The organism is Actinocorallia herbida (assembly GCF_003751225.1).
Taxonomy (GTDB): Bacteria; Actinomycetota; Actinomycetes; order Streptosporangiales; family Streptosporangiaceae; genus Actinocorallia; species Actinocorallia herbida.
The window spans coordinates 3,685,033-4,138,474 of record NZ_RJKE01000001.1 but is presented as its reverse complement, the minus strand read 5'-3'; the positions used below and the strand labels follow the sequence as shown (position 1 = coordinate 4,138,474).

Here is a 453,442-nt window from a genome sequence, read left to right as displayed (position 1 = left end):
GACATCGCTGGCCAGCGCGAGGGCGAAACCGCCGCCCGACGCGGGTCCGTTCACCGCGGAGACGACGGGCTGGCGCAGGTTGCGCAGCTTGGGCACCAGCGCGGCGATCGCCTGCTGGACGTGCAGCCCGGCCTGCGGGCTCGACAGCCGCGGCGCCTGCCCCGTCTCGGGTTCGTTCCGGTCGCGGCGCGGCGGGTCGTGCAGGTCGAGCCCGGCGCAGAACGCCCGGCCCGCGCCGGTCAGCACCACGACGCGGCACGAGTCGTCGAGCGCGATCTCGTCCAGCGCGTGGTGCAGGTCCTTGATCATCTCGCCGGACATGGCATTGAGCCGGTCCGGCCGGTCGAGGGTGAGCAGCCGCACGCCGGGCGCGGGCTCCTCCGACCGGACGGTCCGGCCTGAGGCGGGGGTGTCACGCAGGTAAGCGTCGCCATTGATGAGCATGGTGTTCCTTCCTCTTTCAGCGCGTCACGAGGCCGCCGTCGACGTGCAGCACCTGTCCGGTCATGAAACTCGCCGCGTCCGAGGCCAGGAAGAGGGCGGGGCCGACCATCTCGTCGGGGTCGGCCATCCGCTTCTGAAGGGCCGACTGCTCCATCGCCTTCTGGAACTCGGGCGGGTTGTTGCGGACCATGTCGGTGTCCACGGTGCCGGGCGCGAGGGCGTTCACGCGGATGCCGCGCGGAGCGAACTCCGCGGCCATCGCTCGCGTGTAAGACACCATCGCTGCCTTGGCGGCGGCGTACATCGAGACGTAAGGGGAGAAAAGGAAGGCGCCGGCGGAGACGACGTTGACGACCGAGGCCGTCGGGCTGGCCGTCAGTGCCTCCAGCGCACGCTGGACGAGGAAGACGGGCCCGCGCACGTTGACGTCCTGGGATTTGGCGAACGCCTCGGGGGTGAGGGAGCCGAGCGGCAGGGCCAGCGGGTTCGCGGCGTTGTTCACCAGGATGTCGAGGCCGCCGAAGGCGTCGAGGGTCCGGGTGACGAGCGCGTCCAGGTCGTCGAGGTCGCCGAGGTGGGCGGGGACGCCCAGGGCGTCGGCGCCCAGCGCCTTCAGGTGGGCCTCGGCGGCGGCGCAGGCCTCGAGCTTGCGGCTCGCGACGACCACCCGCGCGCCCGCGGCGGCGAACCCCTCGGCGATGGCGAGGCCGATGCCCCGGGTGCCGCCGGTGACGAGCGCGGTCCGGCCGGTGAGGTCGAAGAGCGACCGCAGCTTCTCAGCGTCCATGACGACCGCCGTTCGTGGCCTGCGGGACGCGCCGGGCGTGGTGCGGCATGATCCTCCTCGCGCGGCCCGGCGACGGGGGGTGGGTCCGGTGCCGCACTGCCGGAAACCCTCTCGAAAATGGCAAGATCTGTCAATATATATAATATTTAACTTTCCCGGCCTATGGTCAGCGCAGGACGCCGGCCTCCGCCAGCCTGGCGATCTCGGCGTCGTCGTAGCCGAGTCCCCGCAGTACCTCGGTGGTGTCCGCCCCGCGCGGTCGCGGAGCGCGCGGGGCGCGGGTGCGCGACCTGCCGAAGGCCACGGGGACGCCTACACCCCGGTAGTCCTCGTTCTCGACGTACAGCCCCCGGTGGCGCACCTGCGGGTCGGTGAGCGCGGTCCCGACGTCGTTGACCGGCCCTGCCGGAACGCCCGCCGCGATCAGACGACGGGTGAGCTCGGCGCCGTCCCAGCCGTCGATGAGCCCGGCCAGCAGGGCGGCGAGCTCGTCGATATGCGCGATACGGCCCGGATTGTCGGCGAACCTCGGGTCCGCGGCGAGGTCGGGCCTGCCCAGGACGCCGACGAGCGCGGCGAACTGGCGGTCATTGGCGGCGCTGACGAAGAAGTCGCCCGACCTGGTCGCGAAGACCTGGTAGGGCGCGAGGACGGGGTGCGCTCCCCCGGTGCGGCGCGGGGTGCGGCCGTCAGCGGTCCAGCTCGCCGCGTGCGGGTGCAGCAGCGAGACGACCGCGTCGAGGAGGGCTGCGTCCACGAGCTGGCCCCGGCCGCTCGCCGTGCGCTCGTGCAGGGCGAGGAGGATGCCGCTGAACGCCAGATGCGCGGTCATCACGTCCACCACGGGGACGCCGACCCGCAGCGGCTCCCGGTCAGGGTAACCGTTGACGCTCATGAGGCCGCCGTAGGCTTGGAGGACGGCGTCATAGCCGGGCAGGCCGCCCATCGGACCGTCGGAGCCGAAGCCGCTGATCCGGCAGTAGACGAGCCGGGGATGCCGCGCGGCGAGGACGTCCTCGTATCCAAGGCCCCACCGGGCCATGGTGCCCGGCTTGAAGTTCTCCACGACCACGTCGGCCTCGCCGACGAGCCGGGTAAGGACCCGCCTTCCGGCGTCGGAGGCGAGGTCCAGGGCGATGTTGCGCTTGTTGCGGTTGAGTCCGTAGAAGTACGCGCTGGTCCCGTCCGCATGGAAGGGCGGGCCCCAGCTACGGGTCTCGTCCCCGGCCGGACCTTCCACCTTCAAGACCGACGCGCCGTGGTCGCTCAGCATCTGGGCGCAGTACGGACCGGCCAGGACGCGGCTCAGGTCGAGGACCCGGAGCCCGGACAGGATTCCGGCCGGCTCTTCCTCGACGCCCCAGACGTCGTCTCCGGCCTCGGCCATGCCCGCCCCCTCTCCGCGTGCGCGGAACGTGCCAAACGGCAGGAACCTACCAGGGCTCTCCTGCGCCCTCCGCAGGCAGCCCGCCCTGGAGCCCCCGTCCAGGCGAGACCGTTACCCGCGTATACCTCGCGCCTGTACGTCACGGGGTAGCACTCCTCCGGGGGACGGCACAGGGTCTGCCACAGGAAACCGGTGAGGGGTCTGGACATGGAATACACCCGCCTGGGGACGTCGGGACTGCGGGTGAGCCGCATCGCGCTCGGCTGCATGAGCTTCGGCACCCCGTCGGAGCAGATGCCGTGGACGCTGGACGACGCCGCGTCCGGACCGCTGTTCAAGCAGGCGCTCGACCTCGGCATCACCTTCTGGGACACCGCCAACATCTACGGCCACGGCTCCTCCGAGGAGATCGTCGGCCGTGCCCTGCGGCGCTACACGCGACGCGAGGACATCGTGCTGGCCACCAAGGTCAACTTCCCGATGGGCGACGGGCCCGGCGGCGCCGGGCTGTCGCGTCGGGCGATCATGGAGCAGGTCGACGCGTCGCTCCGGCGGCTCGACACCGACTTCATCGATCTTTACCAGATCCACCGGTTCGACCCGGAGGTCCCGGTCGAGGAGACGATGGAGGCGCTGCACGACGTCGTCAAGGCGGGCAAGGCCAGGTACCTCGGAGCGTCCTCGATGTGGGCGTGGCGGTTCGCCAAGATGCAGGAGGCCGCCGACGCGCACGGCCTGACCCGGTTCGTCTCGATGCAGGACCAGTACAGCCTGATCATGCGCGAGGAGGAGCGGGAGATGTTCGGGCTGCTCGCCGACCAGGGCGTCGGGAGCATCCCGTGGAGCCCGCTCGCGGCAGGACTCGTCGCGCGGCCGTGGGGCGAGCGGTCGACGAGCCGCGGCGGCAGCAACCCGACCCACGACCCGGCCGGACGGCCACTGTTCCTGGAGTCGGACAAGGCGATCGTGGACGCCGTCGAGCGGATCGCCGGCGCGCGCGGGGTGTCCATGGCGCAGGTGGCGACGGCGTGGGTGCTGCGCAACCCCGTCGTCACCGCCCCGATCGTCGGCGCGACCAAGCCGCACCACCTCGCCGACGCCGCCGCGGCGCTCGATCTCCGGCTCACCCTCGAGGAGATCACCGCGCTAGAAGGGCCCTACACGCCTCGGGAACCGACCTACTTCTGAGCGCGCTTATCGCGGCCGCCTTCCGTCCCCGTCCTGGGCGTGGAGGGCGGCCTTTTGTTGTTCGGTTTGGGACCGGTCCCAGCCGGACGCGGCGTCCGCTGGGAGGTCTCACTGTCTGAGATCAAGCGCTTTGCGCATACCGTCCGACGTGCGAAGATCTCCGCGTGCCCAGCCGGAGCCGAGGGACGCCCACCCGGGGCGCCGCCCCTGCCGGGCCCTCCCGGCGCGGCACGGCGCCGCCGCGACGCGCGTCCGGCGGCGGCGGGCGCACGGGGGTCGGCCGGAGCACGGACGGTCGACGCGGATCTTTCATTTGAGGGGAAGTGCTCTGATGCGGGCTACCTTGATTTATGGTGCGGGCGACATCCGGGTGGAGGAGGTGCCCGACGCCGCGATCCGCCAGCCGACCGACGCCGTCGTGCGGGTGCTGCGCTCCTGCGTCTGCGGCAGCGACCTCTGGCCGTACGCCTCGCAGCCCGCGGCCGAGCGGGGCCGACGCATCGGCCACGAGTTCCTGGGCGTCGTGGAGGACATCGGCGCCGACGTCGGCGGGCTCGCCCGCGGCGACCTCGTGGTGGCGCCGTTCATGTTCTCCGACAACTCCTGCGAGTTCTGCCGCGAGGGCCTCCAGACGTCCTGCCGGCACGGCGGCATGTGGGGCGTCGGCGACGTCGACGGCGGCCAGGGCGAGGCCGTCCGGGTCCCGCAGGCGCAGGGCACTCTGGTGAAACTGCCGGTCGCCGAGGACTCCGCGCTGCTGCCGTCGCTGCTGACGCTCTCCGACGTCTTCCCCACCGGCCACCACTGCGCGGTGAAGGCCGGGGTCGGGCCGCGCACGACGGTCACCGTCATCGGCGACGGCGCGGTGGGCCTGTCCGCGGTGCTGGCCGCCAAGCGGCTCGGGGCCGAGCGGATCATCCTCCTGGGCCGCCACAAGGACCGCACCGACCTCGGAGTCGAGTTCGGCGCGACCGACGTCGTCGCCGAGCGCGGCGAGGAGGGCGTGGCCAAGGTCCGCGAGCTCACCGGCGGCAAGGGCACCCACACCGTCCTGGAGTGCGTCGGCCTTGAGGACGCCGTCAACACCGCGCTGCGCGTCGTCCGCGCGGGCGGCGTGGTGAGCCGGGTAGGCGCCCCGCAGTACGGCCGGGTGGCGCTGGGCACCGCCTCCTTCCTCAAGAACATCACCTTCACCGGCGGCGTCGCCCCCGCACGCGCCTACATCGAGGAACTCCTGCCCGACGTCCTGGAAGGCCGCGTCCAGCCCGGCCGCGTCTTCGACCGCACCGTCGCCCTGGCCGACACCGCCGCCGGATACTCCGCCATGGCCGACCGCAGTGCCCTCAAGGTCCTCATCCGCCCTTGACCCGCTCCCCCGGGCGCCCACGTACCGGCGATGTGGGCGCCCGTCCTGCCTCACCGACCCCGGCGGCCTTCGCGAAGGCTGATGCCGCCGCGCCGCCCATCCGGTCAGAGGACCGGGGGGCGGGCGGCGTGGTGGAGGCGGGTGGCGGCGGCGCGGCGGGCGCGGTCCAGGGGCACGCGGGAGCCGTGGAGGGCGGAGTCGCCCACGGCCTGCCAGATGAAGGCGCTGAGCTCGAAGGCGAGCTGGTCGGGGTCGGCGTCGTCGGGGAGTTCGCCCGTGCGGACCGCGGCGCGGAGGGTGTCGGCGAGGTGGGCGCGCCAGTCGGACAGGTCCTTGGCGACCGCGTCGTGGACGCGGCCGGGGCGTGAGTCGAACTCGGCGGTGACGGAGTAGACGATGCAGCCGCCGGGGAACACGCCCTCGGCGACGTAGTCGAGCCAGTTGTCGATCAGCGCTTCCGCACGGGCGAGGCCGTCGGCGACCTGCTGGGCGGGCAGCACGACCCGCTCGGTGAAGACGCGGCGGGCCGCGCGGAGCGTCGCGAGCTGCAACTCCTCCTTGGAGCCGAAGTGCGCGAAGATCCCGCTCTTGGACAGCGCGAGATCCGCGGCGAGCCGCCCGATCGAAAGTCCTTCGAGCCCCTCGCTCGACGCGATCGCCATGGCCCGTTCCAAAATCAGGCGCCGGGTCTGCTCACCGCGCACCACCCTCCCGTCGGTCTTGCCTCCGGTGCCGCCGTCCGTCTTGTGCGCCACGCCGCCTCTACCGCCCGCAGTCCCGTTCATACCCAAACAATACGACCATTCGTTCTACTAGTCACTTGACAGCGCGGGCCGGTTCAAGAAATCGTACGATCGTTCGTGCTTATCAGCACGACCGTTCGCTCTTCTGTTCCATCCGGCACGATCCTCAGCTCAGCACGACCGTTCGTCCTTCGTGGCACGAACGGTCGTTCATCCCCTGGAGACGCGTTTGTCCTCACGCAGCCTCGCTCTCGCGGCGGGCGCCGCCTTCCTGTCGATGCTCGACACGAGCATCGCCAACCTCGCGTTCCCCGACCTCGGACGCGACTTCGGCACCCCCGTGCACGGGCTCACCTGGATCGTCACCCTCTACACCGTCCTGTTCGCCGCGGTCCTCGCGCCGTCGGGCAGGCTCGCGGACCTCGCCGGGCCGCGCCGCATGTACCTCCTCGGCACAGGCCTCTTCGCGGTCGCGTCGCTGGCCTGCGCGCTGGCACCCGACCTGCCTTCGCTCCTGACCGCCCGCGCCTTCCAGGGGGCGGGCGCGGGCGCGATGATCCCCGCGTCCCTCGCCGTCCTGCTGCACGGCACCCCCGCCGAGGGACGGGCCCGCGCGATCGGCCTGTGGAGCGCCGTGGGCGCGCTCGCCGCGGCCGTCGGCCCGTCCGTCGGCGGGCTCCTGGTCGACACCTTCAGCTGGCACTCCCTGTTCCTCGTGAACGTCCCCGTGGCGCTCGCGCTGGTGTTCGGGGCACGGCGGCTCCCGCCCGGCGGCACCGGTGGCCGCCTGCCCGATCTCCTCGGCACCCTCCTGCTCGCGGCCGGCCTCGGCCTCCTTGCCCTGGGCGTCTCCCAGGGCTCGGAGTGGGGTTGGACCGACCCGCGCACCCTCGGCGTCCTGGTCTCCGGAGCCGCCGCGACGGCGGGCACGCTGCTCCGCTCGGCCCGCCACCCGGTGCCCGCGCTCGACGTGTCGCTGTGGCGCGTCCCCGCGTTCACCACGGCGAGCGTCGTGTCGTTCCTCTACGGCGCCGCCTTCTACCCGTGGATGCTCGTCGGCGTCCTCGTCCTCACCCGCCTGTGGGGCTACGACGCGCTCACCGCGGGCCTCGCCATGACGCCGGGCGCCATCACCGCGGCGGCCGGGGCGATCGCGCTCAGCAGGCTGGCGAGCCCGCGCACGGCGATCGTCCTCGGCGGCGTGCTGATGACGATGTCCGCGGGGTGGTTCTGGCTCGCGCTCGACCCGGAACCCGACTTCCTCGCCTTCTGGCTGCCCTGCGGCCTGCTCGTCGGCCTCGGCATGGGCGCCCTCGCGACGGGCATCTCAGGCGCTTCGGCGCTGTCGGCCGGGCCCGCGCGCTTCGCCGCCGCCACCGGGCTCACCACGACCGCGCGCCAGTTCGGCGGGGCGCTGGGCGTCGCCGTCCTCGCCGCGCTGCTGGCGGCCGACGATCTCGGCCTCGACGCGTTCCTGTCGGTCTACCTGTTCTGCGGCGTCACCGCGGTCCTCGCGGGCGCCGTGGGCCTCGCCCTGCCCGCCCGTCCCCAGCCCGTCCCCACCAGTGAAGGAGCCCCCGCATGAGCGCCTGGCAGAAGATGGCGGTCATCGGCGACAGCATCGCCTCCGGCGTCCGCGAACCCGCCGCCGGCTACGACGACCTGTCCTGGATCGACCGGATGACCACCGCGCTCGGCACCGAGACCCTGAACCTCGGCGAACGCGACCTCCGGGCCCGCGAGGTGCGCGACCGCCAACTGGCGCCCGCACTCGCGTTCCGGCCCGATCTCGCCGTCGTCGTGTGCGGCGGCAACGACGCCTTCAGCCGGACCTTCGACCCCGCCGCCCTGGAGGCCGACCTCACCCACATGGTCGGCGCGTTCCGCGCGATCGGCGCCGAGGTCCTCACCCTCGGCCTGTTCGACATCGTCGCCTCCGGCCTCATCACCGACGCCCGCTTCCTCGCGGAGTTCCAGCCTCGCCTGACCCTCCTGCACGACATCACCGAACGCGTCTCCCACACGCACGGCGCGGTCTTCGCCGACTTCCGCGCCCACCCGTCCGTCGCCGACCCGTCCATCTACAGCAGCGACCTCATCCACCTGAACGCCCGCGGCCACGCCATCGCCGCCGAGACCGCCTTGGCGCTGCTCGCCCAGCGCGCACCCATCGCCTGACCCGACGGGGAGGGACGCGCCGTCGGCGTGCCCCTCCCCCGTGCCGGCGACACGCCCGGCACGTCCGCCCGACGCCGCCTCGGGAACCGGCGGCCGCACCGGGCGGGACCGGGGCGTCGTCCCGGCTCGGGCGGAGTCAGGTACGGCGAAGTGCCAGGCCGTCGAGGAAGACGGCGCTCCTGTCATCGAGCCTGCCCCGGCCGGTGAGGGCCGTGTCGTCGGCGAGTTCGGGGACCTCGGCGAACGCCTCCCGGTAGGCGGCCCGGCGGGTGGAGACCCCCGCGGGCCCGTCGAGGGCGGCCATGCCCGCGGACGTGGCGACGACGAGGTCCGCCACGAAGTCCAGGGCGACGAGGGCGTCGCGGCGGGTGAAGCCGCGCTCCAAGGGACGAACGGCTTACCCGCGCATGAGGGCCGCCACGCTCGGGGGGCGCCCCCGCATGGTCTGGACGGCCTTGGCCGTGCCCGGATAGGCCGCCAGGAGTTCCCACAGCGCGTCGGCGATCGACTCCAGCAGCGCCCGCCGCTCCCGGTCGGGGTCCGGCCATGGGTGTTCGGCGACGGCGAGGTCCGCGGCGGTGAGCACGAGGTCGTCCCGGTCGGCGACGTAGGTGTACAGGTCGCGTCGCTGACGCCGAGGCGCCGCGCCGCCCCGGCATGGACAGCGTGTCGAGCCCTTCGGCGATCGCGGCCCGGGAGATCGCCTCGCGGGCAGCGAAGGGCGGGGACCCGGGCGGCGGCCGGAACGGGACGTCGGATCACGCGCCCGCGGGATCCGGAAGGACCGACGGGCAAGGGGCGGGGACGCAGGTTCGCGGAGGAATCGCTCGGTGGGGCCGAGGGCCCTGGCCGACGAGGTGTCCGGGGGAGGTTCCGGATCGTGGGGGGTGGTGCGTGGCCCCGGTGCTTCGTCGGACCGGGGCACGCGGTTCGTCGGGCGGGTGCGGGCCTGCGCGGGGTTTCCCGGTCTGCCGCGGAGGGCCGCACCCGCGTGACTCCATGGTCGCGGGAAATGGTGCGGGCGGGCATCGCGTGAAGAGATGAGATCGGACGGCGGTCACGCGGCTTCGTGTTCCAGGACCAGGCGGGTCAGGTCGACGCGGGAGGTGATGCTCCATTTGGTGAAGATGTGGCGGAGGTGGGAGCTGACGGTGTGCTGGGAGAGGAAGAGGCGGTCGGCGACCTGGCGGTTGGTGGCGCCCTGGGCGACGAGGACGGCGACCTTGAACTCGGCCGCCGTGAGGCCCCACTTGCCTTCCGCGGCGCCGACCAGGGCGCGGGCCGGGCGGCGGACGCCCAGGGCGCGCAGCCGGCGGCGGACGCGGGCCGCGTCGCGGGCGGCGCCGGACTCCTCGTACAGGTCGAGGGCCGTGCCGAGGAGCTTGCGTGCGGCCGGGTCGCCGTGGGCGCCGAGCACGCGGCCCGCGTCCTCGGCGGCCGACGCGCGGACCAGGGGGCGTTCGGCGTCGTCGAGCAGTGCCACGGCGTGCCGCAGCAGGTCGGGGTCGTCGGTGAGGAGCCCTCGGGCGTGGTCCGCGAGGCCGCACAGGAAAGGCGATCCGGGGTCGAGTGCCCCGGCGCGGTCGGCGGCCTCGGCCGCGAGCGCGGGCAGGCCGGCGCGCAGCGCGAGGCGGGTGAGCACGACCAGATCGGCGGGGTCGGGCGTCATGCCGGGAGCGCCGGAGCCCTCCCAAGCACGCTGGATCAGCTCGGCCATGCGGGCGGTCTCGCCCTCGGCGTCGGCGGCGAGCGCGGCCAGCCAGGCGCCGGTACGGCGGACCGCGGGCGCCTCGGCGGCCATCATCCGGGCGCCGTCGGCGGCGCGGCGGCGGACGCCGTCCTGGTCGCCGAGGAGCGCCACGGCCCGGTTGAGCGCGTAGCGGGCCGTGGTGTCGGCGAAGTCGCCCGAGCCGAGGTCCCCGGCTCGGGCGAGGGCCGTCTCCGCAGCGGCGCGCGCGTCGGCGAGCAGGCCCGCGTCGAGCAGGACCCTGGCCCGGCTCATCGACCACAGGGCCACCGCGGCGCGGTGCCCGGCCTCCTTCGCCGCGCGGAGTCCCGCGTCGGTCTCCCGCAGGGCCTCCTTGATCCGCCCTGACGCGGTGAGCGTGAACGCCCGCCCGCAGTCCTCAAGGGCACGAGGGGCCTTCTCGCGGGCGGCGCGCGCCTCTGCCGCGTCCTGGAACGCGAGCGCGCGGCCCGGGTTCAGCCGGGCCAGCTCGGCCCTGGCGAGCGCGGCGAGCACCGTCGCGCCCGCGGCGCCCGCGGTCCCCTCGGCGACCTTCCCCGCCGCGGCGATCGACCGTGCCGCGTCCCCCGCCCGGGACAGGTGGAGAGCTTCGGCGGCCGTGAGGCGGTCGCGCAGTTCCTCGGGCACCCCCGGCAGCGCCAGGCCGATCCGGCACTGGCGGACCGCTTCGGCAGACGAGGCATGGCCGACCAGACGGGCCATCACCCACCGCAGCCGGGCCTCGGCCTCGGCCGTGAGGAAGCCACCTAGAGCGGCGTCCGCCTTCTCCCTTGCCTCGGCGTACCGGCCGTCCCGCCACAGCAGCTCGGCGGTCTCCGCGACGATCTCGGCGGCGTGCGGCCCGTCGGGTCCCGTGAGCTCCAGCGCCTTCCGGTTCAGGGCCAGCGCCTCGCCGGGCGCGGTGGCGGCGAGGTGGGCGGCGGCCTCGCGCAGCAGCGCCACGGCCCTGCGGTCGCCGGGCACCGCGCTCTCGGCGAGGTCCGCGGCGACGTCGACCGCGCTGCCGCCCTGCGCCAGGTGGACGTCCACCGCCTGACGCCGCAGGCACCGGCGCAGCGCGGCGGGAAGGGTCTCGGAGATCGCCTGCCGGATCAGCTCGTGCCGGAAGCCCAGGAGGTCGCCCGCGCCGGTGAGGAATCCGGCGCCGACGGCCTCCTCCGCCACCGCCGCGAACTCGTCCGCCGGGATCCCGGTCAGCCCCGCCAGCTCGGCGACCGTGAAGGTCTGGTCGAGCACCGAGGCGACCTGGACGCTCTGCCGGGCGGCCTGCGACATCTGGTCGAGGCGACCCCGGACCAGGGTGCGCAGCCTGCGCGGGAGGGCTTTCCCGTCCGTCGAGGCGACCCCGTCGCGCACCGTGACGCGGCCCTCGTCGCGCAGTCCCTGGAGGAGCTCGACGATCAGGCGCGGCGCGCCCTGCGCCCGGCGGGCCACGTTCAGCACGGAGAGGCCGGGCTCGGCCTGGAGCAGGTCGGCGGCCATCGCCGCGACGGCAGGCTCGGCGAGGGGGCCGAGGACGATCCGGTGCCCGTCGCCCGCTCCGCTCCGGCACAGTGCCGTGACCGGCGCTGCGGCCTCGTCGGGGACCGGACCCACCGACAGGACCCAAAGGATCGGCGCCTCCGCGAGATCGTCGAGGAGCGCCGCGAGGGCCTCCAGCGTCATCGGGTCGCACCACTGCACGTCGTCCAGGCAGACGACCAGGGGTCCCCGCGCCGCGGCGGCCGCGAGCCGGGCGCGGGCCTCGCGCAGCGTCCAGGACCGCAGGTCGGCCACCCGGACGGTGCTCGGAGCCGCGGCGTCGAGCAGCGGGGCGGGACCCGCGCACAGGGCCTCGAGCAGCGGGCCGAACGGCACCTGGAGCCGGTCGAGCGTCGCCGACCCGCGCAGGCAGGGCAGCCCCGCCGCCTCGGCCCGCGCCCGGACCTCGGCGATCAGCCGTGTCCGCCCCGAGCCGGGCGGCCCCTCGATCACGAGGACGCCGCCCTTCCCGTCGACGAGCGCGGCGAGCCGGTCGCCCAGCACCGCGACCTCCGCCTCACGGCCGCGCAGCGGCGGTTCCCCGCTCCGCCCGACCGGCGCCGCCGGCACCCGCCTCGCGCCGACGTGCCGCTTCCGCGTCATCTCCTTGACCGGCATGGTCCCTCCGTTCACCCCGCCGACGGACGCCCGCCGACCTGAACTCACTGTGGCCGGGCGGCCACTCCCCTCGCATCAGGGAAGGCCGCCATGGACTCCCTAGCCCCACTCCCCAGTGGCCCCCCGCACCAGCACCCGTGCGCCCCTTAACGCAACATCCACTAGGGATGCCCCTGGTCCTCCCGGCTTCCGGACCCTGGTCCCTCGCCCACGACCCGACCCCGACACGTCCCCTCGCGAACGCTCGGCCATGGCACTGACCTGCGAATTCCCGCACCGGCCGGGCACCCGAGGACACCCTGGTCCACCCGCTCGGACCACAACGACCCGGACGCGGCCAGGGACCGGGGATCCCCCCGCCGCCATCACCTCCGTCCGGGACCCCTGGCCGCGCCTCACCCAAGCCGCAAAGACAAGCCCGGGGCCGTCCGCTGAGGAGGCCCCGGCAGCAACGCGGCCTCGGAGCCGCCCGGCCGCATCCTCCCGAACCTCGGCCCCGAGCCGGGCATGTCTCCGCCGGCCCTGCTTCCAGGCCCTTCGGACGCGGTGGACAAGGATCGGCTCGATCAGGCGGCAGCCCGGGTGATACGTCGAGGTCGGCGAAATCGCGCATGGGGCTTCCGCCCGGACCACGTATCACCCACCCCGAAGGAGGCCCACGACCGAGCGCCGGGGACGCCCCGCCCACAGCTCACGGATCTCTCAGACGGCCCTGAGCCGGGGATACTTCCACCCGCTCTGCTTCCGGATGCCTCGGACACGGCGGGGATGAGGCGGCTCGATCCCGGTGGGGGCCAGGTTCGAGGAGGACGCGGCGTCGGGTCGGCGAGCTCGGGCAGGCAAGTCGCTGACCTGGGCTTTGAGGGCAAGCGCGACCGCGGGCTGGAGACTTCCGGCCGCCCGTCCAGGCCGCACCGGCTCAGGCTCGGCGCGGGGATCCCCGGTCACGCCGCTTCCGCGCCGTGGGCCATCAACTGCTCCTTCGAGCTGGGGATTCCCCCGCGCCATCCGAGCCGCGCGGGACCCATCGCGGTCGGGCATCGGGGCCGCATCCGCCCCGGGCCGCGGTCGCGCACGCGTGGGTGGGAGGCCCGGTCCTGGCGGGCCCGGCAGGGAGGGCCCACCTACGGAGCCGACCCAGCGTCCATCCGGACGGGCTCGGGTCGCCGTCCCGGAAAGCCGGCTGCGCGGGCCTGTGCTGGCGCGTTTCCGGCCGGGCGGCTCCCCGGGCAGCGAGGCTCGCAGCCGCCCGAGGGCCCGGTTCGGGCTACTCGCCGACGGTGCGGGCGGGGAGGGGTTCGATCAGGTCGTGCATGGCGCAGCCGAGGATGTCCAGGAGGGCCATGAGGGTGCGGAGGCTCAGGCGTTCCGGCTTGTCCACGACCAGGCGGTAGACCTGGCTGGGCGACAGGTCCACGCCGCGGGCGGCCAGCAGGGGGCGCAGTTCCGCCGTGGAGAACATGCCGCGCTCCGCCATGATCTCGCGAAGATGCCACACGTAATCCAACTCGACCATTGACCGTCAGTCCCTTTCCGCTTCCGCCCGCACGGTGAAGGCCAGGAGACCGGGTGCGAGCGTATGAGGACCAGGGTCCATCCCCGGGCACCGGGTTCGCATCCGTGATGTCCCTAGTTCGGCCCTCCCGACATGGGAGAACAACCGGTCGTCGCCACCCTCACGCGGAGCGTCAACGGTACTCGGGGCAGATATTGATCACCTTTGTGGCGATCCTGCGTCTGCCGCGCAATTCGCGCATCCGCTGAAATCACGCGGATCGGCCGCGCGGGGGTTGTGGGCGGCAGGGCCCGCTCGGCGTAGTGGGTACCGCTACCGTCACGGAGGGTGGCGATGTGCCGGATGTCCGCGCCGGCATGCTCCGGCAGGCCGACGGCGGCCGACGGCGGCCGACATGATGCACGGGAGGGCCCACGCCGACGATGGAGAGGGCGGGCCGGGGCAGGTGGCCCCGGGTCGCCGGGTCGCCGGTCCTGAACCTCATCGGTCTCGCAGCCGGACCGTTCGGAAATGACGGGCCCTACCGCGCCTCGCCCGTTTCGCGATCACGACCCCGCGGGGTGGCCTCGTCGCCGAGGGGTGCCGTCAGAGGGCGGGTATACGGGCCTTGAGCAGGCAGAACTCGTTGCCCTCCGGATCGGCGAGGACATGCCACTGCTCCTCGCCGGTCTGGCCGATGTCGGCGGGGCGCGCGCCGAGACTCAGGAGGCGTTCGAGCTCGGCGTCCTGATCGCGGTCGGTGGGGTTGACGTCGATGTGCAGCCGGGACTTCCCCGGCTCCGGCGCGTCCCTGCGGCTGAGGAAGAGCGTCGGCTGGGGGCCGCCGAACCCTTCGCGCGCCCCGATCTCGATGCTGCCGTCGTCCTCGCGACCGAGCACCACGAAGTCCAGGACCTCGCACCAGAACCGCGCCAGCGCCTCGGGGTCGCGGCAACCGAGCACGAGTTCACCGATCCGGCATGCCATGGACAGAACCTACTCTCGGCGTGGGAACCGCCGGACGGCCGCGCGCGGATCTCAGCGGCCCCGGCGAGAGCGGACACTCTCGCGACCGTATCGGGCGGGGCGATCGGTGGCGAATGGTTTTCCGGCCCTCGCCCGGCCGGGCCGTCAGCCGGAGGCGGCAGAGCGCGGCCTGCCGTCGCGACCCGCCCTACGGATGGGTGAGCGCGTGGAGGGCTGGGCGAAGGGTCTCGGCGATGCGGTCGGTGGGCGTGTCGCGAAGGACGGGGAGGTCGAGGAACTGGTGGGCGATGGTGATGCCGACCAGGGCCGTGGTGATGAGCGCGGCGCGGAGTTCGGGGTCGTGGTCGCGGGGAAGGGTGGCGGCGAGGGCGGTGATCTGCTCGGTGAGGGCGGCGCGGGCCCGGTCGGCGGCGACGGGGTCGGTGAGCATCGAGCGGAGGGTGGCGCGGGTGCCCTCCGGCAGGCCGCCGAGTTTGACGCCGAGGGTGGTGAGGAGTTCCTCGGTGACGGTGGCCGACGCGACGGCGCCCGAGGTGAGGGGCGGTGCCTGGATGGCGCGGGTGAAGAGGTCGCGCTTGGAGCCGAAGTACTGGATGACCAGTGACGGGTCGACGCGCGCGGCCGCCGCGATCGCGCGGACGGTGGCGCGCTGGTAGCCCTGCTCGGCGAACAGGCGACGGGCCTCGTCGAGGATGCGGGTCTCGGTGGCGCGGCGGCGCTCGGCGCGTGAGGTGGGCGCGGGCCCGGCGGTGGATGCCACGAAGTTCACTCTACAAGTGTTGACCGGGCGCGTCCCGCGGCGTAATTTCGCTCAACAGATGTTGAACGAAGGAGAGACCATGACCATGGAACCCGTGGACGTCCTGGAGCGCTACTACCAGGCGATGCTCGACAAGTCGGCGGACGCGCTGGCGGACCTGTACGCGGAGGACGCGGTGCACGAGTTCCCCTTCGCCGTCCCGTTCCCACCGCGGCTCGAAGGCCGTGAGGCGGTCCGGGGGCTGTACCGCGCGGCGTGGGGCGAGAGCCCGGTGCGGGTGCGCGAGATCCGCCGCACGGGGCTGCACCCGGGGGTGGACCCCGAGGTGGTCGTCTCCGAGCAGGTGGCGGTGGTCGTGCTCCCGTCGGGCGAGGTCGCGGAGGTGCCCGGACTCCTGGTCCTGCGCGTACGGGACGGGCTGCTCGTGCATGTCCGGGACTACATGGACATGTCAGGCCTTACCCCGGCACGTTAGGTACCTGGGGTATAAGGGCCGTTAGTCCCGGTTGCGTGCCGATTGTGGCACGCTAGCCTGTCTTGCTGGAGCTCCGTGAGCCGTCTTGGCTCGAAGTGGGCGCCGTGTGGCGTCGCGGGGCGGGAGGGGACAGGGTGGAGTACCGGACGCTGGGACGGTCGGGATTGAAGGTGTCGGCGCTGGCGATGGGCGCCATGACGTTCGGCGGGCAGGACGACATCTTCCGCAGGTTCGGCAGCACCGACGTGGCGGGCGCGCGCCGCCAGGTCGACCTGTGCCTGGACGCGGGCGTGAACCTCATCGACACCGCGAACGTGTACTCCTTCGGGCTGTCGGAGGAGATCGTCGGCCGGGCCGTCGAAGGGCGGCGCGACAGGGTGCTCCTGTCGACGAAGGCCCGCGTCGGGTTCGGCGGGCCCAACGCCGAGGGGCTGTCGCGCCACCACCTGCTCGCGGAGGTCGAGGCGAGCCTCCGCCGCCTCGGCACCGACCACATCGACGTCTTCCATGTGCACGGCTGGGACGGGCAGACGCCGCTGGAAGAGACCATGGGCACGCTCGACGGGCTCGTCCGCTCCGGCAAGGTCCGCTACCTGGGCGTGTCGAACTTCGCGGGCTGGCAGCTCATGAAGGCGCTCGCCACCTCCGACGCCCGAGGCTACGAGCGCTTCGTGTCCAACCAGGTCTACTACTCCCTGGAATGCCGCGACGCCGAGTACGAGCTCCTCCCCGCCTCGATCGACCAGGGGCTCGGCATCATCGCGTTCAGTCCCCTCGCGCGCGGCCTCCTGACCGGCAAGCACCGCCGCGGCCGGGTGTCCGAGGAGACCCTCGCCGCCTGGCCCGAGCTCGCCGTCCGCGACCCCGCCAAGCTGCTGGACACCATCGAGACCGTCGTCGCGATCGCCGACGGCCACGCCGCCACCCCGGCCCAGGTCGCCCTCGCCTACCTCCTCGCCAAGCCGGGCGTCGCCTCCCTCATCCTCGGCGCGCGCTCCGACGACCAGCTCACCGAGAACCTCGGCGCGATCCACCTGGCCCTCACTCCGGACGACCTCGCCGCCCTCGACCGGGTCAGCGCCCCCGAGCTCGTCTACCCGCACTGGCATCAGCACCGTCTCGCCGCCGCCCGCTTCAGTGACGCCGACCAGGCGCTCCACCGCCCCGCCCGCTGACCGGATACGGCATCGAAATCGGGTGATTCCGGGCCTCGCGGCCTTCGGTGGTGCCAGAATGGCGAACCATGATCACACCGCCGCGGGCCGCTCGCGGACGCGGTCTCCGGTGGCCGTGGCCACCGGTGGTCGCGGCGGCGGTCGGGCTGGCGTCCGGCGCGGGGCTGCTCTGGTGGATGATCGGCGGAGGCGAGCCGGACGATCCGCCGGTCAGGGAGGTGCGGCTGCCGTGCAATCTCGCCACCGCGGCCCAGCTCGACGAGGTGCTGCCCGGGGCGCTGGTCGTCGGGACCAGCCGTTACGGGGATCCCGGCAGCGCGCCGTGGCTGCTGGCGAGGTGCGGGCTCGCGCGGGAGCGGACCGCGTTCTACGAGCTGGAGCTGGAACTCAGGCGGTACGCCCGCCAGACGACGACGGGCAGGCACGCGGTGAGCCGGACGGCTCCCGAGAAGGCGCTGGCGGCGTACGAGTCCGCCGTGGACGACACGGATTGCCCTCCGGAGCCTGTCCCGGACATCGGCGACCGGGCGACGGGCTGTGCCGGTGAACGTGCCGGAGAACCCTTCTACCGGGTGACCGCCGTGCGCGGCGACGTCCTGCTCACGGCCACCCTCCGCACCGGGGACGCGGACCGCGGACCGATCCACCGGCTCGCCGCGACCCTGCTGGAGGCCGCCCGGTGAGCGACGGGACGGCCACCGGGCAGCGTCTCGTGCGGGCGCTCCTCGGCGGCGTCATCATGGGCGTGCTCGGCGTCCTGGCCGGTCAGATGACCGGATTCCTGCCTTTGGGCGGGCCCCGCGTCCTGGCCGACCCGTGCCGGACCGTCCCCGTGGCGGACCTCGTGCCCGGCAACGACGGACCGCGCGGGAAGGGCGGCCGCGCGTCGGCGAAGTGCGAGGCCGGCACGCCGGGCAGCGCCCCGTACACCGCGTCCCTCTCGATCGAACTCGAGAAGTCGCCGTCGTCCGAGGCCACGGAAGGCCACCACGCACGGGCTTGCGCCGCGTTGGCGGGCCTCGGCGACGTCACCGGGCCGCCCGAACTCGGCGACGCGGCGTGCGCGGCGACCGACCAGGGCCTCGTGCCGTCCGCGACGGTCCACGTCAGGTTCGGCCGGGTGCGGCTGACGGTGCGCTACACCTGCGAAGGCAAGGACCCCGCCATCCTGGAAGGACAGGCCGTCGAGGCGGCCCGCCGGGTCGTCGCGTCACCCTGACGGCCGGGCTCAGCCCTGCGCGGAGGACCTCTTGCGCAGGGTGAGGGTCAGCAGCACCGCGGCCCAGGGGGCGGAGATCACGAGGAACCAGGGGAAGGACGGGCCGCCGGTCGCGCGGGTGATCAGCCACATCAGGCCCACGATCACGGTGACCGCGCCCCAGGCGATCCAGCCGTCGCGCAGGGTGTCCCTCTCCGGCAGATCGGCGGTCAGCGCCTCCAGGTCTGCGACGGTCCGGGCCGCGCCCACGCCGGCCAGACGCGTGTCCAGTTCGTCCGGGCCGAACCGGCTCTTCGCGTAAGCGTGCCGCAGGATCTCGGCGTGGCGCTCCCGGTCGGCGCCTGACGCCGGAGCGTCCGGATCGGACGGCATGTCACTTCCCTCCACGACGGCGCCCACGAACAATGCCGCCGAACCTACCCGGACCGCCCTCGTTCAAGGTCGCGAAAGAACGAGGACGGCCCGTGCCGGTCAGGCGCAGTGCGTCGACGCGAGGACGGTGAGGGTCTGCGCCGCGGCCACCACCTCGGCGAGGGGGACCGACTCGTTCGGCGCGTGCGCGTGCTCGATGTCGCCCGGTCCGTACTGGACGGTCGGGATGCCGCCGAGGCCCGTGAGGAGCCGAAGGTCGCTGCCGAAGGGCGCGCCCCAGGACGTCGGGGTACGCGCGGTCACCGAGGTGTGCGCCTTGACGAGGTCCGTCAGCAGGCCGCCGTCGTCGTCCGGGAGGCGCCCGGAGGCGAACTGCCCTCCCCACCACTCGACGCGGACGGGATGGGCGGCGAGCCAGGGGTCCGCGGCGCAGGCCTCGGCCACCGCGGCCTCCAGCGCCGCCCGCGCCTGCCCCGGGGATTCCCCGAGCGCCACCCCGACCCGGCCTTCGGCGACGAGATCGCCGGGGACCGAGGACGACCAGTCCCCGCCCCGTACCGTGCCGACCTCGATCGCGTAAGGCAGCGGCCAGCGCCGCATCAGCGGATCCACGTCGGCGTTACGCCGTGCCTCGAGCACGCGCAGGGCGGTGAACACAGGAAAGAACTTCTCTACCGCGCTCACCCCCGTCTCGCGCCGCGCGGCGTGCGCGGCCCGGCCGGTGACGTGCAGCCGGAACGTGAGCGCCCCCGCGTTGGCGGGCACCATGTCCAGGCTCGTCGGCTCGCCGATGACGCACGCGTCGGCGCGCCAGCCGCGCTCCAGGAGCCCGAAGGAACCGACTCCCCCGTCCTCCTCGCCCGCGACGCAGGAGAGGAGGACGTCTCCGCGCAGTTCCGTCCCGCGAAGGGCGCGCAGCGCGAACAGCTGGGAGACCAGGCCGCCCTTCATGTCGCACGACCCGCGCCCGTACAGGCGGCCGTCGCGGATCCGCGCGCTGAACGGCGGATCTGTCCAGGCCGCGAGGTCGCCGGGCGGCACGACGTCGACGTGCCCGTTGAACATCAGCGAGCGGCCGCCGCCGGTGCCGGGCAGCCGTGCGACGAGGCCCCACGCCCGCTCGCGCGGGGCTTCCATGCCGGGGAAGTCCGGGGCTGCGCGCAGCGCGTCCAGGGGCAGGGGCCAGTGGTCGACCTCGAACCCCTGGTCGCGCAGCCAGTCGGCCAGGTACCGCTGGATCGTTCCCTCGGCCTCGGCGCCGCCGACGCTCGGGATGCGGACCAGGTCGGCCAACAGGCCGGCCATGGCGTCCGCCTGGCCGGCCAGGGCCGCCGCGGGGGCGGGCAGGTCGCTCACGGCTGCCTGGTGAGGTAGCCGCCCATCTTCTGGAACAGCTCGTCGGCGGGCAGGTCCGTGCCGTCCTCGGTGCGGACCCGCTCGATGACGAGCCCGCGGCTGCGCCCGCGGCGGGCCTCCGCCCCGGCGACGATGACGATCCCGTCGCCTTCCTTGATGAACACCCGGCCGGGCGTCCCGCCGTAGATCCCCTCGGAGACCGACGCCTTGAGGACGCGGACGCGCTCGCCCTTGTAGTAGGTGAAGGCGTTCGGGTACGGGTCGGACTGGGCGCGCACGAGCCGTTCGATCTCCTCGGCCGTCCAGGTCCAGTCGATGTTGCTGTCCTCGACCGAGCGCTTGTGGAAGAAGTTCGCCTGGGAACGGTCCTGCGGGGTCCAGTCGGTGCGGCCGGACGCGATGAGGTCCAGCGACTCGTGCACGATCGGGGCGATGAGGTCGACCGTGCGGTGGAACAGGTCGGTGACGGTGTCGGCGGGCCCGACCGGGAGGGCGCGCTGCACCACGATGTCCCCGGCGTCGAGTTCGGCGTCCATCATGTGCGCGGTGACGCCGACCTCGTCCTCCCCGTTGATGAGCGCCCAGATGAGCGGGGAGAAGCCCGCGTACTTGGGCAGCAGCGAGTCGTGCACGTTGAGGATGCCGTGCCTGGGCAGGGCGATGATCTCCGGCGGGATCCACGTGCGCCAGTTGTTGCAGACGATGAGATCGGGGTCGACCTCCTTGAGCTCGCGCAGGAGGTCGTCGTCGGGGCGGTTGCGCAGCAGCACCGGCACGCCGTGCTCGGTCGCGAGGTCGGCGACGGAGTCACTCCAGATCTTCTCGTAGGCGTGGTCGCTCTGGGGGTGGGTGACGGCCAGGACCACCTCGTGCCCGGAATCCAGCAGTGCCTGGAGGGTGCGGTGTCCCCAGGTCTGGTAGCCGAACATGACGACCCGCATCAGCGCTCTCCTTGTGTGGGGGGTGTCGAAAAGGTTACGCTCACTCAATTAGGTGAGCCTAACCTAAGTAGCGCTGACGCTCCACCCCCTGCCCCCCTCCGGAACGCTTTCCCGAAAGGCCCTTCCATGCCCACTGCCGAACAGCACGTCCACGACCTCGTCGGCATCGGTTTCGGACCGTCCAACCTCGCCCTGGCGATCGCGCTGCGCGAGCACGGAGAGCAGACCGGCCGGCACATCGACGCGGTCTTCCTCGAGAAGCAGCAGGCTTTCGGATGGCACCGCGGCATGCTCCTCGAAGGCACGACCATGCAGGTCTCCTTCCTCAAGGACCTGGCCACCATGCGCAACCCGGCCAGCGAGTTCAGCTTCCTTTGCTACCTCAAGGAACGCGGCAGGATGATCGACTTCATCAACCACAAGACGATGTTCCCCTCCCGGCTGGAGTTCCACGACTACCTGGAATGGGCCGCCGCGCCCTTCGCCGACCAGGTCGACTACGGCGCGGAGGTCGTCGGCGTCACGCCGGTCACCGTGGACGGCGCGGTCGAGTACCTCGACGTGGTGGTCCGGCAGGGCGAGGGCGAGCTGAGCACCCGGCGCACCCGCAACCTCGTCGTCGCGGTCGGCCTCGCGCCCGTGCGGCCCGACGGGATCGCCGACGACACGCGCATCTGGCACAGCGAGGAGTTCCTGGCGAAACTGCCCACGGTGACCGACCCGCGCAGGTTCGTGGTGGTCGGCGCCGGGCAGAGCGCCGCCGAGGTGACCGAGCACCTGTACGGGCGCTTCCCCGACGCCGAGGTGTGCGCGGTGTTCTCCAAGTACGGCTACACCCCCGCCGACGACAGCTCCTTCGCCAACCGCATCTTCGACCCGGCCGCCGTCGACCACTTCTACGAGGCGCCCGAGTCCGTCAAGCAGAGCCTGCGGACCTACCACCACTCCACGAACTACTCGGTCGTAGACCTCGACCTCATCGACGAGCTGTACCGCAGGCACTACCAGGAGAAGGTGCAGGGCAAGGAGCGGCTGCGCATCCTGAACGCGACCCGGCTCCTCGAGGCCTCCCGGGAAGGGGACGGCGTGCGCGCCACCGTCCAGTTCCTGCCCACCGGTGAGCAGGAGGTCATCGAGGCCGACGTGGTCGTGTACTGCACCGGATACCGGCCCGGCGACCCGCTCACCCTGCTGGGGCCGACCGGCGAGCACTGCGAGCGCCTTCCGTCGGGCGCGCTCCGCATCGAGCGCGACTACCGGATCGCGACCTCGCCGGACCTCCGCTGCGGCATCTACGTGCAGGGCGCGACCGAGCACACCCACGGCCTCACCTCGACACTGCTGTCGAACACCGCGGTGCGGGCCGGGGAGATCGTCGCCTCGGTGGCCGGACGGCTGAGCGGCACCGGGCTCGACGCCTACGCTCTCTCCCGGTGAGCGCTATCGGATCCGCACAAAACGGAGTGGCACGAGCATGAAGAACACCTTCGCCGACTACGGACTGGCCGGCGATCCCGGCACCGACGCGTTCTGGGCGTCGGCGTCCGGCCCCGCGTCGGTGCCCGCCGCCGACGGGGGCTGGGCGACCCTGTTCCTGTGGCGCGGCGGCCCGGCGACCCTCGCCTTCGAGAACTGGGCGGACCCGGTGCCGCTGAGCCGCTGGGGCGACACCGACTGCTGGTACGCCGAGGTGCCCATGCCCGCCCGGCTGCGCGTCACGTACTGGTTCGTGGGCGACGACGGCGCCGTGTTCGCCGACCCGGCCAACGCGGCGGGCACGGGCGGCGAGCGGTCCATCGCGACGACGCCGGACCTCCCCGCGCAGCCCCACTGGCCCGACGTCGCCGCCGACGACGTGCTGCCGCTCCCCCGCGCCCGGGTCCGCTGGACCAGCGCGCGGCTCGGCGGCCGCCGGACGGTCCGCGTCCACCCGGTGGGCGGCGGCGGGCCCGTCGTCCTGCTGCTCGACGGCGACGACTGGCTCTACCTGCACCCGGCGATGACCGCGTTCGACGCGGCGTTCGACGCGGGCGACCTGCCTCCCGCGACGCTCGTCTTCCTGCCCGCCGCCCAGGACCGCCGGGCCGAGTTCGAGTGCCGCCCCGACCTGTGGGAGGCCGTCCGCGACGAACTCCTCCCGCTCCTCGCCGAAGGCGACGTCCCCGCCGACACCGACAGGGTGATCGCGGCGGGCCAGAGCCTGGGCGGACTGAGCGCGCTGTACGCCGCCCTCGAATTCCCCGGTCTCCTCTCCGGCGCCGCCTGCCAATCCGGCTCCTTCTGGTGGACCCCCGACTCACGAGGCTCGGCGAACCCCCTCGCCGGCCCCGCCGGCGGCGCCATCGCCGCCCGCCTCCGCACCCGCCCCGACCTCTCCGCCCTCCGCCTCGCCTTCGACGTGGGCGAACACGAACACGGCATGCTCCCCCACTGCACCGAGGTCGAGGCCCTCACCCGGCAGACGGGCGCCACCGTCCGCGTCTCCCGCTCCCCCTCCGCCCACGACCGCGCCGGCTGGCGCCACGCTCTCCTCCGCGACACCGCCTGGCTCCTCACCTGACCCCGAGACCCACGAGGTGCCGCGCAGGCGGCCCGCACCGGACTCGTACGGCCCCGGCTACGTCCCGGCACCGGGCGGCCCCGCCACGTTCCGTGGCGGGACCGCCTGCGCGTTCATCGGGCCGAACGGGCAGGGCGAGCGGTGCGGGGCGGAGCGGCGGTTCCCCGATGACCGGGAGCGGCAACGCCACGGGCTTCTCCCGGGGGCCCGGGTCGCGGATCATGAAGTGCGCGGGGGCCGCGTGCCGGGCGGGGTCCGGGCGGGAGGAGGGGATGAGGGTGGCCGACGTGGTGCCGGAGGGGGTGGATCCGAGTGTGCCCAGTGTGGCGCGGATCTATGACCACGGGCTGGGCGGGACCGACAACTTTCCAGTGGATCGGGCGATCAGCGCGCGGGTCGGGGAGGCGATGCCCGAGTCGAGCAAGGTGGCGGTGCTGAACCGGGCGCTGCTGCGGCGGGCGGTCAGGTTCCTCGCGGGGGAGGTCGGGATTCGGCAGTTCCTCGACCTCGGCTCGGGGCTGCCGGCGCGGGACAACACGCATCAGGTGGCGCGACGGGAGGCGCCGGAGGCCAGGGTCGTCTATGTGGACGACGATCCGATGGTGCGGGCGTACGCGGGCGCGCTGCTCGCGGGGGACGCGCGGACGGCGATCGTCACCGCCGACGTGCGGGACACCGGGGCGGTCCTCGGGCATCCGGACGTGGTGCGGCTCATCGACTTCGACGAGCCGGTGGGAGTGCTGATGAGCGGGATCCTGCACCACTTCCCGGTGTCCGACGATCCGGGCGGGATCGTCGCGGCGTATCTCGCACCGGCCGCGCCGGGCAGCCACCTGCTGGTCAGCCACTTCCACCGGGGGGCGCCCGAGGCCGAGGAACTGGAGCGGAAGTTCGTCGCGGGCATCGGGAGCGGGTGGTTCCGCACGACCGAGGAGGTCGCGGCGTACTTCGGGGACCTCGAACCGCTGGACCCCGGCGTCGTGCCGGCGTCCGTCTGGCGGCCCGACCCGGCCTACGACCGCGCACTGTTCCCCGACATCACGACCCGCGAACCCGGCGAGACCGAGGTGGGCGCGATCGAGTCGCTGATCGTGGGCGGGGTGGCGCGGAAGGGCTGAGCCCGGAGGCCCGCGGCGCGGGTGGCGCCGCGGGCCGTGAACATCAGCGGGCCACGGCCAGGCGGTAGTCCTCGTCGCCCGCCAGGAGGTTGCGGTGGGTGTCCTCGGCGGTGATCGTGCCGTCGTCGAGGATGAGGACGCGGTCGGCGGCGTCCAGGAGCGCGGGGCTGCTGGTGAGGACGATGGTGGTGCGGCCGCGCCGGTGGTCGGCCATGTTGCGGGCGATGAGCTGCTCGGTGACGGCGTCGACGGCGGTCGTCGGGTCGTGCAGGACGAGCACCTCGGTGTCGGCGGCCAGGGCGCGGGCCAGGGACAGGCGCTGGCGCTGGCCGCCGGAGAGGTTGGCGCCCCGGTCCCGGACGGGGTAGTCGAGCCCGTCCCGGTGCAGGGCCACGACGTCGGTCAGCATGGACGCGGTGACCGCCTCGTCGATCCGGCCCGCGGTGCCCGACGGGTCGATGTTGGTGCGGAGGGTGCCCGCGAAGATCTCCGCGTCGTACGGGTTCACCAGCAGGTGCCCGCGCAGCGCCTCGACGTCCAGGTCGGCCGTCTCCAGCCCGCCGACCCGCACGACGCCCTCGTAGGCGTCCGGCGGGACGCGCGCGGCGAGGACCGCGGCGAGGTCGGCCGCGGCACCCGCCTGATAGGAGGCGATCGCGACGAACTCGCCGGCCGCCACCTCGAACTTCAGGTCGCGCAGCGCCCCGAACCGGACGCCGTCGACCTCGACGCCCCCGACGGACGGCGCGCCCTCGCCCCAGGCCGTCACCGGCGGCGCGCCGAGCACCAGCGCCATCCGGTCGGCGGACGCGCGGGCGATCATGATGTACTTCGGCATCTCCGAGAAGAGCTTGAGCGGCTCCATGATGAACTGCGCGAGGCCGACCGCCATGACGAGGTCGCCGATGCCGATCCGGCCGTCGAAAGCGAGCCAGCCCGCGGTCAGCGTCACCGCGGCGGCCAGCACCGCGTTCAGCGCCAGAGCGGTCCCCGCGTACGCGCCGTTGACGCGCGCGACGGTGATCGCCTGGTGCTTCGCCTCGGTGCTCACCTTCCGGTAGGAGAGGTACGCGGCCTGGTTGCCGCCGAACCCGTGCAGGGGCCGCAGCCCGCTGATCAGGTCGGCGACCTTCGCGCCCGCCCGCGCGACCCTGGCCTGCTGCTCCTTGGTGCTCGCGCCGATCCGCCGGGACATCACACTGAGGATCGACAGGATCGCGACGGTCCCGACGATCACCAGCAGCCCGAGCCACAGGTTGGCGATGCCGAGCGCGACCGCGGCGATCACCACCGCGACCATCGAGCTGACGAGCATCGGCACGACCTCGACGATGTCGGCGGTCTGGTCGGCGTCCTCGGTCGCGATGGTGAGGACCTCGCCGGACTTGAGATCGACGGCCCGGTCCACCGGCTGGAGCCCGACCGCGGCGACCCTGACCCGCCAGCGGTGCGCCTCGGTCGTGTTGGCCTTCTGCAGGATCCGCATACCGAACCGCCATGAATACGACACCGTCGTGATGATGACGGCGAGCGCGGCGATCGACACGGCGAGGGAGCCGGGGCTCCGGTCCTGCAGGGTGTGCTCGACGATCAGGCCGAGCGCGATCGGGAAGGCGGTCTCGCCCGCCTGGTACATCCCCATGAGGAGGGTGCCCCAGGTCATGGCGCCCGCGTTGCGCTTGAGCGCCACGCGGAGGATCTCTGCGCCCGTCCGGACGGGCAGGGTGTCAGGAGTGGTCATCGACATGCCGCGCAATCGCCTCGGGGGTGCGGAGGGTGACGAGATCACGGACGGTGATCACGGGGCCGAACTCTCGGCGGAGCAGCCCTACGAGCCGCACCGCGAGCATGGAATGGCCGCCCAGGGCCGTGAAATCGCTGACCGCGCTCACCTCGTCGTCGTCCAGGTCGAGTGCTTCGGCGAAGTACTCGCACACGATGATCTCAGTCTCGGTCTCCGGGCCGCGCTCGTCCCCGGTCGTCAGCGCGCCCAGCGGCCTGGCCTCGGGCAGCGCCTTGGTGTCGGCCTTTCCGTTGACGGTCAGGGGGATGGCGTCGACCTCGGCGTAGTGCGACGGGCGCAGGTAATCGGGCAGTCCCGCGCCGACCTCGCCCGCGACCGACGCCAGGTCGGCCCCGTCCAGCACGAGGTAGGCGGCGAGCCGGTACGCGCCGTCCACCTGCGGGTCGGGCTGCGCCACGGCGGCGACGAACCGGACGGCGGGGTGCGCCGAGAACACCGCCTCGACCTCGCCCAGCTCCACCCGGTGGCCCCGGATCTTGACCTGCTGGTCGGTGCGCCCCAGATACATGAGGTTTCCGTCGGGCCGCCGGATCACCAGGTCGCCGGTGCGGTACATCCGCTCGCCGGGCTCGCCGAACGGACAGGCGACGAACCGGTGCGCGGTCTGCGCGGACTGCCCGAGGTAGCCGCGCGCGATGCCGACGCCCGCGACGTACAGCTCGCCGGGCACCCCGTCGGGGACGGGCCGCAGCCACGGGTCGAGCGCGAAGACCTCGGTGTTGTCGATCGCCATGCCCACTACGGGGTCGGCGCACTCGAAGGTGCCCACCCCGAGCGTGTTGATGGTGTATTCGGTGGGCCCGTAGAGGTTGTACCCGACCGTGCCCTTCGTCGCGGCGAGCCGCTGCCAGAGCACCGGAGTGACGGCCTCGCCGCCGAGCAGCACCAGCGCGGGCCGTCGCGCGGGGTCGTCCAGGAGTCCTTCGGCGACGAGCTGCTGCGCGTAGGTCGGCGTCACGTTGATGACGTCGATGCCGTGCTCCAGGCAGTACGCGACGAGCCGGGGCGCGTCGCGGCGCAGTTCCTCGTCGCAGATGTGCACCTCGTGGCCGTCGGCGAGCCACAGGAGCTCCTCCCACGACATGTCGAACGCGAACGATACGGTGTGCGCGATCTTGAAGACGCGATGCCCGTGCTCGGCCAGCACCGGCTCGAAGATCCGGTGCCGGTGATTGATCAGCATGTTGGTGAGCCCGGCGTACTCGGTGACCACGCCCTTGGGCTTCCCGGTCGAGCCCGAGGTGTAGATCGTGTACGCGGGGTGCCTGAGCCGGTGCGGGTCGCCCGGAGCGAACGTCACGAAGGGGGACGTCTCGGGCAGCGGCCGGTCCAGCTCGATCAGCTCGCCGGTCAGCCGGGGCGAGACCGCGCTGACGGTCAGCACGACCTCCGGTCGGGCGTCCGCCACGATCGCCGCGATCCTCTCGTCCGGGTGGTCCAGCTCCAGCGGCACATAGGCCGCGCCGACCCGCAGCACCGCGAACAGCGCGACGATCGAGTCGAGCGAGCGCGGGATCGCGAGGCCCACGGTCGTCTCCGGGCCGATGCCGCGCGCGGCGAGCACGCCCGCCACCGCCCGGCTGCGGTCCCTGAGCCCGGCGAACGTCAGGGTCGCGCCGTCCGCGACCAGCGCGACCCGCGCCGGGGTCAGGTCGGCGGCCCGGTCGAACCTGTCGACGACGGTGTCGGTGCCGAAGTCCGTGCGCTCGGCCGGGACGGGCACGGGCCCGAGTCCCCGCAGCGCGCCCACCGGACCGGTCGCCGTCGCCACTTCCTCGAGGACGCCCAGGTACTCCTCCAGCAGGCGCGCGGCGCGCTCGGTGTCCCCGTCGCGGTACTCCAGCTTGACCGTCAGCCGGTCGCCCGGCGTGACGACCCAGGTGAACGGGTAGTGCGTGGAGTCGTCGGCCCGCACGGAGGTGATGCCGTGCCTGGCGTTCATCGCGGCGAACGCGTCGAGGTCGAGGAAGTTCTGGAGGACGAAGAGGTTGTCGAAGAGCGTGTCGTGGCCGCCCGCGCGCTGGATCTCGCCCAGCCCCAGGTGTTCGTGCTCCATCGCCGCGACTCTTGCCTCCTGCACGGCCGAAAGGTACTCCCCCACGGTCGCATCAGGCCGGGCCCTTGTCCATTGCGGAACGGTGTTGAGGAGCACGCCGACGATCCCAGCGAGGTCCGCGCCTTCGCGGCCGGAGACCGTGACGCCGAAGACCGCGTCGGAGCGGCCCGTGTGCCCGCCGAGCAGCAGGCCGAACGCGCCGGTGAGCAGCGCGTTCAGAGTGACGCCGTGCGTCTTGGCGGCCTCCCGCAGGAGCGCCGACCTCTCGTCGGACAGTTCGCGGACGAGCGCGCGAGGCAGGCCGTCCGAGAGCGCGGGCGCGGGTCCGGCGAGGAGCGTCGGGCCGGGCAGCCCGGCCAGGTGCCCGGCCCAGAACCGCTCCGACGCCGCCCGGTCCCGGGCGGCGAGCGCGCGGGCGTGGTCCTCGAAGCTCGGGACGGCCGGGGCCGTGTCCGGCACACCGCCTTCGAGGAGCGTGGCGTAGGCGTCGAAGAGGTCGCGCAGCACGAGCTCGCGGGACCAGCCGTCCCAGAGCAGCAGGTGGTAGCTGAGGAGCAGCCCGTCGCGGCCGTCGGGACGGCGGATCACGGTGAGCCGGATCAGCGGCGGGGCCTCGAGGTCGAAGCCGGTGTCGCGGTCCCGGGCGCGCAGCGCGTCGACCTCCGCGTCCGTCGCCAGGTCGATCGTGGTGACGGGGACGCGGCGGCCCGCCTTGAGCACCTGGACGGGGGTGCCGTCGGCGTCGGTGGTGAAGCCCGCGCCGACGACCGGGTGCCGGGCGATCACCGCGGCCATCGCGTCGGCCAGGACCTCGGTGTCGAGGCGCCGGTCGAAGTCGAAGTGGCTCTGCGCGACGTAGTGCCCGGCCGCGCCCGCCAACTGGGCCTGGAAGTACAGGCCCTGCTGGAGCGGGGTGACCGGGGCGGTCCGCTCGACCGTCGCGGCGGCCTCGGCGATCTCCTCCAGCGCGCCGAGCCAGTGGCCGGTGATCGTGTCGGGGACGCCTTCGGCGAGGGTGAAGCCCGCGCGCAGGCTTCCGGTGCCCTCGTCGATCCAGGCGTTGACCTCGACGGCGTAGGGGCTGCCCTGGTCGCCGCCGGTGATCGCCAGGGCCTGGGCCTCGCTGCCCCGGCCGAGGTAGTTGAACAGCACCTGCGGACGGGCGGTGAGCAGCGGGGCGGTCTGCGGGTTGAGGTACCTGAGCTGCCCGTAGGCGACGTGCGCCGCCTCGTCCGGCTGGCGCTCGACGAGCTCGCGCGCCGCCGCGACGGGGTCGGCGTGCGGGGTGAGGCGCACGGGCGCGATCGCGGTGAACCAGCCGACCGTGCGGGTGTAGTCGTGATGTTCGACGACCGGGACCCTGCCGTGCCGCTCGACCTCGATCGCGAGATCGGTCGGGGAAGGCTGGACCCTGGTCAGCGCGCTGCGCAATGCTCCGCACAGCAGCTCGGTGAGGCCGACGCCCAGGGCGGCGGGCGCGGTGCGCACGAGCCGCCCGGTGGTCTCGGGGGCGAGGTCCACGGTGGTCTCGCGCAGGCCCGAGATCCCGGCCGTGAGCGGGGGCGCGTCGAGGGTCTCGACCCAGGCGCCGAGGCCGTCGGGCGTCTGGGCGGCCTGGACCGTCAGCGCCTCGGCGTACTCGGCGTAGGAGGTGGTCGGCGGGGCCAGAGGCTCCCCGCGCAGGGCGGTGGCCAGGTCCTCCAGCAGGACGAGCCAGGACACCGCGTCCACGGCGAAGTGGTGCGCGGTGACGACCAGGGTCCGCGCGGCCGCCAGCCACGAGAACGCGATCACCTCGCCGGACTCGGGATCGAGCCGTCCGGCCGCCTCGTTCGCGGCGGCCGTCGCGTCGTCGGCCTCGGTGACCGGGACCGGGTGCGCGGGCTCGGTGCGCAGCGCCCACACCCCGTGCGTCGCGGTCAGTCGCAGCCGGAGCACCGGGTGCGCGGCGACGACGGCGTCGACGGCCCGCCGGACGTCGGAAAGCCCGATGCCGTCGGGCACGGCGAGCGTCCTGGCCTGGGCGAACCGGGCGAGCGAGCCGCCCAGTTCCCGCTGCCGCAGGATGATCGGGGTCGGCGGCAGCGGACCGTCCGCGCGACGCGCCGGCGCGGGCGCGACGGCCTGCGGCGCCCCGCTGCCCAGGTGCTCGGCGAGCGCGCGGGGCGTCCGGTGCAGGAACACGTCGCGCGGCGTGACGGCCAGGCCGCGCGTCCGCGCCCGGTTGACCAGGGTGATGGCGACGATGCTGTCGCCCCCGGCCCGGAAGAAGTCGGTGTCGCCGTCCACCGCGACGTCCAGCGTCTCGGCGAAGAGGTCGACCAGCGTGGGGAGCGAGGCGCCGCCGGTGACGGCCGGGGCCTCCTCTTCCGCGGCGCGCGCCGCCAGCGCCTTCCGGTCGAGCTTCCCGTTGACGGTCAGCGGCAGCGCGTCGAGCGGCAGCACCCGGCCCGGCACCATGTGCGCGGGCAGCCTGGCCGCGACGAGCCGGGCGAAGTCATCGGGCACCCGGCCCACGACGTGCGCGACCAGGTGGTCGCCGCCGTCGGCGACGGTGACCGCCGCGTCGACCACACCGGCCAGCGCCCGGACCGCCGACTCGACCTCGCCCAGCTCGATCCGGAAGCCCTTGAGCTGCACCTGGTCGTCCGCGCGGCCGACGAACTCGAGCTCGCCGGCGAGCGTCCGACGGGCGAGATCGCCCGTGTGGTACATCCGGGACCCGTCGCCCGCGAACGGGTCGGCGACGAACCGGCCCGCGGTGAGCGCGGGCCTGCCCAGGTAGCCGAGGGACACCTGGTCTCCCGCGACATAGATGGCGCCGACCCGGCCGGGCGGCACCGGCCGCAGCGCGTCGTCGAGCAGGTAGGCGGTGAGGCCCGGGATCGGGCCTCCGATCGGGCTGCCGTCGCCCCCGGCGGCGAAGTCCCCGTCGGTCAGCACCCGGTGCGTGACGTGCACGGTGGTCTCGGTGATCCCGTACATGTTGACCAGCTCGGGCGTCGCGGTCCCATGCCGCTCGACCCAGCCGCGCAGCCGCCCGAGGTCGAGCGCCTCGCCGCCGAAGATGATCCGGCGCAGCGCCGGGAGGGGCTTCGCCGCGAGCCTGTCGGCCTCGATGAACTGGTAGAAGGCCGACGGGGTCTGGTTGAGCACGGTCACCCCGCGCTCGCGGACCAGCCTGTGGAAGTCGACGGGCGAGCGCGTCAGGCCGTACTCGGGCACCAGCAGTTCACCGCCGTGCGCCAGCGCGCCCCACAGCTCCCAGACGGCGAAGTCGAACGAATAGGAATGGAACTGCACCCACACGTCGTCCGGGCCGAAGCCCATCTCGGGCTGAGTGTTGGCGAGCAGCGTCACCACACTCGAGTGCGGCACGACGACGCCCTTGGGCCGGCCCGTCGAGCCCGAGGTGTAGATCACGTAGGCCGCGTCGTGCCACCCGGGCTCGACGGCCTCGGCGGCGGCCTCCTCGGGCAGCCCGGGCAGCTCGCCCTGCACGAGCACCCGCGCCGGGACGCCCGCCTCGGCCAGCAGCGCCGTGAAGCGGTCCCGCTGCCCGGCCTCCACCAGGACGACCTGCGGAGCGGCGTCGGCGAGCACGTACTCCAGCCGCTCGTCCGGGTACGCCAGGTCGAGCGGCACGTAGGCCCCGCCCGCCGAGACGATCCCGACGAGCGCGACGACCTGCTCCAGCGAACGCGGGACGGCCACGGCCACCCGCTCGCCGGGTCCGACGCCCGCCGCGCGCAGCGCCGAGGCCAGCGCGTTCTTCGCCGAGGCGAGTTCCCCGTACGTCAGCGACCGGGTCTCCCCGTCGAGCCCGCACCGGGTGACCGCGGTGGCCGCCGGATCGCGCTCGGCGGCCGCGTCGAACAGCCCGCCGAGGGTAGTCCGGACAATCGGCTCCGGGCCGCGGCCGGGCACCAGCTCGTCGACCAGGTCGTCCGGCCGGGTGAGCAGCCCGGCGAGGGTGCCGGTGAACGTGCCCAGGATCGCCCGCGCGCCCTCCTCCCGGAGCAGCGCGCCGTCGTAGATCAGGTTGAACCGCGCCCGCCCGTCGAGACCGCGCTCGACCACGAGCGTCAGCGGGTAGTGCGGCGCGCCCTCGTTGACGATCGCGGTGACGGCGATCTCGTCTCCCGGCCGCCGCAGCCCGGCCACGTCGGTCGCGACGTCGAACACCACAAGGGTGTCGAACAGGGGCGTGTGCCCCACCTGGCGGCCGATCCGTGCCAGCGAGACATGCTGGTACGGAAGGGTCTCGCTCTGGTGGTCCCGCACGGAGGTGAGCAGTTCGCGGGCCGTCGTCGTGCCGGTCCAGCGCGCTCGGACGGGGATCGTGTTGATGAACAGGCCGACCATGTCCGCGATGCCCGGCACGTCCGCGTCCCGGCCGGAGACCGTCGAACCGAACACGACGTCCCCGCCGTGCAGGATCCCGCCGACCGTCACCGCCCAGGCGGCGTGCACCGCGACGCTCAGCGGCACGCCCGCCGACCTGGCCCCCGCGTCGATGTCGACCTCGGGCTCCTCGGCCGTGTCGGCGAACTCCTCGGACGGGGTGTGCCCCTCGGAGACCAGCGAAGGGCCGGGCAGCCCGGCGAGTTCCGCGCCCCAGACCCGCTCGCTCTCCGCCTCGTCGCGCGCGGCGAGCCAGCGCACGTAGTCGGGGAACCCGCCGCGCGGGTAGACGCTGCCGGGTGCGTGGTACTCGGCGAGGAGCGCCCGCAGCATCGGCGGCACCGACCAGCCGTCGGCGATGATGTGGTGCACGGTCTGCACGAGGACGTTCCGGGAGCCGTCGCGGACGAGCGTGTACCGCATCAGCGGGCCGGTCGCCAGGTCGAACCCGGCCCGGCGGTCGCGCTCGGCGAGATCACGGAGCCCGTCGTCCGTGATGCCGGGCCGTACCCATGGGCCTGGAGACAGGCTCTTGGAGAGCCCGGCTTCGCCGGGGAGCCCATCTCCAGGCCGTACCCATGGGCCGGGAGACGGGCTCTCGGAGAGCCCGGCTTCGCCGGGGAGCCCATCTCCAGGCCGGTCCAACGTGGTGAACGGGGCCTCGACGCCGCTCTCCAGCACCGAGACGACCCTGCCGTCCGCCAGGACGGCGAAGCGCGCGGCGAGGTTCGGGTACAGCGCGAGCAGCCGGGTCGCGGCGGCGGCGACCCGGGCCGGGTCCACGGGGCCGTCCAGCTCGAGGAGCTGCTGCTCGACGTAGGAGCCCGCCGAGTCGTCGTCGAAGACCGAGTGGAAGTACAGCCCTTCCTGGAGCGGGGTCAGCGGCAGGACGTCCCGCAGCGAGGGGCCGTCCAGGGCGTCCACGTCGGCCTGGGTGAGGGGGACCAGCGGGAAGTCGCTGGGTGAGTGGCCGCCCTGCTCCAGTGCGGACAGGGCGGTCAGAGCCGCCTGGAAGTACCCGCCGAGCACGGTGATGTCGGCGTCGGTGAACAGGCCGGCGGGCCAGGAGATCGTGGTGACCAGCTCGTACGCGCCGGTCGGGCCCGGCTCGGCGATCGCGTTGAACTCCAGTGCGCGCGGCAGGCGCATCCGGGGGTCGCGCTTCTCACCGAGCTGCCCGGCCGCGCCGGAGAACTGCCAGTCGCGGGACGCGCCCGCGTCGAACCTGCCCAGGTAGTTGAACAGCACCTGCGGGGCGGGCGCGGTGAACGCGGCGTCGCCGAGGTGGCGCAGGGCGCCATAGCCCAGGCCGTTGCTCGGCACCCGGGCGAGGTCCTCCTTGACGGCCTTCAGCGCGGCGGCCAGATACCCGGGGTCGGTGAGGTCGGCCGCCGCGCCGGGGTCCACGACCACCGGGAAGAGCGTCGTGAACCAGCCGACGGTCCGCGACAGCTCGGGCTCGAAGCCGACGGCGTCGGCCACGAACCTGCCTTCACGGCCGTGTCCTTCGAGTTCCAGATGCAGGAAGGTCTGGTCCTGCCCGAGATCCCTCCGCCATCTGGCGAGGGCGACGGCCAGGGCCGTCACCAGCACGTCGTTGACGCCCGCGTGAAACTTCGCGGGGACCTCGCCGAGCAGCGCGGCGGTGACGTCGGGCGCGACCGAGACGTGCCGCGTCTCCTCCCACGCGACGGTGTCCGCCTCGCCCAGCGGACGCCTGCCGACCTGCCCGTCCGGGCCCGGCAGCGGACGCTGGAAGTAGGCGCGGTCGGCGTCGAACGCGGCCCGCTCCAGCACCTGCGTCCAGCGCCGGAACGAGGTGCCGACCGGCGGCAGGTCGATCGCCGCGCCCTCGGTGTGCTGCCGCCAGGCGGTCGCGAGGTCGTCCATGAGCACGCGCCAGGACACGCCGTCGACCACCACGTGGTGCACGACGAGGACGAGCTGGCGGGCCTCGCGCCGCCAGACGGCGCGGACCATCACCCCGGCGTCCGGGTCCAGGCCGTCGGTGGCGATCCCGACGCACGCCTCCAGCGGGAGATCGCTCTCCTGCCAGCCGACGGCCGCGCCGTCGGCCTCGGGGATGTCGAAGCTCCAGCGGTCACCGCGCACCAGCCTGGCGCGCAGCATGGCGTGCCGGGAGACGAGCGCGGCGAGCATCGCGTCGAGGGTCTCGGCGGTGAGTTCCTCCGGCGTCGTGAGCACGACCGACTGCACGAATCCGTCGATGGCGCCGGTGGTCTCACCGAGCCACTGGACGATCGGCGAGCCCGCGACGGGGCCCGTCGCGACGTCCTCGCGGTCCACGGCCGAGACCTCGTCGCGGCTCGCCACGGCGGCGAGCGCCCCGATGGTCTCGCTGGTGAAGATCTGCGTCGCGGTGACGTACAGGCCGACCTCGCGCAGCGCGCTCAGCAGGGAGATCGCGAGGATGCTGTCGCCGCCGAGGGCGAAGAAGTTCTGGTCCACGCCGACCGCGTCCAGCCGCAGCGCCGCGGCCACCGCGCCGCACACCGCGTGCTCGGCGTCGGTCGAGGGAGCCAGCAGCGGGCCCGCGCCGACCTCCGGCTCGGGCAGCGCGCGCCGGTCCAGCTTGCCGTTGGCGGTGAGCGGGAACTCCGCCATGACGACGATGTGCGCGGGCACCATGTACTCGACCAGGTGCTCGGCGGCCCACGCCTTCACCTCGGCGGCCCGCAGGTCCGCGGCGCCGCCCGCCGGGATCACATAGCCGACGAGGTAGGTGCCGCCCGCCGAGTTCTTCTTCGCGACGACACAGGTGTGCCGGACCCTCGGATGCTCGGCGAGTCCCGCCTCGACGTCCTCGAGCTCCAGCCGCATGCCGCGGATCTTGATCTGGTTGTCGGCCCTGCCCAGGAAGTCCAGCGATCCGTCCGGGGCGTACCTGGCGAGGTCGCCGGTCCGGTAGAGGCGCGACCCGTCCGTCGCGAAGGGGTTGGCGACGAAGCGGGAGGCGGTCAGGCCGGGGGCGTTGACGTAGCCGCGGCCCAGGAGGAACCCGCCCACGTAGAGTTCGCCGCCGACGCCGACCGGGACCGGGCGCAGTTCGTCGTCCAGCACATAGAGCTGGGTGTTCGGGTTGGCCTTGCCGATGGACGTCGACAGGCGCTCGGCCTCGCCCCGGTAGATGACGTGCGAGACGCCGATCGTCGTCTCGGCGGGGCCGTAGCCGTGGTACATCGGGATGTCGAGCCTGGTGCGGAACCGCTCGTACAGCTCGGGGGTGAGGACCTCGCCGCCGCACCACACGTGCCGGAGGCTGTCCAGCCGGCCGGAGTCGCCCGCGATCTCCAGCAGCACGTCGAGCATGGACGACACCAGGTACACGAAGGTGACGCGCTGCTCGTCGATGACGCTCAGCAGATGGTGCGGGTCGCGTTCGCCGCCGGGCCGCAGGATGACGAGGCGGCCGCCGCACACCAGCGGCAGGAAGATCTCGTTGATGGAGATGTCGAATGACAGCGGCGCCTTGAACAGCGACGCGTCGTCGTGGCCGAAGTGCAGGATCTGGTTCACCTGCCACAGCAGGCGCTCGCTGATCGCCTCGTGCCGGATCATCGCGCCCTTGGGCCGTCCGGTCGAGCCCGACGTGAAGATGACGTACGCGAGCGCGGATCCGGACAGCACCACCTCGGTCGGCTCGCCCGAGTACTCACCGAACTTCCAGTCGTCCAGGTCCACCGCGACGGCGGACGGCTCGTCCCCGTCGCCTTCCCCGGAGGCGTTGAGCTGCAGGACGACCCGGGCGTCCTCGATGACGACGGCGCGGCGCGCGGCGGGCCACCGGGGGTCGAGCGGCACGAAGGCGCCGCCCGCCTGGAGCACCGCGAGCAGGCCGATCACCATCTCGGCGGAGCGGCCGAGGGAGATGCCGACGACCTGCTCGGCGCCGAGCCCGAGGTCGCGCAGCCGACGGGCGAGCTGGTTCGACAGCGCGGCCGCCTCCCCGTAGGTGAGCGACCGGTGCTCGTCCACGATGGCGACCGCGTCGGGCCGGATCCTGGCCTGCTCGCGGAACAGCTCCACGAGGGTCGGCCGGTCCCTGTCCACGGTGTTGTCGTGCCATGCGGCGAGGGCGGCGAGCCGGGCCGCGACGCTGGACGGGGCGACGCTGCCGAGGGGCCGGTCGGGGAAGTCCGCAAGGTCGTCCAGGGCGAGCTGGGCGTCCGGGTGGGAGACGCCCTCGGGGAGGACGATGCTCCCGCCGTCCGCGCCTACCGCGTATCCCCCGACGCCTCCCCCACCGTTGTCGACCCAGCCGAGGACGTCGGCGAAAAGGGTGTCGGGGGTGAGGGGGAGGCCGTCGGGGCTCCGGCCCGTCGCCCAGTAGGCGAGGGCCAGTGTGCCCGCTTCGGTGATGGTTCGGTCGGAGTACGCGCCGATCCGTCTGCGCACGTCGTCCAGACGTGAGGGGGTGAGCAGGACATGACGAGAACTGGATTCCACCATCGAAGACTCAGCCATCCCTTCCAGATGCGAAGGTTAGCCTAACCTAATTAAGGGTCACCTAACTAGTCTCGATGAGGGTCCCCTAACTCGCCTCCCGCCATGCGCTCCACAGCCGTGCGTACCGGCCGTCGAGGGCCACCAGCTCCTCGTGCGTGCCCTCCTCGACCACCCGCCCGGCGTCCAGCACCGCGATCCGGTCGGCGGCCATCGCCTGGGTCAGCCGGTGCGCCACGAAGAGCGTGGTGCGGCCTCTGCACGCGGCGAGCACCGCGCGCTCGAGCTCGGCCGCGCCCTGGCTGCCCGCCTCCGCGGTGGACTCGTCGAGCACCACCACCGGGGCCCGGCCCAGCACCAGCCGGGCCAGCGCGACCTGGGCGACCTTGGTGCCGTCGAGACGTTCGCCGCCCTCACCGACCACCGTGGCCAGGCCGTCGGGCAGTGCGTCGACCCATCCGTCCGCGCCGACCGTGCGCAGCGCGTCGCGCAGCTCGGCGTCGGTCGCCGCGGGGGCGGCGAGCCGGAGGTCCTCGGCGAGCGGGCCGGAGAACACGTGCGTCTCCTGCGTCAGGATGCTCACCAGAGCGCGGGTGGCCGCCTCGTCGAGTCCGACGAGGTCGGTCTCCCCGACGCGCACCGAGCCCGCCTGCGGGGTGCCGATGCCGGCGATCAGCGCCGCGAGCGTCGTCTTGCCCGCGCCCGTCGCGCCCACCAGGGCGAGTGAACCGCCCGCCGGGATCGTCAGGTCGACGTCGAGGAGTACCGGGCTCTCGGAATCGGGATAGCCGAATGTCAGCCCCCGCACCTCGACCGGGTACTCCCCCGCCGCCGCGGCCTTGACCGCCGCGTCGCCCACCAGGCGCTCCTCCGCGGACTCGCCCAGCACCCCGACGAGCCGGGTCAGGCTCGCACCCGATTTCTGCGCCTCGTCGAAGGTGAACATGATGGCGCCGAGCGGGGTGAACAGCCGGTGGAACAGCAGCGCGGCCGCCGACACGTCGCCGAGCTTCGCCGCGTCGTTCTCCAGCAGCGCGTAGCCGACCAGGAGGATGAGGACGAGCCCGACGAACTCGGCGCGGTTCTCCCGGCCGACGAACCTGCCGAAGAACCGGAAGACCTCGATCCCGAGGTTGCGCACCCGCCACGACTCCTGGTCGACCTTCTCGCGGAACCGCGCTTCGAGCCGGTAGGCGCGAACCGTCTCGATCCCGTTGAGCCCGCTGATGAAGGCCTGCGCGCGGTCGGCCTGGGCCACCGCGCGCTCCTGGTAGAGAGGCGCGGAACGGGGCAGATACCAGCGCAGCGCCAGCGCGTAGGCGGGCAGCGCGCCCGCGCCCGCGAGGCCGAGCCGCCAGTCGAGCCCGAACATGCCGAGCGTGGCGACGACGACGAGGACGCCCGCGGAGAACACCGTCGGGACCGCCGTGCGGATGCCCTTCGACACCACGGCCACGTCGTCGCCGACCCTGGACAGCACGTCGCCGCGGCCGACCTCCTCGATCCGGGCGCTCGGCATCCCGAGCACCGCCCGGACCGCGCCTTCGCGCAGCCTGGCGAGCAGATCGGCGCCCAGCCGTCCGATGAGGTAGGTGGACGCGGCAGTGGCCGCCGTGCCGAGAAGCGCGGCGGCCACCATCAACGTGCCCACGGTGAGGAGGATCGAACGAGACTCCCCGTCTTTGACTCCGTCGACCACCTGGCCGAGCAGGAGTACCGGCAGCACCTGTAGCGCCGCCCCCGCCACCGTGGTGAGCACTGTCGCGGCCGTCAGCCAAGGCACTTCGCGGCAGTGCGCCGCGACCCATCGGGTGGCCTCGCGTCCGGTCGCCGTGCGCAGGATGGCAGGGGCGACGCGCGTGTCTGTGGTGCTCACACCCGGACCGTGACGGTCCGGGGGCGGGACACGGAGGACGTCATCGTCAGCCGACCGACTTGACGATCTCGTCGATCGCGTACGGCATCGACGGCAGCGTGCCCTGCGACACCGCGGCACCGACGGCCGGGCCCTCACTGTCGAGCAGGTACGACACCTTGCCGGCCTTGACCGCGGGCAGGTTCGCGAAGAGCTCGAACTTCTTGATCGCGTCGATGTCGGCCTGGTCGTTGATGACGAAGATGTGGTCGACGTCGATCAGGTCGATGCGCTCAGGGGACAGCGTGGTGTAGAAGCTGCCGTCGGCGATCTTGTCGATCTCGGTGGTGCCCTTGAAGCCGATGCCGGTCACGATCCGGCCGCGCACGTCGGTGGTGGTGAAGGGCGCGACGGCGTCCTTGTACCAGGACAGCGCGACTGCGGTCTTGTCGGCCCACTCGGGGTGCGCCTGCTTGGCGGCGTCGAGCTGGCCCTGGATCGCCGTGATCTTCTCCTTGGCGGCGGCCTCCTGGCCGACGGCCTTGGAGATCTGGAGGACGTTGTCCTGCCACGGAGCGCTGAACGGCTCCTTCTCGGTCTTGGTGCGGCCGACGGTCGGGGCGATCTTCGACAGCTTGTCGTAGGCGGCCTGGTCGATCTCGGAGTACACCGCGATGATGAGGTCGGGGCGCAGCGAGGCGATCTTCTCGTAGTTCGGGCCGGCGTCGCCGTTGGCCATGATGACCTCGGGCTTGGTGGCGCCCCACAGGTCCTTCACCCAGGGCCACTGGGTGTTGATGTCCGGCGACTGGCCGGGCGGGTTCGGGTACTGGTCGACCATGCCGACGGGCTTGATGCCCCACGCGAGGACGGTCTGGTCGTCGGTGTAGCCGACGGTGACGACGCGCTCGGGGGCCTTCTTGACCTCGGTGGAGCCGAAGAAGTGCTCGACGGTGACCGGGAAGGTGCCACCGGTGGCGGCCGAGGGGGACGCGGCGGGCTCGGCGGGCTCCTCCGAGCCGCAGGCGGCGAGGAGGCCGAGGCTGAGGACGGCGGCGGAGAGGGCCGCGGCGACCTTCCGCAGATTGAAGATGGTTCTCTGAGGACGCATACGGATCCGCCTGTTCGTTCTTAGAGGGGGGATGAGGCAGGCAAGACACTAACACGCGAACTTAGGCTAGGCTAACCTTACTCAGTGTCGAGATGGGCGTGGACGTGAGTGCGGCCTATCGGAACGATGAGCGGACGGTCGCTCACCGGGTCGTCGATCACCTCGGCGCGCAGCCCGAACGCCTCGTGCAGCAGGTCCGCGGTGATCACCTCGCGGGGATGGCCCTGCGCCAGGATCCCGCCGTCCTTCATGACGACGAGGTTGTCGCTGTAGCGCGTGGCCAGGTTGAGATCGTGCAGCACCATGACCACCGTGCAGCCCGACTCGTGCAGGTCGTCGACCAGGTCGATCACATCGATCGCGTGCGCCAGGTCGAGGTAGGTGGTCGGCTCGTCGAGCAAAAGCAGGTCGGTGCCCTGGGCCAGGGTCATCGAGATCCAGACGCGCTGCCGCTGCCCCCCGGACAGCGAGTCGACGGCGCGGTCGGCCAGATCGGCCACGCCCGTCATCTCCAGCGCGCGTTCCACGACCTCGGCGTCGTCCGACGACCACTGCCGCATCCAGCTCTGGTGCGGATGGCGGCCGCGCGCGACCAGGTCGGACACCGTCAGGCCCTCCGGCGCGACCGGGGTCTGCGGAAGCAGGCCGAGCTTCTTCGCCACGTCCTTGGTCTTGAGCCGGGCGATGTCCTCGCCGTCCAGCACGACGGTGCCCTTGCTCGGCTTGAGCAGCCGGGACAGGGTCCGCAGCAGGGTGGACTTCCCGCAGCCGTTGGGGCCGATGATCGTGGTGATCACGCCCGGCGGGATCGACACGTCCAGGTCGTCGATGACGACCCGTCCGCCGTATCCGACGGTGACGCGTTCCGCGGAGAGCCGCGCGACTTCCGCGGTGCCGACTTGGGTGAGGTGCTGAGCGGTCACACAACCTACTTTACTTAGGTAAGCCTATCCTTTTATATCCCTTTTTTCAGATTGGCACGAACCAGCAGGTAGACGAGGAAGGGCCCGCCGATCATCGCGGTGACGATGCCGACCGGAAGGGCGACGGGCAGGGCGGTCCGCGCGACGAGGTCCGCGCCGATCAGCAGCAGCGCGCCCACCAGCCCGGAGGCAGCCAGCGGCGGCGTCGGGAATCTGGCCAGGCGCATCGCCACCTGCGGCGCGACCAGCGCGACGAACGGCACGGGACCCGCCACGCTCACCGCGACCCCGGCCAGCAGCACCGCGCACAGCAGCAGCGCCGCGCGCACCGCCGAGAACCTGACGCCCAGGCCGGCCGCGACGTCGTCGCCGAAGTGCAGCGGCTTGAGGTGGAACGCCACATAGGACACCACGACCATGAGGGCGAGCGTGCACCACAGCGCCACCCAGACCTCGTTCCACGACTGGGCCTCCAGCGAGCCGACCAGCCACACCCGTGCCCGCGCCACGTCCCGGATGTCGGCCTTGACCAGCAGCCATGCCGTGAGCGCCTCCATCACGGCGCTCACCGAGATGCCGATGAGGATGAGCCGGAAACCGTCGACCCCGCGCCGCCACGCCATGAAGTAGACGAGCAGGCCGGTGCCGAGACCGCCCAGCAGGGCCGCCGTCGCCAGCCCGACCGTGTTGGTGATCATCGCGGCGGCGCCGCCCGACACCGTCACCAGGAACACCGCGGCCGTGCCCGCACCCGAGGTGATGCCCAGGATGTCCGGACTGGCCAGGGGGTTGCGCGCGATGGACTGGGTGATCGCACCGGACACGCCGAGCGCGAGCCCGACGACGAGTCCGATCAGGGCGCGCGGCATCCGCAGGTCCATGATGACGAACTCGTCGATCTGCTCACCGCGGCCGAAGATCGTCGCGATCACGGCGGGCAGGCCGATGCGAAAGTCGCCCAGGCTGATCGACAGGCAGAACACCAGGAACGTCGCGCCCGCCAGGAACAGCACCACGAAGAGCAGCCACGGCCGCCAGACGAAGGACACCGGGCCCATCCGCACGCCCGGCGCCACCCGCGGCGTCGGCTTCACCGTTGTCTCGCTCATGCGTTCTTCAACTTCCCTCGCCAGACCAGAACCGCGAAGAAGGGCGCGCCGACCAGCGCGACGACGATGCCCGCCTGCAACTCGCCGGGCCGCACCACCACCCGTCCGATGGTGTCGCAGACCAGCAGGACGACCGCGCCCAGCAGGCCCGCGTACGGCACGAGCCACCGGTAGTCCGGGCCCGTGATGTACCGGGCGACGTGCGCGACCATGAGCCCTAGGAACGCGATCGGACCGCACGCCGCGGTCGCCGCGCCCGCGAGCAGGGTGATGGAGACGATGCCGATGGTCCGGCTCAGCGCGATGTTCACGCCGAGCCCGCGGGCCACGTCGTCCCCGAGGTTGAGCAGGTTGAGCGCGGGGAGCGTGAAGAGCGCGAGCAGGACTCCGACGACGATGAACCCGGTCACCGGCCAGATGACGCCGAAGCCGACGCCCGCGACCGACCCCGCGTCCCAGAACCGCTGCGCGTCGAGGGCCGCCTGGTTCGACAGGGCGAGCGCCGTCGCCATCGCGATGAGGAACACCGTGATGCCCTGCCCGGCCAGTGCGAGCGTCAGCGGATTTCCCGCTCCCCTGCCCAGGCTCGACAGCCCGAACACGACGACCCCCGCGACCGCCGCCCCGAGGAAGGCGAACCAGACGTACTGGAAGGGGTTGCTGAACCCGAAGAAGTAGATCACCGACACCACCCCGAAGGACGCGCCCGCGTTCACCCCGAGCAGCCCGGTGTCCGCGATCGGATTGCGCGTGTGCCCCAGGATGAGCGCCCCGCTCATGCCGAGCGCCGCCCCCGCGATGATCGCGAGCACGGTCCGCGGCACCCGCACCGTCTGCACGATCAGCCTGGTCTCGGTGAGCCGCTGGTCCGGATCCGGCGCGGCCCACAGTCCGTACCAGACCTCGGACAGGCTCAACGACCTCGGTCCCACCACCAGCGAAGCGATCCCCGCGACCGCGAGCACCGCCGCGAGCACCCCGAGGCCCACCACCCGCCGCCGCCGAATCCTCGCGACCCCAGAGGGTCTCTTCTCCGCAATCGTGCGCATGCCGACGTACGTTATCCCGAAGACCCCGCGAACACCCTCCCAGGGCACTTCACCCGTTACCAGGTCAAGACGTGCGGTGCTGGTGGCGCCAGGCGCGGGGGGTGAGGCCGTGGGCCTGGCGGAAGCGGCGGGAGAAATGGGCCGGGTCGGTGAAGCCCCAGGAGCGGGCGACGGCCTCGATGGTGCGGCGGGCGTGGCGGGGGGAGGCGAGGTCGCGCCGGGCGCCCTCCAGCCGGTGCTCGATGATCCATTGTTCGAGGCTCACCTCTGCCTCGCCGCACAGCCGGTAGAGGGTGCGGACGGAGACGTGGTGGGCCTGGGCGATGCGCTGCGGGGTGAGGTCGGGGTCCGTCAGGTGCAGGCGGGCATAGGAGAGGATCTGGGTGAGGAGCGTGGGGTCGTCCTCGACGTGCCGGGGCGGTGCGGTGACCGAGAGGATGACGGCGCGGGCGAGCTCGAGGGTCGCGGTGGCCAGGGCGTCCGCGGCGGGACCCGCGCTGAGCCGGTCGGCGTCGTGGTGCAGCGCGCGGACATGGTGCAGCAGCAACGGGGCCGCGGCGCTGGTCGCGATGAGGGGGATCGCGGCGCGCACCTGGTGGTCGGGCAGCGCGAGCCGGTCGGCGTCGACCATGACGGCCAGCGACTGCCCGCTCCCGGACCAGCCGTAGTCGTAGCCCGCGGTCTTCTGGGACATGACGAGGGACGTAAGGTCGATGCCGCGCGGCGTCCCGTCCCAGACGGAGAAGGCCTCGCCATGACTCTGCGTGGTGATCGAGATCGTGTTCACCGAGTCGCGCCTGACCTGCCGCAGCGTGCGCCCGACCCGGATCCCCGAACCCCGGGTGGAGAACATCGTCAGCGGACCGAAGTTCCAGCGTTCCAGCCGGATCCTGGTGTCCGGACGCTCGTGCTCGATCGTGCAGAGCCCGCTCTCCGTCGCGGCGACGGCCTGGAACGCCTCGATCCGTCGCGCGACGGGAAGGGTCTCGGTGTCGAGGACCAGCATCGGCTCCGTCCCTCCCCCGTCGTGCGCCGTGCACCCGTCAGGCCGCGGTGCACGCCGCCTCCTCGTAGTATCGACGGCTCCGCGTGTCGTTCGCATTAACAATGTCGTGTTCTCTCCGGAAAGCACCACCACCGGGCCGCCGCGTGCGCTGGCGCTGTCGGGCAAGAGGGTGGCACGGAGAGCCAGGACGGCGCCCGCCGCCTGCACGACGATCATCCCGACGACGACCGTTGGGGACGCCATGCTGGTACTGGACACCGCCGACCATCCGAACGCCGAACGGGCCGAGGCGTATCACGCCGTGGCCGAGGGCGAGGCGGGCACCTGCTCGATCGAGTTCGAGCCGGACGAGCGCGGGGAGATCTGGCAGCGGCTCGAGGTCTGGCAGTTCGGCCCGGTGAGCATGATCGCCACCTCCGGCACCGGGATGCGCTACCGGCGCACCCCGCGGCACATGCGGATGGACTCCAAGCACTCCATCTCGCTGCTCACCCACCCCGTCGGCACCGGCGGGATCGTGTGGAACGACTACCAGGACCGCCTCTGCGCGCAGACGCTGAACCTGGAGCACCGCACCGACGCGTACTACGAGTACACGTGGTCGGGCACCGGCATGATGCTCGCCTGCGTGATCGACTTCGACCGCCTCGAACTGCCCGCGGCCACGATCCGGGACGCCATCCCGCTCGCGTCCCGCAGCGGGGTCGCCCCCCTACTGTTGAACCAGATGCGCGCCCTGCACCGGAACGCCGACCTGATCGCTGAGGACCCGGGCGCGGAGGCCATCGGCGGCTCCCTCGTCGCCCTCAGCCGGGCGCTCGTCGCCTCCGTGACGTCCGACGCGGGCACCCGGCGCGAGGTGGCCCAGGAGACCCTGGTCCCGCGGATCCTCGCCTACGTGCGGGCCAACCTCGCCGACCCGGAACTCACCCCCGAGCGCATCGCCCACGTCCACAACATCTCCCGGCGGACCCTGTACCGGCTGTGCGAGGCCAACGGCATCAGCCTGGAACAGTGGATCATCCGCCGCCGACTGGAACACGCCCGCCATGACCTCACCGCGCCCGAACACGCCCGCCGCACCATCGAAGCCATCGGCCGTGCCTGGGGCTTCACCAACCCGAACTACTTCTCCCGCCGCTTCCGCCAGACCTTCGGCGTCACGCCCAGCCAGTGGCGCCGCCGGCGCGGCGAGGACTGACGCGGTGCGGAGCCCGCGCCGGGAGGCCGTGCCGTGCTGATCCTGGACACCGACGACCTGCCGCGCCGCGACCGGGTCGACGCCTACAACGCCGCGGCCGTCGGGACCTCCGGCGCCTGCTCCATCGAGCACGAACTCGACGAAGGCGTCCGGTTCCGCAAACGCATGGAGATCTGGCACTTCGGACCCGTCGTGCTGTTCGCGAACTCGGGCTCCGGGATGCGTTACTGGCAGACCGAGCAGCACCTGCGCCTGGACGGACGGGACAGCATCTCGCTCTTCAGCCAGGTGCACGGCACCGGTGGCTTCGTCTGCAACGACCGGCAGCGGTCGCTGACGTCCGCGGACCTCGCCTTCACCTGCAAGAGCGCCGGCTACTGGGAGACCCGCTGGTCCGGCGCCGGCGAGAGCATCGCCTTCATGCTGGACGCCGAGCGCCTCGGGCTCCCCGGGAGCATGATCCGCGACGCGACGCCGCTGGCCGAGCACAGCGAGATCGCCCCGATGCTGCTCACCCAGCTGAAGGCCATGCGGGGAGACGCCGAACGGCTCAGCGGAGACGCGGGCGTCGAGGCCCTCGGCGACGCCGTCGTCTCCCTCGTCCGCGCGCTCGTCGCGTCGGTCTCCGCGCCGAGGCCGACCCGCCTGTCCGTCGCCGAGGAGACCCGGTACACCCGGATCCTCGCCCACCTCCGCGCCCACCTCGCCGACCCCGGCCTGACCGCCGCGCGCGTCGCCGCCGTCCACAACCTCTCCGTCGCCGCGCTCCACCGGATCTTCCACGACCACGGCGCCGACCTGGACCAGTGGATCGCCCACCACCGCCTCGAAGGCGCCCGCGCGGACCTCGCCTCACCCGCCCACGCCCACCGCCCCGCCACCGACATAGCCCGCTCCTGGGGCTTCGCGGACCCCGCCCGCTTCACCCGCCTCTTCCGCCGGACCTACGGCGCCTCACCCGCCCAATGGCGGCACCGGCACCTCACCCCCTAGCCGAGCCCACACCCACCCGCACCCTTCCGGGCACGCCCGCCGCCGGCCGGAAGTCCGGCGCGGAGGTCAGTCGCGCAGGCGGGACAGCGATCGGGGGGTCAGATGGCGGGCCAGCTCGTCCAGGAGGGTGAGGACCTCGGCGAGCCGGGCCGGGTCGGCAGAGCCCAGGGCCTTGGCCACGGAGGTGTCGATCGGCGCGGCGCGGACCTCTTCGACACGGGGGGAGATCCCGGGGGCGGGGTGGATGAGGACGCGGCGCCGGTCGCGGGTGTCGGGTTCGGAGACCACGGCTCCGGTATCGCGGAGGCGGGCGACCGCGGCCGAGACCGCGCTCTGCGGGAGGCCGGTCCGGTCGACGATCTCGCTGACCGCGCTGCCCGGGTGCGCGCGGATGTCGCCGACCACGATCAGCACGGTCCGGATACCGCCGAGTTTGCCGTCCGGCGCCTCAGCGGCCAGCGTCTCCTCACCGATCTTCATCAGCGTGCGGCCGAGCAGGAACAGGTCCACTCCGTTCATGCCCCGAGATTACATCCACGAAGATGCATCAGTCTTGATGTATCTAATTTGATGGATTATGGTGATCGTGAACGCGGCACCCCGCCGTCGGCACGAAAGGCCACCGCATGTCCGCCGCCATCACCGGCCACCTCCCCGTTCCCGGCGCCACGCTCTACTACGAAGTGCGCGGCACCGGTCCGATCCTGCTCATCTCGCAGAGCGGCGAGGGCGACGCCGGCCGCAGCACCGACCTGGTCGACCGGCTCGCCGACGTCCGCACCGTCATCACCTACGACCGCCGCGGCCTCTCCCGCAGCACGCCGCGCGACCCCGGCCGCCCGGCGACGATGGCCGACCACGCCGACGACGTCCACCACCTCCTCGCCGAGCTCACCGACGAACCCGCCGCGATGCTCGGATGCAGCCTCGGCGCCGTCATCGGCCTGCGCCTCGCCGCGCACCGCCCCGGTGTGCTGCACACCCTCATCGCCCACGAACCCGTCGCGCCCGTCCTGCTTCCCGCCGCGGAGCGCGCCCGCCACGAACACGAACTCGCCGACATCCGGCGGCTCTACCGCAGCGATGGTCTCGCACCCGCGCTCAGGGCGATCGCCGACGCCCTCGGCATCGATCCCGCACGGCCCGACGCCGAACCCGGCCTCACCCCGCAGCCGATGACCCCCCTCCGCGTCGCGAACTTCCGGTACTTCATCGAGCACGACTTCACCGCGGTCATCGACGACGCACTCCCCGTCTCCGCGTTGGCCGCCTCCACCACCAGGATCGTGCCCGCGGCGGGGCGCACCACCCCGCCCACCGTCTTCGACCGCCGCTGCGCCGAAGACCTCGCCGCCCTGCTCGGCACGGAACTCGCCGAGTTCCCCGGCGGGCACAACGGCAACACCACCCACCCGCGCGCGTACGCGGCCCGCCTTCTCGACGTCCTCGGCGCTCCGGCTCCCGCTCCGCAGGCGAGGCCCGCCCGGGCGTGAGCCCCTCGGCCGGGCCACCTGCGGGCTCTACCTCACGGGGTCCCGAAGAGGCGGAGGAGGCCGGGGAGGTAGTCGGCGGCGTGGCCGGGCAGGTCCGCGAGGTCGTCCGACGAGCGCAGGAGGACGAGGTCGTCGAGTTCGGGGGTGCGGCCCTCGGCGGTCTCGGCGGCCGTGGCCTCCGCGAAGGCGGCGCGAAGGGCCGCGACGGGCCGGGGCGGGGCCTGGAAGAGGAACCCGATGCTGATACCGCGGACGACGGTGACCAGCGTGAGGTCGTCGGGCGAGGTCACGATCCCGGTCTCTTCGCGCAGTTCCCTGGCCGCGTGCCCGCGCAGGGTCGCCAGGTCCATGGCCTCGCCGGGCGGGGGCGGCTCGACGGTGCCGCCCGGCAGTAGCCAGCGCGACGGCACCGAGGTCCACGCCGCCATCCGCCCGACCAGGAAACCGCCCTCCGTAGCGGGCTGGACGACCGAGGCGTACACCCCGGGCAGCGGCGCCGCCCCCGGGACCCGGTGCAGGGCCCCGTACCGGAAGGTCGCCCTCGCCCACGTCAGGGCGAGAAGGTCCGCTTCGAGCCGGATCCCCGTCAGCACCACGATCGGGCCGTCGAACAGGGCGGGATTGGCCGTCACCGCCTCGTCCCACGCCCTGTCCATGGCCCGCCGGTGCTCCGCCGGCAGCTCCGGGGGCCGCCCTTCGACCAGCCGCACCCGGCGGGCGGCCAGCAGCTCGACGTCCTGCGATCCATCCCGCGTCTCGGTCATCCCCGCATCCTCTCGCCTTCCCGGCCGCCCGCGCGGGAGGCGCCGGTCAGGCCCCGGGCGCGGTGTCGGGCGTGAGCTCCAGGACGACGACGGGCAGGGTGCGCGACGTCTGCGCCTGGTAGCCGCCGTACCCCGGGGCAACGCGCACGACGTGGCGGAACAGCGTGTCCCGGCGTTCGCCCTCGGCGGGGACGGCGACGGCCTCGTGGCGTTCGGCGCCGATCTCCACCTCGACCCGGGGGTGCGCGACCAGGTTGTGGTACCAGGCGGGGTGCCGGTGGGCGCCGCCCGCGGAGCCGACGACCAGGAGGAGGTCGCCGTCCCGGACATAGCCGAGCGGCACGGTGTGCGGCGCCCTGGATCTCGCGCCAATGGTGGTGAGCAGGAGCAGGTCGCCACCCTCGAACGGGCCGCCGACCTTTCCGGAATGGGCACGGAACTCGTCGATGATCTGCTGGTTGAACGATGCGGGCATGTCAAATCCAAATCTAAAAAGTACCGAAGGGAATCGCGCGCACGGCGAAGTTCGCCCCTGGCGGATGAGTGGAAAGCAAGGTCAGCGCGCTGGCACGCGACGAAGCAGCGCGCCAGGAGAACGTCGGATCAGACGCGGCGCACGGGATACACGCTCATGGAATCGCCCCTCAGGCGGAAAGGTGCTGGCCCGATCGCCGGCCTGCCCACTGCTCTTCGGCCGGCGTCACGCTGCACGCCGACAATTACACGGAACGCCGCCGGAATTGTCAACTCCGATGCGCCCGCGGCGGCTCCCGACCTGAGGCGGGCGATCCGGATCACAAAACCGGACCATAGGGTCCGGTTCTGCGGTAGCGTCTCGGCTGCTAAGTGGACCCGTAGGTCCGCATCGACGGAGTGAGGAGTCGCGGGTGGGCGAGAAGGAGACGCCGAAGGGCGGGCGCGAGGGGCTGCTGGTGGTGATCCTGGCGCTCGCCGCCGCCGCGTTCGCGCTGGCGCAGACGGCGGTACTGCCCGGGATCGGCGTACTGGGCGGGGAACTCGGAGCGTCCGCGACGGACATGTCGTGGGTGATGAGCGGATATCTGCTCTCGGCGGCGGTGCTGACGCCGGTGTTCGGCAGGCTCGGCGACATGTACGGGAAGCGACGGCTGCTCATCGCGGCGCTCGTGCTGTTCGCGGTGTCCAGCGCGGTCGCGGCGCTCGCCCCGAACGTGTGGGTGCTGGTGGCCGCGCGGATCGTGCAGGGCGCGGGCGGCGGCATCATCCCGCTCTGCATGGGGATCATCAGCGACACGTTCTCACCGCGGCGGCGTCCGATGGCGCTGGGCATCGTGGGCGCGACCGCGGGCATCGGCGCGGGCGGCGGCCTGGTCATGGGCGGCCTGCTCATCGACCACGCCTCCTGGCCGTGGATCTTCTGGAGCGGCACGCTGATGGGCGTCGCCGCGGCGCTCGGCTCGCTGCTCCTGCCCGGCGACGGGGCCCGCACGCCCGGCCGGATCGACTTCGGCGGCCTGGTCCTGCTGACGGTCGGGCTCGTCGCACCGCTGTTCGCGCTGACCCGGACGTCGACCTGGGGCTGGGGCGACACCCGCACCCTCGGCCTCATCCTCGGCGGCCTCGCGGTGCTCGTCGTCTTCGTCCTCTACGAGCGGCGCACCGCCGACCCCCTGGTCGACATGCGGGTCCTGGGCCGTCCGGCGGTACTGACCACCAACATCACGATGCTCATGTTCGGATTCGGGATGTTCGGTGCGTTCATGCTGATCCCACAGCTCGCCCAGACCCCCCGGGCCGTCGGCTACGGACTGGGCCTCAACGCCACGGGCGCGGGCCTGCTGATGCTCCCCGGCTGCCTCGTGATGCTCGTCGCGGGCGGCCTGGCCGGGGCGATCGCGATGAAGACCGGACCGAGGGTCACCGTGACCACCGGCGCCGTGCTGGCCTCGGTCGGGCTCGCCGCGCTCGCCCTGTCGCACGGCTCGCAGGCCGCGGTGATCGGCTGGTCGACCGTCCTGTTCGGCGGCATCGGCCTCGGCATGGCGGCGATCCCGAACATCATCGTCGAGGCGTGCCCCCGGGAGATGAGCGGACAGGCCACCGGCGTGAACTCCCTGATCCGGTCACTCGGCTCGTCCCTCGGCAGCCAGATCGTCGCGACCCTTCTGGCCGGAAGCGTGACCCTCGCCGGCCACGTCCCGACCGACGCCGCCTACGGGCATGCGTTCTGGCTCGGCGCCGGAGGACTCGCCCTCGCCGCGCTCGCGAGCCTTCTCATCCCCCGCAAGTCCTCCCCCACCACGGTCCTCGCCGCGTGATCGCAGGTCACGGCGCGCCCCGGGAGACGGCAGACTAGGGATCATGTCTCCAGCGCCCCCGCACGACGCGGACCCCGTCACCGCCGACTGGTCCGACCGCCGCGCCGACGCCCGCCGCAACCACGAGCGGGTCGTCGCCGCGGCGCTCGAGGTCTTCGCAGAGCGGGGCCTGGAGGCCACCGTCCCCGAGGTCGCCGCACGCGCCGGGGTGGGCAAGGCCACCGTCTACCGCAGCTTCCCCACCAAGGACGACCTCGTCGCCGCCGTCGCCCGCCACGAGATCGCCTGGCTCACCCGGCGGATCGCCGCCACGCCCGACGACGACGCCTTCACCGCCCTGCGCGACCTGCTCGCCGACATCGTCGAACGCGTCGCGGAGAACCGGGTCCTCGCCGAGATCCTGCCCAAGACCCGGCTGACGGACGGCACCGGCCACCAGGACCGCGTCGAAGGCCTCCTGGACGCCGCCCGCCGCCAGGGCACCCTGCGCGAAGACGCCACGTCCCAGGACATCAAGATCCTCATCAGCGGCTGCTGCCGCGTCCTGATCGAGCTCGGCATCCGCGACCGCCGCCAGTGGCGCCGCTACGCCGTCCTCTCCCTCAACGCCCTCCGCCCCTGACCGATCGCGACATCCGGCCGCCGTCAGGCCCCTTCGACGGGGTCGGCTCCGATCCATCCCGAAGTCCACCGATGCCGTCCGAGCCCTACTGCCGCGAACTCGTCGAACTCCGTGCCGCGCACAGCGCCCAGTCGGCGGAGCGCCTGGGAGATCGGGCTTCCCTCCACCGGGAACCGCTCGCCCTCCGCGACGTGGACGGGACCCCACTCCAGACGGCCAGCCTGCCACACCACGGCGCGCTGTGCGCCCGTGCCGCCGAAGTACTCCGCCTCGACGTAAGCCACCGGCCCGTCTATCGACCAACGTGCCAGTTCCGCCGCGAGGCCGTCCGGCAAGTCCCAGAAGCCCAACGCGGCAGCCCCGCCGAAGGCATCGCGCAGCCTGTCGGTCACCGGGAGGAGCGCGAGCCCCTGCCCGAGCGTCCCCGGCGCCTCCGCCCGCCCGGACAGCACGTCCCCCGATGCGAGTACCGCCCGCAGCTCGTAAGCCATGACGCCACCCAACCACGCCCGATGCGCGGCCCGCCCACCGGCGGAGCCCGTCAGCCTCGGCCGACGGCCGGAAGGAAGCGGCCGGTCCTGGCGGCGTAGGCGGTGTAGGCGACGCCGTGGATCCGGCGGAGGTGCGGCTCCTCGACGGCACGGACCTGGACTTCGATCGCGAGCAGGACCAGGGCCAGGCCGACGAGGGACGGGAGGTTCGGGGTCATGGCGGCCAGGCCGGCGAGGGTGGCGAGCATCGCGGTGTAGATGGGGTTGCGGACATGGGCGAACGGGCCATCGGTGACGAGGTGGGTCCGTTCGCCCGGATCGACGCCGACGCGCCAGGAGGGACCCATCGAGAGCTGGGCCGCGAGCGTCGCCGCGATCCCGCACACCGCGACGACCATGCCCGGGAAGGCGAGCGCCGGATGGTCGAGGCCGCCGAGGCCGGCCAGCGCGGCGACGGGCCCGGCCGCGCAGCAGAGCAGGCCGACGGCCAGGAGGGCGGCCACCGCGCGCTGGGCACCCGTGACGCCACCGACGCGGAAGCCCGTGTCGCCCGTGCTCCGCAGCTGGATCCAGGCGCGCAGCCCGAACCCGACGAGGGCCCAGATCGTGAAGACGGCAAGTGCGGTCACCGCCATGGCGGTCCTCCTCCGCAGAGTGTTCAATCGGTCTTCCGACCACGATTCTGGGCACGCGCGCGGGCGTGCGGCTACTCGCTTTCACGGAGGTTCCAGACATGCCGGAAAGGCGCCTGAAACCGCGTAAAGTCCCTGGTCAGCTGCGTGCGCTCGAGACGCGTGGACGGCTGCTCGAAGCGGCTGCTCGCGTTTTCGCCGCGCACGGATACGCCGCCGGCACCACCAACCGGATCGCCGAGGAGGCAGGGCACTCCATCGGCTCGCTCTACCAGTACTTCCCGAACAAGGACGCGATCCTGCTCGAGCTCGCGTCCGCGCACGCCCGTGCGGGGATCTCCGCGATCGAGCAGCGCCTCGCGGAAGGACTGCCGGACGCGCTGGACGACCGGATCCGCCTGTTCGTCCAGGCCGCCCTGGACAACCACCGCGACGACCCCGCCCTCCACGCGGTCCTCTTCGAACAGGCGCCCCGCCCGCCCGAGTTCGCCGCCTTCCTCCGCGACGCCGAACGCGGCGCCGTCGAGACCGCCGCCGCGCTCCTGGGCGCCGATCCGACCGTCACCGTCGCGGACGTCCCGATGGCGGCCTTCCTGACGGTCACCACGATCGAGTCCTCAGTCCACCGCTTCATCGCCCGCGACCCGTCCGAACCGACCGACCGCTTCGAGAACGAACTCGTCACCATGCTGGTCCGCTACCTGACGACGCCCCCGTGAATGGAGCGGCCGGGATATCACTCGGCTGAGGGAGGCGTGAGAGGCAGGACGCCATGACCATGGGAGGGCTGGCGCCGGGGCGCCCGCGCGGCGTCTCGGATATCCATCGGATGTGCGACGCGCGGCAGGCGTCTTCGCGGCGACGATGGGGCGGTCCGCAGCACCCCTGAGAGAGGCAGCGACATGACTCGTGTTCCCGACGAGGGACTCATCCTGGTTCCCGGTGGCACCCTGATCACCGAGACCCCCGAGGAAGGCCGCGCCCTGGCCATCGCGATGGTCCGCAACACCGTCCACACGATCCAGCCGGAGCTGGAGGCGCTCCAGGCCGGCCGGGCCCAGTACGCCACCGACGCCGGCGAGCTCATCGCCGCCGTCCAGACCGTCAGCATGGAGTTCCAGACCATAGCCGCCGCGAACCACTACTGGCGCTGACCCGCCCCCTCCCGACCGCGGCAGCCCGGACGCGAAGGCAGCCCGGACGCGAAGGCAGCCCGGGAACCGGGCTGCTTCGCTCGGGTGGGGGCTCAGGAGGGGGTGTTCAGGGCGTAGAGGTGGGGGCGGCGGTCGGTGAAGACGTGGTTGACGGGGGAAAGGGCGCGGTCGCGGGCGGCGGGGAGGGGGAGGTCGGCGATGGCGATGTGATCGGCGGCGGGGGTGGCGAGGGGCCAGCCGTCGGGGTCGATGATGATGCTGCCGCCGGTGAAGGGCTGGGCGCGTTCGGTGCCCCTGCGGTCGCAGGCGGCCAGGAAGACGTGGTTGGCGCGGGCGGCGGCGCGGGCCACGAGGACCTGTGGGGGTTCGGTGCCGGAGCGGATCTCAGCGCGGGACCAGTTGGTGGGGGCGGCGATGAGGTCGGCGCCCGCGAGGGCGAGGGAGCGGGGCATCTCGGGGAACTCGAGGTCATAGCAGACGAGCACGCCGATCCGGCCGTGGACCGTCTCCACGACGGGCGGAGGATGGTCGCCGGGGGTGAAGAAGCGCTTCTCGCGATGCCACAGGTGGGTCTTGCGGTAGACGGCGCGGATCCCCGCGCGGTCGAGGACCACGGCGCTGTTGTAGACCTTCCCGGACGCACCCGCCTCGGGGAAGCCCGCGACGAGAACCGCGTCGCCCTCCCCCAGCGCCGCCCGCCAGCCGTCGAAGACGGAATGGGTCAGCGGCAGCGCCATCGAGCGGACCTCGTCGGCGCCGTCGAACAGGTACCCGGACGTCGCGAGCTCCGGCAGCACGATGACGTCCGCGCCGCGCGCGACGCACCCGCGCACGGTCTCCGTGGTGTGCCGGACATTGGCCGCCAGGTCGAGCAGCACCGGTTCCGTCTGGCAGACCGCCACCCGGGTCATGGCGGGTTCACTCATCGACGACGGCCGGGCCGTGCGGTTCGACGAAGCGTTCCTCGATGCGCCTGGCGGCCTCCCGCACGGCGATGGCCGCCGCTCCGGCCCGGCCCGCGAAGCGGAACGACGGGCCGGAGACGCCCAGCGCCGCGATGACGTCACCGCGATGGTCGTGCACGGGGGCGCCGACGGCGGTCAGGCCCTCTTCGAACTCGTCGGTGACGATGGCGTAACCGTCGCGGCGGACGTCCGCGATGCGGGACAGGAGGTCGTCGATCCCGTCGATGCCGCGCAGACCTCGCGTTTGGACGGGCGTTCCGTCGTACATGCGCCTTATGTCCGCATCCTGCATCCCGCCTAGAAGCACCCGGCCGACGGACGTGGAGAACACCGGCCAGATGCCGCTCGTCGCCTGCACCGCGTGGTTCGGCACCCGCTCCAGCACGGTGAGCGCCTCGTAGTTCGACATGACGGACAGGTAGACCGACTCGTTCGTCGCCGCGAGGAGGTCGTCGAGCACGGGTTCCGCCGACGCCAGCAGCCGGTGGTCGCCACTGCGCCGGGCCATCGAGTAGATGCGCCAGCCCAGCCGGTAGGCGAGGGTCTTCGGGTCGCGGTCGATCAGCCCGTACTCGGCGAGCACCTTGAGGCTGCGCGAGATCTGGCTCTTGTCCTTGTCCAGGATGTTCGCGATCCGGGTGACGCCGAGACCGCCCTTGGTGAGCGCCTCGGCCGACTCGAGGACGGCCAGGACGTCAAGGCCCCTTCTGATGCTTGTGTCGCGCTCGGGCGCCATCGCCACCTCACTCGTTCGCCGTGGGAAGCGCAGCGCACCGGGGAGGACGCTGCGGGACTGATGTCATTATGACAACTCCATTTGCCTCTAGTGCAACGAAACCAATTCTTAACAGAACCGACCTTGGCACGAGCTAACGCGAACCATAGCCTCCATGCCACAACACCAACATCGGTTGTAGCTATGGCAACGCACTGATCGAACCTGGAGGTTCCATGCGCCGACCGTCTTTGCGGAAGCTGGGTTCCGTCGCGGGAGCACTCGCGATGACCGCTGTCCTCGCCGCCTGCGGCGGAGGCGGGGACTCGCAAGAGGGCTCCGCCGACTCGGCTGCGGTCTCCTTCCTGAACTACCCCGGGTGGATCGGCGAGACCGAGATCGCCGACTTCCAGAAGGCCAACTCCGGCATCACGGTCAAGGAGACCGCGATCGCGGAAGGCGGCTCGGCGGCCCTGGCCAGCCAGCTCGCCCAGAACAAGGGCGCCTACGACCTCGTGCTCGCCGGCAATGTCACCGCGAAGCGCCTGGACCAGGGCAAACTGCTCGGCGAGTTCGACCCGGCGAGCGTGCCGAACCTGGCGAAGATCCCGCAGGAGTACCGCGACGCCTTCCCGTGGGGCGTCCCGACCAACACCGGCAAGGTGGGCATCGCCTACAACAAGGCGCTGGTCCCGAATCCGCCGAAGTCCTGGAAGGAACTCTTCGACCGCGCCGACGAGTTCAAGGGCAAGATCGTCTTCCCCGACTACGACAGGGACGTCATCTCCATCGCCCTCCTGTCCCTCGGCTACGACCTCAACTCGACCGACACCGATGAGCTCGCCAAGGCGGAGAAGCTCATCATCGACATGAAGCCCAAGCTCCTCGCCTTCGCCTCCTCCGACCAGGACAAGCCCCTGATCGGCGGTTCCGCCGCGATCGCCGTCCTGTACGACTACACCTACGCGGGCGCCGAAAGCGACAAGATCGGCTGGATCTCCCCGGCCGAGGGCACCCCCGGCTACATCGAGGGCGTCGTGCCCGTCGCCGGCGCGAAGAGCACCGCGGCGTCGATGAAGTTCCTCGACTTCCACCTCGACCCGGTGAACTACGCCGGATTCATCAACACCACCGGCGCCTCCTTCCTGATGAAGGACGCCGAAGGCTCGATCGACAAGAAGATCCTCGACAACGTCGCGCTCAAGCCCAGCGACACCTCTCCCTTCCTCGCCGAGGAGTTCCTCGACACCAAGACCGAAGAGGCGCGCAACGCGATGTGGCAGCGCGTCAAGGCGTCCTGATGACGCTCCTCAAGACCGGCTCCCCCTCCGCCCCGTCAGCGTCGACGCGGCGGAGGGGCGGCCCTCGCCTCCAGGCCTGGCGGGCCCGCCTCCTCATCACGCCGATGTCGCTGTACGTCGTGCTGTTCTTCGTCGCGCCGCTGATCCTGCTGCTGGTCTACAGCCTCGGCAGGATCGACGTCCTGACGTTCGAGGTGTCCTTCGGCTGGACCCTGGACAACTACCGGGCGCTCGTCGACGGCGTGTACGTCGGCGCCATCGTCAGGTCGCTCGCGCTGACCGTCACCGCGACCCTCGTCTGCGTCGCCATCGGCTTCCCCGTCGCCCTGGCCATCAGCCGGCTGCGCGGCCCCCTGCGCACGCTCTGCCTCGTCGGCGTGGTCGTGCCGTACTGGATCAGCTTCGTCGTCCGCACCTACGCCTGGCTCGACCTGCTCGCGCCGAACGGACTCGTCAACGAGTTCCTGACCGCGCTCCACCTCATCCCCGACGGCACCGAACTGCGGTACACCACGTTCGCGATCGCCGTCGGCATGGTCTACGGCTACCTGCCGCTGATGATCCTGCCGATCTACGTCGCGCTCGAACGGATCGACCCGGCGATGATCGAGGCCGGATACGACCTCGGGCTCGGCCGGGCCAAGGTGTTCTGGAAGATCATCGTGCCGCTCGCCATGCCCGGCACGATCGCGGGCGCGCTCCTCGTCGGCATCCCGGCGACGGGCGAGTACACGATCCCGGCGATCCTCGGCGGCGAGAAGACGCTGATGGCGGGCAACGTCGCCGCCGACCAGTTCCTCGGCACCGGCAACTTCCCGTTCGGCGCGGCCATCGGCTCGGCACTGATGGCGATCATGCTCGTCGTGATGTTCCTGTCGCGGCGCCGCCTCGACCAGTTGGAGGACATCGCGTGAAACGCCGCCGCTTCCGCGTCAGCCTGCCGCACGTCATGCTGGTCGCCGTCCTCGTCTTCTTCTACGTGCCCATCGGCAAGGTGATCGTCAACGCGTTCAACGCCGACGAGTCGCTCAACACCTGGGGCGGAGCCACGCTCCGCTGGTTCCGGGAGGCGCTCGGCAGCGAGCGCGTCCGCGACGACTTCCTCACCAGCGCCTCGATCGCGGGCCTCTCGACGGTCATCGCGGTGGTCCTCTCGGTCACCGCGGTCATGGGCGCGGCCAAGCTCTCGCAGAGCTCGCGCCGCAGGCTCCAGACCCTCACCTACGCCCGGATGATGCTGCCCGAGGTCGTCATCGCGGTCGGCCTGCTGCTGCTCATCCGGCGGCTCGACCTGACCCTCGGCCTGTGGTCGGTCGTCGCCGGGCACGTCATCTTCTGCTCGGCGTACGCGACCCTGGTGATCCAGGCCAGGTTCGCCACCCTGAAGGGGACCTACGACGAGGCCGCCGCCGACCTCGGCGCGCCCCCGTGGCGCGCGTTCGTGCGGGTGCTGCTGCCGATGCTGCTGCCCGCCATCGCCATCAGCTCCCTGCTGTCCTTCACCTTCTCCTTCGACGACGTGGTCTCCACGGTGTTCCTCGCCGGACCCGAGACCGAGACGCTGCCGATCCTCATCCTCGGCATGTCCCGGCAGGGCGTGTCGCCGGACGTCAACGCCATCGCCGTCTCGTTCATGGCCGTCACCATGCTCGCCCTGGCCCTGTTCGGCCTCGCCTCCTGGTGGCGGAGCCGTTCGGTACAGGGCGGCACCGCGAGAAAGGACTCCCAATGATCGGGGCATCGACCTCTCCCCTCGCCGGAAGGCGGAGCCGCAAGGCCGCGCAGGCCGCCGAGGGCAGCGCCTCCCTCGAACTCGACGCCCTGTGCTGCTCGTTCGGCGCGGACAATCCCGTCGTGAAGAGCGTGGACCTCGAGATCCGGGGCGGTGAGTTCTTCTCCCTGCTCGGCCCGAGCGGCTGCGGGAAGACGACGACCCTGCGCATGATCGCGGGTCTGGAGCAGGCGACGAGCGGGCGCATCCTGCTCGACGGCGCCGAGATCCAGGACGCGCCGCCGCACCGGCGTCCGGTGCACACCGTCTTTCAGAACTACGCGCTGTTCCCGCACCTCAGCGTCTACGACAACGTCGCCTTCGGCCTGAAGGAGCGGCGCGCGGGCGCGGCCGAGATCGAGGAGAAGGTCTCCTCGATGCTGGAGCTGGTCGAACTCGGCGGGCGGGAGCGGCTGCGGCCGCGCCAGCTCAGCGGCGGCATGCAGCAGCGGGTGGCGCTCGCGCGCTCGCTGGTGCTCAGCCCGCGCGTGCTGCTGCTGGACGAGCCGCTCGGCGCGCTCGATCTGCGGATGCGCCGCCAGATGCAGGTGCTGCTCAAGTCGGTTCAGCACGAGCTCGGCATCACCTTCGTCTATGTCACGCACGACCAGGAGGAGGCGTTCGCGATGTCCGACCGGGTCGGCATCATGCAGAACGGCGAGCTCATCCAGGTGGGCGGGCCGCAGGAGGTCTACCACGAGCCCGCGACGCTGTTCGCGGCGAACTTCGTGGGCGCCTCCAACACGCTGGAGGCCAAGGTCACCGGCAGCTCGGACGGTCATTACGACGTCGAGATCGCCGGGCTGGGCGGAGCGCGGATCCCCGGCCGGGGCGAGGTCTCCGCGGGCGCCACCGCCACCGTCATCCTGCGGCCCGAGGTCGTGGCGATCGAACCGGCGGAAGCCACGGACTTCCACTGTGCGGGGACCGTCGAGGACATCTCGTTCCTCGGCGCGCAGACCTCGGTGCGGATCGCGCTGCCCGACGGGCGCTCGGTCAAGGCGGAGATGCCGAGCCGGAACCTTCCGGCCTCGCTGCGGCCCGGCGAGACCGCCCGGGTCGGCTGGCAGGCCCGCGACCTGTGGCTGGTGGCCCGATGACCTACTCGATCATCGCCCGCTGCGCCAGGACGGGGCGGCTGGGCGTCGCCACGGCGACCTCCGACATGGCGGTCGGCGCACGGGTGCCCTGGGTGCGCAGCGGCGTCGGCGCCACGGTGACGCAGCACCGGACCGATCCCCGGCTCGGGCCGCGGATGCTGGACGTCCTCGCCGCGGGCGCGACCGCCGCCGACGCGGTGCGCGCGACCGTCGGGTCCACGCCGGACGCGGTCTGGCGGCAGCTCGCCGCGATCGGGGTGACGGGACCGGCGGCGGCCTTCACCGGGGAACGGATCGACGCCTCGGCCGCGACGACGGTTCTCGCCGACGACCACGCGGTGGTGGGCAACATCCTCGCGACGCCTGAGGTCGGGCCCGCGGTGAGCGCGGCGTTCCTGGCCGATCCTTCGGCGGAGCTGGCGGCCCGGCTCGTCGCGGCGCTGGAGGCGGGGCTCGCCGCGGGCGGGGAGGACGATCCGTTGCGGTCGGCCGCCCTGGTCGTCCACGGGGAGCAGCCGTTCCCGCTGGTGGACCTGCGGGTCGACGACCACGGCGAGCCGCTGACGGAGCTGCGGAGACTGTGGGAGATGTACGCGCCCTCGGTCGGTGAGTACGTCCGGCGGGCGCTGCTTCCCGACGGGGCGACAGGGCTCGCGCCCGTGGCGGAAGGCGGCGTCGGTGTCCGAGGAGCCTGAGATCATCACCGGCCTGCCCTACGAGGTCGAGGTCCGCGAGCATGTACCGGTCGAGATGGGCGACGGGGTCTCGGTCTCGCTCAAGCTGTGGCTGCCGGTGGGCGCCGGGCCCGTCCCCGCGGTGCTGGAGGCGATGCCCTACCGCAAGGACGACGTCGCGCTCTCCGACGACCACGTGCGGATGGCCTATGTCGCGGGCCACGGGTACGCGTGCGCCCGGATGGACCTGCGCGGCAGCGGCAATTCCGAGGGCGTGCTGCTCGGCGAGTACCACCCGCAGGAGCAGGAGGACATCGCCGAGGTCATCGGGTGGCTCGCCGCGCAGACCTGGTGCACCGGCGCGGTCGGGATGACCGGAATGTCGTGGAGCGGGTGCAACACGCTGCACCTCGCCGCGCGGCGGCCGCCAGCGCTCAAGGCCGCGATCAGCGTCTACTCCGCCGACGACCACTACGGCAACGACATCCACTACATGGGCGGCGCGGTCCTGGCGTTCTACCTGGCGGTGTGGGGGCATGTGATGCTCTCCTTCAACGCCCGGACGCCGGACCCGGCCGTGGTCGGCGACGCCTGGCGGGCGATGTGGCTGGAGCGGCTCGAGGCGAATGTCCCGTTCTCGTTCGAGCGGATCGGGCATCAGCGGCGGGACGCCTACTGGTCGCGGTTCTCGGTCCGGGACGATCCCGGCGCGATCGAGGTGCCGATGCTCGTCGTGGGCGGGTGGTCGGACGCCTACACCGACTCGGCGCTGCGGCTGGTCCGGGACCTGCCCGGGGTGCGCCGCGGGATCATCGGGCCGTGGGGGCACACGTGGCCGGAGCGCGCCGTGCCCGGCCCGTCCATCGGCTTCCTGCAGGAGACGGTCCGGTGGTGGGACCGGTGGCTGAAGGACGTCCCGAACGGGGTCGAGAACGAGCCGCTGCTGCGCTGGTTCGCGCAGGACACGGCGGAGCCGCGCGCCGACCTGACATCGCGCGGCGGTCGCTGGTACGGGACCGATGAGGTGCCTTCGCCCGGGGCCGGTTCTGCCTGGTACCTCACGGAGGCCGGGCTTGATCCGGTCGCGCCGGGCGACGGCCGTACCGTCTCGCACTCCAGCGCGCTGACGCTGGGGGCGAGCGCGGGTTCCTGGCTTCCTTACGGCACCCTGACGGACCTGCCCACCGACCAGCGCGAGGACGACGCGCTCTCGTTGTCGTTCGACTCGGCCGTGCTGGCCGAGGACACGATCGTCTTCGGGGAGCCCGTCCTTGACCTCGTGGTCTCCGCGGACCGGCCGGTGGCGACGGTCGTCGCGCGGCTGTGCGCGGTCGCGCCGGACGGGGCGTCGAGCCTGGTCGCCCGGGGCGTGCTCAACCTGACGCACCGGGACGGGCACGCCGCGCCGGAGCCGCTGGAGCCAGGCCGGGAGTACCGCGTGCGGGTGCCGCTCAGCGGGGTCGGCGAGCGGATCCCGGCCGGGCACCGGCTGCGGGTCGCGCTGTCGACGCAGTACTGGCCGTGGATCTGGCCCGCGCCCGAGACGCCGACCCTGGGCGTGCGGCTCGGCGAGGGAAGCCGCCTGCTGCTGCCGACGACCGTGCCGGACGACGCGCCGGTGTCCTTCGGGCCGCCGCGGATCGCGGCCCCTCCCCCGGTCTCGTCCCTGCGCGCGCACGAGCCCGAGATGACGCCGGGCTTCGACCCGGAATCCGGACGGCGCACGTTCCGCCTGGTCCGCGACCTCAACGGCGACCGGGTCTTCCCCTCCGGGCTGCGCTACGCCGACGACGAGCGCTGCGACTTCTCGATCCACCCCGACGACCCTCTCTCGGCGTCCGTGGACCTCGACCGCACGATCCGCATCGGCCGCGCCGACTGGCGGACCCGCATCCGCGTCCGGACCCGCATGACGAGCACCGCGACCGAGTTCACCCTGTGGTCGTCGGTGACGGCCTGGGAGGGCGACCACGAGATCTTCACCCGTGACTACACCCACACGACGGGCCGCGACCATGTCTGATCCCACCCCGTCCCGACCATCTGTTCCCGCACCGTCCGAGGTCGGCACGTTCGAGGTCGGCACGGTCGGGTCCGGGCCGTTCGAGAGGAAGTCGGAGGTCTCCGTGGCGGACATGCTGGCGGAGCGGATCGCCCGGTTGGCGGGGGAGCTTCCGCTGATCCTGGAGCGGACCCGCGCGCTGGTGGAGACCGACAGCGGGTCGCATGACCCCGTCGGGGTCGACGCGGTCAGCGGGCTGATCGGCGCGTATCTTCTGCCGCTCGGGTTCGCGGTGTCGAGCACGTCGATCGGCCCGGACCGGGGCGGCTGCTTCGAGGCGACGCTGACGCTCGGCGAGGGCGTCTCGGTGCTGGTGCTCGGGCACGCCGACACGGTGTGGCCCGCGGGCACGGCGGCCGAGTGGCCCTTCACCAGGGAAGGCGACGTGCTGTCCGGGCCCGGCGTCGGCGACATGAAGTGCGCGCTGGCGATGGCGGTCTCGGCGATCGGGGCCGCGCTGGAGGCCGGGATGCCCGGCGTCGGCCGGATCACCTACGCGCTGGTGCCCGACGAGGAACTGGGCAGCGTCGGCAGCCGGGCGTGGATCGAGGACCTCGGCCGCCGCACCGATGTGTGCTTCACCCTGGAGGCCGGCCTCGACGGCGGCGGCGTCATCACCTCGCGCGGCTCCGTCGGCGCCATGGTGCTCACCGCGCGCGGGCGCACCGCGCACTCGACCGAGACGACCGGCGCAAGCGCGCTAGCGGCGGTGGCCCCTTTGGTCGAGAGCCTTGAGGCCCTGACGAACCGGGCAGCGCGCACGATCTGCACGGTCGGCATCCTGCGTTCCGGGACGGCCCGCCAGGTCGTCCCCGACCTCGCGGAAGTCCACGTGGACCTGCGCGCTCCCACCACCTCCGCCGGCGACGCCCTCGCCGCCCGCGTGGCCGACCTGGCCGCCGCCCGAGCGACCCCCGGCGTCACGATCGAGGTGACGGGCGGGGTCACCCGTCCGGCCATGCCCGCGACCGTCTCGGACCGCCTGTTCGCCCTGGCCGGGGAACTCACCGCCCCGGTGGGCCTTCCCCTGCGCCGCGTCGCCGAGATGGGCGGCTCCGACGCCAGCTTCGTCGCCCGGTTCGCCCCGGCCGCCATCGACGGCATGGGCCCGCTCGCCTTCGACCAGTGCAGCAGACGCGAGACCGTCGAGGTCCCGAGCATCATCCCCAGAACGGCCCTCCTCTCCTGCCTTCTCAGCCGCGCCGCGGAGGCCGTCGCATCCGACGGGGTCGTGCCATGACCGCCCCTCCGGGCTCCCCGCCCCATCCCGATCAGGAGCCCCCGCCCGAACCCGTTCCGATCCCTCTGCCGGATCCCGTCCCGGGAGCCGTGCCCGGACCCGTGTTGCGGCGGGGCGGGGCGCTCGGGGCCGGACGGGGCGGGCCGGCGAACCACGCGTTCATCCCGCCGTCGGCCGGAGGGTGGGCCGGGGTCGCGGTGACCGAGTGGGAGTTGCGCGGGGAGGTGTTCGCCGACGCCCACGCGCATGTGGAGCTGAACTACGTCCTCGAAGGGGAGCTCCACGTGACGTGCGACGGGGTGACCGTGCGCGGTGTGGTGGGCGACCTCATCGAGGTTCCGGCAGGGCGCGTCGGCACCTATGCGGCGCCGGGGTATGCCCGCATGCTCGCCGTTTACGGCCCCAACCCGGACGGTGTGCCGGGGCGTGTACTCGGTTTCGCGCCTTATCCGCACGACTGAGATCCAAGCCGCAGAAATCCCGTCTTGCGCAACGGGCTCACGCAGGTCAAAAATGAGTTGTCACTATGAAGAATCGAGTTGCAAATATGACAACAACTCGGGAGGTCAGATGAACCGCAGCTTCCGCACCGCGGTGGTCGGCTTGGGCGGGATCGGCTCAGCCGCGCTCTACTGGTCGGCCGTCACGGGCGAGGACGTCGTCGGCTTCGAGCAGTTCGAGCTCTTCCACTCGCGCGGCGCGTCCCAGGACCACTCGCGCATCATCCGGCTCGCCCAGCACGAGGAGCCTTACGCGTCCCTCGCCCCCGCCGCCTACGCGACCTGGGCGGACGTCGAGGAGGCGTCCGGGCAGCGCATCCTCACCAAGACGGGCGGCCTGGTCATCGAGGACGTCGAGGCCCGCACCGGCCTCGACACCGGCAGCCGCAACATCGGCGGCTACACCGAACTGTTCGACCGGCACGGCGTCGAATACGAGCTCTGGGACGCCGCGCGGGCCGCCGAGCGCTTCCCCCAGTTCCGCTTCAAGGGCACCGAGCGGATCCTCTGGCAGCGGGACTCGGCGATCGTCGACGCCGGCCGCGCCAACGCCGTCCACATCTCCCTCGCCCGCGCGCACGGCGCGGCGATCCTGGAGCGCACCCCCGTGCGCAGGCTGGTGCCGACCCCGGCCGGGATCGAGGTCGTCACCGACACCGAGACCTACCTCGTCGACCGCGTCATCACGGCCGCCGACGCCTGGACCAACCGGTTGCTCCCCGACGGCGCGCGCCCGTTCCCCCTGAAGGTCACCCAGGAGCAGGTGACGTACTACGCCACCCCCCACCTCAAGCGGTTCAGCCCGGAGAACTTCCCGGTCTTCATGTGGCACGGGGAGCACAACTTCTACGGCTTCCCCATCTACGGCGAGGTCGCGACCAAACTGGGCGAGCACCTCGGCGGGCACGAGGTGACGGCGGACTCCCGGACGTTCGAGCCCGACCCCGTCCGGCGGGAGCGGCAGCGGGAGTTCCTCGCCGCGCACGTACCGGACTTCCTCGGCCCCGAGCTGTACACCAAGACCTGCCTCTACACGATCCCGCCGGACCAGCACTTCATCCTCGGCCCGCTGGAGACCGACCCGCGCGTCACGGTCTTCGTCGGCGCCGGGCACGCGTTCAAGTTCGCGAGCCTGCTCGGCAGGATCCTCGCCGACGTGAGCGCGAGCGGGACGACCCCGCACCCGATCGGGGCGTTCGCCCTCGACCGCCCGGCGCTCACCGACCCCGGTTTCGCCGCGAGGTACCACCGATGACCCCGATCGACCGGACCCTCGCCTTCATCGGCGGCCTCACCTGGGAAGACGTCCCGGATTCCGTCCGCGAACGCGTCGCCTGGCTCTTCCTCGACGCCTCCGTCGCGGCCGAGCAGGCGCGCGGCCTCGAAGCCGCGCGCATAGCCGCCGACTTCGCTTCCGCCGCGTACGGCGGCTCCGCCTCGACCTGCCTGTACGACGGACGCAAGGTGTCGGCCCCCGGCGCCGCGTGGGCCAACGGCACCCTCATGAACGCGCTCGACTTCGACGACGGTCACCCGCTGGCCAAGGGCCACCCCGGGGCCGTCGTCATCCCGGCGGCCCTGGCGGTCGCCGAACACGTCGGCGCCGACCTCACCGAGCTCGTGACCGCGGTGGTCGTCGGCTACGAGGTCGGCGTCCGGGCCGCGGTCCAGCAGCACGACCGCTGGCCGCTGTTCCACTCCACCGGCACCTGGGGCACCGTCGCGGCCGCCGCGGCGGCGGCCCGCCTGCTCGGGCTCGACGCGGCGCGGACCGACAGCGCGCTCGGCCTCGCCGAGTACCACTCCCCGACCGACCTCATCATGCGGGCCGTCGCGGCGCCCTCCATGGCCAAGGACGCCATGGGCTGGGGCGCGCAGGCCGGCGTCGCGGCGGCGCTGCTGGCCGCCGAGGGCTTCACCGCGCACCGCTCAGAGTTCCTGGAGGGACGCGCGGAGGACGGCCTCGGCTCCCGCTGGGAGATCCTCGACGTCTACGTGAAGCCGTTCCCGTGCTGCCGCTGGGCGCACCCGGCGCTCGCCGCCGCGCGCTCGCTGCTGACCGGGCTCGGCGTCCCCGGTCTGCGGGCCGAGGACGTCGCGCGGATCGAGGTGCGCACCTTCGAGGCGGCCGCGGGCCTCTCGCGCGGGGTGCCCAGGACGTCGGAGGAGGCGCAGTTCAACCTTCCCTGGCCCATCGCCTGCATGCTCGCCACCGGGGGTTTCGGCCTCGCCGACGTCACGACGGGGCTCGGCGATCCCGACGTCGCGGCGCTGATGTCCCGCGTCGAGATCGTCGTCGACCCGGCGCTCACCGCGCGCTTCCCGCACGTCCGGCGCAGCGAGGTGACCGTCACCCTGACCGACGGCCGCACCGTCGCCTCCGGCGAGACGGCCGCCGCGGGCGACGCCGACGACCCCGGCTGGACCTCGGTCGTGCTGGCCAAACTGAGCGCCGCCGACCGGTTGCGCCTCGTCTCACGGGGACTCGACCCGGAACCGGGCTCCGCCGCACTCGGCGGACTCGGCCTCGCCGACCTCAGGTCGGCCCTCACCTACCCCCTCCGCGGCCCCGCCGCGCAGACCCCTGACGACAAGGAGACCCTCCATGCGCACGCCTGAGCAGACCAAGCGGATCGAAGCCCTCGACGGCCTGGCCGAGTCCTTCCGCGCCCGCGCCCCGCAGCTCGACCGGGACGCGGTGTTCCCCGAGGAGAACTTCCGCGACCTGCACGCCGCCGGGATCCTGGCGCTGACCCTGCCCGTCAAGTGGGGCGGCCAGGGCCTGTGGGGCGACGAAGGCTTCGTCGAGTACTACGAGGTCCTGGAGCACCTCGCGAGCATCGACGCCCCGACCGCCCAGCTCCTCCAGGTCCACCTGCACGCGATCGGCATGCTCGCGCACGCGGCGACCGAGGAGCAGGCGCGGAAGTACCTGATCCCGATCGTCGAGGCGGGCAGGCGCGTCGCGTCGGTCGGCAGCGAGTCGGTGCCCGGCAAGAAGGGCGCGGGCGCGTCGACCTCCGAGCTGACCCGCAACGCCGACGGCACCTGGTCGCTCACCTGCGAGAAGCACTTCGCCTCGCTCGGCCCGGGCGCCGATCACTTCATCATCTGGCTCGCCGTCCCCGGCACCGAGGACTACGACCACCGCAGCGTCGCCGTCCTGGTGGACCGGCACGCGCCCGAGGTCGAGATGATCGACAACTGGGACACCCTCGGCATGCGCGCCACGGTCAGCCAGGGCATCCGGATCACCGGCATGACCATCCCGGCCGACGCCGTCTTCGGCGAGCCCGGCTGGTGGGAGACCCACGACCCGCGCACCTTCACCCTCGGCTTCGCCTCCAACCACATCGGCTCCGCGCGCGGCGCGCTGAACTTCGCGACCGCGTGGGTGCGCGACCGGCCGAACCTCGCGGGCAGCGAGCTGATCCAGTTCCAGCTCGGCGAGATGTCGGCGGACCTGTTCGCCGCGCGCGAGGCGCTGTTCGCGGCGGCGCGGCTGTGGGAGGGCGACGACCCGGCCGCCGCCGAGTACGCCTCGGTGCAGGCGCTGACCGTGGCCAAGCGGATCTCCCTGGAGATCACCCAGCGCGCGCTCGACGTGTGCGGTGCCCGGTCGATGTTCAAGTCCTACGAGCTCGAGCGCATCTACCGCGACACCCGCACGTTCACCCTCCACTACCGGGTCGACAACTACACCCGGGAGCTGGGCGCCGCGATGATCGCCGACGGCTACGCCGTCAAGGGCAACGGCGGCATCACCGCGGTCGCGAACTGAAGGCCCGGCTCCCCGCACCGCACCCCTCGTCTGGACAAGGAGTTCCGTTGATCCCCATCGTCCCGGGCGCCGACGCGCCCCTGCTGCGCACCGCGTTCAGCTGCTTCCCCAGCGGGGTGACGGCGCTGTGCGCGATCGTCGATGGCGAGCCCGTCGGCATGGCGGCCAGCTCGTTCACCTCGGTCTCGCTCGATCCGCCGCTGGTCTCGGTGTGCGTGGCCAACGAGTCACGAACCTGGGAGCTGCTCCAGGACGCGCCGTGCCTCGGCGTCAGCGTCCTGGGCGCGGACCAGGGCCCCGCGTGCCGGGCCCTGGCGGCGCGGGGGGCCGACCGGTTCGCCGGACTCGACCTGTACGCCACCCCGAGCGGCGCGGTGCTGCTCCGGGGCGCGCCGGCCTGGCTGGAGTGCGCGGTCGAGGCCTGCCTTCCGGCCGGAGACCACCGGATCGTCCTGATGCGGGTGCGCGCCGTCGACGCCGAGCCGCACCGGGATCCGCTGGTGTTCCACGCCAGCGGGTTCCGTCAGCTGGCGGCGGCGTGATGGGCGGGCGGCGCGTCCTCGTCATCGGGGCCGGGCTCACCGGATCGGCGACGGCCTGGCAGCTCGCCCGGCGCGGGGTCCCGGTGACACTGCTGGAGCGGGACGTTCCGGCGAGCACGTCCGGGAGTTCGCACGGATCGTCGCGGATCTTCCGCTACGCCTATCCCGACCCGTTCTACGCGGACCTCGTGCGACGGGCCCGGGCCGATTGGGCCGATCTCGAGGAGGCCGCGGGGGTCCCGCTGCTCACGGTCCACGGGGCGGTGGACCACGGGTCGATGCGGGACGCCCCCCGGTTGTCGGAGCTGCTGACGTCGCTGGGCATCCGCAATGAGGTGCTTCCCCCCGAGGAGGCGCGGCGCCGGTGGCCGCACATGGCGTTCACCACGCCCGTCCTGTGGCACCCGGACGCGGGCGCTCTCGACGCGCGGACCGCGGCGGAGGCGATGACGCGCCTGGCGGCGAAGGCCGGGGCCGAGGTCCGGACGGGCACCGAGGCGGTCGCGGTCCGGCGGACGGGACCGGGGTTCTCGGTCGACGTCGCCTCGACGGGCTCCGGTCTCGCGGACACCGCCGGGGAGACCCTGCACGCCACGGACGTGGTGGTGGCCGCGGGCGGGTTCCTCCCCGACCTGCTGGCGCGGCTTCCCCTCCCGGACGCCTTCCGGGCGGGCCTTCCGTCGTTCGAGGTCCGCAAGGAGCAGGTCTTCCACTTCCGCTGGCGCGACCCCCGGGCCGACTGGCCGACCTTCATCCACAAGGAGCCTGGGATGCAGACGTACGGCCTGCCCGGTGGCCGCGACGCGGGCTTCGCCGGGCAGAAGGTCGCCGAGTTCAGCGGCGGGCCCGTCCTGTCCTCCGCCGCCGACCCGGACCGCACCATCGACCCTTCGAACCGCGCCCGGGTCACCGCCTACGTCCAGGAATTCCTCCCCGGCCTCCACCCCGAACCCTACGCCGAAGCCGCCTGCCTCTTCACCAGCACCCCCACCGAGGACTTCGTCATCGACACCGCCGACCACCTCACCCTCCTCGCCGCCTGCTCCGGCCACGCCGCCAAATTCGCCCCACTCCTCGGCCGCCTCACCGCCGACCACGTCCTCGGCATCGACCCCACCCCACCCCGCTTCCGACCCGGCGCCTGACCCGCCCCCGAGCACCGCTTCGTGCCGTCGGCCACCGTCCCGGCGGCACGAAGCGGACCAGCACCCCGCAATTGCAGAAAGGGACACAAGGGCACCCGGCAGAACAATCCCCGGCGTTACCGGAATGCCCCGTGAAGAATGGCCAGCGTCGGCCGTTTCCCCGGCAAGATCATTGGCCCTCGCATAGGGAAAAATTCCCCTGACGAGCGACACGGGTGCGAGCGAATGAAAGCGACGGGCGCTGACGATGACGCTTGACGGGTTCGATACCGGTGCCACGGCCTGGGTCCTCGCCAGTAGCGCGCTGGTGCTGCTCATGACCCCGGGCGTCGCGTTCCTCTACGGCGGAATGGTCAGGTCGAAGAACGTCCTGTCCACGATGATGATGAGCTTCATCGCGATGGCCGTCGTCGGCGTCTGCTGGATCGCCCTCGGGTACTCACTGGCCTTCGGCGACGCCAATCCGTTCTTCGGCGGCCTGGACTTCGCGGGCCTCTCCGACATGGGCGCGCCGGTGCCCGGATTCGAGGGGGACTCCGCCCTCGCCATTCCCCCGATCGTCTTCGTCGGCTTCCAGATGATGTTCGCCGTCATCACCGGCGCCCTGCTCACCGGTTCGGCCGCGGAACGCTGGCGCTTCGGCTCCTGCGTCGTCTTCCTCGCCGTATGGTCACTCCTCGTCTACGCCCCGATCGCCCACTGGGTGTTCTCACCCCACGGCTGGGCGGCGAGCATGGGCTCGCTCGATTTCGCCGGCGGCACGGTCGTGCACTGCAACGCCGGGGCATGCGGGCTCGCGCTGGCGTTCGTCCTCGGCAAGCGCGAGCCGAGGGACGCCGACATCGACGGGCACAACAAGCCCTTCGTCATGATGGGCGCCGCGCTCCTCTGGTTCGGCTGGTTCGGCTTCAACGCCGGGTCCGCCCTGAACGCCAACGAACTGGCGGGCTACGCGTTCGTCAACACGAACGCCGCGGCCTGCGCCGCGATGCTCTCCTGGCTGGCGATGGAGCGCTTCGTCATCGAAGGCCGCCGCGCCACGTCCGTCGGCGCGGCCTCCGGGGCGATCGCGGGGCTCGTCGCCATCACGCCCTGCGCGGGCTTCGTCGGCCCGCGGAGCGCGCTGGCCGTCGGGCTCCTCGCGGGCGGGCTCTGCGCCCTGGCCGTCCATGTGATCGGCGGCTTCGTCGACGACGCCGCGGACGTGGCCGGCATCCACCTGATAGGCGGCGTCGTCGGCGCGCTGTCCGTCGGGCTGTTCGCCGACAGGTCCATCAACCCCGCGGGCAGGGACGGTCTCTTCTTCGGGGGCGGGATCGACCTGCTCATCGACCAGGCCGTCGTCGTGGCCGCGGTCACCGCGTTCGCGTTCGCGGCGACCCTGGGCATCGCGGCACTCCAGGAGTTCCTCTCCCGGGGCGCCAGGGTCACCGACGACCAGGAGACACCTGGCCTGGACTGGTCCATCCACGGTGAGAAGCCCTACGACTTCGACTGATCCTCGTGCAGATGCCGCCGCACCGGCGCCCGCGCCGAGCCGTCCAACCCGGTGAGCAGACGGTCGCGGAGCCCCTCATCCAGGTCGCGCAGCAGCCGGGCCGCGTGCTCCGGGGGAAGGAATCCGAGGACCCGTCCCGATCTCGCCTCGCGCATGGCCTTCACCAGACCGAGCGCGGCGGCGTGCGGCAGCGCCTGGAGCACCGCCGCCGCGGCCCTCGGGTCGACTCTGGCCAGGATGCGCGCCGCGTCGCCCACCGGGACGAGGGCGGCGACGACCCGGCCCGCGGCCGGCGCGTCCATGTGGTCGAGGATGCGGGCCGCGGGCACCACCGCCAGCATCTGGAGGGCGCGCGCCGCCTCGACCGGGCCCGCCGACATCGCGGTGAGGAGCGACGCGGCCTCCTCCGGCGCGGTGACGGACAGCACCTCCGCGACGACGGGCCTGGGCAGGGCCAGCAGCACCATGCCCGTCTTCGCCGGATCCGTGCGCAGCAGCGCGTCCCGCAGTCTGCTCGGCGGCAGCACCGCGAGGTCGGCGGCCTCGCGGGCCGCGGAACCCTCCGGTCCTGCCTTCGCCGACCCGCGTGGCGGGCCGGAACCCGGCGGCACGCGTTCCTGCCTCCGCAGCCGGCGGGTGGCGGATCTCCCGGGTCGCTCCATGCTCTGGGCGATGGTGTCGCGCAGGGCGTTGCGGAACGCCGACGCCGGCGGACGGCTCTCCGGATCCTTGTGGAGGAACGCGGCGAGGCAGCCGGCCAGCGGCCCCGCCCGGACGGCCTCCGGCGCCGGCTCGTTCATGACCGCCCAGATCGTCGAGCCGAACCCCTGGTCTCCCTTGCGGAACGGCGAGTACCCCTCGATGGCGTGGAACAGGGTGACCGCGAGCGACCACAGGTCAGAGGCCGGTCCCGCCCGTCCGTCGGCGAAGCGCTCGGGCGCCATGTACTCCGGGGTGCCCATGATGGTGTTGGTGGCGGTCAGCGACGAGGCCCCCGCCATCCAGGCGAGCCCGAAATCGACGAGGACGGCGGGCTCCCTCTCGACGATGATGTTCGCGGGCTTGACGTCGCGGTGCATGATCTTCGCCGCGTGCGCGGCCTCCAGCCCGCCGAGGACGTCGAGCCCTATGCGCGCCGCCTGGGCCCGGTCGACCGGGCCGTCGGCGATCGGTTCGGCGAGTGGCCGGCCCGCGAGGTACTCCATGACGATCCAGGGGTCGTCGCGCTCCCAGAACACGTCGTGGATCTTGACGACCGCGGGGTGGTCGAGCGCGGCGAGCGCGTTGGCCTCACGCGCCGCCCGCCGCCTCCGCTCGTCCACGGCGTCGGCGGGTCCGTACTCGCGCAGCGCCTTGAGCGCGACTTCACGGCCGAAGCGCAGGTCGCGGGCGAGCCAGACGCTCCCCATGCCCCCCGTGCCCAGCGGACGGAGCATCTGGTAGCGGCCGTTGAGCGTCCGGCCCGGGGCGCTCACTCGGGCCGTGCCCTATTCATCTTCGGGGAACAGTTCGAAGACCGGATGCCCGCCGGACTGCGGAGGGCGTTCGGCCTTCCCGTCGCGCAGGCCGCCGGAGTCCGCGGCCCTGCGGTCTCCGGTGGCGGCGAGCTCCTCCTCGGCGAATAGGTCGCGCGCCTCCCCGTCGTCCTGCTCCTCCCGGTCTGACGGCCGCGCCCTGATCCCCCAGATCCCTCGGTCCTGCCGCGGCTCGGACTCCGGCCACGGGTCACCGTCGGCCTGGGTGTCGACGACCTCGGTCTCCCGCGCGTCCTCGACGGGCACGACGGTCGGCGCGGACGCGTACTCGTGTCTCGGTCCCCGTTCCCAGAGGTCGAGCAGATCGGCCCCGGGGCCGTCGGCGACGCGTCCTCCGCGCCGTACTCGCGTCGGGGCCACGGAGGGCGGGCCGCCGGTGACCGGCGCCCGCGCCGGAGCGGACTGCGCGCTTCTCGCCTCCCGTATCCTCTTCTCGTCGTCGAGTCTGGCGAACCTCTCGTAGCTCCCCTCCTTCTGCATGAGCTTGACGGCGACCGGCAGGCACTCGATGACGAGGAAGAGCAGGAACAGCAGCAGGCGGGCGACGTTCAGGGTCGCGTCCTTGCCGGAGACCTCGTTGAGCGCCTGGAGCCTGATCAACAGGCCGTTGTTCGCGTGGTTCTGCGCGTCGAACGCCTCCTGTAGATCGGCCTGCCTCTCGAGAGCCACGCCGAGCCGGTTCCGCACGCCCGGGAGTTCCTCCTTCGCGGCGGCGAGCCTGGATTCCCTGGCCTCCGCATCGGTCGAGGTGAGCTGTTGCTTACGGTCCTCTATCTGGGTGGTGAGATCGTCCACCCGATTTTTGGCCTTGTCGTAATTCGCTTTACTGTCGACGGCGAGGGGACCATTCCCCGGCTTGGCGCACCCGTCTCCGCCGTAGAGCTGGCACTGCCACTCCCGGTAATAGTCGTCCTTGAGCCCCTGCTGCTCGGCCAGCTCGGCGGTCAGCGCCTTCAGCTTCGGATCCTGCGCCGGATCGCTGACCTTCTCGCCGTTGGAGTCGATGACGGACTGCAACTCCGTGACGGAGGCGCGCAATGTCGCCACCTCCTTGCCGACCTCACCCTCCTGCTGCACCTTGGCGAAGGACTCGGCCTCCCGCTGCTGGATCTCCACGATCTGGGCATCGATCTCGGAATGGAAGATCTGCAGCACCAGCGGGGTGGAGATCACAAATCCCAGCAGGAGCGCCAGCAGCAGCCGGGGAAGCGCGATGCGCAAGCGGCGCGGGCCCGATCCCGGAATGGACGCGACCAGCCATCTGTCCAGACTGAGAATTGCCAGGCCCCAGAGCACGGCCGCGGGAACGGCGAGGACCACGGAGAGCCCGACCGCCGTGGTGAGCGCGAACGCCATCGACAGCCCGGCCAGGACGCTCGTGGTCAGGATCGCCCCACCCACGCCCTGGAATCTCGCCCGCTCGGCCGGACATTGCGCCAAGATTTCGGTCCGCGCACCGGAGAGTCTGATCAGGAAATCTCGGTTCTCCATCGAATCCTCTTCGAGACGGCACCGAAACACGGACCCAGGAGGGCGGGAAACCATGCTCAGGCATAATATCGGGATTCCCGCGACAGCACATCAAGATCAAATTCGAGCATTGGCCGGATAAGGACATCTGTGGAACGTAACACGAATTCCATGGAACCCCGAGAGCGCCACTTGCCTTCCAGCCCCTATGCTGATCTACCATACCTGTGGGAATATCCCGAACCGGGTGACAGGAGGGCGTCGTTGACCCGACCGGATGAGTCCCTGACACACGAGGCACTCGCCGGCGCGATTCTCGACCTCGCGGACAACCAACGCCTCGTCGTCTCGGACATCGCCACCGAGGGAATCACCCATTTCGAGATCTGGCGCAATCCCGCCGGGGTCCCGCGCTGCCGCTACCGGGCGACCATTCCCTGGGCAGAACTCATGGCGGAACTCGCCGACACCTGGGGAAGTGCCGTAGATGCAGGGGGATTTGGTGCACTATCGCCAGATATCGGGGTCATCTGCGTCCAGTCCACGCCTGACGGCTCCCTGCCCGGCCCTGCCCTCCGCTGGCTGCGCGAGGTCACGGCCACGCGCTCGCGGCTGATCGGCGGGCACGGTCTGCGCACCGGCGACGTGCTCCGCGACGTGATCTCCCGGGAGCGCCTCACCCGCGTCTACGAACTGATGGTCCTGCGCCCGGACGAGAGCGGCGGCATGGAGCCGACGGGCATCCAGCTCTTCCGCCAGGGCACCCGGCAGGGGGCCCGGGTCCTCCACACCGTGCGGATCGCACGGGAGAGCCCCGCGGAGGGGACCGCCTTCGTCGTGGTCAGCCGAGACGGCTTCGACAGGTACGAGGAGGTCTCGGCGGAGAGCTGGATCCTCCCCTCGGGCGAGCACACCTTCGAGGCCGAACTGCTGCGCCCGGGCAGGGTCCGCTTCCACGGGCTCCCGGGAAGCCCCGGCGGGACCCGCCCCGTCCTCGACGCGCTGATGCAGGACATGCCCATGCGCGTGCCCTCCCTCGCCGGCCGGACCGCGCACCTCATCTGCGCCGTGGAGATGAGCGGACCGCAGGAGCACGTGGACGAGCGGCTGCGCAGGACCGCCCAGATCCTGCACGAGGTGCGCAACGCCCCGAACACCGAGACCTCGCTGATCTCCTACCGCCCCCACGAGTACCGCCGCCGCCACTCCGACGTGCCGGTGCAGCCCGTGACCTGGCGGAAGACCCCCGAGCAGACGCTCAAGCAGCTCCATCTGCTGGAGGAGCGCACGGGGATCGAGCAGGGCTACCCGCATGCGGCGGCGGTCGAGTGCGTCCTCGACACGGTCCACGAGCGGCTGCCGGAGGAGCCCTTCCACGATCTGACCGCGCTGCTGTTCGTCGGCGCCAGACCGCCGCACCCCGCCCGGGTCAACGCCGAAGAGGTGCTGCCCTGCCCGTCCCGCCTCGACTGGTCGGACCTCGCGGACGCGCTGGACGCCAGGCCGGGGATGCGGTTCGCGGCGCTGCTGGACAAGACGTCCGGCTCGCCGGGACCCGCGTGGGGACGGCTGGGGTCCGGGACCCCGTACAGCGCCGAGGCCGTGGACGTGGCAGCGCTCATCGCCGACCTGGGACTGACCGCCGACCCGCTCCTGCGGGTCCCGTTCCCGATCGAGGTGCCCTGATGAGCGAGCCGCCGATGACCCCGGGCGAGGACGCCCCGCAGCGCCGGATCGCCATGTGGGGCACCCCCGGCAGCGGGAAGACCACCTTCCTCGCCGCGCTCAAACTCGCGCTCAGCAGCAAGACGGGCGCCTCCACCTGGCGTCTGTTCGGGCGGGACCCCGCCTCCGACGGCGCGCTCCGGCGCCTGACGAACTCCATGATCGCCGAGGTCAGGACCTTCCCGAGCCCCACCCAGAACATCGACCGCTACAGCTGGATCCTGCAGGGCAATTCGGTGGAGCGCGTCGGTGGCTGGGGCCGCAAGCAGGCCCGCAGCCGGACCGTCAGGATCAGCCTGGACCTCGTCGACGTGAGCGGGGAGCTCTACCTGTCGAGGGACGTGCCGTCGCGGGGGCAGGACGCGCTGGTCGAGGACCTCGCCGAGAGCCGCGGCATCATCTTCCTCTTCGACCCGATCCGGGAGTACGACCGGGGAGACGCCTTCGAGTACTTCCACGGCGTGATCGGGCAGCTCAACCAGCGGACCGACCCGGCGGACTTCGTGAACGGGTACCTGCCGCACCACATGGCGGTCTGCGTCACGAAGTTCGACTCCGTCCGGGTGATGCAGACCGCGCTGCGCAGTGGGCTCATCACCTACGACCCCGACGACAGGCACGGGTTCCCCAGCGTCGCCGACCACGAGGCGGAGAAGCTCTTCAAGCGGCTGTGCGACATCGCCGCCGACGGGTACGGCGCGGAGATGATCAACGAGATCAAGGCCAACTTCCATCCGGACCGGGTCAAGTTCTTCGTCACCTCGGCGATCGGCTTCTACACCGGCCCGTCGAACCTCTTCGACGAACACGACTACCAGAACACCATGCCGAACCCCGACCCCGCCGATGCCCGACCGGTCATCCGCGGGAAGGTCAGCCCGATCAACGTGATGGAGCCCCTGATATGGCTGGGCGGAAAATTGGCGGCAGATTCCGGACCAGGCGTGTGAACGACGGAGCCCGCCCCGTCGAACTCGACTGCCAGTGGGCCCTGCACGGCAAGCGCCCCGGCACCGACTACCAGATCCTCGCCTGCAGCACCGGGGACATCGACGCCGACGGTTACGCGGAGATCCTGCACCGGTTCAGCACCGGGACACCGGAACATCTGCCCCAGATCGTCCTGAGCTGGGCGGGCAGGGAACAGGAACAGGGCCGTATCGGCATGGCCATCCAGGAGGCGGCGCCGCCAGGGCAGGTCGACGGCTTCGGCCGGGCCTTCGCCTACACCCGCTACTTCTGCTTCCCCTACGCCGATGTCGCCGACCGGCCCGTCACCTACACCGAGTTCTACCGCGGGATCCGGGGCCTCGACCAGCCGGAGAACCGCGATCCCGCAAGGTGCTCGCTCGCGCCGATGAACGCCGCGCTGATCGGGCCCGCCGTCACCGCGCAGGCCCGCAGCGCGGCCGCCCTGCTGCTGACCGGGCGGCAGGTCGTCGTGTACGGCTGCGACTACGTGCCGCTGGACGAACGCCTCAAGTTCCTCGACGTGGTGGCGTCGCTCCTGCCCTACGGCATGCGCACCAGGTACTCGGCGGCGACCTGGGCGTCCAGTGTCTCCGACCACAGCCTCAGACTGACCTTCGCCCACGACAAGCGCTCCGGCGCCCACAATCTCCTGTTCGGCGAGCCCGCGGAGGTGCCCGCCGAGTACCCCGTCGCCCGGCAGTACCACGACTGGCTCCGTTCGTTCGACGACCCCGCCGAGCCCATCGAGCTGCTGACCCGGGTGAACGAACCGCTCCGGCTCCAGGACGGCGCCCGGGCCCTCGAACTCCTCCAGCACGCGCACCGGCCGAAGGAACCGGCCCAGACCGTCGTGGACGTCGAGGGGCATCCCGCGGTGCGTCCACCGGTCACCGAGGCCGCGCCCACCCTCCAGTTCCTGATCTCCGCGCTCAATGTCGCGGTCAGGAACCGGAACCGCCCGAGCATCGACAACGCGCTGACGGAGATCACGCGTCTCGCGGCGCGTTCGCCCACCCGGACCGAGCGCGACGACGCCGTCGAGTCGGTCAGGGAGACGCAGATCCTCCAGGAGGGCACGCTGGACAAGACCGACCCGCACGTGCGGTCCCAGATCCTCGACGCGATCCTCGCCGCGGTGTTCTCGCCGCTGACCGAGAAGCACATCGACGAGATCTCGGGCATGGCCGGAGGGCTCCGCGAGGAACTCCTGTCCGCGATGCTGCGGATGGGCGAGAAGACGCAGGACGTCGATCTCATCGTCGCGAACCTGCTCCCGGCCGGGGCCGCGCGCACCGCCTTCGCCAACATGGCCCTCACCGACCTGATCGCCTTCGCCACCCGCTGGCCGAAGGCCGTGCAGATCAATGCGCGGATCATCGACCGGTTGGAACGCGACCTCTCCGCCCTCCGCCCGGAGGTCCCGGGGGAGATCATCGAGCTGCTGGAGAGGCATTACTTCCTCTCGGCGGCGATCTTCCACCTGAGCCCCCCGCCCGACCCGAGGAAGCCTGCGGCGGCCGACGAGGCCGCGTACACGCGCCTTCGCGAGCTCCTCAGGCTGGCGTACGGGGACGCCCCACGCGCCGGTTCGCTCAACCGGATGACCGGTCTGTACGCGGAGCCCGACCGGGCCCTGCTCAGGCTCGCCGCCCTCGAACGGATCGGGACCTTGAAGGGCTACTCCCCCTGGACGATCCTCGTGGAGGAGCCTGTGGCGCGCGCACGGCTGGAGGCGGAGACGAAGCGCCGCATCGAGCGGCTCCTGGACGACGAGCCTCCTTCCGATGAGAGCACGGACGGCCAGAGTGGCCAGGGCGGCCAGGGCGGCCAGGGCGGCCAGAACGATCAGGACGCCCCCGAACCTCCGCGAGGCCCGGACGACGACGGCCAGGGCGGCGCCGTGACACAGATCCTCCCGTCCGATCCCGGCGTGCCGCCGAAGACGCCCCGCCCGTTCTGGCGGAAGCGGTTCTGGCGGCCTCGGGCCCGGCACCGTGAGCGGCACCGCGGCGGCGCCCCGGCCGTCCGCCTCGTGGTGGGAGTCGGGTTCTGTCTGGTCGGCCTCGTGATCCTTTCCAGGGTCGCCATCTTCATGGTCAATCTGGGCGGAGACTGAAATGGCGGAGACGTTGCGGCTGTCCGCCCAATGGGCCCTGTGGACCACGGGTCATCGTGTGACGCGGTGCGCCCGGGGAGCCCTCACTCCCTCGACCTTCGAGGACATTCCCCACGAGTTCCCCACCAGCCACCATCGCAGGATCCCCCAGGCGGCGGTGAGCTGGCTCTACCCCGGCCCCAAGACCCGGATGGTGATCACCATCGCCGATGGGTCCGTCCAGCTCGACGGCGCCCCGCAAGGCGCCGCCACGCGGCACTTCGCGATCGCCTACGCCGACCTCACCCGGCCGGTCTCCTACGAGGACCTGTACGTGGCGCTGGCGGGCCGCGAGCTGCGCGGAACGGATCCGGTCGTCGTCGACGTCCCCGTCCTCGACCCGATGCGGATCGCCGATCGCGTCACCGGGTTCGCCAAGGCGACGGCGGCTCTGCTGCTGACCGGCCGACAGGTCTGCGTGACGGGCGCGGAGGAGCTCACCTTCCCGGAGCGGCTGCGTTTCCTCGACACCGTCGCGGCTCTGCTGCCCTACGGCGCACGCACCAAGTTCAGCGCGACGACCTGGGCCGACAGCGTCAGCGACCACCGTTTCCGGCTCGCCTTCTCGCCCCACGCTCGGGCGAACTTCCACTCGCTGGCGTGGGACGGGCCGGTGGAGCCGCCCTCCGACCCCCCGGCTGCCCGCGAGTACTTCGACCTCCTCGACCGGGCGCACGACCTTCCCGACCTGCTCTCCGCGCTGGCCGACAGCCTCGCCCCGTCCTCCCCGTACGCCAACCCGGCGGAGGCGCTGCGGGTCGCCCGCGGCGCGCAGCGGCCAGACCGGCGCGACCCCGGCTTCCCTCCACCGCAGCCGCCGCCTCCACGTCCGCCCCAGGCCCCGCAGCCGAAGTACGAGACCTTGCTGGCCGCCTGCGCCGAGGCGCTGTGGAGGGAGCACCACGCCGCGCTGCGCCGGCATCTCGCCGACCTGGAGGCGCTCTGGGAGTCGGGCGGACGTCCCGACCACGACCAGGCGCACGAGATCATCAAGAACGGCGCGCTGCTGGCCCGCCGCGACGATCTCCCCGACGACCTGCGCGAGCACCTCCTGAGGGTGGTACTGCGCGTCGGTTACGGCCCGCGCCTGACGTCCAAGAGCCTGACCCGGGCCCTGAAGGCGGCGCGCCCCAAGTCGAGCGACCTGTTCGCCCGGCTCCTGGAGATGCCGTACGAGGACGGCTCTGTCCAGGGAAAGCGCATCTACGAACTCGTGGAATGGCTGCGCGGGCTCGATCCGTATGAACTCGTCGCGACCGCGGCGCGGCAGCCGGTCCACCCTGAGATCGCCTCGATGGCCCTCGACCTGATCCGGGAGGGGGCCGACCGGACTCCGGAACCCTTCCGGCTGGCGCTGCACGCCCATCACCATCTCACCGGAACCGTGGCCCTGCTCTACCCCGGCGCGATCGGCACCCAGGCCGAGGCGCTGCGCGGCCTGGTCGTGGCCGCCTACCCGGGCGCCATGCTCGCCGAGCACACGCAACGCATACTCAACGCGGTGCAGGGCGCGCCGGCCATGAAGCGCGCCCTGGCGTCGCAGCCCGGCCAGCCCCCGACGGGAGGCGGCCCTCCGGGGCAAGGGGGGCCGGGCGGCGCGCGGCGGCGAGGCCGCGGCAACGGGAGCCTGCGCGGCTTCTGGAAGCGTGACGGCGGCGGGGCCTGACGTCACCGCCCGACGCGGATCGGGAACATGAGCCGCGGCGGCTCCGCCGGGACCAGCCCGAGATCCGCGCAGAACTCGCGGACGTCCACGGTGGCCGGGCGGGCGAGCGCGTCCTGCCCGATCTCACGCCAGAAGTCCTCGGTCGGCCGCTCGGTGACCGCCCCGACCCGCAGACCCGGACGTCCCTCGACGATCTCGGTGAGGACGCCCTGCCAGTCGTGGCGCTCCGGGCAGGGCAGGACGTCCGACGGGCTCGCCTGCGGCGGGTGCGGCAGCCCGTCCCCGATCAGCACCAGCGCGTCACGGCCGGGCACGGCGGCCGTGCCGAGTTCGGCCACCCTCGCCAGCGCGTCCTCGACCATCGCGTGGCCGCGGTACGTCTCGGCGAGGGGCTCCGCCTCTTCCAACGTGTGGATCGCTAGCACCGCCGCGTCCTGGGACACGGCGGGCCAGTCGAGGACGTCGGGCTGCCCGCGACGTCGGTCGCGCCCGAAGACATGCTGCCCGTAGGCGATGAGGGTGAACGTGAGATCGCCGAGCAGTTCGGCGCCGAGGACCCCGATGACCCGCCGGGCGCAGCGCAGCCGTGCGGCGACGGTCTCGGCGGGGCCGCTCAGCTCGACGGCGAGGACGACGCGGGTCGGCACCGACCACGCGCGCATCGTGCGAGGCACCGAGGCGGTGACGGTCTCCCAGCCCCGTGATTCCGGCACCACCTCGCCCGCCCCGGAGAAGGCGACCTCGCCGGGGCGGACCAGGGTCGCGAAGAGCCTGCCGCCGGGGTGCCCCCGGGCCCTCCCCACCGCCACGAACCTCTCCCCCGGACGGTGCCCGCGAGGCAGGACCGCGAGGACCACACCCTCGCGCGCGGGCCCTGTGCGCACCGGCAGATCGGTCCGGGTCTCGCCCGGACGCGCGCCGCGCTCGAACAGCGGGATCGGACGCAGCGTGAACACCCCGCCGGCCTCCTCCAACGTGACCAGGTCGTAGGCGATCCGCAGCGGCTCGTTCTCGACGGCCCCTGCCAGCTCGCCGGCCACATCGGCGTTCTCCTCGAAGACCACCATCGCGTCGGGGCGCTCTTCGCGCAGCCATCCCACGGTCCGGCCGGCCATCGGGTGCCGTCGTACCGTCACCACCACGACCAGGGGCGCTTCGCCCATCCGCCGGACCGCGGCCCTGACCGATTCGGCGGGATCCGCGGCGGATTCGAGCCGCCGCCAGAGCGTCTGCGCGGCCCTGGTCGCGCGCGGCACCTCGACGCCGTCGCGTTCCAGGACGTGGGTGGTGATCGCGGCCCCGTCGAGGTGCAGGACGCTGACGACCCCCTTCGGTTCGAGGCGCGCGAGGCACGCGGCGAGCACCTCGCGCAACGACCCGGCCGGGGTCTCCGTGAACTCCTCGCCGGGCGCCGCCGCGGCCGCCGCCTCCCTCTCCCGGTCACGGGCGGGCTCACCCATGGCCACGCCGATCTGCGCGGCCATGTCCCTGGCCAGAACCACGAACGGGCGCACTTCCGGACGCAGGTCGTCGAGCGCCGAGTCGTCCCGCAGCATCCGGTCGAGCTTGTCGTCGAGGTCCGGATCTCCGCCGGTCAGCGCGTGCCGCGCGGTCTCGAAGCAGTGCGCCTGCTCCAACGGCGTCACGCCCTCCTGCAGGGCGCCCACGGCCTCAGGGACGAACCGGTAGCTGCGCGTCGCCTCCTCGGTCACCTCGACCAGCCCGCTGACCAGCACCTCGGCGCGATGCCCGAACCCGGAGTCGCCGATCAGCTCCCGCTGCAGGACGTCGGTGAGCGGGATGTTCAGTTCCCGCGCGTGCGACAGGGCCTGGGCGAGCCTGAGCGCCCCGGGCGAGGCGCGGTGCCGGAAACTGCGGACCCGTTCCTCCGGGGTGACCGCGACGGTGCTCGGCGCCGGCACGCCCACCGGCCTGCTCGTCGTGATCGCCTTGACCCAGTGCGCGCCGCCCGCCGCGGAAGCCGCCCACCGCGCCAGATCCCGGGGGTCCAGCCCGACGACGGGCAGGACCACGCCTCTCTCACTGCGTTCCACCAGAGCGCCCGCAACCCCCGCGGAAGCGGAGTCCGGGCTCGCCCACCACGCGAACTTCTTCAGATAGTCGATGTTGGCCTCACCGGCCCTGGTCGCCCTGGCCAGGGCGTAGGGCTCGCCCACCGCGGTGTCCGGCCAGTAGCGCTGGGGCAGCATGTGCAGCAGCGCCGTGGGCATCGCACGCGCCCACAGCTCCAGCGCCCGCCACGGGGCGTCGCCGTACCAGCGGTCGCCCACCGCGTCCGTCATGACGAGGACGATCCGGCGCCCGGACGGCTCGATCAGGGCGTCCGGGGAGACGGTGTGCGCGCCCGGCCCGCCGTCCGCGATCCGCAACCGGGCCGCGCCGTCCTCGACCCGCATCGTCCACCGTGTGACGGATTTGAAGGCGCCGCTCTGCAGAAGGTGCTCGGACAGGACGGACGCCGTCTCCTCCCACATGCCCAGGGAAAGGCCCTCGTCGACGACGAGGGCCAGGTCGAACGAGCGCCGCGCCGGAGGGCGGTGCGTCACGACCACCCACCCGCCGGTGTGCGCGATGGCCTCGATGGTCGCCTCGACGTCCACCTCGAGCCGTCCCGGCCCGGTCAGCCGCTTGAACCGGGTCAGCGCCTCGGCGAGGGCCAGCGAGTCACGCGGCCGGATCGCGCCGGGGGGCGGCCGGCGGGAGCCACCGGCCAGGAGGGCGCGGTTCGTGCGCGGGGCCCGTTCCAGCCCGACGAGCGTCCGGCCGCGCCGGGCACGGACGAGCTGGTCCGGCACGCGGTGCGGCGCCGGAACAGGCTCCACGAGCGTCTCCGCCGCCTCACCGGGCAGGGCGACGGCGCGCGACGGCGAGGCGGGCGCTTCGGCGAAGTCCCTCGGCCCGGTGTCGTCGGAGGTCGGCCACCGGGCCGTCAGGAGCAGGATGTCCGCGATCTCGTCCGCGGTGAGCTCGGGCCCTCCGAGGCTCGACCCCACCCGCGCGAGTGCCTTCGCCAGCGCCTCGATCACTGCGCGTTCAGCTCGCTCAGCAGAATGCGGGCGAGCTCCTGGCGGTCCTCCCCGCCGATGTACTCACTGTTGCGCCCGGTCACCAGGTACACCAGTTCGAGGATCTGGTTGATCGCCAGTTCCTCGCCCGCGTGGATGCGTTCGGCGAACTCCCCGATGGCCGCGCGCTCGACGTCGGCCCCCTGGTGAAGGTGCTTGGCGACGATCTCGCCCAGGAGTTCCGGGGTGATCGGCGGCATCGTGAAGCGGACGCAACGGCGCAGGAAGGCCGGCGCGAAGGATCGCTCCCGGTTGCTGGTGAAAACGACGACGGGGTAGTGCGCGGCCCGCACCTTGCCGTCGCCGACGTCGTAGAAGATGTCGGCCTGCCTGTCGGCCCCTTTGACCCAGAACCCCTCGGGACCGCCGGCGCCCTGCGGTCGCAGCGCCCGCAGCAGGGGCGGGATCTCGAACTCGAAGTTCTCCAGCACGTTGAGCAGGTCCCCGGGCAGGTCGATGTCGCTCTTGTCGATCTCGTCGACCAGGACCGCGCGCGGCCTGTCCGGGCTGGCCAGCGCCGTGCCGAGCGGCCCGAGCCGCACGAACCGCTCCACCCGGTCGCCCTCGTTCCCGAGCCGGATCTCGTGCAGCCGGTCCAGGGCGTCATAGGTGAACAGGCCGTCGTTCAGCGTGGTCTTGGAGGTGATGTGCCAGCGCAGGACTTCGCCGAGCCCCAGCCGCGCGGCGAGCAGTTCGACGAGCGTGGACTTCCCGCTGCCCGTCGGACCGGTGAGCAGCAGCGGACGGCGCAGCAGCAGCGCGGCGTTGACCGCGGCCTGCAACCCGGGAGGCATGACGAACTCCGGTGGGACGCCCGCCTCCGGGCGTCTCCGCCACCGGGGCACGTCGGGAAGGTCCCGCCAACTCGGGTGCGGGCCGCCGTCCTTGCGGTTCATGTCGAAGAGCATCCAGTTCACTGTGCCTCATTTCCACTCGGATCCGTCAACGGGTTCCGCGGGGGAAGCCGAATGTCGCCTCGCCCGTCCACGTCCGCCCAGATGACCGCGCGCCGTGCGCCCGGCCGGGCGCCGCGGCCGTTCGGCCGGGACCACTCCTCCGGCATGCGCTTCCGGCGCAGGTCCCGGTCGGGAATCGCCGCCCAGCGGGCCAGCAGGTCCGTGGCGGCCTGCTCGTGCTGGCCCCCGTAGTCCCAGACGACATAGCCGAATCCCTCCATCAGGATCCGGCGCAGCACCGCCTGTTTGAAGCGCCTGCTCTTTCCGGCGATCAGGCAGGGCGCCTCCGCCGCGTCCAGCAGGCGCTTGCGAAAGGTCGGCTCGTCTTTCATGTCCTCCTCGGTGAGCACCACGGGGTCCGCTTCCCATCGGCCCGCGCCGCTCCGCTGCCTGTAGCTGAAGTAGTAGTTCTTGACACCGTGGTCCCGATAGTGCTGCGACCAGCGCAGCCTCGGCTCCAGGCTGTCGGAGAGCGCGGTGTAGCCGCCGTTCCCGTCCGGGACGACGGCGAGGTCCACGATTCTGATGCCCTTCTCCAGGTAGGACATCGGGAGGACCAGGTCGACCACGAGCTTTCTCCCCTCGGCCCTGTGCTGGAGCTCCGCGACGATCTTCCGCAGCACCGGCTCGATCAGCCGCTCCTCCGCACACGGTTCGCCCAGATCGAAGTCCCCGGAATCGGGGTAGAGGTCGACGGTGATGTGCCCGGGAAGCGGAGAGTGGTGCAGCACGTCCTCACCGATCGTGATGACGGCCCACAGCTCCTGGACCCGGAGCTCGTCGGAGAAGGCGCGGGCCGCGGCGAGATCCACCGCTCTGCTCCGCAGCCAGGACAGCAGGACGGGTTCCTCGAGGCCCGCCCCGTTGCGCGCCGCGACCCCGAGGACGAATCGCTCGAGTCCCCCGAGGGGACCCGGAAGGTTCTGCGCCATCGCCGCGTGGCACAGCAGGTCGAACTCCGTCTCCGCTTCGGGCCAGCGGCTCCCCATCAGCCGGTAGTAGAGGCGCTTGAGCTCCGCGAGGCCCGGATCCAGACCGCCCACCGCGCGGAACGCGGGCATGGCGGCCTGGGCGTCCGGGTGGTACTGCACCAGCAGCGGGTTCATCCATCTGCGGTCCCGTCTGACGTCGAAGGGCCGGGGCCGGTCGTCCCGTCTCGCGGGCAGGGGACGGCGTACGACGGGGGCAAGGGCGCTCCGCCGCCACGCTGCCTCGACGTCGAGGATGGCGGCGCCGGAGAACTCCGGGCGGAAAAGGCCGTCGGTCAGCCTCAGCGCGCCTTCCCTGCACGCCTCGGCGAAACCCTGTCCCGAGCCCGCGCCCGCCGGGTCGAGGGCCAGGAACCGCTCCGCGCCGATGTCCAGGGCCAGCCGCGCCTTGATCTCCGGCCGGATCTCCGCGGCGCCGTGCACGGCCCAGGCCGGAAGCGCGTCGATCGGCCGCGCCGGGATGACGACGACCGCGTTCTCGAAGCGTTCCAGCGCGGCCTCGGAATAAGGCGGCGGCAGCATCAGGAAAGGCCGCAGACCGCGTCGCCCGGCGAGCCCCGCGTAAATGAGCGCGAGTTCCAGACGGGTGGCCGGGACCTCCCCTTCCCGTACCTCGTCCAGGCTCCGGATTCGCGTGAGCGAAGACCCCTGCACGACCGGCGGCGCGTAAGCGAGCCGGTATGCGCGCAGCCTCGAATACACCCGCTCGGCCTCGCCTCCGGTGAACTCCGGGCCGGTCAGATCCCCGGCGTCACGCGGAACGACGCACTTGATGAGCCCTCGCGGATCCTCCGGGAATTCCCAGCTCACCGGACCGCCCCGGCACGTCGGCAGCGCGACGCGAAGTCTCCACGTTCAGGAACACCCAACGCCCACCCCCTCGAATGCCCCCGAGTCCCACTTCAACGCGCGCACCATATTAGGCGAGAGTATCTGCGCTTGACCATGCATCCCGGTTACGCCGTGGCCCTTCTCTATTCATTTCTCCGGTCCGGCCGGGTAGGCGCAGGCACCGAATGCCACGACGAGTTCCGGGGCCAGTCCGCCGCGATCACGAATCCCCGTGGCCGCCTCCACAAGATCGCGAATTGCGGGCATTCTCGCACCCGCTCCCGACAGCACGACCTCGTCGATGTCGAATTCCCCCTTCTCCGCGACGACACGGCGCACAAGCCCGGCGAGCCGGTCGCGCAACTCCTTCGTCGCCTCCTCGAACTCCCCGCGCCCGAGTTCCAGCGCGACGGGTTCGCCCCCGTCCGCAGGGGCCGGCCGCAGCACCGCCGACTCGCCTTCGCACAGGACCGCCATCGCGTCCTCCGCCACCGCCTCCAGCCCGTCGCCGAACCGCTCGCGGATCCCGGACAGGCCGGAGTCCTCCAGCGACGTGATGATCCATGCGACGACGCACGCCGTCCACCGGTCCCCACCGAGCTCCGGATCATGGTGATCCGCGTGCACCGCGACCTCCGAGCCGAAACCGGAGCCGACGAGGCTCACCTCGCAGTGCCGCGCGCCCAGATGCAGCACGAGCGCCGTCGTCCCGGCCCGCGTGTGAAGGTGGTGCGCGACGAACGCGCAGACGGAGACCCCGGGGGCCGCCAGCACGTTCCAGCCCGCCGCCTCGGCGGCGTCGCACACCGCGTCGACTTCGGCGGCCGCCCACCGGGCCGGTACCGCGATCACCGCATCGCTCGCGAACTGGCCCAGATGGGCCGAGGCGTCCTTGCGCACCCCGGCGAGGATCTCCGCGAGCGGCCGATCCGGCGCGCTCGGGGCGGGCCCGGCGGCGCGGTGGATCCGCTGCGGGCCCTTCCTGCCGAGCACCGCCGCCACGGGCACCGCCGAGGACAGGTCCATGCCGACCACGGGTCCCCGGACGGGCGGGGTGAAGTCACGCCGGCGATGGGCGGCCCCCGCCGCGGCGGGGGCCGCGGGAACCGGAACGGAACGGTGGCCCCTGTTCCGGACGAAGGGCAGCATCCAGGTCGAGCCCCAGACGAACGGTGCGGGCTTGGGCTGGCCCGATGCGGCAAGGCGCTCCCCCGTCAGCGTGATCGTCTGGGAGAGGGTCAGATAGGGCGATGGGTCGTCGACGCCCTCGCGGACGACCTCCAGCAGGGTCCCGGTGAAAGCCGTGTTGCGTGCGCCCTTCGGCGCGCGGGCCGCCCGTTCGGAGGCCCCGATGATCGCCAGGTCGCCCGTCTTGCTGAACAGTCGGCTGGTCGCGCCCACCAGATCGAGGGTCGCCTTCGCGCTGAAGCAGCAGTCGAGCATGAGGATCCGGCTCGCCGCGCCGGCCCCGGCGACCTCCGCCCCGACGTGCTTGAATTCGACGCCGCCCGCGACGACCTCCGGATCCGTCCCGCGCAGGGCCAGATACAGCTCACCGAGTCGGTGGCGGCTGACCAGTCCGTGCCCGGTGTAGTAGACCAGGAGCAGATCCGCGTCCTGCCCGGCCGCCTCCCGGACGGGGTTCAGCAGGTCGTCCGGTGTCGAGGGGTTCTCGACCACGAGGCACTGCTCGCGCGGGACGCCGAGGATCAGGGGCGAGCAGAGCGCCGCACGCAGGTCCGCCAGGTTGCCGGCCGCCGCGGGGATCCGGGGCAGCGACGGCCCGGCGTGGTCGTACTCGCCCGTGCCGATCAGCACCGCCCACGTCCGCCGGGGGTCGGGTGCCGCGGTCATGCCTCTGCTTCGCCCTCTTCGCCCTCTTCGAGCCCGGCGATGACCCGGTCGATGTCGTCCGGGTCGATGTCGGTGAGCTGGATCTCCCTGTCTCCGCGCCGGAAGACCACGGTCGCGCGCGAGCGCCGGGCCAGCCGCCACGCGCCATAGCCGAGCAGCAGGTCGCCCAGGTCGAACCCGTTCTCGATGATCAACTGGAGCAGTTCAAGGGTGCCGAGCCCCAGGTCCTCCTCGCCCCCCGCACCCATCCGGCGTTCGACACGGACGCCGGCACTCACCGCGGGGTCCCCTTCTAGCCAATCCGCGAGTGAGGCGAGTTCATCGTCGGCGTCCAGACCCTCGATCTTGATATCAATTCTCACGCAGACAGACTATTTCACCACACCGACAGATTCATGGCTTATGCCACAGAACCCGTAACCGACCCCACACTGCCCTTATTGTTCCCGACCCATTCACACCATTTGCACCACTCCATTCTCTGCACGTCCCTATTTCCGGCGTGGTGCACCATCGCCGCGGACCTGTCCCAATCCCATCGGAGCGGAACCGGATCCCGTCATCAGGAGCGCGCGTCGCCGCACCCTGGTGCCGCCGACCGCGTCCTCACCGGGCAGCCCGTACCGTCCAAGAGCGGACGGCGACGTCGCCCTTCTTCCTGACGGACGCGGACCTCACCGACCTCTCGGCGCCGGTCTCGGGAAGCCCGCTACGACTCGGTGGCCGGTGCCGGGGTGAGGGCTCGGAATCGGGGGTCGGTGAGGGTCAGGGAAGCGGCGGCGACGTTCTCGGCGAGGTGGGTGAGGGAGGTGGTGCCCGGGATGGGAAGGCTCACCGGGGAGCGGTGCAGGAGCCAGGCCAGGGCGACCTGCGCGGCGGTGGCGCCGAGTTCGGCCGCGACCTCGCGGACGGCGTCCGCCTCACCCGACAGCGTCGCCGGGTGGACCGGCCGCCACGGCAGGAAGGCGATCCCCGCCTCCTCGCACGCCGCCACGACCGGCTCGTGCTCGCGGTCGAGGAGGCTGTAGCGGTTCTGCACGCTCGCGATCTCCACGATCCCGCGCGCCTCCGCCAGCTGCGCCACCGAGACCTCCGACAGCCCGATGTGGCCGATCTTCCCCGTGTCCCGCAGTTCCCGCAGCGTCCCGACCTGGTCGGCGAGCGGAACCTCGGGATCGACCCGATGCAGCTGAAGCAGGTCCAGCCGCTCCACCCGCAACCGCCGCAGCCCTTCGTCGACCTGCTCGCGCAGGAACTCCGGCCGCCCGCACAGCTCGATCTCGCGATCCGGCCCCGCCGGCGCCACCCCCACCTTCGTCGCGATCAGCAACTCCGCCGGATACGGGTACAGCGCCTCCGCCAACAGCTCCTCGTTCGCCCCCCACCCGTACAGGTGCGCCGTGTCGATCAGCGTCACCCCGAGCTCCACCGCCCGCCGACGACCGACCGCGATCTCCCCGCCGATCAGGAACTCCCCCGCACCCATCCGAACCCCGCCTCTCCGTCACCCGAGACCCCACCCACAGCACCTCGACCATACGTCGCGACCACCCGGGTCCGCATCTCATCATCCGGCCCCGCGAGCACCCGGCACCGTCGCCGGAGACGCGGCGCGAACGACCGAGCGGCCGCCCCTGACCGGGCGGGTCGACGCGGTGGCGCGGCCGTGGCAGGGTCGGTGGCCGAACCGATCCGTCAGGAGGTCGCGTTGTCCTTCGTGAACGGACTGCGGCTGCCCGCGCTTCTCCTCGACCTGCTGGCCGATGGGAGCTGGCGTCATCCGGGTGACGAGGTGCTGCGCGCGATGGTCCCCTGGTTCCCGGAGCCCCTGGACTTCCTGGCGGACATCCATGCCATGCGCCGGGAGTCCGGGACGCTCTCCCGGCTGAGCAGGGACGATCCGGGCGACGGTCTCTTTCGGCTGGTTCGCGGGCGAGGCACTCCCGTCGAACCACCCTGGCTGGACACCGACCTCGCCGTGCTCATCGCCGTGAACCGGCACCTCGGCGAGGACATCGCACTCGCCCTGGACTACCGCACCGACCGGGCGGATCCCCGGGTCGTCGGCAGCGACCTCTGGACCGACCCGCACCAGTGCTCCTGGCGCGTCGTCGCGCCGGCGTTCACCGACTTCGCCGCCACGCTCGGGCTCGCGCCGTTCCGGCGCCACCGGTACGTCGGTCCGGCGGAGATCGGCGACCGGGCGCGGGCGCAGCCGCGCGGGCGCGCGATCACCTCGCAGGTCGGCCTGACGGGCTTTCTCGTCCGGGAGCCGGACCACGAGGAACCGTTCACCTATGTCGTGGACGTGACCGGCGCGCTGCTCCTGGCTCCACGACGGAGCGAGCACGTCGCGTGCGCGGGCGGCGAACCCGTCCTCGGGGCCGGCGAGATCACCTTCGCCCGCACCGGCGTCCGGTCCTGGTCCGTCAGCGAGATCAGCAACCAGTCCACGGGATACTGCCCCGACACGACCTCATGGGCGGCCGTCGCCGCGGCCCTCGACCGGGTCGGGCTCGCCCGTCCTGCGGCGTTCACCTGCCCGGTCGTGTTCCGCCGCTGTCCCGCCTGCCACCAGCTCAACCTCGTGAAGGACGAGGACTATCGCTGCGCCGTCTGCGACGGGCCGCTCCCCGCCACCTGGAACGCCGACCTCCCCGCCGAGAGCTGACAACGGCACCGCCGCGGCGGAACCGGACGGGGCCACCGGAACCCGGTGTGCTCGTCGGCTCCGCCGGCGGCGGTGCGTCAGTGGTGGGGGCCGTATCGGCCGAGGGACTCCACGGGGGTCGCGCCGGGGCGGGTCCACTGCGGCACGGGGCGGCTGGTCGGGCCCCAGGTGGCGTTGCCGTCGGCGTCCGAGCGCCAGTACCAGCACGGGGCGTTCCCCTCGGGCCGGCCCTCCGGCTTGTCCTCCCACGCCTCGCCGCGGCCGTAGGGCGTCATGTCGAGCACACCGAAGGACGCGTTGGCGGGCTCGATACCGCGGCCCGTCGTGGAGTAGGTGAGGAACACGCGGTCGCCCTCGCGCAGGTAGCCGGTGAGGTAGCCCATCTCGCCGCCGGCCGGCCCCTCCACGTCGCGCACCGAGTACCAGGGCTGGGCGTAGCCCATGAACTCGACGAAGGCGGCCACCTCTTCCCACGGGCCCGTCGTCAGAATGGCGAACGAGACACCGCGGGCGTTCAGGTAGACGGCGTCCTTCAAGTTCCAGGCCGCGTCGGTGCAGCCCTCGCACTGCCCCTGGTGCGGCGCGCCGTCGTACCACATGTGCTTGTAGGCGACGAGCTCTTCGCGGCCCTGGAACAGGTCGAGGAACGGGACGGGGCCGTCGGGCCCGACGACCTCGACCGTCCCGTCGAACTCCACCATCGGCAGCCGGCGGCGGGCCGCGGCGATGGCGTCGCCCTCGCGGGTGTGCGCCTTCTCGCGGACCAGCAGTTCGTCCCGGGCGGCCTGCCAGGTGGCCAGGTCCACCACGGGCGGGCGGCCCGGTAGCGCGTTCGCGTCATCCGACGAGGTCGTCATGGTGTCCCCTGCGGTGTCCGGTGCCAGGTGGTGACGTCGCACCACACCCTAGACCTGCGGCCCTTCCGGATCCCGGCACGACGCGGCGGTCGGCGGGACTCGAGACCTTCACCCCTGTCCGCGTCCACCACGACCCCCTCGTCGGGGCTTACCGTGCCCAGCCGGTGGCGGGGCTCGAGCCCCTGTCCTCCCCACCGACCGCGCGCTGTCCGGCCACCGGATCGCCCTCGCCCGCGCTGCGATGGCCTTGCTCGACCTGCACCGCAAGGCCGTCGCCCGTCAAGAACCCGCGCGGTCCTTCCGCCCTGCCTCCCGGCGTCGGGACGGCTCGGACTCGAAGGCGGGGCCGGAGCCCTCTGAGCGCGGCCGGACGGCCGTCCGTGCCGTCCGCCCGGGCCGCTCAGTCCAGCGGGATCAGGGTCTCGTGCGCGGGCAGGAGCCAGGAGCCGGAGAACAGCGCGGGGTCGGCCGCAGGGGCGGCGGCGAACCAGGCGACGCGAGCGGCCAGCGCTTCCGGGGTGGTGAAGTAGACCTCGGTGAGGGCATCGTAAGGCCGGGGGGCGTCTTCCAGGGGATGGGACTGGACGTAAGCGAGGCCGCGGGCTTCGGCGGGGATCGGGACCTGGGGCCGGACATGGCCCGCGTGAGCCTGCCAGCGCGCGGAGAACCCGGCGGGGGTGAGGTCCGCGGCACGGGTGGCCAGGGCGAGGTGCTTCAGCCGGGAGGACGGGTCCGCCCAGCGCCCCGCGAGCCAGTCGTCCCCGCGCATCACGGACTCCCGCGCGAGGAACACCGGCGAGGCCGAGCGGGTGACGTCCCCTTCCCGGGGGCCTTGCCAGGCGGCATAACGGGCCGCGTGCGCCCGATCGGTGAACCAGCCGATCTCCACTCCGTCGTGCCTCGGGTCGGCGGCCTCGGGCAGCACGGTGTTGACCGCGAGCCGCAGCGGGCGGACCCCGGCGGGGGCGCGCGCGGCCGCGGCCACCGCGGCGGGCCACGCCGCGGCGAACTCGACCCGGGTGACGCCCGCCGCCCGGGTGGTGCAGCGAACGCGGCGGATCACGCGCGGACCTTCGCGCGCCAGGCCGCCGCGGCCGCCTCCTTGATGGTGCTGTAGCCCTTGATGTCCAAGGCCGACGCGGCCGCCGCGACCCGATCGGCATACGGGAGGTCGCCCGCGAGGACGTCGTCGATGAGCGCCTCGTACTCCTTGATCAGCGCGCGTTCGAGGCGGCGGTCCCGGTCGAAGGCCCAGGGGTCGAAGTGGGTGCCGCGCAGGCGGCGCATGCGGCGGAGCAGGTGGAAGCCCAGTTCGTAGGGGCGGCCGAGGGGGAGCTTGTGGTCGAGGCCGAGGCGGCGGAGGATCGGCGGATGCAGCTGGAAGACGACCTTGTAGGCGCCTTCGATGCCCATGTCCGCGGCCAGCGCGTCGTAGTCGACCTTGAGGTGCAGGCGGGCCACCTCGTACTCGTCCTTGTAGGTGAGCAGCTTGAACCAGGACTCCGCGGCCGCGCGGGTGAACGCCCAGCCTTGCTCGGGGCTGTCCTGCCGGGCGGTGCGGGAGACGAGCGACAGGTAGCGGCGCCCCCTCCCGGCGTCCTGGTAGTCGATGGTCTGGGCGGTCCTGCGCAACAGGAGGCCTTCCAGTTCGGCGGGCAGATCACCGCCCTCCATCAGGGCGCGTGCCCCGGCGAGCGCCTTCGCGGAGGGATCGGTCAGACCGCCGCCCGCCGCACCCGAGAGCGCGCTCTCCACGGCGGCCGGATCGTGCACGGCCCAGCGCCCCCACGCGAACGCGGCGAGGCCGGCCTCCCCCGCACGGCCGGCGCCCAGCGCCGCCTCGATCGCGGTGAGCGGCACCGGCAGCCCACCGCGCTGGAAGGCCGCGCCGAGCAGCACGATGTTCGCCGGAAGGTGGTCGGCGAAGACCCGTTCCGCGATCCGCCGCGCGTCGACGAAGACCGTCCGATCCGCCCCGGTCCGCCCGCCGATCGCGGCACGCAGGTCAGCGACGTCGGCGCCCGCGTCGTCCCGCTGGAGCATCGCCGCGGTGGGCGTCAGGGCCGGGTCGACGACGGCGAGGCTCCGGCCGGGCCGCACCTTCGCGAGGTGCGCGGCCGACGCCGCCTGGAGGATGTCGCCCGACAGGTAGAGGTCGGCCCCGCCCTCGCTGACGGCCGCCGCGCCGAGCGCGTGCCGGTCCGGGGCGAGGTGCAGGTGCGACACGACGGCCCCTGCCTTCTGGGAGAGCCCGGTCTGGTCCATCCCGCCGACGGCGAGCCCCGCGATCTCGGCCGCGCGCGCGACGGCCCGGACCGCGGTGATCACGCCGGTCCCGCCGATTCCGGTGAAGTAGACGCCGAACCGTCCCTCGATCCGGGCCGGCTCGGGCGTCGGGAGGTGCCCGGAGGGCAGGACCGGGCGGGCGTCCTTGCGGGCGCGCCGCCGCCCTCGCCGGACGGGCTCGAGCGTGACGAACGAGGGGCAGTCGCCGTCCAGGCAGGTGTAGTCACGGTTGCAGGACGGGTCGTGGATCTGGCGCTTGATCCCGAATTCCGTCTCGACGGGCAGCACGGACAGGCAGTTGCTCTTCGCGCTGCAATCCCCGCAGCCCTCGCACACCGCCTCGTTGATGACGACCCGGCGCGGCGGCTCGGGCAGCAGCCCGCGCTTGCGCAGCCGGCGCGATTCGGCCGCGCAGCGCTGGTCGTACACGATCACGGTGACGCCGGGCTCGCGGCGCAGCCGCTCCTGCGTCGCGTCGAGCGCGTCCCGGTGCAGGACCTCGACCCCCGGCGCCCATCGGGCCCGCCGCCCGTACCTGCCGGGCTCCTCCGCGCACACCACGATCTTCCCGACGCCCTCGGCCTCCAGCGCGCGGGTGAGCGACGGCACGTCGAGCAGCCCCGTGACGTCCTGGCCTCCGGTCATCGCCACCGCGGCGTTGTAGAGGATCTTGAACGTGACGGGTGCGCGCGCGGCGACCGCGGCCCGGATGGCGAGCGTCCCGGAGTGGCTGAGGGTGCCGTCGCCGAGGTTCTGGATGAGATGCGGTTCGGCGACGAAGGGGGCGAGCCCGATCCACGGGACGCCCTCCGCGCCCATGGGCGTCGGGGGCAGCCGTCGCAAAGCCTCCTGCCGCGCCTCGAAGTAGAGGATCCCGTGGCAGCCGACGCCGCCCCCGGCCAGCGCCCCTTCCGGCACGACGGTCGAGCGGTTGTGCGGGCACCCGCTGCAGTAGCCGGGGGCCCGTCCGGCGAGCTGGAGCAGCGGCAGCGGCGGACGCCGCGCGGGCTCGGGCGCGGCGTCGGGCGCCAGCCGCACGAGGACGCCCGCGACGGCGCCCGCGTCCAGTTCCCCCGCCACGGGCACCAGCGGCTTTCCTGACGCGTCCCGCTTGCCCCGCACCGGCACGGTGCGCCCGGCCTCGTGGAGCACGGCCCGGACCTGCGTCTCCACGAACGCCCGCTTCTCCTCGATGACCACGAGTTCCGCGACGGACTCCGCGAACTCCAGCACGGTCTCCTCGACCAGCGGGAAGACCATGCCGAGCTTGAGGACGCGCATGCCCAGTCGTTCAGGGGTCGTGCCGAGGTCCGCGCAGGCCTGCCGCAGGTCGAAGTAGGTCTTTCCCGAGCAGATCACCCCGAGCCGCGCACCCGGCGCGGCTCCGCTGACCCGGTCGATCCCGTTGTGCCGGGCGTAGGCGCGGGCCGCGCGCAGCCTGTGCTCGGCGACCAGCGCCTCCTGGCCGGGGACCGCGTGCGGCCCGATCGTCCGCTGCGGGACGTGCCGCCACGGCGATCCGTCGATGACGACGCCCTCGGGGTCGCGCGGCGTGTGCCTCCCGGGTTCGGGATCGAGCGTCCCGACGCCGTCCGCGACCGCCGTGACGACCCGGAGCCCGACCCACGCGCCCGCGTACCTGGACATCCGGAACGCGTGGACGCCGAGGTCGAGCACGTCCTGCTGGTCGCCGGGCACGAGGACGGGCACGCACGCGTCCTGGAAGGCGTACTGGCTGTCGCAGGCGAGAGTGGAGGACTTCGCTGCGGGGTCGTCGCCGCAGAACAGGACGGCACCCCCGTGCGGGCCCGCGCCCATCGCGTTGGCGTGTTTGAGCGCGTCGCCGCTGCGGTCCAGGCCGGGCCCCTTGCCGTACCAGACGCCCGCGACCCCGTCGACGCCGTCGTAGGCGACCGCCGCGCCCATCTGGCTGCCCCAGACGATGGCGGCGGCGAGTTCCTCGTTGAGTCCCGGCCGGTGCACGATCCGGTTCTCGGTGAGGGCGTCGCCGAGCCCGTCGAGCGCGAGGTCGAAGGTGCCGAGCGGCGATCCCGGGTAGCCGGAGACCATGGTCGCGGTCTTGAGGCCGTCGCGCTCGTCCAGGATGCGGCGCAGCACGAGCAGCCGCACGAGGGCGTCGACCCCCGACAGGACGGCGGTCACGGATACAGCCCCGGGTTGACGTAAGCGAAGTCCCCGTCTTTGAGGACCGCCCTGCGCCGGGCCGGATCCAGGAGGACTCCTATGTCGGCGGATGGGTCGCCGTCCACCACCAGGAGGTCGGCGAGGAACCCTTCGCGGACCTGCCCGATGGGCAGGCCGGAGACCCCGCCCATGTTCCGGGTCGCGGTGTGGATCGCCTCGACCGGGGTCATCCCGGCGAACTCCACATAGCGCCGCAGTTCGGCCGCATAGGTGCCGTGCCGCGTCCACTGGTGGCCGAAGTCCCCGCCGGACAGGATGCCGATGCCCGCCTCGCGCAGCCGGCGCATCCCCTCGATCTGGGACGCGAATTCCGCGTGGTACCCGGACGCCTCGATCTTCTCCGGCGTCATCCCGTAGGGCTCGGCGTGGCCGCTGACCATCGCGTACAGGTAGTGCAGACCGGGACAGACCCACAGGTCGTCGCGCCGGGCTTCGAGCGCCTTCACCGCCGCGTCGTCGAGGAAGCAGGCGTGGTGCACGATCCGGACCCCGGTCCGCGCGGCCATCGCGACGCTCGCCGAGCCGCGCGCGTGCACGGTGAGGAACGCCCCGTGCCTGTCCGCCTCGGCGACGGCCGCGGAGAGCATCGCGTCGTTCATGTAGACGTCTTCCGAGGGGAACTCCGGCACGACCCCGTCGCCGGAGATGAACAGCTTGAGCGCGCGCACGCCCTGGTCGCACTGGCGGGCGACGATCTCGCGCAGGCTCTTCGCGTCGGCGGCGACCTCCATCATCTCGCCGTCGCCGCCGAGCCCGCCCACCTCGGCGATCATCGGCCCGCTCGGCACGATCCGCGGCCCCGGGACGAGGCCGCGCCGGATCGCGTCGTCTATGAGCAGGTCGTCCTGCGGCTGGGTGGTGCCGGCGCCGATGACGAAGGTGTAGCCGCTCTCCAGGAACGTGCGGACGACCGCGGCGACGTCGAGCATGTGCTCGCCCGGCGGGGTCTTCGCGATGGCCTGGTGGTCGAAGACGAAGTCCAGCGGCCAGCTCAGGTGGACGTGCGCGTCGCCGAGGCCGGGCAGGACCGTGGCCCCGCGCAGGTCGACGACCCGGGCCGCGCCGGGATCGAGGAGGACCCCCGGCGCGACCCGGACGATGCGGTCGCCCTCGATGAGGACGTCGGCGGCCACCGGCCGTTCGTCGGCCCCTCCGGTGCAGGCGAGGACCCGTGCGTTGGTGAGGAGGATGCGCTCGGCCATGCGCGTCAGACGGCCGGGGTCAGACGCGGACCGGGGGTGAAGGTGATGGGCAAGGTGTCCGGGGAGCGGGTGAGGCCGCGGTGGTACTTCACCGTCGCCCCTTCCGCGAGGCGGATGTTCTGCATCCGGTCCAGCACCCGCTCCAGCGCGACCTTCAGGTTCATCCGGGCGAGGTTCGACCCCGCGCAGCGGTGCGGCCCCGCGCCGAAGCTGAGGTGCCGGTTGCGCTCGCGGCCCGGGTCGAAGGAGTCGGCTTCGGAGAACTCGCCGGGGTCCCGGTTCGCCGACGCCCAGTGGATGAGCACCCTGTCCCCCGCCTTCACCGGGCAGCCTCCGAGCTCGGCGTCGCGCATCGCGGTCCGGCCGACGGCGACGAACGACGGATCGAGCCGCAGCAGTTCCAGCGACGCGATCGGGATCAGCCCGGGGCGCTCCCGCAGCAGCGCGGGGATCGACGGGTCAGCGCAGAACCTGTCGAGCATCAGCCCGAGCGCGCCCGCGGTGGTCTCCAGCCCGCCCAGGATGAGGAGCTGGACGGTGCCGATGACCTCCTCCTCGGTGATCGGACGGCCGTCGACCTCGGCGTGCACGACCGCGTCCACCACGTCGCCGAGCGGAGGGGCCGCCTTCCTGGCCCGGGTGAAGTCGCGGATCCACGCGTAGAGCCCCTGCCAGCATTCGCGCGCCTCGGGGTCGTCGGGCGTGGAGGACTTCGACGCCATGTAGGCGACCTTCTCCAGGTCCGTCTCCGGGGCGTTGATCGCGAGCTGGAAGAAGGCGAGACTCGGGAACGGGCGGGCGAACTCGTTCATGAACTCGCACCGGCCCGTCTCGATGAAGGCGTCGATGAGCCGGTCGGCCAGCGCGCGGGTGGCCGCCTCCCAGGGCGCGACGGCCGCGGGGGTGAAGAACGGGTTGATGAGCCGCTTGAAGATCCGCTGCTCGGGCGGATCGGCCTGGACGGGCAGGTTCCGCACGACGAGCGGAGCGCGGGGGATGCCGAGCCCGTGCGCCGAGCTGTACACCTCCCAGTCCTGCGCGACGGTCAGGGCCTCCTCGTACCCGCTGACGACCCAGAAACCGCCGTGCTCCTCGCTGCGGGCGACCGGGTGCAGTTCCCGCATCCGGGCCATCGTCGCGGGCATGGTGGCGGCAAGTTCCGGGGAGAGATGGTCGAAGTGCCGCGAACACCACTCATCAGACAGGGCCATGGCCGTCGAGGGGGTGGGAGGCGGGGTGGGCTTCTCCATGCCCGCAACATAACAGGGTGAGCGATCACTTTCTAGAGACCGCCTGTGCCATGACGCTGACCTCTGGTGCCGACCCCCGGGAGACGGTATCTAGTAAGTGAGCATTCTTTTATCTCCACGTCGGAAGCCGCTCACCGGCCCACCCTCCCCGAAGGAGCCCCCATGCCGGCACCCGCACCCGCCTCGCTCGTCGGCGGTCCGCCCAAGAAGCTGCTCATCGGCGGCCGCTGGGAGGAGGCCGCCTCCGGCCGGACCTTCCCCAGCCTCAACCCGTCGAACGGGGAGGTCATCGCCGCGCTCGCCGAGGCCGGCGCGCGTGACGCCGACCGGGCCGTCGCCGCCGCGCGCGCCGCGCTCGACGGGCCGTGGGGCCGGGCCAGACCGCGCGACAGGCAGGCGCTGCTGCTGCGGATCGCCGACCTCGTCGACGCCCACTACGACGAACTGCGGCTGCTCGAGGCCCTCGACATGGGCTCCCCCATCGGCAGGCCGCGCTCCGGCCGCAGCCCCGCGTGGGAGGCCGAGGTCCTCCGGTACTTCGCGGGCTGGGCCACCAAGATCCACGGCGAGACGATCCCGAACTCGCTGCCCGGCGAGGTGTTCAGCTACACGCTGCGCGAGCCCGTCGGGGTGGTCGCCGCGATCGTGCCGTGGAACCGGCCGGTGAGCAACGCCATCTGGAAACTCGCGCCGGTTCTGGCCACCGGCTGCACGATGGTGCTCAAGCCCGCGGAGGAGGCGTGCCTGGCCGCCGTCCGGCTCGGCGAGCTGCTGACCGAGGCGGGCGTGCCCGACGGGGTCGTCAACGTCCTCACCGGGTTCGGCGAGACGGTCGGGGCGGCGCTCGTCGCGCACCCCGGCGTCGACAAGGTCGCGTTCACGGGGTCCACGGCGGTCGGGCAGGAGATCGTCCGGGCCTCGGCCGGCAACCTCAAGCGGCTGTCCCTGGAGCTCGGAGGCAAGTCCCCCGACATCGTCTTCGCCGACGCCGACCTCGCGAAGGCGATCCCCGGCGCGGCGTGGGGGGTGTTCTCCAACTCCGGCCAGATCTGCTGCGCGGGCACCCGTGTGTACGTCGAGCGGCCCGTGTACGACGAGTTCGTGGAGGGCATGTCGGCGTTCGCCGCGAACCTCAAGGTCGGCGACAGTCTCGACCCCGCGACGAAGATCGGTCCCCTGGTCTCGGCCGAGCAGCTCAAGCGCGTCACCGGCTACCTCGACCTCGGCCGCGAGGAGGGTGCCCGGACGACGGCCGGGGGGACCCGCCTGGAGGAGGGCGCCCTCGCCGACGGCTACTTCGTCGCCCCGACCGTCTTCGCCGACGTCCGCGACGACATGCGGATCGCCCGCGAGGAGATCTTCGGCCCCGTCGCGTCCGTCCTGCCCTTCGACACCCTGGAGGAGGCCGCCGCCCGAGCCAACGACTCGTCCTACGGCCTGTCCGGCGGCGTCTGGACCCGTGACGTCGGCAAGGCCCACCGCATGGCCCGCGAGCTGCGCACCGGCACCGTCTGGGTCAACACCATGCTGCTGTTCGACCCCGCGGTCCCCTTCGGCGGCCAGAAGATGAGCGGCTACGGCCGCGAGATGGGCGCCCACGCCCTGGAGGAGTACCTCGACACCAAATCCGTCTGGATCGACACCGCCTGAGGCCGACGGCGCCGAGGCCCGCCGCGCGGCGGGCCTCAGCGACCTTCCCGGGCCTCGCGCAGGGCGTCTTCGAAGCCCCGGTGGAGGTGCTGGGGGGCCGGCTCGTTGCGGCCGAAGACGACGGTGTCGAGGAGGCCGGCGCGGACGCCCGGCTCGGTGCGGCCCGCGACCCAGAAGTCCTCGCCGTCGACGACGGTCTCGCAGATCCAGGGGGCCATCTCGGCGGCCTTCGCGAGTTCGGCCTCGCCGAGATCCGGGCGGAAGTAGGAGGTGTGGACGACCTCGGACGTCGCCTCATCGACGGGGACGATCTGCCACAGTTCGGCGTGGCGGGCGTCGAGGGTGAGGCTGGTGTTGGGGAACAGCGCGTACTGGTAGCTGAAGTGCTGCCCTACGTCGCCCCACTCTTCCTCGGGGACGTCCTTGAGCGCGTCGATCGAGCGCAGCGCGGAGCAGTTGCGCAGGTGGCGGCCGAAGGGGTCGAAGGTGAGGACGCCGCCGTAGGCGTAGGTGGCGAGCGTCTTCCGGTGCAGGTAGTCGAAGTGGTAGTTCTCGCGGAAGGTGTCGAGGGTGACCTTCCAGTTGGCCCGCACCGGGTGCACATGGGGTTCGCCGTGCGGGAGCCAGGTGCCGAAGTCGAGCATCGCCAGCTCGTCGGCGAGGCCGGGGCCGAGGAACTCCTCGACCTCCGGGAGCGGGCCGGGCCGCAGCCGTCCGATGATGAGCCCGTGCCCTTCGGCGACGGGCAGCTCGATCAGGCCCTTGTCCTCCTTGCACATGCCCTCGAAGGACGACGCCGACGGCATCCGCAGCAGGTCGCCCTTGAGGTTGTAGGTCCAGGCGTGGAACGGGCAGGTGAGCCGGACCGCCTCCCCCGCCCCGTCGGCCACCCGGACGCCCCGGTGACGGCACGCGTTCAGCAGCGCGTGCACCTGCCCGTCGTTGTCCCGGGTCAGCAGGACCGGCGTGCCGAGCAGATCGACGGTCCGGAACGAGCCGGGCTCCGGCAGCGCGCCGGACAGACAGAGCACGAGGGGCTGGTCCCGGAAGAGGACCTCGGCCTCCTCAAGGTGCCGCTCGGCCGAGTAGATGTCGGCGGGCAGCTCGAGCACGGCGTCGGTGAGGTCGGTGGTGCGATGCGCGATGTGGTCCAGCAGACGGCGGACGAGACCGCGCTCAAGGGCTTCCCTATCCACACCTGGACGCTAACAAGTAATCACTCACTCTACAAGGGCGGGCGACCCATGGTGAGTGAACGCTTGCTTTGCTCACCATGGCGCGTCCGTACGAAAAGATCCCGGAACCGGCCGATCCGGCGAGTCCCGTGTCACGGGGCGTGCCGAAAGGTAACGTCTGCGTAGTGGGCATCAGCATCGAATCCGGAAGCGCCGAAGCCATGCGCGGCACCCTCGTGGACGCGCTGCGACGGCACGGGCTCGTCCAAGGCGAGGCGGTGGACGGCGCGCTGCGCGCGGTCCCCAGGCACCTCTTCGTCCCCGGGGTCCCCCTGGCCCGCGCGTACGGCCACGAAGCCGTCGTGACGTACCGGGACGAGTCCGGCGCGGCGCTCAGCTCCCTGTCCGAGCCGGGGCTCGTCGCGGCGATGCTGGAGCAGCTCGACGTCCGGCCCGGACACCGCGTCCTGGAGGTCGGGACGGGCACCGGGTACAACGCGGCGCTGCTGTCCCGCCTCACCGGGCCACAAGGGCACGTCACGTCGGTCGACATCCTGCCCGGGGCCGTCGCCGTGGCCCGCCGCGGCCTCGCGCGCGCCGGATACGCCCACGTCGAGACGGTCGTGGCCGACGGGCGGCTCGGCCACCCCGACGGAGCGCCCTACGACCGCATCATCGTCACCGGGGGCGCGTGGGACCTGCCGGCGGCCTGGGCCGAACAGCTCGCGCCCGGCGGCGTCCTCGTCGTGCCGCTGCGGCTGCGGGGCGTCACCCGGTCCGTCGCGTTCACCCGCCGCGACGGCGTCTGGACCGGGCACGGCGCCCTTTCCTGCGGGTTCGTCCCGCTGCGCGGCGACGACGAGGTCGCCGAGCACCAGGTCGTCCTCGGCGACCCGCCCGTCCTGCGGATCCGCGCCGACGAGGACCGCGCGCTCGACGAGGCCGTGCTCCAGCGGGCATTGGACCGATCCGAGACGCTGGTCTGGACGGGTGTCCGGCCGCCGGGTGGCGAGAACCACCTCGACTTCGGCCTCGCCGCGCTGCCCGAGTGCTGCCGGGTCATGCCCGACCTCGACGCCGTGCGCTCCGGTGCCTTCACCGCGGCGCTCTACCCGTGGGGCAGCATGGGCGCCGCCACCGGCGACACCTTCGCCTATCTCGCCCGGCGCGGCATCGGGGACACCGCCGAGATCGGCGTCAGCGCCCGCGGCCCGGCCTCCGCCGACCTCGTCGCCCGGCTCGCCGACCTCGTCCGAGCCTGGGACCGCACCCGCCATCACGTGCTGCGGATCGACGCCCACCCCCGCGGCGCAGCCCCGTCCGACGCGACCTGGACCGTGCCCAAGCGGCGCACCACGGTCGCCGTCCACCTCGACCCGCCCGACCCGACGCCGCTGCCGTCCCGCAGCGCGCTCGTCCCTCCGGCCCGCGCGCCGCGGTGATCGCGCACCGCCGCGACCGGCCCGACTCCCGCCGACAGGAGGCGTGCAGCATGACCCCCGACAGCGACCCCCGCGAGACCGTCAGAACCCTCGTGCGGGCCATCCCGCCCGGCGACGACACCGAGGCCGTCCACCTGGCGCGGACCCTGGCGTGGCTCGACTCGGGCGCGCCGATCTTCCGCACGGACGGACCCGCGACCTCGCACAAGCACCTCGTCGTCTATGCGGCGCTCCTTGACGAGTCCGCGGGCGCCCTCCTCTTGGTCGAGCACCTCAAATCGGGCCTGTGGCTTCCACCCGGCGGACATGTGGACTACGACGAGGACCCCCGCCTCGCCGTCCTCCGCGAACTCCGCGAGGAACTCGGACTCCGCCCACCCTTCCACCCGTCCGCCGGGGCCGCCCCGGTCTTCCTCGCCATCAACGAGTTCGTGCCTCCGCACGCGCACACCGACGTCTGCCTGTGGTTCCTCTTCGCCGCCGACGCGACGGCCCCGCTCGTCCCCGACCCCGGGGAGATCTGCGCGACCCGCTGGTTCCCCGTCGCCGAGGCGCCCACGTGGGAGGCGGACTCGGACCCCTCGGTCGGCCGGTTCCTGGGCAAGGTCGCGTCGCTCGGTGCGGTGCCGGGGGGATGGTGACGCGGATGCGGGCGTGGAGTGTCCGGCGGCCGGGGCCGATGGCGTCGGGACCGCTGGTACCGGTCGAGCGGGACGTGCCCGCACCGGGCGCGGGCGAACTACTGCTCAGGGTCCTGGCGTGCGGAGTGTGCCGGACCGACCTGCACGTGGCCGAAGGGGACCTGCCGGTCCACCTCGCCGCGGTGACGCCCGGCCACGAGATCGTCGGCGAGGTCGTCGCGGCCGGACCCGGCGCGCACCACGCGGTCGGCGACCGGGTGGGCGCCGCGTGGCTCCGCTCGACCTGCGGACGGTGCGGATACTGCCGGCGCGGCGCCGAGAACCTGTGCCCGCACTCGCAGTACACCGGATGGGACGCGCACGGGGGCTACGCCGAATACGCGCTGGCCGAGGACGCCTACGTCTACGCCCTTCCCGAGGGACTCGGCGACGTCGAGGCGGCTCCGCTCCTGTGCGCGGGCATCATCGGCTATCGGGCGCTGCGCCTGGCGGCCCTGCCTCCGGGAGGCCGCCTCGGCCTCTGGGGCTTCGGCGGTTCGGCACACCTGGCGGCCCAGATCGCCCTCGCCCAGGGCGCCCGCGTCCACGTCTTCACCCGCGCCGAGCCCGCCCGGCGCCTGGCCCTGGACCTGGGCGCGGACTCCGCGGCCGGCTCCTTCGACCCGGCACCCGAGCCCCTGGACTCCGCGATCATCTTCGCTCCCGCGGGCGACCTGGTCCCCGCCGCGCTCGCACGTCTCGACCGCGGCGGCACCCTGGCCGTCGCGGGCATCCATCTGACCGACGTCCCCGCCCTCGACTACCGGCGCCATCTCTTCCAGGAACGCCGCATCACCTCCGTCACCTCCAACACCCGCGCCGACGGCGAGGAGTTCCTCCGCCTCGCCGCCCGCCTCCCCCTCCGCGTCGAGACCGTCACCTACCCGCTCGCGGAAGCCGACCGTGCCCTCACCGACCTCGCCGCCGACCGCGTCAACGGCGCCGCCGTCCTGGTCCCCTAGCGCGCGCAGCGCCCATTTCGAAGCGTTGACAAGACCTCGGATTCGAACCCGTCCCGCCCTATGATTCAGCCATGGATCTCGAGTCGGTGATCGCTGCGGGAGGTCTTCTGGTCGCGATGGCGACGACATTGATCGCCTGGGGCCAATTGCGGCGCACACCGAATGCCTCGGAACGGCCGGCCGATTCCGGTGCGCCCCGGGGAATTCTCCGCCCTCCGACCGGCAGGCTTCCCGCACAGGTGCGCGGCAGATCGGAGATCCTCGGTGTGCTCCGCGCCCTCGCACAGCGACCCGACCAGGCAGTGCATCTCCTGGGTGGATTGGGCGGCACCGGAAAGACGACCATCGCGCTCCAGATCGCCGATGAGCGCCTTTCCGCGGGGTGCGATGTGTGGTGGGTCTCCGGAGCGGAAGCGCATTCCCTGTTCTCGGATCTGATGTCCCTGGCGCAGTCCCTGGGCGCCACGGCCCAGGACGTCGAGGCGGTGTCGCAGGGCAGACGTGATCCCGCGGACCTGCTGTGGCGGTTCCTGGAATCTCGGAACGGCTGGCTCCTGGTCATCGACAATGTGGACGACCCGCACACGCTGTCCCGACACGGACGCGCGGTACAGGACAACTCGGGCTGGATCCGGCCCACCTCTGCGGGCCTCATCCTGGTCACCAGCCGCAACAGCGACCCCCTGGCCTGGGGACGGCATGTCACCCCGCACACCGTCGGCTGGCTTCCCGCCGAACAGGGCGCGCGGATCCTGTGTGACTTCGCCCCCCGAGCGGGATCCTTTCAGGAGGCCCGCGACCTCTCCGACCGGCTGGGCGGACTGCCTTTGGCACTGCATCATGCCGGACTCCACCTCACCTCGCCGTTCAATCCCGAACGCTCCTTCACCTCTTACGCCCAGGCGCTCACCGAGCGGTTTCCCCAGCTGATGGCGGTCGGCGCCGACGATCGATCCATTGTGCGGAGCACCTGGCGATTGACCCTGGATGCGCTCGTCGCGAACGGGCATCCCTCCGCCGGCGCACAGATGCGGGTCCTCGCCAGGCTCGCGGGCGGCGTGCCCTTCCCATGCGAACTGCTCGACCACGAGGTCTTCGCCCGCGGATGCGGCCTGGACGACGGGACACGGAGCGCCGCGGGTCTGCGGGCGCTGGCGCACACGGGCCTGATCACCCTGGGATCGTCGGGATCCGGTGCCGAAACGCTGACCGTCCATCCGCTGGTCGTGGAGATCCTGCGCCTCGACGACGACGAGCCGGACCGCCACGAGAACGTCTGCCTCGACCTGCTGGCCGCGGCGGTCGCCCGCCTCGAATTCCGAAATCCCGAGCATTCCCCGGCATGGTCGTCCTTCCTTCCCCACCTGGCCGAGCTACTTCAGGCGAAGGCCTCCCATGGAGACGACCCCTCCTTGGCACAGGCCGCGGAGGTCGCCGAGAAGATCGCGGCCGCCCTGGGCTGGAACAGCCGGTACTTCACCGCGTCCCAGCTCATCGAGGAAACGTTGAAGGCCACCGCAAGACTCGGCGACGAGCATCCGGTCGTCCTTTCGCTTCGCCTGGTCCAGGCGCAGACGACCCGGTTGCTCGGTGATCCGGGAAGCGCCGAGCGCATCGTCCGTGAAGTTCTGGTGTTCCGCGAGAGATCCCTTGGGGCCGACGGTCCCGGCACCCTGGCGACCCGTCACGAACTCGGGTTGTGTCTGGCCGGTCAGGGAAAGACGGCAACGGCCGAGGAGCAGTATCGGGAAGTGATCAGGCGGCGGCACGCGACCCTCGGCGCGGACCATCCCGATACGTTGATCGCCAGAGCCGTTCTCGCGCATCTGCACTCGCGCACGTCCGAACTACTCGACGAGGCAGAACGCGAATGCCGTGACGTCCACGCCGACCAATCACGCATTCTAGGCTCCGACCATCCCGACACCCTGGTCACGCGCAAGCGCATCGCGGCCGTCCTCCACCGGCAGGGACGGCTCACCGCGGCGGAGGACGAATACCAGGCGGTTCTTCCCGGACTCGTCCGTGGTTTCGGCGTTGAGCACGGACACGTCCTGAGCACTCGCTATGAATTGGCGAAGATTCTTCTGGAACGGGGCAGAAGAAGAACTGCGAGAAAGCGACTCGAGGAGCTCGGCCCGATACAGCGCCGCGTGCTCGGCACCGACCATCCGGGCACGCTCAAGACGGAGCGGGCGCTCGCCGAGCTCAGGTCCGCCGGGTAGGGCACCGCATGCGCCGAGGCCGGAACTCCTTCAGAAGGTCGACCTATTCCGCCATGCACGACGAGTGCGTGGAACTCAAACGCGATGGCACGTTCATCGAGGTGCGCGACTCGAAAACGCCAAGGGGCCGGAACCTGCGCTGCGCTCCGACGCACCTGGCCGTTCTCTTCGCCGAGTACCGCCGGGGATGACGTCCTCGATGCCGGGCCGTTCGGTGTGAGTCAGCGCAGGGAGAAGGCGGTCACCGTCAGGAAGGCGGTCATGGCGAGGACGGGGAGGGCGGGGAGCCAGGCGTAGGCGGGGCCGGTGAAGAGGGCGGCCTTGAGCAGGACCGTCAGGACGAGCAGGTGGGCGGCCGCGGCGAGGAGCCAGTGGCGGCGGATGGCGCGGCGGATCAGGCGGGTGAGGACGGCCGAGGTGGCGGCGGCCAGGAGGAGGAAGGCGCCGAGGTCGTGAAAGCGGCCGTCTTCGGCGTAGGGGACGCCGACGGCCGCGGCCAGCGGGTAGCCGGCGGCCGCCGCGAGCAGCACGGCGAGCCAGGTGTGGAGGCGAAGGGCGGTCAGCACAAGTCGGGCTGTATGTCGCATACGTCCACCGTGGGGAGGTCGAAGGTCCGGGTCGGCATGAGGGATTCCAGGTCGTCCGGGTCAAGGGTGGGGACGGGGAAGTCGAGGACCGGGGTGGAAGCGGGGAGCGGCGACCGGGGCGAGAGCGAGGACGAGGAACTCGGGCTGGGCGAAGCGGGGTCTCCGGAGGGGTCGGGGACGCCGCGCAGCGCGTAGCCGAGCCCCATCACCGAGGCGACGGCGACCACTCCGATCAGCACGCCTCTGAGCTCGCGGGCCGGCCGGAGCGCTTCGCGGACGGTGACCTTGCCGGTCAGCACCGCCCCGAGCAACCGGACTCCCCGGAACGCCTCGCGGGCGGGCGCGGTGACGCGCGGCTCGGTCAGCCGGTGCGCGGCCGCGGCACGTCTGCCCGGGTCCGCGGACAGCATGCCGAGGATCGCCGCGACGAGCGCGGGCGGGCCGGCCGGACGGGCGGGCCGGTCCGTCAGCGGCGCGGTGAGCGACGCCAGCGGGGTCGCGCGGGCGAACGGGGCGGTGCCCGTGAGCGCCATGTAGAGGAGCGCGCCGAGCGAGAACAGGTCGGCCGCGGGCTCCGGCGGCAGGTCGGCGTGACGCAGCCGCTCGGGCGCGACGAACCCCGGCGTCCCGATCGCGAAGCCCGTGGCCGTCAGCCTGTCCTCCCCGTCGAGGCTGGAGATCCCGAAGTCGGTGAGCACGATCCGTCCGTCGGGGCGGACGAACACGTTGGCCGGCTTCACATCGCGGTGCACGACGCCCTGGCGGTGCGCGTGCCGCAGCGCCCGCAGCACGCCCCTGCCGATCGCGGCGACCTCCTCCGGCGGCAGCCCGCCCCGCTCGGCGATCACCTCGTCCAGCGCCCGCCCGTCGAGCAGTTCCATGACGATCCACGGCCGGTCGTCCACATCGAGGACGTCGTGGATCCGCACGATCTCCGCGTGCCGGAGCCGCGCCATCGCCCGCGCCTCCCGGATCGCGCGCTCCGCGCTCACCCGCGCATGGATCTCCTTGACGGCCACCTCCCGCCGCGTGACGTCGTCGTAGGCCCGCCAGACCCGCCCCATCCCCCCTTCCCCGAGCACCTCCCCCAGCGTGTACCGCCCCGCGAGCCGGGTCATGGGCGGGCCGCCTGAAGGGCGTGCCAGAGGGACCGCGGGTAGGCGCCCTGGTCGTATTCGCCCCTGGTGACGCCGACGACCAGGGCGCCGTCCCGGAAGTAGACGCCGACCGCGTAGGGGGCGGCGAAGGCGGCGTCGCCGAGGCCGCGCACAGGAGTGTCCTTGCCCAGGCCCTCGCTCTCGCGGAGCCGGGCGAACCGAGCGCGGGCGGCCCGGGGGTTCGGGGTGTCCCACCAGGAGACCGTCAGGGTGCCGGCTTCGTCCGGCAGTTCCAGCACGCACTTGGGCGCGCCGACCATGTGGAGCCCCACGCCGGGCAGGTCGGCGGCGACGGCGCACACGTCGAGGCCGCGGTAGCGGGCGTCGTGGGGGATCGTGTCGGCGAGCAGGAACCAGAGGGAGACGGCGGCGGCGACGGAGAGCCAGCCGTACTCCCAGCGGACGTCCGGCAGTAGGGCGGCCCGCTCCCACCAGGGCACGCGCTCCCCCGCGGCCCGGCGCAGCGCCCGTTCGACCGCGGCGTGCCGCGGGCGGGCCGCCGGGTCCTTGCGCAGCAGGCGCGCGACCAGCGGGCCGAGCGGACCGGCCCCGCGCAGCCGCGCGGGCGGGTCGAGGACCGTCGCCGCGAGTGTCGCCGCCTCGGTGCCGCGCCGGAACGGGCCGTGGCCCGTGACCGCCGCGTACAGCGTCGCGCCCAGAGAGAACAGGTCGCCTTCGGGACCGTGGACGCCGCCCGTCAGCCGCTCGGGCGGCAGGAACCCCGGCGAGCCGACGAGCACGCCGGTCCGGGTCAGGGCCTCCTCCCCCGTCACGGCGGCGATGCCGAAGTCCGTCAGGACCACGCGTCCGTCGTCGGCGAGCAGCACGTTGCCCGGAGTCACGTCGCGGTGCACGACGCCCGCCGCGTGCGCGGCCGACAGCGCGGACAGCACCGCGAGCCCTATCCGCGCGGCCTGGCCCGGCGGCAGCGGCAGCGCCGCGCGCAGCGATCGCCCCTCGACGAGCTCCATGATGACGCAGGGCACGCCGTCCTCCTCGAGCACGTCGTGCACGGCCACGACCGAAGGATGCCGCACCGCCGCGGCGGCCCGCGCCTCGCGGATCATGCGACGGCAGAGCACCATCCGCTCCGCGGCCGAGACCCCGTCGGGAAACCTGATCCGCTTCACCGCGACGACCCGGTCCAGCACCCGGTCGCGCGCCCGCCAGACCTGCCCCATCCCGCCCTCGCCGATCAGGGATTCGAGTTCGTATCTGGCCGCCGGCACAGTCATAGCGCCTAGATCGTAATTCCTCCCGCGCGGCCGTGTACACGATTGCCCGTTTCGCCCTGGACGTCGGGAACCCGGCTCCGCACCGGTCGCCTCGCCCGGGTCCCTTGTGCCGGGTCGGGTGCGCCGGTACTAATTGGGACTCGAGTCTCAGGCGGGTCGCGTGCTCGATCCGGCCGGAAGCGCCCGCTCGAAAGGAGTGCGATGCCCGCCGTCCTCGTCCATGGAGTGCCGGAGACCGCCGAGCTCTGGGGCCCCCTTCGCGCGCGGCTGCGCCGCGACGACGTCGTCGCGCTCCGGCTGCCCGGCTTCGGCCGCCCGCTGCCTCCCGGCTTCCAGGCCACCAAGGAGGGCTATGCCGCGTGGCTCACGGAGGCCGTCGCCGAACTCGGCGGACAGGGCCCGGTCGACCTGGTCGGACACGACTGGGGAGGCGGCCTCGTGGTCCGGCTGGTCAGCCTCCGCCCCGACCTTGTGCGCTCCTGGGCGACCGACGCCGCGGCCCTCGCGGACCCGGCGTACGAGTGGCACGAGCACGCCAGGCTCTTCCAGACGCCCGGGGTCGGCGAGGACCTCCTCTCCGCCATGACGACGCTGTCGGCGGACGACTACCTCGCGGGCCTGCGCGACCTGGGTCTTCCCCTGGACGCGACCGACGGGCTGACCGGCCTCGACGAGATGATGGCCCGCTGCATCCTCACCCTCTACCGGTCGGCCGTGCACGTCGGCGCCGAATGGGCTCCCGCGTTCGTGGACGTCGGCGCGCCGGGCCTGGTCATCGCACCGGCCAAAGACGCGTTCCTTCCCGAGGCCAACACCCGCGCCGCCGCCGCGCGCGCCGGGGCGCACGTCACCGAGCTGCCCGGCGCGGGCCACTGGTGGATGCTCGAGGATCCCGCCCGCGCCGCGGCGGTGCTGCAGGAGTTCTGGGACGGCCTCCCCGCCTGATCCCCTCGGCGGTGGCGGCGCCCTGACCGTCGGCCGGGTCAGGGGACCTGCGGGGCGTGCCAGGATTCGTCGCTGGTGAGGCGGGCGGCCTCGGGCGGGCCCCAGGTGCCCGGGGCGTAGGAGATGGGCGCGAACGGGGCGGGCAGCAGCTCGGAGACGACGCGCCAGCACTCGGTGATGGCCTCCATGGTGGAGAACCGGGTCGGGTCGCCCGTGACCGCCGCGGCGAGCACGTGCTCGTAGGGGCGCGACCTGGACAGGTGCGGGAAGTCGAGCTTGTTCGTCAGCTCGTCGACGACGGTCTCGTCGGCGCCGCGCCGGGCCAGCACCTGGAACGTGACGCCGGCGTGCGGCTCGAAGTGCAGCCGCATGAGGTTCGGCGCGGCCTTCTGCGCGCACACCGTGTGGTGGTAGCCCGCGACGGGCCGGTTGAACTCGACCGCGAGCTCGGTCGCGCTCACCGCGAGGCTCTTGCCCGCGCGGAGCGTGAACGGGACGCCCGCCCAGCGGTCGGTGTCGACGTAGAGGCGCAGCGCGGCGTAGGTGTCGGTGGTCGAGTCCGGCGCGACGCCCTCGGTCGCGAGGTAGCCCTCGTACTGGCCGTTGATGTAGTCCTCGGGGAGGACCGTGCGGATCGACCTGAGCGCGCGGGTGCGTTCGGCGAGGACGTCCTCGGGCGAGCCACTGCGCGGGGTGTCCATGACGAAGTAGGCGAGTGTCTGGAGCAGGTGGTTCTGGACGACGTCGCGGAGGCAGCCCGTCGCGTCGTAGAAGCCGCCGCGGTCGGCGACGTCGAAGTTCTCGGCGGCGGTGAGCTGGACCCCGCGGACGTGGTTCCGGTGCAGGATCGTGTCGATCATGGTGTTGGCGGCGCGGAACGTCAGGAGGTTCTCGACCGACTCCTTGCCGAGGTAGTGGTCGACCCGGCGGATCGCCTCGTCAGGGAAGTACTTCGTCAGCTCGGCCTGGAGCGCGCGAGCCGACTCCAGGTCGTGCCCGAAGGGCTTCTCGACGACCAGGCGGGAGTTCTCGCTCAGTCCCGCCTCGGACAGACAGCGCGCGGCGGACTCGTACAGGTCGGGCGGCAGTGCCAGATAGTGGGCGAGGACCCGGCAGCCTTCGGCCTCCCGGGCGATGCTCTGGAAGCTGCCGGGGTCGCTGTAGTCGACCCGGGCGACGCGGAGCAGGCCGAGCAGTTCGTCGAGCGCGCCGCCGTCGACGGTCCCGTGCTCGGAGACCGCCTCCCTGACGTGGGCGCGCAACCGGTCCAGCGACCAGGCGCTCCGGGTCACGCCGATCACCGGGCCGAGCGCGAAACCCTGGCTCACCAGGCCGTAGAGGGCGGGCAGCACCATCTTCTCCGCGAGGTCGCCCGTGATCCCGAACAGCACGAGCGCGTCGGCCCTCGCCCTGCCCGCAGCCTCCGTCTCGCCCATCGGACGCCCCCTCCGCGCGGCTCGCAGCCGACGCCCCCGCGCGACGGCCGCCCCCGGGGAACGTTCCCAGATCCGTCACGCCGGAACACGGACGGTGTGATCGGCCCGGGTCAGGGGGCGGGGTGGAGGTGGATCCGGCGTCCGTCGTGATCGAGGACGGCGAGGATCTCCGCCGGGCCGTCGTGCGCGCCGAAGGCGTGCGGGACCATGGTCGAGAACTCCGCGGCCTCTCCCGCCCGGACGATGATCGAGCGCTCGGCGAGGCGCAGTTCGACGACGCCGGCCAGGACGATGAACCAGTCGCGGCCCGGGTGGACCTTGAGGTCGGCGGGGACCGGCCCGGTGATCCGCATCTTCGCGACGGTCAGGCCGGGTTCGCGGCTCAGCAGCCAGGTGGTGACCCCACGGTCGGCGTCGTGGTGCGGGCGGATCACCACGTCGGCGTCGCCCGCGGGCTCGACGAGCTGGTCCAGGGTCGCGCCGAGGGCCCGGGCGATCGCGGTGAGCTGGTCGAGGCCGAGCCTGCGGTGCCCGGTCTCGATCCGGCTGAGCGTGGACGGGCTCAGATGGCAGCGCGCCGCCAGTTCGTCGAGGGACCAGCCCAGGGCGGTCCGCAGGCCCCGGATCCGGGCCCGGACCAGGGCGTCCACCTCGTCGTCTTGCTTCATACGCAAGATGGTATGCCTCTACTGCAAACGCGGCTTACGCTGGGGACATGGAGAACCACCACGAGCACCACACACATCACCGGTCCCAGGAGCACGGCCATGGGCATGGCCACGGCCACGACGGGGAGGGCGAGGAGACCGCGCTCCTCGAGATCCTCGACCTCGACGCCGAGGTCTTCTCCGACCTCATGGACGAGGCGACCTCACTGATCGCCGAGGCCGCCGGGGACACCCCTCCGCAGCAGGTCCTCGACCTCGGCGCGGGCACGGGCGCGGGCACCTTCGCCCTGCTGCGCCGGTTCCCCGAGGCGTCCGCCGTCGCCGTGGACGGGTCCGCGCGCCACCTCAAGCACCTGCGCGAACGCGCCGTCGCCCTCGGCCTCCTCGGCCGGATCTCCCCCTCCCTCACCGACCTCGACGGCGCCTGGCCCGACTTCGACCGCCCCGACCTCGTCTGGGCCTCCAACTCCCTGCACCACTTCGCCGACCCGGCCCGCGTCCTCCGCGACATCGGCGCCCTCCTGGCCCCGGGGGGCCTCCTGGCCGTCCTGGAAATGCCCGGCTTCCCCACCTTCCTCCAGGACGACACCGTGCCGCTCGGCCTGGAAGCCCGCGTCGCCGAGGCCCTCGCCGCCGAGAACGCCGCGCACCTCCCGCACCGCGCCGCCGACTGGACCGCCCTTCTCACCGAGGCCGGTTTCACCATCGAGACGCACCGCGTCCTGGAGTCCGACCTCCCTTCCCCCGTCACTCCCGAGGCCCGCCGCTACGCCCACCTGAGCCTCGACCGCCTCTACACCCGCCTCGCGTCCCGCCTCACCCCCACCGACCGCACCGCCATGGACGACCTCGCCACCGAAGGCGCAGCGCACCTCCCCCTCCACCTCCGCACCGCTCGCACCCTCTGGCTCGCCCGGCCCACCGCCTTTACGCAGTAAGCCTCCATCTCCGCGAAGCTCCCGCGCCGACGCCGGGCCGGGCGCACCGGGCACTGCCCGCCGTCAGGACGCGACGATGTCCCAGTCGTAGGAGTGCTCGGGGGCGGGGTAGCGGCCGGTCTCCACCTCGGCGACGACCGTGCGGGCGACGTCGGAGATCTCGCCGCGCAGGTCGGCGTAGAGCTTGGCGAAGCGGGGCCGGGGTCCGGCGGACAGGCCGAGGATCTCGGTGGTGACGAGGACCTGGGCGTCGCAGTGCGGTCCCGCGCCGATGCCGATCGTCGGCACCTCGAGCGCCTCGGTGACGAGGCGGCCCGCCTCGGTCGGCACGGCCTCCAGCACGAGTGCGGACGCACCGGCCTTCGCCAGCGCCCGCGCGTCGTCGACGAGCCGCTCCACCGCCGTCGCGGTGCGGGCCTGCACCCGGCTGCGGCCCTGGACGTGCACCGACTGCGGGGTGAGTCCGAGATGCCCGATCACCGGGATGCCGGCCCCGGCGATCGCGGCCACCTCCTCCGGCCGCGGCCCTTCCAGCTTGACGGCCTGGGCGCCCCCCTGCTGGACGAGCCGGACCGCGTTGCCGACGGCCTGCCTGACGGACTCCTGGTAGGAGCCGAAAGGCAAGTCGCCGACCACGAGGGCAGACTTCGCCGCGGTGGAGACCGCCCGGCAGTGGTGGACCATCGTGTCCATGGAGACGCCGACGGTCGTCGGCATCCCCTCGAAGAAGATGCCCAGGGTGTCGCCGACGAGCAGGACCGGCACTCCAGCCTCATCGAGGATCTGGGCCGTCTGGTGGTCGTAGGCGGTCATCATCGTGAACCGCCGTCCCGTCCGCTTGTACTCCTTGAGTGCGGGCATGGTGACGCGCATGGTCGATTCCTCCCGGTACCAGGGTCTGAGCCTCTAGTCCTTCACCGAGGCGCACGGTACCCCGTTCCAGGACGTGGCGGGAGGCCCGTTCCGGGCATCGCGGGCGCACGAGGCGAGGCACGGCGCGCCAAGCCGGAATGGTGGGTTTTTGGTGATTTGGCGGGAGCGATCGGGAGGGACGGAGGGTACGGGCGGGCTAAGGGGCCGAAAAGGGGGCGCACATGGGGATCTCAGACGCGGAGGCCGTCCAGGCCGCGTTGAAGATCAACTGGGCCGAGATGCCCACCTACAACACCATCATGGCCGTCGCGGCGGGAGCCGGGCTGCTCCTCGTCGTCGGGCTCTGGCGGCGGCTGGCCGAGCCCGCCGGCGAGCTGCACACCGAGGGATTCGCGCTGGCGTTCGGCGTGCTGGGCACGATCCTCACGCTGACCGGCCTGCACATGACCCTCACCTGGCCGCTCGCCGCCGGGGGCTTCCCGTTCGACAACATCGTCTTCGGCGAGCCCGCCTTGGCGTTCGGCGTGCTGCTGCTCGGCGCGGGCGCCTATCTGTGGCGGCGCGGACGCATCCTCGAAGAGCACCCGGAACGCGAACGGCACCTCGCCGGGCTCGCCGGTCCGGTGTCGGTGTTCGTCTTCGGCATGGGCCTCGCCTGCTGGGGGATCGCCGCCGCGGGGATCTGGTACCAGCTGTTCGCCGCGCCGAAGGAGGAGCCGATCTCGGGCCTCCTCGCCGACCACCCGATGGTCGAGGCGGTGTTCATCTCACTGCTGTACTTCCTCGTCGGCTTCGGCGCGGTGCTCTTCCCGTTCGCCCTCGGCGGGCGCCGCCCCGGCCTCGCCAAGGTGCTCCTGTGGTGCTGGGCGATCGCCGGCGTGCTGTTCCTCCTGTTCGGCGCGCTCAACTACTTCACCCACATCGGCCTCATCGTCAACACGATGTGACCCGCCCGCCGCGGCGAGCCAGGCGACGATGCCGTCGCGGTACCGGCTGAGGCCCTTGTAGTCCACGAGGTCGTCCGGCAGCTCCGTGAGGACCGCCGCGAAGCGGTGCCGCCACTCCGGCACGCGGGCGACCTCGCGCAGGCCCAGGAGATGCGTCCGGATGAGGAAAAGGACGGCTCCGGAGGGCGCCAGCCGCAGCAGGTGCTGGACCTCGACCCGCAGGTGGAGGGTGTCCCCGAGCGTCTCGGGGGACGCGGCGGCGAGCGCCCGCTCCCGTCCCCACTCGGGGTAGGCCTCGGTCGAGGTGTCGAGGCGGTGGCCCGCCGTCACCGTCCAGTTCGTCCGCCGGTACTCCCGGCCGGGGGCGAGCCGCATGAGGAACGCCTGGGCGCGCGGGACGACACCGGTCGCGTGGACGCGCGGGACGGGGCCGTGCACCTCGAGGAAGGACATGCCGACGTCGAAGTTCAGCGACCAGTCGGCGGCGAAGGTGACCAGGCCGGCGTCCGCCCACAGGGCGTCCTCGCGCTGGTCGAGCAGGACGATGTCCTCCTGGACCTGGCTCCCGGCGAAGGCGAGCGGCCCGCCCGGCACCCCGGTGTCGTCGCCGACGGTGAAGGCGAGGTCGACGCCGAGGAGATCGTTGCGCCAGGACATGCGCCCGCCGCCGAGGTCGGTCAGCGCCATCACGCCGGCATGGCCCGCGGCGAGCTCCCGCAGAAGGTACAGGAGCGCGTCCCAGGAGGCCGCGCGCATGTGCGGCAGGACCGTGCACCGGGTGGGATCCGCCGCGAGGATGCGGGCACGCTCGGCGAGCTCGGCGCGGTAGTCGTCGTCCACGTCGACGACGGTCTCGCCCCAGCCGCCCGCCGCGGTGCGCACGGGGGCGCGGGCCGGCTCGACGTTCACCGCGTACCGGTAGCCGTCCGAGGTGAACGGGAAGGGGAATCGCGCGGCGCGTCCGCCGGGCGCGGTCGTCGTGCGGGCCATCTGCGCCTCCTGGCTACAGGTCGAGTTCCAGCTCGGTGCCGCGCGACACGCAGCACATCAGTGCCGTGCCGGAGGCCCGTTCGGCCGCCGACAGGTACAGGTCGCGGTGTTCCGGCCGCCCTGCGGCGAGCGGTATGCGGCATTCGCCGCACACGCCCTGGCGGCACAGGTTCGGCACCGCGATCCCGGATCTCTCCAGCGCGTCGAGGAGGCTGACGCCGGAGGGGACCTCGACGATCCGGCCGCTTCGGCGCAGCCGGGCGGTGAAGGGCGCGCCCGGGTCGAGATCGGCACCGGCGAAACGCTCGATGTGGACGCGTCCGTCCGGCCATCCGGCGACCCGGGCGAGGTCGCGGACCGCGTCGATCATGCCCGCGGGACCGCACAGGTAGAGGTGGGTCCCCAGGGGCTGGGCGGACAAGCGCGCGGTGGCGGCGGCGAGCAGGGTCTCCCGGCTCGTGTACGTGCGCAGCCTGTCCCCGCACAGCTCGCGGAGTTCCGCGAGGTGCGCCGCGCCGCCCTTCCGGTGGCCGTAGAGGAGGCGGAAGTCGCGGTCCCAGGCGAGGGCCGACCGCACATGCGACAGCAGCGGTGTGATGCCGATGCCGCCCGCGACGAGCAGGTGCCGCCGGGCCGTCGCCACCGGGGCGAACGCGCTGCGCGGACCGGACGCCCGCACCCTCTCGCCGGGCCGGAGCCGGTGCATCCAGGCCGAACCGCCCGCCCCGTCCGGACGGAGCAGCACCGAGACGGGGTACTCGTCGGATGCGGCTCCCGACCCCGTCAGGGAGTAGGCGTTGCGCGCTCCGTCGCACTCGACCACGAGGTGGCTGCCGGGCACGTACGCGGGCAGCGGCCCGCCGTCCGGCCTGGCCAGGCGCAGCGACCGGACCCGGGGCGCGGCGTCCACCGCGGCCCGGACCACGAGCTCCCGTCCCTCGCTCACCCTGCCGCCTCGGCCCGGCGACCCGGGCGGCCCCCCGAGCCCTCGCTCATGCGATCGCCTCCGCGTCGGCCTGGTAGGCGAGGTAGGCCGCGAGCCTGCGGGAGAAGTGGTGGTAGCAGACGAGGGTGAGGCCGCAGCCTCCGCAGACCAGCAGCTCGCCGACGGCGATGTCGCCGGACGTCACATGGCGGCAGTGCGCGCAGTAGACGCGGCGGTGCCCATCGGCGGTCGCGTGCATCCGGATCTCGGCGGGCAGCGCCCCGGCCAGCACCGCCTCGCCGCGCAGCCGCAGCACCTCGTGCTCCGGTCCGCAAAGCATGAGCCGCCAGCCGACCGAGGCCACCGCGAGCCTCTCCCGGAACGCGGCGATGACCCCGTCGCTGAGCGCGGGCGCGTACGAGACCCACGAGGTCGCCCCGGACTCCTCGATCCGCCGTGCCCAGGCCGCGGCGACCGGCCTGGCGGCCGGGCCGAGCGCCAGCACCGCGTAGTCCCGTCCCGTCGGGTCCACCTCGGGCACCTCCCGTCCCAGCCGGGGCACACTCGTCGCCCCCGGATCGACGCCCACCGCTTCCCGTTCCCGCATCCGCCGCCCCTCCCTCACCACCGGACAGGTCCCCCGAACCCGAACATCCACCTGGGGGAAACAACGATAAACACGATGAAACCCCTTCGGGTTGCGCCGCAGTAAACCCGCGCTACGAACAGACGACATCGCACGCACCCCTCAGCGGGCAAGCCTTCGCCCGCTTTTCCCGCACGCGCGGCGCCAGAGAGGGCCGAACGCACGGGTCGCCGCCCGGAGGGGGCGGCAGGCGGGCCCTCCTCGATCGGGTGGGAGCCCGGGGGCGCAGGGCGGCGAGGGCCCGCGGGATGCTTCCCGGCGAGAGGGCTGGCCCTATCCTGGGCAGGTGTCGCTTGAGGAGATCATCGCCGTTCGGGTTCGCGAGTACCGACTGAGCAGGCGGGTCTCACTCGCCCTTCTGGCGGAGCAGACCGGGATGTCCAAGGCGATGCTGTCCAAGATCGAGAACGCGCAGACCTCGTGCAGCCTCTCGACGCTGGCCCGTCTGGCGGACGCGCTCGAGGTGCCGGTGACCGCGCTGTTCCGCGGCGTGGAGGCCGAGCGCGAGGCGGTGTTCGTGCCGTCCGGACACGGAGCCCGGATCGTGCGGCGCGGCAGCAACGTCGGCCACCTGTACGAGCAGCTCGGGTCGCTGCGCGGCGAGCACAAGCGGATCGAGCCGCTGCTGGTGACCCTCACCGACGCGAGTGAGGTGTTCCCGCTGTTCCAGCACGCGGGCACCGAGTTCCTCTACATGCTCGACGGCGTCATGACCTACGGGCACGGCACCTCCCGCTACGAGATGTCCCCCGGCGACTCCCTCCAGTTCGACGGCGAGGGACCGCACGGGCCCATCGAACTCCGGGAACTCCCCATCCGGTTCCTGTCCGTCACCGCGTACGGCGCGCTTCCGCACACGCCCTGACCGGGCCCATCGGCGCCGACGGGCAGGGCCGCGCCCCCTTCCGGGCGCCCCGCCGTCGTCCGAGCGGCGGGGTCCTCTCCCGGGCGACGGCGCGGCCGAGCCCTTCGGGGATAAGCGCTTGGCCTCGGCGGGGAAGGGGCCGAAGAGCCACGCGCCCGGAGTTCCCGGGGTGTCCCCCGCCCAGAAGTCGCGCCACAGCAGCAGGAACTCCGCACGGGACAGGTGGCCGTCGCCGTCGAGGTCGAGCTTGGGGAACACGGTGTCGGTGTCGGTGGGGCGGCCGGTCCAGGCCTCGATGAGGGTGCGGTACTCGGCGCGGGAGATGCGTCCGTCGGCGTTCTCGTCGACCGCCTCGAACATCGCCTCCGCGGTGGCGTTCATCGCCTCCGGTGCGGCGGGCAGCGTGTCCGCCACGGCCAGGACCTCCTCGAGGGTGACCCGGCCGTCGCCGTCGGCGTCCGCGGCGGCGCGCAGGACGGACCACCAGCCCGTCATCACGGCGGTCAGCCGCGCGTGGTCGCCGTCGGCGCGCACGGCGGTCCAGCGGGCGGCGAGCCGGTGGAAGTCCGACTCGGTGAGCGCGCCGTCGCCGTCGACGTCCATCGCCGTGAAGACGCCGCCGATCTTGGCACGCTGGAACGTGTTCGCCATGACACAGATCGTGGCCGCAGCGACCCCGGCCGCACCAGTGGCCTCGAAGGGGCATCGGCCTGGCCATTCGGTGACCATGGAGTCACCTTCGGTGAAGGTGACGAGCCGGTCTCCACCACGCCCGTACGATTCTTCCGTCGTCAGAGTTCGTAGCGGCCGAGGACGTCGCGCTTGCCCGGGGAGAGGAACTTGCGGGCCATCCGCCCCGTGGTGAGCCAGGCGATCGCGTCGCCGTTCTTGCCGCTCGCCAGCACCTTGTCGACGAGGTAGGGCGCGACGTCGTCCACATGGTCGCACAGGATGTTGAGGATCTTGCGCTGGCTCGTCACCTGGTCGGGCGCGACGGCGGCCTCGCGGAGCCAGCCTTCGGTGATGAGGATGCCGGGGCTGATCCGGCCGACCCGCACGGCGGTCCCGGACACCTCCTTGACCAGCGCGCTGGTGAAGGAGTCCAGGCCGCGCTTCGTCGCCGAGTAGACGCCCATGCCGGGGCGGATGCTCCCGTCGCTGCCGCCGCCGAGCACGTTGAAGAGCTGGCCGCCGCCGGCCGCGAGCATCCCGCGGACCGCGACCTGCGCGCCGTACACGGTGCCGAGCATGTTGGTGGTCACCATCGCGCGGACGTCGCCGGGCGCGGTGTCCACGATGGGCCGGGTGGTATGGGCGACGCCCGCGTTGTTGATCCACAGGTCCACGCCGCCGAGCGCGGAGGTCGCGGCGTCCCACAGGCCCTCGACCGCCGCCGGGTCGGTGACGTCCACGGCGTGCCCGTGGACCTCGGCCTTGTCCGTCGCCTCCGGCCGCAGCCGTTCGACGGCGTCGTCGACGGCCTCGGCGGTACGTCCGGTGACCATCACGGAGTTCCCCCTCCGCAGCAGTTCACGGGCCAGCGCGAAGCCGATGCCCTTGGTGCTCCCCGTGACGACTGCCCTGCGCATGGCGACTCCTGAGACGAGGCGGGCCGGATTCCGCCGCCGACGCGGCCCGTCCGGCGCGCCCGGCGTTGCGGAACGCCGCCGGACACCCGTCCGGCGACGGCGCGATCCTACGCCGTCACCGGACGGTCCCGACACCCTTGTTCCTTAGAGGGAAACAACATTTCCCTAACGGCCGGACATGAACCAGCCCCTACCTGCGGTTTCTCCTGCCCTGCTTCACGATGCGCTCCCGCCGCCACCGCGCGAGCGCCCAGGGAAGCCGGTTCCGCCGACGGCCAAGGCAGGTCACTCAACGGGTGCGATGACCTCTCCCGTCATCGGGTCGATGACGCTGATGGCCTCCACCGGGCACGAGTCCGCGGCGCCGATGAGCCTGTCGTCCGGGGCGGTCTCGGGATGCAGCGGCGTGGAGCGTCCCCCGCGCAGGGCGAAGTGCTCGGGCACGCTGCCCGCGCAGACGCCCGAGCCGATGCAGACCGAGCGGTCCACCTCCACCTTCCACTTCCCCCTCCCGCCGGACGCGGACCCCTCGTTGACACCGCTGCCGGCGGCCGTCACGGGACGTCCCAGGCGATCGGCATGCGCTCGGGGCCCTGGATGACGGCGGCGGACTTCCACACGACGTCGCCGGCGGAGTCGGCGAAGCGGAGACCGGGCAGCCTCCCGATCAGCGTCTCCAGCGCGACCTGGAGCTCCATCCGGGCGAGCTGGGCGCCGAGGCAGTGGTGCGGCCCGTGGCCGAAGCCCAGGTGCGACGTCTCCGCGCGGGAGAGGTCGAGCCGGTCGGGGTCGGGGTAGACGGACGGGTCGCGGTTCGCCGAGGACAGCGCGACGAGCACCGCGTCCCCCGCGCACACGGTGCCCCCGCTCAGCTCGACGTCCTCCTTCGCGTACCGGGGGATCGCCGCGCCGCTCCCCAGCGGGACGTAGCGCATCAGCTCCTCGACGGCGTGCGGGATCGCCTCCGGATGCTCACGCAGGGCCGCGAGACGGGCGGGCTCGGCGAGCAGCGTGTAGACGAAGTTCGGGATCTGCGTCGCGGTCGTCTCGTGTCCCGCCACGAGGATGCTGACGCCGAGGACGACGAGCTCTCTCTCGGTGAGCCTGTCCCGCTCGTCACGCGCCGCCACCAGCGCGCTGAGCAGGTCGTCCTGGGGTGCGCGACGGTGCTCCGCGACGAGCTTCCCCATGTAGCCGAGGAGCTGCCCGGAGGCGTCCATGATCTCCGCCTCGGTGTACTTCGTGGTGGAGAGCAGCGCCTCCGACCACTGCCGGAACTCACCGCGGTCGGCGTAGGGCACGCCGAGCAGCTCGCAGATGACGGTGACGGGCAGCGGCAGCGCGAAGTCGGCGACGAGGTCGGCGGGCGGCCCCTCGGCGAGCATCCGGTCGACCAGTTCGTCGGCGATGGCCCGGGTCCGGGGGCGCAGCAGCTCGACCCGGCGCGCGGTGAACGCCTTGGCGACCGAGCCGCGCAGCCGTGTGTGCTCTGGCGGGTCCAGCGCCATGATGCTGTCGGGGAGCCCCTCGTACGGCCGCATGCGCGGCTCGTCGTGCTCGACGGAGGCGGCCCTGCTGAAGCGCGGGTCGGCGAGGACCGTCTTCACGTCCTCGTGCCGGGTGACGAGCCAGGCCGGCTCGCCGTACGGGAGCCGCACCGGGCACAGGGGCTCCTTCTCCCGGAGCTCGGCGAAGGCGGGGTCGACGTTCAGCCGGTCGGGGGCGTGGAACGGGAAGGTCCGTGCCTCGGCCTCGTCCAGTCCGGCCGTGCAGGGTCGCGTCGCGGGCGATTCGGTCATGGCGCCTCTCCTTCGGGACTTCCTCGGGCCGCCGCAGGAGCGCACCGAGGGGGCTCCGCATGGAGGTGCCCTCTTCCCGCCTTTCCCCTCGCGCACCATGCGTTTCTTTACTCCACCATGGAACGTTAAAGGTCCGTTGTTCACTCGTTTCCCTTCCCGTTCATCGAGCGGGAGGAACGTCCCGGGTCATGAAGAACCTGACATCGGTCAAGGCGGTCTCGACCCTGGTGGCGTCGGCCGCCCTCGTGCTGGGCGCCGCCGCGACCGGGGCCGCCGCCTCCCCGAACCACCACGAGAACGACCACCACCCGAAGGAACGGCACACCGCGCGCATCCCCTTCACCGAGGCGACGGTCAAGGCGAACGAGGACGGCTCCTTCACCATCGCCTGGAAGGCCCCCGGCGTGAGGCACGTGGCCGTCAAGGCCGCCGGTAAGACCGTCGCCCGCGGCGACGGCGCCGAGACCGTCCGGGTCAAGGGCCTGCCCTCCGCCGACCGGCGGTGGTTCGACCTCGTGCCGGACCACGGCGGCTCGCTGCACCTCGCCGACCGCCTCGTGCGGCTCGACGGCACCGTCAACTTCCGTGACGTCGGCGGCTACCGCACCGCGAACGGCAAGTGGGTGAAGATGGGCGAGGTCTACCGCACCGACGCCCTCGACAAGCTCACCGCCGCCGACCAGGCCGAGCTCAAGCGGCTCGGCGTCAAGATCGCCTACGACCTGCGCATGGACTCCGAGCGGGCGGCCGCGCCCGACAAGCTGCCCGCAGGGATCCGGCACGTGGTCGCCGACGTGTCCGGCAGCTCCTCCGGCTACACGATGCCGACGACCGCCGAGGCCGCCGCGAACATGATGATCCAGGGCGAGCGGAGCATGGTGGCGTCCGCGGTCTCGCAGGCCGCGTACGGAAGCCTCTTCGACGGCCTGTCCGACACGGACCTCCGCGCCGAGCTGTACCACTGCACCGCGGGCAAGGACCGGACCGGCTGGGCCACCGCGTCCCTGCTCACCGCGCTCGGCGTGCCGCGCACGACGATCATGGCCGACTACCTCGCCAGCAACGACTACCGCGCCGAGGCCAACGCCGCGGCGCTCGCGTCGATGCCCGCGGCCCAGGCCGAGATCTACAAGCCGCTGCTGGACGTCCGCGCCGAGTACCTCGACGCGGGCTTCGACCAGGTCGAGAAGTCCTTCGGCACCTTCGCCGCCTACGAGAAGCGGGGTCTCGGGCTCACCAAGGCCGAGCTGAAGGAGCTCAAGGAGTCGCTCCTCGTCGGCTGACCCCTTCCTCCGCACGAGGCACCCGGCCGATGCCGGGTGCCTCGTGCGTGTCCGGCTCCGCGCGCAGCACTCCTCAGACAAGCTGACGGGTCCATGCCCGGTGACCTGCGATATCCGGTTCGACGACCCTTGGATCGGGTGTAGCGTGGGCACCGATCAAAGATCGGACGGGATCGGTCGGCACGGATCAGTCGGCACGGATCGATCACCGACGGGTCGATCACCGACGGGCGGAGGGATGGACGATGACGGCTCCGGTCCAGCGGCATCCACTCGCGGCGCAGGCCGCCGAGGCACTGCTCGCCCGCATCCGCGCGGGCGAGTGGGGACTCGGGCACCGCCTCCCAGGGGAGACGACCCTGGCGGCCCAGCTCGGCATCGGCCGGTCGACCCTCCGGGAGGCCGTCCGCGAGCTCGCGGGCAAGGGCGTGCTGGACTCCCGGCAGGGCGTCGGGGTGTTCGTCACCGCCCTGGACGTCACCGAGGACTGGGACGCGGTGCTGCGCCGTGCGTCGGTCACCTCGGTCCTGGAGGCCAGGCTGGCGATCGAGGCGGAGGCCGCCGCGCTGGCCGCGGCCCGCCGCACCCCGAACGACCTGCGCGCGGTGCGCCGGGCGCTCGCGGGCCGCGCGGTGCCGGGACGGTCGGCCGAAGACCACGTGGACGCCGACATGGCCTTCCACCGCGCGGTGATCGTCGCCGCGCACAACGACGTGCTCATCGAGCTGTTCGACAGCTTCGTCCCACGCGTGCGCACCGCGATGGTCGACATGATGCGGACCCGTCCGCCGGCCTCCCCCGAGGCCGACCACGCGGCGCACGAGGAACTCACCGAAGCCATCGCGCGGCGCGACCCCCGGGCGGCCGCGGAACTGAGCCGCGCCCATCTGACAGGGCTGAAGGAGGCCTACACATGATCCCCCAGCAGACCACCGCCACCGTCCTGGAACTCCAGGACGTGACCTACCGCCGGGTGGACAAGGAGATCCTGCACGGGATCAGCCTCCGGGTCTCCGAAGGCGAGCACTGGGCATTGCTCGGCCCCAACGGCGCGGGCAAGAGCACGATCCTGGGCTTCTGCGGCGCGGTCACCCACCCGACGTCGGGCACCGTGGACGTCCTGGGCGGACGGTTCGGCCGCGTCGAGCTCCAGGCGCTGCGCCGGATGATCGGCCATGTGAACCCACGGCACCCGCTGCGCTCCCCCCTGCGCATTCGCGACATCGTGCTCACCGGGATGACCGGCACCATCGAGATCCCACCGCGCTGGAGCCCCGAACCCGCGGACCTCGCCAAGGCCGACGCCCTGATCGCCGACCTCGGCCTGGCGGGCAAGGCCGAAGAACGCTGGCCGACCCTCTCCCAGGGCGAGCGGGGCCGCACCCTCATCGCGCGCGCCCTCATCAGCGACCCACGGCTCCTCCTCCTGGACGAGCCGTCCACCGGCCTGGACGTCGCGGCCCGCGAACAGCTCCTGGAGACCATCGACCTCCTCACCGAGACCCGCCCCCGGCTCGCCTCCGTCCTCGTCACCCACCACCTCGAAGAACTCCCAGCCTCCACCACCCACGCCCTCCTCCTCGCCGAAGGCCGCGTCGTCGCCGCAGGCCCCGTCGAGTCCACCCTCACCACCGCCCACGTCTCCGCAGCCTTCGCCCACCCCATCGAGGTCCACCGCCACCACGGCCGCTGGACCGCCCGCACCACCCGCCCCCGCGCCCTGGCCACCCCGCACACCTGACCCCGACCCCGACGCCCACCCGACCGAGGTCCCCGCGCCGCCACCCCCGAACCCATACGACCCGGGTCCCCCGCGGGGCCTTCATCGAAGTCGGCGACCTCCGAGGGGTGCCCACGGCGCCGGGCAACCGCTAAGGGCTCCTAACAAGCTGCGCTCATCGGGCGACGGGTGGCGATGCCGTGGTGTTGCATCCGGTTCGTCCGAAGAGGTGAGCAGTCACCGCGGACCGTGCCGGACGGCCTGTGGGAGCGGATCGAGCCGCTGCCTCCCAGGGTCGTGCGGACAGGCGCCGCCGCCCTCGCCCGGACGGCCGGACGGTGCCGTGCGGGATCCTGTTCGTGCTGCACAAGGGGGTATCGCGTTCCCGCCATGTCGGCCGGGGTTCGGCTCGGGGGCGGCGTGCCCGCGCAGGCCGCGGGATCGCATGAGGCCGGCGTGCGGGACGAGTTGCGCCAAGCCCTGCCGGGCGAGTCGAACGGAGCCCGGAGGCAGGGCTGGTCGCGGACGGTGATCGACAGCAGTCGCATTCGGACGCTCGGAGAGAACCCGAAGCGGGAAGGAGCCTGGTCGACCGAAGCCGAGCGGGCACTGAGCACCATGTCCTGACCGACGGCGGCCGGCGTCCCCTCGCGATCGGGCGCAGCCGCCCTTCACCGAACTCCCCGACGGGCTCCGCTGCGTGGAACGACGCCGCGGCACGGTCATCACGCGCCGTTCCGCCCACGCGTGCCGATCGGGGTGACGGGCCGGACGGCCTGCCACCCCGATCGGGTGGGCGACTTCGGGGCTACCCCGCCACCGGGTCCAGGCCGAGGTGGTCGCGGAGGGTCGTGCCGGTGTACTCGTCACGGAAGAGGCCGCGGCGCTGGAGCTCGGGGACGACCGCGTCGACGAAGTCGTTGAAGGCGCCCGGCGTCTGGGCCGCGGAGATCATGAAACCGTCGGCCTCGCCGCCGCGGAAGGCGTCCTCCAGCTGGTCGGCGACGTCGGAGGCGGTGCCGACGAACTGCGGGAGGAGGACCCCCTGGGCGTAGAGCCTGCCGATGTCGCGCAGGGTCAGGTTGTCGCGGGCGCTGAGGCGGCGCGCGACGTCGAACAGGCCCTGGGTGCCCGGCACCTTGATGTCCTCGACCGGGGCGTCGAGGTCATGCTGGGAGAAATCGTGGTCGGTGTGGGTCGACAGCGTGATGAGGCCGGAGACCGGGTCGGCGAGCTCGTTGTGGAACGCCTGCTTCTCGCGCGCGATGGACTCGGTCTCGCCCACGAACGTCATCACGGCCGGGAAGATCAGCACCTTCTCCGGATCGCGGCCCGCGTCGGACACACGCGACTTGATGTCGTCGTAGTACGCGCGGCGGCCTTCGGGCGTCGGATCGATCTCGAAGATCGCCTCCGCCCAGCGCGCGGCGAAGTCCTTGCCCTTCGACGACGCACCGGCCTGGATGAGCACGGGACGTCCCTGCGGAGAGCGCGGGACGTTCAACGGACCCCGTGTCCTGTAGAACTTGCCGTCATGGTCGACCCTGCGGATCTTGTCCGGGTCGGCGAAGACGCCCGACGCCTTGTCCGCGACGATCGCGTCGGCGTCCCAGCTCTCCCACAGCTTCGCCGCGACCTCCACGAACTCCTGGGCCTTGTCGTAGCGCAGGTCGTGTTCGAGGTGCTCGGCGACGCCGAAGTTCAGCGCCTCGGCCTGGCTCAGTGAGGTGACGATGTTCCACCCCGCCCGCCCGCGGCTCAGGTGGTCGAGCGACGCGAAGGCGCGCGCGACGTCATACGGGTGGAAGTACGTCGTGCTCTTGGTGACCGCGACCCCCAGCCGCTGCGTCACCGCCGCGATGCTCGACGCCACGAGCACCGGATCGAGCGTCGCCGACGCCTGGGTACCCCGCCGCAGCCCCTCCTCGATCCCCCCGCCGAACCGGCTCGGCCCCGCCAGCAGATCGGCGAAGAACACGAAGTCGAACTTCCCCCGCTCCAGGATCCGCCCGACCCGGTGATAGTGCGCGTGATCGAACACCCCGGGATCCGACCCGGGATGCCGCCACGCCGCGTGCGAGTGCGTGACCTGCGAAGCGATCTGAAACCCACCGAGATGAAGCTGCCGCGCCATGACCCGTCCTTCGTCCGAGATACCTAACCTCACAATACAGGTCATATTGGTATGAAATAGCCGTGCGCGGACGGGGCGTCCGGCCGACGGTCACGTCGGCAGCGCGTCGAGGACCGTCTTCATCCGGGCCGCACCGGCGTCGGCGAGGTGTTCCAGGGAGGGGCGCAGGAAGGGCACGGCCAGGCGGGCCAGTCCCTTGAAGCGGAAATCGACCTGATAGCGGACTCGGCAGCCGGTGCTCAGAGGTTCGAAGTGAAGATCGTCGATCGTGGTGACGGTCTTGTTGTCCCCGATGAAGGTGACGCGTACGCCTGGGACGAGTTCCGTGAGGCGGTAGACGAGGGTGGTCTCGCGGCCTCGGAAGCGGGAGACGTTCTCGAAGCGGGAGCCCACGCGGACAGGGCCTTCGTCCAGTCTTCGGCAGCTGACGGTTCCCGGATCCCAGGCCTCCGCCGTCGTGAAGTCCGTCAGGTACCGCGCCACGGCCTCCGTGGGGGCGGACGTCTCGATGGCGCGCAGCAGAACAGTCATTTCCCTACCTCCTTCTCACCTCCCCGTATTCGCGGCGGAACCCCGCTTCGGTTGCTTCGTCCGGAGGAAGAATGGGAGGGCCGGGCCCTGGGGCCCGGCCCGATAGGGGTCAGGACTGGGTGATGGTGAGGTCGTCCAGGGCGGCCTCTACGAGGCTGGCGGTGGCGGAGTCGTTGGCTTCCACCTGGAGGCGGACCGTCTGGCCGGCGAAGGCGGAGATGTCGATGTTGGAGAGGGACCAGACGGCGTTGCGGTTGGAGGCGGCGCCGGGGAGGTCGAGGACGGTCGTGGTGGTGGTGCCGACGACCTTGACGCGGAGGTAGTCGGCGGAGGTGGCGTTGGTGCCGTGGGCCAGGTAGCTCTGGAAGGAGAGGCGGAGGGTGCCGGTGGACGGGAGGGTGATGGCCGGGGAGCGGGCGGTGGTCAGGCCGCCGTCCAGGTCGTAGGCGCCCGCGCTGGAGCCCGCGAGGGGGCCGGTGACCAGGGCGTTACTGCCGCTGGGGGTGGCGTCCAGCTGCTTGGCGCCGCTCGAGGTGGTGGCGGCCGGGTTGCCGCGCTCCCACACGCCCAGGGTGGCGGTGTCGGTGCCCGCCGGGTTGACGGTCCAGCCCGCGGCGGTCTCGAAGGTGTCCTGCCAGACCGTGGTGGCGGGGGTGCCACCGCAGTACTGGGCCTCCTTGCCGATGACGCGGTAGGGGCAGTCGGCGTACTCCAGGAGTCGCAGGACGGCCTCCTTGTTGATGGACGTCTGCGGGACGATCTGCTCATCGGGCGGGTAGAAGCCGCCGCCGGTGCCGGACGGGCCGGGGTACATCTCGAAGGTGTAGTTGAAGACCTTCTCCGAGCCCCACAGCCAGTCGTTGATGGTGCCGTCGGTGATGTAGAGGTCGGAGGCCTGCTCGGGCGTGTAGCCGTTGGTGGCGGCCATGTTCTGGCCGAGCGCGGCGTGCGCGTCCCGGTCGTCCTGGGTGAGGCCCGTCCCGAGGTCGGCGGTGGTGTAGCCGTACGGCCAGAGGACGAGCTGGCTGTAGGTGTGGAAGTCGATGGCGGCCTTGAGCTGCTGCACGCCGCCGACCCTGCGGCTGCGGACGAAGTCCGCGACCTTCTTCACCTCGGGCGCCGACTCGGCGGACGGCCCCCTGTAGGTCTCACTGCTGGTCGTGCCGGACGAACCGCCGCAGCAGCCCCACAGGTAGGCCCAGTTCCGGTTCAGGTCGGTGCCGACGTTGCTGCTTCCGGTGTTGGGCTGCCGGTTCTTACGCCAGCTCCGGTAGGCGCCGGTCGCGATGTCGTACTCGCCGCCGTCGGGGTTGAGGTCGGGCAGAAGCCAGATCTCGCGGCTGTCGACGAGGGTGGTGATCCGGGAGTCCGTCCCGTAGTTGTCGAGCAGCTGGTGCAGCGTGTAGAGCGCCATCTCGACGGTCAGGTGCTCACGCGCGTGCTGGTGGTGCGTGAACATCACTTCGGGCTCGGACTCGTCGGTCGCGACGTTGTCGCTGATCTTGAGCAGGATGATGTCGCGTCCCTCGTAGGACGTGCCGACGCTCAGCTTCTGCACGATCGACGGGTGCGCCGCCACCAGCGCGTTGATCTCCGCCGTCATCTCGGCGTAGTTGTGGTAGCTCGCGTCCGCCGTCGGGAAGTCGAACGTCGTCACGCTCCCCGACGGGCTCGGCCCGCCCGCGTCCGGACCGGGCCCGGGCAGCGCGGTCACCGTGTACCCGAGCCGCTTGATCGCGGCGATCTCGCTCGTGGTGGCCGTGACGACCACGTGGTCGGCGAGCACGCCGTCGATCGCCGCGCCCGTGCGCGCGATCCGCGTCCGCTCGTCCGCCGTGCTCGGACCCTGGACCTTGTACTGGGTGCCGCCGCTCTCGGCGGCACCCGCCGTCGTGTTCCCGGTCATCGCCGTCCCGATGACCAGCAGCACAAAAGTGAGTGCTGCGACAAGCCTGCGCCTGTTCAACGCGAGTTCCTCCTGGGGGGATCAGAGGCGTTACATCTCCCGTGAATTCTCAGCTTGAACAGGCGAATCCCTGAGCCTTCCCCACGACCACCTCCGGCCTCACGGCGATGGTGTCGACCCGGCCCGAGCCGATCCCTGCCCCAGAGGCGCACAGTCCGGCAATAATGCGGTATGCCGGATCCATCCCTTTGGCCGTCGGTCATCACCGCGAGCAGCGCCGTGGTGGGCGTGGCGACCACCATGTGGGGCACGTCGCGACTGGAGAGCAAGAAGTCGCAGCGGGCCGAGCGGCAGCGGAGCGCGGAGCGGGTGGCGGGCATGTACGGCGAGCTCGCCGCCGCGACGGGCCAGATCATCGTGGCCGCGGACGCCATCGGCGACCAGTACCGCCACGACATGAGCGTCCGCCTCGATGAACTCCAGCGGCTGGCCTCCGCGGTCGCCACCGAGGCGAACCGCGCCTACTTCCTGGCTCCGGGACCGATCGGCGACGCGATCCTCGCCCTACGGGACGAGGTCCAGACGCTCGCCGCGACCGCGGCGGCCACCGCCCGCCTCGCCGCCCCGGCCCCCGAGGCGACGGCCGCGAGTGGCCAGCTCGCCGAGCCCCTCGACACCGCGCCGGTCAAGGCGGGACTGACCGTCTTCCTGTCCACGGTGCGCGCCCAGCGCCCCGCCTCCCGCTGGCGCAGGGCCCTGCGCCCCTCCGAAGACTGACGGCCTCACTCGCCGAGGAGGCTGAGCGCGATCTCGCGCTGGTGCGGAGGGAGCTCCGGACGGCTCGCCTGGACGGCGCGGCGGGCCAGGTCCGCGGCCGCGTTCGCCCTGCCGCTGAGGGTCTCCACGCGGGCCGCGTACAGGAGGACCGAGGCGTTGTCCGGGGCGTCGTCGAGAGCCGAGCCGATCTCGGCGCGGGCCGCAGCGAAGTCGCTCATCGTGGCCAGCGCGAGGGCGCGCGCGGCGCGGGCGGTGGGCCACAGGTCGCGGCCCGCGCGGTCGAAGTCGCGCAGGGCGTTCTCGGCCTGGCCGAGGTCGGCGAGGATCTCTCCGCGTGCCCGCAGGACCAGCGGACGGTCGGCGTCGGCGCGCAGAAGGTTCGTCAGCAGGGCGATCGCGCCCCTTCCCTCGCCGAGGTACCACAGCGCTCGCGCCAGCTCGGTCTGCACGACGGGGTCGCCGGGCATCCGCGCGGCGGCCGCGCGCAACTGCTCTATCCCGTCCTCCAGCCTTCCGCGGAACAGCCGGAGCTGGCCGATCGCGGCGAGCAGCCTGCCCACCGCGTAGCTGTCCTGTCCCGCCTCGTAGAGGCTGGCCGCGGTCTGGTAGTGCGCCTCGGCGTCGTCGGCGTCGCTCTCGCCCCACGCGGTATTGCCGAGCACCGCCTCCGAGCGCGCCTTCACCCGTAGCGACGAGCTCGCCCCCAGGGCGAGTTCCGCATGGCGCCGTGCCGCGGGCCAGTCCCCGACGGCCAGGGCCGCCTCGGCGGCGGTGAGATGCTCGTCGGGGGTCTGTTCTGCGGGCGTCTCGAACCGCGACAGCCAGGTCGCGACGGGGAAGGGACCCGCGATGGGCCGGAAGTCCGGATGCTCCCGCCAGAGCGCGCGGGCGACGGTCTGCAGGCGTCCCGGATCGACCTCGCCGCCCGCGGTCAGCTCCGCGATCAGCGACTCGGCGGCCCCCTGCGCGAAGCTCCCGCCGACCGCCTCGACGGGGCGGACCAGCGCCTCCAGGGCGGCTTCCGGATCGAGTCCCGCAAGCTCGACGTGGGCCGGCGCCAGCCCGTCGAACAGCCCGTCGACGAGTCCGGACTGCTCGGCGCGCACGCTGATGAGCAGCCGCAGATCGGGCTGGTCGGCGAGCAACTCAATGATCTGATCGCGAAAGTCCAGCCGATTCCACTCTCTGACGGCCCGGCCGACGAACAGCTCCTCACCGTGGTCTATCGCGGCGAAGAACGGCTTTCGCGAGCGAATGGCGTCAGAACGGCGTGGCCGCTGCCGGAAGAAAGGAACGAGCGACCTTCCGGCGAGCGTCGCCGGGTCCGCCTCCAACCAAGCGGACAGCAGGGCCAGAATAATGACATTGTGCTCAGGAAGGGCCGCCGACGGAAAAGCCGACCCATAAGACACGCCGCCGAGCGGCAGGACGTCTTCGCCCGCGTCCCGCAGTGCCGCCTGCGCCCCGGCCCGGATCAGCGAGGTCTTGCCGCATCCCGGCGGTCCGGACAGCACGGTCAGCCGATGCGTCCGCCAGGCCTCGGCCAGCGCGTCGGCCTGGCGCCGCCTCCCGAAGAACAGCGGCGCATCCTCTTCGGTGAACGGCCTGCCTCCCGGAAAGGGCTGGGGGTGTCGCACGGGTCAGGCCTCGTCAGGGGCGGTGCCGGCGCCGAGAGCCGGATCCTGGTTGCCGATCAACGGGCCCGTCACCTGTTCGTCCAGCACATGGCCCACCAGCTCGCCCAGCCGCTCCTGCCCGATCCGGTCGAGGTCGCGAAGGGTGAGTCCGTCGAGACCGGACAGCGGGTTCTCGTTCATGGCGGAGTTCCCGTCCTCTCGGGGGTCGCAAACGGGATTCCCCGCTCGCGGGCCTGGGAATCTAGCCGAATCAGGCATTGGCTCTTCCATCACTGCACACGAATACAGCCCCGGCACCATGTTTGTCGATCGAAGCCGCCGCGCGCCCGCCGATCGCCCGGTGATGGCGGGCGCTCTCGGTGAATGTTTGTTACGGTGACGGCGTGACGCAGCGCGGAGAGCTCGGATATGTCCCTCGTGTGTGGGGAAAGGTCCCGCTGCGCAACCGGAACTTCACCGGACGGGAGCGCGAACTCGAGCTTCTGAAGCAGAGCCTCGTCGGGCAGCAGACCGCGGTCGTGCCGCAGGCCCTGCGTGGAATGGGCGGCGTCGGCAAGACCCAGCTCGCCGTGGAGTACGCGCATCGCAACAAGCACCGGTACGACCTCGTCTGGTGGATCCCCGCCGACCAGCCGAGCCTCATCGCGTCCACCATCGCCGCCCTCTCACCCGAACTGGGGCTCGGTGACGTCAACGCCCAGGGCGTCCGGGAGACCGCCGCCGCGGTGATCAACGCGCTGCGCCGCGGCGAGCCGTACGGCAACTGGCTGCTGATCTTCGACAACGCCGGGGAACCGCGCGACCTCGACGAGTTCATCCCGGCCGACTCCGGCCATGTGCTCATCACCTCCCGCAATCCCGACTGGAAGACCAGGGTCGAGACCGTCGAGGTCGACGTCTTCGACCGGGCCGAGAGCATCGAGTTCCTGAACCGGCGGGTGCGCCGGCAGCTCGGTGACGCCGAAGCGAGCCGGCTCGCCGAGCGCCTCGGGGACCTGCCGCTCGCGCTCGAGCAGGCGGGCGCGCTCCAGGCCGAGGCCGCCATGGAGATCGGCGAGTACCTGGAGCTGCTGGCGCAGAAGCCCACCGAGGCGATGGGCCTGCTCGCGCCGCCCGACTACCCGCAGTCGATGGCCGACGCATGGCTACTGTCGACCCAGGGTCTGGAGCGGGCCCTGCCGGAGGCGCTGGAACTGCTCAAGGTGTGCGCCTTCTTCGGTCCCGAGCCGATCCCGGTGGACATCTTCCGGCGCGGCTCCGTCCACGATGACTCCCTGCTGTCGCGGACCCTGTCGGACCCCGTCCGCCGCTCGATGGCGATCCGCATGATCGGCAAGTTCGCGCTGGCGACGATCGAAGACCGCCAGATCCATGTGCACCGGCTCGTCCAGTCCTTCCTCAAGGACACCATCGACCCCGCCGAGTACGACTCCTACAAGCACCATGTGCACCAGCTCCTGGCCGGGGCGGCACCGACCGACCCCGATCAGGAGTCCCGCTGGCCGCAGTTCGCCGAGCTCGTCCCGCACGTGCGGCCGTCGGAGCTGGCCGCCTGCGCCACGCCGAAGGTACGGCAGTTCGCGGTCAACCTGGTCCGCTATCTCATCTCCTATGGCGACACCGCGAGCGCGCGCGCCTTCGTCGACGACTTCATCTCCGCGTGGGAGGACAAGCCCCTCGACGGGGATCCGAGCCTGCTCATCGCCAGGAACCGGCTGGCGAGCATCCTGCGCGTCGAGGAGGGCTACGAGGCGGCCTACCGGCTCCGGGCGGAGGCACTGCAGCAGGCCAGGAACGAGTTCGGTCCCGTCCATCCGGTGACCCTGGCGCTCCAGGTCGCGCTCGGCACCGACCTGCGGGGCCTCGGTGACTTCGCGGGAGCTCTCGCCCACGACACCGAGGCGCGGCGCAGGCATGAGGAGGTGTTCGGGACCGAGCACCCGCGGACCTGGAACATCGTGCACAACCAGGCGCTCGACCTCGTGGTCAACAGCCGCTACCCCGAGGCCAGGGAGCAGCACCGGCAGATCTTCGAACTCCAGAGCGGGGCTACCTCGGGCGTCAGCAAGATCGAGGTGCTGACATCGTGGGGCGGCCTCGCCCGCGCGCTACGGCTGTGCGGTGACCTCGACGAGGCCCGCTTCCTCAGCGAAGACGCCTATGATTTCGGCAAGGAGGCCCTCGGCTCCGAGCACTTGAGGACGCTCCAGGTCGGCATCGACCTGTCCATCGCGCTGCGCAGGGCCGGTGAGCATGACGAGGCGCTGAGCCTGATCCGTCAGGTCCATGCCTCGCACGCCGCCCGATTCCCGCGCGACCCGCAGATCCTCAGCTCCGCCAACGCGCTCGCCAACGCCCTGCGCATGGTCGGCGAATTCGACGAGGCGGCCCAGATCATGTACCTGGCGCTGACCGGATATCCGCTCATGTACCGGGAAGGGCACCCGTACGCCTTGGCCTCCGCGGGCAACGCGGCGATCCTGCACCGGCTGCGCGGCGACGTCGCGGAGGCCAGGCGCATCAACGAGACGAGCCTGGCCGGGCTCCGCGAACAACTGGGGTTCGCGCACGACTACACGCTGACGGTCGCGGTCAACCTGGCGAGCGACCTGAGCGCCCTCGGCCTCCTCGACGAGGCGTGCGAACTCGGGCAGCGGTGCCACACTGCCTACCTGACCCTTTTCGGCCCAGACGACCCGGCGACGCTCGTGGCCGGGCTGAACCTGGCGCGCGACCTCCAGGCGACGGGCCGCGGCGACGGTGGCTTCGACATCTCGCTCGAACTTCTCGCCGGGCGCAGGGGCGCGGACCACCCCGAGATCGTCGACGTCCGCGCCGGGCACCGCCTGAACCCCGATTTCGACGCGCCGCCGATCTAGCGGTGCTCCTCCTGCCACCGGAGACGGTGCCCGAGCGTCTGCTCGCGGGCGAGACGCCGTGCCCGGTCCGGTACCGGCTCGTCCAGCCAGGACGTCAATGAGCCGCGCATCGTCCGGACGAAGAAGTCACCGGCCTCGGTGAGGCATCCGGCGGCCAGAAGGTCGGCGCACGCGGTCAGGGTGCTGTCGCGCCAGCGCACGAACTGGACGTGTGCGTGCGTTCCGTCCTGCGCCGCGCGCTGACGGCGCCAGAATCCGGTGACGCCGAGATGGGCGTAGGCGCCGTGCAGCAGCCCGAGCGCCGGTCGGGGATCGCGCCGCCACGGCGCGTAGAACAACTCCTGGTGGTCCGGCCGGACCAGCGGGACTTCGGCTTGCAGCGCGGCCATCTTCGCGTGCTGGACCTCGTGCGCGAGCGTCATCGCCGCCGCCACCGGATCGGGCGGCAGCGTCATCGCGACGCAGCCGAAGGCTCCCGGCACCGTCGCATGGCGCTGCCCCGGCCCGGGCAGCGGCGCGATCGACCGCACCAGGGCGCGGAGTTCGGCCGCGACGGACCAGTGCCGCCGCAGCAGCACTCCGCCCGCCTCCCCGAGGAGCCGCTCCCACTGCCGGCGGCGCCCGCCGAAGCTCCCGGGCGGTAGTCCCGGCGTACGGTGCGCGGCGATGTCGTCGAGCAGGATGTCGGCGCCCGCTACGCCGGCCCGCCCCAGCGCGCGCCAGCCCGGCCCGTCCAGATCCAGCTCTTCCCCTCCTACGGTGACCGCGCCTTTGCGCACCGCCCACTCCCCCGCCGGCCGGTCGTCGGCCGCCTTCCCGAGTGAAGGCAGTTCGAGCGGCATCCCGTCGGCCGGCCCGGGTCCGTCCTCGCCGCACCGGACGGCGACCGCCGCCGCGATGTTCCCGAGGAACTCGGGCGGGGCGTGACCCAGCAACGCCGCCCGCGCCCAGGCGCGGACGGGCGGATACCGCAGGACGACGGCCGCCGGCTCGGGATGCCGCGCTTCCAGGTCCTCGAGCAGACCGTAGGCGCAGGGCATCGGATGACGCCGGTGCACCCCCCAGAGCAGCAGCCGGACCCGCGTGTCCTGGTCGGCCGCCAAGCGCGCGATGGTCTCGGGACGACCGGATCCGGCGGCCAACGCCGCGAGCTCACCCTCTGAGACCACCCGTGTCCGCCGATCACTTAGCCCGTCCGATGATGGTAATTCTCACCAAGAACGGCACCAAGACTTGCGGCACATGAGGCGTTCCTCCCGTCCGCCGCTCCCCGCCGCGTCCGGCGGAGAGCGGAAGTCGGACGCCCGGCGGGGTTCGCCCGTTCGTCCGGGCTCAGAAGTCCAGGGTGGCGAGGATCGCGTCGAAAGCGGCGTCGAAGGCCGCGCCGGTGAGGAGGGTCCCGTCTTCGGGGGCATCGGCTTCGCCGGGGATCGGGAGAAGGACGGGAGGGGCGGCGTACATGCTGGTGCGATCGATCCAGCGGCCGGCGTGGGCGGGGGCCACCGCGGCGCGGATCTGGTCCAGGTAGCCCGCGCTGTAGGCGGGCCAGGCCAGTTCGAGGGGGGCGCGCAGCTTGGCGCGGGCCTTGTCGATCTTCTGGGCGGCGCGTGCCCGGCCACCGTTGGCGTCGGCCAGGTGGTAGAAGTCGGTGAGCAGGGCGCGCAGGTCGGCCGAGTAGCGCTCGTAGGTCCGCGTGCGGTCGATGGCCGGTTTGTCCTTGGGGCCCTTGAGCACGGGGACGTAGACGGCGGCCTTCATGGCCGCGGTGATCTGGGCGGCTCCGGCCTTGCCCGCGGCCCGGCCGACGGCCACGCAGCGGTTCAGCTCGTCGGCGTTGTCCTTCGGGCGGGTGTCCGCGAACACCTTGAGCCGGTCGTACACCTTGGCGGCGGAGGAGGGCAGAGCCGCCGTCGCCGCCTTGACGGACGCGGCCTTGAGATAGGCGACGTAGTCGGCCCACGCCGTGTCCTCGGCCTTGGAATAGGCGCGCGACGCCTTGCGCATCGCCTCGTTCCGCGCCGGATACACGTCGACGAGGATCGGACCGGTCGACGTCCAGTGCACGTAGCCGCTCGGGGCCCGGATGACGACGCCCAGGACCCCGAGGATCCCTAGCTCGGTCGCGAGCTGCGCGGCGAACCCGTCGGGCTCGCCCGTGTGGCAGCCGACGACGGTGAGGGTGTCGCCGCCGCGCAGCCCCCGCGCGACCAGCTCGGCGGCGAACCTGTCCGGCCACGGCTGGTCCGCGAAGAACCCGACGACCCCGTGCCCGACCACGTAGTTGCCCCCGGGCGGCCGCACCGCCGGGACGTTCCCCGCGTACCTGTCGGGCACCGGCCCGGTAGCCGCCAGCGTCGTCACCGTCTCCTTCAGCTCGAGGCTGTACTTGATCGCGGAGAGGCTGTCGCTGGGCTCGTCGTATCCACCGTGCAGAATCATTGACCAATGGTGATGCTCCGCCCACGTTCGCACCATGCCCCGGCGGTGACATCACCCGGTCCTTCCGCACCCTCCCCGCGCGAGGGCCCCGGGCGGCGGGCCGCCGTCCACCGGGCCGTGCGGCCGCGGGGCTGCCCGGTCCGGTGCGCGACACCGCCTCCGCGGGTGTCCTCCTGCTTCGGGCGTTCGCGGCGCCCTAGGGCACCGCCCGGCTCGTCACCGCCGGTACCGCCTTCAGCGCGGGGTGAGGGGCGGGCCCCAGTCCGTGCGCAGGGCCTCGGTGAGGGCGGTGACGGTGGCGGGGCCGATGCGGTCGGCGAGGGCGCCCTCCATCCGGGCGATGTGGCCGCGGGCGACGGCGTCGATGCGGCGGCCCTCGGCCGTCATGCGGATCCGGCGGCGACGGGCCGAATCCGGATCCGGCTCCTGGCAGAGCAGGCCCATTCCGATGAGGGCGTGCACCGCCTGGTGGGCGCTCTGCCTGGCCACGCCCATCCGGCGCGCCAGCTCGGCGACGGTCGTGCCCTCGGCGTCGAGGGCGCTGAACACCAGCTGCTGGGCATAGCTGATCGGCTGCTCGCCGTCGGCCTCCATGGCCGAGGCGAGCCCCGTCTCGAACCAGTGCCGGGCGGCGCCGAGCAGCTGGGGAAGGTTCTGCGCCATCGCCGGCCCCCTCGGAAGATCTTCCGGGCCCAGCCTAGTCCGATCCAGCCATGTCAGGTAGCCTGACACAACCGAGAGGAGCCACCCCATGACCATCGAGTACGCCACCCGGTACCGCAGCCGCTCGTTCATCCCCCCTGAGCCCGGCAAGCCCTACTTCGTGGAGAAGGGCCTAGGTGACCGAGCCCACCTGTTCACCGACCTGTTCACCATCTACGCGGGCGGCGAGCAGACCGAGAACACCTTCAACTTCTTCACCTGCGAGGGGCCGAGGGGCGACATCATCCCGGCGCACTCCCACCCGGACACCTACGAGGTCTTCTACATCGGGCAGGGGGCCGTCCGCCTGTTCGTCGAGGACACCGAGGGCGAGCAGTACGAGAGGCTGCTGTCCGCGGGGGACTTCGGGTTCGTGCCGAAGAACTGCCCGCACGCCTACCGGATCGAGCAGCACCACAGCCTGATCGTCGGTGTCGCGGCGGGGCCGGGCGGAACGTTCGAGCGGTTCTTCGAGAACCTCGGGGCGCCGACCGACGCCCTCGGCCTCCCGCCCGCGCCCGTCGTGCCCGCGCCCGCCAAGTTCGGGACGGTTCCCCGGGCCTACGACGTCCGGTTCCTTCCGGGGCAGGAATGGCGGACGGGTTCCTGATGCCGTACCTCCAGGCGCTGGCCGCGGGCCTGCTCGTCGGCGTGCTGTACGCGGTGGTCCGGGTGGATTCGCCCGCGCCGCCACCGGTCGCGCTGTTCGGCCTGCTCGGCATGCTCGCGGGGCAGGCGGCCCTGGCGGCGGCGCTATGAGCACGTTCGCGCGGCGCGCCGGGCTCGCCTTCGCCCTCGGCTCGATCATGGGCGGTGTCTACTGGGCGCTCGACGTGACCTCGCCCGCCCCGCCGCTGATCGGCCTCACCGGCCTGCTCGGCATCGTCGCCGGCGAACGCGCGGGCGCCTTCGTGCTCGGCGGGCTGCGCACCCCGGAAGAACCCGAGCGAGACTGAGGAGGGTTCCCGTGGAACCCGGATTCATCGATGTACACGCCCATTTCGTCACCGACGCCTACGTGGCGCGGGCGAGGGCGGCGGGACACGAGCGGCCCGACGGCGTCCCTGGGTGGCCCACCTGGTCGGCGACCGCGCACCTGGAACTGATGGACGCCGCGGGCATCGCGGTCTCGGTGCTGTCGATGTCGTCGCCGGGGGTCCACTTCGGCGACGACCCGGCGGCGCGGACCCTGGCCCGCGAGGTCAACGAGGACGGCGCGGCGGTCGTCCGCGACCATCCCGGCAGGTTCGGCATGTTCGCCTCCCTCCCTCTGCCCGACGTCGACGGCGCGCTCTCCGAGATCACGCACGCCTTCGACGTGCTGGGCGCCGACGGCGTCGTGCTGGAGACCAACACGCACGGCGTGTACCTCGGCGACGAACGGCTGGCCCCCGTCTGGGCCGAGCTCGACCGGCGCGAGGCCGTGGTGTTCCTGCACCCGACGTCGCCGGTGTGCTGGGAGCGGTCGGCGCTCGGACGGCCCCGGCCCATGGTCGAGTTCATCTTCGACACCGCCCGCACCGTCACCGACCTGCTGTTCGCCGGGACCCTGCGGCGCCATCCGGGCGTCAAGGTGATCGTGCCGCACTGCGGCGGTGCGCTGCCCGTGCTGGCCGACCGGATCAACGGCTTCATGCGGCTGTTCATGCCGCCCGGAACCGAGGCGCCGGACGCACTCGCGGAACTGCGCGGCCTCTACTACGACACCGCGGGCCCCGCCTTCCCCCGCCAGATCCCGGCGCTGCTCGCGCTCGCCGAGCCGGACCGGCTGCTCTTCGGCACCGACTACTGCTGGACGCCCTCCCCCGCCGCCCTGGCCGCCGCGGGCGCGTTCGACGCGGCCGAACCGCCCGTCCCCGGCGCGACCTGGCGCTCCCTGACGACGGCCAACGCCCGCACCCTCCTGCCCCGCCTCACCGCCTCCGAAGGAGGCCACACATGACCTTCCCGTTCGAGCTCCTCGCTCCGCCCGACCCTGCCGTCCTTCCGCTGCCTCCCGCCGCCGAGCCCGAGCCGGGAGTCCGGCTCGTGAGCGGGGCGGTCTACGACGTGCCCGATGGCCGCCGTCCGCTGGAACTCGACCTCTGGCTGCCCGCCGACGCCGCGGCCCCGGTGCCCGTCATCGTCTTCGTGCACGGCGGGGCCTGGCGGACGGGCCTGCGCACCGACCTGGGCCCGCGCTTCCGGTCGTGGCGGCCCGGCCCGTTCGCCCACCTGGTCCGAGCGGGCTTCGCCGTCGCGTGCCCGACCTACCGGCTGAGCGGCGAGGCCGCGCACCCCGCGCAGCGCGACGACCTGGGCCGCGCCCTCGACTGGCTGCACGCCCGCGCGGGGGAACTGGGCCTCGACACCTCCCGGACGATGCTCTGGGGCGAGTCGGCGGGCGGCCACCTGGCGGCTCTCACCGCGTTGACCCGGCCCTGGAACTCCGGTGCGACGGTGACGGGCTGCATCGCCTGGTACGCCCCGTCCGACTTCCTCGGCCTGGCCGAGGACTCCAGCTTCGACCCCACCGCTCCCGGCACCTTCGAGGCGCTGTTCCTCGGCGCGCCCCCTGCCGACGTGCCCGATCGCGCGGTGGACGCGAGCCCCGCCCGTCAGGCCACCGGCGAAGCTCCGGCGTTCCTCGTCCTCCACGGCACCGCCGACTCCCTCGTCCCCTTCGCCCAGTCCGAACGCCTGGCCGCGGCCCTGACGGCGGCGGGCGCCCCCGTCGAATTCCGGCCCGTCGAGGGTGCGGACCATCTCTGGGTGGGCATACCCGACGAGGCCGTGGCCGACTGCTTCTCCCGTTCCCTCGCCTTCTCCCTGGCCGTCACCTCGCACACCCGACCGGGCCAGGCCGGGGTTTCCTCTAAATAGACATTTACGTCTGTTAGGCTTGCCCAAGTCAGGCGGGACGATCACCAGCTGGGGCGGGCACATGCGGGCCATCACTTCGGTCAAGGACCTCGAATCGGTCGTCGGGCGGCGCCTCCTCCCTCCGATGATGAAGTCGATCAGCGAGCTCGACGGACACTGCCGGGTGTTCGCCGAGCTCTCGCCGCTCGGGTTCCTGTCGTTCGTGGACGGCGACGGCCGGGACCGGACCGTCGCCGTCGGCGGCGCGCCGGGATTCGCCGCGGTCATCTCGGACACGAGCGTGGCGCTCGACCTGCCCGACGGCCTCGGCACGCCGCCCACCGGGTCCGGCGCCGCGCTCCTGCTCCTGGTCCCCGGGCTGCGCGAGACCCTCCGCGTCAACGGCCGGCTCACCGCGCGGGACGGGAAGGCGAGCCTCGCCGTCGAGGAGGCGTTCCTGCACTGTGCCAAGTGCGTCATCCGGTCGCGGCTGTGGACCCCGGACCTGGACGCCGCGGCGACCCCGCTTTCCGTCGCCGCGGCCGCCGAGGGACCGCTCTCGGACGAGCGCCTCACCGGCTTCCTCGCCCGCAGCCCGTTCGCCGTCATCGGGTCCCGTGACGCCTCGGGCGCCGCGGACCTCAGCCCGAAGGGCGACCCTCCCGGCTTCCTCAGGATCCTCGACGGCGGCACGATCGCGATCCCCGACCGTCCCGGCAACCAGCGCACGGACACCTTCCACAACATCGTCGAGCACCCCGGCGTCACCGTCCTCGCCATCGTCCCCGGCGAGGAGCACGCGCTGGAGCTGGCGGGCACCGCCGCGATCACCGACGACGCGGACCTCCTCGCCCCGATGGAGGTCAAGGGGAAACGCCCCCATGCCGCCCTCCTCATGACGGTCACCCGCGCGGAGCTCGTCCATCAGCCGTCCCTCGCCACCGCCGGCCCCTGGGACCCGGCGCGGCAGCCCGCCGACCTGGACCGCCTCGACCTCCGCGGCGCCTGGGTCGACCACGTCAAGCAGAACAAGCGCACCGGCCTCGCCGCCGCCCTCCTCCGCAAGGCGGCCAACCCGGCCATCACCGACGCGGGCATCCGGATGGACTACAGGCGCAACCTCTACTGACGCGTACCCGTCACGGCCGGCGTTCTGCGAGGATGCGGCAGCTCACGTCCGCCCCGCGCCTACCGGAGATCGCCATGTCGACGCCCCAGCCCGTTGGGCCCGCTCCGTCCCGCTGCCGCGCATGGCCCGGGTGGTCCCGGTGAGCGACCGTCGGACGGCGACGACGCGGCTGGTCGAGGTCTACGGGCCGCGGCTCCGCACTGAGATCGCCGAGCATCTCGAGAGGGCGCTGCGGGCCGGGGAGCTCGGGTGGACGATCGAGTGCCTGGCGGAGGAGATGGTGGCCGCACGGGTCCGGCCCGAGGCCGGGGACGCGGTCGAGTTCCGGCGGCTGCTGACGGGGTTCCTCCTCTCCCCCGACTGCCCGCCCGACATCAGGGACCTCGTGATGTTCGGCCAGGATCCGCCGGAGGACCACCTGGTCCACTTGCTCGAGGGGCCGAGCCCGTTCGACGTCCGGGCTGCCGTCGTCGAGGGGTTCGGGCTCCCGGTGGACGAGATCGGGATCCTCGTCGACGGAGAGCCCGCCGCCGGAATGCCGGAGTCGCCGATGGTGCTCGTCACCGCCGATCCCGGATCCGGCGTCCAGGGGGTCACGTTCAACGCGGGGCGGGTGTTCGTGGCGCGCACCGGGGGCGCGACGGAACTGTCGGTCGCCAAGACGTTGTGCCGGGCGCTCGGCACGGGGGCGATGCTCGGCCCGCACGGCCTGACGCCGAACCAGTGGGTCCTGGTGACCGCCGAGGGCGGGCACGGGGTCGTCATGGTCGACGGCGAGGCGAGCGACGAGGGCCGCTGGGAGATCCGCTTCGCCTATGAGGCCGTCGAGGGCGCCCCGCACCTCCCCTCTGGCCCCCCTGACCTCAGCTTCCGGAGGCCGCCAGCGGGTGGCGGTTGTGCGCGATGACGTCGATGGAGTCGCCGTCCGGGGTGACGAGCGCGGCGAATTGGACGACCGCTTCGCCTGTGTATCCGTCCTTGTAGAAGTGGCGGAGGAAGGACTCGTCGCTCCCCTCGGTGCTGTAGGAGTAGGTCTCCTTGTCGACCGGGACGAACGGGTTGTACCAGCCGGGCAGGTAGACGCGGTCGAAGCCGGTGTCCTTGTTCGCGCCGCGCCGGTAGGAGTCGGTGAGCGCCACGGAGTACCAGACGAGGGCCCGGCCGTCCGCGGTGCGCAGAGCGAAGTCGGGGTCGTCGGTCCGTTCCCGCCAGTGGCAGCCGCCGGTGAACCCGTAGCCGGTGAACTGGCGGTGCGCCTCGCCCAGGCAGTAGTCGAGGAAGAACCGTGTCGTGTGGTCACCGGGGACGAAGTGGCCGGGGACGTCGCCATCGGCCCTGTTCGGGTCGTTGAGAAGGGCGGCGTGTTCACGGCTCAGCCGGGCCGCGTCCAGCGCGGGCACCGCGGTCGGCGCCGCGCCGCCTCCGGCGCGGGCGAGTTCCGGCATGCCGCCCGGGCCGAAGTACACGGTGTTGCGGAGCTTGTAGCCGTCGTCCTCCCGGACGAAGAGCAGCCCCTTGCGGAGGTCCTCGGCCGCCGCCGCGTCGACCATGAACCACGCGGGATCGCCGTCTCCCTCCGGCACATGGAAGACCGGGTCCTCGTAGAAGAACTCGCGGACGGGCGCGTCTCGTCCCGCCCTGATGTTCTTGTAGGAGGCGAGGTCGGCCTCCAGCACGGGCCCGGTCTCGATCGCGGAGATCAGCGCGTCGGAGATCTCCTTGTTCGCTTTGTTGTTGGCCGTCTGGAAGTCGGCGAACACCTGACGCGCCTTGGCCTCCCGCGTCGGAGCGGCCTCCTCGGCCACGGCCGCGCCGTCCCGCGCCGGCACTGCGGTGCACCCGGCCAGCGCGACGATCACCACGCCGAGCACCGCGACCGACCGCGCTCTTCGCACCGATCCCACAGCTGACCTCCCGTCGACGCGGCGTCAGCGGAAGATCCGGTCCCCGACCGCGGCCCTCCGATCCTCCCCTCCCGGACGTCCCGCCCGCATGGGGCAGAAGTCCCGCACCACGTGCCGGGCCGCTGCGGCCAGGAGCCGGTGGCGCAGAAGGCGGAGCCGCCGAGGGTCCGGGTGAGCGGCGTCCAGTCGGCGCCCTGGCCGGTCCAGCGGTCGGTGTAGGCGGGGTGGCGGGACGCGGTGAGGGTGGCCCTGCGCAGATCCTTGTCGAGGGTGGTACCGGTCAGGGTGAGGCCGTCGAGGACATCCTGGCCGAAGAGCGCGGGGCGCGGGTCCCGGTCGTCGAGGACGTCCGCGGCGGAGGGCTCCGGACCGTTCTGGACGGTCCAGGCCGTGGTGCCGAGCAGACGACGACCCTGTGCGGCGCCGCGTCGGGGGCCTCCGCGCCGCCTCCCGTGAGCTGCTTGCCCGCCGGGCAGTCGACCAGGGATCCCGGGCTTTCGAACAGGTCGAGTCCCGGCCCCTCGGGCAGCCGCTCGACCTCGCTGTCCCAGTCGCCGGCCACCGTGCCGAGGTACTCCAGGCCGGACGGCGCCGCGGCGCACATCGCCCGGGCCTCCAGCGTCCACGGCCTGCCGTACCCGTCGGCGTCCTCGTCGGGCCCTGACGGCGTAGCCGCTCCCGTCCGGCTCGGGCCGCAGCCCGCTCACCCGCGCCTCGCGGCCGCCGCCGACGACCCGGCCGCCGCCGCCCAGGACCTTCGTGCCTTCCGGGCACTTCGCGAGGGCCGTGCGCGCGACGTCCCGAGGAGCGCTCGCTGACCGCGTCGGCCCGCACCAGGCCCCGCACGGGCGTCGCCTCCGACACCAGCGGGCAGTCCCGCACGTCGTCCTGGCATCCGGCCGCCGGCAGCAGCGCCACCGCCCGCGTGCGCCGACCCGAGGAACCCACGGCCCACCCCTCACGAACCACGCCCAGCCCCCGGACCACCGCAGGTATCGCGCCCGGCCCCACCGCGCGCCACCGGCCGCGACCGAAGTGAGACGGCCCGGGCAGGGGTCAGGTCACCGGCCCGAGCACGGCCGGGAAGCGTACGGCCCCCGCAGCGACCGCTGCCTCGCCGAGCGGCCGACGGCCTGGGAGCGACCCGCCCCGGACGTCAGGGGCTTCCGTCGGGGAAGGGGTCGAGGCCGGTGCGGCGGCGCTGGCCCGGGCCGGGGGTCGGGTCCAGGTAGACGCGGCGGATCTGCGGGAAGCGCTCGCGCAGGCGGGACTCGGCGCGTTCGCAGGCCCATTCGATCTGGGCGGCGGTGACGGTGTCCAGGAAGTCGATCTTCGCGGCGGCGAGGGCCTCGGCCGGGCCCTGGATCAGGGTGGTCAGTTCCAGGACGTCCTGGATCTCGGGCACGGCGAGCAGTTCGGCGCGGATCGCCTCGCGGACGCGGGCGGGCAGGGGGCGGCCGACGAGGAGTTCGGCGTTGGAGCGGCCCAGCACCCAGGCGACGTAGACGAGGAGGGCACCGATGAGGAGCGAGGCGACTCCGTCGAACACCGGGGAGCCGGTGAGGTGGGCGCCGGTGAGGCCCCCGGCGGCGAGGACCAGGCCGACCAGGGCCGCGGAGTCCTCCAGCACGACCGCTTTGACCGTGGTGTCCGCGGTGTGCCGCAGGTAGCGGCGGAGCGGGACGCGCGCGCGGGCCGCCTCGCCGCGCATCTGGCGGTAGCCGGTGCGGAGGCTGAATCCCTCGAGGACGAACGCGACGCCGAGGACGATGTAGGAGATGGTCGGGTCGCCGAGTTCCTCCCCGACGACCAGGGTGTTGATCCCGTCGTAGATGGCGAAGACCGCGCCGCCGACGAAGGTGGCGACGGAGGCGAGCAGCGCCCAGACGTAGCGGGCCGCGGCGTAGCCCAGAGGATGTGCCTCGTCCGCGGGGCGGGCGCTCTGCCGCAGGGCGGTGAGCAGCATCAGCTCGGTGACCGTGTCGGCGACGGAGTGCGCGGCCTCGGCGAGCATCGCGCTCGACCCGCTGATGATCCCCGCGATCGCCTTGGCGACCGCGATCCCGAGGTTGGCCCCGGTCGCGACGAGGACGGTGAAGGTGGATTCGCCCTGATCGGCCCCGGGACCGCCGCCGACGTCGAAGGCCGGGCCGACGGGGTCTCCCGCACCGGTGTCATCAGATCCCGCCGAAGATGCCCCCATGTCCGTCGAGTATGCCCGACCCGTCCGGTCGGGCGGTGGAGGCCGCGCCCCGGTTCCCCCGCCGGCCCGTGGAGCCGGCGGGGGAACCGCGCGGTCAGTCCCGGCGGGACGCGCGGCGGGTGCCGGGCTCGGCGAGTTCGATGATGTTGCCGAGGTCGTCGGAGATGCACCGGCTGGGCGACGCCGCCGCGGCGGTCTTCCGCGAGATCGTCGTCCTCGCCGCGGCCCCCGGCACCGCGGACGAGACCACGTTCCGTCTCGCCGTCCTCGCCGGAATCCCCGATCCCCATGGCGGGCCTCCGGCCCCGGAACCCGAAGACCCAGGCCGGGACGGAGAACTTCGCCGAACCCGTTGAGCGGACGCCGGTCGAATGGTACGAAGGGGCGATTCCCTTCGCCACGCGGCGGCAGGGGTCCATGTGGTGCGCCGGGCAGCGGAGGAACGCGACGGATGAGCGGGAACTCGCCGTGGAACGACCTCGGGGCCGGGCGCGCCGAAGGCGTGAGCGGGGAGGCCGCGCTCGCCGAGGGCAGGCGGGAACCGCTCCCCGAAGCACTCGGGCACAGGCTCGCGGAGATCCGGCGAGCGCGCGGCCTCACCCAGGAACAGGTCGCCGAACGCATGGGCGTCACCAAGAGCCGGGTCTCCCAGATCGAACAGGGCAAGATCTCCGGCCAGGACGTCCTCTCCCGCTACGCCACGGCCCTGGGCGGCCGCCTCCACCAGGCCATCTACTTCGCCAACGGCGACATCAGCACGATCGCCTGACCCCGCACGGGTGTATTTGCGTTTCACGGTCGGGTGGGGGGTGGGGGTGATGCCGGGGTGTCGTGGCCGGGGAGGTCGCCGATGGTGATGCGGTGGTGGGCGCGACGGTAGAGGGTGGGGGCCGGGTCGGTCGGGAGGGTGGGGAAGAGGGTGGTCTCGCCGGCTTCGGCGATGGGGTAGAGGGGGTGTTTCCAGGCTTCCAGGAGGCCCTTCGGGCTGCGGGACTCGGTCCAGGGGCCGGGGAGGAACAGGGTGCGGGAGGCTTTGGCGCGGCGGGCCTCGGTGACCAGGGCGGTGGCGGCCAGTTCGATGCGGGCGGCCTTCAGGCGGGCGGGTTTCCAGCCGGTCCAGCGGGCGGTGTTGCGGTCGGTCGGGTCGGGCATCGCCAGCAGCATCAGGTACAGTGCCGCCGCGTCCGGGGAGAGCGCGTGTGCCGCGGCCACCTCGGCGACGAGGTCGGGGACCGAACGCGACGGGTCCTGGGGGTACCAGGTGCCGTCGGGCAGGCGGTCGCCCTCGACCGGGTCGCCCGGGTCTTCGAGCAGGGCGGCGAAGCTCTCGTCGCGGGCCGTGCGCAGGGCGAGCCGGAGGGCGCGCAGCGCGGCCTCCTGGGAGCGGGAGCGGCTCGCCGATTCCAGCAGGACGAGGCGGGGATCGTCGGGGTCGGCCTCCATGAGGGCGACGTTCACACCGGCGACATGGAAATGGTCGTGCGGCAGGACGAGGACCGCGCCGTACCGGGCCCAGCCTTCGCCCTCCTCGTCCGGTGGGCCGGCCTGACGCACGAACTTCGGCCCGTCGACGTAACCCTCGGCCTGGACCAGCCCCGGGTTGGCCAGGCGCTCGCGCACCGCGGCGAATCCCGCCGGGAGCCGCGCGCGCAGCGGGTCGCCCGCGGGCAGCCGGTGGGCCAGCCAGGCGAGCAGGCCGATCGCCGCGCGCAGCTCCTTGGTGGTGAAGCCCTCGCCCCGCACGGAGACTCCCCAGCGTTCGATCTTGTGCGCGAGATCAACGGTCAGCAGCGGGGAGCTCGCCGGATCGAGCAGGGCACGCGCGCGCTCGCGGGTCGGGCTGTTGCGCTCGAAGTCCTTCTCGGCCTCGACCAGCAGCGCCTCGGGTACGGCGAGCCGCCGCGGGACCTCGCGGTTCCACACCTCGGCGGCCGCCGCAACGTCCGGGCCGTCGGTCCACAGCCGCGCGGGGTCGGCGGGCAGCAGCGCGCCGAGGATCTCGGCGCGGGCCGCGCGGGACATCTTCGGCAGGTCGGCCCTGGCCACCTTGAGCTCGGTCGCCGTGCGGCGCAGGATCTTGCGGGTCTCCTCGGGAATCGGCGCGTCTTCGGCGCCGTGCCCGAGCAGCCCCGACACCACGAGGGTCGCGATGGTCGGGGTGACCCCGGTCAGCCGGGCGAACTCCTCGGCGCGCGCGGGGTTCCACGGGAGGTGCCCTTCGGCGTCCAGGAGTTCGAGGACCTTCGCGACGGGGGCGTGCGGCAGGGCGTCGGGGGCGGGCAGCTCCTCCAGGACCTCGTAGGTCGAGGGAATCTCGAAACGCCCGGACGGGTCGTGGAAAAGCGCCGTCAGCGCCCGTGTGCCGTCCTTTCTCCGGTGCTGCGCGGCGACGGCCAGGAACGCTCCGCCGTCGAGTGGGAGCAGGCGCAGCGGGTGGTCCCGTTTGTTGTCCGCGGTCAGTTCGAGGAGATGAGCCCGCCATCCACCGGGTTCCGGCTCCGCCAGCCCGGCGTCGCCGAGCAGCCCGAGCACCGAGCGCAGCGCGGTCCGCTCTTCCGCGGGCAAGACGCCCGCCGCGGCGCGGAAGGCGATGGCGGCGCGCCCTTCGACGACCGAGAACAGGTCGGCGCTCTGCGGATCGACCTTCAGGACGGAATCGTCCGCCGTTTCCGGGTGGGCACCCGTGCGCAGGCGGCCGACCTTCCGCAGCAGATCCGCGAACGCCGCAGGGTAGCGGCCGGCCCATGGGTTGTACGCTCCGTCGTACAGGCCATCGAGTGCGCTCAGCAGCACCCTTTCCTTGGGCGCATCGGATCCCGCCACGGGAGCGACCGGGGTGAGCGCGTGCCGGATCTTCCGGCCCTCCTCGGTGATCCGCGTACGGGCGCGCGCGGCGGCCGTGACGACTCCGGCGACGCCCGCGGCGAGCCCGGGATGGGTGATGTCCGGCAGCAGCTCGCGCACCCGCTCGCTGCTTTCGCCCGCGTCGAGGAGCTTGACGGCGAGGTCCCGGTCCACCCGGCGCAGCGCGACGGAGCCGCGCGGGTCTCGCGGAACCGCGTACGTCCAGTAGTGCGCGGGCGGTACCGCCGAACTCCCGGCCGCGAAAGTGCGGGGGTAGGAGAGTTCGGCGAGGAGCAGGCCGTCCGGGCCGAACAGCGCGGGTACGGCGCGGCGGAGCACGTCGCCGAACGCCCCGACGGCGCGGGTCCGGTCGTCGCCGGGCAGGCGCAGCGGCCACAGGGCGTCGAGGAGCCCTTCGTCCGACGCGTCGCGGTCCACGGCGATCGCGGGTGAGACGGTCCCCGCCAGGTCCTCGCCCCGCACCGTCCCGTCGGGCAGGCGGACCATCCGGTGTCCGACCAGCCCGTCCAGGACCGCGCCGACCGGGGTGTCGCCCGATCCCGGGAAGGGCGCGAGGAACCCGCCGAGGAACGCCTCGCCCGGCTCGGCGAAGAACGCGGGCAGGGCCCGGCCGCCGACCGTCCCCTTTTCCGGGTCGAACGCATACCAGACCGGACGTTTCTTGAGGTACCACCGCGCCCAGTACCCCCGTCCGTCGGAGGCGAACTGCGCGCGGCCCGGCGCGAGGGCGTCGCCCCTGCGGATCACCGCGGTCCCGGTCGCGCGGCCGCCTCCGGGAACCTCAAGACTGATCTTCTGGAACCTGGCCGCCTCCGAGAGCACGTCTCCGTTCACGTGCTCACCGGCCAGCCGCACGACGTCGGCGGGCCTGGTGTGCCAGTATCCGCTGACCTCCTTGCGGTACTGGGCGCACCACTGCACGAGCAGTTCACCGTCGACGTACCGGAAACCCAGGTGGAACGCCTCGTCCGGCAGCCGCAGCGGTTGGTCCAGCACGACGCCGGAGCCGTCGATCACCAGCGCGCGGGTGCGGCTCGCCACCACCAGGTAGGGCCATTCCTCCGCGATCACCGGGCCCTCGGTGCCGGGCAGGGGATGAATCTTCCCCGACGGCTTCACCGGCTCGGGGAAGAGCGTCGCGACGGCGTCCTCGAACGCGGGCCACGAGAGCTCATCGAACACGCCGCCGCGCAGCGTCCGCGCCAGCAGGTCGGGCAGATCGACCTCCAGCGCGGCGCGCACCGCCTTCTCGGCGCTCCGCAAGGCCCTCGGGTGAACCTCCGCGAGCCTCCACAACGCGGTCCCCAGCCCTGGCAGGCCCGCCGCACCGACCCGCGCGGCCTTCTCCTCGGCGTAAGCGAGGACGTGCGGGCGCAGCGCGGGCGTCTCGGCGAGCATCTGCGGAGCGGGAGCATCTCGCGGCGACACGTCGAGGCCGACACGCAGGGCCCGGGCGAAGCGCGGGTCGGCGCACAGCGCGACGAGGTCGCGGCGGCTCTCCTGCCGCACCCAGTGGCCGAGGCGCAGCTTCTGGTAGGGCGCGAGGGCGTCGGCGACGGGAATGCCGAGTTCCAGCAGCAGGTCGAGCAGGTCGACGCTCTGCGGGACGGCCAACGGCACGCCGCGGGCGACGAGTTCGGCCCGCAGCCTCCCGGCCATCCCCGAGACCAGGGATTCCAGCCTCTCCATCCGGCGCTCGCCGCGCCACCCGGCGGCCACCAGGAAGCGCTCCAGCCAGCCGAGCACGCCGTCTTCCGGCCCCGCTCCAGATGACGCTCGGTGCTCTTCCGGCCGATGGACCGCGCCGTCGTCCGGGCGACCGGAATCCACGGCCCCGTCGGCGAGCAGCGCAGCGGCGCCGGTCTGCGCCAGCAGGTCGAGCCAGAGGTCGAGGAACTCCTCGTCCGGCCTGTTCGGCATCGTGCGCAGAAGGAGGCCGCGGATCTCGGGGCGTTCCCCGGCCAGCGCGGCCAAGGCCGTCCGATGGGTCCTCCACCATTTCTCCGGGGCGAGGAGGGTCGCCGGGAACCCGAGCATCACGGCGAGGTGGTCGCGCTCGATCCGCGCGGCGTTCCCGGTGGCCGCCTTGGCGAGCCGACGCAGGTCGGCGGCCGTCGTCGCGGCCGGAGGCACCCCGCCCGACGCCAGCCGCCGCAGCAGACCGGTGAACCGGCTCAGGGCCTCGTCCGGGGGGAGGCGCAGGGCGAGTTCCTTGGAGAACTCCGAGAGGCCCCGGTACGGCAGCGCCCCGGCCAGGGCGAACTCCAGGACCACCTCGTCGGCCCGGTCCTGGTCGATCGGCAGGGCGTGCTCGCTCTCGGCCTTGCGCGCCTCGGCGAACATCTGCGCGGCGAAGTCCCGTTCCCTCGCGGTGAGGAACTCCCGGCCCGCGCGCTCGTAGAGCGTCGGCAGAAGGTGCGGGGCATAGGCCCCGACGCGCTCGCCCAGCCGGAGGAAGGCTTCGCAGGCCCGCTTGGCGTTCTCCGTCGTGAGCCGGGACAGCCGGTCGACCTCCGGCACCAGCGCGATCGCGTGGTGGCCGTCCTGCGGCCGGTACACCAGCACCCAGTCGGGGAAACCGAGCCGGGCCCGCGCCGCGAACCCCACGACCTCCGCGCCGCCGACCCGCGTCAGGCCGAAGTGAGCCAGCGCCGCGTCCTCGGCCTCCCCGGTCTCCTCCGGCGCGAGCCGGACGACCGTGCGGCCGGGCAGCCCTGGACGCCGGTACGCACGGGCGGTCACGGGCAGGCCCGCACCCCGGTCGGCGGCCTCGGGGTGCAGATAAGCCCCCGCCTCCAGCAGCTCCGCGACGCCCTCGACACCGACGCTCCGACCCATAGCCCTCACCTCATCATCCGACGACCCACCGGGGGAGGCCGGGAAAACGGCGGCTCCACGACCATGATCAGAACCTAGCCGCCGTCACCGACATTTTCCGCCGCACCGTGAATCCGCCCGCCCTGGACCTCCATCCGGGACCTCCGTCCGGAGCCGCCGTCCGGGGCCGCCGCGAGCGCCGAAGCGGGTCTTGTGGGTTCCGGATCCGGTGTGCTCTAGTGGAGCTCTGATACTCAGGTACGAATAGAGTTTCAATGTATCAAGGAGGCCATCGGATGGGCATCTACGACGCGATCGGCGGCGCCGCGGCGGTCCGGGCCGCGGTGGACGACTTCTACGTCAGGGTGACGGCGGATCCCCAGCTGAACGGGTATTTCACCGACAGGGACCTGGACCGGCTGAAAGCGCACCAGCGGGCCTTCATCGCCGGGGCCGTCGGCGGCCCGGAGATCTACCGCGGCCGCGACATGGCGGCCGCGCACGCCGGGCTCGCCATCACCGACGCCCACTTCGACCGCGTGGTCGACCACCTCGTCGCCACCCTCGAGGACCTGGGCGTTCCCGAGGAGACGATCGCCGAGATCGGCGGCACCCTGGCACCCCTGCGCGCCTCCATCGTCGACGTGCCCGCGTCGGCGTGAAGGCCCCGCCGCCGCTCGACCGCCGCTCCGCCCGGGGAGCGCCCGCGGTCAGCGGCGGCGGACGTACCGGCCCGGGGTGCTGCCGTACTCCTTGGCGAACGCCTGGACGAACGCCGACGGGCTCGCGTAGCCGACCCGGTGGGCGACCTGGGCGACCGGCAGGGACTCCTTGAGGAGTACCCGGGCCGCCTGGAGCCGGGTCCGGGTGCGCCACCTCGTGTACGACATGCCGTACTCGCACTCGAAGTCCCGTTGCAGGGTCTTCACGCTGGTGCAGAGGACGACCGCCCACTCCTCCAGCGGCGTCGGGTCGGCGGGCTCGCGGGTCAGCGCGCGGGCGACGGTCACCGCTAGGCCGCGCCCGGCCGGGCGGCCGCCGGAGAACTCCCGGGTGGTCGCGCCCAGGCCCGCCATGATGCGGGCGCGCGCCTCCAGCCCGTCGGCCTCGGGCACGCCCGGGGAGGCGAGGAGCCGGATGAGGCGGGCCGCCTCGGGGTCCACCGAGACCGCCGCGACCCGCGCCTTCTTCAGCGCCGGGGGGATCTGGCGCAGCCACAGCCGGTAGGTGGTCTGGTCGGCGCCCGCGCTGACCTGGTGGCTCACCGCCTTGCGCACCCAGAACGCCTCGCGCGGGCCTACGAACCTGCCGTCCTGCCCTGTGAGGGTGGCGAGCATGCCGTCGGGCGACCAGTAGAGCTGGTGCAGGAAGTCCTCACGGACCTGGCCGAAGTCCAACGGCCTGGTGGCGCCGTACTTGAGCACCATGATGCCGTCGGGTCTGCCGATTCCGTAGCCGTAGTCCTCACACCAGTCCGGATCGGTGGTGAAGTGACCGCTGACCGACACAGGTTGACCTCCCATCGATATCGGGCCGAAGAAAGGTAAGGCTAGCCTAAGTGTCACCTTCGAGTTCTTCGGAGGTCCTCTCCCCAGGTTTTCAAAGGATTTCGCATGCCCTCTCGCAAGCCCTGGCGTCTCGCCGGCGCCCTCACCCTCGCGCTCGCCCTGACCGCCACCGCCTGCGGCTCCGGTGAGAAGGCCGCCGACGAGACCGGCCCGGCCGCCACCCGTGTCTTCACCGCCGACAACGGCGACATCACCATCCCGGCGGACCCGAAGCGGGTCGTCGCGACCGGCTACGCGGTGCCCGCCCTCATCGAGGCCGACGCCGCGCTCGTCGGCATCTCCTCCTGGCAGCGCGGCCTGCCCCTGATGACCGCGGAAGACCGCGCGACCTACGACAAGCTGGAGAAGGTCGCCGGCGAGGCCGCCGCCGAGACCAACTACGAGGCCATCGCCGCGGTCGACCCCGACCTCATCGTCATCGGCGTGCCCGCGCCCGTCCTCGCCGACGTCGACGTGAAGCGGCTGGAGTCCATCGCCCCGGTCGTCGCGATCGGCCCGACCCTGCCCGACGCCTGGCGCGACCGATCCCGGCAGCAGGCCGACGCCGCGGGCCGCCTCGACGAGTTCGAGGCCGACGAGCAGGCCTACGAGGACAAGGCCGAGGGCCTCTCCGACAAGTACGAGGACGCCCTGGCCGGTCTGAAGTTCGGCCACGTCGGCGGCTACGGCGACGCGGCGGCGGGCACCTTCCACCGCGAGTTCGCCGGTTCCTGGGGCACCAACGTCGCCACCGACATCGGTGTGACCTACTACGGCGAGGTCAAGAAGAAGGGCGGCGGCAGCGCCGACGTCAGCGAGTACCCCTCGATCGAGGAGCTGCCCGCGAGCTTCGCCGACGCCGACGTCATCACCTACTCGGTGACCGCCGACGGCACCCCTTCCGAGGCCGTCCAGTACGTCCTGGACTCCGCGCTGTGGAAGAACCTGCCCGCGGTCAAGGCGGGCAAGGCGTTCCCGGTGCGGTACACCGAGGCCGCCACCTACCCCTCGGCGCTGATGACGCTCGACGCCCTCGACGCGACGCTCGCCCCGCTCCTCAAGGGCTGAGCACTCCCGCAGGTCCGCCGCCTCCCATCGAAGGGAGGCGGCACCCCACCTCCCTTCGCGAAGGACCGACATGCGGATGCGTGACCTCGTGCTCGACACCGCGCCCCTGCGGGAGAGCCCGGCCTTCCGGGCGATCTTCGTCGCCAGGACCGTGTCGCTGCTCGGCATCGGGATGGCGGCGGTCGCGCTGTCCTACCAGGTCTACGACCTGACCGGATCGTCGTTCGGCGTCGCCGTCACGACCGCGGTGATGAGCCTGGCGATGCTGCTCGGCTCGCTCGCGGGCGGGGTCCTGGCCGACCGGATGGACCGCCGCCCCCTGATCCTCGCGGCCCGGGCCGCGGCGGGGCTGGGCTTCGTCGGGCTGGCCGCCAACGCCTTCGCCGCCGAGCCCTCGCTGTGGGCGGTGAACCTGTGCGTCGCCTGGAACGGCCTGGCCAACGGGGTCAGCACGACCGCCCTCATGACGGCCACGCCCTCGCTGGTGCCGCCCGGACGGCTTCCGGCGGCGGGCGCGCTCATCTCGGTGACCGGCCAGATCGGCTCGATCGCCGCGCCCGTCATCGGCGGGGCGGTCATCGCGCTGTGGAGCCCCGGCTGGGCGTATACCGTCACCGCGGCCGCCACGGGGCTCACCGTCCTGCTGCTGACCCGGGTCGGGCCGCTGCCGCCCAGGCGACGACCGGACGAAGAGGGCGCGGTCACCCTGCGCTCGGCGTTCCGGTTCGCGGCACGCCATCCGACGGTGGGCGGGCTGCTCCTGCTCGGCGCGGTCACCGCCCTGTGCGGGGTGCCCACCGTGCTGTTCCCCGAGCTCGTCGCCACCCGGTTCGGCGGCGCGGAGATCGTGCTCGGCCTGCTCTACACCGCCCCCGCGGTCGGCGCGATGGCCGTCTCGGCGACCAGCGGATGGCTCGGGCGCACCCGGCGCCCCGGGCTCGTGCTGCCGGCGGCGGCGTGCCTCGGCGGCCTGGCCACCGCGGGGTTCGGGCTGAGCGGGACGCTGCCCGTCGCACTCGCGATGCTCGCGGTCACCGGGGCGGCGGGCGTCGTCTACGAGGTGCTGGAGTACGCCCTGGTGCAGCACTTCACCCCGGACGGCCTGCGCGGCCGGATCAACGGGGTCGTCGGCGCCGAGGACACCACCGGACGCGTCCTGGCCGGCGCCGAGGCGGCGCTGCTGGCCCGGTGGTTCAACCCGGGCGGGGCCGCGGTCGTCAACGGGCTGGTCTGCGCGGTGACGGCGCTGCTGGTGGCCGCCATCGTGCCCGGCCTGCGCAGAGCGACCCTGCCCCGGGCGCCCTGATCGGACGGCGAAGTGTCCTGTGACCGACACAGGATGGCCTGCCACCGATATGGGCCCCGCAAAAGGCAAGGCTAACCTAATCACCCCCGACTACCACCGAAGGACCCGGCGAACCATGGACCGCACCGATCCCCGCGAGCGCGTAGCCCTGCACCACCGAGAGGGAAGCGGCGTGGTCCGCATCGGCTACCCCATCTGCATCCGCACCACCACGGTCCTGCGGCGGGTCCAGGTGACGTCGCACGTCGTCCGGGTGACCGTGGGCGGACCCGGCCTCGACGGGTTCCACAGCTACCAGGCCGACGACCACTTCAAGATCGTCTTCCCGGACCCGGACGGCGTCCTCCGCCTCCCCGTCCAGGACGCGGAGCTGTCACTGGACTGGCCGCACCCGTCGCCCGCCTCCCGCAGGTACACCGTGCGCCGCCTCGACGCCGGGGCCCGCGAGATGGACATCGACGTCGTCGTGCACGAGGGCGGCGTCGGCTCGGCCTGGGCCGTCTCGGCCGCGCCCGGCGACACCGTCGCCATCGCCGGCCCACCCGGCGCCAAGGCGTTCCCGCACACCTACGGCCACTACGTGTTCGCCGTCGACCTGACCGCCGTTCCGGCGGTCGCCCGCTGGCTCGAGGAGTCCCCCGCCGACGTCTCCGCGCAGGTCGTCATCGAGACCGACGACGCCGCCGACCACGCCTACCCGCTGGCGTACCGCGAGGGCGTGGAGGTCACCTGGCTCGTCCGCTCCGGCACCCGCTCCTCGCTCGCCGAGACCGTGCGGGCCCTCACCCTGCCCGACACGCCGACCTTCCTGTACGCCGCGGGCGAGGCCGACGACATCAAGCCGCTCCGCGCCTGGAGCAAGGGCAGGCTCGACTCCCTGTTCACCGGCTACTGGAAGCGCGGAGTAGCCGATCTTGAGGACTGACCTCACCCGGCGGGTCGTCCTCCTCGCCGGTTCCCTCACCCTCCTCGTCGCGGTGGCGGTCGCGAGCGTCTGCGTGGGCGCCCAGCCGATCGCGCCCGGTGAGGTGCTGCGCGCGTTCACCGACCACTCCGGCAGCGCCGAGCACCTCATCGTCCGCGACGTGCGGGGCCCGCGCACGGTCCTCGGCCTCTGCGTCGGCGCGGCGCTCGGGACGGCCGGGGCCCTGGTCCAGACGCTGACCCGCAACCCGCTCGCCGAACCCGGCATCCTCGGCGTCACGGGAGGCGCGGCGTTCGCCATCACGATCGGCGCGTCGGTCGGGCTCGCCGGATCGCAGGCCGCGCAACTCCTTCTGGCGCTCGCCGGTGCCGTGCTCAGCGCGCTCATCGTCTACGCCGTCGGACGCACCGCGCCACTCCGGCTCGTCCTGGCCGGCACCGCACTCACCTCGCTGCTCGCCGGAGTCTCCCTGGGCCTGCGCCTCCTCCAGCCCGACGTCTTCGACGAGTTCCGCTTCTGGTACGTCGGCTCCCTCGCCGGACGCGAGCAGACGCCCTTCCTGCTCCCCCTCGTGCTGCTGCTCCTCGCGCTCGCCGGGGCCATGGCCGCGACCCGTCCGCTGAACGCGCTGGCCCTCGGCGAGCAGGTCGCCGCGACGCTCGGCGCGCGCGTCCGGCGCGTCCGGGTGGCGGTCCTCGCCCTGATCACCGTGCTCGCCGCGACGGCCACCGCGGTCGCGGGCCCGATCGCGTTCGTCGGCCTGATCGTGCCCCACCTGGCCCGGCGCCTGGCGTCCGGCTCGATCCCCTGGCTGATGGCGTACACGATGGTGCTGAGCCCGGTCCTGCTGGTGGCCGCCGACGTCATCTCCCGGGTGCTGCTGCCCACCGGCGAGGTCCCCGTCGCGATCGTCACCGCGTTCCTCGGCGGTCCCGCGCTCATCTGGGCAGTGCGACGGTACGGAACGGTGGCGCTGTGACGTCCCTCGTGCTGCGGGCCGGACCCGTGTCCGCCCGGGTCGAACGCCGGACCGTCGTCGTGTCGGCGGTGCTCGTCGTCATCGCGGCGGCGCTCGGCATGCTCGGCCTCTGCTACGGGGCCGCCTGGGCCACGCCCGGCGAGGTGCTGGCCGCGCTGGCGGGTCGCGGCGGCTCCTCGGTCGTCATCGTCGAGTGGCGGCTGCCCCGGGTGACCGCGGCGCTCGTCTTCGGCGCGGCGCTGGGCGTCGCCGGGGCGGTCTTCCAGAACCTGACCCGCAACTCCCTCGGCAGCCCCGACATCATCGGCCTCGACGCGGGCGCCTACACCGGCGCGCTGCTGGGCACCGTCCTGCTGTCGGGCGGCGCCGCCACCCTCGCGGCGGGGTCGATCGTCGGCGGGCTGCTGGCCGCCACCGCGATCTACCTGCTGTCCTGGAAGTCCGGCGTGAGCGGGCTGCGGCTGATCGTCATCGGCATCGCGATGAACGCGATCCTCACCGCGCTCAACGCCTGGATCGTGCTGCGCTCCGAACTCGAGATCGCGATGGCCATGACCGGCTGGAGCGCGGGCTCGCTCAACGGGGTCGACTGGGCCGACCTCGCGCCCGGCCTGCCCGTCCTCGCGGTGCTCTTCGCGCTGATGGCCGTGCTCGCGCAGGCGATGCACCAGAGCACGCTGGGCGACGAGTTCGCCGCGTCCACCGGGGTCCGGCTGAACGTCCTGCGCCCGCTGGTCGTCGTGGTCGGCGTCGGCTGCACCGCGACGGTGACCGCGGTCGCCGGGCCGATCGTGTTCGTCGCGCTGGCCGCCCCGCAGATCGGCCGCAGGCTCACCGGTGCGGCCGGGGTCCCGTTCGTCCCCGCCGCGCTGAGCGGCGCCGTGCTGCTGATCGCCGCCGACCTGGCCGCCCAGATGCTGCTGGCCCCGGTCTCGCTGCCGGTCGGCGTCATGACGACGGCCGTCGGCGGCACCTACTTCATCTGGCTGCTGTTCAAAGAGACCAAGAAATCATGAAATCGCGACTCTCCGCCCAGAACCTCACCCTCGCCTACGGCGACCGGGTGATCTCCACCGCGCTCACCCTCGACGTCCCCGACGGCGCCTTCACCGCGGTCGTCGGCGCCAACGCCTGCGGCAAGTCGACGCTGCTGCGCGCCCTCGTCCGGCTGCTCTCGCCCAGTGAGGGGACGGTCTCCTTCGACGGACACGACGTCGCCCGCACCCGTCCCAAGGCCCTGGCCCGCTCGCTCGGCTTCCTCCCCCAGGCCGCCGACGCCCCCGAGAACATCCTCGTCCGCCAGCTCGTCGCCCGCGGCCGCTACCCGCACCAGACCTTCGCGTCCACCTGGTCGGCCGAGGACGAGCGGGCCGTCGCCTCGGCCCTTCGAGCGGCCGACGTCGCGGATCTCGCCGACCGGCGCGTCGAGGACCTCTCCGGCGGCCAGCGCCAGCGCGTCTGGGTGGCCATGGTCCTGGCCCAGGAGACGCCCTACCTCCTCCTGGACGAACCCACCACCTACCTGGACATCACCCACCAGTACCAGCTGCTCTCCCTCTTCGCCCGCCTCCGCGACGAGGGCCGCACCGTCATCGCCGTCCTGCACGACATCAACCAGGCGTGCCGCTACGCCGACCACCTCGTCGCCATGAGGCACGGCGCGATCGTCGCCGAAGGCGCCCCCTCCGACATCGTCACCGCCCCCCTCATCGAGAAGGTCTTCGACCTCCCCGGCCTCGTCGTCCCCGATCCCGTCACCGGCACGCCCATGATCGTTCCCACCCTCTGACCGAGGCCGCGGGCGGCGCAGGGGCCGTTGTTCCCTTACCGGATCGGCTCCGGCGCGTCATCCTGGAGCCGACGATGGGGGAGAGCATGAGACGTGCCGCGACGATCGTGATGCTGGTGCTGGGGGCGGCGCTGACCGCCTGCACGACGGACGATCCGCCGAAGACCGGGACGGCCCGGACCACGCCGGCGTCCACGGAACCGACCTCGGCGAGCCCTGCGCCGACCGGTCCTGCCGCGACCGCGTCCGGCGGGCCCGCGGCGATGCTGCCGGGCCGCCACCAGCCGCTCTGGCCGTTCGCCGACGCGGCGCAGGTGCGGACCTGGCAGCGGTCCTACCGGACGGCGGGCACCGCGGCCTGGCACCTGGACGCCGAGCGGACGGCGCTGAGGTTCACCCGCGACCACCTCGGGTTCACCGAGATCGACCGGGTCACCAGCCGCGACGTCAAGGGACGGGACGCCCATATCGGCGTCGGCTACCGGACCGAGGGCTCCCGGACGGGTACGGCGGCCGTACTCCACCTGATCCGGACGGGCGAAGGCGGCGACGCCCCCTGGGAGGTCGTCGGCAGCGACGACACCACGCTCCAGGTCCTCTCCCCCGCCTACGCGTCGCGGGTGACGTCGCCGATGACCGTCGGGGGGCGCATCACCGGCGTGGACGAGAGCGTGCGCGTCACGGTCCTGGGCGTCGGGTCCACCGAGCCCGTCGGGGAGTACTGCTGCGTCACGGCGGGCGGGGAGGACTCCCCGTGGAGCGCGAAGGTCGCGTTCGAGCCCGGGGGCGGTGTGCTCACCGTCGTCGTCTCCACCGGCGGCCATCTCAAGGAGGTGGAGCGCTTCGCGCTGACCGGAGTGCGCCCCTGAACCCTGCGCGGGGTTTCGGGCCGGGCGGGGCGGGGATCGGGAGAGGGCGGAGCCGAGAGGGGGGAGCGGGATGAGCAGGGCGTTCGTCTTCGACGGGGAGGATCCCGCGCTGGGCGGTACGCGGGGGTTCGCGCGGGCCCATCGCGGTCTGGTGGAGCTCACCGAGGACCCCCTGTTCCTGACGGCACGGGACCGGAGCGAGGCGCGCCGGGTGGGGATCGTGTCGGGCGGCGGATCGGGGCACGAGCCCCTGCACGCGGGCTTCCTCGGCCGGGGCATGCTGGACGCCGTCGCGCCCGGCCGGGTCTTCGCCTCCCCGCACAACCGGCAGGTGTACGAGGCGAGCAAGGCCGTCGCCCGGACGGACGGGGTCGTCCACGTGGTGAAGAACTACACGGGAGACCGGATCAACTTCGGCATCGCCGCGGAACGGCTGCGCAACGACGGGATCGAGGTCCGCCGCGTCCTCGTGGACGACGACCTGGCGACCGACAGCGCCGACACCGCGACCGGACGCCGCGGCACCGCCGCCACCGTCGTCGTGGAGAAGCTGCTGGGCGCCGCCGCCGACCAGGGCCGCGGCCTTGACGAACTCGCCGCGCTCGGCGCCGAGGTCGCCGCGGCCTCGCGCAGCCTCGCCGTCGCCGCCCGCGCGCAGACCTCCCTCCAGACCGGCCTCTACGCCTTCGACCTGGGCCCCGACGACCTCGAATACGGCGTCGGCATCCACGGCGAACGCGCCGCCCGGACCGTCCGCCGCCCTCCCCTCGGGGAGCTTCTCGACCGCATGCTCGACCGGATCTTCGCCGCCCTTCCCACCGGCCCGGACGACCTCCTCGTCCTCGTCAACGGCCTGGGCGGCACCACCCGCCTGGAGCTGTACGGCATCTTCGACGCCGTCGCCGCCCGGCTGGAGGCCGGCCGCGCCCACGTCACCGCCTCGCTTGTCGGCACCTACGTCCCCGCCCTCGACATGCACGGCTTCTCCCTCACCCTCACCCGGCTGCGCGACGACTGGCCGGAGCTCTGGGCGGCGCCCGCGCTGACCCCGGCGTTCCCCACGAAGGAGGCCCTCGGATGACCGGATCCGCCGACGTCCTGCGCCGCTTCCGCGAGGCCGCCCACGAGGCCCACCCGGCCCTCACCGAACTCGACCGCCTCGCGGGCGACGGCGACTTCGGCGACAACCTCACCACCGGGCTCGACCTGGCCGTCGCCCGCCTGGACGGCTCGCCGGACGACGGCCGCGACGCCTTCACCGTCGCCGCCGAGGTCTTCCTCGACGAGGTCGGCGGCACCAGCGGCCCCCTGTTCGGCCTCCTCTTCCAGGAACTCGGCCGCGCCGGCGAGACGGGCGCGGGCTGGCCCGAGGGAGCGGCCGACGGCCTCGCCGCGATCCAGCGCGTGGGCGAGGCCCGGGTCGGCGACCGCACGATGGTCGACGCCCTCTCCCCCGCCGTCGAGTCCCTCCGCGTCGGCGGCTCCCCCACCGAGGCCGCCCAGGCCGCCCGCACCGGCGCCCGCGCGACCGCCGACCTGCGCGCCCGCATGGGCCGCGCCAGCTACGTCGGCGACCGGGCTCAGGGCCACCCCGACCCCGGCGCCGTAGGCATCGCCCTCCTCTTCTGGTCCCGCGCCGCCGCCGAATCCCCTTCCCCGGACCTCCCCGACCTTCGCTCCTTCATCGCCCCCTGACCCGCGGCGGGACATGCCACCGAGGCGTCCCGGTCAAGGACGCCCGCTGCCTGCGCGGCCGTGCGATCGGACGATCGGTGAGGTCAGGCCGGGAGCGCGAAGGTGTGCGTGCGGAGCGCGGCGCAGCCTTTGCAGGTCGCGGTGAAGGTGCTGAACGGGCCGCCCGGCTCGCGGGTGAGGGTGGTGCGCCAGAGGGCGCGGAACTCCCCGCACGGGCAGGCGAGGTGCGCGACCGTGATGAGGGCCTCGAGATGGGAGGCGGCGTCCGCCTCTACGGTGCGGGGCCTCGGGGCCGTGGTGGTGCCGTGGCGGCGGCGCAGCGAGGCCAGCGCCTCGGCCGGGACGGCCCCGGTGCCGAGGCAGGTGCCGCAGCGGCCGGGGCCCGCGTTGGAGCTCACGCACCGGCAGCGGCGCCGGACTCCCTCCGGGGCCCTGGCCGTGCCCTCACAGTCCAGGCAGACGCCCCAGCCCTCGCACTCATGGCACAGGACCGCCTCGGCGGTGGTGCGGGTGCAGTGAGGCTGGCGCAGCTCCCGGTCGGTGAAGACGACCGGGGTCCAGCCGGTGAAGGTCAGGATCCCTTCGCCTCCGTGGACGCGGACGGTGAACGCGTCCCGCGAGGCCGTCGCCACGTCGGCCTCCGGCCCGTGGCGGCGGGCCGACCATCCCGCCGCCGTGAACGCGTCGAGCACCGCGCCGAATCCGGGAGCCGCGGCGAGGCCGGGGGTTCCGCCGACGGCGACGAGGAACACCTCGCGCCGCCCCACCTCGACGGGCTCCCGCAGCCGCACCGGATCGGCCCACGCCCTGACGACCACCGCACGGTCTCCCGTGGAGAGCGCCGACCCGAGGTCGAGGAGGTGCTCACGCAGCCAGACCCCGCCCGCCGTCGCTCCGCCGGTCATGTGGTCTCCCGCTCCGGGTGTCAGACGCGCCGGTACTCGTGCACGGACGCGATGGTCGTGCCGGGGCCGTCGGCCTCCAGGACGAGCTTCAGGGTCTTGGACGTGCAGGTGAACTGGCCGAAGGTCGGGATGAACGGGTCCTCCAGGCCGCCCTTGTAGTTCTTGGCGAGCTTGGCCGTGCCCGTCGGCTGGCCGCCGAGCCAGCTGGAGATGGTCGCGCCGCCGGTGGCGGACTTGGGCTTGAGGGTCAGGCTGCCGGTCTTCTTCCCGGTGAGGCCGGACTTGAAGGTCAGCTTCTTCTTGAAGACATCGGTCACGGTGTAGGCGTCGCCTTCCACAACGCCCTTCGTGACGACCTTCTTGGCCCGCGAGAAGTCGTAGGCGGCCGACTTCTTGGTGATGGTCAGCCGGGCGCCCTCGCCGCCCTTGGCGTTCGCGGTGACCTCGTCGATGTGGCTCTTGTACTTGTACTTGGTCAGCTTCCAGGTGCCGACGGCGCACGGCCCCGCGGCCGCGGACGCGGGCGCCGGAACGGCGAAGGCCAGACCGGCGGCGAGGACGGCGGCGGAAACGAGCCGGACAGAGACAGCGGACAACGCGAACTCCTTCAAGAACGAGCGGTGGCGAGGGCACTGCTCCATCAGATGACCGCCGAGGCCGAGAAGATCGCCCGACTTCACCGACATTTCCACCTGACGATCCGGGGCGCCGGTCCCTGGTCGGCGGGACGCCCGTCACGAGACGGTCCGAGCATGAGCGAGGCGGAGTGGTCCGGAGACCTGGCGGCGATCCTCTACGGCGTGGCGCTGCTGTGCGCCCTCGTGCTGACCGTGGCCCTGGTCCTCGCGCAGATCGCGCGCGGCCGTCGCGCGATGATGACCCGGAACGAGACCCTGACCTACGCGCGGCTCACCGCGGGCGGCCCCGCGTGGGGCCTGTGCGAGGTCACCGGAACCGCGGAGCCGGGCCCCGGCGGCCCCCTCACCGCCCCCCTGTCCGGCCGCCCCTGCGTCTGGTACCGGGCGGTCGCCCGCCAGAAGACCGCCTCCGGCGTCTCCTTCTTCCACACCGACGTGTCCGCCGCGCCCATCGTCCTGAACGACGGCACCGGCCGCATCACCGTGCTGCCCGACAGGGAGATGCGCGGCGCGCTCAGGAGCGTCGACCTTCGCCGAGTCCCGCCCGCCGAAGCCGGCCCCCTCCCCCGCGGGGCCTCCGACGCCGAGTGGTACCGGTACGAGGAGTGGATCCTCCCTCCCGGCGAACACCTCTACGCCTGCGGCAAGGCCGTCTACGACGGCACGTCCGTCGTCATGGACCGCCCCTATCCCGAGGACCGGAGCGACCTCTCCGCCGCCGAACGCGACCTCGCCGACGACCACCCCTACGTCCTCAGCGCCTGGTCGGAGGAGCGGACCACCCGCCACGAAACCCGCCGCATGGTCCTGTCCTACGCCGTCGCCGGCGCCGCCACCGTCATCGGCCTGGGCGCCTTCGCCTGGAGCAGGCACGAGGCGGAGAAGGTCCCCTACCGCCGCCGCTGACGGGCGGCGGTCGCCGTCGTCAGGTGGCCGGAGCGGACCTGAGCTGGGCTTCCAGGAGGAGGTCGGTGGTCTTGGTGATGTGGTCGGCGAGGACCTGCTTGGCGCCGTCGATGTCGCGTTTGACGGCGAGGTCGGTGAGGCGGGCGTGTTCCTCGTCGCGGCGTTTGAGGTGTTCGGTGTTGCGGACGGACCAGCAGCGATAGACCTCGCTGACGTCGCGGAGGCGTTCGGCGACCTCGCGGAGGCGGAGGCTGGGGCAGCCTTCCAGGAGCACCTGGTGGAAGCGGCGGTGCGCGTCCAGCCACTCGTGGTTGATCTCCCCCTCGACGTCCAGAGTGGCCAGCTGGGTCAACCTGTGGTGCGCGGCGACGACGGAGGACTCCCAGTCCAGGTCGCCTTCGCGGATCGACTGGCCGAGCACCTGGGTCTCGATGGCGACGCGGGCCTCGGTGAGGTGCACGAGATCCTCGACGCTCACCTCCACCACCCGGTAGCCGAGCTGGGCCTGCGTGGTGGCCAGGCCCTGTTCGACGAGCCTGGGGAGCACCTCGCGCAGCACGCCCGTGCTGGCGTCATAGCGGGCCGCCAGATCGGCGAATCCCAGCTGGGATCCCGGGGTCAGGCGACCGTTGAGGATGTCGTCGCGCACCGCGCGCATGATGACCTCGCCCCTCGTCGGGCGTCTCTCTTCGACTCGTCGTGGCACGGGATCAGCGTAGCATCGAAAATCTCACCAGATGTTGGAGTTCAGAACGATTTTCGAAATCTCTTGACATCCTCGGAACATAGGGCTGTGATGGGGGACACCTTCCGTCACACGAGGTGACGGATTCGGCTCACGGCAGGTGGAAGAGAACACCCCCGTGCCGCCTGGGACTCATGAGGTCCCTGCGGTTACCCGCCGTGCCGAGAACTGAAAGGAGGCGGCGTGTTCGCTGTGCTCAACCGGAGACACCGCGCGGCGCTCGTCGCGACGGCGCTCGTAGGTGCCGCCGCACTGACCGGCTGCGGGAGCGACGACACGACCACCGAAGCCGGCGGCGTCACGACGCTCACGGTCGGGGTCACCCCCGTCGGCGACTTCGCGCCCATCTACTACGCCGAGGCGAAGGGCATCTTCGCCGAGCACGGCCTGAAGGTCACCATCGACCCGAAGGGCGCCTCGGAGGTCCCCCCGCTGGTCTCCGACCACTACCAGGCCGTGTCCATGTCGTGGACGACGTTCATCCAGGCCACCGCGCAGGGCGTGCCGCTGCGCGGGGTCTTCCCCGGGATCAGCGGCAAGGCCGGGAACCAGACGGGCATCTACGCCATGCCGTCCAGCGGCATCTCCGCCGCGGCCGACCTCGCGGGCAGGACCGTCGCGATCAACCAGCCGAAGGCCACCTTCGAGCTGAACTCCCGCGTCGTGCTCAAGGCCGCGGGCGTCGACGTCGACAAGGTCAAGTTCCAGGTGCTGCCGCTCGCCACGATCGGCGACGCGCTGGTCGCGGGCAAGGTCGACGCGGCCTACCTGGTGCCGCCGTTCTCCACCCAGGTGGAGGCCAAGGACGCGAAGCTCGTCGTCGACCCCTACGACGGCGGCGCGCTCGAAGGCTCTCCCGTGGCGGGCTACATCATGACCGAGACGTTCGTGAAGGCCCACCCCGAAGCCGTCACCGCGTTCCAGCAGTCGCTCACCGAGGCCGCGGAGGCCCTCAACAACGACGGCTCGTACCGCGAGTTCGTCACCACCTACACCAAGCTCACCCCCGAGCTCGCCCAGCAGGTCCCGGACTACGACTTCCCGACGACGATCGACGTCGCGAAACTCCAGACGGAGGCCGACCTCATGGCCGAAGCGGGCTTCTCGACCAAGAAGGTCGACATCGCGAGCCTGGTCGTGGGGAACCCGTGATGTCCCGTGTCATCGGTACGACCGCGGTTCCGGGCGCTCAGGAGGGCGCCCGGCCCGCGGGCAAGGCGCAGGTCCCGGCCGGGTCCGCGCGCGCCGGGCAGCGCCGCGTCCCCGCCGTCCCGGGCCGGCGGCAGCTCCTGTCCATCGCCGTGACGCTCGCGGTGCTCCAGCTCCTCGGCGTCACCGGCGTGCTCAGCCGCGACAGCTTCCCGCTCGCCTCCTCGGTGCTCGCCAGGTTCGGCTCCCTGCTGGGCGACGGGGCCTTCTGGCAGAGCGTCGGGAACAGCCTCGGCCAGGCGCTCACCGGCCTCGCCGCCGGCACCGCGATCGCGGTGCCGCTCGGCCTGGCCCTGGGCCGGATCCCGCTCGCGGAGAAGGCGCTCCGGCCGATCATCGAGTTCCTGCGGCCGATCCCCTCGGTGGCGCTGCTGCCGCTGGTGATCCTCACCGCGGGCGTCGGACTGGGCGGCGCGGTGCTGCTCACCGGCCTGTCCAGCCTGTGGCTGGTGCTCGTGATGTGCATCCGGGGCGCCCGCGCCGTCGACCCGACGGCCGAGCAGACGCTGATCTCCTTCGGCGTCCCGGCCTGGGCGCGACTGCGCAGGCTGGTCCTGCCCAGCGCGCTGCCGTTCATCGTCACCGGCGTCCGCATCGCCGCGTCGGTGGCCCTGGTCGTCGCGATCACGGTCGAGCTGCTGGGCGGCATGCCGGGACTCGGCAAGGACGTCTCGGCCTCGCTCCAGAACGGGGACAAGGTCGGCGTCTACGCCTACGCGCTCGCCTCCGGCGTACTCGGCCTGATCGTCAACTTCGTCTTCGTGCCGATCGAGGACAGGCTCCTGTCCTGGCACTCCTCCCGGAGGGCGGCCCGATGAGACGGCTTCTGTCCTACCTGCTCCCGGTCGGTGTGACGGCCGCGGTCGTCGCCCTGTGGTGGGTGCTCAGCGACTCCTCGACGTCGCTGTTCTTCCCGCCGCTGCGCCAGATCCTCACCTCGTTCCAGGCCAACTGGCTCACGGCGGACTTCGTCGACATCGTCGTGCCGAGCCTGTGGCGCGTCGGCCTCGGCATGGTCATCGGCACGCTGCTCGGCGTCGTCGTCGGCGCGGCGGTCGGCTCGGTCCGGCGGCTCGAACCGTACGTGCAGCCGCAGCTCGAGTTCATGCGGGCGCTCCCGCCGATCCTGGTCATCCCCCCGATGATCCTGATCCTCGGCACCGGCGACGCGATGAAGATCGGCGTCATCGCGGCCTCGGCCGTCTGGCCGATCCTGCTGGCGACCGTGGACGGCGTCCGCTCGGTCGAGCCGCTGCGCGACGACATGTCCCGGGTCTTCGGCCTGCCGTGGCGGGCGCGGTTCCGCTTCGTGATCCTGCCGACCGCGACCCCGCACATCTGGAGCGGCGTCCGGGCGGCGACGCCGATCGCGTTCGTCGTCATGGTCGCCTCGGAGTACTACTCGAGCATCAACGGCATCGGGAACTTCATCTCCCAGACCTCGACCAGTTTCCGGCTCGCGGACATGTGGTCCGCGGTCGTCCTGCTCGGCCTCATCGGGGTCGTCGTGAATTCGCTGGTGGCCTTCGGCGGCCGCCTGCTGGACCGGAAGTTCGGAGAGTACGTCAATGACTGAGCAGGCGATCCTCCAGGTCGACGGCCTGCGCAAGAGCTACGGGAGTGAACTCGTCCTCGCGGACATCACTCTCGAGGTCTTCGAGGGCGAACTCGTCTCCATCGTGGGCCCGTCGGGCTGCGGCAAGACCACGATGCTGCGCTGCCTGGGCGGCCTCATGCCCTTCGACTCCGGCACCGTCCGGGTCGCGGGCGAGGACGTCACCGGCCCGCCCGACACGCTCGGCATCGTGTTCCAGGACTACAGCCGCTCGCTGCTGCCGTGGCTGAGCGTCGCGGAGAACGTCAGGCTGCCGCTGCGCTACAAGCCGATCTCCAAGAAGGAGGCGGCCGAGCGCACCGCGGAGGCGCTGGCGTCGGTCGGGCTGAGCGCCCACCTGGACAAGAAGCCGTGGCAGCTGTCCGGCGGCATGCAGCAGCGCGTGGCCATCGCCCGCGCGCTCGCCTACCGGCCCCGGCTGCTGCTGATGGACGAGCCGTTCGCCTCGGTCGACGCGCAGACGCGCGTCGAGCTGGAGGACCTCACCCAGCGGCTGTGGTCCGAGCGGAAGATGACGATCGGTTTCGTCACCCACGACATCGATGAGGCCATCTACCTCGGCGGCCGGATCGTCGTCCTCACCCGCACGCCCACCACCATCCGCGAGGTCATGCCGGTCGACCTGCCGCGGCCGCGCGAGCAGATCGCGACCAAGGCCACCGAGACCTTCGCCGACCTGCGCGCCTCGGTCTTCAGCGCGCTCGGCCACCACCAGGAGGCCGCCCGATGAGCCGGCTCACCCTCTCGCTCGCCTGCGGCGACTACGAGATCACCCGCGCGCTGCTGGACGGCACGGTCCGGCCCGACGGCATCGACCTCGTGCCCCTGTCGGACGACAAGGAGCGCATCTTCCGGCTCGACCGCCGCAACGAGGTCGACGTCTCGGAGTTCAACATCGTCCAGTACCTGCGCGCCAAGGAGCAGGGCGAGCCGCTGACGGCGATCCCGGTCTTCCCGCACCGCAGGTTCCGGCACGGCTCGATCTTCGTGCACACCGGCAGCGGCATCGAGTCCGTCGCCGACCTCACCGGGAGGGCGGTCGGCATCGGCGGGTTCGAGCCCGCCGCGGCGGTGTGGATCCGCGGCATCCTCCAGGACGAGCACGGCCTCGACCTCGACAAGGTCGACTGGGTCGATGTCTTCGGTGGTTTCGGCAGGCTCGCCGACGGCCAGCAGGCCCCGCTCGCCCCCACCGACAGCGCGGCCCGCCACCGCATCGACGACCTGCTCACCTCGGGCGGGATCGCCGCGACGGTGTCGGCCTACCACCCGCCGTCGTTCCTCGCCGGAGACCCGGCGGTCGCCCGCCTGTTCCCCGACTACGCCGACGTCGAGAAGCGGTACTACGCCAAGACCGGCGTCTTCCCCGTGATGCACGTCGTGACCATCCGCCAGGAGGTCGTCGACCGGCACCCATGGGTGCCGAACAGCCTCCTGGCCGCGTTCACCACCGCGCGGCGGCAGGCGATGGAGCGGCTGCGCAACCCCCGGACCCTGCCGTTCGCCTTCGTCCAGGACGCCTGGCGCGAGCAGGACGCGCTGCTCGGCAAGGACCCGTGGCAGTACGGCCTGACCGACGGCAACGTCCGCGCGATGGAACTGATCGTCCGCTATGCGCGCGAGCAGCGGATCACCACCGGAGCGCCCTCGGCGGCGTCCCTGTTCAGCCCGGTGGACGCCGAGCCCAGCGGCCACACCTCGATCATCTAGGAGTCTCCCATGTATGCGGTTGTCATCGGCGCGGGCATCGGCGGGCTCACCGCCGCCGTCGCACTGCGCCGGGCGGGCCACGAGGTCACCGTGCTGGAGCAGTCCCGCCAGATCAGCGAGGTGGGCGCGGGCATCGGCCTCGGCCCCAACGCGGTCGGCGCGCTGTCCGCGCTGGGCCTGGCCGACCGGCTGGCACCCGACGTCGCGGTGCCGACCTGGACCACCCGCCGCCGCTGGCAGGACGGCGCGGAACTGTTCAGGTCCCCGCTGGGCACGACGGTCGACGCGTTCGGCCACCCCTTCTGGTTCGCCCACCGCGGCGACCTCCAGCGCGCCCTCCTGGACGCGGCCCAGGACCCCGCCCTTCCGGGCAGGCCCGTCCGCGTCCTCACCGGCCGGCGCGTCGCCGGGGTGGACGCCGCGACCGGCCGGGTCGGCACCGCGGACGGCACGGTCTTCACGCCCGACTTCACCATCGGCGCCGACGGCATCCGCTCCGTCGTCCGGCGTGAGCTGTTCGGCGCGGAGGACCCGGCCTACACCGGGCACAGCGGGTTCCGCACCCAGGTGCCCGCCGAGCGGCTGCTGGCCGACCGGGCGCTCGCCGAGTTCGTCGAGCGCAACGGGTTCGAGTCGTGGCTCGGCCCCGGCGCGCACGTGGTGCACTGCCCGTTCCGGCGCGGCAAGGTCATCAACGTCACCTGCTGCATCGAGGCCCCGGCGCTGTCCACCGGCGCCACGTCCGGCCCGGTCGGCGTGGCCGAGACCCTCGCCCACCTGGAGGGCTGGCACGAGCCGCTGCGCCGCCTCATCACCGAGGGCAACGGCGTGATCCGGTACGACATCTACGTTCAGCCCGCGCTGGAGAGCTGGACCGCGGGACGCGTCGCGCTCCTCGGCGACGGCTGCCACCCGATGCTGCCCTACCTGGGCCAGGGCGCGGCGCAGGCGATCGAGGACGGCCAGGCGCTCGGCGCCGCGTTCGCCGCGCTGGACGACCCGGCCGAGGCGTTCGCCGCGTTCGAGGCGCTGCGCCTGGAGCGCGCCAACCGGGCGCAGTCGCTGTCCGCGGCCAACGCGACGACCTTCCACCTGCCCGACGGCGAGGCGCAGCGCGCCCGCGACAAGGCGGTGGCCGAAGGCGCGATCGACTCCAGCGTCCAGGACTGGCTCTGGCGCTACCAGGACCCCGAAGGCGCCCTGCGCCGCTCCGCCTGAGCGCGCCCTCCCGAAACCCGAGAAGAAGGAACAGATGGACATCAAGCAGGCGTTCGACTTCACCGGCACCAAGGTCGTGCTGCTCGGCACCGGCATCGGGATCAACGGCCCCGAGGACCTCGTCACCGCCTCGGCCGTCGCGTTCGCCCAGTGCGGCGCGGAGGTCGCCATCGCGCAGGCCACCAAGGAGTCGGCCGAGGCCGCCGAGGCGGCCGTCCGCGCGGCGGGCGGCGACCCGATCGTCTTCACGCACGACCCGCGCGACCCGCACGACGTCGAGCGGATCGCGGCCGAGCTGCCCTGGGAGTCCGTGAACACCCTGGTCACCCACCACTTCGCCAACGACTTCGGCAGGTTCCCCGACGTCTCCATCGAGCAGTTCGACGAGACGGTCCGGATCAACCTCACGGGCGTCTACGCGGCCTCCCGCGCCTTCCTGCCGCACCTGCGCCGCGCCGAGAACGCCTCGATGGTCCACGCCGGCTCGATCGACGGCACCTTCGGCAACCCGAACGTGGTCAGCTACTCCGCCTCCAAGGGCGGCGTGCACGTCCTGGTGCACATGCTCGCGGCCCAGCTCGCGGGCGAAGGCATCCGGGTCAACGGGGTGTCACGGGCGGGCTCGTCGGCTATGCCGCTGAACCCGTCGGTGGTGGCGGAACTCGGCCGGGCGACCCCGCTGCGGCCGGTCGCCGAGCCGGAGGAGTACGCCTCGGCGGTGCTCTACCTGGCCTCGCCGGCGGCGAGCTACGTCAGCGGCGTGCTGCTGCCCGTCGACGGCGGCCGGACCGCGCCGACGCCCGGCTGCTCGCCCGGTTACACCGGCTACCCGCACTAGCGGCGCGCGCCGCGTCGCGCGGCGGGCCGGGGCAAGGGACGCGCGGGGAGGGTCCGCGCGGCCATGAGACTGACTTGAGAGGTTTGAGGGTTGTTGCGCATCGCCAACGTGGACGGCAGGGCGACCGTCGTCGGGGAGGACCTCCGGGTCCACGACGTCGCGGAGTGGTCGGACGGCAGGTTCGGTCCCGACCCGAGATCGCTCCTGGAGGACTGGACCGCGTTCCGCGCCTGGGCCGAGGGCAGAGCACTGCGCGGAGGCCGGGAGTTGGACCGTTCCCTGCTCCGCCCGCCGCTGACCGACCCCCGGCAGGTCTTCGCGGTCGGCATGAACTACGTCGACCACGCCGCGGAGATCGGGGCGCCGCTGCCGGAGGCCCCGAGCGTCTTCACCAAGTACCGGTCGTGCCTCACCGGCGCGTTCGGCGCGATCGAGCTGGTGGACGGGCCGTGCGACTGGGAGGTCGAGGTCGTCGTCGTCATCGGCCGCGCCGCCCACCGCGTGTCGGCCGAGCGCGGCTGGGACCACGTCGCGGGCCTGACCATCGGCCAGGACATCTCGCAGCGCAGGATGCAGACGGCGGGCGCGTCGCCCCAGTTCAGCCTCGCGAAGTCCTTCCCGACCTTCGGCCCGCTCGGCCCGTGGCTGATCACGCCCGACGCGCTGCCCGACCCCGACCGGCTCGCGCTGGGCTGCTCGGTCAACGGCGACGTCGTGCAGCAGGGCAGCACCGCCGACCTGGTGTTCCCGGTGCCGGAGCTGGTCGCCCGGCTCTCCCAGACGGTGCCGCTGCTGCCCGGCGACCTCATCTTCACCGGCACCCCTTCGGGCGTGGGCGCGGCGCGCTCGCCGCAGCGTTTCCTCGCGCCCGGCGACGTGGTGGAATCCTGGGTGGACGGCATCGGAAGGATGCGCAACGAGTGCGTCGCCGCACCCGAGGCGCCGCGTGAGAAGGCCGAGGCGGGATCATGGATCTGACCGAGGAGTCCGCGACCGCGGCCGTCGCCGCGAGCTTCGCCGAGACGCCCGATCCGCGGCTCAGGGAGCTGCTGGAGGGCCTGGTCGGGCATCTGCACGCCTACGTCCGCGAGCACCGCGTGACGGTCCCCGAGTGGGAGCGCGCGATCGGCTTCCTCACCGAGGTCGGTCAGAAGTGCGACGACAAGCGGCAGGAGTTCATCCTGCTCTCCGACGTCCTGGGCGTCTCGATGCTGGTGGAGACCCTGAACGGCCAGGAGACGGGCACCGAGAGCACCGTGCTCGGGCCCTTCCACGTCGTCGAGTCACCGCCCCGGGAGGAGGGCGAGTCCGTCGACCTGCTCGGGCGGGGCACCCCGTGCGTGGTGTCCCTGCGGGTCGTCTCCGCCGACGGGAGGCCGCTGCCCGGCGCGTCGGTCGACGTCTGGCAGTGCGACGAGGACGGCTTCTACGACGTCCAGCAGCCCGACGTGCAGCCGCTCGGCAACGGGCGCGGCCTCTTCCGCACCGGGGAGGACGGGCGGCTGTGGTTCCGCACGGTCGTGCCGAGCCACTACCCGATCCCCACCGACGGGCCGGTCGGCGGGCTGCTCAAGGCGACGCGGCGGCACCCGTACCGGCCCGCCCACGTCCACCTGATCGTGGCCGCCGAAGGCCACAAGGCGCTCACCACCCACCTTTTCGTGGCGGACAGCCCCTACATCGAGTCCGACGCGGTCTTCGCGGTGAAGCAGAGCCTCGTCGTCGACTTCGCGGAGGTGGCCGACGAGAGGGAGGCCGCGCGGTACGGCTTGGCCGTCCCCTTCCGCGAGGCCGTCTACGAGGTCGTCGTGGAACCGGAGGCCGCCGATGCGGGATGAGTTCGTCTACGAGGCGCAGCCGATGCGCGTCGTCTTCGGCGCCGGGCGGCTGCCCGCCGTCGCGGACGAGGCGCGACGGCTCGGGCTCTCCCGCGCCCTCGTGGTGTCCACGCCGGGACACGAGAAGCTCGCCCTGCGCGTCGCGGACCTGCTCGGTGAGCGCGCCGCCGGGGTGTTCGCCGGAGCCCGGATGCACGTCCCCACGCCGATCGTCGCCGCAGCCCGCGAGGCGGCGGCCCGGCTCGGCGCGGACGGCTGCGTCGCGGTCGGCGGCGGCTCGGCCATCGGCCTCGCCAAGGCCCTCGCCCTGCGCGACGGCCTCCCCGTCATCGCCGTCCCCACCACCTACGCGGGCTCGGAGATGACCCCCGTCTGGGGCCTCACCGAGGACGGCGTCAAGCGCACCGGCCGCGATCCCGCGGTCCTCCCCCGCGCGGTCGTCTACGACCCCGACCTCACCCTGACCCTTCCGCCCGCCCTCTCGGTCACCAGCGGCTTCAACGCCCTGGCCCACGCCGCGGAGGCCCTCTACGCCCCCGATCTCTCCCCCATCGTCGCCCTCATGGCCGAAGCCGGGGCCCGCGCCCTGATCGAGTCGCTCCCCCGGCTCGTCGAGGCCCCGGCCGACCCGCCCGCCCGCTCCCGCGCCCTCTACGGCGCCTGGCTGTGCGGGGCGGTCCTGGGCGCCACGACCATGTCCCTCCACCACAAGCTCTGCCATGTCCTGGGCGGCACCTTCGACCTCCCTCACGCGGAGGTCCACACCGTCGTCCTCCCCCACGTCCTCGCCTACAACGCGGCGGCCGCCCCGGATGCGACCGCCGCCCTGTCCCGAGTCCTGGGCTCCCCCGACCCGGCCACCGCACTCTGGGATCTGGCGCGCGCCCTCGGTGCCCCCACCTCCCTGGCCTCCCTCGGCCTCCGAGAGTCCGCGATCCCGGAGATCGTGTCCCAAGTCCTGGCCACCCCCTACGCCAACCCCCGCCCCCCGACCGCCCCCGACCTCACCGACCTCCTCACCCACGCCCACCAGGGCACCGCCCCCGCTCCCTGAGCCTCCCCGCGCGCCCACCCGGGTGCGCGGGGCTTGCCGGTTCCGGTGGGGTGGTGTCATGATCGGAAGATGACCTCTCTTGGAAAGGGCGTCCTGCGCCCCTGCCGGTAGTGCCCGGCGAGTGGGAGCTGGACCGTGGTTCCGTCGACGAGCGGAACACGATCCTGGCCCACGCTCTTGCCCTGTACGCGCTTCACGGTCCCGGGCCCTGGCCGCAGGGTGGCGCACCGCTTCCCGATGAACCGGCCCACGACGACGGATCCCTCATGTCGAGCCTGGTGCGCGACGGCGTCCAGGTGCATCACTTCGGCATCGAGCCGCGACCCGCGGTGGCCGCCGAGGTGGCCGATCTCCTCGAAGAGATCGTGGACGCCGCACGGGCGTCTCCGGACCGGCTGGAAGAGGTGCTCGCGGGGAAGTCCGCGGTCGATCTCGCGGACGATCTCGTCGCGGAGCTGCGCCGAAGGGTGCTGCCCCGGGACCGGTTGCACGCGGTGGCCCGGCATCTCGTCGAGTACGGCACCGCCCGCGACGCCGTCAAGCTGGGCCTGGTGATGCTCGGCGAGTGCGGCGGCGAGGACGACCGCGATCTGCTGCTCCTGCTCGGAACCCTCGAAGAGTTCACCCTGTACGCGGTGGTGGCCCTGGTGAAGACGCAGCCCGACCGGCACCGCGTCGCCTACACGCTGGCCCGGCGGGTCACTGGCTGGGGACGGATCCACGCGGTGCGGCGCCTCGAGGGCGGTACCGATCCGGACATCAAAGGGTGGCTGCTCCGCGAGGGGTTCCGCAACGAGATCATGGACGAGTACCTCGTTCATCTCGCCGCGACGACCGGGGACCTCCACGGCGCCCTCCTCGAACCCGAGGTGGACGCGGCGCTCCTGGACGGCGCGGGCGACATCCTCTCGGCGCTCGCCCTCGGCGGCCCTGCCGAGGACCTGACCGACTACGCCGAGGCGGTGCCCGTCCTGCACCGCTACGCCGAACTCGTCGGGAGGACGGAGCCGACGCTTCGCGCGCTCGACGCCCTGCTCGTCATCAGAGGGTGGGCGTCGAATCCCGACCTGGACCTCACCTGGCCGGAGGGGGAGCCCGCGCGCCTGATCGACCGGTACGAGGCGCTGCTGGCCAGGCCGGGCTGGCTGGAGCCGGTGCTCGCGGGCCTCGACGGCCCGTCCGGCTTCCACGTCGCCCTCGCGTGCGCCCTCCGGCTGGACCTGCCGGTCCTCCCGCAGACGCTCCGCCACCTGGCACGGGAACCGTTCGACGCCTATGCCTGGCACTGCGCGGTCGACCTCGCCGACGAGGACGGCCTCGCCTCGGTGATCACGCTGGCCCAGCGCCTGCTCCCCGTCGAACAGCTCGCCGGGGGTCCCGCCGGCGACCTCGGCCTCGGTCCCGAGCACGCGCCGGACAGAGCGCTGGAGTCCGTCATCACCGAGCTTGCCGACCACCCCTGGGCCGGCCTCGAACTGTTCCGGGTCGCCTTGCGCAACCGGGTGGTCCGGGTCCGGTACAGCGCCTTCCGCACGCTGACGACCTGGCCGTCGGAGGGCCGCCCGAGCGACCTCCGCGACTGGATCGCCGCCGCGGCGTCGGCCGAGCCCGACCCCGACCTCCGGCAGCGCATGCGGGAGTTCCTGGCCACTCCCGAGCCCCCGTAAGCCCACCCGGCGAAGGGACCGCGACCTCGCGGCCCCTTCCCCGAACAGGGCCTGGGCGTCGGCGCCCGCCGCGCTCGCGGGTTCGAGGACGAACCAGTGCGACGGGCGGGCCGGGCCCCGCCCGGGCCCCGCGTCCAGGCGGAGCCGAGCCTGCCATCGTCATCAGTGGATCGAGTGGTCCTGGTAAGGGCGACGGCATCGGGCTGGGGATCGCCGGGAGGCTCGCGGCGGCCGGGGCCGAGGTGGTGCTGCCCGCGCGGTGCGCTGGGGTTTCTTCCACTCCGGGCGCTTCTCGCAGCAGTACCGCGAACGTTTCGGCGAGCTGCCGTCAGCGACGCTGCGCCACTGGCTCCGCCCGGCCCCGGACGTCGCCGGCGCCCTCCAGTACGGTGGTCCGGTGACCCTCAGCCTGCCCCCCGGTGAGTTCGACGCCTACCTCTTCGACTGCGACGGGACCATCGCGGACTCCATGCCGCTGCACTTCCTCGCCTGGCAGGAGACGCTCGCGGAGTGGGGCTGCGAGCTCTCCGAGGAACTGTTCTACGCCTGGGGCGGCCGGACGGTGCCCGACGTCATCTCCGACCTCAACACCGCCCGGGGACTCGCCATGCCGGTCGCGGCCGTCGCCGCCCGCCATATGGAGCTCTACGAGAAGATGCTCCCGAGACTGGCCGCGGTGCCCGACGTGCTCGAGCACATCGAGACCGCGCACGGCCGCATCCCCTTCGCCGTCGTGTCCGGCAGCACCCGGGCCTCGGTGACGGCCTCCCTGACCGCCCTCGGGCTCCTCGACAGATTCGACACGATGGTCTGCGCCGGCGACTACGCGCGCCCCAAGCCCGCCCCGGACCCCTTCCTCCTGGCCGCCGAGCGACTGAACGTCGACCCGGCCCGCTGCCTCGTCTTCGAGGACGCCGACAACGGCATCCGATCCGCCCAGGCCGCGGGCATGGCCTGGGTCCACGTCCCCGCCCCCGGACGACGCTGACCCACCGCAGCGGACCGAACCGGCTCGCCTCCGATCTTCCAGGAGCCGGTCGGGCCTTTCGCTGAGCCCTGTCAGCGGTCGCGGTTCTCTTCGGCGCTCCCGGTGAGTTCGTCGAGGAGGTCGGGGCCCAGGGCGCTCGCCAAGGTGCGGAGGCACATTCGGTGGAGTTCCGGGCGGGTGATGGATCGGGTGTGGACCCATTCGGTGCAAGCGCCCCGGACGAACATGAGCCAGCCGTGGAGGGCGGTGGAGGCCAGGGCCCGAGCGTGGCCCTCCAGGGCGGTGGCGTCGATCATGCGGCGGCGGAGGGTGGCCAGTTCGGTGGAGATGATGCCTTGGATGAGGGGGTCGCCGGAGAGGGGGCCTCGGTTGACGGCCAGGGCGGCGTGGGTGTTGTCGACGAAGTAGTCGATGTGGGCGTCCAGCCCCGCGGCCACCTGGTCGGCCAGGGGCAGGCCGGGGTCGGGGGTCGCGGCGGACAGGAGGGCGTCGCTGTCGCGTTGGAAGATCGCGGCGAAGAAGTCGCGCTTCGTAGGGAAATAGCGGTACAGGAGGGCGCGGGAGACCTGGGCCTGTTCGGCGACGCGCTCGATGAGGACCTCGTCGTAGGGCTGCGCGGCGAACATCGCGGCGCCGATGTCGAGGAGCTGGGCGCGCCGCTCCTCGGGAGCCATCCGTCGTCGTGTGCCCATGGGCCCGAGCTTAGTTGACGCGTGTCCACTAGGCGGCCTAGCTTAGTGCACACATGTTGAATAAGGAGGAGGTCCCATGGCCGCCGCACAGCCCAGGACGGTTCCGCGCTCTGTCAACGTCATCGTCCGGGCGGTGCTGCGCTCGCCGGCGCACCGCCTGATGAGCCGCAACACGATGCTGCTCTCCTTCAGCGGCCGCAGAACGGGCACCGCCTATACGCTGCCGGTGAGCTACTGCCGCGACGGCGAGAACCTCACCTGCTTCACCGACGGCACCTGGTGGAAGAACCTCCGCGACCCCGCCCCGGTGCGCATGGTCGTCGCGGGCCGCCGCCTCACCGGGGTCGGCGAGGTCGTCACCCAGGATCACCAGAGCGCAGTCGACGCCCTGCGCACGTTCCTCCACCGAACGCCCCGCGACGCGAAGTACCACGGGGTCCGCACCGGCGCCGACGGCGAATACCTCCGCGCCGACCTCGAGCGCGCCGCCCGCGCGGCCACCATGGTCCGCATCCGCCCGGCCCCCTGAACAAGGGGGGCGGCCCGTCCCGGGGTCGAAGGTCCCGGGACGGGCCGTGGGACGGGGTCAGCTCGCCATGGTGGCGAAGGCGCCGGTCTCGTAGGAGCCGCCCGGCTTGTGCACGATGACGTTCCTGCGGGTGGCGGCGTTGGCCGAGGGGAGGGAGGAATGATCATTGTGCGTGCGGCGCGGGTATGCCGGTGTCTGTGCGGACTCGTGACGGGGGAGGTTCCGTGGTCGTGCGGCGCGGGCTTCGGGTGCCGGGGGCGGTGGTGCTCGTGCTGGGGCTCGCCGGGGCGCCGGGCGCGGCGGCCAGGGCGGAGGGCGGCGTCTGGCTGTCGGTCGAAGACGGCGACGTCCTGGACGGCGGGGTCGAGCTCTTGGCCGCCGACCGGGCAGGGGGCGGGCAGGCGGTCTCGCTCCGCGTCGACGGCGAAGACGTCCCGGTCACCACGGTCGTCCCGCAGATCGCGGTGAGCTTCCAGGCGGACGGCTTCGACGCCGGCGACGGCCACCGGAACAGCCTGTGGGTCAACGGGGTCAAGGCCGTGGAGCCGAAGGTGAGCGCGCACGGGTACGCGAAGGTGACGGTGCCGGTCCCGGCGACCGCGTTCCGGGCGGGGGCCAACACCGTCCGGCTGAGCACGGGCAGCACCGAGGCGACCGACGACCCGGACGGCGGCAACGACGACTTCACCGTCCAGGACCTCAAGGTGACGTTCCCCGACGGGACCACCGCCAAGGACCCGGCCGACCGGCCCTTCACCCGGTTCCCGATCGGCGACGTCGCCGGTAGACCCCGTCACCACGACTGGCACATCGACGTCCCGGCCGTCCAGGTGCGCGGTCTCCAGTCCCACGGGTGGGACACCGCGGGACTCGCCGAGCGCCCCTACGAGATCGTCGCGACCTCGGCCGACGGCGCGCGCGTCGCCCGCGCCCGCGTCGCCGTCGACCACTCGGGCCCGGTGTCCCTCGATCTGTCCGACGGCGACACCGTCTCCGGCGACCGCGAGCTCGTCGCGGGAGGCGCGGGAGAGGTGCAGATCAGCGTCGACGGCCGCCCGCTGGAGACCACACGACGGGACTCCGCCGATCCCGCCTTCGTCTTCGACGCCCACGGCCTGGAGACGGGCCGCCACCGCGACAGCGTCTGGCTCAACAGCGAACTCCTCGCCGAGCCGGAGCCCGGCACGGTCACCGACTACGCGCGAGTCCGGATCCCCGTTCCGCTCGCGAAGCTCAAGCCGGGCCGCAACGTCCTGCGGATCCGCACCGGCACCGCCACGGCCACCGCGGACGGGGCGGGTGACAACGATGATTTCATCGTGCGCGACGCCCGCCTGGAGTTCGGCGCCGGCCGCACGCTCCGCGATCCCGCCTTCGACCCCGCGACGGGACTGGCGATCGGCGACGACGGCCCGGTCAAGACCTACCACCGGGACTGGACGTTCACCGTCCCCGACGACCTGCGCACCGAGCACGCGGCGCGCTGGGACAGCACCGCGGTCGCCGACGGCCCGCACACCGTCGCGGCGTCCCGGCCGGGAGGCGCCCGCGAGGCGGCCGCCCGGGTGGTGGTCGACAACACCGGGCCCGCCGTCACCGTCCGCAGCCCCGAGGCGGGCGAGCGGTACCGGACGCCGTTCACCGTCGACGCCGCCGTGACCGACCCGCACCGCGTGGTGTCCGTCGCCAGGACCCTGGACGGCAGGACCGTCCACGACGGCGCCGCGTTCACCGCCGACGACCTCGAAGACGGCGCGCACACTCTGGCCGTGGCCGCGACCGACGCACTCGGCAACACCACCGAGCGGACGGTGCGGTTCAGCACCCTCGGGAACTTCCCCGACACCCCGAGTGACCCGTTCCCGGCCGACCGGACCACCGAGGTCTCCCCGACCCGCGCCACGCTCGGCGTCACCGTCGCCGACCCGGCGGGCGACCCGGTCGACGTCGCCCTCAAGTGGGCCTACCTCGGCGACTTCACCGACCGCGCGGCCGCCGCGACCGAGGGTGTCTCCACCTCCCCCACACCGGCGCGCGTGGCGGGCGAGGCCATCGAGACCGCCGCCCTGGCCGCCGACGACGGCAGGACCGCCACCGTCGAAAGCGACCGCGCCTACCCGTTCCAGCAGTTCGATCTGGCGGTCCCCCGCGACCTCGCCGCGCCGCGCCACACCGTCACCTGGCACGGCACGGTCCCGGCCGGGCAGCGCGCCGTCCTGTCGGTGTGGAACCACGCCACCCGCTCCTGGCAGCCGCTCGCCGACGGGCAGGGCGGCGCCGACCTGGCGCTGAGCGGCGAGGCCGAGGTGGCCGACACCGTGCGCCGGGGCAGGGCGAGGTTCATGGTCCAGAACGTCCCGGCCTCGGTGATCTCCGACCGGGACGCGGTCTTCGCCTGGATCACCGACACCCAGCACTACTCGGAACGGGAACCCGACACGTTCCAGAAGATGGTGGACTGGGCGATCGAGAACCGGCATGGCGGGAACATCGGCTACGGCGTGCACACCGGCGACATCGTCAACGACGCCGACGCCGCCGAGCACTGGGCCCGCGCCTCCCAGATCATGAGGACGTGGGACGAGGCAGACCTGCCCTACGGCATCGTCCCGGGCAACCACGACCTGAGCGACGGCCGCTACGACGCCTACCGCGCGCTGTTCGGCGCGGACCGGTACGCGGGCAGGCCCTGGTACGGCGGCACGGCAGACGACAACGTCCAGCACTACGACCTGGTGTCCACCCCCCGCGCCGATTACCTGATCGTCTACCTGGACTGGAGCCTGGACGACGCCGAGATCGCCTGGGCCGACCGGATCATCAAGGCGCACCCCGGTCACAACGTCGTGATCGCCACCCACATCTACCTCAACACCGTCGGCGCCTACTCCGGACCGGGCAGGCGGATCTTCAACCGGCTCGTGCGGCCCAACGAGAACGTCGCCCTCGTGCTGTCCGGCCACTTCACCGGCGCGGCGCGCAACGTCCGACGCCTCGGCGACCGGACCGTCGTGGAGGTGATGGCCGACTACCAGGAGGTGCCGACGTCAGGCGGCGGCTGGATGCGCACCCTGGCCTTCGACACCGAACACCAGAAGCTCACCAACCAGACCTTCTCCGTCCTGACGGGCGGAGACCACCACTGGCAGGAGGACCTGGAGAACTTCACCGAGGACATCACCCTCCGCCCGCCGAAACGCGCCGTGACCACCGACCACCTCGCCCTCACCGCCAAGACGACCCGGACCCTCGCGGCACTCGCCGACGTCCCCTCCGGCACCCGGTTCACCGCCCCGACGGGCCTTCTCCGCCCCGCCACCCGCCACACCTGGTACGCGGAGGCCACCGACGCCGACGGACACCGCACCACCTCCCCGGTCTGGTCCTTCACCACCGGCGCCCTCCGGCCGGCCTGGGCTCCATCGGCCAAGGGCCAGGGCCGCCAGGGAATAGGCGGTGCACGGCCCGGAGGCGGGGACCGGTAGCGCCGGTCGGTCTTGCCTCGCGCTGATCGCCGGAAGGGCCATGGGCGGATAGGGTGCGGCGGAAAGGATGCGCATGGATCTGTGGATTGACGCCGAGGCCGACGAGGCTCCCCGTATCCCGCTGAGCCGGCGGCGGGTGCTGCGGGCGGCGGTGGCGATCGCCGACCGGGACGGGCTCGACGCGCTCACGATGCGCCGGGTGGCGCAGGAGCTCGGCGTCGAGGCGATGTCGCTGTACCACCATGTCGCCAACAAGGAAGCCGTCCTCGACGGGGTCGTCGAGGTGATCCTCGGCGAGATCTTCCAGGCGGTGGAGCAGGCCGGGTCGCCCGCGCCGGGGGATGACTGGCGGGGGGCGCTGCGCACGCGGATCCTCACCGCGCGGGAGGTCTTCCTGCGCCATCGGTGGGCTCCCCAGGTGCTCACCTCGCGCACCACGACGAGCACGGCGGTCGTCGCCTACTACGACGGCGTGGTCGGGATCCTGCGGGCGGGCGGGTTCTCCTTCGATCTGGCCCACCGGGCGCTGCACGTGCTGGGCAGCCGCGCCCTCGGGTTCGCCCAGGAGCTGTTCGATCCGGGCGCGGCCGCGACGGAGGACTCCGCCGCGATGGCCGAGCAGATGGCCGAGCACTTCCCGAACCTCGCCGGGATGCTCGCCGCCCACGACGACCCGGACGGCACCCTGGGCTTCTGCGATGACCGATTCGAGTTCGAGTTCGCGCTCGACCTGATCCTCGACGGGCTCGATCGCCGCCGCACCGGTTCCTGACCCCGTCTGACGCGTCCCGCTTTCTGTCCCGATCACGCCATCTTCCCGGCACGCCCTTGACGGACTTACGAGATAAGGCAAACATACGACGTATGGCAGCCTTATCTCGTATGGCTGTCCTTTCGCCCCGACGGAAGGAAGACCCATGAAGGCCTGGACCTGGGACCGCTACGGCCCGCCCGACGTGCTGACCCTCCAAGACCTCCCCGAACCCGCGCTCGCCCCGGACAAGGTGCTCGTCCGGGTGCGGGCGGCGTCGGTCAACCCCTACGACTGGCGGCACCTGCGCGCCGCCCCGTTCCTCGTGCGGCTCAGCGTCGGCCTGCGGCGGCCGCGACCCGGTCTGATCCTCGGCGCCGACGTCGCGGGCGTCGTCGAGCGGGTAGGCGAGGAGGTGACCGGGCTCCGCCCCGGCGACGAGGTCTTCGGCGAGGTCCCGCTCGGCGCGTTCGCCGAGTCCGTCGCGGCCTCCCCCGCGACCCTCGCGGTCAAGCCCGCCGACCTGTCCTTCGAGCAGGCGGCCGCGGTGTCCATGGCCGCGCACACCGCGCTCCAGGGCCTGCGCGACGTGGGCGGGATCGAGGACGGGCAGCGCGTCCTCGTCATCGGCGCCTCCGGCGGCATCGGCACGTTCGCCGTCCAGCTCGCCAAGGCGTTCGGCGCGGACGTCACCGGCGTGTGCGGCCCCCGCGGCCTCGACCTGGTCCGCTCCCTCGGCGCCGACGCCGTCGACTACACCTCCACGGACTTCACCGAGCGCACGGAACGCTACGACCTCGTCCTCGACATCGCGGGCGGCCGCTCCCTGCGCGCCCTCCGGCGCCTCCTGCTCCCGCGCGGCACCCTGGTCCTCGTCGGCGGCATCACCTCCCGGGGCGGCCTCCTCGGCCCCGCCGCGCAGCAGGTCCGCGGGTTCCTGCTGTCCCCCTTCGTCCGCGAACGCGTCGCGGCGGTCCAATGGAAGCCCAACACCGCGGACCTCCGCCTCCTGGCGACCCTCATCGAGGAGCGCCGACTCGCCCCGGTCCTGGACCGCACCTACCCCTTCGCCGCCCTCCCCGAGGCCCTCCGCCACCTCGAGCAGGGCCACCCCGTGGGCAAGATCGTGCTCACCCTCTGACCCGCCTGCCGGCCCGCCCTCGCCGAGGGAACGTTCGGGGAACGCGGCCTGCCTAACGTCCTCGGTGACGGACGGCAGGGCCCGGTAGCTCGAGGTCCCGCCCGTCCGGGTCTCGTTCCCCCGACCCGCAAAGGCGGCGCACCATGAGCATGACCCTTTCCTCCCCCTCCGTCGGCACCGTCCGGCGCGCCGAGCGTGCCGGGCTCGCCGACCCGGCCTCGCGAACACTCGAAGGCCCCGGCTCGATGAGCGTGTCCTGCCTCCTCATGCAGGACACCGTCGCCGCGGACCTCGTCTCGGTCGGCGCGGGCAAGGGCAAGGTCGCCCTGTTCGCCAACCCCTACCAGGACGGCAAGGAGGAGGCCCTCGTCGTCGACGAGAACGGCGGCCTCACCTACCTCCGGCGCGACGATCCCGACGACATCGCCGAGAACGGGACGGCCACCGGCTGGCGGCAGTCCCCCGGTCCTCGGACCCGGCACGACCACGCCCGCCACCGAGGTCGTCATCGTCGTCCACCCCCGGGACCGCACCCTGTGGGCCATCTACGCGGGCGGCCCTTCGACCCTGCCCAAGGCCCTGCGCCTGGTCCCCACCACGACCCGGAACGGCATGGTGACGGGCTGGGCCTGGCAGGCCGACGCGGCGGCCATCGACTTCGGCGGCGGCTCCGGGGTCGCCGGCGTCGGCCACCTGCACGTGTACTACGACGGCCGCACTCCGGTCGTCACCGGCGCCGACCCCGCCACGGGCGCGCTGGTGACCATCCGCGTCGAGAACGGCGGCGGTCGGCGCTTCGCCGCGCTCAACAACGGCGCCTCCGTCACCAAGGCCGGACGGCTCGACGAACTCGCGGGCGGCCACACCCCGACCACCATGACCCCCGCGGCCCCGATGAGCGGCTGGATCGCCTACGCCCGCGTCGGAGCCAAGCTCACCCGCTACAACAGCGTGTCCCCGGCGGCGGCCGCGCCCAAGCCGATCGCGAGCACGGCCACCGACCTCGTGGGCGTCTACCGGGCCTACGGCAGCATGGACCTGGGCTGCCTCTACCTGGACGCCTCGGGCAACCTCGTCACCTGGCACGAGGACGGCACCCAGAACGGCAGGTACACCTACACCGCGGGCCTCGGCCTGTACTCGGCCGAGGCGTGGCTCGACGGCGACGGCATGGTCCACGTCTTCGGCCTGACCGCCGGATCCGGCGGCGTCCCGGCCAACACCCTCAAGGTGCTCCACCAGGTCGCGTGGAGCTCCACCGGCGCGCCCGTCTGGTCGCTCGCCGTCGCCCGGGACACGAAGGGCACGGTCCTCGGCACGCCGGTGCCCGCCTGCGTCGCGCTCGTGCCCAAGGTCGCCCGCTTCGCGCTCGACGCCTTCCCCGACGCCTCGCCCAGCCAGTTCGTCATGCGCGAAGGGGTCAAGGCCGCCTCCGACCAGTTCGCCCTGCACACCCAGGACGCCGCCGCGCGCTGGACCCGCGACAAGGTCCGCCTCCCCACCGGCGGCGCCCCGCACCTGGTCGGCCACTACGTCAGCTCCGTCACCGTGCTCGACGGGCGCGGCACCCCGATGCCGGGGCTGCCCGTGGCGGTCTCCGCCGACACCCTCGTCGAGATCAAGGTCGACGGCGCCTCCTACCTCGTCGGCCCCGGCCACGGCGCCGCGCTCGCCACCGACCTCCAGGGCAAGCTCACCATCGCGACCACCGCGGACAGCCTCCTGCCCGCGACCCTGCACGTGGACACCGTCGGCCCGGAGAGCGGCGCGGTCATCCAGCCCGCCGCCGCCGTCCACGACTACCTCGCCGGGACCGGCACACTCCCCTCGCAGAGCGGCGTGTTCAGTGAGGAGGCGTTCGCCTCCGCCAAGGTCGACGGGGTCCCGATCATCGACCCGGCCAGGCACGGCGCACCCGCGATCAAGGACGCCTACACCGGCATCGGCCAGGTCTTCCAGCAGGCGTCGGGCACCGGCCTCGTCTCGCGGCGCTTCCAGGGCGCCGGAGCCGCGCCGGCGATCCACGGGTTCGCCGTCGGCTCGGCCCCCGTCGTGCGCGGCACCGCGGGAGCCGGCCGGGTCACCTACACCGAGTTCGCCACACCCGCGGAGGTCGCGGCCCACCTGGACGCCATCCGCGCGCTCCCGCAGTACGGCGGCGTCTGGGACGACTTCCTCGACTGGGCGGGCGACGTCTGGGAGGGCGTCAAGAACGGCGCGATCGCGGTCTACCACGTCGCCGTCCACGCCGTGACCTCGGTGTTCGTCTACATCGGCGACAAGATCGTGGAGCTCGTCGGGTTCGTCCTCGACACCGTCGACGCCACGGTCCGCGCCGTCGAGGCGGTCGTCCGCGAGGTCGTCGAGACCATCACCGCGGTCGTCGACTGGCTGAAGTCCCTGTTCGACTTCAAGGACATCTGGGACACCAAGACCGCCCTCGAATCCGGGATGCGGACCCTGACGTCCTATGCGTCCTCCACCATCGAGTACTACGGCGGCCGGGCGTCCGGGTGGTTCGCGGCCCAGGAGCAGAAGGTCACCGACACCCTCGTGGCGCTCAAGGAGGAGTACGCGGGACGGCCGCTCGGCGACGCGGCCAACCAGCCGCCCACCGTCACCGACCCCTCCGGGCACGGGCTCGCCGACGGCCAGATCAAGGACAACCCCCAGTCGACGTGGATGCTCACCCAGGTCATGGGGCCCAAGACCGTCGCCGCCACCCGGGCCGCGACCTCGAAGGCGCTCGCCTCCGGCCCGATCACCGACGCCTTCGGCGTGTTCCTCGTCGACCTCGCGCAGACCGACCTGTCGGACACCGCGGACCGGGTGCTCGCCGACCTGGAGGCGATCGTCGCGGGCGTCACCGACCCCGCCGACCCCGACGCGGGCGCCAAGGCGTCGGTGGTCGCGGTGATCGACATCCTCGAACAGCTCAGCCTCGGCGCTCTGCGGGCGGCCGACCACGTCGTCGCGGCGGTCGTGCGGCTCGCGACCACCATCTGCGCGCACCTCCAGAAGGCGCTCGACGAACCGTTCGACCTCGGCGGGCCCGTCAACACCCTCTACCGGTGGATCCAGGAGCAGGCCGGGGTCACCGACGTGAAGGACCTGTCCCTCGGCGGGCTGATCTTCCTCATCGCGGGATTCTTCACGACCACGTCGTACAAGCTCGTCATGGGCGTCGACGAGGCCCCCTTCCCCGGCGGCCTCTTCCCGCCGATCGCCCCGCCGCCGTGGCTTTCCGTCCCGGACGACACCGTCGGGATGCCCCCTGCCGAGCTCAACGCCCTCTACAAGAACCTCCAGATCGTCTCCGGATTCGCCGGCGTGTTCGGCGGCGGCTTCGACGCGATGGCGGACCTGGTCCCGGTCGTCAGCTTCAACGAGACGGGCGACTGGCCCTACCAGCTCCAGCAGTTCATCGGCATGAGCTCGGCGCTCCTGTCCAGCGGCCTGTACGGCACGCTCAGCTCCCTGCCCCCGGTGGGCGGCAACGACTGGAAGGGCGCTGACGGGGCGTGGACCATCGCGTGGGTGTTCGCCGCGGTGAACACGCTGTTCTCGGTCGGCACCGTCTTCCTCGACAACGGCAGGAAGGACTGGCAGAAGGACACCCCGATCTTCCGCAACACCGGCAAGGTCGAGAAGAAGGGGGGCGAGACCGCCGTCACGGCCACCCGCGGGCCGCTCATCGTGGGCGCGCTCTCGATCGGGTTCCTCGCGGCATCGGGCGCCGCCTGCGCGAAGAGCCACACGAACCCCTACGGGACCGCGCAGATCATCCTGTCGGGCCTGCCGGGAGTCTTCGGGCTCCTGCGCTGGAACCTGCTGCCCAAGGACCCGGCGAGCCGGAACCGGGCGGGCATCGCGGCCCTGCTCGACGTCGTGGCCACCGAGAGCTCGGCGATCATGCTGCTCGCCGGGGGAATCGTGACCGGTGCCCCGTACATCGGCCCGGAGCAGCCCCTGGGGTACGGCGCCGTCGGCAGGCCCTACCGGGCCGAGATCCACGCCAGCGGCGGTACGCGGCCCTTCGACGCGCCCCTGAAGGACTGGACCGTGGCCTCCGGCACCCTGCCCACCGGACTGACCCTCGACCCGGCCACCGGCACCGTCAGCGGCACCCCGACGGCCCCCGGCACCTGGCGGTTCTCGGTCGGCTGCACCGACTCCTACGGACCGCCGCAGTACTCCAACATCGCCGGAATGACCCTCACGATCACCCCGTAGCGGGCCTCGCGCCCTCGGGCCCCTCCGACGACCCCGTCGGAGGGGCCGCACGGCTACGGCCGCGCCGACCCCTTCGCCTCCAGCACCGCCGCGCCTTCGGTGACGGGTTCGGGAAGCGGCTCCGCGCGGTCGGGGTTCCGGTCGAGTGCCGCGCCGACGAACGCGAGGGCCAGGCCCGCCAGAGCGAGGCCGGAGCCGACGAGGGCGGGCGAGGCCCAGCCCCAGCCCGCCGTGATGGCGAGGCCGCCGAGCCAGGCGCCGCCCGCGTTGGCGAGGTTGAACGCCGAGTGGTTGGAGGCCGCGGCCATGGTCGGCGCGTTCTTCGCCTTGGTCATGAGCAGCATCTGGAGCGGCGTGGTGATGAAGGAGCCCATCATGCCGATGAAGACGACCGTCACGAGGGCGGGCACCGTGCTGTGGACCGTGAAGTAGAAGACCGCGAGTCCTACCGCGAGCAGGAGGAACCCCGCGTACAGCGTCGGGCGCAGCGCCCGGTCGGTCAGCGGACCCGCCAGGAGTGTGCCGAGCGTCATGCCGACGCCGTAGAGCGCGAGGACCAGCGTGGTCGACGAGTCGGACATGCCTGTCACATTTGTGAGCATGGGCACGAGGTAGCTGTAGACGGCGAAGAACCCACCGAATCCAACGACCGCCGTGATCAGCCCGATCCCGACCTGGGTGTTGCCCATGGCCCGCAGCTCGTGCCGGACGCCCGCCTTGGGCCCGCGCGGCTGGTGCGGGATGAACAGGGCGAGCCCTGCGAGGGCCACGAGGCTGAGGACGGTGACGGCGAGGTAGGTGAACCGCCAGCCCAGCTCCTGCCCGAGCGCGGTACCCGCCGGGACGCCGATGATGTTGGCGATGGTCAGCCCGAGGAACATCATCGAGACGGCCCGCGCCGCCCGCTCCGGCGCGACGAGCCGCGCGGCGACGACCGCGCCGACCCCGAAGATCGCCCCGTGCGGGAGGCCCGCGAACACGCGCGCGGCGAAGAGCCACCCGAACGTCGGCGCGAGCGCGGACGCCGCGTTGCCGATCACGAACACCCCGCACAGCATCAGCAGCAGCCGCTTGTGCGGGATACGCGCCCCGATCCCGGTGAGCAGCGGGGCGCCGACGACGACGCCGAGCGCATAGGCCGACACGATGTTGCCCGCTTGCGGCACGGACACCCCGACCCCGTCTGCGATCTGGGGCAGCAGCCCCATCGTGACGAATTCGGTCGTGCCGATGCAGAACGCGGCGGCGGCCAGGGCGAGCAGAGCCAAGGGCATGGGGAGTTGGAACCTTCCAAAAGAGCGGTCTAGACCATGCTAAGGCCGAAATACCGCCCGAAATCTCCGCACGGGACCTCGGACGCGACCGAACCCCGTTCCGTCATCTCGGGCCGATATCGTGCGCCGGGATCGGTGGCCGGTACGGGGAGAGGCAGGGATCATGGGCCCGTCGACGGCTTCGGCCGGGCAGGGGGAGCTGCGGCGGAGTCTCGGGATCTTCGACGCGGTGGTGGTCGGGCTCGGCGCGATGCTCGGGGCCGGGATCTTCGCGGCGCTCGCGCCCGCCGCCGCGGCGGCGGGGTCCGGGCTGCTCCTGGGGCTGGGGCTCGCCGCGGTGGTGGCCTACTGCAACGCGACGTCCTCGGCGCGGCTCGCGGCCCGGTATCCGAGGTCCGGCGGCACCTATGTGTACGGGCGGGAGCGGCTCGGCGCGTTCTGGGGGCACCTGGCGGGGTGGGCGTTCGTCGTCGGGAAGACCGCCTCGTGCGCGGCGATGGCCTTGACCGTCGGGGCCTACGCGTGGCCGGACCAGGCGCACGCGGTGGCCGTCGCGGCGGTGGTCGCGCTGACCTCGGTGAACCTTCTCGGGGTGCGGAAGGCAGCCTGGCTGACCCGGGTGATCGTCGCGTTCGTGCTGGCGGTGCTGGCCGCGGTCGGCACCGTCTGCCTGACCGGTTCCGCCGCGGACGCCGCGCGCTGGGGCGTCGGCGCGGACGCCGGGGTGCTCGGGGTGCTTCAGGCGGCGGGCCTGCTGTTCTTCGCGTTCGCCGGTTATGCGCGGATCGCCACGCTGGGCGAGGAGGTCCGCGACCCCGCCCGCACGATCCCGCGCGCCGTCTCCCTCGCGCTCGGAATCACCCTCGCGATGTACGCCGTGGTGGCGCTGGCCGTCCTCGCGGTGCTGGGGCCCGAGCCGCTGGCGCGCGCGGAGGCCCCGCTCGCCGACGCGGTCCGCGCCGCCGGGGCGCCGGTCCTGGTCCCGCTGGTGCGGGTCGGGGCCGCGGTGGCCGCGCTCGGCTCACTGCTCGCGCTGATCCTCGGCGTCTCGCGCACCACCCTGGCGATGGCCCGAGACCGGAACCTGCCGCACGTGCTCGCCGCCGTGCACCCGCGCTTCGGCGTCCCGCAGCGGGCGGAGCTCGCGGTCGGCACGGTGGTCGCGGTGCTGGCGGCCACCGCCGACCTGCGCGCGGCGATCGGGTTCTCCTCGTTCGGCGTCCTGCTCTACTACGCGATCGCCAACGCCTCGGCCTGGACCCTCTCCCCCGCCGAAGGGCGGCCTGCCCGGGTCGTCCCGGTCCTGGGCCTGGCCGGGTGCCTCGTCCTCGCCTTCACGCTCCCCGTGACGTCGGTCCTGTGGGGTGCCGGGGCGGTCGCCCTTGGGGCCGCCGCCTACGGGGCCCGCAAGCTCCGCGCCTGACGGGATCGTCAGCGGCCGTCGAGGAGTTCGGTGAGGACGCGGGTGACGCCGTTGTCGGTATTGGCCGGGGCCCGGTGGCGGGCGCGGGCCAGCACCTCGGGGTGCGCGTTGGCGGTGGCGAAGGACCAGGTGGCGAGGTCGAGCATGGCGAGGTCGTTGAGGTAGTCGCCGAAGATCATGGTCTGGTCGGGGCCGATGCCCAGCTCCGCCTGGAGCTTGCGCACGGCGACGCCCTTGTCCGTCAGCGGGTCGAGGACGTCGACCCAGTGCTCGCTGGAGACGACGACCTGCTGGTCGGGGCAGGCGGCTCGCACGGCGGGGTAGACGGCCTCTTCCGCCGCGCCGAAGGTGAACACGGCGACCTTGACGAACTCGTCGTCGATCTCCGTGGCATCCTCCACGACGCGGTACTCGTGGTAGTAGCGGGCGATCTCCGCGAGGAAGGGGGCGTCCGACCGTTCGACGTAGGCCGCGCGCTTCCCGCAGACCACCGCCCCGACGTCCGCGCCTTCCCGGGCCAGACGCCGGACGGCCTCGACGGCGTGGGCGGCGATGACCGGCCCGAGCGTCACGGAGCTGAGTTCAGCGCCGTCCCGGACGACATAGGCCCCGTTCTCCGCGATGTAGACCATGCCGTCGTCGACCCGGGCGAACACGGCGGCCAGGGTGGCGTACTGCCGTCCGCTCGCGGGGCTGAACACGATCCCGTGCTCGCGAAGCCGCGGCAGCAGCGTCCACAGCTCGTCGGGCACGCGCCCTGCGCCGTCCAGGAGGGTGCCGTCCATGTCCGTGATGATCAGCCGGATGTCGGACGGCGCAGGCAGCGCGACTTGCGAGACTTCCATGATTTCCTGTCGTTCGTCCTGCCGATGACCAGAATGAGCAGGTCAAAGGGGTTATACCGCCGCGTTCGGACGCCCGTCGGCTCCCCAGCCGACTGCGTCCGGAATGCCCGACTCGCCATCGAAGCACGCGGCCTGGTCGATGACCCGGGCCTGGCCCAAGGCTACCGGACGACCCCGTTGATCCGCTTTCGCGGCGGAACGCGCGGGCGGGCTACCACCATGAGGTGGGGTCGGGGCTCCGGGCCGTGGTGATGGTGCGGGTGAGGCGGCGGAGGCCGCGGGTGGTGGCGGCCTGGTCCAGGAGGGTGCTGGGTTCCGCGTCCGACGGGGTGCCGGAGAGGCGAAGGACGCGGGCGAGGGCGACGCGGGAGTGGGCGGCCCAGAGGGTGAGGCCCGTGTCGTCCTCGAGGGCGACCGCGGAGCGCAGGGCCGCCTCGGCGGCGGGGAGGTCGCCGCGGCGTTCGGCGAGCAGGCCGAGGAGGCGGACGACGGAACCCCGGCAGAGGACGCCGGTGCCGGCGAGGGCGATCCGGGCCGCGTGCGGGGCGAGGACGCGCTCGGCCTCGGCGACCTGGGCCGGGGAGCCCACGGCGGCGCAGACCTCGGCGCGCACCGCCCAGGAGTGGACCAGGCCCCAGGCGGGCAGCGGGGGGTCGGCGAAGGCCCGGTCGAGGGCGTCACGGGCGCCGCGCAGGTCGCCCGCACGCAGCAGGCCGAGGGCGGCGCCCTCGATCATGCCCGGCATACCGGCGTCGGCGACCGCGGTGAGGGCGGGCACGAGTTCGGGCAGCCTGTCCTGTTCGTCGCGCAGCGCGAAGAGCTGGCTGGCGACCGACTCGTCCGCGCCCCACATGCCGGTGCTGCGGTGCAGCGCCGCCGCCCGGTCCGTCGCCGCCTCGGCCGCGGCGAGGTCGCCGCGGACGAAGCTCTCCATCGCGGCGAACCACCCCTGCTGGGCGAGCAGGGCGGGCAGACCGAGCCGTTCGGCGAGCCTGCCGCTGCGCTCCACCTCGGCGCGGCTCTCCCGGCGGCGTCCGGCCTCCAGCAGGGAGACCCCCGCGAACCAGCGGCCGAGCGCCTCGGCGGCCGGGCCCGCGGGCAGCGCGGCGAGCTCGCGCGCCTGCTCGATCCGGGTCTCGACGGTGTCGGCGGCCCAGGTCGTGACGAGGTGGGCGCCGAGGATCCGGGCGAGCAGCCCGACGTCCCCGGCGGCGCGGGCCCGCGCGACGGCCCGTGCGGAGACGGCCCGGGTCCCGGGGACATCGCCGGTTTTGGCGGTCTCCGCGGCCAGGCACGCCAGCAGGAGGCCGCCGAGCCCGTCGTCGAGCGCGTCGAGTCCCTGGGCGCTGGCCTCCATCCGGTGCAGCACGACGGGGTCGGGGAAGGGGCCCGGCCAGACGGGGGCCGTGGCCGCGCCGTAGGCGACGAGGGCCTCGGCGACGCCCTTCTCGTCGCGCAGCTCCTCGGCGATACCGACCGCGGCGAGCATCGCCTCCCGCGCGCCCGCGACGTCCGAGGCGTCGCGCCGCGCCGCGGCGAGCGCGACGAGCAGTGCGTGCCGACGGGCGTGGTCCAGCTCCCGGTCCGTCTCCGCCAGCCGGAGCGCCCGCTCCCGCCAGCGCGCCGCCTCGATCGGCGCGTTGCGGGCACTCGCCTCGGCCGCCGCGTCCTCCGCCGCCCTGACGGCCCGGCCCGCCAGCCGCGGCATCCGCGCGGCGGCCCCGTCCAGGTGCGCGGCGAGCGCGGCGGCGGGCCCACCGTCCTCGGCCAGCGCGTCGGCGGCCTTCAGGTGCAGGGCGGCCCTCCGCCCCGGCCGCAGATCGGCGAGGATCGCGTCCCGCACCAGCGCGTGCCCGAACCGCACCTGCCCGATCGCCTCCGCGTCCTCCTCCAGCACCCGGTGGATCACGGCGACGTCCACCAGATCCAACGCCTTCTCCGGATCAAGCCCGCAAACCCGCCCCAACAGCTCCACATCGACCCGCTGCCCGAGCACGGCCGCCGCTTGGAGCACCCCCCGCACCTCCTCCGGCAACGCCGCCACCCGCACCCGCACCACATCCCGAATCCCCTCGGGAACCCCCGCGAGCACCCCCCGCAGATCGCCCGGCACCACGAGACCCCGACCCCCACCGGAAACCTCCACGCCCACCCCCACCCCACCGCTCCCGGCACCGGAGACTCGATCGTCCCGCAACGCGTCGGATGCCCGACCTCCCCCCGGATCGCCCGGCTCCCGGCCCTCACGGGCACTGTCAGCCTCCCGGCGCTCGCGCGACGCGTCGGATGCCCGACCCTTGCCGATGGCACCGGGCATCCGCCCGTCGCGCGCACCGTCGGACTCCTGCCGCTCCCCCAGATCGCCAGGCTCCCGGCCGTCACTCGTGCCGTCGGGCTCTCGGGCTTCCAGCGTCGGGTCGGAAGGCCGGTCGTTCGGCTCGGGATGGGCGGGCCGGGGGCTCTCGAGGTCGGAAGGGCGGCGGGTTCGGGCGGCGGCGAGGATGGTGGTCCAAGCGGGCCCGGTGGGGGCGGGGGTCGCGCCGGGTCGGGCGGTTTCAGCGAGGAGGCGGGTCATCTCGCGGAGGAACAGGGGGTTGCCTTCGGTACGGGTGTGGAGGGCCGCGAGCTGGTCGGCGGGGAGGGGGAGGGCGGTGACCGCCCGCACGTAGTGGTGGGTCTCGGTGAGGGTGAAGCGGTGAAGGGTCAGGCGGGTGGCGCCGGCTCGGGTGAGGGCGGCGAGGGCCGCGGCGAGGGGGCCGTCGGCGGGCGGGGTGTCGCGGGTCGCGGCCAGGAGGCAGCAGGGCAGATCGGGGAGCGTGTCGGCGAGGGCGGCGAGGACCTGGAGGGACGGGCTGTCGAGCCATTGGAGGTCGTCGAAGACCAGGGCGACGGGTTCGGGGGCGGCGGCCAGCGCGGTCCGGACCGTCTGGACGACGTTCCAGCGGGCCACGTCCGGGTCGGTGCCGGACGTGTCCGGCAGTGCGGCGCCGAGCCCCGCAAGGACGGTGTGCCACCCGTGCCACGGCGGCGTGCCCTCCGGGTCGCCCGCCACCGTGATCGGCCGCGGTCTCGCCGCGCCGGACGGGGCGGGCCGGGTGAACTCGCGCAGCAGCCGGCTCTTGCCGATGCCGGGCTCGCCGGAGACGACGACGATCCCGCCGCGTCCCGCGAGTGCGGTACGCCCGGCCGTCACGAGCGCCGCGAGGGGGTCCGCCCTGCCGACGAGGACTTCGGCGGGCTCGGCCGCCTGCTGCGACGTCGGCCAGGACCGCCCCGCGACGGGCGAGCCCTCGGCCGTCGAGTACCGGGAGGGACCCGCGTCGGCCGATCCGTCGACCGACACGAACCCGGACGACCCCGCGCCGGGCGGTCCCCCGGCCGTCGGAAGGCGGGGCGGCGGCGTGACGGGTGGCGGGTCCAGGTGCGGGGCCTGGCGCAGGACGTCGGTCTCCAGCGCGCGGAGCGCCGGACCGGGGTCGATGCCCAGGTCGTCGGCGAGGCGGAGGCGCACCTCGCGGAGCGCGCTCAGCGCCTCGGCCTGGTGGCCGGACCGGTACAGCGCGACGACGAGCAGTTCCCAGACGCGCTCGCGCAGCGGATGCTCCACGGCCAGGCGGCGCAGCGCGGGCACGGCGGCCCGATGCCGGCCGAGGGCGACCTCCGCGGCCCACAGGTCCTCGGCCGCGAGCATCCGCAGCTTGAGCAGCCGTTCCGTCTCCGGCCCCAGCGCCGCGACGGGCACGTCGGCGTAAGGCTCCCCGCGCCACAGGTCGAGCGCCTCGGCGAGCGCGCCGCGCGCCCCCGTGTTGTCCCCGGCCGCGAGCAGGTCGTGCCCCAGCGCCGCCGCGCGTTCGAACCTGACCCGGTCCAGCCGCTCATCCACGCGCAGCGCGTATCCGGGCGGCGCGGTGACCAGGACCGTGGCGGGGGCCCCAGGCCGTCGGGCGGGCTCGAGCGCGCGGCGCAGGTTCGACACGTACACCTGGAGCGACCCGAGCGGGCGCGGCGGCGGGCTGCCCTCCCAGATCTCCTCGATGAGCCGGTCCACCGAGACCGGGCGCGGCGCGACGGCGGCGAGCAGGGCCAGCACGGTCCGCTGCTTCGGGCTGCCCACATCGATCGCCGCGCCGTCCCGCCACACCTCGACGGGGCCGAGCACCCGCATGTCCATGCCCCGTGCCTCCTCCGGCGGCGACACCACAGGCCCGCGAGTCTAGTGACGCGCGGGCCTGTGGCGGAATCCATCGGAAGGACACGATGCCGGACGATCCCGGCCGGCATCGCGGCACGGCCACCGTCAGACGGGGATCTCGGCGGCCGCCCGCTCCGGCCGCCGGACCGCGGCCAGCGCGAGCAGCACCAGGGACAGCCCTGCCACGACCGTCCCCGGGATGATCCACAGCCCTTCCTTCACCGGGATGCCGGGCCCGCCGATCATGACGACCGTGGTGAGGATGAGACCGGCCCCCGCCAGCCGCACCGACCCGCGCGACCCGCTCCGGGCCAGCCCGCCGCCCAGGATCAGCATCGCCAGGATCCACACGCTCCCCGCGACCGCGTTGACCGTGCCGCCCGCCCCCTTTTCGAGGCCGGCCGCCACGTCCCCCGGCAGCGGGGCGACGAAGGCCTCGAACCAGGCACCCGGCCCGAGCGCGGCGAACGCGAGCGCGAACAGCACCCCGCCCGTCATGACGATCCGCGACGGCCTGACGACCCCGCCCACGGCCAGGACCAGCGGCAGGCCCGCCGCCACGAGCAGCCCACCCAGGCCGAAGATCAGGTGCGCCGCCTCCCAGGTGGCCGCAGCGTGCGCCGCCGCGTTGTGCTCCAGCGGGTGCAGCACGTTCCCGACCGCGAACAGCACTCCCCCGCCGCCCACCAGCCCCGCACCCAGCCCCCGAACCCCCACGGACGTCACCATTCCCTCGTTCTCCTCGCCTACCGCCGGACGGCCTCCCCACCCGGTCGACCCCCACTCTGCGCCGCACCACTTGGCGAACACTTAAAGGACACCCCGCCCGCCGACGAACCGCGGTGAGGCGTCACCTCCGGCACTGGGGAGGATCACTCGCGGGCCTCCGTCCTCCGGCCCGCGATCGGTCGGCGACGCCCGCTCGGCGGCCATGCCCGGGTGAGATGTTCGCGTTCGCGCGAGACACCGGACCGGTGTCCGGCTACCGTCACGCGGTATGACGCTCAAGGGGAAGACGGCACTGGTGACCGGCGGCTCACGGGGCATCGGACGGGCCATCGTTCGGAGGCTGGTCGACGAGGGGGCGCGCGTCGTCTTCGGATACGTGCACGACCGGGAGGCCGCCGAAGCGCTCACCGCGGAACTGGCCGGCGTCGTGGCGGTCCGGGCCGACCTCGCCGATCCGGAGAGCGTCGACGCGCTGTTCGGCCCGGTCGGCGACGGGCTCGACATCCTGGTGAACAACGCGGCGATCAACCCGCCCCGGCTCATCGGCGAGGTGACCGCCGCGGACTTCGACCGGGTGATGGCGGTGAACGCGCGCTTCCCGCTGCTGGCGATGGGCCGGGCGGCGACGGTGCTGCGCGACGGCGGGCGCGTCATCAACATCTCGACGCTCAACACGGTCCTGCCCGCTCCCGGGATCGCGCTCTACGCGGCGAGCAAGGCCGCCCTCGAGCAGTTCACCGCCGTGGCCGCCCGCGAGTTCGGCCCCCGGGGCATCACCGTGAACACCGTCTCGCCGGGCGCGACCGACACCGACCTGCTGCACGCCGCCAACCCGCCCGAGGCCCTGGAGCAGACCAGGCTCCTCACCGCCCTGGGACGGCTCGGCGAGCCCGCCGACATCGCCGCGGTCGTCGCCTTCCTCGCCGGACCCGACTCCGCCTGGATCACCGGCCAGAACCTCCGCGTCACCGGCGGCCTCATCGTCTGACCCGCACGCGTCCTGACCCGCCCGAGCGGGTTCGATCGACCCGTCCCAGGGTCGTGCGCGTGCGGCGGCCTGGCGGGTGCGCCCTCGTCTCCTGGGTCGTCGGGTGCCCGGGAAACCCTTACCCCGGACGGCCTCAAGGTGCGGAGGCGGCGCGGGGTGGCGTCTCGGGGGAATCGAGTACCCGGTGAACCTACCCGGACGGCCTCAGGGTGCGGCGGCAGCGCGCGGTGGCGCCTCGGGGGCGCCGGGTGGGGGGCTGTAGGAGAGGACGAGGTGGACGCGGTCGGTGCCGAGGACCTTCCAGCGGTCGAAGACGTTGTCGGCCAGGGAGATGAAGTCGCGCGGGCCCAGGGTGTACACGCCGTGCCCGGCGACCTCGACCTCCAGCGTCCCGGAGACGACGTAGATGGCGGAGACGCCCGGGGCGCCGAACCACTCGCCGACGTACTGGTCGGGCTGCAGGACGTACTCGAACACCGAGAGGGGCGCCCGCCGATGGGAGAGCAGGATCCTGCCGTGGCCGGTGTCGGGCCGGTCACTGATCGGGACGAGTTCGCCCTCGTCGCTGCGCACGACGGTGACCTCGCCGTCGTCCGACAGCGGCGGCAGCAGGTCGCCGGGCCGTGCGCCCAGCGCCTTCGCCAGGCGGTAGACCGTCGACAGCGACGGGGAGGCCGCCCCCTTCTCTATCTGGCTCACGTAGGGCTGGCTGACGCCGCACGCCGCGGCGAGCCCCGTCACCGAAAGCCCCGCGCGCTCCCGCAGCTCCCGCACCTGCCTGCCGATCGACTCCGCGATGTACGCGTCGGACGTCGGGGGCTGCGTCGGGTTCGGCACTGTCGCGCCTCCTGGTCACTCGTCGGATGCGTGGTGGTCGTCGATTATCGCCGCCCGCGAAGGCGCTCCCGCGCCCGGCGGCCGACGCCCCGCCGCCTCCCGCCCGTCCCCGCTCCACTTCCCAAGCCCCGGCACCCCACCACCTCCCGCCGTTCCCCACTCCGCCTCCCGCGCCCCGGGGCACGGTGTGAGCCCGGCCGGTCAGGTCCAGAAGCCGACGTGCGGAGCCTCCGCGGCGTCCTCCAGCAGCGGGCCGAGCACCTCGACGACACGCTGACCGCGGGCGAACACCTCGCGGCACGGCAGTGCGAGCGTCGGGTTCTCGGGATGGTTCCCGGTCAGCGCGAGGAGCCGGGACTCCGACAGGGCGTAGACGACCCGGCCGATCCCGGTCCAGTAGATCGCGCCCGCGCACATCGCGCAGGGTTCGGCGCTGGTGAACAGGGTGGCCCCGCCCAGCCCGCCCTCCGGCGCCGCGCGGGCCGCGGCGGCGGCCGCGAGCAGTTCGGCGTGCCGGGTGGGGTCGCCGCCGGGCGGCAGCGAGTCGTTGACCGCCTCGGCGAGGACGTCCCCCCGGGCGTCGGCGACCAGCGCGCCGAACGGATGGCGGCCCCGTGCCCGTGCCTCCCCGGCGAGCGCGATGGCCCTTTCCAGCAGGCGCAGGTCGGCGGGAAGGGGCGTCACGACACCGTCGCCGCGCCGGCGCGCTCGGTGAACCAGTCGGCGGCGACCACCGGCGCGTAGTCCGCGCCCCCGCCGATGGGTGGCGCGAACGGGGTGACGACCTGGTCCATGTCGGCCTCCATGAACATGATGACGCTGATGAGCTCCTCGGCGGGTGCGTCCGGGCTCGGTGGGAGGACCCGGTGGCGGGTCGAGCGCCAGCGGTCGCCGGTCCAGCGGGCGAGGAGGTCGGCGATGTTGATGGTGAAGGCCCCTTCGACGTATGGAGCATCGGCCCACTCGCCGGAGGGGGTCTGGACCTGGAGGCCGCCGTATCCCGGCTGGCGGTCGAGGATCGTCAGCATCCCCCAGTCGGTGTGCGGGGCCACCCGGTACTGGCCGTCGAGGGCCCTGCCCACCTCCGCCAGGGCCGGGTAGCGGTTGATGTTGAAGGTGTGCGGCGAATCCAGCGCGCGGTCCAGAAAGTAGCGCTCGGGCAGCCCCAGCGCCGTGGCCAGCATCGCGAGGAGGTCGTAGTACAGCTCGCGCGCCTCGGCCATCCAGCGCTCGCCGAGCGCCTGGAGCGCGGGCACCTCCTCCGGCCAGACGTTCGGGGCGAACCAGGCCCGGTCGATCTCGGTGTTCCCGGTGCTGTGGTCGCGGCCCAGGCTCAGGCTCTCCTTGAGGTCGGCCTTCGCGGGGTCGGCGTCCTCCCCGTAGAAGGAGTTCGCCTCGGCCCCCTTCGCGAGCCAGCCCCGCCCGCCGACCTGGGTGCGGTAGACCTCCTTGGCCTCGCCCGGCAGCGAGAAGAACTTCTTCGCCTCGACCCGCAGCTCGGCGAGCAGCCGCTCGTCGATGCCGTGCCCGGACACCAGGAAGAACCCGGAGTCCCGCATGGCCCGATCGAGCCGTCCGGCCAGCTCCGCCCGACGCGCCTCGTCTCCCGAACGCCAGACCGAGACGTCGATGAGCGGAATGTCAGGTGTGGCCACGGCGGACTCCTTCGTTCTGCGCCGCACTGCGGCGGATCGCTCCTCCCATTACACACGCCCCCGCCTCCAGAGGCAAGGCTTATGATCATAAGCAACACCTATGAAACCGCCGCGAAACCGGCAAGTTTCCGCGCGCAGTTCACTCCACAACTCCCGCTTCCCGGAGGGCGAGCCAGACACGGTCGCGGGTCAGCGGAAGCGCGGTGAAGCGGACCCCGGTGGCGTCGCGCAGGGCGTTGGCGAGGGCCGGGGCGACGGGGTTGAACGGGCTCTCGCTCATCGACTTGGCGCCGAGGGGCCCGATCGGGTCCAGGGTGTCCACGAAGTGGACCTCGGTGCGGGGCGTGTCGGCGTATTGGGGGACCCGGTAGGCGCGGAACGAGTCGGTCTCGACCGCTCCCCCGGCGTCCAAGCGCACCTCCTCGTAGAGCGCCGCGCCGAGCGCCTGCGCCACGCCGCCCTCGATCTGGCCGCGGCACTGCGCCGGGTTCATCACCCGGCCCGCGTCGGCCGCGTGGACGCTGCGCAGCACGCGCAGCTCCCCGGTTCCCGGGTCGACCGCGATCCGGAACCAGTGCGCGTTGAAGGCGACCGAGCGCGGGGTGCCGTCGAAATGCCCGGCGGCGGCGAGGTCCTGGCCCATGGCCCGCGCCGCGGCGTGCAGCTCCTTGAGGGTCAGCAGGCCGCCCGGGTGCGCGACCCCTTCCTCGGTGAGCCGGCACGCCGCACGGGCGACGCCGACGCGGGCCGCGGCGAAGTCCACGAGGAGGTCGGCGAGCCCGCGGCAGGCCCGCAGGGTCGCCTTGCCCGCGATCATGACGCCGGTCGAGCCGTACGCGCCGGTGTCGTGCGGCACGAGGTCGGTGTCGGACTGCCGCACGGAGATCCGCTCGACGGTCGTGCCGAGCTCGGCCGCGGCGATCTGCCGGTGCACGGTGGTGGTGCCGTTGCCGAACTCGGCGGTGCCGACCGCGAGGCGGTACGAGCCGTCCGGCAGGAGCGCGGCCCGGACATCGGCGAAGTGGCCGCGCGGCGGGCTCGTCGCGATCATCGCCAGCGCCGTGCCCTCCCCGACCAGCCAGCCGTCCGGCGCGGGCGTGCCGCCCGGCTCGTCCTGCGCCGCGCGCAGCACCTCAAGGCACCGGTCGAGCCCGTAGCTGGCGACGTACAGGTCGTCCTCGTCGCCGTCGTGCAGGGGCTCCTCCGGGCCGATGACGTTCACCGCGCGCAGATCCAGCGGGTCGAGGCCGAGCCGGACGGCGAGTTCGTCCAGCGCCGACTCGACGGCGAACATCACCTGGCCGAGCCCGTACCCGCGGAAGGCCCCGGACGGGAGGGCGTGGGTGTAGACGGCGTAGGCGTCCACCTTCTTGCTCCGCGCCCGGTAGACGGCCAGGGATTCGCCGATGCTGTGGAACATCACGCCGGGCCCGTGGTTGCCGTAGGCGCCCGTGTCGGAGACGATCCGCAGTTCGAGCGCCGTCAAGGTGCCGTCCCCGCGCGCGCCCGCCTTGACCGCGACGGTGAACGGATGCCGGGTCGTCGCGCCGTGGAACTGCTCGGCGCGGGTGTACTCCAGCTTGACGGGACGGCGCAGCCGCAGGACCGCGAGCGCGACGATGTCCTCGACCAGCATCTCCTGCTTGCCGCCGAAGCCCCCGCCGACCCGTCCCGCGACGACCCGGACGCCGTCGTGCGGCAGGTCGAACAGCCGGGCCAGGGCGCGGCGGGCGAGGAACGGCGTCTGGGTGCTGGACCGCACGACGAGCCGGCCGGCGTCGTCCAGCCAGGCCACCGCGCCGTGCGTCTCCAGGGCCGCGTGCTGCACCCGCTGCGTCCGGAAGGTCCCCTCGTAGACGACGTCGGCGGCGGCGAAGCCCGCTTCGAGGTCGCCCTCCTCGACATGCGCCTCGGCCACGACGTTGTCCTCCGGCCGCGCGATCCCCGCGACGGCCCCGTCCTTGGCGTGGACGACGGGGGCACCCGGGCGCATCGCCTCCTCCGGGTCGAGGACCGCCGGGAGCACCTCGTAAGCCACCTCGATCAGGCGGCGCCCTTCCTCCGCGGCGGCCTCGCTGTCGGCGACGACCGCCGCGACGCGCTGCCCGACGTACCGGACCGTGTCGTCGAGGACCCGGGTGTCGGCCGGGTCGTCCGTGGCGTGCTCGTGCAGGCCGGTGGAGAACAGCCGGTCCGGCGCGTCCTCGTGCGTGAGCACCGCCTGCACGCCCGGGACCCGCAGCGCGGCCGAGGCGTCGATCGCGACGATCCTGGCGTGCGCGTGCGGCGAGCGCAGCAGCTTCAGGTGCAGCAGGCCCGGGACGTCGACGTCGAAGGTGAAGCGCGCGGTGCCCGTGACGATCCGGGGTCCGGCCGGCGCGGGAAGGCTGCGGCCCACGGTCTCCCCCGCCGCCGCCTCCTCGATGTTGCACCTGCCGCGCACGGCGTCCTCGATGGACCGGTATCCGGTGCACCGGCAGAGGTTGCCCTTGAACGCCCTGGGCAGGTCGGCGAGCTGGTCCCCGTCGAGTTTCGCCGTCGTCATCACGAATCCGGCGGTGCAGAAGCCGCACTGGAAGCCCTGCGCGTCCAGGAAGCGCTGCTGGACGGGGTGCGGCTCCCCGTCCGGTCCGGCGAGCCCCTCGATCGTGGTGATGCTGCGGCCTTCGGCGCGGAACGCCGGATACAGACAGCTGTGCACCGGTTCGCCGTCCACATGGACGGTGCAGGCGCCGCAGTCGCCGGTGTCGCAGCCCTTCTTGACCCCGAACCAGCCGCGCTCACGCAGGTAGCTCCGCAGGCACTGGCCCGGCCGCGGCTCCTCGGCGTGGACGCCGCCGTTGACCTCGATGCTCAATGAACGTCCTCCAGTTCCCGGCGGATCTCCTCGGCGCTCCGCAGCGTCATGTGCCGCCGCCACTCGGGAAGGCCGTGCACGTCGTCGAACCACCCGCCGCCGACGGCCTCCTCGAGCGCCGCGCGCAGCCGCGAGGCCGTCGGCAGGGCGGGGAACCCGACCTGGACGGGCTTGGGCGTCGAGGCGGTGACGGTGATCGTCACCGCGCCGTCCACCGGATCGAGCGCGCCGATGACCAGGACCGCGGAGCGGCCGAGCCCGTACAGCGACGCCTGCCGGAAAGCGGTCCGGCTGTTCAGCGCGCGGGCGGGCAGCGTGATCGAGCGCAGCAGTTCCCCCTCGGTGAGAGCGTTCTCGCCCGCGCCGGTGACGAACTCCGCGACGGGCAGGGTGCGCCGTCCGCCGTCCCGCGCCAGGAGCAGGCACTCCCCGTCGAGCGCGGCGGTCAGCGAGATCATCGGACCCGCCGGGAGCGCGTTGCACAGGTTCCCGCCGACGGTCGCCATGTTCCAGATCTTGAACGAGGCGAGGAAGGCCCGGCAGCACTGCTCGAAGAGCGGCGCGGCCGCCCGGTCCAGCGCCGCGGCGAACCGGGACAGCCGCGCGATCGTGCAGGTCGCGGCGATCTCCACCGCCCCGCCGGGCAGTGCGGCGGCCGGGGTCCAGCCGGTCCGGCTCAGGTCCAGCAGGCGGCGCAGGTGCGGCTGCGGCTCGGAGAACAGGTAGGTGCCCCCGGCCAGCCACGCGTCGCCGGGCTCCCAGGTCACGAGCCGGCTCGCGTCCCGTACCTCCACGACGTCGTTCAGATCCATGACGGCCAGTCAAGCAAGGCGACCGGCCCGAGCACGATCACCGCGCCCTACGGAAATTCGGCGCTTCCCGCCGCGCTCTCTGGAGGATCGCCCAATCCTCCCCACCAGCCGGAACGCGCTCCGCGCCCGGCTCAGAGCCCGAGCAGGCGGACGGCGTTGTCCTTGAGGATGAGCGGCCGGGCGTCCGGCTTGATGTCGAGAGCGGCGAAGTCGGTGAGCCAGCGGTCCGGGGTGATGAGGGGGAAGTCCGAGCCGAAGAGGACCTTGTGCCGGAGCTGCCGGGAGGCGGCCTGGACGAGCCGGGGCGGGAAGTACTTCGGCGACCAGCCCGACAGGTCGATGTGCACGTTGGCCTTGTGAGTGGCGATCGAGATGGCCTCGTCCTGCCAGGGCACCGACGGATGGGCGAGGATGATCTTGAGGTCGGGGAAGTCGGCCGCGACGTCGTCGATGAGCATCGGGTCGGAGTAGCCCAGCTTGATGCCCCGGCCGCCGGGCAGGCCCGCGCCGATCCCGGTCTGCCCGGTGTGGAAGAGGGCGGGGACGCCGAGTTCCTGCAGCGCCTCGTACAGCGGGTAGAAGGCCGTCTCGTTCGGGGCGAAGCCCTGGAGGCTGGGGTGGAACTTGAACCCGCGCACCCCATGGTCGGTGACCAGGCCGCGAGCCCTCGTGACGGCCTTCGCACCCGCGTGCGGGTCGACGGAGCCGAACGGGATGAGGACGTCAGGGTGCTGCGCGGCCGCCTCGGCGATCTCCTCGCTGGACAGCGCCGGGTGCCGCAGGGCCGTCGAGGCGTCGACGGTGAAGATGACGGCGGCCATCCGGCGCTCCCGGTAGTGGGCGGCGATCACGTCCACGGTCGGGGTGCGGTGCTCGGCGGATTTGAAGTATGCGGAGGACGCCTCCATCAGCTCGTCGTCCAAGGCGAAGTGCCCGTGGGCGTCCTGTTCCACGTGCACGTGGAAGTCGATGGCGGTCAGGTCGGCGACGTTCACGGGGTGGTCCCTCCCAGGGTTGCGGTGGCGGCCTTGGCGGTGATCAGCAGGTGCAGGAGCGCGTCCCGGTCGGCCACGACGGCCGCCATGTCGACGTCGTGGAACTCCTCGTCGACTCCCGCGACGATGGCCCGGACGAGCTCGGGGGTGAGCCGCGGCGCGCCGAGGTCGGCCCAGATCTCCTCGGTGGGCGGGCCGAGGTGCGCCAGGATGTGGGCGATACCGCCCGCCCCGCCGGAGAGGTGCTGGTTGGCGAACGGGCCGAGCAGCGCCCAGCGCAGGCCGGGCCCGTGCGCGATGACGGCGTCGAGATCGGCCACGTCGGCCGCGCCGCTCGCGACGAGCGAGTACGCCTCCCGCCACAGCGCCGCCTGGAGCCGGTTGGCGAGGTGGCCGGGCAGCTCCCGCCGGACCCGGACGGGCCGCCGGCCGAGGCCGCGGTAGACCGCCATCGCCGACAGGACCGCCTCCTCCGAGGTCGCCCCGCCCGGCACGACCTCGACCAGCGGGATGAGGTGCGGCGGGTTGAAGGGATGGCCCACGAGGACGCGCTCGGGATGCCGGGCACAGGCCCGCTGGATCCTGGACGGGGTGATGCCCGAGGAACTGCTCGCCAGAACCGTCGCAGGAGGGGCCGCCTCGTCCAGGAGCGCGAACAGCCGGTCCTTGGCCTCGGTCCGCTCCGGCCCGTTCTCCTGCACGAAGTCCGCGTCCGCGACGGCCTCGGAGGCGTCGCGGGTGAAGGCGAGCCGGTCCGGTGACGCGCCTTCGGCGAGCCCGGTCAGGCGCAGCGCGGGCCAGTGCGCCGCGACCGCCGCCCGCAGCGCGTCCTGCGCGCCCGGTGCCGGATCGGTGGCGACGACGTCGTGCCCGTGCGCGAGGAGCAGCGCCGTCCAGCTCGCCCCGATGACGCCCGTGCCGACGATCGCGGCCTTCATGCCCGCCTCCAGGTGGTGAAGACGTCCAGCGACGCCGGATCGGCGAGCACGTCACGGCTGGCGACGTCCTCGGGGCGCGCGCCGAGCAGGATGCGCTTCGCGGGCACTTCGAGCTTCTTGCCCGTCCGGCTGCGCGGAATCGCGGTGACGCGCTCGATCCGATCCGGCACATGGCGGGGCGAAAGCTCGGTGCGCAGGGCGGTCTTCAGCCGGGCCCGCAAGGCGTCGTCGAGGTCCGTCCCGTCGGTCTGCACGAACAGCACGAGCTCGCCCGGCCCGCCCTCGGCGTCCTCCAGATGGACGACCAGGCTGTCGACGACCTCGGGCAGCTCCTCCGCGACCGCGTAGAAGTCCGCCGTGCCCAGCCGCACGCCGCCCCGGTTCAGGGTGGCGTCCGACCTCCCGGCGACGACGCAGCGCCCGTCCTCGGCGAAGCGCACCCAGTCCCCATGCCGCCAGATCCCGGGATAGACAGCGAAATAGGCGGCCCGGTAGCGGCTCCCGTCCTGGTCCCCCCAGAACCCGACCGGCATCGACGGCATCGGCTCGGTGATCACGAGTTCGCCGAGCGCCCCGACGACCGGGTTCCCCTCCGGATCGAACGCCTGCGCCGCGACCCCCAGGCACGGCCCGGAGATCTCCCCCGCCCACACCGGCTGCCACGGCGAGCCCTGCAGGATGCCCGTGCACACGTCGGTGCCGCCGGAACCGACGTTCAGCAGCACCCGGTCGCCGAACTGCGCGTGCACCCAGTGGTAGCCCTCGGCCGCCAGCGGGCTGCCCGCCGCGCCGAGCTGGCGCAGCCGGGGCAGCGCGAACTCCTCCCCGGGGCTGATCCCCGCCTTGCGGCAGGCCATCAGGTAGCCGGGGCTCGTCCCCATCAGCGTGGCGCCGGTCTCCTCGGCCAGCCTCCACTGCTCGCGCAGGTCGGGGAAGGCCGGGTCGCCGTCGATCAGCACCAGCGAGGCGCGCACGGTCAGCGCCGAGACCAGCGCGTTCCACAGCATCCACGCGGTCGTGCTGAACCACAGCATCCGGTCGCCGGGACCCAGATCCCAGCTCAGCGTGTGGTTCTTCAGATGCTCCAGGAGGACGCCGCCGTGCCCGTGCACGATCGCCTTCGGCAGCCCCGTCGTCCCCGAGGTGAACAGCACGAACAGCGGATGGTCGAACGGAACCGGGTCGAACCCCTCCGCGCCGGGCTCCGCCAGCAGATCGTCCCAGCCCACCGCGTCCGCGACGGTGAAGGGCCCATAGGGGACTCCGACCGTGTGGGCGAGGTCGGGCAGGGCCGCCCGCAGCTCCGCGACCTCGGCCGTACGGTCCACGTCGCGGGTGCCGTACCGGTAGCCGCCGATCGCGAGCAGCACCTTGGGTGCGAGCTGCCCGAACCTGTCGATGACGCTCCGGACGCCGAACTCCGGCGCACACGACGCGAACACCGCGCCGAGGCTCGCCGTCGCCAGGAACGCCACGATGGTCTCGGGGATGTTCGGCAGATAGGCGACGACCCGGTCGCCCTTCCCGACGCCGAGCCGGCGCAGCCCGGCCCGGGCCCGCGCGACCTGCTCGCGCAGCTCGCCGAAGGTCAGCTCGACGCCGGGACGGGTCTGCGATCGGGCCACGATCGCGACGTCGTCGGCGTCCTGGGGCAGCCCCAGCGCGTGCTCGGCGTAGTTCAGCGTCGCTCCGGGGAACCACCGGGCGCCCGGCATAGCGCGGCTCTCCAGCACCCGCGCGGGCGGGTTGTGCGCGCGGACGCCGCAGTACTCCCAGATCGACGACCAGAACCCGTCGAGATCGGTGACGGACCAGTGATGCAGAGCCGGGTAGTCGGCAAACTCCAGGCCGCGTTCGGCTTCGAGCCAGGCGGCGTACTGCCCGATGCGGCTCGCGCTCGGGTCCCGCGGGGTCGTCAGCGGCTCGGTCATCGCGTCACCTTTCCGGCCCGGCCTTCCAGGAACGCGCGCATCCGCTGCTGCGCGTCCTCGCCGCCCGCCGCGACGGCGGACATCAGCGACTCCAGCAGATAGCCCTGCCGCGGATCGGCTTCGGCGATCCGCGGAAGCGCGCTCAGCACCGCGAAGTTCGAGACGGGGGCGTTCCCGGCGATCCGCTCGGCTAGTTCGACCGCTTTGTCCAGAGCCTCACCCGGGCCGACGAGATAGTGGGACAGGCCTGCCGCCTGGCCTTCGACGGCGTCGTAGACCCGTCCGGTGAGCATCAGGTCGGTCATCCGGTGGGCGCCGATCAACCGCGGCACCCGCACCGAGCCGCCGCCGCCGACGAACAGGCCGCGCTGCCCTTCCGGCAGCGCGTAGTACGCCGACTCCTCGGCGACCCGGATGTGCGCGGCGGCCGCGAGTTCGAGCCCGCCGCCGATCACCGCGCCGTGCAGGGCCGCGACGACGGGCAGCGTGCCGTTCTCGATCCGGTCGAACGCCCGGTGCCACATCCGGGAGTGCAGCACGGACTCCCAGGTGGACCGCTCGGTGAGGTCCGACAGGTCGAGGCCCGCGCAGAAGTGCGCGCCTTCGGCGGCGAGCACGATCGCGCCGACGCCTTCGGGGGGCACCGCGAAGAACCGCTCGAGCTCCAGGATCGTCGCGGTGTCCAGCGCGTTCCGCTTCGCCGGGCGGCTCAGCCGCAGCACGGCGACGCTACCGCGCGTCTCCACTGCCAAGGGGGGCAAGATCTCCTCCAAAATCATCAGGTTTCCTGATAACAAGATTCCTGATAATGCCGGGCATCCGGGCCGATGGCAAGGCCCCGATATGCTGTTTTCGACAGGGTTCCTGAGAGATCGCGAACGGGAGTGGGCATGCCGCAGCCGTCCCTGCTGTACTCGATCAAGCAGGTGGAACTGGCCACCCGGGCCCGGCTCGACGAGTTGCTCAGGCCCTCCGGGCTCACCACGCTCCAGTACACGGCGCTCACCGTGCTGGAGCGCAGGAGCGGGCTGTCCGGCGCCGAACTCGCCCGGAACTCCTTCGTCACGCCGCAGTCCATGGCGGACGTCATCGCGGCGATCGAGCGCCGGGGGCTCATCAGCAGGTCCGTCGACCCGGCCAACCGGAGACGGCACATCCTCGGCCTCACCGACGCCGGCCGCCGCTTCCTCGCCGAGTACGCCGAACCGGTCGCGGCGCTCGAGGAGCAGATGCTGAAAGGGTTCACGGGAACCGAGCGCGAGGCGTTCCGCGACTACCTCAACCGCGCTCGGACCGCCGTCACCTCCTGACCTCCGGAAGCGGGCTCAGCGCAGGGCGTACATGCGGATGGCGACGGAGTGCTCGCCTGCGTCACGGGCGAGTCCGACGAAGACCGTGCGGGTGAGCCACAGGTGCGCGGGGGCGTCGGTGCGGAAGACCGGCGAGGTCCGGTAGTAGACGCCGGGTTCGCTGATCCGGAGGGCGCCGTCGTGCTGGACGGGGGCGTCCGGGTCGTCCTCGTGGTGGTAGCCGCGGTTGGCGATGTCGATGACCGCGCCGTCCTCGGCCCGCAGGAGGTAGCGGGCGTCGAGCTCGCAGACGCTTCCGCGGGTGCCGGACCAGTCGCCGCCGCCGGGCAGGACCGTGCCGCGCAGCAGCGGTCCGGTCACGGTGCCGCCGGTGATGGGGGTGAACTCGGTGCGCTCGCCCGAGCCGTGCCCGACATGCAGGGTGGGGGCGAGGTCGGCGCGGATCTCGAACGCGAAGGTGAGGCCGGGAAGCTCGGACAAGGCAAGTCCTCGGGGTAGAAGGCGGACCGGCCGCACCGGGAACCGTGCGGCCGGTGGAAAGGGTCAGCCCGGACGCTTCGAGGATTCCGGGCGGGCCGCTCCGATCACCAGACGGCTCGGGGACGGGCCGCCGAGGGTGACCGTGCGCGGTGAGGGGCCGCCCGGCAGAGCGGACCAGGGGTCGGTGCCGGGCGGGGCCTCGGGCACATGGTCGGGGAAGTCGCTGCTGGTGAGATCGAGCACCAGCCGGTGCCCGGCCCTGAGGCGGTAGGCGATGTCGCGGAGGTCGACCCGGATCCCGGTACGGTCGGCCGCCTCGGCGATCCTGACCTGGCCGTTGGTGATGAGGTGGGCGGCGCCGTCGGGGCCCTGGTCGAGCAGCCTGACGTGCAGGTGTGCCCCGGCCGGGGCGGAGAACCCGACGTGCAGCGCTGCGGGACCGAGCAGATCGGTGTCCCGCTCGACGGCCTCGCCGGTGAACCGCAGCACGTCGGAGCGCTCCCCCACCGCCCGCAGGTCCGCCCGGTCATGAAGCGCCGCGAAGGGGTTGGCTCCCGGAGAGGGGACGAGATCGGCCGGGTCGTAGGTCCACGTCAGCTCGTGCTCCTCCCCGCTGACGTCTCCGGACTCCGCGACGAGCCCCGCCGAAGCCGTCAGCAGGTACGCCGAGCCCGCGGCGGATGCCGGAGGCCACTCCCCGGCCGTCGCCCACTCCCCGTGGCACACCTCGTAGTCGACCCGCGGAAGCTCCGCGAGACGCCCCCCGAGCACCGCGTCGAAGAACGCCAGCGCCGGATCGAGGTAGCGCGGCAGCATCCGGCCGAGCACCTCGGACGACGCCGTGTGGTCGTGCTCCGGGCCGATCGGCGCGTCCGCGAGGCGGTGGTTCTCGTGGTCGATCGCCTCGAGGCGCAGGTGCAGCCGGGCCGACCACCCGGGGTGCCGGGCGAGCGCCCGCACGTCGTGCCAGGACCAGAGGGCGCAGTTGTCGAACCAGCCGATCGTGTAGAGCACGGGGATCGGCGGGGCCTCCAGCAGGGCCTTCAACGGCGGCGGCACGAACCGGGACGGTCCGGCGAACTCGGCGTCGAAGTTCACCGACCGTCGCCCGATCTCGGTATAGAACGCCTCGAACTCCGCACGCAGCGGCCGGACGCGCCAGTCCGGCTCCCACTCGTACCTGTCCCGATCGACATAGTGCGAGGCGAAATAGACCTTGCGTGCCGTCTGCTCGACCTCGTGCGTGCCGTCGCCGCGGTCGAGGACCGTGGACAGCTGGGAGCCGGTCAGCCGGGGCGCGATCGCCCGGAGCGCGGAATGCCCGCCGACCGCGGCGGCGAGCGCGGTGTAGCCGTAGTAGGAGTCACCCCACATCACCACGTTCCCGTCGCACCACGGTTGCGCGGCGATCCAGGCGACGGTGTCGTGTCCGTCGTCCGGTTCGTGCAGGCCGAACTCGGTCGCGCCCTCGGAACGGTACTTGCCCCGCACGTCCTGGACCACCGCGTGGTAGCCGCGCGCACCGAAATACCGCGCGATCTCCGGCATGAAGCAGTACACGCCGTCCTTGTCGTACGGCAGCCGGACGAGGACGACCGGACGGGCCCGATCGCCGGGGACCCGGTACAGGTCGGCGGCGAGCCGGATTCCGTCGCGCATCGGCACGGAGACGGGCTCGGCGTCGTCCGGCACAGGCGCGGGGCCGGCCTTGTGCGCGACGGGCGGGCGGCGGCCATGGGAGTGATGGGCGAACTGCCCGGGATGGCGTGAGTTCACGGTCCGGTCTTTTCTGTGCGAGTGGTGGCGTCGGCGGCGTCGAGGGCGCGCCGGTCGCGGGCGACCCGGTCGGGGTCCCAGCCGGGGCCGGGAAGGGACGTGAGCAGCAGCCGTGTATAGGGGTGCCGAGGGTCGCGCAGCAGGTCCTCGGTCGGCCCGCGCTCCACCACCCTGCCGTGCCGCATGACCAGCACGGTGTCGGTGACATGCCGGACGACGGCGAGATCATGGCTCACGAAGACGTAGGCGATGCCGGTGTCACGCCGGAGGTCGGCGAGCAGCCCGAGGATCTGGGCCTGGATGGAGACGTCGAGCGCGGCGACCGCCTCGTCGAGGACGAGGACGCGCGGTGCGATGCCCAGCGCGCGGGCGATCGCGGCGCGCTGCCGCTGGCCGCCGGAAAGCTCGCGCGGCAGCGAGCCGCCCAGCCGCTCGCTCAGCCCGACCTGCTCCAGCAGTGCGGCGACGCGGGCGCGGTGGTCACCGCCGGGGTCGTGCAGCCGCAGCGGTTCGGCGATCGACCGGGCGATGGTGAGGCGCGGGTCGAACGAGCCGTACGGGTCCTGGAAGATCATCTGAAGGTGGCGGGCCTGTCGGAGCCGGTCGCGGCGGGATCCGGTGTCCAGGACCCGGCCGTCCAGCTCGACGGTTCCGGAGGTGGGCGCCTCCAGCCCGGCGAGGATGCGGGCCGTGGTCGTCTTGCCGGAGCCCGATTCGCCGACGATGCCGAGGGCATGGCCGGGCGGCAGGTCGAAGCCCACCCCGTCCACTGCGGTGAAGGCGCCGAAGCGCTTCACCAGGGATGTCACGCGCAGCACGGGCGCCGTCATCGTGTTCCTTCCGGGTCGAGGCAGGCGACGAGGGACAGGCCGTGTGACCTGGCCTCGGGCACGGCGGCGGCGCAGGCGTCGGCCGCGCGCGGGCAGCGGTCGCGGAACGCGCAGCCCGACGGGGCCTCGGCCAGCGCGCGCGGCCGGCCCGCGATGGCCCGGATCTCGGCACGCTCACCGCGCACCGACGGGCTCGCCTCCAGCAGCGCCCGCGTGTAGGGATGGCCGGGCGTGCCGCACAGGGCCGCGCCCGGCGCCTCCTCGACGGTCCGGCCCGCGTACATGACGTAGACGCGGTCGCAGATCGCGGCGGCCAGATCGAGGTCATGGGTGACGAACACCAGGCCGGTGCCATGCTCGTCGCGCAGGTCGCGCAGCAACGCCACGACCTCGGCCTGGGTGGTGACGTCGAGCGCCGTCGTCGGCTCGTCGGCCAGCAGCAGCGCGGGCTCGGTCGCCAGCGCCCCGGCGATCACGACGCGCTGGAGCATCCCGCCGGAGAACTCGTGCGGGAACCGGCGCAGCGCCCCGCGCGGGTCGCGGATGCCGACCCGCTCCAGCAGGTCGATCGCGCGCGCCCCGGCCGCCCGCGCCGGAACCCCCCGCGCCCGCAACCCCTCGGTGAGGTAGTCCCCGATCCGCCGCACCGGGTTGAGCGCCGCCCTCGGGTCCTGGAACACCATCGACACGCGGGTCCTGCGCAACTCGCGCAGCACCCGGGGCGGCGCGGTGAGCACCTCGGTCCCCGCCACCCCGACGGACCCCGAGGCACGGGCACCACGCGGCAGCAGCCCGAGGGCGGCCCGCACGGTCAAGGACTTCCCCGACCCCGACTCGCCCACGAGCCCGACGGTCTCCCCCCGTGCCACCCGCAGGGACACGTCCGCGAGCAGCGGCACTCCCCCGACGTCCAGCGACAGCCCGGAGACCCGCAGCACGTCGCCGGTTCCCCGGGCGGGCTCGGCGCTCCCCGCGGTGCCGGGTCTTCCGTTGCTTCCGGAGCTCATCCGCGCACCTCCCGGCGGCGCGCCACCGAGGCGCTGATGTGCTCGCCGAGCACGTTGACACTGACGACGGTCAGCAGGACGGCGACGCCGGGGACGATGGCGCTCCAGGGGGAGCCCTGGAGGATCGCGCCGCGCGCTTGGTCGATCATCGAGCCCCAGTCGGCGTCGGGGGGCCTGCTGCCCAGGCCCAGATAGGACAGGGAGGCCAGGTCGACCAGGGCGTAGCCGAAGCCGAGTGCGCTCTGCGCCGCGAGCAGAGGTGCGATGTTGGGCAGCAGGTGCCGCAGGGTGACGGCGAGTTCGCCGAAGCCCATGACGCGGTAGGCCTCCACGTAGGGCCTGGCGCCTTCCTGGAGGGCCGCGCCGCGCACGATGCGGCCGATGAACGGGGTGTAGGAGACGGCGAGCGCGCAGATCGGCGCGAGCAGTCCCGGCCCGAAGACCGCCACGACCAGCATCGCCAGCAGCAGGCTCGGGAACGCGAACACCACGTCCATCGAGCGTGACACGACGGCGTCGGCCCAGCCGCCCGCGCGTGCCGCGAACAGCCCGAGCGCGGTGCCGAGCAGCCCGGACAGCAGCACCACACCGAGCGGCGCGAGCAGTGAGAGCCGCGCCCCGTAAAGCAGCCGGGACAGGACGTCGCGTCCGGTGGAGTCCGCGCCCAGCCAGTACCCGGGTGTGCCGGGCGGGGCCAGGGACGCCGACAGGCTCGTCGCTTCCGGGGAGTGCGGTGCGAGGACGGGCGCGAGCAGCGCGGCGGCGGCCGCCAGCCCGAGAAGGGCCAGCGCGCACCGCACCACGAGCCGCCCTCGCCCGCGCGGCCGGGACCGCGGCGCGCGCAGCGCCGGGATCGAGAACGTCATGACTCGGCCCCGCCTTCCTTCACTCGCGGGTCGATGAGCGGGATCAGCAGGTCCACCGCCGTGTTCACCGCGACAAAGAGCACTACGGCGATGAGCGCGATGCCCTGCACGACGGGGAAGTCACGGCGGGAGACCGAGGCGACGAGGAGCGACCCGACCCCGTCGAGGCCGAAGGCGCTCTCCACGACGGCGGTGCCGACGAAGAGTCCGGCGACGAGCACTCCGGTGACCGTCAGCAGCGGGGGCAGCGCGTTGCGGACGACATGCCGCCGGATCACCGCGGCCCGGCCGACGCCCCGGCCGATCGCCGCCTCCACGTGGTCGCGGCCCATCGCCTCGGCCAGCGCGGCGTGCCCGACCCTGGCCAGGACGCCGAAGGCGGCGAGCGCCATCGCGACCGCGGGCAGCGTCAGGTGCCAGAGCCGGTCCGGCAGCGCGCCGGAGCCCGCGCCGGTGGCCGGGAACCAGCCGAACCCGACCGCGAACGCCGACAGCAGGATGATCGCCGCGACGAACGGGGGCGTGGCCGTGGTGACCGCCGCGGCGACACTCGCCGCCCGGTTCACCGCGCCGCCCTTGACGGCCGCGGCGAGCGCCGCGCCGAACCCGAGCACGACGGCCAGCACCGCCGCGTAGGCCAGCAACAGCCCCGACACCTTCAGCCGGGCGCCTATGAGCGCGGAGACGCCCGTCCGGTAGGTGAGCGAGGTGCCCAGGTCGAGGCGGAGCGCGCCGCCCGCCCAGGCCAGGTAGCCCTGGACGAACCCCCGGTCCAGACCGAGGCGCTCGCGCAGCGCCTCGATCTGGTCAGGGGTCAGCCGCCGTCCGGCGGACAGCGTGAGCACCGGATCGCCGGGCACGAGGCGCAGCGCCCCGTAGATGACGACCGAGGCGACCAGGACGGTCAGCAGCGCCCCCGCGGCGCGCCCGCCGATCCGGCGGCCGAACGAACCCTTCATCTCAGACGCCGCCCAGCGAGACGGCCCACGGCGTGTTCACGTACGTCTGCCGGGGGACGAGCCCCGTCAGACGGTCGGTGTAGAACACCCGGACGTACTGGGTGGCGATCGGGATGTTGGCGAGGTCCGCGGCCATGATGCCCTGTGCCTTGGCGACCTCCCGGGCGCGCCCGACGGGGTCCTCGGTGGTCATCGCCTTGCCGATCGCGGCGTCGTATCCGGTGTCGGCGTAGCCGCCGAAGTTGTAGAAGTGGCCGGTCGTGAAGAACTGGTAGTAGGCCAGCGGCTCGGGGAAGTCCAGGTAGCCCGACGACAAGAGCAGGTCGATGCCCTCCCGGGCGGTCGGCGCGATGAACACCGCGCCGAACTGCTCGGCGGTGAGCGGCCGGAGCTCGACCGTCATCCCGACCTGGGCCGCGGCGTCGGCGATCGCCGTGGCGATCCGGCTCTCCTCGTCGATCGCGGTCGTGTAGGCGAGGACGATCTTCTCCTTGGCGGCCGGGGTCGCCTCGACGAGCGCCTTCGCCTTGTCCAGATCCTGTGCCGGTTCGGGCAGCTTGTCGTATTCGGCCCGGTAGACGTCGGCGGCGTAGCCCCACGCCTCCGGCGGGACGAGCGCGCGCAGCGGCTGCGCGGTGCCCTGGTAGACCGACTCGAGGATGCCCTTGTAGTCGATGAGGGCCTGGAGCGCCCGACGGGTGGCGGGCTCGGCCAGCGCCCCCTCCGAGTTCAGCACGGAGAGGAAGGTCGGGGCCATGCTCGCCCCGAACAGCAGCCGTCCTTTGCCGGCGAGCTGGGGCTCGGCCGCGAGCGGGACGCTGAACTGGCCGTCCACGTCGCCGCTCGCCAGGGCCGCGGTCTGCGCCGACGGGTCGGTGATGAACGTGAAGCGGATGTCCTTCACCTTCGGCGCTGCGGTGTTCCACCAGGCGTCGTTGCGGGTGACGGTGACGTCCTGGCCCTGCGTCCACGCGCCGAACTTGTACGGCCCGGTGCACATGAGGCCGCCCGAGGCCGTCCCGAACGCCGGTCCCGCGGTCTCGGCGAACTTCTTCTGCACGACGAAGAACGACGGCATCGCGAAGAAGTTGGGCACGACGGCGTCGGGCCGCTTGAGCCGGACGGTGATCTCGTGCTCGCCGGTGGCCTTGATGTCGCGAAGGTTCGCGGCCCACCCGATCCAGGAGGAGCCGAGCTTCGGGTCGAGGATCCGCTCGACGCTGAACAGGACGTCGGCGGGCGTCACGGGGTCGCCGTTCCAGAACGTCGCGTCCTCGCGCAGGGACAGCACGTAGGTGAGCGGGTCGGGGTGCTCGACGCCGGTGGCGAGCGCGGGCCGCGGCTTGTAGTCGGGCCCGAGGGTGAACAGGCCCTCGCACAGGTTCGCGGTGATCGTGCTGACCGACTCGATGCCGGACTGGGCGGGGTCGAGCGTCGGAGGCTCCCCGGCCGGGACGTTCCAGGTGAGGGACGCGACCTCCTGGGTGGGGGCCGGAACCGACGTGGTGATACCGTGATCGACGGTCGGCCTGCCGCCGCCGTCGCCCCCGCTGGAACAGGCGGCCAGGGCCGCCGAGCCGAGCAGGACCGTGGTGAGCAGTGCGGGCAGGTGGCGCCGGGCAGGGCGCTGGGTGAATGGCATGACGAGAGGACCCTTCGAGCTGGGACGGGTCGGCGGGGGGACGCGTACCTCGGAAGGCACGCGGAAGTCGGCGGCCGGAAGGCATGGCGAAGCCCGCCGCACGCGACGCGACGGAGCACAGGGCCACCGCACGACGGGTGTTCTTGACGCCCCGGTCGGCGGGGGCCGATCAGGGTGAGACGGGATGCGGCCTCCGTGGCCCATCCCGAGATGGCATGATCCGGTTCGCGAGCTCAGCGGCCGGTGGGCCGCGGGCGGTGCTGGGGCGGGCTTGGGCCGGCGTGTCGGGGCACCGCATCGGGTTCTCCTTCAAGGCTCAGGTCTCGGGGTCGGCCGCGATCAGCACGCGGACCAGGCGGTCGATGAGCGGTCCGACACGGTCGCCCGGCCAGCCCTGCGGGTCCTCGAGGCTCGACAGGTAGAAGCCGCGCAGCACCAGGTGCAGGATGTCGGCGGTGAACGCGGCGTCGGCCGCGCCCGCCGCCTCGGCCGCCGCGCTGAGGCCCTCGTGGGCGCGGCGCGCGTCCTTGCGGAGCAGCGCGACGGCGTCGGATTCCGGCTCGCTGCGGCCGAGGATCTCCATGAACAGACGGCGCAGCACCGCGTCGTCTCCGGTCGTGGAGCTCGCCCAGCGGGCCATGACGGCCAGGCGTTCGTCCTCGGCCGCGCCCTCGATCACGCCCTCGGTCTCGGCGTCCCACGCGGCGAGCGCGTGCTCGACCGCGTTGCGCAGCAGTTCCTCGCGGGTCGGCAGGTAGTTGGTGACCAGCGTGGTCGACCCGCCGATCCGTTTGGCGACGGCCCTGATGCTGACGGCGTCGATGCCGCCGGTGGCCACGAGGTCGAGGGTGGCCTCGGCGATCATCGCGAGGCGCTGGGTGAGGTCGATCTCCATCGGCATGGCGTCACGGTAACGAACACCCCACCGGAAATACAACACCGTTGTACATCGCTGTTGCATCACGTACTCTCCTCGCCATGCCATGCGGGACCGCACCCGGCGCCGCCGTCACTTCGGCGCTGGAAGGACGGGCCCGCCTACGATCGACTTGGAGAAGGCATGGAACTGTGGCAGCTGTCCGCGACCGAGCTCGCGGCGGGGATCCGGAACCGGGAGTTCTCGTCCGGCGAGGCGGTCCGGTCCTGCCTCGGCCGGATCGAGGCCGTCAACCCGGCGCTGAACGCCCTGGTGGAGGTGCTGCCGGAGGACGCGCTGGAGGCCGCGCGCCGGGCTGACGAGGCCGTCGCGGCAGGGGCCGTCCTCGGCCCGCTGCACGGCGTACCGGTGAACACGAAGATCAACACCCCGGAGCGGGGCAAGCTCGCCAGCCATGGCCTGACGGTGGCGGCCGGGGCCCGCGCCACGGGCGACGCCGCCTGTGTCGGCGGGCTGCGCGCGTCCGGCGCGGTGTTCCTCGGCCGCAGCAACGCGCCCGCCTTCTCGATGCGCTGGTTCTCGGGCAACGACCCGCACGGCAGGACGCTCAACCCGTGGGACGCGTCCCGGACCCCCGGCGGCTCCAGCGGCGGCGCGGCGGCGGCCGTCGCCGCGGGCATGGCGCCGATCGGGCAGGGCAACGACATCGCCGGCTCGATCCGCTTCCCCGCGGCGTGCTGCGGCGTCGTCGGCATCCGGCCGACCGTCGGCCTCGTCTCCGGCTGGGAGCCGCCGGGGGGACCGGAGCTGGAGGGCCCCCTCACGTTCCAGGCGTGGGCGGTGCACGGGCCGATCGCCAAGACCGTCTCCGACGCCCGGCTCGCGCTCGCCGCGATGACGACCCCCGACCTGCGTGACCCGTTCGGCGTCCCGGCGGTGCCCTCCCTCGCGCCTCGCCGCGGCCCGGTGCGGATAGGCGTGGTCCGCGACGTCGGGCTCGCGAGGGCCCACCCGTCGGTCGACGCCGCGGTGACCACGGCGGCCCGCAGGCTCGCCGACGCCGGGCACCCCGTCGAGGAGATGGAGGTGCCCCTCCTCGGCGAGGCCGCCCGGCTGTGGTCCCTCCTGCTCATGGAGGACCTGAAGCCGATGGCCCCCGGCATGCGCGAGATCGGCGACGAGGCGACCCGCCGCAACCTCACCTTCTGCTTCGAGGCCGCCGCCGAGCTCTGGGGCGCGGTCGGCATCACCGACTACATCCAGGGCTGGGCCCGCCGGGCCACCCTCATCACCCGCCTCCAGGAACTCCTCACCGGCGGCGACGGGAACACCCTGCTCCTCACCCCGGCCTGCGCGGAGCCCCCCTTCGAGCAGGACGCCGACATCATCGACCCGGCCCGCGCGCGTTCCCTCTTCCCCGCCATGTGGCCGATGACCTCGGTGCCCGTCCTCGGCTTCCCGGCCATCACCGTGCCCGTCCAGGCCACCGACGGCCTTCCCCTCTCCGTCCAGCTCATCGCCGCCCGCTTCGCCGAACCCCTGCTCTTCGACATCGCCACCGACCTCGAATCCCGTACCACGGCCCTCGCCCCGCCCTTGCCGGCCTGACCCCGTCCCCGGCCGTCGGCTCGAGGTCACGGATCGAGCGGTTCTCTCACCGTGACCCGAGTCCGGTCCCGTCGAGGTGACCGCCGTCGGGCTCTACGAGCGGGGAGCCACCCGGTCAGGCGTCGGGGGTGTAGCGGTAGCCGGTGCCGCGGAGGGTGGTGATGCGGTCGGGGGGTTCGCCTTGGGCGGTGAGTTTGCGGCGGAGGGTGGCGATATGGACGTCGAGGGTCTTGGTCGAGGTGTGCCAGTGGGCGTCCCAGAGGGCGTCCATGAGCTGTTCGCGGGTCACCACGGTGCCGGCGTGCGCGGCGAGGTGGGCCAGGAGGTCGAACTCCTTCGGGCGGAGGTCGAGTTCGGCGCCGCCGACGAAGGCGCGGCGGGCCGCCGGATCGAGGCGGAGGCGGCCCAGGGTGAGCGGGCGCTCGTCGGACGCGGCGGCGCTGCGGCGCAGGTGGGCGCGGACGCGGGCGCCGAGTTCGGCCAGCCGGAACGGCTTGGTGAGGTAGTCGTCGGCGCCCGCGTCGAGCGCGACGACCACCTCGAACTCCCTGGTGCGCGCGGTGAGCACGACGATGACCGAGTGCGGGAGCGACGCGCGCAGCATCCGGCACAGGGCGACCCCGTCCATGTCGGGCAGGCCGAGGTCGAGGAGCACCAGGTCGGGCGCGGCCTCCCCGACGTGGTCGAGGGCTTCGGCGCCGGTGGGCGCCAGGGCCGTCGCGAAGCCCTGCTTGCCGAGGGAGCGCAGCAGTTCCTCGCCGATGACGGGATCGTCCTCCACGATCATGATGCGTTCTCCGGCCACACCTCGGATCCTAGGCCGCCTCGCGCGCCTCGTCCCGCACGGAGCCGCGGCGCAGCAGCCACAGGCACGGGACGGTCCACAGGACGCCGAAGCAGAACCCGGCGAGCACGTCGGTCGGCCAGTGCACGCCCAGGTAGACCCGGGTGAGCCCGACGCCGAGCGCCCATCCGACGACCAGGGCGCGCGGGCCCGTCCCGCGAAGGGCGGCGACGAACAGGACCGCGATGATCGTCGCGCCGGCGGTGTGGCCGGACGGGAACGCGTGCCCGAACGCGGGGACCGCCCAGTCCGTCTGCTCGGGACGCGCGCGGTTCAGCAGTTCCGCGCAGGCGTAGCGCACCAGCCGCCCGGCGAGGAGGACGCCGATCGCCGCCGCGGCGTACCGCGCCCGATGGCGGAGTTCCGCTCGGCCCGCCAGCAGTGCCCCGGCCGCGGCGGCGAGCAGGAGCGCGGGCACGCCGACCGCCGAGTCCGTCAGCAGCCGCGCGGCTTCGGTCAGCGGCGCGGCGCGGTTGGCGGCGAACCAGTCGTGCACGGGGCCGTCGAACGGGAGGCCGCCGACGATGGAGACGGCGAGGGTCAACAGGGCCAGGAGCACCGCGACCGGGCCCAGCGCGAAGGCGGAGAAGGGGCCCGGGGAGCGGCGCGTCGCGGGAGCGGTCATCCCATCTTCCTTACGGACGAGAGCGGACCGCCGACGCTAACCGGGCGAAGGTTAGCGCCCGGCTAACGCGCGACCCCCTGGCCCGAAGCCGCTCCAGACGGGCCGCTCGGGCAGCAGCAGCACGAAGGTGGCGCCGCCGCGCAGCATGAGCCGCCCGCCCTCGGCCTCGGCGAGGGACCTGGCGAGTGCGAGCCCGATCCCGTGGCCCGTGCCGGGAGAACGCCGGGCGAAGATCGTTTCCGGATCGTCCGGGCCCGCGCCCTCGTCGGAGACCTCGACCGACAGGCCCGCGCCGACGTCGGCCGCGGTGACCGTCACCGTGCCTTCGCCGTGCGCGCGGGCGTTGTCGATCAGCACGTCGAGGATCTGCCGGACGGCCGCCGCCGAGGCCTGCGCGGTGGGCAGGCCGGGGTCTTTGCGGATCTCCAGCGCGCGGCCCTCCACGGCGAGCGGCGCCCGCCAGCGCTCCTCCGCCCCCGCGAGCAGGGGGTCGAGGTCGAGATCGGCGCGGGGCGCGTCCCGGGTGAGGGCGATCAGATCTTCGATGATCGTCTGGAGGTGGTCGCCGCGCTCCAGGGCGGTCCGGATCGCGGGCCTCGGATCCGGCTCGTCGAGCGCCGACTCCAGGCCGAGGAGGAGCCCGGTGAGCGGGGTGCGCAGCTGGTGGGAGACGTCGGCGCTGAAGGCGCGCTCCCGCTCCAGCGTCCGGCCGAGGCGGCGCGCGGTCGTCTCCAGCGCGCGCTGGGCGGCGTCCACCTCCGGCACGCCCGAGCGGACCGCCCGGACGCTGAAGTCACCGTCGCCGAGCCGGCCCGCCGCGTCCGTCAGCCGCTCCAGCGGCGCCGCGAGCCGCCGGGCGAGGAACCAGGCGAGCCCCGCCGCGACGAGCAGGACGGCGAGCGCGGTGAACAGCATCGTGCGCCACGCCTCCCACATCTCCTCGGTGACCTCCTCGTACGGCACCGCGATCCGGACCGCCGACCGCTCGGCCTCGCCGTCCGCCGGGACGGGCGCCGCGACGGCGAGGTCGTCCCCTTCGACGTCGTCGTGGATGCCGCCGTCCGCCGTCGCGGCGGCGACCGCCGACGTCGCGGGCCCCTCCCCCGCGATCCTCCGGCCGTCCCGGTACACCCCGAGCACCGCGTCGTCATCGACGGGCTCCCCGAACTTCGACGGCAGCCCGCCTCCGTCCGGCACCCACGCCGCGGCCCGCGCCGCCTCCCGCCCCAGCTCCCCGACCGCGTCCCCCCGGTACAGCCGCTCCACCGCCACCGCGAGCGGCGCCGCGAACAGCAGCACCCCGAGCACCACGACCCCGACGATCGCGCCCATCACCTGCCGCCGCAACGCCCACCCCTCCGTCCCCGCTCAGGAACCACAAGAAGGACCTTACGCTCGGCGTCCCGGTCGGCGGACGGGCTCATCGCGGCGGCGGAGGCCGTGCTCTCGGCGTACCGCGGCGGGCCCTGGGACCGGGAATGCCGGTCCCAGGGCCCCTCGCGGTCAGGTGCGCGACGGCGGCTCCAGGAGTTCGGCGGTGCCCGAGGCGGGATCGGCGTAGTAGGCGCGGAGATCGAGGCGGCGTTCGGTGAGCCGACGTTTGATCTTGGGGTAGCGGAGCAGCTTCGCCACCTGGAGCCGCAGGTGGGCGCGGCCCGGGTCGTCGGTGGCGGCGCGGCCCCGGCCGGTGTTGCCGCTGCGGGTGAGCCACCACCAGGCATCGAAGGCGCGGAGGCTGAGACCGCCCGGCTGGAGTGCGGCGACGGCCCCGCAGCCGCTGTGCCCGACGACGACGATCTCCTGGACGCCGAGGATCTCGGTCGCGTAGGCGATCGTGGCGGCCTCGGCGGTCACCCGGTGCGGGCGGTACGGCGGGACGACGTTGCCGAACGTGCGCAGTTCCAGGCAGCTGCCCGGGGCGGCTCCCGCGAGTCGCGCGGGATCCAGCTGGGCGTCACAGCAGGCGATGATCAGCGTGGTCGGACGGGCCGCGGCGGCGTCCGTCGTGCGGGTCTGGGCGTGGGTGAGTGGCTCCATGGTTTCCTCGGTTTCGGTGTGCCGGTCGACAGATGGCTCGGTTCCGTTCGGCCCCGCACGGGCCGTCGGAGCACACCTGTCAGCAGCGGAACACCTGGAGCAGCGCCTGCGCCCTCGCGCCCCGGTCCGGCCGCGCGACCGACCTCCCCGTCGACGACCCGGCGACGACCGTCCCGGCGCGGTGCGGCCGAGCCGGGGGCACGACCGGGCGAACCCGGTACCTCTCGCCCCGCGATCTCATCGCGGCCCGTGACCGCGCGGCCCCCGGGCACTCGGTGACGTCCTCCGCCGACCCGTCCCGGCGGTCCGGCACGGGCGCGGGCGCCGCCCCGCCGAGCCCCGACGCCGACGCGGCCACCACCGCCGTCAACGCCCGAACCTGGTCCGCACCCCCGGCGGCCCCGGGAACGACCAGCGCGACCGCGAGCAGGACCGCCCAGATCCCGTACCTCACGCCGCACCCCCGGCCGTCCCTCTAAGATCCCCACTGGTAACTCAGTGTTACCACCAATCCCCTCCTTCAAAAGCCGTGGAGGCGGCGTAGGCGGTCCGGGCCTCGGATTCCACGCCACGCGATGAGCCGGGCGGGAGAGCGGGACGGAAAGGCGTGGACTAGGCCCAGATCACGGCGACGGACTCGGGTCGGGCCCGGTCGACGCGGACCTGGAGGTCCTGTCCGGGGGCGAGGCGTGGCAGGCCGATCAGGGGGACGACGCACTGGACGGTGACGGGGTACGGGGGGCGCCCGGGGACCGTCACGAGGAGGTCGAGGGTGACGAGCGGCTGCCCGTTCATCCGGGTTCCGGAGTCCCGGACGGCGGTGACCATACCGCTGCCGGGCAAGCCGGTGTGCGCGAGGTGGGCGGTCGCGTTCTGCTGCGCGAGCGACGCGGTCGCCGCCTGCATCTGCGCCATGCCGGCGCGCATCTGCGCGGCCGGGTCCCAGTCGCGCTGGATGTCCGCGGACTGCCGCTGGAGCTGCCTGAGCGACTTGAAGAATCCCATGTCAGACCTGCGCTTCCTGGTAAAGGCCGCCGTAGTGGGCGGCGAGCGCCATGTCGCCCTTGAAGCGCGCGTTCCACGCCTCGGTGGCGCGGTGGTAGACCTGCGGGTCGAACCCGAGCGAGGCGACGTAGCCGCCGAGGCCGGCGAGGTCGAGCCCGTGGGTCGCCGCGAACTTCGAGATCCGCGCGTAGTCCGCCAGGGTCACGCCCTCGATCGGCGCGAGCCGCGGGTCGCCCTCGGCGATGCCGGGCTGCGGGACCATGCCGCCGAACTGCGCGCCGAACTGCGCGGCCTGCCCGTACCGCCCCGCTTGCCCGTACTGCGCCTGCCGCGCCGCCTGGGCCGCCTGGGCCGCCTGGGCCTGCTGCTGGAGCAGCCTGGCCTGGTCGATCATCGCCGGCGCCTGGTTGACCATGCCGACCATCTGCTTCATCTGCTTGAACATGCCCATCGCCATCTCCTCCGCCGCTGCCGCTCTTCCGTCATACGTATTGCTTCGATGCCACCCGACCCCGTTCGGTTCCCCCCGCCGAGCCCTTTTCCGGCGCAGGAGCGCAGCACGAACGCCGGCCTGGGGTGGCGCGGTCACCGCGATCGCCCTCGCGGCCGGGAACCCGTCGATCTCGACGGCCTCCTGAACGTCGAGATCGACGGCTCCCCGACCGCCCGAGTGACCGTCCTCCCCTGACCGCGGGACACCCGTGGCGCCCGCAGTTCCGGCTGCGGGCGCCACGGCGCTTTCCGGGACCAGGGTGTCAGGGTCGGTGGAGGGGGAGCCGGAGGGTGAGGCAGGCGCCGGGGAGGTCGTCGGGGCGGTCGGTGGCCTGGAGGGTGCCGCCGTGGGACTCGGCGATCTGGCGGGCGATGGGGAGGCCGAGGCCGGTGCCTCCCGGGTCCAGGCGGCGAGCGTCGGCGCGGCGGTAGAAGCGGCGGAAGACGGCCTCCTTGTCGGGGTCGGGGATGCCGGGGCCGTCGTCCATCACCTCGAGGACGGCCTGGCGGTCCCGGACGAGGACCGCCACCTCGATGCGGGACGCGGCGTGCCGTTCGGCGTTGGCCAGCAGGTTGCCCACCAGGCGGGCCAGCCGGACGCGGGAGGCGTCGACGATCACCCCGACGTCCAGGTGGGTGCGGACGGTCTTGCGCGGCGCGAGGTGGACGAGTTCGCCACCGACCAGCACCGGAAGGTCGACGGGCTCGGTGTCCGCGGGCACCCCGGCCTCGAGTCTGGCCAGTTCCAGCAGGTCGCCGACGATGTCGCCGAGCCGCTCGGCGTCCTGGAGCGTGGCGAGCAGGGTCTCGCGGGGGTCGGCGTCAGGGTCGTCGAGGGCGACCTGGAGCCGGGTCAGCAGGCCGGTGAGCGGGCCGCGCAGATCGTGGGAGGCGTCGGCGACAGCCTCGCGTTGCTCCTGGACCGCCTTGCGGAGCGCGTCCGAGACCCGGCGCTCCTTGACCTGGGCGCGCCGCAGCCGCTGGTTGACCTCGTGCAGCTGGCTGGTCTGGGCGAGCATGTGCGCCTCGAGCGTCTCCACCCGTTCCTCGGGGAACTCCGCCGAGTCGGGTTCCCGCCGGACGAACGTGGTCACCTCCTGCGGCTGGTTGAGGATCCCGACGATCTTCCCTTCTTCGTCGAAGATCGGGGTGTTCGTGATGTTCCAGTAGCGCTCCCGCAGCACCCCGGGACTGCCCGGCTCCTCCACATCGTGCCGGTGCACGGCCATGATGTCCGTCTCGCGATCCGTCAGCACCCGCTCCATCGAGTCCAGCAGCGCGAGGTACTCCTCCCCCGCCTCGTCACCGGGGAACAACTCCGCCACCGACCGCCCCAGCAGGCCCTCCCTGGACCGCCCCGTCGTCCGCTCATACGCCCGGTTCACCTTGAGATACACCAGCTCGACCGACAGATAAGCCAGGGGCGCCGCGACGGCCTCGAACAGGACCTCCGCCTCGGTCTTCGCCATACCGCCCTCCCACGGCCCTCACACCCCAAGTCAATACAAGCGCCCTTTCCGGCACATCCCCCCCACCCCAGGGCGAAGACCAGGTAGATCTCACGCCCTGTGCGCCACACCGGACCCGGCCATTTCGGGAGAGTGCGTCATTTTCCACAGGCGGGACCGGACCACCGCTGTAGATCTCGGTGAGGTGTTTCCGATCTACGGCAAGGCGGACTACATGCGCGCGTTCACGGCTTTCGTCATCGCCCTCGCGGCGGCCGTCGTCCTGCTCCTCCCGGTGCCGGCCTCGGCCGCGATCACCGGGATGCGGGCGTCCCTCACCGCGGTTCCCGCGGGCTGTTCCGGCCCGCCGACCCTGACCGGCCTGGTCGAACTCCAACGCGACGGCGTCTGGGGCACGATCGGCGCGGCGCCCCAGGTCATGGTCAACGTGTTCGGCCGTCCCACCGACCTGCCCGACGCCCCTTGGATCGCCTACGACGCCGTGCCGGCGACGGCCGACGTCGGCACCTTCTCGTGGCCGGCGCCGATCCAGCGCGCCACCGAGTTCTACGTCATCGCCTACTACGGCGGCGCGAACCCGCATGCCGTCTCCGAGACCGTCGTCCTCCAGCCCGGCTTCGTCCCGCCGACGTCCGGCACGGCGAGCGATCTTCGCGTCTCGGTCAGCGCCGACTCCGCGACCTCCACCACGCCGCCGACCCTGACCGGTCTCGTCGAGGTCAAGACCTGCGGGACCTGGCAGCCCGACCCGTCGGGCTCCGTCACGGTCTACGCCCGTCCTGCCGACTCCGAGGACGAATGGTCGGGCTACGGCTACCTCTACACCGGCCCCGACGGCACCTACACCTGGGACGGCACCGGATTCGGCACGGACACCCTGGAATTCCACCTGGTCGCACGCCATCCGGGCGGTCTCGCCGCCTGGTCCGACCTCGTCACCCTGGACCTGGGCGTCTGACCCGTCCGGGCACCGGTGGCCTCGGCCAAAGCTCGTATCACGCTATCCACAAAGCCGTCCGGTCGAAGTGGCGCTGCGCGGGTAAAATTCGGGTGCGGGGTCGCATCGGGCCGGCTGAGGAGTGCAGCGGTGGACGACTATGACGTGGCCTGGTGGAATGTCGAGAACCTTTTTGACGAGGAGAATTCGCCGCGCCGGTCGGAACGGCTGGCGCGGGTCATCAAGGATGACATCACGGGGTGGACGCCGCGATTGCGCGATCTGAAGATCGAGCGGTTGGCGTCGGTCATCGCGCAGATGAAGGACGGCGCCGGACCGGATCTGCTCGGGGTGTGCGAGGTCGAGAACCTGTTCGTCCTGGAGCGGCTGGCCGCGGCGGTGCACCACCGGCTGCCGGGGCGCCGGTACGCGATCGTGCACGCCGACACCGGTGACGCGCGGGGCATCGACGTCGCGTTCCTCTACGATCCGGCCCTGTTCGAGGTGCCCGACGGGCAGGTGTTCTTCCATGTGGTGATGCGCCGGAACGCGACCCGGGAGATCGTGCAGGTCAACTTCCGGACCAGGCGGGGTCGCACGTGGGCGGTGTTCGGCAACCACTGGCCCTCACGCAGCGGCGGCGCGGCCGAGTCCGCGGGCTACCGGCACATCGCCGGCGAGACCCTGTCCTACTTCCACCAGCGCACCCTGGAGGAGCACGGCCCCGACACGCCGGTACTCGCGATGGGCGACTTCAACGACGAGCCGTTCGACACCTCGCTGGTCGTGCACGCCCTCAGCACCCGCCAGCGGCGCCGGGTCCTCGAAGCCGACACGCCCCGCCTGTGGAACCTCATGTGGCCTCAGATGGGCGTCCCCGACGGCACTTTCTACTTCAACAACGAACCGAACCTGCTCGACCAGTTCATCGTCAACGCCCCCATGGCCCGTCCCCGATCCCCGCTCCGGGTCCACCCCGAATCCGTGCGCATCCTCCGTTTCCCCGGCACCTTCAGCACCGGCGCCTACCCCGCCCCCGTCCCTTTCGGCGGCATGGGGAAAAAGGTCAACGAGTCCGGGTTCTCCGACCATTTCCCCATCACCCTGAAGGTCACCGAATCCGACTGACGGGCCCTCGGCGCGCGGGTCGGGAGACACCGCGCGGACCACCGGTGGGTGTGGCGTGGGCCGGGTGCGGGCACGGGCGAAAAAAGGGCGGGGCGCGGGGGCGGAGGGGGCCTTGGGCGTGGGGGCGGTCACGGTCGTCGTGCTGGTGATCTTCGGGTGGGGGCTGGTGTCCTCGCGGCTGGAGCGGGCCGACCTGACCGCGCCGATCGTGTTCGTGGCCGTCGGGGGACTGCTGGCGGCGACGGGGACGGTCGCCGGGCCCACCGCCCCGGAGGCGCTCCGGCCTCTGGTCGAGGTCACCCTCGTCTGGGTGCTGTTCTCCGACGCGGCGGGGGTGCCGTGGCGCGAGGTCCGCGCGGACCGGGGGGTGTACGCGCGGCTGCTGTGCGTCGGGCTCCCGCTGACGATCCTCACGGGCTGGGGGCTCGCGTCCTGGTTCTTCCCCGGCCTTGAGCTGTGGCTCGCGCTGCTGGTGGGCGCCGCGCTCGCGCCCACCGACGCCGCGCTCGGGCTCCCCGTCGTGACGAACCCCCGGGTGCCCCCGCGCATGCGGCGGCTCATCACCGTGGAGAGCGGGCTCAACGACGGGATCGCGACCCCCGTCGTCATGTTCGCGCTCGCCGGGGCCGCGTCGGCGGAGGCCGTCCGCGGCGCGCCCACCCTGGGCATGGCGCTCGTCGAACTCGCCCTCGGCCTCGTCGTCGGCGCGGTGCTCGGGCCGGCGGGCGGCGGGCTGCTGCGGGCGGCGCGGCGCAGGGAGTGGGCCTCGGAGGACTTCACCGGCATCGCGGTCCTCGCGCTCGCCGTGCTCGCCTACACGGGCGCGGTCGCCCTGCACGGCAACGGCTTCATCGCGGCCTTCTGCGCGGGCCTGGCGTTCGGCGCGGCCGCCGGGCCGCGCGGGCCCGCCGAACTCGCCTACCTGGAGCAGACCGGACGGCTGGTGTCCCTGCTGGTCTGGCTGGCGTTCGGCGTCATCGTCCTCCCCATCATGGCCTCGCGGATCGGCCCGCCGACCGTCCTGTACGCGGTGCTCAGCCTGACCGTCGTGCGCATGCTCCCGGTCGCCCTCGTCACCCTCGGCGCCGGTCTCGACCGTTCCTCGGTCCTCTTCCTCGGCTGGTTCGGCCCCCGCGGCCTGGCCTCCCTCGTCTTCGCCCTGATCGCCCTCGAAGAACTCGGCCCCGACGCCGACGACGCCGTCACCGTCATCGGCTGCACGGTCCTGCTCAGCGTCCTGGCGCACGGCCTCACCGCCCGCCCTCTCGCCGCCGCCTACGGCGCCCGCCACCCTCGGTAGCCGACGCCGCGCATCTAGTGAACATGGGCCAATTCCCTAATCGAACCGGCATATAACTCTTACCTCACGTCTCGTGACAGAAGGTATAGATTTCGCGGCGAGACGGGCCTGGAGCGGAGGTTGCGTGGCTGAGATCCTTGTGGTGCCGGTCCGGCTGGACGCGCTCTTCCTGGCGATCGACACGCCTGCGGTGGGCGCGCACGCGGACTTCGGCCTCCTCCCCCATGTGGACCCGGACACCGGCCGGGACGTCCATCCGCAGTCGCCCTACCTCGGCGAGCGCGTCACCGCCCGGCCCTTTCAGGACGGGGACTTCCGGCTGGCCGCGGGACTGCACCTGCACTGGACGCTGCCCGACGGGTTGACCCGGCACGTCCAGCGGGACGGGGAGACCTCCGTGCCGACGGTGCCGAACCGGTGGCTGGTCACCCGGACGCGGCGCGGGCGGGTCGACGCGCAGTGGGTGGTCGACAGCGACCTCTTCGACGACGCGGGGGACGGCGTCACCTATCCCGTCACCGGTTCCGAGGCCGGAGGGCTCCCCTTCCGGCGGCTGGGACGGAAGACGCCCCTGTCCCAGTGGAGGGAGAGCGGGGGCGGGGACAGAGTGCGGCCGCTGACGGCGGTGGGGTACGGGGAGCCCGCCTTCGCGGCCTTCTACCCCGACTGCCGCAGCGTCTTCGGGTTCCACGACCCGGCCATCACCGGCCTGTCCCCCGAAGCGCTGCTCTCCTATGACGTGGTCGGCTGGTACGCCGACCCCCGCCAGGACCCCGTGACCGCGCTCACCGGCACGGACTGGCGGGACCGGCTCGCCACCGACCTGGGCTGGAGCGTCCACCCGGCGGCGCCCCGGCCGACGCGGACGGTCTGCTCCGCCCGGGTCGTCTTCCGGCCCGACGTCGACCCTGTGAGCCCCCTCCGCACGGGCGACTCCGGCGTCTGCGTCGGGCTCAGCCCCACCGAGGCGCTCGCCGCGCACCTGGGCGAGACCCTTGCCGGGACGGCGCTGCCCGGCGTGACCGCGGACGAGGTGGAGGAGCTGCTCGAGTCCCTGTCCTTCGCCGCGGAGCTGGAGTCGCGGCCCCTGGACGCCGGGCCGGCCCTCGCCGCGGCGCGGCACGCCGCGGGCTTCCGCGCCGTCCCCTCGGGCACGCTGTGGACGGTGCGGCGCGCGGACGGGCCCGCCGAGCCCGCGGTGCGCCAGCGCCGCGAGGCGCTCCGGCTCCCGCACGCGATCGGCGACCTGCTCGACGGGCTCAACGCCGCCCAGGAGGCCTACGACCGGGCCGGACAGGAGCTGCGGTCACGGCGCGAGCGGCTGTTCATGGACTGGCACAGATACCAGCTCTGCGCCTACCCGCCCGACACCGCCCGCGACTCCTACCCCGACCCCGACGAGGTCCGCTTCTTCCTGGAGCGCGAGATCGCGTCACTCGCCGACCGAGCGGCACGGACGGGCCGAGGCCCCGAGGCCGCCCCCGGCACGCTCGCCGGAGCGCTCGCCGCCGCCCGCGCCGCGCTGCTCGCCGCGCTCTCCGTGGTCAACGCGGCCGAGGCCCGCCCCGTCGCCGCCGAGTTCGTCCTGGCGCGGGTCCCCGCGCCCGGCCACCACGTGCCGGCGGAACCCGTCGTCCTGCTCACCGGCGATGCCGCCACCCCCAGCGACCGGCACGGCCGGGACGGCGCGGACCGGCCCGACGGGCTCCTGGCCTGCCGGACCGCACGGGTGGACGACTTCACGAACCTCACGCTGCTCCGGCACCCGGTCGCCGCCCCCAGTCCCCGCGACACCGTCTGGACGCACGCTCCCTGGCATCCGGTGCTGCTGGAGTGGGAGGCCGAGTTCTTCCCGGTCGGGCCGGGCGGCAACCTCGACGGCGGCCTGCGCGACTACGACCCGGCCTACCTCACCGCGAACCACACCCTCGGCGACGTCGACCTGCACGTCCGCCCTGGACACGGCACGCCCGTCAAGGCGGCGAACGTCTACTCCGGCTCGACCGTGCTGTCACCCGGCCCGCGGCCCGTCCTGTCCGCCCGGGTGCTGCGCTACCTCTCGGGCACGATCCTCGCCCCCTACACCGAGGCGACCGGCGCTGCGACGGCGCCCGAGGAGTTCCTGAGATCCCCCGGCGCGGTCCTCGACTGGTACGCCGCGCACGGCCCAGACCGTCGGCTGCGCACCCTCGTCGCGATCCACGCCCACCTGAGCGAGCACGAGCACGACAACCTCGCCCAGGTGCTCGGCGGCTTCAACGACGCCCTGCTCATGCGCCGCCTCACCCGCCAGCTGCCCGTCGCCGACCCGCTCGGTTTCCCCGACCACCGGCGCTTCGCCGCGGCCGTCGCCGAGGCGGTCGGGCCGGACGCCCTGCACGCCCCGCACCCGCTCGGCGACTTCACCCCGATCCGGACGGGCGCACTGCGGATCCGACGGCTGCGGATCATCGACAACTTCGGCATCCCGCACGAGGTCGACACCGAGCAGATCACCACGTCCACCCGGCTGCGCGTCCCGGACCGGCCCGGCTGGGCGGCGCTCCCGCCCCGGCTGGCCCAGCCCGCCCGGCTCGCCTTCCGCTGGCTCGACGCCGACCACGACCTGCGCGAGATGAACGACGTCCCGACCACCTCGCCGGTCTGCGGCTGGGTCATGCCCGACGGCCTCGACGACGCCCTCGCCTTCTTCGCCGCCGACGGCACCCCGCTCGGCTCCCTCGTGGCCGCGCCGGGACCCGGGCCCGCCCCGTGGCTGCCCGCGCCGGGGGGAGACACCCCGACCGCGGACGCCATCGCCCACCCCCGGCTGCGGGCCGTCGCCGCCGCCCTCCGCGACGCGGGCCGCGAACGGCTCGGCGTGCTGCTCGGCGACCTCGACGCGCTGCTCGCCGGAGTGGAGCCCGCCGACTACCTCCAGGGCCCGCTGACGGCGACCGCGCTCGCCGTGGTCAGGGCCGAGCTCGACCTCCAGCTCATGGGCCTGCCCGCGGTGCACCAGGACTGGAACGTCTTCCGCCAGGACCTGCGGCGTGCCGAACGGGAGACGACGGGATTCCCGCTCGTCCGCTTCCCCGTCCGGGTGGGTTCCGCGGCCCGGCTGGACGACGGCCTCGTCGCCTACTGGGCGGAGGATCCCGAGCACGCTCCCGGACTGGGCGAGATCCGGCTCGCGGACGAGGCGCCGCTCCTGGAGACCGCGCCCGGCCTGCCGCCCCGGCGGCTGACGATGCTGGTCGATCCGCGCGCGCCCGTCCACCTCACCAGCGGGGTCCTGCCGGTCAAGGCGCTGCGGATACCCGCCGCGCACTACCGGGACGTGCTGGCCGGTCTCCGGCCCGTCCACTTCGTCGCGCCGGTGCTGGACGACGGTCCGGGGACCGCCGCGCTCCCGGTGCCCGCCGAGCCGGGCCGCACCTGGACGTGGCGGGAGCGCGAACGGTCCGGCTGGAGCGCCCACAAGGTCACCGGGGGCCCGCCCACCGCCGACTTCCCCGCCGAACCCACCCTGCGCGAGGGCTGGCTGACCCTCGACCCCGTCACCGAGTGAGGATCCCGATGCAGCAGCAGATCACCCTGACCCTGTCGATCCCGGAGACGAACCTCGTCCTCGACGCGCTCGGCCAGCTCCCGTACGCGCAGGTGTACGAGCTGGTCGACAAGGTGCGCCGACAGGCGCAGGGCCAGATCGGCCTCAGCCCCGTGGCCGAGGAGACCGCGTGAGCGCCCGGCTCGTCCTGCACTGGCCGCTGGACGCGGTCGCCGAGGGCCGGGTCGCCGACCTCGCCGAGGGCCAGTACGGCGGGGACGTCAAAGGCGATCCGCAGACCGACCACGATGTCAGGTTCGGGAGCTGCCTGCGGTTCGACGGCTCCGACGACCACCTGCTCCTCCAGAACGTCCCGGCCGACAGGCTTCGCGCCTACACCTTCCAGACCTGGATCAAGCCGCTCCCCGGCGCCAGGCCCGCGACGGTGGTGCTCTGCGCCAGGAACGCGGGCACCCTGCAGGTGCTCCTGGAGCCCAACGGCGCGATCACCCACCGGTTCATGGTCACCCGCCCGCTGAGCGGCCTCTTCGAGGCGAGGCTCGCGACGGCTCCCGAGACGGTGCCGGCCGGGCTCTGGACCCATGTCGCGGTCACCAACGACGGCAGGACCGCCCGGATCCACCTGAACGGGATCCAGGCCTCCGAGCTCGCCTTCGCCGGGACCCGGACCCCCGACCCCTCGGCCCTGACGGTCTGCGGCGTCGGACCGGGACGGTTCTTCGCGGGCTCGCTCGCCCATCTGCGGATCTACGACGACGCGCTGACCCCGGTGGAGGTCAAGCGGGACATGGCCGAGGACGAGGCGGCCCTGGCGGCCTTCGTGCGCAGCCACCCGCTCGACTTCGCCCTCGTCAACGACGACGACCACCCCGTCCTCTACATCGACGAGGCGGCCACCACCCAGGCGATGACCCTGCGGCTCACCAACACCTCCCGCTACCCGGTCGAGCCCGTCCCCCTGACCGTCCCGGTCCCGACCACGGCCGAGTACCACTGCGCGCTGCGGCTGCGCCCCGGCACGCTGGCGGCCGGGATCGCGCCCCGCGCGGCGAGCGCCGCCTGGGCGCTGGCCGCCGAGCCCGACGGGACCGCGCTCTACCTCCAGTGGAAGAGCCCCGCGACGCTGGCGCCCGGCGCGTCCACCACGGTCCGGATCGAGGGCCTGAACGCCGACGGCGCGGGCGGCACCCGCGGCACCCGGGTGGAACTGGAGTACCTCAGGTGGCGCCACCCCGGCGAGCAGGACGAGCTCACCGGGACCCGGCTCCAGTTCCTCGACCTGGTCAACCACCGGGGCCGCCGCGACCTCCCGCTCGATCTGCGGCTGGTCGGCGGAGACCGGGTGCTGGCCGACAGCCAGGCGGTCAGCGCGCTGCGCGTCCACCTCACCCACACGCTCCTCGACGGCCCCGGCCTGTCCCTGCGCAAGGACTCGGAGCTGTTGCTGTCCTTCGACGTCCAGCAGCCGGGCCAGGACCGGCCGTGGGCGCTCACCGCCTCCGGCGACGCGCCCCGGGCGTCCCTGACCACCGCGGACCCCCGCTGGCGGATCACCGCCGAGGCGCTCGGCCAGCGGATGCGGTGGACGCTCCGGCCCAGGGAGGACCTGGTCCTTGCGCCGGGCGAGCACCTGGAGCTCGCGCTCGGCGGGATCGTCGCGCTGCCCTCGCTCGGCCACGCGCCGATCCTGGTGGACTACCAGGACGTCCCCGGCTACGCCAACGGCACGCTGACCGTCCCGGTAGAGCGCACCCCGCTGCTGTTCAGCGGCGCGAACGTCGGCATCGGCACCCAGCGCCCCGAACCCTTCCGGCTCGCCGTCAACGGCGTGGAGAACCACCTCCAGCTGCGCCGGGACGCCGCGCTGGGCGGCGGAGGCAAGGTCCTCTTCCTCGAGCTGTTCCAGGACACCTCCGCGGGCCCGGCGGTGACGTTCCCGAGCATCCGGTTCCACCACGGCGAGAAGTTCTGGCACCGGATCGAGGGCAGGCCCGAGGGCATTCAGTTCAAGCAGGGCCACCTGGGCGGCGACGCCCTGATCGACATACACGCCGGCACCGCGGTCGTCGCGGGCCTGCGGATCGGCGGCACGACCATCGGCGAGGCCGAGCTCCGCGTCCTCAAGAAGCTCGCGGCGGGCCAGCTGGAGTTCGACCTCTTCAACGTCAAGCAGGGCGAGTACATCTACGCGGCGGACCTGAACCCCCTGGACGCGGACCGCCGCCACGTCTACACCTGGCGCCGCAGGGACCGGCTCGACCAGGGCCGCTGGCGGCTCCATTTCCCGGGATGAGGTGAGACGACCGTGAAGCGCAATCGTACGGAGCGAGTGTCCCGTTCGACGTCGTCGAGCGAGGAAGCCCCGAAAGGCAGGACCCGCGACGAGGTGAAGCGGGATCGCCCGCTCCAGCTGGCGGAGACCATCACCATGATCCAGGACGACGAGCCGGCGCCGTCGGAGGACGAGGACGACATCACGGACGTCCCGCCGATCTCGGCGAAGCCGGTGACGGACGCCAAGATCAAGATCGGCGGGACCCGCGGGGACGGCTTCTTCTACTTGACCTTCCTCGCCGTCGGGCAGGGCGACTGCGCGATCATGGCGACGCCCGAAGGCAAGATCCTCATGATCGACTGCGGGACCAACGGCACCGGCGGGCGGCGCGCGGAGACCCTGGCGAGGTGCCGGGAGGTCGTCCTCAAGCCGCGGTACATGCAGGACACCACCAGGGTCCACGCGCTCATCCTCACCCACCCCGACAAGGACCACTACTACTGGATCCCGCAGGTCTTCCCCGAGGGGGTGAGCTTCGGCAGCATCTACTACAGCGGCTCCTTCGCCAAGTACAAGACCGGCAAGACCGCGCGGTTCCTGCGCAGGAGGTGCCCCTCGGCCGACCGCAAGCACGTGTACCACTACCAGGACGACGACGATCTGCCGGTGCGGACGCTGGGCGGCGACGACGTGCCGGTCCGCACCCGGCCCGGCCAGGTCGACTGCCTGATCGGCGACGCGATCCGGATCGTCGACGAGCCGCACTGCAAGATCAGCATCCTGGCGGCCGAGGTCCCCCAGACCCACCGCAACGACAAGGGCGACAAGGTCAACACCTTCTCCGTGGTCACCCTGATCGAGGTCTTCGACGACCGGATCCTCATCGTCGGCGACGCCACCTTCAGCACCGAGGCCTACCTCATGGCCCGGCACCCGGCCAAGATCACCGATCTGAGCCTGCTCCAGGTCGGCCATCACGGCAGCGTCACCACCTCCTCGCTCCCGGCCTTCGTCGCCATGACCAATCCTGCCCAGGCGGTGATCTGCTCCGCCGAGCGGATCGAGACCAACCACCTGCCGCGCAGGGAGGTGGTGGACCGTTACCTGGACCTGATGGAGGGCCGCGACGACACCGTACTCGAACCCGAACTGCACAAGATCTACTGCTGGCAGCCCGGCTCCAGGGGTGGCGCCACCCGGCGGTTCCACCGGCGAAAGCTCTGGACCGATGTCCCACTCTGGTCCACCGGGACGGGGAGGTTCGACTACGTTCCCGACAAACCGGAGAGTGTCGATTGAACCCCGACGAACTTCGCGCCGCCGTCGTCCTCACCGGGACCCGGCTGGACCTCGCCATCGCCTCGCTGAACGATCCCGGGCTGCACCGCGACCTCGGGCCGCACCTCGTGCTGACCGGCGCGACCCGCGTCGAGACCGCCGAAGGCGTGACCGTCGAGGGCACCGCCGAAGGCGGCCCGTTCGCCGGGCTCTCCGTGACCGCGGTCTTCGCCGAGCAGGGCGCCCTGGTCACCGGCCGGACCCCGGACGGCACCGACTGGATGCTCCGCGAGGGCTTCCCCGCCTTGGCGGACGGCCTTCTCGGCACGCTCCGGTTCAGGACGCCGGTGCTGGCGCGGACCCCCGCGGGCGGATTCGACTTCTCCGGCGATCTCGTCATCACCGTAGAACTCGCGCCGCTCGACCTGCTGGTGCCCGGTGTGCCGCACACCGTCCAAGGGCGGATCGTGATCCTGCACGAGATTCCGGACACCGACCTCGTCATCACCCCGGTACCGCAGGTCACCCTGTACGGGCCGGAGGGCGCGACGCTGGAACTCGGGCCGATCTCCCTCGGCGGAGTCCGCTATGAGTTCTTCGGCGACCCGGTGCTCGACCGCGACCTCGCCGACCTGGCGGTCGACGGCAGGCTCGTCGTCACCGGCGCCGTCACGTTCACCTCGTTCGGCGCGCCGCGCGAGGTCCTCATCAGCGCCGAGATCCGCGGCTGGGGCGACCCGGTCCTGCTGACGACCGACCTCAGGAGCGCGGGACGGTCCGCGTTCGCCGACGTCGTCTCCTTCCTGCACCCTTCCGGCCTGGACGTCCCCGGCGACTTCGAGATCACCGCCCCGGTCGTCCCCACCGAGCTGACCCTCCTGCTGGACCCGGCCGGGCCGGACCTGCTCACCCTGGCGACCCTCACCCTGGAGACCGACGAGACCTGGGACGCGGGCGCGCTCTCGCTCCAGGCCGTGGACGTGACGTTCCAGGTCGCGACGCCGCTGTCCGACCCGCAGGTCAGCGTGCTGATCGACGGTCTGGTCGGCATCGGCGCGCACGGCGTGCTGGAGCTCTCCGCGGAGTTCGGCGACGGCGTCTCCTTCGGCGGCGGGCTGCGCGAGGGCGACCCGCCGCTGGAGATCGGCGAGGTGTACCGGGACTTCACCGGCCTGGACGACGCCGGGCACCTGCCCTACCTCGCCGTGGAGGAGTTCCGGTTCGGGCTGGCGCTGCCGCCGGACGAGGCCCCGCTCAGCGCCTCCGGGCAGCTGGAGCTGGAGGGGACCTGGACCGTCCTTCCGGGGGTGGAGCTGCACGCGGTCGAGTTCGCCCTCGAGGTCGAGGGCGAGCGCGCCGACTTCACCGCGGTCGCCGACCTGTGGCTGTTCGCGCTGGGCCTGCGGCTCAGCGCGTCCTATGACGGCACCGCGGGCTGGGTCTTCGAGGGCGTCAGCCATCCCGGGCAGGAGGTGCCGGTCGGCGAGCTCATCGCCTCACTCGCCGACCGGTTCGGCGCGATGCCGCCGCCCGCGCCGATCCAGGCGCTGACCGTGCACGACCTGGAGACCTCGTTCGCCACCGGAGACGGCCGCTTCACCTTCGCCGCGGGAATGCTCCTGCCCGTCGACACGACCGAGGTCGACCTCACCGTCGACATCGACACCGGCGGAGCCGACGGGCCCGTCTACGGCGGCCGGATCACGGTCGGCGAGCCCGCGCTGGTCTTCGACGTGCACTTCGCGCAAGGACCCGACACGACCCGGTACGCCGCGTCCTACGCGCGCACCGGGACTCCGCCCCCCGTCAGGGAGATCGTCGGGGCGCTGGTGCCGTCGGCCGCCGAGTACGTGCCGGACGGGCTCGTCATCGACGTGCGGGACGCGGTCCTGGCCTCCGACGGTGCCGGGCACGTCCTCGTCGTCGACCTCAAGGCCGTGCTCGACCTTTCCGGGCTTCCGGTCGTCGGGCCCGCGCTCACCGGGGACGGGATCGTCGGCTTCGACCCGCTGCGCGTCATCGCGGCCGGGGCCGCGCTCGCCGGGACCGACCTCGCCGCGCTCAACCCGCTGCTCCCCGAGAGCGTCGCGCCCCTCCCCGAGCACGATCTCCCGGAAGGGTTCACCTTCGCCGGCCTGCTGCGGCTCGGGCCGCTCGACCAGCCGATGGCCCTGCCCGTCGCCGCGCCGCCCGCGTCGGACGGGACCCCGGCGCGCCCGTCCGACGACGTCGCCTGGCACCCCGTCCAGCGCAGCTTCGGACCCGTGCACGTGGACCGCGTCGGCCTGTCCTACCTGCACGCGCCCGGGGATCCCGCGCGGCTGGCGGTGCTGGTCGACGGCGCGATCTCGGTCGGCGGCCTCACCCTGTCCTGCTCGGGGCTGTCCGCCGCGATCTCGCTGGCGGACCCGACCGTGTTCCCCGACTTCGACCTCGCCGGGCTCGGCCTGTCCTACGCACAGGGCCCGATCTCGATCAGCGGCGCGTTCCGCGAAGGGACCGTCTCCTACCGGGGCCACGACCTGCGCGCCTACAGCGGCTCGGCGGCGCTGTCGACCGGGACGTTCTCGATCGGCGCGCTCGGCTCCTACGTGCAGCTCGACGAGGGTCCGTCGCTGTTCGTGCACGCGTTCCTCGACCACCCGATAGGCGGCCCCGCCTTCTTCTTCGTGCGCGGCCTCGCCGCGGGCTTCGGCTACAACCGGCGGTTCGTCGCCCCGCCCGTCGACCGGATCGCCGACTTCCCGCTGGTCGCCGAGGCGATCGGCACCCGGGCCCCGGAGAACCCCGCCGCCGAACTCCAGCGGATGGAAGACGACCTCCCGCCCTCCCCCGGCGACTTCTTCCTCGCCTTCGGCGTCCACTTCACCTCGTTCGAGATGATCGACTCGTTCCTGCTGGTGACCGCCGGGTTCGGGCACCGGTTCGAGCTCGACGTGCTGGGCGTGTCCACCCTGATCCTGCCCGCGCCGGAGGCGGGCCGCCAGGTCACGCCGGTCGCGGAGATCCGGCTCGCGCTGCGGGCCGTCTTCGCCCCCGAGGACGGGTTCTTCGTCCTCCAGGCGCAGCTCACGCCCGACTCCTACCTGTTCTCGCGCGCGTGCCGCCTCACCGGTGGGTTCGCCTTCGCGACCTGGTTCGGCGACGCGCACCACGGCGACTTCGTGCTGACCGTCGGCGGCTACCACCCGCACTTCGACCCGCCCGGCCACTACCCGGCCGTGCCCCGGCTCGGCTTCTCCTGGCAGGTGAACGACCAGCTGTCGCTCCAGGGCTCGGCCTACTACGCGATGACCCCCGCAGCGCTCATGGCGGGCGCCGCGCTGAGCGCGACCTGGGAGGACGGGTCGCTGCGCGCCTGGTTCGACGCCTCGATCGACTTCCTCATCGCCTGGCAGCCCTACCACTACGAGGCGTCCTTCCATCTGAGCGTCGGCGCCTCCTACACGTACTGGCTCTTCGGCACCCAGACCCTCACCATGCACGTGGGCACCGACGTCAGCCTGTGGGGGCCGGAGTTCGGCGGGACCGCCACCATCGACCTGGGCGTCATCTCCTTCACCATCGCCTTCGGCGAGTCCTCCGGCGCCTCGCCCGACCCGGTGCCCTGGGACAGGTTCCGCGCCGCGCAGCTCCCCGAGGCCGGCAAGATCGTGACGATCGCGGTGCGCGGCGGCGTGGTGCGCCCCGGCTCCGGCGACGACCTCGGTGTGCTCGACCCGGCCGGGTTCCGCATCGGCACCGACGCGGTCGTCCCCAGCACCCGGGGCCTGGCCGGGCCCGCCGAGCCGCGCTCCTTCCCGCCGCCCGGCTCGGACGTCCTCTCCGACGCGTCGGGCTCGCCCGTCTCCGAGACGGTGGAACTGCCGGGGACCGGCACCCGGTTCGGCGTCGCGCCCGTCGGGCTCGCCCCGGACGACTTCGCCTCCGTCCACCACGTCTCCCTCACCCGGGCGGGCGCCGACGCCACGTCCCTGTTCCGGTTCGAGCCGGCCGGCAAGAACCTCCCCGCGGCCCTGTGGGGCACCCGGCTCACCCCGTCGCTCACCGATCCGGCGCTGATCGAGAACGCGCTCACCGGTTACACGATCACCCCCGTACCCCCGCACTCCGGACGGTCGGTCACCGTCCTGCTCGCGGACCTGACCGCCCCGGCCGCGCTGTTCACCGAGCGGAATGTCCCCGCCTGGCATCCCCTGCCCGTCTTCCGGTCCGTCCCGGGCGCGGTCGCCGATCCGCGGTCGGGCGCCGCGACCCGCGCGACGATCGCGGGGAAGCTGCTGCCGGACGCCGACCTCGACCTCGCCGGGTTCAATTCGGCCGACCTGCTCGCCGCCCCGGAGGTGGCCCGTGCCTGACGAACTGACCTTCGCCGACCACCTGCGGCCCGGCCTCCCGTCCGGTGACTACCGGATCGAGGTGCGGCAGGCCGTCTCCACCGAGGCCTCCCCGTTCACCGCGGCCCGGGACTTCACCGTCGCGGGCGAGCGGTTCGCCCTGCCGCCCGCCCTCGTGCGCGCCGTCTTCCCGCCCGACGGCAGCCTCGGCGACCACGCCAACACGCTGCCCCACCTCGTCGTCGACCGGGCCACCCTGCCCTGGGAGCGCGAGCCCGGCGGCCCGGGCACGCGTCCTTGGCTCGTGCTGCTGGTGTTCGACGGCGCGGAGCGGCCAGAGCCGAAATCCGTCACGCTCGGCGCGCTCTCCGGGGGCGGGGCGCACATCCCCGTGCCCGCGCACGAACGGCACGAGACGCCCGCGGACCCCGTCACCGTGATCGACGTGCCACGCGAGCTGCTGGCCCGGATCATGCCGTCGACGGAGGACCTTGCCTTCCTCGCGCACGTGCGGCGGACGTCGGACGGCGCGGACACCGCGGTCGTCCTGGGGCACCGGCTGCCGGGAGCGGGCACCGCGAGCACGGCGCACCTGGTGTCGGTCGAGGGCAGGTACGGGCCCGGCGGGTTCGACCTCGGACCCGACCGGCCGGGCGCGCTGGTCCGGCTCGTCACGTTGGCGAGCTGGCGGTTCTCCTGCCTCGACCCCGCGCACACCTTCCCGCGCCTGGCCCGCGCCCTGGCCGACCGGGGCGGGCCGTTCCGGCTGCCCGACAGCGGGGATCCGAAGGCCGACGGGTTCCTGCGGCAGGGCCATGTGCCGGTCCGGCACCGGCTCAGGCAGGGCGGCCGGACGGTCTCCTGGTACCGGGGGCCGTTCGTCACCGGGTTCCAGCCCGTCGGCGGGCCCCGCCCGGTGCGGGCCGCGGACCAGCTCCTGCGGTACCACCCCGAGGCCGGGATGTTCGACGGGAGCCACGCGGCGGCCTGGCAGCTCGGCAGGCTCGTCGCGCTCCAGCACACCGCCACCGCGACCGCCCTGTACGGCTGGAAGCGCCGCCGGGCGCAGCGACTGCGGCGGGCCGTGCTGGAGGGGCACCCGCTCGCCGTCGCGGAGATCGACGTCGTCCCGCCGCCGGGCGTGCTCGCGCTGCTGGCGGACCTCGCCGCGCTGCGCGGCGTGCCGCTGCGCTACCTGGTGCCCGACGAGCGGCTCCTCCCGCCCGAGTCGCTGCGGTTCTTCCGGCTCGACCGGCAGTGGATCGGACATCTCGTCGACGGTGCCGCGAGCATCGGCAGGCTCACCTCGGCCGACGCCGAGGCCGACGCCGCGCATCCGATGCCCGTGAACATCCCGGACACCAGCGGAGTCCTGCTGCGGTCCGACCTGGTCGCGGGCTATCCCGACCTGGTCGTCACCGCCTACGACGCCGCCGGGAACCCGCTGCCGCCCACCCGGACGGACCGGCTCTCCCCCAGCACCCTGCTGTGCCTGTTCGGCGGGCTGCTCGCCCGGCTCGACCTGGCCCAGCGCCCGGAGGCGCTGCACTTCGCGGTCGAGATGCCCACCGACGACTCCGTCACCAAGACCCCGCGAGCGCCCGGGGCGGCCCCCCTACCCGCGCTGCCGCTCGGCGCGGCCCGGACCGTCCCGGTCGCGACGCTCGCCGCCCGGCTCGCCGAGGCCCTCTCCCACCGCGACTTCGGCCCCGCCGCCTTCGCCGCCCAGATGATCGAGACCGCCGAGCGCGTCACCTTCTTCACCGAAGGACATCCCGGCGGAGCCTAGTGAGGGCGGTCAGGCGTCGGGGATGGCGGCGGCGACGGCGTCCCAGTCGTCGCGGCGGCAGAACACACGGCGAGGCGGGAGTTTGCGTCTTTTGCCACGGTAGACGGTGATGATGCGGCCACCCTCCATGACAAGGAGTTCTTCTTCGCCGATGCGGACGAGCCGCTCGTTGCCGGCGGGTCCGATGAGCGTGATCGCCCGGGTGCGCGGCTCGTAGGAGAAGCACTCGCCCGCCAGGTAGCGGTAGCCCAGGAAGACGAAGATCGGCCCCATCACCAGGATCTGGCCGAACCCCATCCCGACCAGCAGCGCCCAGACCCCGGCCGCCGTGCCGACCACCCCGAACCCCAGAAGCGACCAGCCACAGGCCGGGTGGTAGCGGACATGAAGGTCGGATCCGGCGGGCACGGCCTCTCCCTGGTAGACGAAAGAAAAGGCCTACAGCGCGAACCGTGGTCTCCGCCAGGGCCCCGCACCCCCAAGATCGCGCGGTCCCCGTACCGTCGGCGCTCGCGCCGACGTACGCCGTCGCGTGCCTCTGCGCAAGGCCGCCGAGTCTCCTGGGGCACTGGTCCCGGAAACGATCTAAGGCCCGCCCGCCGGAGGTAGGTTCGATCTGTCCTTGTGGTCGAAATGGGGGTTTCGCATGCTGGTGCGGGTGGAGTGGGACGGCGTGGTCCTGACGCTCAGCCATCGAGGCGGGGTGGGCACGCCGCTGGTGATCGTGCCGGGGGTCATGGCCGACGCCGCGTCGTGGCGGCCCGTGGTCGACGCGCTGGCCACGGATCGGCCCGTGTACGTGCTGAACCGGCGCGGTCGCCGGCCCAGTGGGCCGCTGGGCGACGGGTATTCGATCGGCACCGAGGTCGACGACCTGTGCCGGGTGCTCGACGACCTCGGCACGGCCGACGGCGTCGACCTGTTCGGCTGGAGCTACGGCGGCCTGATCGCGCTGGAGGCGGCGACGCGGCACCCGGGCATCCGCTCCCTGACACTCTACGAACCCGTGGTGCGGCCCTTCGGCGCACCGGCGCTGGACGCCCTGCGGCAGGCCGACGAGGCGGGCGACCTGGACCTGGCGGTCGAGATCGTGAACCGGGACGTGTCCGGCTTCTCCGCTGAATACGTAGCGGAGCTGCGCCGGACCCCGGTGTGGCAGGTGTTGCGGCCGCTCGCCGCACCGCTGGCCAGGGAACTCGGCGCGCTCAACGACCACGAGGCCGATCTGCCCGGCTACGGCCTGCTCGCCCAGCCTGTCACGCTACTGCTCGGCGGGGACAACGAGGGCGCGCTCCCGTACGGGGAGCCGTTCGCCCGGATCGCCGAGGCGATGCCCCGCGCCCGGGTGCGGGTGATGCCGGGCCAGGGGCACCTCGCCCACGCCCAGGACCCCGGCGCCCTTGCCGCGTTCATCGACGAGGCACTGGACTGGGCGGACCGCGCGCGGGTCGGCTCCTGACCCCGCGCCGCGCGGCCTCGCTCCGGTGGGGCCGCTAGCCCGCGGTCTGGCGGCGGACGATCTCGTTGATCCAGATGGGGGCGAAGGGGGAGGTGCAGTTGGGCGGGGTCGGGTAGTCCTTGAGGACTTCCAGGCGTTCGCCGATGTCGAGGGCCCGGGCGCGGTGCTCGGGGTGGCTGATCCCGATCTGGGCCAGGCAGTGGTTCATCGCCCACTGGAGGCGGTCGGGGGCGTCCTTCATCCCGGCCTCGATGACGTCGAGCAGGCCGGGGAGGTCGAGGCCCGCGGGCTTCTTCGCCACCCGCTCGACGGTGAGGGCCCACCCCGCGCTGGCGACGACCGGATCCGGGTCCGCCATCCAGGCGAGGCGCAGCTCTTCGGCGGCCGGGTTCTTCTTCACCACGTAGTTGACGAGCCAGTCGTGCGCCTTGGGGGCGCGGGACTCGCGCAGCATGGTGTCCAGTTCGTCCCGGGTGAAGTCCTTGGGGCGGCAGATCAGGATCGCCAGGAGCCTCGCCGCGGTGTCGTCGGTCGCCCAGAGCGCCCGCGCGAGGTCCTGCTGCGTCTTGAGCCGCTTCGCGACCGCGCGCAGCTTCGTCAGGTTCACCCCGTGATCGTCGCCGCGCTTCTCGTTCACCGCGCGCGCCTTCGGATCCTCGAGCCCGGCCAGCTCGGCCATGACCTCCGCGGTCGTCGTCCCGGCCGCCTCTGCCGTCTGTGCATCGCTCATGCCGTCCACCCTACGGATGCCGGCGCCCGGACCTGACGGCCTCCCGGGTGTGCCGGCGCAGGCCCGCGCCCGTCCAGCCGCCTCCGGGCTAGTCGGGGTGCGTCGACTGGTCGAGGTCGGCGAGGGCGGTCTTCAGTTCGGCGCGACCCTTGATGCCGAGTTTGGTGAAGACCTTGCGGAGGTGGTACTCGGCGGTGCGGTCGCTGAGGAACAGGCGGGCGCCGATGTCGCGGTTGGTGAGCCCTTCGCGGGCGAGGCGCGCGACGTTGAGCTCCTGGTCGGTGAGCCGCGCGACCGACGCGTGCGCGGTGACCCGCAGGGTCTCGCCGATCGCGCGCAGCTCGCGGGCGGCGCGCTCGGCGAAGCCGTTCAGGCCGACGGTCGACAGCACCTCGTGCGCGGCGCGGAGCTGGTCGCGCGCCTCTGCGGACAGGCCGCGGCGGCTCAGCTCCTCCCCGTACAGCAGCCGGCAGCGGCCGACCATGATCGGGATCCGCTCCTCCTCGAAGCGCCTGATCGCGTCGAGGTACAGGGTCTGGGCCTCGTCGCCATCCCGCACCTGGGCCTGCGCCATCGTGAGCACGGCGATCGCCCAGTTCGTCCCGACCGGCCGGGTGACGCTCGCGAGCTGCTCGAACGCCTGCTCGGCGAGCTCGCGCTCACCGGTGTGCGACGCCGCCTCGACGAGTTCGAGCAGCGTGCGCATCGCGTGGCTCAGCTCATGGGTGTACGGCAGCTCGCGACGGCCGGAGGCGACCGCCTCGGCGAAGCGGCCCAGCCCGTTGTAGAGGATGGCCTCGCCGAAGTTGACCGCGCTCAGCCCGTAGCCCTCGCCCCGCGCGGCGGCGTCGGCGCGGATCCGCACGGCCAGGGGCTCCGCCTCGGCGGGCTGGCCCCGGTAGGCCGCGAGGAAGAGCCGCCCGTACTGCGGGAGCGGGTTGCCGGTGACGTCCTTGATGGCGTCGATCTCGTCGCAGGAGGCTTCGGCGGCGTCGAGTTCGCCGTCGACGGTCTGCGCCACCATCAGCAGGCTCAGCGCGATCGGCAGCACCGTCACCAGGCCCGCGGCGCGGGCCAGCTCGACCTGCCGGTCGGCGAGCGCGCGGAGGGTGCGGGCCTCCCAGAGATCCTGCGCGGACCGGGAGGCGAACCACATCCAGTGCAGCTCGAGTGAGTCCGGGGCCTGCTCCAGGAACGCGCGCTGAGCCCGGCGCAGGGTCTCGATCGCGGCCTCCTGCCCCTTGGCGGCGAGCAGCGCCTGGCCGCGCAGGATGAGGTCCCTGGCCCGGTCGGAGTCCTCGTCGGCGGTCGCCTCGATGATCGCGTTCGAGACCGCCGCCACCTGCTCGGCGTCGCCCAGCCGACCGCCGTAGATCGCGGCCGACAGCGCCTCGATGTAGGTGTCGCGGGCGAGCACCGGGTCGAGCCCTTCCAGGCCCTGCGCCGCGGCGAGAAGGAGCCGCGGTCCGCTGCTGTCGCGCCGCAGCGCGTATCCGGCGCGGGCGCGCAGCCGGGCGACGAGCGCCTCCTGCAACGGGGTGAGGGGCAGGCCGCTCGCCGTGTCGACCAGCCGCAGCGCGGCCGCGGGCGCGCCCGCCTCGTGCTTGGCCTCGGCGGCCGCGATCAGCCGCCGCCCGCGGTCGGCCGGTGCGGGGGTCAGCTCCGCGGCCCGCTCCAGGAACGCGCCGGCCGCGGCCGCGCCGCCCCGGGTGCGCGCCCGGACCGCGGACCGCTCCAGATCGGCGGCGACCGTCTCGTCCGGGAGCAGGGTCGCGCTGGCGCGGTGCCAGGCCCGGCGATCGGGGTCCTGGTCGACGCTCGTGACCTCGGCCAGCGCGCCGTGGACGCGGCGCCGGTCGGCCGCCGACGCCGCCCGGTAGACGGCCGACCGCACGAGCGGGTGCCGGAAGCTGACGCGGGTGCCGACGACGAGCGCGTCGGCCTGTTTGGCGGCGTCGAAGTCCCCCGCGCCCAGCCCTAGGACCACGCTCGCCCGCCAGAGCAGCCCGGGGTCCCCGGTCGGGTCCGCGGCGGCGAGCTGCAGCAGGCGGCGCGCCGACTCTGGCAGCGCCTCGAGCTGCGCGACGAGGCTCCGCTCGATGCGGTTCTCCAGCGGCATCGAGCCGGTCAGCGCGAACCCGCCGGCGATCGCGGCAGGGCTCAGCGCCCGGGGCAGCTCCCGCAGCGCGAGCGGGTTGCCGCGCGCCTCCGCGATCAGCTGGTCCCGGATCTGCCGGTCGAGGCCGCCGGGGACCGCGAGGCGCAGCAGCTCGCGCGCGTCGTTGTGGTCCAGCCCTTCCACGACGAGCTGCGGAAGCCCGGCGAACGCCTCGCCGACCGTGCGCATGGCGAGCACGAGGGCGACCCCCTCGGCGTCGAGACGCCGGGCGGCGAACGCGACGGCGCGCGCCGACGCCACGTCGAGCCACTGCCCGTCGTCCACGACGCAGAGCAGCCCCCGGTCGCCCGCGGCCTCGGTGAGCAGCCCGAGCAGGGCGAGTCCGACGAGGAACGGGCTGGGCGCGGCGGCCTCGCGCAGGCCGAACGCCGCCTCGATCGCCTCGCGCTGCGGCGCGGGCAGGGTCTCCGCCCCGTCCATCATGGGCCCGCACATCTGCTGGAGCCCGGCGTAGGCCAGCTCCATCTCGGACTCCGAGGCGACGATGCGCTCCACCCGGACCCGGCCGGCGGCGCGGGCCTCGAGCTGATCCAGCAGGGCGGTCTTGCCGATGCCCGCCTCACCGGAGACGGCGAGCGCGCCGCTGTGCCCGGCGCGCGCCCGGTCCAGCATCGCGGCGAGCTGCGCCGATTCGCGCTGCCGCCCGCGGAGCGGCGCCGTCTCTGTCATGGGTGTCACCTTCGCTGGAGGCCCCGCCGACGCATGGGGCTTTGGCGGGTCGACCCTATCCGAACGTTCGGCGATCATGGCGTGCCGGCCGCGCGCAAGGGGACGCCGAGGACGGGAACCGGCCTCCGGTTCCCGTCCTCGGCGTCACGCGTCAGTCCGGGCAGGTCATGGACCCGCCCGATGCGCTGTCAGTGGCGCCCTCCCCCGGCACACGTGAAGTTCGCGGCCTCACCGACGTCGCCGCGGCCCCGGTACTTCGGCCACCGCGGGTATTCGCACAGGGGGCGGGTGCGGTGCCCTGCGCCGGAGGTGGCGTCGGTGGCGACCGGGCCGGTCGGCGGCTTGCCCCGGCTCGCCCACGCGTCGAGGGCGGAGAGGGAGTCCCAGGCGAGGTCGAAGCGTCCGGGGCCGTGGGCGTAGCCGGGCTGCACGTAATAGCGCACGAATCGGCGGATCGAGGGGCCGTAGCGGTCGGCCAGCGCCTCGTAGTAGGCGTCGGTCAGGGTCTGCGGGACCAGCATGTCGGTGGTGCCCTGCACGATGATCAGCTTGCCGCCGTCGCGCGCGAAACCATCGAGGTCGGGGTCCGTCGTGTCCAGGAGCCGGGACAGTTCCTTGATGCGCTTCTCGTATTTCCGGTAGTCGAAATCCGCCGAGGAGCCGTCGGCGTCCTGCTGGATGAAGTAGCGGATCTCCGGGTCGAAGAGCGCGCGGTAGACCGAGGCTTCGCCGTTGCCCTCGCCGTCGAGCAGCAGGGGCGCGAGATCACCGCCGCGCAGGACCGGAAAGGCGCCGATCCCGGTCACGCCGTTCGCCATCGGGAACGCGAACCCGTACCGGGACGCGGCCGTCCGGAGCGTCTCGATCTGGGTCGGGGAAAGGCAGTCGTCCGAACCGGTGGTTCCGTCCTGGCAGCGCAGCGACTCGACGGAGAAGGCGGTGTCGCAGCCCCGGACGTTGGAGATCAGCCCGTCGACGGCGCCGTCGAGCCCGTCGCACGTGCCGTAGACGGCGTCGGAGACCAGCCGCTGCTCCGCGGGATCGAGATAGCCGCCGGGACGGCCATAGGCCTGTTCCCACATGCGGTAGTAGGCGAGCACCATCGCCTGATTGGCCACGGCCGGGTAATAGGCGATGATCCCGTCGTAGTCGTCGCCGTAGCGCTGCGCGGCGACGAGGCCCTCGTGCCCTCCCTTGGAGGCGCCCACGTAGTACTGCTTGTCGGGCTGTTTCCCGTAGTACCGATGCACGATCTCGATGGCGGCGTCGCGGGTGCGCTTGACGCTCTCCCCCGACCAATTGGCGAGTGCTTCCCCGTTCAACGCGAAAGACCCGGTGGGGCCGCTGACGGCGGTTCCCCCGTCGCTGCCGAAAGTGGCGTAGCCCCGGTTGATCGGCGGCTGTCCCTGTGCCGGATCGGTGCTGCCGAGGCCGGGGGCGACATCGAGCCCGGTGACGACCGTCCCGTTGAAGCCCGCGCCGCCGAACTGCGCCGACTTGCGGTTCCACGAGGTCGGCAGATTGAGCTGGAGAACGATGTCGGGCGCCGTCGGGTCGAATCCGCGCACCTTGCCCTGGACCAGGCAGAACTCGGGCCTGCCGCGCGCCGGGTCGGCCGCGGTGAGCGTCGCGGAGCCGATCTCCCCGCCTCGGGTGGGCAGGCCGATGTCCGCGGCGGCCACCCGGACGCCCTCGAGCGCCGCGCATCGGGCCGCGGCTCGGGGGACGATCACCCGCGCCCGGTCCGCGCCCGGGTCGGCGGCCGCCGGAGCGAGCCCGTGCAGCAGGCCGAGGCCCGCCGCGGCCAGCGCGGTGACCGCGGTCGCCATGAGGTATCTCTTCATATGTCCTTCCAGAAGCACAGGCCCCCGCGCGCCTCCGCGCCGACCGGCCGTCGACTAAGACCGGACGGCCCCGGCGAACGTGACGACTTCTGGAAAAAAATCTTCCTTCAGGCCTCGGCCCGCGCCCGGATCCCCAGCAGCATCCGCCGCATCATCGGGTAGTCGGCGAACTCCATCAGCAGCACCGTCACCGGTGTCAGCGGCCGCCGCCACTCGTACAGGGTGTGCATCCGGGTGACCAACCGGGTCCGCCCGTCGCTCAGCGGGGTCAGCCGCCAGGCCCAGGTGCGGTTCGGGGCACGCCACAGCAGCCAGGACGGCTCCGCGAAGCCGTCGACGACGACCGCCGCCCGCTCGGCGGGGTGCGGGAACATCGGCAGGCGCCGGCCGACCCGGAGATCCTGGAGCTCCGGCACGATCTCCCTGGCGCTGGGCCTGGCGAGGTTGTCCAGGAGGTCGTCGGCGTACCAGCCGCCCCGCCCCAGCCCGACCTGGACCAGCCACGGCCAGACCCGCTCCGGCGGCGCGGCGACCGTGATCGCGCGGGTGCTGCGGTACTGGGCGTGCGGCAGCAGCCGGTCGCCGGGCATCGCCGCGGCGGCCTCCGCCCGGGTGGCGCCCCAGGTCAGATGACGGCGCCGCAGCAGCGGCGCGGCGACGAAGCGGTGCAGATCGTCCAGGACGTCGCCGGCCTGACCGGCGAGATCGGCGAGACCCGCGCGCGGGGGCGTCCACGCGGACGCCGGGGCCTCGGGCACGGCCACGAGGCGAGGATCAGGGCCGGGAACGGGCCGGGGGTCTTCCATCGAGGACGCACCGCCTTCGGTCGTCGGATCTGGGAGGAAGGCGGGGCCGCGCGAACCCCTGCGCGCGGCCCCGCCGGGTCAGCGGGTCTGGTCGGTCGGCCGGATGAGGATCTCGTTGACCGCGACGTGGTCCGGCTGGGTGAGCGCGTACACGACGGCGTTGGCGATGTCCTCGGGCTGAAGGGTGCGCATCGAGGCGCCGATGCTCTGCGCGGCGGCCTGCATCGTCGGGTGCGTGATGTGGTCGGCGAGTTCGGTGGCGACGAAGCCCGGCTCGACGACCACGACGCGCACGCCCTGGTCGGTGACCTCCTGCCGCAGCGCCTCTGCGAAGGCGGTGATCCCGAACTTGGTCGCGGCGTAGACGCCGTTCCCGGCCGAGGCGATCCGGCCGGAGGTCGAGGAGACCTGCACGACGGAGCCCCTGCTCGCCAGCAGCTGCGGCAGCGCCGCGTGCACGGTGTACATCGACCCGAGCAGGTTGGTCTCGACCATGCGGGTCCATTCGGTGGTGTCCGCGCCCCCGATCGGGCCGCTGAGCATCACCCCGGCGTTGTTCACCAGGACGTCGAGCCCGCCGAAGCGCTCGACGGTCCGCGCGACGGCGTCGCGCACCGACCGCTGGTCGGTCACGTCGAGTTCGACGGCGCACAGCTCGCCGGGCGCCTTGCGCACCAGCGCCTCGAGCCGGTCGGCGCGCCGGGCCCCGACCGCGACCCTGGCCCCCTCGGCGGCGAGCGCCAGCGCGGTCGCCTCGCCGATCCCCGACGACGCCCCCGTGACGAGGACGACCTTGCCCTCCAGCGTGGTGCTCATCCGCGTCCCTTCCCTCGTTCGGCACGGGCGGGCGGCACGGCGACCGCCACCGGCCGCGCCTTCATGCCAGGGCCGCCCGATCGCCGCCCGCCCGTCATCTAAGACCGGACAGGACCCGGTCTTGTGACCGCCGGGCGGAGATCGCCGTGCGGCTAGGCCGGGTCGGGCGGCACGTTGCGGTGCACGGTGAGGTGGACCACGGCGTCGGTGTGCGCGGCCAGCCGGTGCGGCACGCCGCCACCGAGGTGGACGACGGTGCCGGGTGCCAGTTCGTACTGCTCGATCCCGGATCCGTCGATGACGTCCAGGGCGAGCGACCCGGAGACGCAGCTGATCAGGATCGGGCCGGGCGCGCGGTGCTCGTCGAGGATCTGGCCCGCCCGGAAGCAGAGGCGGACGAGGGTCAGCCCGTCGCCGCCCAGCTGACGCCGGATGTGCGGGACCGCCCCGTCGCGCGGCTGCCAGGCGGTGGTCTCGGTGGCTACGCTTCCGGTGCTCATGAGGTCGGCTTCCTGGCGATGACGGCGATGGCGGCGAGCGCGTCCTGATGGGCGCGGAAGGTGGCGCGCATGGCGAGCACGCGCTGCCGGGCGGGTTCGTCGCGCAGGACGTTGCGGAGGATCCGGGCGGTGCCGCGCGGTCCTTCGTCGGCGAGCACCCTCCGGGGCTGGAGCAGCGCCATGGGCGCGAGGTGGACGCTCTCGATCTCGAATCCGGCGGCGGCGAGCAGCTCCGTCCACTCGGTGCGGGTCAGGGGCCGGGCGTTGACCTTGATCGAGCGGGCCAGCGCGCGGCGGATGTCGGTCTTGACCTCGGTGGCGATGTCGTCGGGGCGCAGCGCCATCTCGTGCACGGCGTAGCGGCCGCCCGGCCGCAGCACCCGGAACGCCTCGGCGATGATCTCGGCCTTGTGCGGGTCGGTCTGCATGGTGAGCATCGCCTCGCCGACGACCACGTCGGCGGAGCCGGAGGCCAGGCCGGTCGCCGCGGCCCCGCCCGTCGTGACGGTCCCGGCGGCGCCGACGACCTCGGCGGCGTACGCGGCGGCGACGGCATCGGCCTCGACGCCGCGGTATCCGGCGGGGCGGTGTTCCAGGATGGCGAGGGCGGTCTTGCCGAGCCCCGGCGCGAGTTCGACCACGTCGGCGTCGCGCAGGCGGGCGGCCGTCAGCATCCGCTCGGTGAGCTCGCGGCCGCCCGGCCGCAGGACGCGTTTGCCGAGGCGGGCGAGCAGCCAGCGTCCCGGCAGATTCGCCGAATCGCGCTGATCGAAGGGCAGAGGTGTGGTCACGGCTTCTTCCTGTTCGTTCGGCCGGGAGCGCGGCGCTCGTAGAATCGGGGGACGGAGGGGAGAGGATCGGGATGGCCACCACGCAGCGGCAGCGGGACAAGGTGTTCGCACTGGTCCGCGACTCCCTGGAGCCGCTGGACGCGCCGGTCGTCGCACGGACGCTGGGCATCCACCTCACCACCGCGCGGTTCCACCTCAATTCGCTGATCGAGGCGGGCCTGGTCGAAGGCGTCCTGCTTCCCTCGGAGACGGTGGGCCGCCCGCGCAAGGGCTATGTGGCCGTCGGCTCCGATCCCACGGCGCCGGTGATGGCCGCGCTGCTCGCCCAGCTCGGCGACACCGCCGAGGCGCGGCGCGCGAAGGCCACCGCGGCGGGCCGGATCTGGGCGGACACCCTGATCGGCCCCGGAGCCGACGCGCCGGACCTGCCGGACCCGGTCACCGTCGTCACCACGACGCTGACGCGGCTCGGCTTCCAGGTGTCGTCGACCATGTCGGCGTTCGGCACCCACGAGATCCGGATGTGCGACTGCCCGCTGCGCCGGATCGCGCGCGACGCGCCGGAGATCGTCATCGGCGTCCAGCAGGGCATGATCGAGCGAGTACTGGAGCGGTACTCCCCCGCCCTCGCCTCGCAGTACGGCGTCGAGGTGCGGCCCGACGCCGAGAACGGCGACTGCGGCGTCACCCTGCGGCTGGTCGGCCGGACCTCGCCGACCGCGCGCTGAACGTCCCACGTCCACCTGTCTCATCACCTCGGCTCTTCAGGTCCTGCAGCAAATTCATTTAAATGAGTTCGTGTCCGATCCGCTTGGAGGCCCAAGATACCTCCCTAGCCAGGCTTTCTGCGTGCCGCAGGCAGTGATCTACGGATCATCCAAAGGTCTAATAAGAGGAGAATGCCCAGTCTCGCCGTCGCCCGGCGAACGGCACCGCCGCCCGAACCTCCGCAGGCCGGCGCCTTCTCGGCACCCGGCCACGCCCGTCCGGACGGACGCGGTTTCGGACCGAATGCCGTAGATAACCTGGCATATGCCAGCCCAACAGCGTGGATCATCGGGTAGATGCGGGATATCGTGGGGCCGTGCGGCGCGGTCTCGGATCCGTGCGGCCACCGTGCGGTTCCCCACCCAACGAAGGATGGTCATGCGCTGCGTCGACGGTCAGGACGGGAGTGAACTCGGCCGCGTCGTCGGTTCCGGTCCCGGCCGGGCCGAGCTCCGGCTCAGCACGGGAGAGGCCCTGACCGTCGGGCAGGCCGAGCCCGGCCAGGGCATCCTCGTCCACCGCGCGGGCGCGCGGATCGGCGAGCTCACCCCGCGCCCGCCGACGCTGTCCGGCCAGACCTTCACCGCGGACGTCGGCCCGCACGGCACGTGGACCGTCGCCGCGAGCGCCTTCGGCGTCCGCTTCCAGATCACCGCGGGGGAGCGTCGGCTCGCCACCGCGCGGCACCCCCCGCTCAGCCGGACGCTGACGCTCGACCACACGGGTGCGGCCGATCCCGCGCTGCTGCTCGCCGTGGTCCTGGCGGCCCGCGTCCACCGGCCGAGGGACAGCGCCTTCACCACGTGAGGGGAGCCGAAGCACCACCGCCCCGGGGTGTCAGCCTCCGGCGACCTCCGGCGCACCGGACCACGCGGACCAGAGGGCGGCGTAGCGGCCTTCGCGGGTGAGGAGGTCGGCGTGGGTGCCGGACTCGACGATCGCGCCCCGGTCCATGACGACGATGGCGTCGCAGTCGCGGGCCTGGGTCAGGCGGTGCGCCACGACCACGGCGGTGCGGCCGCGGACGAGCGCGGCGGCGGCGCGTTCCAGGTCGCGCGCGCCGGAGCTGCCGGCCTCCGCGGTCGCCTCGTCGAGCACGACCACGGCGGGGTCGCGCAGCAGGAGCCGGGCCAGCGCGAGCTGCTGCACCTGGGCCGCGGTGAGCGGGTGCTCGCCCTCGCCGACACGGGTGTCGAGCCCGTCGGGCAGCGTGCCGACCCAGCCTGCCGCGCCTACCGCGGTGAGCGCCTGGAGGATCGCCTCGTCCGACCGGTCCGGCGCGGCGAACGTGACGTCCTCGCGCAGCGTCCCGGTGAAGACGTGGGTCTCCTGGGAGACGATGCCGATCCAGTCGCGCAGCCGGTCCGGGTCGAGGTCCGAGACCGCGACGTCGCCTTCGGCGTCGGTGAGCGTCACGGTGCCCTCCGTCGCGGGGAAGGCCCCGCCGAGGATCCCGGCCAGGGTGGTCTTGCCCGCGCCGCTGGCGCCGACGATGGCCAGCGACGTCCCGGCCGGGACGCGCAGATCGACGGCCCGGACGACCGACGTCCGCCCGTCGTAGGCGTGGCCCACGCCCGCGCACGACAAGGTGACGGCCGCGCCCGGCGCGCGCGCGACCTTCGCGGCCGGAATCGGGATCATCGCCACGCCGACGACCCGGGCCAGCGCCGCCCCGGCCCGCTGGACGTCGTCGAAGGACAGCAGCAGCGTGCCCAGCGGGGAGAACAGCCGGTGGAACAGCAGGGCCGCGGCCGTCACGTCGCCGACGCTGACGGCGTCGGCCCGCACGAGGAAGAACCCGGCGGTCAGCAGCGTGCTCAGCCCGACCGCCTCGGCTCCGTTCATGCCCATGCTGAACCGGAAGAACAGCCGGAGCGAGGTGAGCGCGGCGTCCACCGAGTGCGCCGACGCCTGTGCCACCCGCGCGGTCTGAAGCGGGTGCATCCGGTAGGCGCGGACGGTGCCCGCCCCGTGCAGCGAACCGAGCAGCACCCGCGACCGCTCCGCCGACGACCGCCGCTCGGCCGCGTACAGCGGCCCCGACTTCGCCAGGTACCACCGGAGGCTCAACGCGTGGATCGGGAAGACCACGGTGAACGCCAGGGCGAGCCGCCAGTCCAGGGACAGGAAGCCGAAGAACGCGACCCCGACCGTCACCAGGGCGGTGAAGACCGCGGCGCCCAGCGGCACGGACTCCACGAACTGCTCGACGTCGTCGGTGACCCGCGACGCCACGTCGCCGGCCCCTGCCTTCTCCAGCACCCCGGCGTCCATCCGGAGCGCCTGCGTCAGGGTGTCCTCGCGCAGGTCGGCCGCGATCCGGGCCCCCAGCCTTTCGGCGGCGCGCTGGGCGAGCGCGGTGAACACCGCGGTGCACAGGACGGCGACGCCGAGCGCGGCGAGGAGCCGGACCAGGGCCGCGGTCCCGGCGCCCGCGCGGTCGACGAGCAGGCCCAGCAGCAGCGGGCTCGTGACGACCCCGGCGCTGGACAGTACCGTGAAGCCCAGCGCCGCCGCGGCCTCGCCGCGATGCCGGAGCGCGGTGCGCAGCAGCACGCGCCAGGTCTGGCCGGGAGCCGCGACGGGCAGGATGTCCTTGTTCTCCGGAAGGTCGGCGACCCGGGGAGCGGGGACCGTCATCGGATGACCACCTTGGCGTAGTCCGGCCTGGTCAGGAGCGCGGCGTGGGTGCCGGTCCGCGCGCGGCCGTCGGCGTCGAGGAAGACGACGCGGTCGCAGCGGCTCAGCAGGGGCGGCGAGGCGGTGACGACGACGGAGGCGCGCGCCGCGCCGGAGTGCAGCTCGCGCAGGGCCTCGGCGACGAGGTCCTCGGTCACCGCGTCGACCGCGGTGAGGGGGTCGTGCAGCACCAGGACGGCCGGGGCCGCGAGCAGCGCGCGGGCCAGCGCGAGGCGCTGGCGCTGGCCGCCGGAGAGGTTCGTGCCGTGGTCCTGGAGCGGGGCGTCCAGGCCGGTCGCGGTGAGGATGTCCGCCGCGCCCGCGGTGGTGAGCGCTGCGATCTTCCGCGCGGCCGACGCCGGCTCCAGCGCGGTGTCCAGCGCCTCGCCGAGGGTGCCGCCGAGCAGGTGGACGGCGTGCGGTTCGACGTGCAGGACGAGTCTTCGCTCGTCGGGCCCGAGCTCCGCCAGCGGGGTCCCGCCCCAGGTCACGCTGCCGGACTCGGGCGACCGCGTGCCGTCGAGCAGGCCGACGAGCGCGGCCGCCGTCTCCGGGGTGGCCGCGGCGACGCCGATCAGCTCACCGGGCCCGACCTCCAGATCGAGGCCGTGGACCGGCGCCGCGACGACGCCGCGCAGGCTCAGCCGTCCCTGCGCCGCCTCCCCCGGGCGCGCGGACGGCACGTCGAACTCGGCCCACAGCGCGGCGAGCCGCCGGGCGCTCGCCCGCGAGACCGCGAGCTGCTTGATCGCCTCGGAGACGCCGCGGACCGGGTCGGCGAGGAAGGACGCCATCGCGACGACCACCACGAGTTCCCCGAGGGAGATCCGGCCGGAGGCGGCGAAGGCGACACCGATCCCCGCCGCGCCCACGAGCACGATCCCGGTGGCCAGCAGCCCCGATCCGACGACGACCGCGTGGGCCGAGGCGGCGTCGCGCGCCGCGGCGAGCGAGGCGCGGTTCTCGCCCCGGTAGCGGCGGATCGCCTCCGGCACGCCGCCGAAACCGCGCAGCGGCCGCAGCGCCCGGACGAGCTCGGCGGCGACCGCGGCGGCCCGGCCGCCCGCCTCCTGACGGCCGTGGACCCTGCTCTCCAGCCAGGGGGCGAGCCGGTCGAGGCCGAGGACGAGCACGGGCAGCACGAGGATCAGCCCGAGCCCGAGCACCAGGTCGATCCGCAGCAGCACGACGGCGGACACGACGAGCCCGGCCCCGGCCGACACGATCCAGGTGACGATCCGGACGACCTCGCCGGTCGCCGTCGCGTCGGACGTCGCCGCGGAAAGGATGTCGCCCGCCCTGCGGCTTCGATCTCCGCGCGCGTCGCCGAGGATCCGCCGGACGGTCTCCACCCGCAGGTGGTGCGCCTCGCGCAGGGACGCCGCGTCGACCGTCCAGTAACCGACCGCGCCGCCGGTGGCCAGGAAGCAGAACAGCACGAGGACGCCGATGACCGCGTAGAGCATGCGCTCGGGATCCCCGCCGGACACCGCGGTGTCGATGGCGAGGCCGATGGCGACCGGCACCAGGGCCTCGCACGTCTGGTGCACGATCGTCGCCACCCCGCCGATCGCCGCGGACCTGGCCCGTCGCGTCAGCACCTGGCGGATCAGCGCGCCTTCGGCGCTCACGGTGCGCCGCCCGTAGTCACCGCGGACGGAGGTCGTAGTTCGGGGGCGGGCCGGGGCGGAGCACTCAAGCGGATCTCGACTTCTGGGAGGTCACGGGCGTCGGGCATGCCTCGACGACCCGGTGCGCCGCACACGCTCATCACCCGGCCGTGGGCGCCGGACCACGATAGCGCCCTCACCGGAGCGGACTCCAACTGGTTTTCCAGACCCGCCGTGAGTCATCGCATCTACAAGTTTATTGGCACATCTAGGCTTGCATTTGAGATGAACTAGGCCAAATATGAGTAGTAGATGCTGGTTGGCTATGGTCGAGGGCTGCCCGGTCGCCTGTCGCGAAGGTGTGGTCCTGAGTCATGAGCGCGGTCAACGCGATCTGCCATGGCGGGCCGTTCCACGGGGCGCTGGTTCGGGTGGACCAGGACGTGGGGATCGTCGCCGTGGCGGATCCGGGCGGTGCCGACGGCGTCGAGGCCGGGTACCGCATTACCCGGGATCGGGTGTGGCATCCGTCGAGCGCCGTTCCGTTCGTCGTGCTCACCTGGGCCGAGGAGCGGTGAGAGGTGGCCGCCTTGGCCGATGACAGGCTGACCGGTCCCGCCCTTCCCGACGGCAAGCACATCCGACGGGCCGGGGAGGACGCCCCCGCAGGGCGGAGCCTCGCTCCCGCGGGCACTCCGGCGGCCCCGGCCGTCCTGGGCCTGGCCGCGTCCTGCGGGTACGACGACCTGCTGGTCCACCGGGCGCCGACGGTCCGGGCGGTCGTCACCGGCGACGAGCTCGTGCACCACGGGCCGCCTTCGGCGGGCCGGGTCCGCGACGTCGTCGTGGTCACCGGATCGACCTCGGTCGGCGCCACCGACGGGCTCCGGCGGCTGCTCGCCGAACGCGACGCGCACTGGATCGTCGACGCCGTCGCCTGCCGACCCGGCCACCCCCAGCTGCTCGCCCGGCCGCCCGGCGGCCCCTACGTCGTCGGCCTGCCCGGCAACCCCTTCGCCGCGCCGGCCGCCGCGCACACGATCCTCGGCCCGCTCCTCGCCGGGCTCTCCGGCCGCCCGCTCGGCGCGCTCCCCTACGCGTCGCTGCTCGCCCCCGTGCCGGTGCCCGCGGGCCGCACCCGCATCGTCCCCGTCGCCTGGGACGGCCCCGGCGTGCGCCCGCTCGGCGGCGACCGCCCCGCGTTCCTCAACGGCGCGGCGCTCTGCGACGCCCTTGCCGCGATCCCGCCCGGCGCCGAGACCGGCGCCATGGTGCCCCTGCTCCCGCTGCGCGGCTGAGCGGTCAGCCCGTCGGATCCGAGAAGACCCGCAGATCGGTGACCCCGCTCAGGTTGCGAGCGCCGTAGACGTCAGCGGGCATCGCGAGCTGCGGTCCCTCCTCATCCAGGGCGACCCCGTCCCGCGCGACGCCGAGCAGCACCGGCTGATTGGCGAACTCCGGATCGATCTCCGCCCACGACAGCACCACCCGGTGCCCGTCACCGCCGCGCAGCGAGATGAGGAACCGCAGCCGGCTCTTGCGCTCTCCCGGCACGAACAGCGGCCCGGCCAGCGACACGACCTCCAGCAGCAGCGGCCCGCGGAACGAGTGCCGCCGCAGCCCCGTCTTGCGGCAGAGGAAGGACACCTCCCGCTCATGCTGCGGCAGCGACCGCAGATCCGCCATCGTCAGGCCGCGCGGCGCCGAGACCTCACCTCCGAGGCAGACGACCTCCGCGACGGCCTCCGCCGTCTCGATCCCCGTCGCCATCCCGCACCTCCACGAGACACGGCCACCCCTACGGCCTTCCCTCCCCCACCCTAGATCGACCCTCCGCAGAAGCAAGGGACAGAGCGACAAATACTTAGCAGAATCAATGATGATAATCCGATCATCATCGCTTCTGCGATGCACGAGCCGGGCCCTTGATCGCCACCATGGCCGATGTCGGAGTGTCCGCCGAGCGAGAACCTGATCCTCTATATCGCCCTACGCCACTACCGAGGCGCTCGGGACCGGTGGGCACAGCGGAGGCCGGGCATGAGCGTGCAGTCGGTGTTGAACGACATTGAGAAGCGGCCGGGGAGCGGTGCGGTGATTCCGGTCATCGACCCCGCGACCGAGGAACAGATCACCGAGTTCACCGACGGCGGTGCCGAGGCCGTCAACGAGGCGGTGGCCAGGGCGCGGGCGTCCTTCGAGTCAGGCGTATGGAGCGGTCTGCCGGGCCGCGAGCGCGCCAAGGTGCTGTGGCCCTTCTCCTCGACCGGCTCCGCACCGAGGCGATGGGCGTCTTCGTGCACTCCGGCCAGGGCTGCGTCTGCGGATCTCACCAACGTCGATCCCGCCGTGCGGCTCTACCAGGAGGACACCATCACGCTGAACTGCCGGCTCGTCCACGACCACGCCCTCCCCTTCGGCGGCTACAAGCAGTCCGGCTGGGGCCGCGGGTTCGGCCGCGACGGGATCGAGGCGTACATGGAGACGAAGACGGTCTACGCCCGGCTCTGCCCGGAGGACCCGTCCGCGCGGGGGACGCCGCGTCCGCGGGCGGACGGGATCCGGTGCGGTCAGGGCTTGACGGTGCGGATGAGCTTCTTGTTGAGGAACTCCTCGATGCCCGAGTTGCCCAGTTCACGGCCGAAGCCGGAGCGCTTGACGCCGCCGAAGGGGAGCTCTGCGCTTTCCGCGCCGACGCCGTTGACGAAGACCATGCCCGCGTCGATGTGGTCGGCGACGCGGCGGGCCTGGTCGGGGTCGGTGGTGAACAGGTAGGAGCCCAGGCCGTACGGGGTGTCGTTCGCGATGTCGACGGCTTCGGCCTCGTCGGCGGCGCGGAAGACCATGGCGACGGGGCCGAAGAGTTCCTGGTGGGCCACGGCGTGGTCGGTGGTGAGGCCGGTGAGGACTCCGGCAGGGAAGTAGGCGCCCTGCCGCTCTCCCGCGGTGTGGTGGACCGCGCCCTCGGCCACGGCCGCGTCGACCTGGCGGGCGAGGGTGTCGGCGGCGGCCTGGGACGACAGGGGCGCGGCGGGCGAACTGGCGAGGAGCCGTTCGGTGAACTTGGTGACGAACTCGTCGTAGAGGTCCTCGACGACGATGAACCGCTTGGCGGCGTTGCAGGACTGGCCGGTGTTGTCCAGCCGTGCCGAGACCGCCTTGTCGACCGTGTCGTCGAGGTCCGCGCTGGACAGGACGATGAACGGGTCGGAGCCGCCGAGTTCGAGGACCACCTTCTTCAGGTGGCGTCCGGCGATCTCCGCGACCGCCGCGCCGGCCCGCTCGGAGCCGGTCAGCGAGACGCCCTGCACGCGCGGGTCGGCGATCATGCCGGCGATCTGCTCGTTGGTGGCGTAGATGTTGACGTAGGCGCCCTCGGGGAAACCCGCGTCGTGGAAGATCTGCTCCAGCGCGGCGGCCGAGGCCGGGCACTGCGGCGCGTGCTTGAGCACGATCGTGTTGCCCGCCACGAGGTTGGGCGCGGCGAACCTGGCCACCTGGTAGGCCGGGAAGTTCCACGGCATGATGCCGAGCAGCACGCCCACCGGACGCCGCCGGACGACCGCGCTCCCCTCGCCGACCTTGATCGGCTCGTCCGCGAGGAGGCTCTCCGCGTTGTCGGCGTAGAAGGTGTAGATGTCGACGCAGAAGTCGATCTCGCCTTCGGCGTCCTCCAGCGGCTTGCCCATCTCCCGCGTGATCGTCGCGGCGAGGTCGGCGCGGCGCTCCGTGTGCAGCGCGGCGACCCGCCGCAGCAGCGCCGCCCGCTCGGCGACGGTGCCGCGCCTCCCCCACGCGACGGCCCCCTGCGCCGCGGCGAGCGCCCGCTCGACGTCGGCGTCCGTGGCGGTCGGGTAGGTCGCGACCACCTCTCCGGTGGCGGGATCGGTGACGGCGTAGCCGGGCTGCTCGGTCAAGGCGACGTTCCTTCTGCTAGGTCCCGCCGGGCCGACGCCGGGCGAGCGCGGTTCAGGCGAGCGGCCTCGGTTCCGCTCGTTTCGTTCGTCGCCGAAACGGGCTCCCCTCGACCCCCACCCCAGCCCGAGAGTACGCAAAGCGTTCCCGTCCGCACCACCTCCTCGGGCTCCGCCCCTGCACCGCGATGCCGGGGCGGAGCCGTCGGGCTCACCGACCGGGGCGCCCCGTCCGTCCCGAGGCAGCCGCGGCGCCGAAGAAGGACAGCGCGCGTTCGGTGACGCGGGCGGGGGCCTCGGTGGCGGGGAAGTGGCCGACGTGTTCGATCAGCTCCACGCGCAGGTCGTCCGCCTGCCCGGCGAATCCCGACATCATCGCCGGCGGCAGGAGCGGATCCCGGTCGCCGGACAGGACGAGGGTGGGCACGGTCAGCCGGGACCCGCGGTACCGGCCTGCCAGGAGCAGGGGGATCTCCCGTACCAGGAGGTTCCGGTAGTAGCGGACCGTGGCGTCTACGCGTGCCGGTTCCCGGAACCGGGCGAGGAAGACCTCGCGGTCCGCGGGGGTCATGGCGGCGGCGCGGTAGGTCCAGTGCCGCAGCGCCCACCTCGGGATCGCCGACGCCGCCAGGCGCGGGCCGAGCCACGGAAGGGCGTTCGCGACGACGTGCCAGAGCCGGGCGCCGGACAGGAGCACGCGCGGCGTGGGGCGCAGGAACGGGTTGGCGGTGTTGAGCGCGAGGTAGCCGGTGACGCGGTCGGGATGCCGGAGCGCGATCAGGTACCCGGCCAGCCCTCCCCAGTCGTGTCCGATCAGGCCGAAGCGGTGCACGCCGAGACGATCGAGCAGGCCCATCACATCGTCGGCCATCACCGAGGCCCGGTAGCCGTCGCGCGGCGCGTCGGTCCACCCCAGACCGCGCAGATCCGGACAGATCACCCGGTGGTGCTCGGCGAGCGGACCGATGAGGTGCCGCCACTGCCACCAGTTCTGCGGCCAGCCGTGCAGCAGGACCAGCGGATCGCCGATGCCCGCGAGCGCCACATGGGTCCGCAGGCCACCGACGTCGACGAACCGGTGCTCGACGCCCGGCGCCGCGGGCGGCTCCCGGCCGGTCATCGCGCCGGCGTCTCGACGACGGGGTTATCGACGACGGGGTTATCGCCGACGAACGCGGCGATCGACGCGGCGAGCGCTTCGGGGGCGTCCTCGGCCGAGAAGGTGCGCGCGCCGGGGATCCACGTGAGCGTCGCGTCGGGGAAGTCGGCCGCCAGGCGTTCCGCGTGCCCGGCGGGGAAGAAGACGTCGTCCGCCGACCAGGCGATGAGCACAGGCCGGGTGAATCCGCCGAAGCGGCGAGCCGCCTCCAGCGTGTGCCGCCGGTCCACGCCGCGCAGCACCCGGCGCAGGTCGGCGCGGACGTCGCGGCCGACGCAGGCGGGCAGGACATAGGTGTCGCTCACCTTCCGCGGCACGGTCCGCCTGCTCAGCCGCCCGAAGGCGATCGGCAGCCTGCGCAGGGCGGGCAGCCGCAGCGCGGTGAGCAACGCCGCGAGCCCGCCGGGGACCGCCGCGACGGGCTTGAGATAGCCGAACGCCTTCGGCGGGAAGTTGTCGTAGGCGTCGCACGAGGTGAGGACCAGCCGGGCCACCAGGTCGGGACGGCTGACGGCGACGAGCTGGCAGACCGCGCCCCCGGTGTCGTTGCCCACCAGGGTCACCGGTCCGCGGTCGAGCGCCTCGAGGGCGGCGACGACCAGGGCGGCCAGACCGGGCGGGGTGAGGTCGGCGTCCGGGACGGACCCGGCGTGCGCGCCGAACGGCAGGTCGAGGGTGAGGCAGCGGAACCGGTCGGCGAGCCCCGGCACCACGAGCCGCCAGAGGTTGGCGTTGACCAGCAGGCCGTGGACGAACACGATCGGCTCCCCCGATCCGGTCTCGGACACCGCCACGGTGCCCGTCGGCAGGGTGAGCTCCCGGCGGGCGCCGAGGGCGGGGTCACGCCACCAGGCTCGCGCTTCGGTGGTCATGTCGCGCATGGTCGCTCCCGTGGGTCGGCGAGAATACCTATGGCCGAGACGATAACAAACAGGCTGCCTGTTTTATAGGGCGGCCTGTGTTCAGTGACGGGATCCACCGATGAGCAGGCAGGCCGAGAAGTCCGAGGCGACCCGGGCGAACCTGGTCGCCGCAGCGCGCGCGCTCTTCGCCGAGCACGGGTACGCGGCGGTCGGCACCACGGAGATCGTCGACCGCGCGGGCAGCTCCCGCGGCGCGATGTACCACCACTTCAAGGACAAGAAGGAACTGTTCCGCGCCGTGCACGAGCAGATCCAGCAGGAGCTGATCGAGCGGGTGACCCTCGCGCTCGCCGAAGCCGATCCCGCCGATCCCCTCGCCGCCCTGGAGGCGGGACTGCGCACCTTCCTGCTGGTCTGCCTGGAGCAGGACAAGGCCAGAATCGGCCTCATCGAGGCGCCCGCCGTCCTCGGCTGGCGCGAGTGGCGCGACATCGACGAGAAGTACGCCCTGGGCCTGGTGACCGCCGGTGTGGAGGCCGGCGTCGCCGCGGGCGCCCTCCGCGCCGACCTCCCCGTCCACTCCCTCGCCCACCTGATCCTCGCCGCCCTCGGCGAAGCGGGCCTCCTCATCGCCGGCTCCCCCGACCCCGAATCCGCCCGCACCGAAGCCGAACACGCGATCCTCACCCTCCTCAACGGCCTCCGCCCCTGAGCCCCTCCGACCCCGCCGAGCACTCCCGCTCCCCATCCGCCCGCACCGGGTTCCCGATGGCCTGTGCCCGCGCCCCCGATCGTCCTGAGCGAACGCGGGCTCTCCCAGCGGATTCGCGATGACCTGCGACCGCGCACACGCCGACCGGGCGGTCCCGCCGGTCGCCCAACGGAACGCCCGCAGATCCTGCACGGCTCGCGACACCGACGAGATCCCGGTGCGGGCCCCGGTCCCGCTCCTGCACGGCAGGCTCGGGGACGGCGAGATCGTCCCGGCTCAGGACTTGGAGGAGCGGGCGGCCGACGGAGACGTCGGGAGCCACGACGCCTAGGCGGCGCCGGGACGGCGTGCGGGGAGCGGGCGGGAGGGGTACCGCCCGCTCGGTGGGGTCAGCGGGAGATCGCGGCGATGATGTCGACTTCGATGAGGAAGCCGGGGGCGAACAGGGCGGTGACGCCGAGGAAGGTGCTGGCGGGCGGGGGTTGGGTTCCGTCGCGGAGCGCGGCGAGGATCGGCTGGAGCAGTTCGGGGGTGTGGTCTACGACGTAGACGGTCTCCTTGACGATGTCGGCGCGGGTGGCTCCGACGGCGGCCAGCGCGGTGTCGACGTTCCGGGCGATCCGGGCGGCCTGTCCGACGTGGTCGCCGGGCGCGACGAGGGCGCCGCGCTCGTCCCAGGCGACCTGTCCCGACAGATGCACCAGCTTCCGGTCGGTGACGGTGACGACCTGGCTGATCAGGCCGGGCGCGGAGGCCAGGCCGGGCGGGTCGGCACGCTCGATGGTCATGGGACTTCCTTTCGGTCGAATGTGCGATTCCTGGACGTCGGCCGACCCGGCTCAGCGGGAGCCGGTTCGAGGTGATGGCCTCGGCGAACGGGCCGTGCGGAACGAAGGGATGGCGGGCCGTGGTCCTCCCGGTCAGTGGAGGGAGAGGTTCAGGGCGTCGGCGGCGACGGCCAGGCGGGCCGGTGATGCGTGGTCGGTGGCCCAGTCGACGTGGCCGTCGGGGCGGATGAGGGCGGCTTCTACGCCCGCCCAGGAGGCGGGTGCGCGGTCGGGGGCGGCGCTGTGGACGGCCAGGCGGGGGGTGCGGAGGCGGTCGAGATCGGCGGCGGACTCACCCGTCAGATCGAGGAGGAGGTGGGCGTCGGCGCGCAGCAGCGCGAACAGGCCGGTGCCGGGGACGGCGGTGTCCGGGGCCCGGGTGCCGGTGAGCGGGTGCGCGTCCGGGTCGGCCGGGGGGTAGGCGACGTCCAGCGCGCTTACCCTTGCGGCGAGCTGGTCGTTCACCGCGGGCAGGCCGGTGATCATCCCGCTGAGCAGGGCGCGCAGGCTGAGGCCCTCGGGGGTGAAGGCCGTCATGAGCGCGACCTGGGCGCGGCTGCCCTCGGTGAGGGCGGCGCCGACGGGGTGGCGTTCGACGTGGTAGGTGTCCAGGAGCCCTTCCGGTGCCCCGCGCAGGGTCGCAGCGAGCTTCCACCCGAGGTTCGCCGCGTCCTGGATGCCCACGTTCATCCCGACTCCTCCGGCCGGGAAGTGCTGGTGGGCGGCGTCCCCGGCGAGGAGGACCCGGCCCTTGCGGTAGGTCTCGGCCAGCCTGGTCGCGTTGCCGTACCGCGACAGCCAGACGGGATCGCGCATGCCGAAGTCGTCCCCGGCCAGGGAGACGGTCTTCGCGCGCAGCTCGTCAAGGGTGAGGTCGCCGGGCCAGGCGGTGGTGACGTCGTCGGGGGTAATGCCGACGAGGCGGTGCAGGCCGCCGGGCATCGGCACGGCCATGAGGGTGCCGCGGCCGCCGAAGTGGCTGTATCCGGGTGCGGGCGGCCGGTCCAGGACCACGTCGCCGAGCCAGCCGAGGACGGTGGAGGGCGTGCCCCGGTACTCGATGCCCGCCGCCTGGCGGACGGTGCTGCGCGCGCCGTCGCAGCCGACGACGTAGGCGGCCTCGAGGTCGAGTGCGCCTTCCGGCCCGTCGACGTGGACGGTGACCGAGCCGGGGTGCTCGGTGAGCCCGGTGACGCGGTGGCCGCGCAGAACACGGGCCCCGACGGCACGGGCGTGCGCCTCCAGGAGTTCCTCGGTCCGGGCCTGGGGCAGCGCGAGCGTGTAGGGGAAGGGGCTGTCCAGCCCGCGGAAGTCGAGCCTGCCCTCCAGCACGCCGAAGTGCCCGCCGGGCAGCGGCACGCCTTCGGCGACGAACGGCCCGTGCGCGCCGCGGGAGGCCAGGACCTCCAGGGTGCGCGGGTGGACGGTGAGCGCGCGCGAACGCTCGTCCCGCTCGGCGCGCTCCTCGACCACGACCGCGCGCACCCCGCCCAGCTCCAGCTCGGCGGCGAGCCACAGCCCGACGGGTCCTCCCCCGACGACCACCACCTGATCACTCATGACGTGTCCTTCCAGCTCGCAACTCTTGGTCACTGACCAATGAATGGCCATACCGTACACTAGGTCAGTGACCAAGAAGCAAGCGGAGACCGGAAGGCTCGACACCGAGGCCGTCGTCCGGTCCGCCCTGGAAGTCCTGGAGGACCGGGGCCTGGAGGGCCTCTCGACCAGGGCCGTCGCCGACCGGCTCGGGGTGCGGATGAACACCGTCCTGTGGCACGTCAAGACCAAGACCCGGCTGCTGGAACTCATGGCCGACGCCGTCACCGGCGAGGTCTCCCTCGACGCGCTGCCCGACACCCCGCATGACCGCGCCCGGACCCTTGTCCGCCGGTTCCGCGCCGCCCTCCTCACCCACCGCGACGGCGCCGCCCTGGTCGTCGGCACCTACCCTGCCGACCCCCGCACCCTCCGCTTCGCCGATGCGCTGGTCTCAGCCCTGCTGGACTCCGGTCTCCCCGACCGGGCCGCCGCCTGGACCGCCTGGACCCTCCTCTACTTCACCCTCGGCCTCACCCAGGAGGAACAAGCCGCCCCGCCACCCGGCGGATCCCGCCTCGTCTCCGCCGTCCACCCCACCGACCACCCGGCCCTGACCCGCGTCCTCCCCCACCTCGACGCCACCTCCTTCCCCGACCGCTTCGAGTTCGGCATGGCCGCGATCCTCCTCCAACGCCACCCCACACCCCCCTGACCTCATCCCGCCGGGCCCTCCCCCGCGCCAGGGTGCGGGCCCGCCGCGGCGGGCCCCCGCTTCCCCGCGGTCGGCCCGCACCCTCATGACCAGGATGTTCGCATCAGGGGCATGCACCCGGCATCACACGAAGAAGTGAGATCAGCGCGCCACGCATCCCACCGCGTCACCGCGGGGGTCCAGACAGGCCCAGGTTCACCTCCCGGATTCGGCGAACTTCGCACGGCCGTCGCCCACCCCGTCGAGGTCCTGCGGGAGGGCGACGCCGCTGCGGTTCGAACGTGAGCGTCAGGGGCGGCCGCCGAGGAGGGGGCCGAGGCGGACGACGGTGAGCTCGATCTGGTCCTGGCCCTCCTCCCAGTGGGCGAGGACCGTACTGCCCCGGTCCGTCAGCAGGGAGCCGATGACGGCGTCGGCGCCCAGACACATCAGGCCGAGGTCGCCGTCGGCGCAGAAGTGGGACACGTGCGCGGCGAGTGCCGGATCATCGATTCCGGCGAGCAGGCCGGCCCATTCCTCGTCGGGCTCGGTGTCCTCGAGCGGCGGCAGCAGCATGCCGTCCGGGCCTCGGCCCAGGCGCAGCGCGACGCGCATCGCGTCGAAGAGCGTGCCGTCCGAGACGAGCCGCGGGTGGCAGACGTACCAAGAATCCCGCAGTCCGGGCGCGCGGAGGTCGATCCCGTGCCCGTCCAGCAGCGGCGCGACGTCGGCGCCGCGCGCGAGCCCCGGCTCGAAGCACGCCGCCGCGAGGTCCGCCGCGAACACCTCGGGCAGCCCCTTGCCGACGAACTCGTAGACCGACCGGCTCGCGTCGAACTCCAGCAGCGGCCCGCCCTCATCGAAGATCTCGTAATCCCAAACGACGGGCTCCGCACCGCGCAGCGCCGCCGGCTTCACCCAGGCGTCGTCCCGCAGGTACCCGACCTCTGAAACGAAGTTCCCACCGAAGAAGGCCGCATGGACGGCGTCACCGTCGAACTCCGCCAGCGGCCTGCCCAGAAAGCCCGCGAAAACCCCGGCCAGCTCCGCTTCCCACCGACCGCCACCGCCACCCGGTCCACCCATCGACTCCATGCCGCGCATCGTAGGGATCCCGGCCCCCCACCGCAGACGTTCCCGACATCTCACCTAAAGCACCCACACCCACCCCGGCCTCGCCCACAAAGCACCGGACCGCCCAGCGGCGCACGCGGCAGCCCGGACGTCAGGGGCCGAAGCCCTCAGCAGCGCATGCGAGGGCGGCGCGTTCAGCGGTACGCGCCGGGGCGGACCACCGCTCCGCGGGTGGACGCGGTGCCGGTGGCCGCCCTCGGACCGGTCGTGATGCCGGGCCGAGGGCGGCGGGGGTGCGGCGGTCAGTGGTGGGCGTGGACGACGGCGTGTCCCTTGCCTCGGCCGATCATCCACTTGTTGACGGGGGTGGTGAGGACGAAGGCGATGACGAAGCCGCCCAGAAGGGTGGACCAGAACAGGGCGTCGGACAGGTGCGCGTCCATGGCGCCGGGCACCAGGAGGATGAAGCCGTTGTCGATGAGCTCCATCACCGTGATGGAGACCGTGTCCGCGGCGAGCGCGACCTTGACGGCGCTGGCGAAGCTCAGTCCGGCGCGCCGGACCGCGAACAGGGTGAACGAGTAGCCGAACACGAACGCCAGCGCGATCGCCAGGACCATGGTCGGCGCGTTGCCCCAGCCCAGGGCCGTGCCGATGGCCATGCCGAGGACTTCACCGATGAGGCAGCCCGTCAGGCAGTGCAGGGTGGCCTTCGCCGCGGTCCCCCACGACGCGCCGTGCCGCCCGCCCGCGTGGTCCGCCGCTCCCGCGCCGTGGTCGTGGCCGTGGTGCTCCATCTGACTTCTCCATCCTCGTGCCGAGTGATCGTGCACACCTCAGCACCATACCCCCAGGGGGTATTCCGGAGAGAACAAGATCCCCCGGACTTGCTTCTCTTTGACGGTTCGTGGCACCGAGTCCAACGCGCCCGCCGTGCCCGTGGGACCTACGCCGCGGTCATCCGGGGGCGGAGGTCGCAGAGGGGGAAGCCGCGCTGAGGCGTTCGGTCAGGTGAGGGCCGGTGGGGTGGCGGCCTTGGCGTGGGTGCGGGTGATCAGCACGCCGAAGGCCGTCGCCAGCACGTACATCATGATGGAGTAGACGGCGCTGGGGACGGCGACCTCGGTGTTGTCCAGCACGCTCAGCGCGATGGTCAGCGCGACCGTGGTGTTGTGCACGCCGACCTCCATGGAGCTGGCGATCGACTGGCCCTCGCTCAGCCGCATGACGCGCGCGCCGAAGTAGCCGAGCGTGAGGCTGAGCAGGCAGAACAACCCGGTGACGGCACCGACGTCCCGCACGTAGTCGCCGATGTTCTCGCGCTCGCCGAGCAGCGCGCCGACCGCGACCACCACGAGTACCACGATCGAGAACACGCGCACCGGCTTGTCGGCCCGTTCGGCGAACGACGCGGCCCGGCTCCGCACGACCATGCCCAGCACGACCGGCACGAGCACGATCGCGATGACCTGGAGGACCTTGCCGAACTGGAGGCCCAGTTCGCCCTCGGCCCCGAAATGGCCGATCGCGAAGTTGGTGATCAGCGGAATGGTCGCCGCCGCCAGCACCGAGTTGACCGCCGTGAGCGTGATGTTCAGTGCCACGTCCCCGCGGAACAGATGGCTGAACAGGCTCGCCGTCGTCCCGCCCGGCGATGCCGCGAGCAGCATGACCCCCACCGCGAGCAGCGGATCGAGATCGAACGCCGTCACCAGCCCGAACGCGATCACCGGCAGCACGAGGACCTGCAACCCGAGCGCCACCACCACGGCCCGCGGCGACGCCGCCACCCGCCGGAAATCCCGCACGGTCAACGAGAGCCCGAGCCCGAACATGATGATGGCGAGCGCGATGGGAAGCCCGATCGCGATCAGGGGGGAATCGTCCACAGCCGTCTTCACTTCCCTCACGGGTGGGGGGTGCCACCGTCGCGCAATGAAAACAGCCCCCACGACAGTGTGTCAACGGTCACATTCGCCGCGCAGCACCTCGGGAGGGCCGCCCGTGCCGTCGAGCGGGTAACCCGCTGGTGGCGTGCCGATCTAGGGCTCTCCGGTCTTGTCCGGGGCCGGTTCGGCTTTCACGTGCAGGACCGAGCGGGCCTGCTCCGCGGAGCGGTTGATGCTCTCGATGACGAAGTCGAGGAAGCGGGCGATGTTCTCCAGCCGGGTGGCGGCCGGGGTGCCGGGGCCGAGGACCCCGACGCCCTGCCGCGAGGTCTCGACGACCTGGGCGAGCGACCGGGAGCTGGCGACCGTCGCCTGGTACCAGACGTCCTCGTCGATGACATAACGCTCGCGACGGCGCTCGTCGCGTTCCCGGCGGGCGAGGCCCTGCCCCTCGAGGAAGGTGATCGCCTTGGAGATGGACGCCGGGCTGACCTGGAGGCGCTTGACGAGTTCGGCCGAGGTGAGACTGCCCGAGTCGGTGGTGTAGAGGCAGACCATCACCCGGGCCATCATCTTGGGCAGGCCGGAGGCCATGAAGACCGTGATGAGCGTCTCCTCGAACTCGGCCACCGCCGCGGCGTCGCGGCCATGGGCCTGCGGGACCTCCTCCCGCCCCTTGGGCGCGGCCTGCCTGCTCCGGTGGGTGCGGCGCTCGGTGGCGCGGTGGGCCAGGTCGGCGCGGTAGGCGGTGGGGCCGCCGTTGCGCATCACCTCACGCGTGATCGTCGACGTCGGACGGTCGACGCGCCTGGCGATCTCCGCGTAGGCGAGGCCGTCGGCCAGCCCGAGCGCGATCTGCTGGCGTTCCTGCTGGGTGAGCCTGCCTCCCGGCATCACGGCCTCCTTCATGTCTTCTCGAGGTCCTCAGCATAGCGTTCACACCCGGACCATTGCAACGCGACGCCTTTTGTTGTTGCGTTAGCCCGCAGATCGATTGCAACAATATTCACGCTTCCACCTGCAGTGATTCGATTCTTGCGCAACAAGCTTGTTGCCAGTTCCCTGAACGCAACGTAGCTTTTGCGATGTCGGAAACAACGACCGACACGAGAGCACAGGAGAGCACGATGCAGAAGTTCGCCACCCCCGCCCCGATCACCGCCGTCCTGAACGTCCCCGCCGGGCGAGTCCGCCTGATCGCCGCCGACCGCACCGACACCGTGGTCGAGGTCCTGCCCGCCGACGCCACCAAGACCCGTGACGTCAAGGCCGCCGAGCAGACCACCGTCGCCTACACCGACGGCGTCCTGCGGATCGAGGGCCCGGCCGCCAAGAACCAGCTCCTGGGCGCCCCCGGATCCATCGAGGTGACCGTCCAGCTGCCCGCCGGCTCCAGCGCCGAAGGCAAGGCCGCCGCCACCGAACTCCGGGCCGTCGGCCGGCTCGGCGACATCGCCTTCGACGGCGCCTACCACCACATCAAGATCGACGAAGCCACCCGCATCACCCTCACCGCCACCGACGGCCACATCGAGATCGGCCGCCTCACCGGCCCCGCCGACCTCACCACCCAGCGCGGGAACATCACCATCACCGAAGCCACCACCGGCAAGGTCGCCCTCACCACCCAGGCCGGCGACATCACCATCACCACCGCCCCAGGCGTCTCGGCCTCCCTCGACGCCGGCACCTCCCACGGCCGCATCACCAACACCCTCAAGAACGACGGCACCACCACCCTCGACATCCACGCCACCACCACCCAGGGCGACATCACCGCCCGCAGCCTCTGACCGCCGCACAGGGCCGTCGGACCCCTTGGGTCCGACGGCCCCGGCGGCGGCTACGGCGAGTCCGGGCGGGGCACGGAGAGGGCCCGCATCATCAGGGGCCAGGCGGCGTGGAGCTCGGGGACCCATTCGGGCCAGGCGTGCCAGCCGTCGCCGTAGATGTGGGACGTGACGGGGATGCCGAGGCCGTCCAGACGTTCGACGAAAGCCCGGTTCATCCGGCCGATGAGGACCTCGCTGACCTGGGTGGGCCGCCACTGGGCGCCGTCGGGCGTGTAGGGGCCGTTCAGGCCCGTGGTGCCGCTGGCGACGTACAGGCCGGTGCCCCGCAGGGCGGCCGCCTGGAGGTAGGGGTCGTGGGCTCGCCAGTTGGCGGCGTCCCGGCCGGGCAGGCCGAAGACGCGGAAGGCGTCCGGGCCGAAGCCCAGCAGGTTGACGGTGAGCAGGATCGCCGGGGCGCCGCCCAGGGTGGGGTGGGTGGGGCCGGAGAAGGACGCCGCGTAGCGGAACAGGCCGGGGTGGCGCGCGGCGTAGGACATCGCGCCGAAGCCGCCGGAGGAGATGCCGACGGCGGCGCGGCCGGATCCCGCCCGGTAGCCGCGCATCAGGCGCGGGAGCTCCTCGGTGTGGAAGGTCTCCCAGCGCGGGGTGCCGCCCGCGCCGTCGTTCCACCAGTCGGTGTAGCTGCCGTTGCCGCCGCCGGTCGGGGTGACGACGATGACGTCCCAGGGCTCGGCGAGCTCTTCGAGGTCGGTCTCCCGGGTCCAGGACGTGTAGTCGTCGCGTCCGCCCTGGTAGGCGTAGACGACGGGCCAGGTCCGCGCGGCGTCGCGGGTCCAGCGGCGCGGCAGGAGCACCCGCGCGACGACCTCCTCTCCGATGTTCGGCGAGTACCACGTCAGGTCGACGGTCCGCGGGCCGAGCCACCGCTCGGTGGCCTCGGCGGCCGCGGCCGGGACGGGGAGGAGCGCGGCGAGGAGCACGGCTACGGCCAGGAGGCGTTTCATCCGAGGTTCTTCCTTGCCAGGACCCGGTAGGCGTTGCTGTCGCGCCGGGCGAGCGGGAGGGTCAGCACGTCCAAGAGGACGGCGAGGGCCATGAGCGGTCCGGCGAGGACGGTCACGGCGAGGGCGCGGGCGTACTCTCGACGGCCCGGGGCCCGGCGCGTCCATGGCCGGTGGACGTCCAGGCCGATCCGGTTGGCCAGGGCGGCGGCCGAGGTGGTGAAGTCCGGTCCCTGGTCGGCCTCCCGGCGTTCCTCGTCGAGCACCTCGAGCCCGCGCTGGGCCAGGGCCGTGCGCAGGTTGCCGATCGGGATCAGGTGGAGGTGCTGCGGCGCGAGCCACGGCACCCAGGCGCCGCGCAGGATCCGGGCGAACCGCGACTCGGGGTCGGGCAGCTCGATCAGCAGGTGGCCGCCCGGCGGCAGGATCTTCGCGACGGCGTCGAGCTCGCCGAGCGGGTCGGTGGTGTGCTCCAGGTAGTGGTGCATGCTGACGACGTCGTAGGCGCCGGCGAGGTCGGGGGCCAGCGCGAGGAACTCGCCCCGGTAGGCGCGGTCGATCCAGCCGCGGCGGCCGCCCTCCTCGACGGCGGCGCCGAAATCCAGGCCGTCGAAGCGGGTGCCGGGCAGGACGGTCCGCGCGACCCGGCAGAAGTGCGCTTTTCCGGTGCCTATGTCGAGCCACGATCGCGGCCGCGTGTGCCGGGCGACCATGGCGGCGCGGGCGAGGTACCACGGGGTGGTGGAGCTGAGGATCCGCTCGGCGAGGACATCGCCGAGCCCGTCATAGACGTCCCTGTAGTAGAACGCCAGCCCTTCGGGGGTGACCTGCGGGTTCTGGAAGACGTGGCCGCAGTCCGCGCAGCGGTCGAGGCGGAACCTTCCGGGCTTGCCCTGGAGCAGGTCCCGGGCGACGACGTGCCGGCGCGGCGTGCCGCCGCACCAGGGGCAGCGGTCGGCGCGCGGCCCGAGGAAGCGGGCGACGCCGCGGTCGATCTCGGCCCGGTACCGGGGCCTCGCCTCCTCCCGGGCGGCGATGAGGCCGCGCTCCCAGCGCGTCCTTGGCGCGGTGAGCGTCCGGACGATCGACCGGGGCGTGTGCAGCAGCCGGGTCGCGCACACCCGCGCCAGGTCGCGCGGCCGGACGGGGGTGCCCGCGAAGGCCAGGGCGGGCAGCGCGCAGTACCAGAGCGCGAGGGCGAGGCCGGGCACCGGCGCGAGGAGCAGCCCGGCGACGACCAGCAGGTACCCGCCCGCGGCGGCGAACAGGGTCTGCGGCAGGGCGAGGGTCTGCGGGATCACCAGCGCGAGCGCGCGAAGCCGCGCCCGGCGGAAGGCGGTCCGGTCCCCGCCGCGCACGGCGGCCACGACGATGTCGGCGCCACCGGTGCAGAGCTTGAGCCGGGCCGTGGCCGCGCCGAGCTCGTCGGGGTCCAGGTCCGTGCCCGTCGCGATCCCGGCGTCCCGCACCGCCTGCCGCGAGGCGAGGACGGCGTGGCAGGCTCCGCGCCCCATCCCGAAGGGGTCGGCGCGGTAGGCGCGGAAGTCCAGATGACGGGCCAGGTCGAGCGCCCCGTCGACGGACAGGTCGCGCGGCAGCAGATCGACCAGCCCGAGCCCGTGCTCCCCGGCGTACCGCTCGGCGTCCCGCACGACCTCGGGCGCCACCTCGACGCCCGCCGCGGCGAGCAGCACGAAGTCCGTCTCCTCTCCGGCACCGGTGCCCGAGGGGCAGGGCGGGAGTGGACGAAGGCCGCGCAATCGGGCGCGCAGCCGTAGCGCGTTGGCCGTCATGCACAGGGCGACGACGGCGACGAGACCGGCGATCACGACGCGCTCCCGGGACCGGGCGCGACGCCTCCGAGCCGCCTGGCCGACGGCTTTTCCGCAGGCCGACGAACGCGCCCGCCAAGGCGCGGAAACTGAGCTCTCACGGGCGGTTTTTCTCCTTTTCCTACGGTGTTCCGCGTGCTCCGGGCCGCGAGAATCGCCGACCATGGGAATCGAGATCCTCGATGAGGCGAAGCCGAACGACCGGCTCAGGCGGCTGACCGTGCACGCCGACGCGGTGCCGGGCGCGGAACTGAACATCCATGTGCTGTTGCCCCACGACTGGTCGCCGGGGGGCGGGCCGTGGCCGCTGGTGACGCTCCACCACGGCGGGCTCGACGACTCCTCCTCCTGGCTCAGGCACACCGACATCACCGAGCTCAGCCGTGCCGACGACGTCGTCATCGCCATGCCGGACGGCGGCCGGGCCGGTGGCTACGCCGACTGGAGGCGCGGCCCGCAATGGCAGACCTTCCACGTCCATGACCTGCACGCGCTCATGCGCGAGCGGTTCCAAGCCTCCGAGATCCGGGCGGTCGCCGGCGTCTCCGGAGGCGGCTACGGCGCGCTGCTCAGCGCCGCCGCCCATCCCGGCCGCTTCCGGTTCGCGGCGGCGCTGAGCGGCCCGTGCACGATCCGCACCCCGCCCGCCGCCCTCACCCTGCTCGCCGCCACGGGCATCGCCGGCCGCGTCGACCCGTTCGACATGTGGGGCGTCCCGCTCCTGCACGACCGGCACTGGCGCGCCGCCGACCCGCTGCACCTGGCCGAGGGCCTGCGCGGCACCGCCCTCTACCTGTCCTGCGGTCTCACCGGCCGCCCCGGCCCGCTCGACCCGCCCGCCCCCTGGAGCCCCGCGAACCTCGCCGAACCGATCGTCCGCTCGACGATCCGCCCGTTCCTGAGACGGCTCCGCGCCCTCGGCATCCCCATCGAGACCCACCTCTACCGCGACGGAACCCACGACTGGCCGTCCTGGCAGCGCGAACTGCACCGCGTCTGGCCGCGGCTCGTCCGCGCCGTGACGCACCCCGCCTGACGCCCGCATCGCCGCCTCCGGCCACCCGACCTCCGCGCGTCCGCCGCCTTTCCGGCGTCCCGCGCTCGAACGGGTCCCAGAGTGGGCCAGCCCCCACCCCCGCTCTACGAGACCGGACACACACTGCCCGCCCCGCGATTGGCACCCACCCGCAGCCCATCCGCCATCCCGCCCGGTCAGCGCCCCCGCCGTCCCGTAAGGGGTACGCCGTGTGGAAGTGCCTCCGCACCGTGGCTCAGCCGGCGGGTCCGGGTCGGGTACTTCCTTGGCGCAGGCCCCGTAGGAAGCCAACGCGAACCGCCGCGCCCGGTGCGGGCGCCGACCCCGGCGCCCGCACCTCCCGCCGTCCCGGGTGAGGGTGGAGGCCCAGGTCGGGAATAGGGTGTGACGCCGATGTCGAGGAGGGCCGTGATCCGGCGTCGCCGTGGCTTGCCGGCTGGGCGCGGTGGTACCCCCGGCGCCGGCGCGCGACGCCTACCTGGCCTCCGGCGGCATCGTGTTCCCGACCTTCTTCTACCTCCTGTAATTCGGGTTCGTTGAGCCGCTGCACACCGCGGTCGCCGTCGTGCTCTTCCCGATGTTCGTCCTCGCCGTCCGCCGGGCGCCCGCCCGTCCCCGGTGGACGCTCGCGGCCGAAGGCCCCGAACCCCAGCGCCGGCGGGCCCTGCTGGGCCGGCTCCTCATGATCGTCACGGGTTTCGGGCTGTTCGTCGGCGGCGCCGCCGTGTCCGTCGTCGGGCTCACCCACGTGTTCGTGCCGAGTGCTGTGGCCTTCCTCCGCACGACGCCGACGCCCTCGAAGCCGCGAGCCGCCACCTGCTGCCCTTCATCGCCCACGACCGGGCGGGCCGGGGCGGGGCACTGATGTCCGCGGGCGTGGCGATCGTGCTGCTGAGCGCCTGGGGATGGCGCCGCGGCGAGCCCTGGGTCTGGTGGTCCCTCGCCCTCTCCCGCCCCTACCTCTGCGCCGGCCGGCCCCCGTCGGTCGTCAACGGGAAGCCGGGACCCACGGCAGGTCGGAGGCCCTGGGCGTCGACCTGACGACCAGGGCTTCCTCGGGTCGGACGGTCATCGGGGGGTCGGGCAGAGGAGGGAGAGGATTTCGTAGACGACGGTGGCGGCGGCGACCGAGGTGAGTTCGGCGTGGTCGTAGGCGGGGGAGGTCTCGACCACGTCGCCGCCGATGATGTTGAGGCCGGACAGGCCGCGGAGCACTGTCAGGAGTTCACGGCCGGTCATGCCGCCGATCTCGGGGGTGCCGGTGCCGGGGGCATGGGCGGGATCGAGGACGTCGATGTCAACGGAGACGTAGACGGGGGCGTCCTGGACCCGGGCGCGGACGCGTTCGGCGACGCCGCGGGCGCCGAGGAGGTCGAATTCCGCGCAGTGCACGATGGTGAAGCCGAAACGGGCGTCGTCCTCCAGGTCTCGGGGGTCGTAGAGGGGTCCGCGGATTCCGACGTGGGCGGACGCGTCACGCAGGAGGAGGCCCTCCTCGGCGGCGCGGCGGAACGGCGTGCCGTGGGTGTACGGCTCGCCGAAGTAGGTGTCCCAGGTGTCCAGATGGGCGTCGAAGTGGATCAGGGCGATCGGGCCGTGCAGCGCGTGGGCGGCGCGCAGGGCGGGCAGTGCGATCGTGTGGTCGCCGCCGATCGTGACGGCCTTGGCGCCGTCTCCGGTCAGCTCCCGCAGGCCCGTCTCGATCTGGCCCAGGGCCGCGGAGATGTCGAAGGGGTTGCAGGCGATGTCCCCGGCGTCGACGACCTGCTGCGCGGCGAACGGCATCACGTCCTGCGCCGGGTTGTAGGGCTTGAGCAGGCGCGACCCCTGGCGTACGGCGGAGGGGCCGAACCGCGCGCCGGGCCGGTAGGAGACGCCCGAGTCGAACGGTACCCCGACGACGGCGACGTCGTGGGCGGTGACCTGGTCGAGTCGGGGCAGCCGGGCGAAGGTGGAGGGGCCCGCGAACCGCGGCACCTCCAGCGCGTCGACCTGGCCGATGACCCGGCCTTCCGGGTGGACATTCGGTCGCATGGTCGGTCCTTTCGTCAGTGTCCGGTGACGTCGAGTGCGGCCGGGACGGGCCCGGGATAGGGAGGCATCCGCTGGCTCCGCGGCGTCCATTCGCCGCGTGCGATCAGGCCTTCGACGTGCCTGGCGATCTCGTCCAGCGTCGCCACCCAGACGTCGCCGGCCGAAAGGAGTTCCTCCAGCAGCGCGACGACGCGGGTGAAGCGGGCGGGCCGTCCGGTGACGGCGGGGTGCCAGACCCCGATCCACAGGCCGCCGTAGGCACGGGCAGCGTCGACTTCGGCGCGGAAGACCTCCATGGCGCGGTCGGGGGCGCGGGTGGTGGCGTAGTAGTCGAACTCGAAGCTCTGCACGTACTGGGGCCAGTCGTCGTTGGCCCAGTCGACCGGCAGCTCGACGATGCTTCCGGCGGGGGTGTCCAGCAGATACGGGACGTCGTCGCCCATGAGGCTCGAGTCGTAGCGGAATCCGGCTTCGGCCAGCACCCGCGCGGTGTGCTCGGAGAACCCGTAGGTCGGGGCCCGCCAGCCGGAAGGGCGCTTTCCGGTGAGCCGCTCGGCGAGTTCCAGGCTGCGGCCGAGCCAGTCCCGTTCCTGCTCGATCGAGGAGTGCTCGTAGGAGAGCTCGTGGATGTAGCCGTGCAGGCCGATCTCGTGGCCGCCGTCCAGGATGCTCTCCAGGACGGCCGGGTAGCGTTCCATGCACCAGGCCGGGACGAAGAAGGTCTGCTCGATCCCGAGCCTGCGGTACTCGCGGGTGATGCGCGGGACCGCGATCTGGTCGTAGCCGAAGTACGACAGGGCCGAGACGCGCCGGTGCGCCGTGTCGGGCAGCGCCGCGAACAGGGAGCTCTCGGCGTCGACGTCGAAGGTGACGGCGGCGGCGCAGCGGGCGCCGCCGGGCCACGGCGGCGGGTTGTCGATCATGTTCACCACTCCACGAATTCCGGTGCGGACGCACTCCAGGAGAGCCTGTCCAATCTGTCCAGCTCGGCCGGGGTCAGGGTGAGGTTGGCCGCCTGCCATGCCTCGGCGAGCTGCCCGATGGTGTCCGGGCCGACGATCGTCGCGGTGACCCCGGGCTGGGCCAGGGTCCACGCCAGGGACACGGACGCGACGGACGTCGTGCGCGCGGCGGCGATCTCGTCCAGCGCCGCCAGCAGGGCCCAGCCCTCGGGCGTGCGGTACTGCTCGACGAACCCGCCGCGAGCGGCGCCGCCGGAGTCGTCCGGCCGGTGCGCCCCGGCCAGGAAGCCGCTGGCGAGGCTGGAGTAGGTGACGATGCCGAGCCCCTCCCGCACCGCGACGGCCTGGAGCCGGTCCTCGTACTCGGCCCGGTTGAGCAGGTTGTAGCGCGGCTGCTCCACCGCGACCCGGGTGGCCGACTCCAGCAGCGGCGTCAGTTGGTCGCCGAAATCGGCGAAGCCACAGAAGTTGGACGTCGCGGCGTGGCCGATCTTCCCGGCGGCCTGGAGTTCGCCGAAGACGTCGAGCCAGTCCGGGTCGGCGTCAGGGTCGGGCCAGTGCGCGTACAGGACGTCCACGTGGTCGGTGCGCAGCCTGCGCAGGCTGTCCTCGACGGCCCGGACGATGTGCCGCCGGGTGAGGCCCTCGCCGTCCTCGCCCTCCCACATGCGGGCTCTCACCTTGGTCTCGACGACCATCCGATCCCGCAGGCCCCGGTCTGCCAGCCACCGTCCGACGATGTCCTCGCTGACGCCGACGAAGGGCCGGCTGACCGCGAAGGACTCGACGCTCTGGTCGCCGCCGTACATGTTCGCGGTGTCGATGAGGTTGCCACCCATCTCCGCGTAGGCGTCCAGGATCCGGAACGCGGCGACGTCGGGGACCGTCCAGCCGAACTGCATCGTGCCGAGCGCGACCGGCGAGACGGCCAGCCCCGTGCGCCCCAGCGGCCTGCGGCTCACGCGATCACCTGCCCGCCGTTGACCGCGAGGTCCTGGCCGGTCACGTAGGAGGCGGCCGGGGAGGCCAGGAAGGCGACGACCCTGGAGATCTCGGCCGCGTCCCCCCAGCGGCCCAGCGGGATCGATCTGCAGTCCTCGGCGATCTCCGCGGGGCCGTAGTCGGCGGCCATCCGCGTCGGGACGCTGCCGGGCGCCACCGAGTTGACGTTGATGCCCTCGGGGCCCAGTTCGACCGCCAGGTTCCGGGCGAAGGAGACGAGCGCCCCCTTGGCCGCGCAGTAGGCGTGGCCGAAGCCCGGCCCGCGCTGCGCCCACATCGAGGAGATGACGACGATGCGGGGCGCCGCGCTGCGCCGCAGCCAGGGCAGCGCGGCCCGGATCAGGTTGCGGGCGCCGCCGACGTGGACGGCGAAGGTCCGTTCCCAGTCCGCGTCGTCGGTGTCGGCCAACCCCTGGACGGTGTGGATCGTTCCCGCGTTGGACACGACGGCGTCGATGCCGTCGAGTTCGGCCGCGAGCCGGGCCACGGCCTGCTCCACCTGGTCGCGGGCCGACACGTCCGCGACGGCCGTCGCGATCCCGAGGTCGGCGCCCGTCTTGGCGAGCAGGTCGGCGTCCAGGTCGATCGCGCCGACGAGGGCGCCCTGCGCGCACAGTTCGGCGCAGTGCGCCCGGCCCAGGCCCTGTGCGGCCCCGGTGACGATGATCTTGCTGCCTGCGAGACTCATGCTCTCCTCTTTCTCTCTTCGGCCGGTCAGCGGGCGACCGCGTCGGCGAGGGGGCGCGGCTCCTCGGCCGCGTTGGCCGAGCCGAAGCGGGGGCCCCGCGGCCCGTGGACATAGGCCGGTTCCGGTGCGACGACCAGGAACACCGTGTACAGCACGGCCGCCGTCAGCCCGGCCGACAGGAAGCTCAGGTCGACGCCGCCCGCCGCGTTCGCCCACGGACCGGTGAAGACCGGCGGCGCGGCGCCGAACAGGACGCCGATGACGGACGCGGGCAGCCACGCCGCCACCGCCCGCCAGTTGAACCCGGCGGTGAACCAGTACCGGCCGCCCCGCTGGCCGCGGGTGAAGACCTGGAGGTCGTCGGGGTGGTAGTGGCCGCGCCGGACGACGTAGCCGATGGTCAGGATCACGATCCAGGGCGTCGTCACGATGACGAGCAGGATGAGGAACGCGCTGACGGCCGCGGCGGCGTCCCAGACGAAGGCGCCGAGGTACACGAACGCGACGGCGACGACCGCGATCGCCGCGGTGGCGGTGACCCGGCTGAGCCGCGGGATCAGCGACGAGGTGTCCAGGCCCGTCCCGTACAGACCGACCGCGGCCTGGGCGCAGCCCGCGACGAGGCCGAGCAGGATGATGCCCGGCAGGTACCAGGCGGGAGAGGCGGCGACGAGGTCGGGGACGAAGACGCCGGTCGCGGACGCGGGAAGCGAGGACGCGATGAACGCGCCCCACAGGGACGGCAGGGCGATCCCGGCGAACCCCCCGAAGCCGGTCGCGGCGACGACGGAGGCAGTGGAGTGTTCATCCGGGTCGATGTAGCGGGCCCAGTCGCCGATGAACGGTCCGTAGGAGATGACGGTCGAGGCCACGACCAGGGCGCTCAGCGTCCAGGTCGGCCAGAAGCCGCCGAGCAGCGGCTCGTCGCTCGTCGTCCCCGCCGTGAAGTCCGGCGCGAAGGCGATCACGCCGGCGAGCATCACGACGGTCATGATCGGGACCATGATCCGGCTCTGCACCTTGAGCAGCGCGTGGATGCCCCAGATCGACACCAGCAGCACCAGCATCGCGATCAGGGCGTAGCCGACCGCGCGGGCAGGGGCCCCGGCCTCGAAGCCGAAGATCCGCCCCAGCGTGGAGACGAGCGCGTCGCCGCTGGTCCAGAGGGTCACCGCGACGAATCCGAACGCGGAGAACAGGGACAGCATGGTGCCGATGAACCGGCCGCCGACACCGAAGTGGGCGCCGCTGGAGACCGCGTTGTTGGTGCCGGTGCGCGGGCCGAACAGGCCCATCGGGGCGAGCACCAGCCCGCCGAGCGCACCGCCGGCGAGGATCGCCCAGAAGGCGGCCCACCAGCCGAGCCCGAAGGCGATGGGCAGCGCGCCGACCACGATCACGCCGAACGTCAGGTCGGAGCCGTAGAGGACCGCGAAGATGCTGCGCGGGGAGTAGGAGCGTTCGGCGGCGGGGACGGTGTCGATACCGCGCCGCTCGATGCCGCTCGTCGGGGGGTTGCCTGACATCGTGGTGCCTCCCTGAGGGCTTGGTCAGTCGGTGATGGGACGGCCGAAGCCGGAGGCCTGGGCGTGCGCGCCTTCGGGCAGCCGGAGCTCGCCCGCCGCGACCCGCGCCTTGAGGTAGTCGTAGCTCTGGATGATCTGCGCCCACAGGTGCTCACCGGCCACGAGGCCGGCGCGTGCAGGCCGGTCGGGGGTGACGAACCTGGGCAAAGGCTCCACCGGCGTGAAGTAGTCGACGTTGAAGAAGAGCGGGAAGGAGTAGCGCTCCTCCTGCACCTTGCGGACGCGGTGCGTCGTGGACACGAACTCGCCGTTGGTCCACAGCTCGAGCATGTCGCCGATGTTGACGACGAAGGCGCCGTCCACCGGCGGGGCGTCGATCCACTCCCCCGCGCCGTTGAGCACCTCCAGGCCGGGCGCGGTCGGGTGGAGCAGGGTGAAGCACTCGTAGTCGGTGTGCGCGCCGATGCCCGGACGGTCGACGGCGTCGGCGTCGTACGGGTAGTGGATCATCCGCAGCGCGCTGGGCGCCTTGGTGACGTGCCGGGCGAACAGCTCGGGATCCTCGCCGAGGGCCAGCGCGAACAGCCGGAACAGGCGCTTGCCGACGTCGAGCACCGCCGCGTAGTAGGCGCTCGCGGCCTCGCGGAAGCCCGCCAGCTCGGGCCAGAGGTTGGGGCCGAGCAGCGGGACGCCGGCGAGGCGGTCCGGATCGTCGGCGGGCAGGTCGAGGGCCAGGTTGAACGCCTCCTTGCGGTCGACGGTGCCGCCGGAGAAGACCTCCTCTCCCTCGGGCACGTAGCCCCGGTGGTTGGGCGAGAGCCGGATCCAGCTGTGCCTCTTCTCCTGGTCCGGCAGCGCGAAGAACCGGTCCGCCGCGTCCTCCAGGGCGATGAACAGCTCGGGGGCGACGCCGTGGCCGCTGACGTACATGAAGCCGACCTCGCGGGCGGCGCGGCCGAGACGCTCGGCCGCCTCCTGCGGGTCTCCGCTGATATCGATGATGGGAAGCTCGGTGAAATCGCTCATTTACCGGTCCTGGTGCTGGGGCCCGCGAGGCGCGGGAATCGGGCGGTCGCCCCGTCCCGGTGCGGGACGAGGGGGTCGGTGGGGACGCTCATGCGGGCACGGTCTCGGCGAACAGTTCCTCGGCCCAGGAGCGCAGGACCAGGGACTCCGCCCACCGGTCGGACAGCTCCCGGCCGTCCGGGCCGGTGACCGGGTAGGGCAGGGTGCCCAGTTCGCACAGGAAGACGCAGTCGTCGTTCTCGCCGCGCTCCCGCCACGCGGCGAACGCGCGCTCCCACCAGCGGCGGAACCGCGCGACGGCCGGGGCGTGCTGGGGGAAGGCCAGCGGGACCTGGATCTGCTCGCGCGTGGCGACCCGGCCCTGCACCGACCCCCCGTGCGCGAGCAGCGTCGCGATCTGCTCCTCGACCCGGGGTTCGTCGAGGTCGGGCAGCTCGTTGCCCACGACGTAGTGGGACAGGTCGAGCGCGAGCCGCACCTCCGGGACCCGCTCGACGAGCCGGGCGGTGAAGCCAAGGTCGTTCGTGAGCGTGTACCGGTGGGTCTCCAGATGCATCGGCAGGCCCGCCGCCTCGGCCTCCTCCATCCAGGAACCGACGAGGACCGCGGCGTCGTCCACCGTCTCGGGGAACACCTGCCCGCAGACCACGACGAGTTCCGCGCCGACCTCCGCGGCGTACCGGAGCCCTTCGGCGAGCGGCCTGGTCTCGGTGACGAAGACCGTCACCGAGACGCGCAGCCCGGCGTCGCGCAGCAGCGGCTCGATGACGTGCGGCGGGGGCGTCTTCACCGGCGAGAAGGTGTCGATCCCGACTCCGGCGAACCCCGCCTCGGCGACCCGCCGGACGCGCTCCTCCAGCGGCCAGGGCGCCGCGCCCCGCCAGGGCAGACCCTCCATCGCCCACAGCGACTGGAACACCGACAACGTGTGGGGCACCGCGAACTCCCGACTTACGAACTTTGATGATCACTAGCTTGTCGCTGTGAATGTGGTGACAAGTTAGGCCAGGAACTTACGATTCAACACTGGCGAAACATGATTCCCGCAAATGTTTACGTGCGCGAAACGCGTGCCGGGACGGGTGCTGGGAACCTTGAGATCATCGGCGCACCTCAACCTCCAGGACGGGACAATCTCCGGATGACCGAAGACACGCGGCCCCGCCTCGACGAGCTGGACGTCGCGCTCATCAGGGAGCTGCAACGCGACGGCCGAGCGACGCACGAGGCGTTGTCCCAGGTCCTCGGCCTTTCCCGTCCTGCGGCACGCACCCGGATGCTGCGCCTGCTGGACTCCGGGATGGTGCGGATCCTCGCGGTCGTGCACCCGTCGGTGTTCGGGCTCGACGCCTACGCGCACATCGCGGTGACCGTCCGGGGCGCCGTCCTGCCCGTCGCGGAGGAGATCGTCGCCATGCCGGACGCGGCGTTCGTCTCGCTCATCACCGGCGAGCACTCGCTGATCGCCGAACTGCGCAGCCGCGACCAGGCCGCCCTGGCCGCCGCGGTCACCCGGATCTCCGGCCTGCCCGGCGTCGAACGCGTCGCGACCGCCGTCTACACGGCGATACTCAAGGACACCTTCTTCCTGCCCCGCCCGTACCAGGCCGGCACCGCCGTCGACGACACCGACCGCAGGCTGCTCGTCGAACTGCGGCGGGACGGCCGCGCGTCCTTCGCCCAGCTAGGCGCGGCCACGGGCCTGTCGACCAGCGGAGCCCGCGCCCGGGTCCTACGCCTGCTCGACACGGGCGTCGTGCACGTCGGCGCCCGGATCCCCCCCGGCGCCCTCGGCCCCGCCCAGACCTTCGGCGCCGACCTCACCTTCAACGGCGACCCCGACAAGGCGGTGGCGCAGATCCTCCAGATGCCGGAGACCGACTATCTGTCCACCTCACTCGGCCGCTGCGACGCCGTCTGCACCTTCGCCGCGTCCTCACCCGACGACGTCCTCCGCCTCCTCGACACCCTCCGCTCCCTCCCCTCCATCACCTCCGTCCGCGCCTGGACCCACCTCCGCCTCCTCAAGGAACACCACTGACCGGCGCGAGCCGTGGGCGCTCGGCGAAGACGGTAGACGGCCGAGGTGCAGCCGGTGGCCGAATTGTCGTCGTCGTCGTTTCCCAGGCCCGGACCGTCTTGCTGCGGCCTGTCGCGGTCGGGTGGGTCATTGGGGTGGGAAGAGGAGGAGTCTGATGTCGGAGGTGTTGGGGATGACCAGGATGCCCCTGTTCGTCCCGGGGGTCCAAGCCGCGGGGGCCAGGAAGAGGCGGTCATCGGACTCTACGAGCAGGCGGAGGCCGCTGTAGCGGTAGCGGAACTTCATCTCCTTGCCCGTGTCCAAGACCTTGACATTCGTCGGCAGGTCGAGGTCATAGATCGGCTCTTGCAGGAAGAGGACGACCCGCGGTTTGCCCTTGAGGTTGTCGGCCATGCTCTCCGCCCCCATCTCGCCGAAACGCTTCGCGGCGTTGTTGGCCGTCCAGAACAGGCCCGCGAGCAGCAGGACCAGGAGGATGCCGCGGCAGAAGTCGAAGGCCTCTTTGGAGAGGGTGCGGACGGCGTGCGGGCGGTGGGCGGCCCTGGCCTGCCAGAGCCAGAGGGCGTAGCGCAGCAGGAGAGCGCTCAGCGTGAGCGCCAGCGGAATCTCGGCGCGGCCTCGCCAGATTCCGCGAACGTGCGGAACGAAGATCGCCAGCAGCGCACCGATCAGGAGCAGGATGCCCGCCCAGCACAGCACTAGGCTGATCCAGAAGGCCGCCCGATCGCGGCGTGGGTCTGAAATGACCCATTTCCCCGCCAGGTAGAGGCCGACGGGAATCAACGCGATCACCGCAAGGCCCAGGATCCCGATGTACACCGCCTCTGAGCCGTAGAACAGCAGGTCGGTCGAGGCGAGGTTGACCAGGTCGAGGTTGACGCCGAACTGCTGGAACCTGGCCTGGGTCGCCACGTACCCGAAGTAGATGAGCATGGTGGTGATCAGAGTGGTCGGCGCGATGATGCCGATCACCGGTTTCAGCCGCTCCCCGAGGGACTTGTAGGGCGCCTCATGCCGGGGTTCGTTGCCCGTCCGGGGTTCGTTCTCCGTCATGATGCGGGTGCCGGTTCCTGCGGCTGCTCCTGCGGCTCCGAGCCTCCCCCGTCGTCGGGATGATTCGGGTCACCGGGGTCGCCCTGCTCGCCCGACGGGCCGGGGACCTCCGGTGTAGGAGGCGGCGGACTGTCCGTCACCTCAGGTGTCGGCGGTGTCGCCGGGGGGTCAGTGACCCCCGGGGTCGGCGGCGTCTCCGGTCCAGGTCCGGTGACGGTCGGCTCCGGCTTCAGTTCCGGCAGCGGCGCCGTCTCCGTCGCGGTCAGCTCCGCCTGCTGGGTGGTGAGCTCGAAGGCGGTGTCGGACATGGGGAACTCGGCCCTCTGGTCGATGGTCAGCGCGAGCGGCTTGTCCTCCGTCGGATTCAGGTCCTTGCGCAGGAGCCGGCACGGCTCGATCTTCCGGCTCGTGCACATCACCTCGGTGGAGAAGTCGATCTCCCCCTTCGGTTGTCCCTCCGCCACCAGCCGCACGCCCACGGAGCAGCTCTCGCCCGGCCGCAGGACGACGCCCTCCGCGCACTGCGCCAGCAGCCCGGGCACGCCGTTCCGTCCTCCCGAAGCGACGCCGTCGCAACGATCCTCGTCGTAGACGCTCTTGGGCCCGACCTTCTTGCTCTTCATCCTGGCCGGGAGGTTCGCGCTGGCGTTCTTGAGATTTACGCACGCCTTCTTCGTCCCGTTGAAGCCATCACTCCTCCCGTCGACCGTGTCCTGGTCCTCCAGCGTCGCCCCTGGCAAAGCCCAAGAGGTGGTGGTGCTCCCGCGTCCCTTGAGGACGAAGAACACGACCACGGCCACGCTGACGGCGAAGACCGCCGCGATCACCGCTGCGGACAGTGCCTTACCGCCCGTGGTTCCGTTCATGCTCGCCCCTTCGCGGCGCCGGTCGTCAGAGCACCAGGTCCTCGGCGCGGAGGATCTCCCTGGGCAGGGCCGTGGCCTCGAGCCGCGCCAGCGGATCCGCGGCGATGTGGGCGGACAGGCCCAGGCCGGTGAGTTCGGCGACGCGCCGCACCGGCACCTGGAACGTGCGGTAGGCGCCGTAGGAGAAGGCCTCCTCGGTCACCAGATCCTTGAGCAGCGCCGCCTGGCTGAGGAGGTAGCCGGTCACCGACAGCTCGCCGGACCCCTTGACCATCGCGACGAGCTTCCAGAACTGGCGCGGCAACTGGACACCGCTGAACTGCTCGTCGTCGGGCTCCAGCACCGGGCCGGTGAACACGCTGACGGCCAGGTCGTGGACGTCGGCGTTCTTCAGCACGTAGTCCTCGAGCCCGAGCCACAGGGTCGCGCCGGCGTTGAAGGCGTGGTGCTGCGGGGTCGCGTTGGTGAAGTGGAAGGTGTCGTCGTTGGCGGCCTCGGCCACGGGGCCCCACACCGGGTCGAGTCTGCGCACGAGGTGGCCGCGGTCCAGGTCCGGATGCTCGTAGGCCCTGTCGTCGGTCTGCTCGGTACGGGGCAGCCGCGGGTCGGTGATCCAGCGGGTGTTCTCCCTGCGCGGCCGCTCGGAGAGCTTCCCGTCGATGTTGCAGGCGGTGAACAGCGCGAGCCGGCGGAGGCGGTGCATGACGATGCTGAAATGGTGGTAGCGCAGCTCGGCCGAGGCCACCTTCGCCAGTTCGGGCGAGAGCGCGGGCATGGGCAGCGGATGGGACAGGAACCCGGGGTCGTAGCCCGCGCGGTCGGTGTAGTCGCGGGCGGCCGCCGCCTTCTCGGCCGTGCCCTGCGCGATCCGCCCGAGCCGGACCGTCACCTCCAGCGGGACCGAGATCGTGACCTCGCCGTCCCCGTCCGCCCCGGAGACGACGGGGACCGCCTCGGGCGCCGGGACCGTGCCCACCGAGACGACGGGCGGGGCGACCCCCGTGATCCCGGGGACCGCGGCGGCCGGTCCCATCGCCGCGTCGGTCCGGCCCGCGAGCCGCGCGGTCATCCGCTCGGTCGCGAAGATGGCGTCGACCAGCGCGCGCCCGTCCGGCGGCAGGGCGGCCTCCCGCAGGAAGCGGCAGATCCGGCTGACCCTGATGCCCTCGTTGACGAACCCGCCCTCACCGTCGGCGGGGACACTGGCGTGGTGCAGCGCGACGACCTCCCACTGGTCGTTGAAGACCGGTGAGCCGGACGAGCCGGGCTCGGTGTCGGCGACGTAGTGCAGGAACTTGTCGGGCACGTCCACCAGCCGGTTCTCCCGGAGCACGACCTGCTTCTTCTCGCCGCGCGGGTGCTGGACGATGGTGACGAACTCCCCGATGATGACCTTGCCCTCGGCCTCGATGAGCCGGTTGAAGCCGAAGTCCGCGAGTTCCGCGGGCGCCGCTTTGACGGCGACCAGCGCGAAGTCGCGCTCCTCGTCGGCGATGAAGAGCCGGTCGGGGTCCAGGTCGAACCCACGGGAGGCCAGCGGCTTGCCGTCGATCCCGTCCTGGTAGTTGAACTCCACCATGCTGATGCGGGCCGTCTCGGCGTCGGGCAGCACATGGTGGTTGGTCAGCAGCAGGGTCTGGGACACCAGCGAGCCGGTGCCGTAGCCGACGAGGTTCCCCCGGCCGTCGCGGATGTTCACCCGCCCCACCCCGCGGGCGGCGGCCACCCCGGCGTCGAGGTACCTGACGCCCACGAAGTCCGCGGTGCCGACGATCCGCTCGAGCCGGATCGCCCGCGCCGGGTCGTCGGGGCCGAGCAGCTCGCGGTCACCGTAGAAGCGGCTGAGCCGGTCGATGCGCTTGTCGACGCGGTCGGGAGAGTCCGCGTCGGCCAGACCGCCGGGCCGTTCCAGGACCCTCTCGTTCCGCCGCCGTTCCTCGGTGCGTTCCCGCACGCGCTCGGCCGCCGCGTCCTGCTGCCGCCGCCGCTGCTGCTGCTTCGCTGCGAGGTCGCCGGTCACCGTCATGGTTCTCGCCTTCCTTCCGAGGTACCTTCGAACCGGGTCATTTCGCGATCGTGAGCACGCCGGGCTCGACGGAGACCACGGTGATCCGCGTCGGTGCCTCGGGCCGGTCGGGGAAGGTGACGTCCACCCGTCCCGGCTCCGGGCTCGCCCAGCGGCCCCGGGTCTCGCGGGGCCAGTCGTCGGGGCCCGGACCGCGTTCGACGAACGTGCCGTCCGGCCGGAACTCCAGCTCCCGGCGCAGGCGGCGGGAGACCGGGAACGGGTGACCCGCGGCCCGGTAGACCGCCGTGGTCTCGGTGTCCTCCTCGAAGGAGTGGACCCAGGAACCGGTGACGCCGGTCACCTGCCCCCGCGCCCCGCGACGAGGCCGAGCGCGTCGTGCAGGCTGTCGAGAAGCTCCTTGGTCCGCTTCTCGCTCTCCTGGAGGTCCTGGAGCAGCCGCTGCATGTCACCGTTCCCGCCCGACAGCGCGCCGCCGACGGCGGCCACCTCCATCTCGGGCTTGACCTCGGGCGCGACCCGCCCGCCGACCAGGAGCGACGCCCGCGCGCCCTCCAGGCAGGCGTTCATGCGCTCCCGCTGCCCCTGGGTGAACATGAACATGGCGTCGTCGTCGACGTAGTCCATGTAGTTCATGAACATGTCGCCGTTCGGCCCGTTGCGGCAGCTGACGTGCGGGAAGCCCGGCTTCCCGACGTTCGCGTTGGCCTGGTTCGGGGTGTCGGCCACCTTGTCGTCGTTGGAGCACGCGCCGTCGTCGTCGCCCCAGATGTGGAAGAGGTCGAGCCAATGGCCGATCTCGTGGGTCGCGGTGCGCCCGCCGTCGAACGGGGCCTGCGCGGTGCCCGTGGTGCCGAAGCAGCTGTGCGTGATGACGACCCCGTCGGTCTGCGGAGGTCCGCCGGGGAACTGCGCGTAGCCCAGCAACGTCCCGCCGCCCGGGGTCGAGCCCAGCTGGCAGACCCAGATGTTGAGGTAGCGGTCGCTCGGCCAGGCGTCGGCGCCGCCGGCGGCGGACGACTTCACCTGGTCGCGTTCGGAGGCCGGGCAGCCCGGCGACGCGCAGATCTCGAACTTCCGCCGGTGGGTCTCGACCCGGACGATCCCGTCGGTCGGTTCCCCGAACGGGTCCACCGTGGCGATCCGGAATTCCACCATGCTGTCCGCGACCAGGGACCGCCAGACGGGCGGCACCTTGGACACATCGGGGTTCTTCGCCCGGAAGTCCCGGTTGAGCACGGCGATCTGGCTGTGGATCTGCTCGTCGCCGATGTTCTGTTCCGGGATCTCTGGGTTGTGCACGACGTGAACGACGACGGGGATGGTGGCCACCCCTCGTCGCTCCGGGGAGATTCGTGCGGTCTCGTACTGCAGTGCCCGGTTCTCTATCTGCGCGCGCTGCGCCCGGTAGGTCATGCTCTCGTTGAGCAGGGCGCGGTGGAGGACCATGGTCCCGCAGAGATCACGCGACGGAGCCGGAAAATGCCCGGTTTCTGCCATGGTGAAGCCCTTTCGGAGCCGAGCGAAGATGCCCTTTGCCGTCTTCGCGACGTCCCGGGTATGCCCCTCGGCATTTCTGGCAAAGCCCCCTAAATACCCAACACCCCTCCATTCCGACATGGGTCGCAACTTCAACAAAAGCCACATGACGGACGGGGGTCGCGGGGATGAAGGAGAGGAGTCAAGGGAGGCTCAGCATGGTCCAGAAACGTCTCATCGCCTGCTGCGACGGCACCTGGAACACCGCGGACCAGGCGGTCGCCGGGCAGAGCTGCCCGACCAACATCACCAAGCTCGCCCTGTCCGTCGCGCCGCGCGACCCGCTCGGAACGGACCAGCGGGTCTATTACCACGGCGGGGTCGGCACCGAGCGGAAGGAACGCCTGCGCGGCGGCGCGTTCGGCGTCGGGCTGTCCCGCAACGTCCTGGACGCCTACCGCTTCCTCATCGACAACTACGAGCCGGGGGACTCGCTGTTCTTCTTCGGGTTCAGCCGGGGCGCGTTCACCGCCCGCAGCCTCGCCGGGCTGGTCCGCAACTCCGGCGTCCTGCGCCGGGAGAACGCGGGCCGCATCGACGAGGCCTGGACGCTGTACCGGAACGCGTACGAGAAGCCCAGCGGCATGGCCTCGACCCTGTTCCGGCAGTCCTACGCGCACGAGCCGAGGATCCGCTTCCTCGGCATGTTCGACACCGTCGGCACCCGCGGCGTCCCGACACTCGGGCCCCGCTGGCTCAGCCCGGTCGTCAAGCGGCTCAACCGCCGCTGGGAGTTCCACGACACCACGCTCAGCTCCCTGGTCGACGGCGCCTTCCACGCGCTGGCCATCGACGAGCAGCGATCGGTGTTCGAGCCGACGCTCTGGCACCAGCAGCCCGACTCCCCCGGCCAGGAGCTGCGGCAGGTGTGGTTCACCGGAGTGCACTGCGACATCGGCGGCGGGTACCGCGAGTCCGGCCTGTCCGACCTGAGCCTGCTCTGGATGGCCGACCGGGCGCGCGAGTACGGCCTGCACTTCCTGCCCGACGCGTTCTCCCCCGACGGCCCCGCCGCGGTGGCCCCGGGCAAGAGCATCCGCTTCGCGACCGCGCCGGACGCGATGGGCCCCCTGCACCCGTCCCGGAACGGCCTCTACCGCCTGGTCGACGCGGTGGACCGGGCCATCGGCGCGGCCGTGGACGACCGGGGCCGCCCCGACGGGAACGAATACCTCGCGATGCCCGCCGAACAGCGCTATGGCGCGGATCCGCGTTATCGGCCGGGCGGACTCGTCACCTATCTGAAAGACCCGTCGCGCGTGCGCCTGGAACCGGTGCTCGAATCTCCGACACCAGTAAATTTCCTATAAATCGGATAAGAGCGTCAAAGATAGTTTCTCGCCAACTGTCCGGTGCTTGGCCGGATTTCGCGATCGGTCGCCGATGATGGCCGGTAAGGCCGCCTTTCGACCGGTGATTCATGGGATCGCATGACGAGCACAGGCAGGGGATGGCACATGCACGAGACCAGGCAGCGCGAGCGTGTCGCCGGCGAGACCGCGCCGGACCGGAAGAAATCCGCAGCCGAGTGGTACGAGCGCTATGTCGGCGGCACGCCGGAGATCGAACGGGCGAAGTTCGCGGAACTCGCCAAGGACCTCATGCGGGTCCAGCTGAAGATCAAAAAGCGCACCGGAGCCGCCGGCGTCATGCGGACGTTCCACGCCAAGGCGATCCTCGCCGTCGAGGACGCGACCCTGGAGTTCGCACGGGACCTGCCCGAGGATCTGCGGGTCGGGTTCGCCCGGCCCGGCGCGCGGTACCCGGTCATCGTCCGCCTGTCGAACGCGAGCGGCACCCGGCAGCCGGACTTCGCCCCCGACCTGCGCGGCGCCGCGCTGCGGATCCAGACCGGGCCCGAGGAGTCCCACGATCTGCTGATGACCAACTACCCGGTCTCGCACGCCAGGGACGCCCGGGAGTTCGTCGCGTTCGCCCGGGTCATGGCGGGCGCGGACACCGGTCTGCGCAAGGGGATCGCGCTGTTCGGGAAGCTGCCACTGAGCGTGGGCTGGTCCGCCGCCGCGCGGATGCGGCGCAACGTGCGCGCGGGCACCGGCCGCAAGGTGGCCAGCCTGGCCCTGGAGACGTACTGGAGCCGCGGCGCGATCCTGTGGGGCGCCAGGCCGGTGCGCTACCGGTTGCGGCCCGCCGCGGGCACGCGCACCGCGCTCTTCCCTTCGGGCAAGGACCCCGACTACCTGGGCCGCGAGATCGCCGGGCGGCTCGCCGCGGCGGACATCGTCTTCGAGCTGTGCGTCCAGCGCTACGTGGACGCGCGGCGCACGCCCATCGAGAACGGCGCGGCCGACTGGGACGACCAGGACGCGCCCGTCATCCGGGTCGCGACCCTGACGATCCCGCGGCAGACCCTCGACTCCGCCGCCGCGCGCTCCCTCGCCCGGCGCGTGGACGACCTCGCCTTCGACCCGTGGAACACCACGGACGCCTTCCGTCCCCTGGGCAATCTCAACCGCGCCCGCAAGGCGGCCTACGAGGCGTCCAGCGCCCATCGGAAGGGCCGGCGGTTCATCACGACGCCGCCGCGCCGCAACGTCATCGCGGGCCGGATCCTGAACGCCGGATTCGACGCGCTCAACCGGTTCGTCCCCTGGCACCGGCTGCCCACCTGGGCGGGGCTGCTCAACCTCGAGGCCGTCCGGCAGGTCCTGCGCCGGCGCAACCTCATCGACACCGAGATCCGCCCGTCCCTGCCGATGGCCCATCCGGTGCCGCCGGACGTCACCGAGGAACAACGGACCAGGCGCAGCTACGACGGCACGTACAACGACCTGTCGGCCCCGGAGATGGGCGCGATCGGCGCGCCGTTCGGCCGCAACCTCCCGCCGGTCTACCGGCCCGAGCTGTTCGGCGAGCCGAACCCGGTGACCGTCAGCCGGGAACTGCTGCACCGCGACGCCTTCGTTCCCGCGCGATCGCTGAACATCCTCGCCGCCGCCTGGATCCAGTTCCAGGTGCACGACTGGGTGCAGCACCGGCGCTACCCGACCGGCACCCGGAGCGTCGAGGTGTCACTGCCTCCGGGCATGACCTGGCGGAACACCCCGGACGGCCCGCCCGAACACGTCATGCGCTTCGCCGACGACCACGGCGTGCACGCCGACGGATCCCGCAAGCCACCGACCCTCTTCGCCAACGCCGCCTCCCACTGGTGGGACGGCTCGGAGATCTACGGCGGCGACGAGGCCGTCGCCAGGTCGATCCGGGTGCCCGACGGCGGTGCGGAACTGCGTCTGGAGGACGGCCTTCTTCCGCCGAGCCCGGACGGCGGCGTCCCGCTCACCGGCTTCCGCGACAACTGGTGGCTCGGCCTCAGCATCATGCACACCCTGTTCGCCCGCGAGCACAACACCGTGTGCGCGGCACTGCGGAGCGAGTACCCGCGGATGAGCGAGGACGCGATCTACCACACGGCGCGGCTCGTCGTCTCGGCGCTGATCGCCAAGATCCACACGGTGGAGTGGACGCCCGCGATCCTCGCCACCGAGGTGATCGACATCGGACTGACCGCGAACTGGTCGGGCCCGCCGCACACCTGGCTGAGCCGGCTCGGGCTCTGGCTGGTGGACGAGCACGCGCTCACCGGCATCCCGGAGACCCTGCCGGACCACCACACCGCGCCCTATTCACTCACCGAGGACTTCGTCACCGTCTACCGGATGCACCCGCTCATCCCGGACGACTACGAGCTCGCCGACCTCAGGTCCGGCGCGTCGCTGCGCACCCTGGGCTTCAACGACCTCCAGGGCCGCAGGACCGAGGCGGCCATGCGCGAGATCGGGTTCGAGAACGCGCTGTACTCGTTCGGCATCGCCCACCCGGGCGCGATCACCCTGCACAACTACCCGCGCGCGCTCCAGGCGTTCGAGCGGGACGGGGAGATACTCGACCTGTCCGTCGTCGACCTCGTGCGCACCCGCCGCCGCGGCGTCCCGCGCTACAACGACTTCCGCGCCGGGCTGCACAAGCCGCGCGTCCGGAGCTTCGCGGAGCTCTCCGACGACCCGGACACGGTGGCGCGGCTCCAGGACGTCTATCGGACCGTCGACGACGTCGACACCATGGTCGGCCTGTTCGCGGAGAACCCGCCGCGCGGCTTCGGCTTCAGCGACACGGCCTTCCGCGTCTTCATCCTCATGGCGAGCCGGCGGCTCCAGAGCGACCGCTTCCTCACCGTCGACTTCCGGCCCGAGATCTACACCCCGCTGGGGCTGGACTGGATCGCGCGCAGCGGGATGAAGAGCGTGATCCAGCGGCACTGCCCGGACCTGGGCGGTCTGATGCCCCGGGACGCCGGCGCGTTCGCGCCCTGGCACCAGGTCCCCGGCGCCGGACCCGACTGAGAGCGAGACCTCGAGATGACCGTGCAGCGAGACGTACGGCGGCAGGGACTGGACGACCTGGTCGCCCATCCCCTGCTGGAGACCATCTGGCGACGCAGGACCCATCGGGTCAGCCGCGGCGCGTCCGTGCCCGCGGGGCCGATGAGCTACCGGTCCCCGCACCCGCCGATGCCACTGGACGAACTGGAGGAGGCGGTGCTGATCGCGCTCACCGGCTGCTCCGGCCTGACGATGCCGGACCGGCCGCTGGAGGATCCGCGCGACGGCTCGCCCATCATGGCCAAGCCGAATCTCAACATGGTCGGGCGGACGGCCGCCAGCCCCGACAACGCGCAGGGCACGCACTTCTTCATGATCAACGACTCCGGCACGTACTTCCTGCGCAAGCTGCCGCCCGCGCCGGAGCTGCGGTTCGAGCCGGACACCCTGATCGCGCGGGCCCGGCTCGCCAAGGTGAAGGTGCTGGACCACCGGCTCGACGTGCCCGCGGGCAAGCGGGACTTCCCCGCCTACCTCGATGCCAACCGGTTCCTGTCGAACATCCCCGGCACCACGATCTTCCTGCCGGTCGTCGACCTGTCCCACCAGTACATCAACGCGCTGATGTTCCTGCTCACCCAGCCGGAGGGGGCGCGGCCCGCCCTCGTCGACGACCGCAACTTCTACCGCTCGGCGGGTGTGCGCAAGTGGGTCAAGAGCGGCTTCCTCAACGCCGACATCAAGGTGCCGCTCGGCGCGCTCGGGCCGATGCGCACCCAGATCGAGGCCGATCTGCTGGTGCAGAACATGATGCTCGTCGCCGACGGGATGGGCCTGGGCGCCTGGATCCACGGCACCATCCATCCGCAGATCATGCTGGGCGACCCGAAGTTCGCGCCCGAGTACGGCCGGATGCTGGGCTTCGACTTCGTCGTGCCGAAGTTCCGGCTCGCCGACGCCGTGCGCTGGCAGGTGCCGCTGCCCAAGTACGCGGCGGCGCGCTCCCATCCCATCGGGCTCAGGTCGGGCGGCGAGCACCTGATCAAGGCGGCCTGCCCGCCCAACTTCACGTCGATGGAGCACGCCGTCGCGTCCGTCGTGCGCGCCAAGTTCGGCCCGGACGGCATCTACAGCGACAGGGCGACCTTCGCGAGCATCTACAAGGGCGACTACGGGCAGCGCTATCTGGCCGAGGCCAGCGACTACGACCAGCGGGTGATCGACTGCACGCTGGACGTCTGCACCTACCTGCACGCCACGCACGGCAGGTTCCCGGCCCACACCGACGCCGTCCACGTGCCCGGCATCTGGCTCCAGACCCACCACATCGAGCCGGAGTACTACGCCGAGTTCTTCACGCACGGAACCACCGAAGCGCACCGGCGGCACCAGGCGCGCTGGCACTGACGCGGACGACCCGGGGGGTGCACCATGCAGGTCTACGAGGCCCTCGTCAAGGGGCTGGAGAGCGCCGGAGTGGACACCGCGTTCGGCGGCAACGGCGAGAACATCGCGAGTCTCGCGGTGGCCCTCTCCCGGTCCCGGCGGATCCGGCCCATCATGACCCGGCACGAGCAGGGCGCGTCGTTCATGGCCTGCGGCTACGCGATGTACACCGACCGGCTGGGCGTCTGCTTCGCGACGGTCGGGCCCGGGGCGTTCAACCTGTTCACCGGGCTCGCGGTCGCGCTCTCGGACTCCTACCCGGTGCTCGCCCTCACCGGCTACGTCGCCCTGGACTGGCAGGGGCGCGGCGCGGTGAACGACACCTCGGGGCGCAACGGGACGCCGGACTCGCAGGCCATGTTCGCGGCGACGACCAAGCGGTCCTACCTGCTCACCGACCCGGCGGACACCTGCGACGTCCTGGAGGAGGCCATCAACGTCGCTTTCGAGGGGCGTCCCGGACCGGTGCACCTCCACGTCCCGCAGAACCTCGCCGAGCACGGGGTGCGCGTGGACTACCGGGACCCGGTGATCGAGGTGAAGCCCGTGCGGCCCGACCCCGCACGGGTCGAGGAGATCGCGGACGTCCTCGCCGACGCGCTGCGGGAGGGCCGCCGGATCGTGGTCCTCGCCGGATTCGGCACGATCCGCGCGCACGCCGAGGCCGCGATGCTGCGCTTCGTGGAACGCTTCCAGATCCCCCTCCTGACGACCCTGGACGGCAAGGGCGTCATCGCCGAGACCCATCCGCTGGCCGTCGGCGTGTTCGCCGAGAGCGGCCACGCCAGTGCCTGGAAGGCGTTCCGGGAGGCCGACGTGGTCCTGGCCGTCGGCAACTCCCTCAGCCAGCACGCGACCTTCGGGCTGCGGGAGGACCTGTTCGAGGGCAAGAAGCTCCTCCAGGTGAACATCGCGGCGAGTGAGATCGGCAGGTTCTACGCCCCTGACCTCTCCCTCGTCTCCGACGCCCGGCTGGCCGTCGAGGCGATCACCGGCGCGCTGGAGCCGCGGGTCGGTCCGGTCGCGCCGTCACCGGTCGTCGGGCAGGACTACGAGGCGCGCCACATCGTGCGGCTGCCCGGCGAGATCCATCCCGGGCTGCTGGCCCAGACCATCGGCCGGATGCTGCCGGACCGCGCGATCCTCCTCGCCGACGCGGGCGCGCACCTCGCGTGGCTCGGCTACCACGTCGACCTGGAGGCGGGCCAGAACTTTCGCAAGACCGGCGCTTTCGGGCCGATGGCGGCGCACGTCAACGGGGCGATCGGGGTGAAGCTCGCGCATCCCGACCGGACCGTGGTCGTCGGCTGCGGCGACGGATGCTACTCGTTGGCGGGGTTCGAGCTGATGACCGCTGTCGAGAACGACGTCCCGGTCATCTGGGTGATCTTCAATGACGACGAGTACAAGCTGGTCAAGCTCTACCAGCTGGCGACCTACGGCGAATCGGCCCTCGTCGAGTTCAAGAACCCCGACTTCGCCGCCTACGCGCGCGTGTGCGGCGCGGACGGCTTCCGGGTCGAGACGCTCGAGGAGTTCGAGGACGCGTTCCGCACCGCCCTGGGCTCCGGGCGCCCCACCGTGATCGACGCCAAGATCACGCGGTGGGCGCTGCCGCGCTACAGCACCTCGCCCAAGGGCATGGTGCACGGGATCTGGGAGACGCTGGAGAAGCGCCTCCGTCATGACTGAGAGGGGAGCCGACCGATGAAGGTCTATGAGGCCATCGTCCAGGGGCTGGAGGAGGCCGGGGTCCGGGCCGCGTTCGGCGGCGCCGGGGAGAACGCCGCCGGCCTGATGCTCGCGCTGAAGCACTCCGAGCTGATCCGGCCCATCATCACCCGGCACGAGCAGGCCGCGTCGTTCATGGCCTGCGGCTACGCGATGTACACGAACCGGCTCGGCTTCTGCTTCGCCACGGCGGGGCCCGGTGCGTTCAACCTGTTCTCCGGACTCGCGGTAGCCATGTCCGACTCTTATCCGGTGCTGGCCGTCTCGGGCTACGCGATGCGGAAATGGCAGGGCTGGGGCTCGCTCAACGAGACGTCGGGGCTGAACCGGACACCGGACTCGCAGGCCATGTTCGCCGCGACGACCAAGCGGTCCTACCTGCTCGGCGACCCGGCCCACACCTGCGACGTCCTGGAGGAGGCGATCAACCTCGCCTTCGAGGGACGGCCCGGACCCGTGCACATCCATGTGCCCGAGGATCTGACCGAGCGCGGAGTCGACGTCGAGACCCGGCCGATCCACGTCGACGTCGCGCCGGTCCTGCCCGATCCGTCACGGGTCGAGGAGATCGCCGTGGTGCTCGCCGGCGCGCTCGAACAGGGACGGCGCGTGGTGGTGCTCGCCGGGTTCGGCGCGATCCGCAGCGGGGCGGGGCCGGAGATCAAGCATCTGATCGAGCGGTTCCAGCTCCCGCTGCTGACCACGCTCGACGGCAAGGGCATCGTGTCCGAGGGACATCCGCTCGCGATCGGCGTCTTCGCCGACAGCGGGCACGCCAGCGCCTGGAAGGCGTTCCGCGAGGCCGACGTGGTCCTGTGCGTCGGGAACGCGCTCAACCAGCACGCCACGTTCAACTACCGCGACGGCCTCTTCAACGGCAAGGTCCTCATCCACGTCAACATCGCCGAGGGCGAGTTCCGCAAGGCCTACCCGCCCGACTTCGCACTGCTGTCCGACGCCCGCGCCGGGGTCGCCGCGATCACCGAGGCGCTGGAGGGCAAGGTCGGCCGGGTCCCGCCCGTCGAGGTCGACGGGCGGGACTACGAGGCTCGGCACATCGTCCATCTGACCGGGAAGATCCATCCCGGGGAACTCGCCCAGGCGATCGGCCGGATGCTGCCGGACCGCGCGGTGCTCCTCGCCGACGCGGGCGCGCACCTGGCGTGGCTCGGCTACTACGTCGAGCTCGAGGAGGGCCAGAACTTCCGCAAGGCCGGGTCGTTCGGGCCGATGGCCGGGCACGTCAACGGCGCGATCGGCCTGAAGGTCGCGCACCCGGACCGGACCGTCGTCGTGGGCTGCGGCGACGGCTGCTACTCGCTCTCGGGGTTCGAGCTGATGACCGCCGTCGAACACGACATCCCCGTCATCTGGGTGATCTTCAACGACGGCGAGTTCAAACTGATCAAGCTCTACCAGATCGCCACCTACCTGGAGACCGCCCTGGTCGAGTTCGACAACCCGGACTTCGCCGCCTACGCCCGCGCCTGCGGCGCCGACGGCCACCGCGTCGAGACCCTCGACGAGTTCGAGGACGCCTTCGGCAAGGCCCTGGCCTCCGGCAGGCCCACCGTCATCGACGCCAGGATCACCCGCTGGGCCGTCCCGCACTACAGCCCGTCCCCCGAAGGCGTCATCCCCGGCCTGGTCGAGACCCTGGAGAACCGCCTGCGCGGCGACTGACCCGGGCCGGTCGCGGCTACTTCGCCCGGGGAGGCTCCGGGGTACGGGCCTGGGCGTGGTGGTCGTTGACGCGGGTCAGCAGACGGACGAACTCTTCGCGTTCGGCGGGCGAGAGCGGGGCGACCAGGTCGTCCTGGATCCGGGCCAGGACTCCGTCGAGTTCGGTGAGGCGCCGACGGCCTTCCGGGGTGAGGGTGATGACGTTCCGCCTGCGGTCGGCGGGATCCGGGGCACGCTCGATGAGGCTCTTGCCGGCGAGTTCGTTGAGCGCCGCGACGACGTCGCTGCGGTCGATGCCCGTGCGGCGGCCCAGCTCGGCCTGGCTGGCGGGGCCGTGCTCGGCGAGCCCGGCCAGCAGCCGGTAGTGGGAGCTCCGGAGGTCGGCGGCGCCGAACCCCTCGGTCAGCAGGCGGTGGCTGTGCGCGGCGGCCTGGTTGATCAGCCAGCTCGGCGCGTTCTTGAGGCGCGTGAGCGGCGTCGGGTCACCCGTCATCATGCCCGTCAGCCTACCGACTTGTTGGTGGTGCCCACGATCCCCTATTGTTGGTGGTGCCAACGTTGGCAATACCAATGAAAGGTCCACCATGATCGAGCCGTTCCGCATCGCCGTCCCCCAGGCCGACCTCGACGACCTCGCCGACCGCCTCTCCCGCACCCGCTGGCCCAACGAGGTCGCCGACGCCGGGTGGGACTACGGCTTCCCGCTCGCCCGGCTCAAGGAACTCGCCGAATACTGGCGCACCGGCTACGACTGGCGCGCGCACGAGGCCGAGCTCAACGAGCTGCCGCACTTCACCACCGAGATCGAGGGGCAGCACATCCACTTCGTGCACGTCCGGTCCGCGAACCCGGACGCGCTCGCGCTGATCCTCACCCACGGCTGGCCCGGCTCGTTCCTCGAGTTCCTCGACGTGATCGAGCCGCTGTCCCGCGACTTCCACCTGGTGATCCCGTCGATCCCGGGCTACGGCTTCTCCGGGCCGACCCACGAGGGAGGCTGGGACGTCGTCCGGATCGCACGCGCATGGGCCGAGCTCATGCGCCGGCTGGGCTACCCCCGCTACGGCGCGCAGGGCGGAGACTTCGGCGCGGGCATCTCCACGGCCCTCGGCGCGGTGGCTCCCGAGCGGGTCGTCGGCGTGCACGTCAACTACCTGCCGACCCGCCCCGACCCGGACGCCGGCCTCGTGTTCTCCGCGACCGACGAAGCCCGGCTGGACAAGATCCGGCACCTGATGGCGAACCGCCCTCCCTTCCAGGCCCTCCAGGCCCTCACCCCCCAGACCATCGGCTATGCCCTGACCGACTCCCCCGTCGGCCAGCTCGCCTGGATCGCCGAGCGCTTCGCCCACTGGACCGACCCCGGCTCCCGGATCAGCGACGACCGCATGCTCACCGACATCTCCCTCTACTGGCTCACCGCCACCGCCGCCTCCTCGGCCCGCCTCCACCACGACACCCCGCGCCGCATCGACCCCTGCCCCGTCCCCCTGGGCGTCGCCGTCTTCGCCCACGACATCACCCAGTCCGTCCGCCCCCTCGCCGAACGCCTCTACCCCATCACCCACTGGTCCGAATTCGACCGCGGCGGCCACTTCGCCGCCATGGAGGTCCCCGACCTCCTCGCCACCGACATCCGTACCTTCTTCCTCCCCCTGGGACCATCAGCCTCCCTTTGACCTCCCGCAGGCCCGGCCCCGGCCAGTCCGGGGTGAACCCTCCGTTCGATCCATGGGCCCATCGACGAGACCGATTCCCCGAATGGTGCGGACCGCGCGCTCGGGCCCGGGGCTTTCAGGGTCAGGCGAGCGGGGTGGGGTCGAGGGCGTAGGACACGTGGTGTCCGGGGAGACCCCGGCGCGCTCGGGGACGTGCGTGGGGTGCGCGTCGGAGCGGCCGGGGGCTGCGGGCGTCATCGCGGTGTTCCTGAGGGGGCGGTCAGACGGGGAGTGACTCGGCGAGCGGGATCTGCGCCGTGTGGGTGTGGGTGCCGGGGGGGACCTCGAAGGGGGCGCGGCCGGGGAGGTCGATCTCGGCGGAGGTGCCGGGCGGGACGGTCGCGGTGACCGTCAGGGTCTCGCCTTCGATCGTCCAGCCGACCGCGGCCCTGCCGTAGGGGGTGTCGTGCTCGGCGGACGCGTGGGTGAGGCCGCCGCCCGGACGCGGGGCTATCCGGAGGCGGCGGTAGCCGGGGGCGGCCGGGGCGAGGCCCGCGACCGTCCGGTGAAGGAAGTCCGCGACGGCGCCGAGGGCGTAGTGGTTGAAGGACGTCATGTCGCCGGGGTTGACCGAGCCGTCCGGGAGCATGCTGTCCCAGCGTTCCCAGATCGTGGTGGCGCCCATCGTCACCGGGTAGAGCCAGGACGGGCAGTCCCGCTGGAGGAGCAGCCGGTAGGCGTCGTCGACCGAGCCCGTGGAGGCGAGCGCGTCGCAGATGAGCGGGGTGCCGACGAAGCCGGTCGAGATGAGATGGCCCTCGTAGGCGACGAGTTCGGCGAGGCGGCGGCCCGCCCGCGCGCGCTCCTCGCCCGCCTCGAACATCCCCGTGTGCAGCGCGAGCGCGTATCCCGTCTGGGTGTCGGCGGCGAGCCTGCCGGTCGGGGTGACGAACTCGGCGCGGAAGGCCGCGCGGATCTCGTCGGCCAGGGTGCCGTAGCGGACGGCGTCCTGGTCGTACCCGAGCAGCGAGGCGGTCTCCGCGAGGACCCGTGTGCTCCACGCGTGGTAGGCCGACGCGACGAGGACCTGGTCCGTGCGCGCCTTCTCCGGCCGGTCGGACGGCGCGGTGGGGTCGAGCCAGTCGCCGAATTGGAACTCCTCGCGCCACAGCCGGTCGGCGTCGGCACGGGAGGCGACCTGGTCGACCCACGCCTTCATGCTCGGGTACTGCGCCGCGAGCAGCCCGGCGTCGCCCGACCGCTGGTACAGCGTCCACGGGACGAGGACCGCGGCGTCGCCCCACGCGGCGGCGGGCGAAGTCGGGAAGAGGAGGTCGATCCATGGCACATAGTGCGGGACCGTGCCCAGTTCCGCCTGCTCGGCCGCGAGGTCGGCCAGCCAGGACGCGAGCGGCCCCGTGCAGTCGTACAGGAACGCCGCGGTCGGGGCGAAGACCTGGATGTCGCCGGTCCAGCCGAGCCGCTCGTCGCGCTGCGGGCAGTCGGTGGGCAGGTCCACGAAGTTGCCGCGCATGCTCCACACGACGTTCTCGTGCAGCCGGTTCAGCAGCGGGTCGGACGAGGTGAACCAGCCGGTCCGCCGCAGGTCGGTGTGGCAGACGACGGCTTCGACGGCGTTCGCGGCGAGGTCGCCGGGCCAGTCGATGATCTCGGCGTAGCGGAAGCCGTGCAGGGTGAAGCGCGGCTCCCACTCCTCGACTCCCCCGCCGCGCAGCGTGTAGGTGTCCACCGAGTAGGCGCTGCGCAGAGGGCGCAGCGACAGCGACCCGTCCTTCTCCAGGACCTCCGCGTGCCGCAGCGTCACGGTGTGCCCGGCCGGACCCTGGACGCGGATGCGCAGACGCCCCGACAGGTTCTGCCCGAAGTCCAGGATCGTCTCCCCCGACGGCCCGGTCAGCACCGCCTGGGGAAGCAGGGTCTCGACCCGCCGGACGGGCGGACCGGTCGGCGCGACGAGCAGGGAGGGATCGTGGTCGAGCGCGTCGGCGGCCTGCCACCCGGTGTCGTCGAAACCGGGGGCGGACCAGCCTTCCGGGAGGAGCCGGGCGTCGTACTCCTCCCCCTCGTACTGGCTCGCGGCGAGCACCGGCCCGGCCGCGCAGCGCCACAGGCCGTCGGTGGTGATCCGGTCGCTGGTGCCGTCGGCGTAATGCACCTCCAACTGGGCGATCAGCGCGGTCCGATCGCCGTAGAGATCGGTCTTGCCGCCTTCGAATCCGATCCGTCCCCGGTACCACCCGTCGGCGAGCATCGCGCCGATCGCGTTGTCCCCCCGCGCCAGCAACGCGGTGACGTCATGGGTCCGGTAGCGCAGCCGGTGGGAGTAGCTGGTCCAGCCCGGCGCGAGCACCTCGTCGCCCACGGGCCGCCCGTTGATCTCCAGGTCGAACGTGCCGTGCGCGGTGACGTACAGACGCGCGGACACGACCTCGCCCGTGACGCCGAACTCCCGGCGCAGCAGCAGCGCGGGGCCGTCGTTCCGGCCGAGCAGCTCGCGCGGCGGCGCGGCGGCACGGGCCCGCCACTCCACCGGCTCGAGCAGCCCGGCCTCGACGAACGCGTACTCGCTCCACGGGGTCGCCGACCCGTCGGTCCCGTGCGCCCGGACGCGGACGCCGCGCCGCTCTCTCGACGCGAGGGCGGCGAAGGGCCAGTCCACCAGGACCGACGCGGCGGACTCCACGAGCCCGGAGGCGCCGGCCACCCGGCCGACGCCGTCGCAGGCTTCGAGTTCGTAGCCCCGCTGCCGCCAGCCGGGCGCGGTGCCCGACACGGTCCAGGAGAGGCGCGGCGCGGCTTCGCCGATGCCGAGGGGTGCGCGGTGGTGCTCGAACGTCACGGGCGTGACGGTCGGGACGATGGGGTCGGACACGGGGAGAAGAGCTCCTTGCTTAAGGCTGGGATCAGCCCTTGACCGCGCCGGCGGTCATGCCGGCGACGATCTTGCGGTTGAAGAAGATGAAGGTCAGCAGCGGCGGGATCGTGATGAGCACGATGTCCATGAACAGCAGGTTCCACTGGGTGCTGTACTGGCTCTGGAAGCTGTACAGCGTGGTCTGCACGGTCGGGTGGTCGTCCCCGGGCAGGAAGTACAGCGGGTTGACGAAGTCGTTGAAGATCGCCACCGAGGTGGTGAGCGCCACGGTGATCGCGACGGGCCGCAGCAGCGGGAAGACGACCTTGAAGAACAGCTTCCAGCCGGTGCAGCCGTCCATCATCGCCGCCTCGTCCAGCTCGCGGGGGATGCCCGCGACGAACGCGCGGAACAGCAGCACCGCGAAGGACAGGTTGAAGGCGATCTCGACGAGGATCAGCCCGGGGACCGTCTTGAACAGCCCCATGCCCTGGAGCAGCCAGATCGTCGGCACGATCGCGGGCGGGATGATCAGCCCGCTCAGCACCAGGACGTTGGCGATCGCGGCGACCCGGCCAGGACGGCGCTGGATGACGTATCCGGCCATCGCGGCGAAGACCACGATGAACCCGACCGCGACGACCGTGACGAGGATGCTGTTCACGTAGGCGCGCAGCAGGATGTAGTCGCGCGCCTCGATCACCTCGCGGAAGTTCGCCACGATCGGCCAGCTCGTCGGCCAGGAGAAGTCGAGGTCCGCGGACTGCGGCCCGTCCTTGACGGCCGTCAGCAGCATGAAGGAGAACGGGATCAGGAAGACCACGCCCGCCAGGACGAGCGCGGCGCTCTCCCCGGCCAGCCTGCGAAGGGTCCTCATGCGGCGACCTCCTTCTTGCCCAGGTACCACGACAGCGGGAGGATCAACGCCGTCACCAGCACGAACAGCACGACGTTGCCCGCGGTGGACAGGCCGTAGAAGCCCGCCTGGTACTGCTTGTAGATGATCGAGGCGATGACGTCGCTGCTGAAGCCGGGGCCGCCGCGCGTCATCGTCCAGATCAGGTCGAACGAGCGCAGGCCGCCGATCAGCGACAGCAGCACGACCGAGTAGGTCGCGGGCCAGCTCAGCGGGAACGTGACGTGGCGGAACCGCTGCCAGGCGCCGCCGCCGTCGACCGCGACGGCCTCGTAGTAGGTCTGCGGGATCGACAGGATGCCCGCGATGTAGATGACGGTGGCCAGGCCGACGCCCTTCCAAACGTCCACCAGCGCGACGGACAGCAGCGCGGTCTGCGCGCTGCCGAGCCAGTCGGTGCCCGAGACGCCGACGAGCGCGAGCGCCTTGTCGACCAGGCCGGTGTCCGGGCGCAGCAGGACGCTGAACGTGATGCCGACGGCGACCGTGCTGACCAGGACGGGGAAGAACACGACCGAGCGCAGGAAGCCCGTCGTCCGCAGCCTGCTCGTGAGCATGACGCCCAGCAGGAGGCCGAACACGACCTTGAGGAGGCTGGTGACGACCGCGTAGACCAGCGTGTTCTGGAGACTGATCCGCAGGCTTTGCTCCGCGAAGAAGTCCTTGTAGTTCTGCAGCCCGACGAACTGGCTCTCGAAGAGCGTCCAGCGGGTCAGCGAGAAGTAGAACGCCATCGCGGTCGGGACCAGGAAGATCACGAGGTAGACGACGCCCGCGGGCAGGTACAGCGAGTAGGGCTGGGCCGCTCCCGTGCGCCGCCGCGCGGATCGGGAGGGGCCGGGCCCCGCGCTCTTCGCGCGGGGCCCGGCCGACGGCCGGTCGTCGACTACCACCCGGCGAGTCCCAGCTGCTCGGCCTGCTTCTCCACGTCCTTGTCGTACTGTCCCGCGCCTTCGGCGGGCGGGGTGAGCCCGCTGCCGACGGCGACGGTGATCTGCTCGAGGGACGGGCCCTTGACCGGGGACAGGTACTCCAGCGCGGGCGCGGTGAGGCCCGCGTCGATGTAGCCCTGGATGTCCTTGACGGCCTGCATCGCGTCATCGGGCAGCTTCGCGCCCTTGACCCGGTACGGGCCGGTGGGAGCGGAGATGTCCTTGATCGCGTCGATGCCCGCGGGCGAGGCGACGAAGGCCATGAACTTCTTGGCCTCGGCGAGGTGCTCGGTGTCCTTGGCGGCGTAGACCGCGGCGGGCTCCCAGATCGTCGCGCCGGCCTTGGCCGGGTCGGTACCGGGGACGCCGAAGAAGCCGAGGTCGGTGGCGGCCTCGGGGTTGTCCTTCAGCAGTGGCGGAAGGGTGAAGGTCAGCATGGGGAAGTGCGCGCCCTCACCCGACAGGAGCAGCTTCATGCCCTGGTCGACGGTGGCCGAGCCGAAGCCCTTGTTCTGGTAGCCCTTGGCGTTGACCTCGTTGAGGTGCGCGAACCCGGTGAGCGCCGCCGGGGTCGTCGCGAACTTCGCCTTGTTGGCCGTGTAGTCCTGGGCGAACGTCGGAGCGGCGTTCTGGACGTTGTAGAAGTCGGCGAGGACGAGGAGCTGGGAGCTCCAGGAGTCCTTGAAGGTCGAGATGACGGCGGTCTTGCCGGCCGCCTTGATCTTGTCGTTGTTCGCGGTGAACTCGGCCCAGGTCTTCGGCACCTGGAGGCCCAGCTCCGCGTAGACCTTGCGGTTGTACAGGATGCCGCCGCCGGTGCCCGAGCCGATCGGAACGCCGTAGACCTTGGCGTCCTGGGAGACGACCGGGAGGAAGCCCTCCTCGACGTCCTTGAGCACGGGGTCGCCGGTCAGGTCCGCGATGGACTGGGCGGGGTTCAGCGCCTGGAGCAGTGAGCCGGACGGGTACCAGAACACGTCCGACATGTCGCCGGTCGACAGCCGGGTCTTCACGACGTTGTCGCCTTCGGTGCCCTGGGGACGGGTCTCGACCTCGACCTTGACGTCGGTGCTCGTCGCGTTGAACGCGTCGGCGACGGCGTTCGCCTGGGCCAGCGTGGTCTCGCTGTTGTCCACGAGGAACGACAGCTCGACGGTGCCGTCGGCGGAGTCGCCGCCGGAACCGCAGGCCGTCAGCGCCGTGAGGGCGACGCCGAAGGCCGCCACCGCGCCGCCGAGGCGGCGATGGGAGATCTTCATGGTTGTGCTCCAGAGGGGGTGTGTAGACGAAGGGTGGCCCCCGACCCGTCGTTAACGTAGGCGTCACACACGGGCCAGTCAAGCGTTGTTTTGGATAACGTTTTACACTCTGCGAACCACCTTGTAGTGCTATCTACCTCGAATATCCCTGGTATCAGGGTCGGTGATGGGGAACGTTACCCACTCCGGTCGGCCGGTGCCGCGGGTTCCCGTTAAACTCTGGCCGGGCCCTCCGGAGGCGGGGACCCGCGCTCAGTGGAAGGTGGTCCATGACCCAGCCCGGACGTCCGCGCAGGTCGACGATCGCCGACGTCGCGCAGCACGCCGGGGTCTCCACCACGGCGGTCTCCAAGGTGCTCCGCAACGCCTACGGCGTCAGCCCGGCCATGCGCGAGAAGGTCACCGCCTCGATCAAGGAGCTCGGCTACCGCCCGCACGCCGCGGCCCGCGCCATGCGCGGCCGGACCTTCACCATCGGCGTGCTCTTCCCCGACCTGCGCAACCCGTTCTTCCCCGACATCCTCGACGGAATCGACGCGCAGATCGCCGGGACCGAGTACCAGGTGATCATCGTGCGCGGCGGCGCCTCGGCCAAGACCGAGAGCAGCGCGATCGACGCGCTCGTGGACCGCCAGGTCGACGGCCTCCTGATGGTCGCGCCGCTGAACACCAGGAAGCGGCTGGAGGAGGTCGCCCGGATCCTCCCCACGGTCGTCCTCGGCCCGCATGACAAGTCGGCCGCCTACGACTCGGTCGCCGATGACGACGCGGCGGGCGTCGAACTCGTCATGGAGCACCTGATCGGGCTCGGGCACCGGCGCATCGCGCACATCGCGCACGGCGACATCGGCCTGGCCCGGGTGAGCACGTCGCTCCAGACCATCCGCGCCGAGACCTACAAGCGGGTCATGCGCGACCACGGCCTCGCCGACGAGATCGCCATCGCCACCACCTCCTACACCGAGACCGGCGGGTACGACGGCGCCCGCGAGCTGCTGGCCCGGGACGCCAGGCCCACCGCGATCTTCGCCGGCGCCGACCTCGCCGCGTTCGGCACGCTGGCCGCGGTGCACGAGGCGGGCCTGTCCGTGCCCGGCGACATCTCGGTCGCCGGATACGACAACACCCGCATGGCGGGCCTCGCGCACGTCTCCCTGACCAGCGTCGACCAGGACGGCGTCACCCTGGGCAGGACCGTCGGGCGGCTCCTGCTGGAGCGCATCGAAGGCCGCACCACCCCGGTGCGGTTCTTCATCTCGCCCTCCCTCGTCGCCCGGCTCTCCACCGGCCCTGCCCCCTCCTGACGCCGGTCTCCCGCACCGGGCGGTCAGGCCGGGTGCAGGCGCAGGGGGATCGACTCCCATGACCGCAGGGTGTTGTTGAGGTGGCGGCGCGGCGGCGCGGTCGGCTCGATGCGCGCGACGCGGGCGGCGAGGGCCGTGAGCAGGGCTTCGGCCTCCAGCCTGGCGACATGCTGGCCGACGCACTGGTGCAGGCCCATGCCGAAGCCGACGTGCGCCGACGGGTCGCGGGACAGGTCGAAGACGTCCGGGTCGGTCCACCGGCGCGGGTCGCGGTTGGCCGCGCCGAGGAACATCAGGATCTTCCGGCCCTCGGGGATCACCGCGCCGCCGATCTCGACGTCGCGGGTGGCGGTCCGGAAGAAGGTCTGGACGGGCGACTCCCAGCGCACCGCCTCGTCGAAGGCGACCCGGGCCAGGCCGGGGTCCGCGCGCAGCCTGTCCCACTGCTCGGGATGGGTCGCCAAGGCGTGCAGGACGGCGCCGAGCCCGTGGACCGTGGTGTCGACCCCTGCGGTGAGCAGGGAGCGGACGATGAGCGGGGCCTGTGCGCGGGTGATGTCGCCGCGGTCCGCGGCCGCCCAGATCCGGGCGCCGAATCCGTCCGGCGCGAGCATGTCGCGAGCGCATTGGGCGCCCACCCAGGCCGACAGTTCCGCCACCCGTGCCTCGCCCTTGGCGACGAGATCGTTGTGCGGGCCGAAGGCGTTGAACGCGTGGTCGCCGTAAGGCAGCAGGTTCTCTCTGCCTTCTCGGCGTAGCCCTACGGCGTCGGGGAACACGCGCAACGGGAACGCCTGGGTCAGCGCGGGCACCGCGTCGCAGGACGGCCCGGCCATCACCTCGTCGACCAGCGCCTCGGCGGCGGCGAACCAGTCTTCGCGCAGGGCGCGCAGCGCGCGCGGGTTGAGGATCTTCGCCAGGACGGCCCGGGGCGCGTCGTGGCCGGGCGGGTCGGCCTCCAGCAGGAGGCTCGGCGGCCGCCACGGCTCCTCCTCGCGAAAGTTGGCGAGGCCGACGCCCGCGCCGGACTCGAACGACTGCCAGTCCGTCAGGGCGGCGTGGACGTGCGCGTAGCGGGCCAGCCCGTAGACGCCGTAGCGGCTCAGCCGGACGACGGGCCCGGCTTCGCGCAGCGCCTCCTGGAGTGGGAGCGGGTTCGCCAGGTCGGTCGAGGAGAAGGGATCGGCATCGAGTTCCGGGATGCGTGGACTCTCAGTGATCGTCATGAACTGTCCTTCGGGGGTGGGGTCAGAGGTCCAGGACGAGGCGGGCGCTCGCGGCCCGGGAGACGCAGACGAGCATGCAGTCGCCCGCCGCGCGGTCCGCGTCGTCGAGCAGGGCGTCGCGGTGGTCGGGCACGCCGTCGAGCACCGTGGTCTCGCAGGTGCCGCACAGGCCCTGCCCGCACGAGGACAGCACGCTCACGCCGGCCGCGCCGAGGGCGTCGAGCAGGGTCTCGCTCGGGGCGACGGTGAGGGTGCGGCCGGATCGGCGCAGCTCGACCTGGAAGGCGTCGTCGACCGTCCCGTCGGCGCGGGCCGCGGCGACGAACCGTTCGAGCCGCAGCCGTCCGGGCGGCAGGTCGGCGCAGCGGGCGGCGACGGCGTCGAGCAGCCCGGCGGGGCCGCAGCAGTAGATCCTCGCGTCGCCGGGCAGCCCGGTCAGGGCGGCGGCGAGGTCGAGAGGGCCGTGCTCGTCGTGCGGGACTATCGTCGCCTTGGCGCCGTAGGCCGCGAGCTCGTCGAGGAAGGCCATGGACGAGCGGGTCCTGCCGCCGTAGCGCAGCGTCCAGGGGACGCCCTGGCGTTCGGCCTGGTCGATCATCGGCAGCAGCGGGGTGATCCCGATGCCGCCCGCGATGAACGCGTACCGGCCCGCGGGGACGAGCCGGAAGCCGTTGCGGGGACCGCCGAGGCCGACCCGGTCTCCCTCGGCGAGATCGTCGTGCACGAACGCCGAGCCGCCCCGTCCGGCGGGCTCGCGCAGAACGGCGATCCGGTAGGCGTGCGCGTCCCAGCGGTCGCCGCACAGCGAGTACTGCCGGGTCGTGCCGTTCGGCAGGACGAGATCCACATGGGCGCCGGGAGACCAGTCGGGCAGCCTGCCACCGTCGGCGCGGCGCAGGGTCAGCGCCACGACGCCGTCGGCCGCCCGCTCCTTGCGCGCCACGTGCAGATCGAGCGGGGCCGCGCCCGGCCGGCTCGCCCTGGGATCACTCACCATGGGTGCTCCTCGTTTCCTCGGTGGATTACGAGGATCGTGACGGGCGCCACATCACCGCCAGCGACTACCCGTTCAATGGATGCCCACTTAGCGCGGGGCCGGTCGGCCCGACCTGCTCAGCGCGCGGCCGAGCGCCAGCCCCGCGAGCTGGAGCGGCCGGTGCAGGCCCCACGCGGCGCCGTCGTTCGGCACGACGAGTCCGAGCGCGGCCACCACCTGACCGCCCCGCCGCACCCCGACGGCGAGGCCGGTCGCCTCGGGACGGATGTGCCCCTGGCAGAAGGCGAACCCCCGGCGATGGATCTCCGCCAGCTCCGCACGCAGCTGCCGGCCGTCGACGATCGTCTGCGCGGTGAACGCCGGCAGCGGCCCGGCGATGATCTTCTCCCGGAGCTCGGCGGGCGCGTGCGCCAGCAGGACCAGCCCGGATGACGACGCGTGCAGCGGCAGCCGCCCGCCCACATGGGTGATGTTCACGACCGCGTCCGGCGCCGACAGGCGCTCGACGAACAGCGCCTCCCGACCGTCCAGCACCGCGAGCTGCGTCGAATGCCCGATCACCGACTGAAGGTCCCCCATGTACTGAAGGGCCGTCTCACGCAGCAGCTGCATCGGCGACGCCCGCTCCGCCAGCTCCCACATCCGGTTCCCGATCCGGACCCGCCGGTCCTCGCCCCGCGCGAGCAGCCCGTGCTCGGTCATCTCCTTGACCAGCCGCGCCGCCGTCGCCTGCGGCAACCCCGCCCGCCGGCTGATCTCGCTGACGCTCAGCACCGGATCCTCCGGCCCGAACGCGTCGAAGATCCGCACCACCCGCGTGAGCAACGACTCCCCACTCGATGACCTGGCCACTCGCCGCCCCTCCCTGCGCGATGGCGACGACCTTACCCATTGAATGGAGGAGCCCTGGCCCGTCAGCGGCATCACCCGCCCGCGAGGTCGTCAGCTCAGGGCGGAGGGGAGGATGAAGGGGCCCACGACCGAGCCTATGGCGCCGATCGTCCACCGGTCGGTGAGGCTGTATCGGGCATTGATGCCGAATCGGTCGTCCCGGCGTCCGCTGCCGGGGTCGGTGCGGGTGAGGAGCCAGATGTTCGCGCCGTCGGCGGACAGGAGGTAGAGGTCGGTCACACCGTCGGCGTGCTCGGCGCAGCGGATCTCGAAGAGGCCCGCCCGCGTCACCGGCGCCTTCTCCAGATCGACGGACTCGCAGCCGGGGACGACGACGGACTCCTCGGCGACGCGCTCCAGCGCTCCCCGGGAGAGGAAGAACCTGAGATCGAGCAGGACCCCTTGGTCGGCCACCGTGACGATGGCCGCCGTGACCAGCAGGGAGGCCGCCGAGAGGATCGCGAACCTCGCGTCCAGGGTCCGCATCAACGCCCTGCGCAGCCCGTGCAGAAGCCAGAGGATGAAGATCAGCGCCAACGCGCAGAACACGACTGCCTCGACCGGGTCCGGAAGGCCGTCGAAGGCCGCGGAGCTGAGCAGGACCAGCACGAGGCAGCCCGCCAAGATGGCGATCGTCTTCATTTCCGCCCTTGGATCGGCAGCACAAGATCAACGCGCTCTACATACTCGCACCCAATCGCTCGGTTTCCGCCCGGACCATCCCTAAAGGGTCGCCAGAGAGATTCCGGGCGGCGTAGGGTCGCGGGGGTGATGTGGCGGATGGTCGGGGCCGTGCTCGTCGTCGTGCTGGGCGCGGGCGGGTGCGGGTCGGTCACCATGGACGAGGAGACCGTCGCGCGGCTCACGGAGCAGGGGGTCGATCCCGACCTGATCTTCCTGGTCGAAGTGCCGGGGTTCGACGCGGCCGAGCAGTCTATGGGACCCGTCGGCGATGACGGGTTCGGCATGTCGTACACCTCGGAATCCCGCCCGGGGGCGATCGCCCATCTCCGTGCCGAGAAGACCGCTTTCGATGACGCGCGGTGCACGGCGATCCCCATCTCCGACGCGGACCCCGCCGTGCCCGTCGAGTGCGCGTCCGAGGCGACGGGCTGGTACCGCACGAGCGGTGGATTCCACGAGTACGTGCTGCCGCTCGACCCGGGCGGGCACCTCCGGTTGAGCGCTCCGGTGGACGCGCTCAGCGCCGCCGACCTGCGGGCCTCCCTCCTCGCCGCCGAGTCCCTGGCCGGAGTCACCATCCTGACCACCCCGCGGCCCGTCCCGTCGATCACCCGGGGCGACCTCCCGTCGGTGGGCGACGGCGCGCCGGACAACTCGGTCGGCGAGGGCGGCTGACCGCGCCGAGGTCAGCGCCGGACGGCGGCCAGGGCGCGGTCCAGGTGGGCGACGGAGAGGTCGTCGGGAGTCGTCGGCACCACCCGGGCGTCGCCGGAGAGCAGGGCCGCGGTCGCCGCTCGGATCTCGGCGAGGTGGCCGTCCCAGGGGTCGGCCACGAGGCGGTACCAGGCGGCCCCGTCGTCATGGCCCGGCCCGTCCGCGCCGCACCCGTAGACGAAGATCATCGCCTCGCCGCTGCGCTCGGTCAGCAGATCGACCCGCAGCGCGGGCCACTCGCGCGGCTCCCCCTCCCGTCCGTACCAGTGCAGGGCGAGGCCATCGCGCAGCACCGCGGTGAACCCGAAGGTGGTGCGGCCGGGGGTGCCGGACGGGTCGGAGACACGCGTGACGTCCGGGTGCCGCCCGGCCGTCGCGTACGCCGCCTGCAACGCGGCCCCGGCCGGCCGTGTCCGGTACCGCGCCTCGCAGGTGTCGGCCACCGCGTCGAACCTCCAGCCGAGGTCCGACGCGGCGGCCGCGCTCTCGTCGGCGCCCCCGTCCACGTGCCGCAGCGCCGAAGGCAGGAACAACCCATTCCCGTACTGGAAGAAGACCACCATGCTCGGACGCTACGGGCTCCTTCGCCGGACAAGGGTGCCGACCGGCACGATTCCCGGCCCGAAAGGACCGGTGTCCCGCCTTGGTCCCGGGTACGTGAACTCCCGCGGCGCCCGGCTCGGAGCACCGTCGTCAGGACGGGTCGTAGGCGCCCGCGGCGATCACGTCGAGGAGCGACGGCCGGGTGGGCTTCCAGGGGAGTTCGGTGCGTGCCCTCTCGCCGGTGGCCTGCTGGTCGAGGAGGAGGGCCTCGCCGAAGGCGCCCAGGCGGGCCAGCGTGTCGGAGGCGTCCTCCGGGGTGACGCGGCCGTCGAGTCCGCGGCGCAGCGCGGCGGCCTCGCCGATCTCGCGGATCGTGGGGTTCTGGCCGCTCACGCCCAGGTAGCGCGCGCCGGGCCGCCCGTGCTCGAGGACGGCGACGTACAACTCGGCGAGGTCGTCGACATGGATCGTGGTCCAGTGCTGGGCGCCCGAACCGAGCAGGACCAGTGCCGCCGGCTCACCCGCCGTCCGGGCGGACATCACGACGCCCGGCAGGCCCTTCCCGTGACCGTAGACGACGCCCGGCTCGACCAGCAGGGAGCGGATGCCGGACGCGTTCAGGACGCGCGTGTCGAGCGCCTCCCGCCAGGCGACGAGACCGGGCGCGACGACCGGGGAGTCCTCGGTCAGGTCCGCGCCCGATCCGTGCACCCAGACTCCCCCGGTGCGCACGAACGTCGCGCCGGGGCGCAGTCCGGCGAGGACCGCGTCGGCGAACGCGCTTTCGACCGCCGCGCTCGTCGCGTCGCCGGGCGAGGCGGTCGTGATGACGGCGTCGGCCTCCGCGGCCAGCCGGCGGACCGCCTCGCCGTCGCGCAGGTCGCCGACGAAGGGCGTGACGGCGTCGCGCCGCACGGCCGCCGCCCTGTCCCCGTCGCGGACGAGTGCCGTGACGGAGTGCCCGGCCGCGACCAGCGCGGACAGCACGCCGGAGCCGATGAAGCCGGTCGCGCCGGTCAGAAAGACGTTCATGAGTGCTCTGCTCCTGTACGGAAGGGACGAATGGTGCCACGACAAGAGTGGCCGCCCAGCGCGTTCGAGGGAAACGAACACCTTCGATCCCGTTGATCGCCCTGGGCGATGATCCGGGTTACGCTGCGGGGATGGAACAGCGCCAGCTCGAGTTCTTCGTCGCGGTGGCCGAGGAGCTCAACTTCACCCGGGCCGCGCAGCGCACGCACGCGGTGCAGTCGACGGTCTCGGCGAGCATCCGCGCGCTGGAGCGGTCGCTCGGCACGCCGCTGTTCGAGCGCAGCACCGCGCGGGTGGCGCTCACTGAGGCCGGGAGGACACTGCTGCCGGAGGCGCGCCGCGCCCTCGACGCACTCGACCAGGCCCGTGCTTCGGTGGACTCCCTGCGCTCGGGCGTCACCGGCAGCCTGCACGTGGGCACGCTCTCCGGGCTCACCGCGGTCGACCTCCGCGCGCTGGTCCGCGACTTCCGGGAACGCCACCCACGGGTGCGCCTCACCCTGAGCGTCGACACCGCGGGCACCCATGGGCTCCTGGAACGGCTGCGGGCGCAGACCCTCGACGTCGCCTTCGTCGGCCTCCAGACCACGCAGGTCCCGGGCATCGACCTGCACCCCATCGCCACGTTCCAGCCCCGCCTGCTCGTCTCCGCCGACCACCCGCTCGCCGGCCGCGCGCACGCGACCCCGGCCGAGGTCGCCGATGAGCCGTTCGTCGACCTGCCCCAGGGCTTCTGCAACCGCGACAGGTCCGACGCCGACTTCCGCCGCGCCGGCATCACCCGCACCGTCGCCGTCGAGGTGAGCGACCTGACCACGATCCCGTCCTTCGTCGAGTCCGGCATCGGCGTCGCCCTGGTCCCCCCGCTCCCCGCCGAAGCCGCCGCTCAGGTCGTCCCCATCCCCCTCGACCCGCCCGCCACCCCCTGGACCCTCTCCACCGCCCATCTCTCCACCGCGCCCCCCACCCGGGCCCTCGACTCCTTCCGCACCCTCATCGACCACCACATCACCTCCCGAGACCACTACTGACCCCGGTCCACGGCATGCCTCCCGCGGCTTTCCCGGCACCGCCGAGCCGCCGGACCGACGGGCCGACGAGGTCCCCGTGCTCCGGCCGTGCGGGCGTCGCCCTCGCCGTCGTCGGTCGGCCCCGGCAGCGGCGTTCGCCGTTCGGGGGCGGGTGAGGAAGCGTTCGGCGTCGACGCGGAGGGCGGGAGGTGTTGCGCGGAACGGGTCGGGTGGAGTTCGGTGGGGATCTGGATCGGATTCGGCGGGGATGGGTGGGCGAGCGTGGTTCGCTGCGATGATGCGGGCATGCTGTCGTTTCGGCGGAGCGGAGTGGGGCGGTGAAGGTGGGCGGGCTGTTGCCCGGGGCCTCGGCGATCCTCACGGGGCGGCTCCTCACGGTGTCGGCGCTGCCGACCGTCGCGTGCCTGTTCTTCGTGCTGACGCTGGTGTGGGCCGGAGCACCTGGGGCGCTGCGGTTCAAGGAGGCGTGGGAGACCGTCGCCGGGCTGGGCCCCGGCGAGGTGTTCGTGGTCTTCCTGGGCGCGTTGCTGGTGGCGCTGGTCGGCCATCCGCTGCAACTGCCGCTGGTGCGGCTGTTCGAGGGGTACTGGCCCGAGCGGGCGGCCCGGCTGGAGGGGCTCGGCCGGGCCAGGCAGCGGCGGCTGCGCGGGCCGGTCGTGGACCTCGCCGCGGTGCCGGACGACGCGGCGGCGGTACGGGCGGCCGGGCAGGCGTGGTTCGAGCAGCGGCGCAGGTTCCCCGACGACGGCCTGCTTCGGCCCACCCGGCTCGGCAACGTGCTCGCCGCGATGGACTCCAGGGCCGGGCAGCGGTACGGGCTGGACGCCGTGGTGGTGTGGCCGCGCATCTTCCCGCTGGCGTCGGACCGGGTGCGGGCCGTCGTCATGGACCGGCGCGACCAGCTCGACGGCTCCGTCCGGTGGTCGGCGGCTCTGCTGCTCACCTCGGTGGTGGCCGCCGGGCTGCTCTGGGACTCCGGATGGTGGCGGGCGCTGGCCCTGGTCCCGCTGGCGGGTGCGCGGCTGGCGTATCTCGCCGCGGTCCACGCCGCGCTGGCCTACGCCGAGAGCGTGGACACCGTGTTCGACCTGCACCGCTTCGACCTTCTCGCCGCTATGCACCTTCCCCTGCCCGACGACCATCGGGCGGAGGTCGTCGCGAACCGGAGGCTGTCGGCGTTCTGGCTGAACGTCCCGGTGCTCCAGGACGGCTACCTGCATACCGAACCCGGGCTCCCCCTCGTCGCGCCGGCGCCGCAGCAGCCGTCCGCGCCTCCGTCCGGCGGTGCGCCGGCCGGGGAATGACGGTCACGCCACGAGCGTCATCGGACCGTGGGAGGCGTCCTGCGGGCACCCGGGCAGGTCCGGGCTCTGGAGGGCGAGCAGCACCCGTCCGCCCGCGCAGCCGTCCCGGTCGCAGCGGAGCCGCACCGGCGTGAACCGGAGGGGCGGGCCGGGCAGCGCGGCGTGGTCTCCGTCGCCGATGGCGCGGAGCCCGGATTCCGCCAGGGCGCCGAGCCTGCGGCGGGTGACGACGCCGATGGTCGTCCCGGCGTCCTGGAGCACGACGTGGTCGAACTCCGCGTCTCGCGCGTACAGGGCGGCCAGGGCCTCGGCGAGATCCGCGCCGTCGGGACCGGCCGAGACGTCGAGCACCGCCGCGCCCTCCGCGGTCCCTTCGGGGTCGACCAGGATCAGATACTCGTCGGGTTCCGGCACCGGCCGTCCTTCCGTCGTCCTTCCGCCATTCTGTCCTCCTCACGGGCGATGCGGAGGAAAAGGGATCTCACGGTCCGACGTGGATGAAGGGCGCCCATCGGCCGGGCCGCAAAGGATCTTGATCCCTAGCACGCCGTACGGCTTCGTGGAGCGCGTACGCGGCTCTCTCCGCGGCGAGGCCCGACGTGTTCCTCAAGCGGGCATAGACGTCCTCGGTGATGCCGGACCCGACGCCGTCATAGACCGACCAGAGGGTGCCGACGACGTGCCGGAAACCCGCGTGCTGGAGCGCCGCGGTGAGATGGATCGCCTCGTCGGGCACGGCCGAGCTCGCCGTGGCGGTCCTGCAGGCGGAGAGGAAGACGAACTCGCCCGGCGTCGCGGAAGTCGCGCCGAGGGCGCCGGTGGTGAGCGTGCCGTCGTGCAGGACGAGCCCACTGCGGGACGGGGACGCGAGGTCGAAGGCGCCATGGCAGCTGAAGTGCAGCCAGGTGTGCTCCGGGATCCGGGCCGTCGTCGCGGCGAGGGTCGCGGCGGGCCCTTCGAGCACGGTGAGCGCGTCCGGTGGGACGAGTCCGGTGAGGGTCGCCCGCTCCGCGTGCACGCCGGGGAGCGCCGGTCGGCCGGGCGTCTGCGGAAGGGCGACGAGCAGCACCCGGGGCGCGGGCCGTCCGGCGGGCGGGGCCGCGGCCCTGGCGTCCGCCAGCGTGCGCAGGGTCGAGATGGAGGAGGAGACGGCGCGGTCCAGGACGCTGCGGCCCGCGGTGCGGTGGTGGCCCGCGGCATGGACGGGCAGGAGCGTGAAGAACCCGGTGGGGCACCACCAGAGTCGGGGCGGGGTTTCGGCGGCGGAGGGCTCCGGCCAGTCCAGGGCGGTGAGGACCGGCTGGGCGACGTCGTCCCACAGCCAGGCCAGGGTCCTGGCGATCGTCCGCTCGACCCGGACGACGTCGGCGAGGCCCCGGTTTCCGGTCTCGAAGGCGAAGAGGGCGGCGACGTACTCGTTCGCTCTTTCCACGAGCGTCTCGATCGACAAAGACGGCAGCGGGACCACCCGCGGTCCCGCCGTGGTGAGGACGATGGCGTCGCATCTGATCGGGCTGGCGTTGAGGAACACGATGGGGCCCTCGTCGGCGAGGCCGGTCAGGTCGGGCGGGGCCGGAGGGCCGGGGAAGGCGCCGAATCCGGGGATCCGGCGAACCCGCGCGACGAGCCGGTCCCAGTCGCGGGCCGCGGCCATGCGCCGGACGGAGCGGGCCGCATCGTGCCCGCCCGGGCTCTCGGGATCCCGGTCGAGAGCCCGGCGGGCGACGGACAGCTCCTCGGCGAGGAGGGGGTCGACCGCACGGAGGCCGTCCAGTTCTGAGCGCGTCTCCAGCACCTGGGACCACAGCACACCGCGGCCGCGTTCCAGCAGCGCCACCGCGCGTTCCGGCTGCCCGCACTGCACCGCCGCCGAGGCCGCGTGGCTGGCGAGCAGCCGCCAATGGGACAGCGCGTTCTCCGCGCTGGCGGCTTCGAGGCCGCGCCAGCCCACCAGGGGAAGCAGGTCGATCGCCGCTTCGAAGGCGTCGGTGGCGGCGGCCCAGTCCGCCAGGCGGCCCGACACCCGGGCCCAGGCGACGGCGGACCTGATGCGCGCCTGCGCGGGCCCTTCCTCCTGGGCCACGGCCCGCCGCCAGGCGGAGACGGCCTCCCGCGCCGTCGCCGGGTCGCCCGTCCGCTTCCACTCGCGCTCCAGCCCCAGGCCCAGGTTGAACTGGTGCATGCCCCATGCCGGGGAGTCCTCGGGGCTCAGCGCGACCGCCCGTCGCTGGACGACCAGGGAATCGCGGAGGTCGGCGAGGCGACCGTGCAGGTCGAACCGGGTCTGGAGGGCGGTGGCGAGGTGGTCGAAGGCCCTGGCCCGGGTCGGGTCGTCGGCGGATGGCCGGGGAGTGGTGGTGGCCTCCCGGCACACGCGCACCGCCTCGTCGAGGTCGGCGGGATCCCCGGCCGCCTCGAACCGCTTGATGAGGCTGTCGCCCAGGACCGACAGGAAGAGGCTGATCCCGTGGTCGCCCGGCTGGGCGGCGGCCACGGCCGCCTGCCCGAACCCGACCGCGGCATCGATGTCGGACGCGGCGCCGGTCAGCTCGAACCGGAGCCGGAGGTTGACGCCCTGGCTGGACAGGACCGACGCGTCGGGGTCCGCGCCCTCGGGCGTCCCGGCGATGACGCCGGACTCCAGTTCGATCGCCTCGGCGAGGTCGGGGATCTGGAGGAGGACGTCGTAGCGGGTGCTGAGCCTGGTGGCCAGATTGTGCGTCTCCACCGGCAGGGAGGCGGCGGCGCAGAGGGTGCGGACCTCCCGGCCGTGGTCGATCGCCCGGTCGAGGTCGGAGAGGTCGCCGAAGAGTTCGAACCGGGAGGTGCGCACTCCTCCGAGCGCGGCGAGCAGCAGCGCCCGGTTAGCGGGGGACTCCCCCGCGTCGTTCAGGGCCCGGGTCAGGAGGTCGACCGCCTCGTCGGCGAAGGCCCGGTCGAACCGGGCGGCGGCCTGTTCGCCGAGGACGAGCGCGAAAGACGTCAGGTGGTCGGTGGGGTCGGCGCCCTCTCGGGTGGCGGCGTCGAGGCTCGCGCGCACGGTCGCGGCGGAGTAGTCGAGGTCGGCCGGATCGCCGAAGTCCGCGTAGCGCTGCCGCAGGCAGTTGAACAGGGACCGCTGCACGGTGACCCGCCGTTCGGGGCCGGGCGGGTGCTTCCGCAGGGCCGCCCGAGCCACCTCGACGGCCGAGTCGAGGTCGGCCCGGTGCCTGCCGAGGCGGTAGCGCTCGAGGAGCACGTCGGACAGGTCCGACGACGCCCATCCCGCCGCGACCGGAGCACCGCCCTCCGTCTCGGCGACGGACTCCTCGGCGATCCGTACCGCGTCCTCGATGTCCTGGTCGTCAGGGCCGAGGTGGGCCCTGGCCGCCAGGTTCGACGCGAGCGTCGACCGGCGCAGGTACCGGTTGAAGTGGCCCGCCGGGCAGATGGCCAGGGCCTGCCGCCCGAGGTCGATGGCCTCGTCCAGGTCCGTCCGCTCTCCGGTGAACCCGTACCGGACGGTCACCGCGGTCGACAGGTCGTAGAGGACCGGGACCTGTACTTCGAGGCTGCCCGGCGCCGCCGCGCTCAGCCGGCGGAGCACCTCGATCTTGCGGTCCACCGCGGCGAGATCGTCGAGCCCGGCGGCCTCGACCGCCTCCCTCTCGGCCATCAGCTCCGCGATCGCGGTGGACCCGGCGGGCGCCGCCGCGGCCGCCCCGGCGATCCGCCGGAGCCGCAGCCCGGCCAAGGCCGAAAGGGCGATCCACACCGCGAGGGCGCCGCCCGCGACCCAGGCCAGGCCCCCCAGGAACGACCACCGGGCCTCCGCGGGCATCCCGACCCCGATGAGCAGCAGCGCGGACGCCTCCGCCAGGAGCCGTGCCCGCCTCCACCGCCGTGGCCGCCGGGAGAGGAGGCGGCGCTCCTCATCGGAGAGGAAGGGCGGCGGGACTCCGCTCGGCGTCCGCGCCACCACGTCTGCGGCGCCGACCATCACCAGGACCACGACCGCGAGATGGACGCCCGCCGCCGTGCCCGCGCCCGTTACGCCCACGTCGTCCCAGCCGTCGCTCAGATATCCGAAGCAGGACACGGCACCGGTGAGGAAGACCGCGCTCGGGCCCGCCAAGAGCACCCGCGCTGCGCGAGGCGCTCCGGCCGGCCGGTGGACGGCGAGGAAGACCGCGAGAAGGAACCCGAAGATCAGCGGGATCGCCCAGCCCGGGACCGTCACCGCACCAGCATCGGTTTCCCGCGAGACGCCTGTCAAGAGACCGCCACCCCGCGTACGCCACGCGACCGGCGGCCGGAGGCCACCGGTCGCGTGGCGGTCCGGGTCCGCCGGTCAGGGGCGGGCCAGGAAGCGTTCGGCGTTGGTGCGGAGGATCTGGGTGCGTTGGGGGTCGGTGAGGAAGGACGCGTCGCGGACCACGCGGCCCACGGGGCGTTCGCCCAAGGGGTAGGGGTAGTCGCCGCCTACCATCACCTGCGCCGGGCCGAGGGTGTCGACGAGGAGGCGGAGGGACGGTTCGGTGAAGACGACGGAGTCGACGGAGAAGCGGTCGGTGTAATGGGACGGTGGATGGATCGAGGTGCCGATGACGTCGTAGCGTTCGCGCCAGGCGTTGTCCATGCGGCCCAGCCAGAAGGCGAACGAGCCGCCGCCGTGCGCGAAGCAGATCCGGAGCCTGGGGTCGACGTCGTCGAAGACGCCGCCGAGGACCAGGGACAGGATCGACAGATGGGTCTCGGCGGGCATGCCGGTGAGCCACTGGGCCATCCAGCGGTCGAGGCGCGGGGCGGACGGCATGTCCCACGGGTGCACGAAGACCGGGACGTCGAGGGCGGCGCAGTGCTGGAGGAAGGTGCGGATTCCGGCGTCGTCGAGGTCCCGGTCACCGACGTGGTTGCCGATCTCGACGCCGGCGTGGCCGTCGGCGATCGCCCGTTCGAGTTCGGCGCAGGCCGCGTCGGTGTCCTGGAGCGGCACCTGGCAGAACGGAATCAACCGGTCCGACGCGTCGGTGATCTCCAACGCGAGTTCGTTGAAGATCCGGGAGACCTTGGCCGCGTCCGCGGGGTCATCGCCGTACGAGAAGAACACCGGGGTGGGCGACACCACCTGGACCGCCACGTCGTCGGCGTCCATGTCGGCGAGCCGGACCTCGGGATCCCACGCCTCGGCGGTGATCCGGCGGAACTCCTTCGAGCCCACCATGATCATCGCCTCGCGCTCACTGCGGACCTCCAGGCGCGGGGCCTCATCTCCGGGAAGCGCGGGCCAGCCCCTCGGCACGTAGTGGGAATGGACGTCGATGCTGCTCGTCACGTCCGCCTCAGCCCTTCCCGGGGTGCAGCGCGCCGCAGTCGCGGCAGGTCCGGGCCTCGGTGGAGCCGTAGAACAGCTCGAAGACCGGCGGCAGATCGGCGACGATGTCCTGCACCTGGAGCTCGACCTCGTGCACCTGCGCGTCGCAGTCGAGGCAGAACCAGACGAACTTCTCCAGGGTGCCCGTCTCACGGATCCGCTCGATCACGATGCCGATCGAGCCGGGCTCCGGACGCTGCGGCGAGTGGTGCACACCGCGCGGCAGCATCCACATCTCGCCCTCCCGGACGTCGACGCGGCGCGGCCCGTCGTCGGTCATCAGGTTGATGTGCATGTCGCCCTTGACCTGGTAGAACCACTCCTCGTACGGGTCGAGGTGGTAGTCCGTGCGCTGGTTCGGGCCGCCGACGACCTGCACGATGAAGTCGCCGGCGGGCTCCCACATCTGCTGGTTGTTGACCGGCGGCTTGAGCTGGTCGGCGTGCTCGGCGACCCACTTCTCGAAGTTGAAGACAGGGGGGATCTCGGTCATGACTGCTCCTGGTCGGTGGTGGGGCCGGGCTTCGGCCGGACGGCGACGGCCTGGATCTCGATGAGCAGCAGCGGGTGCGGCAGCTGGTGGACGGCGACGGTCGTCCGGGTCGGGCCGGACTCGTCGAAGTACTCGGCGTAGACCTCGTTGTAGCCGCCGAAGTCGTTCATGTTCACCAGGTAGGCGGTGAGCTGCGCGAGGTCGTCGAGTCCGGCGCCGACGGAGGCGAGGATCGCCCGGATGTTCTCGATCACCGCGCGGGTCTGCGCCCGGATGTCGAGGTCGGTGACGCCCATCGCGTCGACGGACGCGCCGGCGAAGCCGTTGTCCGGCCGTCTGCTGCTGGTCCCCGAGACGAAGATCAGATCGCCGACGACCTTGACGTGCGGGAACCTCCCGCGCGGGACGGCCATCCCGGCGACGACGCCGCTCACGGCGTCCGCCCGTCGACCACGGTGATCGCGACCTCGCCGAGCGTGGCCACCGCGACCCGAACCGTTCCGAGCGGCAGGGGCGCGGCCGCCGTGGCGGCACCGGCGAGGACGAGCTCACCCTCGTGGATCGTGAAGCCGTGCGCCGCGCCGATGGCGGCGAGACGGCGGAGCGCGTCGAGCGGATCGCCGAGGATCGCCTGGGTGCTCCCGCGCGTGGTGGGCGCGTCCGTCAGCTCCATGGAGACGGCGAGGTCGCCGATCCCGGCGCGGTCCAGCGCCGACCAGGGGCCGATCGCGTACGCCGCCGCCGAAGTGTTGTCGGCGACCACGCGCGGCAGGTCGAAACTGAACCCGTCGTAGCGGGAGTCGATCACCTCGAGCGCGGGCGCGACCGCGTCGACCGCCGCGAGCAGCGCCTCGGGCCCGTCCGCGAGGTCGACGTCCCTGGCGACCCGGAAGCAGATCTCCGGCTCGACCCGCGGGTGGATGAGGCCCGCGACGTCCAGCGTGCCGCCGTCGGGGACCGCCATCGCGTCGGTGAGCCGCCCCGCGATGATCTCGGAGACGCCCATCTGCGCCATCTTGGCCAGGCTGGTGAAGCCCAGCTTGAGCCCGCTCTGCCGCTCGCCGCGGGCGAGCCTGCGGCCCACGAGATCCGCCTGCGCGGCGTACGCCTGCGCGAGGTCGAGGTCCGGCCAGGTGCCGTCGTCGATGATCGGGCGTGCGGTCTCGACGGCCTCGTGCAACCGGTCCGCGGCCGCCTTCACCGCCTCGTCGTTGCTGGTCACGGTGTGCTCTTCCTTCGGTAGGGCCCTCATCCGAGGGCCACGCAGACGTTGGTCTGCTCGGTGTAGAACTCCAGGGAGTGCCGGCCGCCCTCGCGCCCGATCCCGGACAGTCCGGCGCCGCCGAACGGCGACCGCAGCTCGCGCAGGAACCAGGTGTTCACCCAGGAGATGCCCACGTTCATGCGGGCCGCGACCCGGTGGCCGCGCGCGAGGTCCGTGGTCCAGACGGAGGCGGCGAGGCCGTAGTCCGAATCGTTGGCCAGCCGGATCGCCTCGGCCTCGGTGTCGAACGGGATGAGCGCCGCGACCGGGCCGAAGATCTCCTCCCGCACGACGCGGCTGCGGTTGGTCAGGCCCGTCCAGAGCGTCGGCTCGATCCAGCTCCCGCCCGCGAGCGGCTCGGGCATCACGGGGACGCCGCCGCCGGTGAGGACCTTGGCGCCTTCCGCTTTCGCGAGTTCCAGGTAGGACAGTACCTTCTGCCGGTGCGCCTGGGAGATCAGCGGGCCGGTCGTCGTGGCGGGGTCCGCGGGCGCGCCGAGCCTGAGCCCTTCGGCGGCCTCGGTCAGCCGGGCGGCGACCTCGTCGAAGATCGGCCGTTCGAGGTACACGCGCTCGGTGCACAGACAGACCTGGCCGGTGTTGGCGAAGATCGACTGAGTGAGCCCGGCGACCGCCGCGTCGAGGTCGGCGTCGGCGAAGACCAGCGCCGCGTTCTTGCCGCCGAGTTCGAAGGAGACGGGCTTCACCCGGGGCGCGACGGTCGCCATGATCCGCGCGCCGGTCGCCGACGAGCCCGTGAACGTCACGCCGTCGACATCGTCGTGCTCGGTGAGGAACTGGCCCGCCGACCCGTTGCCGAACCCGTGGACGAGGTTGAACACGCCGGGCGGGACGCCGCACGCGGCCATGACCTCGGCGAGCACGGTCGCCGACCCGGGCGTCTCTTCCGACGGCTTGACCACCACGGTGTTGCCCAGCGCGAGGGCCGGGGCGAGCTTCCAGGTGAGCAGCAGCAGCGGAAGGTTCCACGGGACGATCGCCGCGACGACGCCGAGCGGCCTGCGGACGACGTAGTTCAGCGCCCGCTGTGCCTCGCCGTACTCGGTGAGGAAGGACTCGACCCCCTCGGCGGCGACCACGTCGGCGAAGACCCGGAAGTTCGCCGCGGCGCGGGCGATGTCCAGTTCGCGGGCGCGCCGCTCCGGTTTGCCGGTGTCGCGGACCTCCGCGTCGAGCAGGTCTTCGGCGCGGCGGTCGATCTCGTCGGCGATCCGGCGCATCAGCTCGCAGCGCCGCCTGACCGTCAGGGCGGCCCAGGGGCCGGTGAGCGCGCGGCGGGCGGCGGTCACGGCCCGGTCGACGAGCCCGGCGTCGGCCTCGTGGACCCGGGCGACGACGGTGCCGTCCACCGGGTCGACGTCCGGGAAGGTGCGGACGCCGGCGACGAACTCGCCGTCCACGTAGTTGCGGTATTCACGCATGTCGAATGACTCCCTCGGGTCCGGTGTCTCGCGGTTCAGTGCCCGAAGGCTTCCTGGAGCCACCAGGCCCCCTCGTCCGAGACGATCTTCGCGTCGATGACCAGCGGCCGCTTCGGCCCGGCCGACAGCCAGTCCTTGACGGGCGCGAGGTCCGCGAGCGATCTGACCGACAGCGCGTCGCACCCGTATCCGCGTGCGATCGCGGCGAGGTCGGAGTCGGGGAAGCGCACATTGGCCATGCCGGGCGCGGCCGCGCCGAAGTGGTGCACCTCGGCCCCGTACTGCGCGTCGTTGTAGACGATGACGAGCATCGGCAGCCCCAGCCGGACGACGGTCTCCAGTTCGGAGATGCCCATCAGGAACCCGCCGTCGCCGCACGCGGCCACCGGGAGCCGTCCGGGCTGCGCGAGCGCCGCGCCGACCGCCGTGGCCAGGCCGAGGCCGACGGACTGGAAGGCCTGGGTGAAGCAGAAGCCGTATTCGTCGGGCACGTCGAGGTACATCGAGGCGTAGCCGAGGAAGTTGCCCGAGTCGACCGAGACGACCCGTTCGGCGGGCAGCAGGTCGTTGAGCGCGGAGCTGAGCGTCCGCGGGTCGATGCGGTCGCCGGTCGAGGCGTCGGTGTAGGCCACCTGGGTCCAGCGCAGGCCCTCGGCGATGCGTCGCCGCAGCTCCGGCGAGCGGTAGCCGGACCGCGCGGTGTCGTCGAGGTCGCGCAGCGCGCCCAGCGCGGCGGCCGCGGTCTCGGTGGCGCCGCCCAGGACGCCGAGGTCGATCTCGCGGACGCGGCCGAGCGCGGCCGGGTCGGTGTCGACCTGGATCACCGTGGCGTCGTCGGCGATCAGCCTGCCGTGCCGCATGGTCCACATGTTCAGGGCGCAGCCGAAGCCGACGACCAGGTCGGCGCCGGAGACGAGTTCGGCGGTCAACGGCGAGGAGAAGCCGCCGGACACGTCGATGCTCCACGGGTGGTCGTTGAACATCCCGCGCGAGACCGCGGACGTCGCGACGAGGGCCCCGACCTGGTCGGCCAGCGCCCCGATCGCGGCGCGGGCGCCGTCGGTGCGGCCGCCGCGGCCGACCACGAAGACCGGACGGCTCGCCTGCTGGAGGGCGAGCACGAAGTCGGCGAGCGCCTGAGGCGCGGGGGCAGGGTTCCCCGGTGCCGGGAAGGTCCGGGGCTTGAGGCAGTCGAGCGCCATGTCCTGCACGTCGATGGGCACGTTCACGACCACGGTCCTGCGCTGGTCGCGGCAGATCGAGTAGGCGCGGGCGATGTCCTCCAGCGCGGTCCGCGGGGTCCGCACCCGCAGGGTGACCGCGCCGACGGCCACGGCCATGGCGGCCTGGTCGATGAAGAAGTTCGAGGTGGGCGCGGTCGCCTCGGCGGTCAGCACGAGCAGCGGGGTCCGGCTCTTTGCGGCCTCGGTGATCCCGGTCATCGCGTTCGTGTAGCCGCAGCCCTGGTGCAGGGACAGGACGGCGACCTCGTCGGACATCCGCGCGTAGGCGTCGGCCATGGTCGCCGCGCCGCCCTCGTGCCGGGCGGCGACGAACCGGGCGCCGCGCTCCACCATGGCCTGGGTGAAGTGGAAGTTGCCGCTGCCGACGACGCCGAAGACGGCGCGGACACCGAGGTCCACCAGGTGGTCACCGATGGCTTCGTGAACAAGCATCTCAGGAGGTTCCTCACTAAAGGGGCGGAGCAGGGGGTGGGACGGTGTCAGCCGCGGGCGACCAGCGCGAGCGCGCGGACCGGGCTGCCGGAGCCGTGCACGATCTTCAACGGCGCGCCTACCAGCACCGCGCCGGTCACGGGCAGCCGGTCGAGGTTGCGCAGCTGGGTGAGGCCGTACTTGGCGGCGCCCAGGAGGTGGTGGTGGGCCGGGAACGGCGGCTCGAAGGCGAACGCCAGGCCCGCGTCGATGCCGATGGTCTCCACGCCCACGCCGAGCACCGGGGTCTCCTCGGCGATCCAGCGCGCGCACTCGGCGGACATGCCCGGCGTGTGCGGGCCGGTCTCGTCCGCGTTGAGGAACGCCGCCTGGTCGTCGCCGCGGCTCGACCAGCCGCTCCGGACGAGCAGCCAGCCGCGCGGGAGCCCCCCGTGCTCGCGCTCCCAGGCGCGGAGGTCGGCGACCTGCAGAACGAAGTCCGGGTCTTCGGCGACCCGCGCGGTGACGTCGATGACGACCGCGGGCGCGACGAGCCGGTCGACGGGGACCGAGGCGACGTCGCCGTGGTCGATCCCGGTGATCCAGTGGCAGGGGGCGTCGAAGTGGGTCCCGACGTGCTCGCCGGTGTGCAGGCCGTTCTGGTAGGAGATGTCGCCGCCCGCCGCGTCGTACCTGGCGAGTTCCTCCAGGGCGAACGGCGGGATCGGGGCCATGCCCGGCGGCAGCGGCAGCACCGGGGTGGCGGCGCTCAGCGGCGCCGTGAGGTCGACGACCTCGACGGAGCCGTCCAGCAGCGCGGCGCCGAGCGCGCCGAGAATCCCGGGGGCGGTCGCGGCGGTGTATGGGCTGGTCATGGGTTCATCGTGGCCGTGATCAAGCGCGGTGAATAATGCCTATCCGAGTCTGGATATGCTTCCCAGGACATAGTCAGACGCCAGGGTATTCAGGTGAAGCGCGCGGGAGGGCGGATGGATCCGGAACGGCTCCTCGACGGGCGGCTCAAGCTCCGCCATCTCACCCTGGTCACCACGATCGCCCGCGAGGGCACGCTGCTGCGCACGGCCCAGGTCCTGCACGTCACCCAGCCGGTGGTCACCCGGAGCCTGCGCGAGGTCGAGGCGGCGCTGGGCGTCGAGCTGTTCACCCGCGGCCCGCGCGGCGTCCGGCCCACCCCGGCCGGGGAGATCCTCATCGCGCACGCCCACCGCGTGCTGGGCAACATCAGGACCGCGGGCGTCCGGATCAGCGAACTCCAGCGGGTAGGGCTAGAACCCGTCCGGGTGGGCACCAACCTCGCCGGGGCCTACGCGCTCATCCCCAACGCGCTCATCGAGCTCAAGCGGGAGCACCCCACCGTCGCGGTCACCGTGATCGAGGCGGGCAACGAGGAGCTGACGGCCCTGCTGGGCCGCAGCGACGTCGATCTGCTCGTCGGCCGGTTGCAGCCCCGCACCGATCCGGCCGCCGAGCCGCTGCGCCGGCTGCGCCTGTACGACGAGCCGGTCCGCCTCGTCGTCCGGCAGGGCCACCCCGCCGTCGACGCGCAGGAACGCGGCCTGAAGAACCTGCTCGCCTACCCGTGGATCCTGCCGAACGCGCCGAGCCTCCTGCGCGCCGAGATCGACGACCTCTTCCGCGCCGAAGACCTCCCGCTGCCTTCGGACGTCATCGAGTGCTCCACCATCCTCACCGTCCAGGCCATCCTCCGCGCCACCGACGCCATCGCGCCCCTCCCCGTCCTCATCGGCCGCAACACCCCGGGCCTGACGGTCCTCGACACCGACCTGGACACCGTTCCCCGGGCCATCGGCATCACCACGCTCGCCGGCCCGGTGACGGGCTCCCCGGCGAAGCCGGGCTCTCCAGGATCCCTTCACCGGGCCCATGGGTACGACCCGGAGCAGCCCGCCAGCGTCCAGCTCTTCATCCGCAAGCTCATCACCGCGGCCCGTGCCCTGGAGAAGGAGATCGCGGACGCCTCCCGGCCGGGCCAGAGACGGCAACGGCGCGAGGCGGAGTGACCCGCCGCGCGCCGTGGCCGCGATCTTCGAACTAACCGGGGAACGGGGCGGACATCCGGCTGCGGTGGAACACCAGCGGGGGGCCGCCCGCGGCGGCGGCGGTGATCACCTCGCCGATCACGACGGTGTGGGAGTGCACGTCGTGGCGGTGCAGGACCGCGCATTCGAGGTGGGCGACGCCGCCGGTGAGCAGGGGGGTGCCGGAGGGCGAGCGGGTCCAGTCGAGGTCGCGGAACTTGTCGTCGTCGCGGGTCGCGAAGAGCGCGGCGACGTCCTGCTGGCCTGCCGCGAGGATGTTGACGCCGAAGCGACCGGCACGGGCGACCACCTCGTGGGTGGTGCTCGCCCGGTTCAGGCAGATCAGCAACGTCGCCGGATCCGCCGACACGGTCGTCAGGGAGTTCAGGGTCATCCCGTGCGGCCCGGTGTCCGGGTCTTCGGCGGTCACCACGCACACGCCCGTCGCGAAGTGCCCGGCGACCTCGCGGAACAGCTGCGGAGCCACCCTCACGAGGCCGCCTCGGCCACCGGCCTGCGGATCCCCATCTCCGCCAGCCGCGGCAGGACCGTCTTGGCGAAGTAGGGGAGTTCGTCGGCGTAGTCGAAGAACGCCATGGTGATCCCGGCGAGGCCCGCGTCGGCGAGGCCCTTGATCTGCAGGGCGATCTGGTCGGGCGTGCCGATGAGCGGGACCGAGCCGTGGCCGCCCGCGAACCGCTTGCGGTACATCTGGAGCATCTCCGGCGTGAACGACTGGGAGTGCGCGCCCATGAGGTACATCAGGTTGTCCACCGCGTCCCAGTCGGCGTTCTCGTCTCCGTACCACGCGTAGAACTCACGGGCCTCCTTCTGGGTCTCGCGCACGACGACGTGGCTGATCGTGATGACGCCGAGGTCGCGGCCGTAATCCTTACGGGCGAGTTCGTGCATGTCCGTGGTGATCCGCGCCGCGTCCTCGGGGCCGTCGACGATGGTGAATCCGAAGTCGGCGTTGCGGGCGGCGAACCCCCGGCCCTGCGGCGAGGATCCGGCGTTGATGATCGGCAGCAGGCCGTCGACGGGCTTGGGCATGCCTTCGGCGCCCTTGAGGTGGTAGAAGCGGCCCTCGTGGTCCCAGGAGCCCTCGGTGGTCCACGTCTTCTTGATGATGTCGTACCACTCCTGGGCCTGCTCGTACCGGTCGTCGTGCCCGGTCGGCAGGTCGGAGCCCATCGCGTCGTACTCCGGCTTGTTCCACCCGGCCACGATGTTCAGCCCTGCCCGGCCGTCGCTGATGTGGTCCAGCGTCACCATCTGCTTGGCCGTCACCAGCGGGTGGTTGAAGGCCGAGTGCACGGTGGAGATCACCGAGATCCGCTCGGTCGCCGACAGAAGCCCGGCCGCCCACGGGATCGGCTCCAGGACCGACTCGTGGAAGTTCGTCGCGCCCTTGTAGCCGATGAACCTGGCGATCGGGAGGAGGAAGTCGATGCCCACCTCGTCGGCGACCTTGGCCATGCGCAGGTTGTCCTGCCAGCTGCCCGACCACCGGCTCGGCGCCTTCGTGATCGCCATCCCGCTGGAGCAGTTGGCGGCGAAAAGGCCGAGCTTGAAGCCGGTGTCCTGGAAGAGCGGTCGGGTCATCGTGCTGCCTTTCATGTGTGTCTGATTATGGGTTATCTCAGGGGGAAGGTGCTATTCCTCCTCGTGCAGTGCCGTCGCGGTGGAGGCGAAGCCACCGAACGACCCCTCGGGAAGCACGCGCCGCAGCAGGGGGTAGCCGATAGCGGTCAGCACCAGGGCCACGGCGAAGCCGAGGCCGGTGACGTCGGCCTCCACCAGGGCGTAGGCGATCCCGGAGGCGGCGAGGAGCGTGACGATGCCCGCCCAGTTGAAGTTCTCGACCCGCTCCGTGCTCGCGGCGACCTGCTTGCGGACGACGAAGAAGTCGACGATCACCAGCGTGCACAGCGAGGTGGTCAGGATGCCGAGCGCGCCCAGCCAGCCGTTGATGAAGCCGAGGATGTCGCCCCAGACGGCGAGCAGGCCGATGACGTTGCCGATCACCACCCACCAGAAGCGCCCGATGGCCCGGCCGGTGGTCGCGTCGAAGAAGTTCGAGAGCGCGAGCGAGCCGGAGTAGGTGTTGATGACCTGGGCCTTGGCCTGCGCGGCGTACATGACGATGAAGCCGATGGCCCCGCCGAGCACGATGAAGTAGGCGCCCGCGTCGCTCGTGGTCATGAAGGCGATCTTCTCGGCGGTGCTCGCGCCGGGGATGGTGCCCGCGGCGCCGGCGTTCGCGGGGTCCTCGAGGAAGGTCGCCACGACGGAGTTCCCGGCCTGGAAGATGATCGTGCCGATCGCCACGACGAAGAAGTTGACGACGATCGAGCCGCCGATCGCCATGATGCCGACGTCCCGGGAGCCGCGCGCGTAGCGGCCGAAGTCCGCCCCGGTGAGGGAGAGCGCCCCGGCGATGCCCGCGATGGCGCTCAGCCCGGTGAGGACGTCACCCGAGCCGAGGTTCTCCGGCGTGTAGAGCCAGATGTCGGAGATCGAGAGGTCCGACTTCGCCAGCGCCATCCCGGTCACGACGATCACCAGCACGATGGACACGACGGTGAGCACCGCGGAGGTCCGCTGGACGAGTTTGAGGCCGAAGGTCGTCAGCAGGACCCAGGCCAAGGTAAGCAGCCCGTAGATGACGACGGCGTTCGTCGTCGTGGGGGCCCACCCGAACATGAACAGCGTGCCGTAGTAGAGGAGCGCGTTCTCCAGGGCCAGGAAGCCGAGGACCATGAACGCGAAGATCAGCGAAGCGAGGAACGAGCCGCGCGCGCCGAGCCCGTAGAACCGGCTGGTCACGGTCGAGGACGTGCCCGCGACCTGGCAGACCCGGCCGATCGCCCAGCCGAGCAGCGAGCCGAAGACGGCGGCCACCAGGCCCATCGCGAGTCCCCATCGGGTGCCCGCGACATAGGTGACGCCGCCGCCGATGGCCAGGATGACGAGGGTGGTGCCGACCCCCGTGGTGTTGAAGACGAGGCTCCAGCCGCTCACCCGCTGGTCGTCGGGCACAGGCTGGAGTGCGTGGTCCTCGATCACGGCCCGCAGGCCGTCACCTGCCTGGGGTGTCGGCCGGTCGGAGCGAGTGTCGGTCATGGGGGGCCTCCGGAAACTTGTCGCGGCGCGACCGCCGCCCGCGTTTTGTGAATCGTGCCACCGTAGAATTGCCCCGAATAATGCTTATAGCGCTCCCGCTATGCCCGATAGGGCATAGTGTCGCGATCGCGGAGCCGAGCCCGTCCGGTGGCCGGAGGCGCGATCGCCCCGGCGACGGAGGAGATCCGGAGTGTCGGCGAAGTCCTCCGGAAAAAAGCGCGATGGGATGTCGAGAACCCGCGCGCGGCTCCGTCCCCGGTGTGGAAGGCGGCCGGAAGGGGCCGCGCCTCACGAAGGAGAACACGATGGCCAAGTACCTGCTGCTGAAGCACTACCGCGGGGCGCCGGAGCCGACCAACTGCGTGCCGATGGACCGGTGGACGCCCGAGGAGGTCGCCGACCACATCCGGTTCATGCACGACTTCGCGGCCCGGCTCGAGGGCACCGGCGAGTTCGTCGACGCCCAGGCGCTCTCCCCGGAGGGCACGTTCGTCCGCTACGACGGGGAGGGGCGGCCGCCGGTCACCGACGGCCCGTTCGCCGAGACCAAGGACCTGATCGCGGGCTGGATGGTGATCGACGTCGACGACTACGCGAGGGCGCTGGAGCTCGCCGGTGAGCTGTCCGCGGCGCCGGGCGCGGGCGGGAAGCCGATCCACGAATGGCTCGAGGTGCGCCCGTTCCTGACCGCTCCCCCGGCCGTCACGGACTGACGCATGGTGGACGAGGCCCTGCTGAGGGCCCTCACCCCCATCGTGATCGGGATCCTCTGCCGCCGCGGCGCCGACTTCGCGGCGGCGGAGGACGCCGTCCAGGACGCCCTGGTCGAGGCGGTCCGGGTGTGGCCGGACGACCCGCCGCGCGATCCCCAGGGCTGGCTCGTCACGGTGGGCTGGCGCAAGTTCCTCGACGCCGCCCGCGCGGACGCCGCACGACGGCACCGCGAGGAACGCGTCGAGTCCGAGCCCGCGCCCGGACCTGCCGAGACCGCGGACGACACGCTCCGGCTGTACTTCCTGTGCGCGCACCCGTCGCTGACTCCGGCCTCGGCCGTCGCGCTCACCCTGCGCGCGGTCGGCGGCCTGACCACGCGCCAGATCGCGCGCGCCTACCTCGTGCCGGAGGCGACCATGGCCCAGCGCATCAGCCGCGCCAAACGGACCCTCTCCGGCGAAGCCGGGCTCCCAAAGAGCCCGACACCGCGCCCATCAACACGGACCGGTGACGGGCTCCCCGGCGAAGCCGGGCTCCCAAAGAGCCCGACACCGCGCCCATCAACACGGACCGGTGACGTCGGCACGGTGTTGCGCGTGCTCTATCTGGTCTTCAACGAGGGCTACTCCGGCGACGTCGACCTGTCCGCCGAGGCGATCCGCCTCACCCGTCAGCTCGCCGCGATGACCGACCACCCGGAGGTCGCGGGCCTCCTCGCGCTCATGCTGCTGCACCACGCCCGCCGCCCCGCGCGGACCGCCCCCGACGGCAGGCTCGTGCCCCTCGCCGAGCAGGACCGCGGCCTCTGGGACACCCGCATGATCGCCGAGGGCATCGGCATCCTGCAGGCCGCCCTCGCCCGCGACCGGCTGGGCGAGTTCCAGGCCCAGGCCGCCATCGCCGCCCTCCACGCCGACGCGCAGCGGCCCGAGGAGACCGACTGGCCCCAGATCGTCGAGTGGTACGACGAACTCGTCGGCCTCACCGGGAGCCCGGTCGCGCGGCTCAACCGCGCCGTGGCGGTGGGCGAGGCCGACGGTCCCCAGGCCGGTCTGGCCGCTCTCGCGGACCTGGACCCATCCCTCCCCCGGCACACCGCGGCCTCCGCGTACCTCCATGAACGCGCCGGCGACCCGGCCACCGCCGCGCGCCTCTACGTCCTCGCCGCCCGAGCCGCCCCCAACCTCCCCGAACGCGACCACCTCACCCGTCAGGCCGCGCGCCTCAACACCGGCCGGCGCGGGTGAACGTCGAGGGGCGCGGATCACCGTGCCGACGTGGCGTGTCCCGGAAGCCCGTGGCCTGCTTCCGGGAACCGCTCTCGCGGGAGCGGGAGGGGCTCAGGGAGCGGCCGGGTCGTAGTCGGCGATCTTCGGGCGGCCGTCCTCCAGCCAGCGGCAGAGGCGCCAGTCGAGTTCCCAGAGGCGTTCGCGGTCGGTGCAGAAGAGCGCGTAGACCTCGGCGAACCACTCCTGGACGTTGGTTCCAGCGTAATGGGTCAGGCGAGGCAGGCCGATCCGGTCCGCGTAGGTCGCGAAACGGACGAGTGCCGCGGCGGTTCCGGACGACAGCAGGTCGTGCAGGAGCCGGTGCCGCCGGACGAAGACCTTGGTGTACTTCTCGAAGATCCGCTGGGGCGCGTCGAGGAGGGCGTCCGCGTCCTGGGCCGCCTTGAGCACCGCGGCGCACTTCGCCTCGTTCTGGTAGAAGCCGCCGTAGGCCTGCACCGCGGCGGCGTACCCGGTTCTGTCTCCCTCCTCGAGGGCGCGGTCGGCGGTCATGGCGGGGCCGTACGCCTGGGCGAACGGGCCGAGGAGCGCGTCCAAGGCGTTGTAGGCCTCGGCCCTCGCCGTGGTCTGCCGGACGTACGGCAGCACCGGGGCCAGGGCGTCCTGGTACCCGCGCAGACCCACGGTCAGGCGGGCGATCGAGGCCCGATTCTCGGCGTCGAAGCAGAGGGAGACCGCGTGCCCCGCCTCGTGCGCGACCGTGAACTCCCCGACGTGCGCGGGATCTCCAGGAGCCCCGGCGCAGGTCAGGTCGACGTCGGTGAAGACGGCGTTCGAGCAGTGGATGTGCGGGGGCGGCGGGAGGGCGGGGAACCCTGTGTCGATGTCGTGCTCGGTGACGTGCAGGCACGCCGCGTGCACCGAACCGGGCGCGGTGGAGGGCCGCTCGGCGTGCCGGACGAGCGCGACGCCGCGCAGCGCCGCCCGGTCCGCCACCGGCAGCCGGACCAGCGCGGACGCGACGAACCCGACGTGGTCCTCGGTCCACGGCAGGCCGCCCTTCTCGGGCATCCCGGAAAGGCCGAGCGCCGTGACGAGTCCCTGCTTCGCCGCCGCGACACCCGAGCCGGGCGTCACCCAGGCCGGTGGCCGGATCCCGGTCTCGCCCAGCCGGTCCGCCCGCATCAGCGGACGGTCGCCGGGCTCCACGGTGATCTCGTAGCGGACCCGGCCGCCCGGCACGATCACCTCGACCGGCCGGACGAGGTGCCGCCGCACGAGCTCCGCGCGGTCGTCCGCGGAGTTGATCGAGCCGGCGAACACGGTCATCGCGACGAGCACGCTGACCCGTTCGGAGGCGGGCAGGAAGGACGGGTCGCAGCCGAAGCCGAGCCGGTCCAGGGCGTCCAGGGCGGATCGCTCGCTCGGCAGCGGCGACGGCAGAGCGTAGGGCTTCTGCGTGTAGGTGTACAGCTCGAACGGAGTGCCTGACCGCCCGCCGAGCAGCCGGTGCACCGCGCGCCGCCGCAGCACCGTGACCGGCTCGTTCTGCCGCACGTCGGCGGAGGTGAGGACGCGGTGCCGCGCCTTGCCGCCCGGCCCGGACACCGGGACGACGCAGGCCCGGCGGATCCCGGCGAGGATCCGCCGCCGCGTGCCCGCGGGCGCCTTCCCCTCGATCGCGGGCCAATCGGCGACGACGGCCTTCAAGTAGGCGGCCAGCACCGACAGCCAGTCTCTCCCCACCCCGTCCGCGTCCGCCTGTGCCAGATCCACACCGGCGAGCGCGGCCGACGTGACCGGACAGCTCTCGACGAACGCGGCAAGGAACTCCGCGTACTTGTCCGGATCGGGCGCCTCCCGGTGCGCCTCCACCGCAGGTTTCAGGATCTGTGCCATCCGCAGCACCGCCGCCGTCCGCTCGACGGGCGGCGGAGTCCCCGCGACGAGCGGCGCCCGCAGCGCCTCCAGGGAGTTGAGCGCTTCGACAAGCGGCGAGGATGCGGCTCTCACAGAGATTCCTCCACACGTCCGGGGTACCGCCCGACGATAAGCCGCCCCGTCACCCCGGAACCAGAAATCCGTCCGGCCGCGCTGTCCGCGCCGTCCGCCCTCACCGGTCCGAAACACCTGGTCAGCGGGCATGACCGCCCTGACGGCCGCGGGTCAGGACCACCCCGCGCGCCTCGACCCGCTCGGACGGATCCGGCATGCTTCCCGGTGGCCGCCCGCGCCGCCGTTCAGTCGGGTCGGCCGCCGTGAGCAAGCCGGTCGCAGTCACTCGACTCGACCCGGCCGCGCTGGCGGTCCTACGACCGCGCGGCCGTCGCCGGCCCCGCCGCCTTCCTCCTTCCCCACCGCGCGCACCGCCTCCCGCTCCGGTCACCTGACCGCGCTGGAGTCCCTTCTCGTCCCGTCGATCGTGGCGCGGCGGTAGCGGCCGGGGGCGGTGGTGAAGGTGCGTTTGAAGGCGTTGGCGAAGGCGTATTCGGAGGTGTAGCCGACGTGTGCGGCGATGGCGGCGAGGGGGGCGTCGGACTCGCGGAGCAGCCGGGCGGCCGTGGTCAGGCGCCACCAGGTCAGGTAGGCCAAGGGCGGGCGGCCGGCCAGGGCGGTGAAGCGGCGGGCGAAGGCGGCGCGTGAAAGGCCTGCCCGGGTCGCCATCTCCGCGACGGTCCACGGGTGTGCCGGGTCGGCGTGGACGGCGTTGAGGGCGGCGCCGACCGCGGGGTCGGCCAGCGCGGCGGCCCAGCCGCTGGTCTCCCGGCAGACGGGCTGCTCTGCCAGCCAGGTGCGCAGGATGTAGACGAGCAGCGTGTCCAGCAGTGACGGCACGACCGCGTCGGAGCCCGGGCCGGGGTCGCGCAGTTCCGCGCCGAGCAGGTCGACCGCGGCGTGCAGGCAGGATCGGTGCCCCGGACGGGCCGGGAGCCGCACGATGCCGGGCAGGTCGTCCAGCAGGGGGTGGCCGCGGTCGGCGGCGAGCTCGTAGGAACCGCACAGCAGGACGGCGCTCGGCGACCGCGTCGCGGCCGGACGTTCCGGGACGCTCTCCCCTTCGCCGACGAGCGGGAGATCGGCGAACGCCGTGGGGGCGTCCGCCATGCCGTACTCGCCGCCGTGGGGCAGCAGCAGCGCGTCGCCGGGGCCCAGCGCAATCGGGTCGCCCTCCCGCGGGATCAGCCAGCACGATCCGGCCAGCACGATCTCGAATCCGGCGGTGCCCGGCCCGTGGCGGAACCGCTCGCCCCACGGCGCGTGCCTCTCCACCCGGGCCGAGGAGGGCGCGCCGGTGCGCATGACGGTGATGACATCGCTCAGCACGTCCACGCGGCGAGGCTAGCGGAAGACGATCGCTTATGAAATCAAGATTCCGTGGCATTGGTCGTCCCGTCTCTGGGCCCTACGGTCACAGGCACACCCGATGAAGGAGAGCCGAATGATCGTGATCACGCAGCGTTTCAGCTTCAAGGCGGACACCACCCCGGCGCGGAGGGAGGCGGTCCTCGCCGCGATGCGGCGGACCTCGGCCGTGGAGTCGACGTCCTTCGCGTTCGTCGGGCCGGAACTGGGCCTCCCGGCCGACGGCCTCACCCACGGATACTGCGTCGCGATCCCGGATCTCGCCGCGCTGGAGCGCTACATGCACGACCCGGTCCACCTGGCGGGCGACCCCGAGATCCTGCCGTACCTGGCCCGCCTCACCCACACCCGGTTCGCCGACGACGCCGACCCGGACCTCGACGACGAGATCGTCGCCCTGCACCGGAAGAAGCTGGCGATGTACCCGGAGTGGGAGGACCTCCTCAACGCGATCCCGAGCGGCGCCCCCGAACCGCACCGAACCTGACCCGGTGATTCCCCGACCGGGGCGATTGACTTTCTGAGGTCCGGGGTGGATATGGGACGTCCGAGGGGTACAGGTCGGGGGTAATGCCGACTTTTCGGTCCCTTCCTCCTCGGGGGTGGGGGCGGGTCGGCGTCGGGGGCGAACGTGGAGGCACGGGTCATGGACATGAAGCTCGAAGTCGTCGTCGTACCGGTCTCGGACGTGGGACGGGCCAAGGACTTCTACACGGGACTGGGGTGGCGCCTGGACGCCGATTTCGAGGCGGGGCCGGACTTCCGGGTCGTGCAGGTGACCCCGCCCGGGTCTCCGGCGTCGGTCATCTTCGGCACGTCGGTCACCGACCAGGCGCCGGGCTCGGCCCGGGGCCTGCAACTGATCGTCGACGACATCGCGGCGGCCCGCACCGAGCTGCGCGCGAAGGGCGCCGACCCGAGCGAGGTCTTCCACGACGCCGGAGGGGTCTTCCACCACGCGGGCACCGACGCCCGCGTCCCCGGACCCGCCCCGGACCGCGGCAGCTACGGCTCGTTCCTGTCCTTCGAGGACCCCGATGGCAACGGCTGGATCCTCCAGGAGGTCACCGCCCGGCGCCCCGGCCGGCTCGACCCCTCCGTCACCGCGTTCTCCTCCACGGACGACCTGGCGAGCGCGCTGCGCCGCGCCGCCGCCGCGCACGGCGAGCACGAGGCCCGCACGGGTGAGGAGGACGCGAACTGGCCGGACTGGTACGCCGCCTACATGGTGAGCGAACAGGCCGGCACCGAGCCCCCGAAGTGAGGGACGCGCGGGAGGCCGCCGCGCGGAGGGTCAGACGGCGCGGGTGACCAGATCGTGCAGCCGCGCCCGGACCAGGGCGACGGTGGGGCGGTGGTCGGCGTGGCGGCGGCGGCCCGTCTCGTCCGGGTAGCCGCTGTGGATGAAGCCGCTGACGGTCCAGACGATGATCCAGCTGAGGAAGTGGCGGTCCAGGGTGCCGGGGAGCCCCGGCCAGGGGCGTTCGGCCAGGTAGGTGAGCAAGGGCGGCGGGTAGTCCTGTTCGAGGGGAGGGAGGTCGGAGGCGTCCTTGAGCCCGCGCTGCCACCACATGGCGGCGAACTCCGGATGGTCGATCACGAAGTCGAAGAAGGCGTCGACGAGACCGTGCAGCCCCGCGATGCCGCCGTCGCCCTCCCGATAGGCCGCCTCCAGGCTTTCCGACTCCATCTCGTACAGGCCTCGCAGCACCGCAAGGTAAAGCTCGTCCTTCCCCGACTTCAACAGCACCGAATCCTCCGCGCCGGCGCCCGCCGCGCCCCGGACCATCTCCAGTGTCGTCGCGTCGTATCCCAACCGCCCGAACAACCTGGCCGCCATGGCCAGGACCCTTTCATCGACCTCGCCCATCGGCGTGACCAAAGCACCACCCCCGTGCGCTCCTTCCCTTATATGCGGCGCCGAGCCGCGCCTCCACCCTCCGATGGAAAAGACGCGGCGCAAAAAGCACAGGCCGGGCGGCCACGTCTACGCGCCCGGCCACGACAGGGTGCGGGACCTGCTGATCCCGTACCTCTCCTGCGGGTTCGGGCGGACTCACCTCTTCGGGCATGTCGCGGGGTGGAACCATCCGTTTACTTTGGGTGGCGAATGGAGGTGGTCCATGATCAGGATCATGATCGTCGGGGACTCGATCAGTCACGGGAGCAGTGGGGACTGGACCTGGCGCTATCGGCTGTGGAAGCACCTGAGGGTGCACGGGGTGGAGCTCGATCTGGTCGGGCCGCGGGACGATCTCGACGCCATCACGACGGCCGCGCCCGGTGACGGGGACGGCGCCTACGCCGACCCGGACTTCGACCCCGACCATGACGCGCAGTGGGGGCGGCCGTTCCTCGCCGAGAAGGACGAGATCGAGTCCAAGGTCCGGGTGCACCGGCCGGATCTGCTGCTGGTGCTGCTCGGCATCAACGACCTGTTCTGGCACGGGCTGCCGGCCGAGGAGAACGAGGCGAACGTCAGGTCCTTCGTCGCGGCGGCGCGGCGGGGCGCTCCCGGGCTGCGGCTGGTGCTCGGCACGGTGCTCGACACCCAAAGGGCCCGCGACGACGTGGTCTTCAACGCCCGCGTGTCGGAGTTCAACCGTCGGCTGGTCCTGCTCGCCGACGACCTGTCCACGCCCGGGTCGCCCGTGGCGATCGCGCCGACCGCCACCGAGTTCGTCGCCTCCGCGCACACCTGGGACGGCACCCACCCCAACCCGCGCGGCGAGCTGCGCATCGCCGCGGCCTTCGCCGACCTCCTCGCGCTCCGCTTCGCCCTCGGCGGCCCCTACCCGCGCCCCTTCCCGAACGTCCCCGACCTCCCGCCGGAGACCAAACGCGTCATGACCTGACCGACCGCGGGCGTCGTCCGGCGCGGGTCACTCCTGGCCGGTGCCGTCGCAGCGGCTGCACGTCCGCTTGTCGCCGGTCTGGATGATCAGGATCTCGCCGCTGCCGCCGCAGGTGCCGCAGGACCCCGCGTCGATCGGCTTGACGGCCGGGCCGCCGGTCTCGCGGCCGGTGCTGTGGCAGCGGGTGCACGCCTTGAGCTGGCCCGACTTGATGTTCTCGATGACGCCCAGGCCGTCGCACGTGCGGCAGGCGTTCATGAGGCTGCTGGTCAGCTTGGGCACCACCCGGGAGACCCGGGCCTCCCGCTGCGTGGCCTGGGCGAGGGACTCGCCGGTCAGCGTGTTGCGGACGCTGAAATGCGTCAGGTCGGATCCGTCGTGGGTGGGGACCTTGCGGAAGATCGCGTCGACGAACCTGACGGTTCGTTCGACGGTCTCGAACCGGTCGACCCCGTTGTACCCGGTGCTCCAGGCCCAGGAGACCTCCCAAGGGCCTTCACCGTCGATCTCGGGCGGCTGAGCAGTCACCACAATTCCCCCCTTCCCTACGCCACCTACGCAGCGCATCGTATGCAGGTTTCCCCGAATGCCACAGCCGAATGGTCGTCGGGTCACCTTCCGCCGGAACGAACCGCCGCTGCCTGGGCGGGCCGCCCCCGCCCCGGCGTTCGAGGCGGCGGCGGCCCCTGTGCGGCTCGGCCCGGTCGAAGCTCCTGCGAGGGGTGTTCAGCCGGCCGCGGCGTGCTCCTCTTCGAGGACGCGTTTGAGCACCTTGCCGGTCTCGGTGTACGGAAGGGCGTCACGGAACTCGACGTGGGCGGGCACCTTGAAGGGGGCGAGGGTCTCCCTGGCGAAGGCGCGGACCCCGTCGGCGGTGAGGGTACGGCCCTCCTCGAGAACGACGAAGGCCTTCACCTCCTGGCCGAGCACCTTGTCGGGGACGCCGATGACGGCGGCCTCCCGGATGTCCGGGTGCTCCACGAGGCGGTACTCGATCTCGATGGGGTAGATGTTCTCGCCGCCGCGCAGGATGAGGTCGCGGATGCGGCTCTCCAGGTACAGCAGGTCGCCGTCGAGCCTGCCGTAGTCGCCGGTGCGGTACCAGCGTTCGCCGTCCAGGACGTCCGCGGTCGCCTCCGGGTCGCGCCAGTATCCGAGGAAGACGCCCGGACCCTTGATGTGGATCTCCCCGACCTCGCCCTCCGGCAGCGGTGTGCCGTCCTCGGCGCGGATCTGCACCCGGACGGTCGGCACCGCCGCGCCCACCGAGCCCGGGTGCCGCTCCAGCATCAGCCCGGTGAGAAGGGTGCCGGAGCCGAGCGTCTCGGTCATGCCGTAGCCGTTGCCGAGCTGCACGCCCGGCATCGTCTCCTGGATGTGCCGCATCAGCTCCGGCGGGAAGACCGCTCCCCCGCTGCCCGCCATCGTGACCTGGCCGGTGCGGAAGGAGGCGAAGTCGGGGTGCGCGAGAATGCGCCAGTAGTGAGTGGGGACTCCGCTCCACTGGGTGACGCCGTGCTCGTGGGTGAGCCGCAGGGTCCGCTCGGCGTCCCAGCGGCCTGCGCCGGGGAAGACGAGCTTGAGTCCCGACGCCGGGGCGGACGTCAGCGTGATGCCGGCGCCCGAGACGTGGAACAGCGGGCTCACGACGAGCGACGCGCGCTGGACGTCCGGCGGGACCTGCCGGTACCGCGCTCCGTCGAGCAGCGCGGTGGCCGCGCCGCCGAGCGCGCCGTGCTGGCTGAAGAAGACGAAGTTGCGGTGCGAGATGGTCGCGCCCTTGGGCAGCCCGGTCGTGCCGCTGGTGAACATGATCGCGGCCGGGTCGTCCTCGGCGATGCCCGGCTCGGGCAGGGCGGCGCCGGAGGGGACCGCGAGCGCCTCCCCGTGGAGGTCCTTCAGGAGCAGCGCGGCCGTACCGGAGGCGCGCATCCAGGGCGTGGCCTCGGCGCGCAGGCCCGGCTCGCCGTGCCCGAGCAGGAGGACGGGTTCGGTGAGCGCGAGCCCGAAGTCCATCTCCCGCCCGGTCCACCAGCCGTTGAGCCCCACCAGGACGGCGCCGAGCGAGACCGTCGCCCAGTAGGCGAGGACGTGTTCCAGGGTGTTGGGCGCAGCGACCGCGACGCGGTCGCCCTTGCCGACGCCGTGGCCCGCGAGGACCCTTGCGTAGACCGCGACGAGTTCGTACGCCCGGCCGAAGGTGATCGGCTCCACCCCTTCGAACACCAGGTAGGGGAGGTCCGGTGTCGTGTCACGGGCGTGGGCGAGGAGGGCGGGCAGGTGCGGGGCGCGCCGGACGAAGACCTCGGTGGGGACGCCTAGGACGTCCTCGGTCGCGCGCTCGAAGGGGGCGCCCGGCCCGCACAGCGCGGCGCGGACCTGGTCGGGGAGCAGCCGGTCGCCCGGCCAGGTGAGGGTGGCGGGGGCCTCGGTGGCGCGGTCGTGGGGATGGTGCATGGTCACGCGATCCTCCGGGGTGGGGGAGAAGCCGGGCGAGCGCCCGGTGGAGGCGCACGGGGCGCCGGGCCCGGGACGGCAGGCGGCGTCCCGGGGAGAGGACGGCCTCAGCCGCGGGGCAGTCCGAGGATGCGTTCGGCGATGACGTTGAGCTGGATCTCCACGGTGCCGCCGCCGATGAGCTGCGGCGGGACGGACAGGTAGGCGTGCACGACGTCGTCGGCGGACCCGTCGCGCAAAGCGGCGTCACCGGCCCACTCCAGCGCCGTGTCGCCGATCCGCGCGGTCTGCCACCCGGCGGCGACCTTGATCAGGCTGGCCTCCGCGCCGGGCTTGAGCCCGGACACCCTGCGCAGGGTCGCGCGGAGGCCCATCGCCGCGATCGCCTGGGACGCCGCGGTGAGGCCGCCGAAGTCGCGCAGCACCGCGTCGTCGGCGGGCGCTCCGGCCGCGCGGGCCAGGGCCCGCAGGTCGAGCGAGGTCTCGCTCATCCCGCCCATGCTGACCCGTTCGTTGCCGAGGGTCGTGCGGGCGAGGGTCCAGCCCTGTCCCGGCGCGCCGACGAGCCGGTCGTCGGGCACGAACACGTCGTTCAGGAACACCTCGTTGAACAGGTGGCCGCCGTTGGCCTCCCGCAGCGGACGGATGTCGACGCCGTCGGCGCGCATGTCCACCAGGAAGTACGACAGGCCCTTGTGCTTGGGCGCGTCCGGGTCGGTGCGGGCGAGGCAGATCCCCCAGTCGGCCTCATGCGCGCTGGACGTCCAGACCTTCTGGCCGGCCAGCCGCCAGCCGCCGTCCACCTTGACCGCGCGGGTCGTCAGGGACGCCAGGTCGGAGCCCGCGCCGGGCTCGCTGAACAGCTGGCACCACACGAGTTCGCCGCGCAAGGTCGGCGGCACCAGGGTCTCGACCTGCTCGGTCGTGCCGTGCGCGATGACCGTCGGCAGCGCCCACTCGCCGATCACCATCGACGGCTGCGCCAGCCCCGCGGCCTCGTACTCCTGGGCGATGACGAGCTGCTCGACCGGGGTCGCGGCCCGTCCGTAGGGTGCCGGGAAGTGCGGCGCGACGAGTCCCGTCCGGGCGAGGAGGGCGCGGCCCTCGACCAGCGGGAGCCCCGCCGCCTCGCCGATCACCGCGGCGATCTCGGCACGGAACGCGGGGTCCTCCTCGGGCAGCTCCAGGGTGAAGTCGCGCTCGCCGACGAGCGCCGCCGCGCCGAGCCTGCGCTCCCAGACGGCGTTCGCGCCGATGAGCGCGGCGAGCGCGATACCGCGCCGCCAGGCGAAGTGCGCGTCGTGCTCCCAGGTGTAGCCGATGCCGCCGAGCAGCGTGATCGTCTCCAGGGCCAGCCGGCGCGCGGCGGGCACGCAGGTCACCGCCGCCCCCGCGGCGGCGAGGGCGAGCTGGCCGGCGGGGCCGCCGAGGGCGCGCGCCGCGTCCCAGGCCGATGCGGCGAGCATCTCCCGCTCGACGAACATGCGGGCGCACTTGTGCTTGATCGCCTGGAAGGACCCGACGGGGCGGCCGAACTGCTCGCGCGTCTTCACATAGGCGAGGCCGGTCTCCAGGCACCAGCGGACGTGCCCGACGGCGTCCGCGGCGCAGAGGGCCGCCACGACGTCGGCGGCACGGGCCTCGTCGAGGGCGACCACCTGGTCCCCGGAGACCCGGTACTCCTTGAGGGTGAGGCGGCCGACGTCGCGGGTCGGGTCCACCCCGGCGGCCGCCGCGATGTCGCCGGGCGCAAGCGCCGACGCGTCGACGAGGAACCACACGGCGCCCCGCTCGGCGCGGGCGCCGAGGAGGATCAGGTCGGCGTGCGCGGGCGAGAGCAGGTGGCCCGTCGTCCCGGTGACGGTGTAGCCGTCGGCGGTCTCGCGGGCGATGAGCGCGTCGGTAGCCGGCGAGAACGTCCCCCGGGCGCCGGCCGCGAACCGCTTCAGCGCGGCCTCCGGCGCGGGCCCGTCGACGGCCCAGGTCAGCACGGCGCTGGTGAGCACGGTGGCCAGGAACTGCCCGGGGTACAGGCCCCTGGCCATCTCCTCGACGACCACGGCGAGATCGACGCCCGTGCCGCCGCCTCCGTCGCACTCCTCCGGCAGGTGTACCGCGAGGAAGCCCTGTGCGGCGAGGGCGTCCCAGCTGCCGGGGAGTTCGCCCTCGGCGAGCCGGTCGAGCGCCGCGCGGGTGTCGGCGCGGGGGGCGTGGCGGGCGGCGAATCCGGCGACGGCCTCGGCCAGCCCGGTCTGCTCTTCGGTGAGTCCCAGGGTCATGTCCGCCCCTACTTGTCGAGTTTGAGGACGCGGCGGGCGTTCTCGTGCAGGAACTTGGGCCAGACGTGGTCGCGGAACGGCACGTGCGGCATCGCCTCGAAGATCCTCTCCAGCGAAAGGCCCATCGGGTAGTAGCCCGCGTAGATGATCTTGTCGGCGCCGCGGGTGTTCGCGAAGTCGATGATGTCCTTCGGGTAGTACTTCGGCGAGAACGCACTCGTGGAGTAGTGCAGGCCCGGCCACTTCAGCATCAGCTTCACCGCGAGGTCCGTCCACGGCTCGCACCCGTGCCGGGTCACCATCACCAGCTCGGGGAAGTCGAACATGACCTCGTCGATCAGCTCGACCCGCTGCGGATCCATCCGCAGCCGCGGGCCGGGGACACCCGCGCACACGAAGATCGGGATGTCCAGCTCCACGCACTTGGCATAGAACGGGTACATCTTCTTGTCGTTGATCGGGACCTGGGGGAAGGCCCCCGCCGGGAAGACGCCGACGGCCCGGGTGCCGAACTCCTCGTACTCGCGGACCATCTTGCGGATGCCGTCCATACCGGTGTTGGGATCGATGTTGCCCGAGGCGATGAACCGGTCCGGGTACCGCTTGAGGGCCGCCCGGGAGACCTCGTCGTCGACGCCGATCAGGCCCTGCGTGATGCCGTGCTCGTCCATCCCGCGCAGCGTGACGGCGATGGGGTCGTCGGTCGGCAGGTCCTTGGGGACCTCCTTGAACATGTACTCCGCCGGGAACTCCATCTCCTCCCTGGAGGCGAGGTCCTTCGTCTGCCTGCGGATGAAGTCGTAACGGGCCGAACCCGCCTCGGGGAAGGCGATCATCGTGTCGATGACGGGGGTGCCCTCGGGGAACGCCATGACGGCTCCTCTCAGCGATGTGAAACGAGATTTTGAAACGTTGTTCTAATCTTGTCAAGACCAAAGTCCCACCGGCAGAGGACCGAAGGCCCGCCGAACGCCCCGGAGCCCTGAAACGCCGTTGCTCTACACTGGCGCCGTGAGCCAAGACTTCTTCCGCGCGCCGGTGACGACGATGACCGCCAGCCAGCTCGAACGGCGCCGCAAGCTCACCGAGGCGGTCATCGAGATCGTGTCCGAGACCGGGCCGGAGAACCTCCAGATGCGGGAGGTCGCCGAACGCTCGGGCGTCGCCCTCGGCACCGCCTACCGGTACTTCGCCTCCAAGGAGCACCTTCTGGCCGCCGCCTGGGCGAACTGGCACCGGCAGCTGACCGAGCGCGTCATGGCCGAGACGGCCGCCCGCGGCGGGAAGAAGGCAGGGGACACCGTCTGCGAGAGGGTCCTCGGCTTCGTGCAGCGCGAGATGCGCGCCTTCCAGCGCAATCCGAACTTCGCGCGCCTCGCGGTGCTGGTCGAGGCGTCCAGCGACCCCTACGTGAGCGAGACCCTCGCCGAGCTCGGCGAGGAGAACCAGCGGGTCATGCGAGCCCTCATGGAGGGCGTGCCCGAGGAGATCGCGGCGCCCGCCCAGACCGCCATCGGCTCCACCCTCGGCATGGGCCTGATCTCCTGGACGACCGGCCGCGCCACCCTCACCGAGACCCAGCGCAACCTGACCGAGGTCACGCGCCTGGTCCTGCGCGACCTCTGACGCCGCCGGCGCGGCCGCGTCCAACGCGCTTTCCCGCCGCGCAGTGTGAACGCGGTTCTCGCCACATCTTTACAAAATGCACCCTGAGCTGCCCTCCTCGCCCTGGTGAGGCCTGCCCCGCGCCAGCTGGCGCTTGCCATAACAGAAATGGTGTTCTAATTTGTGCCCAGCTTCCGGTGACCGCCGCCGCGCTGTGGCGCGGCAGGTCCACCCCGTTCCCCGAGGAGGGCGACCCGATGGCGCACGAACTCCCGTTCAGGTTCTTCGACTGCGACAACCACTACTACGAGGCGACCGACGCCTTCACCCGGCACATCGAGCCGGAGTACCGCAAGCGGACGATGCAGTGGGTCGAGATGAACGGCAGGACCCGGCTCCTGGTGGCCGAGAAGGTCAACAAGTTCATCCCGAAGCCGACCTTCGACCCGGTCGCCGCGCCCGGAGTCATGGACGAGTACTTCCGCGGCCGCAACCCCAAGTCCGCCGACATCGGCGCGCTCATGGGCGAACTCGAGCCGATCCGGCCCGAGTACCGCGACCGCGACGCCCGCCTGGCCGTGATGGACCAGCAGGGCATGGACGCCTGCATCATGCTGCCCACGCTCGGCGTCGGGATGGAGGTCGCCCTCGCCCACGACATCCCGGCCCTCGCCGCGGCCTTCCGCGCGTTCAACCGGTGGCTCGACGAAGACTGGGGCTTCGCCTACCGGAACCGGATCTTCTCCGCCCCGTACATCACCCTCGCCGACCCTGCCAACGCCGTCCGCGAACTGGAGTGGGCCCTGGAGCGCGACGCCCGCTTCATCGTGATGATCCCCGGCCCCGTCCAGACCGAGGCCGGCATGAAGGCGCCCGCCGACCCGGTCTTCGACGCCTTCTGGCGGCTCGCCAACGACTCGGGCATCACCGTGCTCTACCACGGCGGCGAGACCCACTACACGAAGTTCCTCCAGGAGTGGGGCGAGTCGAGCTTCACCGAGGCGTTCCGCGCCAACGCCTTCCGCGGCCTCATCTCCACCGACCCCATGCAGGACACCATCGCCAGCCACCTCGCGCTCGGCCTCTTCGTCCGCTTCCCCAACCTGCGGGTCGCCACGATCGAGATCGGCTCCGCCTGGGTCTTCCACCTGTTCGAGAAGCTCTCGAAGTCCTACGGCCAGGTTCCCCACCTGTTCCCCGAGGACCCCCGCGAGACCTTCAAGCGGCACGTGTGGGTCTCCCCCTTCTACGAGGACGAACTGCGCAGCCTGCTTCAACTGGTCGGCGACGAGCGCATCCTCATGGGCTCGGACTGGCCGCACGTCGAGGGCCTGGCCGACCCCGCCTCCTACATCAAGGACCTGGAGAACTTCGACTACACGCCGGAGCAGAGCGAGAAGGTCATGCGCGCGAACGGCTGGGACCTGGCCACCCGCCGCCCCGTCTGACCCGGACCGAAGGGGGCGGACCGGGCCTCCGCCCCCTTCCCGCGCCGCCGTCCGGCGCGAGGAGACCAACGAAGGGAGCCGTCGTGCTGCTCAACAAGCTCACGGTCATCAACCAGCTCATGGCGGAAGGCGAGGAGGACGCCGCGGTCCTGCTCGCCAGGTCCGCGATCCCCGACACCATCGACACCCGGCGGGACCTGCCGACCCTGCGCGCCTTCGGCCTCGACGAGGACGACCTCCTCGCCATGCTCCCCGCCGTCACCGGCACCGCCGACCGCGCCGAACTCACCCCGGACGAGGCGGCGACCCTGGACCGCACCATCTCCGACCGCTGGGCCGACCTGGTCGCCACCTGGACCGGTGCGCGCTGACGCGGCGGCGCACCGCGGACACGAGGAATCAGGGGGAGAGATGAACGAAGAAGCGCCCGCGGAAGTGCTGCCCGGGATCTGGCACCTGCCCGTCGTGGTGGAGCGGAACGTGCCACCGACCGTCAACGTCTACGCGATCGAGTCGGGCGGGCGGCTCCTCTTGGTCGACGTCGGCTGGGACGAGACGAGCGGACGCTCCCTGGAGGCCGGGCTGCGCGGCATCGGGGCCGGACTCGACGACATCGAAGGCGTCGTCCTCACCCACGGGCACCCGGACCACGCGGGTCTCGCCTCCTGGGTGCAGGAGCGGACCGGGTGCTGGGTGGGCGTCCACCCGGCCGACCGACGGCGGTTCGGTCCGCCGCCGGACGCCCCGGGAATGGCGCGCCTCGGCGCCCCGCCCGGCGTGGACGAGGCCCTGGCGCGCAAGTTCGGGTCCGTCGAGGTCGGCGTGCCGCGGCTGACCCTCCTCGACGACGGGGCCGAGGTGCCGGTCCGCGGCGGCCGATCGCTCAAGACGGTCTGGACGCCGGGCCACAGCCCCGGGCACCTGTGCCTGCTCGACTCCTCCGGCGCGCTCTTCACCGGCGACCACGTCCTCCCGGGCATCAGACCGCGCCTGAACGAGGCGGGGACCGGCGCCGATCCCGTCGGGGCCTATTTCGAGAGCCTCCGCCGGACCCGGGGCCTGCGCGCCGCACTGATCCTCCCCGGCCACGGGAGCCCCACCGCCGACGCCGCCGCGCTGCACGACGACGTGCGGCGCCACTACGAGGCGCGCGGACGGCGGATCCTCGCCGCCGTCCCGCGGGGACCGGGCGGGATGACGGCCTGGGACGTGGCGGGCGTCCTGGCGGCGGACCGGGAAACGGCCCCCTCCCTCACCGCCCAGGCCCTCGCCGCGACCGAGGTCGTCAACTTCCTGCACCACCTGCGGCGGACCGGCGAGGTCCGGAGCGAGGGCGACCCCGCCCGCTGGTCCCGCGCCACGAGCCCTTCGCCGACGGATCAGCCCGTCGCCGGAGCGGCGGCGCCGGGGAAGCCGTAGGCGGCTTCGTCGTTCACGTCGGTCCGGGATCCGCTCGATGCTCCAGCCGTGGAGGCCGACCCCTGATGGACATCAGTGGCCATCCGTTCGGATCGGGGGGTCAGCGGTCGGTACTCCTGTCAGAGGCCACGGTCGTCACCCGGCCGTCCGGGGCGCAGGACGGTCTCACCCATGGGTCAGGCCCCGTGCGGTGACGCCCTGGGCGAGGAGGTGGCGCAGCTCCGGGCCGGCGACGATCGCGGACGCCTCGGGATCGGCGCGGGACCTGAGGCGGGTGAGCACCCAGTACTCCCCGGCCCGGGGGTCCACCGCGTCCGGCCGGTCCGCCGGGAGGTCACCGGCCTCTTGCGCGCGATAGGCGACGAAGAGGTCGGGCACCACCATCCCGGGCCCGTCCGGTGCGAACCACTCGGCGAGGAGCTCCGGGGCCGGACGGTTCAGTACCCTGGGCCACGACAGCGCGTACTCGACGCAGTCCCTGATGACGCCGTCCGGATCATCGTCGATCTCCGCCCTCCCGGGCCATCGCAGGTTCCTCATGCGCACCGATCCCACCACGCCCGCCGCCGCCGGGTCAGCGGATCGCGCCGACGGAGCCCGTTCCGGGCGGCGGGAATCGCATTCCCGGAAGATCGTGCCGCGCGGGACGGCAAGAATCCGCCTTCTGTTCCGACCACCTGTCCGAGGGGCGCCCGGCCTGGGCGTTCCGCTGGAGTATTCGAGGAGGACGCATGTCGCAGTTGCTGAGGGTGCAGTGCTTCACCGTGTCGCGGGACGGGTTCGGCTCAGGTGAAGGGCAGAGCCTTGAGCGGCCCTTCGGGCACGCGGATCCCGCCGCCCTCATGGCGTGGGCGGGCGCCACCGCGAGCTGGGTGAACCGCACCGACCCTGGCGGCACCCGCGGCCTGGACGACTACCTGACCCGCGACTACGCCCGGAACATCGGGGCCGAGATCATGGGGCGGAACAAGTTCGGCCCGCAGCGCGGCCCGTGGGCGGACCACGAGTGGCAGGGCTGGTGGGGCGATACCCCGCCGTTCCACACCCCGGTCTTCGTGCTCACCCACCACGAGCGGCCGTCCTTCACCCTGGCCGACACCACCTTCCACTTCCTCGACGCGAAGCCGGCCGAGGCGCTGGCGCGCGCGAAGGAGGCGGCCGACGGACGGGACGTGCGCCTCGGCGGCGGCGTCGCCACGGTCCGGGAGTTCCTGGAGGCCGACCTGGTCGACACGCTGCACATCGCCGTCGCGCCCGTCGACCTCGGCCGGGGTGAGCGGCTGTGGGCGAACCACACCGACCTGCTCGACCGCTTCCACCTGGACACGGTGCCGAGCCCCAGCGGCATGACCCATCTCCTGTTCTGGAGGCGATGACCGGCACGGGCCGTGGGGAACGCGTGCCCTGCCCGTCGGCCCGGCTCGGGCAGGGCACGCGTGCGGTCAGGTGAGTCGGTCTCGGAGGGCGCCCTCCGGGCCGAAGAGCTCTGCGCGCCAGCGGTCGAGGGTGTCGGTGGCGTCGAAGTCGTCGGGGTGGAAGCCGGGGCGCTGGTAGGCGCGGACGCGGGCGCGGACCTTCGGGTCCAGGAACGGGGAGCGGCGCAGGGCCCGCAGGCTCGCGAGGAGGCGGCGCGGGTTGTAGAAGGCCGGGTCCCTGAGCAGGGAGAGGAGGGTGAAGACGCCGGTCACGACGAACAGGCCGACGCTCGCCTCGATCATCGTGCGGCGCCGCATGCGCTCGGCGCCGCCGACCGCCCGGTAGACGTCGAAGGCGACGGCCTTGTGCTCGGCCTCCTCCAGCGCGTGCCAGAGCAGCACGTTGCGGACCTCGGTGTCGCCGAGCAGCGCCTGCGCCCGTGGATCGGTGAGCAGGCACTCGGCGAGCGCCGCGGTGTAGTGCTCCAGCGCGGCGGTGTGGCCGAGGGCGACGCGGGGCGGCATGAACCGGGTGCTCAGGCCCATGCTCCGCTTGACGAAGGCGTCCACCCAGTGGGTGGGGTAGCCCATCTCGCGGAGCGCGGCGTTGAGGCTCTCGTGCTCGCGACCGTGCACGACCTCCTGGCCGATGAACGCCTTCACCTGGCGCTTCAGCTCGGGGTCGGTGATCCGGCCGGAGTAGTGCCGGACGGAGCGGACGAAGAAGTCCTCGCCTTTCGGGAACGTCGCCGACAGGACCGCCACGACATGGCTCATGACGAGGTCGTCGTCCACGTAATGACGGCGCAGCGATCCCTTCGGGTGGGTGAAGCGGAGGCGGCGGACCTGCATGGTCCGCTCGGGGGCGGGCTGCGCGGGGACGGAAGGGGCGGTCATGCGTGCCTCGTCTCGTAGAGGTAGTCGTCCAGGGGGAAGGAGGCGGCGGCCTCGCGCGCTTGGGCGGAGCTGGTGGGGCGCAGGTAGGGGAGGTCGCCGTGGTGGTCGAAGTAGTAGCTGCGGGCCGTCGCGCAGCGTCCGTGGAAGACCGAGCCGCCGAGCCTGCCGCGCATCTCCCCGGTCCATCGCGCGGCGGCCTCCGGGCGGACCTCGACCGCGGTCGCGCCGCGTCGCCGCGCCTCGCCGAGCACCCGGACGACGTGTGCCGCGGTCGTCTCGACGAGCTGGTGCCAGGTCCCGCCGACCCAGCCGTACGGGCCGAACATCATGAAGTGGTTCGGCAGTCCGGGCTGGGTGACGCCCTCGTACGACGCCAGCCGTTCCGTCGCGTACCGCTCGGCGAGGTCGAACCCGTCCCGGCCGCGCACCGGGGTGCGGCGGAAGACCTCGGGGTCGGACGCGAGGCGGAACCCGGTCGCGAGGATCAGCACGTCGGCGGGGTGTTCGGTGCCGTCCTTCGTGCGGAGCCCCGTGGGCGTCACCCGCTCGATCGGGTCGGTGACGAGGGCGACGTCCGGGCGGTTGAAGGTGCGCAGGTAGGCGTTGGAGACCGACGGGCGCTTGCAGCCGAACCCGTAGTCCGGGACGAGCTTCGCGCGGGTCTCCGGGTCGCGGACCTGGGTGCGGTACCAGGTGTCGCGCAGCAGCCGCTCCAGCCGCGCGGTGACCGCGGGGCGGTGCCGGACCACGCTGTCGATCAGCAGGTACTCCACGCCCCGGGTCGCGGCCCGCCGCACCGCCTCCTGGAACCGCGGAGCCCGCGCGTACAGGCGGCGCAGCGCGGCGGGCACCGCGGCGTCGGGCTTCGGCGCGATCCAGATCGGGGTGCGCTGGTAGACGTCGAGGTGCGCGGTGCGCCGGGCGATCTCGGGGATGATCTGGACGGCGCTGGCCCCCGTGCCGACGATCGCGGCGCGCCGGCCGTCGAGCGGCACCGTGTGGTCCCAGGACGCGGAGCGCAGTACGTCGCCGCGGAAGTCCTCGATGCCCGGGATGTCCACCGGCTTGGGCTCGACGAACGCGCCGATGGCCGAGACGACGAAGCGCGCGGTGATCTCGCCGCCGGAGGTGGTCAGCCGCCACAGGTGCAGCTCCTCGTCCCAGTCGCGGCGGACGACCTCGGTGCCGAGCCTGAGGTGCGGGCGGAGCCGGAACCTGTCGGCGAGGCCCTCGACATAGGATCTGACCTCGTGTCCGGGCGCGAAGACGCGGCTCCAGCCCGGGTTGGGCGCGTAGGAGAACTGGTACGCCTGTGCCGGGACGTCGACGCCGATCCCGGGATAGGTGTTGTCGCGCCAGGTGCCGCCGATGGCGGCGGCCCGTTCCAGGATGACGAAGTCCTCGATCCCGGCCCGGCGCAGGGCGATGCCCATGCCGATGCCGCTGATCCCCGCGCCGATCACCACGACCTCGTGCTCCGGCATGACCGACCCCTTGTTGTTGGAGATTCGGTCTAATACTGAGCCGATGTAACAAGTATCGTCAAGATGTAAAGCCCGTTAAGCTGCTGACCATGGGCATCGTCAAGGGGCTGCTCCACCGGGTGCGCACCGCGCCGCCGCTGGTCGACGGCACCGCGCAGCGGGTCCTGGAGGCCGCCCTCCGCCAGGCCGAGGACTTCGGGGTCCGCCGCTTCACGGTCGACGACGTGGCCCGCCGCTGCGGCCTGTCCCGGGTGACGATCTACCGCTATTTCCCCAAGAAGGACGCCCTGCTCGACGCGCTCCTCATGAGCGAGATGCGGAGCTTCCTCACCAAGGCCGACGCGGTCGTCGCCGCCCAGGCCACGCCGGAGGCCCGGCTCGTCGAGGGGCTGCTGTTCTGCCTCGACTTCCTGCGCTCGCACCGCCTGCTGAACCGGCTGCTGCGCACCGAGCCGGAGTTCATCCTCCCCCACCTCACCACCCGCGCCGAGCCCGCCATCGCCGAGGCCCGCGCCTGGATCTCCGACCAGGTGCGCGCCGAGGTCGCCGCGGGCCGCCTCACCGTCCCCGACCGGGACATCGACACCTTCGCCGAACTCGTCGTCCGGCTCGTCATCTCCTTCACCCTCACCCCGGAGACCGCGATCCCCCTTGACGACCCCGCCGCCCGCCGCCGCCTGGTCGACCTCTACCTCGCCCCCTTCGTCCGCCACTACACCCCGCCACGGACCTGACCGATCCCGCCGCCGACGCGCGGCGGACGGGCGCGGCGGACGGGTCGCGCGTGGCTCCGGTGGCAGGGCTCGAACCTGCGCCTGACGGGTTAACAGCCCGTTGCCCTGCCGACTGGGCGACACCGGATGGCGAAGCGCGGGCCGGATTCGAACCGGCGGTCTCAGGCTTATGAGGCCTGCGGGGACGACCGAGCTCCCCTACCGCGCCATGGCGGGCCCATCGCACGGGAGCGGGAGAGCCTCATGCGATGGGTCCTGCGCCCGCGCCAGGATTCGAACCTGGAACCGTCCGCTTCGTAAGCGGGTGCTCTCTCCATTGAGCTACACAGGCCGGTGGAACCGAGGACGACGGCCGCCGAATATCTCACGGCACCGATCCTCAGCACGAATTCCTCCATTTCCGCGCCTTTCTTCGCGGCGGAGCATAGGTCCCTTCACTCCGGCCTTCGGGTGGGGTGATGCGCACGGGCGGCAGGAGTCGAACCTGCTACGCGCGGTTTTGGAGACCGCCGCTCTACCGTTGAGCTACGCCCATCTGTCGTGCTGAGTCCATGGTGCATCCCGAGGGCCGGGGAAGTCATCTGATTTTCCCACCTGCGCTTTCCCGGCTCGCCGAATGGCGCACCGGTCGTTCCGCGAAAGAGCGGAAATGGTTCTCCGACACGCCTCGGCCCGCCTCCGCGGCGGGCCGAGGCGGCGTCCGGGGGTGCCGGGTCACCCGGTAGGCCCGGACCGGAGACGTGCGATGGCCTCCGCGTACCGGGCGTCCTGGTATGCCTCGGGGTGGAGGGCGAGCGTGGGCTCGGTGAGGTCGGCCAGGGATCGCGGGGACAGCGAAAGGCCCAGGGCGGCGAGTTCGGCGCGGTAGTCCGCGTAGGTCCCGTCATCGCGGCCCGCCCAGTACGAGACGACGGCCTCGGTGAGGGTCGCTCCCGGCATGGGTTCGTAGGTGCCTTCGGTGTCCAGGAGGACGATGGGCGCCGGACGGTCCGCGGGCTCGGCCGGGTGGAACCAGTACCCGAGCAGGAAGTCCTGGGCCAGCTCCACGACGAAGCGAAGGTACTCCGCGGTCTCCGTCATCGCCGCGACGTTCGCCATCAGGTCCGGATTCGCCCGGTCGGCGGCGCTTAGGTAGGAATGGTCCATCAGGACGTGGGTCGTGCCCGGTTCGAGGATCCGCACGCCCAGCTGCTCGACGAGCCCCGGCCTGCCCTCCCAGGTCTCCGTCAGCACCGTCCGCAGGTCCTCCGGCACCGGCCTGCCGCCCAGCCGCACCCGCGCGAACTCCGCGAGCCGCCGCGCCACCCCGCCCGATTCCATGGATCTCCTCCCGTGTTCTCGACGACGGCGCCCAGGTTAGGGGCGGACCGATCCCGGTCCCCAGGGGCAGCGGTCCCACGATGTCCCGGGACCCTCCGTGCGCGGAGGGTCCCGGGCAGGCCCTTCGGCGTCGGGGATCAGGTGCGGGTGAGGAGGTCGTCGTAGGCGTCGGAGTGGTGGCGGCCCGCCATGAAGGTGAGGAACTCGCGGGTGAAGGCGCTGCGGGTGAGGGCGGCGGGGCCGGCGGAGGGGTCGTGGTCGAAGGTGGTGCGGAAGAGGACGCGGTACTCGTCGGGGGTGATGACCTGGTCGCCGTCGGCGTCCGCGGCGTCGAAGAGGACCTCGGCGATGTCGATGAGGGCGCGGCCGGGGAGGGTGGTGGCGGTGGCGTACTCGTGGGCGTCGATGCGGCCGTCGCCGTCGGCGTCCAGGGCGGTGCGCAGCTCGTCCCACCAGGCGGCGAAGGCGGTGAAGAGGCGGTCCTCGCCCTGGGCGTCCAGGTCGAGGCGGGAGGCGATCTCCCGGGCCATCGCGGCGAGGTCGGGCCAGTCGAGATGGCCGTCGCCGGTCTGGTCGAGGACCTCGGCGAAGAACCGCACCGCCGAACGGCGGGCCGAGCCGTCGCCGCCGGACCGCGCGGGCAGCGGGGCGACCAGGCGCACCAGGGCGCCGACCTTCCCCGCGTGGTCGCGCAGCGAGTCCACCACCGGCGAGACGGCGCCGGAGTCGAGGTTCAGGACGTCCATGAGCACCTCGGTCCTGGTCCAGGCCGACGGCAGCAACCGCGTCGCGAGCCCGGCCGTCAGATAGGCGCCGTGCATGAGCACGCCCGCGCCCGGGACCGCGGTGAGATACGCCTGCCGCCGGTAGGACTCCGGCAGGGACGCGACGGTGATCGCGGTCGCCACCGGACCGGCGAGCGCGCGGATCGCCGCCCACGCCGCGGGGTGCTCGCGCAGCAGCGGCGGCGCGGGCACCTCGGCGAACAGCCGGTACAGCACGGCGTGCACGGCCTCGGTGTTCTCCAGGCCCTCCTCGATCGTCCGGTCGTAGTAGGGCCAGAACTCCTCGAGGGTGGCGGGCAGGCTGCCGCCGTCCTCGTCGCCCATATGGCCGAGAAAGGCGCGGAACTCCGCGTAGAGCTGCTCCTGCTCCTCCCTGTCCAGGGGCTGCCCGCCCAGCCGGCACATGGTGACCGTCGACTCGAACAGCGACGCCACCACCCAGGCGCGCGCCTCCGGATCCATCGCGTCGTACGGGCGGCCATGGGAGTCGGTACCGGAGATCCGCCCGTGCAGCCGGTTCAGCCGGGCCGTCTCCTTGTCGCGCGTCCCCTCGTCGCCGCTGACGATCCGCTGAGTGCTGACGACGGTGTTGCGCAGCCGCCGCCACGGATGCGCCACGAACGTCGAGTGCTCGACCAGGGCCGCGCCGATCTGCGGGTGCGCCGCCTCGAGGATGCTGGCGCGCGTCGCGGCGAGCCCCCACCTCGCCTCGCCGCACAGCTTCTTGAGCAGGGAGGCGCCGTCGAGGAGCGCGTCGGTCTCGGTCATGTCATGCCTTTCCCGTCGGAGTCGGTACACGAACGGAGCCGAAGCGGCGATCGCGCCCCTGGTAGGAGTCGAGGCAGTCCCGGAAGTCCGCGGCCCGGAAGTCGGGCCACAGGACCTGCGGGAACGTCCATTCGGCGTAGGCCACCTGCCAGAGCATGAAGTTGGAGATGCGGTGCTCCCCCGACGTGCGGATCACCAGGTCGACGTCGGGGGTGTCCGGATAGGGCAGGTGGTCGGCGAAGCTCGCCTCGGTGACCTGCTCGGCGGGCACCCGGCTGCGGATGAGGGACCGCGCGGCGCGCACGATGTCGCGCCGCCCGCCGTGGTCGAAGGCGACGGTCAGCGTCATCCGTGTGTTGTCGCGGGTCAGCGTGGTCAGGTCGGCGATGTCCCGGGCGAGGTCAGCGGGGATCCTGAGGTCGGCGTCGCCGAGGAAGCGGCAGCGGATCCCCCGCGCGTGCAGCGCCAGCGCGTGCTTGCGGATGGTCCGCCGGACCAGCCCCATCAGGAAGTCGACCTCGCCGTCGGGCCGCCGCCAGTTCTCGGTGGAGAACGCGAACACGCTCAGCCACGGGATGCCCGCCGCGTACGCCGCCTCGACGACGTCGATGATCGCCGTCTCCGCGGCCTTGTGCCCCGCCGTCCGCGGCAGCTCCCGGCGCGCCGCCCACCTCCCGTTCCCGTCCATCACGCACGCCACATGGCGCGGCAGTCCCGACACCGTGCACCAGCCTCCCCCCGGAACCCCGCGCGCCGAAGGCCCGAATCCGCTCACCCGGACGCCGCGGAACGGCCCTTCCGTCCCCCGCCCGTCCCGAGACGTGCTGACGCGCTCCGGAAAACATAACCCACCCAAAGTCACCATTCGTAGCCCTAAGTAACGCACCCCGCGCCAGACTTCTCTCACCACCCCGCCACCGCCACTCCGGCCCCCGGAACCCCACGCCCCGGCCCGGCCCGGCGGCGGGATCCCCGGTGACGGGCTCTCCGAGAGCCCGTCACCGGGTCCATGAGCACGACCCGGCGCGGAGTGCGCGATGTCCCGTGTGGAACCGGCCGGGACACGGCGTTCCGCCGCGGAGGCGCGCGCCGCCGCGGCCGACGCCGAACACAAGGCCGCCCGCGCACCCGTAGAGCCGCCCTGTGGGCCCGTGCCCTGGGCGTGCTCGCCCGGCGCGTCGCCGAGACCGGGCGGATCGCCTCCGACACCGTGGCCCACTGGACCGCGAACTCCCCCGACATTCCCCGGCGCGGCCGCACCCTCGACGTCGAGGACCGCATCCGCGCCGCCTACCGGCTCCTCGCCCCAGCGCCCCAGGGCTTCATCGACATCCGCGACCTGCGCGCCGCCCTCCCCGACCTCCCTCACGCCGCCGTCACCACCACCCTCACCGAGATGCACCGATCGCCCCGCCGCGCCGCTGGAGGAACGCACCTGGATCGTGAATTCCCATCTGCTGATTTTCCGGTCCGGAGTCTGGGTAGGCTCAGCCGTTTGTCGGAGATGGGAAGTTCTGGGTGAAACGTTTTGCGGGGCTGGTGGTCGCCGTCCTGGCGGTCGTGCCGTTGCTCTGGGCGCCTGCCTCGGCGGCCGGGGCGAGCAGGGTCGTGCTGATCGGGATTCCCTCCTTGCGGTGGGCCGACGTCCAGCCGGGGCGGGCGCCCCATCTCCGAAGGCTCGCGGCACGAAGCGCGGTCGGACTGCTGTCCGCCAAGAGCATCGGGCACAGCACCTGTCCGATGGACGGCTGGGCGACGGTCTCCTCGGGGAGCCGGGCCGCGACGAACCTGTGCGCCGGAGAGCCGAACGTCGAGTCCGACGGGCAGGGCGCCGTGGTCGAGGACATGCCCTCGATCGGCAGGTACGTCGACTCCCTCGGCTTCCCCTCCAGGATCGGCCTGCTCGGGGACGCCGTGCACCGGTCGGGCGGCTGCGTGTCCGCCGCGGGGCCCGGCGCCGCCCTCGGCGGGGCCGACGCCTCCGGGCGGATCGACCGCTACAGCGCCGACCCCGCCGCCGCGAACGTGACGGACTGCGCCGTCACCCTCGTCTCCTTCGATGATCTCGTGCACCGCGAGGGCGAGCGCCGACGCGACGCCACGCGCCGGGTGGACACCGCGATCGGCGCCCTTCTCGCCCGGATCCCCGAGGGGACGACCGTGGTGGTCGCCGGGATCTCCGATCACTGGGGCGTCCCCCGCCTGCGGGCCGTGCTGGCCTCCGGCACCGGATTCGACCGCCGGTCCCTGGGCTCGGCCTCCACCCGGCAGCCCGACGTCGTGATCCTCCCCGATCTCACCGCGACGGTGCTCGACGCGGCCGGGATCCAGGCCCCCGACACCCTCGTCGGCACCCCGGCGCGCGCCGGCGGCGGCCCGCATGAGCGGCTCGGCGACGAGATCCGCCGTCTCAACGTCCAGGCGGCCGAAGGCGAGGTGCTCAAGCGCGTCTCCTTCGGCTTCCACCTGGGCTGGGTCATCGCGCTCTACACCGTGTACGCGCTGGGCGTCGTCGCCCTGCGGCGGCGCGGGCGGTGGCTGCCCGCGATCAGGGCCGCCGCGCTCGCCGCCGCCGCGCTGCCCGTCTCGACCTACCTGGTCAACCTGCTGCCCTGGGCCGCCCCACCGTGGTCCGTCGACCCCGGCGCCGCGCTGGTCGGCGGGGTCCTGCTCTGCGACGCGCTGATCACCACGGCCGTCCTCGCGGCCACCCGGCGGCGTTCCGCGCTCGCGCCCGTCCTCGCGGTGGCCGGGCTGTCGGCCGCGGTGCCGGCGGCCGACCAGCTCTTCGGGATGAACCTCCAGGTCAACAGCCTGATGGGCTACTCGCATCTGGGCGGCTGGCGCTACTTCGGCATGGGCAACGTCGGATTCGCCGTCCTCACGACCGCGACGCTCCTGGCCGCGTCGGTCCTCGCCCAGCGGACCCACGACCGAGGACGGCCCGGGGCCGCCCTCGGCGTGATCGCAGGACTCGGCGCGTGCGCCGCGCTCCTCGACGGGCTTCCCCTGTGGGGCAGCGATTTCGGGGGAATGATCGCCTTCATCCCCGGCCTCGCCGTGACGCTCCTCGTCGCCTCGCGGCGGCGGATCTCGGCCGTCAAGCTCGCCGTGCTGGCCGCCGTCACCGCGGCCGTCGTGCTCGCCGTCGCCTACGCCGACAGCCTCCGCCCGGCCGCCGACCGCACCCACATCGGCCGGTTCGTCCACGACCTGCTGAACGGAGACGCCGGCCCGGTCGTCGCCCGAAAGCTCACCGTGATGACCCGCAGCTTCACCGACCTCAGGTTCGCCCCGCTGGCCCTCACGGCGGTCCTCTTCCTCGTCCTCCTCCTGCGCGGCCCGGCCAAGGACCTGCTCGCTCGCGCTCCCCTGTTCCAGGCGGGGCTGCTGGGCGCCGTCACCACCCTGGTCGTCGGCACGCTGGCCAATGACTCCGGCGTCTCCATCCTCACCCTCGGCCTCACCGTCCTCGTCCCCCTCACCCTCGCCGCCACCACCCGAAACCTGGCTTCGGAACCCGCCGCGCCTGCCCCGAAACCGCGCGGCCCCGTCCCTTGATCCCTCGTCCTCCCGGACCGCGAAGGCCGGACGTGCGCGGACCGCGCGCGTCAGGGGACGGCCGAGGTGAGGACCGGGACGGCGGTGGCCAGCAGGGCGGACAGGAGCCAGAGGGCGGGGGCCGCGGAGAGGGTCTGGTCTCGGCGGGCCTCGACGCGGCGGGCTTCGGCCTCACCGCGCGTCAGCCACCAGGGGTTCGCACGGTTCTCCAGCCACTGCTGGGTGACGCCGAGGGCCGCGCCGTAAACGAGATGGCCGACGAGCGCGGGAAAGGCGAGGGCCATGGCCGCGGCGTTCCAGCGCAGAGGCTGGTCGAGCAGGGCGGGCAGAAGGGTGAGCGCGCCAAGGAACCACCACAGGAGACCGTAAGACAGGCCCCAGCCCAGTCCGGAGGCCAGGTCGAAGGCTCTACGCCGGAAGAGCAGGGCGTAGGAGACGCCGATGAGCTGGGCCACCACCAGGTGGACCACGACGGCGAGGACGATGCCCTCCCCGCCGACCAGGCCCGCCACCTGGGAGAGCGAGCCGGTCTGCGCCCAGGCGAAGGCGAACACCGTGCCGCCGACGAGCCCGGCCACGATCCCCGAAAGGGTCGCCTGGAGGCCGCGGGCACCGGATCCCTCGTCGTGCAGGGCCCGGACGTCGTCCACGAGGAAGGCCCGGGAGAGCAGGCCGAGCCAGGAGAAGACCAGCGCGATGCCCGCGCCGAGCAGGACCTGGCCGGGCAGTTCGCCGACGGCGTCCACGACAGCGCCCGCCGACCAGTCGAGCCCTTCGCCGCGCAGCAGGGGCGGCAGGGTGAGGGCGGCGACCACCCACCAGACGAAGCCGTAGCCCACACCCCGCACGACGGCGGGTCCGGTACCCTCGCGGCGGCCGGAGAACAGCAGCGGGTACCCGAGCCCGGCGAGCGCCCCGACGAGCAGGAGGTTCGTCGCGGGGAGCAGCACCAGTGCCGCCGCCAGGCCCGCGACGAGGCCGCGTACCAGCGGGCCGGGGCGCAGGTGCGCGCGCGGGTCGGGACGGGCGAGCAGGCCGAACGCGAGGGCCGTGACCGCGCCGAACGCGAGATGCCCGAACAGGCTCGGCAGCAGCGACCGGGCGGCGGGCAGGGTCCAGGCGACCTCCCCGCCGGTGAGCAGCGGCAGGAGGGTCAGCGGCCCGAGGTACCACCAGAAGGCGCCGTAGGCGAGGCCCCAGAAGAACAGCTCGCTGCCGTCCACCCGGGCCGCGACGACCCCGAACCCGGCGCCGACCGCCGCGGCGATGGCCAGGTGCAGCACGAGGCCGACGGCGGGCTCGTCGGTCCGGACGAGGGAGGCGACCGTGGGCAGCGCGCCGTAGGAGGCCATGCACCCGCCGAAGACGAGACCGCCCACCACCCCTGCGCCAGCGCCGCGCGCCGCCTCACGCATCGCGGCCCGCCGTCAGGTCGCGGGGGAAGACCAGGTCGAGCGACCAGTCGAAGAGCACACGCACCCTTTTGTCCGCGCCGGGCAGTTTGGCCAGGTAGATGCCGCGCCAGAGGAACCAGGCGGCCAGGCCGGACAGGCGCAGCCCGCGGATCTCAGCGGCGGCGGTCCGGTGCCCGAGCAGGCACAGGATGCCGATGGCCCGGAACACGAACTGCTCCGGCTCGCGGCCTGCCAGGACGGCGCCGATGTTGTCCGCCGCCTTCCTGCCCTCGCGCAGGGCGTGCTGGGCCGTCGGCGGGTAGGGGGCGCCGGACGGATCGGGGATCCGCGCGCAGTCGCCCACGGCCCACACGTCCGCGGCCCCGTCGACCCTCAGCGCGGCGTCGGTCTTGAGCCGGTCACCCGACAGGAGCGGCCCCGGCTTGTTGCCCGCGGTCCACACCAGGGTCTGCGCGGGGATCTCGGTGCGGTCGGTGAGCCACACGGCGCTGTCCGCGGCCTCGGCGACCCGGACGCCGAGGCGGAAGCGGATGCCGCGGGCCTCCAGGCGCTCGCGCGCGTACGCGCCGAGCGAGGCGGGCATCTCGGGCAGGATGCCGTCGCCGGAGTGCACGAGCGTGAACGCAGGCTCGGCCGGGTCGATGCCGGGGTAGTGCCGCAGCACGCCGTGGACGAGGTCGAACAGCTCGGCGACGGTCTCCGCGCCGGCGAACCCGCCCCCCGCGACGACGAACGACAGCTGGCGGCGGCGCGCCCGCGGGTCGCTCTCCTGCTCGGCGAGGTCGAGCAGCGCGAGGACGTGGGCGCGCAGCCGGGCCGCGTCGCCGAGGGTCTTGAGGGTGAACGCGCGCTCCTCGACGCCCGGCAGGCCGAAGAACGCGGGGGCCACGCCCGTGGCGATCACGAGGTGGTCGTAGGAGAGCTCCTCGTCCCGATGGCCCCCGGTGCGCAGCACGACGATCTTGCGCCCGGCGTCGATCCGGACGACCTCGCCCCGCCGGAACCTCGTGTGCGGCGCGCACGCCCGCACCGGCGCCCCGATGTGCTGCGCCTCGAGCGCGCCGCCCGCGACCTCGGCGAGCATCGGCGTGAACAGCAGGAAGGGCGAGTCGCTGACCAGGGTGACGTCGACCGCGGCGCCCCGCCTGGCCAGCCGTTCGAAGCGCTGCGCCACCGCCACCCCGCCGAAGCCCCCGCCCACGATGACGACCCGTGCCGGACGCGCCGGTTCCCCGGGCCGTCCCTTGCGCACGGGAAGGACCCGGGTGATCGGTCCGGCGAGCAGCCCCGTCAGCCCTCCGGCGAGCACCCCCGCGATGAGCCGCGGATAGGGCCCGGCCACCCCTTCCAGGCTCCAGGACAGGCTCCCGCCCTGCGCCAGCCGCTCGAGGCTCATCGCCCCCGCGAACCACGCGAGCAACCCGAGCAGCACGCCCAGCGCGACCATGCCCTCCGGCCGGTGCCTCCCCGACCACCCGACCGCGCACCCCGTCAGCACCGCGATCACCGCGAACGCGGCGAGCTCCGCGACCGACACGCCTTCCTGTGCCGCCAGCGGCACGCACACCACCGCGCCGCCCAGCAGCCCGGCCAGTCCCCCGCCCACGACCCAGCGCATCCCGCCATCATCACCCACCGACCGTCACCGCCACCGGCGTAGGCCGGACCAGGCCAAACGTGAAACACACCCCGAACGGCGACGCCACGACGCACCGTACGGACCCACCACGTTGATCCGGGCGGCACAAGCAACCGATCAACGGTGCCACGGACGGCCCGAGGACGCGCGAGCGGCGACCGGGGAAGCACCGCGCGGGCCGGTCGGCCGAGCCACACCGCGATGCGCGGGCCTTGCGGACAGCCGGACGCGGGGCGGTGGCCGGGGAGTTCCGCGGACCCGGGCGGCGGTGCCGCGAGGTGCCATGCGGGAGTGGCGGGGGCCAAGGGTGCCTTGTGAATCTGAGCGGCGGGCCGGGAAGCACCACGGACCCGGCCGACGGTGCCGCGAGGGGCCGCGGCGGGAGTGGCGGGGCCAAAGGCCTTGGGGATCTGAGTAGGAGTACTCATGACGCGGGCCGGGGCGGGGGCGATGCTGGGGGGATGGACAGGGTGCGGGTCTCGAGTGGGCGGTTGACGTGGTTGCGGCGGGAGATCGCGGTGTGGGAGGCCGAGGGGGTGATCGGGCGGGAGGCGGCCGAGGCGATCGCGGCGCGGTACGAGGCGGGGCGGAGGCTCGCGCTGGAGCGGATCGCGCTGGTGCTCGGGGCGTCGTTCGTCGGGGTCGGGCTGCTCTGGGTGGTCGCGGCGAACTATGAGCGGATGCCGCCCTCGGTGCGGTTCGCCGGGATCGTCGCCGTCTGGCTGGGGGCGGTCGCGGCCGGTCAGGTGGTCGCCGCGCGGTCCGGCGGGTCCGTCGCGGCGGCGGTCAGGGTGATCGCGGTGTGCGCGGCGGGCGGGGTGGTCTTCCAGGCGGCGCAGAGCCTCCAGGTGCCCGCGGGGTCCTCCGGGCTGCTGGGCGCCTGGGCGGGCGGTGCCCTCGCCTACGCCTACGCGACCCGGGAGAGGGCGATCCTCGTCGTCGCGGCGGGCCTGACCGTCGGGTGGTACTGCTGGTGGGCCGCCGAGCGGGCCGCGAGCCACGGGACCGTCGCGATGGCGATGCTCGTGGCGGCCGCGCTGGTCACGGCCCTCGCCGTCCTGCACGAGCGGCCGCTTCCCGACCTCGCCCCGGTCTGGCGGCCCGTGGGGGTGCTCCTCGCGCTCGTGGGTCTGTTCATCGTCGCCTTCCCGGACCAGGACTTCCGGATCTCGGGGCCGCTCTGGGCGGGGGCGGGCGTCGCGGCGGTGCTGTGCGCGGCGGCGGTCTTGCGCGCGCCCTCCGCGTGGGCCGAGATCGCCGCGGTGCTCGCCGTGCTCGGCGCGGGCCTGGTGCTCGCCGTCTGGGATCCCGACGGGTCCGGGACGATCCGGGCGGTCGCGGGGATCGCCGTCTACGTGGTCGCGGCGGCCTGGTTCGCGCTGCTCGGCACGTCCAAAGGGCTGCCGGGCGTGACGCCGCTGGCGACCGCCGCGCTCGTCCTGTTCGTCACCACGCAGAGCTTCGCGATCTTCGCCCCGCTGTTCTCCGGCGCGGCGCTCTTCCTCGTGCTCGGCGCGGTCCTCCTCGGCACCGGCGTGGCCGCCCACAGGGCTCGCCGCCTCATCACGGAGGTCTCCCGATGAAGAAGTCCTCCCTCGCCGTCGCGGCGGCCGTCCTCGTCCAGGCCGCCCTGGCCGGCTGGGCCGTCCGGCCCCAACTGTGGGCGTTCGCGGCGGGCGCCCAGATCCGGCTCGCCGCCACCCCGGTCGACCCGATCGACCCGTTCCGCGGCGCCTACGTCGAGCTCGACTACCCCGGGCTTCCCGACGAGGCGGCCGGGTCGGGCACCTATCACGTCCCCCTCGTGCGCGAAGGGGCCCTGTGGAGGGGCGGCACGCCGACGCGTACCCGTCCGTCCGCCCCTTACCTGACCTGCGCCTCCCACGGCGGCACCCTCGACTGCGGTCTCCGCACCTTCTTCACCTCCCAGGACCGCGCCCGCGCGCTAGAGCAGTCCCTCGCCTCCGGCGGCCTCACCGCGGTCATCCGCGTCACCGATCACGGCGAGGCCGTCATCACCGGCCTCGAACCGCCCCCCTGACGGCCCGGAAATGTCAGTGCGGTTCCGTACCCTGACGGGAGACCCGGCCGAAGGGAGCGATGCCATGGAACCCGACTTCTTCGAACACGTCGGCGAGGTCGTGCGCGGCGCCGCGCCACGCGATCTGGGGCCGCTCCGCCTCGTCGTGCACCGCAACGGGGTCAAGGTGTGGTTCGGAGATCCCGCCCCCGCCAAGGAGCACTACGAAGCCCAGCTGATCAGGGCGGATCTCGTCGAGGACGCCCGCGAGCAGGCACTGGAGATCGGCTTCCACACCGAGCATCCCAAGCCGGCCGACAACGAGGCGGTGCTCCGGCGCCTGCTCGACCATGAGGACCGGTGGCGTCCGGCACTCGGCGCCGAACCCGTCGTCGGCCCCTTCCTCGGACCACCGGCCTGGCGTCGGATCTCCGAGCTGTGGCTCGACCCGGAACCCGACGCCGACCTCGCCTTCGAAGCCGGAATCCGCCTAACGGACTACCTCAAGAACCTCGAACCCCACAGAACCTGAGGGCCACCGCCAAGCCTCCCGCCGCACTGTCCTCCCCGACCGTCACGCGCCGCAGGCGGGCCGCCGCCGAGGCGCCCGCCGCCCTGCCCCACCGCAGGTGCGCCGCAGCCCCCGTCCGCAGGGGCGAACGGGGGCTGCGGGGTCAGGAGGCAGCGAGGGCCCGCCACTGGTGGGCTTCGCCGGGGATCTCCGAGAAGGTGGCATAAGAGAGGACACCGGACAGGCTTGCCGCGCCCAGGTAGGCGGGGACGTTGCCGGGTCCGTCGAGGTTGACGAGCAGGAGCCGGTTGAAGTCGGGGGACCACTCGGTGCGCCACGACCAGAACCTGCAACTGGTGACCGTGGGGACTTGCGCGGTGGCGTCCGCGCGGCGCAGGCATCGGTCGGGGCCGTCGGGGTTGAACGCGGAGATGTTGAGCACCGACGTGCAGGGGGTTCCCGTCGCGGCGTTGCACTCGATCTCCCAGATCTGAGAGATGCTCCCGTCGCAGGCGGCGATCGCGGCCTTGCCGAAGAAGGCGCTCTTGGTCAGGCACCTGCCCGCCGCGTCCTGGAACCGGTAGTGGACGAGGCGCCGCACCGTGTCGGACTCCGCGGCGACGGCGCTCGGCGCGCCTCCCGTGAGCACCGCCGACACCGGCAGCGCCACGGCGAGGAACGCCGCCGCCCTTCGCCCCCCGCTCGATCCGCGCTCGATCGACATCGGCACCCCTCGCCTCCGCACATGTCCGCTCCGCTGCGCCGACCCTAGGCACGCCGCGCTGGGCGGGCCCGGGGCCCACGTCCCTTTTCGGGTCCCGGGTTCCACCGGGACATCAGGCATGCGGGAGGTGGGCTGCGGGCTTGAGTGATCCGGGTCGTGTTCGGTGCGCCGACGGGCGGCGCGGACCAGGTGCTTCGGGGGGAGGATTCGGTGTGCGGGGGCCACGGGGGCCGCGGGGTCGTCATAATGGGCGGGTGCGACCGGACTGGGGTTTGCGCCTGCTGCGCGCGACGGGGTTCGGTTCGGTGTGCACGGTGATCTCGGCCGGGGCGCACTGGTACGGCGGCGGGGCGTTGATCGGGCCGGGGGCGTTCGCGCCGGCGGTGCTCGCGCTGACGGCCGGGGCGTTCCTGCTCGTCGGGCGGGAGCGCGGGATGGGCGTGATCCTTCCGGCGACCTTCGCGGCCCAGTACGGGCTGCACACGCTGTTCGGCGAGCTGTATCCCCCGGCGGCGGTCGAGGCCCTCGACGGGTCGGGCCTGGTCACGATGGACCACACGCACGGCTCGATGCTGCTCAGCCACGTGATCGTGGCGCTCCTGTCCGCGGCCTGGCTGCGCCGGGGCGAGGAGCTCTTCTGCTCCCTCGTCCGGCGCCTCGGGGCCCGGATCCTCCGGCTGCCCAGGCCCGTGCTCCCGGCGACCCCGTTCGGCAAGGCGCCGGTGCCGGCTCCGGTGATGGTGCGCGTCTCCGTGGCGGTCGTCACCGAGGTCTCCCGGCGCGGGCCGCCCGCGGCGTTCTCTCTCTGACCTTTCCCCTTTTGTCAGGCCTTCGGCGCGCATGCCGGAGGCCCATGGCCGTGTGGCCGGGTGCCCGCGCGCCATGAGAGACCGCCATGGAGACCTTCGTTGTCCGTGCACTCCCCCACGCCCGTCCAGCCTGCGGCTGAGCGGTCCACCAGGCCCGCCTCCGTCGGCGGGCTCCAGGCGCTCGCGTTGCGCCTGCACTTCTACGCGGGCGTGCTCATCGCGCCCTTCCTGCTCGTCGCCGCCGTCACCGGGTTGCTCTACGCGTGCTCCTGGCAGGCCGAGAAGATCATCTACGCCGACCGGCTGGCCGTCCCCGTCTCCGGGGACCGCCTGCCCGTCCAGCGGCAGGTCGACGCCGCCCGGGCCGCCAAGCCCACCGCGACGGTCCTGGCCGTCCGGCCGTCGGTGGAGGACGGGGCCACCACCCGTGTCCTCATGGACGCCCCCGGCCTCGGCGAGTCGGAACGGCTCGCCGTCTACGTCGACCCGTACAAGGGCGAGGTGAAAGGCGAACTCGTCGTCTACGGCGGGTCCGAGGCCACCCCGTTCCGGGCCTGGATCTCCCAGCTGCACCGCCACCTGCACCTGGGCGAGCCCGGCCGCTACTACAGCGAGACCGCCGCGTCCTGGCTGTGGGTCGTCGTCCTCGCGGGCCTCGTCCTGTGGATCTCCCGCACACGCAGGCGCCGCCGCGACCTCGCCGTCCCGGATCTGAAGGCGAAGGGCCGCAAGCGCACCCTGTCCCTGCACGGCACCGTCGGCATCTGGGCGGCGGTCGGGTTCCTGTTCCTGTCCGCGACCGGGCTCACCTGGTCGGCCAACGCCGGAAAGCGCGTCGACGTCCTGCAGACCAAGCTCAACGGCGTCACCCCGACCCTCTCCGGCACCACCACGGCCCACCACGGCTCCGCCGCCGGCGACGGCCACGACCACGCCTCCTCGGTCGACCTCGACGCGATCCTCGCGTCCGCCGATCTGGACGGCCGGGTAGAGGCCGTCTACCCCGCGAAGGCCGACGACGCGTTCGTGGTCAAGCAGACCGACCGCGCATGGCCGATCCGGCAGGATTCCAAGGCCCTCGACCCCACGACCGGCGAAGTCCTGGACACCCTCCGCTTCGCGGACCATCCACCGCTCGCCAAGCTCACCGCGATCGGTATCTCCGCCCACATGGGCGCCCTGTTCGGCCTCGCCAACCAGATCCTGCTGGCCCTGCTGGCGCTCTCGCTGATCGTCCTGATCGTCCTGGGCTACCGGATGTGGTGGCGGCGCGGCAGGCACGGCTTCGGCCGCCCGATCCCGCGCGGCGCCTGGCGCGGCGCGCCCCGTCGGCTGCTCGCGCTCCTGGCGGCGGGCGCCCTCTTCGCCGCCTGGCTCATCCCCCTGTTCGGCTGCACCCTCTTCGCCTTCCTCCTCATCGACGCCGTCGTCGGCGCGATCAAGAAGCGCGGAGCCCGGGTGGACGGCTGAGGCGGCCGCCTCTGCGGCGACCTTCACGAGGTCGCCGCCGAGGCCCTCTGGCCTTCCTCACTTCTCCCCCAAGGAATCTCCTCATGGACAAGCGTCTGATCGTCCCCACCCTCAGCCTCCTCGCCCTGCCGATCGCGGCCTGCGGTGCCGAGGGCACCACCACCGAGGCGGCCGCCTCCGCTCCGTCGGCCACCGCCTCGGCGCAGGCGCCCGCGGCCGCCCTCACCGTCACCGACCCATGGGTCAAGATCGTCGACAAGGGCATGACCGCGGCCTTCGGCACGCTGAAGAACACCACCGGCGCCGACGTCACCGTCGCCTCCGCCGCCACCCCGGCCTCGGCCGTGGTCGAGCTCCACGAGGTCGTCGGCGACGGCGGCGAGATGCAGATGCAGCCGAAGGAGGGCGGCTTCGTCGTCCCGGCCGGCGGCAGCCTGGAGCTCGAGCCGGGCGGCCTCCACCTCATGCTCATGGACGTGCAGGAGCCGCTCAAGGCCGGTGCGGAGGTCGCGTTCACCCTCACCCTGTCCGACGGGTCGAAGATCGAGTTCACCGCGCTCGCCAAGGAGTTCAAGGGCGGCAACGAGAACTACACGGGCGGCGGCCACTGATGGACCGGCAGACCCTGACCCGGCGCGGCCTGTTCGTCGGTGGGGCGGTGGCGGCGGGCTCCCTCGCCGCCGCCGGCGGCCACCTCGCGGGCCGCGGCGGAGGCCCGGAAACCCCGGCCCCGAACGGCCTCCCGGAGCGCGAGCCGTTCCATGGCGTGCACCAAGCGGGTGTCTCCACCTACCCGCAGGCGCACGCGGTGTTCCTCGGCCTCGAGCTGAGGCCGGGCACCGACCGCGAGGCCCTCGGCCGGCTGATGCGGCTGCTCACCGACGACGCCCGCCGCCTCACCGAGGGCCGGGCGGGCCTGGCCGACGCGCAGCCGGAACTCGCGGCGATCCCGGCCCGCCTGACCGTGACGTTCGGGTTCGGCCCCGGCCTGTTCACCGCCGCGAAGCTCGAGCACGAACGGCCGCTCACCGCGCTGCCCGCCTTCAGGACCGACCGGCTCGAAGACCGGTGGACCGGTGGCGACCTGCTCGTCCAGCTTCGCTGCGAGGACTCCGTCACCCTCACCCACGCGCTCCGCCTCATCGCCAAGGACGCCCGCGCGTTCGCGACGGTGAAGTGGACCCAGCGGGGCTTCCGGAGGCCGGAATCGTCCCAGGAGGTCGGGCAGACCCAGCGCAACCTCATGGGCCAGCTCGACGGCACGGTCCAGCCCACCGACCTCGACCGGGCCGTCTGGATCTCCAGCGGCCCGGAATGGCTGCGCGGCGGCACCCTCGTGGCACTCCGGCGAATCCAGATGAACCTCGAGAAATGGGATGAGGCCGACGAGGCGGCCAAGGAGTTCGCGATCGGCAGGAAGATCACCGACGGTGCCCCTCTGACGGGGCGGAAGGAGCACGACGAGCCCGACTTCCAGGCCGCGGACCGCTTCGGCCTCCCCGTCATCGACGCCGCCGCGCACATCCGCCTGGCCCGCGTCGACGACCCCGCCCAGCGAATGCTGCGGCACGGCTACAACTACGACGACGGCCTGTCCGACGACGGCGTGGTCGAGTCGGGCCTGCTGTTCGCCGCCTATCAGGCCGACCTCGCCCGGCAGTTCATCCCCGTCCAGCGGCGCCTCGCCGAGGCCGACCTCCTCAACCTCTGGACGACGACGATCGGCTCCGCCGTCTTCGCCCTGCCCCCGGGTTGCGGCCCCGACGGCTGGATGGGCGAGACCCTCCTCGCCTGACCGACCGGGAACACAGCGAGCGCCCTGCCCCGGCAGGGTGCTCGCTGTGTTCGTCCCGACGGCGCCGGGACGGGCGCCGCGACGCCGGGCGGCCAGCTCGTCTCAAGGCCGACGGGATCCGGCCACCGCTCCCGGCACCCGGTCTGCGGGCGCGGGTACCGGCCGGGACCGGACCTGGGTCACTGGTAGGAGGGATCCTGCCAGGGGCCGATGCTGCGGGAGCGGACCGGCTCGACGTACCGGGGACCGACGCTCTGCGGGAATCCGTCGCCCCAGTTCGTCGGGTCGCCGGTCATGACGACGCGGGCATCGTCGGTGTACCAGTCGACGAGGTCGGCGTCGGAGCGGACGATCCAGGTGCAGCCGAGCTCGGCGTCGGCGGTGAAGTCGCCGTGCCGGATGAGGGCGGGCCGCCAGAAGTAGGTGCCGGGCCACATCCTGCCGTAGTTGTAGTCGAAGCCGCCGTCGAGGCAGTAGGCCTCCTCACTGCACGGGTGGTGGGCGAGCGGCTCCTCACGCCAGCCGGGCTTGGCCTTGATGAGCCGTGTGTAGAAACCGGTCTTCTCGTCCCGGTGCAGCAGCTTGATGTAGAGGCCGGGCACGGGGGTGCCGCCGAGGTCGAACCGCATGGGGCTGCCGTCCGCGACATCGATCCACGGCATCGCCGCGGTGTCGAGGACGACGAGGGCCTGGTCGTCGCGGACTCCCGGCAGGCTTTCCGCGGCGAGGTCGAAGTGCCAGTCGCCGTACTCGCGGAACAGGAGGATCTCGGTCCCTTCGGCGGCGGACACGGGAGGCGTCCAGACGCCCGCGGGAGCGGTCCAGTATCCGCCGGCGCCCAGGACGGTGCCGCCGACGGTGACGCTGCCGGACAGCACGTACCACTCGGTGTCGGCCCTGTGGACGCCCGCGGGCCGCGACCAGTCGGAGGCGAACCGGACCTTGAGGGAGGCCGACCCGTCCTCTTCGTCGTAGCTGAGGTTGCGCTGCTCGGCGGCACCGGTGGCGTGCTGGAACTCCGCAAGGTGCCAGATGAGGTCGCGTTCGTCGACGAGTTCCACGTGCGGGCGCATGGGCCCTCCTTCACGTCCAGGGGTTTGCGGTGCAGAACGTACCGTTAATTGAATTCCGGGACAAGTTGTAGTGTTAACCCTCGTGACCAGACCAGGACGCCCCACGGGACCCACCGGGGACACCACGGCCGTCGTCCTCACCGCCGCCCTCGAGCTGCTGCTGAGCGAGGGCGCCGCCGCGCTGACCCCGCAGCGACTGCACACCGTCACCGGCGTTTCCCGCTCGACGGTCTACCGGCATTGGCCGTCGCCGCGGTCCGTGCTGGAGGCGCTCGTCGCCGTCGCCCCGCTCACCCCGCGCGAGCCGGCCGGGGACCTCGGCACCGACCTGCACGCCGAGGTCGACCGGCTCTGCGACAGGCTTCGCGACAGACCCGTCGGCGGGATGCTCCAGGCGCTCGTCGCCGCGGTCGCGCTCGATCCGTCGGTGGCCGACCTGCGCCGCCGCTACATCACCGACCTCTTGGCGCCCTTCCACGCCGCGCTCGGCGACGCTGCGGTGCCGGAGGACGAGGCCGAGGACGTCGTCACCTCGGTCATCTCGCCGCTGCTGGTCGACGCGCTGCTCCTGGGCCGCGCGCCGGGGCGCACGAGAGCGCACCGGACGATCGACGAGTTCCTCGAGGGACGCGCGCGCCGGTGACGGACCCCGCGAGGTCAGCGGCGGCGGGGCGGGGTGAAGAGGTGGAGGTCGAGGATGGGAGGCATGGGGGCCACGCCGGGGCCTCCGGCGCGCAGCCAGGCGGCGACGTCCTCGGTGGCGGCCGCGCCGTTGACGAACTCCAGCCAGATGTTGCGGGCTCCGGCGGCGCGGCCTTCGGCGGAGGGCTGGACGACGATGACGTTCGCGCGTTCGCAGACGTCGAGGCAGTCCGACACGCGGACCTCGGCCTCGGCGCGCAGCCGGGCGAGCTGCGCGTCGTGGTCGACACCGGCGATCTTCGGGCTGCCGCAGCAGCAGTCACGGCACACCGTGACCCTGCACGGCAGGCTCCGGGCACATTCCACGGGCACGAGGCCGACTCCCCTCCGGGGAGATCCGCCCCAGACGTCGCGAGGAGGCGAGACGGGTGAGTCTCCTGGCTTCCGGCTCGCCGCCGTCCCCGTCCTCTCGGACGGCGGGCAGGCGCGCCGTTCACAGTGGCGGGACCGCGCCGGATTCACACCGGCTTCCTCAGTCCCCGCTCGCCAATAACGCCCACATCATGACATATCCCGGCCGGAGGCCTCCGTCGTCAACGCCGTCGGGCCCTCGCCCCGCCCGGTCCCGACCGGCCGACGAGCCCTGCTTCCCCACGGCTCAGGATCCTCGACCTCAGAGGCAGGACCTCTCATGGCGAAGGTCGCCACGACGGCGTCACCGCGACACCGCGACACCGCGACACCGGCCGAGGGCACCGTCACGATCGGCGCGGGCGACTCGCGCCCGGTCGCGGTCCTGCTCCAGAACCGGACCGCGCACGCCGACGAGCGGGCGCGCGTCTCGGTGATGGGCGACAACGGCGCGAGCGGCGCGGCCGGCGTCGCGCCGCGGCCCGCCCCTCCTGGCCGCACCGCCACCGAAGGCCCGGCCGCGAGTCCCCGCCCGAGCCTTTCCGCGGCGGCGCGGGCGCCGCTCGGGCCAGAGAGTGTCCGGTGGATCTCGGTCGATCCAGAGGAGTGCGCCGACCAGGGTGATCCCGGCTTGGCAGTGGTGGGCGGGTTTGCCGTGGCGGGTGGCGATGGCGCGCCATTGCTTGAGCCGTTCGATGCAGCGACCCCGCCACGGAAGCCCGACGCCGGTTTCCACAAGATCCCGTTCAACACCGTCCGGCGATCCGGCCGCCGGCCACCACGAGCCGCCTGGACGGGAAGAAGAGGCTCCACCCTCGCCCAGGCGGCATCGGTCAGCTCATGACGAGCCGAACACCAAGATTCACAGGACGTGGCCTAGCATTGCAACGACAGGTGGTGATCAATATGTGCCTCCGTGTATTTATTGATCCGTGGTCGTTGTTGATGTTGATGCTTGGTCTCGGCAGTTTTCGGACTTTCTGGCGGTGTTCGCGCATCGGTTTCCGCGGGTGGAGTCGCGCGGCAGATGGCCTTCTACCAGTACTGGAAGCACATCGGGCGCCGACCGGTCGGTAGTCTCCGCGTGCGGTGGGGCGTTCCGGAGGGGGAGGCGTGGTGGGCGGGCTGGCGGTGCCGCGGATCCGGTTCGGGGAGCGGGTGCTGCGGGAGTGGGCGTACGGGGACGCCGAGGTGCTTCGGGAGGCGGCGGAGGATCCGTACATTCCGGTCATCACCACGGTGCCGCGGGAGTGGAGCGAGGAGGCGGGGCGGGCGTTCGTCGAGCGGCAGTTCCGACGGGCGGAGGACGGGACGGGCTATCCGTTCGCGATCGTCGATGAGCGGGGCCGGACGGTCGGGCACGTCGGGGTGTGGATCCGCGACCTGGACCTCGGGCGGGTGTCGATCGGGTACTGGGTCGTGGCGTCGGCGCGCGGGTCGGGCATCGCGGCCGCGGCCGTCGGGACGCTGGCGGAATGGGCGGGGGCGCACCTGGGCGCCGCCCGCGTCGAGCTGCACATCGAGCCGTGGAACGCCGGATCGGTCAGGACGGCGGAGAAAGCGGGCTTCACCTGCGAAGGGCTGCTGCGGTCCTGGGGCGAGGTCGGCGGCGAGCGGCGGGACATGCTGATGTTCGCCAGGATCGTGGGAAGCGCGGCGCGACCGGCCGCGTCCTGAGAACGGGACGGCCCCCGCGAAGAAATTCTCGCGGGGGCCGTAACGATCGCTAGTGGAACGCCACTTCCTTGGTGAGGGCCTTGTCGACGGGCTTGATGAGGAAGGAGAGCGCTATGGCGAGGAGGCCGAGGACCGCGCCGCAGAGGAAGGCGTCCTGGATTCCCGTGGACTGTGCGGCGAGGGGGGCAGTACCGGATTCGGCGGATGAGGTGGAGCTCATCGTCATGATGGTGATGAAGAGGGCGGTTCCCGCGGCGCCGGCGAGCTGCTGGAGCGTGTTCATGATCGCGCTGCCGTGGGAGTACAGGTCCGCGTCGAGGGAGCCGAGCGCTGAGGTCATCAGCGGAGTCATCGCGAAGCCCAGCCCGAGGCTGGTGAGGACATGAGCGGTGATCGCGAATCCGATGGGCGTGGACGCGTCGAGCATGCTCATCATCACCAGCGAGACGGCGAGCGCCAGGGTGCCGGGGATGACCAGCGGGCGCGGGCCGAAGCGGTCGGCGAGCCGACCGACGAAGGGCGAGACGAGCCCCATCATGAGGCCGCCGGGCAGCAGCATCAGGCCGGTCTCCAAGGTCGTCAGACCGCGGATCGTCTGGAGGTAGATCGGCAGCAGGATCAGCGCGCCGAACAGCGCGCCCATCGCGACGAGCAGCAGGAGTACACCGATGACGAACGAGCGGTTCCGCAGCGGGCGGAGATCGAGCAGGGCGGCGTCCTCCCGCTGGAGCCTCAGCTGGCGCGCCACGAACAGCGCGAGCGCGACGGCCCCGGCGGCGAGCGGGAACACCGGGGCGACCGGGGCGTGGCCGCCCGCGGACTCGCCGATGGCGCTGAGCCCATAGATCAGGCCACCGAAGGCGACGGCCGACAGCAGCGCGGAAGGCAGGTCGAACCGGACCGGCCGCGGCGTCCCGCTGTTCTTCACCAGGGCCGCACCGATGATCACCGTCACGGCCGCGATGGGCAGCACCGCGAGGAACAGCCACCGCCAGCTCAGGGAGGCGAGGATCAGCCCGGAGAACGTCGGGCCGACGGCGGGGGCGACCGCGATCACGACGGACACCAGCCCCATCGTCCGGCCGCGCCGCGACGCGGGGACGAGGGTGAGGATCGTGGTCATCAGCAGCGGCAGGACCAGTGCCGTCCCCGACGCCTGCACGACCCGCGCGACGAGCAGCACGCCGAAGTGCGGTGCGAGCCCGGCGAGCAGCGTGCCGAACGCGAAGAGGGAGGTCGCCGTGATGAAGACGGACCGGGTGCTGAACCTCTGGAGGATCAGGCCGGTCGTCGGGATGACCACCGCCATCGTCAGCAGGTAGCCGGTGGTCAGCCACTGCGCGGCGGTCGCGGTGACGGCGAACTCCGTCATCAGCTTCGGGATCGCCACGCCCATGACGGTCTCGTTCAGGATCATCACGAAGGCCGCGAGGATCGGGACCCCGATCGCGATCTTGACGTGCCGGGGCATCGGCTCCCCGGAATCGGCGGCCTCGGCTATGTGGCTGGGCTCAGCCAGGGTCTCGGGTCGCTCCACAGTCGTACGTGGCCTTTCTCATCTCGCGTGCGGCTGTTCCGGAGGCGGTGCACCCGCCCGAACACAAAAACGGGCCGAAAACCGGCCCGAACGAGGCTTAGCGAGCGCTTTGTCGGTTTCCCGCCATGGTGCCCTCCCCCGTCGCCGAACCGCAGCGAACGGTTCGACTCCCAGGTGAACATCCAGATCACCGAAAAACTTCCGCCCCCGGCCCGGATCTCCACCCGGTTTCACGGCCCCCGACCCTACGCACGCCCCGCCCACCCCCTCAACAGGTTTTCCGGCACCGCCACCCCAGCCGTCCAGAGGACGCGACCCGGTCACCAGAAATGCCGCAGCGGCGGCGAACGTACAGGAGGTGCCGGCCCTCTGTCGGTGTGCGGCGCAGCGGAGAGCGGTGCCCCGGCACCGGCCGTACGTGTGCGGGGTGCGGTCTCGGGGAGCGGGGAGCGGCCTTGGGAGGCGGGCCGCCAGGGGTACCCGGTGGAGATCGGGGTGGTCTGCGGGGGCCGGGCGGTGGTGCTCGAAGCGCAGCAGGCCGCAGCGGGGGCGGCGTCCGCGGAGGCGTCGGTCGACTCGGGCTGGGGCGTGTAACCGCGGTCGACGACGGCATCGCGATGGGCCATGAGGGGACGCTGTACTCCCTGCCGTCCCGCGAGCTCTTCGCCGGCTCCGTCGAGTACATGGTCCAGGCGCACGGGGCCGACGTGCTGGTGTGCGTCTCCAATTGCGACAAGATCACGCCCGGGATTCTCATGGCGGCCCTCCGCCTGAACATCCCCACGGTGTGCGTGTCCGGCGGCCCGATGGAGGGCGGGCGCGCCGTCCTCACCGACGGGATCGTGCGCACCCGCCTGGAGCCGGTCACCACGATGGCCGACGCCGCCGACACCGCGGTCTCCGACGCCGACCTCGCCGCGGTCGAGGCGAACGCCTGCCCGACGTGCGGCTCGTGCGCCGGCATGTTCACCGCCGACTCGATGAACTGCCCGGTGGAGGCGCTCGGCCTCGCGCTGCCCGGCAACGGGACGGTCCTGGCCACCCGCCACCGCGCGCCGGGCCCCGTACGAGGAGGCCGGGCGGACGGCCGTCGCGCTGACCCGGCGCCACTACGAGGACGACGACGCGAGCGTGCTGCCCCGCTCGATCGCCTCCCGTGCGGCGTTCGACAACGCGATGACGCTCGATCTGGCGATGGGCGGCCCGACCGACACCGTGCTGCACCTGCCGGCCGCCGCGCACGAGGCGGAACTCGACTACTCGCGCACCGACATACTCGCTCACCGACATCGAGGCCCGCTCCCACCTCGTGCCCTACCTGTGCGAGGTCGCCCCGAACGGTCCCTACCTGATCGAGGACGTGCACCGGGCGGGCGGCATCCCCGCACTGCTCGGCGAGCTGCACAGGGCGGGGCTGCTGGACGAGGACGTTCACACCGTCCGCTCCGGGTCGCTGAGGGAGTGGCTCACGGAGTGGGGGTCCGGGGGACTCCCCTCCGGCTCGGGCCGTCGACCTTCTTCCACGCCGCTCCCGGGGGCGTCCGCTCCTCGGAGGCGTTCTCCCGGTCCGCCGCCGAGAGTCCCTCGACGTCGACGCCTCGAGCGGCTTTATCCGGAACGCCCCCACGCCTACTCCACCGACGGCGGTCTCGCGATCCTGCGCGGCGGGCTCTCCCCCGACGGCGCGGTCGTCAAGTCCGCCGGGGTCCCTGTCGGCGTGGAGGTCCTCACCGGGACGGCGATCGTCACCGAGTCACAGGAGGAGGCCACCGAGGCGATCCTGTCGGGCCGCGTCGCGCCCGGCACCGTCCCGGTCATCCGCTACGAGGGCCTGCGCCGCGGTCCCGGCATGCAGGAGATGCTCCACCCGGCCGCTCATCTCAAGGGCCGGGGCCTGGCCGGCTCCTGCGCGATCCTCACCGACGGCCGCTTCTCCGGAGGCGGCTCCGGCCTCTCCGTCGGCCACGTCTCCCCCGAAGCCGCCGCGGGCGGCCCCCTCGCCCTGGTCGCCGACGACGGCACCATCACCATCGACGTCCCCGCCCGCACGATCACCCTGGACGTCCCAGAGGGGACCCTCACCACCCGCCGCGCCCTTCTCGAATCCACCACCGGCCACCGCCCGAGATCCCGCCGCCCCCTCTCCAAGGCCCTCCGCGCCTACGCCGCCTTCGCCCGATCCGCCTCCACCGGCGCGATCCGAGACCTCCCGGACGGCTGAAGCGGACCGTGCGGTGCCGCGCAGCTGAGCGTGTGCCGGAGAGGGATCGAGCCGGGCCGTGTCATGGTGCCCGCCGAGTCGGAGGCTCGATCTTGCGTCTTGCGGCTGCGGGACTCCGCGAGCGGACAGGCGATCACCGGCGCGCTCAGGTCCGGCCGAGGCCCCCTTCCCGTGGCCTGGGCCGGACCTGAAAAAGGAGGTCAGTGGCCGTTCGGGAGGGGGGTCGTCAGGGCTTCGGTGATGGCGGTGCGGGCCACGGAGGTGAGGGCCGGGGCGTCCTGGGGGGTGAGGTGCCTGGTGGGGAGGGGGGTGCCGATGGTGATGTGGACTTCGGCGCGGCGGATGCGGAGGCGGTGGGCGGGCCAGACGGTATCCACGCCGCGGAGGGTGACGGGGAGGATGGGGACGCCGTGGGCTATGGCGATCATGAAGGCGCCGGACTTGAAGGGGCGCATGCCCGTTTCGTAGGAGAAGGTGCCTTCGGGGTAGACGAGGAGGGAGCTGCCCGCGGCGAAGGCTTCGGCGACGCCGCGGTTGATGGAGCCCTGGTCCGCGTTGCGGCGGTCCACCTCGACGAGGCCGGCCGCGCGCATCGCGGGGCCGAGGAGCGGCACCCGGAACAGCTCGCGCTTGGCGAGGATGCGCAGGCCGCCGCCGAAGACGGCGAGGTGGATCATCGGGTCGAGGTTGGAGGTGTGATTGGAGACCACCACATAGGTGGCGGAACGCTCCAGCCGCTCCAGGCCGTCGACGGTGATGCGCGCGCCCGTGGCCAGGCACCAGAAGCGGGCCCAGGTCCGCAGGATCGCGTCCACGGCCCGGCGTCGCCGCTCTCCGCGCAGGGGCAGGAGCAGGACGGCGAGCGCCCCGATCATCGTGGCGAGCAGCCCCGCGGCGAGGGCCGGAATCGTGCGCCAGGCGGGGCCGTGATCGCCGCCGGTCATGCCGCACCCGCCACGGGTACGGCGGCCATCACCCCGGCGGACCGCCGAAGCGACGGCGCGTTCAGGGTCTGCGCCAAGGGCACCGCGTCGTTCACGACGCCGAGTAAACCAGATAGTTCCCTCCGCTTATAACCGGTTTTGGGAACTATCAGCGCTGGAAAACCGTTTCTGAGCTGCCCACGGGCGATGAGATCATGGGGCCATGAGCGAAGAGTGGGTGACGGCCGAGGAGGTCCACGCCAAGCGGGCGGAGTTCGAGGCGGCGCTGGGAGGCTGGCGGCGACCCGCGGCGCACGGCCTCGTGCACGAGGCCGACGGGCGGCTCGAGGTCGTCCGGGTGAACCTCGAGGGCGAGGGTCCATTGCCGGCGGCCATCCTGGCGACCGTCACGGGGTACCGGGCGGGGGGCGCCGCGCTGCCGTTGAGCACCGCCGAGCTGGACCGGGCGATCGAGCTACTGGCCCCGGCCGAGGCGTGCACCGCGCTCCGGCATCCGAACCTGTGGGCGTGGCGGCTGCTCCGGGAGGCGCTCGACGGCAAGGGCTCCGCGGTCGCGGTCTTCGCCGACCGGATCGATGGCCCGGCGCCCGCCGACCCCCACCTGCGCGCGCTCCTCGCGGAGGTCCACCGGGGCCGGGAGGAGGACGCCGACGGCGGCACCACCCTGTGGCGTCCGGTCGGCCCCGCCGAGCTTGAACTGCTGCGCGCTTCCGGGATGCGGGAGTGGCCGCCGCGTCTGGCGGACCAGCCGATCTTCTACCCCGTGCTCCGCGAGGAGTACGCGGCGGAGATCGCCCGCGACTGGAACGTGGACGCCTCGGGCGAGGGCCATGTCACCCGGTTCCGGGTGGCCACGGACTTCGCGCGGCGCTATCCGACGCGCCAGGCGGGCGGGTCCGGGCATCTCGAACTGTGGATCCCGGCCGAAGACCTGCCCGCGCTCAACGCGCACCTCCTCGGCCCGGTCGAAGTCATCGGCTCCTTCCGACCACCGGCCTAGCGTTCAGCGGCACTCGGACCGGTACGCAGGCGCCGCCGGTCGGCCTCGGCCGCCCACCGTTCGCTCTCCTGCCCGCTCTCCGACCCGTACTCATGCGCCGCGAGCGGCCTTGACCGTCTGCCGTCCGATCTCCCACGCGCACACACCGACCCGCTCCTACGCCGCGAGTCGGTCTTGGCCGCCTGCCTCCGATCTCCTGCGTGCGCTCGGATCCGTGTCAGGCGCCGCGAGGGCTTGGCGAACACGAGGTCGCCCGGGGCCGCCGGTCGCAGGGACGGCGGAGTGCCGGGGGGAGGGCGCTCAGGAGAGGCGGTCGGCCAGCCCTGCTTCGGTGAACGCCTTGACGAGCGTCTCCCGGTCCTCGGTGAAGTGCCCCCAGCCGTCGACGTGGACGGGTACGACGCGGCGGGCCGCGAGGATCCGGGCGGCCTCCGCGGCCGAGGCGCTGTCGAGGGTGACGGGCCTGCCGTCGAAGAACGGCGTCCGGGCGGCCCCGGCGAACAGCACGGCGGTGTCGACGGGGCCGACTCGTACGGCGATCTGGCGGACGAGGTCGAGGGAGGCGTTGTCACCACTGACGTAGACCACGGGCAGTCCCTCGCCGGTGAGCACGAAGCCGGTGACCTCGCCGGAGATCTCCAGCACGCCGGCGCCCTCCGGCCCGTGCAGGGCGGGCACCGCGGTGATGGTGACGGTGCCGCCGTCCGGCCGGTCCAGGACCACTTCCGTCCACGGTTCGAGGCCCCGGACCGCACCGCCGAGCCGGGCCGCGCCGGTGGGGGTGGTGAGGACGAGGGGGACCCGGCCGAGGAACGCGCGGCCGGCGTTGTCGAGGTTGTCCGGGTGCTGGTCGTGGGAGAGGAGGACCACGTCGACGCGGCCGAGGTCGTCGGGGCCCGCCGTCGGCGGCTCCAGCTTGGTGAGGACGAGTCCGGGGCCGAGCGGGTACTCGCCGGGCTCGTCGAACGTCGGATCGGTGACGAAGCGCAGCCCGCCGTATTCGATCAGTGCCGTCGGCCCGCCGAAGACCTGTACCGGTACCCGTTCGCCGCTCATCGCCCACCCCATGATCGCCCATCCGGATCTTCCCCGACGCACGGTAGCCGCCCGGCCCGTCCGTCGGAGGGCCCGGCGCGCCGGAATCCCGGGCGCGGCCTCGCCCGGCCATGACGATCGCCCGAACCTGGATTGTGGCCGCTCTCACGTTGTCGCGTTTGCCGACTCCGATCCTGGTACAAATCGCTCCAATACCACATTAAAAGGACTAATAGCCCAGGCATCTGAAGGAAACGACAGACCGTAATAGGCGCGGACGTGTACGCTCCCATCCCAGCAGACACGGCATTTCACCTGGAACATGGTGTGTCCGCACAACTGAGGTATCGCAGGATTAACGCGAGATCACATCTTTCGGTGGGATTCTCGTGGTGGGTGGCCCGCGGGATTCTCCTGGCGTAGTTTGGGGTCTCGGTTCCCGCGCAGCGGGGTGGCGATGACGAGTTCGGCCGACACCGCCAGGTTGACCATGCGTGCCCGATGTGCCCGACAGGCGCAGCGCCCGGGGTCCCGGCGGCCGAGGCCCGGACGCGGTGCCCCGGACCCGGAAGCAGATCATGGAAGAAGCTGCGCGTCCCTCGCCCCTGTGGCCCGTGCTGACCACCGCGGTGGTCGCGGCGCCCGTCGCGATCCTGGTGTTCCTGACGGCCGCCCGCCCGCCGACCGCCGCGCTGGCCGCGGGCGCGCTCTGCGCCGCGGCCGTCCTGGTGCTCGCCGAGGCCCTGCGCCGCTCCCGCGCCCGCGTGCTCGGGCTGGAACGAGACCTGCGCGACGCCCGCGGCACGGCGGAGCGGCAGCACACGGAGTTCGGAGAGCTGCTGCACACGCTCGCCTGGGACGTGTCGGTCGCCGCGCGCCGCCCCGACGTCCCGGCCTCGTCGTCCTGGGCGGAGCAGACCGCCGCCGTCTACGACGCCGCGTTCTCCCGCACCGAGACCGCGCGCGCCGAGGCGGCACGGGCGATGGAGGGCATGGTCGTGTCGGTGGCGCAGCGCACCCAGGCCGGGGTGCTGCGCGTCCGCGAGTCGGTGGACCGGCTCGCGACGCGGGTCAGGGAGCGGCCCGACCTGTTGGAGGAGTGCACGCGGATCGCCGGGCAGGCCGCCCAGCTCACGCGGCTCGCGCAGAGCCTCGTGGTGCTGAGCGGCGGGCGCGCCGGACGGAACTGGCCTCGCCCCCTGGCCCTCGGCGACGTGCTGGCGGCGGCGGCCGGGCGCGTCGTGACCGGCGGGCGGCTGGAGGTGGTGGGCGGCCAGGACGTCGCGGCCCGGCCCCGGGTCATCGAGCCGCTGGTCCACGCGTTCGCCGAGCTGCTCGCCAACGCCGCGCAGTCGTCGCCGGGGAGCGTCGCGGTGCGCGCGGCGGTCGAGCGGGCCGACGGCGGGTACGCGGTCCGGATCGAGGACTCGGGCATGGGCATGGACGACGTCGCCCTGGCCCGCTTCGGCGAGATCGCCTCCGGTGCCCGCGCGGCCTCCCTGACGGCGCTCGGCCCGCTGCCCAGGCTCGGCCTCGCCGTCGTCGGCACCTATGCCCGCCGGTTCGGCCTCGGCGTCCGCCTCGAACGCGCCTCCCACGGCGGCCTGCGCGCCGTCGTGCGCATCCCCGACAGCCTGGTGACCGCCCCCGTCACGCCCCAGCGCCCCGAACCGCGCGCCCTTCGCGCCCCCGTCGGCCCCGAGCGCCCCCACGTCGTCGGCAAGGCCGCCAGCGGTCTCCCCCAGCGCCGCCGCACCTCCGACGCCCCCGCCATCTCCGACCCGGCCCCCGACTCCCTCCACACCCGCCTGGCCACCCTCCTCGCCGACCACCCCCAAGACGACCCGAACCCACGCCCCTGATCCCGGCGGACCCGTGGTCACGAAGGCGGGGCGGTGCGGAGCGGGCACCGCGGCGACGGTGACGGTCGGCCGGACCGGGACCGCTCCCGTCCAGGCTCGAGGTCCCGGACGGGAGCGGCCGAGACGGGACGCTCCGGCGGGATGGGAACGCGGCGGGATGTCCGGCTGCGGGTGGACCGGCCATGTGGAGTGCGGCCGGGGCGGGATCAGAGTCCTGCGGCTTGGAGCAGGGCGGTCGCGGTGGCGGTGGCCAGGCCGTCGAGGGGGGCGGCCTGGATGACGGCCGTGCTGTTGGCGCCGTCGAAGGCGAGGGTGAGCTGGCGGGCGAGAAGGTCCGGATCGGGGGCGCCCGCGCGGCCCGCCTCGGTGCGGAAGAAGGCGGTGAGGGCGTTCTTGGCGGTGCGGGCGACGGTGCTCGCGGGGTGCGCCGGGTCCTTGAGCTCGACGGCGGCGGCGACGAACGGGCAGCCGCGGAACTCCGGCTCTGCGGACAGCTCTTCGAGGCGCTGGAAGACGTGAAGGATCCGTTCGCGCGGCGGTCCTTCCGCGACGGGCAGGAGCGCCCGCCGGTGGTCCGGCGCCCGGCGGGCCAGGCTCGCCGCGATGACCTCGTCCTTACCGTCGAACAGCTGGTACATCGAGCGCTTGGACACCCCCGCCGCCCGGCACAGCGCCTCGACGCCGACGCCCACGCCCTCCCGGTAGAAGAGCTCGCCCGCCGCGTCCAGGAGCCTGTCGCGGGTGGACGGCCCCGCCCGGTCTCCGCTCGATCCGCTCATATCGCGAGGATACCCCGCCGAAAACCGATCGGTTTCACCGTGGTCGCACCAGGAAACCGATCGGTTTACAGTGGAGGGAAACCGATCGGTTTCCACCACGGGAGGAAAGCATGACCGCGATCAAGGACTCCGTCGTCCTCGTCACCGGAGGCAACCGGGGCATCGGCCGGGCGCTGGTGGCCGAGCTGTACACGCGCGGCGCGGCCAAGGTCTACGCGACGGCCCGCGACCCGCGCACCGTCACGCATCCGGACGCCGTCCCGCTCGCGCTGGAGATCACCGACCCGGCGGCGGTCGAGGCGGCCGCCGCGCGGGCGGGGGACGTCACGATCCTGGTGAACAACGCGGGGGCATCGGTCAACGCCTCGCTGCTCAGCGGGCCGATCGAGGACGTGCGCCGCGAGTTCGAGACCAACTTCTTCGGTCCGCTGCTGGTCACCCGGGCGTTCGCTCCGGTCATCGAGCGGAACGGCGGCGGGCACGTCCTGACCGCGCACTCGGCCCTGTCCTGGCTCGCCCTCGCGGGCAGCTACAGCGCCGCGAAAGCCGCGCTGTGGTCGCAGACCAACTCGCTGCGGCTGGAGCTCCTGCCGCGCGGCATCACCGTCACCGGGCTGCACATGGGCTATGTCGACACCGACATGACGGCGGCCGTCACCGCCCCCAAGGCCGACCCCGCCGACATCGCCCGCGCGGCGCTCGACGGCGTCGAGGCCGACGCCGCCGAGGTGCTCGCCGACGACACCTCACGCTGGGTGAAGTCCCGCCTCTCCGGCGACCTCGCGGACCTCTACCCCCAGGTCAAGGGCTAGTCCCCCTATCGCTCGGCGCGGTGCCGTAGGACGGGGGCGATCGCGTCCAGGACCGAGGGGTCCTCGATGGTCGCGGGGACGGGCTCCTCGCGACCATCGGCGATACCCCGCATGGTCTTGCGGAGGATCTTGCCGGAGCGGGTCTTCGGCAGGGCCGGGACGACCGACACGTCGCGGAAGGCGGCGACCGCGCCGACGTCGCGGCGCACCGCGGCGATGAGCTCCGCGGCCAGGGACTCCTCGTCCTGCTCGACGCCGGCCTTGAGGACCACGAGCCCGTACGGGAGCTGGCCCTTGAGCGGGTCGGGCACGCCGATCACGGCGCATTCCGCGACGGCCGGGTGGGTGGCGAGCGCGGCCTCGATCGCGCCCGTGGACAGGCGGTGCCCCGCGACGTTGATGACGTCGTCGATCCGGCCCATCACGAAGAGGTATCCGTCCTCGTCGAAGTGACCCGAATCGCCCGTGTGGTAGAAGCCCTCGTGGCGGCTCAGGTAGGAGGCGATGAAGCGCTCGTCGTCGCCCCAGAGCGTGTGCAGCGCGCCGGGTGGGAGCGGCAGCCCGATGACGATCTCGCCCTCCCTGCCCGCGCCGACCGGTTCGCCGTACTCGTCGAGGATCCGGACGTCCCAGCCCGGCACGGGCACGGTGGCCGAGCCGGGCTTGGTCGGCATCGGCTCGAGTCCGCGCGGGTTCGCCGCGATGGGCCAGCCCGTCTCGGTCTGCCACCAGTGGTCGACGACGGGCACGCCGAGCATCTCCGACGCCCAGCGGTAGGTCTCGGGGTCGAGCCGCTCTCCCGCGAGGAACAGCGTCTTCAGCGTGGAGACGTCGTACTTGGCGAGTTCGGCGGCCTTCGGGTCGACCTTCTTGATGGCGCGGAACGCGGTGGGCGCGGTGAAGATCGCCTTCACGCCGTACTCCTCGACGACCCGCCAGAACACGCCCGCGTCCGGAGTCCCGATGGGCTTGCCCTCGTAGACGACGGTCGTCGCGCCGATGAGCAGCGGCGCGTACACGATGTAGCTGTGCCCGACGACCCAGCCGACGTCGGAGACCGCCCAGAACACGTCGCCCGCCTGGATGTCGTAGATCGCCCCCATCGTCCAGGCGAGGGCGACCGCGTGGCCGCCCGCCGTGCGCAGCACGCCCTTCGGCTTCCCGGTGGTCCCCGAGGTGTAGAGGATGTACAGCGGGTCGGTAGAGGCCACCGGGACGGGTGCCGCGGGCGCGGCGGAAGACACGGCCTCCGCCCAGTCGACGTACCCGGGCAGCGACAGGTCGGCCGGATGGCCTTCGCGCTGGAGCATCAGGGTGTGCGCGGGCCGGTGGGCGCTCATCCCCAGGGCCTTCTCCAGCATCGGCTGGTAGGCGACGACCCGGCCGGGCTCCAGCCCGCACGACGCCGCGACGACGACCTTCGGCTGCGCGTCCTCGATCCTGGCGGCGAGCTCCTTGGCCGCGAACCCTCCGAACACCACCGAGTGCACGGCGCCGAGCCGGGCGCAGGCCAGCATCGCCATCAGCGCCTCGGGCACCATCGGCATGTAGACGATCACCCGGTCGCCCTTTCCGACGCCGAGCGCGGCGAGCGCCCCGGCGACCCCGGCGACCTCGTCGCGCAGTTCACCGAAGGTGTAGGTGCGCTTGGCGGGGACCATCGCCGAGTCCCAGATCAGCGCGAGGCGGTCCCCGGCGCCCGACTCGACGTGCCGGTCGAGGGCGTTGGCGCTGGTGTTCATCTCCCCGTCGGGGAACCAGCGGTAGAAGGGCGCGGAGGAGGCGTCGAGGGTCCGCGAGGGATCGTGCGTCCAGTCGATCAGCCCCGCCGCCTCGCCCCAGAAGCCCTCCGGGTCGGCGAGGCTCCGCCGGTACGCCTCGGCATACGCTCCCACGTCCGTCCTCCTTCGTCGCCGCGCGGCGGGCATCGGCGCCCGCCGACCACGCCTCCGGGCTCATTCCCCGGAGAAGCCCTTGCTATCGGGAAAACCCGGTGCGAACCGCCGCCGGAAGGCCCGAAGACCGGGCCGATGGCCCCGATCAGACGGGACCGCCTGCGGCGACCCGGACGGCGAGTGCGTCTCCGCCGTCCGGAACGGGCCGGGCGGCGGCGCGCGCGAGATCCACGAGGAGGAGTTCACCGGGATCGAGTTCCGCCTCGGTCGAGGCCCCGTCGTCCGCGATGACGGCGAAGCGCTGCGGCCGGGCGCCGGGCGGGCACAGCCAGACGGCGAAGGCGGCCGGTTCCCGGGAGTCCCCCAGCGGGGCGCCGAGCCGGTCGGCGATGAGGTGCAGGACGTCCGGGCCGGTCTCGGTGATCCCACCGGACCGGGTGCCGGCCTCGCCGAGGCCCCGGACCACGAGGACGCCGTCGGAGCGGCCCGCGGCGAACCCGTCGAGCCTGTCGCGGAACGGGCACGGCGCGAGGCCGGGCGGCTCCCCCGGGGCGACGATCCAGCCCTTCTCCCGCAAGGCCGCGCGCCGCCGCAGGACGACGGCCTCCTCCAGCTCGATCAGGTCGACGGGACCGAGCCGGTAGCGCTCCAGGCCCCAATACGCGTCGAGGTCGCCCATCGCGGCCACGGCCCCCTCTCCCCAGAACTGACAAAACAGATAAGACTCGGCCTTTGCCGTGATCCGGATGCCCGTACCCGCGCGGATTGTTCTACCCGTCATGACTGCCGAACCTGCCGTCCAGATCCTTCCCGACGAACAGGTCCTGCGCGCGGCGGTCAGGCTGTTCGCCGAAATAGGGTACGACGCGACGACCCTCGACATGATCACCCAGACGGCGGGACCCGACGCCGCGCGCTCCGATCTCCTCCGCGAAGGCAAGCCCGAGATCTACCGAGCCGTGATCGAGTACTTCCACGACGTGGAGCAGCGGTACTTCGACCGGGCGTCGCAGGAGGTCTCCCGTGACGTCCGGGGACTGCACCGGCTGATCGACGCCGCGCTCGACTTCGCCCTCTCCCACCCCGAGATCAACGCGGTCTGGGAGCACCGGGGCCTCAAGGACGCCAGCGACCTGGACTTCCCCGACGGCGCGGTCCCCGCGCTGGAGTCCGTGCTGGTCCGCTCCCCGTGGGCGGGCGTCCGGGCCGACGTGGACCTGCGCTTCGTCGCCTGGGCGGTCATCTGGCTCATCCAGGGCTTCGTGCGCACGGGCCTCCCGGACGCCGCGGGGAACCGCCGCCCGGCCGACGACGGCGACGCTCTCCGGGCGTTCCACACCGAACTGCACACCTGGGTGGACCTACGCGTGCACGCGGTGGCCCCATGGCCCGAAGACGGCCCCCGCGGGCATTGACCCCGCACGGGCATTGAAACTGGAACGTGTTCTAGTAGGCTCGGCGCATGCGGTTCACCTACGCCGAGGCGATGACCGACCCGTCCTACTACCTCCCGCTCGCCAAGGCGGCGGAGGACGCCGGCTACCACAGCATCACCGTCCCGGACTCCTTGATGTATCCCGAGGTGTCCGATTCGACCTATCCCTATACCGAGGACGGCGACAGGGCGTTCCTCGAGGACAAGGCGTTCATCGAGACGTTCGTCCTCACCGCGGCGATGGGCGCGGTGACGTCACGACTGCGGTTCACGCCCTTCGTCCTGAAGCTCCCGATCCGTCCGCCCGTCCTGGTCGCCAAGCAGGCGAGTTCCATCGCGGCGCTCATCGGCAACCGGCTGTCGCTCGGCGTCGGGCTGAGCCCGTGGCCCGAGGACTTCGCCGCCATGGGCGTGCCCTGGGCGCGCCGCGGCAAGCGCATGGACGAGTGCATCGACATCGTCCGCGGGCTGACCAGTGGGGAGTACTTCTCCTACAAGGGCGAGTTCTACGACGTCGAGTCGATGAAGATGTGCCCCGCGCCGACCGAGCCGATCCCGATCCTCGTCGGCGGGCACAGCGACGCCGCACTGCGCCGGGCCGTCATCCGCGGCGACGGCTGGATGCACGCGGGCGGTGACGGGGAGGAGCTCGACGCCCTGCTCACGAGGCTCCAGGGCATCCGCGAGGCCGAGGGCAAGGCGAACGACCCGTTCGAGATCCATGCGATCTCCTTCGACGCCTACACCGTCGACGGGGTCAGGCGCCTGGAGGACAAGGGCATCACCGACGTGATCGTCGGCTTCCGCCTCCCCTACATCAAGGGCCCGGACACCGAGCCACTGGAGACCAAGATCCGCAACCTCGAGTCGTTCGCCGAGTCCGTCATCACACGGTGCAACTAGAACAGGTTCTCGCTTTGACCGACACCCCCGGCTACACCTGGGACGCGCCCGACGCCCCCCACCCCGCCAGGACCGCCGCCAAGAACTCGCAGAGCCGGGTCGCCGCCCGGGACAAGGACGGCTGGCTCGCCCTCTTCGCCGACGACGCCCATATCGAGGACCCCGTGGGCCCCTCGTTCCTCGACCCCGAAGGCAAGGGTCACAAGGGCAAGGAGGCCATCTCGGCGTTCTGGGAGGGTTATGTCGGCCTCATGAAGGGCTTCCACGCCCGCACGACCGAGTCGTTCGCCAACGGCCCGTCCTGCGCCAACGTCACCAGGCTCACGACCACCCTCGGCGACGGCTCGCGGATGACCGTCGACTGCGTGATCGTCTACACGGTGAACCCCGAAGGGCTGCTCACCTCGATCCGCGCCCACTGGGAGCCGGACCGGGCACTCGCGACCCTCGAAGCGCCCTGAGCCCCCGCGGCCGCCGTCCGCGGCGGTCACGGGTTCTCGTCGCCGGGACCGAGGCGGCCGACGCTCACCCCTCCGGGAGGACCGTGTAGTTGGCCGTCGCGGCCTGGACGGCGGCGTCGATCTGCGCGTCGGTGGCGAGGCCCGAGGCCCGGAGGGCGTTCTCCCACTCGGCGATGGATCCGGCGTTGTACTCCAGGACCTCCGGGGAGTTCTGGAAGGCCGACGGGTCCTCGGGCTCGAAGCCGTCGAGGTAGAGGCCGAGGCCGAGCAGCGCGCCGTCCCAGCCGGGCCCGACGTACAGGGCGCCGCCCGCGTCCGGGACGAACGCGGCGGGGACCGAGTGCTCCAGCACCAGGTCCGTCGAGCCGGCTCCGGCCGAGGCCAGCTCGATCGTCACGACGCTCTCGGCGGCGCCCCAGGTGAGCACGAGGCGCTTCGCCGGGTCGCAGGTGAGGATCGTGCCGTCGGCGTTGCCCTCGGCGGCGAAGCTTCCGCCCTCGCGCAGATCGCCGCTGACCGGCAGGAACCAGCGGCCCAGTCGCGCGGGCTCGGTGAGCGCGGCCCAGAGGGCGCCGGGGGCGGCCGGGCAGGAGCGTTCCAGCCGGACGACGAGCCGGTCACCGCCCTCGCCCGCGTGCACCCGTCGGCGGACTGCGTCGAGCTGGGCGCGGAGGTCGAACATCGCGGGTCTCCTTAGGTTCCGACGCGTGATGCCGCACTCCACGGAGTGCACGGCGGTGGCCCCGCGCGGCTCGGCACGCCGGAGACCGGGGCGCCGAACGCGTGCACGCCCCATCCAGGAAAAAGCCACTCTATCGGTCCGCGCACCGGGAAGGCCGCACTTCAGGCGAGGGGCCCCGCCGGAAAGGCGGGGCCCTGGGGACGGCTAGTCGATGGAGACGCTGCCGCCGTACTTCTGGACCGTGGAGCCGCCGGGCTTCACCACCGCGAGGACCTTGCCGTCGCAGTCGCCGTCGTCGTGGACGCGGACGAGCTCGTTGGTCTCGTTGCGGACGGTGAGCGGCCAAAGATAGGCGGGGTAGCAGCCGCCCGGGTTGAAGTAGGTCATCTGGCCGACGTGCAGTTTGCCGACCGCGGCCTGGGCGGGGGTCGCGGCGAGCAGGGCGGCCGCGACGGGAAGCGCGCACAGGGAGGTGCGGAGGAGCTGACGCATGCAGGGGTTTCCTTTCCGATTCCGCGGCCGGGCGGGCCGCGCAAAGCGATCACCATGGTGATCACCGGAATCCATCAAGGGAAACCCTCCGTGATGATCAGATCGCAAAGAGTGATCGAGAGAGCCGGTCCGGGGCCTCGACCATGGACGGGCCGTACCAGGTGAGGTCGCGGCCCTCGACGAGGGCGATCCGGCGCCCCGGGAAGCACTCCGGGCCGTCGTCGGCGGTGAACCGGTAGGGCTCGTCGGGCAGCACGACGAGGTCGGGACCGGCGGCGGCGATCCCGTCCAGAGGGATCTTCGGATACCGGTCCGCGTGGCGGGCGAAGACGTTGGCGACGCCGAGGCGGGCCAGGACGTCGCCCGCGAAGGTGTCGCGGCCGAGGACCATCCAGGGGCGGCGCCAGATCGGGACCACCGCGCGAACGGGCGCCCCCCGGCCGTCGGACGAGTGCGGGGCCCAAGCGCGCTCGGCGGCCTCCAGCCATGACGGAACGGGCAGCCCGCAGCCTTCGGTGAGCATCCCGCGCAGGGAGCCGAACGCCTCGTCCACGGTCCGGATCACCGTGACCCAGACCGGCACGCCCGCCGCGCGCAAGGCCGTGAGGTCGGCCTCCCGGTTCTCCTCGGCGTTGGCCAGCACGAGATCGGGCCGCAGCGCGACGATCCGGGCGACATCGGGATTCTTCGTTCCCCGGATCCGCGTGACATCGAGGTCCACCGGATGGGCGCACCAGTCGGTCGCGCCGACGAGCAGCCCCGGCGCGGTCGCCGCCACCGACTCCGTCAGCGACGGAACCAGCGACACGACCCGCGCCACGTTCGCCGGAACCGGCACCGGGGCCCCTGTGTCGTCACGCGGCGCGTCCATCTCCCGATTCTCCCACGCGCCCCGTCCCGGGCTCCGCCCGTCCGTCGCGGCCTGCCGTTCGCCGCTCCGTTCGACGGGTCAGGCGGCGCGCTCGGCGGCGGCCGGAACCTCGCGGATGAAGGCGCCCAGTTCGGCGAGGGAGACGAGGCCCTCGCGGCAGAAGTCGGCGAAGATCTGGAAGACGTGGGGCTGGCGCTCCCAGACGACGAGGGTGACGGGCACTCCTGCGGCGGCGAGGCGTTCGGCCATGAGCTCGGCGTCCACCCGCAGGATCTCGGTCGAGCCGCAGTGAATGAGGGTGGGGGGCAGAGCGGCAAGGGCGCCGTTGACGGGCGAGTGCAGGGGGTCGAGTGCGGCGCCGCCGAGCAGGAGGGTGTTCATCTCCGGCAGGCGCGGCCCGGGGATGAACGGGTCGATGCGCAGGTTCGGGTGGGCGAGCTTCGCCGCGTGGTCGAGGTCGGTGAGCGGGGAGATCGCGACGAGCGCGCCGGGCGCGGGCAGCCCTTCCCCGATCGCCTGGAGCGGGGCCGCGAAGGTGAGGAAGCCGCCCGCGGAGTCGCCCGCGATGATGATCTCCTCGGCGGCGAACCCCTGGTCGAGCAGGTACCGGTAGGCGGCGACGCAGTCCTCGACGGTTCCCGGCAGGGTCGTCGAGGGAAGCTGGCGGTAGGCCACCGAGAGGGCGGGCACGCCGGCCGCCGCCGAGAGGCGCGCGATCATCCGCCGGTGGGAGCGCAGCCCGCCGACCATGAAGCCACCGCCGTGGAAGTAGAGGATCACCTTGCCGGTGCCGTCGGCGCGGCGGCTGACGCCCGGCCCGTAGACCCACTCGGCGGGGAAGCCGTCGAAGGGCACGGGGACCTTCACCGTCCCGCGCGGCGCCAGCATCACCGCGGTGAGGGTGTCCATCCGGGCCGCGTGCCGCAGCACTCTCGGTGTGAACGGCGCGTACCGCATGAGCGGCCGCAGCCAGAACCGCAGCAGGAAGAGGAACACCCGGGCCGGCAGGCCGATCCCCGACCGGCTCTCCATCACGACGTCCACCGCACACCTCCGAAGCAAGCGCTCGCTTACCGAACGTGAGGCTAAGCCTCCGGCGCCGTCCGGTCAACCACCCGCCCGAACACGGACCAGGTACCCGACCATGCGGACTTCTGGGAAGATAGGCCGCCGCCCGGTCGGAAAACAGGGAGTGAACGGATGATGCGCACGCTCGCGCGCCTGACGACGGCCCTGCTCATCTGGATCGCCGGTCCGGGCATCGCCGGATATCTCCGCATCAAGCTGATGCACAGGTCCGCAGCGGGAGACTTCGGCCCCTACTACCTGATCAGGGACGCGGTGCCGCTGATCCCCGAGCTGTGGCCCCTCGCGATCCTCTTCGTCGTCCTGCCTCTGGTCGGCTACCGCAGACGCGATGCCTTCTTCTACTTCGTGCCGTTCTTCGGCTGGGCCCTCTTCGTCAAGGCCGCCTGGCGGCTCGCCGCGCTCCGGAACCCGGACCGACCCCGGCGCGCGGCCGCCCCCGCCTGATCCGGCTCCCCCGGGTGGGCGCCCTTCGCGAAAGCCGCCCACCCGGCCCGCTCGGCAGGCCGGCCGATCGCCGTGCCCGCCCGTGCCGTGGGTCAGGGGCGGGCGCCGACGATGCGAAGGGCCAGTTCGACGTAGCCGGTCGCGATGTCCTCGGGGGTCCACTCCCCCGCGGTGCGGTACCAGCGGGCGATGTCGATGCCCAGCGAGAGCAGGGCGGTCGCGGCGATCTTGGGGTGCGGGGTGTCGAAGACGCCCTCGGCCACGCCGCGTTCGACGAGGGCGCGGATCTCGCCGTCGACGGTGCGGCGGATCTCGCGGATCTCGGCCATGTGCCCGGGGCTGAGCGCGGACAGCTCGTAGTTGACGATCCGGGCGCCGGTGTTGTCGCGCGCGTGGTGGACGACGAAGTCGCGCACCACACGGCGCAGTGCCTCGACGGGGCCGGTGGACTCCGCGATGCCCTCCCTGACCAGGCGCAGGGTGCGGTCGTGGCCGGATTTGGAGATCAGGAAGAGCAGTTCCTCCTTCGACCTGTGGTGCACGTACAGGGCGGCCGGGCTCATGCCGGCGGCGGTGGCGATGTCGCGGGTGGTGGTGCCGTGGAAGCCCTTCTCCGCGAACGCGGTGACGGCCGCCTTCAGCAGCCGGGCGCGGGTGGCGTCGGCGCGCGGAAGGTCGGAGGTGTCGGGCATCGCGCGGCTCTCCTTTCCGATGCGGGCGGGGCGGTGTTCCAGCAATACCACGGTTGTGTCCGCGCCCAGTCCTGATGGGCCGGATCACCGGGGGCTTGACCTGCGACGTCGTCGTGCTGCACCCTGAACCCCACCCCGATTCTAAGCAAGCGCTTAGTAACCTCGCACCACGGAAGTTGACCATGACCCGATTTCACGGACGCACCGCGATCGTCACCGGCGCCAGCCGGGGCATCGGCCTCGCCATCGCCGAAAGGCTGGTCGCCGAAGGCGCCAAGGTCGTGATCACGGCGCGCAAGAAGGACGCCCTCGACGAGGCGGTCAGCGCGCTCGGCGGCCCGGAGCACGCGCTGGGCGTCGCCGGGCACGCCGACGACATCGCGCACCAGGCCGAGACGGTCCGGCTCGCGATCGAGACGTTCGGGAGCGCCGACCTCCTGGTCAACAACACGGGCATCAACCCCGCCTACGGTCCCCTCCTCGACATCGAACTCGGCGCCGCCCGCAAGACCTTCGAAGTCAACTGCCTGGCGACGCTCTCGTGGGTGCAGCACGCCTACCGGGCGTGGATGAAGGAGCACGGCGGCGCGATCGTCAACGTCACCTCGGTCGCCGGGGTGAAGCCGTCGCCCGGCATCGGCTTCTACGGCGCGACGAAGGCGATGCTCGGCCACCTCACCCAGGAGCTCGCGGTCGAACTCGGCCCCGACGTGCGGGTCAACGCGGTCGCCCCCGCGGTCGTCAAGACCAGGTTCGCCACCGCGCTCTACGAGGGACGCGAGGAGGAGGTCGCGGCGCCCTACCCGTTGAAGCGCCTCGGGGTGCCCGACGACATCGGCGGCGCCGTCGCCTTCCTGCTGTCGCCCGACGCGGCCTGGCTGACCGGCCAGATCCTCGTCGTGGACGGCGGCCTGACCCTGACCGGCGGCGTCTGACCGCCGCTTCCGAGGAGGAGCGAACCCATGAGCATCCAGAAGACCGCCATCGTGACCGGGGCCGCGCGCGGCATCGGCGCGGGCGTCGCGCAGAGGCTCGCCGCCGACGGCTTCGCCGTGGCCGTCGTGGACCTGGACGAGGCGGCCTGCAAGCCCGTCGTCGAGGCGATCGAGGCGGCCGGAGGCCGGGCGCTGGCCGTCGGGATCGACGTGGCCGACGAGCAGGCCGTGCAGGCCGGGGTGGCGCGGATCGCCGCCGAGCTCGGCGCGCCGACCGTGCTGGTGAACAACGCGGGGATCATCCGCGACAACCTGCTGTTCAAGATGAGCGCGGACGACTGGGACGCCGTCATGAACGTCCACCTGCGCGGCGCGTTCCTCATGACCCGGGCCGTCCAGGCGCACATGACGAAGGCGGGCTGGGGCCGGATCGTCAACCTGTCCAGCACCTCCGCGCTCGGCAACCGCGGCCAGGTCAACTACTCCGCCGCCAAGGCCGGCGTCCAGGGCTTCACCAAGACCCTCGCCCTGGAACTCGGCAGGTTCGGCGTCACCGCCAACGCCATCGCACCCGGCTTCATCGCGACCGAGATGACCGAGGAGACCGCGCGGCGGATCGGCGTCCCGTTCGAGGACTTCAAGGCCGGCGCGGCAAAGCAGATCCCGGTCGGACGCACGGGCACCCCGGACGACATCGCGCACGCCGTCGCGTTCTTCGCGAGCGAGGGCGCGGGGTTCGTCTCCGGCCAGGTCCTGTACGTCGCCGGCGGACCGAAGGACTAGGGATGAACGTCTTCCACGACATCGAAGAGCTGCGCGCGGCCATCGGCACCCACCTCGGGTACTCCGACTGGCACACCGTCACCCAGAAGCAGATCGACACGTTCGCCGAGGCCACCGGCGACCACCAGTGGATCCACACCGACCCCGTGAAGGCCGCGGCGGGGCCGTTCGGCGCGACCATCGCGCACGGCTTCCTGACCCTGTCGCTCGTGCCGCTGCTCGCCGGACGCGTCTACCGCGTCGAGGGGATCTCCATGGGCGTCAACTACGGCGCCGACAGGCTCCGGTTCCCCGCCCCCGTGCCCGTGGACTCCCGGATCCGCGCGGGTGTGGAGCTGCTCTCGCTGGAGCAGGGCGGCGGCGGGTACCGCCTGACGGCCCGGGTGGCGATCGAGCGCGAGGGCGCGGCCAAGCCCGTCTGCGTCGTCGACGCCGTCAGCGTCCTGGTGCCCTGAACCCCCCGACCCCCACCCCGTGAGGAAGTAGAAGGATGTCCGACGAGACAGCGCGCGAGGACCTGCGGCAAAGGGTGGCCGGCTTCCTCGCCGAGCACGACCCGGCGACCACCGAACCACTGGAGTTCCTGCGCGCCCGCTACGACGCGGGCCTGGCCTGGGTGCACTACCCGGTCGGAAACGGCGGCCTCGGCCTGCCGCAGAGCCTCCACGCCGACGTCGACCGGCAGTTCGCCCGCGCGGGCGCGCCCACCAACAACCCGCGCGCCAACGGCATCGGCCTGGGCATGGCCGCCCCGACGATCCTCGCCTTCGGCACCGAGGAGCAGAAGCGGCGGTTCCTGCGCCCGCTGTGGACCGCCGAGGAGATCTGGTGCCAGCTGTTCAGTGAACCCGGCGCGGGCTCCGACCTGGCGGCGATCGCCACCCGCGCGGTCCGCGACGGCGACTCCTGGATCGTCAACGGGCAGAAGGTGTGGACGTCGCACGCGCACAACGCCCGCTTCGCGATCCTGGTCGCCCGGACGAACCCTGACGTGCCCAAGCACGGGGGACTCACCTACTTCCTGTGCGACATGACCGACCCGGGGGTCGAGGTCAGGCCGCTCCGCCAGATCACCGGCGAGGCCGAGTTCAACGAGGTGTTCCTCACCGACGTGCGCATCCCCGACGCGCACCGGCTGGGCGCCGAGGGCCAAGGCTGGAAGGTCGCCAACGCGACGCTCAACAACGAGCGGGTCGCGATCGGCAGCGGCGGCGCGCCCCGCGGCGGCGGCATGATCGGGGTGGTCGCCCAGACCTGGCGCGACCACCCCGAGCGGCGCACCCACGACCTGCACGACAGGCTGCTCAAGCTGTGGGTGGAGGCCGAGGTCGCCCGGATCACCGGCTCCCGGCTGCGGCAGAAGCTCAAGCAGGGCCAGCCCGGCCCCGAGGGCTCGGCGATGAAGCTGACGTTCGCGCGGCTCAACCAGCAGCTTTCCGGACTGGAAGTGGAGCTGCTCGGCGAGGACGGCCTGCGCTACTCCGACTGGACGCTCGTGCGCCCCGACGGCGTCGACTTCACCGGCCGCGACGCGGGCTACCGCTACCTGCGCGCCAAGGGCAACTCGATCGAGGGCGGCACCTCGGAGATCCTGCGCAACATCGTCGCCGAGCGGGTGCTCGGCCTGCCCGCCGAAGCCCGCGCCGACAAGGACATCCCCTGGAAGGACATCGCGAAGTGAGCGACCTCGAACTGCTCTACACCGACGTCGAGGACGACCTGCGCGCCTCCGTCCGGGCCCTCCTCGACGACAGGTGCGACGCGGCGTCGGTCGCCGCGCTCTACGACGGGGACCGCACGATCGTCGCCGGGCTGTGGAAGGCCCTCGCGGTCGACCTCGGCCTCGCCGGGCTGCTCGTGCCCGAGGAGTCCGGCGGCGCGGGCGCCTCGGCCCGCGAGGCGGGGGTGGTCCTGGAAGAGCTCGGCAGGTACGCCGCGCCGGTGCCGTTCCTGACCAGCGCGGTGGTCGCGACGGTCGTGCTCGCCGAGACGGGCGGGCCGCTCCTGGCCGACCTCGCCTCGGGTGCGAAGACCGCCGCCCTCGCCGTCCCGCTCTCCGCGGCCCCGCACGACCCGGTCCCGGCGACCGCACGGGTCGAGCCGGACGCCCATCTGCACGGGACGGTCAGCAGCGTCGCCGGGGCGCTGGAGGCCGACGTGCTCCTCGTTCCGGTCCGCACGGGCGACGCGATCGCCGTCTACGCGGTCCCGGCCGCCGACGTCACGCGCACCCCCGTCGTCTCCCTCGACATGACCCGGCAGCTCGCCGATCTCCGTCTCGACGGGGCCGCCGCCGAACTCGTCCTCGCCGACGGGGAGCCCGCGATCCGCCGGGCGCTCCTCGCCGGGGCGGGACTCCTGGCCTCCGAGCAGGCCGGCCTGGCCCAGTGGTGCCTGAGCACGACCATCTCCTACCTGAAGGAGCGCCGCCAGTTCGGCCGGGTCGTGGGCGGCTTCCAGGCGCTCAAGCACCGCCTCGCCGACCTCTTCACCGACGTCGAGTCGGCCTCCGCCGCCGCCCGCAACGCCGCGGCGTCCCTGGCCGCCGACACCCCCGACGCCGACCTCGCCACGGCCGTCGCCCAGTCCTACAACGCCGACCTGGCGGTCCGCGCCGCCGAAGAGGCGGTGCAGCTCCACGGCGGCATCGGCATGACGTGGGAGCACCCCGCCCACCTCTACCTCAAGCGCGCCAAGGCCGACCAGATCGCCTTCGGCTCCCCCGGGTCGCACCGCGCCCACCTCGCCGAGCTCGCCGACCTCCCGGCTCCGGGCACCCCCTGAGCCGGGGCCCGCGCACCCCCGTCGCCCTGAAGGCGCGCAGCCGACGGGGGTGCGCCTCCGGACCTCCCCGAGGGGGGCCGGCGAGGCCGGGCTGCTCCGCGCGGGTCACTCCTCGCCGGAGAACCGCTCCCACGCGGACTGCCGGGTGGTCCCGAGCGCTTCGCCGAGCCTGACCCAGGTGACGCCGCGCCGCCGCAGCTCCCGGACCCATGAGCGCAGGTCGGCCTCGGCCTCGTCGATGTGCGCGGCGACACGCGGGATGTGCGCCAGCATCTCCTCGTCGCTCAGCGCGCCCCACACGGGCGCCCGCCGCCGCTCGGGATCGTCGGAGGTCCCTTCGACGACCGACGCGGCGAGGGCCACGCACTCGTCGCAGATATAGACGCCGGGACCGGCCACCAGCCTCCCGACCTCGGTGCTCGGCTTGCCGCAGAAAGAGCACAGCAGGGCTTCGATAGCGGTCACGGCGCACTCCAGGTGTCAGGGTCTCCCTGACACCCTAAATCCGTCAGGAAATCCCTGACAAGAGACCCCGTCCAGCGGAGGATCCGCGCTGAGCCTTCGTTCGAGTTCGCGGTCGCAGACGCGGGAGCGGGCGCGCATTCCCCCGCCCGTCGCTCTTCACTTCGGCTCCCCTCCCCTCTTCGTCGCGGATCTCCCTCGACGTGCGGTGGTGTCCGCGCCGTCAGGGCCGGCCCGACCACCCGAGGGTCGTTGCTCCGCTCGGCCGCAGTCAGGTTCGAGCCGCACCGGGGACTCGAACCCCGTCCTTCTGCTCGGAAGGCAGATGCCTCAACCCGTCGGCTTGTGCGGCGACGCTTTCGTCCCCTGAGAATGCATCCTCACCGCACCGGAAGTCATCCGAATTTCCCGCCGACGAGCGATACCCCCTTCACGGGGCGCTTTTCCGCGTCGGTCGCCCGCGGAGTCAGGCGGTGGGGGCGAGGCGGGGTTCGCCTTCCAGGTCGAGGAGGAGGGACTCGATGAGGGTGATGGTCTCGGCGTGGCCGGTGTCGAAGCCCAGCGCGGTCTCCAGGGAGAGCATGCGGGAGAGGCTGGAGATGAGGACGGTCAGCACGACCGGGGAGAGGGACTCGGCGAGGCCGTAGCGCGGGAGGATCTTCTCGAGGGCGGCGATCTGGGCCCGGCGGAAGAGCTCCGAGTAGCGGGCCATCTCGGTGCGGACCGCCTCACTCTGCGCGGCGAGGCCGGTGAACTCCATCGTGATGGCGACGGCCGCGGGGTCGGTGCTGTACCGCCACAGGGCCCAGAGGGGCTGTTCGGAGGCGAGGGCCGCGGCCTGGAAGGCGAGGCCCTCCTCGGCACGGCGGCGGAAGACCTCGATGAGCAGATCGTCCATGGTGCGGAAGTAGTAGTGCACGAGCTGCGGTTTGAGTCCGGCACGGGCGGCGACCCTGCGTGAGCTGACGGCGGTGTGCCCCTCCTCGAGGAGGAGGCGCTCGGCGGCGTCGAGGAGGACACCGCGGTTCTTCGCGTCGGGCGCGCCGATGCGGCGCGGCGATGCCATCTGGTCGACCTCCTGGCTGCGTGATCATCACGCCGGGCAGTGCGGGCTCACATCGTATCGTCACCCTCCGCTGTGACCTTGACCACAGGATACCGCCATGCTAAGCATATGCTCAGCAATACTGGGCACATGCCCAGCATCACTATACGGAAATTGCATTCTTCTTTGAGTGAAGGGCCATTACCGGCCGTTCACCTGCACGGTCAGCTGATTCAGTGCCTTCTCCCACCCCCCTGGTGAAGGAGCGACATGGCCTCACCCCCGTCCTCGCTGCCTCGTCTCCTCGGCGACAGGCTCTCCCCCCGCCGCGCCCACCGCGGCCTCACCTCGCTCGGCGAGCTGTTCTCGATCGGGCTGGAAGGGCTCCGCCGCACGTGGGACGTGCGGCGCTGGTTCTGGGAGTTCATCGAGCAGTTCGCGTTCCTCGCCCGGGTCACCACCCTGCCCGTGATCATGGTCGCGCTGCCCCTCGGCGCGACGGTCGCCCTCCAGGTCGGAGACCTCGCCGGACAGCTCGGCGCCCAGTCCGCGACGGGAGGCGCCGTCATCGTCGGCCTGGTCCGCGAGGTCGCGCCGATCGCGTCGGCGCTCATCATCGCCGGGGCCGGCGGCTCGGCCATGACCTCCGACATGGGCGCCCGCAACATCCGCGACGAACTCGCCGCGATGGAGGTGATGGGCATCAATCCCATCCACCGCCTCGTCACGCCGCGCATGTGGGCGGCCAGCATCGTCGCGACGATGCTGGCCTCCCTGGTCATCATGTCCGGGGCCGTCGGCGGGTTCGTCTTCAACGTGCTGCTCCAGGGTGTGACGCCCGGGGCCTACTTCGACGGCGCCCTCGGCCTGCTCCGGGTGTCCGACCTGTTCGTCACCCTCTTCAAGGCCTGGATGTTCGGCATGATCGCCGCCCTGGTCGCCTGCCACAAGGGCATGAACTGCGAGAAGAGCCCCGTGGGGGTCGGCCGCGCGGTCAACCAGGCGACGGTCGTCGCGTTCATGCTCGTCTTCGCCTTCAACTACATCATCAGCACCATCTACTTCCTCGCATACCCGCCGGAGGGCTGATGCTCATCGACGCACAGCGCACCGCGGCGGTACGCGTCATCAAGGTGTCGGCCGCCGCCGCGCACCGCACGGCCTCCCTCGCGGAGTGGCCGGTCTTCGTCCTCAAGGTCGTGTTCTACTCGCTGCGCGACATCGTCCTGCGGCTCAGGTACGGCAAGACCGTCCTGATCCAGGTGAGCGACATCGTCATCGGCGTCGGCGCGACCGTCGTCGGCGGCGGCATGGTCTTCGTCATCTTCATCATGTCGCTGTTCCTCGGCACCGAGGTCGGGCTCCAGGTCTACACCGGGCTGCAGGTCATCGGCGCCGAGTCGTTCATGGGCCTCGTCGGGGCCTTCGTGAACGTCCGCGAGACGACCCCGATCATCGCCGCGATCGCGCTGGCCGCCCAGTGCGGCTCGTCCTTCACCGCGGAGCTGGGCGCGATGCGCATCTCCGAGGAGATCGACGCGCTGGAGGTGATGGGCATCAACTCGTTCGTCTACCTCATCTGCACCCGGGTCGTCGCGGCGCTCCTCGCGCTGGTGCCGCTCTACCTGATCGCGCTGTTCGCGAGCATCTTCGCGACCCGGACGATCAGCACCGAGTTCTTCGGGCTCGCGCCAGGAGTCTTCGACTACTACTTCTACCTCTATTTGCCACCGCAGGACCTCTTCTACAGCGCCGCCAAAGTCGGCATCTTCGCCTTCGCCGTGGTCACCATCCACTGCTACTACGGCTACTACGCGAGTGGCGGCCCGGTGGGCGTCGGACGGGCGGCGGGCCGTGCCATCCGGTTGTCCATCGTGGCCATCGTGACCCTGAACCTCCTGCTCAGCTATGTGTTCTGGGGTCAGGGCGGCACAGTGAGGCTCGCCGGATGAGCGGGACGCTTTCGGAGGCGCGCCGGATCGCGATCACCCTGGCCACGGTGGTCGTCCTCGCGCTGCTCGGCTACCTCGCCGTCGCCAAGCCCTTCGCGGCCAAGGGCCGGCTGATCACCGCCGACTTCGGCGCGGCCGGGCAGGGGCTCACCAAGTCGTCCCCGGTGAAGATGCGCGGCGTGACCGTCGGCCGCGTCAGCGAGATCGAACTCGCCCCCGGCGGCGGCGCCCGGCTGACGCTGCGGATCGACGAGCACGTCCCGGTGCCCGACTCCGCGGTGGCGTCGCTGGAGCCCGAGTCGATGTTCGGCCCGAAGTTCGTCAACCTCATCCCCGGGCCGCACGAGGAGGTCGGACCGTTCCTCGCCGACGGCGCGACGATCGAGCGGACGTCCGACAGCCTCGACCTCACCGGGCTGCTCGGCGAGGCCGACGCCGCGGTGGGCGCGATGGACCCCGCGCAGGTGGCGGTCGTCGTCGACGCCCTCGCGCAGGGGCTCGGCGGCGCGGGGCCGAACCTCGCCGGCCTGCTGGACAGCACCGAGACCCTGCTCGGCGTCGCCTACGACCAGCGCGGCAGGGCCGAGTCGTTCCTCGCCGACCTGGCCAGGCTCGCCCGGCTGCGCGGCATCGGCGCGGACACCGCGACCGTCGTCACGAACTCGACGGCGCTGATGGAGACCCTGACCTCGGGCAAGGACCGTGGCCTGAAGACCGCCGCGGGCGTCTCCCAGCTCTCCGCCCTCCTCGGCCCGGGTCTCTCCCGGCACGAGGGCGACCTGCGGGCCGCCTTCCGCTCCGGCGAGAACGCGACGGCCTTCCTGGACCACGTGCTGCCCATCGCGGGCGACGGGGTGCGGACCGTCATCGACCTCCTGTGGGTGTTCAAGGCGATCAGCTGGGCTCCCGGACCCCAGGGCAAGCACCTTCTGTCCGCGGAGATCCTGCTGCCCACCGACCCTTGCGAGCTCATCATCGGCATCTGCCCCGGCAGCACGGGAGGCAACTGACATGCGCGGACGCCTCCCCTCCAACGCCAGGACCCGCCTGCGGATCGGCTCCGTCACCCAGGTCATCGTGTTCCTCCTCCTCACCGGGGCGCTCACCGCCTTCATCTCGGTGCAGATCGTGCGCCTCGGCTTCGGCGAGACCTACCGGCTCACCGCGGTCTTCGACGACGCCAGCGGCCTGCGATCCGGCGACAAGGTGAAGATCGCGGGCACCCCCGTCGGCCAGGTCGGCGAGATCGAGGTGGTGGACGGCAAGGCCGAGGTCGAACTGAAGGTCGAGACCGCCCACCGGGTGCCGCGCGACAGCGAGGCGGCGATCCGGTGGCGCGACGCGGTCGGCCAGCGGGTGGTCTACCTGGTGCCCGGCGCCGACCCCGAGATGCTCGGCGACGGCGACGAGATCGCCAAGACCCGCTCGGTCGTGGACGTCGGCGATCTCATCAACCGGCTCGAACCGCTCGCCCGGGGCCTCGACCCCGACCAGGTCAACGCGATCCTCGCCGCGATCTACACCGCGATGGACGGCACCGAGGACGACGCCGTCGCGCTGCTCGCCAACGTCGAGCGGCTGTCGGACACCCTCGACGGCCGCAAGCAGACCCTGGAGAACCTGATCGCCGACTTCTCCACGGTCAGCGGCGTGCTCGGCAGGCGCGACGACCAGATCGCCCAGGCCGTCGACGACCTGGCGACGCTCACCGAGGCGTTCGCCGACAACCGCGCGCTCGTGGACGACGCGATCGAAGAACTCGCCAAGACCCTGCGCACCACCGACAAGGTCGCCGGGGACAACGCCGACGACCTCGCGGACATGCTCGGCAGGCTCAGCGCCGTCATGGACGGCACCCGGCGCAACCTCGGTCCGCTCCAAGGCCTGATGAGAACGACCGGACCGAAGCTGGAGGACATGTTCGACATGGTCAACGAGGGCCGGTTCCTGATCGGCGCGGTCCCGTGCCTGACGCTCGCACCGGGCCCGTGCCCGTACGACGTCAAGCTCAGCGAGGTGCCCGAGCGGGACACGGGCGAAGACGTCTCGCCCGCGCTTCCCGACCTCGTCGTGGGAGGCACGTGATGGCGCTCAAGTCGTTCCGTGACCGCGACCAGGCGGTCGTGGGCGTCGCCTCGCTCCTGGTCATCGTGGTCGGGCTCGTCGCGGTCTTCCTCGCCGGGTCCACCGGGCTGCTCCACGACCGCTACACCGTCACCGGCGTGTTCGCCGGGACCGGCGGGCTGCACGAGGGCAACGAGGTGCGGGTCGCCGGGATCAAGGTCGGCGAGGTCACCGCGGTCGAGCCCGACTTCGCCCAGGGGCTCGTGCGGATCGCCTGGAAGGTGGACAGCAAGGTGAACCTCGGGCCGCAGACGCGCGCGGAGATCAGCACGTCCAACATCCTCGGGGGCAGGTACCTGCGGCTCAGCGGGCCCGTCTCCGAGCCGTACCTGGCCGACCTGCCGGAGGGCGAGCGGGCCATCCCGCAGGACCGCACCCGGCTGCCGGTCACCGCAGGCGACGTGATCTCCACCGGCACCAAGACCCTCGGCCAGCTCGACGCGAAGCTCATCGGCGACGTCATCGACAAGCTCGGCGGGATCTCTCCGCGCACCCGCGAACGCCTCGCCGACGCGCTGCACGGCCTCACCCAGCTCGCCGACGCGCTGGAGAACTCCGGCCCGGAGCTGCGCGAACTCGTCAACAGCGCGGACCGGCTGCTCACCGTCGTCACCGCCAAGGACGCCCAGCTGTCGCGGCTCGCCAAGGGCATCCAGGCGCTGCTGGACCAGCTGCGCGACCGGGAGGCCGAACTCGCCGTGCTGTTCGGCAGCGGCAGCAGCGCGGTCACCCGGCTGTCGAAGCTGATCGACACCCAGCAGCAGGCGCTCATCGACCTGATCGACGACCTCGGGGGAACCGTCGAGACGCTGCGGCCCGGCCTCGACGACATGAACACCACCCTGGCCTGGCTCGGCCCGGCCATGGGCGCGTTCTCCACCATCGGCTCCTACGGCCCCTGGCTCGACGCGGTCGGCACCCAGATCGGCCCTGTCGCGCCCGAGGACCTCGCCGAACTGCTCGGGGGGAAGAAGTGACGCCCCGCCGCGCGCTGACCGCCGCGCTCCTCTCCGTCACGCTCGTCGCCGGCCTGGCCTCGGGATGCGCCCTGCCGGGGGTGTCCGACGGCTACCGGATGACGGTCTACTTCACGAAGTCCCCGTCGCTGTACGAGCGGTCCCGCGTCAAGGTCATGGGCGCGAACGTCGGCATCGTGGAGCGGATGCGGATCGAGGACCACCGGGTCAGGGTCGACGTGCTCATCGACGGCCATGTCCCGGTCCCGGCCGACGCCTGGGCGACGATCAGCGCCGAAACGGTCATCGGCGAGCGCAGCGTGGTGCTGTACCCGCCGTGGAAGCCGGGCGCGGCCAAGGCCGAGGCGGGGGCCGTCATCCCGGTCGAGCGGACCGAGCCGCCCGTCGAGATCGACGAGGCGCTGCACTCCTTCACCGGCCTGACCGAGGCGCTCGACCCCGAGAAGGTGCGCGGTCTCCTGCACACCGGGGCCGAACTCGTCGACGGGCGGGGCAAGGGCATCAACGACGCGCTCGCCACCACCGCGGACGTCGCCGAGGACCTCGCCGCGCAGGACGAGAAGATCGTCTCGGTGGCGGCGCGGATGAAGGATCTCGCGGCGTCCCTGAACAAGCGCGACAAGAAGCTGCGCGCGCTCATCGACGCGTTCAGCGAGACCAGCGGGCAGCTCGCGTCGGAGCGGACCCGGTTGAAGAACCTCCTGGTCGGGCTGGAGGCGCTGATCCGCAAGGGCGAGGTGATCGTCACCGCGTACCGGGAGGATCTGCCCGAGACGATGGCGCAGACCTCGTCCCTGGTGATGACGCTCAAGGCCAACAGCGGGTCGCTGGCGCAGGGGATCGTCGGCCTCGCCGGCGTCACCGACGCGATCAGCGGCGCGTGGGAGCCCGGCATCGACGCGATCAAGATCCGGGTCCATCTGAACGCGACGCTGCGGATCTGGCTCCAGCCGATCTTCGACGCGATGAACTGGGGCGAGGTGCCGTGCCTGGACGAACCCATCGGGAACTGCCCGTCCGTCGAGCGGAAGGCGGGGTCGTGAAGCGCGCGCCAACCGCAGTACTCGTCCTGGTCACGATGTCGGCCGCGGTGTCGGGCTGCTCGCTTCAGACGCTCGGCGCGCCCAAGGGCGACCTGACCCTGTACGCGGTCTTCGACGACGTGCAGAACCTGGTGCCCGGCCACGGGGTGCAGATGTACGACGTGCGGGTCGGCTCGGTCACCGCGGTCGCCCTCCAGGGCTACCGCTCGAAGGTGACGCTGTCGCTCGTGGACGGCACCCGGATCCCGGTCGGCACCGCGGCGACGATCGCCAAGACGAGCCTGCTCGGCGAGAACTACGTCAAGCTCACCCCGCCGGAAGGGGCCGTGCCCCGGACGGCGCAGCCGCTCGCGTCCGGCGCCGAGCTCGCGCAGACCTCGGTCGAGCCCGACCTGGAGCGGGTCACCGCGCGGGTCGGCCCGGTCCTCGCCGCGCTCGGCGGCGAGAGCCTGGAGGACATCGTCGGCGGCCTCGCGACCGGCCTCGACGGGTCGGGACCGCGGCTCCAGAAGATCATCCGGGAGGCGTCGGCGGTCTCCGAGTCGTACGCCGACGCGGGCGAGGACCTGCGCGATCTCGTCGACGGGCTGAACCGGCTGGGCTCGGCGCTGTCCGGCAGCGCGCCGGAACTGGCGAAGCTGCCGGACGACGTGGTGGAGCTGACCGGGCGGGTGCAGAAGGACCGCAAGCAGCTCAAGCAGACGCTCACCGACCTGACGTCGCTCGCCGAGACCGCCAACAAGGTGATCCGGGAGGAGCACGGCGCCCGGCTGCACACCCTGCTGAAACGGCTCGACCGCGTCCTGCGCGCGGTCCTGCGCGGCAAGGAAGACCTCAAGACCGTCACCAGGGACCTGCTGGAGAAGCTGATGAAGGCTCCGCGCGTCACCCACGAGGGGCAGGCGCTCGCCTACGCCTACCTCGCCGGGTTCCTGCCCACGGGCAAGGCGCCGGAGCGCGACTTCGCCGCCCAGCTCAAGCGGCTCCTCGGACCGAAGTGAGGACCCCGCCATGAGACCCCGCATCCTGCTGAACCTCGCGGTCTTCACCGCGCTCGCGGCCGTCATGGTCTCCTGGGCGCTGCTGACCCTGCTGCCGCTCAGGTTCGGCGCGCCCGCGCTGCGGGTGGAGGCCGAGTTCGCCTCCTCCCCCGGGCTGCGCGCCGGACTGGAAGTCGACTACCTGGGCGTCCGCGTCGGCAGCATCGAGGAGGTGCGGCTGAAGCCCGGCAAGGTCGCCGTCACGCTCCTGCTGGAGACCGAGCCGAAGCTGCCCGCCGCGGTGACCGCCGCGGTGCTGCGCAAGTCCGCGGTCGGCGAGCCGTACGTGGAGCTGGAGCCGCCCGTGGCCGCGGCCGCGGGGCCGAATCTGCGGGACGGCGACACCATCCCGCTCTCACGCACCGAGGTCACGGTGGAGTACCAGGAGCTGTTCGACAGCGCGGGCAAGATGCTCCGCTCGGTCGACCCCGCGGATCTGCGCGTCATCACCCGTGAGCTGTCGGCCGGTCTCGACGGGCGCGGCCAGGACCTGCACGACGCGCTCGCCGACCTGGACCGGCTCGCCGGCACCGTGGCCGACGACGCCGGGGTGCTCGACGCCCTGGCCGTCCAGCTGACGGCCCTGGCGGGCACCCTCGCCGACGAGGGGCCGCAGCTCGCGTCCGGGATGAACGACCTCGCCGCGTTCACCGCGACCCTCGGCACCTCGCTCAAGGAGGTCGACGGGATCCTGACCCGCGCGCCCGGGTTCCTGGAGCAGGTCAACGGCCTGCTGGAGGACTCCCGGCCGGGGCTGCGCTGCGTGCTGACCGCGATGGGCACGCCGGGCCCGCCGGTGTTCACGCCGAAGAACGCCAAGACCCTCGAACACGGGCTGCTCAACCTGCGCGACGTGTTCCCCAAGATGGTCAAGGACGTCGTCATCACCCGGTCCGAAGGATCCTACATTCGGGCGGTCCCCCTCATCAGCCTCGCCGGGCCCGTCCCGAACGCCGAGGAGTACGCGAATTCCCTGCCCAAGACCGAGATCCCGCCGGTCTACACCTGCCGCACCGACCAGGCCGCGAGCGCGAAAAGCCCGGCGGACCCGGGCTCGCCGAGCGCGACGCCCGGCGCCACCGACGAGGCGGCCCGGCCCGCCGGAACCGATCCTCGGCAGGTCTTCGAGACGTCCCGTCCCGAGGCCGCCGACCCCGCGCGCGGCCCTTCGGGGTTCCCGGCGCGTTGGCTGCTCCTCGCCGCGGCCGGGCTGATCCTGCTCGGCACCGCGGCCCACACCGTCCGCCAGCTCTACTCGACCAGGAGAAGATCATGAAGACGAGGACCTCCGCGGACCCCGAGCTCGCCCCCGCCGGCCCGTCCCCGGCGGGCGCCCCCGCCCCCGGCACCACGGACGAGGCACTCCTTTCGGACTCGCTCGAGGAGACGTCCGGCGAGGCCGACGCCGAGGCCGCCGAAGACGCGGCCACGGCGAGTGACGCCGAGGAGACCGCCGTCGAAGCCGGGACCACCGCCTCCCCCGTCGAGGACGTCGCGGAGGAGACCGCAGCCGAAGCCGTGCCGGAGACGGAGCCGAAGAAGGCGGTGAAGAAGCGGGTTCCGGCCGTCGCCGAGGATGATGAGCCGTCCCCGGCGAAGAGGCGGAGGGAGTTCCGGCTCCGCGCGCCCGGCCTGCCGTCGCGGCGGCTCACCGTCGCGGTGCTCGTGCTGGTGTTCCTCACCGCGGTCGCCACGGCCGGGATCCAGTGGCGCGAGGCGGACCGGCTCGCCGCCCAGGACCGGATCGAGCAGCAGGTGCGCACCCGATCGGCGGAGTTCGCGCGCGCCCTCATGGCCTACGAGCACACCGACATGTCCGCCGCGCAGTCCCGCATCCTCTCCTTCGCCTCCGCGGACTTCGGCAGCACCTACGACACCGCCTTCGCCCCCCTCTCGGGCATCATCACCAAGTACCAGGCCGACGCCACGGCCACCATCCGCGACATCTACCTCACCGAGGTCGACGGCCAGCTCGCCAAGACCCTCGTCGTCCTCGACAGCGAGGTCAAGAGCACCCTGGGCGTCCGCCGCGTCAGAGGCGCCAAGCTCCTCCTCGAACTGGTCAAGGAGAAGGGCGAATGGCGCGTCGACTCCATGATCACCCTCCCCGCCGACGAAGACGTCCTCACCGACCCCCAGGGCAACACCACCTCCACCGCCGACAGCGACGCCGCCCTCACCCCCACCGACGCCACCGACGCCACCGACGCCACCGACGCCACCGACGAAAAGACCCCCTGACCGCCGTCCGGATGCGGCCACTCATGAAGGCACCGGCTTCCCCAGGGGCACACCAGCCCTCGGGTCCACCCGCTCCCTTCGACAGAACCCGAGGAGTCCCATGCAGCGGGCGAAGGTGATCTTCTGGTGCGGTGCCGCCATCGCCTCGACGGCGGCGGGTGCCCTGGCCGTCTACCTGGCTTCCGTGGGCTGGGACGAAGCCGACAAGATCGCCGGCGTGATCAGCCTGTTCGTCGCGCTCATCGGCCTGGCACTCGCCGTCTGGGGTGCCGTCGCGTCCGGAAGCGGCGGCGATCTCCGGGTCGGCGGCTCCCTCACCGACGTCGGCCGGACCAAGGGGGACGTGGTCATCCGGCGCCGGGATCGGGGCCGAAGGGGGCCTCCCGGGACCGGCCCCGCCGTCGCGGGTGACCACGACCGGGTGCGGCGGACGAAGGGATCGGTGCGCATCGAGGACCAGCCCTGATGGCCTGGTGGTCGCTCCTCCGCCGAAGCACTGCAGCGTCGCGCGGGCCGACCGGGATCGGCGGCAACGTGGTCGTGGTGAACCGCACCAAGGGCGACGCCACAGTCGTGATCGAGGCGCCCGGACCAGCCGCTCCCCCGGAGCCGCCCGGCCACCCGATCACCGAGCACGACCCGTTCGACCTTGACGTCCACGAAGCCATCGCGGTGCCCGGCGACCTTCCGGCGCTGCCGGTGTACGTCCGGCGCGGCCATGACGCCGCGCTGGACGAGCGGGTGCGGGAGACACGCTCCGGCAGGAGCGCGGCGGTGCTGCTCGTCGGGGAGTCGTCCACGGGGAAGACACGGGCCGCGTGGGAGGCCGTCAAGGACCTGCCCGAGCCGTGGACCCTGTGGTACCCCTCCGACGCGGGGGAACTGCTGCGGGGCGTCACCGCCGTCGCTTCGCACACCGTCCTCTGGCTCGACGACGCCCAGCAGCATCTGCTGACACCGGGGTCCGTGGACGGAGAGCGTGCGGCGGCGGCATTGCGCGCGCTCCTGCGGGACCGGGACCGCCGTCCCGTCCTCGTCCTGGGCACGATCTGGCCCCGTCCGTGGCAGCGGCTCACCGGTCCGCCCCCTGACAGCGGTGATGACCTTCACGCACAGGCTCGGAGACTGCTCGTCGGCCGAGCTCTGAGCGTGCCCACCGCGTTCACCGGCCGCGACGAGCAGGCGTTGCGGGCGCTCACCCGAAGGGACGCACGCCTCGCCGAGGCCGCGGCCCGCGCAGAGGGCGGCCGCGTCGCGCAGTTCCTCGCGGGCGCACCCGCGCTCGTCGAGCGCTACCTCACCGCGCCGCCCGAGATCAAGGCGCTGATCGAGTGCGCCGTCGACGCACGTCGGCTCGGCTTCGGCACGGTGCTGCCCCGGACCCTGCTGGAGACCGCGGCGCTCGGCTACCTCGACGCCGCGCAGCAAGACGCGCTCCCGGTCGGTTGGGCCGACGGCGCCTTCGCCCAGGTGTCGCCGCCGATCCGCGGAATCCGCGGCCCTCTCAGCCCCTCCATGCCCGGCCCCGACGGCCCTGCCTACACGCTCGCCGATTATCTGGAGCAGACCGGCCGTGTCACCCGGCACGGAAGGCTTCCGCCGGCGGCGCTGTGGGACGCGCTGCACGATCACGCAGAGCCGGAGGCCCTGCTCCGGATCTCCGCCTCCGCGAGCGAGCGCGGCCTGCTGCGGACCGCGGTCCGATTCTGCCTCAAAGCCATGGAGATCGACCCGTCCGCGGGGCGGCTCCAGATCTCGCGGCTGATGTCCTCCTCCGGACGCGACCTCGAGGCGGCGGAATGGGCGGCCGCGGCCGCGGAGGCCGGCGAGCCCGGTGCGCGGGCGCGGCGCCTCTCCCTCGTGTGGGACGCCGCGAGCCGGCTGAACTGCACGAGCATGGCCGCGCAGGCCGACGCGGACTACTGGCTGGGGTTCGGCCACGACGAGAACGAGGAGCACCTGGCCGTCTACGAGGCCGCGGGCGGAGACACCGCGCTGGAGGAGGCCCAGCGGGCACGTCGTGCCGGTGAGTCCTTCACCGAAGACGTCGAGGACTCCGACGACGACCCGCCTCCGGAGCGTGCCTACCCGTCGCTGCGGGCGGCGGGCTCTCGGTTCCTCGATCTCCTGCGCTCCGGCAAGGGCGGTGCGGGGGCGGCCGTCGCCGGGCTCATCGAGCCGGGCGACATCGACGCGGATCTACCGGGCTCCTGGACTCAGGCGGGCGTGTCCCAGTGGGAATCCGGGCGAAAGGGGCTCGGGCTCGACCTGATCCGGCACGGCGCGGACCTCGGGGACTTCCACGCGATCGATCACGCCAAGGGGCTGCTGTCCGGCGATTCCTTCCTCTCGTGGCTTCGCGAGGTCGCTGATGGCGGGAACATCCAGGGCGCGGGAAGGCTCGCCGCGGCTCTGACCCGGGAGGGATCCGACGACGAGGCGCTGGAATGGTGGCTCGTAGCTCTCGAACGCGGTTACCCGGAGGTGCTGATCAGAGTCCGCGGACTCCTGGCGCGCGTCGCGGCGGAGGAAGGCGGCGAAGACAAGATCGTCGATTGGTACCAGAAGGCCGCGGCCCTCGGTGCCGATGACGCCGCGGGCATCGCCGCCGATCTGCTGCGCGCCGGGGGCCGGTTCGCCGAGGCCGCGCTCTGGTACCGGAAGGCGATCGAGTCCGGGGACCGCGACTCCGTCGAGGATCTGGCGCGGCTGGTCGCCGACACCGGCGAGGGCGGCGCGGAGGCGGACTGGCTGCGCGACCGCGCCAAGGCGGGCGACTCCGCGGCTGCGGCGGGAGTCGCCCTGATCCACTGGTCGTCCGGTGAGCGGGAAGAGGCCCTTCTCTGGCTCCAGGACCGGGGTGCGGCCGGGGACGTCGAGGCGCTGCGGACTGCGGTCGACCTGCTCGCCGGGGACGCGCGGGAGGAGGAGGCGATGGCGCTGTTCCGCCGGGTCGTGGAGACCACCGCGTCGAGGCGCGCCGTGCGGCCGGCCAAGGCGCCGACGGCCGTGCCGGGCAGGCCGCTTCCCGAGATCGACGCGCGGTCTCCGCTCTTCGAGGCCCGGCGGATCCTGCGCGAGATGGGCAGTGCCGGTGAGGCCAAGCGGCTCTACCGGTACGGCTGGGACACCGACGGCGGCATCGCCGAGTCCTGGGAGGCCCACCCGCCCCCACCTGTCCGCCCCGCGAGATCCGAGCCCTGACCCGGAGCCGGTCAGGGGATCGGGAGGTCGTGGTGGAGGGGACCTGTGGTGGCGTGGAGGGGTCGGGCCGTGGCTTGGTGGCGGGTGGCGACGATTTCGGCCGCGATGGCGAGGGCCGTCTCCTCGGGGGTGCGGCCGCCCAGGTCGAGGCCGATGGGTGAGTGGAGGCGGGAGAGGTCGGCGGGGGTGAGGCCCGCTTCGCGGAGGCGGGCCAGGCGGTCGGTGTGGGTGCGGCGGGAGCCCATGGCGCCGATGTAGCCGACGGGGAGGCGGAGGGCCACTTCGAGGAGGGGGAGGTCGAATTTGGGGTCGTGGGTGAGGACGACGACGGCGGTGCGGGAGTCGACGGGGGTGGCGGCCAGGTAGCGGTGGGGCCAGTCGACGACGACCTCGTGGGCGTCGGGGAAGCGGGCCGCCGTGGCGAAGACGGGGCGGGCGTCGCAGACCGTCACGCGGTAGCCGAGGAAGCGGCCGAGGGTCGCCATGGCCGCCGCATGGTCGATCGCGCCGAAGATCAGGAGGCGGGGGCGGGTCGCGGCCGAGGCGACGAAGACCTCAAGGCCGGGACGGCAGTGGATCGCGCGGACACCGGTCCGGCCCAGCTCCAGCAGGGCGCGGGCTTCGGCGACGACGGCGGCGTCCACCTCGGGGTCGCCCGTGGTGCCGAGGACACCGTCCGGACGGATCGCCAGGGTGGCGCCGGAGGCGGCCAGGACGTGTGCGGCGGCCACCGGGGAGGGGCCTGCCGCGGCCTGGAGAACCTCGGGCGGGGGTGCGGGCTGCACGAAGACCTCGACGGTGCCGCCGCAGGTGAGGCCGACGGCGAAGGCGGTGTCGTCGGCGTAACCGAAGGCCTCGCGCACCGCCACGCCCGTCCGCAGGACCTCCTGGCACAGTTCGTAGACGGCGCCCTCCACACAGCCGCCGGAGACGCCGCCGACGGCCTCGCCGTGCTCGCTGACGGCCATCGCCGCGCCCGCCGGACGCGGGGCGCTGCCGCCGACGCCCACGACGGTCGCCAGCGCGTACCGGGTGCCCTCCCGGCTCCAGGCGAGGAGCTGAGCGGCGATCTCACGCATGCGCGGAGCCCTTCTCCCACCGTGCCCCCTCCCGGATCCGGAAGGGGGCACGGACGGCGTTCGTCAGCGGGATCGGGTCACTTGAGCAGGGCGCCCGCGTCGATGGGCAGGGTGACGCCGGTGATGTACCTGCCCTCCTCGGAGGTGAGGAACACGATCGCGTTGCTGATGTCGACGGCCTCGACCCACGGGACGGGGAGCGAGTTCATCATCTGCGAGATCGGCGCCATGTCCTCGGCCGTCGGGTTCTCCAGGTCGGGGCGGAACATCCGGAAGGTCATGTCGTTGATGAGCATCGGCGTGTTGACCTGGGTGGGGTGCACGGAGTTGACCCGGATGCTGTGCGGCGCCAGCTCCACGGCCATGGTCCGCATGAGCCCGACGATGCCGTGCTTGGTGGAGACGTAGTTGGCGATGAACGGGTGGGCCTTGAGGCCGCCGACGGAGCTGGTCAGCACGACCGAGCCGCCCCGGCCGCCGTCGATGACGTGCTGGACGGTGGCCCTCGCGGTGTGCCAGACACCGGTCAGGTTGACGTCGACGGAGTCCTTCCAGTGGTTCGGGTCCATCTTCTCCACCGCGTCGCCGGAGGCCGCGAGGCCCGCGTTGGCGATGACGATGTCGAGCCTGCCGAACCGGCTCACGCCCTCGTCGGCGGCGGCCGTGAGCGCGTCGAGGTCGCGCACGTCGGCCTCGACCGCGTAGATGCGGCGGCCTAGTCGTTCGACCTGCTCGACCGTCTCCTGGAGGTCCTCCGGCGTCGACATCGGGATCGGGACGCTGTCGATCTGCTTGCAGATGTCGACGGCGATGATGTCGGCGCCCTCCTCGGCCAGCCGCACCGCGTGGCTGCGGCCCTGGCCGCGCGCCGCGCCCGTGATGAACGCGACCTTTCCTTCATGTCGTCCGGGCATCGCTACCTCTTCTCTATGGCACTACTCAGGGGGGTGGTGGGTGGAGGTACGGGGGTGGTGGGTGGAGGTACGTGGGCGGAGGTACGGGGGTGGTGGGCGGAGCGCTCGGGAGTGCCGTCCGGAGCCGGGCGGGCGCGTCGCGCGGCCCCGGACGGCGTTCGTGGTCCGCGGCTCAGCGCGCTAGGCCGGGCCCCGTGAGCGGCGGCGGCGTAGCAGGGCGATGAGCACGAGGAGCACGGCGGCGGCCCCGGCGGGCGGGGCGAGGTGGCGCAGCAGTCCGGTGGACGGCTGGAGCAGGTCTATCGGGGCCGCGGGGGCGGCCGGCGTGGGACGCGGGGCGGGCGCGGCGGGAGCGGCGTCCTTCTCCTCCGGCGGCGGCTGTTCCGGCGCCGCGGCCGCGCTCCCCGACTCGGCGAGGTGCGCCGCGAGGTTCGCGGCGAACTGGCCGATCAGGGAGGTCGCGACGTCGGCGAGGGTGCTGCGGCCGAACTGGGCGGGCTTGCCGGTGATGGCGAGGTCGGTGTCGATGAGCACGTCGGTGCCCGATCCGTCGCCGGTGAGCGTGCAGGTGACCGTCGCCTTGGCGGTGCCGCCGCCGCGCGTCTCCCGCCCGCTCGCCTCCAGGACGGCGACGCGCGCGGCCTCGTCGAGCGAGACGAACGCGACGGTGCCGCTGTAGGTGAGCCCGATCGGGCCGAGCTTGACCTTCACCTTCCCGCCGAAGGTGTCGCCCTCGTGGGACGTCAGGGTCGCGCCGGGCACGCAGGGCGCGATCCGCTCGATGTCGAGCAGCACCGCCCACGCCTCGGCGGCGGGCACGGGGATGCGCAGGTCGTTCTGGAGTTTCACCGGGCCTCCTCGGCGCTGATCTCGTCCGCCGCCGCCCGGACCGCCTTGAGGATGCCCTGGTAGCCCGTGCAGCGGCACAGGTTGCCGGACAGGCCCTCGCGGATCTCGTCGTCGGTGGGGTCGGGGTTGTCCTTGAGCAGGGCGGTGGCCGTGACGACGAAGCCGGGCGTGCAGAAGCCGCACTGGAGGCCGTGGTGGTCGCGGAACGCCGCCTGGACCGGGGACAGGGTCCCGTCGGGGGCGGCGATCCCCTCGACGGTGGTGAGCTCGGCCCCGTCCGCCTGGGCGGCGAACATGAGGCAGGCCCGTACGGCGGCGCCGTCCATGAGGATCGTGCACGAGCCGCAGACGCCGTGTTCGCAGCCCAGATGGGTGCCGGTGAGCCCGCAGTGCTCGCGCAGGAAGTCGGCGAGGGTGAGCCGCGCGGGAACGCGACCGCGCCGTTCCCGTCCGTTGATCCTGAGCCGGATCTCGACCACGTCAGACATCGCTCGCCTCCTTCACGGCGCGCTTCCATGCGCGCGCGACCATCACCCGGCCGATGTGCCTGCGGTAGTCGGCGGACGCGTGCAGGTCCGCGGGGACCGACGCGACCTCCGCCAGGGCGGCCTCGGCGACCTCTTCCGGGGTCCGCCCGGCGGCGTCCCGGCCCGTCAGCTCCGCCTCGGCCGCGGTGGCGCGGCGGGGCGTGGGGCCCAGCCCGAACAGGCCGATGCGGCACCGCGCGATCCGGCCCGCCCCGTCGAGTTCGACGGCGACGGCCGCGCCCGCGATGGCGAAGTCGCCGCTGCGCCGCGCGAACTCCTCGACGGCGAAGCCGCTGCGCGGGCCGCGCACGGGGAAGGTGACGCCGGTCAGGAGCTCGTCCTCCTCCAGGAGGGTGCTCCACATGCCGGTGAAGAACTCCGCGGCGGGCAGCGTCCGGGTGCCGCGCGGCGACAGGGTCTCCAGCTCCGCGTCGAGCGCGAGCGCGACGGCCGGGTACTCGGCGGCGGCGTCGGCGTGCGCGATCGAGCCGCCGAGCGTGCCGCGGTTGCGGATCTGGAAGTGCCCGATGAGCGGGGTCGCGCGGGCCAGCAGCGGCACGTCGGCGGCGACGGTCTCGGATCTGCCGACCTCGGCCTGGGTGGTGGCCGCGCCGATCCAGACGCGACCGTCGCGCCGCTCGATCCCGCGCACGCCGTCGACGCGGCGCAGGTCGACCAGGTGGCCGAAGACCGCGAGCCGCAGCGCCAGCATCGGCACGAGGCTCTGCCCGCCCGCGATCACCTTGGCCTCGTCGCCGAGCTCGGCGAGCAGCCCGACGGCCTCGGCGGCGTCCTCGGGCGCGTGGTAGGACAGCGGCGGGGGCTTCATCCGGCCACCGCCTCACGGCACCGGTGCGGGTGGGTCATTTCTCTCCTGTCGAAGGGGTCGCCGCGTTGCGGATCGCGGTGACCAGTGACTCGGGCGTGAGCGGCAGGCGGGTGAGCTTGACGCCGAGCGGGGCGAGCGCGTCGGCGACCGCGTTGACGACGGCCGGGGGCGCCCCGATCGCGCCGCCCTCGCCGACGCCCTTGTAGCCGCCGGGGCCGGGTCCGGGCGTCTCCACGTGGCCGTACTCGATGACGGGCACGTCGGTGCTCGTGGGCAGCAGGTAGTCCATGAACGTGGTGGTGATCGGGTTGCCGTCCTCGTCGTAGGCGAGGTGCTCCAGCAGCGCGCCGCCGATGCCCTGGACGGCGCCGCCGGCGATCTGGCCCTCGACGACCGTCGGGTTGATCATGGGCCCGCAGTCCTCGCTGACGATGTAGCGCAGCAGCTTGACCGCGCCCGTCTCCACGTCCACCTCGCAGGTGCACAGGTGGGTCGCGTTGGCCCAGATGACCGGCGCCTCGGCCTTGTACCTGCCGCTGGCCTCCAGGCCGGGCGGGACGCCGGGCGGCAGCGCGTCGGTCTGGAAATAGGCGGTCTCGGCGATCTCGGCGAGGCTGATCTCCTTGTCGCGTTTGCCGCGCACCCCCGCCTTGCCGCGGACCATCTCGATGTCGCCGGGCGCCGCGTCGAGCTTGTGCGCCGCGATCCGCGCGATCCGCTCGCGCAGGATCGCCGCGGTGACCTCGACGGCCCCGGCCGTCATCGAGCCCGACCGGCTGCCGCCCGTGCCGCCGCCGAAGGGGGTGACCGCGGTGTCGCCCTGGATGGTGCCGACGTCGTCGATGTCCACGCCGAGCGCGTCCGCGGTGAGCTGGACCGCGGTCGTCTCGAGGCTGTTGCCGGTCGATCCGCCGCTCATGTACACGTTGACCTTGCCGGACGGCTCGATCCGGATCGTCGCGCCCTCGGTGGAGTGCAGGCCGAGGTTGTCGGTGGTCGGCTCGACGTACGTGCAGGTGCCGACGCCGATGTAGCGGCCCTCTTCCCGCGCCTTGGCCTGCTCGGCGCGGAACGCGTCGTAGCCGACCATCTCCAGGGCCTGCTCGAACGTCTCCAGCGGCGTGACGTCGCTGTAGGGCATCCCGTTGTGGTTGGTGTAGGGCAGGTCCTCGCGGCGCAGCAGGTTCTTGCGGCGCACCTCGGCGGGATCCACGCCCATGCCGCGCGCGGCGATGTCCAGCAGCACCTCTCGGGCGACCGACTCGAACTGCCACGGGCCGCGGTAGGCGGTCCGGCCGACGGTGTTGGAGAACATCGCCTTGGTCGCGAAGGTGCCCTGGGCGACGCGGTACGGGCCGGGGAACAGGATGCCGACGACCACGCAGGTGTTCATCGGGTACGGGATCGGGTAGGCGCCCACGTCCTGCACGAAGTCGATCGCGGTGGCGAGCATGGTGCCGTCGGCGTCGAAGGAGACCCGGACGTCGGCGTGGTCGTGCCGCGCCTGCCCGGCCGACAGGAGGTTCTCGCGGCGGTCCTCGATCCACTTGAGCGGGCCGGGGGTGCGCATCGCGGCGAGCAGGACGCACATGTCCTCGCGCTGCGGGAGCACCTTCTGGCCGAACCCGCCGCCGGTGTCGCGCATGATGACCCGGACCCGGTGCTCGTCCAGGCCGAGCAGGCGGGCGCAGAACAGGCGCAGTTCGTGCGGGGACTGGGTCGCCGCCCAGACCGTCAGCTCGCCCGTCGCGGGCTCCCACTCGGCGAGCAGTCCGCGCGTCTCGATCGGGACCGCGGCGTACGCCTGCTGGTAGATCGTCTCGCGGAACGTGTACGCGGCCTCTTCGAAGACCGGGAAGGACTCGACGGGCAGGCCCGCCAGCTCGATCGCCACGTTGCCCGGGTAGGCGGCGTGGACGAGTTCGCCGGACTCCGCCGCGGTCTTGTAGTCGACCACGGGCGGCAGAGGCGCGTAGTCCACGATGACGAGTTCCGCGGCGTCCTCGGCGATGTACCTGTCGTCGGCGACGACCAGGGCCACCGGGTCGCCCACGAACCGGACCTCGTCCTCGGCGAGCGGCGGCCTGGGCACGTCCTCGACCTGGCCGATGAGGGTGAACCAGGCCTCGCGCACCGCCGGGTTGAGGTCGGCCGCGGTGTAGACCGCGTGGACGCCGTCGAGCGCGAGCGCCTCGGCGGCGTCGATGCCCTCGATCCTGGCCCTGGCGAGGGGACTGCGCACGAAGCACGCGTGGAGCTGGCCGGGCCGGGTCACGTCGTCCACGTAGGAGCCGTGGCCGGTGAGCAGCCTGCGGTCCTCGACGCGGCGGACCCGGGTGCCCGCGTACCGGCTCCCCCCTGAGGGGGACTCGGCGGCGTCGGGCGCCGCGGTGCTCGGGCGTTCTTCGGTGAGCTGGTCGGCCGGACCGGGCTCGCTCACTCAGGGCCTCCTTTGACCGGGTGCGCGGGGTGGTCGCACCTGGGCCGGACATCCTGTCCGGCCCGGATGCTGAGCATGCGCACAACATCGCTGAGCACATGCTTAGCACCCGCCCAAGAGGCCGTCAAGGTCGACTGCGCGGAGCCCGGTGAAAACGCGAAAAGCCTGGTGGGAGCGGGCTTTGCGGCGATCGGGGCGCCCCGGGAACGCGGCAGCGCCGCCGCGCCTTCGGACAGGGCGCGCGGCGGTGCGGACGGCTCGGTGGCGGGCTCCCCGGCGAAGCCGGGCTCTCCAAGAGCCTGCCACCGAGCCCAATGGGTACGGCTCGGGGACGGGCTCTCCGAGAGCCTGCCACCGGGCCCGATGAGTACGGCTCGGACTACCTCAGAAGACCTCCCCGAGGTCGGTCCGGACGAGGGCCGCCATGCTGTGCTCGGCGAGTGCGGCGATCGTCATCGCGGGTCCGCAGGCGCCCGTGGAGCCGGGGATCCGTGAGCCGTCCAGCACATAGAGGCCGCGGTGCCCGAGCACGCGGCCGTGCCGGTCCACCGCGCCGCCGACGGGCACGCCGCCGAGCGGATGCCAGGTGGCCGGCTCGGCCGGGGAGGTGTCGGCGACGAAGCCGCCGCCCGCCTCGGCGAACGCGTCCATCCGCTCGGCGATCAGCTTGGCCACGTCGGCGTCGGCCGACCTCGGCCAGGTCAGCACCGCGTCGTCGGCTTCGGGGTCGTAGGTCCAGACGCCTTCGGGGCGGACGATCCCGCAGCCGGCGAGCGCCATCATCCGGGCCGGGCTCGGCGGCAGGATCGGCGAGCCCGCGTGCACGACGGTGTACGGGATCGGGCTTCGCGGGTCGCGGCCGCCCACGCACGACGGGCCGCCCTGGGGACGTCCCGGGTCGTCGTCCATCTGGACCCAGGCGTAGGCGCGGTTGCCGTTGGTGCCCCAGCCGGTGCCGACGGCGTCGGGCAGGCCGGGCACGAGTCCCTTGCCGCGCGCCTTCACCAGCAGCCGGGTGGTGCCGGGAGATCCGGCGGCCAGGAACACCGCGTCGGCGGTGATCCGCTTGTGTTCGAGGACCGTGCCGTCGGTGCCGAGGCGGTCGACGTGCAGAAGCCAGCGGCCCCGGTCGTCGAGGGCGAGGTCGCGCACGAGGTGCAGGCTCTCCACGGTGACGCGGCCGGTGGCCTCGGCGGCGGCGAGGTAGGTGACGTCCACCGAGTGCTTGCCGCCGTTGTTCACCCCGTAGGCGAGGTCTCCGGTGATGTAGGTGGGAGTGTGCTCGCCTTCCAGCTCGCCGCGCACATGGTCCCAGTCGACGGGGACGGGCAGCCGGAACGTCTCGAGGCCCGCCTTCCGCGCGGTGTCGAGGAAGAGGCGGGACGAGCGGTAGGCGTCGGCGGCGAGGACGTCGTCGGGGATCGTGCCGAGCCGCAGCATCCGGGCGACGGCCGGGTAGGCCCACCGGTCGAGGTCGCCGTAGGCGTCGGCGAGTTCCGGCATGGACAGGGCGAAGTGCTCCTCGGCGGGCTGGAGCGTCATCCCGTGGGAGACCAGCGAGCCGCCGCCGACCCCCGCCGCGCAGTTGACGGCGGTGCCCCGCCCGCGCAGCGTCTCGATGAGACCGGTGTAGGGCGCCCAGCGGGTGAAGACGCCTGGGGTGGTGCTCCGGTCGGTGAGCCAGCCCGCGCGGGCGTCGAGGTCGGCTGCCCGGGGGAAGGTGGTCGAGTCCGGCCCGGTCGGCCAGCGCACGCCTCGTTCCAGCACGAGTGTCGGCACGCCCGCCTCCGCGAGCCGCAGCGCGGCGACCCCTCCCCCGAAACCCGTGCCGACGACGACGGCCCGCGCGTGGTGCTCGGTGGTCTCCGGCGCGGGGCCGGACTGCTGCGGGGCGTGCGGGGGCTGCGGCACGGCGGCTCCAAGGTTCGGGGTGGGACCGCGACGGGTCGGGCCGCGGAGGGAGCACCGGGCCCAACATAAAGGCGTGCACGTCTGGCGGCAAGACCCTTAGTCATTTTGGAGAACTGCATTTCCGCAGAGGGTGAACCCCTGGTACGGGCCCGGGCCGGGCACCGAGGTGCCCGGCCCGGAAAGCGGGATGACCTACCGCTACCTCGTCTCCAGGTCCGCCATGGACCTGCCGACGTCCTCGAGCTTCATGGGCTTCACGTACGACCTGGTCAGCTTGTAGACCGGCGCGTCGCAGCGGAAGGCGCCCTGGTTCGGCTTGAAGTCGGCGGGCTTCCAGCCGTCGGGGGTGGCCTGCTCGACGTTGAAGCACTTGAGCGGGGCGTCGATCTGGCTCAGGTCGATCGGCGCGAGCAGCCCGCCGGCCGTCCAGGCCGATTCCTTCAGCACGGCCTCGTAGGCGCACTTGCGGGTGAGGTCGTCACCGCAGGACCCGGCCGCCTTGGCGAACAGGACGAACGCCGTGAACGCGCGCACCGCGCCGAGGGAGACCGGCGCGCCCGGGGCGTACTTGGCGAACAGGTCGATGAGCTGCTGGGTCGCGGGGCTGCTGGACGCGCTCTCCAGCGGGTGGACGCCCCCGATGTCGGCGAGGTTGTTCTGGAAGCCGATGGCCTTGCCGGCGAGCTTCAGGAACGCCGGGCCGTAGGAGTAGGCGTTGGCGTCGATCCAGTCGAGCCTGTAGTTCAGGTTGGTCAGCGCCAGCTCCAGCTTCACCAGGTCGGTGAAGTTGCCGTAGAAGACCAGGCCCTTGACCTTCTTGCTCTTGATCGCCTGGGCGTAGGGCGTCCAGTCGGCGATGCCCGCGGTCGGGTAGGTGTCGCTGTAGGAGAAGGTGCCTCCCGCGGACTCCACCGTCTCCTTGACCTGCTCGTTGAGCACCTTCGTCACGGGCGAGTCGCCCACGATGCTGCCGACCGCGCCCGCGGAGCCCGGATAGGCCTCCTTGAGGAGCCAGGTGAAGTAGCCGGCGTAGCGGCTGTAGGACGCGCCGCCCCACGGAGAGACCTGCAGGTCGGATCCCGTGTTCTCGACCATGGTGGTGGTCGCGGGGAGCGCCGGGAGCATGCAGCTCAGCCGGTCCTTGACGCCGAGCGAGTCCAGCGCGGAGCCGCCGCCGACGAGGAAGAAGTCCTCCCGGCAGGCCTCCAGCATCCGCTGGCGGACCTCCATCAGCTTGGCGTCGCGGATCGTCGCGGTGAGCTTGCGGCCGTTGATGCCGCCGGCGTCGTTGCACCAGGAGGTGAAGACCTTGGCGGCGTCGGCGTAGTCGCCCCGCTTGTCGTAGCCCTGGTCGGTCAGCGTGCCGACCTTGATCTCGTCGGCCGTGACGCCCTGGACCGGCGCCAGCGTCTGCTTGCCGGGCCCGCACAGGCCCTTGAGCGTGCCGAAGTCGGCGGAGGCCCCGGCGACCGGGGCGCCGTCCTCGGTGCCGCCGGAGCCGTCGCGGCCGCAACCGCTCACGACGAGGACGAGGGCGGCGATGGCCGCCAGCGCTCTGTGGTGTCTCAAACGATGCTGTCTCACGGGGTCGCTCCTCATGATGTGGCCCCCGAATTCGGCGGGTGGTCCCGGCTCACGCGCGAGCCGGGATGGGCGGACCGCACCGCCCGACGGGCGGACGCACGGCACCGCGGAGCGTTCACGGGTCCCTCAGCGGAGCATAAGTTCGCGAACGCTCACTCCGTTCACCATCGTGGGCTCCAGGGCCTTCCGTCAAGAGGCCGCCGGGGCACGATCGGAACACGTTGCCGCAGGTCAGCGGGCTTTTTTACGCATGCGGCGGACAGGGCCGGGCGCCGCTCCTCGCGCCCTGCCCCATCCGCCGCCCCACCGCCCGCGGGCCGGGCTGCCGCGGTCCGCACGACGCGGACACCGGCCCGGCGGGCCGTCCTCACTTGATCTTCGTCTTCATCTCCTCGAGCCGGACGAGGATGGGGTAGCCGCCGACGGACAGGGCGTTGCCGTGGCCGGTCTGGTGGACGTCGAAGACGGACTGGATGGCGGCGTAGAAGCCCTGGACGTCGAGGGTCTGGTTGACCGCGCGCTTGGCCTGGCGGAGGCCGAACGACGGCATCTCGGCGATCTGGGCGGCGAGGGCGCGCGCCTCGGCGTCGAGGTCCGCTCGCGCGACGACCCTGTTGACCATGCCGACCTTCTCCGCCTCCTCTGCCGTCAGGGGGCGGCCGGTGAACAGGATCTCCTTGGCCTTGCGCGCGCCCAGCTCCCACGTGTGACCGTGGTACTCCACTCCCCCGATGCCCATCGTCACGACGGGGTCGGAGAAGAGCGCGTCCTCGGCGGCGATGATGAGGTCGCACGGCCAGCACAGCAGCAGACCGCCCGCGATGCAGCGGCCCTGCACCGCCGCGATCGTCGGCTTGGGGATGTTCCGCCAGCGCAGCGAGTACTCCAGATACCGCCGGGCCTCCGCGGCATAGATCCAGTCGAGGGTGATCTTCTCCGGGGCGGGTGTGCCGCTCTTGAGGTCATGCCCGGCGGAGAAGTGCTTGCCTTCCGCGCGCAGGACGATGACCGCGACGTCCTCGTCCGACGCGCCCCGGGTGAAGGCCGCGTCGAGCTCGTCCAGAAGCTGCATGTTCTGGGCGTTGGCCGCTTCGGGGCGGTTCAGGGTGATCGTCGCGATCTTGTCCGCGACGTGGTATTCGATGTATCCCATGGAGGCTCCTCAGGCTCGGGGGAGGCCGAGCACGCGCTCGGCGATGATCGTCCGCTGGATCTCCGAGGTGCCGCCCGCGATGGTGCCGCCGAAGCTGCGCGCGTAGCGCTCGAACCAGCTCGTGGTGAACACGTCGAGGTGCAGCGGCGCGGGCTGCGCCGTGGGCGTCGGGTACAGGCCCTCGACGCCCTGGGCGTCGAGGATCCGTTCCAGCGCCTTCTGGGCGGCCTCGGAGCCGAACACCTTGAGCACCGACAGCGCCGCGACGTCCTGGTCGCCGCGCGCCGCCCTGGCGAGCGCCGCCGAGCCCATGAGGCGCAGCGCCTGCGCGTCCATGAGGAGGGTGGCGTACCAGTCCCGGTCGAGCGGGGTCTCGGGGGTGAAGTCGCGGATCTCCTCTTCGAGGCGGGCGGCGAAGCTCAGCCACAGCAGCGTCCGCTCGTGGCCCAGGGAGCCGTTCGCGACCCGCCAGCCGTCGTTCAGCGGACCCACCAGGTTCGCGGCGGGCACCCGGACGTCCTCGAAGAAGACCTCGTTGAAGTCCAGGTCGTCGCGTCCCGCGATGGAACCGAACGGACGCCGGGTCACGCCGGGCAGGTCCGTCGGGATGAGCAGGACGCTGATGCCCTTGTGCTTGGGCACGTCCGGGTCCGTCCGGACGAAGGTGAGGAGCACGTCGGCGTCATGCGCCCCGGACGTCCACACCTTCTGCCCGTTGACCACGAACTCGTCGCCGTCCTGGACGGCCCGGGTCCGCAGGCCGGCCAGGTCGGAGCCCGCGCCGGGCTCGCTCATCCCGAGGGACGCGGTGATCTCGGCCCGGAGGATCGGCACGGCCCACCGCCGCTTCTGCTCCTCGGTGCCGAACGACAGCAGCGACGCGGCGATGATGCCCAGGCCCTGCGGGTTGAAGCTGTGGTAGATCCGCCGCTTCGCCATCTCGGCGAGGTGCACGTACTGCTCGATGATCCCGGCGTTGCGCCCGCCGAACTCGGGCGGGTTGCCGGGCAGCAGCCAGCCCTCGTCGAACAGCCTGCGCTGCCAGCGGCGGGCCCATTCCGGCACGTGCGAGCTCGACCGGGACCGCTCGGCGGTCTCCGCGCCGCTCGGCGCGTGCTCATCGAGGAACGCGGCGAACTCGGCCCGGAAGGCCTCCACGTCGGCGTCGAATGTCAGCCGCACAGGTGCTCCTCAACGATGAGCGCCCGGTGCTCCGCCGCGCCGCCGAGCAGCAGCTCGCCGGACTTGGCGCGCTTGAGCGCGAACTGAAGATCGTTCTCCCACGTGTAGCCCATGGCCCCGAACAGCTGGAAACCGTGCCGGAACACCAGTCCCTGGCACTCCCCCGCCGCCGCTTTGGCCATCGACGCGGCGTAGGCCGGATTGTCGCCTTCGCCGGCGATGACCAGCGCGGCGTAGTAGGCCAGCGCCCGCGCGCGCTCGATCGCGACGTGCATGTCGGCGGCCTTGTGCTTGACGGCCTGGAACGAGCCGATGGGCACGCCGAACTGCTGCCTGGTGCGCGCGTGCTCCAGCACGAGGTCCAGCACCCGCTGGCAGGCGCCGACCATGCTGAGCGCGATGCCGGTCACGGCGAGCGGCCTGACCTCCGCGACGCCGACCCCGCTGCGCCCGGCCGCGGTGACCCGGACGCCGTCGAAGGAGACCTCCGCGACGTGCAGGAGCGGGTCGAAGACCGGCGTCGCGACGGCCGTCGCGCGGGCCGCCGGGACGGCGAAGACGCCCGCGTCGGTGGCCACCGCGAACCAGTCCGCGCGATCGCCGTCCAGGATGTGCCGGGCGGTGCCCGAGAGCAGCCAGCCGTCCCCGTCGGGGGTCGCGGTGACGCCTTCGAACACGGCGGTCCCGGCCTGGCCGCGCGCGGCGGTCTCCGGAAAGAACGGGACGAACTGCGTCATCGTCGCCAGGTAGGGCGTAGGGTCGACGGCCCGGCCCAGCTCCTCCAGCAGGATCGCCAGTTCCACGGTCTCGCCGCGCTCGGTCAGCTCGGTCCAGCCGTGCCGGGAGTAGGCGGCCCAGACCGGCGCGGGGTCCACCCCGCCGTCGACCACGCTCCGCACGAGCGAGGGCGGGCACTCCTTGGCCACGGCCTCGCGGACGGTCGTCTGCCAGAACCGCTGGTCCTCGTCGAACTCAAAGATCACGGCGGCCACCGCCGGGTCCGGCCCACCGGGCCGCTGCGCGCTTCACGGGTTCTCCTTAGATCGGTGCGGCCCGCCGGACGGACCGGCCGGCGGGCGCGGGGTCACGCTGAGATGAGGCGGGCCAGGTTGCCGCCCATGATGAGCGCCTTGTGCTCCTCGCTGAGGCCGTTCAGCTCGTCCACGTAGGTGACGGGGTCGGCCAGGCCCTCGGGGTGGGGGTAGTCCGAGCCGAACAGGACCCGCTCGACGCCGATGAGGTCGGCGAGCTTGCCCATGTCGTCCTCCCAGAAGGGAGAGATGTGGATGCAGCGCTTGACCGCGACGACCGGGTCCTCGATGAACGCGTCGGGCATCTTCTTGTAGATGCTGGCGAGCTGGTCCAGCAGCGGGCCGACCCACACCGAGCCGTTCTCGATGACGGCGATCTTCAGGTCGGGGAACCGGGAGATCGCGCCGTGGCAGGCCAGGGCGGCGACCGCGTCCTGGATCGGCCGCCACTCGAACACGCCCCGGAAGGCGTTCGGGACGAACGGCAGCATCTCCTGGTCGACGCCCATCCAGTCCGCGACGTAGCGGCTGTAACCGCTGTCGGAGGAGTGCAGCGCGACCAGGACGCCGTGGTGGACGACGCGCTCCCAGAACGGGTCGAACTCCGGCAGGCCGAAGGAGCGCGAGTGCCGGACGCCGGGCACCGGGGCCGGACGGATGAGGATCGCCCGGGCGCCGTTGGCCACCACCCAGTCGAGTTCCTCGATGGCCTTGTCGACGAACGGGAGGCTGATGACGGGGGTGGTGAAGATCCGGTCCTGGTAGTTGAAGGACCAGGTCTCCAGCAGCCACTGGTTGAGGGCGTGGACGACCGCGTGGATCATCTCGGGGTCGTCCCGCATGCGCTCCTCGATGAGGCTCGCCAGCGTGGGGAACATGAGGGTCTGGGCGATGCCCAGCTCGTTCATCAGCTCCAGGCGCGGGGCGGGCTCGCGGAACGCAGGGATGGACTTCATCGGCTTGCCGAAGATCTCCCGGCGGCTCTTGCCCTCGGGGTTGCCGACGCGGAAGTAGTCCTCCATAGCGCCGGGCCTGGCCACCACCTCGAAGGTGGGGTTGGGGATGAACTCACTGATGTGGCCGCGCACCGCGATCTTGGTGCGGCCGTCCACCTGGACGTACTTGATGGCGCCCTTGTACTTCTCCGGCAGGTACTTGGTCAGCGCCTCCTCGGTCTCGTACAGGTGGTTGTCGGCGTCGAAGAGCGGATACGGAAGTTCACGCGAAGGCATGGAGATCTCCTTTGGGGGACCGGGATCCGGTGTGGATATGATGTTCTCCATGAACGAGAACATCATATCCATATTTGGAGAATGAACTATGGCCAGTGAGTCCTCCGTGCTGGCGCACGGACTCGGGTTGACGGTCCTGCCGCGCACGCGATCCGGCGGCGTCGTCCTGTACCTGCACGGCGATCGCAGCCTGGCGGGCGATCCGGAAGCCGGACTCGGCCTCGCCGAGGACCTCGCGGCGCGCACCGGCTTCGAGGTCTTCTGCGCCAGGTACCGGCCCGCCTTCCCGGCCGCGCTGCACGACGTCCGCGCCGCCTACGGGCACTGCCGGACGCGTGGCCAGGTCGCGCTCGCGGGCCGGCTGGAAGGGGCCGGGCTCGCCGCCGCGCTGCTGCTCAGCCTGCGCGACGAGGGCGCTCCCCCGCCGCACTGCGCGGTGCTGCTGTCGGGCCTGCTCGACCTGCGGCTCACCGCGCAGAGCCTGCTGCTCAACGGCGCGACCGACCCCTCGTTCGACCTGCAGGACCTGCGCGGCCGCGCACGGGCCTACGCCGGGGACGCCGCGCCGACCGACCCCCTGCTCAGCCCGCTGCTGGGCAACCTCCACGGGCTGCCCCCGGTACAGCTCCAGACCGCGGGCACCGACCCGCTGCTGGACGACTCCCTCGCGTTCGCGGGCCGGGCTGCGCGGTCCGGGGTCGACGTGCACCTGCGGGTCCGCTCCAGCGCGGCCGACCTGCGCTCCGGGATGATCGGCTCCGCCGCGGCGTTCCTCACCTCCTGGGCGCCCGCCGCTTCGGACTGACCGCGGGACGGGGCGCGGACCGGCGCCGGAGCGCCGGCCGCGCCACCGCGGGGTCATGTGATCGCGCCCGTCGTCTTCAGCTCGATGACACGCTCCCAGGTGAGGCCGAGTTCGAGGAGTACCTCCTCGGTCTGCGCCGCGAACTCCGGCGCCGGGCGCGCGGCCGCGCTGACCACGTCGAACTGCACGGGGCTCGCGGCGACCTTGAGCTCCCCGGTGTCGACCAGGTAGTCGTTCGCCGTGACCTGGCCGTCGGAGACGACCTGGTACGAATCCTGGACGGGCGCCCAGGGGCCGGAGAGCGTGGTGAACCGCTCGCTCCACTCCGCGAGGGTGCGGGTGGCGATGACCTCCCGCAGGATCTCGACGGCCTGGCCGGTGTTGGCCGTGATGTCCGCGCCGGTGGCGAAGCGCGGGTCGTCGATGAGGTCGGGGCGGTCGATGTGCCGGCACACGTCGGCCCAGAACTTCTCCGCCTGGAGCATGACGAGCGACAGGTAGCGGCCGTCGGCGGTGCGGTACAGGCCCGTCAGCGGGTTCGCCGGGGAGCCGTGCACGCCCGTCTTGGCCGCGACCATCGGCTCGCCCAGGTGGGCCGAGAGCGCGATGCCGTGGCCGAGCGCCCAGACGCCGCTGCCGAGCAGGGAGACGTCCACGACGGACGGCTCGCCGGTCCTGCCGAGCTTGACCAGCGCCGCGGCGATGCCCCCGGCGAGGTTGGTGCCGGAGATGGTGTCGCCGTACGCGGGACCCGGCGGGCTGATCATGCCCTCGACGTCGGGCGGGGTGAGGCTCGCGGCGGTGCCGGCGCGCGACCAGAAGGCCGTCATGTCGTAGCCGCCGCGCGTGGACTCGGGCCCGCGCGGGCCGAGGGCGCTGCCCCGGGCATAGATGATCTTCGGGTTGACGGCGCGGAGGTCGTCCACGTCGATGCCGAACTTCGCGCGGTGGCCGGGCAGGAAACTGGTGAGGAAGACGTCGGAGTTGCGCGCGATCTCGTAGATGACCTCGCGGCCGTCCGGGTGGGACATGTCGATCCCGATGCTGCGCTTGCCCCGGTTGGCGTGCGCGAAGTTGGGGTTCGGGTCCCCCTCGACGCGCATGGTGCCGGTCTGCCGCAGCCCGCGCTGCGGGTCGCCGTGCACCGCGTGCTCGACCTTGACGACATCGGCGCCCCAGTCGGCGAGCACCCCGCCCGCCGACGGGACGAACCCGTACATCGCCACTTCCAGGACGCGGACTCCCTCGAGCGGTCCGCCGCTCATCCGACGACCGCCGCGAAGACCTTGCTCTCGAGGAACTCCTCGAAGCCGGGCACGCCGCCCTCCCGGCCGATGCCGGACTGCTTGTACCCGCCGAAGGACGCGTCGCCGCCGAAGTAGTAGCCGCCGTTCACGCTGAGCGTCCCGGTGCGGATGCGCCGGGCGACCGCGATGGCGCGCTCGTTGTCGGCGCCGAACACCGCGCCGGACAGGCCGTAGATGGAGTCGTTGGCGATGCGCACGGCGTCGTCGACGGTGTCGTAGGCGATGACCACGAGGACGGGTCCGAAGACCTCCTCCTGGGCGATCTCGCTGTCGGGGGCGACGTTCGTCAGCAGGGTCGGCTTGTAGAACCAGCCGGGATCGACCTTCTCCCCGCCGGTGACCAGCTTCGCGCCCGCCGCGACGGCCCGCTCGACCAGGCCGTGCACCTTGTCGCGCTGCCGCTCGCTGATGAGCGGGCCCATGTAGGTGGCCGGGTCGTTGGGGTCGCCGGGATTGATGCCCTGGAGGAAGGTCGAGGCCTGCTCGACGAAGGCGTCGTGCTTGTCGCGCGGCACGAGGACGCGGGAGGTGATCGCGCAGCCCTGGCCCGCGTGGCTGCAGATCATGAACGCCGACGCCATCGCGGTCAGGCCGAGGTCGGCGTCGTCGAGCACGATCATCGCGGACTTGCCGCCGAGTTCCAGGAACGTCCGCTTGACGGTCTTGGCAGCCGCCTCCATGATGCGCCGCCCGGTCGCGGTCGAGCCGGTGAACGTCACCATGTCCACGTCGGGGTGGTTGGTGAGCGCCTCGCCGGACTCGGGCCCGGCGCCGGACAGCACGTTCACGACCCCGGCCGGGATGTCGGTGTGGTCGTGGATCAGCTCACCGAGCGCCTGGGTGACCAGCGGCGTGTCGGGGGGACCCTTGAGCACGATCGTGCAGCCCGCGGCGAGCGCCGGGGCGATCTTGGCCAGCGCGATCTGGACCGGGTAGTTGTACGGGGTGATCGCGGCGACGACGCCCGCGGCCTCCTTCTCGACCCAGCGGCGGTGCTTGCGGCCGCGGCTCTCGATGACGCCCAGCTCCTCGGTGAGCGGGTACGTGCCGAGCAGGTCGGCATAGTAGGCGACGATCCCGATGGGCTCGTCGAGCTGGGTGGCGTGCGTGGTCATCCGGGGCGCGCCGGCCTCGGCGATGAGCAGCTCGCGCAGTTCGTCGGCGTGGTCGAGCAGCACCTGGTGGAGCTGCCTGAGGCACCGTACGCGCAGGTCCACGTCGGTCGACCAGGCGGTCGTGTCGAAGGCACGGCGGGCCGCGGCGACCGCCGCCTCGGCCTCCGCGGCCGTGGCGTCGGGGGCGTGGCCGACGATGTCCCCGGTTGCGGGGTTCGTTGACGAGAACGTCGTTTCCGTCTCGACGAGCCGCCCGTCGATGAGCAGCTTCGCCCGTCTTGGCGTGGGTGGCACCGGTCCTCCTCGGATATGGGTGGGAACCATTTAATGGAGTGAGCGGACACTCATCAAGCCTGGTTTTCCGTCCTACATGAGAGTATGGTTCTCGCAATCGGAATCGAGCTTCTTTCGAGACGAAAATTTCAGACTCGAACATGTGCTCGACCGCCGCCCCTCTTCCGCCCCGAGCAAGGAGCCACCCCATGGGACGCGTTGAAGGAAAGGTCGCCTTCATCACCGGAGCCGCCCGCGGTCAGGGCCGCAGCCACGCGGTCCGCCTGGCACAGGAGGGGGCCGACATCATCGCGGTCGACCTCTGCCAGGACTACGCGACGGTCGACTACCCGATGTCCACCCCCGACGACCTCAAGGAGACCGCCCGCCTCGTCGAGGAGCAGGGCCGGCGCATCGTCACCGTGCAGGCCGACGTCCGCGAGGCCGCCCAGGTCCGCGAGGCCCTGGAGCAGGGCATCGCCGAGCTCGGCAAGGTCGACGTGGTCGTCGCCCAGGCCGGTATCGCGCCCCTGCACGGCAACCCCCCGCTCCAGGCGTGGAGCGACGTCGTCAACGTCAACCTGCTCGGCTCGATCAACGCGGTCCAGAGCGCGCTCCCCCACCTCACCGAGGGCGGGTCCGTCATCACCGTCGCGTCCGCGGCCGCGCTCATGTCGCAGGGCATGGTGCAGAACCCCGGCACCAACCCCGGCGGCAGCGGCTACGCGTGGGCCAAGCGCATCCTCGCCGACTACACCCACGAGCTGGCCCGCCAGCTCGCGCCGCGCTCGATCCGCGCCAACGTGGTGCACCCGACGAACGTGAACACCCAGATGCTCCAGAGCGCGCCGATGTACAAGTCGTTCCGGCCCGACCTGGAGAACCCGACGCGCGAGGACGCCGAACGCGCCTTCTACGTCCAGCAGGCGATGCCCGTCCCGTACATCGAGCCGGTCGACATCAGCAACGCGATCCTGTTCCTCGCCTCCGAGGAGGCCCGCTACGTCACCGGCCTCCAGCTGCGGGTCGACGCCGGCGGCTACCTCAAGTGGCACGACTTCCACGTCTGAGCGCGAAGGAGAGAGACACACCGTGAAGGTCACCGTCGATCAGACACGCTGCCAGGGGCACACCCTCTGCGCGATGAAGGCCCCCGACATGTTCGAGCTCGACGACGTCGACGGCCACTCCTCCCCGGTCAGCCCGGACGTCCCGGCCGACCAGGTGGGCAAAGTGATCGCCGCCGTCAGATCCTGCCCCGAGCAGGCCATCTCCGTGGAGGACGCCCCGTGAGCACCGACGACCTCCCGGGCGACGAGGAGCGCAAGAGCCCTTCGTACGCCTTCGACCGCCACGCGCCCGGCTACCGCGAGCGGTTCGAGGAGATCACCCACGAGATGCACGCCAAGTGCCCCGTCGCGTGGAGCGAGACGCACGGCGGCCACTGGGTCGCCGCAGGGAACCGCGAGGTGTTCGAGCTGGCGGCGCGCAACGCCGACCACCTGTCGAACGACCACGACGTCAAGGGCGAGCGCCGCGGGTACAAGGGCATCTCCATCCCCTCTCCGCAGCGCGCCCGCGGCAGCCGCGGCGGCTTCCTGGAGATGGACCCGCCCGAGCAGCGGCACTACCGGCAGGCGCTCAACCCGTACCTGTCGCCCGCCGCGATCAACCGCTGGATCCCCTGGCTGGACGAGCTGGTCCGGGCCTGCCTCGACGAGAAGATCGAGTCGGGCTCCATCGACTTCGTCGAGGACCTCGCCAACATCGTGCCGGCGGTCTTCACGCTGGCGATGCTCGGCATCCCCGTCAAAGACTGGGAGGTCTACTGCGAGCCCGCCCACGCCGTCATCTACACCCCGATGACCTCGCCCGACATCATGCGGGTCGGCGGGCTGCACATGGCGATGCAGGCGGAGATCGCGCGGCAGCTCACCGAGGTCCGCGAGAACCCGCGGCCCGGCCTGATCGACGCGCTCATCAACGCGCGGATCAACGGCGAGGCCCAGCCCGACGACGAGATCCGCGGCGTCCTCGGCCTGCTCATCGGCGGCGGCTTCGACACCACCACCGCGCTCACCGCGCACGCCATCGAGTGGCTGTCGGAGAACCCGGAGGAGCGCACGAGGCTCAGCGCCGAACGCGACGAGCTCCTCGACTCGGCCACCGAAGAGTTCCTGCGCTTCTACACCCCGGCCGTCGGGGACGGGCGCACGATCTCGGCGGACTGCACGGTCGGCGGGATCAGCTTCAAGGAGGGCGAGCGCCTCTGGCTGTCGTGGGCGATGGCCAACCGCGACCCCGCGGTGTTCGAGAACCCCGACGAGATCGAACTCGGCCGCGAGGGCAACCGGCACGCCAGCTTCGGCCTCGGCATCCACCGCTGCATCGGCTCCAACGTCGCGCGGACGGTCTTCAAGCGGATGCTGCTCGCCGTCCTCGACCGGATGCCGGACTTCGTGTGCGACCCCGAGGGGGCCGTGCACTACGAGACCATCTCGGTCATCAACGGCATGCGGTTCCTGCCCGCCACGTTCACCCCCGGCAAGCGGCTCGGGCCCGGGCTCGCGGAGACCCTCGAACTCCTCCAGAAGGCCTGCGACGAGCAGCGGCTCGCCGAACCCGTCACCGTGCGGAAGGCCGCGGCCGAGCTCAGCGGCCAGTGAGCCGGTCTCCGGACGGCATGTCCCGTGGGGTGGCATGCCGTCCGGCCGACCGCGCGGCCCGGCCGCGCGGTGTGCCCGGCGCCCCCGAGATCGTCGACGTCGCGGGCATCCCGATGTCGGCGCTGGTCAGCCGGGCACCCGCGCCCCGGGCCGTCATCGTCGCGATGCACGGCGGCATGACGACCGGCCGGTACTTCGACGTGCCCGAGCTGCCCCGGCAGTCACTGCTGCGCACCGCCTCCGCGCTCGGGTTCACCGTGGTGGCGCCGGACCGGCCGGGTGTCGGCGCCTCCGCGCCGCACGAGCGGCTGTTCGCCGACTCGGCGCGGCGCCGCGTCGACCTCGTCCACGGCCTGCTCGACGCGCTCGTCCCGCCCGGATCACGCGGTGCGGGGCTGTTCGTCGTCGGGCACTCGCGGGGCACGGAGCTGGCGCTGCAGCTCGCCGCGGACGAGCGGGGCGCGGACCTGCTCGGCGTGGAGATCGCGGCGACCGGACGGCGCCTGCACCCCGAAGCGGAGAAGGTGATGGCCAGGCACCGGCGCGGTGAGCGGCCCAGCGGCCTCGACACCGTCCTGTGGGGGCCTGAGCGGCTCTACCCGGAGTCCGTGGCCCGCGGACTGCGGGTCTTCGCCCCGAACCCGTCGTACGAGGCGGTCGAAGGGCCCCGCTGGCAGGAGATGCTCCCCAGGTACGCCGCCGCGGTGCGGGTCCCCGTCCATCTCACCCTCGGCGACCACGAGCGGTGGTGGCAGACCGGACCCGAAGCCCTGGCCGACCTCGCCGCGCTGTTCACCGCCGCGCCGCGGGTCGTCGCCGAGATGCAGGCCGACGCGGGGCACAACCTCAGTCTCGGCAGGACCGCCCTCGCCTACCACCTGCGGGTCCTCTCCTTCGCCGAGGAGTGCGCCGCCGCGCGCGGCTGATCCCGCGCCTCGTTCCCCCGCCGATCATGGCCCCGCCGGACGCGTCCGGCGGGGCCATGACGCGTCCTGCGCCGTTTTCGGAGTAACCTGACGATCATCGGCCGTCCGGGGTCCCCCGCGTGTGCCCGGACCAGCAGGGCACCGCGCGTACTACTATGTAAGTATGTGCCCACTCACCTCCGGCGCCCGCGGCCTCCGCGCGTGTGGAGGAGCAGTCACCGGGAGACCCGCATGAGCACCAAGCCGGTCGGCTCCACAGCGGCGGTCGAGCCTTCGGCGGACCCCGCCGACGAGGGCGCGCAGCAGGCCGCAGAGAAGCGGCCGCGGCGGCGCCTCACCGCGGCGGCCCGTAAGAGCTCGATCCTCGCCGCGGCACGCCGCGCGTTCATCGAGACCGGCGACATGAACGGCACCACGATCAAGCTGATCGCCGAGCACAGCGGCATCAGCGAGGGCGTCATCTACCGGCACTTCGAGAGCAAGGAACAGCTGTTCTTCGAGGCCGTCGTGGAACCGCTCAAGCAGGCGGTCGACGATCTCGTCGCGGCCACCGAGGCGGTCGACCGGGAGCAGCCGCTCACCCCCGAGCGCCAGCTCCGCACGATGACCGGCCTGTACCGCCAGCTGATCTCGACGCTGGAAGAGATCCTCCCGCTGCTCGGCCTCGTGCTGTTCGGCGACCCACAGGTGGCCCGGCGCTTCTACCAGGAGAACCTGACCGTCGCGATGGACCGGCTGGCCGAGGCCTGGCGCCAGGTCGAGGACCGCTACGGCTACCCGTTCGAGTCCCCCGACATCTCCGCCCGCGCCGTCATGGGCATCGCCCTCGTCCTCGCCCTGGAGAGCCACCACGGCAAGGGCTTCGACCGCCACCGGGCCGTGTCGCTCATCAGCGAGGGCACCGTCAAGGGGTTCTTCCCCCCCTTGGAGCCGGCCCGCCGCAGGCAGTGACCCGCGCGGCGGCCCGCCGGCCCGACCTTCCGTTGACCCGAACGACCGTCTTCATCCCGTCGGCCCAGAACGTGAGCACGGGTTGCTCCGCGGCGAGCCGCCAAGAACCGGTCGCGCACTTGGGCACGGCCGACGCCGGAACCACGGCGACGACCGCGCCGGATGCCGCCGCGACCACGACGGCACCCCGCAGGAATCCCTGCAAGCCGGACGGCTAGCTCGGGGCCGGGACCTCCAGGACGAGGGCGGTGCCCATGCCGCCGCCCGCGCACATGGCGGCCACGGCGGTGCCGCCGCCGCGGCGGCGGAGTTCGTGGATCAGGGTGAGGACCATGCGGGTGCCGGTCATCGCGACCGGGTGGCCGAGGCTGCATCCGCTGCCGAGGACGTTGACGGTGTCCGCCGGCAGGCCGAGGGCCTTGGTGGCGGCCACGGCGACGGAGGCGAAGGCCTCGTTGACCTCCCAGAGGTCGACGTCGGAGACCTTGAGTCCGGCGCGGTCGAGCGCCTTGGGGATGGCGCGGATCGGGGCGAGTCCCGTCTCGGCGGGCGGCACGCCGACCGAGGCCCAGGAACGCACGAAGGCCAGGGGCGCCAGGCCCGCGCCCTCGGCGAACTCCCGGTCGGTGACGACCAGGGCCGCGGCCCCGTCGTTGACGCCCGCCGAGTTGCCCGCGGTGATGCCGAACCCCTCGATCTCGGGATGCAGCGGCTTCAGGGAGGCGAGCTTCTCCAGGGTGGAGGTGCGCCGGGGGTGCTCGTCGACCTCGAACGTGAAGGACGTGCCGTCGCGGCGGGCCACCTCGATCGGCACGATCTCGGCGGCGAAGGAGCCCGCGTCGATCCCGGCGACGGCCCGCTCATGGGAGCGGACGGCCCAGGCGTCCATCTCCGCGCGGGTGATCCCGGCCTTGACCGCGGTGTTCCAGCCGACCGTGATGGTCATGTCCCGGATGGGCGCGTCCGGCGTCTCGCGGTGGCTGGGCGCGAGCCAGTCCTCGGTCCACGCCTCGGTGCCCGGGACGCGCCGGTTCACCTTCGGCATCGTGGAGCTCGACTGGACGCCGCCCGCGACGACGACCCGGTCCATGCCCGCGATGATGGAGGCCGCGGCGGTCTGGAGGGTGGCCAGGCCGGACGCGCAGTGCCGGTTGTGCGCGAGGCCCGGCGCGTTGACCAGACCCGCCTCGATCGCGGCATACCTCCCGATCGCGCCACCCCCGTACAGGGACTCGCCCAGCACCACGTCGTCGAACTCCTCGGGCGCGATGCCCGACCGCCGGACCGCCTCCGCGACGGTCAGGGTCGCGAGGTCCATCGCGTCGACGTCGGCCAGGGAGCCCCGGAACGCCGTTCCGATCGCCGTCCGGGCGCCCGCGACGATCACCGCTTCTCGGCTCATCTCCCGCTCCTCGTCTCCCCGTCCGCGAAGGCGGGATCAAGTAAGTGAGCATTCTCTTATGTCCCCTGGGATAGTAGCTTCGGGGTATGGCGACAGCAAGGGTGCAGGGACTGACGGTCGGCTACGAGGTGATCGGCGAGGCGGGGCGCCCCTGGGTGCTCACCCCCGGTGGCCGCGATTCCAAGGACACGCCGGGGCTCCGCGAGACGGCGCGGGCGCTGGCCGAACGCGGTAACCGGGTCCTCATCTGGGATCGCCCCAACACCGGCGAATCGGATGTGTGCTTCACCGGGGAGTCCGAGTCGGCGATGCAGGCGGACACGCTCGCGGCGCTGCTCAGGCACCTCGGGCTCGGCCCGGCCGTCATCGCGGCGGGCTCCGGCGGGTCGCGGGTCTCGCTCCTCGCGGCGGCGCGGCACCCCGACGTCGCGTCGGCCCTCGCCGTCTGGTGGATCAGCGGCGGCGTCTACGGGCTCCTGTCGGTGGGGATGCACTACTGCGGCGAGTCCGTCCGCGCGGCCTGGGAGGGCGGCATGGAGGCGGTCGCGGACCTGCCGTCCTGGTCGGAGGTGCTCGCCCGCAACCCCGGCAACCGCGCGCGCTTCCTGGCGCAGGACCCCGCCGCGTTCATCGCCACGATGGAGCGCTGGCTCGCGGTCTACTGCCCGTCCGCCGCGGAACCCGTCCCGGGGCTGACCGCCGGGCGGGCTCGCGAGCTGGACCTCCCGGCACTGGTCTTCCGGAGCGGCACCGCCGACATCCACCACCGCCGCGAGACCTCCGAGGAGCTGGCCCGGCTGCTGCCCGGCGCCCGGCTCGTCGAACCGCCGTGGGGCGACGCCGAATGGCCGGAACGGCAGGCGGCCCGCGCCTCCGGCGAGGCCCCGGGGCTCTTCGTCCGCTGGCCCCTGCTCGCACCGCTCCTGCACGACTGGGCGGAGTCCGTTCTCCCCGCGTTCAAGGAGGCGTGATGGGCGAGAGCAACGCGCAGCGGATCCGGGTCCTGGCCGACGCGTGCGCCGGGGAGGCCGTGCTGCGGCATGTCGCGCTCGACGGCGCGGAGCAGGCGTTCACCTGGCGGGAACTCGATGATCGGTCGTCCCGGCTCGCCGGGGCTCTCGCCGCGCGGGGACTGGGCGCGGGCGACAGGCTCGGCATCGGCCTGCGCAACTCCCCCGAGTTCGTGTTCGCGGTGTTCGCCGCCTGGAAGCTCGGCGCGGTGCCCGTCCCCGTCCGCTGGGACCTGCCGGAGTGGGAGCTGGCCCGGCTGCGGGAGGTCGTCGCCGCGCGCGTCCACCTCTCCGCCGACGACCTGGCCTGGATCGACACGACCGCGGACGGACCCGTCCCGGACCTCCCCGACGTCGTCTCCCCGCACGGGCACGGCATCTGCAGCAGCGGCTCGACGGGGCTGCCGAAGGTGATCCTCAGCGACCGGCCCGCGTTCCACGATCCGGTGTTCAGCACGCCGCTCATGCAGATGTGGCGTCCCGTGGCCCGGCCACAGACGATCCTCGTCCTCGCGCCGATGTACCACGCGAACGGCTTCACCACCCTGTTCGGGCTGCTCGCGGGCGACCGGCTCGTCCTTTCGGCGAAGTTCGACGCGGCCCGCGCGGTCGACGCGATCGAGCGGCACCGGGTCACCACGTTCACCGCGACCCCGACGATGCTCCAGCGCATCGCCGACCTGCCCGGCATCGACGCCCGCGACCTGTCCAGCCTGGACTGGATCCTCCAGGGCGCCGCCCCCATGCCCCCGTCCCTGGCCCGCCGCTGGTGCGCCCTGATCGGCCCGGAGCGCCTCGCCATGGCCTACGGCATGACCGAGGCCCTCGGCATCACCGCGCTGCGCGGCGACGAGTGGCTGGCCCGCCCCGGCAGCGTCGGCCGCGGCCTGCGCGGCACCGAGATCCGCATCCTCGACGACAAGGGCGACGACCTGCCTCCCGGCAGGCCCGGAGACATCTACCTCCGCTCCGCCAGCTACCACGGCTACACCTATCTGGGCGACGCCCCGCGCCTCCCCACCACCCCCGACGGCTTCCAGACGGCGGGCGACCTCGGCCACCTCGACGCCGACGGCTACCTCTATCTCCTGGACCGCCGCGCCGACCTCGTCATCACCGGCGGCGCGAACGTCTACCCCGCCGAGGTCGAATCCGCCCTCATCGACCACCCGGCCATCGCCGACGTCGTCGTCCTCGGCCTTCCCGACCAGGAGTGGGGGCAGCGGGTCCATGCGGTGGTCGAGCCGGCCGACCCCGCCTCGCCCCCGTCCGCCGACGAGGTCATCGCCTACGCCAAGTCCAGACTCGCCGCGTACAAGGTGCCCAAAACCGTGGAGTTCACCGAGATCCCCCGCAGTGCCGCCACCAAGGTCAACCGGGGCGCCATGCGGGCCGCGCGGGGCGGCTGACGTCCGGAGATCCCCGAACCTGCGCGGCCCCGGGCTTCGGCGTGCTTTCCTCGGGGGCCAGGCCGAACCGTACCCGTCTGCTGGAGTTCTCCGGGCTCGCGACCGTCGGGTGCCCGTCCGCGCGGACGCGGGACCCTCAGGGGGATCTCGCGGCGCCCAAGGCCGATCCCGGCGCGTTCGCCCGGCGGCTCGGGCTCGCCGACGCCGCCGGCGAGGAGACCTTCGGTGAACGCCTCTCCCGGCTCACCGCCGAGGTCGAAACCTCGGCCGTCACCGCGCTGCTCAGCGGCGGCTGCTGGAACCCCGGCCCGGCGCGGGTCGGCATCGCCCGCCCCCTCACGCGCGCCGAGGGCGCGCCCCGTCAGGGACGCGCCCTCGAACACTCCGCCGTAGGCCCGGCCGGGCCTACGTCAGCGCTCGTACCTGAGGTGCCTGCCGAACCTGCGGTGGTCGCGGTGCGCGAAGCGCTCGCGGCGCGCACCGAACCGGGTGCGCTCGCCGAACCTGGGGTGCCTGCCGAACCTGTGGTGCCCGCGGTGCCCGTGGCGCCTGAAGTTCTTGTGGCCACAGTGCTCGCCGTGCTTGTGCCTGACGTGCTGATGGCCGCCGCGGTGCCCGTGGTCGGAGTCCCGGTGGCCGAACACGAACCTGTCGAACGCGAGCCGGTCGAACCAGTCGTCCTCGTGGTCGCGGTGACCGTCGCGGTGGCGCTTCACGTACCGGTCCTCGACGACGATCCGGTTCGTGCCCTTCTCCCGGATCTCCACGGTGCGCGGGTGGATCCGCGGCCGTCCAACGGATTCGACGTCCGCGTTCTCGCCGGTCTCGGTCTCCCGCACCCGGCAGCGGGTCCGCGTCGGGATGCCGGTGACGACGGGCTGGCGGTGGATCCCGGCGGGGGTGCCCGCGGGGATCGTGAAGGTCCGGTCGAACCCGTCGGCGGTGCAGTCCAGCGCGAGGACGATCGCGCCCTGGCGGCCCGCGCCCGGACCTGAGATCTTCTTGACGACCTCCAGATCGCCCGTCGCGCGCGCGTAGGTGTCGGTGACGGAGACCTCCGCCGTCTCGTTCGCCACGATGGTGACGGTCACCGGCTCGATCTCCGGGTCGCCGACGATGTCGACGAGCGCGTTGTCGCCCGTGGCCGTCTCGGTGACGGTGCAGGCGCTCCCCGCCGGGATGCCGCTGAACGTCCGCGGGTGGGACCCGGCGGACGCACGGCGCGGGAAGACCGCGGTGAAGCTCCGGTCGCGGCCGCCCGCCTCGTCGACGCACTCGATCCGCACGACCACCCTGCCCTGGAGCCCGGCGGCGGCGCCCGCGATCGTCTTGGTCAGCTCGAGGGCGCCCGCGGCGAACCGGTTGAGCTCGGCGCCCGCGCGGACGACGAGTTCGGCCTGCTGGGCGAGGATGAGCTTCTGGGCCTCCTCGAGATCGGGATTCGTCCCGTCGTAGAGCAGGACGGTCCCGGTCAGGATCGTCGAGACCCGTTCCAGGACGAATCCCGGCGGGCTCGTCGCCGACGCGCTGCGCGCCCACAACGAGGTCCCGGGCGCCACCTCGGCGCCGTCGACGAGCGCGTTCCGGCCCTCCGCGTCGGTGAACACCGCGACCCCGTTGGTCCGCAGGATGCCCGTGACGGTGCCCGACACCCGGAACGGGCCGACGATCTCGCCGGTCGACGGCGCGTCCATCGTCTCCGGCATGACCTCGAGCTCGGGCTCGACCGGCTCGGGGCTCGGCCCGTTCGCCAGCGCGTCCGAGACGATCTGCTGGACCAGCGCGAGCACCGCGGTGCTCGTGGTCGCGACGAGGAACCTGTCGCTGAAGTACCAGATCGCCGCCTGCACGGCCGCGGCCCTGATGTTGTCATTCGCCGCCGACGCGGGTTCTCCGGTCGTCGGGAAGTAGTGCAGCAGGATGTACTCGACATAACCGAGGTTCGGGACGTTCGCCTCGGTCCAGTCGCCGAGCTCGTAGTTGACCCCGATCTGGGTGTCGGTCTCCAGGTCGATGCAGTACGTCAGGCCCGTCCGTCCGGAGACGGGATCGGCGATCCGGATGAGCCCGGCGAAGCTCGCGTTGTGCGCCGTGGAGCCGGTGGGGATCGTCGCAGGGTAGCCGGCGAGCGGATCGAAGCCGACCGGGGCGATGAAGCCCGGGACCGCGGTCCCCGCTCCGGTGCCCGTGATCGTCGCCTCGGTCAGCAGGTCCCGCCCCTGCGCGGCCTGGCCGACCGGGTTCAGGCCGGCCATCGCGGCGTCCGGCGCGAGCAGGATGACCGCGGTCGCCGCCGCGCAGACCGTGAGCAGCCGCGTCGACCGCCCCCTTCGGCCGCCGTTCGACGCTCGCGTCCCGACTTTCGTATGCCGCCCGCCCGGGCGGCCGACGGCCGAGGCCGCCTTCCGCACGAGGCGTCGCACGGACACCGCAAGGCCCATCGATCCCCCTGTCCAGGAAGCCGCCGCCCTCGGTCCTCGAGGGCGCCCGCCTCGGCCGGGGCCTCGGCCCCGCGTGTTGGCGCGGCATCCTGGATCACTCGCTGGGAACCGGCGGCACTGTCGTACCGACACCCCTGGTGCTTTCTTTCTTCGGCTCCGCGGAATCCCGCACGACCGTAAATGATCTTCAGGTCCCCTCCTTGGACCGGGCCTTCCCGGCTCGGCCGGGCGGCGTCAGGCGGGGGTGACGAGCCGGCCTGGGAGGGCGCCGGTGAGTTCGTCCTGCTCGATGAGCGCTTCGCCGTTGACGAGGGTGTGCACGTAGCCGCGGGCGCGCTGGGTGAACCGGGGGGCGGAGAGGGGGAAGTCGGTGAGCATCTCCGGGGTGTGGAGTTCCAGGGAGGCGAGGTCCAGGACGTTGACGTCGGCGTGCATGCCCGGGGCCAGGATTCCGCGGTCGGGGATGTGCCAGAGGTCGGCGGCGTCGGAGGTGAGGCGCTTGATGGCCGGTCCGATGTCGAGAAGACCCCGGTCGCGGATCCAGTGGGTGAGGAAGTATGTGGTGTTGCCGGCGTCCATGGTGAGGGCGACGTGCGCGCCCGCGTCGGCGACGCCGAGGACGACGTCGGGGTTGGTGATCATGGCGGCCACCGCGTCGAGGTCCTGGTTGAGGACGGGGTAGTAGAGGAGGCCGGCGCCGTCGGTCTCGCGGAGGTAGGCGAGGAAGGCCGCCGGCGGGGTCAGGCCGCGGCGGGCGGCCTCGGCGGCGAGGCTGTTCGACGGGCTGACGTCGTAGCGCGCGGTGCCGGGGGGCATGAGGTAGATCTTCGACGGGTCCTTGGGCGCGAGGGGGCCCTTGAGATCCGCCGGGCGGTCGGCCTCCTCGATCAGCCGGGCGCGCAAGGACCCGTCCTCGAGGGCGGACAGGCGCTCGGGGATCGGGCGCGCCATCAGCTCGGACCACGAAGGCAGGGTGTCGTAGGGGGTGCGGCTGACGAGACCGTAGACGATGGCGCTGCCCCGGACCGCCGTCATGGGACGGAGGTCGGCGCCCCGGGAGCGGGCCTCGGCCGTGGCGTCCATGACCCAGGACCAGAGGCCGGGGCGGCGGTCGCTCTGCATGATGGAGAAGGCGAACGGGCGGCCCGAGGCGCGGCTGACCTCTTCCATCCAGGCCATCTCGGCGACGGAGTTCTGCCGGGTCGCGCCGTCGCGTTCGCCGATGCGCGGCACGACCTGGAAGGTGCCCCTGCCTCGTGCGGCCATCGCGCCCGCGATGGCCGCGAGCTCGTCGGGGAGGGCGTAGGTGCCGGGGACGGGGCGGCCGTCGGGGACGGTGTGCATGAAGGTGCGTGAGGTGGAGAAGCCCAGGGCGCCCGCCTCCACGGCCTCGCCGACGAGCGCGGCCATCGCGGCGATGTCGTCGGCGGTGGCCGGGGCCTGCTCCAGGCTGCGCTCCCCCATGACGTACGTGCGCAGCGCGCAGTGCCCGACGAGGCCGCCCGCGTTGACGCCCAGGGGACGCCGCCCGAGGGCCTTGAGGTAGTCGCCGTAGCTCTCCCAGCCCCAGTCGAGCCCGGCCATGATGGTGTCGGCGGGGATGTCCTCGACGGACTCCATCATCGCCGCGAGGTAGCCCTCCTGCCCGGGGCGGACCGGCGCGAAGGTCACGCCGCAGTTGCCCATGACGACGGTCGAGACGCCGTGGTAACAGGAAGGGGTGGCCGCGGCGTCCCAGAAGAGCTGCGCGTCGAGATGGGTGTGCACGTCGATGAAGCCGGGCGTCACCAGGGCGCCGTCGGCGTCGATCTCCCGCCTGCCCCGGCCGATGCCCGCGCCGACCTCGGTGATGCGGTCGCCGTCGACGGCGATGTCGGCGCGGCGTGGCGGCGCGCCGCTCCCGTCGACCACGTCGCCGCCGCGGATGACGATGTCGTGCATGGCTGCCCCTCTCGGCTTGCGCCATAAAAAAGCGGGTACTCACTTACCCTAGCGTGCCGCACGATGCGAGAATAAGAAAGTATGCACTCACTTTGCTAGGCTGGATCTCCGGGGGCCGGATACGGCCCTCCGGCTCACCTCGGGAGTTCGTCCAGTGGGAACGTCTGCGGGATCGGGACAGTCAGGATCGATGGAGGGCCGCGTCGCGATCGTCACCGGCGCGAGCCGCGGCATCGGGCGGTACATCGCCGAGGGCATGGCCGCCGAAGGCGCCGCGGTCGCGCTCGTGGCGCGCACCGCCGTGCCCGGCGAGTCGGCGCTGCCGGGTTCGCTGGAGGAGGTCATGGAGGGCATCCGGGCCAAGGGCGGCACGGTCGCCGCGATCCGCGCCGACCTCACCCGGCCGGAGGAGGTCGAGACGGTCGTCGTCCGCGCCGAAGCGGCGCTCGGCCCGGTCGACACGCTGGTGAACAACGCGGGCGTGAACTTCTACGGGCCCGCGCTCGACGTCCGGACCAGGCGATACGGGCTGATGTTCCAGATGATGGTGCACACCCCGTTCCGGCTCTGCCAGCTCGCCGTGCCGGGGATGATCGAGCGCGAGCGGGGCTGGATCCTGAACATCACCTCCAAGCAGGCGCGGCACCCGGTCGGCCCGCCCTACCCCGAGTGGGCGGCGGACGGCTGCACCCCGTACGGGATGTGCAAGGCGGCGCTCGATCGCCTCACCACGGGCCTCGCCGCCGAGGTGCACGGCACCGGCGTCAGCGTCAACGCGCTCGGCACCTCCGGGCTGGTGATGACCCCCGGCGTCGCGGTGGTCTCCCCGCACACGCCCGACAACGCCCCCGTCGAGGACGACGACGCGATGGCCGCCGCCGCGCTCGTCCTGTGCGGGGCCGCGCCCGGCGCCGTCACCGGGCGGATCGCCTACAGCATGGACGTCCTGGGCCGCCCGTTCACCGAAGGCCCCTGGGCCCTGTCCGCGACGTTCTGAACCCCACCCCACCCCACCCAGGAGGAGAAAGCATGAAGGCCGTCGTCGATCCCGACCGCTGCCAGGGCCACGCGCGCTGCTGGGAGATCTCACCCGAGGTGTTCGGCCTCGACGAGGAAGGCCACGGCCAGGCCCTCACCGCCGAGGTCCCCGCCGAACACGCCGAGCTCGCCCGTCGCGCCCAGCGCAACTGCCCCGAGCGCGCCATCGCCCTCGTCTAGCCCCGGAGACACCTGAGCCCGCCGCCCCGCGCTGCGGCGGGCTCGCGCGTTTCTCAGGGGACGGCGATGGTCGCCGGGGTGAAGTCGTGGACGCGGGCGGCGTCAGGGCGTGCGCGGGGTCCAGGCGAGCTGGTCGACGAAACGGGCGTGGGTGGCCAGGCCGTCGATGATCTCGATCTCGATGACCACGGTGAAGGCAGGCGCGGAGGGCCGCAGCGCCGCAAGGCGGGCGATACCGGGGTCGGTGACCAGGCGGGAGGCCGCGAGCGTGCCCCACGTGCCGCAGCCGGCCAGGACGACGAGGCCGCGGCCAGGGGCGTACGGGCTTGCCATGAGACTGATGCAGGCGAAGTCGCGGACGGTCCTGCCCTGTTCCACCTCCTGACGCAGGAGCATGCCGTCGGAGCGCCGGATGAGATCGGCGCGGTCGGGGTAGAGCGCGAACTCGTACGGGAACTCCACGAGCTCGTCGAGGGCCAGGTAGAGCTCGTTGGCGTTCGGCCCGCCGACGACGACGAGGTCGCACTGCTCGTCGCGGCAGCGCGAGAACTCCGAGGCGCGGATGGTGCGGACCGACGGCACGTGCAGTCCGTCGCGCAGGTACCGGGCGACGGCGTCGGAGGCGGCCGCGTCGCCCTGGTACAGGGTCGGCAGCGGTGTGCCGCTCCCCGGCCCGTCGGACTGGACGACGACGGTCTCGCTCCCCCTCCATCTCCAGACGCGCCGCGCGGGCCCGAGCGCCTTGCGCCGCTGGTACACCTCCCGCGTCGCCGCCCCTATGAGGAACGCCAGCAGCGAGGACAGCAGGTTGAGCGCGAGCGCCGATGTCAAGGCAGCATCCTCCGCAGCACGGGATCCCGGCCGAGGGATCACCACTCCTGAGACGCGCCCGCCGGCCCCTCGGGTTCCCCGCTCTTCCGCGCGGTGCCCGGGCCGGGAGCGTGAAAGGGCTGTGGCCGGCTCGGCGTCCACCGAGCGCAGGCGGCGGGATCCGGCCCCCGGACCGGATCACCGGTCCGGGGGCGATCGGGGGCTGTCAGGGGACGGCGATGGTCGCCGGGTCCGCGGGGGTGAAGTCGTAGACGCGGGCGGCGTTGCCGACGGTGATCTTGTGCTGGACGTCCTCGGGGAGGTGGCCGAGCCACTTGTTGGCCTGGGCGACGGTGTCGGGCCAGGTGGAGTCGGAGTGCGGGTAGTCGCACTCCAGCATGACGTTGTCCTCGCCGATGATGTCCAGGAGGCGCAGGCCCGCCTGGTCCTCGATGAAGGTGCCGAAGACGTGGTCCTTGAACAGCCGGCGGATGTCGGTGTTCAGGTCGAAGCTCGCGGCGCCCTTGGACTCGCCGCGCTCGTGCGCGGCGTTCATGTCGATGTCGAACTCCGACGCCCAGTACTTCTGCTTGTCGATGACCTGCTCGGCCCGCTCCAGGAAGTACGGGATCCAGCCGATCGAGCCTTCGGACAGGGCGATCCTGAGGTTGCCGAACCGCTGGAAGTTCCCGCTGAACAGCCAGTCGAGCAGGGTGCCCGCCTGGTTGACGGCGGCCGAGTACGCGAAGAACGCGAGCGTCGGCATGTCGTCGGAGGTGCGCAGGAGGTTCGACGACGAGCCGACGTGCATCGACACGACCTGGCCCGTCTCGTGGCAGGCCCGCCACACCGGGTCCCAGTGGCCGGTGTGGATGGACGGCAGGCCGAGCTTGGTCGGGTTCTCCGAGAAGGCGATCGACTTCGCGCCCAGCCCCGCCGTCCGCTCGATCTCGGCCGCCGCCAGGACCGGATCCCACAACGGGATGATCATCATCGGGATGAAGCGGCCCGGGTAGGCCGCGGCGAACTCCTCGAGGATGAAGTCGTTCCACGCGCGCACGCAGTGCAGCGCGAGCTCCTTGTCCTTGGCCTCGTGGAAGACCTGGCCGCAGTAGCGCGGGAACGACGGGAAGAGCATGGACGACAGGACGTGACCCTGGTCCATGTCGGCGACGCGGGCGGCCGGGTCGTAGCACCCGGGCCGCATCTCGTCATAGGTGATGGGCTCCGGCGAGAACTCCTCGCGCTTCTTGCCGGCGACCGCGTTGAGTCCTGTGGTGACGATCTGACGGTCCTCGTAGACCCAGAACTCCGCGTCGCCTTCGCGCACGATCCTGGGCGCGGCCTCGCGCAACCGCTGCGGGACGCGCTCCTGCCAGAGCCGCGCGGGCTCGATGAGATGGTCGTCGACCGAGACGAACCAGGTGAACGCCATGGTGGGGGCTCCGTCCATAAGAAAGCGAACGCTCACCTACTAGTGTAGGTCTCGGCCTCCCCCCGCGCCAGGGCCGGATAGCGGTCGGCGAGCCGGCGGCGGTGCGCGGCGGGGGATCCGCACAGCTCGCGGTCGAGCGTCACGCGCTTGAGATGGACATGGATGCCGCTCTCCCACGTGTAGCCCATGCCGCCGTGCAGCTGCATGGCCGTCCCCGCCACCTCGACCGCGGCGGCGCACGCGTGGGATTTCGCCATGGCCGCGGCGACGGGGTCGCCTTCGCCCGCTTCGGCGCGAACCGCGGCTCCGACGAGGTGGCGGGCGACCTCGACCTTGACGAGCATGTCGGCGCAGAGGTGCTTGACGGCCTGGAAGGAGCCGATCCGGCGGCCGAACTGCTCGCGGGTGCCGGCGTAGGCGACGGTGGCGTCGAGCATCGCTTCGGCGGAGCCGAGGCTGTCGCAGGCGAGGGCGACGGCCGCGCGGTCGTGGAGGCGGCGGACGGCTTTCGCCTCGTCGGCGAACCTCAGGACCGAGTCTTCCGGCACCGTGGGGCCCTGGGCGGAGATCTCGCCGAAGGTCCTCGTCTCGTCCAGGACGGGGATCGCGCTGCCCGTCAATCCGGCGGTTCGCGCCGGAAGGTCCACGAGCACCGGCGTTCCTGCGGGATCGAGGGCGGGCAGGAGCAGGCGGTCCGCGGCGGGAGCCTCCTGGACGAACCGGGCGGCACCGTGCAGCGCGAGGCCGGTCGCGGTCCGCAGCAGCCGGAACGGGACGTGCTCGGCCTCCCCGTCCAAGGCCAGGATCGGCACGGTGCGCCCCGCGACGGTCGCCTCGATCAGCCCGTCCCGTCCCGGCGAGGGCTCCAGCAGGGTGAGCGCCCCGAGCGCGAGCGCCGCGACGGCCGGGTAGGGGCCGCGCGCGGCGGCCCGGCCGAACTCGTGGAGCACCACCGCGGTCTCGGCGAACGACGCGCCCGCGCCGTCCAGCTCCTCGGGGGCCTCCAGGCCGAGCCACCCCGAGCGGGCCAGGGTCCGCCAGTCGGGCGCGGCGTCCGGCCCGGTCTTGGCGAGCAGGTCGCGGACGACCGCGCGCAGCTCGGCGTGCAGCTCGGCGTGTTCCTCCGGCATCAGACCGCCTTGGGTTCGCGGGGCAGGCCGAGGCCGCGTTCCCCGATGATCGAGCGCTGGATCTCGCTGGTGCCGCCCGGGATCGTCCATTCCCAGGAGCCGACGAAGTCCAGCACCCAGGCGCCGGACTCCCATCCGCTGGACAGCGGCTTGCGCAGGACGGTGTGCGCGGCGGGTCCGGCGATCTGGGCGCCGAAGTCCGTCATCCGCTGGAGGAGTTCGCTGTAGTACAGCTTCACGATCGAGGCGTCGGCGGGACCCGGCGCGTCGTTCGCCACGAGGTCGGCGCAGAGCGCGCGCAGCCCCGTCACCTCGGTCTCGAGTTCGGCGAGCCGGTCCCGGACGCGCGAGTCGTCCAGCGGCGCGGTGCCGTCCCGGCCGGGCCGGGCGCACGCCTCGACCAGCCACCGGAAGCCGCCGTTGCCGAGCCGTTCCGCGAGCTCCAGCATGGTCATGCCGCGTTCCGTGCCGAGCGTCTCCTGCGCCACCCGCCAGCCGTCGTGCTCCGGACCGACGAGGTTCCCGGCCGGAATGACGACGTCGTCCAGGAAGATCTCGCAGAAGTGCGACTCCCCCGTGGCCTGCCGGATCGGCCGCACCTCGACACCGGGCGACCGCATGTCCATCAGCAGGTAGGAGATGCCGCGCCGCTTGGGCGCGGCGGGGTCGGTGCGGGCCAGCAGCAGGCACTGGTCGGCGTGCGCCGCGCCGCTCGCCCACACCTTCTGGCCGTTGACGACATAGGCGTCGCCCTGCCTGCGGGCGGTGGTCCGCAGGGCGGCGAGGTCGGAGCCGGCATCCGGCTCGGAGAAGCCCTGCACCCAGATCTCGCCGTCGAGAATGGCCGGAAGGTGCCTTTCGCGCTGTGCGTCCGTACCCGCCGCGAGCAGCGTCGCCGCCGCGTGGTGGATCGCGACGAACGCCAGCACGAGCCGGGGCGCGTCGTGCGCGGCGAGTTCCCGGTACAGCACGGTCTGCTGCGCGACGGACATGCCGCCGCCCCATTCCGCGGGCCAGTGCGGGACCGCGTAGCCCGCACCGCGCAGCTCCTGGAACCATGCCTGCTGGAAGGCGACGAACTCCGCGTCGGTCGCGCCGGTCTGGGCGGCGCGCCAGTCGGACGGGATGTGCGCGCGGCACCAGGCGCGGACGTCGGCGCGGAAGTCCGCGAGGTCGGCCGCGCTCACCGCCCGGCCCTCTCGGCGAGCGCGAGCAGCCGGTCCCGGTGCTCGGGCGAGCGCATGGTCTCCGCCTCGGCCGCGAACCCCGCCTGGACCGCCCCGGCGAGCGCCTGCGCGAGGTAGGAGTTCACCACGCGCTTGGTGCCGCGCAGCGCGGCGGCGGGCTGGGCGGCGAGCCGCAGCGCGAGGTCCTTGGCCGCGCCGGGCAGGTCGGCGGCCGGGACGGTCCGGCTGGCGAGGCCCAGCTCGACGGCGGTGGCGGCCGGGATGCGGGCGCCGGTGAACAGGTACTCGCGGGACCGCAGGATCGGGGTGAGCAGCGGCCAGAACGCCGCGCCCCCGTCGCCCGCGACGAGGCCGACGCTGACGTGCGGGTCGGCCAGATGCGCGTCCTCGCCGATGAGCACGATGTCGGACAGGACGGCGAGGCTGCATCCGAGCCCGACCGCGGGCCCGTTGACGGCGGCGACGACCGGGAGCGGGAACCGCAGCATCTCCTCGATGATCTTCGCGCCCTCGCGCAGGCTCGCGTCGCGGGCGGCCGGGTCGTCCAGGAACGAGGTGATCCAGCCGAGGTCGCCGCCCGCGCTGAACGCCTTGCCCGCGCCGGTGAGGACCACGACCTTCGCCTCGCTGTCGGCCGCGAGCATCTCCCACACCTCGGCCAGCGCACGGTGCAGGTCCTTGCTCACCGCGTTCAGCTCCGCCGGGCGGTTCAGGATGACGGTCCGGACGGGCCCGTCCCGCTCGACGGCGAGGTCGGGCGGGAGCGCGTCGTACCCGCTCACGCCGTCACCTCGCTGAACAGTCCGGTGAGCCCCCGGCGGCCGATCGCACGGGTGAACCGGGCCCGGGTGCCGGAGATCCCGTAAGGCAGCCGCCGGAGGGGCTGGCTGTACCGGGAGGTCCAGGACAGGGCCGTCTCGTCGCAGAAGCCGATCGCGCCGTGCAGCAGGTGGGCGGTGCGGAACACCGTCTCCGACGCCTCGATCGCGGCGAGGCGCAGCGCGAGCGCGTCCTCGACGGCCTCGGCCCGCCCGTCCTGCACGCTCCACAGCGCGTACCTGGCGAGCATCGCGATCCCGGCCCGCTCCACCTCGGCGTCGGTGAGCTGGAACTGGACGCCCTGCTGGGCGGACAGCGGCTTGCCGAACTGGTGGCGGACCAGCACGTGCTCGCGGGTCAGCTCCATCGCCCGGTCGAGCATGCCGAGGAGGGTCCAGCACGGCAGAACGAGGCCGAGGGCGATGTCCCTGGCCTCGGCGGCGCCGTCCGGCGTGAGGTCGAGGCCGGTGACGAATGCGGAGGTCCTGGCCGGCTCGTCCGAGGGCACGGCCCGCGCGGTGCCGCGCGTGCCGTCCAGGGCCACGGTGGTCCAGCGCAGATCGAGGCCGGCGACGGCGGCCTCGGGGTGCCGGTCGGCGACGACGATCAGGCCGTCCGACCCGGCCGGACGGGCGAGCCGCTCGGCGACCGGATAGGGCGCCGCCCAGTAGCCGAAGGCCCGGCTGAGGGCGGCCGCGGCTTCGAGATCGTCGGCGTCGCCGCGCGGATCGAGGTCCCACGCGCCGAGGTCCCGCAGGAGTGGCTCCACGAGCGAGGCCCTGATCTCCGGGTCGGCTTCAGCGCGCTGGACGAGCAGGTCTCCTCCGGCCGCGCCCAGCGCGCGCTGGGCCTCGCGCCCGTAGGCGAACGCCTCATCACTCAGGTCGATGTTCACGCTTTCCCCAGAATGTGCCGGGCCAGCAGGATGCGCTGGACGTCGATGCTGCCGGAGGCGACGGTCGAGGCGTGCGCGTACCGGAAGTGGTCGGCGACCGCCGCGCGGAACCTTCGCAGGTCCTCGCCCTCCCGGGGGGCCTGGCCGATGATGTCCATCAGCACCTCGGCGCTGTCCTGGTCGAGGCGGGTGACCGCGATCCGGTAGCCCGCCGCGTCGCCGGGCCTGACCTTCCCCTCGCTCTGCCGGTGCAGGACGCTGTAGGCGAGGAGCCGTGCGCGACGGCAGTGGGTGAGCATCCGGGCCCACCGGACGTGCAGTTCCTCGGGCAGGTCGTCCCAGGCGTCGCCCAGCGCGCGGGGCGCGTCCATGAGGAGGCGTTCGCAGCGCGCGTACCGGGCGATGCCCACCCGCTCGAAGGCCAGCACCTCCTGGACGACGTTCCAGCCTTCGTCGACCGTGCCGAGGACGTCGGCCTCGGTGACCTTCAGATCGGTGAAGAAGACCTCGTTGAGGTGGTGCGGGCCCATCAGGCAGTCGATCGGGCGCACCTCGACGGCCGGATCGTCCATCCGGACGAGGAAGATCGTCAACCCCTGCTGCCTGCGCTCGCCGGTCGAGGTCCGGGCGAGCAGGAAGCACCACTGGGCCATCCCGGCATAAGACGTCCAGACCTTCTGGCCGGTGACGCGCCAGCCGTCGCCCTCACGGCGCGCGGTCGTGCGCAGGGAGGCCAGGTCGGAGCCCGCGTCGGGCTCGCTGAACCCCTGGCACCAGATGATCTCGCCGCGCGCGATCGGCGGCAGGTGCGTGCGCTTCTGCTCGTCGGTGCCGTGCCGCATGATCGTGGGCCCGACCCAGTTGACGCCCATGTACTGGGCGCCGCGCGGCTCGTGGTGCGCCCACATCTCCTCGCGCACCACGGTCTGTTCCCACACCGAGGCGTCTTCCCCGCCGTACTCCTTGGGCCACGCGATGCACAGCAGCCCCCGGTCCGCGAGCGTCCGGCAGAACCGCTGCGCCGTCTCCAGATCGGCCGGATCATCCGTGAACGCCCCCAGGAAGTCCGGCGGCACATGCTCACCCACCAGCTTCCGTAGCTCCTCCCGGAGCCCTCCGGCCGCCGCACCCATTGAGAAGTCCATACTCCGAAGGTAAGCAATCCTTATAAGGATTGCAATACTTACAACTCTCGCATCTCCAAAACCTCTCCTTCAGCCGCCGCGCCCCGCGCCTCCCACGGCCCGCCCGCCCTCCGGCACCCGCCCTCGCCCCACCGGGTACCCGTCCGTCCCGTCCCGGCGCCCCCCTTCCTCCCCGCCGCGCGGGCCTCCCCGCGAACGCCGTGCCGCCGGGCGACCGCCCACCCCCGACCGCGGAACTCCCGCGCTGCGCCGAGCGTCAAGCGCCCGCCCGCCCCCAGCGCGCCCCGCCCCGTCGCCCGCCCTCACCCGCTACCGGACCCTCGTCCTGCCCCCTCGCGCCCGCGACCGTCCGACCCTCGGTGACCCACCCGGCCGCACCCCGCCGCGCACCCCCGCCGCCCGCCGGGGCCTCCCGAGAGGCAGGGTCCTCGCCGTCGGGCCTGCCCGGCTCCCCCGGCCTCCCGACCCGGCACCCCAACGCCCCTCGCCCTCGCCTCCCCGCGTCGCTCGTCCGCGGTCGGACGCTCGTCCGGCCGCTCCGCACTTCGCGCCCACCACCGACGGGCCGCCTCCCCACCGCACCCCGACCGCGCCACGGCCCCCTGCGTCGCGGCGCTCCGACGAACGCCCGTCCTGCCGCTCCGGACTTCGCCCCCGCCGCGCACCGCACCCGGGCTCCGCGGCGCGCATGCCGGTCCGCGCTCTTCCTTCACCGGGCCCCGCCCCTCCGCCGCAGGGCACCTGCACTTTGGGCCTCGCCTCAACTCGCCCGGAGCCGAGTCCTCGTCCGCCGTCGCTCCCTTCGCGTCCGCCGCGACTCGTCCGCATCGAGGACCTCCCTGGTGGTGCGGTGGCGGGTGCCCGCCCCGCTCACGACGCGACGGCGGGCGGGCGGAGGGGGCGTCCGGCCCTCGCGACAGGTCTCCGGGTCCGGAAGCGGTGCGTCGCGGCGGGGCACGCGGATGTGCGGCACGGGTCAGCGGGCGGTCCAGCCGCCGTCGATGACGATGGTCTGGCCGGTGACGTAGCGGCCGGCCTCGGAGGTGA

Annotated in this window: 395 protein-coding genes, 5 tRNA genes, 5 pseudogenes and 1 riboswitch (2 of these 406 running past the window's edge); of the genes and pseudogenes, 185 read left to right on the top strand and 220 right to left on the bottom strand. The window is 72.7% G+C overall.

What is annotated here, in order from left to right:
• From EDD29_RS19100 to EDD29_RS19090, 3 genes are all read right to left on the bottom strand, one after another.
• Positions 1-444 carry the 5' portion of an enoyl-CoA hydratase/isomerase family protein gene (locus EDD29_RS19100; protein WP_123665720.1) on the bottom strand. It extends 426 nt beyond the left edge of the window, so 444 of the gene's 870 nt are visible here — the first part of the coding sequence; the start codon lies at positions 442-444; its stop codon lies beyond the left edge, outside the window.
• Between the two features lie 16 nt (positions 445-460).
• On the bottom strand, positions 461-1,231 hold the full coding sequence (locus EDD29_RS19095) for an SDR family NAD(P)-dependent oxidoreductase (RefSeq protein ID WP_123665719.1): 771 nt from the start codon (positions 1,229-1,231) through the stop codon (positions 461-463).
• A 166-nt stretch (positions 1,232-1,397) separates the two neighbouring features.
• Entirely contained in the window at positions 1,398-2,618 is a 1,221-nt protein-coding gene (locus EDD29_RS19090) for a CaiB/BaiF CoA transferase family protein (protein WP_123665718.1), read from the bottom strand.
• Positions 2,619-2,825: 207 nt separating this feature from the next.
• Between EDD29_RS19090 and EDD29_RS19085 the strand changes: the two genes are divergently transcribed.
• Together EDD29_RS19085 and EDD29_RS19080 are read left to right on the top strand one after the other, a co-directional pair.
• Positions 2,826-3,806 (top strand): aldo/keto reductase, encoded by a 981-nt coding sequence (locus EDD29_RS19085; RefSeq protein ID WP_123665717.1) that lies wholly within the window; start codon positions 2,826-2,828, stop codon positions 3,804-3,806.
• A gap of 331 nt (positions 3,807-4,137) precedes the next feature.
• A complete protein-coding gene (locus EDD29_RS19080) occupies positions 4,138-5,172 on the top strand; it encodes a zinc-binding dehydrogenase (protein WP_123665716.1) in 1,035 nt (344 codons plus the stop codon).
• Between the two features lie 104 nt (positions 5,173-5,276).
• Here the strand turns inward: EDD29_RS19080 and EDD29_RS19075 are convergent, their stop codons facing one another.
• Entirely contained in the window at positions 5,277-5,957 is a 681-nt protein-coding gene (locus EDD29_RS19075) for a TetR/AcrR family transcriptional regulator (protein ID WP_123665715.1), read from the bottom strand.
• Between the two features lie 187 nt (positions 5,958-6,144).
• Here EDD29_RS19075 and EDD29_RS19070 point away from each other — a divergent pair, with 187 nt between their 5' ends.
• Both EDD29_RS19070 and EDD29_RS19065 read left to right on the top strand, forming a co-directional pair.
• Positions 6,145-7,500, top strand: a complete 1,356-nt coding sequence (locus tag EDD29_RS19070; RefSeq protein ID WP_123665714.1) for an MFS transporter — start codon at positions 6,145-6,147, stop codon at positions 7,498-7,500.
• Positions 7,497-8,093 carry an SGNH/GDSL hydrolase family protein gene (locus EDD29_RS19065; RefSeq protein WP_123665713.1) on the top strand — a complete coding sequence of 199 codons (597 nt, stop codon included), beginning with the start codon at positions 7,497-7,499 and terminating at the stop codon, positions 8,091-8,093. The genes EDD29_RS19070 and EDD29_RS19065 overlap by 4 nt, the downstream gene beginning before the upstream one ends.
• 136 nt (positions 8,094-8,229) lie before the next feature.
• Here EDD29_RS19065 and EDD29_RS19060 read toward each other — a convergent pair whose 3' ends face one another.
• The 6 genes from EDD29_RS19060 to EDD29_RS19035 all read right to left on the bottom strand — a co-directional run bounded on the left by EDD29_RS19060 (position 8,230) and on the right by EDD29_RS19035 (position 15,230).
• Positions 8,230-8,478 carry a hypothetical protein gene (locus EDD29_RS19060; protein ID WP_123665712.1) on the bottom strand — a complete coding sequence of 83 codons (249 nt, stop codon included), beginning with the start codon at positions 8,476-8,478 and terminating at the stop codon, positions 8,230-8,232.
• Between the two features lie 12 nt (positions 8,479-8,490).
• Complete coding sequence (locus tag EDD29_RS19055; protein WP_123665711.1) at positions 8,491-8,679, bottom strand: hypothetical protein; 189 nt, start codon at positions 8,677-8,679, stop codon at positions 8,491-8,493.
• A 471-nt stretch (positions 8,680-9,150) separates the two neighbouring features.
• Positions 9,151-11,979, bottom strand: a complete 2,829-nt coding sequence (locus EDD29_RS19050) for a helix-turn-helix transcriptional regulator (RefSeq protein WP_123665710.1) — start codon at positions 11,977-11,979, stop codon at positions 9,151-9,153.
• A gap of 1,267 nt (positions 11,980-13,246) precedes the next feature.
• Positions 13,247-13,495 carry a helix-turn-helix domain-containing protein gene (locus tag EDD29_RS19045; protein WP_123665709.1) on the bottom strand — a complete coding sequence of 83 codons (249 nt, stop codon included), beginning with the start codon at positions 13,493-13,495 and terminating at the stop codon, positions 13,247-13,249.
• A gap of 585 nt (positions 13,496-14,080) precedes the next feature.
• Positions 14,081-14,461, bottom strand: coding sequence for a VOC family protein (locus EDD29_RS19040; RefSeq protein WP_123665708.1), 381 nt, complete (start codon positions 14,459-14,461; stop codon positions 14,081-14,083).
• A gap of 187 nt (positions 14,462-14,648) precedes the next feature.
• The gene (locus EDD29_RS19035; RefSeq protein ID WP_211359793.1) at positions 14,649-15,230 is read right to left on the bottom strand and encodes a TetR/AcrR family transcriptional regulator; all 582 of its coding nucleotides are present in this window, start codon (positions 15,228-15,230) and stop codon (positions 14,649-14,651) included.
• A gap of 70 nt (positions 15,231-15,300) precedes the next feature.
• Here EDD29_RS19035 and EDD29_RS19030 point away from each other — a divergent pair, with 70 nt between their 5' ends.
• The 4 genes from EDD29_RS19030 (at position 15,301) to EDD29_RS19015 (ending at position 18,090) form a co-directional block, all read left to right on the top strand.
• A complete protein-coding gene (locus tag EDD29_RS19030; protein WP_211359792.1) occupies positions 15,301-15,696 on the top strand; it encodes a nuclear transport factor 2 family protein in 396 nt (131 codons plus the stop codon).
• 134 nt (positions 15,697-15,830) lie between these two features.
• On the top strand, positions 15,831-16,871 hold the full coding sequence (locus EDD29_RS19025) for an aldo/keto reductase (protein ID WP_123665705.1): 1,041 nt from the start codon (positions 15,831-15,833) through the stop codon (positions 16,869-16,871).
• A gap of 68 nt (positions 16,872-16,939) precedes the next feature.
• Entirely contained in the window at positions 16,940-17,554 is a 615-nt protein-coding gene (locus EDD29_RS19020) for a hypothetical protein (protein WP_148086014.1), read from the top strand.
• Positions 17,551-18,090: a hypothetical protein gene (locus EDD29_RS19015; protein ID WP_123665703.1), complete on the top strand. Its 540-nt coding sequence runs from the start codon at positions 17,551-17,553 to the stop codon at positions 18,088-18,090. The genes EDD29_RS19020 and EDD29_RS19015 overlap by 4 nt, the downstream gene beginning before the upstream one ends.
• Positions 18,091-18,099: 9 nt before the next feature.
• Here the strand turns inward: EDD29_RS19015 and EDD29_RS19010 are convergent, their stop codons facing one another.
• From EDD29_RS19010 to EDD29_RS19000, 3 genes are all read right to left on the bottom strand, one after another.
• A complete protein-coding gene (locus EDD29_RS19010; protein WP_148086013.1) occupies positions 18,100-18,462 on the bottom strand; it encodes a DUF1707 SHOCT-like domain-containing protein in 363 nt (120 codons plus the stop codon).
• A 99-nt stretch (positions 18,463-18,561) separates the two neighbouring features.
• Positions 18,562-19,818, bottom strand: coding sequence for an ArgE/DapE family deacylase (locus EDD29_RS19005; RefSeq protein ID WP_246052846.1), 1,257 nt, complete (start codon positions 19,816-19,818; stop codon positions 18,562-18,564).
• On the bottom strand, positions 19,815-20,759 hold the full coding sequence (locus tag EDD29_RS19000) for a methionyl-tRNA formyltransferase (protein WP_123665701.1): 945 nt from the start codon (positions 20,757-20,759) through the stop codon (positions 19,815-19,817). Before EDD29_RS19000 ends, EDD29_RS19005 begins: the two co-directional genes overlap by 4 nt.
• A 126-nt stretch (positions 20,760-20,885) precedes the next feature.
• Between EDD29_RS19000 and EDD29_RS18995 the strand changes: the two genes are divergently transcribed.
• From EDD29_RS18995 to EDD29_RS18985, 3 genes are all read left to right on the top strand, one after another.
• Positions 20,886-22,196 carry a lysine N(6)-hydroxylase/L-ornithine N(5)-oxygenase family protein gene (locus tag EDD29_RS18995; protein ID WP_123665700.1) on the top strand — a complete coding sequence of 437 codons (1,311 nt, stop codon included), beginning with the start codon at positions 20,886-20,888 and terminating at the stop codon, positions 22,194-22,196.
• A gap of 37 nt (positions 22,197-22,233) precedes the next feature.
• Positions 22,234-23,319, top strand: coding sequence for an alpha/beta hydrolase-fold protein (locus EDD29_RS18990; protein WP_123665699.1), 1,086 nt, complete (start codon positions 22,234-22,236; stop codon positions 23,317-23,319).
• Between the two features lie 272 nt (positions 23,320-23,591).
• Positions 23,592-24,437 carry an SAM-dependent methyltransferase gene (locus EDD29_RS18985; RefSeq protein WP_123665698.1) on the top strand — a complete coding sequence of 282 codons (846 nt, stop codon included), beginning with the start codon at positions 23,592-23,594 and terminating at the stop codon, positions 24,435-24,437.
• A 43-nt stretch (positions 24,438-24,480) separates the two neighbouring features.
• Here EDD29_RS18985 and EDD29_RS18980 read toward each other — a convergent pair whose 3' ends face one another.
• The 8 genes from EDD29_RS18980 to EDD29_RS18940 form a co-directional block, all read right to left on the bottom strand.
• Positions 24,481-26,178 (bottom strand): ABC transporter ATP-binding protein, encoded by a 1,698-nt coding sequence (locus EDD29_RS18980; protein ID WP_123670558.1) that lies wholly within the window; start codon positions 26,176-26,178, stop codon positions 24,481-24,483.
• Positions 26,165-37,168 (bottom strand): non-ribosomal peptide synthetase, encoded by an 11,004-nt coding sequence (locus tag EDD29_RS46360; protein WP_211359791.1) that lies wholly within the window; start codon positions 37,166-37,168, stop codon positions 26,165-26,167. Before EDD29_RS46360 ends, EDD29_RS18980 begins: the two co-directional genes overlap by 14 nt.
• A gap of 85 nt (positions 37,169-37,253) precedes the next feature.
• Positions 37,254-39,041, bottom strand: coding sequence for an ABC transporter ATP-binding protein (locus EDD29_RS18965; RefSeq protein ID WP_123665697.1), 1,788 nt, complete (start codon positions 39,039-39,041; stop codon positions 37,254-37,256).
• Positions 39,042-39,087: 46 nt separating this feature from the next.
• Positions 39,088-40,131 (bottom strand): iron-siderophore ABC transporter substrate-binding protein, encoded by a 1,044-nt coding sequence (locus EDD29_RS18960; RefSeq protein ID WP_123665696.1) that lies wholly within the window; start codon positions 40,129-40,131, stop codon positions 39,088-39,090.
• Between the two features lie 77 nt (positions 40,132-40,208).
• On the bottom strand, positions 40,209-41,054 hold the full coding sequence (locus EDD29_RS18955; protein ID WP_123665695.1) for an ABC transporter ATP-binding protein: 846 nt from the start codon (positions 41,052-41,054) through the stop codon (positions 40,209-40,211).
• A 32-nt stretch (positions 41,055-41,086) separates the two neighbouring features.
• On the bottom strand, positions 41,087-42,163 hold the full coding sequence (locus EDD29_RS18950) for a FecCD family ABC transporter permease (protein WP_123665694.1): 1,077 nt from the start codon (positions 42,161-42,163) through the stop codon (positions 41,087-41,089).
• Positions 42,160-43,212, bottom strand: coding sequence for a FecCD family ABC transporter permease (locus tag EDD29_RS18945; RefSeq protein WP_123665693.1), 1,053 nt, complete (start codon positions 43,210-43,212; stop codon positions 42,160-42,162). Before EDD29_RS18945 ends, EDD29_RS18950 begins: the two co-directional genes overlap by 4 nt.
• Before the next feature lie 64 nt (positions 43,213-43,276).
• Positions 43,277-44,218 (bottom strand): helix-turn-helix domain-containing protein, encoded by a 942-nt coding sequence (locus tag EDD29_RS18940; RefSeq protein ID WP_123665692.1) that lies wholly within the window; start codon positions 44,216-44,218, stop codon positions 43,277-43,279.
• 106 nt (positions 44,219-44,324) lie between these two features.
• Here EDD29_RS18940 and EDD29_RS18935 point away from each other — a divergent pair, with 106 nt between their 5' ends.
• A complete protein-coding gene (locus EDD29_RS18935) occupies positions 44,325-45,419 on the top strand; it encodes a helix-turn-helix domain-containing protein (protein WP_211359790.1) in 1,095 nt (364 codons plus the stop codon).
• 33 nt (positions 45,420-45,452) lie between these two features.
• A complete protein-coding gene (locus EDD29_RS18930) occupies positions 45,453-46,412 on the top strand; it encodes a helix-turn-helix domain-containing protein (protein WP_123665690.1) in 960 nt (319 codons plus the stop codon).
• A gap of 66 nt (positions 46,413-46,478) precedes the next feature.
• Here the strand turns inward: EDD29_RS18930 and EDD29_RS18925 are convergent, their stop codons facing one another.
• Positions 46,479-46,931 (bottom strand): MarR family winged helix-turn-helix transcriptional regulator, encoded by a 453-nt coding sequence (locus tag EDD29_RS18925; protein ID WP_123665689.1) that lies wholly within the window; start codon positions 46,929-46,931, stop codon positions 46,479-46,481.
• A gap of 107 nt (positions 46,932-47,038) precedes the next feature.
• Between EDD29_RS18925 and EDD29_RS18920 the strand changes: the two genes are divergently transcribed.
• Positions 47,039-47,905, top strand: coding sequence for an alpha/beta fold hydrolase (locus EDD29_RS18920; RefSeq protein WP_123665688.1), 867 nt, complete (start codon positions 47,039-47,041; stop codon positions 47,903-47,905).
• A 32-nt stretch (positions 47,906-47,937) separates the two neighbouring features.
• Here the strand turns inward: EDD29_RS18920 and EDD29_RS18915 are convergent, their stop codons facing one another.
• Positions 47,938-48,669, bottom strand: coding sequence for an NUDIX domain-containing protein (locus tag EDD29_RS18915; RefSeq protein ID WP_123665687.1), 732 nt, complete (start codon positions 48,667-48,669; stop codon positions 47,938-47,940).
• Positions 48,670-48,715: 46 nt separating this feature from the next.
• Positions 48,716-49,144: a nitroreductase family deazaflavin-dependent oxidoreductase gene (locus EDD29_RS18910; RefSeq protein WP_123665686.1), complete on the bottom strand. Its 429-nt coding sequence runs from the start codon at positions 49,142-49,144 to the stop codon at positions 48,716-48,718.
• A gap of 412 nt (positions 49,145-49,556) precedes the next feature.
• Here EDD29_RS18910 and EDD29_RS18905 point away from each other — a divergent pair, with 412 nt between their 5' ends.
• The gene (locus EDD29_RS18905; RefSeq protein WP_123665685.1) at positions 49,557-50,966 is read left to right on the top strand and encodes an MFS transporter; all 1,410 of its coding nucleotides are present in this window, start codon (positions 49,557-49,559) and stop codon (positions 50,964-50,966) included.
• A gap of 43 nt (positions 50,967-51,009) precedes the next feature.
• Positions 51,010-51,588, top strand: coding sequence for a TetR/AcrR family transcriptional regulator (locus EDD29_RS18900; RefSeq protein ID WP_123665684.1), 579 nt, complete (start codon positions 51,010-51,012; stop codon positions 51,586-51,588).
• A 23-nt stretch (positions 51,589-51,611) separates the two neighbouring features.
• Here the strand turns inward: EDD29_RS18900 and EDD29_RS18895 are convergent, their stop codons facing one another.
• Both EDD29_RS18895 and EDD29_RS18890 read right to left on the bottom strand, forming a co-directional pair.
• The gene (locus tag EDD29_RS18895) at positions 51,612-52,079 is read right to left on the bottom strand and encodes a hypothetical protein (RefSeq protein ID WP_123665683.1); all 468 of its coding nucleotides are present in this window, start codon (positions 52,077-52,079) and stop codon (positions 51,612-51,614) included.
• A gap of 50 nt (positions 52,080-52,129) precedes the next feature.
• On the bottom strand, positions 52,130-52,714 hold the full coding sequence (locus EDD29_RS18890; protein WP_123665682.1) for a methyltransferase family protein: 585 nt from the start codon (positions 52,712-52,714) through the stop codon (positions 52,130-52,132).
• Between the two features lie 98 nt (positions 52,715-52,812).
• On the opposite strand from EDD29_RS18890, the gene EDD29_RS18885 reads away from it, so the two are divergent.
• Together EDD29_RS18885 and EDD29_RS18880 are read left to right on the top strand one after the other, a co-directional pair.
• Positions 52,813-53,430, top strand: coding sequence for a TetR/AcrR family transcriptional regulator (locus EDD29_RS18885; protein ID WP_123665681.1), 618 nt, complete (start codon positions 52,813-52,815; stop codon positions 53,428-53,430).
• Between the two features lie 183 nt (positions 53,431-53,613).
• Positions 53,614-53,865: a hexameric tyrosine-coordinated heme protein gene (locus EDD29_RS18880; RefSeq protein ID WP_123665680.1), complete on the top strand. Its 252-nt coding sequence runs from the start codon at positions 53,614-53,616 to the stop codon at positions 53,863-53,865.
• A gap of 92 nt (positions 53,866-53,957) precedes the next feature.
• Here EDD29_RS18880 and EDD29_RS18875 read toward each other — a convergent pair whose 3' ends face one another.
• Positions 53,958-54,791, bottom strand: coding sequence for a nitrilase-related carbon-nitrogen hydrolase (locus tag EDD29_RS18875; RefSeq protein WP_246052843.1), 834 nt, complete (start codon positions 54,789-54,791; stop codon positions 53,958-53,960).
• A complete protein-coding gene (locus EDD29_RS18870; protein WP_123665678.1) occupies positions 54,784-55,566 on the bottom strand; it encodes an IclR family transcriptional regulator in 783 nt (260 codons plus the stop codon). The genes EDD29_RS18875 and EDD29_RS18870 overlap by 8 nt, the downstream gene beginning before the upstream one ends.
• A gap of 266 nt (positions 55,567-55,832) precedes the next feature.
• Here EDD29_RS18870 and EDD29_RS18865 point away from each other — a divergent pair, with 266 nt between their 5' ends.
• From EDD29_RS18865 to EDD29_RS18800, 14 genes are all read left to right on the top strand, one after another.
• Positions 55,833-56,846, top strand: a complete 1,014-nt coding sequence (locus EDD29_RS18865) for an ABC transporter substrate-binding protein (protein WP_170201465.1) — start codon at positions 55,833-55,835, stop codon at positions 56,844-56,846.
• Complete coding sequence (locus EDD29_RS18860; protein ID WP_123665676.1) at positions 56,846-57,760, top strand: ABC transporter permease; 915 nt, start codon at positions 56,846-56,848, stop codon at positions 57,758-57,760. The genes EDD29_RS18865 and EDD29_RS18860 overlap by 1 nt, the downstream gene beginning before the upstream one ends.
• Positions 57,757-58,578, top strand: coding sequence for an ABC transporter permease (locus EDD29_RS18855; RefSeq protein WP_123665675.1), 822 nt, complete (start codon positions 57,757-57,759; stop codon positions 58,576-58,578). Before EDD29_RS18860 ends, EDD29_RS18855 begins: the two co-directional genes overlap by 4 nt.
• Positions 58,575-59,717 (top strand): ABC transporter ATP-binding protein, encoded by a 1,143-nt coding sequence (locus EDD29_RS18850; protein WP_123665674.1) that lies wholly within the window; start codon positions 58,575-58,577, stop codon positions 59,715-59,717. Before EDD29_RS18855 ends, EDD29_RS18850 begins: the two co-directional genes overlap by 4 nt.
• Positions 59,714-60,412 carry a DUF1028 domain-containing protein gene (locus EDD29_RS18845; protein ID WP_123665673.1) on the top strand — a complete coding sequence of 233 codons (699 nt, stop codon included), beginning with the start codon at positions 59,714-59,716 and terminating at the stop codon, positions 60,410-60,412. The genes EDD29_RS18850 and EDD29_RS18845 overlap by 4 nt, the downstream gene beginning before the upstream one ends.
• Entirely contained in the window at positions 60,396-62,414 is a 2,019-nt protein-coding gene (locus EDD29_RS18840; RefSeq protein WP_123665672.1) for a CocE/NonD family hydrolase, read from the top strand. Before EDD29_RS18845 ends, EDD29_RS18840 begins: the two co-directional genes overlap by 17 nt.
• Entirely contained in the window at positions 62,407-63,693 is a 1,287-nt protein-coding gene (locus tag EDD29_RS18835) for a M20/M25/M40 family metallo-hydrolase (RefSeq protein WP_148086012.1), read from the top strand. Before EDD29_RS18840 ends, EDD29_RS18835 begins: the two co-directional genes overlap by 8 nt.
• An 89-nt stretch (positions 63,694-63,782) precedes the next feature.
• Positions 63,783-64,154: a cupin domain-containing protein gene (locus EDD29_RS18830; RefSeq protein ID WP_211359789.1), complete on the top strand. Its 372-nt coding sequence runs from the start codon at positions 63,783-63,785 to the stop codon at positions 64,152-64,154.
• Positions 64,155-64,263: 109 nt separating this feature from the next.
• Positions 64,264-65,448, top strand: a complete 1,185-nt coding sequence (gene solA / locus EDD29_RS18825; protein ID WP_123665669.1) for an N-methyl-L-tryptophan oxidase — start codon at positions 64,264-64,266, stop codon at positions 65,446-65,448.
• Entirely contained in the window at positions 65,445-66,812 is a 1,368-nt protein-coding gene (locus tag EDD29_RS18820) for an MmgE/PrpD family protein (protein ID WP_123665668.1), read from the top strand. Before solA ends, EDD29_RS18820 begins: the two co-directional genes overlap by 4 nt.
• Positions 66,799-67,974, top strand: a complete 1,176-nt coding sequence (locus EDD29_RS18815; protein WP_123665667.1) for an acyl-CoA dehydrogenase family protein — start codon at positions 66,799-66,801, stop codon at positions 67,972-67,974. Before EDD29_RS18820 ends, EDD29_RS18815 begins: the two co-directional genes overlap by 14 nt.
• Positions 67,975-68,021: 47 nt before the next feature.
• Positions 68,022-68,516, top strand: a complete 495-nt coding sequence (locus EDD29_RS18810; RefSeq protein WP_123665666.1) for a flavin reductase family protein — start codon at positions 68,022-68,024, stop codon at positions 68,514-68,516.
• Positions 68,516-69,661, top strand: coding sequence for an FAD-dependent oxidoreductase (locus EDD29_RS18805; RefSeq protein ID WP_123665665.1), 1,146 nt, complete (start codon positions 68,516-68,518; stop codon positions 69,659-69,661). Before EDD29_RS18810 ends, EDD29_RS18805 begins: the two co-directional genes overlap by 1 nt.
• A 247-nt stretch (positions 69,662-69,908) precedes the next feature.
• The gene (locus EDD29_RS18800; protein WP_123665664.1) at positions 69,909-71,159 is read left to right on the top strand and encodes an ammonium transporter; all 1,251 of its coding nucleotides are present in this window, start codon (positions 69,909-69,911) and stop codon (positions 71,157-71,159) included.
• On the opposite strand, the gene EDD29_RS18795 is transcribed toward EDD29_RS18800, so the two are convergent.
• Both EDD29_RS18795 and EDD29_RS18790 read right to left on the bottom strand, forming a co-directional pair.
• A complete protein-coding gene (locus tag EDD29_RS18795) occupies positions 71,144-72,634 on the bottom strand; it encodes a protein kinase domain-containing protein (RefSeq protein WP_123665663.1) in 1,491 nt (496 codons plus the stop codon). The two genes, EDD29_RS18800 and EDD29_RS18795, sit on opposite strands and share 16 nt — an antisense overlap.
• A gap of 12 nt (positions 72,635-72,646) precedes the next feature.
• The gene (locus EDD29_RS18790) at positions 72,647-74,185 is read right to left on the bottom strand and encodes a DUF4407 domain-containing protein (protein ID WP_281280903.1); all 1,539 of its coding nucleotides are present in this window, start codon (positions 74,183-74,185) and stop codon (positions 72,647-72,649) included.
• 243 nt (positions 74,186-74,428) lie between these two features.
• Between EDD29_RS18790 and EDD29_RS18785 the strand changes: the two genes are divergently transcribed.
• From EDD29_RS18785 to EDD29_RS18770, 4 genes are read left to right on the top strand one after another with little or no spacing between them, the layout of a single operon-like run.
• Entirely contained in the window at positions 74,429-75,850 is a 1,422-nt protein-coding gene (locus tag EDD29_RS18785; RefSeq protein WP_123665661.1) for a hypothetical protein, read from the top strand.
• Positions 75,850-76,839: a hypothetical protein gene (locus tag EDD29_RS18780; RefSeq protein WP_123665660.1), complete on the top strand. Its 990-nt coding sequence runs from the start codon at positions 75,850-75,852 to the stop codon at positions 76,837-76,839. The genes EDD29_RS18785 and EDD29_RS18780 overlap by 1 nt, the downstream gene beginning before the upstream one ends.
• Complete coding sequence (locus EDD29_RS18775; protein WP_123665659.1) at positions 76,836-78,977, top strand: hypothetical protein; 2,142 nt, start codon at positions 76,836-76,838, stop codon at positions 78,975-78,977. The genes EDD29_RS18780 and EDD29_RS18775 overlap by 4 nt, the downstream gene beginning before the upstream one ends.
• A 1-nt stretch (position 78,978) precedes the next feature.
• Complete coding sequence (locus tag EDD29_RS18770) at positions 78,979-80,682, top strand: hypothetical protein (RefSeq protein ID WP_123665658.1); 1,704 nt, start codon at positions 78,979-78,981, stop codon at positions 80,680-80,682.
• A gap of 2 nt (positions 80,683-80,684) precedes the next feature.
• Here the strand turns inward: EDD29_RS18770 and EDD29_RS18765 are convergent, their stop codons facing one another.
• The 6 genes from EDD29_RS18765 to EDD29_RS18740 form a co-directional block, all read right to left on the bottom strand.
• Positions 80,685-83,729 (bottom strand): SAV_2336 N-terminal domain-related protein, encoded by a 3,045-nt coding sequence (locus EDD29_RS18765; protein WP_123665657.1) that lies wholly within the window; start codon positions 83,727-83,729, stop codon positions 80,685-80,687.
• On the bottom strand, positions 83,726-84,676 hold the full coding sequence (locus EDD29_RS18760; protein WP_246053424.1) for an AAA family ATPase: 951 nt from the start codon (positions 84,674-84,676) through the stop codon (positions 83,726-83,728). Before EDD29_RS18760 ends, EDD29_RS18765 begins: the two co-directional genes overlap by 4 nt.
• A gap of 5 nt (positions 84,677-84,681) precedes the next feature.
• Complete coding sequence (locus EDD29_RS18755; protein ID WP_123665656.1) at positions 84,682-86,523, bottom strand: hypothetical protein; 1,842 nt, start codon at positions 86,521-86,523, stop codon at positions 84,682-84,684.
• Positions 86,524-86,691: 168 nt separating this feature from the next.
• The gene (locus EDD29_RS18750) at positions 86,692-88,398 is read right to left on the bottom strand and encodes a caspase, EACC1-associated type (protein ID WP_123665655.1); all 1,707 of its coding nucleotides are present in this window, start codon (positions 88,396-88,398) and stop codon (positions 86,692-86,694) included.
• The gene (locus tag EDD29_RS18745) at positions 88,395-88,760 is read right to left on the bottom strand and encodes an effector-associated constant component EACC1 (RefSeq protein WP_148086011.1); all 366 of its coding nucleotides are present in this window, start codon (positions 88,758-88,760) and stop codon (positions 88,395-88,397) included. Before EDD29_RS18745 ends, EDD29_RS18750 begins: the two co-directional genes overlap by 4 nt.
• Before the next feature lie 347 nt (positions 88,761-89,107).
• Complete coding sequence (locus EDD29_RS18740) at positions 89,108-89,884, bottom strand: aldo/keto reductase (RefSeq protein ID WP_123665653.1); 777 nt, start codon at positions 89,882-89,884, stop codon at positions 89,108-89,110.
• Between the two features lie 222 nt (positions 89,885-90,106).
• Between EDD29_RS18740 and EDD29_RS46355 the strand changes: the two genes are divergently transcribed.
• The gene (locus tag EDD29_RS46355) at positions 90,107-91,069 is read left to right on the top strand and encodes a hypothetical protein (protein ID WP_211359787.1); all 963 of its coding nucleotides are present in this window, start codon (positions 90,107-90,109) and stop codon (positions 91,067-91,069) included.
• Positions 91,070-91,146: 77 nt separating this feature from the next.
• Here the strand turns inward: EDD29_RS46355 and EDD29_RS18730 are convergent, their stop codons facing one another.
• The 5 genes from EDD29_RS18730 to EDD29_RS18710 form a co-directional block, all read right to left on the bottom strand.
• Positions 91,147-91,926 carry a DUF899 family protein gene (locus EDD29_RS18730; RefSeq protein ID WP_123665652.1) on the bottom strand — a complete coding sequence of 260 codons (780 nt, stop codon included), beginning with the start codon at positions 91,924-91,926 and terminating at the stop codon, positions 91,147-91,149.
• Between the two features lie 400 nt (positions 91,927-92,326).
• On the bottom strand, positions 92,327-92,989 hold the full coding sequence (locus EDD29_RS18725) for a hypothetical protein (protein ID WP_123665651.1): 663 nt from the start codon (positions 92,987-92,989) through the stop codon (positions 92,327-92,329).
• Positions 92,986-96,375, bottom strand: coding sequence for an indolepyruvate ferredoxin oxidoreductase family protein (locus EDD29_RS18720; protein ID WP_123665650.1), 3,390 nt, complete (start codon positions 96,373-96,375; stop codon positions 92,986-92,988). Before EDD29_RS18720 ends, EDD29_RS18725 begins: the two co-directional genes overlap by 4 nt.
• Positions 96,372-97,619, bottom strand: coding sequence for an amidohydrolase family protein (locus EDD29_RS18715; RefSeq protein WP_123665649.1), 1,248 nt, complete (start codon positions 97,617-97,619; stop codon positions 96,372-96,374). Before EDD29_RS18715 ends, EDD29_RS18720 begins: the two co-directional genes overlap by 4 nt.
• 5 nt (positions 97,620-97,624) lie before the next feature.
• Positions 97,625-98,869, bottom strand: a complete 1,245-nt coding sequence (locus EDD29_RS18710; RefSeq protein ID WP_123665648.1) for a cytochrome P450 — start codon at positions 98,867-98,869, stop codon at positions 97,625-97,627.
• Positions 98,870-99,031: 162 nt separating this feature from the next.
• Here EDD29_RS18710 and EDD29_RS18705 point away from each other — a divergent pair, with 162 nt between their 5' ends.
• The gene (locus EDD29_RS18705; RefSeq protein ID WP_123665647.1) at positions 99,032-100,519 is read left to right on the top strand and encodes an aldehyde dehydrogenase family protein; all 1,488 of its coding nucleotides are present in this window, start codon (positions 99,032-99,034) and stop codon (positions 100,517-100,519) included.
• Between the two features lie 35 nt (positions 100,520-100,554).
• On the opposite strand, the gene EDD29_RS18700 is transcribed toward EDD29_RS18705, so the two are convergent.
• On the bottom strand, positions 100,555-101,715 hold the full coding sequence (locus EDD29_RS18700; protein WP_123665646.1) for an aromatic ring-hydroxylating oxygenase subunit alpha: 1,161 nt from the start codon (positions 101,713-101,715) through the stop codon (positions 100,555-100,557).
• Between the two features lie 164 nt (positions 101,716-101,879).
• On the opposite strand from EDD29_RS18700, the gene fxlM reads away from it, so the two are divergent.
• The 5 genes from fxlM to EDD29_RS48115 all read left to right on the top strand — a co-directional run bounded on the left by fxlM (position 101,880) and on the right by EDD29_RS48115 (position 107,194).
• The gene (fxlM, locus tag EDD29_RS18695) at positions 101,880-103,136 is read left to right on the top strand and encodes a methyltransferase, FxLD system (protein ID WP_170201463.1); all 1,257 of its coding nucleotides are present in this window, start codon (positions 101,880-101,882) and stop codon (positions 103,134-103,136) included.
• A 50-nt stretch (positions 103,137-103,186) separates the two neighbouring features.
• Entirely contained in the window at positions 103,187-103,777 is a 591-nt protein-coding gene (locus tag EDD29_RS18690; protein ID WP_123665644.1) for an NUDIX hydrolase, read from the top strand.
• Between the two features lie 5 nt (positions 103,778-103,782).
• Entirely contained in the window at positions 103,783-104,778 is a 996-nt protein-coding gene (locus EDD29_RS18685; protein ID WP_123665643.1) for a zinc-dependent alcohol dehydrogenase family protein, read from the top strand.
• Positions 104,779-104,849: 71 nt separating this feature from the next.
• Positions 104,850-107,003 carry a tetratricopeptide repeat protein gene (locus EDD29_RS18680; RefSeq protein WP_123665642.1) on the top strand — a complete coding sequence of 718 codons (2,154 nt, stop codon included), beginning with the start codon at positions 104,850-104,852 and terminating at the stop codon, positions 107,001-107,003.
• Positions 107,004-107,011: 8 nt separating this feature from the next.
• A complete protein-coding gene (locus EDD29_RS48115; protein WP_123665641.1) occupies positions 107,012-107,194 on the top strand; it encodes a DUF397 domain-containing protein in 183 nt (60 codons plus the stop codon).
• A gap of 30 nt (positions 107,195-107,224) precedes the next feature.
• On the opposite strand, the gene EDD29_RS18670 is transcribed toward EDD29_RS48115, so the two are convergent.
• Genes EDD29_RS18670 through EDD29_RS18660 form a run of 3 tightly spaced genes read right to left on the bottom strand, consistent with a single transcriptional unit; the run spans position 107,225 to position 109,982 of the window.
• Positions 107,225-107,569 carry a hypothetical protein gene (locus EDD29_RS18670; protein ID WP_123665640.1) on the bottom strand — a complete coding sequence of 115 codons (345 nt, stop codon included), beginning with the start codon at positions 107,567-107,569 and terminating at the stop codon, positions 107,225-107,227.
• A complete protein-coding gene (locus tag EDD29_RS18665; protein ID WP_123665639.1) occupies positions 107,563-108,708 on the bottom strand; it encodes a serine/threonine-protein kinase in 1,146 nt (381 codons plus the stop codon). Before EDD29_RS18665 ends, EDD29_RS18670 begins: the two co-directional genes overlap by 7 nt.
• Positions 108,705-109,982, bottom strand: coding sequence for a serine/threonine-protein kinase (locus tag EDD29_RS18660; RefSeq protein ID WP_123665638.1), 1,278 nt, complete (start codon positions 109,980-109,982; stop codon positions 108,705-108,707). The genes EDD29_RS18665 and EDD29_RS18660 overlap by 4 nt, the downstream gene beginning before the upstream one ends.
• Positions 109,983-110,183: 201 nt before the next feature.
• Here EDD29_RS18660 and EDD29_RS18655 point away from each other — a divergent pair, with 201 nt between their 5' ends.
• Entirely contained in the window at positions 110,184-110,927 is a 744-nt protein-coding gene (locus EDD29_RS18655; RefSeq protein ID WP_123665637.1) for an alpha/beta fold hydrolase, read from the top strand.
• A gap of 38 nt (positions 110,928-110,965) precedes the next feature.
• Here the strand turns inward: EDD29_RS18655 and EDD29_RS18650 are convergent, their stop codons facing one another.
• Both EDD29_RS18650 and EDD29_RS18645 read right to left on the bottom strand, forming a co-directional pair.
• Positions 110,966-112,363 carry a glucose-6-phosphate dehydrogenase gene (locus EDD29_RS18650; protein ID WP_123665636.1) on the bottom strand — a complete coding sequence of 466 codons (1,398 nt, stop codon included), beginning with the start codon at positions 112,361-112,363 and terminating at the stop codon, positions 110,966-110,968.
• 110 nt (positions 112,364-112,473) lie between these two features.
• The gene (locus EDD29_RS18645) at positions 112,474-113,031 is read right to left on the bottom strand and encodes a helix-turn-helix domain-containing protein (RefSeq protein ID WP_123665635.1); all 558 of its coding nucleotides are present in this window, start codon (positions 113,029-113,031) and stop codon (positions 112,474-112,476) included.
• Between the two features lie 47 nt (positions 113,032-113,078).
• Between EDD29_RS18645 and EDD29_RS18640 the strand changes: the two genes are divergently transcribed.
• Positions 113,079-113,969: a class I SAM-dependent methyltransferase gene (locus EDD29_RS18640; RefSeq protein ID WP_123665634.1), complete on the top strand. Its 891-nt coding sequence runs from the start codon at positions 113,079-113,081 to the stop codon at positions 113,967-113,969.
• Positions 113,970-114,032: 63 nt separating this feature from the next.
• Here the strand turns inward: EDD29_RS18640 and panB are convergent, their stop codons facing one another.
• Entirely contained in the window at positions 114,033-114,842 is an 810-nt protein-coding gene (gene panB / locus EDD29_RS18635; RefSeq protein WP_123665633.1) for a 3-methyl-2-oxobutanoate hydroxymethyltransferase, read from the bottom strand.
• Positions 114,843-115,063: 221 nt separating this feature from the next.
• On the opposite strand from panB, the gene EDD29_RS18630 reads away from it, so the two are divergent.
• Positions 115,064-115,789, top strand: coding sequence for a DUF981 family protein (locus tag EDD29_RS18630; protein WP_123665632.1), 726 nt, complete (start codon positions 115,064-115,066; stop codon positions 115,787-115,789).
• A gap of 39 nt (positions 115,790-115,828) precedes the next feature.
• Here EDD29_RS18630 and EDD29_RS18625 read toward each other — a convergent pair.
• From EDD29_RS18625 to EDD29_RS18615, 3 genes and pseudogenes are all read right to left on the bottom strand, one after another.
• Positions 115,829-116,779: pseudogene (locus EDD29_RS18625) on the bottom strand (heme-dependent oxidative N-demethylase family protein); the annotation flags it as partial.
• Positions 116,780-116,792: 13 nt separating this feature from the next.
• Complete coding sequence (locus EDD29_RS18620; RefSeq protein ID WP_246052841.1) at positions 116,793-117,725, bottom strand: PDR/VanB family oxidoreductase; 933 nt, start codon at positions 117,723-117,725, stop codon at positions 116,793-116,795.
• Between the two features lie 46 nt (positions 117,726-117,771).
• Positions 117,772-118,311: a dimethylamine monooxygenase subunit DmmA family protein gene (locus tag EDD29_RS18615; protein ID WP_123665630.1), complete on the bottom strand. Its 540-nt coding sequence runs from the start codon at positions 118,309-118,311 to the stop codon at positions 117,772-117,774.
• Between the two features lie 325 nt (positions 118,312-118,636).
• Here EDD29_RS18615 and EDD29_RS18610 point away from each other — a divergent pair, with 325 nt between their 5' ends.
• Positions 118,637-119,215, top strand: coding sequence for a helix-turn-helix domain-containing protein (locus EDD29_RS18610; RefSeq protein ID WP_123665629.1), 579 nt, complete (start codon positions 118,637-118,639; stop codon positions 119,213-119,215).
• 228 nt (positions 119,216-119,443) lie between these two features.
• Here the strand turns inward: EDD29_RS18610 and EDD29_RS46970 are convergent.
• From EDD29_RS46970 to EDD29_RS18590, 4 genes and pseudogenes are all read right to left on the bottom strand, one after another.
• Positions 119,444-119,575: pseudogene (locus EDD29_RS46970) on the bottom strand (EF-hand domain-containing protein); the annotation flags it as partial.
• 431 nt (positions 119,576-120,006) lie between these two features.
• Complete coding sequence (locus tag EDD29_RS18600; protein ID WP_123665628.1) at positions 120,007-120,804, bottom strand: SDR family NAD(P)-dependent oxidoreductase; 798 nt, start codon at positions 120,802-120,804, stop codon at positions 120,007-120,009.
• A gap of 285 nt (positions 120,805-121,089) precedes the next feature.
• Entirely contained in the window at positions 121,090-121,299 is a 210-nt protein-coding gene (locus EDD29_RS18595; RefSeq protein ID WP_211359785.1) for a ferredoxin, read from the bottom strand.
• 59 nt (positions 121,300-121,358) lie between these two features.
• Positions 121,359-122,603, bottom strand: a complete 1,245-nt coding sequence (locus tag EDD29_RS18590) for a cytochrome P450 (protein WP_123665626.1) — start codon at positions 122,601-122,603, stop codon at positions 121,359-121,361.
• 188 nt (positions 122,604-122,791) lie between these two features.
• Between EDD29_RS18590 and EDD29_RS18585 the strand changes: the two genes are divergently transcribed.
• The 3 genes from EDD29_RS18585 (at position 122,792) to EDD29_RS18575 (ending at position 125,627) form a co-directional block, all read left to right on the top strand.
• Entirely contained in the window at positions 122,792-123,886 is a 1,095-nt protein-coding gene (locus EDD29_RS18585) for a tyrosine-protein phosphatase (protein ID WP_123665625.1), read from the top strand.
• 245 nt (positions 123,887-124,131) lie between these two features.
• Positions 124,132-124,803 (top strand): FadR/GntR family transcriptional regulator, encoded by a 672-nt coding sequence (locus tag EDD29_RS18580; RefSeq protein WP_123665624.1) that lies wholly within the window; start codon positions 124,132-124,134, stop codon positions 124,801-124,803.
• A complete protein-coding gene (locus EDD29_RS18575; protein ID WP_123665623.1) occupies positions 124,800-125,627 on the top strand; it encodes an ABC transporter ATP-binding protein in 828 nt (275 codons plus the stop codon). The genes EDD29_RS18580 and EDD29_RS18575 overlap by 4 nt, the downstream gene beginning before the upstream one ends.
• A gap of 787 nt (positions 125,628-126,414) precedes the next feature.
• On the opposite strand, the gene EDD29_RS18570 is transcribed toward EDD29_RS18575, so the two are convergent.
• The 3 genes from EDD29_RS18570 to EDD29_RS18560 form a co-directional block, all read right to left on the bottom strand.
• Complete coding sequence (locus EDD29_RS18570; RefSeq protein WP_123665622.1) at positions 126,415-127,740, bottom strand: LLM class flavin-dependent oxidoreductase; 1,326 nt, start codon at positions 127,738-127,740, stop codon at positions 126,415-126,417.
• Positions 127,741-127,830: 90 nt separating this feature from the next.
• On the bottom strand, positions 127,831-128,271 hold the full coding sequence (locus tag EDD29_RS18565; RefSeq protein ID WP_123665621.1) for an SRPBCC family protein: 441 nt from the start codon (positions 128,269-128,271) through the stop codon (positions 127,831-127,833).
• Positions 128,272-128,380: 109 nt separating this feature from the next.
• Positions 128,381-130,237 (bottom strand): M14 family metallopeptidase, encoded by a 1,857-nt coding sequence (locus EDD29_RS18560; protein WP_246052840.1) that lies wholly within the window; start codon positions 130,235-130,237, stop codon positions 128,381-128,383.
• A gap of 171 nt (positions 130,238-130,408) precedes the next feature.
• Between EDD29_RS18560 and EDD29_RS18555 the strand changes: the two genes are divergently transcribed.
• Positions 130,409-130,954: a hypothetical protein gene (locus EDD29_RS18555; RefSeq protein ID WP_148086009.1), complete on the top strand. Its 546-nt coding sequence runs from the start codon at positions 130,409-130,411 to the stop codon at positions 130,952-130,954.
• Positions 130,955-130,959: 5 nt separating this feature from the next.
• Here the strand turns inward: EDD29_RS18555 and EDD29_RS18550 are convergent, their stop codons facing one another.
• Complete coding sequence (locus tag EDD29_RS18550) at positions 130,960-132,591, bottom strand: ATP-binding protein (protein WP_123665619.1); 1,632 nt, start codon at positions 132,589-132,591, stop codon at positions 130,960-130,962.
• Positions 132,592-132,594: 3 nt separating this feature from the next.
• A complete protein-coding gene (locus tag EDD29_RS45510; RefSeq protein ID WP_170201462.1) occupies positions 132,595-132,771 on the bottom strand; it encodes a hypothetical protein in 177 nt (58 codons plus the stop codon).
• Between the two features lie 203 nt (positions 132,772-132,974).
• Between EDD29_RS45510 and fxsT the strand changes: the two genes are divergently transcribed.
• A complete protein-coding gene (fxsT, locus tag EDD29_RS18545) occupies positions 132,975-135,470 on the top strand; it encodes an FxSxx-COOH system tetratricopeptide repeat protein (protein ID WP_170201461.1) in 2,496 nt (831 codons plus the stop codon).
• On the opposite strand, the gene EDD29_RS18540 is transcribed toward fxsT, so the two are convergent.
• The 3 genes from EDD29_RS18540 to EDD29_RS18530 form a co-directional block, all read right to left on the bottom strand.
• The gene (locus EDD29_RS18540; protein ID WP_246052838.1) at positions 135,467-136,573 is read right to left on the bottom strand and encodes an aKG-HExxH-type peptide beta-hydroxylase; all 1,107 of its coding nucleotides are present in this window, start codon (positions 136,571-136,573) and stop codon (positions 135,467-135,469) included. The genes fxsT and EDD29_RS18540 overlap by 4 nt on opposite strands.
• Before the next feature lie 229 nt (positions 136,574-136,802).
• Positions 136,803-137,909, bottom strand: coding sequence for a hypothetical protein (locus EDD29_RS18535; RefSeq protein ID WP_123665616.1), 1,107 nt, complete (start codon positions 137,907-137,909; stop codon positions 136,803-136,805).
• Positions 137,910-138,143: 234 nt separating this feature from the next.
• Positions 138,144-138,572: a MarR family winged helix-turn-helix transcriptional regulator gene (locus EDD29_RS18530; protein WP_123665615.1), complete on the bottom strand. Its 429-nt coding sequence runs from the start codon at positions 138,570-138,572 to the stop codon at positions 138,144-138,146.
• 88 nt (positions 138,573-138,660) lie between these two features.
• On the opposite strand from EDD29_RS18530, the gene EDD29_RS18525 reads away from it, so the two are divergent.
• The 7 genes from EDD29_RS18525 to EDD29_RS18495 all read left to right on the top strand — a co-directional run bounded on the left by EDD29_RS18525 (position 138,661) and on the right by EDD29_RS18495 (position 143,488).
• The gene (locus EDD29_RS18525) at positions 138,661-139,221 is read left to right on the top strand and encodes a quercetin 2,3-dioxygenase (protein ID WP_123665614.1); all 561 of its coding nucleotides are present in this window, start codon (positions 138,661-138,663) and stop codon (positions 139,219-139,221) included.
• Entirely contained in the window at positions 139,203-139,370 is a 168-nt protein-coding gene (locus tag EDD29_RS18520) for a DUF1427 family protein (RefSeq protein WP_211359784.1), read from the top strand. Before EDD29_RS18525 ends, EDD29_RS18520 begins: the two co-directional genes overlap by 19 nt.
• Entirely contained in the window at positions 139,367-139,567 is a 201-nt protein-coding gene (locus EDD29_RS18515; protein WP_123665613.1) for a DUF1427 family protein, read from the top strand. The genes EDD29_RS18520 and EDD29_RS18515 overlap by 4 nt, the downstream gene beginning before the upstream one ends.
• Before the next feature lie 11 nt (positions 139,568-139,578).
• Positions 139,579-140,553: an amidohydrolase family protein gene (locus tag EDD29_RS18510; RefSeq protein ID WP_123665612.1), complete on the top strand. Its 975-nt coding sequence runs from the start codon at positions 139,579-139,581 to the stop codon at positions 140,551-140,553.
• Positions 140,550-141,473: an alpha/beta hydrolase gene (locus EDD29_RS18505; protein WP_123665611.1), complete on the top strand. Its 924-nt coding sequence runs from the start codon at positions 140,550-140,552 to the stop codon at positions 141,471-141,473. The genes EDD29_RS18510 and EDD29_RS18505 overlap by 4 nt, the downstream gene beginning before the upstream one ends.
• A gap of 19 nt (positions 141,474-141,492) precedes the next feature.
• Entirely contained in the window at positions 141,493-142,581 is a 1,089-nt protein-coding gene (locus EDD29_RS18500; RefSeq protein WP_148086008.1) for a pyridoxamine 5'-phosphate oxidase family protein, read from the top strand.
• A 139-nt stretch (positions 142,582-142,720) separates the two neighbouring features.
• The gene (locus EDD29_RS18495; protein ID WP_123665609.1) at positions 142,721-143,488 is read left to right on the top strand and encodes a hypothetical protein; all 768 of its coding nucleotides are present in this window, start codon (positions 142,721-142,723) and stop codon (positions 143,486-143,488) included.
• On the opposite strand, the gene EDD29_RS18490 is transcribed toward EDD29_RS18495, so the two are convergent.
• From EDD29_RS18490 to EDD29_RS45505, 4 genes are all read right to left on the bottom strand, one after another.
• Positions 143,445-144,476, bottom strand: a complete 1,032-nt coding sequence (locus EDD29_RS18490; protein WP_148086007.1) for a DUF8094 domain-containing protein — start codon at positions 144,474-144,476, stop codon at positions 143,445-143,447. The genes EDD29_RS18495 and EDD29_RS18490 overlap by 44 nt on opposite strands.
• A gap of 289 nt (positions 144,477-144,765) precedes the next feature.
• Positions 144,766-145,089 carry a hypothetical protein gene (locus tag EDD29_RS18485; RefSeq protein ID WP_123665607.1) on the bottom strand — a complete coding sequence of 108 codons (324 nt, stop codon included), beginning with the start codon at positions 145,087-145,089 and terminating at the stop codon, positions 144,766-144,768.
• A gap of 552 nt (positions 145,090-145,641) precedes the next feature.
• Positions 145,642-146,688, bottom strand: a complete 1,047-nt coding sequence (locus EDD29_RS18480) for a cation diffusion facilitator family transporter (RefSeq protein ID WP_123665606.1) — start codon at positions 146,686-146,688, stop codon at positions 145,642-145,644.
• A 94-nt stretch (positions 146,689-146,782) separates the two neighbouring features.
• Positions 146,783-146,938: a hypothetical protein gene (locus EDD29_RS45505; RefSeq protein WP_170201460.1), complete on the bottom strand. Its 156-nt coding sequence runs from the start codon at positions 146,936-146,938 to the stop codon at positions 146,783-146,785.
• Positions 146,939-147,139: 201 nt separating this feature from the next.
• Between EDD29_RS45505 and EDD29_RS18475 the strand changes: the two genes are divergently transcribed.
• A complete protein-coding gene (locus EDD29_RS18475; protein WP_123665605.1) occupies positions 147,140-147,457 on the top strand; it encodes a helix-turn-helix domain-containing protein in 318 nt (105 codons plus the stop codon).
• A gap of 23 nt (positions 147,458-147,480) precedes the next feature.
• On the opposite strand, the gene EDD29_RS18470 is transcribed toward EDD29_RS18475, so the two are convergent.
• Entirely contained in the window at positions 147,481-152,391 is a 4,911-nt protein-coding gene (locus EDD29_RS18470) for a DNA-binding protein (protein ID WP_123665604.1), read from the bottom strand.
• Between the two features lie 275 nt (positions 152,392-152,666).
• Between EDD29_RS18470 and EDD29_RS18465 the strand changes: the two genes are divergently transcribed.
• Positions 152,667-153,032 carry a group I truncated hemoglobin gene (locus EDD29_RS18465; RefSeq protein ID WP_123665603.1) on the top strand — a complete coding sequence of 122 codons (366 nt, stop codon included), beginning with the start codon at positions 152,667-152,669 and terminating at the stop codon, positions 153,030-153,032.
• 48 nt (positions 153,033-153,080) lie between these two features.
• Here EDD29_RS18465 and EDD29_RS18460 read toward each other — a convergent pair whose 3' ends face one another.
• Positions 153,081-153,878 carry a helix-turn-helix domain-containing protein gene (locus EDD29_RS18460; protein WP_211359782.1) on the bottom strand — a complete coding sequence of 266 codons (798 nt, stop codon included), beginning with the start codon at positions 153,876-153,878 and terminating at the stop codon, positions 153,081-153,083.
• 105 nt (positions 153,879-153,983) lie between these two features.
• Between EDD29_RS18460 and EDD29_RS18455 the strand changes: the two genes are divergently transcribed.
• The 9 genes from EDD29_RS18455 (at position 153,984) to EDD29_RS18415 (ending at position 162,548) form a co-directional block, all read left to right on the top strand.
• Positions 153,984-154,985, top strand: coding sequence for an ABC transporter substrate-binding protein (locus EDD29_RS18455; protein WP_123665601.1), 1,002 nt, complete (start codon positions 153,984-153,986; stop codon positions 154,983-154,985).
• A 70-nt stretch (positions 154,986-155,055) separates the two neighbouring features.
• Positions 155,056-156,291, top strand: coding sequence for an enterobactin transporter EntS (entS, locus tag EDD29_RS18450; protein WP_123665600.1), 1,236 nt, complete (start codon positions 155,056-155,058; stop codon positions 156,289-156,291).
• 115 nt (positions 156,292-156,406) lie between these two features.
• A complete protein-coding gene (locus EDD29_RS18445; RefSeq protein WP_211359781.1) occupies positions 156,407-157,216 on the top strand; it encodes a siderophore-interacting protein in 810 nt (269 codons plus the stop codon).
• Positions 157,206-158,195: an iron chelate uptake ABC transporter family permease subunit gene (locus EDD29_RS18440; protein WP_123665598.1), complete on the top strand. Its 990-nt coding sequence runs from the start codon at positions 157,206-157,208 to the stop codon at positions 158,193-158,195. Before EDD29_RS18445 ends, EDD29_RS18440 begins: the two co-directional genes overlap by 11 nt.
• Positions 158,192-159,211 (top strand): FecCD family ABC transporter permease, encoded by a 1,020-nt coding sequence (locus EDD29_RS18435; RefSeq protein ID WP_211359780.1) that lies wholly within the window; start codon positions 158,192-158,194, stop codon positions 159,209-159,211. Before EDD29_RS18440 ends, EDD29_RS18435 begins: the two co-directional genes overlap by 4 nt.
• Complete coding sequence (locus EDD29_RS18430) at positions 159,208-159,984, top strand: ABC transporter ATP-binding protein (RefSeq protein ID WP_123665597.1); 777 nt, start codon at positions 159,208-159,210, stop codon at positions 159,982-159,984. Before EDD29_RS18435 ends, EDD29_RS18430 begins: the two co-directional genes overlap by 4 nt.
• Positions 159,985-160,070: 86 nt before the next feature.
• Entirely contained in the window at positions 160,071-160,853 is a 783-nt protein-coding gene (locus EDD29_RS18425) for a hypothetical protein (RefSeq protein WP_211359779.1), read from the top strand.
• Positions 160,854-160,923: 70 nt separating this feature from the next.
• Complete coding sequence (locus EDD29_RS18420; protein ID WP_123665596.1) at positions 160,924-161,934, top strand: dihydroxyacetone kinase subunit DhaK; 1,011 nt, start codon at positions 160,924-160,926, stop codon at positions 161,932-161,934.
• Positions 161,931-162,548, top strand: a complete 618-nt coding sequence (locus tag EDD29_RS18415) for a DAK2 domain-containing protein (protein WP_123665595.1) — start codon at positions 161,931-161,933, stop codon at positions 162,546-162,548. Before EDD29_RS18420 ends, EDD29_RS18415 begins: the two co-directional genes overlap by 4 nt.
• An 83-nt stretch (positions 162,549-162,631) precedes the next feature.
• On the opposite strand, the gene EDD29_RS18410 is transcribed toward EDD29_RS18415, so the two are convergent.
• Both EDD29_RS18410 and EDD29_RS18405 read right to left on the bottom strand, forming a co-directional pair.
• On the bottom strand, positions 162,632-163,453 hold the full coding sequence (locus tag EDD29_RS18410) for a hypothetical protein (protein WP_123665594.1): 822 nt from the start codon (positions 163,451-163,453) through the stop codon (positions 162,632-162,634).
• Between the two features lie 20 nt (positions 163,454-163,473).
• A complete protein-coding gene (locus EDD29_RS18405) occupies positions 163,474-164,049 on the bottom strand; it encodes a hypothetical protein (protein WP_148086005.1) in 576 nt (191 codons plus the stop codon).
• A gap of 156 nt (positions 164,050-164,205) precedes the next feature.
• On the opposite strand from EDD29_RS18405, the gene EDD29_RS18400 reads away from it, so the two are divergent.
• Entirely contained in the window at positions 164,206-164,997 is a 792-nt protein-coding gene (locus tag EDD29_RS18400) for a GIDE domain-containing protein (protein WP_170201459.1), read from the top strand.
• Between the two features lie 19 nt (positions 164,998-165,016).
• Here the strand turns inward: EDD29_RS18400 and EDD29_RS18395 are convergent, their stop codons facing one another.
• Positions 165,017-165,655 carry a GntR family transcriptional regulator gene (locus tag EDD29_RS18395; protein ID WP_123665591.1) on the bottom strand — a complete coding sequence of 213 codons (639 nt, stop codon included), beginning with the start codon at positions 165,653-165,655 and terminating at the stop codon, positions 165,017-165,019.
• A gap of 270 nt (positions 165,656-165,925) precedes the next feature.
• On the opposite strand from EDD29_RS18395, the gene EDD29_RS18390 reads away from it, so the two are divergent.
• The 12 genes from EDD29_RS18390 to EDD29_RS18330 all read left to right on the top strand — a co-directional run bounded on the left by EDD29_RS18390 (position 165,926) and on the right by EDD29_RS18330 (position 177,879).
• Complete coding sequence (locus tag EDD29_RS18390; RefSeq protein WP_170201458.1) at positions 165,926-166,894, top strand: ABC transporter substrate-binding protein; 969 nt, start codon at positions 165,926-165,928, stop codon at positions 166,892-166,894.
• The gene (locus tag EDD29_RS18385) at positions 166,894-167,769 is read left to right on the top strand and encodes an ABC transporter permease (protein ID WP_123665589.1); all 876 of its coding nucleotides are present in this window, start codon (positions 166,894-166,896) and stop codon (positions 167,767-167,769) included. Before EDD29_RS18390 ends, EDD29_RS18385 begins: the two co-directional genes overlap by 1 nt.
• The gene (locus EDD29_RS18380; RefSeq protein ID WP_123665588.1) at positions 167,766-168,527 is read left to right on the top strand and encodes an ABC transporter permease; all 762 of its coding nucleotides are present in this window, start codon (positions 167,766-167,768) and stop codon (positions 168,525-168,527) included. Before EDD29_RS18385 ends, EDD29_RS18380 begins: the two co-directional genes overlap by 4 nt.
• Positions 168,520-169,296 (top strand): ABC transporter ATP-binding protein, encoded by a 777-nt coding sequence (locus tag EDD29_RS18375; protein ID WP_123665587.1) that lies wholly within the window; start codon positions 168,520-168,522, stop codon positions 169,294-169,296. Before EDD29_RS18380 ends, EDD29_RS18375 begins: the two co-directional genes overlap by 8 nt.
• Positions 169,293-170,276, top strand: coding sequence for an ABC transporter substrate-binding protein (locus EDD29_RS45500; protein ID WP_170201457.1), 984 nt, complete (start codon positions 169,293-169,295; stop codon positions 170,274-170,276). The genes EDD29_RS18375 and EDD29_RS45500 overlap by 4 nt, the downstream gene beginning before the upstream one ends.
• A 9-nt stretch (positions 170,277-170,285) precedes the next feature.
• On the top strand, positions 170,286-171,494 hold the full coding sequence (locus EDD29_RS18360; protein WP_123665586.1) for an FAD-dependent monooxygenase: 1,209 nt from the start codon (positions 170,286-170,288) through the stop codon (positions 171,492-171,494).
• Between the two features lie 34 nt (positions 171,495-171,528).
• A complete protein-coding gene (locus tag EDD29_RS18355; RefSeq protein WP_123665585.1) occupies positions 171,529-172,332 on the top strand; it encodes an SDR family NAD(P)-dependent oxidoreductase in 804 nt (267 codons plus the stop codon).
• A 90-nt stretch (positions 172,333-172,422) separates the two neighbouring features.
• A complete protein-coding gene (locus EDD29_RS18350) occupies positions 172,423-173,310 on the top strand; it encodes a fumarylacetoacetate hydrolase family protein (RefSeq protein ID WP_246052836.1) in 888 nt (295 codons plus the stop codon).
• Positions 173,301-174,170, top strand: coding sequence for a dioxygenase family protein (locus EDD29_RS18345; protein WP_123665583.1), 870 nt, complete (start codon positions 173,301-173,303; stop codon positions 174,168-174,170). The genes EDD29_RS18350 and EDD29_RS18345 overlap by 10 nt, the downstream gene beginning before the upstream one ends.
• The gene (locus EDD29_RS18340) at positions 174,160-175,224 is read left to right on the top strand and encodes a maleylacetate reductase (RefSeq protein ID WP_123665582.1); all 1,065 of its coding nucleotides are present in this window, start codon (positions 174,160-174,162) and stop codon (positions 175,222-175,224) included. The genes EDD29_RS18345 and EDD29_RS18340 overlap by 11 nt, the downstream gene beginning before the upstream one ends.
• Positions 175,225-175,490: 266 nt before the next feature.
• On the top strand, positions 175,491-176,891 hold the full coding sequence (locus tag EDD29_RS18335; RefSeq protein WP_148086003.1) for a hypothetical protein: 1,401 nt from the start codon (positions 175,491-175,493) through the stop codon (positions 176,889-176,891).
• Between the two features lie 259 nt (positions 176,892-177,150).
• Positions 177,151-177,879 (top strand): HAD family hydrolase, encoded by a 729-nt coding sequence (locus EDD29_RS18330; RefSeq protein ID WP_211359777.1) that lies wholly within the window; start codon positions 177,151-177,153, stop codon positions 177,877-177,879.
• Between the two features lie 71 nt (positions 177,880-177,950).
• Here EDD29_RS18330 and EDD29_RS18325 read toward each other — a convergent pair whose 3' ends face one another.
• Positions 177,951-178,571 (bottom strand): TetR/AcrR family transcriptional regulator, encoded by a 621-nt coding sequence (locus EDD29_RS18325; protein WP_123665580.1) that lies wholly within the window; start codon positions 178,569-178,571, stop codon positions 177,951-177,953.
• A gap of 76 nt (positions 178,572-178,647) precedes the next feature.
• Here EDD29_RS18325 and EDD29_RS18320 point away from each other — a divergent pair, with 76 nt between their 5' ends.
• From EDD29_RS18320 to EDD29_RS18300, 5 genes are all read left to right on the top strand, one after another.
• Entirely contained in the window at positions 178,648-179,100 is a 453-nt protein-coding gene (locus tag EDD29_RS18320) for a nitroreductase/quinone reductase family protein (protein ID WP_123665579.1), read from the top strand.
• Between the two features lie 224 nt (positions 179,101-179,324).
• Positions 179,325-182,585 carry a metallophosphoesterase gene (locus EDD29_RS18315; RefSeq protein ID WP_123665578.1) on the top strand — a complete coding sequence of 1,087 codons (3,261 nt, stop codon included), beginning with the start codon at positions 179,325-179,327 and terminating at the stop codon, positions 182,583-182,585.
• Positions 182,586-182,658: 73 nt separating this feature from the next.
• A complete protein-coding gene (locus EDD29_RS18310) occupies positions 182,659-183,357 on the top strand; it encodes a TetR/AcrR family transcriptional regulator C-terminal domain-containing protein (protein WP_123665577.1) in 699 nt (232 codons plus the stop codon).
• A 145-nt stretch (positions 183,358-183,502) separates the two neighbouring features.
• Positions 183,503-184,477 (top strand): NAD(P)-dependent alcohol dehydrogenase, encoded by a 975-nt coding sequence (locus EDD29_RS18305; RefSeq protein ID WP_123665576.1) that lies wholly within the window; start codon positions 183,503-183,505, stop codon positions 184,475-184,477.
• A gap of 612 nt (positions 184,478-185,089) precedes the next feature.
• Positions 185,090-188,710 (top strand): Ig domain-containing protein, encoded by a 3,621-nt coding sequence (locus EDD29_RS18300; RefSeq protein ID WP_123665575.1) that lies wholly within the window; start codon positions 185,090-185,092, stop codon positions 188,708-188,710.
• Positions 188,711-188,763: 53 nt separating this feature from the next.
• Here the strand turns inward: EDD29_RS18300 and EDD29_RS18295 are convergent, their stop codons facing one another.
• Entirely contained in the window at positions 188,764-189,984 is a 1,221-nt protein-coding gene (locus EDD29_RS18295) for an MFS transporter (RefSeq protein ID WP_123665574.1), read from the bottom strand.
• Positions 189,985-190,147: 163 nt separating this feature from the next.
• Between EDD29_RS18295 and EDD29_RS18290 the strand changes: the two genes are divergently transcribed.
• Positions 190,148-191,407: an APC family permease gene (locus EDD29_RS18290; RefSeq protein ID WP_123665573.1), complete on the top strand. Its 1,260-nt coding sequence runs from the start codon at positions 190,148-190,150 to the stop codon at positions 191,405-191,407.
• Positions 191,408-191,415: 8 nt separating this feature from the next.
• On the opposite strand, the gene EDD29_RS18285 is transcribed toward EDD29_RS18290, so the two are convergent.
• From EDD29_RS18285 to EDD29_RS18275, 3 genes are all read right to left on the bottom strand, one after another.
• Positions 191,416-192,252: a Cof-type HAD-IIB family hydrolase gene (locus EDD29_RS18285; protein ID WP_123665572.1), complete on the bottom strand. Its 837-nt coding sequence runs from the start codon at positions 192,250-192,252 to the stop codon at positions 191,416-191,418.
• A 211-nt stretch (positions 192,253-192,463) separates the two neighbouring features.
• Positions 192,464-196,423, bottom strand: coding sequence for a BTAD domain-containing putative transcriptional regulator (locus tag EDD29_RS47730; protein ID WP_123665571.1), 3,960 nt, complete (start codon positions 196,421-196,423; stop codon positions 192,464-192,466).
• A gap of 126 nt (positions 196,424-196,549) precedes the next feature.
• The gene (locus tag EDD29_RS18275) at positions 196,550-197,173 is read right to left on the bottom strand and encodes a hypothetical protein (protein ID WP_123665570.1); all 624 of its coding nucleotides are present in this window, start codon (positions 197,171-197,173) and stop codon (positions 196,550-196,552) included.
• A gap of 268 nt (positions 197,174-197,441) precedes the next feature.
• Between EDD29_RS18275 and EDD29_RS18270 the strand changes: the two genes are divergently transcribed.
• A complete protein-coding gene (locus tag EDD29_RS18270) occupies positions 197,442-198,161 on the top strand; it encodes an SDR family NAD(P)-dependent oxidoreductase (protein ID WP_123665569.1) in 720 nt (239 codons plus the stop codon).
• 204 nt (positions 198,162-198,365) lie between these two features.
• Here the strand turns inward: EDD29_RS18270 and EDD29_RS18265 are convergent, their stop codons facing one another.
• The 9 genes from EDD29_RS18265 to EDD29_RS18225 form a co-directional block, all read right to left on the bottom strand.
• Positions 198,366-198,998 (bottom strand): helix-turn-helix domain-containing protein, encoded by a 633-nt coding sequence (locus EDD29_RS18265; protein ID WP_123665568.1) that lies wholly within the window; start codon positions 198,996-198,998, stop codon positions 198,366-198,368.
• Between the two features lie 201 nt (positions 198,999-199,199).
• Complete coding sequence (locus EDD29_RS18260; RefSeq protein ID WP_123665567.1) at positions 199,200-199,682, bottom strand: nucleoside deaminase; 483 nt, start codon at positions 199,680-199,682, stop codon at positions 199,200-199,202.
• Positions 199,679-200,653: an isopenicillin N synthase family dioxygenase gene (locus EDD29_RS18255; protein WP_123665566.1), complete on the bottom strand. Its 975-nt coding sequence runs from the start codon at positions 200,651-200,653 to the stop codon at positions 199,679-199,681. Before EDD29_RS18255 ends, EDD29_RS18260 begins: the two co-directional genes overlap by 4 nt.
• A 139-nt stretch (positions 200,654-200,792) precedes the next feature.
• On the bottom strand, positions 200,793-203,510 hold the full coding sequence (locus EDD29_RS18250; protein ID WP_123665565.1) for a molybdopterin-dependent oxidoreductase: 2,718 nt from the start codon (positions 203,508-203,510) through the stop codon (positions 200,793-200,795).
• Complete coding sequence (locus EDD29_RS18245) at positions 203,507-204,322, bottom strand: FAD binding domain-containing protein (RefSeq protein ID WP_123665564.1); 816 nt, start codon at positions 204,320-204,322, stop codon at positions 203,507-203,509. Before EDD29_RS18245 ends, EDD29_RS18250 begins: the two co-directional genes overlap by 4 nt.
• 131 nt (positions 204,323-204,453) lie before the next feature.
• Positions 204,454-205,317, bottom strand: a complete 864-nt coding sequence (locus EDD29_RS18240) for an amidohydrolase family protein (RefSeq protein WP_123665563.1) — start codon at positions 205,315-205,317, stop codon at positions 204,454-204,456.
• Positions 205,314-206,255 (bottom strand): 3-hydroxyacyl-CoA dehydrogenase NAD-binding domain-containing protein, encoded by a 942-nt coding sequence (locus EDD29_RS18235; protein WP_123665562.1) that lies wholly within the window; start codon positions 206,253-206,255, stop codon positions 205,314-205,316. The genes EDD29_RS18240 and EDD29_RS18235 overlap by 4 nt, the downstream gene beginning before the upstream one ends.
• Positions 206,252-208,186 carry an acetoacetate--CoA ligase gene (locus EDD29_RS18230; protein ID WP_123665561.1) on the bottom strand — a complete coding sequence of 645 codons (1,935 nt, stop codon included), beginning with the start codon at positions 208,184-208,186 and terminating at the stop codon, positions 206,252-206,254. Before EDD29_RS18230 ends, EDD29_RS18235 begins: the two co-directional genes overlap by 4 nt.
• Positions 208,183-208,932: a crotonase/enoyl-CoA hydratase family protein gene (locus EDD29_RS18225; protein WP_246053422.1), complete on the bottom strand. Its 750-nt coding sequence runs from the start codon at positions 208,930-208,932 to the stop codon at positions 208,183-208,185. Before EDD29_RS18225 ends, EDD29_RS18230 begins: the two co-directional genes overlap by 4 nt.
• Positions 208,933-209,076: 144 nt before the next feature.
• Between EDD29_RS18225 and EDD29_RS18220 the strand changes: the two genes are divergently transcribed.
• A complete protein-coding gene (locus EDD29_RS18220; protein ID WP_123665560.1) occupies positions 209,077-209,496 on the top strand; it encodes a MarR family winged helix-turn-helix transcriptional regulator in 420 nt (139 codons plus the stop codon).
• A 15-nt stretch (positions 209,497-209,511) separates the two neighbouring features.
• Here EDD29_RS18220 and EDD29_RS18215 read toward each other — a convergent pair whose 3' ends face one another.
• The 8 genes from EDD29_RS18215 to EDD29_RS18180 form a co-directional block, all read right to left on the bottom strand.
• Complete coding sequence (locus EDD29_RS18215; protein WP_123665559.1) at positions 209,512-209,976, bottom strand: DUF3237 domain-containing protein; 465 nt, start codon at positions 209,974-209,976, stop codon at positions 209,512-209,514.
• A 63-nt stretch (positions 209,977-210,039) separates the two neighbouring features.
• Positions 210,040-211,752 carry a CocE/NonD family hydrolase gene (locus tag EDD29_RS18210; RefSeq protein WP_123665558.1) on the bottom strand — a complete coding sequence of 571 codons (1,713 nt, stop codon included), beginning with the start codon at positions 211,750-211,752 and terminating at the stop codon, positions 210,040-210,042.
• A complete protein-coding gene (locus EDD29_RS18205; RefSeq protein ID WP_123665557.1) occupies positions 211,749-212,582 on the bottom strand; it encodes an ATP-binding cassette domain-containing protein in 834 nt (277 codons plus the stop codon). Before EDD29_RS18205 ends, EDD29_RS18210 begins: the two co-directional genes overlap by 4 nt.
• Positions 212,579-213,589 (bottom strand): ABC transporter ATP-binding protein, encoded by a 1,011-nt coding sequence (locus tag EDD29_RS18200; protein WP_123665556.1) that lies wholly within the window; start codon positions 213,587-213,589, stop codon positions 212,579-212,581. Before EDD29_RS18200 ends, EDD29_RS18205 begins: the two co-directional genes overlap by 4 nt.
• Positions 213,586-214,455 carry an ABC transporter permease gene (locus EDD29_RS18195; protein ID WP_123665555.1) on the bottom strand — a complete coding sequence of 290 codons (870 nt, stop codon included), beginning with the start codon at positions 214,453-214,455 and terminating at the stop codon, positions 213,586-213,588. The genes EDD29_RS18200 and EDD29_RS18195 overlap by 4 nt, the downstream gene beginning before the upstream one ends.
• On the bottom strand, positions 214,452-215,414 hold the full coding sequence (locus EDD29_RS18190) for an ABC transporter permease (protein ID WP_123665554.1): 963 nt from the start codon (positions 215,412-215,414) through the stop codon (positions 214,452-214,454). Before EDD29_RS18190 ends, EDD29_RS18195 begins: the two co-directional genes overlap by 4 nt.
• A 1-nt stretch (position 215,415) precedes the next feature.
• The gene (locus tag EDD29_RS18185; RefSeq protein ID WP_170201456.1) at positions 215,416-217,056 is read right to left on the bottom strand and encodes an ABC transporter substrate-binding protein; all 1,641 of its coding nucleotides are present in this window, start codon (positions 217,054-217,056) and stop codon (positions 215,416-215,418) included.
• A 316-nt stretch (positions 217,057-217,372) separates the two neighbouring features.
• Positions 217,373-217,957, bottom strand: a complete 585-nt coding sequence (locus EDD29_RS18180; RefSeq protein WP_170201455.1) for a TetR/AcrR family transcriptional regulator — start codon at positions 217,955-217,957, stop codon at positions 217,373-217,375.
• Between the two features lie 159 nt (positions 217,958-218,116).
• Here EDD29_RS18180 and EDD29_RS18175 point away from each other — a divergent pair, with 159 nt between their 5' ends.
• On the top strand, positions 218,117-219,541 hold the full coding sequence (locus EDD29_RS18175; protein WP_123665551.1) for an amidase: 1,425 nt from the start codon (positions 218,117-218,119) through the stop codon (positions 219,539-219,541).
• Positions 219,542-219,656: 115 nt separating this feature from the next.
• On the opposite strand, the gene EDD29_RS18170 is transcribed toward EDD29_RS18175, so the two are convergent.
• The 4 genes from EDD29_RS18170 to EDD29_RS18155 all read right to left on the bottom strand — a co-directional run bounded on the left by EDD29_RS18170 (position 219,657) and on the right by EDD29_RS18155 (position 223,047).
• Positions 219,657-220,328, bottom strand: a complete 672-nt coding sequence (locus tag EDD29_RS18170) for a response regulator transcription factor (protein ID WP_123670549.1) — start codon at positions 220,326-220,328, stop codon at positions 219,657-219,659.
• Between the two features lie 28 nt (positions 220,329-220,356).
• Positions 220,357-221,010 carry a phosphatase PAP2 family protein gene (locus EDD29_RS18165; RefSeq protein WP_123665550.1) on the bottom strand — a complete coding sequence of 218 codons (654 nt, stop codon included), beginning with the start codon at positions 221,008-221,010 and terminating at the stop codon, positions 220,357-220,359.
• Between the two features lie 51 nt (positions 221,011-221,061).
• A complete protein-coding gene (locus tag EDD29_RS18160) occupies positions 221,062-222,357 on the bottom strand; it encodes a HAMP domain-containing sensor histidine kinase (RefSeq protein ID WP_170201454.1) in 1,296 nt (431 codons plus the stop codon).
• 156 nt (positions 222,358-222,513) lie between these two features.
• Positions 222,514-223,047: a carbonic anhydrase gene (locus EDD29_RS18155; protein ID WP_123665548.1), complete on the bottom strand. Its 534-nt coding sequence runs from the start codon at positions 223,045-223,047 to the stop codon at positions 222,514-222,516.
• A gap of 32 nt (positions 223,048-223,079) precedes the next feature.
• On the opposite strand from EDD29_RS18155, the gene EDD29_RS44920 reads away from it, so the two are divergent.
• Complete coding sequence (locus EDD29_RS44920; protein WP_148086001.1) at positions 223,080-223,526, top strand: hypothetical protein; 447 nt, start codon at positions 223,080-223,082, stop codon at positions 223,524-223,526.
• 133 nt (positions 223,527-223,659) lie between these two features.
• Here EDD29_RS44920 and EDD29_RS18145 read toward each other — a convergent pair whose 3' ends face one another.
• The 3 genes from EDD29_RS18145 to EDD29_RS18135 all read right to left on the bottom strand — a co-directional run bounded on the left by EDD29_RS18145 (position 223,660) and on the right by EDD29_RS18135 (position 226,013).
• Entirely contained in the window at positions 223,660-224,052 is a 393-nt protein-coding gene (locus EDD29_RS18145) for an RND family efflux transporter (protein ID WP_123665546.1), read from the bottom strand.
• Between the two features lies 1 nt (position 224,053).
• On the bottom strand, positions 224,054-224,503 hold the full coding sequence (locus EDD29_RS18140) for a hypothetical protein (protein ID WP_123665545.1): 450 nt from the start codon (positions 224,501-224,503) through the stop codon (positions 224,054-224,056).
• A 304-nt stretch (positions 224,504-224,807) separates the two neighbouring features.
• Positions 224,808-226,013, bottom strand: a complete 1,206-nt coding sequence (locus tag EDD29_RS18135; protein ID WP_123665544.1) for a PAS domain-containing sensor histidine kinase — start codon at positions 226,011-226,013, stop codon at positions 224,808-224,810.
• A 184-nt stretch (positions 226,014-226,197) separates the two neighbouring features.
• Between EDD29_RS18135 and EDD29_RS18130 the strand changes: the two genes are divergently transcribed.
• From EDD29_RS18130 to EDD29_RS18095, 9 genes are all read left to right on the top strand, one after another.
• Positions 226,198-226,971, top strand: a complete 774-nt coding sequence (locus EDD29_RS18130) for a hypothetical protein (protein ID WP_123665543.1) — start codon at positions 226,198-226,200, stop codon at positions 226,969-226,971.
• A 129-nt stretch (positions 226,972-227,100) separates the two neighbouring features.
• Positions 227,101-228,078 (top strand): endonuclease/exonuclease/phosphatase family protein, encoded by a 978-nt coding sequence (locus EDD29_RS18125; RefSeq protein WP_123665542.1) that lies wholly within the window; start codon positions 227,101-227,103, stop codon positions 228,076-228,078.
• Between the two features lie 118 nt (positions 228,079-228,196).
• Entirely contained in the window at positions 228,197-229,378 is a 1,182-nt protein-coding gene (locus EDD29_RS18120; RefSeq protein WP_246053420.1) for a cation:proton antiporter, read from the top strand.
• Positions 229,379-229,502: 124 nt separating this feature from the next.
• Positions 229,503-232,928 carry a hypothetical protein gene (locus EDD29_RS18115; protein WP_148086000.1) on the top strand — a complete coding sequence of 1,142 codons (3,426 nt, stop codon included), beginning with the start codon at positions 229,503-229,505 and terminating at the stop codon, positions 232,926-232,928.
• Positions 232,929-232,936: 8 nt separating this feature from the next.
• On the top strand, positions 232,937-233,101 hold the full coding sequence (locus tag EDD29_RS45495; protein ID WP_170201453.1) for a hypothetical protein: 165 nt from the start codon (positions 232,937-232,939) through the stop codon (positions 233,099-233,101).
• Positions 233,098-235,221, top strand: a complete 2,124-nt coding sequence (locus EDD29_RS18110) for a LamG domain-containing protein (RefSeq protein WP_123665539.1) — start codon at positions 233,098-233,100, stop codon at positions 235,219-235,221. The genes EDD29_RS45495 and EDD29_RS18110 overlap by 4 nt, the downstream gene beginning before the upstream one ends.
• Positions 235,222-235,314: 93 nt before the next feature.
• Positions 235,315-236,502, top strand: a complete 1,188-nt coding sequence (locus EDD29_RS18105) for a ComEC/Rec2 family competence protein (RefSeq protein ID WP_123665538.1) — start codon at positions 235,315-235,317, stop codon at positions 236,500-236,502.
• Complete coding sequence (locus tag EDD29_RS18100; protein WP_123665537.1) at positions 236,499-240,839, top strand: DUF6603 domain-containing protein; 4,341 nt, start codon at positions 236,499-236,501, stop codon at positions 240,837-240,839. Before EDD29_RS18105 ends, EDD29_RS18100 begins: the two co-directional genes overlap by 4 nt.
• Entirely contained in the window at positions 240,832-242,607 is a 1,776-nt protein-coding gene (locus EDD29_RS18095) for a hypothetical protein (RefSeq protein ID WP_123665536.1), read from the top strand. Before EDD29_RS18100 ends, EDD29_RS18095 begins: the two co-directional genes overlap by 8 nt.
• Positions 242,608-242,616: 9 nt before the next feature.
• Here the strand turns inward: EDD29_RS18095 and EDD29_RS18090 are convergent, their stop codons facing one another.
• Positions 242,617-243,015, bottom strand: coding sequence for a hypothetical protein (locus EDD29_RS18090; RefSeq protein WP_123665535.1), 399 nt, complete (start codon positions 243,013-243,015; stop codon positions 242,617-242,619).
• A gap of 238 nt (positions 243,016-243,253) precedes the next feature.
• Here EDD29_RS18090 and EDD29_RS18085 point away from each other — a divergent pair, with 238 nt between their 5' ends.
• Positions 243,254-244,066: an alpha/beta fold hydrolase gene (locus EDD29_RS18085; RefSeq protein ID WP_123665534.1), complete on the top strand. Its 813-nt coding sequence runs from the start codon at positions 243,254-243,256 to the stop codon at positions 244,064-244,066.
• Positions 244,067-244,100: 34 nt separating this feature from the next.
• Here EDD29_RS18085 and EDD29_RS18080 read toward each other — a convergent pair whose 3' ends face one another.
• The 7 genes from EDD29_RS18080 to EDD29_RS18050 all read right to left on the bottom strand — a co-directional run bounded on the left by EDD29_RS18080 (position 244,101) and on the right by EDD29_RS18050 (position 252,401).
• A complete protein-coding gene (locus EDD29_RS18080) occupies positions 244,101-244,796 on the bottom strand; it encodes a DNA alkylation repair protein (RefSeq protein ID WP_123670548.1) in 696 nt (231 codons plus the stop codon).
• A gap of 88 nt (positions 244,797-244,884) precedes the next feature.
• Positions 244,885-247,644 (bottom strand): AAA family ATPase, encoded by a 2,760-nt coding sequence (locus EDD29_RS18075; RefSeq protein WP_246052834.1) that lies wholly within the window; start codon positions 247,642-247,644, stop codon positions 244,885-244,887.
• 188 nt (positions 247,645-247,832) lie between these two features.
• Positions 247,833-249,488, bottom strand: coding sequence for a tannase/feruloyl esterase family alpha/beta hydrolase (locus EDD29_RS18070; RefSeq protein WP_123665532.1), 1,656 nt, complete (start codon positions 249,486-249,488; stop codon positions 247,833-247,835).
• 107 nt (positions 249,489-249,595) lie between these two features.
• Entirely contained in the window at positions 249,596-250,252 is a 657-nt protein-coding gene (locus tag EDD29_RS18065) for an SRPBCC family protein (protein ID WP_211359774.1), read from the bottom strand.
• Between the two features lie 120 nt (positions 250,253-250,372).
• Positions 250,373-251,110 (bottom strand): SDR family NAD(P)-dependent oxidoreductase, encoded by a 738-nt coding sequence (locus EDD29_RS18060; RefSeq protein WP_123665531.1) that lies wholly within the window; start codon positions 251,108-251,110, stop codon positions 250,373-250,375.
• A 152-nt stretch (positions 251,111-251,262) separates the two neighbouring features.
• Positions 251,263-251,610 (bottom strand): cupin domain-containing protein, encoded by a 348-nt coding sequence (locus EDD29_RS18055; protein ID WP_123665530.1) that lies wholly within the window; start codon positions 251,608-251,610, stop codon positions 251,263-251,265.
• The gene (locus EDD29_RS18050) at positions 251,607-252,401 is read right to left on the bottom strand and encodes a methyltransferase domain-containing protein (protein ID WP_123665529.1); all 795 of its coding nucleotides are present in this window, start codon (positions 252,399-252,401) and stop codon (positions 251,607-251,609) included. Before EDD29_RS18050 ends, EDD29_RS18055 begins: the two co-directional genes overlap by 4 nt.
• 71 nt (positions 252,402-252,472) lie before the next feature.
• Between EDD29_RS18050 and EDD29_RS18045 the strand changes: the two genes are divergently transcribed.
• On the top strand, positions 252,473-253,129 hold the full coding sequence (locus EDD29_RS18045) for a helix-turn-helix domain-containing protein (protein WP_123665528.1): 657 nt from the start codon (positions 252,473-252,475) through the stop codon (positions 253,127-253,129).
• A gap of 418 nt (positions 253,130-253,547) precedes the next feature.
• Positions 253,548-253,976 carry a hypothetical protein gene (locus EDD29_RS18040; RefSeq protein ID WP_148085999.1) on the top strand — a complete coding sequence of 143 codons (429 nt, stop codon included), beginning with the start codon at positions 253,548-253,550 and terminating at the stop codon, positions 253,974-253,976.
• Positions 253,977-254,006: 30 nt separating this feature from the next.
• Here EDD29_RS18040 and EDD29_RS18035 read toward each other — a convergent pair whose 3' ends face one another.
• Positions 254,007-255,809, bottom strand: coding sequence for an ABC transporter ATP-binding protein (locus EDD29_RS18035; RefSeq protein ID WP_123665526.1), 1,803 nt, complete (start codon positions 255,807-255,809; stop codon positions 254,007-254,009).
• Complete coding sequence (locus tag EDD29_RS18030) at positions 255,806-257,479, bottom strand: ABC transporter transmembrane domain-containing protein (protein WP_123665525.1); 1,674 nt, start codon at positions 257,477-257,479, stop codon at positions 255,806-255,808. The genes EDD29_RS18035 and EDD29_RS18030 overlap by 4 nt, the downstream gene beginning before the upstream one ends.
• Before the next feature lie 353 nt (positions 257,480-257,832).
• Between EDD29_RS18030 and EDD29_RS18025 the strand changes: the two genes are divergently transcribed.
• Together EDD29_RS18025 and EDD29_RS18020 are read left to right on the top strand one after the other, a co-directional pair.
• Positions 257,833-258,036: a hypothetical protein gene (locus tag EDD29_RS18025; protein ID WP_123665524.1), complete on the top strand. Its 204-nt coding sequence runs from the start codon at positions 257,833-257,835 to the stop codon at positions 258,034-258,036.
• 12 nt (positions 258,037-258,048) lie between these two features.
• Positions 258,049-258,756, top strand: coding sequence for a molybdopterin-binding protein (locus tag EDD29_RS18020; protein ID WP_148085998.1), 708 nt, complete (start codon positions 258,049-258,051; stop codon positions 258,754-258,756).
• Positions 258,757-258,760: 4 nt separating this feature from the next.
• Here EDD29_RS18020 and EDD29_RS18015 read toward each other — a convergent pair whose 3' ends face one another.
• Positions 258,761-259,228, bottom strand: a complete 468-nt coding sequence (locus EDD29_RS18015; protein ID WP_123665522.1) for a hypothetical protein — start codon at positions 259,226-259,228, stop codon at positions 258,761-258,763.
• A 174-nt stretch (positions 259,229-259,402) separates the two neighbouring features.
• On the opposite strand from EDD29_RS18015, the pseudogene EDD29_RS48110 reads away from it, so the two are divergent.
• Positions 259,403-259,942: pseudogene (locus EDD29_RS48110) on the top strand (aldehyde dehydrogenase family protein); the annotation flags it as partial.
• An 86-nt stretch (positions 259,943-260,028) separates the two neighbouring features.
• Here EDD29_RS48110 and EDD29_RS46960 read toward each other — a convergent pair.
• The 3 genes from EDD29_RS46960 to EDD29_RS17995 form a co-directional block, all read right to left on the bottom strand.
• A complete protein-coding gene (locus tag EDD29_RS46960) occupies positions 260,029-261,375 on the bottom strand; it encodes an NAD-dependent succinate-semialdehyde dehydrogenase (RefSeq protein ID WP_123665521.1) in 1,347 nt (448 codons plus the stop codon).
• Positions 261,376-261,583: 208 nt separating this feature from the next.
• On the bottom strand, positions 261,584-262,492 hold the full coding sequence (locus EDD29_RS18000; RefSeq protein WP_123665520.1) for an alpha/beta fold hydrolase: 909 nt from the start codon (positions 262,490-262,492) through the stop codon (positions 261,584-261,586).
• Positions 262,489-263,403, bottom strand: coding sequence for an alpha/beta fold hydrolase (locus tag EDD29_RS17995; protein ID WP_123670546.1), 915 nt, complete (start codon positions 263,401-263,403; stop codon positions 262,489-262,491). The genes EDD29_RS18000 and EDD29_RS17995 overlap by 4 nt, the downstream gene beginning before the upstream one ends.
• Positions 263,404-263,512: 109 nt before the next feature.
• Here EDD29_RS17995 and EDD29_RS17990 point away from each other — a divergent pair, with 109 nt between their 5' ends.
• Positions 263,513-264,106 (top strand): TetR/AcrR family transcriptional regulator, encoded by a 594-nt coding sequence (locus tag EDD29_RS17990; protein ID WP_123665519.1) that lies wholly within the window; start codon positions 263,513-263,515, stop codon positions 264,104-264,106.
• Positions 264,107-264,224: 118 nt separating this feature from the next.
• The gene (locus tag EDD29_RS17985; RefSeq protein WP_123665518.1) at positions 264,225-264,437 is read left to right on the top strand and encodes a hypothetical protein; all 213 of its coding nucleotides are present in this window, start codon (positions 264,225-264,227) and stop codon (positions 264,435-264,437) included.
• Between the two features lie 58 nt (positions 264,438-264,495).
• Here EDD29_RS17985 and EDD29_RS17980 read toward each other — a convergent pair whose 3' ends face one another.
• Both EDD29_RS17980 and EDD29_RS17975 read right to left on the bottom strand, forming a co-directional pair.
• Positions 264,496-264,894, bottom strand: a complete 399-nt coding sequence (locus tag EDD29_RS17980) for a RidA family protein (protein WP_123665517.1) — start codon at positions 264,892-264,894, stop codon at positions 264,496-264,498.
• Positions 264,895-265,026: 132 nt separating this feature from the next.
• Positions 265,027-266,493: an FAD-dependent monooxygenase gene (locus EDD29_RS17975; protein WP_123665516.1), complete on the bottom strand. Its 1,467-nt coding sequence runs from the start codon at positions 266,491-266,493 to the stop codon at positions 265,027-265,029.
• A gap of 67 nt (positions 266,494-266,560) precedes the next feature.
• Between EDD29_RS17975 and EDD29_RS17970 the strand changes: the two genes are divergently transcribed.
• A complete protein-coding gene (locus EDD29_RS17970) occupies positions 266,561-267,187 on the top strand; it encodes a TetR/AcrR family transcriptional regulator C-terminal domain-containing protein (protein ID WP_170201452.1) in 627 nt (208 codons plus the stop codon).
• Between the two features lie 288 nt (positions 267,188-267,475).
• Here EDD29_RS17970 and EDD29_RS17965 read toward each other — a convergent pair whose 3' ends face one another.
• The 4 genes from EDD29_RS17965 to EDD29_RS17950 all read right to left on the bottom strand — a co-directional run bounded on the left by EDD29_RS17965 (position 267,476) and on the right by EDD29_RS17950 (position 271,023).
• Entirely contained in the window at positions 267,476-268,261 is a 786-nt protein-coding gene (locus tag EDD29_RS17965) for a hypothetical protein (RefSeq protein WP_148085997.1), read from the bottom strand.
• A gap of 281 nt (positions 268,262-268,542) precedes the next feature.
• Complete coding sequence (locus tag EDD29_RS17960; protein ID WP_123665513.1) at positions 268,543-269,037, bottom strand: DUF4396 domain-containing protein; 495 nt, start codon at positions 269,035-269,037, stop codon at positions 268,543-268,545.
• Positions 269,038-269,247: 210 nt separating this feature from the next.
• Entirely contained in the window at positions 269,248-270,129 is an 882-nt protein-coding gene (locus EDD29_RS17955) for a bile acid:sodium symporter family protein (protein ID WP_123665512.1), read from the bottom strand.
• 153 nt (positions 270,130-270,282) lie between these two features.
• Positions 270,283-271,023 (bottom strand): helix-turn-helix domain-containing protein, encoded by a 741-nt coding sequence (locus tag EDD29_RS17950; protein WP_123670545.1) that lies wholly within the window; start codon positions 271,021-271,023, stop codon positions 270,283-270,285.
• Positions 271,024-271,256: 233 nt separating this feature from the next.
• Here EDD29_RS17950 and EDD29_RS17945 point away from each other — a divergent pair, with 233 nt between their 5' ends.
• Positions 271,257-271,922 carry a DUF4097 family beta strand repeat-containing protein gene (locus EDD29_RS17945; protein WP_123665511.1) on the top strand — a complete coding sequence of 222 codons (666 nt, stop codon included), beginning with the start codon at positions 271,257-271,259 and terminating at the stop codon, positions 271,920-271,922.
• A 50-nt stretch (positions 271,923-271,972) separates the two neighbouring features.
• On the opposite strand, the gene EDD29_RS17940 is transcribed toward EDD29_RS17945, so the two are convergent.
• Positions 271,973-272,926: an alpha/beta hydrolase gene (locus EDD29_RS17940; protein ID WP_123665510.1), complete on the bottom strand. Its 954-nt coding sequence runs from the start codon at positions 272,924-272,926 to the stop codon at positions 271,973-271,975.
• A complete protein-coding gene (locus EDD29_RS17935; RefSeq protein ID WP_123665509.1) occupies positions 272,923-274,752 on the bottom strand; it encodes a class I SAM-dependent methyltransferase in 1,830 nt (609 codons plus the stop codon). The genes EDD29_RS17940 and EDD29_RS17935 overlap by 4 nt, the downstream gene beginning before the upstream one ends.
• 166 nt (positions 274,753-274,918) lie before the next feature.
• Between EDD29_RS17935 and EDD29_RS17930 the strand changes: the two genes are divergently transcribed.
• The 3 genes from EDD29_RS17930 (at position 274,919) to EDD29_RS46340 (ending at position 276,832) form a co-directional block, all read left to right on the top strand.
• A complete protein-coding gene (locus EDD29_RS17930) occupies positions 274,919-275,791 on the top strand; it encodes an alpha/beta hydrolase (RefSeq protein ID WP_123665508.1) in 873 nt (290 codons plus the stop codon).
• A gap of 565 nt (positions 275,792-276,356) precedes the next feature.
• Positions 276,357-276,656 (top strand): hypothetical protein, encoded by a 300-nt coding sequence (locus tag EDD29_RS46345; protein ID WP_211359772.1) that lies wholly within the window; start codon positions 276,357-276,359, stop codon positions 276,654-276,656.
• Positions 276,656-276,832 (top strand): hypothetical protein, encoded by a 177-nt coding sequence (locus tag EDD29_RS46340; RefSeq protein ID WP_211359771.1) that lies wholly within the window; start codon positions 276,656-276,658, stop codon positions 276,830-276,832. The genes EDD29_RS46345 and EDD29_RS46340 overlap by 1 nt, the downstream gene beginning before the upstream one ends.
• Positions 276,833-276,859: 27 nt before the next feature.
• Here EDD29_RS46340 and speB read toward each other — a convergent pair whose 3' ends face one another.
• From speB to EDD29_RS17890, 7 genes are all read right to left on the bottom strand, one after another.
• Positions 276,860-277,825, bottom strand: a complete 966-nt coding sequence (gene speB / locus EDD29_RS17920; protein WP_123665507.1) for an agmatinase — start codon at positions 277,823-277,825, stop codon at positions 276,860-276,862.
• Positions 277,826-277,839: 14 nt separating this feature from the next.
• Positions 277,840-278,748, bottom strand: coding sequence for a polysaccharide deacetylase family protein (locus EDD29_RS17915; RefSeq protein ID WP_123665506.1), 909 nt, complete (start codon positions 278,746-278,748; stop codon positions 277,840-277,842).
• Between the two features lie 2 nt (positions 278,749-278,750).
• Positions 278,751-279,749, bottom strand: coding sequence for an aldo/keto reductase (locus tag EDD29_RS17910; protein WP_123665505.1), 999 nt, complete (start codon positions 279,747-279,749; stop codon positions 278,751-278,753).
• A complete protein-coding gene (locus tag EDD29_RS17905; protein WP_123665504.1) occupies positions 279,746-280,477 on the bottom strand; it encodes an SDR family NAD(P)-dependent oxidoreductase in 732 nt (243 codons plus the stop codon). The genes EDD29_RS17910 and EDD29_RS17905 overlap by 4 nt, the downstream gene beginning before the upstream one ends.
• A gap of 26 nt (positions 280,478-280,503) precedes the next feature.
• The gene (locus EDD29_RS17900) at positions 280,504-282,003 is read right to left on the bottom strand and encodes a purine-cytosine permease family protein (RefSeq protein WP_123665503.1); all 1,500 of its coding nucleotides are present in this window, start codon (positions 282,001-282,003) and stop codon (positions 280,504-280,506) included.
• Between the two features lie 24 nt (positions 282,004-282,027).
• Positions 282,028-283,029, bottom strand: coding sequence for an isopenicillin N synthase family dioxygenase (locus EDD29_RS17895; RefSeq protein ID WP_123665502.1), 1,002 nt, complete (start codon positions 283,027-283,029; stop codon positions 282,028-282,030).
• 88 nt (positions 283,030-283,117) lie between these two features.
• Entirely contained in the window at positions 283,118-283,966 is an 849-nt protein-coding gene (locus EDD29_RS17890; protein ID WP_123665501.1) for a sugar phosphate isomerase/epimerase family protein, read from the bottom strand.
• 204 nt (positions 283,967-284,170) lie between these two features.
• On the opposite strand from EDD29_RS17890, the gene EDD29_RS17885 reads away from it, so the two are divergent.
• Positions 284,171-285,070 (top strand): Lrp/AsnC family transcriptional regulator, encoded by a 900-nt coding sequence (locus tag EDD29_RS17885; protein ID WP_170201451.1) that lies wholly within the window; start codon positions 284,171-284,173, stop codon positions 285,068-285,070.
• Between the two features lie 126 nt (positions 285,071-285,196).
• On the opposite strand, the gene EDD29_RS17880 is transcribed toward EDD29_RS17885, so the two are convergent.
• Genes EDD29_RS17880 through EDD29_RS17860 form a run of 5 tightly spaced genes read right to left on the bottom strand, consistent with a single transcriptional unit; the run spans position 285,197 to position 290,515 of the window.
• A complete protein-coding gene (locus tag EDD29_RS17880; protein WP_123665499.1) occupies positions 285,197-286,123 on the bottom strand; it encodes a hypothetical protein in 927 nt (308 codons plus the stop codon).
• The gene (locus EDD29_RS17875; RefSeq protein ID WP_148085996.1) at positions 286,120-286,989 is read right to left on the bottom strand and encodes a hypothetical protein; all 870 of its coding nucleotides are present in this window, start codon (positions 286,987-286,989) and stop codon (positions 286,120-286,122) included. Before EDD29_RS17875 ends, EDD29_RS17880 begins: the two co-directional genes overlap by 4 nt.
• A gap of 25 nt (positions 286,990-287,014) precedes the next feature.
• Complete coding sequence (locus EDD29_RS17870; RefSeq protein WP_123665497.1) at positions 287,015-289,015, bottom strand: DNA/RNA non-specific endonuclease; 2,001 nt, start codon at positions 289,013-289,015, stop codon at positions 287,015-287,017.
• A gap of 37 nt (positions 289,016-289,052) precedes the next feature.
• A complete protein-coding gene (locus EDD29_RS17865) occupies positions 289,053-289,358 on the bottom strand; it encodes a hypothetical protein (protein ID WP_123665496.1) in 306 nt (101 codons plus the stop codon).
• Positions 289,355-290,515, bottom strand: coding sequence for a zinc metalloprotease (locus EDD29_RS17860; RefSeq protein ID WP_211359770.1), 1,161 nt, complete (start codon positions 290,513-290,515; stop codon positions 289,355-289,357). The genes EDD29_RS17865 and EDD29_RS17860 overlap by 4 nt, the downstream gene beginning before the upstream one ends.
• A 197-nt stretch (positions 290,516-290,712) precedes the next feature.
• Here EDD29_RS17860 and EDD29_RS17855 point away from each other — a divergent pair, with 197 nt between their 5' ends.
• The 5 genes from EDD29_RS17855 to EDD29_RS17835 all read left to right on the top strand — a co-directional run bounded on the left by EDD29_RS17855 (position 290,713) and on the right by EDD29_RS17835 (position 299,757).
• A complete protein-coding gene (locus EDD29_RS17855) occupies positions 290,713-291,864 on the top strand; it encodes a DUF2235 domain-containing protein (RefSeq protein ID WP_123665494.1) in 1,152 nt (383 codons plus the stop codon).
• Between the two features lie 147 nt (positions 291,865-292,011).
• Positions 292,012-294,918 carry a peroxidase family protein gene (locus EDD29_RS17850; protein WP_123665493.1) on the top strand — a complete coding sequence of 969 codons (2,907 nt, stop codon included), beginning with the start codon at positions 292,012-292,014 and terminating at the stop codon, positions 294,916-294,918.
• 15 nt (positions 294,919-294,933) lie between these two features.
• On the top strand, positions 294,934-296,304 hold the full coding sequence (locus EDD29_RS17845; protein WP_123665492.1) for a hypothetical protein: 1,371 nt from the start codon (positions 294,934-294,936) through the stop codon (positions 296,302-296,304).
• Positions 296,305-296,328: 24 nt separating this feature from the next.
• Positions 296,329-298,035, top strand: coding sequence for a thiamine pyrophosphate-binding protein (locus EDD29_RS17840; protein ID WP_123665491.1), 1,707 nt, complete (start codon positions 296,329-296,331; stop codon positions 298,033-298,035).
• A gap of 15 nt (positions 298,036-298,050) precedes the next feature.
• A complete protein-coding gene (locus tag EDD29_RS17835; RefSeq protein ID WP_123665490.1) occupies positions 298,051-299,757 on the top strand; it encodes a thiamine pyrophosphate-binding protein in 1,707 nt (568 codons plus the stop codon).
• Positions 299,758-299,773: 16 nt separating this feature from the next.
• Here EDD29_RS17835 and EDD29_RS17830 read toward each other — a convergent pair whose 3' ends face one another.
• Positions 299,774-300,253 carry a MarR family winged helix-turn-helix transcriptional regulator gene (locus tag EDD29_RS17830; RefSeq protein ID WP_123665489.1) on the bottom strand — a complete coding sequence of 160 codons (480 nt, stop codon included), beginning with the start codon at positions 300,251-300,253 and terminating at the stop codon, positions 299,774-299,776.
• Between the two features lie 88 nt (positions 300,254-300,341).
• Between EDD29_RS17830 and EDD29_RS17825 the strand changes: the two genes are divergently transcribed.
• Positions 300,342-301,436 carry an epoxide hydrolase family protein gene (locus EDD29_RS17825; RefSeq protein WP_123665488.1) on the top strand — a complete coding sequence of 365 codons (1,095 nt, stop codon included), beginning with the start codon at positions 300,342-300,344 and terminating at the stop codon, positions 301,434-301,436.
• Between the two features lie 259 nt (positions 301,437-301,695).
• Here the strand turns inward: EDD29_RS17825 and EDD29_RS17820 are convergent, their stop codons facing one another.
• Genes EDD29_RS17820 through EDD29_RS17805 form a run of 4 tightly spaced genes read right to left on the bottom strand, consistent with a single transcriptional unit; the run spans position 301,696 to position 307,397 of the window.
• On the bottom strand, positions 301,696-304,308 hold the full coding sequence (locus tag EDD29_RS17820) for a glycoside hydrolase family 78 protein (RefSeq protein WP_123665487.1): 2,613 nt from the start codon (positions 304,306-304,308) through the stop codon (positions 301,696-301,698).
• A gap of 31 nt (positions 304,309-304,339) precedes the next feature.
• The gene (locus tag EDD29_RS17815; RefSeq protein ID WP_123665486.1) at positions 304,340-305,167 is read right to left on the bottom strand and encodes a carbohydrate ABC transporter permease; all 828 of its coding nucleotides are present in this window, start codon (positions 305,165-305,167) and stop codon (positions 304,340-304,342) included.
• Positions 305,164-306,099, bottom strand: a complete 936-nt coding sequence (locus tag EDD29_RS17810) for a carbohydrate ABC transporter permease (protein WP_211359769.1) — start codon at positions 306,097-306,099, stop codon at positions 305,164-305,166. Before EDD29_RS17810 ends, EDD29_RS17815 begins: the two co-directional genes overlap by 4 nt.
• Complete coding sequence (locus EDD29_RS17805) at positions 306,093-307,397, bottom strand: ABC transporter substrate-binding protein (RefSeq protein ID WP_123665485.1); 1,305 nt, start codon at positions 307,395-307,397, stop codon at positions 306,093-306,095. Before EDD29_RS17805 ends, EDD29_RS17810 begins: the two co-directional genes overlap by 7 nt.
• Positions 307,398-307,666: 269 nt before the next feature.
• Between EDD29_RS17805 and EDD29_RS17800 the strand changes: the two genes are divergently transcribed.
• On the top strand, positions 307,667-308,701 hold the full coding sequence (locus tag EDD29_RS17800; protein ID WP_123665484.1) for a LacI family DNA-binding transcriptional regulator: 1,035 nt from the start codon (positions 307,667-307,669) through the stop codon (positions 308,699-308,701).
• 23 nt (positions 308,702-308,724) lie between these two features.
• Here the strand turns inward: EDD29_RS17800 and EDD29_RS17795 are convergent, their stop codons facing one another.
• The 4 genes from EDD29_RS17795 to EDD29_RS17780 all read right to left on the bottom strand — a co-directional run bounded on the left by EDD29_RS17795 (position 308,725) and on the right by EDD29_RS17780 (position 312,457).
• The gene (locus tag EDD29_RS17795) at positions 308,725-309,927 is read right to left on the bottom strand and encodes a cytochrome P450 (protein WP_123665483.1); all 1,203 of its coding nucleotides are present in this window, start codon (positions 309,925-309,927) and stop codon (positions 308,725-308,727) included.
• 22 nt (positions 309,928-309,949) lie between these two features.
• The gene (locus EDD29_RS17790) at positions 309,950-310,924 is read right to left on the bottom strand and encodes a PDR/VanB family oxidoreductase (protein ID WP_123665482.1); all 975 of its coding nucleotides are present in this window, start codon (positions 310,922-310,924) and stop codon (positions 309,950-309,952) included.
• Between the two features lie 87 nt (positions 310,925-311,011).
• Positions 311,012-311,749, bottom strand: coding sequence for an IclR family transcriptional regulator (locus EDD29_RS17785; RefSeq protein ID WP_246052832.1), 738 nt, complete (start codon positions 311,747-311,749; stop codon positions 311,012-311,014).
• Positions 311,750-311,866: 117 nt separating this feature from the next.
• A complete protein-coding gene (locus EDD29_RS17780; protein ID WP_123665481.1) occupies positions 311,867-312,457 on the bottom strand; it encodes a hypothetical protein in 591 nt (196 codons plus the stop codon).
• A 126-nt stretch (positions 312,458-312,583) separates the two neighbouring features.
• On the opposite strand from EDD29_RS17780, the gene EDD29_RS17775 reads away from it, so the two are divergent.
• Positions 312,584-313,174, top strand: a complete 591-nt coding sequence (locus EDD29_RS17775; protein ID WP_148085995.1) for a hypothetical protein — start codon at positions 312,584-312,586, stop codon at positions 313,172-313,174.
• Between the two features lie 11 nt (positions 313,175-313,185).
• Here the strand turns inward: EDD29_RS17775 and EDD29_RS17770 are convergent, their stop codons facing one another.
• Positions 313,186-313,776 carry a hypothetical protein gene (locus EDD29_RS17770; protein WP_123665479.1) on the bottom strand — a complete coding sequence of 197 codons (591 nt, stop codon included), beginning with the start codon at positions 313,774-313,776 and terminating at the stop codon, positions 313,186-313,188.
• 130 nt (positions 313,777-313,906) lie between these two features.
• Positions 313,907-314,788, bottom strand: a complete 882-nt coding sequence (locus EDD29_RS17765) for an NAD-dependent epimerase/dehydratase family protein (RefSeq protein WP_123665478.1) — start codon at positions 314,786-314,788, stop codon at positions 313,907-313,909.
• Positions 314,789-314,919: 131 nt separating this feature from the next.
• Between EDD29_RS17765 and EDD29_RS17760 the strand changes: the two genes are divergently transcribed.
• A complete protein-coding gene (locus EDD29_RS17760; RefSeq protein WP_123665477.1) occupies positions 314,920-315,819 on the top strand; it encodes a LysR family transcriptional regulator in 900 nt (299 codons plus the stop codon).
• Between the two features lie 335 nt (positions 315,820-316,154).
• Positions 316,155-317,123 (top strand): hypothetical protein, encoded by a 969-nt coding sequence (locus tag EDD29_RS17755; RefSeq protein ID WP_148085994.1) that lies wholly within the window; start codon positions 316,155-316,157, stop codon positions 317,121-317,123.
• Between the two features lie 3 nt (positions 317,124-317,126).
• Here the strand turns inward: EDD29_RS17755 and EDD29_RS17750 are convergent, their stop codons facing one another.
• The 9 genes from EDD29_RS17750 to EDD29_RS17710 all read right to left on the bottom strand — a co-directional run bounded on the left by EDD29_RS17750 (position 317,127) and on the right by EDD29_RS17710 (position 328,205).
• Complete coding sequence (locus EDD29_RS17750) at positions 317,127-317,537, bottom strand: hypothetical protein (protein WP_123665475.1); 411 nt, start codon at positions 317,535-317,537, stop codon at positions 317,127-317,129.
• Between the two features lie 67 nt (positions 317,538-317,604).
• Positions 317,605-321,342 (bottom strand): CHAT domain-containing protein, encoded by a 3,738-nt coding sequence (locus tag EDD29_RS17745; RefSeq protein ID WP_123665474.1) that lies wholly within the window; start codon positions 321,340-321,342, stop codon positions 317,605-317,607.
• A 111-nt stretch (positions 321,343-321,453) separates the two neighbouring features.
• On the bottom strand, positions 321,454-322,437 hold the full coding sequence (locus EDD29_RS17740; RefSeq protein ID WP_123665473.1) for an amidohydrolase family protein: 984 nt from the start codon (positions 322,435-322,437) through the stop codon (positions 321,454-321,456).
• A 7-nt stretch (positions 322,438-322,444) separates the two neighbouring features.
• A complete protein-coding gene (locus EDD29_RS17735; RefSeq protein ID WP_123665472.1) occupies positions 322,445-322,969 on the bottom strand; it encodes a 3-hydroxyanthranilate 3,4-dioxygenase in 525 nt (174 codons plus the stop codon).
• Positions 322,966-323,403 carry a RidA family protein gene (locus EDD29_RS17730; RefSeq protein WP_246052830.1) on the bottom strand — a complete coding sequence of 146 codons (438 nt, stop codon included), beginning with the start codon at positions 323,401-323,403 and terminating at the stop codon, positions 322,966-322,968. Before EDD29_RS17730 ends, EDD29_RS17735 begins: the two co-directional genes overlap by 4 nt.
• Positions 323,400-324,191 (bottom strand): 2-keto-4-pentenoate hydratase, encoded by a 792-nt coding sequence (locus tag EDD29_RS17725; protein ID WP_123665471.1) that lies wholly within the window; start codon positions 324,189-324,191, stop codon positions 323,400-323,402. The genes EDD29_RS17730 and EDD29_RS17725 overlap by 4 nt, the downstream gene beginning before the upstream one ends.
• 26 nt (positions 324,192-324,217) lie before the next feature.
• Positions 324,218-325,675 (bottom strand): 2-hydroxymuconic semialdehyde dehydrogenase, encoded by a 1,458-nt coding sequence (locus tag EDD29_RS17720; RefSeq protein ID WP_123665470.1) that lies wholly within the window; start codon positions 325,673-325,675, stop codon positions 324,218-324,220.
• A 35-nt stretch (positions 325,676-325,710) separates the two neighbouring features.
• The gene (locus EDD29_RS17715; RefSeq protein ID WP_123665469.1) at positions 325,711-327,351 is read right to left on the bottom strand and encodes a thiamine pyrophosphate-binding protein; all 1,641 of its coding nucleotides are present in this window, start codon (positions 327,349-327,351) and stop codon (positions 325,711-325,713) included.
• 47 nt (positions 327,352-327,398) lie between these two features.
• A complete protein-coding gene (locus EDD29_RS17710; RefSeq protein WP_123665468.1) occupies positions 327,399-328,205 on the bottom strand; it encodes a cyclase family protein in 807 nt (268 codons plus the stop codon).
• A 114-nt stretch (positions 328,206-328,319) separates the two neighbouring features.
• Here EDD29_RS17710 and EDD29_RS17705 point away from each other — a divergent pair, with 114 nt between their 5' ends.
• Positions 328,320-329,372, top strand: a complete 1,053-nt coding sequence (locus tag EDD29_RS17705) for a LysR substrate-binding domain-containing protein (protein ID WP_123665467.1) — start codon at positions 328,320-328,322, stop codon at positions 329,370-329,372.
• A gap of 31 nt (positions 329,373-329,403) precedes the next feature.
• Here the strand turns inward: EDD29_RS17705 and EDD29_RS17700 are convergent, their stop codons facing one another.
• The 3 genes from EDD29_RS17700 to EDD29_RS17690 are packed head-to-tail and all read right to left on the bottom strand — an operon-like array spanning position 329,404 to position 332,516.
• Complete coding sequence (locus EDD29_RS17700; protein ID WP_123665466.1) at positions 329,404-329,883, bottom strand: flavin reductase family protein; 480 nt, start codon at positions 329,881-329,883, stop codon at positions 329,404-329,406.
• A complete protein-coding gene (locus EDD29_RS17695) occupies positions 329,880-330,995 on the bottom strand; it encodes an LLM class flavin-dependent oxidoreductase (protein WP_123665465.1) in 1,116 nt (371 codons plus the stop codon). The genes EDD29_RS17700 and EDD29_RS17695 overlap by 4 nt, the downstream gene beginning before the upstream one ends.
• A gap of 51 nt (positions 330,996-331,046) precedes the next feature.
• Positions 331,047-332,516, bottom strand: coding sequence for a purine-cytosine permease family protein (locus tag EDD29_RS17690; RefSeq protein ID WP_123665464.1), 1,470 nt, complete (start codon positions 332,514-332,516; stop codon positions 331,047-331,049).
• A gap of 305 nt (positions 332,517-332,821) precedes the next feature.
• On the opposite strand from EDD29_RS17690, the gene EDD29_RS17685 reads away from it, so the two are divergent.
• Positions 332,822-333,229: a YciI family protein gene (locus EDD29_RS17685; RefSeq protein ID WP_123665463.1), complete on the top strand. Its 408-nt coding sequence runs from the start codon at positions 332,822-332,824 to the stop codon at positions 333,227-333,229.
• Between the two features lie 6 nt (positions 333,230-333,235).
• Positions 333,236-334,477 carry an RNA polymerase sigma factor gene (locus EDD29_RS17680; protein ID WP_211360296.1) on the top strand — a complete coding sequence of 414 codons (1,242 nt, stop codon included), beginning with the start codon at positions 333,236-333,238 and terminating at the stop codon, positions 334,475-334,477.
• Positions 334,478-334,570: 93 nt separating this feature from the next.
• Here EDD29_RS17680 and EDD29_RS17675 read toward each other — a convergent pair whose 3' ends face one another.
• Together EDD29_RS17675 and EDD29_RS17670 are read right to left on the bottom strand one after the other, a co-directional pair.
• Entirely contained in the window at positions 334,571-336,472 is a 1,902-nt protein-coding gene (locus EDD29_RS17675) for a hypothetical protein (RefSeq protein WP_123665461.1), read from the bottom strand.
• Between the two features lie 369 nt (positions 336,473-336,841).
• Complete coding sequence (locus EDD29_RS17670) at positions 336,842-337,789, bottom strand: AraC family transcriptional regulator (RefSeq protein WP_123665460.1); 948 nt, start codon at positions 337,787-337,789, stop codon at positions 336,842-336,844.
• 109 nt (positions 337,790-337,898) lie between these two features.
• Here EDD29_RS17670 and EDD29_RS17665 point away from each other — a divergent pair, with 109 nt between their 5' ends.
• Together EDD29_RS17665 and EDD29_RS17660 are read left to right on the top strand one after the other, a co-directional pair.
• The gene (locus EDD29_RS17665; RefSeq protein WP_123665459.1) at positions 337,899-338,309 is read left to right on the top strand and encodes a Dabb family protein; all 411 of its coding nucleotides are present in this window, start codon (positions 337,899-337,901) and stop codon (positions 338,307-338,309) included.
• A 159-nt stretch (positions 338,310-338,468) separates the two neighbouring features.
• Positions 338,469-339,086: a VOC family protein gene (locus EDD29_RS17660; protein ID WP_123665458.1), complete on the top strand. Its 618-nt coding sequence runs from the start codon at positions 338,469-338,471 to the stop codon at positions 339,084-339,086.
• A gap of 30 nt (positions 339,087-339,116) precedes the next feature.
• Here the strand turns inward: EDD29_RS17660 and EDD29_RS17655 are convergent, their stop codons facing one another.
• The gene (locus EDD29_RS17655) at positions 339,117-339,692 is read right to left on the bottom strand and encodes a TetR/AcrR family transcriptional regulator (RefSeq protein WP_170201450.1); all 576 of its coding nucleotides are present in this window, start codon (positions 339,690-339,692) and stop codon (positions 339,117-339,119) included.
• A gap of 253 nt (positions 339,693-339,945) precedes the next feature.
• Here EDD29_RS17655 and EDD29_RS17650 point away from each other — a divergent pair, with 253 nt between their 5' ends.
• Positions 339,946-340,677 (top strand): GDSL-type esterase/lipase family protein, encoded by a 732-nt coding sequence (locus tag EDD29_RS17650; RefSeq protein ID WP_170201449.1) that lies wholly within the window; start codon positions 339,946-339,948, stop codon positions 340,675-340,677.
• A 27-nt stretch (positions 340,678-340,704) separates the two neighbouring features.
• Here the strand turns inward: EDD29_RS17650 and EDD29_RS17645 are convergent, their stop codons facing one another.
• The 4 genes from EDD29_RS17645 to EDD29_RS17630 all read right to left on the bottom strand — a co-directional run bounded on the left by EDD29_RS17645 (position 340,705) and on the right by EDD29_RS17630 (position 346,285).
• The gene (locus tag EDD29_RS17645; protein ID WP_123665455.1) at positions 340,705-341,205 is read right to left on the bottom strand and encodes a hypothetical protein; all 501 of its coding nucleotides are present in this window, start codon (positions 341,203-341,205) and stop codon (positions 340,705-340,707) included.
• A 198-nt stretch (positions 341,206-341,403) separates the two neighbouring features.
• Positions 341,404-343,134 (bottom strand): class I adenylate-forming enzyme family protein, encoded by a 1,731-nt coding sequence (locus EDD29_RS17640; RefSeq protein WP_123670541.1) that lies wholly within the window; start codon positions 343,132-343,134, stop codon positions 341,404-341,406.
• 107 nt (positions 343,135-343,241) lie between these two features.
• Positions 343,242-345,413, bottom strand: a complete 2,172-nt coding sequence (locus EDD29_RS17635) for an acyl-CoA dehydrogenase family protein (protein ID WP_123665454.1) — start codon at positions 345,411-345,413, stop codon at positions 343,242-343,244.
• An 8-nt stretch (positions 345,414-345,421) separates the two neighbouring features.
• Entirely contained in the window at positions 345,422-346,285 is an 864-nt protein-coding gene (locus EDD29_RS17630) for an amidohydrolase family protein (protein ID WP_123665453.1), read from the bottom strand.
• Positions 346,286-346,424: 139 nt separating this feature from the next.
• Between EDD29_RS17630 and EDD29_RS17625 the strand changes: the two genes are divergently transcribed.
• The 4 genes from EDD29_RS17625 (at position 346,425) to EDD29_RS17610 (ending at position 349,885) form a co-directional block, all read left to right on the top strand.
• Positions 346,425-347,039, top strand: coding sequence for a TetR family transcriptional regulator (locus tag EDD29_RS17625; RefSeq protein WP_211359767.1), 615 nt, complete (start codon positions 346,425-346,427; stop codon positions 347,037-347,039).
• A 176-nt stretch (positions 347,040-347,215) separates the two neighbouring features.
• Positions 347,216-348,466, top strand: a complete 1,251-nt coding sequence (locus EDD29_RS17620; protein ID WP_211359766.1) for an amidohydrolase family protein — start codon at positions 347,216-347,218, stop codon at positions 348,464-348,466.
• A gap of 83 nt (positions 348,467-348,549) precedes the next feature.
• Positions 348,550-348,837, top strand: coding sequence for a hypothetical protein (locus EDD29_RS17615; protein ID WP_123665452.1), 288 nt, complete (start codon positions 348,550-348,552; stop codon positions 348,835-348,837).
• A 40-nt stretch (positions 348,838-348,877) separates the two neighbouring features.
• Positions 348,878-349,885: an MBL fold metallo-hydrolase gene (locus EDD29_RS17610; protein WP_123665451.1), complete on the top strand. Its 1,008-nt coding sequence runs from the start codon at positions 348,878-348,880 to the stop codon at positions 349,883-349,885.
• A gap of 165 nt (positions 349,886-350,050) precedes the next feature.
• Here the strand turns inward: EDD29_RS17610 and EDD29_RS17605 are convergent, their stop codons facing one another.
• Positions 350,051-350,425: a hypothetical protein gene (locus EDD29_RS17605; RefSeq protein WP_123665450.1), complete on the bottom strand. Its 375-nt coding sequence runs from the start codon at positions 350,423-350,425 to the stop codon at positions 350,051-350,053.
• 191 nt (positions 350,426-350,616) lie between these two features.
• Here EDD29_RS17605 and EDD29_RS17600 point away from each other — a divergent pair, with 191 nt between their 5' ends.
• Positions 350,617-351,261, top strand: a complete 645-nt coding sequence (locus EDD29_RS17600) for a dihydrofolate reductase family protein (RefSeq protein WP_123665449.1) — start codon at positions 350,617-350,619, stop codon at positions 351,259-351,261.
• A gap of 66 nt (positions 351,262-351,327) precedes the next feature.
• On the opposite strand, the gene EDD29_RS17595 is transcribed toward EDD29_RS17600, so the two are convergent.
• The gene (locus tag EDD29_RS17595; protein ID WP_246052827.1) at positions 351,328-352,197 is read right to left on the bottom strand and encodes a metal-dependent hydrolase; all 870 of its coding nucleotides are present in this window, start codon (positions 352,195-352,197) and stop codon (positions 351,328-351,330) included.
• On the bottom strand, positions 352,194-353,681 hold the full coding sequence (locus EDD29_RS17590) for a flavin-containing monooxygenase (protein ID WP_123665448.1): 1,488 nt from the start codon (positions 353,679-353,681) through the stop codon (positions 352,194-352,196). Before EDD29_RS17590 ends, EDD29_RS17595 begins: the two co-directional genes overlap by 4 nt.
• An 89-nt stretch (positions 353,682-353,770) precedes the next feature.
• Here EDD29_RS17590 and EDD29_RS17585 point away from each other — a divergent pair, with 89 nt between their 5' ends.
• Entirely contained in the window at positions 353,771-354,415 is a 645-nt protein-coding gene (locus tag EDD29_RS17585; RefSeq protein WP_123665447.1) for a TetR/AcrR family transcriptional regulator, read from the top strand.
• Positions 354,416-354,466: 51 nt separating this feature from the next.
• Here the strand turns inward: EDD29_RS17585 and EDD29_RS17580 are convergent.
• The 7 genes from EDD29_RS17580 to uppS all read right to left on the bottom strand — a co-directional run bounded on the left by EDD29_RS17580 (position 354,467) and on the right by uppS (position 358,009).
• A tRNA-Asn gene (locus tag EDD29_RS17580) sits at positions 354,467-354,542 on the bottom strand.
• 5 nt (positions 354,543-354,547) lie between these two features.
• A tRNA-Met gene (locus tag EDD29_RS17575) sits at positions 354,548-354,623 on the bottom strand.
• Positions 354,624-354,673: 50 nt separating this feature from the next.
• Positions 354,674-354,746, bottom strand: a tRNA-Arg gene (locus EDD29_RS17570).
• Positions 354,747-354,878: 132 nt separating this feature from the next.
• Positions 354,879-354,950 (bottom strand) — tRNA-Trp (locus EDD29_RS17565).
• A gap of 179 nt (positions 354,951-355,129) precedes the next feature.
• Positions 355,130-355,735: a hypothetical protein gene (locus EDD29_RS17560; protein WP_123665446.1), complete on the bottom strand. Its 606-nt coding sequence runs from the start codon at positions 355,733-355,735 to the stop codon at positions 355,130-355,132.
• Positions 355,736-355,872: 137 nt separating this feature from the next.
• The gene (locus tag EDD29_RS17555; protein WP_123665445.1) at positions 355,873-357,288 is read right to left on the bottom strand and encodes an oxygenase MpaB family protein; all 1,416 of its coding nucleotides are present in this window, start codon (positions 357,286-357,288) and stop codon (positions 355,873-355,875) included.
• Position 357,289: 1 nt separating this feature from the next.
• A complete protein-coding gene (uppS, locus tag EDD29_RS17550) occupies positions 357,290-358,009 on the bottom strand; it encodes a polyprenyl diphosphate synthase (protein WP_246052825.1) in 720 nt (239 codons plus the stop codon).
• A gap of 441 nt (positions 358,010-358,450) precedes the next feature.
• On the opposite strand from uppS, the gene EDD29_RS17545 reads away from it, so the two are divergent.
• Positions 358,451-358,810: a hypothetical protein gene (locus tag EDD29_RS17545; RefSeq protein ID WP_123665443.1), complete on the top strand. Its 360-nt coding sequence runs from the start codon at positions 358,451-358,453 to the stop codon at positions 358,808-358,810.
• Positions 358,807-360,849 (top strand): hypothetical protein, encoded by a 2,043-nt coding sequence (locus EDD29_RS17540; RefSeq protein WP_148085992.1) that lies wholly within the window; start codon positions 358,807-358,809, stop codon positions 360,847-360,849. Before EDD29_RS17545 ends, EDD29_RS17540 begins: the two co-directional genes overlap by 4 nt.
• A gap of 50 nt (positions 360,850-360,899) precedes the next feature.
• Here the strand turns inward: EDD29_RS17540 and EDD29_RS17535 are convergent, their stop codons facing one another.
• On the bottom strand, positions 360,900-362,264 hold the full coding sequence (locus EDD29_RS17535; RefSeq protein WP_148085991.1) for a hypothetical protein: 1,365 nt from the start codon (positions 362,262-362,264) through the stop codon (positions 360,900-360,902).
• Complete coding sequence (locus tag EDD29_RS17530; RefSeq protein ID WP_123665440.1) at positions 362,257-363,882, bottom strand: NAD(P)/FAD-dependent oxidoreductase; 1,626 nt, start codon at positions 363,880-363,882, stop codon at positions 362,257-362,259. Before EDD29_RS17530 ends, EDD29_RS17535 begins: the two co-directional genes overlap by 8 nt.
• Before the next feature lie 512 nt (positions 363,883-364,394).
• Here EDD29_RS17530 and EDD29_RS17525 point away from each other — a divergent pair.
• The 3 genes from EDD29_RS17525 to EDD29_RS17515 all read left to right on the top strand — a co-directional run bounded on the left by EDD29_RS17525 (position 364,395) and on the right by EDD29_RS17515 (position 366,455).
• A complete protein-coding gene (locus EDD29_RS17525) occupies positions 364,395-365,486 on the top strand; it encodes a DUF2157 domain-containing protein (protein WP_170201448.1) in 1,092 nt (363 codons plus the stop codon).
• Positions 365,483-365,944, top strand: a complete 462-nt coding sequence (locus tag EDD29_RS17520; RefSeq protein ID WP_123665438.1) for a GDYXXLXY domain-containing protein — start codon at positions 365,483-365,485, stop codon at positions 365,942-365,944. The genes EDD29_RS17525 and EDD29_RS17520 overlap by 4 nt, the downstream gene beginning before the upstream one ends.
• A 64-nt stretch (positions 365,945-366,008) precedes the next feature.
• A complete protein-coding gene (locus tag EDD29_RS17515; protein WP_123665437.1) occupies positions 366,009-366,455 on the top strand; it encodes a hypothetical protein in 447 nt (148 codons plus the stop codon).
• A gap of 142 nt (positions 366,456-366,597) precedes the next feature.
• Here EDD29_RS17515 and EDD29_RS17510 read toward each other — a convergent pair whose 3' ends face one another.
• On the bottom strand, positions 366,598-367,158 hold the full coding sequence (locus EDD29_RS17510) for a hypothetical protein (RefSeq protein ID WP_148085990.1): 561 nt from the start codon (positions 367,156-367,158) through the stop codon (positions 366,598-366,600).
• A gap of 254 nt (positions 367,159-367,412) precedes the next feature.
• On the opposite strand from EDD29_RS17510, the gene EDD29_RS17505 reads away from it, so the two are divergent.
• The 4 genes from EDD29_RS17505 to EDD29_RS17490 all read left to right on the top strand — a co-directional run bounded on the left by EDD29_RS17505 (position 367,413) and on the right by EDD29_RS17490 (position 371,232).
• Positions 367,413-367,967, top strand: a complete 555-nt coding sequence (locus EDD29_RS17505) for a hypothetical protein (protein ID WP_148085989.1) — start codon at positions 367,413-367,415, stop codon at positions 367,965-367,967.
• A 105-nt stretch (positions 367,968-368,072) separates the two neighbouring features.
• Complete coding sequence (locus tag EDD29_RS17500; RefSeq protein WP_246053418.1) at positions 368,073-369,437, top strand: PepSY-associated TM helix domain-containing protein; 1,365 nt, start codon at positions 368,073-368,075, stop codon at positions 369,435-369,437.
• Between the two features lie 83 nt (positions 369,438-369,520).
• Positions 369,521-370,048, top strand: coding sequence for a copper chaperone PCu(A)C (locus EDD29_RS17495; protein WP_123665434.1), 528 nt, complete (start codon positions 369,521-369,523; stop codon positions 370,046-370,048).
• Entirely contained in the window at positions 370,048-371,232 is a 1,185-nt protein-coding gene (locus EDD29_RS17490) for a Dyp-type peroxidase (RefSeq protein WP_123665433.1), read from the top strand. Before EDD29_RS17495 ends, EDD29_RS17490 begins: the two co-directional genes overlap by 1 nt.
• Positions 371,233-371,411: 179 nt before the next feature.
• On the opposite strand, the gene EDD29_RS17485 is transcribed toward EDD29_RS17490, so the two are convergent.
• Positions 371,412-372,305 (bottom strand): DUF4437 domain-containing protein, encoded by an 894-nt coding sequence (locus tag EDD29_RS17485; RefSeq protein WP_123665432.1) that lies wholly within the window; start codon positions 372,303-372,305, stop codon positions 371,412-371,414.
• Between the two features lie 82 nt (positions 372,306-372,387).
• Here EDD29_RS17485 and EDD29_RS17480 point away from each other — a divergent pair, with 82 nt between their 5' ends.
• Complete coding sequence (locus EDD29_RS17480; protein WP_123665431.1) at positions 372,388-372,948, top strand: TetR/AcrR family transcriptional regulator; 561 nt, start codon at positions 372,388-372,390, stop codon at positions 372,946-372,948.
• A 14-nt stretch (positions 372,949-372,962) separates the two neighbouring features.
• Here the strand turns inward: EDD29_RS17480 and EDD29_RS17475 are convergent, their stop codons facing one another.
• Both EDD29_RS17475 and EDD29_RS48105 read right to left on the bottom strand, forming a co-directional pair.
• Positions 372,963-373,319, bottom strand: coding sequence for a (2Fe-2S) ferredoxin domain-containing protein (locus EDD29_RS17475; RefSeq protein WP_123665430.1), 357 nt, complete (start codon positions 373,317-373,319; stop codon positions 372,963-372,965).
• A 41-nt stretch (positions 373,320-373,360) separates the two neighbouring features.
• A riboswitch (cobalamin riboswitch) is annotated at positions 373,361-373,519 on the bottom strand.
• Positions 373,509-374,171, bottom strand: a complete 663-nt coding sequence (locus tag EDD29_RS48105; RefSeq protein ID WP_170201447.1) for a hypothetical protein — start codon at positions 374,169-374,171, stop codon at positions 373,509-373,511. Its footprint overlaps the riboswitch before it by 11 nt.
• A 303-nt stretch (positions 374,172-374,474) precedes the next feature.
• Between EDD29_RS48105 and EDD29_RS17465 the strand changes: the two genes are divergently transcribed.
• Entirely contained in the window at positions 374,475-375,035 is a 561-nt protein-coding gene (locus EDD29_RS17465; RefSeq protein WP_246052824.1) for a GNAT family N-acetyltransferase, read from the top strand.
• Between the two features lie 49 nt (positions 375,036-375,084).
• Here EDD29_RS17465 and EDD29_RS17460 read toward each other — a convergent pair whose 3' ends face one another.
• Positions 375,085-376,572 carry an MDR family MFS transporter gene (locus EDD29_RS17460; protein WP_246052822.1) on the bottom strand — a complete coding sequence of 496 codons (1,488 nt, stop codon included), beginning with the start codon at positions 376,570-376,572 and terminating at the stop codon, positions 375,085-375,087.
• Positions 376,573-377,189: 617 nt separating this feature from the next.
• On the opposite strand from EDD29_RS17460, the pseudogene EDD29_RS46950 reads away from it, so the two are divergent.
• The 3 genes and pseudogenes from EDD29_RS46950 to EDD29_RS46940 all read left to right on the top strand — a co-directional run.
• Positions 377,190-377,561, top strand: a pseudogene (locus EDD29_RS46950) (dihydroxy-acid dehydratase domain-containing protein); the annotation flags it as partial.
• A 106-nt stretch (positions 377,562-377,667) separates the two neighbouring features.
• A pseudogene (locus EDD29_RS46945) lies at positions 377,668-377,805 on the top strand (dihydroxy-acid dehydratase domain-containing protein); the annotation flags it as partial.
• 76 nt (positions 377,806-377,881) lie between these two features.
• Entirely contained in the window at positions 377,882-378,793 is a 912-nt protein-coding gene (locus EDD29_RS46940) for a dihydroxy-acid dehydratase domain-containing protein (protein ID WP_246052820.1), read from the top strand.
• 200 nt (positions 378,794-378,993) lie between these two features.
• Here the strand turns inward: EDD29_RS46940 and EDD29_RS17450 are convergent, their stop codons facing one another.
• Positions 378,994-379,737 (bottom strand): lysophospholipid acyltransferase family protein, encoded by a 744-nt coding sequence (locus EDD29_RS17450; protein WP_123665426.1) that lies wholly within the window; start codon positions 379,735-379,737, stop codon positions 378,994-378,996.
• Positions 379,738-379,939: 202 nt separating this feature from the next.
• On the opposite strand from EDD29_RS17450, the gene EDD29_RS48100 reads away from it, so the two are divergent.
• A complete protein-coding gene (locus EDD29_RS48100; RefSeq protein ID WP_425454975.1) occupies positions 379,940-380,737 on the top strand; it encodes a hypothetical protein in 798 nt (265 codons plus the stop codon).
• A 300-nt stretch (positions 380,738-381,037) separates the two neighbouring features.
• Here the strand turns inward: EDD29_RS48100 and EDD29_RS17440 are convergent, their stop codons facing one another.
• Complete coding sequence (locus EDD29_RS17440) at positions 381,038-381,793, bottom strand: MBL fold metallo-hydrolase (RefSeq protein WP_123665425.1); 756 nt, start codon at positions 381,791-381,793, stop codon at positions 381,038-381,040.
• Between the two features lie 557 nt (positions 381,794-382,350).
• On the opposite strand from EDD29_RS17440, the gene EDD29_RS17435 reads away from it, so the two are divergent.
• Positions 382,351-383,634, top strand: a complete 1,284-nt coding sequence (locus tag EDD29_RS17435; protein WP_148085988.1) for an ATP-binding protein — start codon at positions 382,351-382,353, stop codon at positions 383,632-383,634.
• 206 nt (positions 383,635-383,840) lie between these two features.
• Here the strand turns inward: EDD29_RS17435 and EDD29_RS17430 are convergent, their stop codons facing one another.
• Positions 383,841-384,413 (bottom strand): TetR/AcrR family transcriptional regulator, encoded by a 573-nt coding sequence (locus EDD29_RS17430; protein ID WP_123665423.1) that lies wholly within the window; start codon positions 384,411-384,413, stop codon positions 383,841-383,843.
• A gap of 110 nt (positions 384,414-384,523) precedes the next feature.
• Here EDD29_RS17430 and EDD29_RS17425 point away from each other — a divergent pair, with 110 nt between their 5' ends.
• Positions 384,524-385,225, top strand: coding sequence for an SDR family oxidoreductase (locus tag EDD29_RS17425; RefSeq protein WP_123665422.1), 702 nt, complete (start codon positions 384,524-384,526; stop codon positions 385,223-385,225).
• A 5-nt stretch (positions 385,226-385,230) separates the two neighbouring features.
• Here EDD29_RS17425 and EDD29_RS17420 read toward each other — a convergent pair whose 3' ends face one another.
• Positions 385,231-387,153 carry an acetate--CoA ligase gene (locus EDD29_RS17420; RefSeq protein WP_123665421.1) on the bottom strand — a complete coding sequence of 641 codons (1,923 nt, stop codon included), beginning with the start codon at positions 387,151-387,153 and terminating at the stop codon, positions 385,231-385,233.
• A gap of 112 nt (positions 387,154-387,265) precedes the next feature.
• A complete protein-coding gene (locus EDD29_RS17415; RefSeq protein ID WP_123665420.1) occupies positions 387,266-387,808 on the bottom strand; it encodes a hypothetical protein in 543 nt (180 codons plus the stop codon).
• Positions 387,809-387,899: 91 nt separating this feature from the next.
• Here EDD29_RS17415 and EDD29_RS17410 point away from each other — a divergent pair, with 91 nt between their 5' ends.
• Genes EDD29_RS17410 through EDD29_RS17400 form a run of 3 tightly spaced genes read left to right on the top strand, consistent with a single transcriptional unit; the run spans position 387,900 to position 389,919 of the window.
• On the top strand, positions 387,900-388,535 hold the full coding sequence (locus EDD29_RS17410; protein ID WP_170201446.1) for a TetR/AcrR family transcriptional regulator: 636 nt from the start codon (positions 387,900-387,902) through the stop codon (positions 388,533-388,535).
• Between the two features lie 47 nt (positions 388,536-388,582).
• Positions 388,583-389,458 carry a TIGR03619 family F420-dependent LLM class oxidoreductase gene (locus EDD29_RS17405; protein ID WP_123665418.1) on the top strand — a complete coding sequence of 292 codons (876 nt, stop codon included), beginning with the start codon at positions 388,583-388,585 and terminating at the stop codon, positions 389,456-389,458.
• A 14-nt stretch (positions 389,459-389,472) separates the two neighbouring features.
• Complete coding sequence (locus EDD29_RS17400; protein WP_123665417.1) at positions 389,473-389,919, top strand: nuclear transport factor 2 family protein; 447 nt, start codon at positions 389,473-389,475, stop codon at positions 389,917-389,919.
• Between the two features lie 64 nt (positions 389,920-389,983).
• On the opposite strand, the gene EDD29_RS17395 is transcribed toward EDD29_RS17400, so the two are convergent.
• From EDD29_RS17395 to EDD29_RS17380, 4 genes are all read right to left on the bottom strand, one after another.
• Complete coding sequence (locus EDD29_RS17395) at positions 389,984-390,601, bottom strand: SRPBCC domain-containing protein (protein WP_123665416.1); 618 nt, start codon at positions 390,599-390,601, stop codon at positions 389,984-389,986.
• Between the two features lie 204 nt (positions 390,602-390,805).
• Entirely contained in the window at positions 390,806-391,093 is a 288-nt protein-coding gene (locus EDD29_RS17390) for a hypothetical protein (RefSeq protein ID WP_123665415.1), read from the bottom strand.
• 97 nt (positions 391,094-391,190) lie between these two features.
• Entirely contained in the window at positions 391,191-391,964 is a 774-nt protein-coding gene (locus EDD29_RS17385) for a helical backbone metal receptor (RefSeq protein WP_123665414.1), read from the bottom strand.
• 78 nt (positions 391,965-392,042) lie between these two features.
• On the bottom strand, positions 392,043-393,008 hold the full coding sequence (locus tag EDD29_RS17380) for an alpha/beta hydrolase (RefSeq protein WP_246052816.1): 966 nt from the start codon (positions 393,006-393,008) through the stop codon (positions 392,043-392,045).
• 156 nt (positions 393,009-393,164) lie between these two features.
• Here EDD29_RS17380 and EDD29_RS17375 point away from each other — a divergent pair, with 156 nt between their 5' ends.
• Positions 393,165-393,497, top strand: a complete 333-nt coding sequence (locus tag EDD29_RS17375; RefSeq protein ID WP_123665413.1) for a hypothetical protein — start codon at positions 393,165-393,167, stop codon at positions 393,495-393,497.
• Positions 393,498-393,589: 92 nt separating this feature from the next.
• Here EDD29_RS17375 and EDD29_RS17370 read toward each other — a convergent pair whose 3' ends face one another.
• Positions 393,590-394,189: a TetR/AcrR family transcriptional regulator gene (locus tag EDD29_RS17370; RefSeq protein ID WP_123665412.1), complete on the bottom strand. Its 600-nt coding sequence runs from the start codon at positions 394,187-394,189 to the stop codon at positions 393,590-393,592.
• A gap of 182 nt (positions 394,190-394,371) precedes the next feature.
• Here EDD29_RS17370 and EDD29_RS17365 point away from each other — a divergent pair, with 182 nt between their 5' ends.
• The 5 genes from EDD29_RS17365 to EDD29_RS17345 are packed head-to-tail and all read left to right on the top strand — an operon-like array spanning position 394,372 to position 398,691.
• A complete protein-coding gene (locus tag EDD29_RS17365; protein WP_123665411.1) occupies positions 394,372-395,124 on the top strand; it encodes an SDR family oxidoreductase in 753 nt (250 codons plus the stop codon).
• Between the two features lie 27 nt (positions 395,125-395,151).
• The gene (gene fabG, locus EDD29_RS17360; RefSeq protein ID WP_123665410.1) at positions 395,152-395,907 is read left to right on the top strand and encodes a 3-oxoacyl-ACP reductase FabG; all 756 of its coding nucleotides are present in this window, start codon (positions 395,152-395,154) and stop codon (positions 395,905-395,907) included.
• A 2-nt stretch (positions 395,908-395,909) separates the two neighbouring features.
• Entirely contained in the window at positions 395,910-396,362 is a 453-nt protein-coding gene (locus tag EDD29_RS17355; protein ID WP_123665409.1) for a MaoC family dehydratase, read from the top strand.
• A gap of 35 nt (positions 396,363-396,397) precedes the next feature.
• The gene (locus tag EDD29_RS17350; protein ID WP_123665408.1) at positions 396,398-397,588 is read left to right on the top strand and encodes an acyl-CoA dehydrogenase family protein; all 1,191 of its coding nucleotides are present in this window, start codon (positions 396,398-396,400) and stop codon (positions 397,586-397,588) included.
• Complete coding sequence (locus tag EDD29_RS17345) at positions 397,585-398,691, top strand: acyl-CoA dehydrogenase family protein (RefSeq protein WP_123665407.1); 1,107 nt, start codon at positions 397,585-397,587, stop codon at positions 398,689-398,691. The genes EDD29_RS17350 and EDD29_RS17345 overlap by 4 nt, the downstream gene beginning before the upstream one ends.
• Before the next feature lie 105 nt (positions 398,692-398,796).
• On the opposite strand, the gene EDD29_RS47725 is transcribed toward EDD29_RS17345, so the two are convergent.
• The 3 genes from EDD29_RS47725 to EDD29_RS17330 form a co-directional block, all read right to left on the bottom strand.
• The gene (locus EDD29_RS47725) at positions 398,797-399,156 is read right to left on the bottom strand and encodes a ClpX C4-type zinc finger protein (protein WP_123665406.1); all 360 of its coding nucleotides are present in this window, start codon (positions 399,154-399,156) and stop codon (positions 398,797-398,799) included.
• A 277-nt stretch (positions 399,157-399,433) separates the two neighbouring features.
• A tRNA-Gly gene (locus EDD29_RS17335) sits at positions 399,434-399,505 on the bottom strand.
• A gap of 114 nt (positions 399,506-399,619) precedes the next feature.
• A complete protein-coding gene (locus EDD29_RS17330) occupies positions 399,620-400,219 on the bottom strand; it encodes a TetR/AcrR family transcriptional regulator (RefSeq protein ID WP_123665405.1) in 600 nt (199 codons plus the stop codon).
• Positions 400,220-400,468: 249 nt separating this feature from the next.
• On the opposite strand from EDD29_RS17330, the gene EDD29_RS17325 reads away from it, so the two are divergent.
• The 11 genes from EDD29_RS17325 to EDD29_RS17275 all read left to right on the top strand — a co-directional run bounded on the left by EDD29_RS17325 (position 400,469) and on the right by EDD29_RS17275 (position 412,779).
• Positions 400,469-401,287: an MlaE family ABC transporter permease gene (locus tag EDD29_RS17325; RefSeq protein ID WP_123665404.1), complete on the top strand. Its 819-nt coding sequence runs from the start codon at positions 400,469-400,471 to the stop codon at positions 401,285-401,287.
• Positions 401,287-402,150, top strand: a complete 864-nt coding sequence (locus EDD29_RS17320) for an ABC transporter permease (protein ID WP_123665403.1) — start codon at positions 401,287-401,289, stop codon at positions 402,148-402,150. Before EDD29_RS17325 ends, EDD29_RS17320 begins: the two co-directional genes overlap by 1 nt.
• On the top strand, positions 402,147-403,160 hold the full coding sequence (locus tag EDD29_RS17315) for an MlaD family protein (protein ID WP_123665402.1): 1,014 nt from the start codon (positions 402,147-402,149) through the stop codon (positions 403,158-403,160). The genes EDD29_RS17320 and EDD29_RS17315 overlap by 4 nt, the downstream gene beginning before the upstream one ends.
• Before the next feature lies 1 nt (position 403,161).
• Positions 403,162-404,235: an MCE family protein gene (locus EDD29_RS17310; RefSeq protein ID WP_123665401.1), complete on the top strand. Its 1,074-nt coding sequence runs from the start codon at positions 403,162-403,164 to the stop codon at positions 404,233-404,235.
• Positions 404,235-405,251, top strand: coding sequence for an MlaD family protein (locus EDD29_RS17305; protein ID WP_123665400.1), 1,017 nt, complete (start codon positions 404,235-404,237; stop codon positions 405,249-405,251). The genes EDD29_RS17310 and EDD29_RS17305 overlap by 1 nt, the downstream gene beginning before the upstream one ends.
• The gene (locus EDD29_RS17300; RefSeq protein ID WP_170201445.1) at positions 405,248-406,294 is read left to right on the top strand and encodes an MCE family protein; all 1,047 of its coding nucleotides are present in this window, start codon (positions 405,248-405,250) and stop codon (positions 406,292-406,294) included. The genes EDD29_RS17305 and EDD29_RS17300 overlap by 4 nt, the downstream gene beginning before the upstream one ends.
• A complete protein-coding gene (locus EDD29_RS17295) occupies positions 406,291-407,295 on the top strand; it encodes an MCE family protein (RefSeq protein WP_148085987.1) in 1,005 nt (334 codons plus the stop codon). Before EDD29_RS17300 ends, EDD29_RS17295 begins: the two co-directional genes overlap by 4 nt.
• 10 nt (positions 407,296-407,305) lie before the next feature.
• Positions 407,306-408,610 (top strand): MCE family protein, encoded by a 1,305-nt coding sequence (locus tag EDD29_RS17290; protein WP_123665397.1) that lies wholly within the window; start codon positions 407,306-407,308, stop codon positions 408,608-408,610.
• Positions 408,607-409,575 (top strand): hypothetical protein, encoded by a 969-nt coding sequence (locus EDD29_RS46335; RefSeq protein WP_123665396.1) that lies wholly within the window; start codon positions 408,607-408,609, stop codon positions 409,573-409,575. Before EDD29_RS17290 ends, EDD29_RS46335 begins: the two co-directional genes overlap by 4 nt.
• A gap of 100 nt (positions 409,576-409,675) precedes the next feature.
• Positions 409,676-410,041 (top strand): hypothetical protein, encoded by a 366-nt coding sequence (locus EDD29_RS17280; protein ID WP_123665395.1) that lies wholly within the window; start codon positions 409,676-409,678, stop codon positions 410,039-410,041.
• Complete coding sequence (locus EDD29_RS17275) at positions 410,041-412,779, top strand: tetratricopeptide repeat protein (RefSeq protein ID WP_123665394.1); 2,739 nt, start codon at positions 410,041-410,043, stop codon at positions 412,777-412,779. The genes EDD29_RS17280 and EDD29_RS17275 overlap by 1 nt, the downstream gene beginning before the upstream one ends.
• Before the next feature lie 11 nt (positions 412,780-412,790).
• Here EDD29_RS17275 and EDD29_RS17270 read toward each other — a convergent pair whose 3' ends face one another.
• From EDD29_RS17270 to EDD29_RS17215, 12 genes are all read right to left on the bottom strand, one after another.
• On the bottom strand, positions 412,791-413,858 hold the full coding sequence (locus EDD29_RS17270; RefSeq protein WP_123665393.1) for an XdhC family protein: 1,068 nt from the start codon (positions 413,856-413,858) through the stop codon (positions 412,791-412,793).
• 77 nt (positions 413,859-413,935) lie between these two features.
• Entirely contained in the window at positions 413,936-414,772 is an 837-nt protein-coding gene (locus tag EDD29_RS17265; RefSeq protein ID WP_123665392.1) for a mycofactocin-coupled SDR family oxidoreductase, read from the bottom strand.
• A 180-nt stretch (positions 414,773-414,952) separates the two neighbouring features.
• Positions 414,953-415,621, bottom strand: a complete 669-nt coding sequence (locus EDD29_RS17260; RefSeq protein WP_123665391.1) for an SRPBCC family protein — start codon at positions 415,619-415,621, stop codon at positions 414,953-414,955.
• Positions 415,618-416,109, bottom strand: a complete 492-nt coding sequence (locus EDD29_RS17255; RefSeq protein ID WP_123665390.1) for a (2Fe-2S)-binding protein — start codon at positions 416,107-416,109, stop codon at positions 415,618-415,620. The genes EDD29_RS17260 and EDD29_RS17255 overlap by 4 nt, the downstream gene beginning before the upstream one ends.
• Complete coding sequence (locus tag EDD29_RS17250) at positions 416,102-416,977, bottom strand: FAD binding domain-containing protein (RefSeq protein ID WP_123665389.1); 876 nt, start codon at positions 416,975-416,977, stop codon at positions 416,102-416,104. The genes EDD29_RS17255 and EDD29_RS17250 overlap by 8 nt, the downstream gene beginning before the upstream one ends.
• A 34-nt stretch (positions 416,978-417,011) precedes the next feature.
• Positions 417,012-419,417, bottom strand: coding sequence for a xanthine dehydrogenase family protein molybdopterin-binding subunit (locus EDD29_RS17245; RefSeq protein ID WP_123665388.1), 2,406 nt, complete (start codon positions 419,415-419,417; stop codon positions 417,012-417,014).
• A 384-nt stretch (positions 419,418-419,801) separates the two neighbouring features.
• Positions 419,802-421,328: a GMC oxidoreductase gene (locus EDD29_RS17240; RefSeq protein WP_123665387.1), complete on the bottom strand. Its 1,527-nt coding sequence runs from the start codon at positions 421,326-421,328 to the stop codon at positions 419,802-419,804.
• 198 nt (positions 421,329-421,526) lie between these two features.
• Complete coding sequence (locus tag EDD29_RS17235; protein ID WP_211359762.1) at positions 421,527-422,897, bottom strand: ABC transporter substrate-binding protein; 1,371 nt, start codon at positions 422,895-422,897, stop codon at positions 421,527-421,529.
• 382 nt (positions 422,898-423,279) lie between these two features.
• Positions 423,280-424,065 (bottom strand): enoyl-CoA hydratase, encoded by a 786-nt coding sequence (locus EDD29_RS17230; RefSeq protein WP_123665385.1) that lies wholly within the window; start codon positions 424,063-424,065, stop codon positions 423,280-423,282.
• A gap of 9 nt (positions 424,066-424,074) precedes the next feature.
• Entirely contained in the window at positions 424,075-425,247 is a 1,173-nt protein-coding gene (locus EDD29_RS17225; protein WP_123665384.1) for an acyl-CoA dehydrogenase family protein, read from the bottom strand.
• Positions 425,238-426,230, bottom strand: coding sequence for an acyl-CoA dehydrogenase family protein (locus EDD29_RS17220; RefSeq protein WP_123670534.1), 993 nt, complete (start codon positions 426,228-426,230; stop codon positions 425,238-425,240). The genes EDD29_RS17225 and EDD29_RS17220 overlap by 10 nt, the downstream gene beginning before the upstream one ends.
• A 101-nt stretch (positions 426,231-426,331) precedes the next feature.
• Positions 426,332-427,510, bottom strand: a complete 1,179-nt coding sequence (locus EDD29_RS17215) for an amidohydrolase family protein (protein WP_123665383.1) — start codon at positions 427,508-427,510, stop codon at positions 426,332-426,334.
• A gap of 88 nt (positions 427,511-427,598) precedes the next feature.
• Between EDD29_RS17215 and EDD29_RS17210 the strand changes: the two genes are divergently transcribed.
• Positions 427,599-428,315: an alpha/beta hydrolase gene (locus EDD29_RS17210; RefSeq protein WP_123665382.1), complete on the top strand. Its 717-nt coding sequence runs from the start codon at positions 427,599-427,601 to the stop codon at positions 428,313-428,315.
• Positions 428,316-428,368: 53 nt separating this feature from the next.
• Here EDD29_RS17210 and EDD29_RS17205 read toward each other — a convergent pair whose 3' ends face one another.
• Together EDD29_RS17205 and EDD29_RS17200 are read right to left on the bottom strand one after the other, a co-directional pair.
• Positions 428,369-429,580, bottom strand: coding sequence for a CaiB/BaiF CoA transferase family protein (locus EDD29_RS17205; protein WP_123665381.1), 1,212 nt, complete (start codon positions 429,578-429,580; stop codon positions 428,369-428,371).
• Positions 429,577-431,031 carry an aldehyde dehydrogenase family protein gene (locus EDD29_RS17200; protein ID WP_246052815.1) on the bottom strand — a complete coding sequence of 485 codons (1,455 nt, stop codon included), beginning with the start codon at positions 431,029-431,031 and terminating at the stop codon, positions 429,577-429,579. The genes EDD29_RS17205 and EDD29_RS17200 overlap by 4 nt, the downstream gene beginning before the upstream one ends.
• A gap of 188 nt (positions 431,032-431,219) precedes the next feature.
• On the opposite strand from EDD29_RS17200, the gene EDD29_RS17195 reads away from it, so the two are divergent.
• The 5 genes from EDD29_RS17195 to EDD29_RS17175 all read left to right on the top strand — a co-directional run bounded on the left by EDD29_RS17195 (position 431,220) and on the right by EDD29_RS17175 (position 435,553).
• Positions 431,220-432,080 (top strand): mycofactocin-coupled SDR family oxidoreductase, encoded by an 861-nt coding sequence (locus EDD29_RS17195; RefSeq protein ID WP_123665379.1) that lies wholly within the window; start codon positions 431,220-431,222, stop codon positions 432,078-432,080.
• A gap of 22 nt (positions 432,081-432,102) precedes the next feature.
• Complete coding sequence (locus EDD29_RS17190; protein WP_123665378.1) at positions 432,103-432,303, top strand: ferredoxin; 201 nt, start codon at positions 432,103-432,105, stop codon at positions 432,301-432,303.
• Positions 432,300-433,676 (top strand): cytochrome P450, encoded by a 1,377-nt coding sequence (locus EDD29_RS17185; RefSeq protein ID WP_123665377.1) that lies wholly within the window; start codon positions 432,300-432,302, stop codon positions 433,674-433,676. The genes EDD29_RS17190 and EDD29_RS17185 overlap by 4 nt, the downstream gene beginning before the upstream one ends.
• 17 nt (positions 433,677-433,693) lie before the next feature.
• On the top strand, positions 433,694-434,602 hold the full coding sequence (locus EDD29_RS17180; protein ID WP_170201444.1) for an alpha/beta hydrolase: 909 nt from the start codon (positions 433,694-433,696) through the stop codon (positions 434,600-434,602).
• Between the two features lie 231 nt (positions 434,603-434,833).
• Positions 434,834-435,553 (top strand): TetR/AcrR family transcriptional regulator, encoded by a 720-nt coding sequence (locus EDD29_RS17175; protein WP_123665376.1) that lies wholly within the window; start codon positions 434,834-434,836, stop codon positions 435,551-435,553.
• A gap of 214 nt (positions 435,554-435,767) precedes the next feature.
• Here EDD29_RS17175 and EDD29_RS17170 read toward each other — a convergent pair whose 3' ends face one another.
• Positions 435,768-436,955: a thiolase family protein gene (locus EDD29_RS17170; RefSeq protein ID WP_123665375.1), complete on the bottom strand. Its 1,188-nt coding sequence runs from the start codon at positions 436,953-436,955 to the stop codon at positions 435,768-435,770.
• Positions 436,956-437,041: 86 nt separating this feature from the next.
• On the opposite strand from EDD29_RS17170, the gene EDD29_RS17165 reads away from it, so the two are divergent.
• Complete coding sequence (locus EDD29_RS17165; protein WP_123665374.1) at positions 437,042-437,926, top strand: alpha/beta fold hydrolase; 885 nt, start codon at positions 437,042-437,044, stop codon at positions 437,924-437,926.
• Positions 437,926-439,374 (top strand): class I adenylate-forming enzyme family protein, encoded by a 1,449-nt coding sequence (locus tag EDD29_RS17160; RefSeq protein WP_123665373.1) that lies wholly within the window; start codon positions 437,926-437,928, stop codon positions 439,372-439,374. Before EDD29_RS17165 ends, EDD29_RS17160 begins: the two co-directional genes overlap by 1 nt.
• 410 nt (positions 439,375-439,784) lie before the next feature.
• On the opposite strand, the gene EDD29_RS17155 is transcribed toward EDD29_RS17160, so the two are convergent.
• Both EDD29_RS17155 and EDD29_RS17150 read right to left on the bottom strand, forming a co-directional pair.
• Complete coding sequence (locus EDD29_RS17155) at positions 439,785-441,803, bottom strand: thioester domain-containing protein (RefSeq protein WP_123665372.1); 2,019 nt, start codon at positions 441,801-441,803, stop codon at positions 439,785-439,787.
• 246 nt (positions 441,804-442,049) lie between these two features.
• Positions 442,050-443,756, bottom strand: coding sequence for an N-acyl-D-amino-acid deacylase family protein (locus EDD29_RS17150; protein WP_123665371.1), 1,707 nt, complete (start codon positions 443,754-443,756; stop codon positions 442,050-442,052).
• 190 nt (positions 443,757-443,946) lie between these two features.
• Here EDD29_RS17150 and EDD29_RS17145 point away from each other — a divergent pair, with 190 nt between their 5' ends.
• A complete protein-coding gene (locus tag EDD29_RS17145) occupies positions 443,947-444,753 on the top strand; it encodes an SDR family NAD(P)-dependent oxidoreductase (protein ID WP_123665370.1) in 807 nt (268 codons plus the stop codon).
• Between the two features lie 32 nt (positions 444,754-444,785).
• Positions 444,786-444,974 carry a ferredoxin gene (locus tag EDD29_RS17140; protein ID WP_123665369.1) on the top strand — a complete coding sequence of 63 codons (189 nt, stop codon included), beginning with the start codon at positions 444,786-444,788 and terminating at the stop codon, positions 444,972-444,974.
• A 102-nt stretch (positions 444,975-445,076) separates the two neighbouring features.
• On the opposite strand, the gene EDD29_RS17135 is transcribed toward EDD29_RS17140, so the two are convergent.
• The 8 genes from EDD29_RS17135 to EDD29_RS17100 form a co-directional block, all read right to left on the bottom strand.
• Positions 445,077-445,805 carry a hypothetical protein gene (locus EDD29_RS17135; protein ID WP_123665368.1) on the bottom strand — a complete coding sequence of 243 codons (729 nt, stop codon included), beginning with the start codon at positions 445,803-445,805 and terminating at the stop codon, positions 445,077-445,079.
• A gap of 205 nt (positions 445,806-446,010) precedes the next feature.
• Positions 446,011-447,219, bottom strand: coding sequence for an amidohydrolase family protein (locus tag EDD29_RS17130; protein WP_123665367.1), 1,209 nt, complete (start codon positions 447,217-447,219; stop codon positions 446,011-446,013).
• Between the two features lie 32 nt (positions 447,220-447,251).
• The gene (locus EDD29_RS17125) at positions 447,252-448,349 is read right to left on the bottom strand and encodes an acyl-CoA dehydrogenase family protein (RefSeq protein ID WP_123665366.1); all 1,098 of its coding nucleotides are present in this window, start codon (positions 448,347-448,349) and stop codon (positions 447,252-447,254) included.
• Positions 448,349-449,536: an acyl-CoA dehydrogenase family protein gene (locus EDD29_RS17120; protein WP_123665365.1), complete on the bottom strand. Its 1,188-nt coding sequence runs from the start codon at positions 449,534-449,536 to the stop codon at positions 448,349-448,351. Before EDD29_RS17120 ends, EDD29_RS17125 begins: the two co-directional genes overlap by 1 nt.
• Positions 449,533-450,318, bottom strand: coding sequence for an enoyl-CoA hydratase/isomerase family protein (locus EDD29_RS17115; RefSeq protein WP_123665364.1), 786 nt, complete (start codon positions 450,316-450,318; stop codon positions 449,533-449,535). The genes EDD29_RS17120 and EDD29_RS17115 overlap by 4 nt, the downstream gene beginning before the upstream one ends.
• The gene (locus EDD29_RS17110) at positions 450,315-451,250 is read right to left on the bottom strand and encodes an acyl-CoA dehydrogenase family protein (protein ID WP_123665363.1); all 936 of its coding nucleotides are present in this window, start codon (positions 451,248-451,250) and stop codon (positions 450,315-450,317) included. The genes EDD29_RS17115 and EDD29_RS17110 overlap by 4 nt, the downstream gene beginning before the upstream one ends.
• On the bottom strand, positions 451,247-452,395 hold the full coding sequence (locus EDD29_RS17105) for an acyl-CoA dehydrogenase family protein (protein WP_123665362.1): 1,149 nt from the start codon (positions 452,393-452,395) through the stop codon (positions 451,247-451,249). The genes EDD29_RS17110 and EDD29_RS17105 overlap by 4 nt, the downstream gene beginning before the upstream one ends.
• A 976-nt stretch (positions 452,396-453,371) precedes the next feature.
• Positions 453,372-453,442: the 3' portion of an SDR family NAD(P)-dependent oxidoreductase gene (locus EDD29_RS17100; RefSeq protein ID WP_211359761.1), read on the bottom strand. Its footprint extends 718 nt past the window's final position; 71 of the gene's 789 nt are visible here — the last part of the coding sequence; the start codon falls outside the window, past its right edge — the gene reads right to left on this strand; it ends in the stop codon at positions 453,372-453,374.

What these genes read in the sequence shown, in the direction of transcription:
- EDD29_RS19095 (WP_123665719.1), bottom strand. Translation starts at nt 1,231, where the DNA reads ATGGACGCTGAGAAGCTGCGGTCGCTCTTCGACCTCACCGGCCGGACC.
- EDD29_RS19090 (WP_123665718.1), bottom strand. Translation starts at nt 2,618, where the DNA reads ATGGCCGAGGCCGGAGACGACGTCTGGGGCGTCGAGGAAGAGCCGGCC.
- EDD29_RS19085 (WP_123665717.1), top strand. Translation starts at nt 2,826, where the DNA reads ATGGAATACACCCGCCTGGGGACGTCGGGACTGCGGGTGAGCCGCATC.
- EDD29_RS19080 (WP_123665716.1), top strand. Translation starts at nt 4,138, where the DNA reads ATGCGGGCTACCTTGATTTATGGTGCGGGCGACATCCGGGTGGAGGAG.
- EDD29_RS19075 (WP_123665715.1), bottom strand. Translation starts at nt 5,957, where the DNA reads ATGAACGGGACTGCGGGCGGTAGAGGCGGCGTGGCGCACAAGACGGAC.
- EDD29_RS19065 (WP_123665713.1), top strand. Translation starts at nt 7,497, where the DNA reads ATGAGCGCCTGGCAGAAGATGGCGGTCATCGGCGACAGCATCGCCTCC.
- EDD29_RS19050 (WP_123665710.1), bottom strand. Translation starts at nt 11,979, where the DNA reads ATGCCGGTCAAGGAGATGACGCGGAAGCGGCACGTCGGCGCGAGGCGG.
- EDD29_RS19045 (WP_123665709.1), bottom strand. Translation starts at nt 13,495, where the DNA reads ATGGTCGAGTTGGATTACGTGTGGCATCTTCGCGAGATCATGGCGGAG.
- EDD29_RS19040 (WP_123665708.1), bottom strand. Translation starts at nt 14,461, where the DNA reads ATGGCATGCCGGATCGGTGAACTCGTGCTCGGTTGCCGCGACCCCGAG.
- EDD29_RS19030 (WP_211359792.1), top strand. Translation starts at nt 15,301, where the DNA reads ATGACCATGGAACCCGTGGACGTCCTGGAGCGCTACTACCAGGCGATG.
- EDD29_RS19020 (WP_148086014.1), top strand. Translation starts at nt 16,940, where the DNA reads ATGATCACACCGCCGCGGGCCGCTCGCGGACGCGGTCTCCGGTGGCCG.
- EDD29_RS19010 (WP_148086013.1), bottom strand. Translation starts at nt 18,462, where the DNA reads ATGCCGTCCGATCCGGACGCTCCGGCGTCAGGCGCCGACCGGGAGCGC.
- EDD29_RS19000 (WP_123665701.1), bottom strand. Translation starts at nt 20,759, where the DNA reads ATGCGGGTCGTCATGTTCGGCTACCAGACCTGGGGACACCGCACCCTC.
- EDD29_RS18995 (WP_123665700.1), top strand. Translation starts at nt 20,886, where the DNA reads ATGCCCACTGCCGAACAGCACGTCCACGACCTCGTCGGCATCGGTTTC.
- EDD29_RS18990 (WP_123665699.1), top strand. Translation starts at nt 22,234, where the DNA reads ATGAAGAACACCTTCGCCGACTACGGACTGGCCGGCGATCCCGGCACC.
- EDD29_RS18985 (WP_123665698.1), top strand. Translation starts at nt 23,592, where the DNA reads ATGAGGGTGGCCGACGTGGTGCCGGAGGGGGTGGATCCGAGTGTGCCC.
- EDD29_RS18980 (WP_123670558.1), bottom strand. Translation starts at nt 26,178, where the DNA reads ATGACCACTCCTGACACCCTGCCCGTCCGGACGGGCGCAGAGATCCTC.
- EDD29_RS18960 (WP_123665696.1), bottom strand. Translation starts at nt 40,131, where the DNA reads ATGCGTCCTCAGAGAACCATCTTCAATCTGCGGAAGGTCGCCGCGGCC.
- EDD29_RS18950 (WP_123665694.1), bottom strand. Translation starts at nt 42,163, where the DNA reads ATGAGCGAGACAACGGTGAAGCCGACGCCGCGGGTGGCGCCGGGCGTG.
- EDD29_RS18945 (WP_123665693.1), bottom strand. Translation starts at nt 43,212, where the DNA reads ATGCGCACGATTGCGGAGAAGAGACCCTCTGGGGTCGCGAGGATTCGG.
- EDD29_RS18940 (WP_123665692.1), bottom strand. Translation starts at nt 44,218, where the DNA reads ATGCTGGTCCTCGACACCGAGACCCTTCCCGTCGCGCGACGGATCGAG.
- EDD29_RS18925 (WP_123665689.1), bottom strand. Translation starts at nt 46,931, where the DNA reads ATGAACGGAGTGGACCTGTTCCTGCTCGGCCGCACGCTGATGAAGATC.
- EDD29_RS18920 (WP_123665688.1), top strand. Translation starts at nt 47,039, where the DNA reads ATGTCCGCCGCCATCACCGGCCACCTCCCCGTTCCCGGCGCCACGCTC.
- EDD29_RS18915 (WP_123665687.1), bottom strand. Translation starts at nt 48,669, where the DNA reads ATGACCGAGACGCGGGATGGATCGCAGGACGTCGAGCTGCTGGCCGCC.
- EDD29_RS18910 (WP_123665686.1), bottom strand. Translation starts at nt 49,144, where the DNA reads ATGCCCGCATCGTTCAACCAGCAGATCATCGACGAGTTCCGTGCCCAT.
- EDD29_RS18900 (WP_123665684.1), top strand. Translation starts at nt 51,010, where the DNA reads ATGTCTCCAGCGCCCCCGCACGACGCGGACCCCGTCACCGCCGACTGG.
- EDD29_RS18895 (WP_123665683.1), bottom strand. Translation starts at nt 52,079, where the DNA reads ATGGCTTACGAGCTGCGGGCGGTACTCGCATCGGGGGACGTGCTGTCC.
- EDD29_RS18890 (WP_123665682.1), bottom strand. Translation starts at nt 52,714, where the DNA reads ATGGCGGTGACCGCACTTGCCGTCTTCACGATCTGGGCCCTCGTCGGG.
- EDD29_RS18885 (WP_123665681.1), top strand. Translation starts at nt 52,813, where the DNA reads ATGCCGGAAAGGCGCCTGAAACCGCGTAAAGTCCCTGGTCAGCTGCGT.
- EDD29_RS18880 (WP_123665680.1), top strand. Translation starts at nt 53,614, where the DNA reads ATGACTCGTGTTCCCGACGAGGGACTCATCCTGGTTCCCGGTGGCACC.
- EDD29_RS18875 (WP_246052843.1), bottom strand. Translation starts at nt 54,791, where the DNA reads ATGAGTGAACCCGCCATGACCCGGGTGGCGGTCTGCCAGACGGAACCG.
- EDD29_RS18870 (WP_123665678.1), bottom strand. Translation starts at nt 55,566, where the DNA reads ATGGCGCCCGAGCGCGACACAAGCATCAGAAGGGGCCTTGACGTCCTG.
- EDD29_RS18865 (WP_170201465.1), top strand. Translation starts at nt 55,833, where the DNA reads ATGACCGCTGTCCTCGCCGCCTGCGGCGGAGGCGGGGACTCGCAAGAG.
- EDD29_RS18860 (WP_123665676.1), top strand. Translation starts at nt 56,846, where the DNA reads ATGACGCTCCTCAAGACCGGCTCCCCCTCCGCCCCGTCAGCGTCGACG.
- EDD29_RS18850 (WP_123665674.1), top strand. Translation starts at nt 58,575, where the DNA reads ATGATCGGGGCATCGACCTCTCCCCTCGCCGGAAGGCGGAGCCGCAAG.
- EDD29_RS18845 (WP_123665673.1), top strand. Translation starts at nt 59,714, where the DNA reads ATGACCTACTCGATCATCGCCCGCTGCGCCAGGACGGGGCGGCTGGGC.
- EDD29_RS18835 (WP_148086012.1), top strand. Translation starts at nt 62,407, where the DNA reads ATGTCTGATCCCACCCCGTCCCGACCATCTGTTCCCGCACCGTCCGAG.
- solA (WP_123665669.1), top strand. Translation starts at nt 64,264, where the DNA reads ATGAACCGCAGCTTCCGCACCGCGGTGGTCGGCTTGGGCGGGATCGGC.
- EDD29_RS18820 (WP_123665668.1), top strand. Translation starts at nt 65,445, where the DNA reads ATGACCCCGATCGACCGGACCCTCGCCTTCATCGGCGGCCTCACCTGG.
- EDD29_RS18815 (WP_123665667.1), top strand. Translation starts at nt 66,799, where the DNA reads ATGCGCACGCCTGAGCAGACCAAGCGGATCGAAGCCCTCGACGGCCTG.
- EDD29_RS18805 (WP_123665665.1), top strand. Translation starts at nt 68,516, where the DNA reads ATGGGCGGGCGGCGCGTCCTCGTCATCGGGGCCGGGCTCACCGGATCG.
- EDD29_RS18800 (WP_123665664.1), top strand. Translation starts at nt 69,909, where the DNA reads ATGACGCTTGACGGGTTCGATACCGGTGCCACGGCCTGGGTCCTCGCC.
- EDD29_RS18790 (WP_281280903.1), bottom strand. Translation starts at nt 74,185, where the DNA reads ATGGAGAACCGAGATTTCCTGATCAGACTCTCCGGTGCGCGGACCGAA.
- EDD29_RS18780 (WP_123665660.1), top strand. Translation starts at nt 75,850, where the DNA reads ATGAGCGAGCCGCCGATGACCCCGGGCGAGGACGCCCCGCAGCGCCGG.
- EDD29_RS18770 (WP_123665658.1), top strand. Translation starts at nt 78,979, where the DNA reads ATGGCGGAGACGTTGCGGCTGTCCGCCCAATGGGCCCTGTGGACCACG.
- EDD29_RS18760 (WP_246053424.1), bottom strand. Translation starts at nt 84,676, where the DNA reads ATGCTCTTCGACATGAACCGCAAGGACGGCGGCCCGCACCCGAGTTGG.
- EDD29_RS18750 (WP_123665655.1), bottom strand. Translation starts at nt 88,398, where the DNA reads ATGACCGCGGCACCCGACCCCCGGCGGACGTGGGCGGTGCTGATCGGC.
- EDD29_RS18740 (WP_123665653.1), bottom strand. Translation starts at nt 89,884, where the DNA reads ATGGGTGCGGGGGAGTTCCTGATCGGCGGGGAGATCGCGGTCGGTCGT.
- EDD29_RS18730 (WP_123665652.1), bottom strand. Translation starts at nt 91,926, where the DNA reads ATGACGACCTCGTCGGATGACGCGAACGCGCTACCGGGCCGCCCGCCC.
- EDD29_RS18715 (WP_123665649.1), bottom strand. Translation starts at nt 97,619, where the DNA reads ATGGCCGAGCGCATCCTCCTCACCAACGCACGGGTCCTCGCCTGCACC.
- EDD29_RS18710 (WP_123665648.1), bottom strand. Translation starts at nt 98,869, where the DNA reads ATGGAGAAGCCCACCCCGCCTCCCACCCCCTCGACGGCCATGGCCCTG.
- EDD29_RS18705 (WP_123665647.1), top strand. Translation starts at nt 99,032, where the DNA reads ATGCCGGCACCCGCACCCGCCTCGCTCGTCGGCGGTCCGCCCAAGAAG.
- EDD29_RS18690 (WP_123665644.1), top strand. Translation starts at nt 103,187, where the DNA reads ATGACCCCCGACAGCGACCCCCGCGAGACCGTCAGAACCCTCGTGCGG.
- EDD29_RS18685 (WP_123665643.1), top strand. Translation starts at nt 103,783, where the DNA reads ATGCGGGCGTGGAGTGTCCGGCGGCCGGGGCCGATGGCGTCGGGACCG.
- EDD29_RS18680 (WP_123665642.1), top strand. Translation starts at nt 104,850, where the DNA reads ATGGATCTCGAGTCGGTGATCGCTGCGGGAGGTCTTCTGGTCGCGATG.
- EDD29_RS48115 (WP_123665641.1), top strand. Translation starts at nt 107,012, where the DNA reads ATGCGCCGAGGCCGGAACTCCTTCAGAAGGTCGACCTATTCCGCCATG.
- EDD29_RS18665 (WP_123665639.1), bottom strand. Translation starts at nt 108,708, where the DNA reads ATGACCCGGCTCGCGGGGCGGTACACGCTGGGGGAGGTGCTCGGGGAA.
- EDD29_RS18660 (WP_123665638.1), bottom strand. Translation starts at nt 109,982, where the DNA reads ATGACTGTGCCGGCGGCCAGATACGAACTCGAATCCCTGATCGGCGAG.
- EDD29_RS18655 (WP_123665637.1), top strand. Translation starts at nt 110,184, where the DNA reads ATGCCCGCCGTCCTCGTCCATGGAGTGCCGGAGACCGCCGAGCTCTGG.
- EDD29_RS18650 (WP_123665636.1), bottom strand. Translation starts at nt 112,363, where the DNA reads ATGGGCGAGACGGAGGCTGCGGGCAGGGCGAGGGCCGACGCGCTCGTG.
- EDD29_RS18645 (WP_123665635.1), bottom strand. Translation starts at nt 113,031, where the DNA reads ATGAAGCAAGACGACGAGGTGGACGCCCTGGTCCGGGCCCGGATCCGG.
- EDD29_RS18640 (WP_123665634.1), top strand. Translation starts at nt 113,079, where the DNA reads ATGGAGAACCACCACGAGCACCACACACATCACCGGTCCCAGGAGCAC.
- panB (WP_123665633.1), bottom strand. Translation starts at nt 114,842, where the DNA reads ATGCGCGTCACCATGCCCGCACTCAAGGAGTACAAGCGGACGGGACGG.
- EDD29_RS18630 (WP_123665632.1), top strand. Translation starts at nt 115,064, where the DNA reads ATGGGGATCTCAGACGCGGAGGCCGTCCAGGCCGCGTTGAAGATCAAC.
- EDD29_RS18615 (WP_123665630.1), bottom strand. Translation starts at nt 118,311, where the DNA reads ATGCGGGAACGGGAAGCGGTGGGCGTCGATCCGGGGGCGACGAGTGTG.
- EDD29_RS18600 (WP_123665628.1), bottom strand. Translation starts at nt 120,804, where the DNA reads ATGCGCAGGGCAGTCGTCACGGGGAGCACCAAGGGCATCGGCTTCGCG.
- EDD29_RS18590 (WP_123665626.1), bottom strand. Translation starts at nt 122,603, where the DNA reads ATGACCGAATCGCCCGCGACGCGACCCTGCACGGCCGGACTGGACGAG.
- EDD29_RS18585 (WP_123665625.1), top strand. Translation starts at nt 122,792, where the DNA reads ATGAAGAACCTGACATCGGTCAAGGCGGTCTCGACCCTGGTGGCGTCG.
- EDD29_RS18580 (WP_123665624.1), top strand. Translation starts at nt 124,132, where the DNA reads ATGACGGCTCCGGTCCAGCGGCATCCACTCGCGGCGCAGGCCGCCGAG.
- EDD29_RS18575 (WP_123665623.1), top strand. Translation starts at nt 124,800, where the DNA reads ATGATCCCCCAGCAGACCACCGCCACCGTCCTGGAACTCCAGGACGTG.
- EDD29_RS18570 (WP_123665622.1), bottom strand. Translation starts at nt 127,740, where the DNA reads ATGGCGCGGCAGCTTCATCTCGGTGGGTTTCAGATCGCTTCGCAGGTC.
- EDD29_RS18565 (WP_123665621.1), bottom strand. Translation starts at nt 128,271, where the DNA reads ATGACTGTTCTGCTGCGCGCCATCGAGACGTCCGCCCCCACGGAGGCC.
- EDD29_RS18555 (WP_148086009.1), top strand. Translation starts at nt 130,409, where the DNA reads ATGCCGGATCCATCCCTTTGGCCGTCGGTCATCACCGCGAGCAGCGCC.
- EDD29_RS45510 (WP_170201462.1), bottom strand. Translation starts at nt 132,771, where the DNA reads ATGAACGAGAACCCGCTGTCCGGTCTCGACGGACTCACCCTTCGCGAC.
- EDD29_RS18535 (WP_123665616.1), bottom strand. Translation starts at nt 137,909, where the DNA reads ATGATTCTGCACGGTGGATACGACGAGCCCAGCGACAGCCTCTCCGCG.
- EDD29_RS18530 (WP_123665615.1), bottom strand. Translation starts at nt 138,572, where the DNA reads ATGGCGCAGAACCTTCCCCAGCTGCTCGGCGCCGCCCGGCACTGGTTC.
- EDD29_RS18525 (WP_123665614.1), top strand. Translation starts at nt 138,661, where the DNA reads ATGACCATCGAGTACGCCACCCGGTACCGCAGCCGCTCGTTCATCCCC.
- EDD29_RS18520 (WP_211359784.1), top strand. Translation starts at nt 139,203, where the DNA reads ATGGCGGACGGGTTCCTGATGCCGTACCTCCAGGCGCTGGCCGCGGGC.
- EDD29_RS18515 (WP_123665613.1), top strand. Translation starts at nt 139,367, where the DNA reads ATGAGCACGTTCGCGCGGCGCGCCGGGCTCGCCTTCGCCCTCGGCTCG.
- EDD29_RS18505 (WP_123665611.1), top strand. Translation starts at nt 140,550, where the DNA reads ATGACCTTCCCGTTCGAGCTCCTCGCTCCGCCCGACCCTGCCGTCCTT.
- EDD29_RS18485 (WP_123665607.1), bottom strand. Translation starts at nt 145,089, where the DNA reads ATGTGCGCCGCGGCGCCGTCCGGCCTGGAGTACCTCGGCACGGTGGCC.
- EDD29_RS18480 (WP_123665606.1), bottom strand. Translation starts at nt 146,688, where the DNA reads ATGGGGGCATCTTCGGCGGGATCTGATGACACCGGTGCGGGAGACCCC.
- EDD29_RS18475 (WP_123665605.1), top strand. Translation starts at nt 147,140, where the DNA reads ATGAGCGGGAACTCGCCGTGGAACGACCTCGGGGCCGGGCGCGCCGAA.
- EDD29_RS18470 (WP_123665604.1), bottom strand. Translation starts at nt 152,391, where the DNA reads ATGGGTCGGAGCGTCGGTGTCGAGGGCGTCGCGGAGCTGCTGGAGGCG.
- EDD29_RS18465 (WP_123665603.1), top strand. Translation starts at nt 152,667, where the DNA reads ATGGGCATCTACGACGCGATCGGCGGCGCCGCGGCGGTCCGGGCCGCG.
- EDD29_RS18455 (WP_123665601.1), top strand. Translation starts at nt 153,984, where the DNA reads ATGCCCTCTCGCAAGCCCTGGCGTCTCGCCGGCGCCCTCACCCTCGCG.
- entS (WP_123665600.1), top strand. Translation starts at nt 155,056, where the DNA reads ATGCGGATGCGTGACCTCGTGCTCGACACCGCGCCCCTGCGGGAGAGC.
- EDD29_RS18445 (WP_211359781.1), top strand. Translation starts at nt 156,407, where the DNA reads ATGGACCGCACCGATCCCCGCGAGCGCGTAGCCCTGCACCACCGAGAG.
- EDD29_RS18430 (WP_123665597.1), top strand. Translation starts at nt 159,208, where the DNA reads ATGAAATCGCGACTCTCCGCCCAGAACCTCACCCTCGCCTACGGCGAC.
- EDD29_RS18425 (WP_211359779.1), top strand. Translation starts at nt 160,071, where the DNA reads ATGAGACGTGCCGCGACGATCGTGATGCTGGTGCTGGGGGCGGCGCTG.
- EDD29_RS18420 (WP_123665596.1), top strand. Translation starts at nt 160,924, where the DNA reads ATGAGCAGGGCGTTCGTCTTCGACGGGGAGGATCCCGCGCTGGGCGGT.
- EDD29_RS18415 (WP_123665595.1), top strand. Translation starts at nt 161,931, where the DNA reads ATGACCGGATCCGCCGACGTCCTGCGCCGCTTCCGCGAGGCCGCCCAC.
- EDD29_RS18410 (WP_123665594.1), bottom strand. Translation starts at nt 163,453, where the DNA reads ATGACCGGCGGAGCGACGGCGGGCGGGGTCTGGCTGCGTGAGCACCTC.
- EDD29_RS18400 (WP_170201459.1), top strand. Translation starts at nt 164,206, where the DNA reads ATGAGCGAGGCGGAGTGGTCCGGAGACCTGGCGGCGATCCTCTACGGC.
- EDD29_RS18395 (WP_123665591.1), bottom strand. Translation starts at nt 165,655, where the DNA reads ATGCGCGCGGTGCGCGACGACATCCTCAACGGTCGCCTGACCCCGGGA.
- EDD29_RS18385 (WP_123665589.1), top strand. Translation starts at nt 166,894, where the DNA reads ATGTCCCGTGTCATCGGTACGACCGCGGTTCCGGGCGCTCAGGAGGGC.
- EDD29_RS18380 (WP_123665588.1), top strand. Translation starts at nt 167,766, where the DNA reads ATGAGACGGCTTCTGTCCTACCTGCTCCCGGTCGGTGTGACGGCCGCG.
- EDD29_RS18375 (WP_123665587.1), top strand. Translation starts at nt 168,520, where the DNA reads ATGACTGAGCAGGCGATCCTCCAGGTCGACGGCCTGCGCAAGAGCTAC.
- EDD29_RS45500 (WP_170201457.1), top strand. Translation starts at nt 169,293, where the DNA reads ATGAGCCGGCTCACCCTCTCGCTCGCCTGCGGCGACTACGAGATCACC.
- EDD29_RS18360 (WP_123665586.1), top strand. Translation starts at nt 170,286, where the DNA reads ATGTATGCGGTTGTCATCGGCGCGGGCATCGGCGGGCTCACCGCCGCC.
- EDD29_RS18355 (WP_123665585.1), top strand. Translation starts at nt 171,529, where the DNA reads ATGGACATCAAGCAGGCGTTCGACTTCACCGGCACCAAGGTCGTGCTG.
- EDD29_RS18345 (WP_123665583.1), top strand. Translation starts at nt 173,301, where the DNA reads ATGGATCTGACCGAGGAGTCCGCGACCGCGGCCGTCGCCGCGAGCTTC.
- EDD29_RS18340 (WP_123665582.1), top strand. Translation starts at nt 174,160, where the DNA reads ATGCGGGATGAGTTCGTCTACGAGGCGCAGCCGATGCGCGTCGTCTTC.
- EDD29_RS18335 (WP_148086003.1), top strand. Translation starts at nt 175,491, where the DNA reads ATGTCGAGCCTGGTGCGCGACGGCGTCCAGGTGCATCACTTCGGCATC.
- EDD29_RS18325 (WP_123665580.1), bottom strand. Translation starts at nt 178,571, where the DNA reads ATGGGCACACGACGACGGATGGCTCCCGAGGAGCGGCGCGCCCAGCTC.
- EDD29_RS18320 (WP_123665579.1), top strand. Translation starts at nt 178,648, where the DNA reads ATGGCCGCCGCACAGCCCAGGACGGTTCCGCGCTCTGTCAACGTCATC.
- EDD29_RS18310 (WP_123665577.1), top strand. Translation starts at nt 182,659, where the DNA reads ATGGATCTGTGGATTGACGCCGAGGCCGACGAGGCTCCCCGTATCCCG.
- EDD29_RS18305 (WP_123665576.1), top strand. Translation starts at nt 183,503, where the DNA reads ATGAAGGCCTGGACCTGGGACCGCTACGGCCCGCCCGACGTGCTGACC.
- EDD29_RS18300 (WP_123665575.1), top strand. Translation starts at nt 185,090, where the DNA reads ATGGTGACGGGCTGGGCCTGGCAGGCCGACGCGGCGGCCATCGACTTC.
- EDD29_RS18295 (WP_123665574.1), bottom strand. Translation starts at nt 189,984, where the DNA reads ATGCCCTTGGCTCTGCTCGCCCTGGCCGCCGCCGCGTTCTGCATCGGC.
- EDD29_RS18290 (WP_123665573.1), top strand. Translation starts at nt 190,148, where the DNA reads ATGGGCCCGTCGACGGCTTCGGCCGGGCAGGGGGAGCTGCGGCGGAGT.
- EDD29_RS18285 (WP_123665572.1), bottom strand. Translation starts at nt 192,252, where the DNA reads ATGGAAGTCTCGCAAGTCGCGCTGCCTGCGCCGTCCGACATCCGGCTG.
- EDD29_RS47730 (WP_123665571.1), bottom strand. Translation starts at nt 196,423, where the DNA reads ATGGACATGCGGGTGCTCGGCCCCGTCGAGGTGTGGCGGGACGGCGCG.
- EDD29_RS18275 (WP_123665570.1), bottom strand. Translation starts at nt 197,173, where the DNA reads ATGGTGACGTCCGTGGGGGTTCGGGGGCTGGGTGCGGGGCTGGTGGGC.
- EDD29_RS18270 (WP_123665569.1), top strand. Translation starts at nt 197,442, where the DNA reads ATGACGCTCAAGGGGAAGACGGCACTGGTGACCGGCGGCTCACGGGGC.
- EDD29_RS18245 (WP_123665564.1), bottom strand. Translation starts at nt 204,322, where the DNA reads ATGGATCTGAACGACGTCGTGGAGGTACGGGACGCGAGCCGGCTCGTG.
- EDD29_RS18235 (WP_123665562.1), bottom strand. Translation starts at nt 206,255, where the DNA reads ATGAAGGCCGCGATCGTCGGCACGGGCGTCATCGGGGCGAGCTGGACG.
- EDD29_RS18230 (WP_123665561.1), bottom strand. Translation starts at nt 208,186, where the DNA reads ATGACCGAGCCGCTGACGACCCCGCGGGACCCGAGCGCGAGCCGCATC.
- EDD29_RS18220 (WP_123665560.1), top strand. Translation starts at nt 209,077, where the DNA reads ATGCCGCAGCCGTCCCTGCTGTACTCGATCAAGCAGGTGGAACTGGCC.
- EDD29_RS18205 (WP_123665557.1), bottom strand. Translation starts at nt 212,582, where the DNA reads ATGACGGCGCCCGTGCTGCGCGTGACATCCCTGGTGAAGCGCTTCGGC.
- EDD29_RS18200 (WP_123665556.1), bottom strand. Translation starts at nt 213,589, where the DNA reads ATGAGCTCCGGAAGCAACGGAAGACCCGGCACCGCGGGGAGCGCCGAG.
- EDD29_RS18195 (WP_123665555.1), bottom strand. Translation starts at nt 214,455, where the DNA reads ATGACGTTCTCGATCCCGGCGCTGCGCGCGCCGCGGTCCCGGCCGCGC.
- EDD29_RS18190 (WP_123665554.1), bottom strand. Translation starts at nt 215,414, where the DNA reads ATGAAGGGTTCGTTCGGCCGCCGGATCGGCGGGCGCGCCGCGGGGGCG.
- EDD29_RS18185 (WP_170201456.1), bottom strand. Translation starts at nt 217,056, where the DNA reads ATGCCATTCACCCAGCGCCCTGCCCGGCGCCACCTGCCCGCACTGCTC.
- EDD29_RS18180 (WP_170201455.1), bottom strand. Translation starts at nt 217,957, where the DNA reads ATGCCGATGGAGATCGACCTCACCCAGCGCCTCGCGATGATCGCCGAG.
- EDD29_RS18175 (WP_123665551.1), top strand. Translation starts at nt 218,117, where the DNA reads ATGGAACTGTGGCAGCTGTCCGCGACCGAGCTCGCGGCGGGGATCCGG.
- EDD29_RS18170 (WP_123670549.1), bottom strand. Translation starts at nt 220,328, where the DNA reads ATGATCGTGGAGGACGATCCCGTCATCGGCGAGGAACTGCTGCGCTCC.
- EDD29_RS18165 (WP_123665550.1), bottom strand. Translation starts at nt 221,010, where the DNA reads ATGACCGCTCCCGCGACGCGCCGCTCCCCGGGCCCCTTCTCCGCCTTC.
- EDD29_RS18155 (WP_123665548.1), bottom strand. Translation starts at nt 223,047, where the DNA reads ATGGAGCCACTCACCCACGCCCAGACCCGCACGACGGACGCCGCCGCG.
- EDD29_RS44920 (WP_148086001.1), top strand. Translation starts at nt 223,080, where the DNA reads ATGGCTCGGTTCCGTTCGGCCCCGCACGGGCCGTCGGAGCACACCTGT.
- EDD29_RS18145 (WP_123665546.1), bottom strand. Translation starts at nt 224,052, where the DNA reads ATGGGATTCTTCAAGTCGCTCAGGCAGCTCCAGCGGCAGTCCGCGGAC.
- EDD29_RS18140 (WP_123665545.1), bottom strand. Translation starts at nt 224,503, where the DNA reads ATGGGCATGTTCAAGCAGATGAAGCAGATGGTCGGCATGGTCAACCAG.
- EDD29_RS18135 (WP_123665544.1), bottom strand. Translation starts at nt 226,013, where the DNA reads ATGGCGAAGACCGAGGCGGAGGTCCTGTTCGAGGCCGTCGCGGCGCCC.
- EDD29_RS45495 (WP_170201453.1), top strand. Translation starts at nt 232,937, where the DNA reads ATGCAGCAGCAGATCACCCTGACCCTGTCGATCCCGGAGACGAACCTC.
- EDD29_RS18085 (WP_123665534.1), top strand. Translation starts at nt 243,254, where the DNA reads ATGCTGGTGCGGGTGGAGTGGGACGGCGTGGTCCTGACGCTCAGCCAT.
- EDD29_RS18080 (WP_123670548.1), bottom strand. Translation starts at nt 244,796, where the DNA reads ATGAGCGATGCACAGACGGCAGAGGCGGCCGGGACGACGACCGCGGAG.
- EDD29_RS18075 (WP_246052834.1), bottom strand. Translation starts at nt 247,644, where the DNA reads ATGACAGAGACGGCGCCGCTCCGCGGGCGGCAGCGCGAATCGGCGCAG.
- EDD29_RS18070 (WP_123665532.1), bottom strand. Translation starts at nt 249,488, where the DNA reads ATGAAGAGATACCTCATGGCGACCGCGGTCACCGCGCTGGCCGCGGCG.
- EDD29_RS18060 (WP_123665531.1), bottom strand. Translation starts at nt 251,110, where the DNA reads ATGAGCACCACGCTGGAGGGCAAGGTCGTCCTCGTCACGGGGGCGTCG.
- EDD29_RS18055 (WP_123665530.1), bottom strand. Translation starts at nt 251,610, where the DNA reads ATGAGCACCGGAAGCGTAGCCACCGAGACCACCGCCTGGCAGCCGCGC.
- EDD29_RS18045 (WP_123665528.1), top strand. Translation starts at nt 252,473, where the DNA reads ATGGCCACCACGCAGCGGCAGCGGGACAAGGTGTTCGCACTGGTCCGC.
- EDD29_RS18040 (WP_148085999.1), top strand. Translation starts at nt 253,548, where the DNA reads ATGCGCTGCGTCGACGGTCAGGACGGGAGTGAACTCGGCCGCGTCGTC.
- EDD29_RS18035 (WP_123665526.1), bottom strand. Translation starts at nt 255,809, where the DNA reads ATGACGGTCCCCGCTCCCCGGGTCGCCGACCTTCCGGAGAACAAGGAC.
- EDD29_RS18025 (WP_123665524.1), top strand. Translation starts at nt 257,833, where the DNA reads ATGAGCGCGGTCAACGCGATCTGCCATGGCGGGCCGTTCCACGGGGCG.
- EDD29_RS18015 (WP_123665522.1), bottom strand. Translation starts at nt 259,228, where the DNA reads ATGGCGACGGGGATCGAGACGGCGGAGGCCGTCGCGGAGGTCGTCTGC.
- EDD29_RS18000 (WP_123665520.1), bottom strand. Translation starts at nt 262,492, where the DNA reads ATGACCGGCCGGGAGCCGCCCGCGGCGCCGGGCGTCGAGCACCGGTTC.
- EDD29_RS17995 (WP_123670546.1), bottom strand. Translation starts at nt 263,403, where the DNA reads ATGACCACCGAAGCGCGAGCCTGGTGGCGTGACCCCGCCCTCGGCGCC.
- EDD29_RS17990 (WP_123665519.1), top strand. Translation starts at nt 263,513, where the DNA reads ATGAGCAGGCAGGCCGAGAAGTCCGAGGCGACCCGGGCGAACCTGGTC.
- EDD29_RS17985 (WP_123665518.1), top strand. Translation starts at nt 264,225, where the DNA reads ATGACCTGCGACCGCGCACACGCCGACCGGGCGGTCCCGCCGGTCGCC.
- EDD29_RS17980 (WP_123665517.1), bottom strand. Translation starts at nt 264,894, where the DNA reads ATGACCATCGAGCGTGCCGACCCGCCCGGCCTGGCCTCCGCGCCCGGC.
- EDD29_RS17975 (WP_123665516.1), bottom strand. Translation starts at nt 266,493, where the DNA reads ATGAGTGATCAGGTGGTGGTCGTCGGGGGAGGACCCGTCGGGCTGTGG.
- EDD29_RS17965 (WP_148085997.1), bottom strand. Translation starts at nt 268,261, where the DNA reads ATGGAGTCGATGGGTGGACCGGGTGGCGGTGGCGGTCGGTGGGAAGCG.
- EDD29_RS17960 (WP_123665513.1), bottom strand. Translation starts at nt 269,037, where the DNA reads ATGGAGCACCACGGCCACGACCACGGCGCGGGAGCGGCGGACCACGCG.
- EDD29_RS17950 (WP_123670545.1), bottom strand. Translation starts at nt 271,023, where the DNA reads ATGCCGGGAGGCAGGCTCACCCAGCAGGAACGCCAGCAGATCGCGCTC.
- EDD29_RS17945 (WP_123665511.1), top strand. Translation starts at nt 271,257, where the DNA reads ATGCAGAAGTTCGCCACCCCCGCCCCGATCACCGCCGTCCTGAACGTC.
- EDD29_RS17940 (WP_123665510.1), bottom strand. Translation starts at nt 272,926, where the DNA reads ATGAAACGCCTCCTGGCCGTAGCCGTGCTCCTCGCCGCGCTCCTCCCC.
- EDD29_RS17930 (WP_123665508.1), top strand. Translation starts at nt 274,919, where the DNA reads ATGGGAATCGAGATCCTCGATGAGGCGAAGCCGAACGACCGGCTCAGG.
- EDD29_RS46340 (WP_211359771.1), top strand. Translation starts at nt 276,656, where the DNA reads ATGTCCGCGGGCGTGGCGATCGTGCTGCTGAGCGCCTGGGGATGGCGC.
- speB (WP_123665507.1), bottom strand. Translation starts at nt 277,825, where the DNA reads ATGCGACCGAATGTCCACCCGGAAGGCCGGGTCATCGGCCAGGTCGAC.
- EDD29_RS17915 (WP_123665506.1), bottom strand. Translation starts at nt 278,748, where the DNA reads ATGATCGACAACCCGCCGCCGTGGCCCGGCGGCGCCCGCTGCGCCGCC.
- EDD29_RS17905 (WP_123665504.1), bottom strand. Translation starts at nt 280,477, where the DNA reads ATGAGTCTCGCAGGCAGCAAGATCATCGTCACCGGGGCCGCACAGGGC.
- EDD29_RS17900 (WP_123665503.1), bottom strand. Translation starts at nt 282,003, where the DNA reads ATGTCAGGCAACCCCCCGACGAGCGGCATCGAGCGGCGCGGTATCGAC.
- EDD29_RS17895 (WP_123665502.1), bottom strand. Translation starts at nt 283,029, where the DNA reads ATGAGCGATTTCACCGAGCTTCCCATCATCGATATCAGCGGAGACCCG.
- EDD29_RS17885 (WP_170201451.1), top strand. Translation starts at nt 284,171, where the DNA reads ATGACCGAAGACACGCGGCCCCGCCTCGACGAGCTGGACGTCGCGCTC.
- EDD29_RS17880 (WP_123665499.1), bottom strand. Translation starts at nt 286,123, where the DNA reads ATGACGGAGAACGAACCCCGGACGGGCAACGAACCCCGGCATGAGGCG.
- EDD29_RS17875 (WP_148085996.1), bottom strand. Translation starts at nt 286,989, where the DNA reads ATGAACGGAACCACGGGCGGTAAGGCACTGTCCGCAGCGGTGATCGCG.
- EDD29_RS17870 (WP_123665497.1), bottom strand. Translation starts at nt 289,015, where the DNA reads ATGACGGTGACCGGCGACCTCGCAGCGAAGCAGCAGCAGCGGCGGCGG.
- EDD29_RS17860 (WP_211359770.1), bottom strand. Translation starts at nt 290,515, where the DNA reads ATGGCAGAAACCGGGCATTTTCCGGCTCCGTCGCGTGATCTCTGCGGG.
- EDD29_RS17855 (WP_123665494.1), top strand. Translation starts at nt 290,713, where the DNA reads ATGGTCCAGAAACGTCTCATCGCCTGCTGCGACGGCACCTGGAACACC.
- EDD29_RS17850 (WP_123665493.1), top strand. Translation starts at nt 292,012, where the DNA reads ATGCACGAGACCAGGCAGCGCGAGCGTGTCGCCGGCGAGACCGCGCCG.
- EDD29_RS17845 (WP_123665492.1), top strand. Translation starts at nt 294,934, where the DNA reads ATGACCGTGCAGCGAGACGTACGGCGGCAGGGACTGGACGACCTGGTC.
- EDD29_RS17840 (WP_123665491.1), top strand. Translation starts at nt 296,329, where the DNA reads ATGCAGGTCTACGAGGCCCTCGTCAAGGGGCTGGAGAGCGCCGGAGTG.
- EDD29_RS17835 (WP_123665490.1), top strand. Translation starts at nt 298,051, where the DNA reads ATGAAGGTCTATGAGGCCATCGTCCAGGGGCTGGAGGAGGCCGGGGTC.
- EDD29_RS17830 (WP_123665489.1), bottom strand. Translation starts at nt 300,253, where the DNA reads ATGATGACGGGTGACCCGACGCCGCTCACGCGCCTCAAGAACGCGCCG.
- EDD29_RS17825 (WP_123665488.1), top strand. Translation starts at nt 300,342, where the DNA reads ATGATCGAGCCGTTCCGCATCGCCGTCCCCCAGGCCGACCTCGACGAC.
- EDD29_RS17815 (WP_123665486.1), bottom strand. Translation starts at nt 305,167, where the DNA reads ATGAGGACCCTTCGCAGGCTGGCCGGGGAGAGCGCCGCGCTCGTCCTG.
- EDD29_RS17805 (WP_123665485.1), bottom strand. Translation starts at nt 307,397, where the DNA reads ATGAAGATCTCCCATCGCCGCCTCGGCGGCGCGGTGGCGGCCTTCGGC.
- EDD29_RS17800 (WP_123665484.1), top strand. Translation starts at nt 307,667, where the DNA reads ATGACCCAGCCCGGACGTCCGCGCAGGTCGACGATCGCCGACGTCGCG.
- EDD29_RS17795 (WP_123665483.1), bottom strand. Translation starts at nt 309,927, where the DNA reads ATGACGATCACTGAGAGTCCACGCATCCCGGAACTCGATGCCGATCCC.
- EDD29_RS17790 (WP_123665482.1), bottom strand. Translation starts at nt 310,924, where the DNA reads ATGGTGAGTGATCCCAGGGCGAGCCGGCCGGGCGCGGCCCCGCTCGAT.
- EDD29_RS17780 (WP_123665481.1), bottom strand. Translation starts at nt 312,457, where the DNA reads ATGAAGACGATCGCCATCTTGGCGGGCTGCCTCGTGCTGGTCCTGCTC.
- EDD29_RS17770 (WP_123665479.1), bottom strand. Translation starts at nt 313,776, where the DNA reads ATGGTGGTCTTCTTCCAGTACGGGAATGGGTTGTTCCTGCCTTCGGCG.
- EDD29_RS17765 (WP_123665478.1), bottom strand. Translation starts at nt 314,788, where the DNA reads ATGAACGTCTTTCTGACCGGCGCGACCGGCTTCATCGGCTCCGGCGTG.
- EDD29_RS17760 (WP_123665477.1), top strand. Translation starts at nt 314,920, where the DNA reads ATGGAACAGCGCCAGCTCGAGTTCTTCGTCGCGGTGGCCGAGGAGCTC.
- EDD29_RS17735 (WP_123665472.1), bottom strand. Translation starts at nt 322,969, where the DNA reads ATGACCGAGATCCCCCCTGTCTTCAACTTCGAGAAGTGGGTCGCCGAG.
- EDD29_RS17720 (WP_123665470.1), bottom strand. Translation starts at nt 325,675, where the DNA reads ATGCGTGAATACCGCAACTACGTGGACGGCGAGTTCGTCGCCGGCGTC.
- EDD29_RS17715 (WP_123665469.1), bottom strand. Translation starts at nt 327,351, where the DNA reads ATGCTTGTTCACGAAGCCATCGGTGACCACCTGGTGGACCTCGGTGTC.
- EDD29_RS17710 (WP_123665468.1), bottom strand. Translation starts at nt 328,205, where the DNA reads ATGACCAGCCCATACACCGCCGCGACCGCCCCCGGGATTCTCGGCGCG.
- EDD29_RS17705 (WP_123665467.1), top strand. Translation starts at nt 328,320, where the DNA reads ATGGATCCGGAACGGCTCCTCGACGGGCGGCTCAAGCTCCGCCATCTC.
- EDD29_RS17695 (WP_123665465.1), bottom strand. Translation starts at nt 330,995, where the DNA reads ATGACCCGACCGCTCTTCCAGGACACCGGCTTCAAGCTCGGCCTTTTC.
- EDD29_RS17690 (WP_123665464.1), bottom strand. Translation starts at nt 332,516, where the DNA reads ATGACCGACACTCGCTCCGACCGGCCGACACCCCAGGCAGGTGACGGC.
- EDD29_RS17685 (WP_123665463.1), top strand. Translation starts at nt 332,822, where the DNA reads ATGGCCAAGTACCTGCTGCTGAAGCACTACCGCGGGGCGCCGGAGCCG.
- EDD29_RS17665 (WP_123665459.1), top strand. Translation starts at nt 337,899, where the DNA reads ATGATCGTGATCACGCAGCGTTTCAGCTTCAAGGCGGACACCACCCCG.
- EDD29_RS17660 (WP_123665458.1), top strand. Translation starts at nt 338,469, where the DNA reads ATGGACATGAAGCTCGAAGTCGTCGTCGTACCGGTCTCGGACGTGGGA.
- EDD29_RS17655 (WP_170201450.1), bottom strand. Translation starts at nt 339,692, where the DNA reads ATGGGCGAGGTCGATGAAAGGGTCCTGGCCATGGCGGCCAGGTTGTTC.
- EDD29_RS17650 (WP_170201449.1), top strand. Translation starts at nt 339,946, where the DNA reads ATGATCAGGATCATGATCGTCGGGGACTCGATCAGTCACGGGAGCAGT.
- EDD29_RS17640 (WP_123670541.1), bottom strand. Translation starts at nt 343,134, where the DNA reads ATGCACCATCCCCACGACCGCGCCACCGAGGCCCCCGCCACCCTCACC.
- EDD29_RS17635 (WP_123665454.1), bottom strand. Translation starts at nt 345,413, where the DNA reads ATGACCCTGGGACTCACCGAAGAGCAGACCGGGCTGGCCGAGGCCGTC.
- EDD29_RS17630 (WP_123665453.1), bottom strand. Translation starts at nt 346,285, where the DNA reads ATGGCGTTCCCCGAGGGCACCCCCGTCATCGACACGATGATCGCCTTC.
- EDD29_RS17610 (WP_123665451.1), top strand. Translation starts at nt 348,878, where the DNA reads ATGAACGAAGAAGCGCCCGCGGAAGTGCTGCCCGGGATCTGGCACCTG.
- EDD29_RS17605 (WP_123665450.1), bottom strand. Translation starts at nt 350,425, where the DNA reads ATGAGGAACCTGCGATGGCCCGGGAGGGCGGAGATCGACGATGATCCG.
- EDD29_RS17600 (WP_123665449.1), top strand. Translation starts at nt 350,617, where the DNA reads ATGTCGCAGTTGCTGAGGGTGCAGTGCTTCACCGTGTCGCGGGACGGG.
- EDD29_RS17595 (WP_246052827.1), bottom strand. Translation starts at nt 352,197, where the DNA reads ATGACCGCCCCTTCCGTCCCCGCGCAGCCCGCCCCCGAGCGGACCATG.
- EDD29_RS17590 (WP_123665448.1), bottom strand. Translation starts at nt 353,681, where the DNA reads ATGCCGGAGCACGAGGTCGTGGTGATCGGCGCGGGGATCAGCGGCATC.
- EDD29_RS17585 (WP_123665447.1), top strand. Translation starts at nt 353,771, where the DNA reads ATGGGCATCGTCAAGGGGCTGCTCCACCGGGTGCGCACCGCGCCGCCG.
- EDD29_RS17560 (WP_123665446.1), bottom strand. Translation starts at nt 355,735, where the DNA reads ATGGAATCGGGCGGGGTGGCGCGGCGGCTCGCGGAGTTCGCGCGGGTG.
- EDD29_RS17555 (WP_123665445.1), bottom strand. Translation starts at nt 357,288, where the DNA reads ATGACCGAGACCGACGCGCTCCTCGACGGCGCCTCCCTGCTCAAGAAG.
- EDD29_RS17535 (WP_148085991.1), bottom strand. Translation starts at nt 362,264, where the DNA reads ATGCGTGAGGCGGCGCGCGGCGCTGGCGCAGGGGTGGTGGGCGGTCTC.
- EDD29_RS17530 (WP_123665440.1), bottom strand. Translation starts at nt 363,882, where the DNA reads ATGCGCTGGGTCGTGGGCGGGGGACTGGCCGGGCTGCTGGGCGGCGCG.
- EDD29_RS17520 (WP_123665438.1), top strand. Translation starts at nt 365,483, where the DNA reads ATGAAGAAGTCCTCCCTCGCCGTCGCGGCGGCCGTCCTCGTCCAGGCC.
- EDD29_RS17515 (WP_123665437.1), top strand. Translation starts at nt 366,009, where the DNA reads ATGGAACCCGACTTCTTCGAACACGTCGGCGAGGTCGTGCGCGGCGCC.
- EDD29_RS17510 (WP_148085990.1), bottom strand. Translation starts at nt 367,158, where the DNA reads ATGTCGATCGAGCGCGGATCGAGCGGGGGGCGAAGGGCGGCGGCGTTC.
- EDD29_RS17495 (WP_123665434.1), top strand. Translation starts at nt 369,521, where the DNA reads ATGGACAAGCGTCTGATCGTCCCCACCCTCAGCCTCCTCGCCCTGCCG.
- EDD29_RS17490 (WP_123665433.1), top strand. Translation starts at nt 370,048, where the DNA reads ATGGACCGGCAGACCCTGACCCGGCGCGGCCTGTTCGTCGGTGGGGCG.
- EDD29_RS17485 (WP_123665432.1), bottom strand. Translation starts at nt 372,305, where the DNA reads ATGCGCCCGCACGTGGAACTCGTCGACGAACGCGACCTCATCTGGCAC.
- EDD29_RS17450 (WP_123665426.1), bottom strand. Translation starts at nt 379,737, where the DNA reads ATGACCGGCGGCGATCACGGCCCCGCCTGGCGCACGATTCCGGCCCTC.
- EDD29_RS48100 (WP_425454975.1), top strand. Translation starts at nt 379,940, where the DNA reads ATGAGCGAAGAGTGGGTGACGGCCGAGGAGGTCCACGCCAAGCGGGCG.
- EDD29_RS17440 (WP_123665425.1), bottom strand. Translation starts at nt 381,793, where the DNA reads ATGAGCGGCGAACGGGTACCGGTACAGGTCTTCGGCGGGCCGACGGCA.
- EDD29_RS17435 (WP_148085988.1), top strand. Translation starts at nt 382,351, where the DNA reads ATGGAAGAAGCTGCGCGTCCCTCGCCCCTGTGGCCCGTGCTGACCACC.
- EDD29_RS17430 (WP_123665423.1), bottom strand. Translation starts at nt 384,413, where the DNA reads ATGAGCGGATCGAGCGGAGACCGGGCGGGGCCGTCCACCCGCGACAGG.
- EDD29_RS17425 (WP_123665422.1), top strand. Translation starts at nt 384,524, where the DNA reads ATGACCGCGATCAAGGACTCCGTCGTCCTCGTCACCGGAGGCAACCGG.
- EDD29_RS17420 (WP_123665421.1), bottom strand. Translation starts at nt 387,153, where the DNA reads ATGCCCGCCGCGCGGCGACGAAGGAGGACGGACGTGGGAGCGTATGCC.
- EDD29_RS17410 (WP_170201446.1), top strand. Translation starts at nt 387,900, where the DNA reads ATGACTGCCGAACCTGCCGTCCAGATCCTTCCCGACGAACAGGTCCTG.
- EDD29_RS17405 (WP_123665418.1), top strand. Translation starts at nt 388,583, where the DNA reads ATGCGGTTCACCTACGCCGAGGCGATGACCGACCCGTCCTACTACCTC.
- EDD29_RS17395 (WP_123665416.1), bottom strand. Translation starts at nt 390,601, where the DNA reads ATGTTCGACCTCCGCGCCCAGCTCGACGCAGTCCGCCGACGGGTGCAC.
- EDD29_RS17390 (WP_123665415.1), bottom strand. Translation starts at nt 391,093, where the DNA reads ATGCGTCAGCTCCTCCGCACCTCCCTGTGCGCGCTTCCCGTCGCGGCC.
- EDD29_RS17385 (WP_123665414.1), bottom strand. Translation starts at nt 391,964, where the DNA reads ATGGACGCGCCGCGTGACGACACAGGGGCCCCGGTGCCGGTTCCGGCG.
- EDD29_RS17375 (WP_123665413.1), top strand. Translation starts at nt 393,165, where the DNA reads ATGATGCGCACGCTCGCGCGCCTGACGACGGCCCTGCTCATCTGGATC.
- EDD29_RS17370 (WP_123665412.1), bottom strand. Translation starts at nt 394,189, where the DNA reads ATGCCCGACACCTCCGACCTTCCGCGCGCCGACGCCACCCGCGCCCGG.
- EDD29_RS17365 (WP_123665411.1), top strand. Translation starts at nt 394,372, where the DNA reads ATGACCCGATTTCACGGACGCACCGCGATCGTCACCGGCGCCAGCCGG.
- fabG (WP_123665410.1), top strand. Translation starts at nt 395,152, where the DNA reads ATGAGCATCCAGAAGACCGCCATCGTGACCGGGGCCGCGCGCGGCATC.
- EDD29_RS17355 (WP_123665409.1), top strand. Translation starts at nt 395,910, where the DNA reads ATGAACGTCTTCCACGACATCGAAGAGCTGCGCGCGGCCATCGGCACC.
- EDD29_RS17350 (WP_123665408.1), top strand. Translation starts at nt 396,398, where the DNA reads ATGTCCGACGAGACAGCGCGCGAGGACCTGCGGCAAAGGGTGGCCGGC.
- EDD29_RS17330 (WP_123665405.1), bottom strand. Translation starts at nt 400,219, where the DNA reads ATGGCATCGCCGCGCCGCATCGGCGCGCCCGACGCGAAGAACCGCGGT.
- EDD29_RS17325 (WP_123665404.1), top strand. Translation starts at nt 400,469, where the DNA reads ATGGCCTCACCCCCGTCCTCGCTGCCTCGTCTCCTCGGCGACAGGCTC.
- EDD29_RS17320 (WP_123665403.1), top strand. Translation starts at nt 401,287, where the DNA reads ATGCTCATCGACGCACAGCGCACCGCGGCGGTACGCGTCATCAAGGTG.
- EDD29_RS17315 (WP_123665402.1), top strand. Translation starts at nt 402,147, where the DNA reads ATGAGCGGGACGCTTTCGGAGGCGCGCCGGATCGCGATCACCCTGGCC.
- EDD29_RS17310 (WP_123665401.1), top strand. Translation starts at nt 403,162, where the DNA reads ATGCGCGGACGCCTCCCCTCCAACGCCAGGACCCGCCTGCGGATCGGC.
- EDD29_RS17305 (WP_123665400.1), top strand. Translation starts at nt 404,235, where the DNA reads ATGGCGCTCAAGTCGTTCCGTGACCGCGACCAGGCGGTCGTGGGCGTC.
- EDD29_RS17290 (WP_123665397.1), top strand. Translation starts at nt 407,306, where the DNA reads ATGAGACCCCGCATCCTGCTGAACCTCGCGGTCTTCACCGCGCTCGCG.
- EDD29_RS46335 (WP_123665396.1), top strand. Translation starts at nt 408,607, where the DNA reads ATGAAGACGAGGACCTCCGCGGACCCCGAGCTCGCCCCCGCCGGCCCG.
- EDD29_RS17280 (WP_123665395.1), top strand. Translation starts at nt 409,676, where the DNA reads ATGCAGCGGGCGAAGGTGATCTTCTGGTGCGGTGCCGCCATCGCCTCG.
- EDD29_RS17275 (WP_123665394.1), top strand. Translation starts at nt 410,041, where the DNA reads ATGGCCTGGTGGTCGCTCCTCCGCCGAAGCACTGCAGCGTCGCGCGGG.
- EDD29_RS17270 (WP_123665393.1), bottom strand. Translation starts at nt 413,858, where the DNA reads ATGCGTGAGATCGCCGCTCAGCTCCTCGCCTGGAGCCGGGAGGGCACC.
- EDD29_RS17265 (WP_123665392.1), bottom strand. Translation starts at nt 414,772, where the DNA reads ATGCCCGGACGACATGAAGGAAAGGTCGCGTTCATCACGGGCGCGGCG.
- EDD29_RS17255 (WP_123665390.1), bottom strand. Translation starts at nt 416,109, where the DNA reads ATGTCTGACGTGGTCGAGATCCGGCTCAGGATCAACGGACGGGAACGG.
- EDD29_RS17250 (WP_123665389.1), bottom strand. Translation starts at nt 416,977, where the DNA reads ATGAAGCCCCCGCCGCTGTCCTACCACGCGCCCGAGGACGCCGCCGAG.
- EDD29_RS17230 (WP_123665385.1), bottom strand. Translation starts at nt 424,065, where the DNA reads ATGGGATACATCGAATACCACGTCGCGGACAAGATCGCGACGATCACC.
- EDD29_RS17215 (WP_123665383.1), bottom strand. Translation starts at nt 427,510, where the DNA reads ATGCCTTCGCGTGAACTTCCGTATCCGCTCTTCGACGCCGACAACCAC.
- EDD29_RS17210 (WP_123665382.1), top strand. Translation starts at nt 427,599, where the DNA reads ATGGCCAGTGAGTCCTCCGTGCTGGCGCACGGACTCGGGTTGACGGTC.
- EDD29_RS17205 (WP_123665381.1), bottom strand. Translation starts at nt 429,580, where the DNA reads ATGAGCGGCGGACCGCTCGAGGGAGTCCGCGTCCTGGAAGTGGCGATG.
- EDD29_RS17195 (WP_123665379.1), top strand. Translation starts at nt 431,220, where the DNA reads ATGGGACGCGTTGAAGGAAAGGTCGCCTTCATCACCGGAGCCGCCCGC.
- EDD29_RS17180 (WP_170201444.1), top strand. Translation starts at nt 433,694, where the DNA reads ATGTCCCGTGGGGTGGCATGCCGTCCGGCCGACCGCGCGGCCCGGCCG.
- EDD29_RS17175 (WP_123665376.1), top strand. Translation starts at nt 434,834, where the DNA reads ATGAGCACCAAGCCGGTCGGCTCCACAGCGGCGGTCGAGCCTTCGGCG.
- EDD29_RS17170 (WP_123665375.1), bottom strand. Translation starts at nt 436,955, where the DNA reads ATGAGCCGAGAAGCGGTGATCGTCGCGGGCGCCCGGACGGCGATCGGA.
- EDD29_RS17165 (WP_123665374.1), top strand. Translation starts at nt 437,042, where the DNA reads ATGGCGACAGCAAGGGTGCAGGGACTGACGGTCGGCTACGAGGTGATC.
- EDD29_RS17160 (WP_123665373.1), top strand. Translation starts at nt 437,926, where the DNA reads ATGGGCGAGAGCAACGCGCAGCGGATCCGGGTCCTGGCCGACGCGTGC.
- EDD29_RS17150 (WP_123665371.1), bottom strand. Translation starts at nt 443,756, where the DNA reads ATGCACGACATCGTCATCCGCGGCGGCGACGTGGTCGACGGGAGCGGC.
- EDD29_RS17145 (WP_123665370.1), top strand. Translation starts at nt 443,947, where the DNA reads ATGGAGGGCCGCGTCGCGATCGTCACCGGCGCGAGCCGCGGCATCGGG.
- EDD29_RS17140 (WP_123665369.1), top strand. Translation starts at nt 444,786, where the DNA reads ATGAAGGCCGTCGTCGATCCCGACCGCTGCCAGGGCCACGCGCGCTGC.
- EDD29_RS17130 (WP_123665367.1), bottom strand. Translation starts at nt 447,219, where the DNA reads ATGGCGTTCACCTGGTTCGTCTCGGTCGACGACCATCTCATCGAGCCC.
- EDD29_RS17125 (WP_123665366.1), bottom strand. Translation starts at nt 448,349, where the DNA reads ATGCCGGAGGAACACGCCGAGCTGCACGCCGAGCTGCGCGCGGTCGTC.
- EDD29_RS17105 (WP_123665362.1), bottom strand. Translation starts at nt 452,395, where the DNA reads ATGGACTTCTCAATGGGTGCGGCGGCCGGAGGGCTCCGGGAGGAGCTA.